The organism is Planctobacterium sp. AWH2_060, assembly GCF_056158425.1.
This window is the reverse complement of record NZ_JBSWTG010000001.1, coordinates 4,497,113-4,958,485: the sequence shown is the minus strand read 5'-3', so window position 1 is coordinate 4,958,485 and position 461,373 is coordinate 4,497,113. Positions and strand designations below refer to the sequence as shown.

The following is a 461,373-nucleotide window of genomic DNA, read 5'->3' as shown; positions in this document are numbered from 1 at the left end:
CAATCGTTTCGACCAGGCAGTGACATCATACAATACGTGACTTTTGTGCTGTCTTCGCAAATTTTCCTGCAATGCTATAAAGTCTTTTTCCATCGGGATGTGCTGATCCAGATAGTTGCGGATCATGCGATAGTTGGGCTGCGCCATATCAATCACATAATCTCCTTGCGCAAAATTATTGCCGCAGGCTCTGAACTTTTGTTCCGCCTGATTAATTTCAATGCCCTGAAGTTGCAGCAATCTGGCTAGTTTATCTGCGTTATAGGGATCCTCGGTTCGGCTCAGTATGATTTGTCGCACGTCACCAGACTTGCCCTCATCAATTGCGCTATCCCGATATTCCCAAAAGCGCTGCAGAAACAGCGTCCGGTGTTTTGCCGCTGTTTCAAGGGTGGCCACGGAAGCAACAAAATGGTGTTCCACCGCATCGCGATAAGTAAAGGTCTCGCCCAGTTTATTGGTGGCCTTTAATCCCCTGGGAGAGGCTTGTTCATAGGTCATGCCCAGCGCGCCATAAAACACCGGCCATCCAGCTCCATACCCAGGGAAGAACGCATCGTAAATTTCTCGGGTAAAATAGCGCCATCCCTGTTGATCAAAATATTTAGCGTTATTTTTGCCGATGATCTCCAGGCCTTGCTTTTGCACGTCGGTGATATAGGGGTTAAAGGGGTCTGCTTCTGGGGTAAAGTAATAGGTATAATCTGTACCAAATTCGTGTAAATCCACTGCAATTAACGGCAGCCACTGAGATAGCAACTTCACCCTGCCCAGCGTTTCCGGTTGTGTAACCGCCGCCCAGTCACGGTTTAAATCGAATAAATAGTGATTAGTTCTGCCGGTATTCCAACCTTCCCGACGTTCAGTGGCAAACGCATGACCATTGGCTTGTGGGCCTGTATTATTCTCAAAATGATGAATAAACTTTTCCCGGCCGTCAGGGTTCTGAATAGGGTCGAGTAACAACACAACATTATCCAGAATCTCTCTGGTCATGGCCTCTTCCGAGGCCAGCAAGTGGTAAGCCACCTGAAGCGCTGCATCCGGAGAAGAGACTTCGTTGCCATGTACCCCATAGCCTAACCAAACGATAGCAGGAAGAGCCGCAAGCTGCGCCTGCATCGCCTGTTTATCGGTTTGTCTGGGATCGGCAAATTTTCGGTAACTGGCGCGAATTTCATCCAGTTTTGCCAGGTTATCCGCCGAACTTATCACCGCATAATGAAGTGTTCTCCCTTGCCAACTTTTGCCATAGGGCAACACCTTTAGATTGTTTGGGTGAGCTTCTGCCAAAGCTTTAAGGTAGCCTTCAATTTGCGCCGTATTGCTCAGCTTTTCACCGGTTTCATAGCCATATAGCGAAGCTAAGGTGGGTGTCCCCTTATCATAGTTAGCACCTGGCCAAAGTCCCGCCACAGCCCAGTTGTGACACAATAAAATAGAAGCTAAAAAGACAATATAACGCATTGTTTTTGAGACGAATAATGAAGTCAGATGTGGCCAGTATGGCACTGTTGGAAGAATTTTAAAATGCTTATATGGTGCCCACAATTCGTTGTTCAATTGTCCGACAACCAGGTCTCGATGTTTTTGAAATTAATTGTTCATAGTGATAACCAGTTAACATTTTTTAAAATACCCTGTGGTTGAGCACAAATAAGCATGGATAAACGGTTGCAATATTATTTCAAGAACCTAATATTTCTGTATCACACAGGAAGCGGTGTAAGCACATGATAAAACGATTATTTTTTCTTCTATTTTTAATTAATACCCACGCACTCATCGCTCAGGAAAACGACGATCTGAGTAGTGCTGACACCAGCAACGTCGAAACAAATAATGCCTTCGTTTCCGATGACCTCTTCATCTATATGCATTCGGGTCCAGGCACCAATTATCGCATCTTGGGTTCGGTTACCGCCGGTAGTGCAGTTACTATACTCAGCACCGACGAAGAAGCCGGTTTTAGTGAAATAGTTGACGAGCGAGACAGAACCGGTTGGATTAAAACAGAATTTGTGGCCGAAACGTCAATAAGACAACAAATCCAGCAACTCACCGCACAACTGGAAGACACGCAACCTCAACTGCAAACCCAATCAGATGAGATCCTGCGCCTTGAGAGTGTATTACGCGCTGCTGAGCAAGAGAAAGTCGACCTTAACCGCCAACTGGAAGAACAGATACAACTGGCAAATCAGCTGCAACAGCAAATATCTCTGCAAACCACGGATGCCGAAAAAGAGATGTTTTATCGCGGTGCTATCGTGGCTGGCAGTGGTGCTCTGGCAGGTATATTGCTGACTTTACTAATGCGCCGCAAAAAGCGCTCTGACGCACTTTACGATCGCTATTAGGTTAACAGGGTTATACGAATGGCTGTAGGTTTGAATTGAGCTACAGGGATGTAGTGAATGCCGATTTTGCAGGAGCAAAAATCGGCCATTAGAACAGCGATGGTTGAATTTAGTAGCGGTGTCTGAATAAATTCAGACCTACAAAGGTAGGTTCGAATTCATTCGAACAGCGATGGTTGAATTTGGTAACGGTGCCTGAATAAATTCAGACCACCATCGTTTGAAATAACGATTTTTGCTCCTGCAAAATCTGGCTCTGCCAATTACCCAGTAATTTTCCATTAAGAAAAGCTATTTCAATATATTTTCTGTATTAAAAACTGAATCTGCGAGGCACAATAGCGTCATTGCAAATCAATGTTATTCCTGATGAAAGCCATTACCGAGTTATCCGATCTACTAAAAAATATGACACCGGTTTTACACCCGGACAGTTGGGTATTTTGCTGCGTACTACAGTCACAAATGACCCCGGACGTTACAAATCAGTGTTTTGCCATTATTAAAGAACAAGAAGGTATTACTCTGATCGCCCCGGCAGATGCCGCAGCAGAATTAGGTTGTAAAGAAGCTGAGCAATTTTGTCGCATTGAGCTAGAGGTTTACTCCAGCCTGGAAGCCGTCGGTTTAACCGCCGCCGTTAGTCAGCGTCTCACCGAGCATCATATCAGTGCCAATGTGGTGGCGGCATTCCATCACGATCATATTTTTGTACCTAAAGCAGATGCTGAACGAGCACTCAAGGCATTGCAAATGCTAAGTATAGAGCACCAATAATGTGGCAAAGCATAATGTGGACTGAGATCTTGGGCATGATTGGCGTATTCATGGTGTTAGGAGCCTATTTCGCCCTGCAATCAGGATGGCTGAATGGTCAGGGGGTTAACTATGCGCTGTTAAACCTGATTGGTGCCACACTGGTAATGATTTCTCTATTGGGTTCAGACAATTTTGCCGCCATGGCATTAGAAGGAGCCTGGATAATGATTAGCTTATATGGATTGTATCGGGCGCTGAAAAAGCATCACCGGAGTCCGGGCTAAGACTCCGGCCGCATTGAGAATTGTGCTTATTTGAAATACTTATCCGCGTTGCTGAAAAAGGCGTTCAATACTTTCACATTGGCCTCCAACTGTTTTTGTACCCGCCCTGGAAACACTGACTCCAGGTGTTTTAACTGATCATTGCCAGAATGCCATATTCTCCCCCACTGAGATTCAGCATCTCGATCGCAAGCAGTGACATTTTCAGCATCAAAGCAATCCCATAAGCCTGGATTCGTGGATTGCGAATAACCATCATAGCCATCCTTACCATTGATCTGAAAGTTGGTAGTTTCTATATAGGCAATCGGGATGCCGTTACAGGAGAAGGACTCATGATCAGACCAATCACCGGTGACCCCTTCCGGATAACCGGGAAACTCTGGATGAATTTTGTGGGCCTCGTCTCCCAGCTGTTCAATCGAGGCTTGTAATACTGCCTCTCTCATTGTGGTGTCAGCATTGTATTTACTGTTATCCCCCCCGCACTTGTAAGGTGTCGTATGAGCGCTGTGAACATAAAGATAATCGCCACCAGCTACGGTATCCAGGTTAACCATTCCGATTATATTTGCTATTTCCTGCGGTGTTTCCTGCAAGCTTTCCAGGTACGCCCTGGAACCCACTTTGCCAATTTCTTCAGCCCCAAAAGCGATAAAACGAATACTGAACGGTAGCTTTTCTTGCTGGCTGATATGTTTGGCTACCGCCAACATAACCGACAATCCAGCACCATTGTCCATCGCGCCCTGCGAGCCTCTATTGGAGCCTGTGGAATCAAAGTGTGCGCCCAGTACCAGCATTTTCTCTGAGCTGCCTTTGATGTCAGCAATGATATTGCTGGATTTCAGAAAGGTGCCCTTTTTGCTCAGTACCGGGTGGCTAAACTTGTGAACAACGGGCTCATACCCCATCTCAGTAAAGGTCTTAAACACAAAATCTGCGGTTTTTTGTTCTGCATCCGTACCAGCCTCTCTGGCTCCGATACCGTTTTCAGGCAAGGTCACCGCCTCCAGATATTGCATTACCGCGCTTTGGGTATTGGCTGAAACAGACAGAGAACCGGCCATCGCCAGAGGAACCAGTGTCGCTATTAAACTTTTTGTAAATTTATTCATGTTGGGTGCGCATTTGATTTAAACATTGCATTAAGCTTAACCCTAAGATTTAAAAAGTAAATGTGCAGGTCTTCTCTGCTCCTCTTTCATCCCATTAGCAATCGGGATAAACTGCTGGCATAACTCAATTGCGGAGCTGTGCATGATTTCTCTCGAAACATTTCTGGCCTTTAGTCTGGCGGCGTTTTTACTCAGTATTTCCCCCGGCCCTTCTAATCTTTATATTATGGCCCGCAGCATTCATCAGGGATTTATTGGTGGCGCAGCCGCTGCTAGCGGCATGGCAATGGGTTCATTTATTTATGTGCTGTTATCAGCGTTGGGTCTGGCGGCAGTGTTTACCTACGCGCCTCTGGCCTACACCCTGTTGAAGATTGCAGGCGCTATTTATCTGATTTATTTGGGTATCAGCTACCTGAAGGCGCAGCCCGTTGTACCAACTGAAGCCTCAAATGTAGACAAACGCTCGCTGTGGAGCATTTTCAATCAAAGTATCATAGTGGAATTAACCAATCCTAAGACTGCGCTGTTTTTCTTAGCGTTTTTACCTCAGTTTGTATCACCAGAAAACGGTAATGTTACTCTGCAATTTATTTTATTGGGCAGCACCTATGCCATCATAGCGCTGTTATGCGACCTGTTTGTGGCGGCATTGTCCGGCAAACTGGGACGCTTTATGAAACAGCACCCGAAATTTATACGTTATCAGGACCGCTTCTCCGGTTCTTTACTATTGGGGCTAGGCACCTGGATAGGCGTACAAGAAGTGATAAAATAAACTCTTTGCGCTGAAGATCCAGGTTAGCTATCATTTAGGCAGGTTTCTGCGAGTCCGTTAAAATGGGAAAAATCATTACAACGCTGTTGTTTGTATTGCTGTTGGCATTGCAATACCGTTTGTGGTTTGGCAAACACAGTATTCCCGACTATTTAAACATGGAACAAGAACTGGCAGAACAATTGTTGCACAACCAGAATTTGCGCCAACGAAACAGCTTGCTGATAGCCGATATACAGGATCTGAAAATGGGTCTGGAGTCTATTGAAGAACGGGCCAGAAACGAACTGGGCCTAATCAAACCCGGCGAAACCTTTTACCGGATACTCCCCTCAGATTAATCCTCGGCAGTGACACTCACAATATAAAACGAAACTACATGTCTTCTATATCTAGTTCTGCGTTAAACGCATCCCAGCAATTTACTGCCGTTGTTCCTGCTGCGGGGGTCGGTAGTCGCATGGGCGCGTCGATTCCCAAACAATACTTGCCACTGGGCGAGAGCTCTGTGCTGGAGCACACTCTGGAGCGCCTGATCAGCCATCCCAACATCAATAAAATCCTGTTGGTACTGGGGCCAGAAGATCAACATTTCCACAATTTAGCAGTCAGTAAAATGCCCTGGATACAACGAGTCAGCGGAGGCAAAGAGCGCTCCGACTCGGTTTTAAATGGCTTAAATGCCTGCACAGATGACTGGGTTTTAGTGCATGATGCCGCCAGACCTTGTGTGCGACATGAGGATATCAGCCGTTTGCTGACACTGGCGGATGGCTCATCAGGGGGAATTCTGGCCAAAAGAGCGACGGATACTATCAAACTCGCTGCAGACAACAGCGAACAGGGCTCAGTCAGAGTCAAAGAAAGTTTGCCAAGAGCATTGATCTGGCAAGCCCTGACACCCCAGTTCTTTCCCCGTCAACAATTAATCGAAGCGCTCAGATGGTGTCAGCAACATAACATTGCGGTAACCGATGAAGCCTCAGCAATAGAAACAACCGGTGCCGAGGTGCATCTCATAGACGGTGCACCGGACAATATTAAAATTACTCACCCCGGCGATCTGGCGCTGGCACAATTTTATCTGCAACAACAAACAAAGGATGAACAATGCTCAGAATAGGCCATGGTTTTGATGTCCACAAATTTGGTGGTGAAGGTCCCATCATTATCGGTGGAGAAAAAATACCCTATGAGCAAGGGTTACTGGCCCACTCCGACGGTGACGTGTTATTACATGCAGTCTGTGACGCAATTTTAGGGGCTTTAGCCCTGGGCGATATAGGGCACCATTTTCCAGACACCGATGACGCTTACAAAGGCGCAGACAGCAGGCAACTGTTAAAATCGGTGTTTCAACAGGCGCAGAATTTGGGATACCAGATTAACAACCTGGACTGCACCATCATTGCTCAGGCACCCAAAATGGCCCCGCACATTGACGCTATCCGACAAAATATTGCTGCCGACTTATCCTCTGACATCAGTCAGATTAACGTCAAAGCCACCACCACGGAAAAATTGGGTTACACGGGGCGCAAAGAAGGTATCGCCTGTCACGCTGTTGTCCTTTTAATCCAAAACAAATAACTATATACCCAAATCACCTCAAGATACTGTTTCAGAGCTATCACAGCGCTTTCAGTACAAGGCGCATGTGAGAAGGAATGTAGGCTACCTTTCAAACACATGCAACACAGTAATGGAAGTGCTGTGTTGCTACCGAAGGGCGTGGCTAAAAAACGTTTATACTGCATTAAAATGACTTGACGTGAGAGCAACCATGCCTACGTCATTTTTATTTGTCTAAACGTTTTTTATCTCACGCTGAAAGCTAGCATCTTGAGGTGATTTGGGTATAGTGGCATTAATGAATCACTTCCCCAACATCCATCATTGGCACTATCTACACGGTAAACCAGCAGGCAGCGCCACCTTAAAAGCGGAACCCGCACATTTTCAGGTGAATGAGGTATTGCCCTTTGCACCATCAGATGAGGGTGAGCATCTGTTTCTGCAAATCCGAAAAACCGGTCTGAATACCGGGTATCTGGCTCAGCAACTGGCTGACTTTTACAAGGTCAAAGAGCGCGATGTGGGTTATGCCGGGCGCAAAGACAAACACGCCGTTACCACCCAATGGTTTAGTGTCTGGTTGCCGAAACAAAACAATGAAACACCATCCCCCTTTTCTTACGAAGGTTGTGAGGTGCTGCAAAGTCAGTGGCATCACAAAAAGCTTAGAACCGGCAACTTGTCCCACAATGAGTTCAGCATTCTCCTGACCGATGTTCAGGCAACTGAAAACTTGCAAGAACGCCTGGCGAAAATCGAAAAACACGGTGTCCCTAATTACTTCGGACCTCAGCGATTTGGCAATATCAACGCAGCAGGTATCGCCGGTAACCTGGCACTGGCAGAGTTTCTACTAAAGGGACAAACCATTCGCAAACGAGAAAAGCGCAATATGGCTATTTCAGCGCTTCGTTCATGGTTGTTCAACCAGGCAGTAAGTGACCGCTTACAGACTTTTAGCACACAAGCACAAAAAGGCGATGTATTTAGCTTAACCGGCAGCAATAGCTTTTTTCTTGCTGACACTATCGATGAACAAATTGAGCAGCGTCTGAATACCCGGGACATCCAGTTATCCGCACCTTTATGGGGACAGGGTAATCTGCCTTCCGGCGACGTCATGTTTGATTTGGAAACTCAGTTACAAAACGACTATCCAGAAATTTGCCATACCCTGTCACAGCTAGGTTTAAAACAGGAAAGAAGAAAGCTATTACTTTTCCCGGAACAATTAACCTGCCAACAATCAGAGGGTGAAATAAGACTCAACTTTTCCCTGCCTTCGGGTTGTTTTGCGACGTCAGTCATTAGAGAATTACTTCAGCTAAACTAATCACCGGAGCCTCCATGAGAATATTACTTAGTAACGATGACAGTGTCTTTGCTAAGGGACTGCGCGTCCTGCACGAACACCTTAGCCAACAACACGAATGCGTGGTTGTGGCCCCGGACAGAAACTGCAGTGGCGCCAGCAATGCGCTTTCGCTGTTACAACCGTTGCGAATTCAGGAAATGGATAACGGTTTTTTCATGGTCAATGGTACACCTTCTGACTGCGTGCACCTTGCAGTAAATCAATTTTTAGAGGAAGATCCACAATTAGTGGTCTCTGGCATCAACCACGGTGCCAATCTCGGTGATGACGTCATTTATTCCGGAACTGTGGCTGCAGCAACGGAAGGTCGTTATATGGGGCTTCCGGCAATTGCAGTATCGCTGGCGCAAAAGGATGGTGAACATTTCGAAACTGCCGCTTTGGTGGTATTGCAAATTATTAATCATCTGGCAGAGCACCCATTGCCACCGGATCAGATTTTAAACATCAATGTGCCCGATGTACCTTATGCAGAGCTTAAAGGACTTCAGGTAACACGCCAGGGCAGACGACATCGCTCGGAATCCATGGTTAAATCTAAGGATGCTTTTGGTCGGGAAATATACTGGTACGGTGCAGTAGGCCAGGAGCAGGATGCGGGTGAAGGAACAGATTTTTATGCGGTAGCCAATAATTATTGCTCCGTAACACCGCTCAGTGTAGACATGACGGCTTACCAGAGCCTCGACAATATGAAAAACTGGATAGAAAAACTCTAAGAATGGTACAGGCAACACGAACTCTTAATCGCCGGGGAGAAACCCTGGCACAATTGCTGTTTCAGGACGGCATACGCAATTCAATGGTATTAAAGGCCATAGCAAGCACCCCAAGGGAGCTGTTTTTGCCAGAAGCGTTGCAACACAAAGCTTATCAAAATACCGCATTGCCTATAGGTCAGGGACAAACTATCTCTCAGCCTTATATCGTGGCGAAAATGACCGAAATTCTATTAAGCGGGCCAACTCCAGCGCAAAAAATTCTGGAAATTGGTACAGGTTCGGGTTACCAGTGCGCGATTCTGGCCCAGTTGTTTCAGGAAGTGTACTCGGTAGAACGCATCAAATCCTTGCAGTTTCAGGCGAAACGCCGCATGCAAAAACTGGATTTACACAACATAAAAATGAAACATGGCGATGGCTGGGAAGGATGGGCCAGCAAAGGTCCCTATGACGCCATCATGGTAACTGCTGCAGCCAGCTCATTACCTCAGGCGCTGTTACATCAACTGGCACCGGGTGGCCAGCTTATTATTCCACTGGGAACCGACCACCAGCAGCTTAAGGTCTACCGTCGCGACGGTGACAACATTTCCGAACAGGTAGTTGAAAATGTGCGTTTTGTACCGTTAGTACCAGGTGAGCTACTTTGAAAATTTTCGAATTTTGTTATGACAAAACTATGCACTGGGCCAAACATCAAAACGCCCAGTGGTATTTAGGTAGCATGAGCTTCGCAGAGTCGGTGTTTTTCCCCATTCCACCGGATGTGATGCTGGCCCCTATGTCCCTGTCCCGCCCCGACAAAGCCTGGTGGTATGCGTTTGTTACTACGGTGGGTTCAGTTTTGGGTGGCATATTGGGCTTTATCCTTGGCTGGTTTGCGTTCGAAGGATTGATTCAACCTCTGGTTGAGCAATGGGGTTATCAGGCCAAACTGGATCACGCCATGCAATGGTTTTCTGAATATGGCATCTGGGTAGTGTTTTTGGCGGGATTCACGCCGATCCCCTATAAGGTGTTTACCATTAGTGCCGGTGCCATGCACATGGCCTTTATTCCGTTTATCATTGCATCCACTATAGGACGTGGTGCGCGTTTCTTTCTGGTTGCCGGTTTAATGTATTGGGGCGGCGCCCCTTTTGAGAAAAAATTACGGCAGCACATAGATACCTTGGGATGGGCAACTATTTTGCTCGCCGTTTTAGCCTATTTTATGTTGCGTTAAAGGAGTCGCAGAGTGTCTCGTCATAACTTGATCCTCTGCCTTTCACTTTGCCTTGGCTGGCTGTCAGGCTGTGCCTCAAACAGTAATCCTGCCCCGGTTGTTAAACTCAATACCCATAAAGATTATAGTGCTATAAACAAGGGCAGCCTTAAAGCAAAAAATTATATAGTCAAAAAAGGCGATACCCTTTACTCAATTGCCTTCCAGGCGGGCAAAGATTTTCGCGAGCTGGCTCACATCAATAACATCTCCGCGCCTTATAGCATCTACCCTGGACAGCAATTAAGCCTGGTTGCGTCAAAAAAGCGACAAGAGAAAAAATCTTCCACAACAACTGGTCCGACCTCAAAAAAGCAAGCAAATCAACCAGTTGACCCCCCAAAAAAGCAGGCGTATGGTGGACATTATGTTAAGGAGAAGTTAAGACCCGAGGCGTTTCCACAGAAGGTAAACAAATGGGTCTGGCCAACAAGCGGTAGCTTGGTAGGCAAATTCTCACTTAGCGAAGTAGGAAACAAAGGCATCGATATCAGCAATAAGCGTGGAGCCATAATTAAGGCTGCGGCTGACGGTAAAGTGGTGTATACCGGCAAGGCGTTGCGAGGGTATGGTAACTTGATCATTATCAAGCATACTGACTCCTTCTTAAGTGCTTATGCTCACAACGATGTATTGTTAGTTAAGGAACAACAATGGGTGAAAGCTGGAGAGCAAATAGCCCGAATGGGAAGTGACGACACCGGCCAGGTGATTCTGCATTTTGAAATCAGATACAAAGGCAAATCGGTGGACCCACTACGTTACTTACCCAAAAGATGATTTAAGAACAATAATAATAATAGATGACGTGGGAAGGGTATAAACGATAATCCATGACAGGAGAATTTCACTCATGGCCAATAATAGTACCTCAGTCATTGAACTTGCCTCAGAGAATCTGGATGATGATGTTACAGAGATGGAAGTCGAGGAAATAGATCAAAGTGACGCACTCGAAGACATTCTTGCCAACCAGGAAGATATTCAAAAGAACCTTGACGCTACACAACTTTATTTGGGCGAAATAGGATTTTCCCCGCTACTCACCGCAGAAGAAGAAGTTTATTTTGCGCGACGCGCACTTAAAGGTGACGAAGCCTCCAGAAAGCGCATGATCGTAAGTAACCTGCGCCTGGTCGTTAAAATTGCTCGCCGCTACAACAATCGAGGCCTTGCACTTTTAGACCTTATTGAAGAGGGTAATCTGGGTCTTATCCGTGCCGTCGAAAAATTCGATCCGGAGCGAGGATTCCGCTTCTCAACCTATGCTACATGGTGGATTCGCCAAACCATTGAAAGAGCTATCATGAATCAAACGAGAACGATTCGTTTGCCGATTCATGTAGTAAAAGAACTCAACGTATATCTGCGCGCAGCCAGAGAGTTGGCGCAAAAACTGGATCACGAGCCAACTGCTGAGGAAATCGCAGAGGCGCTGCAAAAGCCTGTCAAAGATGTTGCTAAGATGCTGCGTTTGAATGAGCGCATTACATCTGTCGACACCCCAATTGGCAGTGAAAACGACAAGGCGTTATTAGACGTAATCGCCGATGAACGTGGCAGCGGCCCGGAAGACGAAGTACAGGATAATGATATCCGCTGTAACATCGTTGAATGGCTGGGTGAACTTAATCCCAAACAAAGAGAAGTGCTAGCCAGACGCTTCGGTTTACTGGGCTATGAACCCTCGACACTGGAAGACGTTGGCGCTGAAATTGGACTTACCCGTGAACGTGTCAGACAAATTCAGGTAGAGGCGCTACGCCGCTTACGTGAAATTCTGTCACAACAAGGACTAAGTCTGGAATCACTGTTTAACAAACTGTCCTGAGAAATTTGTTTGGCCGGGCCAGGAGCCCGGCTGACGAATTAGTCAGACGTTATAAAAGTACTTTTTGCTGAACCCTGTGACTTTAAAAACACCTAACGAGCGTACCAAATTATCTCAATATTTTTTCCGGATGAGATATCGTGACAGAGCTGCGATAGCAGCTCTGATCGCGACATAAATTAAAGCCAAAAAAAGCACCTTCATCCGCTTTTGAAGATTCCAGGCACTGGCTGACATTAACAGATTGATCGCATCGCCCAAACTATCTCTTAACCAGTTGCGGCTAAGGCGAAAGTCCTGTTTCAGATGCCCTATAATCGGCTCTATCGCTGCTCTCTTCTGACACAACTTTCGTTTCTTCTGACGCTGATACGCGTTGTCTCTTTTTAGCGGCGGTTTGGGAAGCAGAACCTCTTCGCAAACATACTGCTGTGCTCCGCGATAGCCTCTGTCTGCTATTGCCATTGCTATCGGGTTCTTCCGATGTTGACGGGCATGTTTCAGAGCCGATTCCAGCGTTTTGCTGTCATGGATGTTTTCGTCATGACTTGCCACACCGATGATGACCTGTCCTTCTAAAGTGGATACCACGGAGGCTTTTCTGCCGTATTCGTATGGTTTATGGTCCTTACCTTTGCCAACACAATACACCCCCGGCTCATGCAGGCTGTAGATCTTGTTTTTGTCTTTGGGTTGTTGTGCCAGCACTTTTTCATACAGAGCAAAGTTATCCTTCTGTTCTGACAGGAGTTGTGCAGGCAATTTACGTTGCAATTCTCTGAGTAGTGTTCCTGCGATAGTGCGCAGACGTTTCAGGGCTCTTCTGGCTTTTCCCCGTACTTTGGGGTGACGAAAGTGGCGACACTGTAAACGTAACTCTTTGACTTCTTTCACATAAGTCCGGCGTTGCTTTACACCGTGTTTTTTAGCCAGCTTATTGAGCCGATTGATGATCTTAATGGCGAGTTTTGTGTCCGTGGGATAAGTGATGGCTTTTTCCTGTACCGTGGTATCGACGAGTACTTTATCTTCTTCCACATCCTGTTGATGTAATGCCACAGAAACAGCAAAAATGGCGTTGATACCCTCTTCTCCAATCCGCTGGCGGAAAGCCGTGATTTCGGTGCGGCAACAGGGTGGCTCAGTCTGAAAAGCGACTTCCCCACAAAACGCCTGGTAATAAGGATTCATCATCCATTGAGCGATGGTATTGTCATCACTGAGGTTGTACATCTGTTTCAACATCAACAGACCACACATGAGCCGGATGGGTTTCCCGGGGCGGCCTTTATCACTGTAAAACACGGATAACTTTTCATTCAGAAAATCCCAGTCAATTTCATCGGCGAGCAACAATAGTGGATGTTTTTCGTCGAGCTGAGAAATGAGGTCAAAAAAGCCACTTTGTCGTGAAGTTTTGGGGCTGTCTTTTATCATAAAACCGTAGTCTGTTTCGACCAGAAACTGATGTTAATTTTACCAGGTTCGGTCGAAGTAGACCAGGCTTTAAGGAAGATTAATTATAAATATCAATGAGATATGTTTTTATAACGGCTGACGAATTACCGTATTTTGACAACCCTGTAGGTCGGATTTTAATCCGACACTGTTGTTAAATCCCATCCTGTAGGCCGAGATTTATTCCGAAACGGTTGTTAAATCCCATCCTGTAGGCCGAAATTTATTCCGATAAGGTTCTGTAGGTCGGAGTTTATTCCGACGACTTTGCCATATCCAGTCACCATCCTTCGATTGATAATAAATCTACAACGCATATTCATAAACAGAATAATAGTGGCAAGCGCCTCCCAGCATCACCATAATATGGAAAATAGCATGGGTATAAGGCAGACTTTTAAAGGAATACAAAACCGCCCCCAGCGTATAAGCTACGCCGCCAGCAGCAAGCCAAAACAGACCTGGAGCAGCCAAGTTTGCGAATAAGGTTTTACCAGCAAACAAAATGATCCACCCCATAAACAGATAAACCCCGGTGGAAAGCAACTTAAAACGCCCGGTAAAAAACAGCTTCAGAATAATGCCAGTCACCGCTAATCCCCAACTGACACCAAAAATCCACCAGCCCGTTGCCCCCGTTAAAACCAACAAGGCAAATGGGGTATAAGTACCTGCGATAAAGACAAAAATGGCACAGTGATCAAACACTCGCAACCTTGCGCGTGCATTAGGCGTACTAGCTCGGTGATACAGTGTCGAAGCCAGAAAAAGCAGTATCATACTGCTGCCAAAAATAGTCACAGAAACCAATTCCATAACGCCCAAAGATAAACTTTTTTTCAGTAGCAAAGCTAAGCCAACAATGGCCAATAAGAATCCCAAAAAGTGAGACCAGATATTTATTAATTCTTCACGACGGGAATAGCTTTCAGCCTGTACCATAAAATTAATCCTGTTTCTCAGTGTCGGCCGGAAACAACTTTTTAAAGGAAAATGCCTGTGCAGATTCGCCATACTGACGCAACCAGGCTAATTTTTCTTTCGCTTCGGATAAGCTTGGCTGATGGCCAGCAGGTATCCACCAAAGCACATAGGTAGCTTCTTTTACTGGTTCAAACCACTCTTTCTTGCGTTTTAAAAACTGCGCATGTTCGGTTTTAAACAAAAAGTTTTTCAGAGATTCTGGATCTTGCCAGACGGTTAAATTAGCGATGATTCTGGGGTCATCATAGACGGGAATAGCGGTTGCATTTCCCGAGTCATCTTTCATTCGCCAAACAAAACCTGGGGATTGCTCACCCAGTTGATTAATACGCTCCAGATTATCAACAAAATCTTTCATAACTGGAGAATCCATATCGGCCAGTGCCGTGGCAATATTAAGTTGTGCTAAATGGAACTGAGACATAGTGAAAACCCTGACATATTTTTGCGCTTTACCTTACCCTTTTTATAATTAAGTTGATACGCCATCTTTGTAAAAAATGACTTGCAGAAGCCGACGTGGGCCTTACAATCAAACCTCTTATCCCAATTAAACCAGATTATGGCAAATTTTAAGCAACATGGATCGTTTGAAGCCCATCTGGTGGGCAAGATCATTGTATTCAAGGGCACCGGTCCATGGAACCTGGAATCAATGAACGCCGCTGCAGATGAATTTATCGCATTAACAAAACCGCTTTATGGCGCCCCCTGGGGCATGGTGGGTGATTTTTACGGTCAGCCGGTACATGTTCCGGAAGCGGCAAACAGACTGGTTGAAATCGTTAAGCAGGAAAAGCAAGTAGGAAGAGTGGCAACAGGCCTGGTGGTAACACACAGTGATGCCCCCTTGATGGGTCAAAAGCATCTCAGTGAAATATATGGTAAAGCAGGTGAACCCCACGACTTTTTCGACAGTGTCGATGAGGCAATTGAATGGGTAAATAAAAAGATTACTGCTGCTGAATAAAACTGTTTTTCAATATTTCAAGCTCCCGCTGATAACCTTCTCTACTAAAATTCTCCGACAACCTATTCATAAAGCCATGATTAAATTTTGTCTGGCGGATGCTGGTATTTTGTCTGCCCTGCAATGCTGTCATTAATTCTGCTACGCTAAAGTGAGACTCACTGGCAGGAAAAATCAATTCCAGCGGAAATTGAGGGGTTAGTGCGTGGTTGTTGCGGATCTGACTACCATAATACCCCTTGGCCAGCCGTATTTTGCCAGGCTCAACCTGCTCGGACAACTGCCATATCGCAGAGGCCCCCACACTAAAGCCCAAAAGAAATACTGGCTCAGTTATCTTGCTGAGTTCTTGAAACAAGTGCTGAGTATACTGCGCCAGCCCTACCCTATCGCAAAAATATTGATAGGCATCTTGCTCTGTATTAAAAGAAGGCGTGGTATCGTGATAAGGGTGGATAATGCTCGCGTTTGTATCGATGGCTTCAGCAAGTTTTCGCAGAGCCAGTGTATCACCAAAAATATCGGAAACAAGCATTAAACGCATATTAAATAAGTTCCAGAAACAAAAAAGGTGGCCAGTGGGCCACCTTAAAATATCAGTTTATCAGAATGCGTAGCGCAGGTTGACCGTGTACAGGTCGGCGTCTTCTGCTACTCCATAGCTCACACCAGCAGCAAAGTTATCGGTGAAGTAATAACGTCCTTCGACTGTAAAGATTGTGTCATCTTCGTCAATGTCAATATAAGCAATAGAACCGCCCAACTCAAAAGCGTCGGTTAACATTGAACGTACACCAACCGTCACACCATAACCATTATCGCTCTCTGATTCGCCAGCACCGGACACATCAGCATACTCGTAAGTAAGTGTTCCATAAAGGTCAGTAGTGGGGGAAATACCATAGCGGTAACCCACACCTGCACTGATGGAGTCCAAATCCAGGTCAATACCAAAAACATCTTCACTCAACGCTGTGTAATCTGCCGTCAAAAAGACATTTTCAGTTAGCAGTGCAGAGCCTGACAAACCAAAACCATCTGGCTCAAAGTCAGTGTCATCGATCTCTGCTTTAATATAGCTTAATTCAACCAAATCCCAGCCAGGAGAGTTCGCAAAAGCAGAGCCGGAAAACAGTAACGCAACGGAAAGGCCTAATAGTGACTTCTTCATAAAAAATTCCTTAATAAGTGTGTGTGGAAAACCGGTCCTCTTGACCGGACGCGCATTATAACCATCTGCATATTGCTGTATATCACCAATCTGCAAGCAATTATTTCCGCGTTAATATTTATCTCACAACACGGATAAATATTTGAAGGTGAGTATGGGACAGCGATTCTGAAGCGCAGCTTAACAATTGATGACTCATTTCGATAAGCGCGTTTCTGCTCATGATCTAGTAAATGGGGGACTGATTTATCCAGACTTGGAACGCTACAGCAACGAGGAATTTAAAAAGATTAGAATGGGTGTCATGTTTAGATTTCGATGTTTAGATTTCATGTTTAGATTGCGCTCAGGCCAATACCAACCATCACCTGTTCGACGCGTGGAGATTGATAAACCCGATGGTGGTAAACGCCAATTGGGTATCCCGACCATCGTTGACCGCGTGATCCAGCAAGCCATTGCCCAGTGTTAACGCCTGTTTTCGATCCCACTTTCTCAGACAACAGCTTTGGGTTCAGGCCACACCGAAACGGGCAACAGTCGGTGAAACAGGTCCGAGACATTATCAAAACGGGATGCCGTTTTGCTGTGGATGTCGACCTGTCATGAAACCGTTCTCTGATGTTTTTCTTCCCAGAAATTTAGAAAAAACTAATGGCGAGATTTGAGATTTGAAATTTGAAATTTGAAAAAAGAGAGCTGAATGAATTTTAAAGTGGATGTCTTTTTATTTATTTTTATTTAGAAGTCTGTCAAAGTCAGTTCTATCACCAGAGATGTATGCTTGAAAACTACGCTTCTTTAAAAACTGAAGAGCTCGAAGCCTATGGTGACCATCCGTAACACAATAGCAGCAGTAAGTATCTTTGGAATTTATATTAACCGGAGCGATATCGCATCCGTTTCTGATTTCGTAAACCAATTTAGCAATAACTTTGGCGTGAATTGGATTATCGTTTAGTGTTGAATGGTTATCTGTTAAATTAGACCAGCTATCCGAAAGCTGAAAACAATCTAATTCTTCAGAATGCAACAGGCTTTCTATTTCTTCATCTGTCACGAATTGATACTGAAGATGCCTCCGTTCCATTTCCGGATGATCCCAGTCGTAGAGAGCATCAAATTCGATAACGCATTTTAATTTCTGAAACATCCTTACTTCCTACAAGAGTTCTAACTTCCCGCATAACGGGCAAAAATACGTAGGCTATAATACCGAGCGAAGCGAAGGGAGCCTACGTGTTTTTGTCCCTAGCGAGCGCAGCGAGAGTTTATGCGTTTGTTAGGTGCACTTATAGATCCCTTGCACTGCACTTTTAAAGCACTTGGCGTCCGCACATACATCAATCATTTCGTTAAGTTCGAATACTTGGTACTCGGGGCCACCACAACTTTCCTCAACCCTTCGATAAAAGTATTGATGTAAAGTCTCTGCACTATGGCCATAAAAAGAAAGAACTCTGAGCTGCACTCTGCCGTCTTGCAGCTCAACTTCTTCATATCCTTCGCCCAGTCCGAATTCGACGGGTTGGTAATTAAAGCACAACATGGACAGCCATCATAACTGTACTTCAGTACAGTTTCCAAGCTCAATGATTTGTGCAAAATAGAAGCTTCATTCATCCAACTCAGGAAGAGTTAACATGCCAAAAGCCAGGAAGGCACAAATCTGCCTTGAAGATACACCCTATTATCACTGCGTTTCTCGCTGTGTGCGCAGAGCCTATTTATGCGGGGAAGACAAACAAACCGGGGTTAGTTATGAATACCGTCGTCAGTGGGTTGAAGACCGTAGTTTTTACATGGACACCCACCATAACTGTACTTCAGTACTGAGTTTTTTACATGGACACCCATCATAACTGTACTTCAGTGAGTTTTTTACATGGACACCCATCATAACTGTACTTCAGTACAGTTTCCAAACTCAATGATTTGTGCAAAATAGAAGCTTCATTCATCAAACTCAGGAAGAGTTAACATGCCAAAAGCCAGGAAGGCACAAATCTGCCTTGAAGATACACCCTATTATCACTGCGTTTCTCGCTGTGTGCGGCGAGCTTTCTTGTGTGGCGAAGACAAGTTAACCGGAACCAGTTACGAGCACCGTCGTCAATGGGTTGAAGACCGTATTCACTTTCTTTCCCAGATATTTTCTATTGATGTCTGTGCCTATGCGGTAATGAGCAACCACACTCACCTGGTGTTGCACATTCACAAAGATTTATCTGACGGTTGGGATACCGAAGAAGTAATTCGCCGCTGGCACAGGCTAAGTAATGGCACATTACTGAGTCTCCTGTATTTGAATCCGGAACAACGAAAACAGATGCATAAATCTCAGCTGTTCACCGTTGAAGAAACCGCAGATATATGGCGGCAGCGACTGACGGATATCAGCTGGTTTATGCGCTACCTAAATGAATACATAGCCAGAGAAGCCAATAAGGAAGATAAGTGCACAGGTCGTTTCTGGGAGGGCAGATTCAAATCGCAGGCTTTGTTGGATGAAGCAGCGCTTGCAGCCTGCATGGCCTATGTAGATTTAAACCCCATCCGAGCTAAAATGGCTGAAACACCGGAAGAATCCGACCACACCAGTATTCAGTACCGCATCAATGCCGCCAAAGCCGGTAAAACACCTAAATTCCTGACACCTTTTGCCGGCAATATCAAAGAGGATATGCCCCATGGCTTGCCCTTTCACTTATCCGATTACCTGGAGTTGGTTGATATCACCGGCAGAGCTATTTTACCCAATAAACGCGGCTCCATTGAAGAATCAACACCTGCGATATTGGAACGCCTCAACCTCAAACCCGAGCAATGGCAGGAGCTCACCACCCAATTTGAAGTCTGTTTTCATCACGCTGCTGGCAGTGAATCTTATCTTGAAGCCTATCGACATCGACACAAACTAAAACGACTCAGAGATAAAAACACAGCTATCCGATTATTTGGCTGAGAGTAAGCCTCGAAAATCTAATTTTTAGCAGAATTATCGCAAGGTAAGGCCCTTTTATGGCTGAACCAGACTCATTGGCGATTCCAGCGAACCCAATTCCTTTTTCTCTGCATTAAATCACCGCCTTTAAGACCATTTACAACTGTTCCGGGATACTAATCAGTAAACAACCAACAAAATCACGAAAACTAGATCCCCACAACTTTAAGGTGGATGTCCTGTTTTAGTTCATTATCGGAAACCCCATATGTCACTGGTAAAACACTTGGAAATCATCCCGGATCCTCGCAAAGATATTAATCTCAAGCACAACCTTGTTGACGTTATTTTCCTGACGTTGTCCGCTGTACTTAGCGGAGCAGATGGCTGGAAAGCCATTGAAGAGTTTGGCGAAAGTCAGCTGGACTGGTTACGCCAACATCGCCGTTTTGAAAATGGTATCCCCAAACGACATTGTATTGCAGGAATTATTAAGGCACTGGACACAGAAATACTGTTACAGACAGTGTTTGGCTGGATTAACCAACGTAGGCAGACTTTAGGGCAATCGGTTATTGCTCTTGATGGTAAAACTATGCGAGGTGCCTGGCGGGAAGATGTGAGCAAAGCGTTACATGTCGTCAGTGCTTTTGATGTGAATTCCGGGATTGCTTTGTATCAGGACTGTTCCGACAACAAAGGCAATGAACGTGCTGTCGCCAGAAATGTGATTGAGGCGCTGGCCATGGAAGATGCCATTTATACGCTTGATGCACTGCATTGCCAGACAAACACCATGGAGACGATAGTCAAAGCTAAAAGTGACTTCGTTATTCAGTTAAAGGCGAATCAAAGCAAGCTCTTTGAGTATGTAAAAGAGAGTTTCACTGAACGATACAATGACGAAGCTCTCAATACCTTTACCCAGTCGAATCAGGGACATGGACGTCAGGAAAGCCGAACAGTAATGCAAATGAAAGCCGAACTGCCTGAAGAACTAAAAACAAAATGGCCACATATTCGTAGTATCATCGAGGTTGCCAGTGAACGTCAGCAGGGTGGTCAAACGAGCTATCATTCCCGCTGGTATGCAAGCTCATTAGCAGCTGATGCAGAGCAGTTCGCCCGTATCATCAGAGAGCACTGGTCAGTAGAAAACCAGTTACACTGGGTGCTTGATGTCGCTTTTCGCGAAGACCAGCTCAAAATAAGCGATCCTAACGGAGCAGCTCATATTGCGTTGTTCAATCGTGCATGTCTGAATCTGATAAAGCAACATCAGGGTAAAAAAGATAGCATAGCAGGTAAACGGCGGAGGGCAGCATGGAGTAGCAAATTCAGGACGGAATTACTGTTTGGTTAAAAAGTCAGCAAAGTACAATCCCGCCCTGGATCGAAACCAAACCAACGTGATTTTGTCTACATTGAACAGCTTTTAATATGCCAAGATATTGATTTATTTGCTGAAAAGTCTATTAAACAACTCTTCGGCTTTTTGCAGCCCCTCTTCAGTAAAAACGACCGATTTAGATTTACCAACCGGATCAAAAATTAATCCTTTTTCATGAAGCCGGTTAGTGACACCCCAATCAAGTCCTTTCCATGCGCGGTCGTGATCATGCAAAGTAAGATACAACAATGCTAAAGCGGCTTCATCAATCTTGTTTTCATCAATTTCCATTGCGGTTTCCTAATTTGATTTGGATGAGTTTTTTACATGGACACCCATCATAACTGTACTTCAGTACAGTTTCCAAGCTCAATGATTTGTGCAAAATAGAAGCTTCATTCTGCAGACTCAGGAGGAGTCCAAATGCCAAAAGCCAGGAAGGCACAAATCTGCCTTGAAGATACGCCCTATTACCATTGTGTTTCCCGTTGTGTGCGCAGAGCCTATTTGTGTGGCGAAGACAAGTTAACCGGAACCAGTTACGAACATCGTCGCCAGTGGGTTGAAGACCGCATTCACTTTCTTTCCCAGATTTTTGCTATCGATGTCTGTGCCTATGCAGTGATGAGCAACCACACTCATCTGGTATTGCATATACATAAAGATTTATCTGACGGTTGGGATACCGAAGAAGTGATTCTCCGCTGGCACAGGCTCAGTAATGGCACCTTACTGAGTCACCAGTATTTGAATCCAGAACAACGACAGCAGATGCTTGAATCTCAGCTGTTCACGGTTGAGGAAACCGCCGATGTATGGCGGCAACGGCTGACGGATATCAGTTGGTTTATGCGCTATTTAAATGAGTACATAGCCAGAGAAGCCAATAAGGAAGATAAGTGCACAGGTCGCTTTTATTCGCCGCCATCCCTGGCGCTCACCCTTCGGGCCAGCTAAAGCTGTTCAAATTTTTTCCATAAAAATTTGTGGGAAGGTCGCTTTAAATCACAGGCCCTACTGGATGAAGCCGCGCTTGCAGCCTGCATGGCCTACGTGGACTTAAACCCCATCCGAGCCAAAATGGCTGAAACACCGGAAGAATCTGACCACACCAGTATTCAGTATCGCATCAATGCAGCCAAAGCAGGTAAAACACCCAAATACCTGACACCTTTTGCTGGCAATATCAAAGAGGATATGCCCCATGGTTTACCCTTTCACTTATCCGATTACCTGGAGCTGGTTGATATCACGGGCAGAGCTATCTTACCCAATAAACGTGGCTCCATTGAAGAATCAACACCGGCAATATTGGAACGCCTCAACCTCAAACCCCAGCAATGGCAGGAACTCACCACTCAATTCGAAAACTGTTTCCATCACGCCGCTGGCAGTGAATCTTACCTTGAAGCCTATCGGCATCGGCACAAGTTAAAACGACTCAGGGATAAAAACACAGCTATTCGATTATTTGGCTGACAATAAGCACTGAAAATTCAATTTTTTAACAGAATTATCGCAAGGTAAGGCCCTTTCATGTCTGAATCAGGCTCATTTGCAATTCCAGCGACCCCAATTCCTTTTTCTCTGCATTAAATCACCGCCTTTAAGACCATTTACAACTGTTCCGGGATACTAATCAGTAAACAACCAACAAAATCACGAAAACTGGTTCACCCCAACTTTAAGATGGATGTCCTGTTTTAGTTACTGTTTTAGTTACGGGATACTAATCAGTAAACAACCAACAAAATCACGAAAACTGGAGCACACCATTCTTAAGTTGGATGTCCTGTTTTAGTTCGGTTAGGTGTATATATGGCACCACACGAACTAATGTCTCTTAACATCTCTCGAATACCCTTTAGTAATCATGTAGAAAAATCCCACCATTGGCACAATAACGAACAATGCGGATATAAAAGAATCTAACGGAAGTTCCACAAACAATAAAATGCTTGCTCCATATGTAAAAAATAGGCCAAACCCAAGGTTGCTTAGTCTCCCTGACTTGATTTCTGTACCTCTCCAATTCACTCTGTATCTTTTAATAAATACAGCGCTCAAGGAGTACAAGCCGGCAAATAAAATAGGAAGGCTAATCAATTTTTCCATAACGAACCGAATGTATACACCTAACAATTCAATATCAACCCAACGGGTCGTTTTTCTGCCGATCACTGGGTCGTTTTTATTCTTGTGTAAATTGATAACAAATTTATCCAGACAATACCACCAAAGGCCTGCAATAAACTTTTCAATTGAATGGGTTTCCGACCAAAACGACCCGTTGGGTCGATTTCCTGACTATGGGAGAAAGTTGTTAACAACTGATGTTAAACAGTATTTACTATTGGTGGTAACAACCTTTAATTTAGCATATTTCCAGATGAACAATTGCCCCATACGGTAATTAGAGACAATCAGTAGGGCATGTTTAAATTGATATTTCGTTGCAGATTCCAGTGAATGATTAAAAATTTACTTAGTTAGCTCCACAACCAGCAATGGCAAACGTCTGCCAGGAATACTGCCGGAAGGTATGTCCCCAGTTTTCACCGCTCCCATTTTAAGATAAAACGCTTCGGCGTGAGGGTCGGAAGCGATAAGTAATTGTTCACCGCCTTGTGCACTTGCTGCGCTCAATAAATCCTGCCAAAGCCGTTGTCCAATGCCTTTGCCTATGTGCTCTGGCGAGACAAATAACGCTTCAAGTTCAAACTTGTTTGCGCTGAGTTTTTGCAGGCAATAAAAGCCAGCGATATGCCCAGCTAACAGGGCTTTTTTATAATACGAATCCCGATGCGCTAGCTTTTTTGGTGCAACCGCCAATTCAGCATAACAAGACTGCATAAAGTCTTGGCTGTAACCCCAATGCAGCTTGGACGCAACGGCGAGTTGGGTTAAGGATTCGCAATCTTTTACTGCCACCTCATACAGAGTGACTGACAGCTCATTATCAGTTTTAGTATCAGGCAAGAGCAAAATCCACTGCGGCGCTGGCATGAATATGTGTGGTGTCAAACAAAGGCAGGCCAGAGTGCTGCTGTTGAATTAATAAGCCTATTTCGGTGCAACCTAAAATAACACCTTCGGCACCGCGAAGTTTAAGGGCATCAATAATATTCAGGAACTGCTCTCGTGATTTTTCAGTAACCTGCCCTACGCAAAGCTCATTATAAATAACATCGTTAACCAGCTGTTGATCTGCGCTGTCGGGGACGATTACCTCAATACCAAAACGCTCTCTGATTCGGTCTTTGTAGAAAGCTTTTTGCATGGTAAACACCGTGCCCAGCAAAGCCACTTTTTGCTGTTGCTGTTCTTGCAATTGTTGTGCGGTAGCGTCGGCAATATGTAGTAATGGAATATTAATCGCCTCTGCCACCTGATCAGCCACAAGATGCATGGTATTGGTACAAATAAGTAAACAGTCAGCGCCGGCCGCCTCGATAAGTCGGGCCTCTTCGCTTAACAACTGTCCCATTTCCTGCCAGCGATCCTGCTTTTGCATCTCCGCAATTGGGGCGAAGTCCACACTGCGCATGGCAATTCTCGCGGAGCGCAAACCGCCCAGTTTAAGAGCTACCAATTCATTAATGTGCTGATAATATCCGACGGTGCTCTGCCAACTCATACCGCCTAACAAGCCGATGTTTTTCATCAAAACTCCTCTAACTTTCCGATTCAGAAGGCGGAAAATCGCTGCAACAAGGGGCTGATAAGCCGGTTTCATACCAGTTGGCTCTGTCATCCCAGAAGATGTTGTAATCAATTAAATCTTCTGGTGCATCATCCAGACTGCCAATAGGTACAAACATCCAGTCACCTGATTTACCCTTGAATGGAACCCCCGAGCCACATTGCTTGCAAAACGCATTGCTAAAGGCTCTGCCGGTTGGACATTGAAATTGAGTGATGCTGTTAATTCCACTGGTAAAGCTAACCGCTTCCGGGGAAATCTGCATATTACTGGCGTGGGCTGAGCCGGTTAGCTTGCGACATTGCTGACAATGGCAAAAATAACTGGCTTTAGGACTGCCTTTAACTTCAAAGCGCACAGCGCCACAATAGCAGCCGCCGGTTAATGTTAATTCAGTCATCTGAATTCCCCTGTTTTTCCTGTTGCTTCACCTGCTGCCACAACGCCTCCATTTCTTCCAGTGACATTGACTCTAAGCCTTGCTGTTCTTGAGCTAAGTTCTCTACCTGTCGAAATCGCTTTTCAAATTTGCGATTCGCCAGTAATAAAGCCTGCTCAGGATCCACCTTACAGTGTCGGGCGAGATTAAGAGTGGCAAACAACAGGTCGCCGATTTCTTCTTGCATAGCGACGCTATCCTGCTGTTCACTGGCCTCTAACACTTCGTCGATTTCTTCATGAATCTTGGCAGCCACCTGTTGCTTATCATCCCAGTCAAACCCTACCTTTGCACAGCGCTTTTGCAACTTAACCGCACGCTTTAGCGGTGCCATGCCTTTGGGAATATTGGCTAATATACTGGTATCCTCATCCTTGCCCTGTTCTAAGCGCTCTTGCTGCTTAATGGCTTCCCAATTGGCGTTTAACTCGGCCTCGCTATCAATGTTTGTGTTGCCAAACACGTGAGGATGCCGCCGAATTAATTTGTCGGCCACCTGTGCGGCAATAGCATCAAAATCAAAGGCCTGTTGCTCCTGTCCCAACCTGGCGTAAAACACCACCTGAAAGAGCAAATCTCCGAGCTCATCTTTGATATCCGCTAAATCTCCGGAAGCTATAGCATCAGCCACTTCATAAGCTTCTTCTATGGTGTAAGGCACTATGGTCTCAAACGTTTGCTCTTTGTCCCAGGGGCACCCCGAAACCGGGTCTCGCAGTTGCTCCATAACCCAAAGAATGCGATTTAATCCAGGATATTCATGATTTTGCATCGATGTGAAAGTTCTCTTTAATTAAGGAAGCTGTAATCTTAGCAATTACAGAAAAGGTCTTTTATAGCAACTCCAGTAAATATTTGCTTTAAAAGTTTACAGATAAACCGATATTCAGCCGACGATCAGCCCCAGCAGGATGAGTATTGATGTTGCCACCGGCGATATCAGGTTGATAGAGGGCTTCATTCAATGCATTGGTAACGTAAAGGCTTAAAAAGCTCTGCTCTGCGTCAAACCAGTCGACTGGATAACGGTAATGCAAGGTTAACTCAAATCGTTTGTCAGCTTCAGGATTGAGCATTTGTGCATTGGAGTAACGAATAGAGTTGGTATAGAAATCGTCTTGCGCATTTAAGAACAGACTGAGAGAGGCCCCTTGCTGAAAGGTTTTCACCGCCCCCACTTTAAACAACCAGTCTGGCATCAGTGTATAATTGTCGACGTCATCCGCGGAGTTTTGTTGCCAGGTGGCAGACATATCTAATTGCAGATCGGAGCTGAAAAAGTGTTTGAGTTCAAATTCAATCCCATGGGATTCCAGTCGTCCGGTATTAACGAAATCGATCACTCTGTCCGCAGCTCTTTCTCTGCCTATCAGATGTCTTAGCTTGCTGTGAAACCCTGAAATAGACCAGCGGCTCTGCTCAGTGTTGACGTAATACTGCAGTTCCAGTGTTTCAATTTCTTCAGGCGCAAGCGATGGATTACCGCGCAAACCGCCGCGGTTATTGCCCTGCTCATCACAACAAACCACTAAATCAAAGTGGGTTTCAACCGCATAAGCGGCCCGAAACGCTTCCCCCCATAATAGTTTCAAGCCACGCTGTGGGCTGAAAGACCAGTTTACTCCCCCGCGATAAACCCAATGGCCATCTACATCGGGCACTTTGTTGTACTGGATGCCAATAAAACCATTTAGCGTTTGATAGTCTTGTGTTTGAAATTGCAGGTAAGCATTTTGCCAGTTTCGGGAAAAATCAGGGATGGGGGCTTCGCGAAAACCGCTTTGAGTTGAGACTTTTTGATGCCAAAGTGTGGCACCAGCCAACAGATGGCCATTAAACAAATCCTGATGGTGCCAGGTGGTTTCCAGCAACCAGTTATCCGACGCCGCATCATAATTGTAATGACTAAAATCAGAGCCGCTGTAACTGACATTAGAATCGATATATTGCTGTTCGTTTAGGGTTAACTTGTATCCCAAATCCAGAGTAGACCTGGTGGATTTTACTCGCCTTTGGCTTTGTTCCGGTGCCCCTGCCCAACTGGAAACCGCCCCCCAAAAGTCTTGCTCAGTTTGCATCCAGGCCGCCGATAAACTGAATTCCCGATACTTCCCTGATACCACCAGACTTAGATTATCTTTACCCGCATTAAATGCGCCGAATTCGCCGCTATTATCCAGCGCACTATGACGCCAACCAGAATCCGTTTGCGCCTTACCACTGAGATTCCAATAACCGTCGAGGGTTTCCTCACCATAATTCATTTCCAGATTGCGGTTGCCCTCTTCACCTACACTAAAATCCAGAGACTTTTTGGCATGATTATGAGTAATAACATTGATCACCCCAAGAAACGCATTGCTACCATACAGTACCGAACCTGGCCCTCTGATAATTTCAATTTGTTGAATGCTGGAAACCGGAAACGCAGAATACATGGCAAAGTTTTGTCCGCCAGTAAAACTGTCCCTGAGTGGACGGCCATTGAGCAGCAATAACACTTCATTGTTGGAATGGGTTAATTGCGTGCCTCGAATCACTGCCAGGTTTTGCGGATAAAAGAAAGAGCCCATCATTTGCACACCCGGTAAGCGATCTAACACTTCAAAAAGTGTTTGTCCGCCGTAGAGTGCGATATCTGATTGAGTGATTATCGAAATAATAGCGGGCGACTGATCTTTGCTCTGCTCAAACTTCCCCGCTGTTTCAACATTCACATTTAACAAATCTTCAAAAGAAAAGTCAGCCAATTCGGTTACAGACTCTTCAGCTGAAACGAAAAAGGTGAAAAGAGCGCAAAAACTCAATATTGCCAAAGGGTTCATGCAATTTTTCTTAAGTTGAATCACTAAGTTAACACTAGGAGATAATGATGATTAGCGCGAATATTATTTAATGAAACTGGCATCAACCCGCGAGCAAACCAGTTCGTTTATCTAACTCTTCACTGCGCAGTGCATTATTTATCGCCACAGCTGAATAGGATGCAATGGACTCTATGCATTGACATTGTTCCGTATCCAACCCCTGAATTCGGGACATAAACAAGGATATTACGCCTATCACTTCACCTTCCAAGTGCAGCGGTACAATGAATATACTACTACTGTTTAGTTGCCTGGTCTGCGCTAACAGTTTCACCAGCGATTGATGCTGTTCCGGTTCAACGTATTGTTCAGCGCATCGTATCAAATCGAACAGGTATAGTGAGTTGCTCTGCTGCAATACCTGTTGCTCCAGGATATTCAAAACCTGAATGGCCGGTTCATCCATGCCAGCCCTTCCCGGCAGTTGCCGAATCATTTGTGAAACCGGCTTACCATCGCGCAGCAGTATCACTCTGAACACCTCGACATTAGCCAGTTTGGCTATGTTGCTATAAACAACGTCGAGGATATCGTTGAGATTTCGTTTACGTGAAATAGTCTGGCCAATCGTTGTTAACAGGCTCAGATGACTGGACACTTTTCGAAAATGCTCTGCACGTCTTTCTGAGCTTTTTGCTTCTCTGACTAAACTTAACAAACCCGACAATGTAAAGAGTGCTGCCGCCGTTTTAAAGCCATTTTCCAGCAATGCCGGCCAGTAACGCACCACAAAAAACTCATCCATAAAGTCGGCACTACCGCCAACAAATAAGCAGAGCATTGCTGCCACCAGACGAATTTTGGTACTTTCATGATGATTTGAGCGTGCAATAAAGGTAGCGAAAAAGCCCGCCATAACCACGGTACTGGCTTCCCCAATCACATCCAGTACATCAATCTCGGTCGAGGGAATTGCGGGGAACATCACTATCACAAAGACACACCAAACCAGGCTGATGACCAACATCAACCACAATGCCTTTGTGATAAACAACTGCCGATGAGACACAGAGAGCAATCCAAATGAAACAGAGCCACAGTTCAGCATTGAACTATGTCATTTCAATGAAATCCCAACAAATTGGCTTAATGCTCTATGCGCTTAACTTCCAGAACGTTGCGAATTTTTTCCAGTTTAGTCATCAGGCGGGCCAGTGAATTCAAATCTTTCACTTCCAAAGTGAGAGTGATATTGGCGGTATGATCCTGCTCATGACTTTCACTGTGCACCCCTAATAAGGAAACTTTTTCGTTCCCAAGAATAGTAGTGATCTCTCGCAGAATTCCGTCTCTGTCGTAGCAGAAGATATCCACTTTCGTTTTGAATGCGCCTTTAACCTCATGGGACCAGTTAACTTCAATACCCCGTTCAGGATTTTGAGTTAGCATGGCTGAAAGCTGCTCGCAATCTTTCTTGTGCACACTCACACCTCGGCCCATAGTGATATAACCATAGACGGGATCACCGGGCAAAGGCTGGCAGCAACCCGCCAACACGGACATCAGATTACCCACGCCTTCCACAACAATTTGATCGCCAGGGCTGACGGCCTTAGACGCCTTGGTTTTAACTCGGGGATCGATATCAGGCTTGGGGTTATTCTTTTGCTGTAAATGGTTAATAACCTGCATAACGCCGACATCACCGCCACCCACAGCGACATATAAGTCTTCTAACGAGTTAACGTTAAAGCGGTCATGCACATCATTGAGCATGTCTTTGTCCAGACGCGCTTTAACAATCTCGTTAAACAGCATGTCTTTACCGGCCTGCAGGTTTTTATCTTTGTCCTGCTTTTTAAACCAGGTGGCAATTTTGGCCCGTGCTCGACTGGAAAGCACATAACCCATGCTGGAGTTCATCCAATCCCGGCTCGGATTGGCGCGCTTGCCGGTGAGGATCTCCACCTGGTCCCCCGTGCGCAATTGATAGGTTAATGGCACGATACGACCGGATATTTTTGCCCCGTTACAACGGTGGCCGACATTAGTGTGTACGTAATAGGCAAAGTCCAGCGGGGTGCTGCCTTTGGGTAAATCTATGATGTCGCCTTTCGGGGTAAACACATACACCCGATCATCAAACACCTGGCTGCGTAACTCTTCAACAATATCCCCGGACTCAGACATATCATCTTGCCATGCCAGTATTTTGCGCAACCAGTTAATTTTATCTTCAAAGCTGTCGCTACCGCCGCTTTTACCCTCTTTGTACTTCCAGTGGGCCGCTACACCCAGCTCGGCATCATCGTGCATTTTCTGAGTGCGCACCTGGACTTCAATGGTTTTGCCTTCAGGCCCGACAATGACGGTATGGATGGACTGATAACCGTTGGGCTTTGGTGTAGCGATATAGTCATCAAATTCACGCGGGATATGTTGCCAACTGGCATGAACTGCCCCCAGCACGGTATAACAATCCTGCAAGGCGTCAGCTATGATGCGCACCGCTCTGATATCAAACAACTGCTCGAAGGTCAGCCCTTTGTTTTGCATCTTCTTCCAGATGCTGTAGATGTGCTTAGGCCTGCCATAGACCTTAGCCTTAATACCCTGCTCATCTAACTGCTGCTGCATGGAATCGACAAAATGTTCGATATAGTCTTGTCGTTCCTTGCGCTTTTCCCGCAACATCTTAGCAATGTGGGTGTAAGATTCAGGGTGCAGATAACGGAAAGAAAGATCTTCCAGCTCCCATTTCAGCTGACCAATCCCGAGGCGATTGGCTAACGGCGCATAAATGCTGGCGCACTCTCGGGCGGTCATAACCCGGGTTTCTTCATCGGCGTTTTTCACCTGACGCAACTTAATGATGCGCTCCGCCAGTTTGATCACCACCGCCCGGACATCCTGAACCATAGACAGTAACATGCGACGGATGTTGTCGATTTGTCCTTCATCGGCTTTGATATACTGACTGGAGTGCAGGGTTCTGATGGCGCTCATACGACGCACGCCCTGCACCAATGCCTGGATTTCAGGTGAAAATTGTTCTGCGATTTCCTCTTCGGAAAGCTCTCGCATTTGACAATAGGTATACACAAAGGAGGCCAGCATGGTCTCGTCATCCATCTGCAATTCTTGCAGCATTTCCACCATTTCCTGCCCTATCAGCAGAATTTCCGGTTGCTCAAGGATTGTAGCCAGCTTTTCTTTGGTGCTGTCAGACACTTTCAGGTTATCCAACCACTCTTCAAATCCCGGGCGGATTTCACTGTGGACCGTTCTGACTGACACCATTATGCAACTGTCTCCTTTGTTTTCATTCCAGGCTAAACAAGCCCATCATCTCAGTGTGCGAGGTTTGCGGGAACATATCAATTAAAGATAATTTAGTTAATTGATAGTTTGCCGCCAGTAATTTAGCAATATCTCTGCCGAAAGTCGCCGGATTGCAGGACACGTAAAGTATTCGCTTTGGCGCTATTTTAATGAGCTGTTCAACCGCCAGCAAAGCCCCTGCTCGCGCGGGATCCAGCAATACTTTATTACAGTTTAGCTCAGTCATTTTGCGCAATGTTTCAGGCGCGTTCAAATCCCCTGAAATAAATCGAACATTGGCAATGCCATTCGCCAGTGCATTGGCCGAGGCTCTTTGCACCATTTCGGGTACGCCCTCAAATCCGGTTACCGATTGCACTTTTTGGGCTAGCGGTAAAGTAAAATTACCAACACCACAAAACAAGTCCAAAACCTTATCCTGTGGCTCCAGATTTAACCAATCCAGCGCCTGTACCATCATCTGTTGATTGATTTGCGGGTTAACCTGAACAAAATCTTCGGCGTTTGCCTGAAATAGCAATGGGGTCTGAGCCTGAATTTGCAATGCATAAGTTACCAGCGAGGTAGGTGCATTTAGCGCTTCGGTCTGATTCTCCCCTCGATCCAGGATAACAATACAGCTATGCTGTTCACCGAAACCCATCAGGATTTGACGATCTGCCTCGTTTAAATTCTGGGTAAATCGCAGACTGACATAAACCCGGGCTTGTAACTCTGCGTCACATCCTTCAAACAGGCTAACATGTCCCAATTGTTTGATGCTTTTTAAACTCACCAACACTGACTGCAATGGCGCGATAAGCTGTTGAATCGCCGGTGTCGCAATTTGACAATCGGTTAAGTTAAAGACCTGGTTGTCACGGTCCCGAAAACCAATGCGAACATCTGTTGCTTTACGGGCATCAACGGCAAGTCTGAGTTTTCGTCTGTAGCCGATGTGCGTTGCTGACAACGGGTTTTGCCAGGGTAGATGCTCTGCTTCAATACTGGTAAAGCGTTGTAAAAGCTGTCCAACAGCCGCTTGTTTTTGCTGCACTAAAAAGTCTTCATCAGCGTATTGAGTCTGACAACCACCACATATTTCAAAGTGCTGACAAAAGGGCGTTTTTCGATAAGGGGATGCCTCCAGTACTTTACGTACATGGGCTTTGGCAATGTTCTTTTGCCGGTCGGTTTCCTGTATTTCGCACAATTCTCCGGGTAAGCCCCCAGTAACAAATGTCACCGGAGAACCGGGCACCACGCCTTTGGCTTCGTGATCCAGATGATCAATTGACACCTGCGATACACGCCCGTTCTGCGAGGTACGCTTTTTAGCTCGTCCTTTGTTACCTGTTGATTTGCGATTGCCGCCGCGGAATACCTGTACCATAGCGTTTGCAATTAACCCTGATGACGAGCTTCTTGCATTAATGAACGCATATCTGCCACCGCTTTAGCCAAACCATCAAAGGCCGCACGAGCGATAATGGCGTGACCAATATTCAGCTCTATAAGTTGAGGAATAGCCGCAATAGGTTTGACATTATGATAGTGCAGACCATGACCAGCATTGACTTTCAGGCCCACAGACGCGGCATATTCAATACCGGTTTTTAACTTGTCCAGTTCAACTAATTGTTCGCGCTCGGAACTCGCTTCTGCATATTGGCCGGTGTGTATTTCAATATACTCAGCTCCGGTAGCTTTGGCGGCATCAATCTGTGCCTGGTCAGCGTCGATAAAAAGCGAGACGATAATGCCATTTTGCGTCAACTCCTGCGTGGCTTTTTTCACCCGTTCAAAACCGCCCACTACGTCCAGTCCACCTTCAGTGGTTAACTCTTCTCGCTTTTCTGGCACCAGACAACAAAAAGTGGGCGCGACTTCTTTTGCGATGGCCACCATTTCATCGGTTACCGCCATTTCCAGATTCAGCCGAGTGTTAATAGTTTCTTTTAAGATGCGCACATCTCTGTCGTTGATATGGCGGCGATCTTCGCGCAAATGTACGGTAATACCATCGGCTCCGGCGCGCTCAGCGATGTCTGCGGCATGCACCGGGTCAGGGTAATGGGTGCCACGGGCGTTGCGTATTGTGGCAATATGATCAATGTTTACGCCCAAAAATATCTCGTTCATGATTACTACTCTTTTCCGCTTTGTTGCGCAGTTTACAGGGGTTTTTGAAATAACTCCCGACTCTTTAAGGGTTTATTACCCAAATAAGGTGAAAGTGCCAGCCGGGTAAAGTACTTTGCAACTTTCAATGCTTGAGGCGACCAGTCCCGTTGGCCTATCGCCAGAATATGCTCACCTGAAAAACGCTGTTTACTGCCTTCAGAGGCGAGACAAAACCCTTGCTCTAACACAAAGTCATAATATTTATCGGCTTCAATTGGCTGGTCAGTCACCGCATCCGTAGCAAAATCATAGCTGCTACCTAATTCATCCAACAAAAACAGTTCAAACTCTCTCAGTACTGGCTCAGCTTGCTCTTCGTCAGCCAGCCGCCTGAGGGTGTGTTGATAATAGCGAAAGCCGGTTTCGAACGGCTCTTCATGAGGTAGCAACCGCACCAGCACTTCGTTGCAATACATTGCACAAAATAACCCTGTGCCTTTCAGTGGTATGGGGTTGTGCAGTGCTTCGCTGGCATAGCCTGATTTTAGTTCGCCTTTACCAGTCAGGCGGGTAGAGAACAAGGTAAACGCCTGAGTTAAGCCTTTGAATTTATTGCTTTTGCCATACACGCCTTTGGCGACATAACGGATCTTGCCTAACTCAAGGCTAAAGCCCGTAACCAGCGCACTGGTTTCCTTATAGGGCGTGGCATGCAGAACATAATGCTCAACTAAAAAATCAGACATAAGGGCGCTACTTTCCGCCTCAGGTTATGAGGTGCGCAAACGCACGACTCGCATATACTCAAACTCAATCCCTGCCACTTCTTCCGTATCCGGATAGTAAGTGAGGTTGACTCTTGCCCCGGTTAAATTTTTATAACGCTTTTTGCGGCGATATTTAAAAGGCACATCCACAGATTCCAACATCAATGTGTGTAATATCCAGTCGCCATCTTCGCGCTGAACATGAGACACCACTTTGCGCTCTTCTGAATGCGTGAGCGCTTCGTGTTGCTCCAGAAGTTTTTTAGTTTGTTTTTCCATAACCAAACCTACTGGCTGGCCTGTTTGGCAAAATTAGCCAGCGCGCCACTGATTTTTTCCAACACCGGATAACAAGGGTTATCCATATCAATACCGTGTCTGTTGGCCAGGTACAAAGGATCATTATAGGCTAGCCAAACCTTACCCTGTACGTCTTGCCAAACCAGCACCTTCTGCGGCAAATCAAGGGCAATGGTACGTTGGCACTGCATCAATGGCGTTCCAATTTCCGGGTTACCAAAAATCAATAACTGGGTGTCAGTCAGGTTTTTACCGACACTTTTTGCCCCTTTACTGTGATCAATTCGGGCAAAAATGGTCATACCTTTGGATTCCAGTAAAGCACTCAGTTTATCAACCGTTTGAGTCACTGAATGGGCGCTTTCTCGCCAAATCATGCCTTCCCCGGCTGTTACACTCAGGCTCAGCAGAACTAAGCTTAACAATGCGATTCGCAACATAATATTAATCTCCAATTCCTTAAATTGCTTCCAGAGCATCCACCAATAATTGCACAGATTGTCGTCCCCGGAACTCATTAACATCTAATTTATATACCAACTGTACTTGTTTGCAGGCGGAATTAGGCCACTTACTTAATTCCACATTAAACGCAATTGCATCCAGCAAACAACCATCAGCGCTTTTCACCTGCATTTTCAGGTGCTTTTCACCCACAATGCGTTGCTCCAGTAAGCTGAATACACCGTCAAATTGCGGCTCTGGAAAGGCCTGTCCCCAGGGACCTGCTGCGCGCAGCATTTGTGCAAATTCAAGGTTTAATTCATGACGACTGAGTTCGCCGTCAGTGATAATTTCCCCGGTGAGCGCTTCAGGTGCTAACCATTCCCGACACAGACTGTTAAATACCTGATTAAACTGATGAAAATCCTCTGTTTTAATCGATAGTCCAGCCGCTGCGGCATGGCCGCCAAATTTCAGGATCAAATCAGGATAACGATTATTGAGCTCCTCCAATAAATCCCGAAAGTGCAAACCAGGAATAGAGCGGCCTGAGCCTTTTAATGTTTTTTCGTCTTGTTGGGCAAATGCGATAACCGGGCGAAAATACTTGTCTTTAATGCGGCCAGCCAATATGCCCACTATGCCCTGATGCCAGTGAGGCTCGTACAAAGCAATACCTTCCGGCAATTGCTCCCCCGTTAACTGCATTTCTTCCAGAATGAATTGCGCTTCTTGCTGCATGTCGGCTTCGATACTGCGGCGTTCCTGATTGAGCTGGTCCAGTTGTAGCGCCATTCGCCTCGCCACAGCCGTATTATCTGCCAACAGGCATTGAATGCCCACTGTCATATCATCCAGACGGCCCGCGGCATTAAGTCTTGGACCAACAGCAAACGCCAGGTCACTAGCCACAATCCCAGCCTGATTGCGATTCGCCAATTCCAGCAGCGCGCTGATACCAGGGCGGCATTGTCCAGCCCGGATACGCTGGATCCCCTGATGTACTAAGATGCGATTATTGCTGTCCAGTGGCACCACATCTGCAACTGTGCCCAGAGCCACCAGGTCCAGCAGAGTGCCTAGGTTAGGTTTACTTAACCCCAACTCTGCAAACAGGTTTTGTTGCTCAAAATAACCGCGCAACGCCACCAGCAGGTAAAAGGCCACTCCGACCCCTGCCAGATTTTTAGAAGGAAAAGCGCAAGACTTTAGATTGGGATTAACGATGGCGGCGGCTTGTGGCAACTCTTCTCCGGGCAGATGATGATCAGTGATAATCACCGGGATCCCCAACTCATTGGCGCGTTTAACCCCCTGAATACTGGAAATACCATTATCAACAGTGAGTAGCAATTGCGCGCCCTGCTCTGCCGCCACATCAACGATCTCCGGACTTAACCCATATCCAAAATCAAAACGATTGGGCACCAAAAAGTCCACCTGATTAAAACCAAACCAGGGTAAACCCAACAGCAATAACGCACTGCTGGTAGCGCCATCGGCATCGAAGTCACCAATAATGGTGATTTTCTGCTTGTTGCTTAAAGCCTGGTGCAGTATCTCCACGGCTTTATCGACACCGGATAACTGTTTGAAGTGATGCAGTCCGGAAGCCTGATATTGCAGGTCTTTTTCCTGCTCCACGCCTCGGGCGGCAAATAGCCTGATCATGGCTTCAGGCCAGTCTTTGAGAAGGGGTAAGGTATTGGGAAGCGGACGTCTGGTAATATTTAGCATGAAGATTTCAATTATTAATGGTGATCAAAAAAGGCCAGCGAACTGGCCTCAATAAAAGTGATGTTATACCCAAACTACATCAAGATGCCTGCTTCAGAGCTATCACAGCGCTTTCAGTACAAGGCGCACTTGAGAAGGAATGTCGGCTACCTTTCAAACAAGTGCAACACCGTAATGGAAGCGCTGTGAAGCTCCCGAAGGGCGGGGCCTAAAAGCATTTATGCGGCGTCAAATTGTATCGACGTGAGAACAACCATGCCATCTCCAATTTACCTTGCCTAAATCCTTTTATTCGCCCGCTGAAGTCGAGTATCTTGAGGTAGTTTGGGTATAGATCACATTTCCGCTAACACTTTGGCCATATCTGCAGCAGGTCGATAGCCAGGTTGCAGCAAGCCATTGTCAAAAATAATAGCCGGTGTACTGGATATCCCGACACTTTGGGCAAACTGGAATTGCTCTGCAACACTGTTTTCACAGGTCTTGGCGGCGACACTGCCACCTAACTTACCATTGGTCATGGCAGCTTGTGGATCTTCTGCACACCAGATAGACACTAAATCATCGTAGGACTGACTGCCTAAGCCACCTCTGGGATAAGCAAGGTAACGCACGGTTATGCCTTTGGCGTTATAGTCGTCAATTTCTTTGTGTAACTTGCGGCAGTAACCACAAGTGATATCGGTAAAGATGGTAATCGCATACTTTTCATCTTTCGCTTTAAACTCAATGACATCATCAGCAAATTGCGGCAAACCGGATTTACGCATACCTGAAAGGGCTTCTTCTGTCTCATTGCGCATTTCCTGATCCAGGTTGTAAATGCGGCCATGTAATAGATATTTGGCATCTTCGCTGACGTAAAACAAACCTCTGTCAGTCATAACCTGCAGCACACCGTCAACGGGTGAATTAGCGATGCTGGTTACCGACATCTGCAATAACGTTTCAATTTTCGATTTAACTGCGCTTTGGGCATCTTCCTGCGCCGATGCTGAAGCTCCGGAGAATAATATTACGAGCCCTAAAGCCTTAATCCAATTTCTCATATAGTACTTAATCCACCTGTTGTCTGAGGAACATTATCTTTGTTTATATAGACCCCAGTTACGCAAATAAATTGCAAAAAAATGATGATGGCATCAATCCAGTTGATGCGACGCCCTAGTCTAGAGCATATTAAAACAGAATTCAGCCCCTTGGATGGTGCTGAGCCACCAACTTTTGCAATCTTTCTGTTGCGACATGTGTATAAATTTGGGTGGTGGACAAATCACTGTGGCCCAACAGCATCTGTACAACCCGCAAATCAGCGCCGTGATTCAATAAATGGGTAGCAAAGGCATGGCGCAATGTGTGAGGCGATAATTCCGCTTTAATACCTGCTTTTTTGGCATAAAATTTAATGCGATGCCAGAAGGTTTGCCGGGTCATCTGGACACCGCGACTGCTGGGAAACAAAACGTCCACGTTCTGCTTTAGCAACAGTCCTCGGCCCTGGCGCATAAAACGCTCTATCCATTCAACGGCATCTTCTCCCATTGGCACCAGACGTTCTTTATTGCCCTTTCCTGTCACCCGAATAACACCCTGTTGCAAGCTCACCTGGTTCAGTTGCAACCCCGTAAGTTCTGACACCCTCAGGCCTGAAGCATACAGTAGTTCTAACATTGCTTTGTCCCTGAGCTGCACCGGATCTTCATCGGTATCCGGGGCATTCAGCAATGCGTCCACCTGTTTTTCGGTAAGGGCTTTGGGTAAAGACTTTGGTAATTTGGGATTTTGAATCAAGGATATGGGGTCATCTTCTCGTAAACCGTTTTCCTGACACCAGTGCAAGAAAGCTCGTAAACTGCTCAGATAGCGGGCTGTGCTGCGCTCCGACAAATTCTTATCGTATCTGTGTCCCAGATACTCATGCACCTGATATTGATCAAATTCCACCAGCGAAAAATCACTGTGTTGTTGAGTGAGAAACTCCGCCATCTTTACCAGATCCGTACGATAGGATGTGAGTGTATTGGCACTGAGTCCTTTTTCCACCCAGATACTATCCAGAAAATCCTCTATGATTTGTAGATTAGTATCGTCCAGATGCGACTTTTTGGTGGATTTCGGCATAGTGAGCAATGAATAAAGTATGTAAACAGCGATTATGCTGTGCCACAGAAGCAATGCAAATATTTCGTAAAAAATCATGTATCGCCACAAAAAAGCTGCTTATAAAAGCAACAAAACTGCTAAGCTATGGGTGTTTTTCAACCCAACTCACGAGAAATGTAGATGCAACTTGGTAAGTTTTGCTTGAGCCTGTCAGTCACCGATATCAACAAATCAAAAAGCTTTTACGAAAAACTCGGCTTCTCTGCTGTACCTAGCTGTGGCTCCGTAGAAGCCAATTGGTTGATAATGCAAAATGGCAGCAACATGATAGGCCTGTTTCAGGGCATGTTTGAAGGCAATATCTTTACTTTTAATCCAAAAGACGTACATCAGATCCAGGACGACCTGAAATCCAAAGGTATTCAGTTGGACAAAGAAGCCTCAGCAGATGAAGGCCCCTCACATATCATGTTTCGCGATCCTGACGGCAATGTCATCATGTTGGATCAAATCTAGCCGCAACGCATGTGATAACTGGAAAGATAAGGCATTTTTCTTTACACTGCGGCGCCCTGTAAGCAACCAGAGATAAGCAGTTTTGAAGAAAATAGCCCTGTTTTATGGCTCCACCACCTGTTACACGGAAATGGCAGCCGAAAAAATTGTCGCTGAATTCGCTGCCGCCCCCATCGAGCAGGAAATTCCTATGTACAACATTAAGGATACCAGCCTCGCCCGAATGGAAGATTACGATGTTTTAATTCTGGGTATCTCAACCTGGGATTTTGGCGAGCTACAGGAGGACTGGGAAGCACAATGGCAGGACATTGCACAGGTTAACTTATCCGGCAAAATCATTGCCTTATATGGCCTGGGCGACCAAATGGGCTATGCCGACTGGTTTCAGGATGCCTTGGGCATGTTACACGATGAAGTTATTGTGCAGGACTGCACCGTGATTGGTTATTGGCCTAATGAAGGATACGAATTCAACGCTTCAAAAGCGCTCACCGAAGACGGAGAGTTTTTTGTGGGTTTATCGCTGGATGACGAAAACCAATACGACGATACCGAACAACGCATCGCCAGTTGGGTGCAACAAATTCACGCCGAGCTAGCCGACCTGTAATCAGGTTTTACCTGCTCTTTAGCCTTATTCTTCGAATGTGCCTGATCTGACCGGGCTTCGAACACTACAACGACGGGTTGTTGAAATTGCTGTGGGTTCGACTTGAGCTACAGGGATGTAGTGAATGCCGATTTTGCAAGAGCAAAAATCTGCCAGTCGGACAACTATGGTTGAATTTGGCGACGGTGTCTGAATAAATTCAGACCTACAAATACATCCTTGTTGCCAATCTTCAGGTTTTACCTTCTCTTTTGCCTTATCTCGCGAATGGGCCTGAATTGAGCGGACTTTGAACACGGCAACGATGGGTTAATCAACCAAGTTTCATTGAGTGTCATGTTTAAATTTGATGCAGGACTAAATCAGAGCCCGGAACTTACTCCCCTTTACGCGCAATAAACTGCGACATCAGTTAAAACAACGATGAGAGGTATCAGGGATGATAGCTCAATCAATGCCCAGCACAGGGATGTGCTGTCATTGATGGTCGTCGTTGTTCTGATGGCGGAGTTTATGTTTTTGCGCGTCAGGGGCTGCGGGGGATTCTCAAGGGGGGCGCAGCCGCTCACCTTGAGGCGCAGTCGGCGCCCCGACAATAATTCCAATAAGATAACCGTGACTGCATCTTACATAGGTTTCAAAAAGTAACGGTGTCTGAATAAATTCAGACCTACATAGATCCTAAAGCCAAGCTTCAGGTTTTATCTGCCCTTTCGCCTTATTTCGCGAATGGGCCTGAATTGAACGGACTTCGAACACTACAACGACGGGTTGTTGAAATTGCTGTGGATTCTACTTGAGTTACAGGGATGTAGTGAATGCCGATTTTGCAGGAGCAAAAATCTGCCAGTCGGACAACTATGGTTGAATTTGGCGACGGTGTCTGAATAAATTCAGACCTACAAATACATCCTTGTTGCCAATCTTCAGGCTTACCTGCTCTTTCACCTTTTTTCGCGAATGGGCCTGAATTGAACGGACTTCGAACACGGCACCGACGGGTTGTTGAAATTGCTGTGGATTCGACTTGAGCTACAGGGATGTAGTGAATGCCGATTTTGCAGGAGTAAAAATCTGCCAGTCGGACAAATATGGTTGTATTTGGCGACGGTGTCTGAATAAATTCAGCCCTACCAATAACTGCAATTATCAGGCAGCCGTGGCTCATACCTGAGCTTAGCCAGCATCAACTATTAAAGAACCCAAACGTAGCGTCTGCGCTAAGGCTGAAGTTATTATTGCTGGCCAGAGTTTGTAAACCCAGATATTGACGGATCTCGGTCATTACGTGAGCTGGATGAATTATACCTCCCCCCTGCTCATCCGCCTGCCAGGTATTCGGATTAATGGGCACGACATTGTGGCCTTCATCCGTTAAACCCACTGTGCGGTTGGTATAGCCAGCGCCTTTTTCCATCACGATAAAACTGCTAACCGGCCAGTGGTCTTTGCCTTCTCCGTCATTGTAATTGGGGGTACGGCCAAAATCAGAGCCGATAACGACCACCAGTCTGTCGGCAATCCCCTGAGCCTCTGCGTAGGTCCACAGAAAATCAATACTGCGGGCCAGTTCAGTAAATAACCAGCTGTGCTGTGCATCGTGATTTTCATGGGTGTCGTATCCGCCCATTACCAAATCGGCGGTCACACACACACCGGAACTCATAGCCAGAATGGCAATTTGCGCTTGGCGACTCAATGATGACCACAGAAAATTGCCGTCAGTGACGGTTTCCTGCAACTCACCGACATTGGCCAAAGCACTGGAAAACTGCGACAGAATACTGGAGTTTTGCACCGCAGCATCAAAGTTGTTGCGATTGCGTTGTTGTAAACTAGTGAGGTTTTGGCCCTGTCCCAGTTCAGCCAGGCGCTGAGCTTTAAGCGCTTCGATGCGCTGCCAGTCATTGTCGTGCAGATAATTCTCGTCTCCCCATCGGGCTCTGTTGGGGTAAATCACATTGTTAAGCGACTGGATGTTATCCAGTTGCGTGTATCGGGTTAAACCACCTGTGGCAGAGTAACCACCATTGCTGATGTAAGACACTGGTAACCCGGCACCATACTGCGCGGCAAAGAGTGCCGATAAAGAAGGAAATCCCTCCGACAACCGGCCACTCCAGTTGTGCACCACACCAGCAGTATGACTGTTGGTCTGAGCATCAACACCATTGATCACCAACATATCCTGGTAATAGCGGTCAAAAAACCACTGGTTGTTGGCAAAGGGGGCATAGAGCAGGTTACCAGCTTCGCCCGGCTCACCACTGGTGGCCCAGTTATTAATAAATATCTCACCTGGTACGTTCACCTTGGGATCGCAAAAGGATGTCACATCCCATCCGCCATCGGTCTGAATGGTGAGCAAGAATTTGCCACTGTAATCTTCCGGCGCGGCAAACAGATTAAAACTACCCGGTAAAGATGCCGCAACCGAGGTTAACCCCAACGTTTTAAAAAAATGACGTCTATTCATGGTTGCTCTCTCTAATCGTGTAAGTATTGATAATCGGTCATCAGATAAACCATTACCGCGCGCCATCCGGCTAAAGTGCCGAACGGATCAGCGCCAGCAATCGCTCCGCCCCATTGATCTTCAGTATCCCATTCACTGGTATCAAAATTACAGGTAGTGCCAGTATCCCACTCCCAAATCAGACCACTGCCTGTGCGATTCTGTTTATCGTTCATAGTGTCGGTAAACAGGGTTAACATGCGAGTGATCTCTTGCTCCTGAGGCTCATATTTTTGTCCCCAGAAGCGCTGTGCCAGTTCTACCATTTTGGCTCGTAAGACATCTCCGCTGGGACTGGTTTGCGCCACTGGGTCGGTAACCCCGACACTCATTGCCACATTGGCAAAACCAATCACAGTCTCGTCACCGTCTTCCAGCGCACCATCCTGGTTGTACTCCTGATAATAGGCTTCCATCACCAGGGTATAGTCTCCGGCATTTGCAAATTCCACTTCCAGGGTTACCGAACAATTGCCCCAGAATATACGGTCCGTGGGACGATAGCTGTCCTCAACATTGTTCCAGGTCACATTAGAGCAAATTCCATCCATCGGTGTTCCGGAGACAATATCTAAATCTGCACCAGTCACTGAAAGTACGGCATTGTTCTGACTGTCGTAAATAGACACATGGTCGATGATCAGATCCTGATGTGAGCGTGTTTCTTCCAGCCACATATCGTTGGTATAAGCCAGGCTGATCAGGCTGTTACCGGCATCAACGCTGAAACTTAGTTCGTATGGCTCGCTGTTTTCAGCGCCCAAACCAGAAACTTCAGCGTCAACACCATTTAAAATACCAGGAACAGTGCTGCGCTCAATACCGTTAAATAAACGACGCTCTCCCTGTTCCTCATTAATATCTTCCAATACTGTCGGACAGGAAGCCTCTGCGGCATGGGCAATGGCCACTTTTGCCATCACCGAGGTCATATCTTTAGAACGCTTGGTTACACCAAAGGAATCAATCCCACCGTACATAATATTGTAGTTTCGGGTCCACTCAGTATTTTGAAAGTCGTGGTTCCATTCATCCTGCCAGGGGTTCCACAAAAAGCCGGTCAAAGAGCGGGTTTTTCTCTCTAATTCCTCAGGCGTCAGTAATCTTTCACTGCCCGATAAGGCGAACTGCAAAGCGTCATCGGCCTGTTCAGTTTGCTGCATAACCCTGAACCAGGGACTCATCACCAGATCCGCTAACATCTGACGCAAATTACCGTGCTGGCGAAGTTGTTCTGCAGTTTCTACGATAAAGGCACTTTGCGCGTTGTAGGCATCATTGAGCGCGGTATAATTAACATCCGTGAGAGATTGTGGCGCTGATAAGGGTTCTACCCCAAAAATGGCAGGCCAGAAGAATTTCACCATAGCAATGGCAAAGCGGGAATCATTAGCAATTTGCTGACCCAACCACTGCATGGTATCCACTCCCTGCGGAGCAAGAGTGGCTTCCATACCAGGCGCTAACATATCGCGATACCAGGTATCTCCCTGCTGCCAGAGGCTGTCACCATCTTCAGGCCATTTATAGGTCCAGGGCAGTGAATCTTCGCCCCCCCACTGGTCTTTGTAGTTTCCCCAATCTCCGTAATCCTGATAGGCACCTGCGATAGGATCCAGTGTCTGGTGGCACACGGTACAGTTACTGTTATTCAGTGTTGGGTTATTGGTATCAGACAACGCATCAGGATCCTGAGTGCGCTGAGCAGACTTCTCAATATCAAAATCCAGGAAGTAGTAGTAGGTCCATCTGGAGCGAGCACGGTTGCGGTTAGTGGCCGTTGAGGGATAGCGATTCAGCCAGGCCAAATCATTAAGCACCCCTGAATGTGGCCAATCAATATTGCTGCCTTCACTCAGGATATTTAACCCAAACTGGGTCCACTCGGCATCAAAGCTGTCGTCCTGAACCATAGCCCCGGTCATTTGTCCCGGTGCAAATGTCCAGGCACCTGAACTTTCAGAAATATCTGCCGTACCGCGCAAAGCAGTATTGCTGTAACCGTTAAACATCATGTAATCAGCGGTCACGATTTCTGTGTAAGGACGGTCATTCTCAACGATGTAGGCGATTAACTCAACCGGTGCTCTTGTAATGCCAATTTCCACCCCTCTGCGCCAATACCAGAATCTATCAATAGCTTCCTGTGTTTGTTCTAATCCAGCTTCATAATTGCGATTAGCAATTTCAGGAAAATAACCATCACCTAATACTTCCATGCCTCGCTGAAAGAATTTGTCAGTTAACAGGCGGTCATTAGCCGCGGTAATTAAGAATTGGTGAAAGCCATCACCAGAAAACTGTTCCAGTAATGCATCTCGTAACTCTGCATCGCTGGCATCCGATAAAGCTTGCATTTCATCGAGTTCCGGTACTCGCCCGGTAAGCAACAATGAAGCCCTGCGGAAAGTCAGATCCGCGGATAACATGGCGGTTCCTTGCCAAAAGCCTTCGCCATCGGTGGGTGTATCAGGTTCATTATCAGTATCGTCTTGGTCAGAAATCAGTGCCAGATAGGTTTCAAAGGCCAGATACTCTGTGCTACCCGAAGGTAGTTGTGCACCACCAATATGCCCTAATCCGCCACTGGCTTTAGCCAGGAAATAATCACTGTTAACATCATCCAGCGCTAAAAACTCAGCCAGCCTTTGCTGATTGGTGGCGAGATAGTCAGATGTGGTATCACGCTCAAAAATCAAGCGAGCTAAACCATCCGCAGCACCACCGGAAACGTGACAGGCAATACAGCGGCTTTGCACAATATTGGCTGAGATATTCTGTTGATAATATTCGGAGGCATCAACTTCGGAAGGCTCATCGTCATCGCCATTGGATACCTCTTGACGCATTGCCACTTTTAACGGCCAGGGGGCCAGTGCCGGGATGTCTGAAGCCTGACGTCCAAAGTTAAAACGGTTAATTGAGCCATCTGAGCTACTCAAGTAAATAAACTCACCGGCACCAGGACGACGAATTGCCAGATCGGCCTTGCCGTCACCGTCATAATCAGCAGGCACTGGTATATCTGTAGCTTGTTTGCCAAAAACTCGCTCATAGCGCCATCCCCCCTCAGGATAAACACCAGAACTGTAGTAGATATACCAGGTACCGGTAGCAGGCCTCCAGATTGCGTGATCCGTCAGGCCATCGCCGTCATAGTCGGCAGGCAACTTTAAATCTGTGACTTGTTTGCCCAATACAGTGCGAACCGACTCATTGGTAGAGCTATGACGCACATACCAGGTACCATCACGCCAAATGGCAAAATCGGCCCTGGCGTCGGCATCAAAGTAGCCAATCAACGGAACATCGGTGGCCAAACGACCATAATCCACCTGTTTGAGTTCACCTGTCTCTGAACTTATATAGTACCAGCGTCCTTCGGATGGGCGGCGCACTATCAAATCATCGCTACCATCCCCGGTGCGATCTGCCAGAAAGGGAATATCGCCTTCTTGTCCTAGCTGAATAGTTTCGCGGCTATCGTCGTCGTAACGAATATGCCAGGTACCTGTGCTCTCATACCATACTGCGAAATCAGCGCGACCATTGCCATTGATATCACCTATCAAAGGCACGCCGTCAGTAGCGTCACCTAAACTGGTGCGGGTTAAAATTGCATTATCAACAGGAGATTTACTGTAAAAGGTCTGATTTTCGGGTCGCCAGATAGCGAAATCGGCCACTCCATCACCATCGACATCGGAGCCATAGGTATTTGATGTCACGGCTGCCATCAGTGACACCAGGATCATTCTTACCCAAATTCGTTGATTCACGGCATTTCTCCTGCTTAGCACAACCGTACTGTCTTCAGTAAATCTTATAGCAACTTTATCGTTTATTGAGCAGCGTAGCTGAAGTTAAATGTGAAGGAGTTAACAACAATCGACCATTTATCCCCTTTTTTGACCATTCGTCACTTTTTTTACCGAATCAGCTTCTGTTTTCAGCACACTGAGCATCATCAACTACTTCAAACCACATAGGATAGTATTGCATGACTGACGGTTTTTGCATTGCCTCCGGCAACCACAATCACGAACAAACCTTAGCTACCAACCTGGCGCGTTATCTCCCTCCCTTGCTAGCAGCATTGTTCTTCATGCATTGGTTATTTATGTCTTTTTTACAGACCACCCTGCCATTTCTGTCCATTCCACAACCAGCTCTGCTTCTCTGGGGAAGCCTTGCCGCTGCGGGTTTGAGTATTCATACCAGTTACAACCTTTATACCGAATAACAGCAACGGAGAAATAACTATGTCATCTATCACAGCCTCAAGCGCATTTATCGATGTTTATGCGGCCCCAAAAAGCTTATTCAGCGGATTAAAAACCAGTAAAGGCGTTACCTGGATTGCCCTGTTGCTGCTGCTGGTAGTCACTGCTGGCAGCATCATGGGATTTTATTCCGGCATGAGTGAGCAGTGGATTGTTGATCAGCAAGTCATGCAAATGAGTTTCGAGTCCCAGTCGGAACAGGTAGAAGTAGAAAAATACCTGCTGGAAAATGCTAAGCATACCGGCACCATTGGCGCAATATTCACAGTGGTATTTCAACTGATTTTGTTAGCCATTCTTGCTCTGTATTTCAAGATTGTGGGTATGAAAGAAGAACTGGCCACATACGGTGATTGGTTTGCATTTTCCGTCTGGACGCAAATGCCTATGCTGATAAACCTGTTGGGCTTCTGTGCTTTGTTTATCACTGCCGGTGGCGGGGATCTGTCTATCAATTTGCCCAACTACGCTTCTGTTAACCAATTGTTTTTAAACCTACCTGTGCAGCATAGCTGGTTTCAGTTAAGCGAAGCGCTGAACTTGTTCTACCTATGGAACATCTTGGTGGGTGCCAAAGGGCTGATGCAGTGGTGTCAAATGTCTGCAGTCAAAGCCACTCTGTTATCAGCACTGCCATACGCAGTTGTGTTCTCTTTGTGGGCACTGTTTATTTAGTCTCATAAAAGGAGGAAACGGACCATGAAAAAAGTTTTGATTTTGAGTGCAGTTGTGATCGCCATGGTGGCATTAGTCGCTGGAAAAAATATGGCGGCCAATAGTCAGTCTTTTCAGGTGGAAGTGTCTACGGCCACCGAAGGCTACCTGGCGGATACCGTGCTGGCATCGGGCAACTTTATCTTTAATGAGCAAATCAATATCCGGCCACAGGTATCTGGGCGAGTACAAACCCTGTTTGTGGAAGAAGGTGATACAGTAGAAAAAGGCCAGTTGTTATTGCAACTGGATCCGCAAGCCTTTGAAGCGGAAACCGAAAAAGCCCAGGCAGAGGTTAACGCCAGACAAATTACCATCGAAGCGGCACGGGAAAAACTGCAAAACCTGAACAAACAACTCGCACGCCAAACCCGTTTAATGCAGCAGGGCTTACAGCATCAGCAAGTTATTGATGACTTAACTAACCAGGTGAGCCTGGCGAAGATTGACGTCAGAGTAGCACAGGCAAACCTGCAACAAGCGCAGGCTACATTGAAATTTGTTCAGGATCAGCTGGCCAAAACCAGTTTCCTGTCTCCCATGACGGGCCTGGTATCCAGTCTGGATATCAAACAGGGGGAAACCGTCATTGCTGGTACGACTAACATCATAGGTTCAGACCTGATGACCATCGCAGACCCAAGCGTCATCCTCGCAGAAATCAGAGTGGATGAAGCCGACATTTCCCAAATTGCCTTGCAGCAAAAAGTGGAAATCTATGCCGCGGCCTGGCCAAAACACCCTTTCACCGGGAGAGTGACCCAAATTGGTACCAGTGCCAAACATCACGGCCAAAATCCGGGTCTGTCCTTCAGCGTTAAAGTACGCCTGGACAGCAGTGAGCTGCCGTTGTTCCCCGGTATGAGCTGCCGCGCCGAGATCATCACTTCAGTCGGTGAACAAACTACCAATGTGCCCATTGCCGCGGTGCAATACCATCAGGAGAAGCCGTTTGTTTGGGTGGTAAATCAGGATAACGTATCCCGTAAATCGGTAGATTTAGGCATGGCCTCAGACACCGAACAGGCCATTCACAATGGACTTAAACCAGGCGAGAAAATTGTCATTGGCCCCACCCGTACCATGGGACAATTACAGGAAAACAGTAAAATCGCTGTCCAGGAGAAAAGCTGATGAATCATTGCGAATCGCTTAATACAGACATTATTCAGTTGGCCAATATTGTAAAATCCTATCCTTGTGGCGATGAAACATTCTATGCTCTGAACAACATCAACCTGAATATTCAGCAAAATGAATATGTGGCCATCGTCGGCCCTTCCGGCTCAGGTAAATCCACATTAATGAATCTGTTGGGTTGCCTGGATACGCCCTGCCGGGGCGAATATCAACTGGCTGGAAAATCTGTACAACAGATGCCAGAGGCAGACCTGGCCCAGTTGCGTAACAAGTCTGTAGGGTTCATTTTTCAGAGTTTCAACCTTTTGCCACGTGCCAGCGCCTTGGTTAACGTGATGCAGCCTCTGGTTTACCGCTTTATTCCTCTTAAACAGCGTCAACAAATGGCCATGGAGGCCCTTACGCGTGTGGGTCTAAAAGATAAGGTTCACAACCTGCCCAATCAGCTATCCGGTGGGCAACGGCAACGGGTAGCGATTGCCAGAGCACTGGTAACTCAGCCGGACATTTTGCTGGGGGATGAACCCACAGGCAACCTGGACAGCCAGACAACCCGCGAGGTCATGGCTCTGTTTGATGCGCTGCATCAGGAAGGTCACACCATTGTTTTGATCACCCACGAACAGGAAATTGCTGACCATTGCCGCCGGGTGATCAGACTGGTGGATGGCGCTATTCAATCTGACACACGGAATCACTGACATGCACAATAATTTACTGGCAGTTTACGAAGGCAGCGTTGCAGCATTTAATGCGATTCGCGCTCATGCCATGCGCAGCACCCTGACGACACTGGGCATAATTATCGGTGTGGCGGCAGTAATCGCAGTGGTAGCCATTATGCAGGGCCTCACCAGCAGCATCACCAAGCAACTGGACGATTTGGGTAGTGATGTGGTCACTGTTACCGCCCACACCAACCGTGAAGACATGCTATTGGGCTTTGAAAACCGATTGAGTTATCACGATTTCGAATCCCTTAAAGGTAAAGTTCAAGGGCTGGAGGATATCAGTGTGTCCATGAAAGCTTTTAGTTTTGGTGCTACGGCGCAATACGGACGCAATGTCACCCAAACCCAAATCATCGGCACAGACAGCGCCTACCAGCGGGTGATTCGGATTTATCCCCAGTCTGGACGGTTTTTGTCAGAAAGTGATGATTTACGCCGCCGTCGGGTAGCTTTTGTGGGTGCTACCGTGCTCAAAGAACTAAATATTGAGGGCAACCCGGTTGGCGAATTTATCAGCTTAAACGGCGAGTGGTTTCGCATTATCGGTATTGCCGAGGAACAGGGCACCCTGTTTGGTTTTGATCAGGACAATTACATCATCGCGCCATTTGGCACCTTAAAATCGTTAAGCGGAGAACAGGTTACTGGCAATGTGGATATCATGTATCGCCCCAAAGCCGGTGAGAACGAAGAAGCCATAAAATCCCAGATTCGGCAGATCCTACGCAAGCGCCATAACCTCAGCGGCGAGGAACCCGATGATTTTGAATTTATCAGTGCAGAACGCACCAAATCGCAATTCAATGCCATCACCACATCAGTCACTTTAGTAGCAGGTGGTGTGGTCGGCATCAGCCTATTGGTGGGCGGCATTGGTGTCATGAATATCATGTTGGTGTCGGTGACCGAGCGCACCCGGGAAATCGGCACTCAAAAGGCGTTGGGTGCAACACCGGGTTTTATCATGACGCAGTTTTTAATTGAAGCACTGGTATTGTCCTTGTTTGGTGGCATATTGGGATTATTACTGGGCTATGGCGTTGCCGCCCTGTTATCTCTTATGATCCCCGGCATCTCAGATACCCTGGTGCCAGGTTGGGCCATTGCGCTTTCCCTTGGATTCACTACCGCAATTGGGGTATTGTTTGGCATGGCCCCGGCAATGAAAGCCGCCCGATTAAATCCTATAGACGCGTTGCGATACGAATAATAAAAATGATACGCCCGGCATCAATAAAACATCTGATCAGCACCTACTGGCAAATTAGTCGCGAGTACTCCACGCCCTACTTTATTGCTCAGGTGCTGGTGTTTATCTCCACCATCATCAATATATCGTCCAATATCATGGTATTAGGACTGGACGATTCGCTGGGCGGTATCACCGGCTACATTGCCAGAGGACTGGCGGAAAGTGTCATTTTTCTGATTTTTTGCCACTACATAATACGCGGCTTTCTGAAAACCCAATTTATCCAGTTTAGTTTTAGCTTTGCCAGAACAGCGCGGTTGATTTCGGTATTGATGACAGTCGCGGTGTTACACGTAATTCTGATTTATCACTTTGACTCCTCCAGCTATTTTGGCGATCTGTCTACCGATTCCATGACCATCATGATAGAAGGCAAGGAACACGTTGTTAATTTTTCCGATCCCACTATCTGGGTAATCGCTGGCCTGAATCAGTTTATTCTGTATTTGCTTTGGTCTTTGTTATATATCTTTTGGCACGCCACCAAAAGTAAACGAGAACTGCAGAAACAGGTGCAAGAAGCCCGTATTCAACAGTTAACCAATCAGCTAAACCCACACTTTTTGTTTAATACCCTCAACAGTATCCGCGCCATGATTTTTGAGGACAAAGACAAAGCCGCTGAGCTGGTAACACAACTCAGTGAATTGTTCAGAACACACTTACAGGCCCATTTAAAACCCTCGGCATCACTGGAAGAAGAATGGCGCATTGCCCAGCAATATCTGGATATTGAAAAAGTAAGACTGGAAGAGAGACTGCAAACCAGTATTGATCTTCAAGCCGAAACTCTGAAGCAAAAATTACCGACCTTGCTATTGCTGACTCTGGTGGAAAATGCCATAAAACACGGTATTGCACCGGTGGCTGAACAAGGCTGGCTGACGCTGAAAAGTCAATGTATTAACCCGGACAAATGGCAGTTAACTCTGAGTAACAGTGTCGGCGACTGTGCTCCTTCTCCTGGCACCCAAACCGGGCTGGAGAACACCCGACAAAGATTACAACTGATGTTTGCCGAAAAAGCACAACTGCATGCCACTCAGAGCACTGATAGCTTCAGCATTACCCTGGAGTTGCCCTATGTTTAAGGCTTTGATTGTTGACGATGAACGACTGGCCCGCGCCGAGCTAAAACGGTTATTAGCAGAACACAAAGACACCATTTTGGTTTGCGCTGAAGCCGCCAACGCAAAAGCCGCCTTACAAAAATTAGCAGAGCAAGACTTTGATTTGGTTTTTTTGGATGTACAGATGCCCGGTATGTCCGGCGTTGAACTGGCGCAGCATATCGATTCTGACATTCGATTTATTTTTTGTACGGCCTTTGATCAATACGCAGTGGACGCTTTCGCGCTTAACGCAGTGGATTACCTGGTTAAACCCATTAACCCACAGCGGCTGGCCCAATGCATTCAAAAATTACAGCCCACAAGTCAGGAAAGCGATGTCCACTCCCAGAAAAGTCAGGAAGCCCATTACCTGCCTGACAATCATGGTCTGTTACTTAAATTTGGTGACATTAACCGCATAGTAAAAATCGCCGAAATTGAGCGATTTGAAAGCGTAGGTAATCACTGTGCGGTTTATACCCACTGGGGCAAGTCCTGGGTACACAGCTCACTGTCCAAAGTAGAGGCCCGGCTCAATCCCCAGACGTTTTTTAAAGCCAGCCGCTCTGAATTGGTGCGGGTAGACAGTATAGAACGCATCGAACCCGGTATAAAAACCGGCTCCAGCATTGCATTTTTGCGTTCCGGTGAAGCCATTGAGTTGAGTCGCCGCCAGGCACAACAATTGAAACAGTTATTCAGTGCATTTTAATTAAAGCTCAATTTCCACCAGGACAGGCAAAATAATGGGTTAACCGTCTGAACTCGGTTATGCTATACAGCCATTTCGCAAAACCATCTCAAACAATTACTGTTAAACCATGAATAAAAACAACCCTGTCATTATCACCGGAGGAGCACAGCGCCTCGGTCTTGCAAGTGCCATCGCCCTAAATCAACAAGGTTTTAACGTCGTCATCACCTATCGCCAGGAGCGCCCTTTGCTGGATGAGTTAAAACAGCAAGGTATTGACTGCCTGCAGGCGGACTTTTCTGATAATCAAGGTATTCAGAATTTCATCGAAACGATAAAGCAGCGTTACAGCCAGATACGAGCCATTATCCACAATGCATCCACCTGGTCGAAGGATCCCAAGCCTTATGATGCGCAGCAAGGGGCTGAAATATTAGATGCCATGATGCAGGTGCATGTAAAAGCCCCTCTGTTAATTAACAAAGCGTTAGCCCACCTGATTGAAGACCAGGGCGATATCCTGCACATTACCGATCAGGTAGCCACTATTGGCAGCTATAAACACATGGCTTATGCAGCCTCTAAAGCAGCACTGGAGAATCTGACATTCTCCATGGCTCGTGATTTGGCTCCAGCTGTAAAAGTAAATGCCATCGCTCCGGCATTGATAAAATTTAATGAGTGGGACGATGCCCAATACCGGGAAAAAGCTCTGCAAAAATCACTGTTGGGCATAGAGCCTGGTGAAGCCTGCTTTTCTGAAACAGTCTTGTTTTTACTGCAAAATAATTACATCACTGGTCGGGTAATTCCGCTTGATGGAGGCCGTCACTTAAAACTGCCTTAATTTGCTTTTTGCCGCAAACCAGCTATACATTTCAAGTGGAAAACTTGCAGTAATTGAGTATGGAAAAAGCAAAACTCGCCCGAATCTTAAGAAAAATCCCCCTTTTTAAAAAACTCAGCGAAACTGAAATAGACATGATTTTGGACATGCCCAAAAGTTATGTCAGCTTTCATCAGGGCGAGATCATCATGGAAGAAGGTGAAAGAGACGACGCATTTTATATCCTAATGCACGGCAAGGTATCCATCTGGCGCAATGATGAAATCATAGCTACGGTTGCCCCACCCAACTTTCTCGGAGAAGTGGGCTTTATTGTGGGTGACCCTCGAGTTGCCACCGTCACAGCCGCGGACGATCACGTTGTGGCAATGAAAATCACCTCCTATCACTTTAACTCTCTGAACAGCCACATTCGGGAATGCATCAAGGATAAAATAATAGAGGGTCTGGTTTTACGCCTGAATCAAACCATTGATGCCGCCCGCAAAGGCGGTACAGAACCCTGTGCAAGTTTTGACAAAGTGCTCGATGAGAAATACGCTCGTGGTGAAACCTGGTAAACATCCAGGCAATCTATCTCAAAAATAACAACAAGGAACACTTATGCTAAGGTACCTAACCTTTGGAATTTTATTTTTACACTGCCAGGCAATGGCACAGGATCAGGGCAGACACATTAGTGAAATGCCCAAAGTGCTGTCATTCAAAGAGCGTGTGGCTCCCATCAATGCCATGGTCACAGACCGTCTGGAAAACCTGTTACCCAAGCTAATGAACGAAGCAGAGCTGGACATGTGGCTGGTGATTAACCGGGAATACGGGGAAGATCGCCTGTTTTACACTCTGGTGCCTCAACCCACCTTCGCCGCCCGACGCACCACCATTTTAGTATTTCACCGCCAGCCTGATGGTTCTGTAGAGCGCTTTAGCGTCAGTCGTTACCCCATTGGAGAGCTTTACCCCACTGTCTGGACGGGAGGCACCAAAGCCCAGCAATGGCAACGACTTGCAGAAGTGATTGCAGAAAAAGATCCCAAACGTATTGGCATCAACGTCAGTGAACATTGGGCCCTGTCCGATGGTCTTAGTGTCGGTTTACACCAGCAATTACAACAAGTACTGCCAGAGAAATACCAGCAACGTCTGGTAAGTGCAGAAAAACTGGTGGTGCGCTGGATGGAAACCCGCAGCGAAAAAGAAATACAGGTCTATCCGCAGGTAGTCAGCATTGCCCGAGGCGTTATCGCCGAGGCCTTTTCCAACAAAGTTATCACGCCAGGTGTGACCACCACTGACGATGTTGCCTGGTATATCAGAGAGCGCTTTGAAGCCTTACAGGTTCGCCCCTGGTTTCAACCCTATGTGAATATACAACGTCGTGGTGACGCCACCAGCCAGGAAGATATCTACATGGGTAAATCACCCGGTACTATCTTGCCTGGTGATGTGCTGCATACCGATGTAGGTATCTGTTATTTGCAATTATGTACCGATACCCAGGAAATGGCCTATGTCCTTAAATTGGGTGAATTTGACGTTCCGAAGGGATTACAGCGCGCCCTGCAACTGGGAGTACAATGGCAGGATATTCTCACTGATGCTTTCAAAACCGGTAAAACCGGCAACCAGATCCTGGCCGATACTCACGCTGGCAGCAAAGAACAAGGGATTATAAGTAGTACCTACACCCACCCATTGGGATTTGTCGGTCATGCAGCCGGTCCCACCATTGGCATGTGGGACAATCAGGGTGAAACCCCAATTCGCGGTGACTGGCCCCTTTACCCCAATACGGCGTACGCCATTGAAGGCAATATCAAAACGCAGGTACCTGAATGGGATAATCAGTGGATTCAAATCAAACTGGAACAAAGTGCCCTGTTTGACGGCCAAACCGTCTGGTATCTGGCCGGCAGACAAACCCAATGGCATCTTATCCGTTAGTAAGAATGGGTGATTATTTGCCTGATTGAATTTGGATTAGACACTTTTAAGAGGAAAGTATTTCACCTTGAATTTATTTGATATTCATCGGGGTTTAAATAAAAGCACAGTTCTGCGCTCCTTTTACCGCAATAGCCTGAGTAATCAGAAAAACAACTATGAATTGCAACAAGGAAGTTGCAGCAATCAATGTCAGCACATAGATCTGCTGTCTTAATTTAAACATGACACCCATTCAAACTTTGTTGATCAACCAGTCGTTATCTTGTTCGAAGTCCGGTCAAATCAGGCCCATTCGCGAGATAAGTCGAAAGGGCAGATAAAACCTAAAGATTGGCAACAAGGATGTCTTTGTAGGTTTGACTTCAGTCAAACAACGGTGGTTGATTCAGTTTGCTTTGTCGAACTGAAGTTCGACCTACAGGCTTATGTTTTCTCGCGCCATGGGCAAAAGGGGGTTTTAGGGGCCCCTAAGAAAAATCTTATCAGAGTACTGCACTACCCATGTGATACAGCTGTAAAATTCTGACGCTATCGTTTGAAATGACGAGTGTTAGGTTCCGGAAATCATGGCCAACAAACGCGCATTCATGCTCTCGCCTCAGATTATTTGCCTGATTGAATTAGTAATTTTTGAATAAAAAGGCGCCTTCTGAAATGGCGCCTCTGGTTGTCGGTTATTCTCTGGTTTGAAGAGAAATTAGTACATCGAACTCACAACTCTGAAGTGATATCAGTGGTAATAGTAAATGGCGTCGCCACACTAATGTACCCCGTGACACGCAGGGTGTAAGTGCCAGCCGCATCGGTCCAGAACTGCAAGGTTTCCGGATTATCCAGAGAAGCACTGGAGGCAACTTCTACGCCTTCAGGGTTGACCAGAAAGAAGTCCAAATCTGCCACTCCTGTCCAGTTCAGAGTTGATGTCACGCTCACATCATTGTCAGCAATCTCCAATGGGAACTCCTGCACCTGCAAGTTTTCCACCGACACGCCCATTGTGCCAGCATCGTTTTGCTGCCTTTCGGCAAAGCTTACGTCTGACGCAAGCACCGCGCCGTCGACATCCATACGGTCAAACATCACCCGTTTATTCAGAATACGCACTTGCAGATCGTGAACGCCCTCGCCCAGGTTATCAAAAGCCACGGCTAAATCCTGTGGCGATTCTGAAGAGGCATCGGGATGATACAAAGTTGCAGTGCCCACAGAACGCCCGTCCGATAATAACTCTATCGAAGCCGGTTTATTTGATGTCGCTAAAAAATGTAAACACACTCTGTCACCGCGAACTTTGGCATAAATTGAAGAGTGCGAGTTGCGCGCAAAGTTTACTGTGTCCAGGTAGGCAGAGCTGTGCTGTTTTTCACGCCACTTACCTACATAAGAGAAGTTTTCATTGGCGTTATCCACCTGAATCCAGCTACCCTGACTTGACCAGTCGGTATTTCCTTGTAAAAACGCCAGTCGTTCTCCGGTGGTCACTTTGGCCATATCAATGGCAGCTTTAACATCAATATAGCCGGCACCAACTTCATGAGGTGCGTAATTCATTGGCTCAGCGGTGGCTTTAATAATCTGCTCAATTTGGTCTGGAGACAGGTCCGGATTGACTTCCAACATCAAAGCCGCAACACCTGCGATAAAAGGTGTTGCCATGGATGTCCCGCTAATGGTGCTTGTCCCCAGAGTGCCCCGCTCACTCTGCTCTTGAAAAGGCGAATCCACCCGTCGCAATATCTAGCGACTACTCCACCACATCACAAACGAAAAGTAGGCAATAGCCAAGGCAAAACTGACCAGCGCCCTCAGGGTGAGATCGTGAACATTATTTAACCAATCAGGTGCATAGTCAAAGCATTTCCTGGACCTTACTGTTAGCTTGTGATCATATACTCTCTTTTTGGGAGTTAAATCATGTACCTGGAAGCCTTTTCCTCTCATTTTGGTCAAATAGAAGACCAGCGTCAGACCGCTAAAGTAACCTATCCCCTGTTTGATATCTTGTTTGTAGCGTTCTGTGGCGTTATTGCTGGAGCCGAGGGATGGGCTGATATTCGAGATTATGCCGAGTGTCATCATGACTGGTTTAAAGAACGTGGAGTATTAGCTGATGGTATTCCCGTTGACGACACAATTGCTCGTACCATTTCACGTATAAAACCAGAGGAGTTTAGCGCCTGCTTTATTAACTGGATGCAGGATGTTCATGAGCTGACCAAAGGTGAAGTTATCGCTATTGATGGCAAAACGTTACGAGGCTCTTATAACAGAGAAGATCGCAACTCAACTATCCATATGGTCAATGCATTTGCAACGGGTAACAGAATGGTACTGGGTCAGATAAAGACCGATGAAAAGTCGAATGAGATCACAGCTATTCCGGAACTGATCCAGTTACTTGATATCAGTGGCGCATTGATTTCCACTGATGCAATGGGCTGTCAGGTCAGTATTGCGGAGCAAATCCTTGATGGAGGTGGAGATTACCTCTTTGGTGTGAAGGAAAACCAGCCCACGCTAAGTAAAAGCCTCCGGGATGCTTTCAGTGAGGAGCGTTTAGCGCCATTCATTAACCTGGAAATGGCAAAGCAACATGGTCGAATTGAAGCAAGAGCCTATTATGTAAAAAGTGCCGATGAGTTAGGAGAAGTCGGTGCAAAATGGCCGGAGTTGAAAACAGCGGGCATGGTGCTCAACCACCGTCACGTAAAAGGTAAAGAGCCACAATTAAATTACCGATACTATATCAGCTCAGCGGACCTGACAGAGCAAAAGTTTGCTGACAGTGTGAGGAAGCATTAGCTGGTAGAAAATACACTTCACTATGTTTTGGATGTCAGCAAGAACGAAGACAAAAGTCAGATTTATCAAGACAACAGTGCCGACAACTGGGCCATTCTAAGACAAATGTCACTCAATATGCTTCGGGCAGAAGAGTCCAGCCTCAGTATTGCGCGAAAACAGAAACGCGCCTGGGCAAAAACAGATTATCTTGAGCAAGTTTTGAAGGCAGGACTAAACGAACTGGTCATTTAATGTACACTCATGCGGTAGCCCTGCCTTTACTGGCCAGCAAAGAGGAAGCATTATCGGTTTGTCAGAACACAAGCCCACCCGCATCCTCTTTGCCTTTTCGTTGTAGAAAGCCCATACCTCCAGCACAGAAACTGGAGTCAGTTAAATACCCAGGTAGCAACCCGACAGCAAATATTCCTTTTTTCAGGTGTTGCTGTTCTTCGCAGGATGGGTGTCCACGATAGATTGCCTCCACGATAAACCAATCCCCTTATTGGCAATCTTTGACAATATCTGCCATTATTGAGTGGTTAGTTACTTACAAGGTAAGAGATGGCAACACTCAACGTATCCCTTCCCGACGAAATGCGAAAGTGGATAGATGAACAGGTTAAGTCTGGCAGATTCGCCAACGCCAGTGATTATACCCGAGACTTAGTGCGGCGAAATCAAGGGGGGAGAGAAGCAATCAGGCTGGCGTTAATCGAGGGTGAATTAAGCGGTAAAAGTCGCAAAAATGTTTTAGACATTCTGCAGGACAGAAAAACCGAAAAGTGACAATGAAGCATTACAATCTCTCCAATAAAGAAGACGAAATTTTTATAGTCAGAATACTTCACCAGAAAATGAAGTACTCGATGCACTTAGCGGAATAATGCCAATACTCAGGGAAAAACCAGGGTAAATTGAGTACCTTCCGTTTGGATATCGTCAAGACGTATGCTGCCGCCGTGCACCAGCATTATCTGTCTAGCCAGCGCCAGGCCGACGCCGGTTCCCTCTTTTTTGGTGGTGAAAAAGGGCACAAAAATCTTTTCCCTGATATCCGGGGCGATGCCAACGCCATTGTCCTTAATAACAGCCACCAGCTTGTTGCGCTTGTTGAGGAAAACAGATACCTCTAAATTAAGTTCAGCCTGTTGCGGCGATTTGGCCTGCTCAGCGTTGCGAAACAGGTTAATAAACAACTGCTCAAGCATTTGCGGATCAGCGCGCACTTCCAGAGCGTCATGTTCTGAATTGAGCTGAAAAACAATACCGGCATTGCGCCACTGTTGTTGAAACAGGCTGTGTATGCGATTCAGCAATGGCACGATTTTCACTGGCTTTTTATCCGGCACCGGCAAATGAGTGATACTGCGATAACTGTTCACAAAACCCAGCAGATTTTCACATCGCTTCGCGACTGTGCTGACAGCTTCTTTGGCATCTCGCAAATATTCGTCTGACAAGCTGTTCAGCGGTGTGGCCAAAATGGCATCCGCAGTGCTGGCGAGACTGGTGATTGGGGTAATGCTATTAATGATTTCATGGGTTAGTACTTTCACCAAGTCCTGCCAGGCATCCAACTGTGCCTTATCCAGCTCAGAGGCGATATCCTGCAATGAAACCACTCGATCTTTTTGCCCGTTATGTACAACATGGCGCACGGCAACACTGAGTTGATGCTCCATGCCATCGGCCACAAAGGGCACCAAGCGCCGCTCGGGTCCCTCGACAGCCTCCATGGCGCGAAAGAACTCCTCACCAAAGTATTTTAGTTCCTCAACACGGGTGATGGTACTGCTGTTAAACAGACGTCGCACCGCATTATTCCACAGCGTTATGCGGCCATCAGCGTGTATGCTCAACAGCGGTACAGGTACATGCTCTATCACAGATTTTAACCATTGTTTGGTGCCCTCCTGTGCTTCTCTGCGGCTCTGTTCTTGTTGCACAATTTGCGAAATTTCGCGGCCCAGTTCGTCAAAGCCATCACCGTAACCACTAAAATCAAACCGGGCTGAATAATCCCGATAGCGCAGCGCCTGTAAAAATCGGGCAATTTGCTGGTTAGTCTTCTGTACCTGCTGCTGAATCCCCCAAAACTGATACAGAATGAACAGTCCTAAAATGCATTGAGTGACGATAAAGCCGTCCCGGGGAAATAGGTTAGCAAACACAAATAAGCTCACCGCCAGCAGCAATACCCGTAAAAATAACTGGCTGGAATATCGTTTAAAGATCATGCTTTTCCATCCTTCTGTATAAAGCCGCCCGGGTTAAGCCCAACGTTTTAGCAGTATGGGAAATATTGTATTTGTGTTTTCTGAGGGCCTGTTGAATGGTTTGTTTTTCGATTCTGTCCAGATTGAGATCTTGCTGCTGAATATCTACCGCCTGATTGCCGGGAATCGTTTTCTGCAGTTGCAAATCATCCGGCCCAATTTCGTTGCCTTCAGCCAATATCACCGCCCGTTCCAGTGCATGTTTTAATTCGCGAATATTGCCAGGCCAGTGATACTCCATCAAGGCTTGTAGCGTATCCGCCTGCAATTGCAGCGCTGTCTTGTGGTATTTACGGGCAAACACCTCAAGGTAGTGATGAGCAATTGCCTGAATATCTTCTTTGCGTTCACGCAATGGAGGTAACACCACTTCCACCGTATTTAATCGAAACAGTAAGTCTTGTCGAAAGTGACTTTCATCGTGCAGTTTTTCGGGTGAAAGATTAGTAGCGGACAACAAGCGAATATCAATGTCCTGTGCCTGATTGCTGCCCAGCGGCACCACCTGACGTTGCTCCAGTACGGTTAACAATCGGGTTTGCAAATGCAATGGCATATTGCCCACTTCATCTAAAAACAGGGTTCCGCCATGAGCGGCTTCCAGCTTTCCGATACGGTCTTCTTTAGCGCCGGTAAAAGCACCTTTTTTATGACCAAATAACTCACTCTCAAATAGCGACTCCGGCACAGCTCCCAGATCAATGCTCATAAACACCTTATCCGCTCTAAGACTATTGGCGTGAATGGTGCGGGCCAACATTTCTTTGCCGGTGCCGTTTTCTCCCAACAACAGCATATTGGCTTCGGTAGCTGCAGCTTTTTTAATGATTTGTTTTACCTTCGACAAACCCGCAGAACTACCGATCATCGGCTGGGCATCGGATTGTATTATTGCATCCGATAGCACCTTGTTGGTTTTTTGTAGTCGACTGGCCTCATTGCGAGAATGGCGCAGCTGACAAGCAGAAGAAACCGTAGCTACCAGCTTTTCGTTTTGCCAGGGTTTAGCGACGAAATCAGTGGCACCGAGCCGCATGGCATCTACAGCCAGGTTAATGGCACCGTGGGCGGTGATCAGGATCACCACGGCCTGAGGATCTATTTCTAAAATTTGTTTCAGCCAGCTAAACCCTTGCTGACAACTACTCTCTCCCGGTCCAAAATTCATATCCAGCAGAATCGCATCAAAATGCTGCTTATCCATTAGTTCCGGTATTTGCTCCGGACGATTGCAAATAACCACTTCAGTAAAGTGACGTTTGAGCAACAGCTTGCTGGCGACCAGGATATCCTCATCGTCATCGACGATTAATATGCGACTTTCCACTGACATCTTGTGCAGACTTTTGATGAACTATGACTGTTCAATACCGTACAGCAAGTGTTCGTATTCGTACACTTAAAGCTGATTTATATTTGCAATAAAATATTTATTCCATAAATTTCATACACTTAGGTGTTGGCACAGGATTTGTAATCATCTCGCTAAAGACAGCGAATGCGAGCAATTTAAACGAGTCTAACCATGTCAGTGGAATTAACAACGCAACAAAAAAAGACCATCAAAATGCCACCACAAGGACGCGCTACTGAGGGCCGCTCCGGGGCAGCAATGGATAAGAAAGTCGTCTCCAGTAAACCTCTCTGGCGCAAAGCGCTTCCATGGGTTATGGCATCAGTCGCCCTTACCGTGGGGCTATTGTTGTTTTCCAAAACCGGGCAACGCGCGCTATCCGTAGAGTCTCAACGAGTCACACTGGCAACGGTTGAGCAGGGTATATTTGAAGACTTCTTACCACTGCGTGCCAGAGTCACCCCCGCCAAAACGGTGTTTTTAGATGCCATCGAAGGTGGCCGCGTCGAAGCTTTGTATGTGGAAGACGGAGCCCTGTTAAAAGCCGGGGATATGATAGCCCGGCTGTCCAACACCTCATTGCAACTCAGCGTTACCAGTAACGAGGCACTGGTGGCGGAGCAGCTCAATAATATGCGCTCGATCGAATTACAACTGGAGCAAAATCGTTTGCAACACAAGCGCAACCTGCTGGACATCAACCATCAGATCCGGTTGTTGTCACGGCAACTTCGACACGAACAGGAGTTATTGGCCAGTAACCTAATCCCCAAAAATCAGGTAGATGACACCCTAGATACATTGAACTGGTATCAGCAAACCCTGGCGGTTTCATTAGAAAGTCAACGCACCGACGAGTTAATGCAGGAGCAACAACTACAGTTCCTGAAATCCACCAGTGAACAGCTGGAAAGAGCCCTGCAAATCTCCCGGCAGAATCTGGACAATATGAACGTAAAAGCCCCGGTAGATGGCAAACTCTCTGGATTTGATGCAGAAATTGGCCAAAGTATCACCCGCGGTGGCCGCCTGGGTCAGATAGATACGCCGGATGACTTTAAACTCAGCGCTTTTATCGATGAATTTTATCTGGGTCGGGTGGATCTGGAACAACCGGCCACCTTGATACGCAACAATGAAAGTTACCAACTGACCATCAGCAAAATTTATCCGCAGGTGCGCAACGGCCAATTTGAAGTGGATTTACAATTTAGTGATGCCCGCCCAGAAGATATCCGGCGCGGTCAGACCCTACAGGTGAAACTGCAGTTAGGCGATGCCGAACCAGCACTGATGCTGCCCAATGCCGCCTTCTTTCAAAATACCGGAGGTAACTGGGTTTATGTAGTGTCTCCAGATGCCAGCGAAGCCAATAAAAGAGCCATTCGCAGCGGTCGTCGCAACAATCAATACATTGAAATTCTGTCCGGTCTGGAAGCCGGCGAAACCGTCATAGTGTCGTCCTATGGCGAATACCAAAACATTGAACGATTAACCCTGAAAAACTGAAGGAAAAACACATGATTAGGCTAAACAACATTTCCCGTGTCTATCAATCTAACGACATTGAAACCACCGCGCTTGATCAGGTCTCGCTGGACATCGATCAGGGTGAATTCGTGGCTATCATGGGGCCTTCCGGCTGCGGTAAATCCACCCTGCTAAATATTCTGGGTATGCTGGATTCTCCAAGTAGCGGCGAATACCACTTTTTGGATCAGGAAATTTCCAATTTCAGCGAGAGCCAGCTTAGCGCCATTCGCAAACACAATATTGGTTTTATCTTTCAGAGCTTTAATCTGGTGGATGAACTTTCGGTTCAGGAAAATATCGAGCTGGCACTGCTTTATCACGACATTCCTGCTCATGAGCGGCGTCAACGAGTATTGCAGGTAATGGATAAGGTGGGCATTGGTCACAGGGCTAATCACATGCCGGGCCAATTATCCGGAGGTCAACAACAGCGAGTTGCTGTTGCCCGGGCCGTGGTTGGCGACCAGGCTATGATCCTGGCGGACGAACCCACCGGCAACCTCGACAGCGCCCACGGTCAGGAAGTGATGGAAATGCTGCAACAGCTCAATCAGGAAGGCACCACCATAGTGATGGTTACTCACAGCCCTGCCCATGCAGATTATGCCAGCCGAACCGTAAATTTGTTCGATGGCAAAATTGTCACTGAAAGCGTAAAAGCCGCCTAGGAGGGCTTCAGCATGTTTAAAAATTACCTGCAAATCGCTTGGCGCAACCTGATTGCCGACAGACTCTACAGCAGTATCAACGTTCTTGGCCTGGCAGTGGGTCTGGCCAGTTGTCTGTTGTTATTTATATTTATCGAGGATGAAACCAGTTTTGACGATCACTGGCCTGCCGCGGAGCGCACCTACCTCGTACAGACCACTTATTTCACCACAGGTGCTGAAGCCCAAACTTTTGATGTAGCCCCCGGCCCGCTAAAGCAGGTGCTATTAGATTATTTTCCCGACCAGATTGAATCTGCAAGCCGCATGAACCGACAGTGGCCAATAGTCAAAACCCGCAATGATATCTACGAAGAGCCTTTGTATTTTGCAGACCCCAGCACCATCGATATATTACAATTTGATACCTTAGCAGGTGATCTGAACAGCACCATTAACGACAATGCCGCCATTGCCTTATCGGAACAATTGGCCACCAAATATTTTGGCAGTACAGACGCTATAGGCGAAATCATTACCATTGAAAGCTGGGGTGTAGTCAAAGACTTCAGAGTAGGCGCTGTGTATGCCAATGTTGCTCACAATACCAATATTGAAGGTCTCACAGCCTTGCTAAAAATCGTTGAAGAAGACTACCTGGAAACTCAGCCCTGGCTGTTCACCAACTGGGCCGGTGGCAACAACATGACGTTAATTACCCTGAAACCAGGGGCTAACATTGCGGATATTAACCATCGTATGGAACAACTGGTTAAAGACAGAGTGATTGTTCCTGAATTTATTCAGGAAACCTATGCTCAGCCGGAAGACTGGATCGCGTTTACGGCAACTCCGCTGGATGAAATGTACATCAATCAACCAGGGCGTAAAACCAACATCGCTATTTTCTCGGGTATTGCGCTGGTGATTCTGCTTATTGCCAGTATCAACTTTACCAACCTGTCTGTGGCCCGTTCTACACGTCGTGCTAAGGAAGTGGCGTTGCGCAAGGTTATGGGCGCTTCGCGACAGCAGTTGATCCTGCAATTTCTGGGAGAAACAATCTTTATCACCGCTATCGCTTTAGTGCTGGCCTTAATGTTGGTGGAGCTGGCACTGCCCTTTTACAGTGAGTTTTTGGAGCGAGATTTGGTTTTTGACTATTTGGGGATAAACACTCTGGCCATGATAGCCCTGGTGCTGATAGTGGGCATATTAGGCGGTATTTATCCGGCCCTGGTACTCTCCGCATTTCGCCCTGCCAAAGTTCTGAAAGCCAATAAATCTGCAGAAACCTCCGGCAGTCTGATGTTGCGTAACCTGTTAGTGATTGCGCAATTTTCCATTTCTATCGCACTGATCGTCTGTGCCATGGTGATGTTCGCACAACGGCAGCACGCCATGAATTTGGAAGTAGGCTACGACAAAGACCATATTGTGATATTACATGGTGTAGGTCGTGAACCCGTTGCCCAGCAATCTCGCCAAAAGTTGCTCAGAGAACAGATTCTGGACTTACCCGGCATGAAAGCCGCCACATACATCAATATGTTTCCGGCCATGGCAACTAATTGGCAATTGGGGTTGTCATTCAACCGGGAAGATGGCTCCCAATTTAGCGAAACCATTTCGTTTCGCAATGTCGATGAAGGCTTTCTGGACACCTTTAACGCCAAAGTAATAACGGGCCGTTATTTCGATCTAAATATCAGTTCCGATGTACGTCCGGATTTTCAACAATTACAACAAAACCCGGAAACCCGCCAAATTAATACCATGGTGAATGAACAGGCGGTGGCCCACTTTGGTTTTGCCAGTAACGAAGACATTCTGGGTCAGGTGCTGGAGTATCGATGGGGCGACATGACCATATTTGCCACAGTTATTGGAGTGATCAGCGATATCAATTATCGCACAGTCAGAGAAAGTATTCGTCCGGAGGTTTACATTTTCGTGGACTACGGTGGTATCGGCTTTCTGGCGGTACGTTTTGAAGATGCGCCGCAAAAAGCAGAGCAAACACTACTGCGCTATTGGCAGGATCAGGTACCCGAATTACCCTTTGTACGCACCTATGTCAGTGAAGTAATCGAAAGAGATTTTCAGTCAGAGCAAAAACAAGCGCTGTTGCTGGCGATTGCTTCCAGCCTCGCCGTCATCGTCTCCTGCCTGGGCTTGTTTGGCTTGGCCAGCTTTACTGCTGAACGTCGCTTTAAAGAGATTGGCATCCGTAAAGTAATGGGAGCCAGTGTGCTGGATATCGTCAAACTGCTCACCTGGCAGTTCTCCAAACCGGTATTACTGGCCAGCTTCATTGGTTGTGCTGGTGCTGCGATGTTGATGCTTAGCTGGTTACAGATATTTCCTTATCGTATCAGTGAACTTTGGGTACTTGCTAGTTGTCTGACAGCCAGTTTAATGGCATTGCTCATCGCCTGGCTAACCGTCGGAGGCAAAGCCACCAAAGTAGCCCGAGCAACGCCCATCAAGGCTTTGCGCTACGAGTAAACCAGAAGCGCAAAAGCCAAAACAGTTCCCGTTCTCCCGTGTCTTCAAGGACGAAGCACGGGAGTTTTTATTGCAACTACAGCATTTCCACCTGGACATCAATCCAGGCTTGCGCTGTATCCTCTACACCACCCTTTTGCAGTACAGTGATGCGGAATCCTCCCCAATGGTCGGTATAACTTTCACCAATCACTAGCTCTGAGTCAGTTTGATCGTCGCCCCACCAGCCAGGTGTTTTAGAACCTGGCGTCATATCCAGTAAATGTGAGGTGTGCTTCCAAAATCCAGGGTCCTGCTCATTTTCAAGGTATCCTTGCAGGTTGATCAAAACACCGTTTTTGGTGTTGGTATATGTGTTGTGAGTAGTGCGATATTCCAGCCAATAGGTGTATTTATCGTTTCCTGATTTTAACTTGATGCCAATATAGCCCGGTGCATTGGTGCCTGAAGCACTGCCATGATCAAACGCATAAAGACGATAAGTGCCAGACTGGTTTATCAAGGGGACTTCCTGCGCAGTCAACCAGCCAAAGTAGTCTTTGTACATCAAATTGTATTCTTGCAATGAGTGCGCCCCCATTCCCATCATGCTGTACACATTACCGTAATTCAGGCTTTCGCTAGCAATATCACCATTGCCGATGATTTTTCCAGGTCCCGCTTCCACGGCTTTAGCGTGACGTAACCCCAGTGCATGTCCAATTTCATGAGCGACAGTTCCCGCGCCGTAGTGATATATCGACATTTCTGGTGGTGCCGCACTGGAGTTAAAATTACCGACCTGAGGTGCGGTCATCATAATAATGTTGCCCGCACCGGGAGCATCAGGATCTACTCCCTGTTCCGCGACTTTTGCTCGCCACAGAGCTCGCCAGGCATGAAAGTCATTATCATAATTACTCTTGGACTCTGGGATAGAAATAATGGGTTGTGACAAATCATAAGTCACAGTAAAACGTCCGTAGGATTGTTCAGTGTAATAGGTTTTTACTTTCTCCATTTCGGTGATGATTTGTTGCTCAGTCCAGGTCAAGGGTGCATCACTAAATTGAAAACGGAAAATTTTGACGTTGACCGAATCATAAGGGTAACCATCGTTCCCATTAGAAGGCGGATCGACTGGGTCTGTAGGATCAACCTCATCGGATACCGTCCGACAACTTGTGGCCCCTAAATCCGCAACAATGCTGGCCCCTTGTTTTTCCCCTGTCACAGCTACATAGGTCCAATATTGCGATGGATTCTGCAAGATAATACATTCCGAATTTCCAGCGTTGGTAGAACCCGGATCGGTACCATTAGTAGCTGGCCAGCCACCATTTTTTGCGAACAAGGAAAGATCACCGCTTCCGTGACCGGTGCTAATAGCAATGCTGTTATAATTATTGGCTCCGGGGATGCTGAGATAGTTTACCTGGGCATCGGGCAAACAAATGGCCACTCCATCAGCCAACTGGCTATTGGTACTGGCTCCCTGAGTTTTGCAGATGTCTTGCAGTTGCAATTGTCCAGCACTATCTGCGGGGATCAGCAGGCTGTAGTCTTCCACTTCACCGCTACCGATATTACCGCAAGCCGACGAAGCTTCTCCACCATAGCGCATAACCACTCGCATTCTTGTCGTCAAATTTTGCGAAACCACTGGCAACGCTAATACACCATTAGTGCTGGCATTGCCAGAGAGACCATCCAGCAACTTTTCACTATCAGAAAAAATACCGTCTTGGTTGAGATCCACCCAAACAGTCCAGAATTGCGAATATGCCTGACCTGAAAATCCCGGCGCTAATTGCAGCTGGCCATCTGAGGCAGTAAAGGTCTTTGCGGTAAAATCCGAATATCCCTGCAGGTTGTTGTCATTGCCTGCTCCGCCAGACGAATAAGTGTCGCCATCCAAGGTGACAGATTGAATCCACTCATAGCTACCTCCGCCATGAGCAGCACAATAATTTAAAGATGGGGTATTAAAACTGGATTGCGTTGTTTCGGCACCCACCGAAGGGCCATAGCAGCCAAGTAGCGTAACGCAAAGTACGACCGTTTTGTTCCTAAAACACTTGAAGTTAAACATAATAGATTTCTCATTTTTGGTATATTTTATATTGTATACACTCAATTTATACAAAAGAAATCCCCGGCGCGTCGTTAAACAAGTAGGGGATTAGGCAAATTGAGGAGAACCAGTATCGGAAATATCGACACTGGTTAACGAGAAATATATTAACCTTTTATGAAAAGGTCGAGCAGTTTTTAAACAAAAATCGTTAGCTAATTGAATTTCATAGCAATTTAATGCATTTATGCCCTGAGGTTTAGTTAATGTGAGTGTGGTTCACTCACCCCTGAACCGTCACTTTCACGAGACCAGCGTCTTACTATTTGAGTACCATAGTACCGAACCATTAACGCACTCAGGAACACACCGCATAGTGTGTAAAACAAACTGTCCTGATGCTGATGCAATTGCTCAGCCACATCAATTTGCCAACCTGTGTACTGCAACAACCAGTCGAGCAATAGTCCCATGCCTACTGCGGTGCCTATAACCGCCACCAGATAAGCCACAATGGCACGTTTACCCAGTTCTTTGCCTAGCACGCCTAGTGTGGCCAGATTGGTTGCGGGTCCGGTCAGCATGAACACCAGGACACTGCCCGGCGATACACCCGCCAGAATAAAACCAGCGCCAATCGGGGTTGAGGCTGTGGCACAGATATACATAGGAATACTGACAAGCACCATCACCACCATAGTTAAAATGCTGTCACCCCATTGCACAAAAAACGATTCCGGAACCCAGGTTTGCACTATCGCGGCAAAAAACAAACCCAGTAACAACCAACTGGCTGTATCCCCCAGTAATTTGCCAAAGGAAAACTGCAGAACTTCTACAACCCCCTTTTGCTCCGGCTCAGCTTCGGCCTTTTTACTGCCGCAACAGGAATGAACCTGAGTTTGCGTCTTTGGCACCTCCGGTTTATCGGTTAATCTGACCAACTCCCCGGCCACAATAGCACTGACTATCGCAGCAATGGGTCTGGCAATGGCCATAACCGGTCCCATCAGGGCATAGGTCACCGACACTGAATCTACGCCAGTTTCAGGGGTAGCCACCATAAAGGAGGCCGTGGCATTTTTAGAGGCGCCGCGTTTACGCAGGCCCAGGGCCGTGGGAATAACACCGCAGGAACACAGTGGTAAAGGTGCACCAATAAACGCCGCCTTAACTGAATGAGCAAAACTGGCCTTGCCTAACTGACTTTGCATCCATTGTTTGGGTAAATAAACATTGATCACACCTGCAATCAGATAGCCCAGCAACAACCAGGGGGCGGATAACACTAATAAGTCCCAAAAATTCTGCAGAAAAATCATGCCACGCGCTCCTCAATAGCTTCCAGAATAGAGCAATGTTCGGCACTTTCCGGGCCGCCACAACAGGTTTTTACCACTTTTTTTAGGGTAGTCTCAAAACGTTGTAATTGCCGGATACGATCCTGAATATCCTGCAACTTGTGCTCTGCGATAGTTTTCACTTCTTCACAGGTATGTGAATGACTGTCCACCTTGATGTTTAACAACTCCTGAATTTCAGCCAGAGTAAAGCCTAAGCTCTTGGCGGACTGAATAAACTTCAGGGTTTTGCGATCATCGTCGCTGTAGAGACGATAACCATTGTCTGCTCTGTGACCCGGAGATAATACCCCCTGCTGATCATAAAAACGCAGGGCTTCTACACTGATATCTTCCATTTTTGCCAGCTGTCCAATTTTGTACATAACATTGCCCAAATAACTGATACTGAACAGAGTATAAACCCTATAGTTAGATATAGGGTCAAGGGTTTAACTGTAATTTTTCTGAATGCCAAGGAAAGCTTAATTGCTCGACTGCAAATCACTGGCGAAGCGATGCAACCAACCGGCCGCCTGACTGGGTTGGTATGCCAGAATTAGCCTTTCCCGGTATTGCCAGGGAATAGTAATTTTGAGGGCGCAAAGATTTGCCTGGCTGATACAAAAATCCGGGATATAAGCCAATGCCCTGCCCTGTTGTACCAATGCTATTAAGGTACTGAAATCACTGCACCGGTAGGCAATATTGCGCGGCAGAATATCATCTCGCCAGCCATCAGAGCCGATACCTCGCTGTATACCGCAAAAAGGCGAAACTACCGGGCAAGCAAAAGCATACTTTTGAATCTGTTCATTGCTAATTGTCGTTGCCGGATTATCGGCCAGCAGCGGATGTGCAGCGGCACAGGCCAGTTGGAAGCTGGTTTCGCCAAGTTCAATAATACTCAGGTCAGCTTGATTTTGTTCTACTGCCTCTGCGGTGGCAATGGCCAGATGGGCGCTACCATCGCGTAAATGTTTTAACGCATCCCCTTCCCACTCGGCGGTAATGTGAGTGTCATAATGAGCAGCTGGCAGGCAATCCAACACGCTGGGTAACGCCTGTTGCAGCAATACCTGAGGGCCAGCTATGTTCACTTTGATTTTTTGCTTACCCTGGCCAAATGCGCTAATGGCCTGTTCTGACTCATGCACAATCACCCGCGCATATTCGCAAAATCGTCGGCCCTCAGCATTCAATTGAATATTGCGCCCCTGTCGCTCAAATAACTGGGTATGAGTTAAGGCTTCCACTCTGCGAATGGCTTTGGATAAAGCCCCAGGCGTTTTGTTTAATTCTTTAGCGGCCGTTTGCAAATTATTGCTGCGGGCAATCACCATAAAATAACGCAAATCATTAACATCCATAACCTGAAAACCGGTAAACAAATTAACTCAAACCATATCCTAAAAGGAAACAATGATAAACTTTTAGTCGCTGTTTTTACGCCTATTATTAAAGCAGAATAGGATCAATCCATATGTTTACAGGCTGCTCCCTATGTCAAAGTTAACCGTTTTACTGTTGTTCTTTTGTTTGTCGCAAGCTGTTCCATTAAAAGCTGATGAACATAAGCATCACCAGCGCATGGGTTCCCATGGCATGGTGTTGTTTAGCGATGGTGACCGCCTTTTTGCCAGCCACCTACCCTTATATCAGGCACCTCACGATTATCAGTTGATTTATGAAATCGAGCTGCAAAGCCATGAAAAACTGCTAACTCACCTGATATCAGGGCAGCAATTTGAAGAAAATATGCTGACCTTGCTACCTGAGCACTTTGATCTCAATAAACTCATTGAGGGCGAATCTATAGTGCTCAACGCCACTGTTTTTAAGGGGCACTTTGAACGAGGCGGGAAGCCCTGGCTAAGCGAGCAAGAGGTATTTTTTAAAAAGCCGTTATATCGTCGACAATTAACCAACAAGATGCCTGCAAACCCTGAATCTAACCAATGGCATAGTATCCTACTGTCAGAGCAGCGCCTGCTGTTTGTGCATCAGATTGGCCCGGCCCCTTCTTTTGATGCTATTTATCTGGCGGAGCAATGTCAGCTCAAAGAATCAGCCAAAACCATAATCGAGTACTCATTTGAAAATGCAGAGTTAGTAGCCGACTTCGGTCAGTGTCATTCTCAAAAAGCGCTGTATGTTGAATTCCTGGATTTTAAAGGTTAAACGCCAGTGAGCATTTTCAGCAAAGCAATCAAAAACCTGTGCCATCGGGTACCACTATTGACCTTGGGCACCCTGCTCTGTGGGACCTTCGCAAACGGCCAACAACCGTCGCCAATGCCAGCACCAGAGCTGCAAAAATTACAGCAATACCAATGGCGACATGGCGTAGCAGATTGCCAAATGGATAATGCTGGCCCTATTGAAATCTTTCGCTATGACGCCAACACCTATATTTTGCGTCAAAACAAGTGCCTGCACTATGAAGCCCCCTTTATTTATCTGTTATTGGGCACTCAAAAGGCGTTGTTGTTAGACACCGGCGCAACAGCCAGTGCCAACCGTTTTCCATTGTTTGCTACCATCAGCCGTATTCTTAAGGAGGCTTCGCCAACAACGATTAACAGACAACTGCTGGTATTGCATTCTCATGGTCATAGCGATCACATTGCCGCTGACCAACAATTTCAGGATAAGGCCCGTACCCAGGTTGTGGCTGGCAATCTGAAAGCAATTCAACAACATTTTGGCTATGGGGTTGATGGCTTGCATTGGCCTGAAGACAGCGCGCAATTAGATTTAGGGGAAAGGACAATAACAGCTTACCCCTTGCCGGGGCATAGTGACGATGCCATTGCATTATTTGATGAGCGAACTGGATGGTTGCTAACCGGTGACAGCCTGTATCCGGACAGGCTGTATGTGCGCGACTGGCAAGCCTACAGACACAGTATTGCACGCTTGCTTAAACAAACTCGGTCACTACCGGTGACGGCTATTTTGGGCACCCACATTGAGATGAGCAAAACTGCCGGTATGGACTATCCAATGGGTTCAACTTATCAGCCCGAAGAAGCGCCTTTGCCAATGGATTATCAGGTACTTGATACACTGCATCAGTTGTTGCAGACGGCACCAGACCCCATGAGACTTGTCAGCGAGAAGTTTATTGTGCAACCGCTCGACTAAACAGGCTCTAATGCCACTCTAGTTCCAGCTTCATGTCTTCGGTGGTTGAAGTCATGCCGCACATTTCATCGTAAGGTGTATTTTGCTTTAACCAGACTTTCTCAAATCGTTCATTGACTAAAAAGGACTTTATCTCATTGATGCAGTTAAACTTTTTAGGGTGGTTTTGTTCGTCGTAAAGATACCAGGTGCGTTCCTTATCTTCGATTGCCGCCAGATAAAAACCGCCCTCAAAGGATTCGATATGTAGGTTCATAGTTTACTTCCTGTTGTCGTTTGCGTTTAAACGCTGCAAAAGAAATTATAGTTCATAATTTATTCTGCATTCAGGCCACCAGCTTGCCGCCTAACCAATCACGCTTACTGGAAAACTGGCTGCTCAGGTACTCCTTCTGGTCCTCCAGGATACGGTTATTACGCAAGTACAGTTGCTCGTACATATTGGGTTTAAAAGGCACAGCAATCAGGTGCATCGCGGCCTCTTCCGGGGTTCTGGCACCTTTAACAACGTTGCAGCGCTTGCAGGCGGTCGCTGAATTCATCCAGGTTTTCTTGCCCCCTCGGGAACGCGGGATAATGTGATCTAAGGTCAGTTGGCTGGGCCGGAATTGATTGGCACAATACAAACAGGTGTAGTTATCTCGGGCAAATAACCAACGGTTACACAAGGGAATTTTACCACTCTGGTGCACTACCTTACCCTTGCAGCCAATAATTGAGGCAATTTCGATGCTACTCTGTTCACCGGCATGATTATGCCCGCCTAACAAAGTTCGCTTCATCGATCCCAATTCAAACAGCACATTGCCCAGAGAATATTGTTTACAAGCTTCCTCTATCGTAATCCATCCTAACGGCATGGTGCTTTGATTCAGTCGTAATACGTACATAGGCATCTTCTGTTTTAATTATCTGGCCTGACGACAGTTTCTACCTTGAGTATGACAGATTTTTAAAAAACAGGTTAAATTTTCAACTATATTTACAAACAGTTAGCGAACCATGGGAAAAATAACAAGCCTTTCCCTGCCCTAACATTCATCAGAATGTGATCTGGTCCGACCTTTATCACTAAAATCAATATTGACCATCGAAATAAGTAATTTAGCTTTTCGGACGAATTTTCATACTCTGTTACATAAGCATTTGTTATTGGAGTCACCATGAAAATATTTGTTGTGAATGAAACGCCGGGAGTCAACGAACACTCGGAAGATGTTTCATTAGAGCGCAGGTGTAGTGCTACACCCGCCACTGTAAAGAAACTGGCTTTGGCCGGGGCTTCGATTACGATTGAAACTGGCGCAGGTTTTCTGGCTGGTTACAGTGATGAAGATTACGTCGAAGCGGGAGCAATTATCAGCCAGGATCGCAATGCCAGTCTGGCAGAAGCGGAAATTGTGTTGTATGTCAGCCGACCTACAGAAGCAGACATTGAGCACCTGAAAGCTGAAACCCTGGTAATTGGTCACCTGGATCCGTTTTTCCAGAAACCTCTGATTGAAAAACTGCAAGCCAAGCAGGTAACCGCCATCAGTGTGGAAATGATCCCGCGCACCACCCGCTCACAAAAAATGGATGCCCTCAGCTCCCAAACCAATCTGGCAGGTTATGTCATGGTACTCAAGGGAGCCACTCAGCTGGATACCATACTGCCCATGATGATGACCCCGGCAGGTACAGTGAAGCCTGCCAAGGTATTCATTATCGGTGCGGGTGTGGCTGGTTTACAGGCCATCGCCACCGCCAAGCGCTTGGGTGCCAGCGTAACTGCCTTTGATACCCGCCCGGTCGTGGCCGAACAGGTTCAGTCTCTGGGTGCTAAATTTCTGGAAATCGATTTGGGGGAGACCGGTCAAACCAGTCAGGGCTATGCCAATGCCCTCAGCGAAGAACAGATGCAAAAGCAAAAAGAAGGACAACGCCAGGCCATCGCCGATTCCGACCTGGTGATCACCACGGCACAGCTATTTGGCCGTAAACCGCCTTTGATCATCAGTGAAGAAGATATTGCAGGTATGAAGCCTGGTAGCGTTATTGTCGATATGGCAGCCGAAAATGGCGGCAACGTGGCCGGTTCCGAGAAAGGTAAAACGGTAGTGAAAAATGGCGTCAAAATCGTAGGTACAGGTAACTGGCCAAATCAGGTACCCAAAGACGCCAGCGACCTTTATGCCAATAACCTTTTTAATTTATTAGATGAATATTGGGACAGAGACGCGAAACGCTTTGTGCTGGATCTGGAAGACGACATTCTGGACGGCTGCGTTATTGTGCATCAGCAAACTTTGCGCAATGCCATGCTCAGTAAACATTTTGAATCAATCGCAGGAGAAGCCTGATGGAATTAATCTACCTATTATTCATTTTAGTACTGGCAGGATTCCTGGGATTTGAACTGATCCACAAGGTCCCCGCCACCTTACACACGCCTCTGATGTCAGGGGCCAACGCCATTTCTGGTGTCACCCTGATCGGCGCCATGGTATCGGCGGGTTCAGACAACAATCAACTCACCACCATACTGGGTGTGGCCGCTGTGATATTCGCTTCCGTGAACGTCGTGGGAGGCTACATGGTAACCAATCGCATGTTATCCATGTTTAAGTCGAAGCAAAAGAATAAGGAGGCTCAACAATGAGTATGACACTGTTAGTTAATGTAAGTTATGTCATTGCCGCCATCCTGTTTATTCTGGGTCTGAAACTGCTCAGCCACCCGGCAACAGCGAAGAAAGGTAATTTAACCTCTGCGCTGGGGATGTTCATCGCAATAGTAATGACTTTGTTGCACCGTGACATCATCAGCTATGAACTTATCTTCGCCGGAATTCTGACTGGTGGTGTGTTAGGTGCCTGGATGGCGAAGCGGGTAGAAATGACCGCGATGCCGGAACTGGTATCTCTGTTTAACGGTTTTGGTGGTCTGGCGAGTTTGTTGCTGGGTTTATCAACACTCACCATTAAACAAACTGACACCCTGACCATTACTACTATGGTGATTGCCTACATCTCAATTTTAATCGGTGGTGTGACTTTCAGTGGAAGTCTGATTGCCTGGGCAAAACTGGGCGGCAGAATGGCCAGCAAAGCCATCATCTTTCCCGGTCAGCGCTGGTTAAATGCACTGATCATCATCAGCGCTGTGGCTCTGCCTTTTGTGATTGCCACGCAACCCTTTACCCTGAACTGGTTCTACATCGCTATTGGTCTGGCGCTGGTATTTGGTATTTTGGCGACTATCCCCATTGGGGGAGCGGATATGCCGGTGGTGATCTCGCTGCTGAACAGTTATTCCGGATTAGCCGCTACGGCAGCCGGTCTGGCGATTCAAAATAACATCTTGATTGTGGCCGGTCTGTTGGTAGGTGCCAGTGGTATTATCCTGACCCAGATCATGTGTAAAGCCATGAACCGCTCACTGATGAATATCCTGCTATCCGGTTTTGCCAAGCCCATTGAGCCCGGTGAAAAAATTGAAGGTGAAATCAAAGCGCTGTCCGCCGAAGATGCCTTTTACGTGCTGGAAGCCGCGCAAAGCGTCGTTGTGATTCCAGGCTATGGTATGGCGGTAGCGCAGGCACAACACGCAGTCAAAGAATTGCAGGAGTTGCTGGAGAAAAACGGTGCCGAAGTGGCCTACGCCATTCACCCGGTAGCCGGCCGTATGCCCGGTCACATGAACGTACTGTTGGCGGAAGCGGATGTGCCTTATGAACAACTGTACGAAATGGATGCCATTAATCCCCGTATGGACAGCTTTGATGTGGCTATCATCATCGGTGCCAACGATGTGGTTAACCCAGCAGCCAAAGAAATGAAAGGCAGTCCAATCTATGGCATGCCCATCATTGAAGCCCACAGAACCCGCAATGTGTTTGTACTGAAGCGCTCCGCCGCAGCCGGGTTTGCAGGTGTGGATAACCCGCTGTTCTTCAAGGATAACACCCGTATGGTATTTGGTGATGCCAAAGATACCCTGAATACCGTTATCCGCGAGTTTGGTGATTAATCGCTAAATAATTGATCTGCCAACCCATTCTGGTTCGCAGTTCTCAATGCCAGTCAGTTTAACTGACTGGCATTTTTGTTGGTCTATTCGCAGAAGGACTGACTTGAGCATGGACGTGCTGAATTCCTGTTTTGCAAGAGCAAAAACCGACTAATAGGACAACGACGCAGTTATTTAACTTTTTCGTCGGACTAAAGTCCGGACCTACATGTTTTCATTTGTCGGACTGAAGTCCAGACCTACCACGCCTATCAAAGATAAATTTAACTACTCCTTTCATTCGCATATCAAAAACTCACCTGACATTCAAAAGATAGGGTGTCTTATGCCACTGTATAATATGAATATTATCACTTTTCTGTGTCGTGTTTTTGCACCCTATAATTGTCGTATTTTTGCGATTGAAAAAAGTCGTGTTTTTGACTATTATTTAAACATACTTAAACGGAGTCGCAATATGACAATAAAAAGTAAAATTCAGACACGAGTAAAGCGCTCGAAGCGATCTGTTTTTTTGCGCTCTGATTTTAAAGATATTGCGGACTATGACCAGGTAGGCCGTGGTCTTCGAAATCTGGTGCGTGAAGGTTTACTACTTAAAATTGGATATGGGCTTTATGTCCGTGCCAGAGTGAATCGTATTACCGGGAAATTAATGCCGGATAATCCCGCCGGAGCCGATGGTGTTGTTATCGAGGCAATGGAGAAGCTGGGTGTGGGTTATCAGTTTGATGAGCTGTCGCAACAGAACTTGTCCGGTAACATTACCCAGATACCGGCTAATGTGAAAATCAAACCTAAAAGTACACGCTTCACCCGAAAAATTGCTGTAGGGAAACAGCGTGTCAACGCTGCCTGATACCTCGCTATTTGTTGATGTTGCTGATGCCATTGGCCTCGGTAACCCCGCCATTGTTGAAAAAGACTATTACGTTGTTCAATTGCTAAAACTGCTTGCAGAGGTTGAGCTGGATTACTACCAGATTGTTTTTTCAGGTGGTACAGCGCTCGCCAGGTCCTCCATTAAAACCTATCGCATGTCTGAAGACATAGATATTAAGCTGGTGCCTGTAGCAAGGGTTTGTGAACTCGACTCTCGCAGTGCCAGGAAAAACGCCAAGCGAGCCGTGAAACAACAAATTGCTTCGCTGTTAAGTTCAGCTTCTATGTTTTCCATTGAGCAGAAGCCTGTGGTCCTGAATGAATATCAATATTTTTGTTTTGATATACGCTCACTGGTGGGGGCAGAGTAACCTTCAAAAGTGACGATCACCTGTTGCAGATCCAACGGATTCTCAGCGAACACTTCAGCGAGATCGGCATCAAAGGTTTTTGCCTGCAGACCAGCAGCCGGCAGTGCAAAAGCCACCGCCAATGAAATAAGGTTTTTACGGTTAAAGACGGACATGAATACTTCCTCAATCAATTTTACCAGGAAAGTATTCAAGAATGTGGGTACTGATGCTATGGGGGAAAACCCCCAGATTCACCCTTGCATAATTGCCCTGATCGAGCGGGGATCTCGATCAGGTTTCTCAACTTTGAGCCAGACGCCCGCGCCTGCTATCATCAAGCTATATTTGATTGAGACAACATTCCCTTGCCCCAACAGCAACCGTCATCCCGTTTACATCAAAGCTACTACCGCAATGGTCCCAGCCATCGCGACGGAGCGGATGTGTCATTTAACGACATCGTTAAAATCTTCGGCTTTAAAACCGCGACTGTAGGCAACTGGGTCACAAAACAGGAACAACAGATAGCGGCAAATTTGTTTTTTGACGCACTTTGCGATCTGATGACCATACTGCAGGTACCGGAACAGGTGATTTCCCTCAATGGCACCTTGTCCCTCGCTTTTGGTAAAGGCGGGCAAAAATACAGCTCAGCCCATTACAATTCCGGCACCCGCACACTGGCGTTAGCTAAAAATGCCGGTGGCGGCGCACTGGCCCATGAATGGTTTCACGCCTTCGATCACTACATCAGCCAAAAGCTGTTTAAACGCGCCAGCCATCGCGACTTTGCCTCTGTGTTGTGGCTTAAGCACCAACAGGTAATAGAGCATCCGTTAAACCACTTACTGGAAAGCTGCTATCAACACATATTTTTGCGAGAAAATAGCGATCAGCTCAGCGATTTGTTTATCAAAAGTGTTACCGCTGACAAATCGTTGAATACCTACTATTATGCGCAACCACAGGAAGTTTGCGCCCGGGCATTTGAAGCCTTTGTGCAGGATCAAAGCCTTAAGAACGCTTTTCTGGTGCAGGGCACCAAGCAGTCGGCAGAAGCAAAGCTTGGAATTTATCCTGAGCCGCAACAACGCCAGCAAATCGCAGGCTATTTTAAACAGTATTTTATTACCTTGGGTAAAGCCCTTGATCAGCAAAGCCCATGATCAACAAAACCCATAACCAACATAAACTAAACAGAAAGAGAGAAATGAGCCAATGAAGATTGTGCAGGTAACCCAGGCAACCCTTGAACAATGCGCAGATTTATTTGACCAGTATCGCCAGTTCTATCAACAACCTTCAGATATTAGTGCCGCCACGAGTTTTATTGCTCAGCGACTCACCAATCAGGACTCCATCATTTACATGGCCATTGACGAACAAAATCAGGGGATGGGGTTTACTCAGTTGTTTCCGTCGTTTTCTTCAGTCGCCATGAAACAGGTATATATTCTGAACGATCTATTTGTGGCTCCGAATTCGAGAAAGCAAGGTGTAGCTAAAGCGTTAATGAAAACCGCGCATGCGTTCGCTGAAAAAAATCAGGCTCATGCCATTAAACTGGCTACTGCAAAAGATAATCACCAGGCAAAAGCGCTGTACGATCAGTTAAATTATAAACTGATCGACAGTTTTGATTATTACACGCTAAAAATCTGATCAGACAAAGTCTTTCACTATTTTGCGCACAGAACGATGATAAAAAGGCAACTGCAAGTTGTCTTTGACTTCGTCCGCCGGATAACCGAATAATCCGAATTTATTACCTTTGCTTTGACTAATCACCACTATGTGTTTGGTTTGCTCGTCTAATTTACCGTGTAGCGGATCAATAACCGGAACCAGATAACGACCTAATTTAATTAATCCTACCTTGCGATTATCCCGGTAAACTATTTTATCGAAAACCGGATTATCCAAAATGGCATACACCGCAAACTTGGGTATTTGAATAGGAATATTCCGACAGTAAAACTGTACCACCTGCAGCGAATCGGTCAGCTGGCTGATACTAGAGGGTAATTGACTTTCGCTCATAACAGCTCCCCTACAAAGGTTCTCCGCTCCGTGGAAAAAGTCCTGATTTGTTTTTGATGTTGTGTGCGCACCGCTTATTTCTGCAAGGCACACTTTAAATATAGCAACACCTAAAAAAAAGGAAATCCAAAATTTGTAACTGATTGAGATATACCGAAAAATAACACAAAGAGATCAATCGGCTCTATCTAGTTTATCTGCCATTTCGGGGAATTCATTAAATGCATTAGAGTATTAAAAACCACGCTTTTAGAATTAAAAGTTCAAATAAAATGGTTTGCACAAGGTTTTATAAGCCTCGCTATAGTTGCCATTTTCATCCCTAACAATCAATTCTGAAACACACTCTTCTGTACTATTTTCTGGCCTAAGACATTGTCCGGATTGTTTTTTTAAATGCCACAACTGGCAATAAGGTGCTTTTTTAGGTGTGGCTTTAACCGCTATTTTAGCCACCACCACAAAAGGCAATTGTGTAATTAAACTCATCACTTCATCTTCCGCATTTTTAGGCAACACAAAATAAAAACTTCCCGAATCCGACAATAATCGGCTTACACCATTAAATAACGCAGATAACGTCAGGCTGTGTTGTTGTCGGGCTTTGGTTCGGGCAACATCGCGTTGTTGATTTTTGGCGTTATGGGCGGCGGATGGCGCGAACTCAAACCATGGGGGATTACTGATAATCAAAGAAAATTGCTGAGCGGTTTTCTCCTGCCAGGACAAAAAATCCTCATTGATCACTGCAATTTTGTCAGGCCAGGGCGACGAGGCAACATTCTCCTGAGCCTGTTGTGCGGCTGACTCATCCAATTCTAATGCAGTTATACGACAACCAGTGTCACTTTTTTGCGCCATCATCAGGCTTAGTAAACCACTGCCAGTACCAATATCTAAGATGCTCTCTGCACCTTGCGGATCACACCAACTGCCCAACAACAGACTGTCAGTGCCCACTTTCATAGCACACAGCTCCTGTCGCACCACAAACTGCTTACAGCGAAACATTCGCTTAATCCCAGCGCTGTTGGGCTATCATCTGTTTGGCCACATCGAGCGCGTGTATTGGGCGGTATTTGCGCAATGGCCCCACCATCAGGGGCCTGACCAGGCGCCCAATAGCGATTCCAAACCGCTCACCGAGTCGGAACTCGTCACGCTCGCCCAGCAATAATGATGGTTGTACCGGGGATGCGCACAATCCAGGGATTTTTGCTATTGCCTGCTCTAATTCGCCTTTAACTTTTAGATAAAAATTACCGCTATCAGCATCTGCGCCTATTGATGAGATCCAAACAAAACTCTGGGCCTGCTGTTGTGCCGCCAACTCAGCAGCCTGCAGTACATAATCGTAATCCACTAACTTAAACGCCGCCTGACTACCGGCCTTTTTGATGGTGGTGCCCAGGCATACATAGACGTGATGGGCGCTAAAACACTCAGCCAAAAGCGGCAATTGCTCGTATTCCACCTGCTGTATTTGCAGCTTCTCAGCGTGTTCTTGAGCCAAATTGTTTTGCTTGAGTGGTGATCGCAACAGGCATATCACTTTATCGTATCTGTCATCCGCCAGAAGCAGTGCCAACAAGTGTTGCCCCACCAATCCAGTTGCACCCAGTAACAAAGCGGTTTTGTGGTTTTGTGCTTGCATGTTATAAACTACGCATCTTTTTATCGAATATCAGGTTCTGGCGAGCATTTTTGCCATTTTGATTGTCACAACAACAACTAAAAGACAACGCCAACCAGGCCATACATGAACTTTCCTACAGGATACTCTGAAGCATGAAAAAACTCACTCTGCTTTCCAGCATTCTCCTTTCCAGTACCTTGGTACAGGCTCAGGAACCAGAAAAACTAACCATAGAACGCATCTTCTCCTCTCCAGCACTGGAAGGCACAGCTCCCAGTAAATTAAAGGTCTCTCCTGACGGTCAACGGGTTACCTTTATCCAGGGTAAAGTTACAGATTACGAACGCTACGATTTGTGGGAATACAACGTAGAATCAGGAAAAACTCAACTGCTTTTCGATGCCGATAACTTGCACAGTGGCAAAGAAGAATTATCAGACGAAGAAAAAGCCCGTCGTGAGCGTCGCCGTGAATACGGCACTGGTATCATGGAATACGAATGGTCCAGCGATGGTAAAGCCCTGCTGTTCCCACTGGCTGGTGACGCCTGGTACTACCCTATGGGCAGCGACAAGGCACAGCAAATTCTGGAAACAGAAACTTTTGAAACCGACATCAAAATCTCACCTAAAAACACATTTATTTCTTTTATCCGTGAGCAAAACCTGTATCTGAAAAATATTGCCACAGGTAAAGAAACCCAGGTTACCAGTGATGGTGGTGGTGCCATTAAAAATGGCATGGCGGAATTTGTTGCTCAGGAAGAAATGAGCCGTATGACCGGCTACTGGGTATCACCGGATGAATCTAAAATTGCTTATATCCGGGTGGATGAATCGCCAGTAGATATCATTACCCGCACAGAAATCTACGCTGACAATGTTAAAGTAGTAGAACAGCGTTACCCCAGAGCTGGAACGCCAAACGTAACAGTAAAGCTGGGCATTTATGATATTGCATCGGAAAAGACCGAATGGGTTAACTTGGGTGATGACCATGACATTTATCTGGCTCGTGGTAAATGGCTCAACAACAGCCAGCAATTCAGCTTTCAACAGCAAACCCGCAACCAGAAGCAATTGCAATTAAAAGTGGTGGACACCAGTAGCAACAAAGTTTCGGTGCTGTTGACCGAATCCAGCCCAACCTGGATTAACCTGCATGACGATCTGTACTTCCTGAAAAACCAGGACGCCTTTATCTGGGCCTCTGAAAAAGACGGCTTCAAACACCTTTACCTGATGGGCAACGACGGTAAACAACTGGCACAACTGACAAGTGGCGACTGGGTAGTAGACGAAGTATCAGCCATTGATGAGAAGGCAGGCGTAGTTTACTTTACTGGCCGCAAAGACACTCCCGTGGAGAAACACCTTTACAGCGTGTCTTTAAAAGGTGGCGACATTAGCAAGGTCAGCCAACGTGCAGGCTTCCACTCCATTGCATTTTCTAAAGATGCCAGCATTTATGTAGATGACTTTTCCAGCATCAACACCCCGCCACAGGTTAGTTTACACAAAGCCAATGGCGAACAGCTCACCTGGTTAACGGAAAACGCAATCGATGAAAATCATCCGTTAGCGCCTTATCAGGAACAATGGGTCAAGCCTGAGTTTGGCACCTTAAAAACCCAGGACGGCGTTACCCTGCACTACAGAATGTGGACACCTAAACAAATCTCCGGAAAACACCCAGCTATTGTTTATCTCTATGGCGGCCCAATTGCTCAGGTAGTGCAAAATCGTTGGGGCGGCAATCGCGGCTTGCTGATGCAGCATTGGGTAGACAAAGGCTATGTGGTATTCAGCGTTGATAATCGCGGCTCAAATTACCGTGGTAAAGCCTTTGAAGACCCAATTCATGAGCGCATGGGTGAGATTGAAGTTCAGGACCAGGTGGCTGGCGTGAAGTTTTTGCACACCCTGCCCTACGTAGATAAAGAGAAAATCGGTGTCTATGGCCACAGTTACGGCGGTTACATGACCTTAATGAGCATGTTTAAAGCAGCCGACTATTTTGCTGCTGGTGTATCCGGAGCCCCGGTAACAGACTGGCGCTTGTATGACACCCATTACACCGAGCGTTATATGGGCAACCCCAACAGCAATCCGGAAGCCTACACCAAGTCGTCCGTATTCCCTTACGCCGAAAATTTAAAAGGAGACCTGCTGATTTATCATGGAATGGCAGACGATAACGTGCTGTTTACCCACTCCACTATGCTGTACAAACACCTGCAGGATTTAGCCATCCCCTTTGAAGTGATGGATTATCCCGGCAAGAAACACAGCATCCGCGGTAAGCAAACCGGCATTCATCTCTACAACACCATCACCAACTTCTTTGACCGTACTCTGAGATAATTCAGAGCGTTAAAAATAAACACTAAGGGCTGCCAATTGGCAGCCCTTTTTTGTAGCCCAATTAATTACGTGGACACCCACCATAAGTTACATGGACACACATCAAGCAAAGAATAGTGAAATTATGGCTGTTTCCGTCTATTCCTATTGCTTTTTTACAATGGGTGTCATGTTTAAGCCTTATGATGGCTGCCTGCACGAATACTCAAAAATCTTCAGATGGGTGTCCTGGTATAAGCGCTCGAACGACCGGTTAAATTTAAACCCCAAAATTTGTCATCCTTGATTGAAGATAGGGTGTACGGATCCCCTTTTAGTTTGTAAGAGATTGACTATAAAATGCTGGATTTAAAACATTTGAATCAGCCTTTGCACCTATTCAAAAATACTGACTAGCTATTAAGGTACACGCTGTGAACTCAGATTTGTGTAATGGTTCGAATTCTGACCCAGAGAATATAAAAGCTGCCGCCTAATGGCTCAAATTACACACAATGAAACTAATAACGGAATCGTTGTGATGGAGGTAAGCGTCCTGAAGCCTTTTCTTTTTCAAGCCTTTCCGTAATCTTAGGTTTAACCACCTCCACAATTTTGGCCTTTTCTTCGTTGCTTAAAAAACGCCAATTATTGACCTCTTCTCTTTTGCGAAAGCAACCTAAACATATGTCATCATCATCAAATCGGCATACTGCCTGACAAGGATCAATCGGTCTGCTAATCGGGGTTTTCATAGTCAAGTTTCGCAAAATAAAAGTCGTTACCTCGGGGATTTTAGCACATTAAGGTTGTCAGTGATCACCTCACCTCGACAGCATGACAAGCGCAACCAGGGTATATTTATTAGGCGTTCAATTGTTTTTAATAGAGGGCATTATGAAAACGGTAAACTATTCTGTATCTAAGTGGCGTTCCAAAGTGGATTGGTGGTTCTTCACTGCATTAGTTCTGGCAGCGCCAGGGTTACTAATCGCCTGGCCTATGCTGCAAAACCAGGGGTTTAGCCTACAACCTTCGGATATTTTCACAGCTTCCGCCATCTGTGTGCTGCTGTTTGTAATCATTCGTTTTTCTGCATGGCCTTGTGAATACACCCTGCATCAGGACCGCCTGGAAATCAAATGTGGTAAGTTACTCTATAAAACCATTTACTACTCAGATATCCAACTGGCCAAACAGAGCAACAATTGCTTCTTAGCTCCCACTTTGTCCTTTTCACGCATTAAGATTTTCCACGCCGGATCCTACACCTTTATCTCTCCGAGAAACCGTAAGGCGTTTATTCAGGAATTAAAACAACGCTGCCGCAACTTGCATCAGATAGAACACGAGCAGCATAGTGAAATGCATAATCTGGTTTCTGTTAGATAAGGGAACCGAGAGAGACGAATTTAACCGGATGGATCCCATCCGGTTAATTCAAAAGAAGTTACTGACCAGCCTGAGTGCCCGTTGCAGGCGGCTGTTGCACTACTGCTGGCGGAGCGCTTCTGGCAGCATTTTGGCTCTTAATAGTAGACACTTCTTGCTTTAACGACTCAAGCGCATCAATGCGCTCTATCAAAGCTTCGATGCGCAACGCTACGGTAGCCACCTGATCGCCCATATCGCGAATCTGTTGCTCAGACGCAGCCCGCTGTTTTACCACAGATTCTAACGAGCTGTTAATTTCTTTGGCTCTGGTCAATTGCTGATTAACCTGCTCCTGGATAACCGCCATATTGGTATTGGATTCACTAATATCTGAACGCAATGCCGTTAATGTGGCTTTTTGATTTTTAAATTCGTTAGTTGTCTGGGTTTGAAGTTCTTTAATTTCGGTTTGATTGCGACGCCATGCAGAAGCCCAAAGCTTGTCCATTTCCTGCCACAATACATCGGTTTTATCCTTTAACTCATTAACCTGTACCCGCAAAGCAACGGCAGACTGATCCAGCTCTTCACCAGTTGCAGAAATCTTGCGCTCCAACTCATAAATTCGCTCGCTGGCGTTTTCCAACTGATTCACAGTTTTTTGCTGCAAAGTGTACAGCCAATAGCTACCGCCATAGCCGCCCAGCGCCAGCAACAAAACGAAAACCAACAGACCACCTGACGACTTAGCCGGTGGCGGATTATCCTGAGGCACTTCTGGCTGTGGCTTAGTTTTCTGCGCTGCTCGGGTGCGCTGAAAAGAATCCCTGTCTTCTTTTTCCAGTACAATTCTGGGCACATTATCAAATTTATCTGTCGACATACCTTCTCTCGACAAGCCTGAATGCGGCTCTGACTACTAAATTAGGTGGAGATTATACTCTATATAGTTAAACCGCATATTAACGTTTATTACCTACAGTTACCAATCTCTGTGGTGATCAATTGAGATAAATTGTGGCAGTAATAAGGCAAGCTGTTTCACAATGTGATTATTAACTAGAGATAATTGGACTCCCCCGACCCAATAAGTCGGGTAATATTTAAGTTCCCACACAAAAATATTCAGGAGTCCAATATGCATAATATTAGCGCAGGCGTCGATTTAGCCAAAGAAGAAATTCAGGTCTGTACCTGCAAAAAGAATAAGGTGCAGAGTAACGAAGCTATGTCACCAGAGGCTTTTAGACACTGGCTCACAACGTCTAAGCCCATGACCATCGTGTTTGAAGCATGTGGCACCTCCAATTACTGGAAACAAGAAGCTATACGGCTGGGGCATGACGCACGAATTATTTCAGCTAAACTGGTTGCCAATGTAAGGCAAAATCAAAAAACTGATAAGAATGATGCGCTGGCTATCTTGCAGGCTGCTCAAATTGTTGATGTGTCATTCATTAACGGTAAGTCTAAACAACAACAGGAACTTCAGTCCCTGGTCAGACTAAAAGAGCTGGCTTCCAGGCACAAAGTCGCCATGCAGAATCAGCTCACGGCTCTATTGTTGGAATTCAATATCCGCGTATCTCCCGGTCAGGGAGGACTTAAAGGTGTCATTGATGAGGTACTGGAAGATGCTGAGAATGAATTTAGCTCTTCCTTTCGTAAAGCCCTGGAAACAGGATGGCAGCAATTACAGCTAAGTATTGAATCTGTTGAGCAATATGAGATATGCATTGAGAAAGCGGTCCAGCAGGAAGAAGGATGTAAAAGGCTGTTGGCTCTGGAAGGTGTTGGCCCACTCAATGCCATAAACTTATATAATGCTCTGGGTTGTGGTGAAATGGGGCAATTTAAAACTGGCCGTGACGCAGCCGCTTGTATCGGGCTTACACCTATTCAGCACTCTTCCGGAGGAAAAATTAAGCTCGGTACGATAGGGAAATATGTTAAGAACAAGTCGGTCAGAAGTTCGCTTATCACAGGTGCCATGTCTGCCATCAATCAGATGCTCCGACGCAAAGCGCAAACGAAGAAAGAACTGTGGGTACAAGAGTTGGTCGCGCGAAGAGGAAAGAAATGTGCGGCTGTGGCACTGGCCAACAAAACGATCAGAACGGCCTTTTCCATGCTCGCAAACCACACCGAATACAAAGCAGAATTATTGCCACTTTAACGGCAAGAGAAATTTAAGTTACGCAACATCAAAAATGCAAAATTAAAGATGAAAATCACCTCGTTAGTCAGCAACACGCAAAGTGCTTAAAGCCCGCTTTAGAGATTTGACAACGAGTTCGCGAAAATATCAGTGAGCCTGAGGTAGCTTCTCAATTAGAGCTCGTACATAAGCAAGCATTAATTCTTTGATAAATCTTTTTGATGTTGACAAGGGGGAGTCCACATAAGCGTGTTGATCTTTGCTGTACGAAATTTGTTCTATATATAAGCGCTTTAATCGCGGAACAGTCCTACAGGCCTAGTGGTTCTAAGTCAAAGGACTGTGACAAAGAGTAAAGCGCTTATATGACGAACCCTTCGGGCAGCGCCTGTGTGCAATTTATACCGCGTTGAATGCTTTTGATTTAGAGCCACTAGACCTTCAAGCATTCGCCTTGTCTAAATTGCACACAGACTGCTGCAAAATTGTACCGAAAAGATCAACACGCTCTAAATTAAGTTCATCGATGCCCGGGGAATATGGTAAGTTTCCGCCAATAATTTCAGCTGTTTAAAGGAAAAATCGCGTGTTGGATCACCAGGCTATCATCGCTGCCCATCAGCGCATCAAAGATAAGGTTCATCAAACCCCAGTTTTGGAGTCAACCTTGCTTAATCAATGGTTAGGCCATCGGGTACTGTTCAAAGCAGAGTGCCTGCAAAAAACCGGGGCATTTAAGTTTCGCGGAGCCACCAATGTGCTGGCCAGACTTCACGAAAACAACGAACTGCCAAAGCAGATAGTGGCAAACAGCTCTGGAAACCACGCTCAGGCCATAGCCTATGCCGCAGCATCCTTCAATGTTCCCGCCAGCATTTTCACCATTGAGACAGTATCAAAAGTGAAAGCAGCGGCCACCCAGGCCTATGGCGCGAAATTACATAAGTTTGCCAACCGGTTAGCCGCAGATGCCGCCGTGCAAGAGGCCGCTGAGCAACCCGATACTTTGTGGATCCCTCCTTTTAATCATCCGGATATCATTGCCGGACAAGGAACTGCTTGCTATGAAGCCTTAGGTCAAATCGACGCACAGGTAAATGCGGTCTTTGCCCCCTGCGGTGGTGGTGGTTTGCTATCAGGCACCTTGCTGGCCGCCAAGGGTATTGACGACAACATTCAGGTGATAGGCGCGGAACCCTTAAACGCCAACGATGCTGCCCGCTCCTTGCGCAGTGGTAAAATCGAGAGTTTACAAGGACCACCAGACACGCTTGCCGATGGGGCTGCCACGCCAGCCGTAGGTGAACTGACCTTTCCGATTTTGCAGCAATGTGATGACTTTTACGAGATTGACGAATCCCGCATTGCCTACTGGACCCAATGGTTACAGCACTTACTCAAACTGCATGTAGAACCCACCAGCGCGATGACGATGCAAGCGGTGATTAACTGGCTTAAGGCCAACCAGTTTAGTCAACCTCAAACCTGCTTGGTGATTTTATCTGGTGGTAATATCGATCAGGCCAAAATGACACAGCTCTGGCAGGAAGATTATCTCGCCGAATTACCCGGTATTTGAGATTTTAACACTCTTAATCTGGATTCAGGGCAAACTCAAAGCTGACACACAAGCCACCGTGTTCACGGTTGTAGAGCCTGAGTTTGCCGCCATGTGCAGCAACAATCTCATTGCACAGCGCCAGCCCAATGCCAGACCCCTGCTCTTTGGTGGTATAAAAAGGTAATAAGGCCTGTTGCAACTCTTCAGCCGCCATTCCCGGCCCCCGATCAAACACCAGAAAAGTCAGCTTGTTGCCCTGCTGAGTCAGACGAAAACCAATTTCCTGCTCCGCTGAACCAGATTCCCGGGCATTTTTTACCAGGTTAATCAGAAGCTGTTCAATCTGAGAGACATCGAAATAAGCATGAGTGACTTGAATATCCAGCTCACAGGGTATCGACAGCAATGTGCTTAAATGTTCGAAGAAGACCTTTAATTCCACCTGCTCTTTATGGGGTGGCGGCATTTTCGCAAACTGGGCATATTGCCTGATAAACTCGCTTAAATGCTGACTGCGGCGCTCTATGGTTTCTAAAACGTCCTGCAATAAATGTAAATGCTCCGGCTCTGCCAGAATGCGCCTCGCGGATTTAGTCAGGGATGAAATCGGTGCCAGTGAGTTGTTTAGCTCGTGGCTTATCATGCGGATCACCGTCTTCCATAACTCAATCTCCTTGCGATCCATCTCCTGGCTCAGATTTTTATATAAATACAAACTGTGATTTTGACCATTGAGCATAAACTGCTGAAAGTTGACGTTATACACCATCGTCTGATCATCGACATTGTAAGTCACTAAACCGTCCTGGCGACTATGGGTGGCTTGTTGCAGCGCATCGGGCAAGAGCGCGATTAACTGGTCAATCGCAAAGCCTTCCGGCGACTTGGTGACATTCAATAACTGTTTTGCTGCATGGTTGCTATACACCACCCGCTGGCGGCTATCAGCCAGAAACATGGCCACCGGCGTCGATTGAATAACATTGTCTAACAACAACTCCCGCTGAAAGATATTCATGCGCTCAGCCCGCAAGATACCCGCCATTTGATTGTACAAACTGACAATATCTTCGACTTCCTGATAACCGTTTTTATGAATGGTTAAACTAAAGTCATCGTCCTGAAAGGCGCTAACGCCATCGTTTATAGCCTGCAGTACATCGGTCAGGGGGCGCAATAACTGCTGCAATAAAATCGCCAGACCAAACAACGAAAAAAGGGTCAAGCCGATAACCCACAACTGCGGAGTCTGAGTATTGGCAAACAGATAAATAACCGCTGCGCAATACAGCGTCAGAGCCAAAGCCAGCGGCAAATACAAACGCCAATACAGAGATTTCTTCATCAAGACTGGCTCTCGTCAATGCCAAACTTTTTCATACGTCGGTACAAGGCAGAGCGGCCCAGCCCTAACAATCTGGCTGCGTCAGAAATCACGCCCCCGGCCTCATCAATGGCCCGCCGAATATCATTGGCATTAATTTCATCATCTTTAACCGCTTCGGATTTCAGCAACTGTGGCAAGTCCAGTCCCAGATCCGCTACCTGAATCAATTGGTTTTGACACAATAATGCCGCTCTTTGCATCACGTTTTTAAGTTCTCTGACGTTACCGGGCCAGTGATATTGTTTCAGCGCCATGCTCGCCCCGTCAGACAAGCTGGCCTTACCGGCCAAAAACAATTCGGCCAGCGGTAATATGTCAGCCTTGCGTTTGTGCAGAGGTGGCAAACTAAGTTCGATAACATTAAGCCGATAATAGAGATCTTCGCGAAAAGTACCGGCTGCAATAGCCGCCGACAGGTCGGTATTTGTGGCACTGATTATGCGCACCTTAACTTTGATATCTTCGTTACCGCCAATGCGCTGAAATTCGCCCGTTTCTAACACCCGCAATAACTTTATCTGACCATCCATCGACAGGTTGCCAATTTCATCCAGAAACAAGGTACCACCGTGGGCTAATTCAAAGCGTCCATGGCGTCTCTGCGTAATACCAGTATAAGAGCCAGCTTCCGCTCCAAATAACTCCGCTGCCATCAATTCGGGTGTTAATGCCCCGACATTAACCTTAACAAAAGGTCCGTCTTTACATGGGGAATTGGCTTGCACAATTTCCGCTATCTTCTCTTTACCCGCACCGTTGGGACCGGTAATTAATACCGCCACGTCAGAGTTGGCCACCTGAGTTGTCATGCGCAGTAATTGCGCCATCGCTTCACTTTGATAGCGAATGCCACATAAATCAAAGTGCTCAGACAAACTATCCCGCTGTCGAATGCGTTCCAATGCATCTTGTTTTTGAGCCTGCTGAAGTTGGGCAAGCTCCAGCAGATTATTGATTGTGACTAATAATTTATCGTCATCCCAGGGCTTGCTGAGATAATCACTGGCGCCCGACTTAACCAGTTGCACCGCAGTTTCCAGACTCGTCCATGCGGTGATTAAAATGATGGGAAGATCAGCAAAGCTGTCGCGAATTTGCTGAAACAGCTGTATCCCTTCCTCACCAGAAGTCTGATTTTTACTGAAATTCATATCCTGGATCACCAGGTTATAGTGGCCGGAATTAAGCGCCTCCAGTCCTTCTTTAGGTGATGCCGCATGATGTGTATCAATATTATTCAGGTGCAACAGCACCCCTATAGCCTTAGCAACATCCGCGTTGTCGTCTATGACTAAAACCCTCGCTTTCATTTGGACTCCCTGAAAGGTGATTATCAATAGAAAAAAGGCCGCTCTATACCTGCGGCCATGAGTCTGACTAAGCTCCCCTGGTCACTATCGCCGGTGGTACTTTAACCGCCCGTCTTCCGGGGATCCACACTGCCACTACATTGATTAACCACAACAAAAGGGCAATAACCAATAACAACACCAAGTCTAAAATGTTTTGCTGCTCCATGGTGGACAGTTCAAAGCTAAATAACAAGGTCACCACCATGCCAAGCGTTAGTCCGGCGAGCGTTATAATACTATTTTCCGTCAGAAAATAAGCCATGATATCGCTTTTTCTTCCTCCCAGTGCGCGGCGAATTCCGATTTGCTTGCGTCTTTGATTAACCTGAAAAGAGGTGAACCCAGCAATGCCGAAGGACGTTATCAGCACCAGCACTAAACTGATAACCAGGAAGGTCAATGCGCGACTTCCGCGGCCGTCATACATGCGCTTTTGAATGCGGGATAGCACTTCGTATTGTGCAAGGTAGCGGCCCTGATCCTGATAAAAAACGGTGGCGATATCTTCCAGTTTTTGAGCCGCCGTGCCAGGTGCCATGCGTAGTAAATAGTGCGGCTCTGTGCCAAACTGCCACTCAGAACGCGGCATGATCATGGTTTGGTATGATTTCCCGTAGTAGTTAAGCGTCTCACCATTCATATAGTCGCTGTATACTCCTACCACTTTGACGGCGTCAGCGCCCTTGTTCAGCCATAGGGTTTTATCCAGCGCATTGTCATCAGCAAACAAGGCTTTTGCCATAGACTCGCTGATCATTACTTCACTGTTTTTTGCCTCAGACTCAGTAATGACATCAGCAAAGGTAAAAGACCGTCCGGCCACCAGCGTTAAATTCAGCACCTCAAAAAGCTGTTCATCGGCACTAAAAATATTGGTTTTATAGGACTCTGCTTGTTCATCTGTTGACAGATAAACATCGCGCACCACCTCAGCAGCAAAAGGCACCTGATCTGTTGCAGTTACCGCTTCGACTTCATCAATAGCCTTTAATCGTTGCAGATCGTTTTGCACCGCTGCTGCGACATTGACACTGGGATCGTAAAAACGCGGGGTAACCCGAATGATATCCTCATGTGGGATCCCAGAGGGTAAATTCCACTCTTTAAGCGTGGCAGCCGCCAGTAACACCGACAGGCTCAATACCGCCATGGTAAAGGCTATCTGCAACACCATAATAGCCGCCATAAATTTGTTGTGCTTAAGACTCAGGAGAATTGATTTAATTTCCATGTTGTTACTCCTTATTCCGCTTTTAATTGTGTGGCTGGCGAGATATTGCACACGCGCCAGATGGGATACAAACTCACCAGCAAGGCACAAACGATGCTGGTTACAAAGGCCTCACTGATCAGTATCCAATTGAGTTGATATTGGTGCGCGATGCTCTGAGCTGTAACGGTATAATCCACCGCATACAATCGAATGTTGAGCATGCCCCAAAGGCCCACTTTAGACACCAGGATACCCAATAAACCGCCGGCAAAACCAATTAAAATCACCTCCAGTACATACTGATAAATAATGGTGGTTTTACGTGCCCCGAGCGCCCGGCGCAAACTCACTTCCCGACTTTGGCGAATGAACTTAGCCAGTAAGATGCTCACCGCATTAAGCAGACACACCGCAAAAAACAAGCGGGAAATCATCTTGAAGGTATTGATATAACCATTGCGGCTGCCGTAGTAATTCACCTGTTCCTGCAAATGTGTGACATAAATCTGCGGCTCTCTGGGAAAACGCCCAAGCGTTTTCTGTGACTCCACGTAATTTCTTAACTGGCTTTGGTAAGCTTCCAGCTGATCGTCTGGAATTTCCGCCCAGAAGCTTATCCAGGAACACTCAGAGCTTAGCAACTGTTGCAGGTTTTCAGTGCGAAATTGGCCACTGTCTTGGGCCTCTGTTGACCAACAGTTGAATCTGGCATTGCGCGGTAAGTCATTGTCCAGCGCGAAGCGGTATGGCACAAAGAACTCGTGTAAATAACCCGGTGCAAAACTGCGATCATAAAAGCGTCGGGTGATGGTCCAGTCAGCCATTACGCCAATCACTTTCAGATTCAGGGTATCCACCCTTACCAGTTTCCCAACACTGTTTTCACCGCCAAACAAACGATCATTCATGGCGCGACTAATAACGATAACCCCTGCCCCGGTTTCATCTTCTTCAGCACTCCAACCATTACCGTAAATAAAAGGCGTTTCAAACATGCTAAAAAATTGGCTGTTAGTGGCCAGAATTTCCGAGCGAATGGCAGGCACATTATTGTCCTGCACGTTGATTACGCCATTGGTATTCCAGTTAAAAGAAGTGCGCACACCGGGCAATTGCCACTGCTGAAAGTTCATGACATCTTTGTAAGTGCTGTCCACCATGCGCACTTGCTCAGTGATGGGTTCGGCTGAGGCTTCGCGGTTATCCATTTGAATCAAGAACAAATTCTCGCTCTTATGGGCAACCGGCACACTGTTGCTGTAAAACGACATGGTCTGCACCGTGGTGTACAAACCCAATCCAATGGCCAGAGTTAAGATCACCAAAAAGGTTAATCCGGGGCGCTGCCGCAAACTCGCTAAGGCCAGTGACAAGTTATATCTGAACATCTGGGACTCCTAAGCTTGTTTGACAATGTCTTCGGTAACACTGTATTCCAGATCACTAACCTGACCATCGAAGATCTGAATATTGCGGTGGGCGCGTCGGGCTAGCTTGTCGTCGTGGGTAACCATGATAATGGTGGTGCCGTTTTGATTGATTTTTTCCAACAACTCCATCACCTGCTGCGCCATCAGCGAATCGAGGTTCCCGGTGGGTTCATCGGCTAAAAGGAATTTTGGCTCTCCGGCAATGGCTCGGGCAATCGCCACTCTTTGTTGTTGACCACCAGATAGCTGGGTTGGCAAATGCCTTGCTCTGGAGCCCAGCCCCACAGTTTCCAGTGCCTGTTCGACTCTTTGTTTACGGTCTGCCTGAGACAAGCCGCGATAACGCAAAGGCACTTCGATGTTTTGATATAAAGGCAAGTCCGCCAGCAAGTTAAAACTCTGAAAGATAAAACCAATCTTTTCGTTTCTTAAATCAGATAACTGATTGTCATTCATACCACGGACATTTTCGCCATCCAGGTAATAATCACCCTCTTCAAAAGTTTCCAGCAATCCCGCCAGATTCAAAAAAGTGGTTTTCCCTGAACCAGAAGGCCCGGTGATAGCGACGAACTCACCGGCTTTGATGTGTAAATCTACTTTGCGCAGCGCGTGGGTTTCAATCAGCTCTGTGCGATATATTTTGCTGACGTTTTCCATTTTTAACATGATGCTTTTCCTCTTATAAATTCGCTTAATTATTCAAATACAGTTGGCTTTGCTCTCGAAATTGAGCGGTGTTGGAAATAATGACGGTATCTCCCTCCGCTAAGCCGGAGAGCACTTCCACTTCGGTAATACTGCGGGAGCCAAAAACCACTTGTTGGCGATGGGCGTTATCCCCACTAACCCGATAGGCGAATCGTCCACCTCCGGACTCCAAAAACTCGCCGCGCTTAAGTTTCAACACATCGCTTTTAGCTTCGATTAAAATACGGGCACTCACCTTTTGATTTTGTCGCAATTGCTGCTCAGAGGCCTGAGTGAAACGGATCCGCCCTTCCACCTGACCGTCAGCCACTTCTGGCGAAATCGCCACCAGCTCACCTTGTAGCTCAGTGCCGTTAACGCTTATTTCGGCTTGCAACCCTACGCCTAAATCGTCCGCGAAGTTTTCCGGGATGGCGGCTTCAATTTCCAGCACGCTGAGATCCACCACAGTGATCAAGGCACTATTCGCTGCCACATTGTCTTTTTGTCGCACATAGACACTGCCAATCACGCCATCGGTTGGCGACGCCAGCGTTAGCTGTGCTATCTGACGGTGCAGCTCATCCACTACATGCTGCTGTCTGGCCAGTTGCGACTGCATACCTTGCAATTCCAGAGACATATTCTCTTCCTGAATGCTGTAGTTCTGCTTAGCATGTTTATGTACCAGGGAAGCTCTTTTGAAGGCTGCTACTTTCTCTTCATATTCTCGCTGACTGATCAGAGAATCGGTCACGCTGATCTCCGCCCGTTGTTTTTCCACACTAGCGGAATCTAAATTCACCTCAGCCACTTCAATTGCTTGTTGATTGTTCAGCCTGGCGCTTTTGATTTGTATACTTTGCCGTCCGACCTCCAGCTTTAACTGCTCCAGAGTTGCCAGCTCCTGAGCCAGACGATTCTTTAATTCAGGGCTGTCCACCATAGCCAGAGTTTGACCTGCCTCTACCCGGTCACCGGCTTTGATATACAAGGTGACAATGCCACCGGAATTGGCGTATAAGGTTGGGCTATTGGCGGCCACCACCCGGCCCTGAACAGCGATATCCCGCATCAAATCACCGCGAACCACTTGCGCAAACCGCAAGCGCTCGGTATCCACCGACATATCAGAGGCAAATAACTTGTTCATTTTATTCAGGCCAAACAAACCAGCGGCCAAAACAACAAAAGCAACAATAGCGGGCAAACCAAAGCGCTGCAGTGGTGATCTTTGCTTTACAATTACCCGGTCCTGTCCGGAAGTATCTCTTAACATTCAATAAAGTCCTGTTTAATTTGAGCGGCAGAAGCGGCCTGCAGAATTCAACACGCTCTCCTTACAGCAAAAACAGGGCCAAATCGTAAATTATTGGTTTTATTGAATAATTTTTAAATACAGACTGGTCGAACAGTCTGTTTGTTCGTTCGGGTGTTCGGGCGAACAGGGATAAGAACAGTATCAGACCGGGAATGATTGTGGGATTGTCAGTTGCTCAGCCACCATGTACAAGCAATCGCTTAATCCGCCCGGAATTTGCTCCGGATAGGCTTGCTCTGTAAAGCCACAGCGTTGATAAGTGCGCATTGCCACTTTATTGTCAGAAAAAACAAACAGTGAAAAGCCGCTGGCTTGTTGTTTGGAACAGGCATTTTTCGCCAAAGCATGCAGCAAGTGGTAAGCAATGCCCTTACCTCGCTGGGTTGGCGATACCGCAAGGCGCCCGAAGTGATGGCGTCCCATGCGTACATAATATTGTCCGAATGCCACGACTTCATCACCATCAAGCAGAACATAACTGGCCAGACTGCTGAGTTTTATCTGGCAGGCGAATTCTGCCGCAGTCACAGCAAGGGTCAGGCCCGGTCCACCCCAGCTCAATAATTCTTTGGCGTCATTAAACCAGCCCTGTATTTGTTCTACATGGTGGGTTTCTGCCGGAGTCAAACTGTAGCTTTGCATGTTTTTTTCACCTAAACTGAGAGCTGCTTTTACACTATCACAAGGAGCGTCTGATGACTCGTCACCATAACCTGAATTACATCGAAATTCCCACTCAAAATATTCAAGCCAGCAAAGCCTTTTTCACCGAAGTATTTGGTTGGTCATTTGTTGATTATGGCGAGGCCTATAGCAGTTTTACCGCCCAGGGTATAGATGGCGGCTTTTTCAGTGCCGAAAAGGCGGTTTCCACCGCAAATGGTAGCCCGTTATTGGTGTTGTACAGCAACAATCTTGAAGCCACACAAAGTGCAGTGGAACAAGCAAGCGGAAACATTATTCAGGCAATTTTCTCATTCCCGGGCGGACGCCGTTTTCATTTTACCGATCCGGCAGGCAACGAATACGCTGTCTGGTCGGAATGAGACCGGCTCCTGATTTGCAATTATTAGCCGATTCCGCTTTGCAAGTTTCGGCTATTACACTTATGCTGGCGGCAAACACTCACAGGTAAAAACACAACCTCGTTATGCTGCCAAAGTTATCTATTCTGATTATCGAAGACGCTCCGGATCTACTGGAGCAAATCCACACAGGTATTACCGATTCTATTGATCATTTTGATCGTTCCGATATAGACATCAACGTATTACAAGCCAGCAGTGTCAGCGAGGCTTTGCAATTGGTGAACACCGATGGCGATATTCAGGCAGTCATCTTCAGTTGGGATACCACAGTAAACTGGGAAGAGATAACGCCCGACCAGCAAGGCAAAATTGCCAACAACTCTGCTGTTATTGACGCTATCAAAGCCATTCGACTGGAATTACCCGTTTATGTGTTAGGCGACGCCATAAAGGGACTGGAAATCATTGACCAGGCCTCAGGGGTGGAAGCATTTTTCTACCGCAACGACATCATCACGGATCCTGAATCGATTTTGGGTTACATCATTAACGACTTTGATGATCGCAGCGAAACACCATTCTGGACCGCTTATAAAGATTACGCAGTGGAAGCCAATGACTCATGGCATACCCCCGGCCACAGCGGTGGTGCCAGTTTTCGCCACTCGCCCTTTATCAGTGATTTTTATCGCTTTTTTGGACGCAACGTATTTGTCAGCGATTTATCAGTCAGTGTCGATTCCTTAGGCTCTCTCTCAGACAGTACCCATGCGATTGGTAAATCACAGGAAAACGTCGCCAATACCTTTCACGTCCGACATTCCTACTTTGTCACAAACGGCTCATCCACCTCTAACAAGATCATCTTGCAAACCCTGTTACGAGAAGGGGATGAGGTGATCGTGGACCGTAATTGCCATAAATCTGTGCACTACGGCATCGTGCAAGCCCGGGCCATGCCTTTGTATCTGGACAGCAAATTAAATGCCGAATACGGCATCTTCGCTCCGCCGTCTCTGGCACAAATTAAATCTATGCTGGAGCAACACAGCAACGCCAAATTAATTGTGCTTACCGGTTGTACCTACGACGGTATATTGACCGACATAAAACAAGTGGTAGACATGGCTCACGCGCGCGGCGTTAAAGTTTTCATCGATGAAGCCTGGTTCGCCTATTCACTGTTCCACCCGGATTTTCGTCATTATTCGGCTATTGCCGCCGGAGCAGATTATGTCACTCACTCAGCCCATAAGGTGGTTTCAGCTTTTTCTCAGGCTTCTTATATCCATGTCAACGACCCGGATTTTGACAAAGACTTTTTCAAAGAAGTGTATAGCATCCATACCAGCACCTCGCCGAAATACCAGATCATTGCTTCGCTGGATGTGTGTCGCAAACAGCTGGAAATGGAAGGCTTTAAGATCCTCAACGAATTGCTGGACAACGTAAATCAACTGAAGCAGCAGGTCAGTCAGTTTAAGCGGATCCGCATCCTGAATCCGGCTGACTTTAAAAAGATGTTCGCCCATTTTGAGACAGACAACCTGGGCCACGATCCACTAAAAATCCTGCTGGATATCTCAGCACTGGATTATTCCAACCAGGAAATTCATCGTTTCTTAATGAATGAAGTGGGGCTGGAAATCGAGAAATTCACTCACAGCACCATTTTGGTATTGCTGACTCTGGGTGGTATGCGCTCTAAAATTGTACGCCTGTACAACGCCCTGAAAAAGCTGGACTCTGGCACAGTGTCACTAAACAAGAGCAAACGCAAAAGCGTTTTACCGGCTGCAATTCCGCCCATTAATTTGGTGACTTTGCCTTCTGACGCCTTTTTTAGTCAGCGGGAATCCATTGCCTGGCAGGACAGCGTCGGCCGCATCGCCGCGGGGTTAGTTACTCCCTACCCGCCCGGCATTCCGTTACTGGTACCTGGACAGTTAATCGAACAAGATCACATTGATTACATCAAAGCCTTGTCCTCACAAAAGCTCACCATTCAGGGCTTATATGACGGCGAGCTTTATGTACAAAAAGACAATGAAAGTGCTGAATAAAAACGGATTTCACAGGATCCCTGTTCAAATCGAATTTGCTCCGTTCTGGTAATATCGATAAATCCCTGTAGGTTGGAATTTATTCCGACGCCAGTGCTAAATTCATCCACTGCTGTCCGACTAAAGTCGAACCTACCAATCTAATTCAACCAGTTGTAGGGCGGAATTTATTCCGACGCCAGTGCTAAATTCATCTACCGCTGTCCGACTAGGTCGAACCTACCAATCTAATTCAACCAGTTGTAGGTCGGAATTTATTCCGACGCTATTGGAAAATTCAACCATCGTGGTCCGACTAAAGTCGCCCCCCTATTCGCTAGTCAAAAATCAAGGAGCACAGAAAGTGCTCCCTGATAATAGCTATTACAGCCCTCTATACAGCGTCTTAATCCAGCGCTCAGTAGGGATAAAATTCCATGACCAGCTATCCCATTTGCTGTCCAGCCCTTTCGCCACGGCCTCTTCCATAGTCATCCCGGCCTCTTTGCGGGCTTTGATTTCTTTTGCGGTGACCTGCAGCATATGCAATGAATTTTGCAAATCCTGACGGGTGGCCAGTGAGCCATGACCGGGAATTATCTGGGTGTTTTCATCTGCAGCATCGATCATGGCCTGTAAGGTATTCATGTAGCCCTGCACTGTGCCGCCGCCGTCCAGGTCAATATAGGGAAACCAGTTTTTAAATAACATATCTCCGGCGTGAATGATGTTTTGTTTTTCGAACCAGACAAAACTGTCACCATCGGTGTGACTGGCAGGAACATGCTTAACGTGAATAGTGTCGCCGTTAAAGTGAAACTTCACACCCTGTTCATAGGTCACCACAGGAAGTGCACTACCAGACACCTTTTCATCGCTTATCAGGCGCATTCTGACATTGTCATGGGCGAAGATAGTGACGTCTTCGTTGTCCTTAAACCAGGCATTGCTACCAGTGTGATCCCCATGATAGTGGGTATTAATCAGGTAACGAATTTTGCTGTCGGAAATAGCTTTGATGGCATCGCGGATCTTCGGCCCCAGTTCTTCAAATTGATCATCTATCACCAGAACCCCATCAGCTCCTGCTGAAACGCCAATATTTCCGCCCGCTCCGGTTAACATATGAACGGATTCCGAAAGTTTCGCCGACTTGATTTCGACATTTTCAAAGCGGTCATGCGCTACAGTCTGAGCTGTTATAAAGCCTGCAAGTATGGCTAACACTGTTTTTTTCATAATGGTTCCTGATGTTTGGTTGGGTATGATTTTTGCGATTTTTCCGCGAATTTATGTATAGTGGCAAACTGGCTGCAGTGATCAACAAAAAAATAAAAATAAGGTCATCCAAAATTGAGCATCTCATTTAAAAATCTTAACAATAAAAGCGCCGGCGTTTTCCTGGTGCTTTCTCTTATTGCTGCCATCTATTGCTTTATGGCTGTGCCTCCCATCTGGAAAGAACAACAACTCAGCTACGACTTATTTGAAAATGACAAAGGGCAAATGGTCTACATCGAGCGCGGTAAAGAAGTACCCATCGATACACCGATTGCCCGTTCACTTTCGCCCCTGAATCAGGCGGCGCTAAACCAATTACAGGGCGCGCCAGAAATCAAAACCCAATGGGTTTACGAAGATAACAACCCGGAAAACATACTGCTGCTAAAAGCAGATTATCACCTGGGGATCTGGTCGTTATTACCGGCCCTGGTGGCAATATTGATGTGTCTTTTGACCCGCGAACCAGTGGCGGCGTTACTAAGCGGAATTCTGGTGGGCGCCATTATTTTGGGCAAATTTGATATTACCGGTGAAGTACTGATCCCCAGCGTCGGCACTGACAACGCTGCCAGTATTTTGATTTTATACTTATGGTTGCTGGGCGGTTTATTGGGAATTTGGTCTAAAACCGGTGCAGCACAGGCCTTCGCCGAATACATGACCCGGCACTTTGTCAAAGGACCGCGATCGGCAAAAGTCATCGCCTGGAGCTTGGGAGTTTTGTTTTTTCAGGGCGGCACCATGAGTACAGTACTTGTGGGCACCACGGTAAAACCCATGGCTGATAAAGCCAAAGTGAGCCATGAAGAAATGAGTTACATCGTGGACTCAACGGCATCACCTATCGCCTCTCTAATCGCATTTAATGCCTGGCCCGCCTACGTGCAGGCCCTGATATTTGTACCGGGCGTTACCTTTCTGGCCACCGAAGCGGACCGTATCAGTTTTTTCTTTAGCAGTATCCCCTTTAGTTTCTATGCCATGTTGGCCATTACCGGTACCCTGTTGGTTAGCCTGAATCACTTTCAATTAGCCGGCAAACCGCTAAGAAATGCCTGGCAACGCACTCAGGCCACCGGCGAGTTAGATGCACCATCGGCAAAACCCATCAGCGCTAAAGAGCTGCACCACCCTCAGGTACCGGAAGGCTATCGCTCCTCTCCTCTGGAATTCATTTTACCCTTAGTGATGTTGCTGGCTGTGGCGATTCTGACCTTTGTATTTTTAGGTACGCCCAAGATTCACTGGGCGTTTGGCGCGGCACTGGCGCTGTGCCTGGTGATGGCCCTGGTAAAAGGCATGACCTTAGGACAAATCATGGACGGCTTTGGCAATGGCTTGAAAGGCGTGGTAGTGGCTTCTGTGGTATTAATGCTGGCCATTACCATCGGCGGTATCAGTAAGGAAATTGGCGGCGGCCTGTTTTTAGTGGATTTATTAGGTCAACAACTGCCCTTTTGGGCGTTACCAGTGATTTTACAGCTCATGACCATGCTTATCGCTTTTTCCACCGGCACCAGTTGGGGAACGTACGCAATTGCCTTTCCGCTGGCGATGCCATTGGCCTGGGCAATTGCGCAATCCCAGGGCCTGGCTCATCCGGAAATATTCATGATGATTTGCTTTGCTACGGTGTTAAACGGCAGCGTCTATGGCGATCAATGCTCGCCTATCTCCGACACTACGATTCTCAGTGCCATGACCACAGGTTGCGATTTAATGGATCACGTTAAAACTCAGATCATACCCGCCACCATGGCGGCAGCTGGAGCGGCCGTTTTGTGGACCCTGTGCACTCTGACCATGGTATGATAGGAGGAATCCCCCTAATTCCTTGCGATCTGTAAGCGGAATAATTGACAAGCCCATCACAACTAGCTATGTTACCAATTAATTAAAGAGGCATTACCAATTTACAATTGCAGGCCCAAATACCTACTCGCCTGATTTGCCTGATATTACCTGAGGTCAGGTTTTATATGGGCAGAACAAATGTTTTTGAGAAATGTTTAATTATTACCAATAAACACAAGAGATCGCTTAAATGAAAAGTCGTCGTCGCTTTTGGACAGTAGTTGATAAACTCGAATCGTTAATAGAGCAAGGTGAATATGCCGCAGGCAGTCGCTTACCTGCCGAGCGGGAATTGGCAGAAGCATTTGACGTCAGCCGCCCCACCATTCGAGAAGCAATTATTGCCCTGGAAGTGCGCGGTAAAGTGGAAGTAAAAACCGGTTCGGGGGTATTTGTCACTGACGCAGATGAATCCGACAAGCTACTCAAAGAAATCAGTGCTTTTGAACTGACTCAGGCCAGAGCCCTGGTGGAAGCTGAAGCTGCCGCACTAGCCGCTGCAACTATTTCCGAGGAAGAACTAAAACGTTTAGGTCAGGCACTGGAAGATATGAAAATACCGGAATCTGCAGAAGAAGCCGATCAACGCTTTCATGAGATTATTTCCAAAGCCACTCGCAACAGCGCACTGTTATTGTCGGTTAAAAATTTATGGGAATTAAGGCGCACTCGTCCGCAAATTATTGCTGCCTATGAAGATGTTTGCTCTCAGGGCGTAGAGCAACGCCTGAAAGAGCACACCGCCATTTACGAAGCAATTGCCAAACGAGATTCATCAGCGGCGAGAAAAGCCATGCACGACCACTTCAATCGCCTCATCAATGCCCTGTTTGATGCCAGCGAGAAAAAAGCACTGGAAGAAATCCGCAGGAAAACCAGCGAAACACGGGGTTTATACTCCATTTCCCATTTATCTCAGTAACCCCTTAGTTTAGCGCTCTGTGAATAGGGCGCTACTCCCTCTCAGAGTAATAAATTCATATAAAAAAATAGCAAGCTCTAAGCTTGCTATTTTGATTCAGTTTTTGACAGCTTATTAAAAACGATAGCTGGCACCGAAGGTAATACGTCTGTCAGTTAAGCCCTGATAACACAACAATGCCCCTTCATTCACACAGTGTTGTTCAACATCCGACTCAGTAAGATTTACTGCTTCCACTCCGATGTTCAAATGCTCATTCACATCATAGCTAACACTGGCATTCAACTGGCCTCTGTCGGCCTGAACCACAGGGAAGCCCCAGGGGAAACTGCTGGTACTACCAAAATCGGTGGAACGATAAGCCTCACGCCAGGTGTATCGCGCCCGTGCAGAGAATCCATATTTTTCATAATACAGGGTAAAGTTATAGGCATTCTCGGACAAATCGATTAAGCCCTGAATAGCTGAAACTTCGATACCATCGACACCCGTTGTCGCAGCAAAGACATTGTTTGCACGACTGGTTGCAGTGTTAACAGACTCACCACCGGAAAACTCTTGCTTGGTGTAATTGGCTAAAATACCAAAACCTGAAGCCCAGCCGAGTTCCGATTCAAATTCAGACAAGTCGTACTGGAAGGCAATCTCAATCCCCTTTTGTGTTGTTTCGCCAGTATCATTAATAACCGTAGATACAGGTACACACACACCGACACCGGCATCAGGGCCAAATACATTAATATCCGCGATTGGATTGAAGATACCGCCTTGCTCACAGTCAGGACCGGTAATATCGCGATAGCCTGTATTAGGATCTTCAAACGGGTCCGATTGCTGATTCACGAATAAATCTTTACGCTTTTTATAGAAAATACCTGCGCTTAACACGCTTGCCGGCGCAAAATACCACTCAGCAGAAATATCAAAGGATAAAACTTCTTCGGGTTGTAATCCCGGATTCCCGACAGCAACGGGTGGATTAGGGCTGGTGCTAAAGGTCACCGAGGTGGACAGATCATTAAAGTCAGGACGGCGAATGTCTTTTGACAAACCCGCTCGAACTACAACATCATCTGTAACGTCTGCCACAATGTTCAATCTGGGTAAGATGAAATCGTAATCGCCTTTACTCACCACCTGTTCAACAATCTGATTGCCGTTGGCGTCCTGAGTTATGGAATTACCCAAAGAGTTCACCTCAGTATCGACATATCTCAGTCCCACATTTCCTCGTATAGCACCGTATTCAAAATTGGCTTGTGCATAAAGGGCATGGGTTTTTTCTTCGATATCGAAGAAGCCACTAACCTGTGAAGAAGGAGAACTGATAGAGCGACTTCCTCCGTGAGCAGTAATCGCCGAATTCAAAATAGCTAATACGCCATCGGGGTCAGCTGCCACCATTTCTGGATCAATCAATAAAAAGTCACCTACGTATAAGGCTCGACCATCTGCGGCATTAAAGTTATCAGGACCTGCTGTTAACACTTCCGCGAACAAGTCACCTCTGGGACTATCACTCATACTGCGCAAACCTACATTAGAGCGAACCTGATCTCGTAGACTGCTGGTCTGATTATAGCGATAACCCACATCAACTGATGTAATTAGCGATAAACCAAGATCGTAATTAAAGTCTACACGAAAGGCATTTTCTTCATTTTCCGCAATATCTTGTCCGATATTAACATCACGTAAAACCACATTCGCGGGATCTAACATCTGCTCAACAGTAGGGGCATATTCAGTACCAAAAGCGATGCCATAAGCGAGTGAGCCACCCGATAAATCGTAAATGATAGGCACGCTATTATCATTGCTACCACCCGGATCCAATGGCGCATTCGGATTGATAAAGTTTAAAGTAGTATTAAAACTGGGCGTAGAACTATCAGAGGACGAAGTGGATACCTCCACTTCCAAAGACCAGTTGTCTGCCAGCCATTCACCACCCAGCCTGAAAATTTCACTTTCGGTTATACGAGAGTTAGTATCACTGGAAAGACGCAAATTTGGATCGTCATCATCGTCTTCCAGATCGACCGGGATAACACCTTGCAACGCCGCCTGAATACTGCCTAAATCGGTACCACCCAGGCTACCGAAGTTAACTGTTTCAAATGCACCGGGTATTGAAATGTTATTCAATGCACTCACACCTGACGCCTGCACTCTGGAACTCTCCTGGCGGCGTTCCTGGTCATTTAACACAACATCAAAATAATATTTACTATTCTCATTAGGTGCCCATTCCAGGGTTCCTGCAAAGTTCTTAGTTTCATATTCGAAGTTATCGTAATCCTGATTCAGAAACTGGATGGGAAGAAAGTCAAAGTCTTGCGCACTGGCAGCGCCGCTATCTGATGCCACCAAATTATCTCGGTCAGCACGGGGTCTGAAAGCTGTAACATCCTGCTCGGCATAGCTTCCACTTAATACAATGCCGAAGCGCCCATTATCCAACTCCCAATTATCACCAAAAGCACCGGAGAATCTCGGAGTCATGCTGTCTGTAGACAGACTACTTTCTTCACCCTGAACACGCACTGACATCAATCTTTCATCTAGTTGTAGAGGGCGTATGGTTCTCAGATTGATGGTCGCACCTACCGAGCCTTCGATTGTTTTGGCTTCCGGCGCTTTGATGACTTCTACAGCAGAAATGATTGCCGCTGACACATCTTCGAAATTGATACCGCTACGACCAGAACCGGAACCTACTGTGGAAACCCCATTTATCTCAGTTCTGTTAGCGTTGGTGCCGCGAATTTGCACTCCGGTTCCTACGCCCGCTTCCCGGGTAATTTGAATCCCCGTCACATTCTCCAAAACTTCCGCCAGGTTTTGATCAGGCAATTTACCGATATCGACGGCCTGAATAACTTCGACCAGATTATAAGCAGAGCGCTTTTCCGCCAGTGCGTTGGTTAAAGAGCCGCGAATACCTGACACCTGAATAACTTCAACGCCTTCGGCTTCTTCAGTCGTTTCTTCCTGTGCCAGTACGGGGTTTAGCGCACTCAAAGCGGTAGCTGAAAGTACTGCCAGAGTGATTTTGGATAGATTGGGTCTCATCTTGGTTTCCATAGTTAGTTGTGTGTTAAAGGAATTGAATGCAAATGACCAATTGGCCTTTACAAACACTTCACATATTTTTTACAACACAAAACCACTTTGGTCAACCCCTTGGTTTACCATTAGAATTACCAAACGCAATACCAAAGCACGTAAAACAGGCCAGTAGTTGGTAACAACAAATGTGTAGAAAATGTAAAACGAAGCCACAAAACACACTGACTCATTGTCGCCATTGACCCCAAATCAGTTCTGTTTTTATGTTTAGATTTCAGAAGGTTAAAGGAATATTAAGAAGAGAAATGATCCCAGAAATGGAGCACCATCGCGGTGCTGGGATCTCTATCTGTCACGGGGTAATACAGAGCGGTAAACCAAAACTGCCAACCGCTCTGAATAAAAGAAATTTTTTTTAGAAATAATACTAAAGCATTATAATTTTTCGATATCCAACCACAATTCCGGGCGATTAACGGGTGTGTCTGGGTGCATGTCGGGGTTGCCAATGCGCATGACCAGTCGCTGACTAAAGTGGCTTTCTTCTACGGCTGACCTAATCATGGGATTAGCATAAAACAAGGCATCAAAGCTGCCGTTGCTGATGGCCGTTTCCAGCCCCCGTAAGATTTTACCGTGCAACTCCAGACTATCCTTTCGCAGATAAAAATACATAGCATAAGGGTAGATAAGCAGCAGGTTTTTCTCTACGGCTAAGCCAAGTTCAGGATGTGCCTTAACCTCTGACCAGGGTTCATGCGCGGCTCTGGGGAAGTAATCAAATCGCCCGCCATCCAGCATGTGGAAAAGATTTTGATATTTAACACTGGTTTCGACTTGCAGCCCGGCTTCTTTCAGTACCCGGGTGGATCCCCAAAAGTGCCCCATACCAGCAGCCAGTTCACTCAAACCATTCAAATCAGTCACTGCGTCAAAACGAACCTGGTCTCCCTGTCGAATAATGAAAATGCGATGGCCCAGCAACCCCTTCAGCAAAGGGATCCGCACTGCACTCAGTTTTTCATCAAGACTTTTTGACGAGCCCGCCCACATCAAGTCTATACGTCCGGCATCCGTCTCTTCTACCAGACGCCCTACCGGGATCTCCGTTTCCATTTGTAAAATTTCGGTCTCTGGCGAAGACTGACTTAAGGCCAATTGCAAAATAGAAAGTATAAGTTGCTCTTTAGCGCCAACCACTTTATTGACTTTAATGGTTCCAGCCTGTGCCCCGCTCGCTAGCACACAAGCTAAGACCAGAATCACTAGTACTACTGCCCGTTTCATAAATCCCTCCACACCTGGTTATTAGTAACAGCAATCAGGCCGTATCGAACCCAAAGGTTCACAGCAATAACAGCTATTAAACAAATCAGCTAAAACTTATATACCAACTGGATAACCACAATCAACATTTAATTTACATTTTATTATTACCAATATTGATTATTGGTTAACTATTGTTTAACATTTATTTAAAGTCAGGTACTCAAATGCGGACCGGGATGTTAAACGTGCCGACGAGTGCCTGTATTTCAGGCAAGTTGAAGAGGTAAGTTATGGCACTGACAAACTACACTATGGCGATGATAATGCTGACAGGGACAGTATCATCAGTGGCGCAAGCAGCTACAGTACCGGGCGATAAATTGGATCTCCGTCACTGGAAAATCACTTTGCCCATGGATGCCGATGGCAATGGTAAGGTTGACGAGGTTGATGTGGCAGATATTAAGAGTTTTAGTCATCCAGACTACTTTTTTCTGGATGAGCAGGGAAATATTACCTTCCAGGCCCCCAATAAGGCAGCTACCACAGCCACATCCACCAATACCCGCAGCGAATTGAGACAAATGCTACGGGGCAGCAACAAAAAAATAAAAACCAAATCACCTGGCAATAACTTTGCGCTCGCCGCACACCCAGATAGCGACTCATTTGCGTCGATTGGCGGCATCATGCGTGCCACCCTAAAAGTTAATCACGTAGCAATTAACGCCAGGTCCCCAGACAAATACCCTGCTTACTCAGTGGTTATCGGACAGATTCACGCCGGAAAAGACAAAGGCTTAATTGAACAAAAACAAGGATTCGGATGGGGTAATGAACCGCTAAAAATTTACTACAAAAAATGGCCTGTTCACAAAACCGGCTCAGTTTTCTGGACCTATGAACGCAATCTCCCTAAACAGGACAGCCATCGCACCGACATCGCTTATCCGGTTTGGGGTGTAACCTGGGAAAATCCAGAAGATCCCGGTCAAACCGGAATTGGCCTGGGTGAAAGCTTTAGCTACGAAGTAAATGTCAGCGGTAATGTCATGCATCTGACTTTTATGGCTGAAGGTCATCAGACAGTCGAGTATCAAATAGATTTGTCCAACAATGTTGATGCCTGGGGCAATATCGATAGTAAAGATCATCCGCAAGGGTACGCCGGAGATTGGCACTACTTCAAAGCGGGTGCTTACAATCAATGCAGTGTTAAAGAGCAACCCGGATTTTGGTATCCCGGTTGCGCCGGTACGGGTGACTGGCAAACAGATAAACAAAATGGCGACTATGTCAGTGTCAGCTTTTCAGAATTGAAGCTATTACCCGCTAAATAATTTTCTTAAATTTTACGCCAGATCATTATCATGCTCTGGCGTAAAATTTTGTTGCAGCGTCAAAACATGGTCCTGCACATGTTACCCACATGAGTGGGTCAGGTCTTTTTACATAATAAGCAAACGCTTTCTCTCCAATTCCGCATCACCGGTTTTGCTTCCTGATACAAAATAAAAAGCCAACAACCTTGCCATCACACAAGATACTCAGGTAAATCACCCCGGGAGCATCAAAGCGAGTCTCCCCTTAGCTGGACATACATAATAACTGTACTTCAGTACAGACTCCAAACTCCCACACATTTGCAAATGTGCACTTCGTGCGTCAAACTCAATCTGCAATGCTTGGGTCTTATACCAATCAATAATAAACCGGAACAATGGCTGGAACTTACCACTGGATTTGCAGCCTGTTTTCACCTGGCTGTAGGACGTGAAAATCACCTTAAAGCTTAGCGGAAGCGTCACAAGCTATCAGGACTCAGCTTGTTTGGCCCAACACAAACACTGTTAAAATGAATTGTCGGTAGGTAAGACTAAATAAAAAGCGCTCACCGGTAAGTGAGCGCTTAGGTGTTGATGTAGCTTGTTGGAGCTTATTAATATTTGAAGCTGACGCCCGCAAACAAGCGTGGACCGTAGTCGTTGACTTCACCCAGGTTATCCTGCACGTAAAAATCCTGAGATTTAGGCGCGCTGAACAGGTTAATGGCTTCGACTTTTACCCGTATGTTTTTATTGATTTTATAAGACGCCCGCATTTCCCAAACGCCCACCTCATCCACATAGCGCAACCGGGTGCCATTACTGGTATAAGGTTGGAAATACTCACTGCGGTATTTATAAATCAATGCGGTATCCAAATCGCCGATCTGATAATACAGCTGGCCACTGAACACGTGTTCCGAGAAGCCGGGCACGGAGCCCGCCGGAATAATACCTTCGGTTAACTGCGTAGTATTGCCATCAACATCGGTAACAAAGGTATTACCATAATTACTGTCTTCAAATTCAAAGTCGGTATCGGCATAGTTATAACCAAACTTCACCCCTATTCCGTTGTCCCAGCGATAGGCGATTGACGCTTCAATACCAAATAAATCACTGTCGTCTTCATTGGTCACAGAATTGGTGATGGGTAACGTCACTTCCTGGCCATCTACAACAAAGGTTTCCAGTTCTGTGCGCTGCTGGAAGCCTCCCTGAAACTGCTTGTAGTAAACGCTCAACGCAAAGATAGAATCTTCGTTTGGATAGTATTCCAGCGCCAGGTCATAGTTCCAGGACATCAATGGTTGAGTATTGGGATTGCCTGAGCCATTAGCCCCGACAAACAGATCAGCCAATGTCGTTGGCGCCACATCATCATCGGTTTGGAAGGTACGGCTATAACCCAGATCTCCCGGATCGGCTCTGGACATACCGCGATAAATACCCGCACGAAGCAGCACTGTATCACTATAATCCATCACAAAATTGAAGCTTGGCAACACTTCAAAGTAATCGCCGCCGCCCTCAATGCGTTCCAGCGAGTCACCGGTTACCAGGCTCAATACACCAAATTCGTCTGACACCACATCGAAACTGTTTCTGAACCCGACTGAAGTTACTTCCGTATCCACCAGCCTCACCCCAAAGTTACCTCGAACCACCTTGTCCCATAGTTCAGTGTCATAATTCGCCATCAGATAGGCAGCTGTGGTTTTTTCCGTAACATCCTTGGTACCTGCGTTCTCATATTCCACCTCAGGATACAAAAACTGACCGCCATTAGAAGCCACTACAGCCTGAGAAAAGCAAATGTTGTCATACGTCGCCCAGCTAGAGCCTGTACCGCTGGACACCACATTGCCGTCACTATCAACATGCGTGATGAGGTTGCCGTCTGACACGCTGGAAAGAAAATCTGTTTCCGGGAACTCAATCTGACATCCCTGTAACACATCCAGGGCTGAGGTTTGTCCGGTATCAAGATTGTATTGATTTCGCGAACCATTACCCTGACTACCACCATACTGAACAAAGCTTAATTCAGATAAACGCACGCCGCCCTGAATACTGGTAAAAGCTCCGCCATCCAGTTCATAGTCAAAGTCCAGTCGCGCACCAATTACTTCGTTGTCACGCACATTCTCGCGGTCAATGCGGGTCCGCAGGCTGTCAGTAAAATTGGCTATATCAGTTACATCAAAGTCAGTTACTGTGATGTGAGGGATGTACTCTCCCATGTCCCAGGTAAAAAACGGGCGATTAGAGGTACGGCCACGGTTAGAAATCTGCAACTCTTCTCGTTTTGTTTGAGAATAGGACAAGTCGAAGATCAGCGATAACCTGTCGGTGGCGAAGTGCTCAATGTTGATCCCCGCGCCGCGATAATTTTCTTCCCGAGAAAACTGCTCGCCCGCAGATTCAAAGCGCTCTTCACCTTCCCAATGTAAAATTCCGCCCACCTGATTGGTAACCAACGTTGGGCCTGTCACTCCTGGCGTCGCTCGTTTTTGCAACCAGATCAAATCATGACGAGCTTCAGATTGAATGCGATCAGAAAATTGCGCATCCAGATTAATTTCCCAGGCATCAGACGGCTGATACTGCAAAGCGAAGAACAAGGCGTCACGCTCGTCCGATGTTTCATTTTGACGATAACTCCGACTGCTTCCCGTCCACGCATAAGGTGTACCATGACTCACAGCACGGCCGGTTTCCGGGTCGATTTCAGTGTCGTAACCCTGGTTGCTACTGCCACTCACCTGATCTTCACAATCCCCGGCACTGCTGCGATAAAAGCCTTCATTGGTATTGAAAGGGTCGTTAAGACAGGCCCACAAAGAGGATCCTGTAGGGCTGGAACTGCGGTACTCAGCTTCTGGCTGGCTGATATCCTGACGTTGTACACCAAAAGATAAACCGATCGCCTGGCCATTATTCAACTCAAACTGGTCAACATAACTGAAGGTGCCGCGATACCCCAAATCACTTTGCAATGAGTTTTCAATATTGCGTTCATCTGGGTTGTAATTGAGTTTTACTTCACCCTGAACACGCTGTTTGCCAAAATCCAAAGGACGCAAAGTTTCCAGAGACACGACACCGGCAACGCCGCCCTCAATCATTGATGCGTCCTGGGTTTTATAAATCGCTACTTTCTTCACTAATTCTGATGGAAACTGGGAAAAATTCACCGAACGATCGCCGCTGCCATTGGTGGCTTCACGGCCATTGATATGGGTTGCACTTAGAAATGGTCCCAAGCCACGAATGGTAATTTCTGTGGCACCACCATTTTCGCGGTGAGAAGCCGCTCCCGTAATAGACTCCAACGCCTCACCAATAGACAGAGCCGGTAAATCACCAATGTCTTCGGCTGACAAACCATCAACCACTGTGGTGGCTTCCCGCTTAATGGCAATCTGATCCTGAATGGTTTTACGGGTGCCAACTACGTCAATCACTTCAACATCTTCGGCCTGCTGCTCAGTCACTTGTTCCTGCGCCAATACCGGCAATGTTGTGGCACCGGCCAGGGTGATAATTAAGCCCTTGCGCAACCAGTTGGCAATTGGATTTAGCGCAAAACCGGGGCTATTGGAATGTGGTTTGTGTTCTGTATGCAACGACATTACAGGTTCTCCATAGTCAATTCGAGTGCGCCTAAGGCGTCTTGTCGTTTAGTAAAATGTCTGATTTTGGTGTTCTGGAACATGCGATTAATCTTCCTCAGCAACCCAGCTAGATCCCGCACCAACCTGATTGGCCTGGATATAGTGTAGCCCTTTTGCGCCCGCCAGGGATTGAGCACCATTGGGATTGGTTTCAATAAGGCTATTGCTGGCCGTAATAAAGTCAGGGGCTTCTTTGCCGTTCGCGGCAGGATCCTGATCAACAGCGCCGTCAGTATCAAACTGGCCATTGCCATTCATATTTCGGATATCCACCCAGTATTCGTCTTCCACATCCCCAGAGGCATAGCTATCACTGAATCCAAAGTTATTGGAGAAAAACGACTGCTCGTGATTTATCAGATCACAGTCGTATTCAAAGGTGTGGTCACTACTGCTGGCATCAAAAGGTAAGAACAATCCCTGGGCTAACGGATCGTCGTTCAAACCGTTCGCGATCAAATTGGCATCAAAGTTGATGACGAAAAAGTTTTTAGTCAGTGAATACAATACCGGACTGTTATCCGCAGTCAGTTCATCACAGTCACCAACCGGCGCTCTGGAGCCAATCTCGGTACTAAATACAATTGGTTGAATAGAATTCAAAACCGTATTGTTTTTAACCGATAAAGTTAAATCACCGGTTCCATCTAAAATAGCCTGATTTCCGGCGTTGGGCACACCACCGTCAGCCTGCGAGAAGGGGTTTGGTGTGAACACCAGACCACCCGCTTCTTTGTTGGTAGAGCGAATACCAGCAATGTAATTATTTTCCACTGTGTGACCCAATGGTGTGATCAGTACTCCGCTAGGACGATCATTTGAGCTGGCAATATCGGTGGTACGGATCAGGATGTTATCTGTAACCCGGTTAAATCCACCGTCTTCCAACGAGATACCGCCATTAGCATTAATAATTGTATTGCCGTGAATACTGGCACCGGAAGTCTGCACCCGCATCAATCGACGCCCGGTCACAAAGTTTTCTACGCGATTGTAACGAATGGTGAAACCGCTATTTTCTGCGGAATCCGTACCTGTGGTACTGCCCACATTCAGTAACAATAAGCTGGAGTCATCAAAATTGGGGTTGTCACTATTACTAAACAGGTTGTACTGAATAAGATGGTCCGAGCCCGCTGAAGCCAGTTTAATCACCGCCCCTTTTTCGGCATGGTTTCTACCGGTAAAAGTGTTGCGCTCTATTACGGCACCAGAACCTTTTAGCATTAACCAGTGATGTGTGGTTTCGTTCAGTTCTTCCTGATCCCCGGATAAAGTGTTTTGGCTAAACACAAAGTTATCCGCCTCAGAATAAATTACAGCCTGCTCCTCAGTTTCACATACCGAACCGGCTTTAGTATCAATATCGGTGAACGTCAAACCATTAATGCTGGTATTGGTGGCACTTGCAGTGACATGTATACAGAGTTCGCCAGAGATTACCGGTGACTGCTCCTCAACTGCGCGCAATTGCACGCCACTGGTCAGCGAAATTTCATCTAAATCGCTGTAGATATTGCTGTTCAGCCCTATCACACTGCCATCTGCCAGACCGCCATTTACAGCAGCCAACAGCCCCGTAGCGTCCGTTACCACCTGGCTGTAAATTACCGAATCCAAGCTGGCCTCAACGGTATCGCTGAAGCCATCGTTATCTACATAACTGGCACTTACCGAGATCACGGCACCGGCATGGTTATCAGGGATTAAAGTATTGCCCTGAGTGCCGGAAATGACCTCACCATCAGCCATCCATATATAATTAACATTAGCCTCTTCCACGCCATTATTGTCTGTGATCGTGGCAGTTAATAATGCGTCAGCGAGATAAGGTTTAGTGCCCTCAATAAAAATACTGCCAGGTTCATCAACTGCGACACTGGCTACTTCTATGGTTGCTTCTGAGATGTTTTCTTCAATAAAACCGTTATCATCCACATAACTTACAGACACGGTGAGCACGCTACCAATATAGGCTTCTTCTACCACATAGGAGGATTCTGTAGCCCCGTCAATGGCAACGTCGTCAGCATACCATTGATAAGCAACCTGCCCAGAAGCGCCATCCGCATCTTCTATTTCTGCACTCAGAGTATTGCCTACAGTGGGTGTACCAGAAATCGTCACTGCGCCCGGCGAATTGACTCTTGAAACGGGTCCAACCGCTTCAGATGTTACAACTTCTTCAAATCCGCGGTCATCGGTATACATGGCTGTCACTGTAATGAATGCGCCATACTGTTCTTCCTGCAATTCCAATGTAGATTGCACTGCATCTGTGATAGCCACTTCATCGGCATACCACTGCCAGGCAACAGCTGCATTTTCAATGCCGTTGTCATCCGACAAGGTAGCGCTTAACTGACCGCCTACTACCGCATCTCCCTGCACACTCACTGCCCCATCAAACGGAATAGCCGCAACGTCTGAAGTAGCAACACTTATGTGGGACTCATTAGTTCCGCCATCATCTGTGTATAAAGCCTGAACAGTCACAGACAGACCAATTTGCGCATCGGTTAACAAAAATGTGCTCTGATTAGCCCCTTCGATACGCTCGCCATCGGCGTACCAGATGTAGGTAATGGGACTGGAAATACCATCGGGATCGCTCACGGTTGCAGTCAGTGTTTCCCCAGTGGTGGGGGTTCCCTGAAGCGACACATTACCTCGGGTATTGGGATTGTTATCTGAAGCGCCACCGCAACCGGCCAGTGCCATAGCGACGGTGCAGAGCGTTAGTACTTTTCGTTTCATGATGGTTTGAATCTCCAAAGTCATGACCTAATCAAGTCCAATTACCAAAAACAGAACAAATCAAGGCTTATTGGTAATAATAAAAAACAACATATTGTTAACCTATAGGTAAATATAAACACACTTTTTACTTCATTACCATCACTTAACAAACAAAAATAACAATTAATTTACAAAGACAGGAGAACAACCTTTACAAAAGCCACACAACGCTATTACCAATTTAACTATTTTTGGTTAACACTTAACTTTTGAAAAGTTTGAATTCATCGAGGGAGGTAGCCCGACAAGTCCTTATCGGGCGGAACGGCATTTGATTATTTCGAAGTTTTATAGGGTGACGACAGCCTGAAATCCGATATCAGTGCTGGTAACCAGGGTGACTATTATTCAAATGATAAAAAGTGGCCTGAACGTAATCTCTGGGGTCACCGCTGTTATTTTGATTGTAGACTCCGGCTTTAAAATACATGTATTGGTTATTACTGCCGTAGCCACTTTGGCGCATATCCAGAGATTTGTGAATATTGGCCTTTCCTTCGCGGATCAAAGTCACATATAACATCTCATCGGCCACGGTGATTTTATAGCTGAACTTTTCATTCAGGCGAATGCCATCCTCGGGGTTACGCCAGTTGCTAGAACGTGAGCCGAGTATCTCAACCCATAAGTCTTCACCCCCGTTAAGCTCATGGGCGAAATACACGGCTCCCAAATCATTGTGAGGTAATTTGCGGTAATAAAGACGGATCGGTTCATCATCCGTGGCATGAATTTGACCGATGATAACGCGACCTACTTTTTTGGCTTCTCCGCTTATTGATACACGATTTACAGCCAATGTAGCCTCCAAACTACCATCTACAGCTGCAGCATCGCGTTTGACAGAACCATGAGCAGAGCTAAACACCCAATTGTTTTTAGTAACTCCCTGCGTTTTGATTCGGGTATTTCCCCGGCGCAGCATTTCCCTTAGCTCCGTTCTGGGATACTTGGTATTTTTAGAAGTCTTCGCCCCCTCATTGGGACACGCAAACACCATTCCGCCATCGTCAGCAGTGTAAAACAAAGGCTTGAGACTAAAGCCCTGACTCAAAGGCTGCTCATAAATCATATCCGCCTTACCGTCTTTATTAAGGTCAGTGGGTAAGGTTAAACTCCAATCTAATAGATCAAAGTTCTCTGACGGGCTCACTCCAGGCTTTAAATGACTCCAATCGCCGAGCAGTTTGCCATCTGCTAATGTTGCATGAGGATTTTGAGGTGCTGACTGCCCCAGCACAACCCAACTCATTGAAAGGCAAAACACTGCCACCAATACAGAACATGAATACCTGGTCATGGCTGTTACCTTTGGTCCGAATAAACAGACTGATTAAAATCGTTAACCCGAGAAGCCGACCCGGCCACAACAGGAACACGTTGATGTAAACTGGTGGGCTGAATAGACAGCACCCTTTGCCCTCTGGCGGTCGCTTTACCACCAGCATGTTCCAATAAAAATGCGATGGGGTTAGCTTCATACAGCAATCGGATTTTACCGTTTTGGTTTCCTGCCCGTGAATCCTCGGGGTACAAAAACAATCCACCGCGACTCAATACCCGGTGCATATCGCCCACCATGGCCGCGTTCCAGCGTAATGAGCTGTGTTTAAAGGCTTCTGAGGCAAACAAGAGCTGATCGAAAAAGCGTTGTATGTCATACCCCCAAAAGCGGTAATTCGCCATATTGGCAGAAAATTCACGACTATCTTGTGGTACTCGCAAGGACTCTTTGGTCAGCAAAAAGCCGCCGTGTGTTAAATCCAGGGTATAACAACGAGTGGCTGCTCCGGTACTCATCACCAACATCGAAGCAGGACCGTACAGCACATACCCGGCGCAAAGCTGTGCAGAGCCCGGTTGCGCAAATTGCTCATCACTGTCTGGTGGTACATCATGCCGGGCGGGATAAATGGTAAAAATGGTGCCAATCTGACCGTTGATATCGATATTTGATGAGCCATCTAGGGGATCAAAAGCGACAATGTATTTACCACTATCAGAACCAGCGACGACATTATCTTCCTCTTCAGAGGCGATGGCCATCACAGTTTCATCGTCCAGTAACATAGCTTTGAGCAGTTGATTGGCCACCACATCCAGCTTTTTCTGCACTTCCCCCTGAATGTTTTCGTTCAGAGTAGAGCCTAGAATTCCCGCCAACTCTCCCTGACTGACCCGAAACGCGATTTCCTTGCAGGCAGCTAATATTGTGCGAATAAGCATAATCAGATCGGTATCAACACCGTCTTGTTTTAAAACCGGAATTAAGCGCCGCATCAGGAATACCTGTTCAAACAGTTAAGGTCAGCAAAACACTGGGTTAATCGGGCTGCCATTTGCTGCTCAGCCTGACGTAACCACACTCTCGGGTCGTAATACTTTTTGTTGGGCTTATCCTCCCCTTCAGGATTGCCAATCTGAGCCTGCAGATAGTCCTGCTTTTCCTGATAATACTGTTTAACGCCCTGCCAACTGGCCCATTGGGTGTCAGTGTCTATATTCATCTTCACCACACCATAGTTCAGAGACTCCGCAATTTTTTCTGGCTCTGAACCACTGCCGCCATGGAATACAAAATTCAGACTGTTATCCGGCAAACCAAATTTTTGAGAAACATAAGCCTGGGAATCACGAAGTATTTCGGGTGTTAGCACCACATTGCCGGGCTTGTAAACACCGTGAACATTGCCAAAAGAAGCGGCAATAATGAAGTTGGGGCTGATCTTGCTCAACCGCTCATAGGCATAAGCCACATCTTCCGGTTGTGTATAAAGCGCAGAGTTATCCAGATGGCTGTTATCCACGCCATCTTCTTCCCCACCGGTACAGCCCAGCTCAATTTCCAGGGTCATGCCGATTTTCGCCATACGGGAAAGGTAACGTTCACACAGGGCAATATTGTCCTGCAATGGCTCTTCCGATAGATCCAACATATGAGAGCTAAACAGCGGCTTCCCGGTGGCGGCAAAGTGGGCCTCGCCAGCTTCTAATAAACCGTCAATCCAGGGCAGTAAAGGTCTGGCGGCATGATCAGTGTGCAACATAACGGGCACCTGATAATGAGCCGCAATACTATGCACATAATTAGCGGCTGCGATTGCACCAGCAATCGCGGCTTGCTGATTATCCAACGGTACCGACTTACCGATAAAAAACTGAGCTCCACCGTTGGACAGTTGAATAATCACTGGTGATTTCACCGCAGCAGCCGCTTCCAGGGTAGCATTTACCGATTGCGTGCCCACTACATTTACAGCGGGCAAGGCGTAGCCGTGCTGCCTGGCGTGACTATACAGTCGGGAAACCTGCTCTCCGGTTATCACTCCCGGTTCAATCATTGCTTTATTTGTGCTTGAGTGAGTGCTTGTGTGGACAGCCATCTTAAATTTCCTCTAATGTATAGCCTGACGACAGGCATCAGTGATCGCTTGCCAGTTCTCTTGCTCCACCCAGTTTTTAGGCGATACCCAGGTACCCCCAACCGCAAAGACATTGTTCAGTGACAAATAAGTCATGCGGTTTTCAGCATTCACACCGCCGGTTGGACAAAAGGAAACTGACTGAAACACCGAAGACACCGCAGACAAAAACGCCGGCCCACCCGACAAAGATGCAGGAAACAGTTTTTGCTCCTCAAAGCCATGTTCCGCAGCCAGTAAAATCTCTCCGGTATTAGAGACACCGGGTAACACCGGCACCGGACAAGCCTTCAATTCACACAATAAATGCTCCGATACTGCAGGCGTCACAATGAAATCAGCTCCGGCTTCCAGCGCTTGCTGCAAGATTACAGAGTTAGTAACAGTACCCGCACCCACAATCAGACCTGGCACCTGTTGTTTAATCGCGCTTAACGCCGCTAAAGAGGCTTCTGTGCGCAGTACTACCTCAATCAATTTAAGCCCGGAAGCGGCCATAGCCTGAGCAATCTGCACTCCTTGTTTAGGGCTGTTGGCCTGAATAATAGGCAGCAATTTTTGTTCTGACATGAGTTCAGAAAAGCGTGTCATGATATCTCTCTCTAATAACGCTGATGGTTGATAATCCACCAGCACAGTACGATGAAAATGAAAAAAGGTATTTCGGGATTTAGTCAGCGCCACTCATGGCCGCTTGAAATTGATCAGCCGGGGCAATGGCGCCTGGAAACTGGATCACAATTCCCGCCGCTTTAACTGCCAGCTGGACCGCATCAGATATAGCTATACCGCAAAGACGACTTCCCAGGTATACACCGTCAAATGCATCTCCGGCAGACGTGGTATCCACCAACTGAGTCACCGGTGTGATTGCGTGCTCAGATAGTGTCTCACCGTCCCAGGTCAACACTGAATTCGGGCCATTTTTTACCACCACTTCTGATAACTGGTATTGCTGGCAAAACTCAATCACCTGCTGTGCCGAAGTCAGCTGAAACAAGTCTTCTAAATCCTCTACCCCGGGCAAGGCAATATCCGCCAACTGAAAAGCGCGATGAAAACTCTGTGCAGCCTGCTCTGGCGTTTGCCACATGGAAGCCCGGTAATTGGGGTCAAACACCAGGGTAACGCCTTTTGCTTTAAGCACTGCCAATTTTTGCCAAAACAATTCTCTGGAGGATTCTTCTATCACCCCTAATGCGATTCCAGAGAAAAACAACATGTCACCCTGTGCAATTTGCGCCAGTTCCGGCTCATGCAGAAAGTCACACATTTTTCTGGCGGCAGAATCATTGCGCCAATAGGTAAAACTGCGCTCGCCAGTAGAGTCAGTTTCAATCAGATACAAGCCAGGGTTCTTGTCGCGATGGCGGAATACCATTGATGTTTCCAATTGCTCCTGTTGAAACTGTTGCAGCATACGCTCACTGAGTTTGTCCGAGCCAATAGCCGTCACCAAAGCGGTATTGATCTGCTTAAAAGTTCGCTTGAGATACACTGCACAGTTATATACGTCGCCAGCAAATGATTGCTTCATGGTGGTGTCGTCGGTGGCTCGCAGCTCCACCATACATTCACCTAATAAATAAATGCTTTTCATGGCGTTACTCTGGCTTTTTCAATGGTTCAATTTTTGGAATCAACAGCCATACAGCCGCCATAGCAATAATGGCTAACGAGGCACCAATCACAAACGCCGGGGTATAATTACCATCCGCCGTCAGATAGGGAACTAAAGACGTTAATCCCACCGCTCCCAGCTTAGCTGCCATACCAGAGAATCCAGCTAATGTGCCTACAGACTTTTTACCTAGCAGGTCACTTGGCAGCGTCTGTACATTCCCAATCGCGGTCTGAAAACCAAACAAGATCACCGCCATTATCAGTACCGCAATCACTGGCTCACCAGGATCGGCCATGGCTAACAACGCAGGTAACATGATCAGGCATCCCAAGGTAATCACCAACTTGCGGGTTTTGTCGGCACTCCAGCCCGCTTTTAAGCGATTTTGTGCTAACAAGCCTCCAAACCAGGCACCAAACATGGCCCCCACGTAAGGTACCCAACCGTAAATACCGATGGACTGCACGTCCATGCCGTACACTTCATTGAGATAAATCGGGATCCAAAACACAAACAGCCACCAGATAGGATCAATTGCGGCTGAGGCAATAATCACCCCCCAGCTTTGCTTTCTGGACAATAGTTCTTGGGTAGACGGGTTGTATTCTTCTTCATCGGACTGAGCATCAATATCACAAACCCGCTTTTGCCCGGTGAGAATGTATTCGCGCTCCTCTTCCGTGATCCAGGGGTGCATTCCTGGTGGCGCTTTCACCAAAATCAGCCAGGGCACCAGCCACAAAAAGCCCACCAGGCCCACGGCGATAAATACCATTTGCCAGCTAAAATAGACCGTCATGTAAGCGATCAGCGGGATAGCGATAATGCCGCCAATAGCCGCACCAGAATTAAAAATCCCCTGTGCCAGCGCCCGCTCTTTTACCGGGAACCATTCCGCACAACCCTTGGTAGCGCCGGGCCAGTTGCCCGCTTCAGCCACCCCTAAAATGGCACGAAAAATACTGAAGCTAAGTACGCCCTGCGCGAAAGCATGGGCCACAGTGGCTAAAGACCAAACACCAATGGATAACACAAAACCCAGACGGGTACCTATCCAGTCAAAGATCTTGCCAAAAATCGCCTGACCAAAGGCATAAGCGAACACAAAGACAATGGAGATGTTGGCATAGATTTGCTTGCGCTCCAGCGCTGACTTATCCGGAAATAGCTCTTCCACAATATCCGGCCAAAGCACACTTAAGGCTTGTCGGTCGATGTAGTTGATGATGGTTGCCAGTGCGATAAGCACTATCACCCACCAGCGTAATCCTTGTAGTTTCATGATCTTACTCCTCCAGGAAGTCTTCGCGGGCAGGACTGAAAGTATCAATCAAAATGCCACCAGTCGGACACACGGCACCGTGCTCCACGTAAGGCGGAATCAGGCAGCTATCACCGGGTTTTAGAATTTTCATCTCCCCACCAATAGTAAAGTGGAACTCACCAGCCTCTACATAGGTTACCTGTGAATGACGGTGCTTATGGGTGTAACCTTCTGCGCCTTTATCAAAGAAAACTTTTACAGCCATCAGCTCTTCATTGTAGCCCAACATCTGACGTTTCAGACCGCCACCAAGATCTTCAATTTCGGTTTCATTGCCAAATAAAAAATGGGCGCTTTGTTTTTGCATAACGATTACTCCTGGGGGTCTTTAATCACATAAACGGCAAAGCGCTTATCAAGTGAATAACTGTCATTGAGATATTTAAAATGAATGGGTGTCTGGTTAAGTTCAGTTGGAGCCTGATTGATGGCAATCAGGTAGGATTTCCCCGCTCTGTCCAGCTGTACTAAAGCCAGTTGTTCTTGTTGTTGATAGCTCAGGCCAGTGACTAAACTTTCGGCCTGCAGTGTGTATTCTTTCGCCGGGTTGTACTCACCGTGAGGTTCAAGTACTGAAACAAACCGGTGTTGAACTTTATCTTTTACCCGACGTATAAAGGCGGATTCATTGCGCAGATTAAAGTTGGGATCATTCGCCCCTAATTGCGTGAACAGAAAGTTTTCTTCACCAGTGGTAAGGCTGGTGTGAGTGTAAAAGCGGCCATTGTCATTCAACCAGGTAACTTTGGCTAAACCGGCGTCAGGTGTGGCTTCGCCTTTCAACCACAAGTGCTGATAGCCATTTTCCGCACCCAGCGCATTTAACTGATTCTGGTGACTGTTAATAGTAAAGCTACTATCAATCAACTGCCCCTGATAATGCAGCGGCAAATCCAATTGTTTTGCTTCATCGGCAACAACATCAAACAGATCTACCACCAGACTAGCATCAGTATCGGGTAGTTTTACCAGCGCCATTGTTCTGGATAAATGCACATCCGGATAGGCATTGGCAATTTCCGCCATCGCCACTGAACCTTGCTGATGATGTTCAAAGAAGTTCAGAGTTGGATGAGAACGATTGCCCAACTCAACATCGGCGTTGAAATGGCTGATTTCGTCAACCACCACCGTATTGTGGGCCACGGTTTGCTTCGCCCAACTGTTGTTTTCCGGAAGATAGCGACCACCAAATTTAGCTTCGACATTTAAAAAACGTGCAGCACCGTAATCTGAGACAATTTCTTGCCCCTGGTGATAAAACTGCCAGGTTAATTTGTCGAAATGACCATGACCCAATCCTTGCGCAGCAGGCTTGAATAGCAAAGCTGACTCACCGCCCTGTTGCTCACGCATCACCACCAGCGCACCTTGCTGCCCCTGAGCACCATCGCCAAAAGCGACAGACCTGAAGGGATATGCTGTTTGCGTTTGCGCATCCAGCGCCTGTGCCACCTTGAGGCCATCACCTGTTAATACGATCTGCCCTTGCTGACTGGCAATGTCCAGATAGCCACTATCTTGAGTCTGGCTGTAAGCCACTGTCACCCCGTGCACCAACTCAATGGTATCTATACCTTTGCTTTTGATGGCATCGTTAATGGGGAAAAACAATCCGTTGTAACTCAGCTGAATAGTGGTATCGATAGCTTTAAGCAGAATGCCATCGCGATAAGCAAAGATGTTTCGCTGTGGCTCATTGTTTTCTATTGCCTTTGCAAAGGTAATAAAGGGCAATAACGCAAATCGTTGATAGTAAGGGCCTTCGTTGTAATAACCGGCCGGAGAAAACAGTTCATCCAACTGGCGTAAAAAGCCGCCCTTACCTGATTTATTTAAATCCAGCAGTGCCTTTTCTACCCATTCGGATTTATTCAAAACATAACCGGCCATACCCACGCCAGCGGTTGCCCAGGTGCCATGATTGTGCACCTTGTTAAAGGTAGATGGCTGTCCTTCAGACAAAAACAGCGCCACAGGCACTAACAGCTGCTGTTCTATTGTGGTGATGTCTTGTTGTGACAAGCCAGAGTAAACCAAATCGTAAGCCTGAATGGTGTACACCAGCCACATTGCTTCGTTGAGGCTTTGCCAAAACAACTTGCCTGGATTCTGAAATCCAATTTTTCGCTTCGGGTGCAGATCTAACGTGGGATACAAGTGTGCGTAACGCAATAACATGTTAGCCACGAAGTCAGCATATTTTGACTCCTGAGTTAACTGATACAACAAACCTGCGTTATACATCAATTGATAATTTTTCTTGTGTTGCTCATGACTATAGCCACCGCCGCCATCACGAGGCACTGGCACCTCAACAAGTAAACGCATTTGTTCATCAAGCTGCTGTTGCAACTGCTTAAATGCCGCAGAAAACCGTCCGGGTTGCGCAATGGCTGAGCGCATCTGTTGTACATCACTTGAAGTGATAACCAGGTTAGGGTGCTCAACAGCGCTTACCACTGCCGTTAGCCCACCTGATACCAACACTAATAGCGCGATGACGTATTTGCAGTGAAAATTTACCAAGAGCTTCATGCTTTTCCCCTGCTATTTCTTGGTTTCAAATTGATTTTCAGCCACCGTCGCCGTATGCGGCCCGTCAACCCTTAGCTCTTTTATTGCCGGGGCAGGCGTTTCAATGAAGGCGTTTTGGGTGATCACCGTTTGAGGCTCGCCAACTGTGTGCTCCACTTTTATTGGCGCAGAGCGAAACCACTGATTACTTTCCACGTCAGTAACCTGAACGCCATGCAAATACAGGCTCGCCGAAGTTTTGTTACGCTTGCCCTTACCCACATTGATAAGCTCGTTTCCTGTTGCCAGCAAATGGGGCCCAAAGGTGCTCTCGTCAGTTCCACCGCGATAGAGCTTAAGTAAGGCACCTTGTACATCTTCGAACAGGTTATCCTGTAGTGTCACGTATTCAGCATTGTAAATCCCCAGATCTTCTATCTCAGAATCCAGACGCAATATGTCGCCAGTCACATTAGTAAAGGCATTGTTTACCAGGGTAATTTCATCGGCGAAAGCGCCTTTACCGGTGACAAAAAAGTGAAATGAATGATTGATATCCAGGTTCTTGATATAGCTATCGCGCATGATAAAGCGATAGTTCTCCACCATACCCCATTTTTGAGTGCGCACTACAGCGTTTCCTGCAGCGTCGGGACTGGCTTCACCGGAAATGGTTAAGCCCTGCAGCTTCAAACTGCCACCATCGCGAATTTCAAAAAGTGCAGAGCGTTCATAAGTTAGTCGGGTAGCATTATTTTTTGCGGCCTTAATGGTCAAAGTTTTGCTGACAGGAATCAGTCTGGGAATATCGTATTGACCAGGGGCGAGGATCAGAATATCTCCCGATTGCGCCCGTTCTATGGCACTGACCAGCGCATCAGCATTGGTTTCTACCTCAATGGTACGCCCAGAATCAAAGGGGATTAGAGCAGGTACTTTCGGGTACCACTTCACCCCCGTATCATCCCTGGACAATAGCGCCAAATCTGGTTTTGCTCCGACATTTAATGCTGCACTCAACAAGCCGTTGTTATTGCGCTCCAGCGCCAGCTTTTGGGTTGCAATGCCGTCTTTAATCGAGTCAGGGGCTTGAGTATTGGCAAGATTACCAGAGAATTCGATACCACTGACATCATCAAACAGGGTGAAGGGCTGCTTACCATCCTGATTAAAAATCAGGTTGTTTTTGAAGCGGCTGTTAATTGGCACCGCACTGCGCTCAGCATCGCTACCCGCCGCCAACTGAATATGGCTGACATTGACAAAAGTATTGTTTTCAACCCTGGCATTATCAACCTGGTGGTAGCGATTAATGGGTGAATCGGGCACGCCATTCATAATAGTAAAGCCACTGCCAAAACGATAACCAGTGAGTCCCTCCAGATAGTTATTGCGCACTACCTGATCTTTATTGATGATGCGGATGCCACCTGTGTGCGCTACACCGTTGCCAATAAAGATATTATCTTCGATCAGATTTCCGTTGCCGTGGCGCAACGTCAAGGTGCCGCGCGCTTCATAAAACACATTTCCCCGCAAGGTATTCTTCCCGGATTTAACGGAAATAATTTCCACTTCACCGTTTGTTTGTTCGAAGTAGTTGTTTTCCACCAGGGTGTACGAGTCAGTCAGAGAGAAGTGACTGGTACCGATGCGCAAGGTTTCCCCACCGTTGGAACCAAATGTGGGGCGATAGCCAAAGTAGTTGTGATCTATGCGGTGATGGTTTTGCTGACTGTTTGGGTGATTTAACCGGACAGCCACCGTAACCCCTTTGTTCCGCTTGCCCACCAAATGACTGTGATCAAAGCGATTGTGTTGACCATACAAAGCCACCCAATAATCCGATTCCTGCTTATCGAGGTTGTTGTAATTGTCGATCACCACTTCGGTTACTCGCGAATGGTAAGCGAACTCCTCTTTATTGCGTCGAAACTCAATAACTGCGCTGCTGGGTGTATAACCATCACGGAAAACCAGGCCAGAAACTAGCAGGTGCTTGCCCGCCAACCGCAGATTAGATTGACCGGATAAAACCACCCGTCCTTTGGTTTCAGCGGTTAAGTGAATCGGGGCGTCTTTGGTCCCTTCTCCCTGCAGCAATATTTCAAAATCTTGCCAGCGGCCACTTTTGAGGACAATCACATCGCCGGGTTGTAACCCTTTGCTGATATCCCTGTAGGCCTGCTGGCTGTCAATAAAATACTCTTTCGCCCACAGTGGAGCGGCGACTACTAGCCCTATTATAGTGAGCAGTATTACCGAAAAAACGCCGAAGATTCTCATAACCTGTCCTGCTGAAGCTGATTGACTTTATTACTTTTCTAATTTGCAAAAATAATCAAAGATTTCCGGAACATTACCGCGCCCCATGCCTTCATCAAAAGCGGCCTGTAAGTAGCCTGATGAGCCCTCAGCGATTTTTGACTCAGTGCCTAAATCGGACAACATTTGCAGAAAATAATGAAGATCTTTGTTGGCATTAGAAATAGAGAAGCCCAGATCACTCACGCTATCTACTGCGTAGTTTTTACAAAACTGCATAAAGGGCGAGCTGGAAGGTCCGGTAGACATAATGTCAAACAATTGCTGTTTATCGACACCCGCTCGATCCGCGATAGCAAACGCCTGGGACATGGCACATACTGTGGTCATCCCCATAAAATTGTTAATCAGTTTAGTAGTGTGACCAGAACCCAGGGCACCCAAATAAAAGACATTTTCGCCCTGGTCTTGCAAGACCGGCTTGACCTTATTAAAGGTATCAATATCTCCTGAGGCCATAATATTCAGCAGCCCGTCTTTGGCGTGCGCTGGCGTGCGTCCCAGTGGCGCATCTACCATGCCTACACCTTTTTTAGCCAGGTCTGCACCAATTTTACGGGTTGATGCCGGAATAGACGTACCGAAATCAATAAGCGTGGCCCCTGACTTTATACCCGCTAAAATACCATTTTCACCGTAGACTACCTTTTCTACAATGTCGGAGGTTGTCAGACACAACATCACAATATCTGAGCCAGCGGCCAGCTCCTGAGCCGTTTCAGCCGTGCTTGCTCCTCTGGCTACGCATTGGGCAACCGCTTCTTTGTTTAGGTCCATAACAATCAGGTCATAACCTTTGTTTTGTAGGTTTTCCACCATATTACCGCCCATAAGGCCCAGACCGATAAAACCAATAGTTGGTTTAGACATGAATCACTCCTGAGTTAGTTGTAGCGGGTGATGTTAAACACCCTGAAAGCCGCACGTTGTTTAGCCGCGACATTCGATTAATCTCGCCAAGATCAGCAACGCATAGTGGGATGTACTGCCCCCGTTACAAAACGCTTTCCCTTCAAAATTCAACAGACCTCAGGGATGTGATCTTGCGTTAAGAGCCAAGTGGTTATAAACAGCAAACAACCACAACAGCTTTAGATAAACTTTATTTTTGTATTACCATTTTGTCAACCAATTATTTACCAATTGTAACCACAGTGTTTATACAAAATATTTAAACAGAACTTAATTAGGATATTTTTATATTATTTTCAGTCAGTTACATGACACCAAAAATAAAACTCAGTGATCTAAATAAATTTATTGAGTGCTGAGAAAACACATCAAAATACAGATGGGCATAGCTAAACAACTAACAAACCAGACAAGAAGGAGCAAGAAAACGTAAGAACTGGTAATAACAATTTAAGTTACTGGTAAGTCAATCAACCTGGACTCCAGTAGAAAAATGATTGCTAAAGACAAGGCTAGAAAAAATGCCAGTAGCAAAGTAATCTATCCGGGTAATATGTAAATGGACTGAAGAGAGTTTAATGAAGCAAGACACCAACAAGAAACTGCCACCCAATGTTCGGGTAATGATTGGGCTGTGTGCCAGCCCAACCCTGATGGTTATTGGTTTTTTCTTTTATAATCTGTTCACCGCTCAATGGCGGGAAATAGGTATCAGTACTGTGATATTTTCACTACTGGGGTTCTTTGCCTATTACATCGTGATAGCAGGCAGAATTCCTTTCCTAAAGAACAAACCGACTGCTTAAAGTCAGATTTAACATTTAAAACTATCCAGACGTTTCTCAAGCCCGTTTGCGCTTGTCAGCAGACCGTCGATGTCGTTGGCATTTTCCTGAACTTCTTTTCTTTGAGTTTCAGTGTTATCACTCAGCAATTGCAGTGATTGCGAAATGGATGTAGAAACCGAGGTTTGCTCTTTTACGGCATCAGCCACTGACTCCATATTGTCAGCCAGTTCATCAATTGCCTGGTTGGCTTCTATCATGATATCTTTCGATTCTGACGCTATATTGACCACATTCTCTACCATACTGATACTTGCCGTCATGGCTTCAACGGATGCGTCCGCATCTTCAATTAGACCACTGGTAATATCAGAAATGGACTCGGTGTTTTCCCGGGTCTTTATGGCAAGCTGTCGTACTTCATCAGCTACCACCGCAAAGCCACGCCCGTGCTCACCGGCTCTGGCTGACTCAATCGCAGCGTTAAGAGCCAACAGGTTAGTTTGATCAGATATGGAGCGAATGGACTCCATGACAGTTTCGATTCTGGCACTGCGTTCGGCCAATTGGTTAACCTTAGCCCCTGTTTCCCGCAATTCTTTATTGAGTACATTGACTTCTGACACAGCCTTATCAATAGCGGACGCCGCAGTTTCGGTTTTACCACGAGCGGCATGGGAAAGAGCGTTGACATCCAGTGTGCGCCGCGACACTTCGTCATTGGTGACAGCCAGTTGTTCAGTGGCAGAGGCAATCTGATGCACCTGATCCATGTTGCTGTCAGACAACTCCTTGATATGACGGGTATTTTTTGAGACCCGATGACTCATTCCCGCCACCTGATTAGAGATTTGTTTCGCTTCACTGGATAAGCCTCTGAAGGCACTGACCATATTGATAAAAGGAGCCAAATCTTTATTGTTTCTGTCCAGCTCTACGGTCAAATCAACATAGCGTTCATCTTTCAGCATTTCCTCAACGGACTCTATTATGCTGTCGCTAAATTCGGCTTCTCGTTTACTGATATTGGAAATCCAAATTAGTACAGCCCCTTCGGCCACAGCAAACCCGGCATGTATCAGCAAAATGTAGAATTTGACGTATTCCGCCAGGAAGATATAAACCGGTGCACCGCTACTTTGCAATAGGAAAAACAATACATGGTGTACCGCCACCGTCGCCACAGACGCTGCCACCACTTGCCAGTCGCGGTACAACACGGTAAACGCCATAACTGCAAATATTTCAAAGTGCATCTCTGGCAAACCATAGGATTGTTGAATATGAAGCGCGGCAAATAGCTGGATGGCAATACCAATAACGAGTCGGGTGATCTTTGCATGCGGGCTTGAGTATATAAGCAGCAGCGGAAGAGAAATAATAATCGCACTGCCGATTACGGCTTCCCCCCAGGTGTCAGTAAAGCCTGCAATAACAAAAGAAAGCAGTGCCTGACCGAATAAAACTATCTTAAAAATCTTGTTGGCGCGGTCGAGATAATCTGTTTTCATTGCATGCCTTTGAAGTCTGGATGAATTGTCAATCGATAAGATTTGATTCGTTGTATACTGTATTTTTTAGAGTGTAGATCAAAACCTTGAAACCTCCATTAGACCAAAGTGTAAGTCACTTCCGTGGATTAGCGTCGAAAGACAGACTTGTCTACTGGCTGGTAGCCCTTTGGTGTGTGCTGTGTCTGGGGTTGGTTTTTGCTTTTACTATCTCTAAAACTCAGGATTTTGATACAAACGGGGAATTCATAAAATATTCTGGGGCAAGCGAGTTTGATCAAGCCTTTAACCTCTGGCTAAACAATGAAGTCAGCGATCTGAAAAATAAAGTGGTGCATTTCAGTCAGGGTAACTGTACTTGCGAATGGATTGCACAGGCCCACATTCACAGCGTTAAATTACTGGCCAGCGAACAAGGTAAAGAAAACATTGCGCTCGATATCAGCGCAATGCCCAATACCGCCCAAAAACTCCCCGCAACACCGGCTGTGGCGGTATATGACCAGGATGGTCAACTAACCTATCTTGGGCCTTATGCCACCGGCCTGTTTTGCACCGCCGGTCAGGGACTGGTTGAGACGTTTATAAAACAATCAGTCAAACCACAACAATACTTAGGAGCCACCATCCCACTGAATGCCAACGGCTGTTATTGCGAGACTAACCCTTAGCTATTAACTTTTGACCTCAATAGAGCGACACAGCTCTGCCATATTTCCAGGCTCCATACCAGGTTGTAGAAAGGGATCCTGTGACGAGATTTGCGTTCTTACAGCTTCATTTTCAGCGGATATGACCTGCTCAATCCAGTCGGAGTAGGATGATACACGGGTGTACAATTCGGTTACGCCGTACTCGCCTACATCGTAAAACCAGGAATCGGCTCGTGAGCTAACACCCAGGATTGTGTATCCATCACCGTCCTGAACATAGGCAGGACCACCGCTGTCACCATTACCGGAAACGCCCTCAAGCGGCAGCGCATTGCTACCTTTTTCGAACTTAAAAACGATATCAGTATCAGTAACCTTAGTAATTTTATTTTGCGCCTTCCTTAGCTTACCCTGGTTTTCCTTGTAGCCAATGGTTTGGCCTTTATCGCCAGTACCCGTGCCACCAGCCCCAATAAACCAGGTCACTATGCCCTCTTCAGAGGTTTGCTTAAACAATGCCGCTGGCTCCACCGAGGTCACCGGCTTTTCCAGTCGAATTAAAGCGATATCGTGCTCTTCACCTAATACATAATCAGGATGACTATAACGATCAGCCACCCTGACCTGCTCATTTCCCACCTTAATATTCTGGGCCGGGTTCATACAAAACACCGCGTGTGCCGCAGTAACAACCCACTCAGGATGCACTAAGGTGCCGTGCACACCGATAGAATACAAGGTTGCCAGAGGCGGAAAATCCGATGACGAGGCGTTATATTGCTCATCAGCAACATCATGGCGGATCACAATAGCCTGGCTCTGCAGCGGAACGCTCATAAGACAAATAACAGCAGATTTTAAAACTGATGATTTGGTTTTATTGCGAATGGTTTTAGCGATACTTGAATTGCCTAACAAGATCTTAATTCCTTTTTACTTTGCACTTAGTAATTGTTTTACCACGTAACCCCAATGCAGAGTTGTTAGCAAGTGTAAGTATCTGTGAATACGACAAGTTTTGAGAATCAGATGTTTCCAGATCAGCAAACACACAGCCTGACTGCTAATATTGAGAATCAGCGCAGAGACAGTTTTGCCTGCGCCTCTACTGCCTGGCAATAAATATATTGCCATGATTATTACCAGTGACACTTAACACCAACTTTTGTCCATCATAGGTTGAGGCGATGTTACCGGAAATTGCCGGACGTACCGATTCATACATCTGCTCAGCTTTTTGAGTCTCTGGATTAAGACGCCAAATTTGATTGTGCTGTCGGGCATTAATGTAATAGAGGTGGCTTTCACTTAAGGTCCAGGAGCCACTGTTGTGACGGGGAAAATCGGCTAGTATGTCAGCAATACTGTTGTCCCTGACATCATAGCGAAACAGACCATCCTTATCAGCCAGCGACAATATCAGCGAGTGTTTATCAAATGCCATTGCCCGGCTAATTCGAAGCTCTTGGTTCAGCAGTTCGGCTTTATTATCAATTATCCGCACCAGCAAGCCCGATTGCTCGCCACGGGTGAGCGCCAGAATCGCGCCGCTTTTATCGTAACTGCACTGAGTGATACTGAATCCCTGTGGCGAAATCCGGGTAACCACCGCCAGTTGCAAATCGTATTCATAACAAAAATAGCCCTTTTCGCCAAAGCTACTCACCAGCACCCGCGTCTGATCGGCAGACCAATGAGGCGAAACCAGGTGTTCGTCGTCCATGCCCAGCAACCTCTGATCTGACTTTGTGTCAAAGTTGTACAACCAGATTTCATCCCTGCCAAAGCGATTGCTGTTATAAGCCAATAGCTGTCCATCTGGTGACAGCGCCGGGTGATTGTCGTATTTGGGAGAGCTGACAATCATTGCTGAGGAATGATCTGTCGGATCAATTGCCAGCAGGTTAGCCTGATAGTTCACTTCCTGAAATGCCAGTTGGCTGTTGTCAGTGGTGATGGATGGATTTTGGCTGTTTCGCGCCCCCAAGTTGATATTATCATCAACACCTTCCCGCCATAACCACAGATTGCGATCCCCTTTTGGATTGCCATCATAAATGATTGAACGACCGTCTTTGAGCCATACAAAACTTTGCGAATAGGCCTTGTGGTGCGTGATGGCTTGCGCTTTAGCATCAGGAGCAATGTCTTGAATGTAGATATTTCTGACGGCATCTATTCCGCGAATAAAACCGATTTTAGTTCCATCCGGGGAAAAACGCGGGCGGGTATCAAACAAGGTATTGTTATCGGATCTGGTGAGTTGGGTTATTTGCTGACTACTGAGATTTAAACTGTAGATGTGATACCCGGCATCCTCTTCACTGTTCTTTCCGACAAATGCCAGTTGCTTACCATCGTCGCTCCAATCCAAAAAGGGGGAAGTATTAGGCATACTGCACGGGGTTTTCATTTCCCGTAACAGGCTGCTTAAAGTGATCACCAATACCTGACACTGTTCACCTTTAACCACGGCCACGGCAATTTGCTGTTCGTCAGGAGACCAGACCGGCGATAGCACCCAGGCTTCCGGCTCGGCAATGGTGTGCAAGGTTCTGCCATTAGCGTCCTGAACACGCACCAGCATCACACCATGACTTCGCTCGGTAAATGCCAGCCTGGTCATCTGGGATCCAGCCAATCTAAACGACCCGCAGGTAGTGTTGAACAATGACAATGGCGAATTCATGTCTACCCCTCTGGCAGCCGAATTTGATGCTGACAGAAAGCTCTACGTTGCCAGCTATGGTCAGAACCGCATTGTTAAAATTGATCCTGAAACCTGGCAGATAGAAGATGTGTTGCTGGAATCCGGCGGTGGCCTGATTCTGGGGGTTGATTCAGGCATTGCAATCCACGGCGATTATCTCTATGCACCTGGCTATGACTCAGACAACGTAATTCGCATTCATTTACAAACCAAAGCGGCTGAGGTGTTTATTCCACCAGGAAACAACGGCATGGATGCACCGCGTTCGATTCTGTTCGACGGTGATCGCATGTTAATCACTTCTGAGCGCAGTGACAGTGTTATGGAATACAACGTCACAACGGGTGACTATGTCGGGCAATTCATGCCCGCAATTCGACCTGCCGGGCTTATTCAGGATGGCGATGATCATGTGCTGCTCACCCAGAGACGCTCAGTTCTGCGGGCTACGCTTGCTGGTCAGGAAATCGAAACCGTCGTGACAGAAGGTGAAGGCAATCTTTATGGTGCCACCAATATCTTCAGACTTTATAAATCCGGTATGGACAGTGATGGTGATGGCTTGTCAGATGAAGATGAAGCGGATATTCACCAGACGGATCCAAATAACCCGGACACCGATACCGATGAACTAAATGACGGTGATGAAATAGAACATGGTACAGCCCCCTTAAATGCGGACTCCGATGCCGACCAAATGCCCGACGGCTTTGAAGTGGCGAATGATTTGCTGCCACTGACTCCGGACGCCAATGAAGACCCGGACAATGATGGACTAAGCAACCTGCAGGAATATACCGCTGGTACCTTTCCGCAAAACCCGGATTCAGATAATGACGGATTGCTGGATGGCGAAGATACCCGTCCCCTTATCTCCGACGTAACGCCGGTATTGCGAGGTACGCCAGACGCATCGGTATTGCAAGATCAACAATATCAATTTACCCCTGAGCTGGACTACCCCGGAAATGTTGAAGCGGTGAACTTCAGTGCTGAAAATGTACCGCAGTGGGCAGAATTTTCAGAGCAAGATGGCAGCATCAGCGGACAACCAGGCAATGACGATGTAGGTGTTTACGAAGGCATCGTCATTCGCAGTCAGGACAGCAACAACAGCGATCAATTAGGACCATTTTCCATAGAAGTGGTTAACGTAAATGACGTGCCATTTTTGGTCAGCGGCGCCACACTCCCCTCTATCTCTGTAACTCAAGGCGATGAGATTAGTCATGACCTGGCTGAATTATTTGATGATTTGGATACAGGCGATGCAATCAGCTTCAGCGCCGAAGGTTTGCATGAAGACTTCACTCTGAGTGAAGCAGGGATGCTGAGCGGGACCGCAGCAACAGTAGGAGACTTTGATTTTACGATTACTGTAACCGACACCGCCGGTGGCAGTGTATCTGGCGCTATCAGCATTGCAGTCAGTGCCCAGTCTACAGCTTCTTCAGGAAACAATAATGTAGTTAATGACAGTAGCAGGAGTTCTGGTGGATCGTTTGGCTATATGACTGTCTTACTGTTGATGTCTTCAGTTTTGTTCCGTCGCCGTTCTGGAACGGTTCAAATGTAATTTCATAGCTATTTACTCTGGGGCCTCCCAAAGTATTTCCCCCGGTTTGTCAGTTCAAAATCCGGGGGCTTTCAAAACGCCTGCCAGCTTATCTTTGAAAGTGACCGACAGACGAATATATTCACTAAAAGCAGATTCTCACCAAACCGCCTGCTTAATAGCGCTTTCAATACTGGCGATATCCTGGCTAACGGCTTCGTTATTAAGGTCAGACAATGCGACACTAAAGCTAAATGTCATCAGCACAAACTTGTCAGCATTTTTAATCGAAGACACTCGCCAGCGAGTGACGACCACCTCTTCGCCATCTTCTTCGCCACGCAATTCTTCCATGTCGCAATAGACGTTTTCAGCGATTTCTTGTTGTTCACCTTTGGTGTAGACGCTGTTTAATAAATGCTGCTGTTGCTGCTGGTCTTTAACGTCAAACTGGTAGCTTTTAATAGACAGGCTGCCGGTGTCGTTGCTCTGGTTAACCAATACGATTTCCGGTACCTGACTACCAAAGTTTAAAGAGCTATCCAGCTTTATGTCAGAGTCGTGTTGCTGCCAGTTTTCAGGCAAAGTTAAGGTAGCGATACCAAATAAATCAAATGAGTTCATCAGGCACTTTCCTCCATTGGACCAACATAGGCGAATCGTGGGGTCTCTTTGCCCTCTACTTGTACTGTTTCGGTAAACATATCAAATGGCCGTATCCACAACTTGCCTTCGCCGTAGAGCGGACGGTATACCACGTAAAGGGTTTCGTCCTCAGAATGGATGGCAGTATCAATTACCTGATAGTCATTACCTTTGTAATGGCGGTATAAGCCTGGTAGCAGGCTTTTGTTATCTGTAGGGGAATTACTCATAAATTACTCTTTTTCAGAAATCAGGGTTGTGTGATGGGTCTGAGCCTGTTTATCCAGGTTTTCCTGAACATCCAGGTGCCACCAACGCAATACCCATAATAGTAATATCAAAATCGGGATACAGGACAGCATCATGGCCTGCCACCCCAGAAAATACAGCACTGCGCCTGCCGATAATGAAGCAGCTGCCTGAATGGCAAACATAACACCATCGTTTAATGCCTGTGCCTGAAAGCGTTCTTCGGGTTTATAAGCTTTCGGTAACAAGCTGGTACCCGCAGTAAACAGGAAATTCCAGGCAATACCCAGTAACACTAATGTGATCCAAAAGTGCCAGTAACCGGCGGCAAAAAAGCCCGCAATGATACAGAGCAAAAAGATTGCGATACCGGTGAGGATCAACTTAAGCTCGCCAATTTTGCCAATTAGCCAGCCACTAAAAAACGAGGGCAAAAACATCGCCACAATATGGCTCTGAATCACTACCTTAGTCTCTGCCAAACTGTGGTGTTCAAAAACATGCATGTGTACTGGCGTTGCCGTCATGATAAACGCCATCAGGCCATAGCCCAGACTGGCAGACAAAACCGCCACCACAAATCCGGGATTGCGCAAAAAGCGTCTTTTACTGGGAGGCAGGGCTTCTTGCGCTCTCTCTTCGCTGAGCTCTTCGGTTTTCTTCGGTTGATAAAACAAGAACAAGATAAAGCAACCGGCCTGAATACTGGCCAACAAATAGAAAGTTCCCTGAAAACTGCCCGGCGTCAAGCCCTGTCCCAGCACCGATAATTCCGGTCCCAGAATGGCGGCGACCAGTCCGCCCAATAATACCAGCGACACCACCTTAGGCACCCGCTCCAGGCTTACCCATTCTATCGCCGCAAAGCGGATTTGCTGAAACCCGGCAATAGCACAGCCCAACATGGCAGAGGCCAGGCAAAACTGCATAAAGGAGGCTTTCTGCACAGCATTAGCGGCCACTAAGCTGGCTGAAACGCCCATGATGGCCGCCATCAGGAACACCTTCTTGCGCCCTATCCTGCGCATTAACAATGCAATGGGTGATACTGAAAAGGCCGTCCCCAGAATCATCAAAGCCAGAGGCAATGTTGCGTATTGTTGCGCAGGAGCCACCTGAGCGCCAAATATACCGGCCACCAGTACCATTAGAGTGCCAGATGTGGTACTCAATGCCGCTATCGCAGCTAATAACCAAACTATGGGAGGGAATTGCATTGTTGTCCTTAATATTGGGGGCATTGGCCCCCTTAAATGCTTATTTTAAATAGCGTCCGGCTAACATCATCAGGCCGGCGGCAGTGGGTTTGCCATGTTGCCAGTCACCGCCTTCTACGCCACTTCCGGCAATGTCCACGTGAGTATAGGCGTATTGTGTATCGTTCAGTCCAGAAGCCAGCTGCAAAAACGCCATGGGGAATTGATGCCCACGGGCCGTCACTGCAGAGGCCGCATTGTTAGAGGATAAAATATCATCCGCTTTAGTGCGAGGTTTAACGAAATCAAAATCTTCTCTGCGAGAACGAGATACTTCGGCTGGATCTGCCCACAAGTCACCTGCCACAGATAACTGCTGGGCACTGTTGACGGCTCTGGCAACGCCGTTTTCTACCAGCGCTGTGTAGGGTCCAACAGCACGCGCAGCGTGACCGGTCAGCGTCGCAACTGAAAAGAACTCCGCTTTATCATCTCCGGCTGCCAACTCTTTTAAATGAGTCAGCACGTCGCACAGTACCAGGCGTCCTTCAGCATCGGTATTGCCAATACGCACCCGAACACCAGCGCGACTGGTAATGATTTCATCAGCCACAAACGCATCAGCGCCAATGCTATTGCGCACTGCGCCGATCTCGGCCACCACTTTAATGCCTTTTGGCTTTAATTCCGCCAACATTTTCATGAATCCCGCTACGGTGGCGGCACCACCTTTATCGCGACTCATACCCGCCATGTGTCCACCGGTTTTTAAATCTGCGCCGCCAGTATCATAGGTAATGCCCTTACCTGCGAGGTACAGGCTGTGCTCAATCGGACCTTCACCTTCATAGGTCATGGTGATTACGCGGGCCTGATGACGTTCGACCGACTCTGAACAACGAGCGACAGCAAACAATAGCGGGTAGTCCTTTTCTAACTGACGCTGATCACTAATGACTTCGACTTTTACGTCGCTGTCGGCCAGGGCCTGCACACAGTAATCTGCAAATCCCGGAGGGGCCATGCGCTCTGGCTCAGTACCACATAAATCTCTGGCTACTCGTTTGCCTGCTTCAGCCGCCATTAACCACTGAGATGATGTTTGGCTATTACCGCTGATAAGGCCTAGCTCACCAATGGGTTCGATATCTTCTTCGCTCAGTGCTTCGCGGGCTTCTAAGGGCTGCCACAAACCCTGAGTGAATCCCAAATAAGCTGCGCCAACGGCATTTTGAAAGCTTTGTTCTTGTGGCGCTTCTAACCATATAAGAGGTTTGCGAATGCCCGCAGATGCCGCCAGTTTGGCTGCCTTATTAGCCGCATCAAAAAAGCGTCTGACATCATCGTAGTAACGTGACAACTCACCGGTTGGTGCAAATACAATACGCTTGCCCGGTACTACATCACTGTTGAAAAGTAAGACTTCTGAGTCAATTCTGGCGTCTATTTGCTGGTGTTTTTGTAACGCAGCCTGGATATTTGACTCGGTTACCGAGGCAACATTGGCAGCCACCACTATCAGTGCATCCCACTGGGACTGCTGTGCCAGCGCATCTGAAATACTGTTGATGTCGATTATTTTTGGATAAGCCATGGAAAAACTCCTTATCGTAGGGGTTGATAGCAATCTGTGTTTTCACAAACTGATATAAGGCAATTGAGGCGCATATTCTGCATGGTTCAACGCCTTGCCACAAGCGAATGACAAAACAGCCAAAGCCACTGTTTCGCCTAATTGTGCAGTTAAGATTCCGCTTCTGAGTCGTCACCTTTTTCAAACTGCAAAGGCAACTGCCGACTATCGGCTTCATGAGGCATGGCAACGTGTAGTCCTACCAGGCGAATTCCCCGTTTGTTCTGCCTTTCCAGGATTTGCGGTAATAAAGCTTCGAAGGTATTTAGCGATACAATTTGCGTGCGCTGATCCATGGTGGTTTGCTGAAAGTCGGAGAACTTCAGTTTTATTCCCTGATTGTGCACAGTGAGATTGGGACTGACTTTCTTAAGCCTTTTGATGAGTTTGGGATAGAGCTTATGAATAATCTCCAGACATTGCTGCTGAGTGTGAATATCCTGGGCCAGGGTGGTTTCGATACCCACGGATTTTCGTTCACGGTGAGTGCTGAGCGCTCTTTCATCCACTGCATGACAGCGATCCCAGAGTATTTTACCAAACTTACCAAATTGTTTTAGCAATCGCTCCCTGGGATAGTTTTGCACGTCGGCGCATGTTTCCAGGCCCAGTAACGCGAGTTTTTCTTGAGTGACTTTGCCCACGCCGGGGATTTTTTTAAGGGGTAAGCCGGTGACAAATTCCAGTAGCTTGTTCGGGGGAATTACGCACATTCCATCCGGTTTATTCTCGTCACTGGCTACTTTGGCTACAAATTTAATGGGGGCAACACCGGCCGAGGCGGTCAATCCGGTTTCAGTAAAAATCGTCTGACGAATATCTTGCGCGATGCGCGTGGCGCTGCCAGCAAACAGAGTTGATTCAGACACATCTAAAAAGGCTTCGTCCAAAGACAATGGTTCGATAATGTCGGTATAGCGTTTAAATATGGCTTTGATTTTGCGGGATTCTTCTACATACACATCCATGCGGCCCGGCACCAGCGTCAGATGCGGACACAGCTTCATGGCATGGGCGGTGGCCATCGCCGAGCGCACGCCAAATTTGCGCGCCGGATAGTTGCAAGTGGATATCACACCTCTGCGATCAGAGCTGCCTCCGATGGCAATCGGAATATCACGTAACGCAGGATTGTCTCGCATCTCCACGGCAGCATAGAAGCAGTCCATATCGATGTGAATGAATTTACGCAAAACACACTAAAGCACTGTTTATTTGAACAGTATTCTAGTGGATTCTTAAAGGAATTAATACGCTTTTTAGGCGTAGGGTTTGTCGAATTCATTCGAACAACCGCGGGGGCAATCAGCTGCAGCGTCGGAATAAATTCCGACCTACAAATCTTAACTATTCAGCGGTACTGAAATAAACAGCAATTACCTTGTAGAAACTATGAAGGACAGAAATCAGCTACCTTTTCTTTAACGACAAAGCAAAGGAAAAACTATGACCACTGTCCTTCAACAAAACGATAACGCAAAACATCCTCTTCTGTATATGGCTTTAGAGTTTGCGAATAAAACCTGGAAGGTTGGCTTCCACAATACAGCAAAATGCAGAAGCAAAACCATCGATGCGGGTGATTTGGTTGCTCTGGAGCAGGAGCTCCGTCTGGCAAAAGAAAAACTTAATGCCTCAGCAGACTGCACGATCAAGTGTTGTTATGAAGCCGGGCGAGATGGTTTCTGGATTCACAGAGCACTGAAAGCCCGCGGAGTTGACAATCTGGTGGTGGATTCCGCCAGTATCGAAGTCAGCAGAAAGAAGAAGCGGGTCAAAACAGACCGGATAGATTTGGAGGCCTTGCTGCGCCTTGGAATACGCTATCACAGTGGCGATAAAACAGCATTTTCCGTGGTCAGAGTGCCCACGGTAGAGGAAGAAGATGCCAGGCGTTTACACCGTGATCGGCAACGGCTGGTTAAAGAGCGTGGTGGTCACAGCGCTCGCATTAAATCATTGCTGATACTCGCTGGTATTCGGATTGACTCCATGTCAGAGCTGGAATCAATGACCCGGTTCACCAGCCCGGCTGGATATAACCTGGGACCATTCACTACCGAAGAAATTCGGCGGGAATATGACCGCTATAAAGTGGTCAGTGAGCAGGTAAAAGCCGTAGAAAAAGAGCAGGCCGAACAGGTCAAAAGTGCCTGCGGAAAAGCGGCAAGGCAACTGAGACAGTTGATGCAACTCTAAGGCGTGGGATTGCAGTTTAGTTTTGTCATGGTACAGGAATTTTTCAGTTGGCGGGAGTTTTCCAATGTCAGAGAAGTGGGAGCCTGTGCCGGGCTGACGCCCACGCCATATGACAGTGGCGACAGTCAGCGTGAGCAAGGTATCTGCAAAGCAGGTAATAAACGCATCAGAACCACCATGATAGAAGCGGCGTGGATGTGGCTCAGGTGGCAACCAGGCAGCAAGCTTAGTCAATGGTTTGAAGAACGGTTTGCCAAAGGTGGTAAGCGTATGAGGCGCATCGGTATTGTGGCGCTTGCCAGAAAATTACTGGTGAGTTTATGGAAATACCTTGAGTACGGCGAGATGCCTGAAGGAGCTATATTCGGTAACTAAGTGGTAAAAGAATAACGGTTTTAGTCAGAAGATAATGTTGTCGAAAGTCACGTGTGTCGAACCTTGATGAACAGGTTCAATCGTTTTTGTAGAAGAAGCGGCTTTCACGTCAGGTAACAGGCGTATATCGCAAGTAGTTTTAGGTTGGCGGCCGCAGGGCCGCAACGGATAGAAGGTTGTTATAGTTTTCGGACATAACTTCACAGTTTACCTGAGCAACTTTATCGTTAAGTGAACAACAATCAGCCATGAGATACAGGCTTATGTAGTACTTAGCAAACAGAATTTACAAAGGGGCTTGACTATCGAGTCCTCATAGAAGGTTCGAATTTATTCGGACAACGGCAGGAGCGATTAGCTGCGGCGTCGGAATAAATTCTGGCCTACAAACCTAAACCTTAAACTGTTTCAGCACATCATCCAGATTACTGGCAAGGCGTTTAAGATCAGAGATGTTTTTCTCTACGTCCTTACTTTCCATCACAGTTTCATCAGCCAGTTCAGTAATATGGCTGACGTTTCTGGCGATCTCTTCTGCGGTGTAGGACTGTTGCGTATTCGCGGCTACGATACTCTGCATCTGCTGCTGAATTTGCTCTACCCCGGAGAAGGCCTGGTCTAACACGGTTTGCAGATCTGCCACTCGTTGCACACCGGACTCGGCCTGGGAATTACTGGCGGTCATTGCCTGGCTGGCTTGCTTGGCAGTGGTTTGCAAAGCACCAATAATTTCCTGGATATGACGGGTAGACTCCTGAGTACGACTGGCCAGGGTTCTTACTTCGTCGGCTACTACTGCGAAACCGCGACCCATTTCACCAGCACGGGCCGCTTCAATTGCCGCGTTCAGTGCCAACAAGTTAGTTTGTTCGGTAATAGCAGAAATAACATCCAGTACTTCGCCAATTTTATCAGTTTCGGCTTCCAGAGCCGCGACCACTTTAGCCGCTTCACCGATTTGGGTAGATAGAGAGTTGATATCGCCAACAGCGGATTTAACCACGGCACTGCCCTTGTCCATCTCAGCTTTGACGTTATCCGCCACTTCCATAGCGCCACTGGTATTGCGGGACACATCTTTACTGGTTTCGGCCATTTCATAACTGGCACTGGCCACGGATTCGATTTCGGTTTTTTCGTTGTTCACCAAATCCAGGTTGTGTTGCGTGATCTCACTAACGCTCTTGGTTGTACGGTTAACCTCGGTAGTAATATCCATGGTCTGTTTTACCAGAGCCTGAATCTTATCCATAAAGCTATTGAATTCGCTGGCCAGTTGACCAATTTCATCTTCGCGTTGTAAGTCGATGCGTTTGGTCAGGTCTCCGTCACCGCGAGAGATATCCTTCATGGCATGAACCATAGTATTTAACGGGTTCAGCATGGGGCGAACAATCATAAACACCATAACGGCAATAATGGCCAGCATAACAAACATCAAACCAGATACTTGCCACATAGCGTTATTTACCGGACCGTTAACAACGCTATCGGGCACCATAAATCCCAATTTCCAGTTAACGTAGGGGTATTCAGCGGCAACTTTGTCGAAGATCACTTTATAGTGTTCATCTTGCCAGTATACTTCGGTGATACCGTTATTCTGACGCGCCAGCATATTCTTTAGTTGCGCAAATCCTTCAGTATCACTGAAGTAGCTATCCACTTTACTCATGTCTGAGCCGGGAGGAAAACGCTCGTTAAAGCCGGGAAAATATACTAGTACCCCTTTATCAGTCACCAGAAACGCATTGCCTTTACCTTGGTATTTTATTTTACTCAGCAACTCCTGTCCTATTGTGGTAATCAGAATATCCATCCCGCCGACTCCGATGAATTTTCCATGGTGTTTAACAACAGCTTTAATTGTCGTTGATATAGAACCGTCGTGAATATCAACTGCCGGATCTGTAACGTACAATCTATTTGTGGCAATAGCTTCATGCCACCAGGGGCGTTTATTGGTGTAATAATCAGGATCATGATCTAAACGTCCGGTCTTATCAAAGTACTCAAAGGTATTAGCCGAGCCAAAGAAGACACTTTTAATAGCGGAATCATTGTCGGAGAAGAACTTAAAAAATCCCTTAATCATTTGATAATCTGAATCATCACTAATGTCACTCTGACGCTCATTATAATTGGCAAACCATGTCAATAATCGCGGGTTTGCAAAAACACTGTGGATCACCTGCCCTTTCGCTTGAAAAAAACCTGAAATTTCTGTGGCTTTTTGGGATACGATGTTTTGAATATCGCTGTTGACACGCTCAATCGTGCTGGATTTCACTTGTTGTACTTGCCAAATTCCATAGAGCAAAAACAAACAAGCAATTCCCGAAACACAAATAGCGATCAGTCTTTGACTAATGGACTTCTGAAACCACATATTGCAACCTTTATAATTTATTTTTTATTGTACTTACGCCTAACCTTAACGGCTGGGCTCAAAAATTGTTGAGTAGGGTTCAACTAAGACGCGCTTATTGTCTGAATTTAGAGCAGCTATGTAAAGGAATGTGACAATTAAATTGCAGTAATTAGTGGAATTTAAATGGCAGGGCGTGCATCAAACTTTACTTTAGAGAGAAAAATCAGGCATCTGATCAGCAGATGCCCAATATTTATTGAAGATGGAAGCTATTAAACAATTTTATTGTTTTGCCATTCTTCGATTTTCTTTTGTCTGGCTTCTTCTCTTTCCATCCGGGCTTTTTTGCGATCACAGGGTTCAGGGCAATCACAAGCCTTATCGATACCCAACGCACCCAGTCCCCCACAGGAGCCGGAAATCGTTTTATTTTGCAAAATATAGCCAATCGCCATTGCTGATACGACGATCAAAAAGAACACGAATGCTAACAGAAAGGTACTCACTGCGTACTTACCCTTTTTTATTCAGAAATGATTCAAAACCCGGCGTAGTATACTCTTTAAACTCGCCATTTTCTCGGGTAATCAGCAAAACCGCCAGATCATTTTCCAATGCCATAGCCAGTCCTGCATCTTTACCCATAACTGCAATTGCGGTGGAATATCCGTCTGCGGTTAAACAGGAAGGATGCACCACAGTAACAGAGACCAGATTATGTTGGATAGGCTTTCCGGTTTTTGGATCTATCAGATGAGAATAGCGAATACCGTCCTCTTCATAATAGTTGCGATAATCTCCCGAAGTGGCAACGGCATTGTTGCCAACGGTAATGATCTCCTGAATCGCCCGCTCCATGGTCACCGGTTTTTCAATGGCAATGCGCCAGCCCTGACCATTTTGTTTTACGCCAGCGACGCGCATTTCGCCGCCAATCTCCACCAGATAATTATCGATACCAAACGATTCGACAATCTCCGCCACCTGATCAACGCCATAACCTTTCGCCACTGTAGACAAATCTACGTACATATCCGGATGAGCACGGCTTAAGCTATTGCCACTTACAGATAGTTTATCAATGCCTACTCTGGCTCGGGCGGACTCAATATCGTTATCAGTAGGGATCACTTCCGGTCTGGCCTGAGGTCCAAACCCCCAGAGATTTACCAATGGCCCAACGGTAATGTCCAGGTATTGATTGCTCAGTTCACCAATGCGCAATGCTTCTTCAATTACCAACAAAGTTTCTGCCGACAGTGGGTAAGGCTCAGTGGTTTTGCTTTGATTGAGAGTCGACAGCTCAGAAGCAGGGTCGTAGGTAGACATCAGTTTATTGATGTGCACCAGTTCGGCATCCACGCGTTCCTGTAACTTGCTGCTGTTTACTTCAATCTCTGACCAATACTTGATGTTATAGGTAGTGCCCATCGTCGGGCCAGAAAGGTGCACTTCCACAGGAGGCTGTTGGCAACCTGCAACCAAAAACAGACTGACCACCAACAAGGCAAATAAATTGACGCGAAGAGATAATATATTCATTTAGAAAACTTCAAATCGTTGCTAAAAAAGGCTTATTAAAAAAGGGGCCTTAGCCCCTTTTTTTAAATGTTTACGGTATTAACCGCCAAAGTCATCCAGCATAATGTTATCGTCTTCTACGCCCAGGTCTTTGAGCATATTGATAACCGCCGCGTTCATCATAGGTGGTCCACACATATAGAACTCACAGTCTTCCGGCGCTGGGTGATCCTTCAGGTAGTTTTCTAACAATACCTGGTGGATAAAGCCGGTATAGCCTTCCCAGTTATCTTCTGGCTGAGGATCAGACAAGGCCACATGCCACTGGAAGTTTTCATTTTCTTCTTGCAGCATATCGAAATCTTCTACATAGAACATTTCGCGCAGTGAACGTGCACCGTACCAGAAAGAAATCTTGCGATCTGATTTAAGACGACGCAGCTGATCAAAGATGTGCGAGCGCATCGGCGCCATACCTGCACCACCGCCCACGAATACCATTTCAGCCTGAGTTTCTTTGGCAAAGAATTCACCAAATGGACCAGAAATAGTGGCTTTGTCACCTTCTTTCAGACTCCAGATGTAAGAAGACATCTTACCGGCCGGCAGGCTCAAATTATTAGGTGGCGGCGTAGCGATACGCACGTTCAACATAATAATGCCTTCTTCTTCCGGATAGTTAGCCATAGAGTAAGCACGGATGGTTTCATCATCCACTTTAGATTCGATGTCGAAGAAACCAAAACGCTCCCAGTCAGGACGATACTCTTCAGGAATATCGAAATCCTTGTATTTAACGTGGTGAGCAGGTGCTTCAATCTGAATATAACCACCAGCACGGAAAGGTACACTCTCCCCGTTTGGAATCTTCAGCTTAAGCTCTTTAATGAAAGTGGCTTTGTTGTCGTTAGAAATAACTTCACAATCCCACTTCTTGATACCAAAAATCTCTTCCGGCAACTCGATATCCATGTCTTGCTTAATAGCAACCTGACAGGACAAACGGCAACCTTCACGGGCTTCACGCTTAGTAATGTGATCCAGCTCAGTAGGCAGAATTTCACCGCCACCTGATTTGATATCAACGCGACACTGACCACAAGAGCCACCGCCACCACAAGCAGAGCTGACAAAGATACCATTTTCAGCCAGTGCGCCAAGTAACTTGCCACCTGGTGATGCGGTGATCGCTTTGTCAGGATCACCGTTAATCAGAATTTTAACATCGCCGGTGGGAACCAGCTTCGATTTAGCGAACATGATGATAAACACCAGCGCTAAAACGATAGCGATAAACATACCTACACCGAGGTAAATATCAGTTGGATTCATAATCTTTTATTCCTCTCCTGACGCCGCTTAGATTGATACACCGGAGAAGGACTGGAAGCCCAACGCCATCAAACCAGCAATAATAAATACAGACCCCAGGCCACGAACACCTTCAGGCATGTCTGCATACTTCAGCTTTTCACGAATACCGGCTAACAGGACAATGGCAATCGCCCAGCCCGCGCCACTACCTACACCGAAAAAGATACTTTCGGTAAAGGTGTATTCTTTCTGGATAGCAAAGGCCACACCACCAAAGATGGCACAGTTAACCGTGATCAAAGGTAAGAAGATCCCCAGTGCGTTGTACAATGCCGGGAAAAACTTATCTAAGGTCATTTCCAGAATCTGAACCAGTGCAGCAATAACACCGATAAAGGTCAGGAAGCTCAAAAAGCTCAGGTCAGCCTCAGGGAAACCGGCCCATTCAAGCGCACCAGGAGCCAGTACGTTTGAATACACCAATTGGTTTACCGGCACTGAAATACCCAGTACCACGATTACCGCAACACCCAGACCCATTGCTGTTTTGACCTTTTTCGATACCGCCAAAAAGGTACACATACCAAAAAAGTAGAAAAGTGCCATGTTCTCAAGGAAAATTGAGCGCACTAACAAGCTAATATAATGTTCCACTTTAATTACTCCTTAGGCTCTACTTGTTCCGGGCGAATGGTACGGATGAACCAAATCAAGCCACCAATCAGGAAGAACGAACTAAACGGCAGTATCAGCAGGCCATTACCTTGATACCAGCCACCATTTTGTACCAGTGGCAGGATCTCATATCCTAATAACGTACCAAAACCACCCAGCTCTTTGATCGTACCAATAACGATCAATACAAATGAGTAACCCAAGCCGTTACCGATACCATCGAGGAAGCTCATGGTAGGTGGACTCTTCATAGCGTAAGCCTCAGCACGGCCCATAACGATACAGTTGGTGATAATCAGTCCAACGAATACCGAGAGCTGTTTTGACACTTCATAGGAATAGGCTTTTAACACCTGGTCAACCAGAATTACCAGTGAGGCGATAATGGTCATCTGAATGATGATACGCACGCTGGAAGGGATTTGATTGCGAATTAACGAGATAAATAAATTAGAAAACGCCGTTACAAAGGTCAGTGCCGCTGACATGACCAGTGCGGTTTCCAGTTTTGTAGTTACTGCCAATGCTGAGCAAATACCCAGGATTTGCAGTGCAATTGGGTTGCTGTCCAGGATTGGCCCGAACAATACCTTTTTCATTTCTTTTGCATTGCTAGACATTGTGCCTCTCCTTATGACTTAAGCCATGGCTTATTAGCCAGGAAGTTACCCAACGCGCGATCACTTAACCAGTAATCAAGTGACGCCTGAACACCGTTGGAGGTCAAAGTTGCACCTGAAAGTGCATCCACTGTGTGCGGATTATCGGCGCTGGCATTTTTCTTCAGTTGAATAGCAACGTCACCATCTTTAAACAGCTTCTTACCATCCCAAAGCGCCTTCCAAGCCGGGTTCTGAACCTCACCACCCAATCCAGGAGTTTCTTTTTGATCGTAGTAAATCAGGTTACGCACTGTGTTGCCATCGGCATCAACTGCCAGCAAACCATACATAAGGTTCCAAAGACCACTGCCATACACTTCCAAAACCAGTCGGGTTACGTCTCCGGCTTCGTTTTTAATATGGTACACGCTGACCACTTTCGAATGACGGAACACCTTTGCCGTATCTGGCTTAGGACGAACCTGATATTCGTCGTCTTTGGCGTATTTGAACATGTCGAAATCTTCAGGCACTTCAACGTACTGGCCAGACTCAAGATCCACATAACGCTCTTCAACGAACTTGTCATAAGTACCGGCGATGTCGCCAGCGGCTTTATCTAATAGACCTGCTGCCTCTAATACGTTGGTTTGTTTGTCCAACTGAGCATTAGCAGTTTGCAGACTTCTAAGGCCTACTGCTGCTGTAGAAACAACAATAGAGCAGGCAAGACATACAGCGACAACGATGCCAACTGTTCTTCCAAGAGTTTCTTTACGCGCTGACACGTGCCATCCTCCGTTTAATATTGCTTTGAGCCACGAAATAATCAAACAGCGGCGCCCACAAGTTAGCAAACAGAATTGCCAACATCATACCTTCCGGGAAGGCCGGGTTTAAGACTCTGACCAGCACACACATAGCGCCAATCAACAAGCCATACGCCCACTTACCTTGATTGGTGAATGAGGCCGATACCGGATCGGTTGCCATAAAGAACATACCGAATGCAAAACCACCGGTAACCAGGTGCCAGTACCAAGGCATTGCCATCATCGGATTAGTATCGCTACCGATCAGGTTCAGCAATGTCGTGAAGATAGCCGCACCTAACAACACACCTAACACGATGCGCCACGAGGCAATTCGCAAATAGATAATAAACAGACCACCCAGGGCCAGCATCAAGGTGGAAACTTCACCTGCTGAACCTTGAATATTACCGTAGAAGGCATCCCACCACAGGGCAACATTGCTGTAATCCAGCGTACCAGAAGCCGCCTGGCTCAGCATGGTTGCACCGGAATAACCGTCAGCAGCAGTCCAGATTGCATCACCGGAGATTTGCGCCGGGTAAGCAAAGTACAGGAAGGCACGACCAGATAACGCCGGGTTAAGGAAGTTACGACCAGTACCACCAAACACTTCTTTGGCGATTACCACACCAAAGGTGATACCCAGTGCTACTTGCCATAAAGGAATAGTAGCTGGCAAAGTCAGGGCAAACAGAACAGAAGTTACGAAGAAACCTTCGTTAACTTCGTGCTTGCGAATTGAAGCAAACAACACTTCCCAGAAGCCACCGACAATAAAGGTCACCGCGTAAATAGGCAGGAAGAAACAAGCACCGTAGCCCATCATTCCCAACCAGGACACACCGTCTACGCCTAATTGTCCACCGAATGCGGTAAACAGCGCTGCTTGCCATACGTCAGGCAGGGCAACGGCACCAGCGCCATTGAGAATGGCCAAGTGAGCTTGTTGACCGATGTTGAACATGCCGTAAAACATGGCTGGAAAAGTCGCCATCCACACCAGGATCATGATGCGTTTCAGGTCAATGCTATCTTTTACGTGGGTTGCCCCTTTAGTCACCTTGCCAGGTGTGTAGAAAATGGTTGCTGCGGCTTCGTAAAGCGCATACCACTTCTCGTGTTTGCCACCCGGTTCGAAATCGGGTTCAATCTTTTCGAGATACTCTTTTAAACTCATGATTAGCCCTCTTTCTCAATCTTATCCAGACAATCTCTCAGCACGGAGCCGTAATCGTATTTGCCTGGGCATACATAGGTACACAACGCCAGATCTTCTTCGTCCAGTTCCAGACAGCCCATAGTCTGAGCACTGTCAGTGTCCCCGGCCAGCAGATCGCGTAAAAGCAGTGTGGGTAATACATCTAAAGGCATCACACGCTCATAGTTGCCGATTGGCACCATGGCACGGTCAGAACCATTAGTGGTTGAAGTCATGTTGAATAGCTTACCTGGGTTAAGGTGTCCCAAATAAGCTTTGGTAATGGAGTGCTTGTCTGAGCCCGGTGTTATCCAGCCAAACAGCTTTTTCTCGCGGTCTTCAGCAACCACTGAAACCTGATTGGCATAACGGCCCAGGTATGCGTGCACACCGTGCGCGTGCAAGCCGTGCAGCACAGAACCAGAAATAACGCGCGGCTCATCACAAGTGATTTCACCAGCGGTCAGTTCTTCAGTGTTAGCACCTAAAGTGGTGCGCACCAGTCTTGGATTAGACACAACCGGCCCTGCCAAAGCGACAATGCGGGAAGAATCAATCTGACCAGTAGTAAACAACTTACCAATGGCCACTACGTCCTGATAGCCTACATGCCAAACAAATTTGTTGGCGCCCGCAGAATCCAGGAAATGGATATGCGTGCCTACCAGACCAGCAGGATGCGGACCAGAGAACTCTTCGGTAGTTACTGCGGCATTGCCAGTGCTGATATTTGCACCAGATGCCTTAGTTACCCAGGTTTTGCCTTCGGTCAGCTTGCTGATAACAGTTAAACCGTTTTCAAAATCTGCCTGATTCTCAGCAATAATAACAGCAGGATCTGCCGCTAATGGATTGGTATCCATCGCGTTAACAAAAATAGCTGTTGGTGTGGAATCAATAGCAGGAATTTTGCTATATGGGCGGGTACGCAATGCAGTCCATAAACCAGAATCGACAAGCTGAGAAACAACTTTCTCTCTGTCCAAACCGGCTAAATCGGATGCTTGGTACTGGTTAAATTCAACCTGTTCTTCACCGGCGATCTTGATAACAACCGACTGCAAAACACGTTTTGCGCCACGGTTGATTTCAATGATTTCACCAGCAGAAGGGGCTGTGAATTTAACGCCAGGATTCTTTTTATCTTCAAAAAGAACCTGCCCTTTTTTCACGACATCACCCACCTGACAATGCATAGTGGGACGCATGCCGATGTATTCTTCACCCAGAACAGCAACGCGCGTAATCGGCGCACCGTCATGGATTTCTTGCGTTGGCGCTCCCGAAATAGGGAGGTCGAGGCCTTTCTTTATTTTAATCATACTTACATGCACTAGTTAAGGATTAATACTTATCAGGGTTGTACTCACGAGCAAACCCAATCCTGATAAGTATTTTGAATTCCATACAAAAACCTGAAAAGGTCCTAAGAACCGTTTATCAATCAGCTACACATCAGCTTGCAACAAAACAAATTTTGTAACAGGGTGAAACGTCGCTCAACAAACTGCCGAATTCTAGCACTACATGACCATTTCGCGCTACGCCTATGTGCCCAAACGGTTTTTTTTGCTTTATTTTTAGCCACACGCTGTACACTTTTTATTCATTACACTAGCAATAGATTGGGTTTTGTCAACGAACCCGGCTTTTTTATCAGATACGACATTGCTCGAATAATGTTCATTGCAAAAATGCAAAACACCGCAAAGGCGGTGTTTTTACTTAAAACGCAGTGTAAATTTAAGCTTACCAGTCCACTAACGGGTTGACATCTGCTTCATAATCAACCGCATCAAAACCAAAGCCGAACAGGTGTAAAAACTCCTGGTGATACCCCTGGTAGTCACTCAACTGGTGGAAGTTCTCCTGCGTAACCTGATCCCACAAGGCTTTTATTTTAGCCTGAGTGGCATCATTGGTTTCCTTGCCATCCATACGCAATCTGTTCGCTTCATCCAGCTCAGGCGAATCCTGTAATAATAGTCTGAATAAGCCGTTGATCTGTTCGATACAGCCTTCGTGGGTGCCTTCTTCTTTCATTACTTTGTAGATCAGAGAAATATACAAAGGCATAACCGGGATTGCGGAAGACGCCTGGGTAACCAGAGCTTTTAAAGAAGAAACATAGGCTTTAACGTTAAGTGCCGCCTGTTTGCTCTCGATGGCTTTAACAGCGCGATCCAAATCTTCCTTCGCTTTGCCGATGGTGGCATGACCATAAATCGGCCAGGTTAACTCTTTACCAATGTAGGTGTAAGCGGTGGTTTTGCAGTTTTGCGCTAATACACCGGCTTCGCCTAATGCATCTAACCACAATTCCCAATCTTCGCCGCCCATCACCTTTACAGTGTTTTGTATGTCTTCTTCAGAAGCAGGTTCAAGAGATACCTCATGTACCAGATCTTTATCTGTGTCGTAGGTTTTCGTGGTATAGCTTTTGCCTACCGGTTTGAGTACCGACTTATAGACTTCACCGGTTTCGGGATCGGTTCTGCGCGGAGATGCCAGGCTGTATACCACCAGGTCCACTTGCCCCATTTCTTCTTTGATGGCGGCTATCACGTCTGCCTTCATTTCTTTAGAAAAGGCATCGCCATTTAGCGTCTTGTGATACAGACCAGCCTGCTCTGCCTGCTGATGAAATGCCGCTGTATTGTACCAACCTGCTGTTCCGGTTTTCTTTTCTGATGGTGCTTTTTCAAAGCACACCCCAAGAGTTTTAGCACCATAACCAAAAGCCGACACAATGCGAGATGCCAGACCATATCCGGTAGAACATCCCAACACTAATACATTTTTGGGACCATTTTCCGGGAATGATTGCGCCTTAACATATTCAATTTGTGTTTTGACATTGTGAGCACAACCCGTTGGATGAGCATTAGTACAGATAAATCCGCGAATTTTTGGTTGAATAACCATAGCTGAGGACATTCCTTATTGTGTTTAATGGTGACAGCTAAACGCATTCCGCGCTTAGCTGTTAAAATTGCTGCCTATTGTAACCAGCACAGAGGATTCAACAACTCTGAACAGCTGTATTTACCTTGTAGCTTCTAATTTATTCGGACAACAGTGGTTGAATCAAATAGCAGCGTCGGAATAATTGTCCGGCCTACTGGCGGCTTTGGTACAATCTGGCCTCGGTGATGCCATGGAAGTTAGCCACTTCCTGTTGGAACTTTTTATAATGTTGATAAATTTTAGCAAATTGTGGATCAGCGGCTGATTGCTCTGCTAACACTTCATCAGTAGCAGTTTTAAGAGCCTGAATAACATCATCCGGCAGCTGTTTTAATGCCACACCATGGTTTTTAAGCAGGGTTTGTAGCGCTGTATTATTACGCGCCGTGTATTCGTCTAACATATCCTGATTAACCGCTCTGGCGGCTACTTCAACAATTTTTTGTAAATCGGCTGGCAACGCATTATACGCCTGCTCATTAACGATGAATTCCAGTGTAGTGCCGGTTTCATGCCAACCAAAGGCATAGTAATAATCTGCTGCTTTGTGCAACCCAAAGGCGAGATCATTATAAGGTCCAACCCACTCTGTTGCGTCGATAGCGCCGGTTTGCAGCGAAGTAAATAACTCCCCGCCGGTCAGTGACACTGGCACACCGCCAAGGCGTTTTAACACTTCCGCCCCTAAGCCGGGAATACGCATTTTCAGCCCCTGGATATCATCCACGCTGTTTATTTCTTTTTTGAACCATCCCGCCATCTGCGTACCGGTATTGCCGCCAGCAAAAGGAATTAATCCAAATGGTTTGTATAGCTCCCGCCATAACTCAAGTCCGCCACCATAATGCAGCCAACCATTCATTTCCTGAGCATTCATGCCAAAAGGCACACCAGTGAAAATCTGTGCCGCAGATGCCTTACCTTTCCAGTAATAAGGGCCGGAATGGCCAATCTGAGCAGTGCCTTGTGCTACCGCATCAAATACCTCAAAGCCAGGTACAATTTCTCCGGCACCATACACTCTGACATTGAGACGCCCGGCTGACATCTGATTAACCATTTCAGCAAAGGTCTCTGGTCCTTTACCCAACCCCGGGAAATTCTTCGGCCAGCTGGTGACCAGCTTCCATTCAAAGGTTTGCTTTGTCTGGTAGCCATCTGACGGAGCCGTTGACTCTGTCGCCGATTCAGAACAACTCATTAGCAACGCTGCAGACGCCACTAAAAACCATTTTTTAATTGCCAACATAGGTCATCCTATCCGTAAATTTTCTCTGGGAGCCAGGTGATCAATTCCGGCCATATGGCCATCATAATCAACAGGCTTAACTGAATTAAAACAAAGGGAGCGACACCTTTATAAATTTGTACGGTCTGCACTGTCGGAGGCGCAACACCGCGCAAATAAAACAATGCAAATCCAAAAGGTGGGGTTAAAAATGAAGTCTGTAGATTAACGGCGATCATAATTCCCAACCACACAGGGTCGACGCCCATCATAAACAAAACCGGAGCCACTAAAGGTACGACAACAAAGGTAATTTCGATAAAGTCCAGAATGAAGCCAAGGAAAAAGATAATCACCATCACCATCAACACGGCACCAAATTCCCCGCCAGGCAGCCGCTCGAAAAAGCCGTGAATCATTTCTTCACCGCCAAAACCGCGGAAAATCAAAGAAAAGATAGAGGCCCCTATCAGGATCATAAAGATCATGGCGGTAACCTTGGTGGTATCCATAGCCGCTGCTTTAAGACGGGTCCAGTCCATTTTCTGTTGCGCAAAAGCTAACAAGATAGCTCCTGTGGCCCCCACTCCAGCAGCTTCAGTTGGGGTGGCAAAACCAGCCAAAATCGACCCCAGCACCAGGATTATCAACATCAATGGTGGGAATAAAGCGCCAAACACACTGCCCTGAAATGCATTTTTATCAGAACCGTCGTTTTCAGTAGCAACTTTAGGTGTAACCACCAGCACATAAAGTGCGTACAAAGCCACCAGCACCAGACCGGGTATTATGGCACCTACAAACAGGTCGCCAACGGACACTGAATCAGGTGAAAAGTTGCCCATATTCAGCTGTGCTTGCTGGTATGACCCGGAAAGTACATCCCCTAATAATACCAACGCAATAGAAGGCGGAATAATTTGTCCCAGAGTACCGGTTGCACAAATACTGCCGCAGGCCAGAGATTGCGGATAGCCTTTATTTAACATGGCAGGCAAGGACAATAGCCCCATGGTCACCACGGTAGCGCCCACAATACCGGTGCTGGCCGCCAATAACATTCCCACCAATATCACCGATAACACTAAGCCAGACTGAAAGTTGCCAAATAGCTTTGCCATGGCATTGAGTAAATCTTCAGCCACTTTGGATTTTTCCAGCACTATGCCCATCAAAACGAATAAAGGCACAGCCAACAGGGTTTGATTATTAATGATACCAAACAGCCTGCTGGGCAGAGCATTGAGATAAGAGGTTTCAAAGGTACCGGTTAGAATGCCAAGACCAGCGAAAATCAGGGAAGTGCCAGCCAGCGTAAAAGCCACCGGATAGCCCAGTAACAAGGCTCCGCAGACACAAACAAATAATAGTAAGGCCATAATTTCCATTTACTTATCTCCTGAAAAAGCCAGCTGTGCATTTTTTGCGATTTCAGAGATACCTTGTAAAAACAAGGTGGCGGCGAAAACCAGAATAAATGTCTTCAATAAAAACAAAGCCGGAAGTCCACCAGCTGCCTGAGAAGCTTCCATCAGTGCCCAGGACTTTGCCACGTAGTCCCAACTCATAAAAAATATGAAGCTGGTCAATGGCAGTAAAAACACTAAACCACCCCAGAAATTAACCCTGGCTTTTTTCTGTGGCGAAAACTTTCGATAAAACACATCAACCCGTACGTGTTCATCTAATTTCAAGGTATGAGCGGCACCCAACATAAAAATCGCGGCATGCAGATACATCACCGACTCCTGCATAGCCACCCATCCCATGTCAAAACCATAGCGCAATACCACGATAAGAAAGGTCAATGCGGTCATCAGCAAGGTGAACAAACTAACCAGAAAGCAAAGCTTTTCATGAACAACATCAATAAGTTGACTAAGTTTTTGTGACATGAAATTCCAAAGATTTTTAATGAGACGACGCGTTAAATCATTGAGCCAGTGTTTTTATAGCCTAACTCAACACGTTCTAAATGGTTGATAGAAGAGCTTTTTATCAAAAATTTGCAAAAATGGGAATGTTAAACTCTTGTAAATTCATCAGCAGCCTGAATTTTACCCGGTTCCTGAAACAAAAAAGGCGTCATCTCGACGCCATTTTCAATGCATATTCTAAACACTGTGATCAGGACGCTTTGCGGCCTGAACCACCGAGACATGCAGGAGAATCCGGTGCATCGCCATACAGACGCTCCCACTCCTGATCAGTATAAGTATGAAGAGCCAGTGCGTGAATGTGGTTTTCGATTTCCTCTTTGAGTACGCGGTTAACATCTTTATGGCGATGCAACAATCGCTGCCCCTTAAAACGCGGGGTCACCAGCACCACCTTGAAATGAGTTTCTGACCCAATGGGTACGTTATGGTTGGAACTCTCGTTAATGACTTCCAGAAAAGCTGGCTCAAAATGGGCCGTTAACTTATCTTCAATCGTATTTTGAATGTTCACTTTTGAATGCCTCCATAGTCAAATCTGACGCTAACACAGATAAGAGCTTATTGCCTTTGTAGAGGAGCCAGAACATTGTCTACCTCACTACTAAATTTAGCTGGTGTTTTTAATTTTAAATACTGAAATATGCAGAAATATAGCTTGCTTTTTGATAACTGCTTGAGCCTAAAACTTATATTTTTATCTTAGGATTTTATTAGATTCTATAACCGTTGTCCCCTGGTCTTTGATGTGCCTGAAAGTCAGATTAATGCGCTCTCCCACAGGCCGCTTTATTCGGGCAATGCCGTGCTGCCAATGCTGCTGTGTGCTGCCCCGCATCACCAGCAAGCTCCCGGATGGTAAATTTAGTTGTAACTTAAACGGTTGTTTTTTATGAATTAAATCAAAACGTCGAGTGGCACCGAGCGTTAAAGAGGCGATCACCGGATTAACACCGAGTTCCGGTTCGTCATCACTGTGAAAGCCCATACAGTCCTGCCCATCCCGGTATAGATTTGCCAACACGCTGTTGAACTCAACACCTGCGCGGTGACTGCATAATTGTCGCAGTTGCTCTAACTGCGCAGGCAATGGCAAGGGCACCATGCTTTTTCCGGAATACTGATACTCCGCTTCGGGAAATCCATACCAGGCCTGCAACCTGGGTATGACATGCCATTTGCCATAAACTTTGATTTTATCTGACTGCCATTGCAAAGACCGTCTTAGCTCAGTAAACAAAGCATGAGTTTGGGAGCTTTGGATAAAATTCGCCACATAATTAAGCTCTCCGTCAAAGAAATCCTCGATGCCCGATAACAAGGTGCGCTTAACTGCACCAGTCGAGTGTTTCCGGATGGCGTTTGCCGGTTTTGTGGTAAACTGATCGGATTGTTCTTGCGGGTCTGACAGTCCCGTTAATAAATCAAACTGTTTCATTGCACAATAATTTGGCCGTACCGATATTATTTAAGACATCCAGATGAAAACTGAACTCAGTATACAGGATAAAACCTGGCAGCTTTACCGTTATCCCCCAGAAAAACAACACACCAGTTTGCAAGCCTGGGATGCTGCAGATGAATACCTGGTGAATTATGTCACTGAAAATGGCCTCGCCGAAACAAACGCTATATTGGTTTTGAACGATGACTTTGGCGCTCTGGCTTGTATGTTGGGTGATGCCGTCAATACCTGGTTTTCAGACTCCAAAGTGGCAGAGCTGGCAATGGGTCACAACTGGCAAAGCAATTTTGATTCTGCACCACCATTTAAAAAAACCCATTGTTTGTCAGAGTTAGCAGAAGGTGCTCAGCTTGCCGTGCTTAAACTGCCCAAAAACAATGGTTTTTTAATTGAACAGCTGCTCCGACTGCGCGAAATACTGCCCGCTGATGCGCTGGTTATCACTGCCGGTAAAGCCAATCAAATCCAAAAAAGTACTCTGGCGTTGTACGAAAAACATTTGGGCAGCACACACACTTCATTGGCAGTAAAAAAATCCCGACTGATTTTCACTCGGGTAAATAAACAATTGCAAAGTCAGTCCAAATTTCCCATCAGTTGGGAAACTGAATCTCCCAAATTAACCATATTTAATCAGGCGAATGTTTTTTCTTCGACGTCTCTGGATATTGGTGCCCGATTTATGATGGAGAATCTGCCGGATTGCAGCAATAAGCGCGTGCTGGATTTGGGCTGCGGCAATGGCGTATTATCTGCGCTGATAGCGCAACACCAACCAGAGCACATCTCCTGCGTGGATGAATCTGCCAGCGCTCTGGCCTCGGCCGCGTTGACCCTCTCCCACAATGCGCCGGATGTGCCGGCTGATTTCTATCACTCCAATTGTCTGGAACAGGTGGATACCCACCAATTGGATTTAATCGTCTGTAACCCGCCCTTTCACCAACAAAATACCATTACCGATCACATTGCATGGCAAATGTTTAGCGATGCCAGAAAAGCCCTGCGCAAAGGCGGTGAATTGCGCATTGTAGGCAACCGTCACCTTGGCTATCACGAAAAACTGAAGCGCCTGTTTGGTGGCTGCAAAGTGGTTGCAAGTAATCGCAAATTCGTTATTTTAAGCAGCATTAAACGTTAACAGGAGTCTTCATGCGTTTTCTTTCTAAAGCCTTTTTGCTGGCACTCATGCTTTTTCCACTAGTCTCACTTGCCGCTAAAGATGGCTCTCATATCCAGCCAGATAACCTGTACCCCCGAGTAAAAATAGAAACCGATTTGGGGAATATGGTAGTGGAGCTGGATCGGCGACGCGCGCCAATCACAGTGAATAACTTTTTGCGTTATGTGGAAAAAGGCAGTTACGATGACACGGTATTTCATCGCATCGTCCCGGGCTTTGTTGTTCAGGGCGGCGGTTATGACAAAGACTTTAACGAGTTGCCTTCCTTTGGCAAGATCTTCAATGAATCAGGTAATGGTTTAAAAAATGATATTTATACCGTTGCTATGGCCCGTGAAGATGACCCTCACAGCGCCCGCCGTCAGTTCTTCTTTAACGTGGCTGACAATGATTACCTGAATCCTGGCCGCAACTGGGGCTATGCGGTATTCGGTTTGGTTCTGGAAGGTGCGGAAGTGGTGGACCAATTGTCACAGCTGGAAACTGCCTACAAAGTTGAACTGGGTTGGCGAGATGTACCGGTGGAAAACGTGATGTTAAAGAAAATCACCCTGCTACCGGAACCGGTCATTAACCCGCAATAAGCGCACTGCGAATCACAAGTAAGGGCCAGTTAACTGAAATTAAAGGCCCTTTTCTTTTTTCACCAACTCATATGCCGCCTGAATATCCTGGGCTTTTTGTTTTGCAATATCCAATGCCTGAGGCGGTAACCCTTTGGATACCAGTTTATCCGGGTGGTGTTCGTTCATCAGTTTGCGGTAAGACTTTTTAATCACTTTGGGATCAGTGTTGGCGTTTACCCCTAATATCCGATAGGCATCGCTCAAGCGATCTGCCTGAGAATAGGTTGCGCGCGACTGCCCGCGCCCCTGATAAGCGTTGTCTCGTTGCTGATAGTTTTTCCGCGAGTATTGTTCTCTCTGGCGCTGATAATAAGCTTCTTCATCAAAACTATCGTGGCTTTCATCGTCCCGCTCATCTCTGGAGCGTTTCTGCTCAGCTTTACTGCGTGGCCGCCAACCTGGTCCCCGAGCCGCCTGCTCTTGTTGCCAGGCCTGCTGTTGCTGGCTGGCCTGACGAAAACGCAACTCAGCTTCAAAAGCAGAAATCAAATAGAGCAACTCTTGTTTCTGAAACTTCAAGGTTTGCGCCACTTCGATGAGAATCTTTTGCTCTTTGGCGTCCATACGGCCATCAGCGTAGGCAGCCTGAATCAGAATCTCCAGATAAATTTGCAGAATATCCCGGCGTCCGTAACAGGATTCATAAAATTCTTTTAAGATGTCTTTAACCGGAAAATCAGCGGCTTTACCCTCGCGAAAAGCTTGTTGCGCTTCTTTGCGGGTATCGCCAGTGAGATTCATGTCGTCCATTAATTGCGTGGCCACCTGAATCTCGGCCTCTGTGACCCGACCGTCAGCCTTGGCTACATGCCCCAACACCGAAAACAAGGCATGAAAGAACACCGCCTGATTTTTTACCGAATCTTTATCCACAAAAAAACGGCCAAAGCCGCCCATTTGATTAAAATCCTGACTGTAACCTCGGTCGAACATGTGACCCACGATAAAGCCCAGGATTGCCCCTGGGATTTTGGCAAACATGGCGCCAAACAGGGTTCCCAGTACTTTTCCCCAGATGTTCAAGATTGTAATTCCTCTTCTAAATCAGCCAGTCTTTGCGGTGTACCTACATCACACCACCTACCGGTATGCAATACAGCCTGCACCTTACCACTTTCAATATGCTTGTGAATTAGCGGTGCAAGGCGCAGCTTTTCTGTCGACAACCCGGCAAAAAAGTCGGGATGATAAAGTGCTATGCCGGAATAAGTATAACTGGGTAAGCCAGGCTGCTTCGCCTGAAGCAATCCATCGGCCATGGCAAAATCCCCTTCCGGGTGATGCTCAGGATTCGGAACCAGCACCAGTTTTGCCAGACCGTCAAAGGGTGAATGCAGTAACTTAGTAAAATCGACATCGGCGTAGACGTCGCCATTGATCACCAAAAATGGGGCCTCTCCTAACAGAGGCAATGCCTTAATAATGCCACCCGCGGTTTCTAAGGCCTGCTCCTCAGCACTATAACGAATATCCAGGCCAAATTGCTTGCCATCGCCAAAAGCCGCCTCAATTTTATTGCCCAGCCAGGCGTGATTAATCACGACTCGCTTAACTCCGCTGTTTCGCAATTTCTCCAGATGGTATTGCATCAGGGGTTTACCGTTCAGCGGCAACAAGGGCTTAGGCAGAATGTCGGTGAGAGGACGCATCCGCTCCCCCCGACCTGCCGCTAAAATCATGACACTATTAATGCTCACAATTCAGGCCGCTTTTTTTGCCTGTACAGCAGGAATAATGACATCGCGCAACAGTTCAGCAAATTCGCGAGTTTGTGGGTAGCGCTCACCAAAGGTAACTATGTACTGCAAGGTTCTGGGAACATCGGCCAGATACCCTTGCTTGCCATCGCGATGGCATAAACGGCAGAAAATACCACTGGCTTTGATATGTCGTTGCATCCCCACAAAATCAAACCAGACTCTGAATTCTTTAGCATCGTAATGCGGATAGTGCTCACTGCGCCATTGCTCAATGAGTTTGTCCACCATGGTCTCAGGCCAGATTACATAACAATCCCGCAGCAAAGAGACAGCATCATAGGTAACAGGACCGATAACCGCGTCCTGAAAATCAATGATGCCGGGTGCACCATCATCCAACACCATTAAATTGCGAGAGTGATAATCCCGGTGCACGCCGACCTGAGGTTGTGCTTTAAAAATATTCCGGATTGCCAGCTGAGCTTCCTGAATTATCTGTTGTTGTTTGTCAGAAAGGGGAAGATCCAGATGTACCTGTAACAACCAGTGATTGAACAGATAAAACTCATTATCCAATAATTCATCATCAAAGGCGGGTAAACTGCCCGCTTCGGTACTGGTTACCTGCTGAATAGCAGGCAGGACGTTTAATGCTGACTGATAAAGACTTGCAATATCATCTTGCTCAAAACAATGGGCTAATAATTTGTCTCCGAGATCCTGCAACACCCAGAATCCCAACTCCAAATCAACTGCCTTTATTTCCGGAACCCGCACTCCCGCCGCCAGATATTGGGTAGCAATCTGGTAAAAGGCTGGATTATTTTCTTTTTCAGGGGGAGCGTCGACAGCAATATAGGAGGTTTGCTGCCAGGTAAATCGAAAATAACGTCGGAAACTGGCATCACCGGAAACCATAGTTAACTTTGGTGTAGTAAAACCTGTCTCCGAGTTTATCCACTCCTGCAAAGCTGCAGTTCTGGCTTGCAAGGCATCTTTTTCAATAACGGCCATGAGAAACTCTTAATTAGCGCTAGTAAGTCGAGCAAATTCACACGGGAACAGTTAATTTGCTGAACGTAAACTTTTTTGTTTTTATGGGGGCCAGTTTATCAGGTTCAACCTGCTGTGGGAGCCAAATCTGAACTCTATTTGCTATTTTTTTAACGATACGCTGGTAAAAAACAACGAAACCTTTAGAATTCAGCCGTGATTCTCACTATTTCTGGTCAATTAAGGCATCACAATACCTTTTTTTATGCAAATCAAGCAACATTACTTTCTCCCGCTTGCTGTCGTATTCAGCAGCCTGTCGTTGGCAGACGAGCAATGTCTGGTGCCTGTGCCACCCATAGACAAGCAAGATCTGGCGAATAAAGACGAAATTGTCGTCAAAGCCAATTCTGTATCTATGATCCAGGACCAACTGGCCGACTTCAATGGCAATGTCGAAATTGCCAGTCAAAAAGCACAAATCAAAGCTCAAAGTGCCCGCATCAATAAAAACACCAGAAAGTTGACCGCCTCCGGAAACATTCAGTTTCAAGACAAGCAAATGCTGGTGCAAAGTGAGGACATTTTATTAGACCTCGACTCCAACAAAATGGAAATGAACAATACCGGTTACCGTATGTTGCAGTTCCAGGGTCGGGGTGCTGCACAAAAAATACAGCTGAATCAGACTCAAGGGGTGTCGTTACAGGATGTCAGTTTTAGTACCTGCCCTGAGGACATGGAAGACTGGAAGATCGTTGCCAGTGACATTGAGTTAAAACCCAATGAACTATGGGGAACGGTAAAACACGCGCGCTTTTACATTAAAGATGTACCGGTTTTCTATCTGCCTTATTTTTCTTTTCCGGTGACCACCCAGCGCCAAAGCGGTTTGCTGCTGCCAAAAATCAACAGCTCTGACACCTATGGCTTGTCTTATCAGCAACCCATTTACTGGAATATCGCCCCCAATTACGATGCCACCATTACCCCTCGGGTCATGACCGACAGAGGACTCCAGCTAAAAAATGAGTTTCGTTATTTAACCGAGCAGCATACCGGGGCCATACATTTGGAATATATGGCCAAAGACACGGATACCGTTGACAATAGTTCACGCTATTTTTATCGCCTCACCCATCAAGGTGAAATTAGTGAAAACTGGTTCGTCAACGCCGAGTGGAATCAGCTTAGCGATGACAACTACATCGTGGATCTGGGCTCAGATTTTTACAATCGAGCAGACACTCACCTGTTTAAAACGGTGGCACTGGCCTACGATACCCAACGCTTGGATTTTAGCGCCAGCTTCCGAGATTTTGAGGTGATTGGCGATCACCCCAGCACCTATCGTGCACTGCCAGAATTCAAACTGGATTATGCTGCCTGGCAAGGTGAATATCTGAATCTGGACATACATTCCGAACTCGCTTTGTTTGATAACCGCGAAGGCGATTTGCCAAAAGCGGCCAGGTTGCATGTTGCGCCTAAGTTGTCATTGCCCTGGAATACACCTTGGGCCGAATTTTTAGCAGAAACCACCCTACTGCACACCACTTATCGGCAGAAAAACACCGAAGGCACGCAACTGGACAAGAACGTCAACCGCACCCTGGGTCAGGTTCGCCTATATGGCACCATGGCGTTTGAGCGCGATACCGAATGGTTTGGCAAAAGCATGACCCAAACCCTCGAACCCAAAGCCCAATATTTGTATACCAGCTATAAAAATCAGGACAACATCGGCCTTTACGATACCACCCGCTTGCTTAATGACTTTGACGGTTTATTTCGCGGTCAGGAATTTACCGGGCTGGATCGCATCAGTGACAAAAATCAGTTAACTCTGGGTGTCACCACCCGCTTAATTGATGAAAAAGGCAAACAACAACTTAAATTCAGTCTGGGACAGATTTTTTACTTCAGTGACAACCGGGTGCTGGAAGCGGATCGCCTGGACAGCAACCGTTCAGCCCTGGCGACAGAGTTGGACTGGAACATCACTTCCCGTTGGACGGCGTCATTAGAAGCACAAGTTTCATCTCAAAATGAACGAGTTGAGAGAAGCAGTGTCTCAGTGGAGTATCGTTTTGATAACAACAATTTGGTTCAGGTAGGCCACCGCTACGTCAGAGACTTATCCGGCATCGAAATCAGCCAGGCGGGCATCACTGCCAGCTGGTCGATTGCTGAAAACTGGCAATGGGTTGGCCGCTATTATCGGGATCTTGATTTAAATCGAAGTACCGAGAGTTACACCGGATTTCAGTACGACTCCTGTTGCTGGTCGTTACAAATTGTTTGGGAGAGGCATCTTACTAATCGCTTCGATGCCCTTGGAAATCAAAGCCTGGACGAATATGATTCAGGTATAGGTCTAAAATTCGCATTCAAAGGAATGGGTCAAGGCGGTAGCCGCAGGTCATTGTTAAACGATGGTTTGTACGGTTATCAGCAACCTTATGTAATAGGTCATTAAACTGGTTATGAAACTAAAAATCGCATTATCAATATTATTACTATCATTCGCGCAACTGGTGAATGCTCAACAACAAGAACTGGACAGTGTCGCTGTGATCGTGGATCAAACAGTGGTGTTGGAAAGTGAAATCGAAGAGCTGCTTTCCACTGTTAAATCCAATGCCTTGCGCAATGGTCAGAATCTGCCAAACGACAGAGTGCTGCGTACCCAGGCGATTGAGCGTCTGATCACCGAAGCCCTGCAGATGCAAATGGCTCAGCGCATGGGCATGCAGGTAAGTGATGCGCAACTGGAACAAACCATCCAAAACTTTGCTGCGGCTGAGGGATTGAGCTCTGAGCAATTGCGCGCACAGGTAGAATCTGAAGGCATGAGCTGGGATCAATACCGCGAGCGCATCCGCAAAGAATTGATCACCGGGGAAGTGACCCGAGCCAATGTGCGTCGCCGTATTTATATTACGCCGCAAGAAATCAGCAACATGATACGCCTGATTGATGAGCAAGGCGCTAATGAGGTGGAATATCGCCTTGGTCATATTCTGGTAGGCTTTCCTTCTGGCGCAACGCAGGATGACATTGATGACGCTAAAACCCGTTCTGAACGCGTCATGGAATTGCTGCAAAAAGACGATGCCGACTTTGCCAAAATTGCTACAACGGCCTCTTCTGGCCCAAGAGCACTGGAAGGTGGTGACTTAGGTTGGATGAACGTCAACACCATGCCTACACTGTTTGCAGAAGTGGTAGGCGATGCCAACAAAGATGAACTGATTGGCCCCATCAGAAGTGGTGCCGGCTTCCACATCCTGAAAATTATCGATATTCGCGGCAAAGAAATCGCGGAAGTGGAAGAAGTTAACGCCCGCCATATTCTAATTCAGCCTTCGGTGATTTTAAGCGAAGAGCGCGCTCAGCAAATACTGCATGAGTTTAAAGCCCAGTTGTTAGCAGGTGAGGCAGATTTTGCGGAACTGGCAAAAGAACATTCCAAAGATCCGGGCAGTGCCTCAAAAGGCGGTGATCTGGGTTGGCGAGATCCCTCTATATATGTACCAGCGTTTACCAATGCCTTAGCCAATATGAGTGAACCAGGTGAACTGTCAGAGCCTTTCAGAACCGTTCACGGCTGGCATCTGGTGGAATTACTTGGCAAACGTGTTGGTGACGTCACAGATAAGCTAAAGCAAGAAAGAGCGCATCAGTTATTATTCCAGCGTAAGTTCGGTGAAGAACGCGAAGCCTGGATAAGAGAAATGCGCGATCAGGCTTATATTGAAGTACTGGAATAATTTTTCGGAGGCTCTATGCCATTAAAATTGGCCATCACACCCGGTGAACCCGCCGGAATCGGACCGGATCTGGTGATTCAAATGGCACAGCTCAACTGGGATGTGCAACTGGTGGCCTTTGCCGACCCGGATATGATGCAGCAACGGGCAGCCCAGTTAGGGTTACCCTTAACGTTGGTTGAATATCAACAACAGGATGATCGCATCTTATCGCAAGGGCAATTGTTTATTGTGCCCGTTAAAACTGCTGCTACTGTTGTAGCTGGTGAGTTAAACGAAGAAAACGGCCATTATGTAGTGGAAACCTTGCGCCTGGCCGGTGAAGCGAACTTGCGCGGTGAGTTTGACGCAGTCGTTACTGGCCCGGTTAATAAAAGCATTATCAATAAAGCCGGAATTTCCTTCTCAGGACATACCGAGTTTTTCGCCCAGCAAAGCAATACCGCGGATGTGGTTATGCTGCTTTCTACGCCGGGTTTGCGCGTAGCACTGGTAACCACTCATATTCCACTGGCCTATGTCAGTAAAGCCATCACCCCGGAACGGCTGGAAAAAGTGATCAGCATTTTGCATCACGACCTGATCACCAAGTTTAAAATTGCCGAGCCTAAAATTTATGTTTGTGGACTTAACCCTCACGCTGGCGAGAACGGTCATATTGGCAAAGAAGAGCAACTGGTGATCAATCCCACTCTGGACATACTCAGAGAGCGCGGGATAAACCTGATCGGGCCATTACCGGCGGATACCATTTTCCAGGAAAAATACCTGAAAGACGCTGACGTGGTGTTATCCATGTATCACGACCAGGGACTGCCGGTTCTGAAGTACAAAGGTTTTGGTGCCTCGGTTAATGTTACGCTAGGCTTACCTATTGTCAGAACGTCTGTCGATCACGGTACTGCATTGGATCTCGCAGGCACCGGCAATATCGACAATGGCAGCTTTAAAGTTGCCATCAACAAAGCAATAAAATTAGCGACAAATATTAATGAGTAAAGCCCATTTAGGCCATGTGGCCAGGAAACGTTTTGGTCAGAACTTCTTGCATGATGAGTTGGTGATTGCAGATATCGTCAGCGCTATCGGCCCTCGTGCAGGTGAAAACCTGGTGGAAATCGGTCCGGGGCTGGGCGCGCTTACCGAGCCTGTTTGTGAGCAGGTGGATAAGCTGACTGTAGTAGAGCTGGATAGAGATCTGGCCAAACGCCTGCGCTCTCATCCGTTTATCCGCGATAAACTTACCATAGTCGAAACCGACGCACTGAGTTATGACTTTTCGCAACTGGCCCAAGAAAAGCCTTTGCGTATTTTTGGTAACCTGCCCTATAACATCTCAACGCCTCTAATGTTTCACCTGTTCGAATTTACCGGCATGGTAAGCGATATGCATTTTATGCTGCAAAAAGAAGTGGTGAATCGCTTAGCGGCTTATCCGGGCCATAAAAATTACGGTCGGTTATCGGTGATGGCGCAATATTATTGTCAGGTGATCCCGGTACTGGAAGTGCCACCACACGCCTTTCAGCCGCCGCCTAAGGTAGACTCAGCAGTAGTGCGTTTAATCCCTCACTCTGCACCTCCGGTATCGGTAAATAGTAAAAAAGCACTGGACCAGGTGTGTGCAGTTGCGTTTAATCAAAGACGCAAAACCATTCGCAATAGCCTGAAAGAACTGTTGTCAGAAGCAGATATAGAAGCGGTAGGTATTAATCCCGCAGCCAGAGCTGAAACCTTGTCTTTGCAGGACTTTGCCAACCTCGCCAACAAAATACCATCGTAGGAAGGGCTATGGATAAGGAAAGCGAAATTGCAGATTTGATCAATATCGAGGTTGAAACCGCTTGGTTACCTGAGCAAATCAGCAAAGAACAGAAAAAATACGCCTTCTCATACCATATCACCATTACCAATAACGCCGATATTCCGGTGCAACTGTTAAACCGCTATTGGTTGATCACAGATGGCGATGGCAAACAATCTGAAGTGGCAGGTCCCGGCGTAGTAGGTCAGACACCGGTTATTCAACCCGGCGAGATGTTCGCCTATAAATCCGGTGCCATTCTGGATACGCCTGTTGGCTTTATGCAGGGCTATTACGAGTTTAGTGGCGGTGATGAGCAACGCTTTAAAACTCCCATTGACGTTTTCACCCTGAGCGTTCCCAATACACTGAATTAATCGCGAGGTACAGGTATGGCTGTATATGTGGTAGGCGACATTCAGGCTTGCTATTCCGGTCTAAAAAAGCTGTTGTTAAAAGCAAAGTTTAAACCCGCAAAAGACACTCTATGGGCAGTGGGAGATCTGATCGGGCGCGGACCTCAGGCTCTGGAAACCATCGAATATCTGATGTCCCTTGGAGACAGCTTTAATACTGTTTTGGGTAATCACGACCTGCATTTTTTGGCGGTCAGCCAGGGCATCAAGGAGAATCGCGACAAAGAAGGCTTTGGCGCTATTTTAGAAAGTAATCATAAAAACCGCATTGTTAACTGGTTACGTAGCAAACCTCTAGCAGCAGCTCCCGCACCAGGATTTTTTCTCAGTCACGCTGGTTTGTATCCTCTGTGGTCGGAACGCAAAGCCTTTAAACTGGCCGACGAAACCAGCCACTACCTGAACAGCCCGCAATGGCACAAATTGCTGGAATACATGTATGGCGATGAACAAATGCGTTGGAATGACAGTCTCCCTGGGCTGGCCAGACACAAGTTTGTCATTGATGCCTTTACCCGAATGCGTTTCGTCGATAAGAATGCGGTATTAAATCTGAACCTGAAAACCGGTCCACAGGACGCGCCTGAAGGGATTTTCCCCTGGTTTGAACATCCCCGACTGAAGCATGATGATCATTTGCTATTTGGCCACTGGGCGGCGCTGGATGGCTATTGTCCGAACAAAAGGGTACACGCTCTGGATACCGGTTATATCTGGGGTGGCAAACTCACTCTGATGAACTTGTCCACCCTGGAACCCATATCAGTAAAATCAAGAGAGTTGTGATCAGGCAGTTTGTCTTTGCAATGTGACAAACTGATAGTTATGAGGATTTTTATCGTCAGCAGTATGGCTTTCTCGTTCAACTTCCTGCCAATCTGCCACTTGTTGATAATCGGGAAACTGAGTGTCACCCGCGACGTCTAGATCAATAAAGGTCAGATATAAGCGGTCGGCCTGCTCTAAGAACAAATCATAGATAACCCCACCGCCGATAATCATCACCTCATCTACGCCGCCAGCGGCAGCCAGTGCCTGCTCAGGTGAGCTAACTACGGTAATCCCGTCAGCCGCAAAACCAGAGCGACTAATCACTATGTTGAGTCGCCCCGGCAATGGTCTGCCAATGGACTCAAAGGTTTTACGGCCCATAATAACGGGCTTGCCTAAGGTCACCGCCTTAAAGTGTTTCAGGTCCGCAGGGAGATGCCAGGGCATCTGATTATCTGCACCTATAACCCGGTTATGGGCCATAGCAGCAATCATAGATACTTTCATAAATCTAGCGCTCGTAGATCACTTCAACATCGTAATCGTCGTCCCAATCATCATCGTCATCGTCGTCATCTTCATACTCCGGCATGACCTGCTCATCTTGGGTATCCCATTTAAAGTCCGTTTGCCCTTCATCGTCTTTAAAGTCTTCTACTGGTAAAGTTTCCAGCATGTTCATGACATCGTGACACAAAGCATCGGTACCAATTTTCTGGAATGCGGAGATTTGGAAATGTTTTTCTTGCCAGCCAAGGCCATCCAGAATGCGTTGACACTCTTCTTCCGCTTCTTCAGGCAGCATCAAATCAATCTTGTTAAATACAATCCAGCGAGGCTTTTCAGCCAGTTTAGGGCTGTATTTCTCCAGCTCAGCGATAATGGTTTTGGCATTTTCCAGCGGATCCGACTGATCCATCGGCAGCAGATCGATCAAATGCAACAATACCCGGCAACGCTCCAGGTGTCTGAGAAAGCGGATCCCCAGACCGGCACCATCTGAAGCACCTTCGATCAAACCAGGAATATCAGCGATAACGAAACTGCGTCTGGCATCCTGACGTACCACCCCCAGATTTGGGATCAAAGTGGTAAAGGGATAATCGGCTACCTTGGGTTTGGCTGCAGACACGCTGCGAATAAAGGTGCTCTTTCCGGCATTAGGTAAACCTAACAGACCAACATCTGCTAAAAGCAAGAGTTCTAATTTGAGGTTGCGGATCTCGCCCGGCGTACCATTGGACTTTTGACGTGGCGCTCGGTTAACGCTGCTTTTGAATCGGGCGTTACCCAATCCGTGAAAGCCGCCTTTGGCCACCATCAGCTTTTGCCCGTTTTGGGTTAAATCACCCAGCACTTCACCGGTATCTTTATCTGTAACCCGGGTACCTACCGGAACATTAATAGTCAGATCTGACCCGCGTTTACCGGTGCAATCAGTGCGCTGTCCATTCTGACCGCGCTCTGCTCGGTGAAATCGTTCAAACTGATAGTCGATCAACGTATTGAGGTTTTCGTCGGCCAACAAATAAACGTCGCCGCCATCACCGCCGTCACCGCCATCGGGACCACCACGAGGAATGTATTTTTCGCGACGGAAACTAACGATACCGTTGCCACCGTCTCCCGCTTCTACACGGATCTCAACTTCATCTACGAATTTCATGAGGAATCTAACTATTAATAAAAAGCTAATTGTAGGTCAGAATTTATTCCGACACCGATACCAAATTCAGCTGTATTTCGGAATTTATTTCGACACCAATGCCAATTCAGCCGTAGGTCGGAATTTATTCCGACACCATTGCCAATTCAGCTGTAGGTCGGAATTTATTCCGACACCATTGCCAATTCAGCCGTAGGTCGGAATTTATTCCGACACCATTGCCAATTCAGCTGTAGGTCGGAATTTATTCCGACACCATTGCCAATTTCAGCTGTATTTCGGACTTATTCCGACACCAGTGCCAAATTCAACCACCGCTGTCCGACTAAAGTCGAACCTACCTGTATTTCGGACTTATTCCGACACCAATGCCAATTCAGCTGTAGGTCGGAATTTATTCCGACACCGATGCCAAATTCAACCACCGCTGTCCGACTAAAGTCGAACCTACCTGTATTTCGAATTTATTCCGACACCGATGCCAATTCAGCTGTAGGTCGGAATTTATTCCGACACCAATGCCAAATTCAGCTGTAGGTCGGAATTTATTGCGACACCGATACCAAATTCGAACCTACTGTAACAAAAAAAACCCCGCTTATGCGGGGTTTTTCAATTCGATTCGAAGTGCTGATTAAGCAGCTACGATGTTCACGTATTTGCGGTTCTTAGGACCTTTAACGTCGAACTGAACTTTACCGTCTGATAAAGCGAATAAAGTGTGGTCTTTACCAATACCTACATTGTCACCTGCGTGGAATCTAGTACCACGTTGACGAACAATGATGTTACCAGCCAGAACTGACTCACCACCGAAACGCTTAACACCTAAGCGTTTGCTTTCTGAGTCACGACCGTTCTTAGTACTACCACCGGCCTTTTTGTGTGCCATTTGTCGTCTCTCCTATTAAGCGCTAATGCCAGTAATCTTCACTTCTGTGAACCACTGACGGTGGCCCATCTGAGAACGTGAATGCTTACGGCGACGGAATTTAACAATCTTTACCTTTTCGCCACGACCATGAGTCACTACTTCTGCAGTCACTTTGCCGCCCGCTACATATGGAGTACCGATTTTAATATCGTCTCCGTTACTCACCATCATTACTTCGTCAAAAGTAACAGATTCACCTGGAGCTACTTCAATTTTTTCCAGGCGAACAGTTTGGCCCTCAGCCACACGGTGTTGTTTACCACCACTTTGGAAAACCGCGTACATAACTTACTCCGCACTTGCACTGTGTTTACCCGAAACCAACCAGTGCATTCATTCAAAAAACAGGGCGCGAATTGTATGTGAATTATTTGGGACTATCAAGGTTAAATTTGAATTTATTTTGTACAATTCGGGATTAGCTTAACAATTCCCCGTGACAAGGCAGAAAAACTGGATACCTCGGCAGTTTTTTGTCAGAATTCGCGCACTTACGATTTTAAATTCAAAAGCTTATCTTTACCCGTCAGCAATGGAAATAGAGCAAATCCGTCAACTCAGCGACAATGACATGCTGAGCGTCAACCGTTTGATTCAAGAACAAGTTCAGTCAGAAGTATCCCTGGTGAACCAGCTTGGATTCTATATTGTTAATAGTGGCGGTAAACGTCTGCGTCCTATGCTTTGTGTACTGGCAGCCCGTGCGCTGGGTATTCAGAACAATCAGCACCACACTCTGGCGGCCATTATCGAGTTTATCCATACCGCAACACTACTGCATGACGATGTCGTAGATGAATCCACTATGCGCCGCGGTCGTGAAACCGCTAATGAAGTGTTCGGAAACCAGGCCAGTGTCTTGGTTGGTGACTTTCTTTATACCCGCTCCTTTCAGATGATGGTGAGTCTTGAGCGCTTTCGGGTAATGGAAATTCTGGCTAACGCCACCAATGTCATCGCAGAAGGTGAAGTGTTGCAGTTAATGAACTGTAATGACCCGGATACCACCGAAGAGCGCTACCTGCAGGTGATATACAGTAAAACCGCACGTCTTTTCGAAGCTGCGACCCAGTTGGCAGCTATTCTGACCGATCAACCAGCGGAAATCGAAACGGCCATGCAGGATTATGGCAAATACCTAGGCACGGCATTTCAATTGATGGATGATATTCTGGATTATGCCGCAGACAGCGAAGTGATGGGCAAAAATGCCGGTGATGACCTGGCTGAAGGCAAACCTACCCTGCCCTTGTTACACGCCATGTGGCATAGTAATGAAGCCAACAGCCAGCTGATTCGCTCAGCCATTGAAAACAGTGATGGTACAGAAAACTTCGATACGATATTGGCAGCTATGCAGGCCGCCGGTTCACTGGAGTACACCAGAAAACTGGCATTAGAGGCCAGAGACCAGGCAGTAGCTGCACTGACGCCAATTCCTGACTCTGAGTATAAACAAGCGCTGATTGCCCTTGCGGATATTGCGGTTAACCGGGACGCTTAATACTTTCTATTTGTGTTGCATGCGCACAAAATAACGGTCGGATGCAACCACTCTTTCACACTCCTTTGGCCATTAAATACCGGTCTTTTGTGCGGTTCAGCACATAATACCTGCCTCTGACACTGGCACTGTCCTTGCAGAATTCATCAATAAACGTCTCAAACAACAAAATATCTATGGCGCAAATTCAAGCAGTGAATAACTCCATCGCCCCTCTTCAGCTATCACATATGATGTCGAGGGCGTTAGCTGGTAAAAGTGATGCAATGGCTTTGTTTCTGACCATTCAGCCTCAAACCATTGCGGCCACAGAGCGCACTGTTTTTCTAGAGGTGCTACGCAATACCATCAAGGATTCACCAAACCCCAATCCCCAGGTGCTGCACAAAATCATTTCACTATGTCTTTACCTTGCCGATTGGCCATTGCTCATCCAATTGTCTGAGCAAAGTTTATACAGCCCCACAGGGGCTCACAAAGCAACGCCATACATCCAAATGGGGAAATTGTTAAAAGCACAACAACTCAATACCGAAGCACTGCAGAAACAACCTGATGATCTACCACTGATTCAGCAACAACAGCTAATTATTGAAACAATGCAAACCCATCCCTACATGAATACAACGAACCACTGTAAGGAACTGTGGCTCACCCCTTTGGAATACCATCACGTCGCTGATTTTGGTTGGCAGTATTGTGACCCCGATATTGCCGCTTTGTGTAATCTGCCGGTGTTCCTTACAGCAGAATCATGGCTTAACTGGTTGCATTACTGTCAACAAGACCCGCACCTCTATATCTTTGCCATTATTCATCGAGAATTGGGCTTTATCGGTTCAACCTGTCTTCACATTCATCAAGGGCATGGATTCTTTTACTATTGGTTAGGCGCTGACTTCAGGGGAAAAGGGTTCGGCCCCAGAGCGGTTACAGAGCTGTTGAAATTAGGCAAAACACAATTCGGAATGCAGGATTGTTTTACCAAGGTTTTCAAGCATAACCAACCCTCACAAAGAGCCACCCGCAAGGCCGGTTTTCGCCTACTTCCGTTTTCCGCACAGCCCCCCTCTGATAATGAAACATTTTATTACTGTGGCAAAGAAAAACAAAATACGGTTTTACATAAACAACTAAGTGAGTTATTAATTTTGCTTAAATCTGAAATAGAATTGATCAGATAATGCCTGGTTATTTTTTATTACCATTAAGCTAAATTTCACGAAATATTAAGAATAACCTTCAACACTCTCCGTAATATTCAAAAAACCAAAAGCATTAATCATGCCTTCAATGAAGTTTCAAAACTTACACCTTTTCAATTTACAAGAGCGATTTCAAATCAGGATGCTGTACAGAAAAAACCAAACAAATTTAAACATTTACAAATGCAATTAAATAGGCAGCAAATATAATGGTGAGTGCGCACTTAATAAAACAGGAAAGCGAATTACCTAAGTTGAGCGACCACGGCAACTTCCTCAGGTATTCGCCTTCGCGCTTCTGACATGGCAGCGTACTATTCATAACGTGAAATGATAATTTGGCCATTTGCACCGCGTCCTCCCTGCCCCCCCTGGGAATCAGCTGAAGTCGGCCCTTTGTTTCCAGGCTCCATGTGAAAAGAGGGCAAGCTGCTGGTTGCCACTGTCTTTCCTCCGGGCTGGCTAAGTCCGTACGCTATCATTTTTATCAATTTTGATTCTCGCCAAATCACCCGCGCTTCAGGGGGCGAACTGGAATAGGTGCCACCCCGGCCGCCTTCCACGCGAACCCAATCCCCAAAACGGGTTTCTTCGCCATCTGCGCCATATTGTCCGGCTTTACCTCCCGCACCACCTTTGCCAACACTTAGCTCTATATTGGGGTTGTTGGCGTCCGGAAAATACTTAAAGGTGCAGAACATCCCGCTATTGCCGCCTCCGGCGTTGAGCACAACTCTGGAATTAAAGGTGCCAGCGAATGTGGACTCTCCACCAGCACCGCCCCCGCCTGAACCAAATATAGTTACCAGAAAGCATTTGGTATTGGCTTGTGGTTGCCAGCGATACTGAAAACCTTCATATTGGTCGTTATCGATGACCACAGGGAAGTATTCAGAATTACTCATCATTAGCCCCCTTTCTCATTATAGTTACGGTCATCACATAACTTATCCAAAAACTCCTGATCGCGAACTTCAGTAACCAGCACATTGTTTTTGCCTTGCAACTTATCATTCTCTTTGTAGAGGTTATCTTGATAAACTTTATAGGTATCCTCGCGGCACCAGGTGATTTCTTTGTAAGCTTTGAAGTTATCAATTACTTGTTGCGTTATTTTCACGCCTTTTGAGACGGCGTTATATTCCGTATAGCAGTGATATTTAAAACACCTCACCACATTGTTGATGGCCCAGGTGCACTGCTCCAGCCCACTTTGGAAGTATTGCTCCGGTTGAAATTCAACTTTGGGTTTATCAGGATTGGCAGGTTCAAATAAACCGGGTTTGTATCTCTGAAATATTTCTTGGCGCTTTATTGGGCCACCCACGAGCTGATCCAGTCTTTCACTATTGAATACAAACCGCACAAACTTGCGGTCTTCAAAGTCATAGTCCATTAAGCCGGCAACTTTTAGCAGTGGGGTACTGATATCCCCACTAGACAAATTATTTTGTAGATGCTGAAGATCGTTATCGTCATCGGGCGCCATCGCCAGCAAAGCTAGCTTGAACACATTAATAAAGGCAAGCTTGTCGACACCATTGAAACAATTTAGTACCGCCTGAAAACTGGTAACTCCGTTCGCTTTAATCCAGGTGTGAGCGACATCCTTAATCCAACTATGGGTATAACAATAGGCCTTGGTTTCATAGTCTTTCCAGGCTTTATCAATTTCTTTAATTTTTTCCTGATAAGCCTGCTTTCTTTTCAGTTCGGTACAAACGTCGAATTTCGTTTGCGTGCGCAAATCACCGCGAATCTGACTGGGCAGTCCACAGATATTGGTAAGGTAATAGGCCAACAAGGTAACCGCGTATCTGGCAATATCAGTTTGTGGGTTGCATTTAGCGGTGAGGTATTTGCGAAATCCCAGGTGCAGATTGTTTAATGCATCCAAATATTTGGACTCAAAAGAGGCTTCAAGATTGACGCCCCGCTCCACTAATGCAAGTGCACAAGTGGCAGGTACGGTAATGTTATACTGTGGCGCAATCAAGCGGAGTCCATTTTTTACAAAATTGCGCTGGATCAAGGCCGTATAAAGGTTTTTTCGTTTAACTTTAGGAGGCGTATCGCAAATACAATTAGGAAGCTCATTGGGATGCAGGGTGAAGTGTTTGGGTTCCAGGGTTAGCTCCCCATCTTTATTCTGAGCCAGCCACGACGTTACCAAACCTTGCTGCAGAGATTTCTCGCTCGCAGATTTGTCTCCGCGCAATAATTGCAACACCATGTCTACCGTTTTGCTCTTTTCCCAAAACGGTTTGGAGTTTTTAGCGGTATCTTGTTCCAATTCAGGAAAATCTTGCTTCTCTAATGCTTTGTAAACCCGCTCCGAGGTGGCGATCCAAAGGGCTTTTTCCCAAACCCTGCCTATATCTTTCATCTCTTTCCATGCACCCGTTCCTTTTAGCTTCGGAAAATTGCTATTAACATTTTCCCATACTGGATCGTATTGCAACCCCGGCGTGCCTAACTCCAGCACATCGAAATAGTCAGTTCCTAACTCCCAACCACCGATTTTGTCCTTTACTTCGGTGCCTTTTTCATAAAATGGCGACTTCTCAATGTCCATGTGGAACAGATTTTCCAGCGATGCGACCTTGTCTTCCCACTCTTGAAGTGTCAATTTTTCTTCTCCAAGCTTCTTATCCAACAAAACTTTAGTTGCTGGATTCTGCAGCTCTTTACTAAGCAGAACCTGGCCAGTTTCCCGCCCAAACACACTTTGTGCGAATTCAGCTTCAAAACCGAAAACGGTCTTTGTTGACTTATCTGAGTATGTGCCTGTTGCTGCCAATTTATTCTCACTATAAAAAGTTGAAATTTGGGCCTGCAATTGCTCATACAGCTTTGTAAATTTTCCCTCCACCAGCCAGGCTCTTTCATCACCTTGAAAGACAGATGGAATATTTCGGGTTGGATTCATAGCTCCTCCTGTTAAGTATTAAAAATCATCCATTAAAACCTGATGCATACAGGTATCAATTTGTGATGTTGCCTCGCCCCGCAAGGATGCAGAGAGAGCTAAATCTTTTGCTGTGTTGTCAATCCCGTTTGTTTGAGACTCGCTATTGCCGTCGCTGCCGGATGATGGCTTGAGTATCTCGTGCTCCCGGTAAAAGGCTTCACAGCTGGCCAACAAAAACGCAACATCATCCAGTGCTTGCTGCCTTTTTTTGCGCTCTTTTCCATAATCAAACTGCTTACCCAATTCCTCTGGTGCAGGCAGTGAAGCAAAGCGGGCCTGAAGAATACTCAATATGTCAAACAGTACTGAGCCCTCTAAAATGTCAGAACTAATGCGACTTGGACAGGTACCTTTGTTCCCGGAGATTCGAATAAACCAAGCCGCTGTTGCCCATTCCAACAAAAGCCTTTTATCTGCTTCCCACTCAGGCTCAGCGAAGATCCGATGTACCAATTTAGTAAATAAGAAATAATCTTCATTCATTTGAACCCAACAGCCTCTAAAAAAAGATCGTATACAACAGTAAATTTAAAGATATCTTTGCAACACAAATGCCACCTTTTAAAACCAATCTAAAATCAAATAAAAACGGTCATAAAGAGGCAAAGTACATTTTTTATAAAACCAGATCTGTCCACCGAACAAAAAACAATTAGGAAAAACAAAAAATTATGGACGTTTTCATCCATACATTTTTTAAAAAAGGTTAATTCTGTCCAGTTAAAAACCTAAATAAGAAAAATATTTTTAAAAAATGTCAAATTCACAAAAAAATCAGGCAAAATCAAAAGAAAGGTTATTTTATTAACCTCTAATATGACTCTCTGGATTTAAAAGGAGGATATGAAATGAATGCAATACAAACGTTTGCTCCTGTTTTCCCTCAGGTACTGCCGGGAATCATCAGTCGGAACAAAGAAATGCAGAATTTGGCCCTGCAGGCAAGAAAGATCGCAGCCAGTAATGCCTCTGTATTTATCAATGGTGAAACAGGAACGGGCAAAGAGTTATTTGCCAAAGCCATACATCAGGTAAGCGGGCGTCCGGGCCAATTGATTTCAGTAAACTGCAGTGCAATCCCCGAAAATTTATTCGAATCGCTGTTTTTTGGACATGAAAAGGGGGCGTTTACCGGTGCAGACAGAAAGCAACAGGGCTTCTTTTACCACGCTGCGGAAGGAACGCTATTCCTTGATGAGGTGGCTGAATTACCGCTAAACCATCAGGCTAAGCTTCTCAGAGTATTAGAAGAACGTCAGTTTTCTCGCGTTGGCAGCGCTGAAAAACAAGCATTCACTGGCCGTATCATCAGTGCTTCTCACGTCGCACTGGAGGAGCAGGTTGCAGCCCGCTTATTTCGGGAGGACTTGTGGTACCGCCTCAACTTATTCGAACTAACTATCCCGTCGCTTAATCAACGCCGGGAGGACATTCCACTTTTAGCCAAATACTTTACGCGTAATTCTTCGGATGTAACGCTGCGGCCTTGTGCGCTGGAACTTCTTCAATACGCAGATTGGCCGGGGAATATTCGACAACTTAAAAATACCATAGAAAAAGTATCCGTGTTGGCGGACAGCAAGGAAATTTCAGCAACCGATCTGCAACATCTCTCACTATGCGAGCATAGTGTTGATTGGGCCACCCGGGTAGCGCTTGAGATCATTGAGTTGCCCATCAGCGACAAAGTAAAAACCATCAACGATGCCCTATTCAAACAGGCGGTGGAAGCCACCAATGGCAATAAATCTGAAGCGGCCCGTTTATTGGGTGTACACCGGAAAGTGGTGGAGCGAAGATTGGCACAAATGCAAACCATGGGGTAAATAAAATGAACAATCCAACCCAACCTGTGCCCCTCTCAAACGAGAAACCCAACTGTGATGCACAAGTTCAAGCTCAGCAACAGGCACGACAACAAGCATTGCATATAAAACAACAAGCAGATGAACAACTGTTAAAGCTGATGCTGGAACAACAAAGCAAGCTCAATGAAATGATTGAAATTCTCAAACAGCCTGACAAAAGCCCCAAGGATGAAAATAAAGACAGAAGTCAAAAACAAGTGGAACAAAACTTGCCAAATAAGCAAGTAAAACCGTCTGATGCAGTTCAACATAGTGGCACTGAGAAAAAAATCAAAGAACAGGCAACGGCAACAACTCCCGCTGTACCATTGCAAGCAGTGTCTGTATTGCAAGAAAGTAATCTGGATCACCTTGATGTGATCATGGGCAAAATACAGGAAACGTTAAAGACTCCATCAGTTCCGGTGACGACAACACAATTGCAAGGAGATAGAACGGATGACCAACACAAGCTTGATATTTGAAGCTACCCAACAGATAACGGGTAATTACGAGTGTAATGAGCCCCCTAAGGTGGCACCTACTGATGACCCCGTTGATAAGGCTTTCGGTTCCAGTTGCCATGGAGCTGGAGCGGCGCCACACAATCAGACATTCGAAACAGAGACAGTCAACAACCCAAATCAACAACCTTATTTCATCGATCCGGAACAACTCTTTCGCATTAATTCGCCCTGGGCTAATACACAAGCGAACATTTTTCAACAAACGTTCAAGGGCAATGTAGAGGGTAGTTATAGTGACTACTATCAACATATGTTGCAGCAGTTTGAACAAATGCGTTTTGTTCTCAATGAGCAGCTAAGCAGATATGCCAACTTCAACTGAAACGCTTATGACCATTTCCATACCAGACATTGTTAAACAAAGTCAGCAATTTGAACAAGGCCAAATCGCTGACTTTAAAAAGTTTGTTGCCAATAGCAAAGCGCTTAGAACCGCCTCCCAAACAGAATATGAAGAGGCCAAAAACCGCTGGGATACCATGCAGCAATCTCTTGCCGAACTTGCTCAACCCGTTTCTGCAAATGGTAAATCTCCGATAGAAATACTCACCAATGACGAAGCTTACATGCAAGCTCTGGAAAACGTGACGGTCTTATCGCCGGGATTTAACAACAGCAAAAACGTGAAAGCTTATGTAGACAAAACAAAGAAATCGATCTTCCACTATATTGATCAAAAAGAGCAAGGTAATGAGCAATACTGACTCGAGCAGCGGCTCAGGCAACTCAGCACAAGAATTGATTCTACCCCATGTGAATCAGTCAGTTGCATTAGCCGTGCAAAGTGCCGCAGATTTGCTCAAGAATATTAATACCATTGAAACGACTGTCATTGGCGTTGCGTCAGCCAGCTGGTTGGCCAACCCCGCTATGACTGAGTACAAAGATATTATTGAAAATGCCACTAAAAACATTACCTTCGCCGCAGAAAACCTGGCAAAAGTGGGAGAGTCTGGAGCCCAGGTTTTAAAAGATCTTGAGCCATAGGATCTCGCAATCTGTACCGCGCCAGCTTTTATCTATTGGTATTACGTCTAACGCGAGCAAACACAGGACGATTCTGTCCCATCAAAAAACCAATAATGGTCAAAAGCAACCAATTTCTGGTTTATTTATTCGCCCTCTCATTCTATTTAACCGGACGCTACAGGCCAAACTTGGCATGGGCTGCAGGACGATATGCGCCAACCGTCCCCCCTTTTGGCAAGCTATTCGCAATGTTGTTGAGGCACGTCGTGCACTTTGTTGATTAGTTTGTTACAAAAAAAGGAAATGTTTATGTCTGAAGTAAGTAAAACCACTGATGCGGTTTCCATGGTCAATACCTTAAACCTGGGGCTAGCGCCAGCAATGGCTATGGGGCAACTGTATAATTCCCTGGTATTTAATACCGGTATGGCATCAATGAACCTGGTGTTTGCAACGCAGCAAGCCTGGGAGACGCATTTGTGTGCCACCAGCCGGTGTATGTCAGTGTTGCTGAACGATGAGCAATAGCTCGGCTAAAACAACATCACAGTAAAACAAGGCCTCTTTCTTGCAATCGGCAGCATCAAAGAGGCCTTTTCTACTTGCCTCACCTTTTTGTTCATTTGATTTATTGCAACAATATCGAGGAAAATACGATGTCCCAATCATCACACCAGACTGAGTCATCAGAAACTACAACGCACACAGAGGATACCCTTCCCTCCAACACGGAATCTGTCGAAAATACACTTGTCTCGCAAAGCGAGCAGCTTTTAGCCAATGTGCAGTCACTTTGTAACATTCCGGGGTTTCAACCCATTACACTGGCATTTCCCGAAGTGATAAACGGCCAGTCATTTGATTCCAGCAACGCCTTTGACCAAAATGTACAGCAACTTTTCTCACAACAAGCGCAGCTCTTTAATCCAGAATTAACGTCACCAGAGCCTCTACAGAACGCCGAAGCAAGCACTGAAGCAACGAACTCCGCCTCCAGTGAAGAGATACCTGAGTCGGAAGAGCTTCAGGCGATACGCAACATGTTTGATGCAAACTAAACTCACTAAGTACGAGATGATTGCCTGAATATGGGGTTTCCCACTGAGTTATCCATCCTGCCAAGGAGCCAACTAGAGGAAGCGTTTAAAACCCCGTTGCTATCGACCCTGACAACGAAAGTACAAGCGCTCAAGTCTGAAAAACAAACCTTTGACGATGTGCTCGCATACACGTTGAGCCCCTTTGAGTTTCCACCAATAACACCAAAAGTGGCACCAGATTCAAAGATCGCGACGACGCCCTCTGTCATGAATGCTCCGCTATATTGGCAAACGCTGAAACTGGATGACCTTACACTGTGCTCAGAGGTAGTATTGCTGGAGTGGCAAGACACCCTTTATCTCGCCAAATTGAATATGTTGCCAGCCACGTTTGGATTGTTGCTGCCAGAGGCCCGAAACCATCTTTTTTCCTGGGTTAACACCTTTGTTACCGCTACGATTAATAACATCATTTCAGCGGCCCTTAGCATGGGAATGCGAGGCTTGGTGAGCAATATCTATAACCCCAATCTGGTACCGATGTTTACGCAACATGGATTCAGACAGGACAAATCAAGGGTGGAAATTGTTGGGCTACCTCTCCCTGCAATCTACACCCTGGACTTGCTGCAGGATTCGCTGGACGGAACGCACCCTTTTTTTTACCGACAATGGATAAAATAGGCCAAATTAAAAACCATAGCGCCCCACCTACTAATTAAAAAACTCTCTATTTTTCAAATCGTTAAACCGAAAACAAAGCGGTTAATAAAATTGGCACATTCTCTGTAATAAGTATCGGGAGGCTGAGCAGTTTCAGACTCAAAAATAGAACTCAACTCATAGGGAGATCAGCGATGTCAGATTCAGTTAACGCTGCCGTGATTGATAGCGTCACCATTGCCAACGCGAAGGTGCTTGCCGAGGCACCTGCCATGGCAATGGGTAGCTTATACCAAACCATAGGAAACTCTGTCGCAATGTCAGCGGCAAATGCCGTTTACGCGCAACAGCAAGCCAATATGGCATTCCAGGCGGCAACGGTGCTGGGTGTGACTAAATTGTTCGCTCAGAACAACTAAGTATTGTGGATTTACCTAGCTATCCGAGGAATTAAATTATGTCGCAACCAGGTTTAGTTAACGGCGCTGTTGTTGATTCTACAACAACCGTGAACGCCTCTGTCGGTGCTGTCGCGCCAGCAATGGCAATGGGCAACATGTACCAGACAATTGGTAATTCAGTTGCTATGGCCGCTGCCAATGCAGTTTACGCACAGCAGCAAGGATGGATGACTTCACAGTCCGCAGGGACGCTTGGGGTCACAAAACTATTTAGCCAAAACAAAGGCTAAGTAACAAGGTTTGTCTTTTTCAGACAAATTAAACATGTATCAACAAACAAAGTGTAAACATTAGGAGCTAATATTATGGCTAATCCAACTTCCACTCAACCTACTGAAGTCAACGGTGCCGTCGTCGATGCAATTACAATTGCCAATACTAAAGTGCTTGCCGAAGCACCTGCTATGGCAATGGGTAGTTTGTATCAAACCATCGGTAATTCTGTTGCAATGGCAGCAGCCAATGCGGTCTATGCACAGCAACAGGCTAACGTAGGCTATCAATCTGCCAGTACGTTAGGCGTCACTAAACTGTTTGAGCAAAACCAGTAATTTAACCTGATTAATCGAAGGAGAAAATTATGAGTAATGCACAACCAACCACTGTGAATGGGGCCGTTGTAGACGCAGTAACCATCGCCAATACTAAAGTGCTTGCCGAAGCACCTGCTATGGCAATGGGCAGTTTGTATCAGACTATTGGTAACTCTGTTGCAATGGCTGCGGCAAATGCCGTTTATGCGCAACAGCAAGCCAATGTCAGCTATCAAGCGGCAACAACACTTGGCGTTACTAAGTTGTTCTCACAGAACAAGTAAAACGCGGCACTCTGAAAAACGTCTTGTACGGCGTTTTTCAGAGGTTTTTAACGCTCAACTAACACCAGTCATTCGGTGTTGAGGCATTGAGTTAGGAGGAAAATAATGTCAGAAGCTAACAACCAGTTTATTGCTGATTCTCAGTGTATAAACGAAGAAGTGCAACAACAAAGCGATGAAACCTTGCAGGTGCTGTCTCAGGGCGGCCTGGTCAACGCATTAACCTTATCCATGTTGAACAACACTGCTAACCAATATTCGTCGCAGACACTGGCGAACTCGGCCATGGTACAAACCTGCAACAAAATACTAGGAGCCTGACATCAGGCAGAGCATTTTATTTAATCGAACCACAACAACCTTCAGGAGAATTGATTATGTCACCTGCACAATCTCAAGATATTTCAAACTGTTTAAGTGCTGCCTTTGATGCAGTAAATGGCACATCGCCGGGCACCTGGTCTTTGTGCTACAACAGCAATCAAAATACGTTGTCGCTATCAGCAACGGTTTCCACGCCAGAGAGTGTGCTGGAGCCGGCACCCAAACTGGTTTCCACCATCGATACCAAAGGCCTGAGTGACATGATCACTTTTATCTATCAGGTCAACTTACAAATGCAGAAGAAAAGTAAAAGCTCAGGAAACTCTGGCAACGGCGGCTGATCAAGATAGTACGACAACAGTTGGAGACAACGCATGAATGATAAAAATGTCCCACCACAAGAGCATGAACTTGACCTTGAAGAAGCAGTCAAGATAGACGCCATTACTGCAACCTCATTTGCACAATCTATTGCCTTTACAGTGCAAAATGAGGTGGATGCCATTCGCAACCAAAATACTGTGAACATGGTAGCTATGGGTTCTGCCTATGCAAAATGGTTAGAAAACCCCACCATGAGTAGCGAGTTTGAAGACCTGGCGAATAAAGCGACACTGCCAAACGAACCCGTTTTTGGCCCCGGTTCGCCATTAGGTAGTGAAGCCAGCACTACTCCAGCACCGAGACTAGCGACATCGCTATTAAGCCGCTTTTTGCAAAAATAATCGCACACTGATGGCGGCTTAATCTGGAATACCGTCACGCTGTCTCAACGTTGGTTTAGACAATGCAACAAAACGCCCTGAATCAAACTTAATCATCGTCCCATAATTGTTTCAAGATCGCTTGCTGACGAGTTGCTTGTTGTTGCAACACTTTTGCAGTGGAATCGATGCCTGTCGCCTTTGTCGTTGCGGTGATGGCATCCTGTGAAGACATATCGTTAAGCCATTTCTGAGGTTGCCAGTACCAGCCAAATCGATCAAATCTCGGTGTATTAGACATTACCACTCCCTCTCCAACAATAGCGTAACAATGCGCTATTCCAAAAAAATCTCTGGCGCGCTGCCATCACTAAACCCTGTATCTATCGCCTGTTGGATATCGGCATCGGATTGTTCAATTAGATCGCTACCCGATGCTGTGTCATTCCTTTTACTTTGCTTAACAGGAAACGGGACGGGTAGCAGTGGAAAGGTACGAACCACTTCATCATACAATTCTGAATGCCAGGTGAGTAAAATCTCAAGATTGTTGAGGAACGCCTCTCTTGCATGCAGTTCCTTCTGGTAATCAAACCACCCTGCGGCATCTTCAGGTACCGGAGCAGACATGTACAAGGCGGTCAGTCCCCGGTACGTTTCCGTGTAGGCAGCGGAAATATTTTCAAGGGTAGGTTTGAGAGTACGCTCTGGGAGCAACCAAAGCTCCTGGCTTTGGATCAGCAAAGACTGAAAGACATCATCAAATTGATTGAGCAATTCTATAGAAGGCTGTGGTTTAAAATTGTGATTAGTTTTGGCAAATTCTACCACTTCCTGAAGGGTAGCATTTAGGAATAGAAAATCATTACAAGGTGTTTGATGCTCAGACATAATTAAGCTCCCGTGAATGGCTGCCGGTTCACCAAAAAACTGGCTTGTTTGAAGTAGATTGACGGAAACTTTCGTCTTCAGCGTCGCACTTTTTAGTTTTTTTGGACAGAGGCAACTCATCAGCTGTGCCAGATAACGAAGGCTGGCTTGCCAATTGATTGCCGTCAGGCTGGTACTCCCGCCACGCTCGCATTATTTGCCATTCCGATTGCCCCGTCTGATACTTTAGCCAATCGTAAAAACGACATACTTGCTCCAAAATCCACACTACATCCGGATCTTCATGATCTTTCGCCCCAAGAATTGAAATACTTTCCATCACGGGCTCCAACATGCCCGCCAATTGCTCAATGAGCTGTTGCGATTGCGCCGCTCCCTGATGTTGTAATAGCAGTAAATTGGCTTTGCGCATCCAGTTTAACAACACCATTCTTGCATCGTCACTACCACTATAGCGGCGTAACCGTTGCATGAAATCAAGTGTCAATAACTCCATTTTGTCTTTACTCCAAATTAAAAATGATAAGAATTTTTGCCAGATATATGCCAACCTGGACGATTTAGCTATCTAACAATCCAGGTCTGCTCAGCGGTGTCAGCTCCAAAGCTCCAGAACCATCAACGGCAAGCTTATCTGGAACAATTCGACCCAACACTCTGTCTCCCTGGTTGTTAATGACCATGTTTTGTCACCTGCCATTTATTCTTTGTTGTGCCTTCTGATTTGCAGCGGCTTTTTTTCAAAGGCGTTTTTAAACGCCGTGGAAAAATTCGCCTGATCAGGATAACCCACAGCGGTTGCAATCTCTTGTATGCTGCTGTCGGTTTTTAGCAATAAGTCCATAGCCTTGCTCATGCGTTGCTGCCGCAACCAGGCTGCAACCCCCTGACCTTTCTCATTTTTGAAGACGTTGGATAAAGTGTTACGATTTGTACATAAGGCCCGACTAATAGAAACCAAAGTGAGATGCTGATCCAGGTTTTTCAACATGTAGTCACACGCTTTCTCTACAAGTTGCGACTGCCTGGAGTGGGCTTCAGCATCAGAAAAATGAGAGTGCTGAAACACCGTCCGATAATCCGGGAATGAAAACATCGACAAAGAGCTAAGTACCTGTTGGCATATTCTAATCAACAGTTCGGTGGGCTGCTGAGTCAGTGTACCGACAATTTGAAAAGTCGTACTGCGTAAATTAATGACGATAGCAGTGCTTACCTGCTCTTGCAATTTGTCTCTGGCGGCAGAAAACGCCTCTTCAAAATCCACTACAACAGCACTTATCTTTTTTTAAAGGTGGTCGCGTTGAATTGGCTCAGAGATGTAAAGACATTGCACTCATAACTTGCTTTTAAGTTTTCAATAACCGGGCTCATTTGAGGTGAGCCATGAGTCAAAAACACAACTAAAGGTAATTCTAAATACATATTAATACTCGCTCCTGTTGACAAGGGTATTATTTTACCCTTCATGAAAACAGTTGCACGGAGTATATGCGCCTAACCATTACAATTCATTACAGACACTGACGTTTCAACCAAAGCTAATGCACCCTGCTAATGGGTATTTTCAAGTTATCATCAACTAACGCGCTTTAGAATCATCCTTAAGCTCTGCACTTTCTTCTGCTGAATACATTTGCAGTTTATGTTCTGAATTTTCAAGATGAAGTTGCTCTTTGAATGCACTGGGTAACACTTCAATGCCAAACTTTTGCCCAAGTTTAACAATCGCAGGTAGCGTGATGGGCGAAAACGGTAAAATCACCACGACGCTCAACCCCAGGCCTTTTATTACATCCTTAAACTGCTGATTGGCCTCCAGCATTTCCTGCTCTGTCGCTTCCCCGCGAGTATATTTGTGATAAATAGCCAGCATTTGCTTGGTTTCTGCACTTTCCTGCGCCAATCCTTTTTGCAGTACCACCAAAGCTTTGCGCATTTTGAATGACAGTGCCTTGTGATCGAATATCTTGCTATCAAATAGCTTTTTGTGTTCCGCTTCAGGTCTGTTTGGAAACGAAGGACGCTTACTCATTGCTGAACGTATGCTGTTAAAGAAGTTTTTACTCTGTTCTCGCACGACAAGCCATTTTAAGTCAAAGATGGCCTTTAATATTGTGGCTTAAGCGGCGAAATTACAATGCTTGTTTATGTTAATTTGGTAAACAAAATTGACAGTTTTGCTTCAGTGGCAGATATTGCAATCATGCAATGTGTTCTGAAGCAGTTTAGTCGCTCATGAATGGCAATAACGGGAACTCAAATGAGGGACCGAAAAACAAATCTCCATCCAGCTTTGGTGTTGTTAAAAACCAGGGCCGGAATGCTTTTGCCAATGAATCGGCCCCGCAGTCCAGAAATCGTTCTAATGCGGTGTTTGAAGCCCCCGGTCGAACTCGCAGCAATACTGTGTCAGAACCCGTCTCCCGAAATCGTGCCAATGCCCTGTTTTCAGCACCGGAGAACTTTGGCAAAATCAAAAATGAGGGACGGCAAAACAACCAGCCACAAAACAAGCACGGATTCGGTTTGGGTGAACAGGTTAAAAACCTTGGCCGTGCTGCATTTGGAAAAAAACCAGACCGCAATAACCTCAGTTTCACGCAAAAAACCGGGTTTAATCTCATTGCAGGCTTCATGGATAAGCTGATTAACGAAGCAGACAAACCTAGCCTGCAAGACAGCAATCAGCGCCCGGGTTTTCTCAAGCCTCCGGGTAACACCGGGTTTAACCCCAATGGAGAAAATGACAATCGCCGTATGAGTATGCAGGCGCAAAATAACAATCATGATGACAGTAATGTCACTGCCGGAGAATTTTTTAAACGTCTGCAAACCGCCTTGCAAGATCCAGCTAAGTTCAAAAAAGAAGCCTTACAAAAAGAACAGGCCAGAGCCAATCAGCAACAACATCAACCACAAAACCAGCAACAACAACAGCGCCTACAATCCAGTGCACCACAGCAAAAGCAACCTACAGCACAGGATTTTTTCAAAGAATTACGAGGGGCATTAAAAGATCCGGCCGGCTACAAACGCCGCGTTGAGGCCCAGCAGAACCAACAGCAGCGAAGCCAGCAGCAAAAACAACCACCCGGAAATCCCCAGCCTGCAAATAAGCATCAACCTGAAGGTCAAAAAGCTAAACCCCTGCAGTCTACTGCGCCTAAACCCCGCCCTAAATCACCACGTAAGTAGCTATCAGAGCAGTAACCAGAACAGAATAGAATTGAGGCACAAAGATTCAATGAGTGCAGATTATGCAGGTTAAAAAAACATTGAGCGATAAAAATTCAAATCAATATCAAAATACTTTGATTCAAAAGTTACGCAACATACCTACCGGTGTGTTGCTAACTGCTGAGTTTATCAAAGCTGAATTTGGCCCTATTCTTAGCACACTGAAGCTATCAAAAATACTGGAAGTCAAGGAAGATTCCATTAAGCAAAAAATATCCCGCAGAAGTTTTGAAATTCCCGTATCAAAGTTAGGCAATATACATGTAGCAACAGCTTACGATTTAGCGATGTATATCGAACAAAACAAGGTTAGATAGCCTCAGTCACTAATATATGATGACTCGACCTGACAGATAGTTAATACCATAAAGCTCCCGCTCAGTTGTCTACCAATGGACGATGTTTCTCTACAAAACGCGAGATTTCAATTAGGTAATAATGACGGCCAGGTTACCGAACAGAGCGGTCGGCCAACGGCCGCTTCAAGCTGCGGCTGCGAAGCTGTCCGGCAGCCTTGACTTGTTATGTACGACGCAGATAATTGTTAAGCTCTTCAACTAAATCAAGTGCTTCATTCTTTGTAAGATAAGGCACTTTTATAGTTCTTGCCCAAAAGAAACTTTTACCTGTTTTTGAGCTAACTTCTGAAAAAGGCATAGCTAACAGTTTGTTATCTTTCTGGTTCGGGATAGGCGTCAAAAACTCTACGTCTCGATACAAAGTTTCACTATCTGGAGCTTTGACCTCACCTTTTACTTTTGCGGCCGCTATTAAGCCACACCATTTGTGCGAAAAGAAAACAATATCTCCTACATGAACATGATGAACAAACCGCTTTGCTTCCCCATATGCTTCAAGACGACTATTATCCATCATTGACCAAATAGAGTTCTCATCCCAACTACGGTTCGTGTCGAATAACACACCTTTAATATCACTTGGGTTTTTATGTTTATCATATGGAAGTGCGAAGAATTCAAAGTACTTTTCACCAGCGAGTTCGTAAACTCGATATGGCAGAAAATCAATAGATATACCATTTTTCTTCCAGTAATCTACGGACGATATCAATGACTCATCAGCCGCACTACCGATAACCAAGAGATGCTGTTTATTGTTTATTTCTTTTGGGTCTAGTTCATGTTCAAGGCTAAACGCTTCTTTATGAGCTTCAACGAGCGACATATCGCTCTTGCTATATTCTTTGAATTTTTTTGCTAATTTGTGGTAGCTCCATTGACCTGCATCTTGCGCATACCTTAGTGCTTGATGAACCGCATCTTTACCTGCTGAGGCACGTTTTAGCTCAAATATAACTAATTCACCATTTTCATTAAGTGCATAAATATCAGCTTCTGCTTGCCATTGCCTTTCCTGAAATACAGGCATCAACTTAGCATCCTCAAACAACACATCTAAAATGCTATTTGCGATTAAGTTTTCTAAGTCCTTTTCAAGTTTACCGAAACTCGAAAAGTCCTTGAACTCAACGGGCTCTAGCTTTTCAAATACTTCTGTTTGTTCTTCTATTTTGTAGAGCATCTCAGTATTCCTTTGAGTACATAACGCCCCAAGCAGGGGCAAATAAATGCTTGGCTAAAATTATAGAGCGCAGCGACAAAAGCCAAGCTTTATTTGTCCTGCTTGAGTGGCTTGTTAGGGCTCAACTCACGTATTTTGTTTAAATAATATTGAGAGAAACTTAACTTAGGTAAAATTACATCCGTCCCACCACAAGTGCCTGTTGTCCAGTAATTATCATTTGTAAAAATGACATAATAATAACCAAACATATAACTATTGCCCTTGCACGAACCGTCATCTAATTGTGAATAGACTATGTTTGAACTTTTCCCTTTTAATATTTCAGGTTCCTTTAAAACGACCTTTTGAAACTCATTTCCGTTTGCATCGTTTTGGATTTCGAGTCCAACAACTCTCCCATACAATATGTGGGAAGCTTAAGAAAAATAGTAGGAAGGTTCAGCTTTTTTACAGCTACATGCTAAAGCTATATTTGAAGCTAGCAATAATGAAACGGCAACAAATTTAAGCACTGAACCTCCAGTGAGCCCTAACGCCCGCATTTGAGGTTGGTTTGGAGCGCAGCGGAAAACCAGTCCGACAACATGCGATTGTTAGGCATTTGCGCTGTTTTTGATAACTGGCACCCACCAACGTATCTCCATTTCACTAAAATGCCTCCAAGGCATAGGAAAATATGCCACGATGTCAGGCTTATCTCCGTCTCTCTCATAGCCCGTTGCAGAAAACCATTTCCCGTAAATGTATCGGTTTGTTTTCATAGCACCACGATATGAACAGTTAAACTCAGCGTAAGTTGCTGATGGAACGCTATGAGTTTTAAATTCTTTCAAATTTTTGTCAAATTCACATTCCACACCAAGCACATCTAAAAATTGATCTTGCTTGTTTTTATCTTCAGGAAAATACGCAGTTAGTAATGGCGAACCGGTTACCGCCCCTGGCTTACCTCCAGTCAATTCACAAAGACGTTTGTAATTATCAGACCCGACATACTCTTTCCAAAATTTCTTACCGTTTTTTGTGAAATCATCAAACTCAAATCGTTTACTTTTTCCGACGATATTGAAAGACGGCTTCTCAACTATTTTATATTCCATTTTCTCTGCCTCTATAGGTTCTAAAGAAAAAGAGGCCTTACTGTATGTTGCAATGGTACCATTATCAGATCGAGCTTCACTTGGGTTCATCCCGTGTATTTTGCGAAATGATCGCGTAAATGCATTTGGTGAGTTATACCCATACTTCATTGCGATAGCCAAAATGGTTTCTTGAGTGCTTACCACATCTACCGCTGCTAAAGTAAATCTTCTCCTTTTTACGTACTCAGAGAATGTAACATCGAAACAAGAATAAAATATTCGATGCAGATGAAACTTCGAGCAGCAAGCTATTTTTGCTGCTTTATCAATAGAAATTTCACTATCAAGATTTTCTTCAACATACTCAATAACCAATCTAATTCGATCTACCCAATTCATGCGCTAGCCTCTAATTGAGTCCGTATGCTAATTAGTCTCTAGGTTTACTGTCTCACCTTTTTTTGACATATGTATAGAAGCTGGATTGACTGCCTAACGTCGTAAATAAATGGCAAATGCTTGCTGGCTATACTTGCCGAGGCACGAGGCTGGCCAGCGAGTATTTGTCCGTGTTTGAAATTTTTTGTTAGTTTTTGCACTCAATTTCGCCCTTGACGTAGGGATGAGAAAAAGAAATTGGAATCACAGCAGATCCCGCCATACCCACCGCAGTGCTCTGGTTTGCACCTTCCTCGTTACCCACTTCGTCGTAGCCATTGGGGCACAATTCGGATGCTCTTTTGTGCCATCTTTCCAATACTAACTCAGGGCTGGTTGAGGCATTTCCTAAGTATTCAACCCAGTATCTTCCAACACCAATCTGTTGATCTTTATATCCCCCACTCCATGTGTAAGCTTGATAACCTGTCACACAACCGGATGTTAATAGCACCAAACCCAATAAAAATAATGTCTTCACCAATCCTCCTAGAACGTCTCAATAATTAGTGCAGTTAGTTTGGCAGCTTTATTGCGTTGTTTGCAATACAAGATGCAAAGCTAACGGAGTCTAATTTATTGACTTGTTCTGTGGTAGCCAGACCTTAGTCGCTTTGGCTACGTAGATTGAAGGGTCAAAAACAAATCGTCACTTGATCGGGACTTCATACCCTAAAGCTTATCTCTAAGGTCTGTCTGAAAATAACGTCGATTTCAGCAGCCTTAGAGATAAGCTTTAGGGATTGAAAAACAGTATAGTTCCGTCAAGTTTCTTTGCTAGATTTTATAGTCATAAAAAAGAGAAGCGTCATACTGTGTAAATATACACCATAATCCTCTGTATCGACTATAATCTCTAGTATATCTTTTCTCCAATTCCATCAGAACAATTTAATGTGAGGCAACTTGCCTGTTATTCTTCCAGCAAGTTTCCTCTTTTTTATTTTCAGTCCTTTTTACCAAACCTCCTTGCCCTTTTCTACCCTAATTTTCCATAGCTATTAAGAATGTCGTTGGCAATAAAAAGCGGCAATTTGCCTCTTTTCTTGACTTTAAGGGAAACCCTCAAGTGCTGTATATAAAAACAGCATTCTTAAAAGGATTTTAACTAAGTCTAGATCACCGTTTCTCAATAGGGTGACCAATTGGGTCAGGTTCGCTGAAAAGTTAACGCACTGTATTTTTGGGCGAGCGTTGCGTGATCGTCTGCTTTCTTAAAAATGCAGACATTCTGGTTTGGCTAAGCTCTATATTTAATAGTCTCGGATAGAGTTGTGTCTAGTCCAGATAAGCACCGAAAACCTTGTTTTACCCTTTTGGGACACTACAGAAAAACCAGGCTATGATTAGGAACACTTCCAAATACTGTACTGATTCACAGTGTCACAATGGGACCCCCTTATATACAGCGGGATACAGGGGAAATACAGCAAAATACAAGACGTGCGCAGATGGGACACTCAAAAATTAATATAAATTAATTTTTTAAGCTATAAAGCGCTGTGTAAGTCATTGAATATAAAGGATTAAGGATGGTGCCCAGGGGCGGACTTGAACCGCCACGGCCTTGCGGCCACTAGCACCTGAAGCTAGCGTGTCTACCAATTTCACCACCTGGGCATATAAATTTTAAGAGCACTGTTTAAGTTCAGTGCAGTCTTCCTTGATGTAATCAAATACTTACTTGCTCAAGCAAAAGTACTCTAAACCCTCCATGGTGAGGGCTTCCAGCTCGGCGTCCCCTTGCCTCGCATTCGCAACTAAAATTGCTCCAGGTATTCACAATTTTCGGGCGTTGCTCACCCAATTTCACCACCTGGGCTAACTATTCAGAAATGAAATCTGAATGTCGCGTGTTCGGAATTGTTATCCCCGAAAACGGACGCGAAAGATAAAGGTTCCGGGTTAGTTTGTCAATCGTAAAAATGCTATTATTCGCGGAATTGTGCAAATTTATTAAAAACAGATTATTTGATGAGCAATGTGGAATACCTGATCCCTGTCAGGCCGGTTATTTTCGAGGAAGAAATTAAGAAAAGTCGATTCATTACCCGGCTAGCTCACACTCCCAGCATAGACAGTGCAAAAGCTTTTGTGGCGCAAATTAAAGAGGAATTCAAAGATGCACGCCATAATTGTTGGGCATTTGTGGCAGGCGCACCTCAGGATTCTATGCAATATGGATTCAGTGATGACGGGGAGCCTAGTGGTACAGCGGGCAAGCCAATGTTAAACCAATTGATAGGTAGCGATGTCGGCGAAATAAGCGCCGTGGTAACCCGCTATTTTGGCGGCATCAAACTGGGCACCGGTGGCCTGGTAAAAGCCTATGGCGGCGGCGTACAGCAGGCGCTTGCGCAATTACAGACACAACTTAAAGTACCGGAAACGCAGTTTTCTCTGCAACTGCCTTTTGATTTGGTTAGTGTATTGGAATACGCAGTTAAAGACGCTAATGGCAGCATTTCCGAGCGCCAATACCACACAGATATCGTGTGCCGCATTCAGTGCCCGATAATGAATAAAAACGCCCTGCTAACTCAGCTCATCAACCAGAGTAAAGGCAGAATAACTTTGCTGCCTGAGAACTAGAGGGCCCTTGCACTATCGCTAATAATTAACTTCGAAAAGTCTTCCACTGCAATATGCGTTTGATAATAGGGAAACATGGGCTTGTGATCAGGACCAATAGCTTTTATCACCTGGCGTTTGGCGGTGCCCTTTACCAATAGTGATTTGCCCACCAGGGTTTCACTGACATTTTCGCCATGCAGGCTAATAAACTCAGCGACCAGCTCAGGCTTGATTTTGACAGTCAGACAACGACGATCTCGATAATCTTCTTCGGAATTAATATACAGGATGTTATTGCGGATATTGGCCGCCTTGATCTCAAATTGAAACACGCCATCAAAACCGGCAGAACCAGACATCTCTGAATACTCGATAGCTTTCATTGGCGTCATACCCATGGCATTGACGAAGTCAGATTCAAATCCGCTTTCACGTAACTGAAATAAAAAGTGCTCAGTTAATCTTGCGATAGCATCTGATTGCTCCTGCATTTCCCGCTGTTGTTCATCGCTGACCACAATGGGCGGCCGCGAAACCAGGAGTTTCTGCCCCACTTCGCTCTGATAAAAGCGGATCAGCTCCACAAGTTCAGCTTCGGAGTAGTAATCCAGATAATATTGTCTGACGGCTTCACTTGTAAACCTGTTGGACTTAGGATAATTGAGTAATTCTTTTAACTGCGACTTGTAGTCCGTTACCAAATGTTGATAACTGTCTGGGATCAAGTGCAACTTTAGGCGCTTAAGATACGCTTCCTGCATTTGGGTGATGATTCTGTTATGAGCTGATTCTTCATGCGGGGCACTCCAAATATTGATTAACTCGTCAAGCAACAGAGATTTACTATCATTGAGTTCAGCGTGCAGAATTGGCGAGTGAACGCAGGTAAACGCGAATAATAAAGCCGCACTAAAGCGAATTATCATAAATGCATCCTTGTAAATAATTTTTACCAATTTTAGCGAATTTGTTATCCCTGTGGCAACTCAAATAAAAAAGCCAGTGCATGGCACTGGCTTTTAGTTCACCGATATCAGAGATTAACCGTTAACGAAATCCTGACCCAGTTTAATGTCGCCACGCAGGCCTTCCAGCATGTCGTCTTTGGCTTTTTGCTCAAACGCGCTTAATTCACCATAAGGCAGAATTTCTTCAACACCTGCTGGACCTAATCTGACAGGATGTGCGAAGAACTCTGCGTCATCGCTGTTGGTTTCAACGTACGTGTACTCAACTACGTTCTGACCTTGCATCGCCTCAACCAGAGACAAACAGAAACGTGCAGCTGCCTGGCCCATAGACAAGGTTGCTGAACCACCGCCCGCTTTAGCTTCTACAACTTCAGTACCTGCATTCTGGATACGAGTTGTCAGCGCCGCAACCTCTTCGTCAGTGAAGTCTACGCCGTCTACCTGAGACAACAGAGGTAAAATAGTCGTACCAGAGTGACCACCAATAACCGGTACGTGAATCGCTTCTGGGCTCAAACCTTTCAGTTCAGCAACAAAAGTTTCAGCGCGGATTACGTCTAGCGTGGTTACACCGAACAATTTGTTCTTGTTGTATACGCCTTTTTTCTTCAGTGCTTCAGCAGCAATAGCAACTGTCGTGTTTACCGGGTTAGTGATAATACCGATGCAAGCTTCAGGGCAAGTATCCGCGATGGCGTCAACCAGGTTGCGAACGATACCAGCATTGATGTTGAACAGATCAGAGCGATCCATACCTGGCTTTCTTGGTACTCCAGCTGGGATCAATACAATGTCGCAGCCTTTAAGTGCCGCGCTTAAATCGTCTTTACCAAAGCCCTTAACTTTAACATCGGTAGGGATATGGCTTAAATCTACTGCTACACCTGGAACTACTGGCGCTACATCGTACAAAGATAATTCAGAACCTGCGGGTAATTGAGTTTTCAAAAGAAGGGATAATGCCTGACCAATACCACCGGCAGCACCTAAAACTGCTACTTTCATTTTATTCTCCTATGAAGTGCAAATTGTCGCGCTTTTAACCTGAATCAAGAATAGCCAGACTATTCATCATCACCAGGCTGCGAGCTGTCTTCCCGATATCGCTAACTGGATAACAAAGAGGACGGATGTGTAAATTTTCCAGTTATGCAGTGTATGGGTATTTTTCGCAAAATCAATACACAGAAGCCATAACATGTAACGTTTACTTTCTTATAACAAGTCGGCAAAATAGTGAATTATTATGTAAATGCAATCAGAGAGATGAATGACCAGCAAGCAAGAAGAAGAAATTAAGGCATTTAAAGAGGTTTTAAAGGCAGAATCTTACGGTTCCCAGGGCGAAATTGTTGAAGTCCTGAAAAGTATGGGATTTGCCAATATCAGCCAGTCGAAAGTTTCTCGCATGCTGAGCAAGTTTGGCGCTGTCCGGGCGCGTAATGCCAAAGGTGATATGGTCTATTGCTTGCCGCCGGAACTGGGTATGCCAACGGCAAAAAGCCCTTTGAAACAGCTGGTTTTAGATGTTGAGCACAATGGTGTCATGATCATCATTCGCACCACGCCTGGCGCTGCACAGCTGATTGCTCGCTTGCTAGACTCACTGGGCCGTTCTGATGGAGTACTGGGCACCATTGCCGGTGACGACACTATATTTATTGCACCAGCTTCAGTGGAGCATATCGAGGAAATTCGGCAAAAGGTCGAAGATCTATTTGAAACTGTTTAGTAAAACTAAAAAGCCCGCGAAAGCGGGCTTTTTTGATAAAGCGTAAATTAGCGCTTTTGCACTACCAGGCTTCCGATGGAATACCCTGCACCAAAAGAACAGAGCACGCCATAATCCCCGGATTGCATATCTTCCTGATGAAGATTAAAGGCTATCAACGAACCTGCTGATGCAGTATTGGCATAACGGTCCAGCACTACTGGCGCTTCAGTGGGATTAGCATCCCGGCCTAGTATTTTCTTGGCAATCAACATATTCATGTTGATATTAGCCTGATGCAACCACCAGCGCTTAACATCATTCGCCGTTAAATTGTGCTGGCTCATGTGATTTAAAATGTGCTCAGCCGCCATAGGGCATACTTCTTTAAATACCTTGCGACCTTCCTGATGGAACAACTTGTCAGTGCCAAACGCATCAACATCATTTGCCCGGCTCATGTATCCAAAGTTAGAGCGAATATTGGAAGAGTATTTAGTTTTCGCAGAGGTACTTAAGATCTCGTATTGATTTTCAGAAACGCTGTAATCCTGCGCTTCCACCAGCATCGCGGTAGCAACGTCACCGAAGATAAAGTGACTGTCGCGATCACAGAAGTTCAGCTGTGGAGAAACCAATTCCGGGTTGATAACCAATACCGAGCGTGCAGTACCCGCTTTCACCATTTCCCAAGCTCTGTGCAAGGCAAAGGTACCGGCCGAACAAGCGACTAACATGTCAAACCCGAAACCTTCGATGCCCAGTGCTTCCTGGATTTCGATGGCAATAGCCGGATAAGCGCGTTGCGTATAGGCACAGGACACGATAACCGCATCCACATCTTGTGCTTTGCGACCTGCTGCTTCCAGAGCCTGTTTAGCCGCTAACACACCAATCTCAGCCTGATTAGAAAGCTCGTCTTCACCTCGCTCCGGAATCGTTGGACGCATATGGTCCACATCCAAAATGCCTTCTTTGGTGTACACGTAACGGCTCTTAATACCGGATGCTTTGTAGATAAACTCAGCGCTGGAATGAGGTTTTGCTGCCAGTTCGCCGCTGTCGATTTGCGCGCTATTTTCTTCGTTATATTTGTCAGCATACTGATTGTAGCTGTCTACCAGCTCTTCGTTGCTGATACTAAATTCCGGGGTCCATAATCCTGAACCACTGATTACAACCTGGGTCATTATCTTTTGCCTTTTAAAAAACCACCTCTAGCTTAACCACTCATAAACAAAATGTCATTCACAACCCTGCATTCTGCAGCGCTGTAAACTAAACTGTTGAATAGCTATTCGGTATTTTTTAATAATTTTGTGTTTTATTTATCATCAATCTACCTATTCAGCCGATGATAAGGTACATTTATGTGAAAGGTTCGTGACAATGAGCACTACCCTACAAGCTCAGTGTGTTCCATGAATGTTTCATAAAATTTATAACAATAAGACAGAATGAACGCCTATGAAGATGCAACAAAAGCTAATAGTGGCTATAGCCGTTTCGGTGATTTTGCCGACGTTAATTATCGCTATTGTTAGTATTTCCAAGACTACCAGCCAATCAAAACAAAACTTTATCACGGCAACTCAAAACGAAATTCGCCAAATAGACAACAGTTTCAAACTGTTTTTCGAACAGGTGAAATCCAATGCAAAATTTCTGGCGGCTCATCCGCTGGTAAAATCGGTTCCGGCAGAAACCAGCACCTATTTTAACGAAGAACGCATGATGGACCCGCTCAATGCCCATCCGATGGAAGCAGAAATCTTCGACTTGTATCGACAGTTTGGCACCACCCACGAAGAATTGTTATATGTCTATCTGGGCACACCACTTGGCGGATTTATTCAATATCCGGCGGAAAAAATTGGTGGCTATGACCCCAGAAAACGCCCCTGGTATCAACAGGGTATGAGCAATCCTAATCAAGCCGGCATTACCGACGCTTATCAGGGTGTAACAGGTGGCCCAATGGTGTCGGTTATGTATTCCATCAGTGATGATGCCGGTCGTGCTATTGGTGTGCAGTCGATGGACGTATCACTGACCACACTCACAGATATCGTGAAATCCATAAAACTGGGGGAATCCGGTTACCTGGTATTGGTGGATGACAATGGTGTGGTACTGGCGGATTCTAAAACACCGCGCAACAACTTTAAAAAGGTCGGTGACATTGCATCGCCCTTTTACGAAGAGCTGGCAAAACGTCTGCGAAGCAGTGCGTCTTCAAACTTTACAACTGAACACTTAGACTCTGATGTTCAGGTAACCACTTATTACTCACCCACTCTAAAATGGCACTTTATCGGTATTATCGACAGCAGTGAAATCCTGGCTCCAACTGTCGCCATGACCGTTCTTATCACTGTGTTAGCCGCCTTTATGGTGGCAGGCTTTGTATTTTTAGGTGTCTGGCAAGCCAAAAGACTGGTTTCCCCCATTTCGGTGGTGTCGAAGGGCTTAAAAGACATAGCCAGTGGTCAGGGCGATCTGACCCAAAGACTATCGGTTAACTCAAAAGATGAAACCGGTGATCTGGCACGTTGGTTCAACCAATTTCTGGATTCTATCCGCAGTCTGGTACAGGACATCAAAGACGACTCCCAGCTACTAGCCGACAAATCTAAGCAAATTGGCCACATTGTTGAAAATATAAAAGACGCCAGTCACGAACAGGAAAAAGCCATCGAAGACTCTTCCCACGGCACCTCTGCCATGGCGCAAACATCCCAGGAAGTCGCTACCAACTGCGCCAATACTCTGGAGATGGTCTCGAATGCTGAAACCTCGGCAAAAGAAGGTACTCAGATAATCGGTGCTATGGTGAAGGATGTCAGCCGTTTAAGCAGTACCATCAGTGAATCTGCCTCAGCCATGAAAGAATTGGAAAATGAGAGCAGCAACATTACCCAAATTCTGAGCGTTATTCGCGGTATCGCCGAACAAACCAACTTACTTGCTCTAAATGCGGCTATCGAGGCTGCTCGTGCCGGTGAGCAAGGCCGTGGTTTTGCGGTGGTAGCTGATGAAGTTCGCACCCTTGCGAAGCGTTCGCATGATGCCACCGAAGAAATCGACACCATGCTGAACAACCTGGTGGATAAAACCCGCTTTGTATCCGGCAAAATGAGTTCCAGTCTGGAGCAGTCGGAGCAAGCAACCTCACAGTCCACCCACGCCAATCAGTCATTTGAAGATATCAGCAAAGCAGTGGCACAAATTCGCACCCGACTGGACGAAATCGCCAACTCTGCGGAAGTGCAAAATCAGAGTTCACAGCAAATCGATAATAATATTGCTGAAATTGGTAACTCAGTAACTGGTATTGCCAACTCCAGCGACACGCTGGCCAGCAACGCCAAAGAGCTGATGCATTTATCTAGCGAGCTTAACGGTCTGGTGGGTAAATTTAAGGTCAAGTAAAACAAAACCTTTCACACAACAAGGGGCTTAGGCCCCTTTTTTAGTGCATAATAAAAAACAAAGCTGTAAAAATGGAAACACCAATGAAAAAAATCCCAGTTATTTTTGACCATGATGGCGGCGTAGATGACCTGTTGTCACTGATGCTGCTGTTAACCATGGAACATGTGGATCTGAAAGCGGTATGTGTCACACCTGCCGATTGCTTTTTAACCGATGCCACTAAAAGTACCTTAAAAATATTGGATCTATTTGGTCGCAAGGACGTCGTTGTCGCTCAGGGTAACCTGCACGGTATTAACCCATTTCATTACGATTGGCGCGCTCAGCCTAAAATGGTAAATGCCTTACCCACCATGTTGAGCTGTGATGATGACTGGTCACTAGTCACTAAGTTACCTGCCCATGAATACATGCAAAAAGCACTGCAGGAAAGCAATGAACCTATCACGGTATTAATGACTGGCCCCTGTAGCAACCTTGCCAAAGCATTGGAAAACGCTCCAGATTGCGTCAATAAATTGCAAAAAGTCATCTGGATGGGTGGCGCCATTGATACCAAGGGTAACGTGGCCAACTACAACCACGATGGCAGTGCTGAATGGAATGTTTATTGGGATGCGCCCGCCGCTGACAGTCTGCTAAGATCTGGCGCTCCGCTGTGGTTAATGCCCCTTGATGCCACCAATTGTCTGCCCATCAGTATGGCTTTCTTAAAAGACTTATCCGCCTATCGCTCCTATCCTTTAGTAGAGCTGGCCGGGCAGTTTTGGGCCTGCACAGTGGCTTCAATTCCCACGTATGAGTTTACTTATTACCTTTGGGATGTCATGGCCACCTGTTGCCTGGGGCTTGGCGATGATGTTATCGACTGGCAGGATATTCGCCTGTCAGTGCGCACCAATGAGCCTTCCGAGGGCAATACCTACCGCGACGAGAATGGCAACCTGGTAAGAGTTGCCATGCAGGCCAAGCGTCAAGCTGTCATCGACTACCTGGTGCGTCAGTTACAGTACCAGATATAACCCTTATACCCAAACTACCTCAAGATACTCGACTTCAGCGGGCGAATAAAAGGATTTAGGCAAGGTAAATTGGAGATGGCATGGTTGTTCTCACGTCGATACAATTTGACGCAGCATAAATGCTTTTAGGCCCCGCCCTTCGGGAGCTTCACAGCACCTCCATTACGGTGTTGCACTTGTTTGAAAGGTAGCCGACATTCCTTCTCAAGTGCGCCTTGTACTGAAAGCGCTGTGATAGCTCTGAAGCAGGCATCTTGAGGTAGTTTGGGTATAGAAATCCCGGTTGTGGGAACCCTGTCAGGGTTCCTGCTGCCCCGGCGTATTAAGCCCTTTCAGCAGTTGCCAATAGCCCTGCAGATACATCCTTTCTGGGGTCGGAATACTGCTGCCGCCTTGTACACGTTCTAGCTCCCTTGATTCCAATTCACTCATGATTACTTCCTGTAGGTTAAACAATATTTCAGGCTGCCTGCGTTTGGCGTAGTTCGTGCTCCTGCGCAAACACCACCAGCGAGGCGCGATTTTTTATCTGCAGCTTGCGATAAATATTGCTGCAATGAAACTTAATAGTGCGCTCGGTTAAAAACATCTTTCGGGCAATTAACTTGTTGGATAACCCCATCACCACATATTCCATTACCTGGTGTTCGCGTTTTGATAAATCGGGAATTATCGGTTCGCTTTGCATGGTCTTTCTCCTTCACTTCGGTTTTAACCTTAGGTTCGGTTAGTGTCTTTCAGCCGGTAACTCGTGCATGCGCCCTTCGCTTAAGGCGTATACGCGATCAGCGGTTTTGATGGTTTCCGGCCGATGGGCAATAATTACTCTGGTCATGTTCAGTTGCTTGATATGAGCGTTAATTCGGGATTCGTTGTCTACATCCAGATGACTGGTGGCCTCATCCATAAACAGGATTTTGGGATGGCGATAAAAAGCTCTGGCTAACAATATCCGCTGTTTCTGGCCACCACTGAGACTGGCTCCCATATCGCCTACCAGAGTGTTGTATTGCATGGCGGTTTGCATAACTTCTTCGTGAATACAGGCCAATTGCGCGCATAACACCACCTTTTCGTAATCAATCTGCGATTCAAAACAGGCGATGTTATCCGCAATAGAGCCGCTGAGTAGTTGATCGTCCTGCAACACCCCAGAAATTTGCTGGCGATAATCGGGCCATTGAGATATCGGCTTGCCGTCCACTTCTATGCTGCCTCCGGTTGGTTGGCTCAGTCCCATCAGGCAGCGCAATAAGGTACTTTTGCCGCTGCCACTGGCACCTACAATGGCCACCGTCTCGCCCGCTTCTACCTGCATGTTGATGGACTGCAAAATGGGCGTTTCCAGTTCGCTGTAGCTGTAACTCAGATCGGTAACCATTAAATGCCCCTGTAACGAGCTTTCAGCAACCCCCGGGGCAAGATCAGTTTCTGCAAGTGAACAGGCGGGATCTTTATCGCTGTAAACCACATCGGCCAGACGCTCGAAATGCAAATCCAGCATCTTAAACTCAATCGCTTTACTGATAAGGGTATCCATAGCGCCGATAAAGCGATTCTTGTAACTCATAAAGGCATACAACATGCCCACCGACATCAAATTGCCCATCACTGCGGTGGCGGCAAAATAGATGATCAGAATATTTTCCAGGCCGAACAGTATTTTGTTGGCAGTATCAAAACCGATTTGCCATTTGCTAATGCGGATGCCTTTATTGATAGATTCCGCCAGATAGTTTTGCCACTGGTTTTGACGGTCTGATTCCTTGTCGAACAGTTTAATCGTCTGAATGGCCCTGACCGACTCCATAAAATGCGAGTTTTCTTTTGCTGTAGCGACAATATGCTCTTCTGATAAACGGCGCACCGGACGATACAACAACACCCTGAGCAACGCGTAAAGTGTGACTACAGCCAATACAATAAATGTCAGTTTCGGGTCATAAACAAACATCACCACTAGCGTGATCAGTGCCATCACGCCATCAATAAACACCGACACTATGCCATTGGTCATTAATTCCCGGATATTATTGAGGGAGCCAAATCGGGATATCACATCTCCCATATGGCGCTTGATAAAGTAGTCCATGGGCAAGCGGATCAAGTGGTGGAACACATTGGCGCTCATTTGCATGTTAAGTCGATTAGATAAGTTGAGCACCACAACTTGCCGCAGTAACGATGTACCGGCTTCGATCAGCAGCAATAAACCAAAACCGATAGCCAGTACGCTGAGCAAATTGGTGTCGGAACGCATCAGTACATCATCCACAACCGTTTGCATATAGTAAGGACTTACTATTGCGAATACCTGCAATAGCAGGCTAAGTAATATTAACAGGCCCAGGCTGCGCTTCAGGCCGTTGATATTTGACCAAAACTGCTCAAAGCGCAGTTTGTTTTTTTCTACACCTGGGGTAAATTGCGAAGAAGGTAGTAACTCCAAAGCCACTCCGGTAAAACACTGGCTGACTTCATCCAGAAACAGGTGCCTTTCCCCTACCCCGGGATCGTGGATCACCACCTTATTGCCCTGCACCTGTTTTAACACCACAAAATGTTTCATTTCCCAATGCAAAATACAGGGAGTTTGCAATTGCGACAGGTGCTCTATTTCCAGTTTTAACGCCCGGCTGGTCAGATTCATGTGCCCTGCAATGGCCATGATTTGCTTTAAGGTAGCTCCTTGAGCAGAAATCGAGTATTTCCGACGCAGGGTAGTCAGGTCAGTTTCCAGACCGTGAAAACCGGCCACCATGGCCAGACACGCCAGGCCGCATTCTGCCGCTTCGGTTTGTAAAATCATGGGCAGGCGCTTAGCGCCGCCAAAATTTAACAGTGATTCTGGCCGGGTATTAAAATTCAGGGCTTGAGTCGTCATCATAATCTCCCTTTGATGCTATACAGCGGCTCTAACAACCACTCAATCAGAGTGCGATCAGCTAACTGAATATCTGCGGTGAGGGTCATACCAGGTTTTAATACCAATTTCTGCCCAAATGCCTGTACCCAGTTCTTGTCTAGCGCCGCCAGAACAATAAACACCGGTTCCCGCACCTCTACCGCAGTATCGTTAATTTCGTCAGGCAATATTGCCGCTTTAGATATTTCCAGAACGGTGCCGCTGTGCAGCCCGAACTTTTGATAGGGAAAGGCGTCATAGCGCATTTCGATATTCTGTCCCGGTTGCAAAAAACCCGCTGCACGTACCGGTACTAACAACCTCGCCTGAATGGTGGAATCAGCAGGTACGATTGTCAGCAGTGGCATATTGGTTTTGGTGTATTGCCCCTGGTTAACCTGAATATTAGATACAAAGCCACTCTGGGTAGCCTTGATGATATGTGCCCGCTGTCCGTGTAACTGAGCAATATTCTTAGCCACGTCACTAAGCTGAGTTTGGATTTGCGCCAGACTATTTTGTTCTTCCTGAGGATAAATGCGCAGCTCAGATTCCAGTGAGCGACGACTGTTCTGTTGATTTAATAACTGGCGCTTCAGCCCGGCAATATCACTTTGTAAAGATAACTCTTCTGCCAATACTGTGCTGTAATCGTACTTAGAGATATGCCCTCGACGCCTCACCTCATGACTGCTTTCAAGGCGCTCCTTAACCAGTTTATGGCGTTGCTGCATCAATGCCAGTTGATGCTCCAGTTGCAAAATTTCCTGGTCTATAGAAGCTATTTTTGCTTTGGCATCCTGCATTCGATGGAAATAGATTTGCGAATTGCGGGTCATCTGCTGGGTCAATGCCGCTTTTTGTTTCTGGTACTCTGTGAGCAATTGCTCCTCCAGACTGCTGCCATCCTGCAACACCCTGTCACCATTAACCAGAATCAGTGCTTGTCCCTGTTCTACGTAGTCACCGTCTTTCACCAAGATGCGTTTAATCTTGCCACTGGCAGACTCAGCAAAAACTCGTATCACCCCCTTCTCTGGCTCTAGCCAGCCCTGAACCGTTTCTTTGCGTGCGTATTCACTGTGAAATAGCCAAACCATAATCGCCAACACCCACAGAGTTATCGCAAGGGCAATCACGGATAATTTGATGGAAGGCACAACCAATACGTTTCCATGTAATCGGTGCTTCTGACCTTCCAGTGCTTCCTTGCGGAACAAACTTCCTTTCATGTTCTCCATCCAAATTGCAAATGCGTTTAAGCACAACAGCTTGTGCCTCGGTTGAACTAATCCTGGCGCAATGCACACAATCGCACTTTAAATTGTGAGATGAACAATAGTAAAAATGGGAAAAGTTCAGAGGAAAAGTTAATGAACAATGGTCAGTAAAGGCCACGTTGCCCTTCAGGCTCGCTGCCGGGTATCCTCCAATAAGGAGAGAAATTCACCGGGCGGTAAGGGTTTGTAAAAGTAATAACCCTGAAAACATCGGCAACCTTTGCTCTGTAAAAAGCGAAACTGTCCCTCGGTTTCGACGCCTTCAGCAATGGTTTCCAGTTCCAGGCTTTCAGCTAAATTAATAATGGTGGAGCATATTTTCTGCCCCTCGGAGGAGTTGGCACTTTCTTCAACAAAAGAACGATCAATTTTAAGAATATCTAAAGGCAGGTTTTTCAGGTAACTCAACGAAGAATAACCGGTGCCAAAGTCATCAATAGCCACTTTAATATCTAACTGTTTTAATGACCGAAGCACCTCAGAGCAACCTTGTGTATCCGTTAAAAATACACCTTCGGTGACTTCTATTTCCAGTAATTCACCACTGATTTCATATTCTTTTATCAATCGCGTAATCAAGGGCAACAGATTACCGGAAACCAAATGTTTACCGGACAAATTAATAGCAACCGGTAACAAGGTTTTGCCTTGCTTTCGCCATTCACTGAGTTGCTGGAACACCATCTGAAAAACCATTTCTTCCAGTTGGATTATGATATCTTGTTGTTCTGCTATGGGGATAAATGTGGCTGGGCTAACGGGCCCCTTATCAGGTATATACCAGCGCAACAACGCTTCAGCACCCACAACTCGCTGTTGCATATTCACTTTGGGCTGATACAAAATATGAAATTGCTCTGGATAATTTAGCGCACTGCGCAATGCCTGTCCGAAGAAAAATTGCTCTGAAGCACTTTCCGCCATTTCGGGTATGAACACTTTGCAATTATCTCTGCCCGCTTCTTTGGCGTAATACATTGCAATATCTGCATGTTGGATCAAGGCTTCGGCAGATTCCGGTGAAGTATTATTAAGTGCGACCCCAATGCTGGTAAGGATCTTAAGTTCTTTATCCTGTAACTTCACTGGTTTGCGCATAATCGTAAGTATTTTATCGGCAATACTCTCCACAGTTGACGGACTACTAATACCCGTCATCATCACTACAAATTCATCTCCGCCCCACCTGGCTACAATATCAGAATCTCTGGTGACCTCTGTAAGCCGTGAAGCCACTTCTTTGAGTAAATGATCGCCAGCTTTATGGCCCAAGGTGTCATTGATTTGTTTGAAGCGATCCAAATCTAAAAAGAATAATGCCAAATCCGGGCCAGCGGCATTGTCACCTTCCAGATGTTGTTGCAGGGCGTCCATCAAATAGGTTCGGTTGTACAGGCCAGTAAGAGGGTCGGTAAATGCCAATTGCTGTAATCTGTCCTGCATACGAGTTTGGCGGGTAATATCACGCACATGAAGTGTGTATTCACTTTCGTTTAATAGTCCAAGTGAAGCGCTGGTAATGGTAATTTCCGCAGGAAACATCTCACCGGTTACACGGCGCAATGCAATGCGATTACGACGATTTAGTAATAAGCCTTCAGGCTCCGAAAATTTGTGAGCAAGGCTATCTTCAACCCGGGCCTGAGTATCGTCTAAGACGAATAACTGCACAAAACTTTTGCCCACAACCTGACTTTTAATTTGTCCGAAGGTTCTTTCAGCCGCTGGGTTAAATTCAATAACATGGCCTTTCAGGTCGATAGTGATAATACAGTCCATCGAAGCATCTAAAATGGCACTTTTGCGTTTCTCACTGGAACGAAAGTTCTCAATGGCGTTATCACGCTTGGCCATTTCCGTTTGAACGCGATTAATAACCCGGTTGTATTGTCGGGCAATTTGGCCCACTTCGGTAAACGGCTCCTCTTCCACTGACTGTTCAAACTGGCCTTGCTTTTCCTGAGTTTGCATTTCGCTTAACAAGTCAATTAGCTCCGTAGACGCTTTGTGCTCACTGATATTCATGCCCAGATATTCTTGTTCAACTGATACCCGAAGTGGAACAATCCGATTGATGATTTTTAAGAACAGTAAACTGGTAGAAAAACAAAACAATCCAATGCTAATTATTCCCAAACATTGAATCCACAATTGTTGCCAGAAACCCAGACCAGTAGCCAGCAGCGTAGAGTCCCCAAAAAAGGCCACGGACAGGGTACCCCATATCCCGGCAATAAGGTGCGCCGGCACCACACTTAAGGCATCATCCAGCTTTAAACGGTCCATCAGCAGCGCACCAAAATACAATAAAACACCGCCCATAGCGCCAATCAGCGCCGCCTGTGCCACGGATACAGCATGGGCCGAAGCGGTAATAGAAACTAATCCCGCAATGACCCCGTTGAGAATGTAAGTTACATCTACGAATTTGTGACGCCACATGAAAATAGAGGCAGATGCCACCCCGCCCCAGGCGGCCGCAAGACAGGTGTTAAGTAGCACCCCAGGTACACTTTCATTGAAGATCAGTGTGGAACCACCATTAAACCCAAACCATCCCAGCCAAATCAGGATGGTACCCAACACGGACAAAGGCAGGTTACTACCCACCGGGATTTTTTTACCGCTATCAAAGCGACCTATCCTGGGGCCAATCACAATAACCGCTGCCAGGGCAATCCAACCGCCCACAGAATGTACAATTGTGGAACCGGCAAAATCAACAAACCCCAGTTTCTGCAACCAGCCCAGATTTTCTTCGTTAAACGCCGATGCCCATGCCCAATGCCCCACGACAGGATAAATAAAACAACATAAAATGAGCGTGACCAAAATATAGCCACGATAAGACATACGTTCAGCCACGGCACCCGATAAAAGTGTTGCCGCCGTGCCACAAAACATCAACTGAAATAAGAAGAAGCTCATTTGCCAGGCTGAGCTATGCGCACCAAAAAGAAGCTCAGTGGTACCCACAATGCCCCATAATGAGTCACCGAACATCAAACCAAAACCAAATAACCAAAATACCACTGAGGCAACAATGAGGTCAGAGAGGTTCTTGGCAGCGACGTTGATGCTGTTCTTGCTACGTATTTTCCCGGTTTCCAGGCATAAAAAGCCTGCCTGCATCAAAAACACCAGCATTGCACTGGCAATCAGCCAAAAAAAATCCATGGGTGATTCCTGTGTTGCTTTTTTGAGAATCTAAACAACAGCAAGAAGTGAGCCGAAACAAACTTCACGACTATTTATGATTTAATTAAAAAAGCCGGGCATTGCCCGGCTTTGGTTTCTAGTTAAAGTTTTAACTTTTAAAATCTGTAGGCAAAGCCCGCTTTAATCTGGTAAAGCGATGAATCACCAACGATTGATTCGGCCACTGTTGAACCCTCATCAACAGTATTCGGGAAACTGACCTGCTCTTGAATACCCCAATCATCTCGTAAGAAGTTGGTCAGGTTATCCACCACCAGATAAATTTCACCACTATGACCATCTGCAAACGCTGGAAGCTCCTGAGTGACTCGCATATCGACTTTAGTCCACCAGCTACCTTTTTGGTCATTACGTTGGCTACCCGGTCTCAACACGATTGACTGGAAATCCAGATAAGGAGTGAATCCATAAGGATCAATAGTACCGTCGTAAGTAATACTGTACGGCTGACCAGAGTTAGAGGAACCATACAATGAGAAACGTGTCTCTAATCCATCAAACAGCTCTGTTGTATAGTTCAATACCGCAGTAAAACGATGTTTAATGTTATAATTCGATAACGAAGAAACTTGCTCTTGCGGATCAAAGAACGCGCGGCTTGTATAATTAGAAAACGCTACTGAACTGGTCATTGGTTGCACATCTTTGGCATTGCTATAGGCATATCCAAAGCGCCAATCCAAACCGTTATCATATTGCTTTGATAGTGAAGTAGAGAAAGACGTTGATGTACTGCTGACATCAGAATTGGTCAGGACAAACGAAGGTTCTCTGACGCTATCGTAGATTGGATAACCATCTTCATTGGTACCTGTTTGTTCAATATCACCGCGTAATACGATGGCAGCATCTTGAGTGCGAGTAACTAATAAATCAACGGTACCCACATAGTCACCTGGGAAGATATGGGTTGCGCCTAAAGCAAACTTCCACTCAGAGGGTAGTTCAAAGTCTGGGTCCAAGTAGTTGATTTCAAAATTATCACCTACACCATTAGCAACCGCATCATAAAGTTCTTGTGGAATACCATAACCTGGGCCATTTGGCACACCGTCTTCTACTGCAACATAAACAACATCATCATCAAACAATGAGCGTGAACCGTCGGTATAACCGAATGAACGACCACGCTGACCGAACTGTAATACGTTGTTTGCAGAGAAGTTGTTAGATAACCAAACGTTCGGATTACCACCGGAATATAGACCTAAACCACCGCGTAAGGTTGTATCGTCACTAAGCGTGTATGTGAAACCTACACGCGGTTGAATTAAACCTTCACCATCCAGATTAGTGGAATTAGAGAAGCCATAATCCGCAACAAAATCAGGGTTTTCTAATGGCGCATCACTAGTAGTGTACCAGTCATAACGCAAACCCACTTTTAGGATAAGGTCATAAATCGGCTCAAATTCGTCCTGGACGTAAATAGCGTTAGCTCTATAGCCCCACTCCGCAGCAGCATCCTCTACGTTATTAGAAGGCGCATTGTTGTAGTAGATCGCGTCTGCAAAACCATTGCGGAAGTTTTCAATACCATCAAAACGAATTTCTGTTTCAGAGTGCTGCACAAACAAGTTGAATACTTCTAACTTTTTAGACTCAATACCAAAAGATAAGGCATGACCGTTGTCAAAGTAATAATTACCTTTGAAGATAAAGTCAGATTGATCGTAGCTCAATTTATTCGCCTGGCGGCTATCATCACCACCGATATAAACATCAACATCGCCAACTTCGATACGCATTTCACCAAAATCGGTACCACCAACACTGATTTGACGATTATCCAACTCAAGATAACCCAAGCGCAACTCAGTACTGAATTGATCCGTCCAGTCAGAATACACTGACAGCACATAAGAATTTAGCTCAGCACCGCGCTCATACAAATGGTTTTCAAATTCAAACTCATTAATATCCCCATCAGATTCTGTATAGTTATTACCATCGTTGTAGTTATAGGTAAAAGATGCACGATGATCGGAGTTGATGTTCCAGTCCAGTTTCACCATCAACTTTTCATCAAAGTTATCAATACTGGAAGGAATTGCACCAGGATCGTAGTTATAAATATTTTTCGCGATATCGACGATTTCGTCTAACTGCGCCTGAGTAATGTCAACTGGATCTACGGCATTCGAATCAGAAGGACCACGATCAAATCTGTTGGCTCCGTCCTCTTCTTCATAGGCTACATAAGCGAACAACTTATCTTTGATAAGAGGAAAGCCTACGTCAAAACCAAAGTTCTTTGTGGTGAATTCACCAGGATTTCTGTCTTCTGCTCTTAATGAATCACCGGTTAAAGAGTCACTTGTGTACTCATAAAACAATCCACCATGAATTTCGTTAGAACCGGACTTGGTTACGGCGTTAATGTTACAGGCGGTAAAACCACCGTATTGCACATCAAACGGAGCCAGTTCTACTGCCACCTGTTCAATGGAGTCAAATGGGAAAGGGACGCGCTCAGTTGGGTAACCGTTACCATTCAGACCAAACGAGTCGTTCATTTGGACACCGTCAAGGGTCAGGCTGTTAAAACGCGGGTTTTTACCGCCACAGCGAATCGAATTTTGGGTACCTCGAGATTCATCTACATAAATTCGAGGATCGATTCTAATGATATCGGAAATATTACGGTTAATGGCAGGGGCATTTTGTAGTTCCTTCAATCCAAAATTGGCTGAAGGGCCAAATTCACCACCTGCCAGTGAAGATACTGCAGAGCCAGTAACGACGATACTTTCTACCGCTTGCTCAGCTTCCAGAGCAATGTCAAATACCGAAGGTTCACCCAAGTTAAGATAAACGTCATTGATGGTGGAATCTTCAAGAGTATCACTGTCCACTTCAATCGTATAAGGACCACCAACACGCAGGCCTCGCGCACTGAACTGACCGGCGCTGTTAACAGTTGCTGTACGCACTGTACCTGAAGGAATATGGGTGATAGTAACGGTTGCCCCTGTCGCTGCATTTCCTGCAGGTCCGACGACATTACCACGAACACTGGAAGAGGTTTCCTGGGCAACTGCCACAGAAGAAATTCCACCAGCAAGCGCAACCGCCAAAGCGACTTTACTCAACTTAGTATTTTTAAACATTGTGTTTTCCTGGTTTAAAGTGTGTAGATAAATTGATGGCTAAAGCCAATTCTTATTCATATTGCACGATTAATAATAGTACGATATCTGTAACAATTGAATAATTTTTCATCGACAGTAAGAGGTTAGCCTCTTTCCGCGCCTGACATCAAACAGTACTATCCTGGCTCAAAACTGTCTGAGTGGTCAAGAAATCGGCCCAAGCTTATAGCGAATAAATGACAAGAATATTGCGAATGCAGTAAAAAGAGCGGTGTGCCGGAAAAAAATCAAAAAAAACCGGGTTAAAAAACCCGGTTTTTGTATTTGCTTGCGCAAAGCTACAACTTAGAAAGTATAACGAACACCTACTTTAATACGCCAGGTAGAATCTTCAACATTAAAACGGCTGAAGTTACTGGTGTTAGTACCGCCAAAGCGTTCCTGATAAACGTATTGGCCCTGGTCATTCAGGTCCCAATCCATCAGGATTTGTTGCGGGTACTGCATGTCGTAGTGCTTACCCCAGTCGTCGTTTAACAGGTTGGCGAAGTTATCAATATTCAGATAAACCGTGGCTTTGTGACCTTCCATAAAGCCAGGAACTTCCTGATTAATGGACAAATCCATAGTGGTAACCCAAGGTTGTCTACCGGAATATTTAGGTACATAACCTCCGGCATAACCGGCAACACCAGCCTGAGAGGCAATAGCCATGATCTCGTCATAGCTCAGGCCAGCATCAAAATCAAAGTTGGCATCAGATGCACTGCCTGGTAGATATGGAATATAAATATCACTATCGTCGAACTCACCTTGATCACCAAAGTGCGCATCGCGGTATGAACCTAAGGTCCAGGCAAACGGTTCGCCTGAACGACGCTCAAAGAACAGGTTGAAGGTAGTTGCATAACCTTCAAAAAACTCTTTCTCATAAGAAAGGTTCACAACCCATCTGTGCTCAATTTCGTAGTACGCTGTACCTTCTGTAGGAATATTACGGTTCTGAGTAACTTCATACTGGAAGTTAGATTCGGCAGTAGAACTGGTGCCAGGGTTAACTTCAGTAATGTTCTGGTTAGTATAAGAGGTGCTCAACGTAATACCGTTGTCCCACTCTTTAAATAAAGAGGTGCTCCAGATAATGCTTCGACCACCATCGCTGGCATTAGTTAACTGTAAGTCCCAGTTACCTTGCAGATCCGGATCGTCATATACAGAACCCCAGATAATACGACCGTCTGTTGCCGTACCCACCTGCTCACGAGACAAGTCTACCCAAAACGCAGAGTCTTTCTTGTCGACATAACTAAACTCTGTACTCCAGGCAAAATCATCGCCAACACCAGGAATATCGAAAGTCAGGTCTACCGCTAATTGGTAACGCCAGTCGTTAGGCAGTTCAAAGTCAGGATCGATAGTATTGGTACTACCTGCACCTGCAACCAGTGAATCCTGTACCGAACCTGGAATGGTGGTGAAATCCACATTGTCAGGGTTGGCAATCGCCTCATTGGTGGCACTGGAAGGTGCATTTACGTTTGTCACACCGTCACGTGTATAGGCATTGGCAATCCACACCAGAGGCGTACCACCAGTGTAGCGACCCACACCACCGCGAACCGTCATTTCTTCATTAACATCGTAAGTAAAGCCAATTCGAGGCAACAGAATATCTAAACCGTCCTGATTTTCAGTGTTCGGATAACCATATTGTGCCTGGAAGTTTTCATTAAGACGAGGCGCACCATCAACACCAATACGCTCATAACGCAAACCAGCCGTCAACATGAAACCGTCGAATAATTCTAAGTTGGCTTCACCGTAAGCAGCATATTTGTTGCTGTCTACGTCATACGCGATGTCGTTAATATTGCCGGTATAGGCGCTGGCATACTCTAATCTTGAAGGCGCTTTATTTTCAAAATCATCTAGTGAATCAAAAGACCAGGTACCAGCAGAGTCACGACCGTAAATGTTAAAGTTTGAAAGGTCTTCGTATTCCACACCAAAGCGATATTCAACGTCACCCGCCAGATATACCGCGTGCAGGCCGAATTTCAGCTCTTCATTTTCTAAACGGTTTGCATGGCGGTTTTCGTCCTGACCAGCAACGATTGACCCATTTTCAGTCTGAACATTGATCTCACCCCAGCCCACTGAAGTGTTAGAAGCCTGCTCATACTCTTTATAAGAGAAGCTGGCCTCGGTGGAGAATGCATCATTCCAGTCAGAGTATAGGTGACCGGTTAATAAAGTGGTTTCAGAAGCCTGGAACCAAAGACCTGAACCCATGTCCAGCGTAAAATCTGAATCCGTATAGTTACGCGCTGCAGTGTTATCCTGGTAACTATAGGTCAGGTCAGCACGGTGATCTTGCGTAATGTTCCAGTCTAATTTAACCAGGGTTTTCTTGTCCATGTCGTTAGGCGGAGTGCCACCCAATGAATCTGTCAGGCCGTAGACGTTAGACATAATGCCAATAAAACGGTCAACTTCTGTATTGGTTACACTGTGACCACTGCCAGCCAGATCGTTCAGGTCATATTCGAATAATACGCCTTCTTCCCACTCTTCATAAGAAGCAAAGAAAAACAGTTTGTCCTGAATAATCGGACCACCAACGGTAACACCAAAAGTAGTTTCATCCGTGTCTACCGGAATATCGACACCGGGATTACGCTCAGTGTCTTCCGCATCACCTGATTTAACGGTATCTTCATAAAAGAAACTACCGTGGAACTCATTGGTACCAGATTTAGTAACTACATTCACGTTACCACCGGAGAAGTTCGCAGCACGGGCATTGAACGGCGCGAAATCAACAGAGATCTGCTCTACCGCATCCAGTGAAATTGGTGGACGCTGTGCCGGATACCCATTGGAATTAAGACCAAAAGTATCACTAACACCCACACCATCTACCGTCAGAGAGTTAAACTTCGGGTTAGTACCTGCGATGCTTAACTCAGTTCCATCAGGTGATACAACCGCCAGAGGATTAAGACGTACGATATCTTTGATGTCACGGTTGAAAGTATTACCCTTCATGATTTGGTCTTCACCAAATACGCTGCTGCCACCGTTGTTAGAGAAAAAGTTGCGGGTACCGGTAACCGTAATAGTTTCCAAATCCTGCATTGCGTTCAGTTGTGTATCCAGGTTAAGTGGCTGGTTTAGCTCAAGGTAAACGTTTTCGATAACCTGACTTTCGAACTCTTTAGATACGATCATCACTGTGTATGGTCCACCAACACGTAAACCACGTGCGGTAAATGCTCCATCAGCGTTAACTTCAACTTCTTTCACTGTGCCAGAAGGCTGGTGAATCATAGTGATAGTAGTACCCACCGCAGGTGAGCCAGTTGGCCCCTCGATGACACCGCGAATAGAAGAAGACTGACCGGTATTAGCCATAGCTGCTGTAGACAGACCTACAGACATAGCTACAGCCAATGCGATACGGCTTAGTTTGGAACGTTGTAACATTGTGTTTTCCTGGTTTTATTTAAGTAGAGTTTATAAATTCTTACTATTTACATTTTGTTACCAGCGTGTTGTAAATAGTACGGTGCTGCGTTTCCTGACCCACCTTTTTCCTGTGGCGAGTTTGCGCTTAGCGAATAATACCGACGCAAAAAATACAGCTGACACAGCACCCTGTGATGACGTTATTCTCTCAATCAGGTAAAAAACAGGAAGACTTTAATGTCATTCATAATCTTTCGTTAATATATGTGTAATATCATGCACTTACCTATTATAAGTAAATTTACTGGTTGAAATAAGTAAGGTTAGCTGGTGAAATAGCGCCTGATTTTTGTGCACTCACTTTGACAAATGCGAAACTATCCTCTTTCCCTGACGAGTCTGATACTGATAACACTGGTGCTCGCCGGCTTAACATTTGAAATAAGCCGTAACGCTTTTCCGTTAAAAATTGAAGTTATCCCCACAGTTTTGTCTTTTCGTGACAATTGCTCAACGATTTCAGGCAAAAACAATGATGCTCTGGTATTAACTGTGCAAATTGAACAAATGGCCAAAGAACTGATGACATCACTGTGCAACAACAACACTGTGTCTAAACAGTTCGGCGAAGTTCGCGCCCATTGGATGCCAAATGAGCGAGAGATGCTGGATTTTGTAGGCAAGGGATTGGTGGACCTGGTTCTGATCAAAGATAACTTTATCCACGCCTTTAATTCGGATGAAGTTTATGGCTATGAAGAAATTGCCAGTTACAGCAAGTATGCGGCGTTTTTTATTGGCCTGCGGGAAAAGCCAATTCTCAATAAAGAATACTTGCTGGGAAAACGCATTGGTATTCTGGACTATGCCAGCAGCCGCTCCGGCCATATTGCTCCCATGACCTTATTTAAGGAACTTGACCTGGACGAGAATCAGGTGCAGTTGGTATACGGCAAATCCCATCAGCAGTTACGATGGTTCCTGGAAAATGGCTCCGTTGATATCATCTCTACCTATTGGTCAGATGCCGATGAAGAGCGATTTAACAGTGAATACCGCACCGCATTGGTTTCAGAAATCGAAGGCAGCAAATGGTATTTAAAAGAAGCCGATAAGAATACCGCACTAAAATGTGCAATTCAGGAAGAGCTAAGCAAGCTGGCTCAGCAAAACAAAGGCTATTACCGCCAACTTACCGTTACCGGCCCTTGTCCGACAGAGGGCGCAAACTGATATGAATATCCAGCTAATTAAAACCAACCCACTGGTGCAAAGTGCACTGCTTTTTGTGCTGCTTACCCTTGTCACCATTCAGGGCAACTCCCTGAGCCGTCAGCAACAAATTAACGACGCAGTATTATTGTTAAAAAACCGCGTATCTCTGGATGTGTTGGATCTTAATATCGCCAATGAACTCAGTGCCAAGGTAAAGGACAACATCACTGTGCGCCGCTATATGCACAACCTCAATGACTACCTGGACTCAGTAGAGTTTCCATTGAAAATTAAGCGCATTGCCAATTTTAGTTACGAAGGCCAGTTTAAACTTGACTCCACTGATGTGCGCCGCTTTGAATTAACCACCTCCAGAAACAGCATTGACGTCGAAGCCAGTGTAGTGGCGAAACGTTTTCAGGCCTGGACTATGTTGTTCCCGCCCTTTTTTACTCTGCTGTTTTATATGCTAAGTCAGGCCAATATCAAAAAGCGCAGTGTCATTGCCTCTCCGGTAAGCGATGAAAAGAAACAGCCGCCCATTATGGTGATCGATCTAAGAGATCGCAGTTTGTATATGGATCAGGATCCCGACACCAAAACCACGTTGGCAAATAAACCACTGTGCTTTTATGTCGCCATGCTGAAATACTGCTGTGAGCAGGAAGGCCCGCAACTTTATCACAATAAAAATTTACCGGAATCCTTTATTGAGCTGGCCAATAAATACTTTTATCGTTTGCTTGAGCTGGGTCATTCTCGTAGAAAACGCCCGGATTTTGACAGTAATATTGATAAAATGCTCAGTGAGATCCGCACCGCTCTGGATGAAATTCTCAGCAATTATCCTGACGTGAAATGCCAATATTACCCGCAAAAAGCCCAGGGAGAAGGTTCTCGCTCCAAGTTGCACAATTTTGCCTTACTCACCTTAGCAAAAGAGCATTTTAAGCTAATTGGCGATTAATTCGACCAAATGGTCAAGTTTTAGTTGATATTTTGCATTTATTTGCGTTAAATCAATCATGACTGCTGGCATTTTTTCACTTCGCTGGTAGTCTTGACTAAAACTGTCCTGTTTATCAATTATGAGTCTTGAAACTAAGGTGATCGCGATATCCGGCGGCTCCGGCTCAGGAAAATCCCTGTTCACCGACAAAATTAAACACTACTTTAAAGAAAATGGCGCTGACATTCAGGTGATCAGAGAAGATAACTATTATCGTTGTCAGGATCATTTGGAAATGGAAGAGCGTGTTAAAACCAATTATGACCATCCGCAAGCGTTTGAGCACGAGTTATTAGTTTCACACCTTGAGCAATTAAAAGCAGGCAAGGCCATTGAGTGCCCTGAATACTGCTATAAAACCCACACCCGCCTGAAAGAAACCCGCACTGTACACCCGGCACAGGTTATCGTAGTTGAAGGCATAATGCTTTTAGCCAGCCCGGAACTGATCCCTTTATTTGATGTAAAAGTGTTTATTGATACGCCGCTGGATATCTGTCTGTTGCGTCGTATTAAACGGGATTTGTTAGAGCGAGACAGAAGTCTGGAGTCCATCAGCAAACAATATCAGAAAACCGTTAAACCCATGTATCACCAGTTTATTGCACCCAGCCGTTTTATCGCTGACGTGGTGGTGACACAAGGCGGAAAAAATGAGATAGCGCTGGATGTGATAAAGTCCCATATAAAACAAATATTACAATAAAGGAACATCATGATTAGTATCTTGGGAATCATTGCTTTACTGGGAGCAGCCTGGCTGCTCTCCTACGACCGTAAGGCCATCAACTGGCGCACCGTAGGCGGCGCATTTGCTATCCAGGCCAGCGTTGGATTATTAGTATTGTATTTTCCTCCTGGCAAACAGTTTTTACTCTGGATTGCAGGGGGAGTTTCCCGGGTACTGGAATACAGCCAGGCCGGAATTGACTTTCTGTTTGGCCCAATAGGCGATAAGTCATTGGGCTTTGTATTCGCCTTCAATGTCTTACCGGTAATCGTGTTCTTCTCTGCCCTGATCAGCGTTTTATACCACCTGGGTGTAATGACCATCATCATTCGCGCTATCGGTGGCTTTTTGCAAAAAGTTTTACACACCAGTAAACCTGAATCCATGAACGCTGCAGCAAACATTTTTGTGGGTCAAACCGAAGCACCACTTGTTGTAAAACCCTTTATCCCTAATATGACCCGCTCTGAGCTGTTTGCTCTGATGGTGGGCGGCATGGCGTCTATCGCAGGGTCCGTAATGGCGGGCTATGCCGGAATGGGCGTCGAAATCAAGTACCTGGTGGCAGCATCCTTTATGGCTGCCCCTGGTGGTCTGCTCATGGCAAAAATGGTATTGCCTGAATCCGGTGCCCCCAAAGACGAACTTGAACAACTTAACCCCCAAATGGAAGAGAATACCAACATCTTTGACGCTGCTGCACAAGGTGCCGCTTCAGGTCTGAAGATTGCTGCCAATGTAGGCGCTATGTTGTTGGCCTTTATCGCTTTAATTGCGCTGTTAAACGGGTTGATTGGTGGTATTGGCGGTTGGTTTGGTATGCCTGAGCTAAGTTTCCAGATGATTCTGGGTTATCTGTTCCAGCCTTTGGCCTGGTTACTTGGTGTACCCTGGCATGAAGCCAATTTAGCGGGCAGCTTTATTGGTCAAAAGCTGGTAGTTAACGAGTTTGTTGCCTATCTGGACTTTATCACTCACCGTGAAAACCTCAGTGCTGAAACACAGGCCATAGTTACATTTGCCCTGTGTGGCTTTGCCAACTTTTCTTCTATCGCCATTTTAATGGGTGGAATTGGTGCGATGGCTCCAAACAGACGCAAAGATTTGGCGTCGTTAGGTTTAAGAGCTGTTATCGCTGCCAGTTTTGCCAACCTGATGAGTGCCGCACTAGCCGGTTTCTTCATCTCCATCTCTTAACACTTTACGGAGGCAACTATGCAATTAGTAGCAATCGACTACCAGGCAGAAAACGCTGCCGAGTTGTTTACCCGTTCACTACGCGAAACAGGTTTTGGTGTACTTAAAAACCACCCTATCCAGCAATCTGCGGTAGAGTCTATCTACAAGAACTGGCAAACCTTCTTCGATAGCGAGCAGAAACACGATTACGTATACAACAGAGATACCCAGGATGGTTTTTTCCCCGCCAGCGTATCTGAAGTAGCGAAAGGCTTTAAAGCGAAAGATATCAAAGAGTATTTTCACTTTTATCCCTGGGGCCAATGTCCTGAACACTTAAGAGCTGAACTGGCCAATTACTACAAAATGGCCAACGACCTGGCCAAAGAACTATTGAGCTGGGTTGAGCAATACTCACCCGAGGATGTTGCCGCTAAATATCACCAGCCGCTATCCAGCATGATTGATGGCAGCGAACAAACGCTATTGCGCGTGTTGCACTATCCGCCGATTCAGGGTGACGAAGAGCCCGATGCGATTCGCGCGGCCGCCCACGAAGACATTAACCTGTTAACTATTCTGCCTTCGGCAAACGAACCGGGCCTGCAAGTTAAGGCCAAAGACGGTAGTTGGATGGATGTGCCCTGTGACTTTGGTACGCTGATCGTTAACATCGGAGACATGTTGCAGGAGGCTTCAGGTCATTACTACCCGTCCACCAGTCACAGAGTAGTTAACCCTGAGGGTCAGGATCAGTCTCGTTCCAGAATATCACTGCCTCTGTTCTTGCATCCTAAACCAGAAGTAGTGCTTTCTGACCGCTATACAGCCGATAGCTACCTGAAAGAACGCCTCAGAGAGTTAGGTGTAATCTAAGGCATTTTTCTGAATTGCGGCAAAAGTAATTTTACGCATTAATAAGAAAGTTTGAATTGGCGAATAAGCTTTGCTTTATTCGCCATTTTTTTGCCTGTTTGTTATGTTCTCAACGATACCCAAATGGAACATAACATGAAGAAAACACTCGCATTACTTGCATTATTGGCAACTGCCAATGCCATGGCCGATAAACCCAAACTGGTGCTGCAAATCACCGTAGATCAGTTAAGGGGAGACTTGTTATTCCGCTATCAGGATAATTTCCTAAGCAGTGAAAATGAAAAGGGATTCAAGCGCTTTTTAGACGACGGCACCCTGTTCACCAACGCACACTATCGTCACGCGGCAACGCTTACCGCAGTAGGTCACGCCACCCTAGCCACAGGTGCTATTCCATCTCAGCACGGATTAATTGGTAACAACTGGTTTGATGTGGCTTCGCAATCCGATATGTATTGTGTCGCCGACAAGAGCACACTGCTATTAAATGGCGAAGGCCACAGTGCCTCCCCAAAGAACCTGATGGCTTCTACCTTTTCTGATGAGTTGCACTTTGCCACCAATGGCAAGGCCAAAATCTATTCGGTATCGGTGAAAGATCGCGGTGCAGTGCTTACCGGTGGTCACTTCGGCAAGTCTTTCTGGATGGATAAAAATACCGGTAACTTTGTCACCAGTTCCTATTATTACGACACGCTACCGCAGTGGACGGCCAGTTTTAACAGTTCCGGCATGAAGGATCACTACCTGGGTAAACAGTGGGATCTGTCTAAGCCAGAGGCGTTATACGTCAATTCCGCAGCCAACCAGCTGTTCCAGATCCCGCCAAAAGGATTTAACCGGGGCTTCCCTCATCAATTGCCAGACATAGCAGATAAAAACTACTACAAGGCGCTTAATTACACTCCTTATGCCGACGAGTTAACCGCCAATTTCGCCAAACACATCGCAGTGCAAGAACAACTGGGTAAAGATGATATTACCGACTTTCTGGCCATCAGTTTTTCTTTAAACGATTACATTGGCCACAACTATGGGCCCTACAGCCGCGAAGCAGAAGATGGCTTGTATTTGCTAGATAAAACCCTGGCGGATTTATTTAACTTTCTGGATAAAGAGATTGGCCTTGAGCATGTACTGGTGGCCTTCTCAGCAGATCACGGTGTTGACGCCATTCCCGAATACAAAAAATCATTGGGATTCTCAGGTTTGCGCGGTGATGTCTCCAATAAATTCAAAGCCTATGTAAAGAACTACGCAGAAGACAACAAGATCGAAGGTGAATTGCTTTCTTTCGTCAGATTGCCAAACATCTATTTAAATCACGACACCATTAATGCAGCAAAACTGGACCTAAATAAGGTATTGCAAGACTTTAGCAAAGAACTGCAAACCTACGATGAAATTGCTGCGGTTTACAACAATATTGAACTGGCCAAGGGAACGCCTAAAAATGACCCCATATCACAAAAGGTCAGCAACAACTTTGTGCAACAGCGCTCTGGTGATTTAATTGTGGTGCAGAACACTTCCACCATGACCGGAAGTTATTCTGCAGCAACTCACGGCTCGCCCTATAAATATGACACCCATGTTCCGGTTTACTTTACTGGCTGGAAAGTCCCCGCGCAGCGCGTCACCCGTTTGGCGTCTCCGGAAGACCTGGCAGTGACTTTGTCAGCAACCCTGGATATCGGTTACCCGGACAAATCCACTGGTAATGTGCTACCTGAAATAGCAGATTTGCAATAATCTGAGCGATAGTTTCAACGGCCAGGCGCTCTCCTGGCCTTTTTCATTCTCAGGTATATTCCAGCAACTTGCACAAGACAAACAGTCAACACTATACTTTCAGGCAGTACTTTCTGACCGAGACATTTTTTGCTGAAGTTATTTACCTATAGTCTGGCTCTGCTTCCCCTGTTGGGACATGCCCAACAAACTGCCCCCAGTTCAGCGACATGCCCTCAACAATGGTTTGATATTCAGCTTCCACCGGGCAGCAAAACATGTCGAATTTTTGGCGTCAAAAAACCATCAACTCTGAGTTTTTACATTAATTCACCCACCCAATCCGTGGCAGAATCCTTAAAGGTGCAACTCAATACAGAGCAAATGACTGAGCAAGGAAAGTATCTGACAATTCACAGCGCAGACAAGCAATATCGCGCCTACATCTTTGCGGACGGGGCCGGGACACAGGTGAACCTGATTTATAATTAAGACGCATTGCATCGTCTCTAATAATTTCTTCAATGGCTTGCTAACTCTGGCACTGACCTTGCTTTCAGAGGTACCAGAAAAGCGTATTTCAGTTAGCAGGAGAAAATATGGAACTCGCAATCGTTTTATTTATGTTACTTATCGTTGTGACGGTGGGAGCTATCAAATTAAATGACGGTGGCCTCGCCTTTCCATTTACCCGAAAAACCAATTTATTTACCCCGGTTGAGCGCCAGTTTCTGGATCTGTTAGAAGCTTCTGTGGGTGATAAATACCGCATTATTTGTCGGGTTCGCCTGGTGGACATCCTGGCGGTACGTCCCAAAACCGAAAAGAAAACCCTGCGCACAGCAATGCAACGCGCCGCAGGACATCATCTGGACTTTGTGCTTTGTGACAAAGAAGACCTGTCGCCGGTAATTGCCGTTGACCTGGTTCATCAGAAGAACAAGAAAGATGGCTACAAGACTCAGCGTGACTGGTTCTTAAGTGGTGCGCTTGACGCTGCACGTATTCCTCATTTGCGCATTAAAGTAAAAGGCGGTTACAAACCTGCAGACATTCGCGCTTGCATTAATGCCAAGCTGGCCCCTATTAAATATAAAGAGCCGAAAAAGCCGCTGGTAGCCGGAACAAATAACCCAGATCGCAAAGCCACCTTTACGCGTCCTATTGCGGCCTGATTGCACAATTACTTCATCGACCTCTGGTCACCCCTTAATTGCCAGACTTTGTCTGGCATTTTTTTATTTACGACTGTTTTTTAGGTGAGCCTGTCGTTAAACTGTCTGACCATGGTGGTTGCATTTGGCGACAGCGTCGGAATAAATTCCGACCTACGGGTGGCTGAATTAAGCATCGGCGTCGGAATAAATTCCGACCTACAGATATGATTGACGTGTCGGAATGCGTTCCGACCAACAGGCAGGATTTATAAATAACTATGAAAATTGGTATTTTAGGCGCAATGGATCAGGAAATTGCACTGTTAAAACAACACATGCAATTAAAAGAAACCTTCCATTTTGCACACCTTGAATATTACGTCGGCACCATCAATGATGTCGAAGTGGTACTGGTAAAATGCGGCATCGGTAAAGTCGCTGCATCGGTTTCCACTACAGTTATGATAGACAAATTTGCACCGGACTTTGTGGTCAACACTGGCTCTGCCGGTGGCTTTGACACCCAGCTCGATATTGGCGATGTGGTTATTGCTACCGGGGTACAACACCACGACGTTGACGTAACCCACTTCGGTTATAAGCGGGGTCAGGTTTACGGCATGCCAGATATCTATCCTTGTGATGTCAGAATGGTGGACGCAGCCGTAAACGCTGCCAACAATATTACCTGTACTAAAATCAAAAGAGGTTTGGTTTGTACTGGCGATTCATTTATTGGCTGTGACGATGCAGTTACTCGACTCAGAAGTTTGTTCCCGGATATGTCTGCTGTAGAAATGGAAGGTGCAGCGATTGGGCAAACCTGTTTTATGCTGGATACACCATTTTTAGTGATTCGTTCACTTTCAGATATCGCAGGCAAAGAATCTTCAATATCCTTTTCTGAATATCTTGAACAAGCCGGGAAAAACTCAGCAGAACTGGTTATGGCCATGATTCAGGAGTTGGCGAGATATCAAGGTTAAGGGCCTAAATGGAACTGTTTTCCGAATTAAATCCCGCGCTGCTCAGTGCGGGCATTTTGGTTGTGGCATTGCTGGCGGAAGCCAATATTCGCTGGAGCGACAAAAGTCACCCACTGACTTTCCTGAAAATTTTCGCTCGCGCTTTAGGTAAAAAAGCCGCCAACAATCAACGGGCCGCAGGACAACAACGGATCGCCGGACTTATGGCTATCTTTGTGTTGTTAACGCCGCTGGCAATTCTTATTTTTGCTATTCAATGGTTTGCCGAATACGACTGGTTCTTTGAGGCTTTCTACCTGTTTCTCGCGCTTCGATTTAGCGCCAGTAACTTAAAAACCCGACAAATCATTCAGCAATTGCGTCAGGACAAAAGAGCACTGGCCAGAAACACCTTATCCGGCATAGTGTTAAGAGAAACCAGTAACCTGTCTAAAGTTGGCATTATAAAAGCCAGCATGGAAACCCGCATTCTGCGATTCCATTACCAATATTTAACGGTTATTTTCTGGTATCTGATTGGTGGCGGCATAACCGCCCTGCTCTATCGCTGTTTGTATGAAATGAGTCAGGAGTGGAATCTCAAGCTCAAAGTCTACACACACTTTGGAAAACCAGCGGCCTGGTCAATGTTTATCATGCAGTGGCTTCCAGTGCGGATTTCCACGCTGTTTTTCAGTATTACCCTAGGCTTGTCCGGCTCTTTCGCCGCAGTAAAACGTCTGGGTTCGCAGGTATCCAGCCACAGTTTGATTCTGGCTGTATTTGCTGGTGCATTAAAGTGTGAATTAGGTGGACCAGCTTATTATGGTATTAAAAAGATTAGACTACCTAAATGTGGCACAGATACCTTACCTGGGTTGGAAGATGCCAGAAAACTGGGTATACTTCTGGCGCAATATTTGTTGCTGTTAATCATGTTAATCGCGCTGATTTACGTTGCCCTTATACTCAGATATCCTTCCACCTCTTGAACTGGAGGTAATGGTGTCTGGAAAAATTACTTTCTGGAACTAACAAACCCCAAATGAACAATAAAAAATACCACATTACCGCTTTAGGTAACGCTTTAGTTGACTTGGAATTTCGAGTTGACGAAGAAATTTTCGATTCCCAAGATATCGAAAAAGGTGTGATGACACTTATCGACAAAGAACGCCACTTAGAATTATATACTCAGCTCGAAAGCAATTATCAATTGGAAAAGAAAGCGTGTGGTGGCTCAGCAGCAAATACCGTAGTGACAGCCTCACAATTCGGAGCTAAAACATTTTATTGCTGCAAAGTAGGTACAGATAACTTTGGTCACTTTTACAAAAAAGACCTGACCGATGTCGGTGTAGATCACCTTCTAAATGAAGTTCATCATGACGGTGAAACTGGCAAATGCATAGTTATGTTGACTGACGATGCAGACCGAACCATGAATACTTATTTGGGTATAACGTCGTCATTAGATAAAAAGCAAGTAATAGATAGTGCGATTATAAACTCTGAATATTTCTATATAGAAGGTCATTTGATGTACTCGGACGAGGCTGTAGAAGCTATCTTGTACGCAAAAAATCTGGCCAGAGAGAATGATGTCAAAGTTGCTTTAACCGTTTCTGATCCTGCGGTGGTCAAATATGCAAGAGAAAACCTTGAGCGGGTTATCGGTAATGATGGTGTAGATATACTCTTTTGCAACTTTGATGAGATAACAGATTATGGTCAAGGCTGTCCGGACAAGGGAATACAGGATTTAAAAAAGAAAAGTGAAATTTTAGTTGTGACAAAAGGAAAGGACGGTGCAACTGTCTATCCCTACGATCTCAAGGAAGTTTCTGCGTCTGCCTATGCCGTTGAAGCAATAGACACTACCGGCGCAGGGGATACATTTGCTGGTGCATTTTTATATGCCCTGAGCGAAAATTTAGACATATCTACAGCGGTAAGATTAGCTAACAGAACCGCAGCTGAATGTGTTGCTAAATATGGCCCCCGCCTCAATAAAGAAACGCAACAGAACATATTAAAATTATTTATTCAATAACTAAAAGTGAAACAATCTATTATGACTGAAACTAACCTAACAATAGAATCAGGCGACTTTAAAGTTGCCGACATGTCACAGGCTGAGTGGGGCCGCAAAGAACTTACCATCGCTGAGAGCGAAATGCCGGCGCTGATGCGTATTCGTGAAAAATACCGCGCCGAGCAACCATTGGCGGGTGCTAAAATTCTGGGCTGTATTCACATGACTATCCAGACTGGTGTTTTAATCGAAACACTAGTAGCGCTGGGTGCGGAAGTACGTTGGTCATCTTGTAACATTTTTTCCACCCAAGACCATGCTGCTGCCGCAATTGTTGCTGCAGGGGTACCAGTTTACGCCTGGAAAGGGGAAACTGAAGAAGAATACGACTGGTGTCTTGAACAAACCATTTTGAAAGATGGCACCCCATGGGATGCTAATATGGTACTGGACGATGGCGGTGATTTGACGGCCATGTTACACCAGAAGTATCCGGAAATACTGGAAAATGTTCACGGGATTACCGAGGAAACAACTACTGGTGTTCACCGCTTATTAGAGATGTTAGAAGCAGGCACTCTGAAAGTACCCGCCATTAATGTAAATGATTCTGTAACTAAATCTAAGAATGACAACAAATACGGTTGTCGTCACAGTCTGAATGATGCGATTAAACGTGCGACTGACCACTTGCTATCCGGTAAAAAAGCGTTGGTTATTGGATACGGCGATGTTGGTAAGGGTTCTGCGCTGTCTTTACGTCAGGAAGGCATGATTGTAAAAGTTACTGAAATTGATCCTATCTGTGCAATGCAGGCTTGCATGGATGGCTTTGAAGTAGTTTCTGTCTACAACGATGGTAAAAATACCGGAAAAGCTGAAGACATCAATACTCAATTGCTACAAAACACTGATTTGTTAGTTACCACCACCGGTAATTTCAATGTTTGTGATGCTAATACCCTGAGCGCCATTAAGCCCGGTGCAGTAGTGTGTAATATCGGTCACTTTGATAATGAAATTGACACCGCCTATATGCGCGATCACTGGCGCTGGGAAGAAATTAAACCTCAGGTACACAAAGTCTATCGCAGTGACGATGATAGCGATCACCTGTTGTTACTATCAGAAGGTCGTCTGGTTAACCTGGGTAATGCTACAGGTCACCCGTCACGTATCATGGATGGCTCTTTTGCCAATCAGGTTCTGGCACAAATTCACCTGTTCAAGCAGGGCTTCGCCAACATGGACGCCGAAGGCAAAAAAGCCGCGATGTCAGTAGAAGTACTGCCCAAGCAACTGGATGAAGAAGTGGCCCGCTACATGGTTGAAGGTTTTGGCGGCGTAATCACGCAGCTTACCGAAACCCAGGCCAAATACATCGGCGTCACCGTGGAAGGCCCCTTCAAGCCCGAAACCTACCGCTATTAATTTTCAAGGGGTCAGAGTTCTTGAAACTGATTTCAACGACTCTGACCCCTTGTTCTGCTTTACAGTTTCCCGGTTGCTACGTAGACTTCGTGGTTTAACATCTCAACACTGAAATTGCTTTGGAAATTACCCTTACAACACCAGCTATGCTGTTTCCGGCCATATCTTTACTTCTGTTGGCGTACACTAACAGATTCGTAACGCTTGCCGGATTGATTCGGAATTTCGATGAAAACAGTGATGATGAAAGTACCTTTCAACAAATAGACAATCTACGTAAACGCATCCAATATATAAAAAAAATGCAGGAAGCCGGGGTCTTTAGTTTTTTCCTGTGCGTGTTATCCATGCTGGCCATTTATTTGCGATACAACACCGCCGGGGGCTGGATTTTTGCCCTGAGTCTGGTGTTTTTGTTGTATTCACTGTGGATGTCCGTCAAAGAAATTCGCATCTCGGTGGAAGCGTTAGATGTCTTCTTAAAGAACTTTAAAAGCAGATGAATAGCCAAATACTCTACAAACAATATGAGCCAGAAGATTTTGCTGGCGTCATCAAACTGGGCAACATCGTACACGGTGATAATTACCTGGACGATGAAAAGTGCCAAAAGTATTACAACACCAGCTTTAAGGACGGTATTAACGCCTCCTTTGTTGCCTATGATGGCGACGAACTGGTGGGTTTTCGTTTAACTCAGGCGGCGACCAACTGGGACATCAATGAATGGTGTTCTCCGCAGTTGTGGCAGCTGGCTGAAGATCAGGTTTGCTATTTTAAAAGCAACACGGTGAACGCTAACTATCGCGGTCACGGCATTGGCTCCTCATTGCTTATGCTGTCTATTGAACAGGCTAAACTGCAAGGTGCGAAAGCAGGCCTGGCCCATATCTGGTTAGCCAGTCCAGGCAACAGTGCCTTTAAGTATTTTAAAAAATGCGGCGGCGAGCTAATCAAAGAGCATCCAAACCGCTGGGCAGGATGGTATGAAAGCCACGGCTATATTTGTCCGGTTTGCGGTGCTGACTGTGACTGTACAGCTGCTGAAATGATGATCCGCTTTTAAGATACGGGCTGATATGTACGATCCTCTTATCGATGATGCTACGGCATCATCACAGCCTTTGCCCGGCTCTTATTGGGCTTCCTCTGTCTCTGACGTTCAACAATATGCCCCTCTGACAGAACAACGTCATTGCGATGTTGCCATAATCGGCTCTGGATTTACTGGCATGGCCTGTGCCCGCCATTTACAACAATCAGGGCTAAACTCAATCATTTTAGAGGCCAATCAGCCTGGTTGGGGATGCAGCGGTCGCAATGCCGGGTTCGTTTTACCTGGAAGCGGACGATTAGACTACGGCAGTTTAAGTAAGCAATATGGTGAGCAACAGGCACGAACCACCATCAACGAGTATTACCAGGCGCTGGAAACTCTGGATGAGCTGGTGCAATACACTGATGCCAAATGCGACATCAGTACCGGTGGTTATTTAAAGATAGGGCATTCGCAACAGGCCTTCGAAAATCTGTGCCGTGGCACTGAACGTTTACCTGAAGAGTTTGCCGCACAATATGAGATTATCAGCGCCGAACAGGTAAAAACCGATTATATTCCTGACTACCCCAGCTTTGGCGGTGTCTATCGCAAAGCAGGCCAGTCTCTTAATCCATTAAAATTGTCACTGGCCCTCGCTGATAAACTGTCTGCGGACTCGCAACCAATCTATGGCAACTCGCCAGTATTGAATATTGAGAAATTAGGTAAGGGGTATCAGTTAGCAACGCCTGAAGGCACAGTTAATTGCGACAAGGTGGTGTTGGCCAGCAATGCCTATAGTCTCAAGAATCTTTTACCTGGCCTGTCGGAGAAACAGTTTCCGGTGCTATCCAGTGTGCTGGTGACTTCTGTGCTGCCACAATCTGTGGCAGACAAGTGGCAAGCCAATTTAATGGCCATGGATACCCGTTCCCTGAAGTACTATTTCCGGCTGCTTCCTGATAACCGGCTGTTGTTTGGCGGACGAGGCGCCATCACTGGGGCAGAAGCCAACACCAAACAAAGTCAGCAGAAGCTAAAAGCGGCATTCGACCGTTATTTCCCGGCCCTGAAGCAATTGTCTACCGACTGGTTCTGGAGTGGCTGGGTCAGTGTCTCGGCAGATGATATTCCGCATGTATTACAGAGCGAGCAATATCCAGGAATTTATTATGCAACCGGCTATTGTGGTTCAGGTCTGGCATATTCCTGTCAGGCGGGTAAACGGCTGGCAGACTGGCTTAGCAATCCAGCGCAGCTCCCACAAAGCCCGGTCTATCAAAAGCCACTACCGGCATTCCCTTTCAGTCCCTTTCGACGAACTGGTCTGAAAATGTTTTATGCCTGGCATCGCCTGGTCGAACAAATCACCATGAAATAAAAAAGGCGCTATTTACAGCGCCTTGTTAATTTTTTTACTTACTAAAATCTTAAGCTATTGTAACTCGTGCAAATTTGCGTTTACCCACCTGGTAAACCGCACTGCCCGCTTCGCTGATAGTCAGCTTGTTATCCTCAACTTTATCGCCATCGATTTTAACCGCGCCTTGCTTGATCATGCGCATCGCTTCAGAGGTTGAAGCCACTAAACCGGCATCTTTTAGCAAGTTGGCTATCGCGTAACCCTCGCCTGGCAGTGCCAGTTCCAGCTCAGCTATGTCATCCGGGATAGCATTTTTCTGGAATCGGGTAATAAAATCCTGGTGAGCCGCTTCAGCCGCCGCTTCATCATGGAAACGGGTAATCAGCTCTTTGGCTAACAGGATTTTTAAATCACGTGGGTTTTTGCCGGTTTCAACACTGGCTTTAAGTTCGGCAATTTCTTCCAACGGACGGAAGCTCAGTAAATCGTAATAGCGCCACATCAAATCATCAGAAATCGACATGACTTTGCCGAACATCTCATTAGGCGTATCTGTAATACCAATATAGTTATTCAAAGATTTGGACATCTTCTGCACACCGTCCAGACCTTCCAGTAGCGGCATCATCAGAACACATTGTGGCGACTGCCCTTCTTCTTTTTGTAACTCGCGGCCCATCAACAGATTAAAACGCTGATCAGTACCGCCCAGCTCCACGTCAGATTCCAGGGCTACTGAATCCCAACCTTGCGCTAGTGGATACAAAAACTCATGAATAGCAATCGACTGGTTATTGGCGAAACGCTTTTTAAAGTCATCGCGCTCCAGCATTCTGGCAACCGTTTGACGAGCCGCCAGTTTAATCATACCCGCAGCGCCTAATTTATCCATCCACTCGGAATTAAAGCGAATCGTGGTTTTTTCTGGATCCAGGATTTTAAACACCTGTGCTTTATAAGTTTCAGCATTGGCCAGCACATCTTCTTGGGTCAATGGCTTACGGGTTGCGTTTTTACCGGTGGGGTCCCCTATCATGCCAGTAAAATCACCAATCAGGAAAATAACCTCATGGCCCAATTGCTGGAAAGCCCGTAGCTTATTTATCAGTACCGTGTGACCCAGATGCAAATCAGGTGCAGTTGGATCGAAACCCGCCTTAATTTTTAACGGTTTTCCGGTTTTTAGTTTCTCAATAAGTTCATCTTCAACGAGGATTTCTTCTGAACCGCGTTTTATTTCAGCAAAAGCGCTTTGCCAGTCCGACATCTACAGACTCCAATTCGAATAGATTATTTACAAATTTGCCGGATTTTAGCTGGCGTACAGCAGGATTAAAAGGGCAATACCGCTAGAAAAACAGGCACAATCGGGGTATTCTGCGGATATTAATGTTTTTGGCAAGCATAAACCGCTGAATTAGCGGAACTAAATTGTTGAAAACAGCTCATAATAACAATAAAAAACAAAACAGGTCCGTCACGACTAAAAGTCGTGAAATTTGTGCGCAAAACCCGATAAGGGTCAAAACAATAAGAATGATGAAACAAATCCATGTTGCCCGGCAGCATTTCGACAGGCTGCCTAAAAAACACAAACTGTTGCTGTCTGCACTTGTGCTATTCACCTTGTGTATGATGCTGATCCCAGGCGAAGCCGATAGTAAAAACGCCTCCCCTGAATCCACTTTTTCACCCGGTGAACGAGTCAGTGTCGCTTTACCTGTAACACTGGAAAGCAGTGACGATGCCCCTTCTTTAATTGTCACCAAAGACATGCTGAAAAAACCCTCCGAAGCCAAATCTGAAATCACTGTTCCGGCGAATGAAGATATTTCAGTGGCAGAGCCTGTTTCTCAGCCAGTCAATGAAGTTGCCGAAGCCATAACAGAAACCACGCTCACAGAAGCGGAAACTGAGTTAACTCAATTAGAAAGCGAATTAGCGGCAGGTTTTTCTGACTTTCCAATGGATGAAGCCACAGAGTTAATGCCAGGTATGAGATATGCCCTGCCCATTGATGAGTCATTTTTGGCCATCAACTCACAATTACTGGAAGAAGAGCAGGAATGGCAGACCTTTACAGTACGAAGTGGTGACAACCTGGCAAAAATCTTTTCGCGCGCCGGTTTGAGTGCCAAAGAGGTTCATCATGTTAGTCGTGCTGGAAGTGCTGCAAAACGCCTGTTAAAAATCATGCCTGGTGAAAACCTGGAGATCCTCAAAAACGAGCAGGGCCGTTTTAAAGAATTACAATACAGTTACTCCCCCACTGAAGCAGTTCGGGTCTACAAGGAACAAGATAAATATGCTTCTGAAATACAGCAAAAAGAGCTCTATACCCGCCTGAATTACGCCAGCGGGGAGATTAGCTCTAATTTCTGGAATGCCGGAGTTGAAGCGGGATTATCCGACAATCTGATCATGAGCCTGGCTACAGTCTTTGGCTGGGATATCGACTTCGCTTTGGACATCCGCGAAGGCGACAGCTTCAATGTGATTTTTGAAGAAAATTATATCGAAGGTGAATTTGTTGGTTATGGTGATATCGTCGCCGCCGAATTTTCTAATCAGGGCGAAGAATTTGCCGCAATTCGCTACAAAGATGGCAATTACTACACTCCCGAAGGTCGCAGTATGCGCAAGAGCTTTCTACGCGCACCGGTTAACTTCAAATATATCAGCTCTAACTTTAATCCGCGTCGCTTTCACCCGGTGCAAAAACGTTATAAAGCACATAACGGCATCGATTACGCAGCGAAAACCGGCACTCCGGTCGTAGCGGCAGGCGATGGAAAAGTAATCGAGTCCTCCTATAACCGCTTTAACGGTCACTATGTATTTATTCAGCACGGCGATACCTACACCACCAAATACATTCACTTCAGCAAACGCGCCGTGAAGAAAGGTCAGTGGGTGAAACAAGGCCAGGTCATAGGCTATGTTGGTGCCACAGGGTTAGCTGCCGGACCACATTTGCATTATGAATTCCTGGTAAACGGGGTGCACAAAAATCCCCGCACCGTGAAGCTACCCAAAGCCTTGCCAATCAAAAAGAGCGAACAGGCGGCATTTCTGGAACTAGCCAAAGACTACAAAGCGAAACTGGATAACAACCGCCGCATCATGCTTGCCATGAATTATACCAATCAGCGTTAATCTTTTCGCGGCTTCATTTTTTTCAGATTGTGATACGCTTTTAAGAGCGTATCCCTTTTCCTTTTGGAGAATCTCATGACTGATAAATATATTGGGCTGATTTCTGGCACCAGTATGGATGGTATTGATGCCGTCATCGTGGACTACGCCAATGACCAGTGTAAAACGCTGGACTTTGCCACCTATCCCTACCCAGAAGATTTATTAGAAGAACTAAAGGAACTTTGTCAGCCCGGTGACAACGAAGTAAATCGCATGGCAATAGCAGACAGACAGGTAGCCACCTGTTTTGCCAATGCCTGCCAGGATTTACTAGCGCGTAACAACCTCTCCGCCAGTGATATCAAACTGATTGGCAGTCATGGTCAGACAATACGACATCACCCCGATGGCGAATTTGGTTACAGTGTGCAAATTGGTGATGGCAACTCCATTGCGGTGAAAGCCGGAATCGACGTGGTGGCTGATTTCAGACGCAAAGATATTGCATTGGGTGGTCAGGGAGCGCCTTTGGTACCGGCTTTTCACGAGGCGGCATTTAGCAGCCCGGAGGAACATCGCGTGGTACTCAATATCGGTGGCATTGCTAACATCAGTTATCTGCCCAAAGGTTGTGACCCGGAACAGGTGCTGGGCTTTGACACCGGTCCGGGCAATCGATTGATGGATGCCTGGTGTCATGAGCACACCGGCAAGGAATATGATGAAAATGGCGCCTGGGCGGCTTCAGGTCAGTGCCATTTGCCACTATTACATGCGCTGAAAAATCAGGATTACTTCAAGCAACCGGCCCCTAAAAGTACCGGACGCGAATTATTTAATCTGGAATGGTTGGAGCAAAGTCTGACAGTTCAGCCAGAGGAAATTCCAGCCGAAGATGTTCAAGCCACTTTATTGGAGTTAACCGCACTCAGTATCGCCAATGACATCAAAGCCCTGCAAGCGGTTGATAGTGTCTATGTCTGTGGCGGCGGTGCCCAGAATGCTCATCTGATGGCACGTATAGCGGCACAATTGGATGGTATCAAGGTGACCACCACCCATGAATTAGGGATTCATCCGGACGCAGTGGAAGCACTGGCTTTTGCCTGGCTGGCCTGGGCATTTGAAAACAATGTACAAGGCAATGTCCCCAAAGTCACCGGAGCGAGCCGTGGTGCAGTGTTAGGCACATTGTTTAAGCACCATTAATGGCCCGACTAAATACAGGGAAAGCAATCAGCTTCCCTGTTAATCTATTTTTATCTACAACGATTTAACGCAATAGAAAACGCCTAAGGTCTTGTTCCTGCCGCATTACATGAAGGATGAAAACTTTGTCTGTATCGATTTTGTAGAAAATTCGACAGGGCGTTACAACTAATTCCCTGTAATTAAGTGTCGATATTTCTGGTGGTACTTTTCCTGATTCAGGGTGCGCCTCTAATCTATCAACTTTGCTGAATATAGTTTCTACCAACAATTTCGCAGCTTGCAGGTTCGCAACAGCTATATACTCAGCAATTTCATTAAGGTCATTGAGCGCAGGTTCAGTCCAAATTATCTCAGCCATTTATTCATTTTTTCTTTAGCTTGAGAATTAGATAATACTTGCTGGTGTTTAATCGCGTGCTCTCCACGAGCAATTCCCTCAAGAATAGACATGCGTTTTTGCATCATTTCATAATCTTCAACATCAACTAGATAGGCGGAAGGTTGGCCATGCTCAGTAATCAAAACTGGCTCTTTCGAGGCATGGAGATCAGCCAAGATCTTGGTTGCTTGTCTTTTTAGCGAGGTTACCAGTTCGACCTTCATAGTCAGATTCCCAAATCAGCAAAGTATCACTATAGTATCACTTTGCTTTGTGGTTTCAACTAGTACCAGCCATGAACATGTCACCGATAAACAACAAAAAAGCCGCAATTGCGGCTTTTTTATAAAATGAAGTCCATTTCAATTAGGATACGATTAAGTATCCTTTGGGATTATGCTACTACGCTGTTCGCAGCGTCTTCAAAGCGTCCGCTCAGCAGTTGTGTCAGTGGTGCAGTGCTTGAATAGTGCTGCTGACAGAACTTGCTGGCTACCTGCATATATAACTCATCTACCGCTTCCGGAGTCATAAACTTATCACTGAATCCTGGCGATACCGGGTCGATGTGCAGGCGTACCACGTTGATGAAGTGGGCAATCAGTTCCTTGATGTTCTCGGTTCCTGTAGCAATACGCATAGTCGTCAGGTAGATACCCGCGTCTTTTTGTTCTGCTTCGCCCATTTCCGAGTGAGACGTTAAAGCTGGGCACAAAATGATGGTATTGTTCTGGCCGATGCTGACCTGGTGACTGAACGCAGGCTCCAATGCATCAAAGAAACGCACGAAGGTATCACGCTCAAGACCGGATTTTTCCATGTCCAGAGTGAACAAAGCACAAGGCCAGCCATGACGCATTTGCTTGTTCTTAATGGCGGCATTGTGGTTGCCTTCAATACTGTGGCAATGCACTCTGATTTCCGGATGAGAATGGAAGAACTGGCTCAACACCTGCGCATTTATGCTCTTCGCCAGAATTCGCTGCTCCAGAGTTTTCATACCAGTTAAGACATCAAAAGCTTTCTCAGAATCCAGGAAGGCACCTTTTATGTAGTACACGTCCCAGAACATAGTACGCGACCAGTCGTAGTCATTAACACACTGCCCTTTGGCCTGGAACATGCGCCATGTTTCGGCAATCACCACACCCGCTGTTGTAGCACCACTACCGCAGATATCTTTGGTGTAACTGTGCACCACATAATCCGGACGCTCGCGTTTGTCGGAACGTTGCAGAGGCTGATGTAAAACCGGCGTTGCCAGGGTGGAATCCAGCATTACCACATGGTTGTCCTGATGAGCAATTTTACAGATACCGGCAACATCTAATACATAACCATGGGGGTTACAGGGAGATTCAATATAAACGTGCAGATCGTGAGTTTCCAAACGCGCCTGATGCTTGGCTTTCACGTCCTTCATAAAGCTTTCAAAAGTATCTGCGTCATAGCCATCAAACCATTCAATCTGGATGTCCATGCGGTTCTTTCTGGCAAAATAGTCGTGCAGCAACTGGTAAACACCGCCGTACACATTGCGCGATACAATTAGCACATCTCCGTGGCCCAGCACGTTAGACAACATGGCATCAATCGCCGCCATACCGGAGTTGAAGTTCCACGCCAGATAATCACCTGCATAGGGGCCAGCTTCCATTTCTACGATGGCGTTCGCCAGAGAAATATTAGTGGGGTTTAACAAGCGCGAATAAATCTGGTGAGTGGCCTCTTTGCCCTGGAAAGCGTCGTCAACCCATTCGGTACAGGCGTATACATAAGTGGCCGTACGCACCACTACCGGTGTCGCAGAAAACAAGGCGGTAGTGTTATCAAATAAGGGATAGTGAGTTTTTGCCACTTGCGAGCCGGTTTGTTGCTGCAAACTCTGGAAGGTAGCCCGGAATGGGTTTTGTAAGGTATCCAGAACCTTGGCAATTTGGAAACTCAAAAACTTCTTAGCATTGAAGTAAGCAATTTTGTCTTTGCGATCTAAAGTGGCCAATGTTTTAGAAGTAACCTGCCACAGATTGGAAATATCAATCTGCGCCTGATACAAGTGCGCGGCCGCTTCAAACAGACACTTGCCATATTCAGTTTTAGGGTCGATACCAAAGTGCGCTAACTGCTCTTCAGCTAACTGGTTGACAGTTGTAGCGACGCTGGTATTTCGTTTAGGGGAGAGGATCTTTGCTGTTTCGACCTGTTCGGACATATTCATACTTCTCAGATTCTTTGTGATTGTTATTTTGGACGACGTTTTAACGCCCGCGCTCACTTTTTTCCAGAAAAGCACCACAAATAAATCCGGCCGAACAGGCAAGATATGTTTACTTTTTATTAACAGCTATAAGTTAATCCCTTGATTTAATTGATATATGTTATATCTATCTGTAATAATATTTACTTTCCCAGTAAAAACAACAAAGGAATGTGTAAACGCGCTTTCCAAAATCGCTCTTCGTGACCATCACCTACAAAGGTATTAGTGATCCAACTCTGGTAATCGTAGCCCTTTTCCCGCATCACTTTATCCGCCAGAGCCTGATATGGGGGGTAGTATTGATCCAGTGTTTCCGTGCCCAAATCAAAATAGATTTTATGGCTGTCGGGAGCTGGCAGATTTTCCCGCATGTAAGCTGCAAACGCAGCTGGAATGGGGCTTTCAGCCTCTGGGTTACCACCTGGCCAATGTGTCGAAAGGCAAGCGGCACCACCAAAAATATCGGGGTATTCACTGATGGCATACAGGGAAATAAGGCCTCCCATACTGGATCCCATGACAAAGGTATTATCTTTGTCGGTGTATACCGAAAAGTGCTTATCAACATATGGCTTTAATTCCTGAGTCAGGAATTTGAGATAATCATCAGAGCGAATTTCACCCTGAAACAATGGCTGGTTGTAGCTTTTGGCGCTAACAAGGCGCTGCTGCCATTGTGGTGTCAGGCTCTCGAAGACCTTTTGCGGAAAATACTCGTTGCGACGAGCAAACTTACCATTGTGGTTGCCATTAAAGGCCGCCACCACAATAAAGTCTTTCACCCGCCCTTGTGCCATCAGTTCACTACCAACATCGTCAATGTCCCAGGCCTGCTTATTCCAGGTGCTATCAGCATCAAACAGGTTTTGTGCATCGTGCATGTACAACACCGCGTATTTTTTGGCAGCGCTGTAGCCTTCGGGCAGCCAGATAAAGACATTTTTTTGCGGAAATAATACAGAGCCAAACGGCTCCAGTTTTTTTAAGGTTCCGCTACTTACCTCAACGGCCTGACACACTGCGCCCATCATCAAAAACCAAAGTGTAAAAATAATTCTAACCTTCATCGCTGTGCTCCGCTGTTAAATGTAATTTTACCGAGTCCATGATTTTTGCGTCATGGTGCTCGCCACCGCCAAATTGCCACTCGCCGCCCTCAGGCGTAAGCTCCCTGTAGGCGCCTTCACCTGAGATATCCCAGGTGGTCAGGTAGATGAACACATCTTGCCAATCGTTAACCCCAAACTGTTCACCGCGATAGAAAAAGCTGATCTCACCTTTATCTTTATCCACACTAACCTGAGGTGCAATACCCACCTTCTGACCCATTTCATTAGCCGATGCATGGGCTGAACGATACATGTAGTTACCCCACCCATAGGCCACATGCGCCAAATCCCAGTTGCGATTTTCCGGCATACTGGCATTCAGCAGCGGCAGAGCGTGGGCCCCTTCTTGCTCAGGAAAATCAAAGAACAGGGTAAAACTGGTATTATCAAAGCCATTGGACGGGAGCCAGTAATCACTTATCTGGCTCATTGTCAGGGTGAGTTTTAAATTAGCGCCAGCCGTTTGCGCATCCACCTGCAAAATGTCCATCTGCTGCTCACTGGCCTTTTGTTGTGGTCGCAAATAGTGCCCGGATTCACCCCGATCATCGCCTTTTGCATCAGCCACAATGACCTGAACTTGCGGTTCAGCCACGCTTGCTGTAAAGCGCTGGGTGTCCGACACAAAGTCGTGGTCAGGAGCATACAGCTGCAATTCGTATTGCGTTTCACCCAGATTTCGCACCGGGAGCACCGACTGCCACCGCCCCTGGCGATCCGTTTTAATCTGCTGCGCTGTATCGAGGTTGCCGTTTAATATCAGTTTAAGTGTCGCGTCAGCCTCGCTAAAAGTGCCTGACACCAGGATATCCTGTTCAAACACTTTGCCATCAATCGGGCTATCTAATTGTATAGAAACCTGAGCCGCCTTGTTTTCCGTAGCTTGTGGCGGTTTGTCAGAGGACAAATACACAGCCACCGCCCTGGCGGGCAACTCCATCGACAGGTTCCCATCTGCCGCAACTTCAGGCGTTGTCAGCGCAAAGTTTTGGTACAAGCTATGCAATTGCGTACCGGCTTGCAGCCCGGTTTCTGCGCCGTGTAACAACACAGCATGGTCGGCGCTGTTAAGTACAATGATGGCCGTCTGCCCCTGATATTGACGCTTGTATACCAGTACGCCTGGGCCGGATCGATTAGACGCCAATAAGGTTAAGTCACCACGACTGAATATTGGATGGGCCTTGCGTATTGCCGCTAACGCTTTGATATATTGAAATAACTCAGAGTCGCGATTGAACTGGTCTTGCTCGCTGAGGAAGCCTCCGGCAAACATGGCTTGCCTCGATTCCTGGTGGCCTTGCTCTGTGCCCTGATAAATCACAGGTATACCGGGAATAGTTAACAACAACGCCAGTGCTTGTTTTAATGCTGCTTCACTGGCTCCCGCTAAAAAGCGTTTGGTATCGTGATTATCAATAAAGTTCGGGATTACATGGGGATCTGGATACATCTCCATAAATGCCTGCAACCGAAAAGCCAGTTGTGCTGTTGGCTTGCCTTCCCCTAAAACACTGCCAATTTCAAAGTACAAAGGAAAACCAATCACTGAGTTGAGTTCAGGTTTATCCTCACTACCTAAAAAACTAACAACCTTACTCTCGCCTTCCGTGTCGAAAGGTTTTGATGCTTCGAACACTTCCCCAAAGGTTAAAAAATGATTTTTACCCAGAGCCTCTGCCTGGGCATATATGCCATCCTGATCGTGCAAAAATTGCTGCCAGAAACTGTGCTCCACATATTTAACGGTATCGATGCGAAAGGCATCTACGCCCACTTCAGTCATCCACCAGCGATAAGCATCTTTAAATGCCGCAATCACTGCCGGATTTTTGGTATTGATATCTGACAGATTGCCCAATTGATAGGTAAATTGCTGCTCCAGGCTCTGATAATTAGAGGTTCCGGGGGTCCAGTTGTAAATAGCCGCTTCGGCATGTTCCGGATTTAAACGATTCACTCTATGAAAGGGTGGCATCTCTGGTGCGGCCTGAAAGCCCTGTTCAAACAGCACAAAGTTTTTTGCGGTATCTTCAGGGTCGTATTCCCCCTGATAACCAAAAAAGATGCCGGTGTGATTGACCACAGTATCCTGAATCAGATACATGCCCTTTTGATGCAGCGCTGCTGAAAGCGCCTTGTAATCCTCAAGGGTGCCATAATGCTCATCTACTTTTTTGAAATCCCGGGCCCAGTAACCATGGTACCCGGAATATTCAGAGTCACTACTCCACCACTGATTAGCTACCGGCGGTGTTAACCACACGGCCGTAGCGCCTAAATCCTGAATGTAATCCAGCTTTTGCGTGATACCTGGGATATCACCCCCGTTATAATGGCTTTCCTTGCTCGGATCGTACTCACCTCGTCCCATGTCGTTATTGCTGGGGTCACCATCATTAAAACGGTCAGTCATCAAAAAATAAATGATCTGATCCTGCCACTGCGGAGACGGTACATGCAGGAGTTCTCTATTGAGTGTCTGATTTTCTGATATCGCCTTATTTTGCATGTCATCACTGGCCTGCTGCGGCTTTTGAGCCGAACAGGCAGTAACGCCATTTATCAGAAAGGGAGAAAACAGGAGAGCAACAAGGTATTTATGATTCACAAAGAAACGCACTATATTCAGTCAGGCTTAGCCTAATACTAGCGCCTTCTGTTGCATTTACCCTATGAATACGTTTGCAGTTGCTCAGAGGGTGACTGGCATCCAGATGCGGGACCAGCGTTTCACTTTTTCTTGTGCAGCCAATTTTTGAGGAGAAACCACCTGCGCAGCTTTACAGGAAGTACTTTCATCCAGCGCCTGACTGTTAACTGCTCCCACATATCCTCCGTCTATCGCTAAACATACTGCCACCACGTCATGGCAGTGGTGACAGGCGATAAACTCAGCTTGCTCAGAGCCTTGCTTTAATCTGTCTATATGGGAATCAGCGCGAATCGCCAGTTGCCCCTTAGGATCCGACAACCAACTAATATTTCTGCAGGTGCAAAAATCGCAATCACAGGCCCTTGGGGCATAGCACTTAAGCGGATGCGGCAAATCGAGTTCAAGCTTTACACTACCGCACTGACAACGACCTGACTGAGTGTGGCTCATAGAGTTCTCCTTAAAGCGTGGCTGGCGTTAACAGTGTAGCCCCTTATTTTGTTCTGTCGCCAGTAAATATTTTCCCATTTCACTCTGTTCAGGCGTAGAATCAATAACAGGAAAGCGTTATGAGTTAAACAAAATGGACGTCATGGTATTATTATTAGGAATATTTGTTTTTGTGGCGGCGATCATATCGTTCCAAAACAAAACTCAAATCAAGCGATTGTTGCAGGTCAACAAAACACTCACCAGTCGACTAGAGTTGCTTAATATCCAGCTCAACAAACTGCAGTCCCGGCTGGCTAAGCTGGAAAATCCCCCCGATGATATCAGCGCTATGGCTGTTAAAAATGACACCAGCGAAATCAGCGCCAGTGCAACCACAGATTCAACTTCCTCAAACAAAGTAACTTCACCTGTTGATACTGACCATGCTGCAACAAAGATAAACCCAGCACCTGCATCTGTCACTGAGTCCTCCGATGTAGCTAAGACCAAGGTGCCCCCTTCCACCAACAAGCAAGGTTTCGACCTGGAAATCTGGTTGAGAAAAAATCTATTTCTCTGGTTGGGCGGTCTGGTACTGGCAATGGGTGGACTATTTCTGGCCCGCTATGCGATAGAGGCTAATTTAATTTCACCCGCCCTGAGGGTCACTGGCGGTGCCCTGTTTGGTATTGCACTGGTAGCGCTGGCAGAATATCTGAATCGCAACGCCGAACGTTTTGCTATTCACTCTGGTCATGTGGTGGCGGCTATTGCCAGTGGCGGCAGTATTACCTGCTTTGCCATGACCATGGTGGCCTGGGATGTTTATCAGTTTATTGCTAATCCGGTGGCGTTCGGCTTACTGGCCATCATATCGTTATCAGCTATCTCTTTGGCGTTGCGCTACGGGCCAATCATGGCGGTGGTGGGTATTATTGGCGCTTATCTGGTGCCAGTGTTGGTCTCATCTGATTCAGCCAATATTACCTTGTTGTTGCTGTATGTTTGTTTTATCTCTGCAGCTGCCATTTGGGTGAGTCAGCGGGTATCACAATCCTGGCTTTGGTGGCAGGCCCTGATTGGCCATTTTGTGTGGTTTGCAGCGGCCACTGCCTTCGCAAAAGAAACCGATATTCTGATCGTTTTAATCACCGCACTGTTGTCGATTTACCTGTTTATTTTGTCGGATTTAATGGGTTGGCGATTACAAAAAACACTGACTCAGGCACTTCCGGTACATACCTTGTTAATGCCCCGCAAAGAGCACCTTCCGATATTATTTTGCGTGATACTGCTGAGCTTTATGCTTTGGCAATTCAGCAGCGAAATTAATCTGACACTGGTTAATCTGGTGTTGGGCTCGGTGTTATTAGTCAGTGCTGTTCGATACAGTGCACTTGATAGCTGGCCATTTTTAGCGCTGATATTTGCGCTGTTCTCATTATATTTATTCGCTGTCCCTGTCGACTTAAATGACAACCTGTTCCCCTTCCGCAGTGGCTATTTGTTCGCTCAAATACTGGCGCTTGTGTTTGTCATCTACGCAGCGCTAATGAGCAAAGTTTATCCCGACAGAATCGCCTATCTGTTGCTGCTGGTTTTAGCCCCGATTAGCAGCTACAGTCTGAGTTATCTTTGGTCTCCGGTTGCGGCCAACAGCATACTCAACCCGGTTTGGATCACAGAATTACTGCTCCTGGCAGCTATCAGTTGCTATGTGGCTACCAGAGTAGCCAATCATTTGCATAAAGTGAGCTGGCTAATTCTGTGTAATGCCTGTATCACCTTGTGCCTGACCCTTGTTCTGAGTAAGAGCCTGTTGACATTGGCCTTGTTGGTACAGGTCACCAGCATGTGCTACCTGACCCGAAAATACCTGGTAGCTCTGCCTGACTGGCTATTTAAAGTGGCTATTGGTATCGCCACTCTGCGGCTAACTTTAAGCCCCTGGCTGGATAACTATGCCGACGAAACCTTGTTTACTCTGCATTGGACACTCATTGTTTACCCACTTTCAGTCTGTGCTCTTGCACTGGCCTATCGCTACAGCGACTCTGCAACACTGCGCAGTTGGATAACCGGTGCCATCTTGCATCTGATCGCGTTATTCGTCACCACCGAAACCTCCTGGTTGCTAGTGGGCCATTACCCGGTCCTCGGTGACCTGAGCTTTAATGAAAGTGTGTTATTGGCGTTCAACTGGATGCTATTGGGTTGCGTTTATCTATGGCGAATGCAGACCTCCAACACAGGAAAATCCCTCTACCAGTTAGCCGGACTTGGACTGCTGACCTTAAGCTTAGTACTGCAGTTAGGCATTACAGTGTTAGACTCCCCGTATTTTTCCGATATTGCTGTTGGCACAGGCATCATTAACTGGTTGCTCCCCTTGTGGGCTTTACCGGCCTTACTACTCATCGGATTAAATCGCATTCGTCTGTTGCCAAACTCGCTACAACAACCGGCGCAGACCATAGCCGGTGTGTATCTGTTCTTATTTATCAATGGCATGATCCGCAACCAGTTTCAGGGCGGTACCATAAACCTGCTGGCTGAAACTTCTGACTCAGAGCTGTATACTTACTCGTTCGTCTGGTTGTTACTGGCAACCACAAGTATTTTTATGGCACACCTGAAAGGCAATAACACAGTTAAAAAGGTCGGTTTTGGACTGCTGGCAATGGTGGTTCTGAAAGCCTTTTTGGTGGATATGGCTAACCTCGAAGGCTTGTACAGAGCCTTGTCATTTATAGGCTTAGGTTTGTCTCTGGTGGGAATTGGCTGGCTGTTTCAAAAGATTCAAAAATCGCCATTGCCTCCCACTGCCCCGGTTAATTAAAGGAAATTTCATGGATGCACTAGCACAACAACTCAACTTCATTCTGGAACTGGATAAACTCAAAGCCGTTTATCGTCAGGCGCTGGTGAAAGCCGATAATAATCGCCAGGAAAACAGCGCGGAACACAGCTGGCACATAGCCATGTTGGCCCCTGTTCTTCAGGAACACGTCGCAGAAGAGGTGGACTTACTGCGGGTTATTAAAATGCTGCTAATACACGATATCGTGGAAATCGATGCTGGTGATACCTTCGCCTTTTCAGAGCAAGGTGATCTGGATGCGCAGCATGGCAAGGAATTAGCAGCCGCTAATCGCATTTTTGGATTACTGCCTGAAAGCCAATTCCAGGAATACCGTTCTTTATGGTTAGAGTTTGAAGAGGCAACAACGGCAGACGCCAGATTCGCCAAGGCCATGGATCGTATTTTACCACTACTGCAAAACATGCAAAACGAAGGCGGAAGTTGGGCCAAACACGGTGTTAAAAAGTCTCAGGTGTTAAAACGCAATCAATACCTGGAAGAGATTACACCGGCCATCTGGCAGTATGTTTGCGCACAAATAGATATCGCCGTTAACAAGGGCTGGCTCAAAGACCAATAACAACTGGACGGGATTATAACCATGACACGGGCATTTAAATTATCGCAGCGAATTAAGAATGCCCTGATTGTTCCGGTAATGCTGCTGACTTTTGCCAGCAGTCCACTATTGTTGTTATGGCTGTATTTTAATTTTTCCTGGCCCGGATTGGGGTTTGTTCTGATAAACAGTGTGTTCCCCATTTACACCCTTATCTATAATCAGCAACAACAGGTAGAAACCCGCTCCCACCAAAACACTTTACTGCTGGTTATGCTGAGCAGTTTTGTGTTGCTGACCCTCTCTGTATCAAATCATTGGTTACACTATCTGTTGCCCATAACAGTGTCTTTTTTACATCTTTGCCTGGTTTGGTTGCTAACCCGGGTATTACCTAAGTTGCGCTTGCAACTGACAGGTCTGGAGGAAGGAAATCAGTTTCCTGGTTTTGTGTTTGATGATCCTCAGGGCAATCCGATCACCCGAAAAAAAATGAGCCAGGGGCCAATACTATTTTATTTTTTCCGCGGTAACTGGTGCCCATTTTGTACGGCACAAATAGCCGTGCTGATGGCTCACTACAAACAAATTCAGGATGAGGGCATTCACCTGGCCTTTGTCAGTGCTGAGCCCCATGAAGAAATGCAAAAGCTGGCGGCAAATTACGATGTGGCCTGTGATTACCTGGTGGATCGGGATTTCAGTTTTTCGTCAAAATATAAACTGGTGCACGAAGGCGGCTCGCTGGCCGGGTTAAGCCGTTTTGGCCAGGACACCTTGTTACCTACTCTGGTACTGATTGATCACGCAGATAAAATACTGATGTTACAGCGCAGTGATAATTTTCGCCTGCGCCCGGATCCTGAACATGTACTGTCACGCATTAAGGGCCTGGGCAAAAATGCCTGGCTGGAAAAGCTTATTCAGCAACGCACTCAGGAGCTCAGTGCAGAGAAAGAAAAGTCAGAGAAGATCATTCTAAACATATTGCCGGAACACACCGCAATTGAGCTGAAAGAAAAGGGCCACACTCAAGCCAGACATTACCAATGCGCTACATTGTTATTTTCTGATTTTGTGGGCTTTACCCGCATTGCCTCTGGTGTTTCGCCTCAGATTTTAGTGGACTCCCTCAATACCTACTTTGAACGCTACGACCAGGCTGTCGGAGAATTGGGCCTGGAAAAGATTAAAACCATTGGTGATGCCTACATGGTGGCTGGCGGGTTGCCCGTTCGCAGTGACGATCACGCAGAAAAGTGTGTGCAGTTGGCGTTAAAAATGCTGGAGATTGGCGAAGAGTTGAAAGTCAGCAACCCTGCCAAGGGGCTATGTGTATTTGATATTCGCATCGGCATTCACAGCGGCCCGGTGATGGCGGGAGTTGTCGGGCAACGCAAGTTTAGTTATGACATCTGGGGTAATACCGTTAACCTGGCATCTCGCATGGAAAGCGCCAGTGAACCGGGCAAAATTAACATCTCAAACGACACTTTAAAATTGCTGGGACAGGAAATTGCTGTTGAAGCGCGGGGAGCCTTGTCTATTAAGAATCATGAGCCGCAACAAATGTATTTTTTGCGGCCTGATGCAATGCCGGTAACCTGAGAAGGGTTATTCCGCCTCTTTTCTTTTAGGAGCCTCGAACGGCAGTTCAATATAACAGGTAAAACCTTCACCTGGTGCACTTTCAATGGATATTTTGCCCCCCAGCACCTGAGAAACATAATTGTACACCAGATGCATTCCAAGGCCCGAACCGCCTACCCCCAGGCGCGTTGTAAAAAAGGGCTCGAAAGCTTTTTTCTTCACTTCTGCGGTCATACCAACGCCGTCATCTCGATATTCGATAAACAGCATTTGAGGCCGATCTTCGGCTCGAATGTTAATACGACCAGCACTTTTATCAGCAAAGCCGTGTAACACAGAGTTGTTGATCAGGTTAGTAAATATCTGAAACAGCGCACCGGGATAACTATCCAGTTTAATCCCTTCAGGACAATCAATTTTGAGCTTGTGACCTTTTTTGGAATACAAGGAGTTTAGCGAACGCTCAATATCTTTTAATAAGGTTTTAAGCTCAAATTCGCGACGTTGCTCACTGGTCTGATCCACTGCCACCTGTTTAAAGCTTGAGGTCAGAGCACAAGCACGCTCCAGACTACTCAAAATGATTTTATTGGACTCCCGCAGTTTGTTGATATGCTTATCCAAATCACTGCGTTTCAGACGATTCTCTTTTACTTTGTTTTCCAACCAACGGCAATCATCATTCAATGCCGTTGCTGCAGTCAGTGCAATTCCCATCGGCGTATTGATTTCATGGGAAACCCCGGCTACAAGACCACCCAGGGACGCCATTTTTTCCTGCTCGATAAAGTCTGCCTGAGCCTTTTTTAATTCCTGGGTACGCTCTTCAACAAGGCTTTCCAGTGCTAAGGCCCGGGCCTTTATCCACTGGATACGGATGCGAAATCCACCGTAGAAAAGCGAAATCGCCAGGAAGATACACAAGCCAATAAACCAGCTGGTTTGCCAATATTCGGCTTTGATTTTTACAGTGAAGGTCAACTGCTTATCACTACTATGACCATTGCGGTTGGTGCCTTCAACGGTAAACTGATAATCGCCGGGCCAGAGGTTACTGTAACTGGCAATTCGTCGGGTCGCATCGACGTTTGTCCAGCTCTTGTCATAACCTGCTAATTGGTATCTATACCGATTTTTTTCCGGCGCCGATAGATCCAAAGCGGTGAATTCTATACTGAAGCTTCTTTGTCCGGGTTCCAGTGTCAGGCCATCTTGCGCCAGTCTGCCAGCATTAACCAACTTGCCATCGATTCGCAATTCCGACGCCAATACCGCGGGTTGATAATCCCACAACGAAAAACGCTCCGGCTTAACCATTAACAGGCCCCGGCTACCGCCAAATAAAAACTCTCCTTGCGACGTTCTGGTGTATGCCCGAAACCAGTTAGTGCCAATATCGACACCATCTGCCCTTTGCAACGGCGTCATTCTTGCTGATTCTGGTTCATAGACATGAGTAGGGCTCCAGATCCGCCCCAACTTGTCTTCCAGCAAATTTGCTCCCATAGGGCGTCCACCAAAGCCAGCTTGTTCACTGTGGTTTTGCAACAGTGCCCTGCCGGCTTCATCAAATACAGCAAGATGCAGACCTGCTGGTGTATCCAACCACAAGCGTTCCTGACTGTCGTATAACATGCCGACAATACTAATGGTGTTGAGCAATCGCCCATTCGCATCTTGCCCTTCAACCGCTACCAGATAATCTGTTCCAGGCTTTACCCAATACAATCCTGTTGCCCCAGTGGCTACCAGTAGTTGTCCATTTCCCTGTTCGTGAAGGGCGTTAATGCCATCCCGCATGGCACTTCCATCCTGCATGAGGTAACGAATAAACTTATCGGTATCAGGTTGCCAATAAATTAATCCTGAATTGGTGCCCACCCATACGCCGCCATTAACAGAGGGGCGTATCGCCCTAATGTTTACTCTGGGCAGCCCTTGTTTTTGGGTATATAAGAAAAACTCATCATTTAACGGGTTATATCGATACAATTGCCCAGGATTGACTCCTACCCAAATTTCACCGTTGGACATTTCTGCCATTGCCGTTATCCAGCCAGACTGCAACTTGCCGGGTACATCAACTTCCGGGAAATGCCCACCTACAACGCCTATGTCTCTTTGTACGATATTGATACCACCACCGCGAGTGCCTACCCAAATATCGCCAGTGGACAATGCCAGAACACTACTGACATTAGGTTCAGTTAATGCATTTTCCGTTAACAAGCTAAATCTGAGGGTTTTTACCCAGTCCTGATCACCAAATACCCGCTGTACACCACCGCCATAACCGCCAATCCACACTAAGCCAGAGCGGTCTTTTAACATTGTGCGAATATCGTTGTTAGCCAGACTAAAGCTGTCGGACGGATCGTGAATACTGCGGGATAACCAGCGACCATCTTCAATAGAGATTTGGTCGATGCCGCCAAATCGCGCGGCCCAAATTTCCTTATCATCCTTTTGAAAAATATCGTAAATAGTGCTCTTTTGATACTCTTCTGGCTGATCTGCCAGAGCCTTTAATAAAAGCCCACTTTGCGGATCAAAGCGCCATAATCCAGAGGCATTACTGCCAATCCAGATTTGCCCAGTATCATCTTCAAACAGTGTTCTGACGTAGAGATTTTTAACATCTGCATTGCTGGCGGTCACACGCTCAAAAGCATCCTTTGTTCTGGAATAACGTGCCAGTCCAGCGCGAGTTCCCACCCAAATTTCACCGTCTTTGTCACGCAATAATGCCCGAATCCCATTGTGAGGGATGCCATGTTCAACCGTATAATGTGCTAATAGTTCTCCCTGAATCGTCATCAGAAAAAGCCCGGTATTGGTGGCTAACCAAATCTGATCTTGTTGATCCCGTAAAATTTGAGCGACACTGGAAAGGTCCGGGTTTTCCAAGAGAAACTGCTCGCTAAAGAATCGGGTAAAACGCTCAGATTCGGGATTATAAATGGACACGCCACCAGGCTCTGTAGATAACCATACCGTGCCATCATCAAAGACATTGATGCTGCGCACAAAATTGCCTCCAATAGAGGTGTCGTCATAGGCATTGTGCGAATACAACTTATAACGATAGCCATCGTAACGCACCACTCCTGCAGCAGTAGCGATCCACAGAAAACCTTGCTTATCCTGCTCGATATCGGTAACTACGTAGTCGGGGATGAGTTCAGCATTGCCGATACTTTCAAAAAACATCTGAGCAGAACTTTGCACTGGATAAAGCAGTGCAAACAAATACCAGATAACTGCTGGTATTAATTTGCCATATTTATCACTCTGCAACCGGAGCGCACTACGCATGTGCATTTACAATTCCACAATCACCTGTCTAAGTTCAATCATAGATAGCCTTGTATTAGGCGTCAAAGACTATTGTGGTGTATACGGGAAAGGTTAATGACTACTTTCTAAGCTCATACAATTCCAACGGTAAGCCATCAGGATCCCGGAAAAAGGTGAAGCTGGTTCCGGTATAAGGATCCACTCTCACCGGTTCGACTTCAACACCTTGCTGCTGAAGATGACGGATACTGTCTTGCAGACTCTCGGTTCTAAAACACAAATGGCGTAAGCCGCAGGCTTCCGGCTGGCTGGGCCTTGGCGCTGGATTGGTAAAGGAGAATAGTTCGATTTGCGTGCCATCAGGTAACAGCAAATCCAATTTGTAACTATCCCGCTCAGCACGGTAGTTCTCGGCAATCACGCGCAACCCTAAGATCTCAGTGTAGAAATGTTTAGAGCGGCCATAATCGGAGCAGATTATAGCCACGTGATGTAGGCCACTGAACACTTACCTACTCTCGGGGGTCGGTGGACGAGGCTTCAATACGGGACTTGTGCTGACTCATAAACTCCAACAATGCCGGATAACTTGCCAGTTCGTGCAGTTGTCTGAATGCCGTCCAGTCCAGCAAGCAAAACAGGCATATCTCTGGATATTCCCAATGCTCAAAAGCTCCCTGCTCAACGGCATTATTCAGATGAGAAAAAGCGTGACTGACCCGTTCATCTTGTAATCTGAAATACAGTTTATCGTCGTCTGATTCGATGTCAGAACGTTGCAGTAACAGCAATTGCACCAGGGAATCGTTAATAGAGTCGATAACCGTTAGCAGGTTTTCCTGATTCCAGGTCAACGCCGGTAAACTGTACTTTTCCACCAGGTATCGAAAGATCACTCGCGAGTCGTAAATCACATCTTCACCGTCTTCCAGCATGGGGATTTTTAAGGTCGGGTTCTTCGACATCAAATAATCGCGATCTTTGCCGGAAAAGATTTGCATGTTGACAAAGTCATGCTCAACATTGGCCAACAACATACGAATCCGACGCACATAAGGTGACGTGGTGGAGCCATAAAGCTTTAACATGAAAATTCCTTCTGTTTAACCTGTTATTTTGCCGCCTGAGGTACAAAGTCAGACGCATTCTCTGCTTGCGCTATATTTTGCTTACGCAAGTCTCGCTTTACTTTTAACGCCAGCAAGCAAGGAGTCAATACTAATGTTAATAGTGTAGCAAATGCCAGTCCCCCTGCTACTGCCGTAGCCAGTTGTGACCACCACTGGGTTGAAGGTCCGCCCAGTTCGACATTGCGACCTAGCACATCGATATTTACTTCCAGCACCATAGGTAGCAAACCCAAAATCGTGGTCACCGTGGTCATCAATACAGGTCTTAAGCGCTGTGCACCAGTGCGCAATATGGCTTCCATCGCCGGAATGCCCTCGCGACGCAGAATATTATAGGTATCAATCAAAACAATATTATTGTTTACAACAATACCCGCCAATGAAATGACTCCGATACCCGACATAACGATACCAAATGGCTTCTGCACTATGGCCAGTCCTAAAAATACCCCTACCGTGGAAAACAACACCGCACTCAGAATCAAAAACGCCTGATAGAAGCTATTGAACTGGGTTACCAGAATGATGGCCATTACAAACAACGCCACCAAAAAGGCATTACCCAGAAAGTCCTGTGACTCCTGTTGTTGTTCGTTCTGTCCTTTGATGCTTATCTCAACATCAGGATGAATGCCCAGTTCCGGTAATTGCTCCTGCAATTTCGGAAGCTCATGATCTAATAAAATGCCCGGCACCATATTGGCTTCCACGCGGATAACTCTTCGGCTATCAATATGACGGATTAAATCGGTTTTGGGCTGAGCCTTGCGCTCTACAAAATTGGAGATTGGCACCAATCCCGAAGCAGTTTTTACCCGCAGCTCATCCAGTTTGCCTATAAAGCGGTCTTCTTCTGGGAAGCGCACCCGGATATCAATTTCATCATCGACATCATCTGGCCGATACTCACCTATTTTTAATCCGGCCGTAACAAACTGTACCGTGTTACCCACCAGGGTGGCATCAGCTCCAAAACGTGCCGCATCACTGCGATCAACTTTGAGCATCCATTCCAGTCCTGGTTTAGTGGCGGTATCACTGACTGCGGTAAAACTTTCATTGGCATCCAGCGCGCGACGAATTTTCAGTGCCGCCTCATCCAGTAATTCCGGATATCTTGATGCCAACTGAATTTGCAGATCTTTACCACTTTGAGGTCCATTTTGGTCTGGTGAAATTTCCAGATCCAATCCGGGTAAGTCTCGCAATCGTTGTTGAACTTCTTTTAAGATTTCATCGGAATGACGTCGATATTGCCAATCCACCAGATTTAAACGCAGATAGCCTACCTGTTCGCCTCCGGTGCGGGCATACAGGGTTTCGACTTCTTCCAGGTCCAGTAGACGGCTTTCAACCTTGCGCACCACTGCGTCTTTTTCGTAGATAGATAAATCACCATGGGAGCGCACATTGATGTTGATACCTGGACTATCTACATGGGGGAAGAATTCAACCCCCAGTCCGGAAACCCCATAAGCCGTATAGGACAATATCGCGATCACAATCGCTGACATTAATACCTTCCAGGGGTGATAAATCAGCTTATCTAACACCCGCACGTACTTACCGGTAAAACCGCTGAGGGTGCGAATATCGCCTTCTTCAGCCTGAATCATCTGTGCTTTTGCTTCCGGTGTAATATAACGCGGCTTACCGATAATGGTGCCCAATGTAGGTACAAAGATCAGGGCCATCAGCAGTGAGGCCGATAATGTCGCAATCAGCGTAAAAGGCAGGTACTTCATGAACTCGCCCATCATACCCGGCCAGAACATTAAAGGAGCAAATGCCGCCAGTGTAGTCGCTGTAGAAGCAATAATAGGCCAGGCCATGCGCTGCGCAGCACCGGCATAGGCTTGTTTGCGATCGACACCTTCACTCATTAACCGATCGGCATATTCGGTGACCACTATGGCGCCATCCACCAACATACCCACAGCCATAATCAGTGAGAACAACACCACCATATTCAGCGTATAGCCAAACAGGGAAATTAACAGGATACCGGTGAGGAAAGAGCCAGGAATGGCAATGCCTACCAGGGTGGCGGTGCGCAGGCCAAGAATGGCAACAATAACAATAGCCACTAATAAAACAGCGGTACTGACATTGTTCTGCAAATCGCTGAGCATCATCAATACATCTTTGGTTTGATCGCCGGTGTAGGCCACTTCGACACTATTTGGCCACAACTGAGTTTGTTGTGCAGCCGAGATCAGAGTTTTCACCTTGGCCACGGTATCAATGATGTTTTCGCCAGGGCGCTTTTTCACTTCCAGTGACACCGACGATTTACCATTGACCCGGGCAAAGCTGTTGGCATCTTTGTAAGCACGGCGGATAGTGGCCACATCCTGAAAGGTGATGACTCTGTCACCGTCCACTTTAACCGGTTGCTCAAAAATATCTTTCACGGATTCAAATACCGAAGGCACTTTTACCGCAAAGCTGCCTGCCCCGGTATCCAGGGTGCCAGCTGGCACCAGGCGATTGTTGCGAGAGAGCAGATTCAGGATATCGTTTTGATCCAGGCCATAGCTTTCTAACAGCAAAGGATCGACGATAATTTCAACCTGGTCTTCCCGCTGACCGCCCACTTCCACTTCCAGCACTTCTTTGATGCCTTCCAGGCGGTTCTTTAACTCACGTGCCAGACTAATCAGGGCACGTTCGCTGACTTCACCAGACAACACCACGGTAACCACCGGCTGCTCGCCAGCCATTGTCACTTCATGAATGGTGGGTTCTTCGGTATCCGAAGGCAGTTTGCCTCTGGCCACCGTCACTTTATCTCGCACATCAGCCAGTGCCACTTTGGAATCGGTGCCCGCTAAAAACTCCAGGGTCACGCTGGCGTGTCCTTCCCCGGCATTGGCGGTCATCTCCTTGACGCCCTCAATTGAGCGAAGCTCCTTTTCCATGGGCTTAACCAGCATCCTTTCGGCATCCTCAGGCGAAATGCCATCGTGAACAATAGATACATAAATGAAGGGGATGGGTACGTCTGGGTTCGACTCTTTGGGAATGTTGATATAAGTCACTGTGCCAGAAATCAGCAACAGCAGAAAAATCATCAGCACCGTGCGGGTGCGGGTTAATAGTGAGGATATCAGGCTGCGCATTTAGTCCACCTGCACGATGTCAGTTGCGCGAACCACTTCCACTTTGTCGCCGTCGCGCACAAAGCCCTGACCCAGGGTAATGATATCTGCCTGGTGGCCTAAACCACTTAACCAGACACCTTCGTTATCACTTTTTACCAGGTTAATAGGAACAAAATGCACTGTGTCCTCAGCGTCAACGGTTTTAACTCCCAACTCACCGCGTTCGTCCAATGACATCACTGCCGGTGTGACTCTCACAGCAAGAGTCTCTTCCAGTGGAATAACCAGTTGCGTGCTCATTCCCGCCAGATATTGCCCTTCCGGATTGGGGACAGCCACCTCCACTTTAAAGGTATTGGTGCCTTCATTAGACATGCTGGCGATATAGCGTACCTGCCCTGTTACTTGTCGGCCAGATACCAAGCGCGCCTGTGCAGATTGCCCTTTGCGCAAAGCGGCAATATCATTTTCGGTGACATCCGCTCGTATCACCAGAGGGTCTAAATCCACCAAAGTTGCCAGCGGATCCCCCACTTTGACATAGTCGCCAACTTCGACAGAGTGGGTATTTAAAACGCCATCGTAAGGGGCTTTAATTTCGGTGTTTTGCAGCATGATTTGCAGCGCCACCAGTTGCGATTTGGCGGATTCCAGATTGGCCACCGACTGGGCGATAGTCACCTCTGACTGCAGACCTTTTTGTTTCAGAGACTCAGCGCCCTGCAGCTCTAATTCCCGCTGTTTAACCATGGCTTGTGCGGAGCGTACCTGCTGCTTGAGATCCTTTTCATCCAATCTGAACAACAACTGTCCGGCACTGACATTTTCCCCTTCAGGAGCCAGAATATCCACCACCTGAGCCGCCACTTCAGCCCGGATTGTTGCCATGCGATCAGGCTCAGTACGCCCGTAAATAGACACTTCTTTATTAACACTGTCTGCCATAAAAGTCGTCACCTCAACTTTTTGCAACAGGGCCTGGTGTTTATCTTTGGTTGGTCCTTCAGTTTGACCTGACACCATGCCGGAGGCAATCCACAATATCAGTAATAAACTTATGAGCAGCGCAATCCAGACAGGTTGTTGTCGAAAACGTGTAATCAAGCGAGACATGAACATTCCTTGCGAACAATAACGGGCGACGAACATCATCCCGACAGCCCACAGGCGATGTTCCTGAGAAGGTAATATATTAAGACAATTGACCAGAAAAACTATCTAAAATTGGTCATAAAGCTGACAAAAGTGTGTCAAATCGCTACTACAGGCCGGGCTGGTAACAATTTGTCAGAAGTGTAAAGTAGATGTGAAGAATTAAATGCTAAATGAAGAACCGCAACCACAGGTGGTTTCAGCATTAGGGTTATCCACCAGAAAACGTGCCCCCTGCAACCCTTCGGTATAATCCACCGTACCGCCCATTAAGTATTGCAAGCTCATAGGGTCTACCACCAAAGATACCGATTCTTTCTCGATGACCATATCACCGTCATTAACCTTTTCATCAAAGGTAAAGCCGTACTGAAATCCAGAGCAACCACCACCGGTTACGTAAACACGCAACTTAAGCTCGGGATTTTCTTCTTCCTCGATCAGGCTTTTAACTTTTAAAGCGGCTGCATCAGAGAAGCTAATCGGAAACTCAGGAGTGGCTGACATCAATACCTCGGGTAAAACAACGATGAAACGCATTTGGTAGTCAAATGCAAAGTGTGGCGAATTATCTAATACCTGACTAAATCAGTCAACTATTGCTGTGTTTCTTGCCAGGCATTTGTAGTTTCCATTCCAGAACTGGAACGGTTTCCAACGAGACTGGAATTGCAAATTAGGATGCCCACTTATTAGATGGAGTTTAAGTCGCGTTACAGAAAACATAAATATCTAATAAAGGACTTTCAAATTATTTGACCATAGTGTGCTAATAACTCCAGTCTTCATAAGCCAAAGGCAAGCTATTTAACAAATCCCTTCGGTCACGCCAGTTCGGCATATGCTTATCCATATAAGAGCGGAATCTCTCGTTGTGGTGACGCTCTAAAAGATGAACTAACTCATGGGCTAATATGAACTCCATGCACTCTGGTGGCTTCTTAGCCAATTCGAGGTTGAGCCATATACGCTTAGCTTGAATATTGCAGCTTCCCCATTTAGTTTTCATCTTTTTGATGTTGATAGAACCCGCTTGTACACCTAGCTTCTGCTCCCACAGAGGCAATAGTTTTGCAAGTGAGCGCTGCATTTCATCACGGTAAAAGCGGTTAAGCAGTTTGAGCTTATTATGTTTGGACGTACTTTCACTAACAGCCAGCTCTAACTTACCATTTCCTTTGGCAGTTACTTTGTACTTACCTTGCGCTTCGATAAGCTTTAATCGATATTTTTTACCCCACAAATAGTGACACTCACCGTTTACCATTTCACGTATTGATTGGCGTTCTTGGCTTGCAAAATCCACTTGCTGCTTTTTGATCCAAGCAAGCTTATTAACAATAGCCAGCCTGATCTTTTGTTCGCTCGTATCATTGGGAATAGACAATCGAACTTTGCCATTTGGCGGCAGTACGCTCAGGTGAATGTTTTTAATGCTTCTGCGATTTAGTTCAACATTGATGTCACCAATACGAACTACTTCAATACTTTGAGCATTACTTTTAGTATGGCGCACTAATGATATTCCTTCTGAGCCTTAATTAACTCCATCACATCAACAATATCTACATCATAACCTGCCGCTTCTTCTCGTACTGCATTGGCTATCTCACGTTCTTTAAATCTATCACCAAGCCAATCGGCTTTTTTAGTGTAGCGAACAGCGGTATCAATTTTAGTTGTGAGTACTTCATCACTACCAAAGTTGTCATAAATTGCTTGTTTGGCTGGCGTATCAACAGACACAGGGTAGCTTTGTGAGCTATTCTCAGTTGGGTTTACTACTTTCTTAGCAAGTGCTCGAATTTGTTCTAGATACTCTTGATAACTGATGGCTTCTTCTCTTCGTTGCTTGATGATCTCATCTAGCAAGGTTGCCATACTGTCAAAGTATTTGGGGTTTACTGGGTTTTCATCCACGATGGTTTTTCTTACGTTATTCTCGATAGCTTCTGCCATTGCCTCTTCATTATCACGCAAGCTTTCGGGTAAAGACTCCAGCCCTTTACCATTATTATTTACCACCAAGTCAATTAAACCTAGTTCTTCAAAGTCCATCAGCAATTCACTGTCATCTGCTCGAATATACATATCCAATAGATGACGCATTGCAGGTTCAAAACGTTTCATTTCAAGTAAATCGCCACTGGCGAGTTTCACCTCATCACGAACCTTTTCAAAGTAAGCGACTTCTTTCTTTATGTTTTCGGCTTCTTCAATGGTGTAGCCCGCCTGCTCCATTTCATTTGCAAGGTTGGTATAAGCGCGAATTAGCTTAGCAACCGATTGATAGAGCGTTAAGCGCAGTGCTTCTTTTTCAGTGCGCTCATTTTCGTCTTTAGATTCAACACCAGACACGCCACAAAAATAGTGAATAAAGTCTTTTGTATCTCTGGGCACTTTTACTGGTTCACATAATGCTCTAACGGCTTCCAATGCATTGTCTAGATCCGTGCGAGACTCTTGTAATCGATCTTTTAAAAGTCCTTTTACGTCATCAGCGTCATACCCATCAAACGCTTCAGCTGTGTAATCTGTAATAGCTTTGTCGAGAGAGCGGAATAAGTCTTTGTAGTCGATGATGTAACCGTATTCCTTATCTTCACCATCAAGCCTATTTACTCGGCAGATCGCTTGGAACAGGTTATGATCAGCCATCTTTTTATCGATATACAGGTAAGTTGCAGAAGGCGCATCAAAGCCTGTTAAGAGTTTATCTACAACGATAAGCAGGCGCATTTGCCCCGGCTCATCGATAAAGCGTTTCTTAACGGCTTTCTCAAACTCTTCAACACGCTTGGCTGCTTCTTCTTCGCTTTGCTCGAAGTATTCCGCCAGCATCTTGCGGTAGGTATCATATTTAAAAAGTTTTTCAGTTAACCCTTCACCTGACTCTTCACCTTTAATAGAGCTTGCAGCAGGGTGATAACTGGTCACCACTGCACATTTTCCAGCAAGGTCGGTTTTGCTGAACAAATCATAAACCACACACGCTTGATGGACGCTGGCACACACCAACATGGCATTACCCCTGCCTGACATCAGCGCAGGTTTGATTTCCATATCCATCAAAATATCGCTAACAATTTGCTCTAAACGAGATTTGCTAGAGAGCACCTTTTGCATCGTGCCCCATTTTTGCTTGAGCTGGATTTTGGCAAGATTAGATAGCCCTTTGGTTTTAGCTTCAAACCATTGGTCTACTTTTTTCTCTGAAGTTAAGTGCTGATCAATATCTCGTGCTTCATAACGCAGGTCTAGCACCACGCCATCACTAACGGCTTCGTCAAACTTGTAGGTGTGGATATACGGGCCAAAAACCTCTAAAGACTTCTTTTTGTCCTTTTTCATCAGTGGTGTACCCGTAAAACCAATAAACATGGCTTTGGGCCCTTCTCCCCGACTAAACAGGGCTTTCATCGCTTCATGTAACTTACCGGACTGAGTTCGGTGGCACTCATCAACAAATACAAACAAATTACCCTTAGCGGCAAAGTCACTCGGTAGGTTTTTAGTTAACGCTTCAAGGTAGTCTTTTGTTGCTTCATCATCGTCTTCTTCACTTTCTTTATCGCTTAGCGCTTCGCCATTTCGACCAAACTTATGTACCAGTGAGCAGAACAACCAAGGATTAGGTTGATTAAGCGTAGCCACCAAATCCCGTCCGCTTTTGGTGCGATATATCTCCTCATCAACACCAGAGAATACTTTTTCTATTTGTTCGTCTAATTCGGTTCGGTCAGTAACAATAAGCACCCGTGAATCCGTCACATTTTCACGTATCCACTTAGCAAGCCAAACCATAGTTAAGCTCTTTCCTGATCCTTGAGTGTGCCAAATAATGCCGTCTTGATGTTTTTTAACGTGTTTCTGCGCAGCTTGAATACCAAAGTATTGGTTATGTCGGCATGTTTTCTTCACGCCAGCGTCAAACACAATAAAGTCGTGAATAAGTTGCAGGAACCGCTTCTTATCACACAATTGCGCGATGTGTGTATCGAGTAAATTCTCTGTTGTTATGTCGCTAGCTGGCAGTGGATTTGGGTTTTCTTTACCGCTGCATTCTTTCCATTCAAGGTAATATTTTTCAGATGTTTCGATTGTGCCGTAACGGACACCTTGGGTATCGTTACCCGCCATTACGAGCTGCATGGTGGTAAAGAAGTTGCGAATGAAGGCTTTCTTTTGGTTGTCTAAATTTTGGCGAATGCCTTCACTGACAGAAACAGAAGAACGCTTTAGCTCAATCACACCTAGCGCAATGCCATTAACATAAATCACAATATCAGGGCGTTTTTTCAGTTCACCTTTGACGGTAACTTCCTCAGCAATGGCAAAGTCATTGGCTTCCGGGTTTTTCCAGTCAATCAGCCAAACTGTTTGATTTAGCTCACCAGCACCTTCTTTTTCTTTTACCCCATAACGCAGAAGGCGATAAACATCTTTGTTTGCATCAAAGAGTTTTTTACCTTCACCAAGAGCTGCGGCAGTATCGAGTTGGCGCAATGTACGGGTAATCAGCGCATCAGAAATACCGCGACCTCTTAGCCATTTAGTCAGTAGCTCTTTTTCAATATTGCTATTACCTTCACGGTACTCCCAATTGCCCAGGTAGTTGTAATCAAGCTGCTCTTTAAAAAACTTAACCACTCGGCTTTGGGTTTTTCGCTCTAATTGACCGACATCACTCATATACTAATCCCTTTAATTAAGCCCTTGCGATCAAGCAACGATCAAGCAAAATTCTCTAAACTGGATAGCGCATAACTAATTTGTTGATCATTAAACAAACTCAGTTTTCGTTTTGCCCACTTTTCTCCGGCAGGCCAATTTGCCATGCCAAGTTTTACAGATTCTACGGTTCTGTCACACCCCTGCTTAGTGACCAGCCAATCCACGGTAGACAATAACTCCATACCAAAAGGTGACTCAAAACCACTAATAAGGCGGCTGGCTTCATCAAGCGCCGGTAAAAATGCTTTAGCTTCGGTATTGAGATAAGTTGCCACTATTTGCTTTTCGGCTTCATTAAACCAAATAACATCTAGTGGGCTGCAATCAGGAATACGCTTTTCCGACTTTAAATAACTTCCATCTAAAGCATTTAACAAATGTTCCAGGTTATTGGCATAGGGGCCATAGTTGTGCGCGTCAAACTTCAGTTTTAGTTCGTCACTCAGTTTTTGATGTTCTATTGTTCGTTGTAAGAACCAAGCGAGTTTCTGAATTTCTAATAAGCTGCATTCCATACCCAAAATCCAATAGCGTCTAACCAATTCCGCAACTAAAGCACGAGCGGGAGTAAGTTTTTTTACACCGCTTTTTTTCGCCACATTTTGGTATGTGGCGGTAGGTTCATAGACAATGACTTCAGTCGATTCAATCCCCGATAGCGCTTTTTCTATTTCAGATTTCACTTCAGGCCAGGACAGTCCGCCTTGGCCAGCCCCAAGAGGGGGTATGGCGATCGATTTCACCTTATTTGTTTCCAGGAATTTACGTAAATCAACCAAACCTTCTTGAATCCATTCCATTTTTGATTTAGCGCGCCAATGCTGCTTAGTCGGGAAGTTAACAATCCATTGTGGCCCCATTAGCTCGTCGGTTTTTGTAACAAACATCTTGCCAGTTACTACTTGTTTGGCTTTGCAGGCTTTGGCGTACTCCACCATATTCTTGGGGAAACGTTCTTTGAACATCAAGGCAATACCTTTACCCATTACCCCAACGGTGTTGACGGTATTAACCAATGCTTCTACATCTGCTTCAAGCAAGTTACCTTGTGTATATGTAATCATTAGAAGTACCATCCCGAACGTACAAAAACGTTCAAATTTAAGTTGCGTTGCGCTATCTGTTGTTTTAGTTCTAGCTCAACCTGGTTGTTGAAACAGGCTGTCCCCAGCAATGCTTCGATTGGGCAATGTGCTTTCACTAGTGCCTCGGCCTGATAGCGTTCAAATTTTGCAGGGTCGTTCAGATCTCTGGCAAAATCTCGATTTTGCAGGATTGGCCAATCTAATTTATCCAGGTCGCTCAAGTCTGAATAATAGCTAGCCCATTGATAATACGCATGCATATCGGTGTAGACAAAGTCTAAGTGTAACTGTGCAACTTTGTGTAGAGAGGATACCAAAATAACAATATCTTGGTTGGGTCGTTGCACCACACCTCGCCCTGATTTGATATTCATCAACATGGGTGAGAAGGGGGTAAAGTAAAACGGCACATAGTCGTTTAAACAACCATAGGGCGCAATCGGTACCGGATGTGTAGCCCGTTTCGCTATTAACTCGGCACTGCCAATTGGCTCCCAATGGGGTGATTGCACCTGACTATTGCCGCAATACAAACCATTATCCAAAATCCAGGGAATGTTATTGCGGTGCACGATTCGCCAAATTAGCGCTTTTTGCGGATTAAGTGTTTGGCTGTAATCATAAGCCATACCTACACCTCCACTTGCTCATTTATTGGCAACCTCGTTCGGCCTGTGAGTAGCTCTTGCATCATGCCCTGTTTGATTTGGCGGGTTTTCGCCAAGCGCTGTTCTAGGGTTTGGATTTCGTTATCCATATCCGAGAGGATGGTGGCGATGGCGGTTTGTTCTTTTTCATCACTAGGCAAAGGCACTTTGAAAGCTGCCATGTCTTTATTAGTAATCTGATTAATGGTCGCGCCCATGATTTCATTTATCTGACTCTGGATAACATTGGATTGAAATTGGAAGAAGATAAACTTGGATTGTTTAGTTCGGTAGATCGACATAAACGCACCAAAAGCAGAGCCTTCAGCGTTTTTATCTATCAATGCACATTTACCAATAAGATTTCTACTGCCGTTTCGTACACAAACTAAAATATCGCCTTCTTTTACGATAACTCGTTCAGGCAAATCCATATCGACAAATACGTTATTTTCATATGCCAGCGTGTTCTTTTGAACATTCGATGAACGCAGAACTAACGTTCCATACTCTGCGACATCATTTGGACTGTACGTTAAACCGATAACAGTGTTACCGATATCACCGAGTGAAACTACATCCCAATCCTCAGGGATTTCGCCTAGTTCGCTGGGTTTTGTGCCTTTGGGTTGGCCTTGGCTCTTACCTTCGAGAGTGCCTTCGATGTTAGTGGCGAATTGCGGTAAACGGGTTTTGCCTGTCAGCAGTTGCTGCATGGTGGCAGTTTTAATCGCTTGTTTTTTCGCGATCAGCTTTTCCAGCTCCGTTAGTAGCGTATCAACATCGGATAAGGCATTGGCAATGGCGGTTTGTTCGCTGTATGGTGGGAGCGATACTTTCATATCCGCAATCATTTCCCTACGAACTGAATCAACGGATGACTTAGCCGTCATTGACATAATACGGTCGTAAAAATGGTTGCTAAAGTAGATGTAAAAGTAGTATCCATCAAGCTTTTCACCGAAGTTATACATCAGATAAACTCTTTGGTGAAAATCGAATTTCCCATTCATGTAATGGAATATTTTTCCAGTTCCAACCCCATCTCCAGCAGTTAAAACGCCTTCACCATCAAAGGAAAATGAATTTATGTGTTCAACTGTTTGCGAGCGCACAAAGAACGGATAAAGACCATCATTAACTCGATCTTGAGTGTTCTTATTTCCTGTTGTTATCGACAATAGGTTTCCAATAGCGTCTATTTCCCAATCTTCAGGAATAACCCCCACTTCAGTCTGTTTATACCCCTCTGGAACAGTTTGCTCTAATGCATTACTTCGGCTATCCATGACTCCGCCCTTCGGGCCGTCGCAAGCGACGTTCAAATTTTTTCCTGAAAAATTTGTCATAACGACCACTCCAAGCCCATCGCTTTTAAGTGGACTGCGACTTTATCGCTAAGGTCATCGACTGATTGAGCTAATGTTGGTAATGGTGTGCTGTAGCGCTCTTCAAGTTGTTTCACCCGATTTGCCATTTGTTGCGTAACACGCTCAATTTCAGCAACGATATTGGCTTGTAGAGTGGCAAGCCATTTGTCATCGACTATCAGGGTTTTGATTTCATCAATATTAAGTTTTGGATATTGGTTAAATACGCTTAAATCGAGTGCTTCTTGCGCTTCTTTAACTGCTTTTTTTGCAGCCGCTTCAGCATTAAACAGTTTAGTTGCTTGTTTCAGTGCCTTAACTTCATCAGCATCGGTTGCGAGTTTAGCTCTGGCAGCAACGCTGGCTTTGGTGATTTTGTCTTTATCGTTGAGTGCTTCAACTAATAAGCCATCTTCGCTCCCTGTTCCAGAAGAAGCATGTTCCTCAAGGTAACTTTCCAGTGCTTGGGTGGCTTCGTCTTGTTTGGCTTGAAGGGCATCAACTTGCGCTTGTTCATCAGCAAAATAACGTGCAACGATTAAGCCAGGTGGAATAATCTCAGCTTTGTACTTTTTCTTATTGATAATTAAGTCTGGCGTCTCTTTGAGCTTTTCGCCCTTGGCAGCAACTAATTCACGAAGGGTATTACCTGCTTGCCAACCGTCCTGCACCAATACATACACATCGTCCTGCAGGGTTTCTGCCCAGTAATCCATCAGGATTTGGTAAATATCGTATTTGCTTAACAAGTCACTATTGGCATAGCTGTTTAGCAAGTTCTCTGAAATGTTAAAGATAAAGTTTTTCGGGTTATCGCCCACTTTAATCTCTTTAAGTTTTGCTTCTGGTATCCACTTTTTAAAGGGCAATAGGCTACGGGCGGAAAAGTCTTTAAATTCTTGGTGAGCCAAAATAGTACTTTTAACTTGGCTTGCTTCAACCAGTGCACGACTGTAGCCTTCACGTTCAGGTTTGAACAATGTGGCACGAATGCTAGGGAATACCTGCCAGTAATGCTCAAGGGCATCAATATCACGATTTGGAATGCCACCTTGCAGGTGAGCGCTTAAATCGTGTAAGTCTTCTGGCTCAGACGAGTCGATATAACGCGGGATGTTAAGGTTGTAGTCGTTAGCGGCAATTTCATCAATTTCCACTAAGCGGCTATAACGCTTAAGTTCTAAGCCTTTGTTAAACACATCAACAATTTTGTGAATGTCCTGGCTGCGCAGGCGATTTTTGTTGCCGTCTTTAATAAAGCCTTTGCTGGCATCAATCATAAATATTGGGCGACCTGATACGGTTGGTAGTGTTTCATCACCTTCGTTAAAGCTCGTGACCGCTTTTTGCGCGTGTTCTTTATCAATCACGATAATACAGGCAGGAATACCCGTGCCGTAGAACAGGTTGGCGGGTAAACCAATAATGCCTTTGATGTAACCTTGTTTGATCAGGTTTTCACGGATAGTGGCTTCGGCATTACCACGGAATAACACACCGTGCGGTAAGATCACCGCACCTTTACCTGTGCTTTTTAAGCTTTTGATAATGTGCAGTAAGAATGTGTAGTCGCCGTTTTTCTCGGGTGGAATACCCCAGGTAAACCGATCATAAATGTCCGCTTCCGGGTTTAGGCCACTGGTCCAGTTTTTATTCGAAAATGGTGGATTGGCAACCGCAAAGTCGAATTTTTTAAGTTGGTTAGGTCCGTCTTTCCATTGCGGTTCAGCAAGCGTATTACCTTTCCAGATTTTAGCTGTGGTGTTGTTATGTAAGATCATGTTCATACGGGCAAGTGCGCTAGTCGCGTTGTCCATCTCTTGACCGTATAGAGTTAAACCACGCTCTGCCTGGTCGCTGGCTTTTAATAGCAATGAACCTGAACCACACGTAGGGTCGTAGGCAGTGGCATCTTGAGGTGTGTCTTCTTTAATACCTACTACCTTGGCGAGGATTTGAGATACTTCCGATGGTGTATAGAATTGGCCTTTAGATTTACCTGACTCAGTTGCGAAATGACGCATTAAATATTCGTATGCGTCACCTAACAGGTCATCTCCGCCAGCACGGTTAGAAGATAGGTCTAAGCCTTGGAAAATACCAATTAGCTTGGTTAGGCGATCTACCATTTCTTTGCCTTTACCGAGCTTGTCTTCATCGTTGAAGTCGGCAACGTCTATCACGCCTTTCAGGTCATTTTCTTCGGCAAGTGCTGCGATGATCTTGTTAATTTTATCGCCAATTTCTTTGTCGTTTTTGGCGGCGATCATATCGTCATAGCTAGCGCCATCTGGCACTACAATCATGCCGTATGGGTCGCCTTTGTATTTATCGCTAACATACTTCATGAAAAGCATGGTCAGCACGTAGTCTTTATACTGGCTGGCATCCATCCCGCCACGCAGTTCGTCACAGCTTGCCCATAATGATGAATATAGTTCTGTCTTTTTAATTGCCATGTATTAATTCTTTGTTTAATTGTTTTTTAAAAAGCAAATTGAGCTGCCTCTTTCACTCACCAGAAAATACAGTTAATAGCTTCTCAGTATCATCAAAATATTGGCTTATCTCAGTTTTTATTATCTGTTTGAATCCAGGCATCCAGTTTCGCCTGAGTTTGCTGTTTCAGATCGGTTTGGTGCTGAGCCAGCCACCAGCGTTCCATAATGCGTACATTGCGCTTATTGGCTTTGTAAAATAAATCCACGATATCTCCCACCACAGGAATAAAGCCAAACGCGAAGTCCAGCAAACTGTTGCGTATCATCTTGCGTTGCAATGCTTTTGGCATGCCCAGTTTGCGCCCCAGATAGACAATTCTCAGCGCCACTAAGGTCATGATGGCATCACCCACGCCCGGAATAAGGCCTATCAAAAAATCCAGGCCCACATTAATGCCGATTCCCGGAATGCGAATTGCGGTATCGGTAATATTCGCCAGCCGCTGAGCTGCCAGTAATTCTGTTGGTGCTTTTATGTCTGCCGTCATCTTCGCTCCTTATTCACTTTCTTCTGACTCTGTAAGCTGCCAGTCAAAGGTTCGCTTCAGGTAATCACTGCCCCACTTTTTATCTTTGAGATAGGACTCCACCACAATCTGCTCGGGAGCAAAGTCATTCGGGATAGAAAACTCGCCTTTAAGTACTTCAAAATAACGAAAGCTGAATTCCATATCATCAGAATTATCTGTCATGGTGTCAGAGAGTAGTAGTTCACTGGGTTTTCCGGCTCGACTGCCCATCAGGCTGATTTTAACCCGCCCTTTCACCGTAGTACGGTGCCTGTCCTGTTGCATTAAAATCATGGCATAGCGGTAAAAACCATCGCTGGCAGTAGGCTCAACGTTGAAAGAATCAATGATAAAACCATCCTGTTCCAGTTCTGGCGCCATCACCTTTTGATAAAAGCTCAGCTCTCTGCGCAATTCGTTTTCTGTAGTCATCTGTTGCTGAAAGCGCTTGCGGTTTTCTTCGGCCGCCAATCGGGCTACTTCCAAATCCACACCTAAGATATTGATATCACGGGTGAGCCGGTCATTTTCTGTGACCAGATTGTTGATAGACTGATTAAGTCTTTGAATTTCATCTTGTTGTTGCTGGTACTCGAATCCAGACCAGATATAGCCCAGCCACCCCGACAGGAACATCAGGGCCAACAACACCAGATAAAAGCGAAAAGCGCCCAATCGCGCTTTTAGGTGGTTTTTCTGCACCTGTATAGAATCCTGAAAAAATGAATAAGCGCCATTATAAACAGACCTGAAATCACGATAAAGCGCTTATTCAATTCACATCAGACCACAAAACCAGAATTTATTCATATACTTGCGTTCTATCTGGGGCCACCTGTTGCTATCATAGGTGAAACCTGTAGAGTCCAACGATAGAAGTGGAATTTCAATTGCACAAGTCCTGCCCATGCCGGTAAAAGTTCTGATCAGAGCCATGAAAAGACGCATGTCATTGGCGTCATGGCGTGTTGCGCTCTCCTATCCACGCACTTCTTTGCAATTAAGTCTGTTGGGCGTACTGGCGGGTGTCAGCTCCGCCACTTTGATTATCCTGTTTCGCTTGAGCTATGAAAGCCTGCAATTACTTTGGCTGGATGAAGTAGACAACTTTTCCTCTATCGAGCCGGAAATGCGCTTGTTGATCCCAATAGTAGGGGCGTTATTCATTTTCCTGTTCGGTACAATTACCGGCTTTAAACATTATCGAACCGGTATTCCCTTTGTGATTTATCGGGTTAAAAACCACAATGGTCTGATGCCCTTTAAAAATACCCTGAATCAATTCTTTGGTGGAATGGCAGCGCTGGCCAGTGGCTTTTCGGTGGGCCGGGAAGGTCCCTCTGTGCATCTTGGCGCTGCTGGCAGTAGCTTTATTGGGAACTGGTTAAAACTACCCTACAACAGTATCCGAATTCTGACTGGTTGCGGTATCGCTGCCGGTATATCTGCATCATTTAACACCCCCTTTGCAGCAGTGCTGTTTGTTATGGAAGTGGTGTTGCGGGAATACAAAATTCACATCTTTATCCCCGTGATGTTATCTGCAGCCTGTGGTTCGGTATTAAGCCGCTTAGTATTTGGTGATGATCACGAACTGGCGTTTTTAACCATCGCCGAATTTGATACTTGGATGTATCTCTATTTCATCGCTTTTGGTGCCTTGTTGGGCGGTATTTCTACGCTGTTTAACATGCAGTTGATGAATGTGATCCGCTGGTTCAGGCCCATGAGTATGTTCAGTCGTTTGTTATTAGCCGGTGTCATCACGGGTCTGATTGGCTGGTTTGTTCCCAAAGCCATGGGCAGTGGTTTCAGTGCGATCCACTGGATTGTCACCGCGCCACAAGACATTGAGCTGCTGATGTATATTGTGGTGGCAAAATTCATTCTGACTATCTTCGCTATCGGGCTTGGGATACCGGGTGGAATCATTGGTCCGGTGTTGGGTTTAGGAGCCTTGCTGGGCGCTATTTTGATGTACCCACTGGGACTGGCCTATGACGATCCCAGTCACCTCACCAGCAGTTTTGCCATTTTAGGCATTGCCGCGTTTTTAACCTCAGTGGTGCACGCCCCGCTGGCCGCTCTTTCTGCGGTCATGGAGTTGTCTAATTCTGTAGACGTGGTGTTACCGGCGATGCTGGTGATTGTGCCCTCCTATGTCACTGCCAATCAGTTTTTCAAAAACCGTTCTATTTTTATACGTCAGTTGGATTACCAAAACTTACCCTATTCCACGTCGTCCATTCGCTCTACTTTACAAAAAGTGGGCGTATTGGCATTGGTGGACCGACAATACAAGTTGTTTGTGGATGCTACCGATAAGCACATACTGGACTTTCTGGATACCGCGCCAACACATCCGGTTGTGCAAAGGTCAACTTACGAAATCGATGTGCAATATCACCTGGTGCAATACGATTTCAGCCTGAACCGGGAAGAAAATCCCTTAAGGTTCTTTCCTATGCAGGGAGTATCTTCGCAGGCAACGCTGGCAGAAGTTTACGAAATACTACAGAACCGACGAGAGGGTGCGGTTTACGTACAAGGAGCCACCCCGGCCTCAATTGTAGGCGTTATCACCTGGGATGCCGTGCGTAGCTATCTGTATCGCAAAGAATATTAAAATTTAAGGATGTCAATATGACGCTACTCTGGCTCAAAGCTCTGCATATATTTTTTATGGTGGCCTGGATGGCAGGCATTTTTTATCTGCCCCGCTTGTTTGTTTATCACTCACAAACCGACTCTCAAGAAATCAGCAATCAATTTAAAATCATGGAGCGGCGCTTATGGTGGTTTGTACTACCGTTTGCGATTTTAACTCTGGTATTTGGAGTTGCCTTAATCTACAGCTATGGCAGTAGTTGGCTGGCAGCTTCGGGATGGTTGCATGCCAAACTGACATTAGTATTTTTGGTCTATGGCTACTATGGTTATTTGTATGTGCTGATGCAGCGCTTTGCCAAAAACGAAAATCGACACAGCCCTAAATTTTATCGCTTTATCAATGAAGCCCCGGTGCTGGTTTTTCTGGCCATCATTGTTTTAGCCGTGGTAAAGCCATTCTGACATAGGAGAAGGAATGCAGAAAACGCCGTTATTGGTTTACCTGATAGTCCTTTTTACCACGCCACTTCTGAGTAACTACTCTGTCGCTGCCCGCGGCGCAGACAGCGACAGTATTACTCAACAATTAATCTCCCTCAGACACATTAATCACATCAGCCTCGCTCCCGATGAAAAACAAGTAGCTGTCACCCGCAATGTTCCGCGCAATATTGAGAACGAGCAACCAGGCCCCGACTGGCAAGAACTCTATCTAATTAAGCGCAATGGCAAGGTGATCCCACTGATCACCGGATTCAATCAGATAGAGTCCCTGCAGTGGAGTCACGACAATCAGCAACTGTGGATACTGATGCGCCGTCAGGATGAACCCTATTTCAGCGTTTACATGATAAGACTTGAAGGCGGTGAAGCCATCAAAGTGCTGGCGCGAGAGCAACACATTTACGGCTTTGCTCTGCACTCAGAAACAGAGCAACTGGTGTACTGGCAACCCGCCCCCGAAAATGCAAAGTCTACCCCTCATGAACTCAATGCCGTTATTGCGTTTGAACGGGAACCCTGGCGCAATCATCAGGTCTGGTGGTTGTCACTAGAAACACCACAAGAAGGTGCGCGCCAGTTAACGGATTCTGGTCATATTTTGCAGGCTCAGTTCTCTCCCAATGGTAAACAACTACTGTTGAAGCAGGCTCCGTCTTATCTGCAGGATGACGAAACGATACGCTCCCAATACATGCTGTCAGATCTCAATGGTAATACTAAGACCATTGTTTCAGGTATGGGCAAGCTGGATATGGCCCGCTTCTCTCCTGATGGAAAACGCCTGGCATTCATTGCAGCAGAAACCCCGGATACCCCAGACCATGGCAGTCTATTTGTAGCCGATTTGGCAAAACAACAAATCGCCCCCGCCCTCACCGGGTTTTCCGGCATGGTAACGGACATAAGCTGGTCGGAATCAAGGGAGATATTGTTTGCCGCCGATGTCGGTGTTCGCTCTATCATTGCCACAACCCGTGCCGACAAAGCCAGTGAGCGTTTTAGCATCCTGTACGATGGACCTTTAATCGTGCGCCAGTTAGATAGCCAGGGTGATTACGATAACTTTGTAGCCACGGCCAATAGTCAGTCTCACCCCAATGAACATTTTTGGTATCGAAAACGCAAACTACATCGTTTCACCGACTCCAACCCAGAGCTGAATATCAGCAATGGAATAACCCAACAGGTTATTGAGTTCAAAACTGAGGATGGCCTGTCTCTGGAAGGCGTGTTGATCTCACCGAAAACTCACACTGATAAAACTCAGCTAGCCACGGTTATTTTTGTGCATGGTGGGCCTGAATCTCACATCAGCGATGGTTGGCTGGCCCGACATCAATATCCGGTGTACTCACTCGCTGAGTTGGGAATACAAAGTTTTTTTCCGAATTATCGCGGCTCTTCAGGAAGGGGATCTGACTTTCTGAAAGCGGGACAAGGTGATTATGCTGGTGCTGAATTCAACGACCTGCTTGCCGCCAAAAATGCGTTATTGCAAAGGGACTTATCAGCTCCAAGCTTCGCTATAGTCGGAGCTTCCTATGGGGGTTATGCCGCTGCCTGGGGTGCAACCCGGTTTTCCGAACATTTCGATGCCGCCATCGCCATTTCAGGCATTGCTAATAAGGTGTCTAAGTTTGGCACCACAGATATTCCCAGCGAAATGCTGCAAACCCACGCCCTGTCTCAACCCTGGGAAAGTTGGCAGTCATGGCTTAAATCCAGCCCCATTTATTACAGTGACATGCACAAAACACCGATCCTAATCATGCATGGCCAGCGAGATACGCGGGTGCATTACAGTCAATCGCTGGAGTTATATCGTCACCTGAAAACCCGCAATCAAGCCAAAACAGAACTGCTGCTTTATCCTGAACAGGGTCATCAGGTGATAGATGCTCATACCCAGTTGGATATGAGCAAACGCATTGTCGCCTGGTTAGCTGAGCATCTCCTTGAGAACGACTAACTTACCAGTGGCTGTTGAGCTACCTCAGAAGATGGGCTTTGCTGTAGCCTTCTCAACTTAGCCGCTTTGCGACGGTTGATTGCAGCGACCACGACCGGGGTAAATATCAAAGACAAGACCACTGAAAAACCGACACCGCCCGCCAAAACTACCGCCAGTGGTGGCCAGAATGTGCCTTCACTGAACAACAACAACGGAATAAAGCCCCCGACAGTGGTGACGGTAGTAGACAGAATATGGCGGCTACAGCTCATGGTGGCGGTGACAATAGCGTCAGTATCGCCGAGTCTGGCGCGCTCATCAGCATTGATGGCGGCAATCACAACTATCGAGCCATTAATGGCCACACCGATAAGACCGGCGCTACCCAAAATAGGATTAAAGCCCACCGGTAAACCGGAAATCCACAGGCTCAACATGCCTAGGCCAACAGACAACCCCGCTACCGCACCGATAACGCCAGCCAGTTTAAAGCTGTTAAAAGACAAAATTAAGGTGGCCAGCATCAACACCAATAGTACAGGAGCATAGGTTGCCAGTTGCCCCAGCGCTTCCTGCTGCTTATCGGCATCGCCTTTCATCTTCAGACTGTAGCCCTGTGGCAGCTGTATGCGGCCATCGTTTAACATCTGGTACAACTGATTTGAGACATCGATTGCCGTAGCATTGGGTAACAAAAAGGCTTCTACGTGGTTGACGCGAACCCCGTCGTTACGGCTGATACCCGACAAGGTGGGCACCATGTCAAAATCACCCAATGCTGCCAAAGGCACCCATTGCTGAGACTGGGCCAGGTTATTGTTCAAAATAGGTAAGCTGGCTAACTGTTCAACACTGGCACGCTCTTGTTGCCCGAGGCGAATGCGAATTGGGATCTCTTCTGTACCTTCCAATATCGAGCCACCCGTTGCACCATCCAGTGCAGCCTGTAGCTGCGCTGACACATCGGCATAACTCAGCCCGGCTAACTGGGTTTCATCATAATTCGCTTTTAAAATCAGTTCCGGCTCACCGGTTTCTATGGAGGCAATGCTCTGAGTTATTCCCGGAATTTCGGACATCGCCAAACGAACCTGTTCGCCCAGTTGTTGCAGTACCTGCAAGTCCGGACCAAAAATATCAACTCCGATAGGGGCTGATATAGGTGGTCCCTGCCCGAATGGCCGCACCACGATTTGCGCTTCCGGAAAACTGGCGTTTAGTTCAAACTGCAAGTCCGCCACCAAGCTGGCCGCTGCGTCAACACTAGAGGTGGATACCACAGCCTGAGCAAAAAATGGCGTATTGTCTCGGGTCATCACCTGGTTGTAATAAACCGAAGGGACTGAACCGCCAACCAGCCAGGCCACCTGCTCAACGCTGTCTCTGGCCCGCACTTTATCATCGATATCCTGCGTGACTTTAAAGGTTCGCTCTATACTGGTACCCGCCGGCATCCATAAATACATTTCAAACTGATCCCGGTCGGCGCTGGGAAAAAACACATTGCCCAACTGTCCGGCCAGTACAAACCCCAAAATCGGTAAACCTATTGGCAGCCAAAGAATGCGTAGCGGATTGTCTACCGCCCATTGCAACTTGCTTTTAAATAAACGGGTTACTACCGGTAATTGTACGCCCGACTTGTACCAGCGAACGTGCTCCGTTTGCGCCTTGCGCGGTAAATAACGAGCCGCCAAAGCAGCAATGAGGGTAAGAGAAATAAACAGCGAACCAATCAAGGCCATTACCACACTGATAGCGATTGGCCCGACAAAATCACCGATATTACCCGGCAACAAAAAGATAGGCATAAAGCCCAGAATAGTGGTTAAGGTAGAGGCTAGCAAGGGTACAAAAAGATGGCGTATGCTGTGCACCAGAGCATCCAGCCTGGACATGGCTTTGTCTTGCAGATTGGCCCTGATCTCATCCGTCATTACAATAGCGTTATCAATCAGCAAACCGATGGCTACGATAATGCCAAAAATAGACATCTGATGAATTTGTTGTCCGTAAAACGATAAGGAGAATATGGCAAACGCTGCTGATAGCGGTAACGACAAACCGACAATCCAGGCGGCTCTTTGTCCCATAAACAGCAATACCACCACCATCACCACCAGACTACCCAACAACAAGTTTTGGGTCAGGTCTGCCAGGCGCTGCTCAGTATAAACGTTTTGATCAAAGACAATTTTTGTATCCAGAGTGCCGGCATATTCCCGCTCAAATTGCGCCACCACTTCTTTAGCATTGGCCATCCATTTATCGACCCGCACAGTGGTTTGCATCCGCGCCGCCACAAACACCACCTGTTCACCATTTAACAGGCCGATATCCTGTTGTGGCTGTCGCCAACTGCGCTCAACATGAGCGATATCTCCCACCCGCAGGTAGCCACCGTGAATGTGGTTTTGCAGTGGAATATCCCTTACCGACTCCAGTGTATCCAGCTCTTTCGCCACCTGAACCCTGAGATTACTGTCGACGTTGCGCACCACACCGGCGGGTGTTTTGGGATCATTGGCAGCCACGATTCGGGCAGCCTGAGACAAGGTTAATCCGGCATTTGCCAGTTGCAGTGCATCAATGCTCACCAGAATCTCTTCTTCCGGCTCGCCGTAAATTCGCACGATTTCAGTACCTGGTACATTTCTGAGTCGATCTGATAACTCTTCGGATAAACGCCCCACGATACTCATGTTTTGCAGAGGGTTACCATCCAGTTCCGGGTGTTTAGGTGCCAACGCCACTTTTAGGGTAAAAGCCGTAGCCCCTCGCTTGGTATCCAATTCAGGCTCACCGGCACCTTGTGGAAACTTCTGCGCGGCATCGGCCAGACGGTCGCGAATTTCCGAAAATATTTGTTCGTTGGTGCTGTTATCTACCCAGGCCTGCAGCTCAATGTTGACTACCGAAATACCGGCTCGGGAGGTAGATCTCAACTCCTTAATTTCATCCAGTTGCCTTAACTCATCTTCAATAACATCGCTCACCAAGGCTTCTACCCGCTCGGCCGACGCTCCGGGAAAGGGCGTAAGTGCAATGACATTACGCAAATCAATGCGTGGATCTTCCAGCCGAGGTAAGTTCACCAATGCCGATACACCAGCCACTAAGATAATGACGATCCCAAGCAACAACAGATGACCGTTGCGGTAAAAAAGGCTGTACCAGGGCGACTTTGCCGGTTTGTTTGCATATTCAGACATGGTTTCCCCCTGTTACAAACTGGCAGTGGTCAAGGTTTTGTCAGCATCAGGAAAGGGTACCTGTGTGGCATAAACCTGTTGCTGGGGCACCAATTTTTGTCCACCGGTGAGGATCACATAATCCTGAGCATTAAGTGCTCCGGTGACATAAGCGTTTGACTCATCGGCATAAATAACGTTTACCGCCTTAGTAATGAGTTGCTGTTGCCCCTGAACATCCGCCACAGTGAAGAGATTCCACATCCCCCGGATACCATTGGTCAGTGCTGTTTTGGGTACCCAATAACCTGGCAGTGCCGTTTCCACTGGCAGCATCAGAGTTAACAAATCACCGGGTAACAACATGGGCTGCTTGTCATCAGACTGAGTGATTTCAAAAATGGCATCTACCGTACGGGTGCTGATGGTTCTGGCATTGGCCACAGACTTGAGTCGGGCTTTAATTTCCTGAGGGCCTTTATGCAATGAATAAGCCTTACCCTGCTGTAAGCGAAATACCTTATCTGCCGACATCGCCATGCGCACTTCTGTGCTGCTATCCTGTTGTAAAGTGAAAACCGTCATGCCTTGTCCGACAACTGAACCCGGGTCAATCTGACGAGACAGAATGGTGCCATCAAAGGGAGAGTAGATTTTAGATTTGGTAAATTCCACTAAAAGACTGTCTTTGCGAGCCTCCATTTCCCGCACCAATGCTCTGGCAGCTTCTGTTGCTTCACGGGTTTCGTCGAGGCGTTGCGAAGATTCCAGCTTTTCCTTCACCAGTGCTGCGATACGGTTTTCTGATAATTGCGCCAATCTGGCGTCGGCTTTGGCACGAGCGATACCGGCTTCAATCTCCTGCATCTGTGCTGTCAGTCTTTGGGTGTCCAGTTCAGCCAGAAGTTGTCCTTGTCTGACTCTGTTACCTTCATCAACGTTTGCCAGTAATAAGGTGCCGCCACGCTCAAAGCCTAACCCTGCTTGTTTAGAGGCCTCAACCCGCCCCACAACCTTTACCATTCGGGTGTAAGCCGTTTCTCGTTCCACCTTAATTACATCGACATTCTGTGGAAATGGACTATCGGGTGCTTCGGGAACCTGACCAGCACCAGCGGCTTTTAAAAGAAAATACAAAAACACTACAGGCAGGATAACAAACAATAACACCACCATTCGCGGGCGACGATTTGTTATCAAAGACGATAATGAACCTGACATAGTTGACTCCAATAAATAACAGGCATTGCGACTAATCGGAAATAATACTAGACTGACTGGTATGATAATTCAAATAAAATACTAGACTGTTTAGTTTGATAATTGCAAAAAAGTTGTATATCGCATGAATATCCCAAAAAGATCACAAGCCGGTCGTCCCAAAAGTACAGAAAAACAACGCCAGATTTTAGTGTCTGCCAGTTGTCTGTTTTTACGTCAGGGATTTAGCGCCACCTCCATGGATAATGTGGCCAAAGAAGCCAGTGTTTCCAAACAAACAGTGTATTCCCACTTCAAAAATAAGGACGCCTTATTTAGTGCCGTTATTGCGCTTAAATGTCAGCAATATCAGATGGACGAAGAACACATTCTGCAGTGCCAACGTTCGTTGCGCGAGGTGCTGTTATTGATTGGTGAGCAATTTGTCAGGCTGCTTCATGATGACGAAGTGATTGCGATGTACAGAGTAGTTATGGGCGAAGTAAGCGCTAACATTCATGTCGCCGAGTTATTCTATGAAGCTGGCCCTAAAAGAGCCATGTTGATGCTCAAAGATTACCTGTTACAGCAACGAGAAATAGTGGTGCCCGAAGCGCGTTTAAAACATCTGGTAATGGTGTTTTTTAACATGTTAAAAGGCGAACACCACATGAAAAGCCTGATGGGCTTACCCGGCGAACTCAGTGCTACCGAACAAGCTGAGTTTGTGGTTCGGGTTGTAGATGATTTTATGACTATTTTGCGCCATCAAACTGACTGACAGGCACTTTTAACATCCGTTCAGCAACAACAATATTGCCCTGATACTGCTTATGAATCACAGCCAATGATTCAGCTAGTCTGGCTTCGCTGCGCTTCATCAAATGGGAAAGTACTAAGGTTTTGGGCTGCGCCAGCTTAGCAATATTAGCGATATCCGTAGGCGACATGTGCAGATTTTGCGCCACTGGGTGGGCATTTTCCGGGATAGCCATGTGCAATAACAACAGCTCAGCGCCAGTTGCAAAGCTCACTAGCTTTTGAGTCTTATCAGACATGTCACCGCTATAAACCAGACTACAGCCTGTGACATCAATGCGCCATGCCAGTGCCGGTATGGGACCGTGATGCACTTCAATAGCGGAAACTTTGCCCCAACCAAACTCTCTGACAAACGGTGCACTATCAGCTTTTTGGCTAACATCGCGAGCTATCAGTTGATAGCTTTCTTGTCCCTTGTCTAAATAACCAGAGAGATAGGAAAAAGCACCATTTTCACCAAACAAACGCTGAGCAAATTCACTGGTTGCCGGCATCAAGTGATTACCCGCCGGACCCATAACAAAAAGATCGCGATCTCTTGCCGTAAAAAAGGAACCTTTTACAAAGGCCGGCAAGTCGGCGCTGTGATCCGTATGTAAATGAGACAGTAAAACTGCATCCAGACTGGCAAAATCGCCACCACTTTCGCCAAAACTAACACTCGTGCCACTGCCAGTATCCAGCAGTAACCTTGCCTCTCCTTTGACCCACACCAGATACCCCGACGAAGTTCGGCCATCGTCCAGTTCTGGTCCACCAGCACCCAGTATCTGCAAATGGACATCTTCACGACACTCGCTGGCTTCTACTCCATTATGAAAAACCATTAACAATATGCTTAAGATGACAAAAACAAGTTTCAATTTATTCTCCGTTTTAGCTGTAAGACCAGTTCATTTAGCCGGATATTGCAGAGTATGTTGCTATTTTCTGTGTAATATCTAACACTAGTTGTACTCGCCTGAAAACGTCTTTGTAGTATGAATAAGCTGAAAGTCCTGTTGCTGATCGCCGTTTTTTACTCCGCTTTTAGCGCAAGTTCCACCCGAGAAATCACCTATCCCCGGCCTGAGGATGGCATAGATAAGCGTCAGGACTTTGCCCTGGAAGTGTTACAAAAAATACTATCTGGCTATCAAGACAAATACCAACTCACCCAGTCAGATTATCCGGCTCAACAGGACAGAGCACTGATGTTACTCAACGAACGTCTGTTAGATGTAGTCTGGACCGGCGCATCAAAACACCGCGAAGAACATTATCGCGCTATCCGCATTCCCATCCAGAAAGGGCTGCTGGGCTGGCGTTTATTTTTAGTCAATAAAGACAATACCGAACTGTTAAAGTCGGTGGAAAGCTCTCAGCAATTACGACTCTACAGCATAGGCTTAGGCGGTGGCTGGCCGGAAGTCGCGCTGTTCAGTGACAATGGTTTTGTGGTGCACACCACCACCTCTTATGACGCTTTGTTTCACATGTTGCAAAAACGCCGATTCCAGTTGTTTCCTCGCTCTGTCATGGAAATCTGGGGAGAATATGACAGCTATAAACACTTTGAAATCGCCGTCGAACCGCATGTTATTGTTCGCTATCCTTATGCTAACTTTTTCTTCGTCAACAAACAGGACGAAGCGCTGGCCAAAGACATTGAAGCCGGATTTAATGCGATTATCGAATCTGGAGAGTACGAGGCTATATTTCAGGCCACTTATCAGGATATTCTGAAACGCTCGCGCTTTTCGGAGCGAAAAATAATGACATTAAAGAATGGATTTTTTCGGGAACCTGACGATACAGAAAAAAAATATTATTTTAATCTTTGATTTAGGATGACGATTTTATATTCTTTGTTAACAAAAATAATAAAAACAATAAACAAATTCGCCACTGGAAGGCGTATGGTAAAGATTTGCTGTGCCCACAAATTGTAACTATAGTGTTACAGGAGCGTTTCAGGCTTGTTAATGACCCCGTCATACTTGGGATTGGTATGTCTGTTTTCAGTCTGAATTTTACCAAAAAGCGTACAATAAAAGAGGCATTAGACGCCCATGTTTAAATCGATAAGTAACCAACTGGTATTTTGGTTGTTCGTCAGTGGCTTTATTGCTGCCAGCCTATCCGGTTCCATTGCCTACATGGTTTCTTCCAGCCAGGCAGAAAGCGAATTTGAACAACAAATGCAGGCTCAACTCAGCTATGCCAGAGTGGCACTGATAGAACCGGTATTCACCTATGATTACGGTCAGGTAGAACAAATTGCCAAGGCCATGACCGACATTGATATCGTATCTGGTGTCACCATTACAGACCACCGTGATAAGGAGCTTGGCAAGTCAGGTAAAACACGGGTAACTGATGATTCTTATGAAGCCTTTGAAACTGGCATGATTAGCCGTGACAACAAAGACATTGGTAAGATCAGCGTGGTATTCACTAAGGAACCAATGCAGAGCAAACTGGCCAGCAATGCCTTTTCTGCCATGCTGAACATCCTGATCCTGGTTGTAGTTATGTTGGTTGCAGCTGTAATAACCACCCGAAAGTTAGTCTTGTCGCAGTTGCTGGACGTCACTTTATCCATCAAAGAAATCGCACTGGGTGACGGGGACTTGACCCGTAAACTGAAAGGCGCCCGCAGTACTGAGTTTGCCAACCTGGCCCGCAACTTCCACATGTTGCTGGAAAAACTGACAGAACTGATTAAAAACGTATTACAGACCGGCAACGTTATTGAAAACCGCTCCGAAACCATTAAGTCCATGATGGTAGATGCCAACAAATCAACAGATACACAGCTGTCAGATGTTCAGATGATTGCCACAGCTCTGCAGGAAATGTCGATTACCGCTTCCAAAGTCGCTGAGCATTCCAAGCATACGGTAGAGCAGACGGATATCGCCAAAGAAAGAGTGGATCAAGGTCGCAGTCGTGTTGAAAGCAGTGTTGGCATTATCAAAGGGCTGGAAAGCCAGATTATGGGTACAGCCGATCAGGTTTATCGCCTGCGTGACAACAGTGAAAAAATCGGTTCGGTGGTGACAGTAATTAAATCCATCGCTGAGCAAACTAACCTGCTGGCCCTGAACGCCGCAATCGAAGCCGCCCGTGCCGGTGAGCAAGGACGTGGATTCGCCGTGGTAGCCGACGAAGTACGTACCCTGGCGCAGCGCACTCAGTCCTCCACCGAAGAGATTGAAAACATTGTTACCGGATTACAAAGTTCAGCCGAAGACGCCCACCAGTCTATGTCCTCCAGCACCAGTGCGGTAGGCCAGGCTGCAACGGAAGCCGACAGTATCAGTGAAATCCTGGACGGTATTCAGGAAACCGTGGTCAATGTCAGCGACATGAACCATCAGATTGCTGTCGCCTCAGAAGAGCAAAGTGCGGTAAGTAATGACTTGAGCAAACGCATTGAGTCTATTAGTCATTCTGCCGATGCGCTGGCTACTACCATGAGTGAGGTAGATGAAATTTCCGGCGAGCTGGAAGACAAGTGTCACGATATGCAAAGCATGTTGGGTCGCTTTAAACTAGATTAATAAATTTTGCTCTCAGGGCAGCTACATCATTAGCTGCCCATATTCCATCAATAACAAAGCCAGTCACTTACCACACCAACTTCTTTAGCAGTAAAACCCGTTACGCTACTGATAAATACAGATAAACTCGTGCTACGACTTTCTTTTTGATTGTAACCGACGGACAATATGGCAATTTAGATTTCTGTCAGGGCCAAATCACCATGAGTCGTTTCTTAGGACAACACATCTTGTCTGTAAATCAGTTTGATATCGATGCCATCAGCCAAATTTTTCAGGTTGCGGATTCCATGGAGGTCTACACCCGTAGAGAAAAACGCACAACCGTGTTAGACGGTGCAATTTTAGGTAACCTGTTTTTTGAACCCAGTACCCGTACCCGTGTCAGTTTCGGAACGGCCTTTAACCTGTTAGGTGGCAAAGTACGTGAAACAGTGGGCGTCGGTAACTCGGCGCTGGCCAAGGGCGAATCATTATACGATACAGCGCGCGTACTAAGCGGCTATTCAGATGTGATAGCTATGCGTCACCCGGATTCAGGTTCGGTGGAAGAGTTTTCTAAAGGCAGCCGGGTGCCTTGTATTAACGGCGGCGATGGCCCCAATGAGCACCCTACTCAAGCTCTTCTTGATCTCTATACCATTAAAAAAGAACTGGCCTTCCATCAGCGCGGTATTGATGGCTTACACATTGCCATGGTGGGGGATTTAAAATTTGGTCGCACTGTGCACTCTCTGGCCAAACTATTGTGTTTGTTTAAGGATGTACGCTTTACCTTTATTTCTCCCAAAGAGCTTGGTATGCCGGATTACATCCTGGATACCATCAGCAATGCCGGACATCAATTCAGTGTTCAGGATACCCTGGATGGCCAATTTGACGCGGATATCTGTTACCAGACCCGAGTTCAGGAAGAGCGTTTCCCATCCAAAGAAGAAGCCAATAAATACCGTGGTAAGTTCAGATTAAATCAGGCGATATACACCCAACACTTCCAGTCTAAAACCGTTATTATGCACCCACTTCCTCGCGATTCTCGCGCTGACGCCAATGAACTGGACAATGATCTGAACCAAAATCCCAATTTGGCCATATTCCGACAGACAGACAATGGTGTTTTAGTCAGAATGGCCCTGTTTGCACTAGCGCTGGGTGTGGAAAACAAAGTAAAGGATTATGAGCGAGCCGTTCCATGGCACTATCACAGTAATTAATCGAATAAGTATCTAAAAATCAACGAGAAAAAGATAAGAGAGCAAAGCAGTAATGGAAAAATCTGAACAACTTTTTTCCCAGGCGAAACAACATATTCCTGGTGGTGTAAACAGCCCAGTGCGCGCATTCAAAGCCGTCGGTGGTACACCGCCCTTTATCGCCAAAGCAGATGGTCCTTACATCTATGACGCAGACGGTAAGCAATACATTGATTATGTCTTGTCCTGGGGTCCGATGGTGTTGGGTCACAACAACGAATCCATCAGAACTGCCGTGGCAAACGCCATTGAAAATGGCCTGAGCTTTGGTGCCCCAACCGAACTGGAAGTACAAATGGCCGAGTTGATTAGCCGTCTTGTGCCCAGCATGGAAATGTCTCGCATGGTGAACTCCGGCACTGAAGCCACCATGAGCGCCATCCGTTTAGCGCGCGGTTACACCGGTAAAAACAAAATATTGAAATTCGAAGGCTGCTATCACGGCCATTCCGACAGCCTGTTGGTAAAAGCGGGGTCAGGCGCTTTGACATTCGGTGTCCCCAGTTCACCGGGCGTGCCAGAGAGCGTGGCCCAACACACTCTGACAGTTGAATTTAATAACCTGTCCAGTGTTGAAGAGGCCTTCGCCCAATGTGGTGATGATATCGCTTGTATCATTGTGGAGCCGGTAGCCGGTAACATGAACTGTATCCCGCCAGTGCCCGGCTTCCTTGAAGGCCTACGCAGTATTTGCGATAAGCATGGTGCAGTTCTGATTTTTGATGAAGTCATGACCGGCTTTCGTGTAGCTCTGGGTGGCGCACAGGCTCATTATCAGATAAAACCGGACCTGACTTGTTTGGGTAAAGTCATCGGCGGCGGTATGCCAGTGGGAGCCTTTGGTGGTAAGCGAGAGATCATGGAGCATTTAGCGCCAAGCGGCCCCGTGTACCAGGCGGGAACATTATCCGGTAATCCGATTGCCATGAGCGCGGGTTTAGCCGCGCTGAATGCGATTCAGGCACCTGGGATGTATGACACCCTGGCCGCAAATACGGAAAAGCTGGCATTAGGTATCCAGGCTCAGGCCAAAGAACTGGGTATTCCCATGACAGTTAATTATGCCGGTTCCATGTTTGGCTTGTTTTTCACCGACGTAGACAAAGTTGTGAATTATCAGCAGGCGATAAACTGCAATACCGAGCAATTTAACCGCTTCTACCACAAAATGTTGGAGTTAGGGGTATATATGGCCCCGGCATCATACGAAGCGGGCTTTGTGTCCAGCATGCACTCTGCGGCTATTATCGACCAGACCATTCAGGTGGCTCGCGCCGCACTGGAAAGTCTGTAACTTAAAAGTTAACTATTTCGGGGTGGTATGCACCACCCTGACTATTGTCACTCCCAGTAATTTTGTTAATTAATTGAACTTCCTGAAAAAAATGACCTCTATTGCATAGTTTAATCAGCAACTGATGTCACTTGCACTCAATCAACATTCACTACAATCCACTGGAGGTTACTGAAGCCCAATTCAGTGGCTTTGATGGTCATATTGCAGAATCTGATTCAGTGCAGAGCAGCAAACTGGACATCTGGCAGGTGGAGTTAGCTGATGCCACCACTCAGATTGATGTACAGCAAACCATCGCGGAGAAGGACAGCCCTGCCCTACCATTTGTGCTCAACCGGAAAAAGCGAACACTGTTTGGCTCACTGCTGCTGCACACAACTTTTCTTGCCATCCTGGTTTATTTTTCAGCACAACATGTGCCATTAATATTACAACCCGTCCCGGAAGTTAATCCCATTCAGGCAACCTTGTATTATCCTCCAATACCAGAATCCTTACCCATCGAACCAGAAGTTGTAAAGAACGAAGCTGCTGAGCCTGAAGTTGTCGAAACAGAATCAGCGAAACCTGAAGCCATCATAAAGCCGGTTGATACTACTCAGGAAATTGAAATCAGTAGTGAAACACCGGAATTAGTTCAGGAAGAAGTACTATCGCCAGAATCCAAGAACGATACAGCACCGACTCTTGATGTACCGCAAAACCCCGAAACACCAGTCACAGTAATAGACAACACAGGCACCAGTAACCTGCAACGTCTCAACCAAGCACTGAGTTCGCACCTGGGCCAAATAGCAGAGCAGGAAATGCAGGCCATGAGCAATGATGCCGTGCGCAACCGGGCCAGAGATTTCTATCAACAACAAACCCAGGGCTACAGCTTGGTAGAAGAAGATCCCAACGAAAGACCCACAAAAAATATCGATTGCAGCGGCGCAGGAGGGAAAACCGTCGGCGTGTTATCCGGCCTGCTGGGTGGAACATTACGCTGCACCGACAAACCGGATTTTCAGAAGTATATTGATGCCAGGTTGAATAAAGAAAAACAAGATTAGCTTACAATGCTTTCGTTATATGGAGAGAGTTGCCGGTTGGTCTTTTTAATGGTTGTTTTTACCGTTTATCGGTCATTAATATATCGAAGATTCAGCGGTATTTAAGTGCCAATTGCTGTCGTTGGAGAAGGAACCAAAAGGGTCGGGTTCGCTGAAAATGATATTCAATAGTCCCTCTGTCTAAACTGAGCCTGTTTCGGTCGGTTATTCATTTTCTGGCCTTCGGTAGTTGATTTATTGGGGTCACTTTGATTTTATAACTGTTTTCAACGAATCTGACCCCGTAGGTATTCTTGGCAGTATTACTCAAACGCTGGTGCCCTAAATAACAGGATTAAACTATTGTTTTAATTTTTTATTTGCTTTGGCTTACTGTATTATGCCCCCACCAAATCTCGCTGCTTGCGGGTAGCCTCCAATTGATGAAAATGTATAAATTATTTTTGTGGATCTTTTTAGCTTCAATGTTATCAACTGGCTGCGGCTCAACTTATGATCCCGACGATCCAATAATTGAACAAAACTTCTGGAACAGAACAGAAGTTTTAGATGGTGTGTATTTAATTATAGTTAGGGGGGACACTGTCTTATGGGAGCACGGAATCTTTAAGATTGGTAAAATTGAAGTAGATGGTAGTGATTATAATAGAATCAAAGCGATTTACGCCGAAGCATTAAATCAAACCTGTCTGGTTGGTGTAAAGGAAACAATTACCTACAAAGAATATTTTAGAGCAGTGGATGCGCCCGACTCCAGTAATGAGATACCCATTCTACAATTAGGATCAGCTTTAGGTATGCGTGGTTCCAGGAGTTATGAACCTACTATCGAGGCCACGATCCAGTGTCACGGTTCTAAAGCATCTGCACAAAAAATCAACGAAACATTTCGTATGGAGGAAATTCTTGTTGAAACGACGTTGAATAACGTGACATTGGATTTCGAAAAATTAATTGATAACAACCGAAAAAAGTAGCCTCTGTAAAATTGTATTTCTTCCATTAGACCTTTCGTTCACTTTTATAGGAACCAAAAGGGTTGGATTCGCTGAAAATGAGATTCAATAGTCCCCTGACTAAACTGAGCCTGTTTCGGTAGGTTATTCATTTTCTGGCCTTAGGCAGTTGATTTATTGGGGGCACTTTGATTTTATAACTGTTTTCAACGAACCTGACCCCGTAGGTACTAAGGTCTTTATTTACGGGGGTATAGGCGCTTGCATGATGCCTCAATGCCCATATCGTTCCTACGAAATTTTGGCCGTCTAGCCTCGAAAGGCAAGTAATTTGATTTTGCAACCATTCAGATTTGTTAATTTAAAACAGGTTAAATGTCCACTTGGTGCCAGAAGCTGCCACTCCGCTAAACTAAGCTTCGACTATAATCTTGCGTAATCTTCAACTACCATAAGTACAGGAAGGTAATGCCGACCTCAACACTTATAGAATACTAAGAAGTTCATGATGCTTGGCCACAAAACAACCAAAAGATAAAGGAGTTGTAATGACGATTTATAGGACTTTTAAACTAAATGAATTATTACGATTCTGGTCCATTGTCATGATAGTAATTTTTCTTGGTGGTTGTGGAAGTACATCTGCACCCATCTTGAAAAAACAAGCCCTCAACAAAGGAGCTAAAGTAGGCATAGTAGTATTTGATGTTCCAAATGAGATAAATCATACCTATATTGGCGTTACTGTCTTTCAGAATCAATCTAACTCTTACCCTAGCAACATCATTTTTGAAGAATTTATTACTAAAAAAGCAAGTGAAAAGCTTTTAGATTTGGGGTTTGAACCAGTGTTCATTAAAGATTCGGATACCTTAAATACATTCCGAAACTTTTTTGCTCCATATCCAATAATTTCCGAGGGCACAAAAAAACAATTAATCAAATTGAAGGCCGAGAAAGAAATTTCGGTGCTACTAATGATTACTTCGAATAGGTCTTCATTTCACATAGGAGGAGGAAAAACGTTTCCAGTTGGTAACTATGGATTGTTCAGCATGAGAGGGTTTGGAGATAATCATCACACTTTTTCAAACCTTCACGGTCTCGCAGCATCTACTGACACATTAGAATTGACGGCAAAAGCCAATAAATATAGTGACGTCAATCCCATACCTGACCAGTTTAAAGTTTCCAATGAAAGCTCGTTAACAAATTCTGAAATCGCAGCAATTGAAAAACATCTCAGTATAGAAGTAACTGAATTCGTTGAAGGCCTTGTTGTTAACGCTACTTCTGGAGCCACACCAATTAAAATCAATAATGCACATGTCTATTAGCACTTTACATCAAGAAGCCAGGTTTGTTCGAAAATCCTTGAAAGGTTAGAATGTCCGCAGTGGTGTGAGAGGAGTCAGTCGCTTCACCTGATTTGGCCGGCAGCAAACCTAAAACAACAGCCTTTCGTTCTAAAATACACCTCTAGGTTTAATCCCTCGTTTCCTGGTTTGAGGTCAATCTACCACTTTCAATGAGGTATCAGAACTTTGCATGGACACCCATCTTTTTTTGATACATGTATCAGACCCGGTGGCAACTAATACTCCGTGATTTCCACCAGTTTTAACTTGGAATCAGCCAGTTAGTAATTTTTTTATGGGTGTCATCGTAATTACTCAAGTAAGCCGGCAATGTCATCATATGAATCGGATAACTCTGGAGGCGGCGGAGGTGCTTGCTTAGTTTCACCGCCACAACCTAAAAGCAGCCCCCAGAAACAGCAGCCCAGCACAAAACTTTTTTTATTCCCTAATGAAATCATAGGATTTTCCTTTTTATTGTTGTTGATAATGTTAGAGGTTGAAGCGAGGTAAGCTTTCAGCCGGCAGCGAAGATATTCGATTCGGTAGCAAAAATCCAAAAAACATCCCATTACGCTGAATTAGTGCGCGGATAGAGTTTAAATCAACCAGATCAATGTAAATTTTTTGTTAATAAACACTTGTTCCGCCTGGCAACTGTGTTATTGTGAAAAATAATTACCACGACAAACGTAAAATCGAAAAGCGAAAGCTAATTCTCGCAACCAAAAATGACAACGCTGTCATAGCAATAAACAACTTGGAGCAAGTAAGCCCCTTGTACTGGTGGAGTTGTCAGCACAATCACTCAACCATTAAAAAAAACCTGATATAGGAGGTCCATGTGAAGTATTACCAAAGAAAATTTAAAGCAACTAATGCACTGTTTAAGCGCAGTGTAACTTGTCTATTAGCCGCAGCGAGTTTACTGAGTCTGCCAACCGCTTTTGGCCATGGTTATATGGAGAGCCCGAAAGCGCGCCAGGCCATCTGCAAAGACCAGGAAGGCTACTGGTGGCCGGAAGACGGCTCAGCAATTCCCAATCAGGCGTGCCGTGACGCTTTTCTGCAAAACGGCCATGTGGTTTTTACCCAGGCCATAGAGTTTTCTGCCAATGTGGCGGATTTCAACAATCCGGCAGCAGTAAAGAATACTGTATCTGACGGCCTGTTGTGCGCCGCTGGTAGCAGCGCAAAGTCAGGCGCTGACCTGCCATCACCCCACTGGCAAAAAAACCAGGTAACGCCAGATGCAGCGGGCAATATTATTGTCGAATTTTGGGCATCGACACCGCACAACCCCAGTTTCTGGGAGTTCTACCTGTCGCATCCGGATTTTGATGCATCTTCAGAAGTTTTAAGTTGGGATGATCTCACCCTCGTGCAAACCTATAGCGATATGGATATGGTGATGAAAAACAATGGAAAACGTTATTACATTATGGATGTGGCCATTCCCACAGGTCGCACCGGCGATGCGGTGTTGTATACCCGCTGGCAGCGAGATGACGCAGCCGGCGAAGGCTTTTACAACTGCAGTGATATCACCATTACCTATGACAATCAGCCTCCTACATGGACAGCCATCAATTACTTTTGGACTCAGGCAGATCAGGCAAATATTGGCGATTCCGTCAGGATCAGATTATTCAGCGCCACGGGATCTGAGCTGATTGATATAACAGAAACAATCAATAGCGAAAACTGGCAGTCTGAATTGGCCAATACGTTAACTCTGACTTACCCCAACCTGATAAAGATAGGCATTGACGATGGCTCCGGAAATATCGTGTTTGACGATACAAACCTGGTTTCTAATCAGGTGTTCACTATCAATCAGGACTACAGCTATGACATGACGGTAACCATAAATGATACTTCCGAGTATCCACAATGGGATGCCGATAATGTTTATGTTTATGATGACAAAGTGACATTTGAAGGCAGCACTTATCGCGCAAAATGGTGGACAAGAAACGAGACTCCGGGCGTTGCCCAGGTCTGGGAAAAGCTATAAACCGTTAGCCTATTCCTTGCGAAAAAGACAGTATGTACATCAGGGCTACCCAGCCCTGATGCAATAAAACCTTATAGGGACAGCCACCTTAACTTTGTGTGGAATCAGCGTAACTTTGTATGGACAGCCATCTTAACTTTGCATGGACAGCCATCTTAACTTTGCATGGACAGCCATCTTAACTTTGCATGGACAGCCATCTTAACTTTGCATGGACAGCCACCTTAACTTTGCATGGACAGCCACCTTAACTTTGCATGGACAGCCATCTTAACTTTGCATGGACAGCCATCTTAACTTTGTGTGGTATCAGCGAGTTAGTTTTTCCATCACGCTGACCAATTCGACGTACTGCTCTCCAGTAATTCATATTTACCGGCAACTTCACAATGCGCATTAATCATTGTCGGTACATAAGAGGTTTATGTGGTGAGTTAAATTTATGGTACTTCGCCATTAACATTATTCTCCCTATTCGTTACTCTCAACAAAAGCTATAGGTTGTTTGATAAAACGTCTGCCATTGGCAGCTTTTTTGGGTAGTTTGCCGGCTGCAATATTGAGCTGCACCGACGGATACAATAGCCTTGGTATGTCGAGATGTTCGTCTCGTGACTCGCGCAACTTTATGAAGTCATCGCGACTATTTCCGTGCCCAACATGAATGTTGCCGGCCTTGCTTTCTGCAACTGTACAACTGTATTTAAGTGCGCGCCCTTTAGGCTGATAATCGTGGCACATCCACAGCAGGGTTTGCGCAGGTAGTTGATGCAGCCGCTCTATACTATTAAAAAGTACTTCTGCGCTACCGCCAGGGAAATCACAACGAGCAGTTCCGCTATCCGGCATAAATAGTGTGTCACCTACAAATGCATTTCCTTCAATCAAATAAGTAACACTATCGTTTGTGTGGCCGGGCGTGGTCATTACAGTGACTTCAGTGTTACCCAAGTTAAAGGTTTCATTGTCCGTAAACAGATGATCGTAAGGTTGGCTTTCATTAACGATATCTGCAGAATCTAGAGCAAAGAACTCAATAAACGTCTTTTGCACCTCTTTGACACCCGTACCGGCACCGATTTTGCCGCCGAGTTTCGATTTCAGATAATACGCACCTGAGATGTGATCAGCATGTGCGTGAGTTTCTAAGATCCATTCTACATGTAGATTGTTGTTGAGGATGAACGCAATTTGCTGATCGGCAAACTCAGTCCACAACTTGCCTGAATGTGCTAAAAAGTCTAATGCACTGTCAATGATCATGGCCTTTTTACTTGCCTGCTCGTACACCACATAACTAATAGTCGAACTGGCTTGATGGAAAAAAGCATGTATAGAAATCATAATTTTACCTCTGGCAATTTCCTATATATTGTATATCATAGATATACAATATTCAAATGTGAGTACAAAGAATTGTTAACTGTCATTATCAGTGCATTAATCATTGGTTTGAGTTTGGGACTACTTGGTGCAGGTGGTTCGATACTCACGGTGCCAGTATTGGCATATGGTGTTGGCTTTACCGAAAAACAAGCGATTGTAGGTGCACTGTTCATTGTTGCATCAATCAGCCTTAGTACCGTATTGATCAATATTCGCAAAGCCAAAATCAATTTCCGGGCGGCCATATGGATGTCACTCACCGGTATGCTAGGTAGCGCCTTAGCTGCCAGTGGTTCGAGTTATATTTCTGGGTATACGCAATTTGTTATCCTGGCTTTGATTATGTTGTTAGCTAGTTGGCGAATGCTGAAAAGTTACAAGCCAGCCAATACAGCTGAAGGGGCGAGTAAATTGCGGTTGCTTTTTGCTGGTATGGGTTTGGGCGTAGTAACTGGACTGGTAGGTGTTGGCGGTGGCTTTTTAATAGTTCCTGCATTGGTTACGCTAATAAGAGTTCCCATGCAGCAAGCGGTAAATACCAGCTTATCAATCATCTTTTTCAACGCTTTTGCAGGTTTAGTTAACCACCTTTATACCAATCAAGGGTTAATCCAAAGTATTGATTGGTCAGTGTTAGTTACATTCGCGCTTATTGGTATTGTTGGCAGCATGGTTGGTCAAATATTTGCGCACAAATTACCGCAAGGCTTTCTAAAAAAAGGCTTTGCTTGGATCATTCTCTTAGTTGCAGTGGGTATTTTAGCCCATTCAGTCAGATTATTATGGTGAGGTAAACCTGATGAAACTACTAAATGGTAGAGAGCTTGTGGGTCAAGTTAAACAAGAAATTAAACAGTGTAGCTGTAATGATGTCGCAATCGAGTTAGCCGCAAACCCCGAGGCTATTATTATTGATATTCGTGAAACAGAGGAAGTGACATTGGGTATGATCACAGGCGCGGTACATATTCCGCGCGGTGTGTTAGAAATGGAAATTACCGATCACAACAGTGTGAAACACACCGAGAATCCGTTACAAACGCTCGCAAGCAAACCGGTTTATCTCTACTGCCGGTCAGGCGCTCGGTCAGCACTCGCGGCTAAATCTCTCCAGGTTATGGGGCTTTCACAGGTCTGGTCAATGGCGGGGGGGTTTAATCTATGGGCAGAGCAAAATCGCCCGATAGTGGGCAAGCAGCAAGCAAAATTATGGGAAGTGGATGGGCTTTATGCCTGGGAGCAGGGAGGCGGTATTTAACCGCCAAACCATTTTCCCGGTTGCTATCACAACGCCGCATTAAAATCCTTACATGGACAGCCACCTTAACTTTGTGTGGACAGCCACCTTAACTTTGCATAACTTTGTGTGGACAGCCACCTTAACTTTGCATAACTTTGTGTGGACAGCCACCTTAACTTTGCATGGACAGCCACCTTAACTTTGCATGGACAGCCACCTTAACTTTGCATGGACAGCCACCTTAACTTTGCATGGACAGCCACCTTAACTTTGTGTGGAATTAGCGAGTTAGTTTTTCCAGCAGGCTGACCAACTCGGCATCCTGCCAGTCATCCAGAGCATCTCCCACCTGGATTTCAAAGCGGCTTTGCTCTTTTTCATGAGGGTAAATCCGGTCAAACAACCAGATGCCTTTTTCTTTTGCGAGTTTAAGCGCCCTGCTCTCCAGTAATTCAGCATTAACCGGTAGCTGCACCAAAAATCCATTACATTGTACCGGCAGTGGAATGGCCTGTTCTCCCAGTCGGCTTTGAATAGCTTGCGCTAATACACTGGCCCGTTGATGAAACTCCGGAATTCGCGGCAGATAGTGCTCTAATCCCCAAAGTGCGCTTAATACATAGGGGAAGGCAGTAAACAAATCCCCTCCCATGCGACTCCGCCATGGGATCAGTTCTTCAATAAAATCACGGTCACCGGCGATTATGCCACCTGCTGCGGCCCCTAAAGTTTTATACAAAGAGACATACACGGAATCCCCAATATCTGCCACTTCCGCATAAGACTTTTGCCAATAGCAGGCGGCTTCTAACAATCTTGCACCATCAATATGAACAGGGACCCCAATAGATTCAGCAAAGTCTTGTAAGTATTCTAGTGTTTGCCACTGTGGCAGGCGAAAACCGGCGCGCCGCAGTGGTAACTCAACAACAATGGCCGCCAGATCTTCTGGTAACGAATCCACATCCCGCTCGGTGATGGCACTATTGTGCTTACCAAACATGCGTGCCTCCAGATGCAATAAGTGCTCATAAGCGTTGCTTTCATCGACGGCAATGTGAGATTGGGGGTGTATTGCAATCACATCGTGTTCCAGTTCTTCAGCCCACTGTAACAATGCCGCGTTTTGTCCCACCATACCCTTGTGCACAAACAGTGTCCGCTCTTTGCCTAACAGTTCTGCCATTTTATGTTCTAGCCGGGTGATGGCAGGGCCACTGTTATAAAAGTCTAATTGCAGATCAATTTCTGGCACCTGCTCAATGCGCTGCAACCACTGTCGGTGAGTCAGCGGTTTATGTCGGGAAACAAATTTATGGCACTTTGCCATTAATGGGTGTCCTAATAAAATACCGTTATACATCCACAATTATCCCTGTATTAGAATTTAGAAATTTGCCATTAACTGCCGAAGAGGCGTTCCCACAACGATTTTTCTTTAGTGGGTTGTGGTTTACCGTCACAACTACTGGCCCCTGGTAATGCTGGTAAGTAAGCCGGGACACTTAAGCCACCACTGCAACCAGGCTGTTTGCGACTACCATCATCAGGGGCAAAATGAGCAATACCTATTCCTTCCGGAAAGGCTTGATTAAAGGATTTCGGATAGATATCCCGTTGCATATTGATAAAAATAGACATGGCTCCGGCTGAGCCGGTTAATCCGGTTTCAAGATTATCGTCATTTCCCACCCAAATTGTGGTTGTCAGTTGGTTATCCATACCACTAAACCAGCTGTCCCTGTAATCATCCGTAGTCCCGGTTTTTCCGGCAAAGTTTACCCGTGGAAAAATCTGTTTCAGGCGTTTACCCGTTCCTTCGCGGGTGACCTTGTGTAATGCGTAATTTACCAGGTAAGCTGCGGCTTTATCCACTCGCTGCTCTGGTACATTCATGCGATACCAGATAGGAATATCTTCGTGAGTGGAAATGGCAGATATCGAATGCAACTCCTGCCGAATGCCCACATTTGCGATAGTCTGATACATCTGATTAACCTGTTTTGGCGACAAGTTCAGCGCTCCCAGAGTCATGGCGGGATAAGTTTCAAATTTTTCCTTAACCCCCAGGCGCTCGATAGTATCTGCGACGTTATCTAATCCCAATGTCATGCCCAATTTGACCGTCGGCACATTAAGAGAATGAGATAAAGCGGTTAACAGAGGCACGCTACCACGGAACTTTTTATCCACATTTTGCGGCTCCCAATATTTACCATGGCTGCTTTTGAGTTTGATGGGTTTATCTTCGATAGGGGTGGCCAGAGTGTAAGCAGCAGGTTGCTCCAATGCGGTCAGATAAACGGCGGGTTTTATCAGTGAACCAACAGGTCTTCTGGCATCCAAAACCCGGTTAAAGCCCTGAAAATCAAATTCCTTACCCCCCACCAGGGCGCGGATCCCCCCGGTGCGAAAATCCGATGCAATAATGGCGGCATTGAGTTCTACAGTGCCCCGATTTTCCTGCAATGCATTCAGTGTTTTTTCTGTGGCCCGCTCCGCTGCCCGCTGGATATGCGGATCAAGCGTGCTAAAGATTTTAATGCCAGATTCCCGTAAGTCTTTGGCAGGTAAAACCCTGCGCAACTCACGATTAACCTGCTGCATAAATGCAGGATATTTATGTTGGCTCAATATGCCCTTATCCACGGCATTCAGAGGACTTTCTACCGACCGTGTGTATAGCTCTTTGTCGATGATGTCTTGCTCAAACAAGGTGCGCAAAACCACATCACGGCGTTTACGCGTATTTTCTGGGTGCCGAAATGGATTGTAGGCAGAAGGCCCTTTAACCATTCCCACCAAAGTAGCCTGCTCCGCCAGATTCAACTCCTCCAGCGGACGATTAAAATAATAATAACTGGCAAGGCCAAAGCCGTGTATCGCCAGGTCGCCCTTCTGCCCCAGAAACACTTCATTGAGATAGGTTTCGATTATTTCGTCTTTGCTGTAACGCAAATCGATAATCACTGCCATGATAGCTTCGTTTATCTTACGTACCAGACTGCGCTCCCGCGTCAGAAACAGATTCTTAGCCAATTGCTGAGTCAGAGTAGAGCCGCCCTGTACAGTACGTCCCGCCTTAATGTTAGCCACCAAAGCCCGAAGAATGGCGAGCGGTGCTACGCCGTGATGGTGATAAAAATCCCGATCCTCTGTCATGATCAGGGTTTCAATTAGTGAGGTAGGCACATCTTCCAACGGCAATAAGATACGGTCTTCACGGCTCTGGGTGATGATTCTGGTGACCATCATGGGTTCCAGCCGCGCCTGATTAACCTGACTGGTAACCGCGTTATCGTAAATACTGGCAAGGCGCTCGCCCTGCAATTTCAGCCGTAATTGTCGGGCAGACTCAAAGCCATCGGCAAATGCAAAAGCCCGACGAAAAATCCTGAGTTCCCCTCCCTGCCGGGTATATTCGCCCGGTTGCTGTATCACGCTGACCTGCCGATAACCCAGCAGATTCAGCTCCTGCAATATTTCTTCCTGAGTTATTTCCTGGCCTTGCTGTAATGTCAGTGGACGCGCAAAAAGCTGTGCCGGAACCACCCATTTATTACCGGAAAACCGGGTTTTGATTTGGGCATCCAGATAAAAACCATAGGCAAATAAGGCCACCATAAAAACTATGGTCAGCTTCCAGAAGTATGTTTTAAACCAGCGAAACGGGACGGAGATCAATTTCAAAACAGGTTCCTAATGCTATTTCAGGAGGTGGGAAAATATATTATGGAACTGGTATTCTACGTGACAAAGGTTCATTAAAAAAGTACTGCCATGATGCGCACATTTATCGGCCTGGAGCCTGATACCAAAACCAAATTAGCTATCGCCGACTGGCGAGAAATGGCTTTTCCGTCATTATCGGGCGCTATTCCCATAGAGAATTTCCACATAACCCTGGCGTTTTTGGGTGACATTGCAGAGTCGGAACTGGAAAACTTGTGCCAGTTGAAGAGTCTCGCGATTCCTCTGAACCTGAAGGCCAATGAAGTAGGCTATTTTACCAAACCCGGCATAGGTTTTCTGGCGATTCAACAGCAGGAAGACTTAATGCAACTGCAACAAAAAATCTGCCAACAATTGCAGGCGATGAGCAGCTTTAAAACCTCACATAAATTTGTGCCACATATCAGCCTGAATCGGCAACCTCTGGAGCCAATGCCTGCGCCGCTGGTAGCCCCTCAATTCGAGTTTACAGTAAATAACTACCACCTTTACCAATCTGTGCGGCATAAAAACAGAGTGAGCTACCGCATTATCCACAGTTGGAATAGGATATAGCAGAAAAGGAGTTATCTGGGGCGGCTTTCTGTCCCCGAAGTGCAGCATTTTGAGGTTATTTGAGTATATACTGGACCACTTAGTCAAAAATCAACATCAGGAACACCATGCGACAAACGTTTCGCCTTATCATTGATTGTCCGGACCAGGTGGGTCTGGTAGCAGCAGTCAGTCAATTTTTAGCCGAGCACAATGCCACTATAGTAGAAGCCAGTCACCACACCGATTTACAGACTGGCCGTTTCTTCATGCGCCATGAAATCAGCGCTGATAATCTCACCATGAACCTGTCAGAGTTCAGCGCACTGTTTGTGCCAGTTGCCGAGAAGTTTAACATGCACTGGCAGCTAACCGATTCCCACGAAAAGCAAAAAGTGGCCCTGTTGGCCAGTAAAGAGTCCCACTGCCTGAATGACCTGTTGCATCGCTGGCACACCGGTGAGTTACATTGCGATATTCCCTGCATTATTGCTAATCACCCTCAAATGCAGCAATTTGCCGACTGGTATGATGTCCCCTTTCACTGGATAGACTTCAGCTCTACCGACAAAGCTCACGCTTTTGAAGAAATCGAAAAGCTGTTGGACCATTACCAAATCGATCTCATGGTTTTGGCCAGATTTATGCAGATTCTACCGCCCGAAACCTGTGCCAAATGGCAGGGCAAAGCCATTAACATCCATCACAGCTTTTTACCCTCTTTCATTGGTGCCAAACCCTATCAACAGGCATACGATCGAGGTGTAAAACTGATTGGAGCCACCTGCCACTATGTCACCCAGGATTTGGATGCCGGCCCTATTATCGAACAAGAAGTGATCCGCATCAGCCACAGCGATACCGCCGAAGATATGGTGCGCAAAGGTAAAGAATGTGAAAAGTCGGCTCTTGCTCACGGCTTGCGTAACCACCTGGAAGAACGCGTTATTATTCACGGCAATAAAACCGTGGTATTTGCTAAGTAGTTAAGTGGACTGAGGGGAAAGGGAGCTTCTTATTTTGCGAATTTAGGATCCATTCGCAAACAGATCATATTGGTAAAGAGGCAGTCTCTGCGCTTGCTGAGACTGCCACTCACTCAATTAAAAGCGATATTAAAACTTATGCTCTACGCCAACAGATAACCAACGCTTATCTTCTTTGGCTTCGTGAGCGCGATCAGTGTACCAGGCAAACAGCTTAGTACTGTCTCCCAGTTTGTAATCAGCACCAACAGTGAAGCTGTTATCGTCTTCCAGCGTCTGAAACTGAGTTTTAAACTGCCATTTGCCCATGCTGTATTGAGCGTTAACAGTAGCACCAGACTTAGATTCACCGCCAACAGAAGGCTCTTGTTGATGCCAACCCGCACCTAAAGTCCACTTGTCAATTTTACCGGCCACAACAAGACGCTGAATATCATATTCTTCAATGTCATTGTCATGGGTCAGTGCGGCGTAAAACTTCGATTTTTTCAGCTTTGGATCGCCATAATAAACGCCTACCGAAGTACCATTGCCTGCTCCAGGTTCACCTTCTTTGGCATAAGTTAAGCCAATAACCAACCCCTTAACTTCCGGGCTAAAATAAGTCAGCGTATCTCTGACCCGGTTCTCCCCCTTCCATAGACCATTTAAATCCGCTTCAAGCGTATTAAATGTGTCAATTGCCAGAGACAATTGCCTGGTTATGGTGTCGTTTCTCCCCAGATAAAACTCACCAAAACGTCCGTTTATCCCCAGGTATTGATTTCGCGGTTTAATACTGCCGGGATCTGAGAGGTTTGGGAAATCCACCTGCCATTCCACTAAGTAAAAAACTGTCACCTCACTAGTAACTTCTTTGCTGCCTTTGAGCCCAACCCGGGAAGCATGGCTTTTAATTTCGGTGAAATCGCCTTCACCTTCATTAGCGTATTGGAACGACAAGTTCAGCTTGCCATAAAACTCTGGCCAGACTGACTCTGCAGCGAAGACGGTGCCGGAAGTGGCCATCAGAAAAACCAGCGGTGGCATAGAGAAAGCTTTGAATTTACACATAAATCGGGGCGCTATTCAGCAAATCGAGGCCAGCCATTTTGGGCAGGGGACAATGTCATATTACAGTAATATTATGCCGAATCATGAAATATTTGGCTGAGATTGATATTCATTAAAAAAGCCAGACAGTGAAAATCTGACTGGCTTTTGCACTTGCATAAATGAAAGGAGAAGCGCTTAACCTGCAAATATGCCTTTCAACATAAAGAAGAACATAATGGATAAAGCCGCTCCAACAGGCAAGGTTATTACCCATGAAACCACGATATTGCGTACAACGCCGAGATTCAATGCAGCGATACCTCTCGCCATACCAACACCTAACACGGCCCCCACTAAGGTTTGTGTGGTAGAGATAGGTAATCCCGTACCGGAAGCAATTACCACCGTTGACGCCGCTGCCAACTCTGCAGCAAAACCGCGGCTGGGGGTCAAGTGCGTAATCCCATTGCCAATAGTTTTGATAACCCGGTGGCCAAACAAGGCTAAGCCAGCGACAATACCCAAGCCGCCGAGTGGTAATATCCACCAGGCTAAAGAGGCCTGCGCGGTAATTTCACCGCCAGAATTCACCACACTCACTACTGCAGCCAAAGGACCGATTGCATTTGCGACATCATTGGAACCATGAGCAAAGGCCATGCAACAGGCTGTCACTACCATAAGCACAGCAAACACTTTTTCCACGTTGTTATAGTGCATTTCTTTATCACTTTCAGGGTCAAACTTAATGCGATTGATCGCCAGCTTACCAAATAACCCTACGGTTGCCGCAATGAGCAATGCCAAAACAAAACCCATTTCTGTAGACAGATCTAAACCTACGTGCTTTAGCCCCTTATTAATAGTAACAAGAGCCAATACAAAGCCAGCTAACATCATGTAAGCAGGAACGTATCTTTTGGCATTCTCAAACGGTCTGTCAGTGTCAAAAATCAATTTCTGAGCACTGTTAAAAATAAGGAATGCGATAAATCCGGATATCGCGGGAGTTATCACCCAACTACCCACAATCCCTGCAATTTTTCCCCAGATAACAGCATCGGCGCTGATCCCAACAGAAGCAAAGCCAACAATAGCGCCGATAATGGAATGAGTAGTTGATACTGGCCACCCCAAGTAAGAAGCGAGTGCCAACCATAAGCCTGCAGCCAGCAAAGAGGCTATCATGCCAAAAACTAGTAGCTCAGGAACATCGACAAAGTAGGCACTGTCAATAATACCTTTGCGAATGGTGGAGGTTACCTCACCACCGGCTAAATAAGCACCGGCAAATTCAAATACCATCGCAATCAGGATGGCTTGCTTTATCGTTAATGCTTTTGAACCAACCGAAGTACCCATGGCATTGGCCACATCGTTTGCCCCGATGCCCCAGGCCATAAGAAATCCAACGATAGCAGCAACGCCAATCAATATGGCGCCATAAGAAGAAATAATATCCATCGTTGAAAACCCTATTTAGCCAACATCAATTCTAATCTGGAGCCAACGCGCTCCGCGACATCGGCCAGTCCACCAATACCTTCTATGATTTTATACAAAAACATCACATCAACAGGAGGCAGTTCCGACTCAAGTGCATGCAATTTACTACGCAGCTTGACCTGCATTTTATCAGTGTCGTCCTCGATCAAATCCAGTTCATTCACCATGTTTTCTACCAGATTGACTTCGCGACCTCTGAATCCGGTTTCTAACAGCTCATCCAATTCGTTGATGGCATTACTGGCTTGTACAGTCGCATCAATGCATCTGTTCAGGTACGCGCTAAAATCTTGCTGAATAGTTTTTGGTACCAACATTTGTCGCCCAAGCACTAGCCCTGAAACATCCTTGGCTTTGTTGGCAATCTGATCCTGATGTTTTAGCAAATCCAGCAGATCCTGCCTTTCCATAGGCATAAATATACCGCCGGGTAAGCTCATTCTGAGCTCACGCTTTATTTTGTCTGCTTCTTCTTCTACCGCAGAAATGTCTTTTTGGATTTTTTCCGCTGCCGCCCAGTCACCGGAAAACGTGGCATCGAAAAAAGGAAGCAATAACTTGCTACACTTTACCGCCGTAACAATATGTTGCTCTATTGGTTTGAGCGGTGATTTCGCGAATACCGCTAAAAATGAATTATTTGGCATATTAGTCAACTCTTATTAGTGCCTATTTACCTACCAAGGTCTGAACCGGCGGCATGATATATTAAGTTAGCCCGCAAAAAAATAGCTTATTCAAGCCAGGTGTTCAGTGTAGTACAGAAATTAGTCACAATACTTTAATAATTGTCAATAACATGCCTGATGTTTACGCCCTCTACAAAATAAATGATGTATTCGCAAATATTTTGACATCTGTCACCGATCCGTTCCATGGCACGTAAAGCCCATAAAACATCTAACCATTTTGGATCTAGTTCAGCTCGAAGTTGCATCTCTTGCATAACCTGCAAAAGTAACTCTTTATAACTGGCATCGACTTTTTTGTCTTCGCGATGTATTTCTCGCGCCGCATTAACATCCATGCGGGCGAAAGCATTTAAGGACTTTTGCAATATTTCCAATATAAGATGACCAATCTCCACCATACCAGACTTAATTTGCTCTGAGGCGGGTAAGCTGTACATAGATATCATTTTCGCGATGCGTTCTACTTCATCACCAATGCGTTCCATATCTGCATTGATCTTGACAATGGTCAACACCAAACGCAAGTCACTGGCGATGGGGTGACGTTTGGCAATGATTCTCATACACTCTTCGTCAATTCGCATCTCCAGCTCATTAATTTTACTGTCGTCATGCACTATGGTTTCCGCTAATCGTTGATCATCGGTCCTGAGGGCAATTAAAGTTTTACTTAGCTGCAACTCCACTTGACCGCCCATCGCCAACAGTGTGTTTCTCAGGCTTTCCAGTTCCTCGTTAAACTTACCTGAAATATGTGCAGAAAGATTAAAACTCATAATTAACCAAACCTACCGGTAATAAAGGCTTCTGTCTGTTTCTGTAGAGGCATGGTAAACATGCGATCTGTGAGGGAGTATTCGATCAGTTCGCCTTTGTTTAAGAAAACGGTTTGCTCCGATACTCTCGCGGCTTGTTGCAGATTGTGGGTAACCACGATGATAGTGCATTCCTCTTTCAACTTATTGATCAATTCCTCGATCATTAGCGTGGAGATTGGATCCAGTGCCGACGTTGGTTCATCCAACATCAATATATCGGGCTGCAGGGCCAAAGCTCTGGCAATTACCAGTCGTTGTTGTTGTCCTCCGGATAATTTCAGCGCAGATTGGAATAAAATATCTTTAACCTCATCCCACAAAGCCGCCTGCATGAGAGCAGACTCAACATTATCATCCAATATACGGCGATCAGTGATCCCCTTTATCCGGAGTCCATAGACCACATTTTCATAAATGCTGATAGGAAATGGATTAGGTTGTTGGAATACCATGCCCACCTGAGTTCTTAAAGCTGGTATGTTTTGCCGCGGGTGATAAATATTGTGTTCATTAATATAAACCTTACCGGTTACCTTAGCTTCGGGATTCAAATCATTTAAGCGATTAAAACAGCCCAATAAGGTAGATTTCCCACAACCACTGGGACCGATGACGGCAGTAATACTGTTAGCAGGTATTTCTAGTGAAACATTGCGCAAAGCGACTTTCTCACCAAATCGCAAGGACAAATCTTCCACTCTGATAGCAGCTCGTTCGGTTACAACTTGTTTTGAACGTCCAGCGGTATGCACTTGCTCAGTAACTCCTGCCATTAATGACCATATTTAGTTTGCAATCGGTTACGCACCATAATGGCGATGAGATTTAGAATCAATACTACAGTTAACAGTAACATACAGGCAGCAAACATCATCCCCGCTCCGTGCTGCGTTGATTGACCATGAAATGCGCCATCATATATCAATACTCCCAAATGCATAAACTGTCGGTCCAAATGCAAATAAGGCCATTGGTCGTCTATTGGCAATACCGGGGCATAACGCACGGCTCCAACCATCAACATGGGTGCAACTTCCCCAGCAGCTCTTGCCACTGCCAGTATAATCCCGGTCATCAGGCTGGAGCTTGCCACCGGTAAAACGATGCGCCTGATGGTCTCATAGCGGGTGGCCCCCAACGCATAGCTGGAGTGACGCAATGACTCAGGCACTCGCCGCAGCCCTTCTTCCGTCGCCACAATCACTACGGGTAAAGTCAGCAATGCCATGGTTAGTGAAGCCCAAAGTAGCCCCGGAGTACCAAACGTCGGGTTAGGTAAGGTATCGGCATAAAACAACTCATCCAGACTGCCACCCAATGTGTAAACGAAAAAGCCTAAACCAAAAACGCCATAAACCACCGAAGGTACCGCTGCCAGATTGCTCACTGCTAAACGGATGATACTCACCACAGTATTATTAGGTGCATATTCGGTAAGGTAAATCGCAGCCATAATACCTAGTGGCGAGACAAATACCGCCATGAGTAGCACCATCAATACAGTGCCAAAAATGGCAGGAAACACGCCACCAGATTGATTGGCATCACGAGTATCCTCCGACAGGAACAAAAAGAGGTTATCTTTGAATACCATTAGCTTTTGCCAAATGGTCATATCATTGGGGTAAAACACCTGGCGAATGTGCTGTAATGGTATCTGCAATGGATTGCCTTTAGCGGTGTGCAGAACCACTTCATAGTTGGACAATGCCCTATCCAACGCCTCTATATCCTGGCGAACCTTGGTGTAGCGTTTAATGAGAGAGTTCATTGCGGGAGAATTTTCTGGTCCACCCTGCCCGCGTAAACGGGCAATATCTTTATTGATGCTTAACAACTCACCTTCTACCAGCGCAACTTTTTGTTCAACCAAAGCCTGCGTAGCATCAGTTAATTCGCTTAACTTTGTTAACTCAACTTTTTCCCCCCACCCGGATATATTGTGGGCGACTCAAAATAAAGCGACCATCATTCAGGTCGATTCTGGCAACCCCAGAGGATAATTGTTGCGACAAGAGTTGTTCTGCTGTGAGAACGATTTGCGTCTGATTGCGTGCCCGTTCATAGGTTTCCGTATGTAGCCAGGTTCGCCCTTTAGCGACCCCTGAGCTGCGTTCTTCATAAACGTAACCATAGATAATCTGAGATGGGCCTGTTGCTTGATGGAATTCAATGGTGTGAATTGCTTTGGGCCAAAAAAACGCCAGACCATTGCTGATCACCAAAACGAGTACACCCAACAGTGAAAATATCACTACAGCCAGCGCTAAACTGGCAGCAAATTTTAGCCATTGCTCTTTTAAAGCAGGGAAAACTATCTGAAGGCTTTTCATAGTTTATAGCGATGTCCGATACGAATACGCAAAAACTCCGCAAAAGTGTTAAAAATGAATGTAAAGACAAACAGCAGTAAAGCCACCAAAAACAACACCTGATAATGCACTGAGCCCGGTTGCGCTTCCGGTAATTCAATTGCCAGGTTGGCCGTCATTGTACGCATACTTTCCAGCAGGCTCCAGTCAGCCACAGGGGTGTTACCGCTAACCATCAATACAATCATGGTTTCCCCCATTGCGCGCGCAAAGCCCAACATGATTGCCGACAAAATACCAGGCATAGCTACTTTAAGCACGATGCGCAGTAAAGTTTGAGTGCGTGACGCTCCCATCGCGAAAGAGGCTTTGGAAAGACTGCGAGGTACCTGATAAATGGCATCTTCCGCGATGGTAAAAACGGTTGGAATAATGGCTATTCCCATGGCCACCGCAAGAACGAAAGTGTTTTTTAAATCAGTACTGAGAACAGCAACTGATTCTGAATGCCAAATCCATTGCGACCAATCGGGATTATCAATCAGTAATGGCTTAAACACCAAAAGAAATGCCACTATCAAGACAGTAAAAAAACCCAACTCCCATCCGTGGATATTGCGATGACGGTTAGATTCGTTTATCCAGACGAAAAGGAATAAAAATACAGGGCTCAGCACTAAAAATAAAAACACCGCTAATAAGTAGTTTTCAGACACGGGTAATAACCAGATTGCCGCTAAAAAGCCAATCACTACCGATGGTACAGCTTCCAATGCTTCGACATAAGGCTTGATGTAACGACGTAACTTCGGTCCTGCGTAATAAGCGGAATAAATGGCACTGCCAATCGCTAATGGAATAGCTACGACAATGGCTAAAAAAGCAGCTTTAACACTGCCCATAATCAAAGGCACTAAGCTATATTTTGCCTGCCATTGGTCACTGGCAGAAGAAGTTTGCCAAACGTAGTCCGGTTCCGGATAACCGTCATACCATAACTCGCCCCATAAACTTTTTAGGGACACCACTGAATCAGGATTTTCAACGCGCCAACGCTGTAGTGATTGACCCGATTGCAACCAAACGTCGGTGGCCTCGACCATCAATTTATCAAAAGCAGGCAAAACAGAAACCTCACCAGTCACTTCACCGGTTGTGGCGTTTACAAACAACTGCTGGTCATCAACCACTACTAACACCAGGTCACCCGAGATATGCGCAATCTGTTTTAGTTGCTCTCCGGGCAGCTGGAAGGCATACAGCATTTCCAGACTCATGACGCCATTATTGTTCAGAAGTGACCATTTTTCAGCCCGAAGTTGTTTATCAACTAAGAGAACCGAACGCTCTGTAGAAAGACTCACCGCAGCAGCAATTTCGGCTTGTTCTGCACTTCTGAAAAACTGCACCTGTGAAGTTGACTGTTTCGGATTCAATAACAGTAGGTATTGTCCGGAATAGAGGAGATTTAAGTTGTGATTGTCGATTCTTATCGCATTCTCCCCTGGAAGGGTCAAATTTCGAACCTGCGACACCAGCTCACGAGTTGTTCGATCAAACTTTAAAAAATGCCAATACCCCAGAATATCTTTAATCAGTATAGATGCTTCTTTCTCTGTAATGTGAGCTTGCCAGCGCTGTTCAGTAGAAGGCTGTATACTGCCGGGGAGACGAACGCTGAATACCAGCTCTTTTTCACTGATAGCTGCCGTATTCACTTGCCAGGCCCGCAGCAAATTGTTGTGGTTAACTTCAAACAGGTAATTTTCACCGTGAAAACTCTGCCACTGGGAACGATAACAAGCGGTATTAGTCTGGCCACCAGCCCAGTCACGTCCTCCGCGCAATGGCCAACTTTCTAAGACATTGTTTTCATCGCGTTTGAGCAACTTAAAACGGCATTTATTTTCGCTATTGAGATAGAAGTAATCGGCGTTATAGGTAGCCTGTCCACTTATCAGGTACTCGCCCTGCGGTACGGTCAGCTCGTACTGTAACACCAGTTTAGGGGCACTCAATAAAGGCCGGGTAACGGAAAAAAGATGCCACACTAACAGCAACAAGGTCACCAGTACCAACCAGCCTCCGAAGGTAACAGCGGTAGTCACTCTGCGGTCAATGCGGACTCTGTGTTTTTGCAGTCGTTGTAACTGATCTTTGGCCAAGGTTCTGGTACTTATTAGCTTCGCAATGAAAAATTAATGCAGGTTGCCGAACAATCGCCAACAAGACTAAGTGCGTACATTAATATACAAGTATGCACTGGATAAACCTCGAAAAGGTAGCACACTTTTTTGAAAAAATAATGACAATTTAATCGAGATCAAAATAGCACCATAAATGGGCTTGCCGAACGTCGCTTGTGTCGTATAGTTACACTAAGACAAAAGGAAAAAGTGAGAAATATATGAAGTCTATTGTTATCACGCTGGTAGGCAACGACAAGCCCGGATTAATTGATTCCATAGCCAAAGCTATTGCCAACGCTAAAGGTAACTGGCAGGCCAGTAGTTTTGCCCACATGGCGGGTCATTTTGCGGGATTTGCGGAAATTCAAATTCCCGAAGAAAACGAAGCGGCTTTATTAGAAACACTGCAAAATCACCCAGACCTGAAGATCACGTTGAGCCAGGGGATCAGTGCCCAAAAGTCTGACCTTAAGAATGCAACTATCGAAATTGAAGCCAATGACCGTCAGGGTATAGTTAAGGAACTGACCAATGTACTAAATCGCTTTAACCTCAACATCGTTGAATTTGAGTCTGAATGCGTCAGTGCACCTAACTGGGGAAGCCTGATGTTTAAAGCCACCGCTGAGGTTGCCCTTCCTCCGGAAGTTAAAACCGAAGAATTGCGCACTGCTCTAGAGGACTTATCGGATGATCTTATGGTCGAGATAAAGCTTTAGTTCTCTGATTTATAAGAACTTTAAGAGTATTACTCTGAGATTCGTGGCGATTTGTAATAAAATCGTCACCATACTACAAGATCATAGATCACAAATTTTATACTGGTTGTCACTGAAACACACATGTCCCAAAATCTGAGCCTCTATTACCCTAAAGAATTAAGTTGGTTGTCTTTTAACGAGCGCGTATTGCAAGAAGCCGCTGACAAAACCAATCCGGTTGTCGAACGCATTCGATTTCTGGGTATTTACTCCAACAATATGGATGAGTTTTTCCGGGTAAGGGTAGCGGAAGTCAGACGTCAGTTGACCATATACAGCAATAACAAAGACGAACAAAAAGAAAAAGAAACCAAGGAGTTACTGGAAAAAATCCATAAAAAGATCCTGGGCCTCACCAAAGACTTTGACAAAGTTTTTAAAGATGTAGAAAAAACCCTGATCCGCTATAACATCCTGGTGATCGATAACACTGAGGTGACCGAATTTCAGAAGAACTGGTTAGAGGGCTTCTTCAAAAACAAAGTGTTGCGTCACATTGCGCCCATTCTGGTGCATCGCAAGGTTAACCTGGTAGAACGGCTGAATGACTCGGGAAATTATCTGGTGGTACAAATTCAGCGCCATGACAAAGCCAACCGCTACGCCATTATTGAAGTGCCCACGGACTTATCTCGCTTTGTGCTTATTCCGCCAGAAAAGTCTAAAAAGAAAAAGCACATTATACTGCTGGATGACATTATCAAATTAAACCTGGAGCGCATATTTAAGGGCTTCGTGGAATTTGACGTGCTGCAAGCCTACTCGTTCAAGATGACCCGTGACTCAGAATACGAAATCAATGATGAAATTGATGAGAGTTATATGGAAAAGATGTCAGAGGGCATGAAACAAAGACTAATCGCTGAGCCAGTGCGTTTCACCTACGATGAGAATATGCCGGAAGACATGTTGGAGTTCATTAAAAAGAAACTCGGCATGTCATCACTAGACAGCGTAATAGCCAGCGGCGCTTATCGCAATTTCAGGGACTTTATTGGCTTCCCCAATGTCGGCCGGGAATACCTTGAAAACCCAGAACTTCCCGCTATTCACACGCAAGATTTTTCCACGCACGATACGGTATTTGAAGCCATTTCAGCTAACGACATTTTGCTATATTACCCATATCACCGCTTCCTGCATTTAACCGAGTTTGTGCGTCAGGCCGCCTTTGACCCCAGCGTAAAACACATTCGGATGAACTTGTATCGGCTGGCCAGTAAATCCCGGATCATCAATTCATTAATCGATGCTGTTGATAACGGCAAAAACGTCACCGTAGTAATGGAATTAAAGGCCAGGTTTGATGAAGAAGCGAATATCGAATGGTCGAAGCGCATGACGGATGCCGGAATTCGCGTTCTGCTGGGTATTCCCACGCTGAAAATCCACTCTAAATTGTGCGTTGTAACCCGTGAAGAAAAGGGTGAATTGGTACATTACGCCCATATAGGCACCGGAAATTTCAACGAGAAAACCGCTAAAATTTATACCGACTTCAGCTTTTTCACACGCAACCAGGAGATTGCCACTGAAGCGGTTAGTGTCTTTGATTTGATTCAGTACCCTTACCGGAGTTTCAAGTATAATCACCTGCAGGTTTCTCCGATTAATAACCGGACCAATCTGCAAAAGTTAATCCGCTCCGAAATCGCCAATGCTACACAAGGCAAAAAGGCCCGTATTGATGTAAAGGTGAACAATCTGGTGGATGTTGAACTTATCGACGACCTTTATCGCGCCAGTCAGGCTGGCGTAAAAATTCGCGGTATTGTGCGTGGTATGTGTTCACTAATTCCCGGCATCAAAGGTATTAGCGAAAACATTTCCATCATCTCGATAGTGGACCGGTTTTTAGAACACCCCAGAGTCGTAGTATTTGAAAATGACGGAGAGCCCAAGGTCTATATTTCTTCTGCCGACTGGATGGCCCGCAACATGGACAACCGAATAGAGGTAGGTTGCCCCATCCATGATCCACGCCTTAAAAAGCGCATCATTGACATTATGGACATTCAATTTAAGGACACCACCAAGGCACGAGTGATTGACGCAGAGCAGAAAAACACCTATGTTGCCCGCGGAAACAGAAAGAAAATTCGCTCTCAGGTGGAGACCTATAAATATCTGACCAGTCTTGAAGATATTGTCGATACCTCGGATGACGAGATACCAGAAAAACCCCAGGACATTGGGTAAGGTGATGTTGAGTTCCCATTGGGCTCAATAGCAGATACCTTCGGAACACAGTATGACAGATCTTGAAGACGCACTCGACGGTGTAGACAGCCGCGAAGTAACCCAGGTAGCCGCTTTAGACATAGGCTCCAACAGCTTTCACCTGGTGGTAGCCAGAATCATGGCGGGCAGTTTGCAGATACTGCACAGAGTCAAACAAAAAGTGCGACTGGCAGATGGCCTGGATGACGAAGGCATGCTCAGCAAAGAAGCCATAGCTCGTGGTCTCGCGGCACTGGAAGAATGCAAAGAGAGTATGCTGGGGTTTAAACCCGAAAAAGTACGCATCGTGGCAACGTACACCTTGCGTAAAGCGATTAACAGCGGTGAATTCATCAGTGCAGCGCGCAAAGTTCTTCCCTATCCGGTTGAGGTGATCTCTGGCGTGGAAGAAGCTCGCCTGATTTATCAGGGAGTTGCCCATACCAGTTCATCAAGCGGCAGTCGCCTGGTGGTAGATATTGGCGGTGGTTCCACTGAGTTTATCGTGGGTGAGGGATTCGATCCTTTGCTGATGCGCAGCTTGAGCATGGGCTGTGTTAACTTTACACAGCGCTATTTCCCCGAAGGCGAATTAAAAGAAAAAGCCTTTCAAAAAGCCATTACCGCTGCCCATCAGGAGTTGGAACTGATCAGTGACAAATACCGCGCTATGGGTTGGGATATTTGCATTGGCACCTCTGGCACTATTAAAACATTAGCTAATGTCTGCGCCGAACTGGAAGGTAAACCAGAAGCAGGAAAGATCACTCACGACAACCTGAAACAATTGATTAAGCATTGTTGTGATGTAGGTAAAGACAGTAAATTGGGTTTTAGTGCTATTACTGAGGACAGAGTTCCGGTATTTGCAGCGGGCCTCGCTGTGTTAAAAGCGGTGTTTGAAAGCCTTGATATTAATGAGATGGAATACTCCAGCGCAGCGCTCAGAGAAGGGGTGTTGTATGAAATGGAAGATCGGTTGTTACACCATGATATCCGACAACGCACCGCCGAAAGCATTGCCACTCGCTACGATGTCGATACCAATCAGGCTCGTCGCGTACTGCATACCACTTCCAACTTGTTGCAACAGGTAAAAGAAGAGTGGCAACTGGACGATCCGGAACTGCAAAATATTTTAGGCTGGTCCGCCTTGCTACACGAAGTAGGTTTACAAATAAACTCCAGACGCGTGCAGCATCATTCGGCTTATATACTGACTCACGCTGATTTACCTGGGTTCAACCAGGAACAACAAACCCTGTTGTCCACCTTGGTGGCCTGCCATCGCAAAAAATTCAGTGTTGATAGCATTCCGCTATTTGAACAATTCGAGAAACATCAGGTGTTGCGCCTGATCAGTCTGTTACGCATCGCTGCGCTGCTGAATATCAAACGCCAGGATAACCTGCTACCTGAGATTACTGCCAGCATCAGCAAGGATGGATTGTGCTTAGCATTTGCTGATGGCTGGTTAGAGAACAAGCCCCTCATCGTTGCCGACCTTGAAGTTGAAGCGAACAGGCAAGATGCACTGGGGATAAAGCTGAACTTTTGTTAATTAAGGCTATAAATTGTTGAGTCAGAGAGTTCATAATTCATCATAATTCTTGCTTCTGACGGGTTTGAAATTATTGCCATAAAGCACGAAACTTGCAGAAGGCCAAGGTTTACCCATGATGGAACCATTTTTCTGTGCCAAAGGAATGCACAACCTCTATCCCCTTAATTGCAACTCACCGGAGATAAGTGCTTGAAAACAATTGGATATGTAGAAGACAATGATGCTATCCGTGAAAACTACGCGGAATGCTTCATGGAAGCCGGATTTCAGGTTACCGCCTTCGCTGATGCAGAGAGTTCCCTGGCTGCATTTAAAACTGAGATGCCGGATTTACTGCTGCTGGATATTGGCCTCGGTCACCAGAGAGACGCCGGATTGCAACTCTGTCTGGAGATCCGCAAGTTCAATGACACGGTCCCCATCATCTTTTTGACCTCTCATGACAAAGACTACGAAAAAATTTCCGGTTTGCGCTTAGGCGCTGATGATTATATTACCAAAGATGCTGACGTAGACTACGTTATAGTGCGTATTGAAACCCTGATGCGCCGCATTCAGGCGTTGCAAAGCGCTTCAGCAAGCGACACACCACCAGCGGCAACTGAGTCAGCAAAAGAATTGGTACTGGATCACAATACCTATCAGGCATGGTGGCAAGGCACTTTGCTTGACTTAAGCCTGACTCAATTCTGGATATTAGATGAGTTGCAAAAAGGCGCAGGTCAACTATGTTCACATAATGCGCTGATGAAAGCCGCTAATATTGTCGTGGAACCCAATACCATTGTGGCTCATGTCAAATCCATTCGCAGCAGCTTTAAAAAGGTGGATGCCGAATTCGACAACATTCGCACCGTAAGAGGCGTAGGTTATCAATGGCTTGAAAAGAGCCACTGAGTCGAATCAGATTTAGTACTCAGATGGAAGCTAAGGCTCAAGATAGCGCAGCTTACAATGGCTGTTTATTGGTTTTCCTGATGGGTGCCCGGTAACATGAAAGCAATATTTTTCGTTCTAAGCCTGTGGTTACTGCTGATTTCATCTCTTCATGGGGCTGGCAACCCATTGTCTGAGCCTTTGGTATTTTCAGAAACAGAACAAATCACCATCGCTCAGGGTTTACCTTCCAACACCGTTTTTTCACTACAACAAGATGATCTGGGATTTATTTGGATGGGCACCCCGTCCGGACTGGGCATATTGGACGGTTATTCGGCTCAGACCTTTAGTCATCCTGCCTTGCCAGAACTTTCTACGATGAGTCCAGGTAATATTTACCTGGATAAACAAGATGATCTCTGGGTGGGCACCTGGGGTAAAGGCATTAAGGTTATTAATCACAACCGTACACAACTCAAAGATTTTAGCTGGCTAGGAGAGGCGCTGGCCAGTGAACGAATTCAATCTGTCTACCAGGCCAAGGACAACAGCATTTGGATAGGTACCTTTGACAACGGTCTGTTTCGCATCATCCCTGAAACCCAGACGTTGCAAACCTGGCAAAGTAAAGACGGGAAAAGTGGTCTCAACCACAATCGAATCTGGAGCCTGTCCGAAGACAACGATGGCAATATCTGGATTGCGACTTCCAACGGTTTAAACAAGTTCAATCCCACAACAAAAAGCTTTGAAAGCTATTTTAATAGCAATGACTTATCGGTGGCAGACAAACTGATCCGTACTTTGCTCATCAAAGACGAAACCCTGTGGTTTGGTACTAATTTAGGCTTGTTTAAAATGGACTTAAACAACAACAAGATTGAAAAATTGATGCCCCCAGGCAGAGACATTATCTCTGTTAACCGCATTGTCGCCCACAACGATTCCGGGCTTTGGATAGGTACATTTTCCGGTATTTTTTACTACTCCCTGCCCCAGGATAAGTTTTTTAGTTTTGAAGATGGCCAATATAGTTTCTTAGCGCAAAAAGACATTCGGGATATCTGGGTGACACCGAGAGACGTGTTGTTACTGGCCACTCGTTACTCGGGCATCTATAAACTCAATTTGCGCCCTAAGCCGGTACAGCAGATAAAAAATCTACATTACCCGGAGCAAAACAAACTGCAAATTTGGGAAATGGCCAGAGATGGCGAAGGCCAGGTCTGGGCCGGAACCAACGATGGTATATTGCGCTTTGATTTAAACACCAGAAGCACGCTACCGTTGCCCGAGGTACTTGCAAACGCCATCAACGGACTCACCCTGTCGGTGGCCTTTAGCCAGGATAAAAACTGGCTTTGGATTGGCACTGTAAACCGCCTGTACCGTTATGACACCTTGTCTGAGGAGTTGATTTCCTTTAACGAACGACTGGGCATCAACCAACTAAATCACATCCGGCTCTATGTAGATTCTAAAGATAACTTATGGGTAAACTCCGCCCACCAGGGCGTGTTAATGGTAACACCGGAGGGAGTCTCAACCCATTTTCATACCGGCGCTCCCCTGCCTTATAAGTTACCGGACAACAATATCGCGCAATTAACCGAAGCCGCAGACGGCAAGCTTTGGTTAATTACCGGCAACAGTGAAGTACTCTACAAGCGTCCGGAAGATGACTTTTTTACGCGACTGCCGTTGCGTTTTAATGCCCAGGATGAAAATGCCAACTATATCGCCACCAGCCTGCACAGCCACCGCAGTGGCTACATTTATGTTGGTACTTACTCTGGCCTGCTGAAAATTAATCAAGACAACGGTGTAACCCAGCGTTTAACCATAAGTGATGGCTTAGCAAATGACGAAATACGGGCTATCGCTTCAGACTGGCCTGGCAACCTTTGGGTATCCACTGGCACAGGCATCACCCGGATTAGTGCCGATGGTTACGAAATGCATAGCTATGGCAGAATTGATGGACTAAATAGCCCCTCTATGAATTTGCGCTCCATCTTGAATTGTACTGAAGACATGATGTGTTTCGGTAGCTCCAATGGTATCAACTATATCGAAGAGAAAGTTGATTGGCAGAGTGTTAAAAATGAAAACATCGTGATCACCAACCTTTGGATTAACCAGGAAAAGCAAGCCTACCCGGCGACCGGAGATGACTACCTAAACCTGATATTGCAAAGCGATGAGCGCAATATTAAGTTTCAGTTTGGCAAAATCGATCATCGCCCGGCAGCCACACACGAATTGTATTTCCGCCTGGACGGATTCGATGACAAATGGTACGCCAGCGATGTATCACGCATTGCTAACTACACCAACCTGTTACCGGGCAGCTATGTCTTTGAAGTAACCGACTCACCCACTCACTACCTCAAACACAATAGCGCCAAGGTTGTACTGGAAATCATACCGCCATTTTGGTCCAGATTGTGGGTACAGGTTGCCAGTGTGTTCGGCTTCATCAGTTTACTGACCATAGGCTATCGCACGCGCATAAACCAGATACGCCACAACGAACAAAAACTCAATAAACTGGTGGAAGTGCGCACCCGAAATATGGCCTTGCTGGGCGACATAGGCATGGAAATCACCCGCTCTCTGAATTTCCAGGAAATATTCTACAACCTGCAAAAACACCTGAAATCCATTCTGACCGAACACGATTTTATGTTGGGCCTGGTAAACGAAGAAAAGAACGCTTTAAATTTTGACCTGGTGATCAGCAATTTTGAATCTCTGAGCCGCCACGCCATTAGCCTTGCTGAGCAACCCAATATCTGTGTGCAGTGTTTTAAAGACAACAAGGAACTGGTTATTAACAGCGCAAAAGACAAGGTAAAAGCACTAGAAAATGGTCTGAATCTGTCCCCTATGAAGGACTATCAATCTTGCGCTTGTTTACCATTGCAGATCAACGGTATCGCCACTGGTGTTATATTTGTACGCAGTCGTCACGAGAATGCCTATGGCGAATATGAACGCCAGTTTTTGCGAACCATCGCCGCCTATACTGCCGTGGCTTTGAAAAACGCCCGCTTTTATCAGGAGCAAAAACAAACCCACGAAAAGCGCATTACCTGGCTGGAAAATATCACCCATTACCTCAATCACGAAATGAAAAACTCCATTTTAGGCGCGCAAACCTCTCTGAATATGCTGAACCGCAAAATTAAAGACGACGACTTACACAAGTACGTGGACCGGGCAGAAAAAAGCCACAAAGAAATGCGCAGTATCATGAAGGCCGTGAGCGAAACCACCTCACTGGAAGCCTCAATCATGCAAACCACCTCAACCGAATTTGATGTAAGTCAGGTGATTACTGAACGACTGGAAGATTACGAGGCCATCTATCCAGAGGCATCTGTAGTGGGACATATCACCCCGTTTGTATTTATCCATGGCAATGAAGCCTTGATCATACAATGCCTGGATAAACTGGTTAACAATGCGATAGAGCACTATCAGACGGATACAGATATCGAGGTCAGAGTAGAACTATTGGATAGTAACTGTGTGATATCCGTTTCCAATATCGGTGACCCACTGCCAGAAAATGTTGAGGACATGTTCAATCTGTTCACCTCATCCAAAGCCGACGCCCGCAAAGGAAACTTTGGTATGGGCCTGTATGTGGCCAGATTGATTGCAGAATTCCACCATGGTCAAATTTCCGCAGGCCCGCTGGTGAAAGGCTTTCTGCAGGGCGCTAAGTTTGAACTGCGCATCCCCATTGAGTCTTAACGCAGGCAGCTTTTAAGTAAGCCCTTCGCTCATCTGTGGAATATCACTAACCGCGTCTAACCACGCCAGTTTTGAGTCACAATAGATATTCACTTCCGGCTCTCTATCGAGGGCTGTGTCTAAAGAACCCAGGTGCAAAATAGAGAGCCCTGCGAAATTGGGATTACTTAGGTAGAAAACGCAGCCCCATTCATTTTACGACATAAGTTGCAGTGGCAATTCAATACCTTTAATACAGAACCTGCAATTTGATATTGGATATCACCACAGTTGCAGCTTCCTGCTAATTGATTCATCTGTCTCTCCGTTAAAACCTTCAGTTTCGAGCCCCAAACACGAGAGCGTGTTACATCTCCGACTTCAACCTGAATTTCCCTGTAACGTCTCAGGTCAGTGCTAAATTAAATGAAGTTTAAACACTCATTGCTTGTGGAATATTTTTTGCCATTGACTAAACTGGCCTTATCACAGCGAAATGGATGTCAAAACATGTCCTCAACGATATTGCGTCGTTCCACATCAGATTACCAATGGCTCGGGTTATTACTTGTTTTGCTCAGTATCCCCTCAACGGCAAACGAATCATTGGAAGTCATTGAGGTTTCAGCTCAAAGACACAAACAACCACTACAACAGGTGCCGGTTTCTGTTTCTTGGTTAACGGCGGAACAACTTGCTGCTTTGGCGCAACCCACGATTGAGCAAGCGAGCGAACGTTTGCCCGCGGTATTCGCCGCCCCAAATTCCGGCTCAGCAAAACTGTTTATTCGTGGCATTGGCTCTCAGGGCAATGCCGGTATGGACCAGACTGTGGCCGTTTACCTGGATGATGTCTATCACGGTCGTTCCCGAATTATTAAAAACAGCTTATTCGACAGCGAAAACCTGGAGATTTTTAAAGGCCCACAAAGTTTACATTTTGGCGTCAATACCACTGGTGGCGTTATTGCCTTGAACAGCCGAGGAGCCTCGCTGGACGAGAACGACGGGTATCTCGCTTTTATCGCTGGTGAACATCAGACCTGGGGGATGGATTTCGCCAGAAACATCAACTTCAATGAGCAATGGGCGGTACGTACCGCGATAAAACTGCAGGACAGCGACGGTTACTGGGATATGCTCGACAACGATGGTGAAACAGTTGCCGACAGTGACTCAGAGCAACGCGCCGGCAGAATCTCCTTGCTCTGGCAGCCACAACAAAACCTGTACTTTACCCTCAAACTTGAAGGTCAACATCAACAACAAGACAACCCCTACGCCTGGCAACCCGGTGGTTGTGATAACCTTTACGGCCTGGGCTTATCCAGTCAGGCACAATTACAAAGCTTTTGGGAATCTACCGGTTCACAGCAAAGCAATCCGCTTCGGGTGCCGTACACCTGTCGCGATGAGTTTATTGATAACGACTATGATGACCGCTCTCCCAGCTCCCCTTACAACCAAGCGGAGTTACAGCATCAGGTGACCGTGCTCAGCAGCCACTGGCAAGGTGATTTGTTCAACGCTAAACTGATTTCTTCCCTCTATGACACAGAGTTTGGCTTTTCTGGTAACGATCTCAGTCACGGAGCCAATTTTAAAAGGTTATATTGGTCCGAAGACCAGGTACAACAACACGCTCAGGAATTGCGCCTCAATGGTCAATTTGCAGAACAGTTTAGTTGGCATGCAGGACTGTATTGGCACGACAACAAAGTGTATTACAGTACTTCTGATCTTGATGCCCGCCGCCAGAATAATGAGCAACTTAACCATGCTCAGGCATGGCAGAAAGAACGAAGATTGTCTGTTTACGGCTCATTGCAGTGGCAGGCCACAGATGCGTTTACTTTAACGCCAGGATTGCGCTGGGACGATACCCACAAACATTTTAGTGGACTGAGCAACCTGTACCGGGCGCAATTTCAAAACGAAGCTAATGGCTTGTTATTTACCGAAACGCTGCTGCAAGATATATCTGCTGATCCCGGCAACTACAGTCAGTTCAAAACCAAAAATGTCAGTGACTTTCAGGACCAAAGATACGATTTCAACGCATTGCTGCCGTCTTTAACCGTGGCATGGACACCAGAGACAACTCAGTATTTTTGGTACAAATGGCAAAAGGGAGCAAAAGGTGGCGGTTTTAACTTCCGTCTCAATAACCTGTCAGAATCCGAATTGCGCTACGATGAAGAGCAAGCTTTTAGTCATGAACTGGGCTTGCGCCAGCAATTGTGGCAGCAAAGTATGACTGTCTCCCTGGTACTATTTCACAGCAACTATCGAAATCTGCAACAAAACTCCAACATGGGGGAAGGTGGCTTTATTGGCGGAGCCCTGATACGAAACGTTGCACAAGCGCGCTCTCAGGGAGTAGAGCTGGATATGTCCTGGCGTATAACGCCCTCATGGCAAATCAATGCTACGGGCAGTTGGTTGGACGCTGAGTTTTCCCGCTACCCCGGAGCAGATTGCACGCGACTACAGAGTGTAGTATCCAATACCGATGTTGCAGAGCTGTTTGGCGCGCAACGCCAGCAAGGCTGTTTCCAGGATCTAAGCGGGGCAACAATGCCTTTTGCGCCCGACTTTAGCCTGTCTACTACCTTAACAAACGTACAAAAAATAAATAAAAACTACCAACTAACCAGCTCATTAAACTGGTTTTATTCTGATAAATACTTTACTTCGCCTCACGCGGATCCGCTGCGCCAGCAACCAGCCTTTCACAAATTAAACCTTAGTCTGGTGCTAAACAGGGATAATGAGCCATGGCAGGTAGCTTTATACCTAAATAATCTGACCGATGAGCTAACCACAGGGCAACTTGGGCAAGATGGCAATGCCGCTGTATCTGCACTGCTGAATAGCCCCAGACATTGGCTTTTACGGGCAGAGTACAAAATTTAAACTATAATATTTTTTTACTCAACTCTGGTTATGGATATAAAAATGAAAAGACCGTCTAAATTCAGAAGCAGGTTTTCCTTACCTGCACTTATGTGTCTTCTGATAGCACAAGGACAAATAGCTTCCGCAACGGCCAATGATGAAGAGACGTCAACAGGAAGCGGCTGCGCGGTTATGACTGAGGCAAGCCAGAGGCTGACGCTGATGGACAACGCCACCGATCTGAAAAATCCTCCGATGTTTGACTTTTCTGAGAGAGATCATGACACCCGGGCAAAACTAGTGGTGGAATACAAAAAACCGGTGCTGGCAGGCTGTCATACCAGATTAAGGCAGTGGTCAGGTCCTAAATATGATTACCGCCCGGTGGGCCCTACTATGGTGATCCGCCCGGATCGCACCTATCGCGCCGATATCCACAACAAACTCCCCAGAGAAAATGAAGCCACCAAAAAATCAATGGCAAGGCAGGGCCATGTGCATCACCTCGATGGTGCCGGTCACGGGGGGGAATCCACCACGTTGGGATATGTGCCGCCAAAACCGGTTGAGATGAACTTTAATGTGCCACACAATTTTAATGTCACAAACCTCCATACTCACGGCTGGCATGTGGATCCCACGGGAAAAAGTGACAATATTTTCCGGGAAATGGAACCTCGGGATGAACCTTACGAACAAATTGTCCACCTGCCCAAAGGACACCCATCGGGTACCTTTTGGTATCACGCTCATTTGCACGGTTCCACTACTTTGCAGGTCGCCAGTGGTATGGCTGGTGCGTTGATTGTTAATGATCATAACCAAGGTCTGGAAACCATTGATGTTATCCGCGACGCCCCGGATCGGATTATGTTGTTTCAACAATTGGCTTACGGCAGAGATGGTCAGATTGAAAATTACGATAATCTGCAACAAGGCGATATCAGTGGCACCGGCAAAGCCGTAGGATATAAAAACCTGAACCGACCGGTATTCGTCAATGGCCAGGCCTATCCAAAAGTCTGGATTAAGCCGGGCGAAATCCAACGCTGGCGCTTTATTCACGCCGGTATTACCGATGGTATCAATCCACAACTAGTGAAGGTACCAGCCTCAGACATTAGCGCAACTGGTGATATCGACTTCAGCAACGCCGAGGTGATCAATATGTATGAGATCGCTTTAGATGGTTTGCCTACTGGCACTATGCCCAGTATCCCTTATGCCGTATTGGCCCCCGGTTACCGCACCGATGTGTTAGTGCAGATCAGCGCTGCTCACAGCGATGACGACTCCCGATTGTTCCTGATTGACCAGGGCCAAAAAGACAAGGTGAATGTACAGTTGCGCAACAAAACTGACTCGGATCCGGGTGTCGCTGAAAATGCCACTAATTTCCGTCGAATTCTCGCGCAAATTGAAACCGGAGAGGCACTATCAACAGCTCAAAGCCTGCCTACGCAGGAGCAGATAAAACAAGCCTACCATGACTACACTAAGGGTGACCCCTACACAGGCGAAGCCCCACTACAGCCATTGACGGCAGCTGAACTGGACAACGGTAAAATTCAGCAAGTGCACTACAAAGTATCTTCGCAATACCAGTGTCCTGAGCATGGTGGTAGCTGTACCCCTTGTACTGATGATGCTAACAATCTGGTATCTTGTGGCGCTGAAGCACAAAATTTTTATATGATTTGTGATGGCCGGGATGCTTACGGTAACTGGTCCTGTTTTAACTTTAATCCTTCTGTCGATTTCGCCCGAATTCTGGGGCTAAACTCCGCTAACATTTGGAAGATAAGTGGCGAATCCAACAGTGCTAACCATATTTTTCACATCCACGTTAATCCTTTCCAGGTACAGCGCAAGTTTGCCTACGGCGTTAATTATCCTTTCCCGGAAGGCATGAACGAAAACGACTGGGTTTGGAAGGACACCCTGAAAGCGCCGGTATTCCGCAATACCGAAACTCTGACCAACATTAGCAGTCAGGCTCAACTGGATGAATTTATCAGCGGCAAAACCTTCAATCCAAAAACTCCGACATCGGGTGTAAAAGGTATAGGCCAGGGACACATAGCGACTATTAAGACCCGCTATACAGTATTTACCGGGGCATTTGTTCAACATTGCCATGTATTGAATCACGAAGATCAGGGCATGATGCAGGTTGTATCTATTGAACCGGCACTGGAAGACATTAAGGAAGAGATCCCGCACCTGCACAAGGCCATTATGGAACATGGCCGGATAGAGTAAGCATTTACTAGATAAACAGCAACAGCGCCAATTGGCGCTGTTGCTGTTTGAGATTATTGTTTATTGCCACTAGAAAGCGAACCGGCGATCCATCTTCACCTCTTTGCGGCGAGAGTTATCAATTTTGTAGACGGGTAATTCGCGAATGTCAGCGCGCTCACGGCGGGCTACATACGGCACCAATTGCGCATAGCCATCGCGTTTACCGGCTTTCATTGTGGCTTCAAATAACGCTACACAGCCTACTGTCGTCACTTTGACATCCGTAAAATAGTATTCCAGCACATTGGTTAGCTGACGTACATTGTCTCTGCGGTTATTCAGTACCCCTTTTTTGTTGTACATAGACATCAGCATACTGGAAATCTTGCCGTTTTCAGCCTGACCTAAAATGGTGCTACCAAAAATTTTACCTTTCGCTGCCAGACACATACGAGCATTGTGAAACAGCGTTGACAATCGGTCTTCAAAACTACCCTGCAGGCTCTGGATCACCATATTCAGATTGATGGAATCAAACTTGCGACTCTTAAAGTTCCAGTTTTGCAATAGGTTGGCGTAATACAGGTGCGGAGCAAGATGCTTTGCATTCTTATGCGCCGCTTTTAAGGAGTCTTTGTCAGAATCTAAAAACGATACCATAAGCTCTGGGTTAGCTTTTAATCGCTTAACCAGAGAGTATCCTCCTTCAACCCCAACTTCTAAATGGTTTTTTGACACATTGCGCTTGAACAGCTTTACCAGATCCGCTTCTGGACAACGCCACGCCAGTTCATTGATCAGATCATGTCCCAACACTTTTGACAAGGTACTCAGTGGCGTTCTTTTACCCGTAGCTTTGTTCTCATCCAGTGACAAAGCGGCAGAAGTAATGGTCTTTTTCATGTTGCTTTCCTTTACAATGACGAACCAAGCCGGGCTTGTTTCAGTACCAGGTCGAACTACAAATACTCTCGGTATAAATGCCTGAAGGTTTCTGTGATGAAGCCATAATAAGGAAGCGAAGATGAATCATCTTCTGAATGGAATGATCAAAAATGAACGGTTAATTTGCGACCCATTGCGCAAAGGCCACATTGTGCATACATCAAATACACAATCAGTGTTTTTTTGTGGTTTTTCTAAAAAAGCCGGCCTATCAAAAAACCTACAACATTGATTTTATTAACTTTATTGAAATCCGTTCATTTTTCATCATAGTTATTAATCAGTTGTTAATTGCAAAAGTTTACCTGAATCCGTCAATAGCAAGATATTTCCCTGCTGGTCCTGTTCAATGGCACGAAATCGTTCATTGAGATGAGTCAAAAAGCTCTTTTGTGCAACTACCTGAGTATCAGCTATCTGCACCAGACGCAGTTCTCTGGTTTTTAATGTGGTAACCAGCAACTGCCCCTGAAACTCAGGGAATTGCTCACCGCGATATAAAATCATATCTGAAGGAGCGATTGAGGGGGTCCAGTCCAGTAACGGCAATTGCATCCCCGGATAGGTTTTAAAAGGGCTGATACTGGCCCCAGAATAATCCTTGCCATTGGTTACCACTGGCCACCCATAATTAGCGCCAGGGCTGACAATATTTATTTCATCGCCCCCTGCCGGGCCGTGCTCATGACTGAAAATGCGCTTTGACTCAGTATCAAAAACCAAAGCCTGTGGGTTGCGATGACCCAAAGACCAAACGTATTGGGCATCAGACTCGGCATACCAGGGGTTATCAGATAAGGCCCTGCCGCTGTCATCCATTCGCAGAATTTTGCCCAGTTGCGAGTCTTTTAGTTGTGCCGCCTCCCGGTAATCAAAGCCGTCACCAGAGGTAAGCAACAACGAATCATCGGCAATAAAGGCAATGCGTCCACCGTAATGCACCGGTGTATCTTTCATAGGGGAGACGGAAAATATATCACTGCCATCCTCAAGTTTAAGCTCAGATAAATTAAGCCGCGCTTTGAATATGGTCAGGGCATTATTGTCGGCATCACCTTTACTATAGGACAAATAAACCAGTCCGTTATCTGTAAAATCAGGATGCAAGCTGATGTCCAGTAAACCGCCTTGCCCTGCATAAAACACCTGCGGAGTAGCCTTTATGACTCCCTGTAATTGATTTTCGTGAATATAGCGAAGTTGCCCGCTTCTCTCGGTAACTAACCAGCCACCAGATGGCAGTTGCGCCATCGCCCAGGGAGAGTTCAACCCTTCCAGTAAGAGCTTGACACCATATTCAGCAAAAGCCACCTGAAAGCTGAACACCCACCCGACAATTCCCATCAACAAATAACGCATAAAAGACCAATTCTTGTCTCAAGTTAGCTTCATTTTAGGGAAGACAGGAACGAATACCAGTGTTTTAATAGTAAGCAGTAGTAAAGCAACAGTGTTTAGATACCATGTCCATCAAACTGATATTGCACTTCTTAGTCGCGGTGCTGACCACCTTCATCATCGCCAGTATTGCCCACAGTCAATTTGTTTTGGCAGCACTGACGGATGTTGGTGTCACAGTATCTTTGACTGACAGGCTTAGCATGACACTGTCTGATCTTATCGGTTTATTACCAGGCTACGGCACTATCATCCTGATCGCATTACTAACGGGCTTTTTAATAATTGAAGCCATCTCCCGCTGGGTTCACCCTCTGCCCGCGTTCCGCTACCCCATTGCAGGATTACTGGCCATGAGCTGTGCTCTGCTGGCAATGCATCCCATTTTCAACGTATCTCTGATAGCTGGCGCCAGAACTGAACTGGGCTTTTTATGCCAGATTCTGTCCGGAGCTATTGGTGGCTGGGTGTTTATCACCCTCCGCAACTTATCAGGACAGCCATCTTAACTTTCACTTCCCAACAAGGACAGCCACCTTTAAAACCTCATAACCCGACAGCTACCAAAACTGTACTTCGGTACAGTTTTCAACTTCAGTAATTTGTGCAAAATGGAAGCTCTTGTTATCAGACTCAGGAGGAGTCCACATGCCAAAAGCCAGGAAGGCACAAATCTGCCTGGAAGATACGCCTTATTACCATTGTGTTTCCCGCTGTGTACGCAAAGCTTATTTGTGCGGTGAAGACGAGCAGACCGGTATCAGCTATGAGCACCGCCGCCAATGGGTTGAAGACCGAATTCACTTTTTGTCGCAAATATTTGCTATCGATGTCTGTGCCTATGCAGTAATGAGCAATCATACCCATCTTGTTCTTCATATTCATAAAGATTTATCAGACAGCTGGGATACTGAAGAAGTGATTCGTCGCTGGCACCGGCTGCATAAAGGCACATTGTTAAGCCATCAATATCTGAGTCCTGAGCAACGTCAACAGATGGGAGAGTCTCAATTATTTACTGTTGAAGAAACCGTTGAAGTTTGGCGGCAACGACTCACCGACATCAGCTGGTTTATGCGCTCACTAAACGAATATATTGCCAGAGAAGCAAACAAAGAAGATGAATGCACTGGTCGCTTCTGGGAAGGCCGCTTTAAATCCCAGGCTTTGCTGGATGAAGCTGCACTAACCGCCTGTATGGCCTATGTGGATTTAAATCCCGTCAGAGCCGGAATAGCTAACACACCAGAACAGTCAAACCACACCAGTATTCAGTACCGAATCAATGCCGCTAAAGCCGGTAAAACACCAAAATACCTGACTCCCTTCGCCGGCAATTTTAACCAAGACCTGCAACATAGTTTGCCGTTTCATTTAACCGACTATCTGGAATTAGTGGATATCACCGGCCGAGTGATTCTTGATAACAAAAAGGGATTTATTGAAGAAGCAACGCCCGCCATTTTGCAGCGCCTCAATCTAGAACAAGCGCAATGGCTGGAACTCAGCACTCAATTTGAGGACTGTTTTCATCATGCCGCAGGCAATGAGTCCTATCTTGAGGCCTACAAACAACGACACAAACTCAAACGCCTCAGGGATAAAAACACGGCGTTAAGGCTATTTGGCTGACAATAACTACCCTAAACCAGATATTTATCAGAATTACCACGAGGTAAGGCCTGCTCTTACCTGAGCAGCTATAAATTGGCAGTTTTAAAAACAAAAACGGCTAAAAAGCTTAAAATTTAACCTCTGAATTTCCTCCTCTGAAAAATTTAAAGACATCGCAAAGTATCCAAACTCAAATTCACCTAAAATTACAATAATTTAAACATGGCTGTCTTCTTAATTTTATAATTTAAACATGGCTGTCTTCTCAATTTGGTTCGCTTTAAGGTGGCTGTCTGACTAAGAGGTTTCTGACTAAGAAGTTCGGGCACAAAAAAAGCGCCGAAGCGCTTTTTTTAAGTGGTTAAGCTAAATTATGACGATAATTCAGCCTGGAGTATCTCAAAGCTGTTCTTTTCAGATGACACATATTTAAGCCATTGTTTGGCCATTCTGGAAGTGCCTTTGAACTTTTCAGCTTCAGCCAGCGCGTTGAGCGCTTCAGCAAACTGTTGCTTGTTAAACAACGCCATGCCAATGACCAGATGAGCCGTTCCAGGGCTGCGAATTCCGCCTTTGTCTAGCGCAATTTGGGCGTTTTCTATTGCCTGATCCCACTTTTCAGTGTTCAGGAATAGCTGCGCCAGTTGCGCGTTCAACTCGCCATCTTCAGAAAGCTCTGCCGCGGCTTGCATGACTGGAATAGCTTTATCACTATCTTTTGACGCTGCATAACACTGCGACAAAAAGCGCAAGTTTTTCAGGTTCCGGGCCAGTTTTCCATTTTCCATCGCTTCTTCCATGAGGCGTGCGCCTTTATATGGCACCTGATGGTAATAATAGAGTTGAGCCAGATTAAACATGTCATTGCCTGTCTCAACATAGCCCATTTGATACGCAGTCTCCATGACCGCCAGTTGCTTTTTCTCCTGACCGATTTCGCCGTACATACCGCCTAACTGCAACCAGTACTTGGGCTTGTCGTAATAGCGCACCAATTTAACCAGCACATCAGTAACCTTTTTAGGTTGCTTTAGCTCGTAATAAATAGCGCGTTGCAGGATATACCAGTTTTCGTCGGCAATGCCATCCTCCGGATTATCTTCCTGAGTAGCAATAGCCAGCTCTATAAAGCCTGCGGCTTCCTGATACTTTTTATTTTGGTACATGGCCTGCGCTTTCAGGACATAGTTTTTCGCCGGAATTTTGCCTTTATTTAACGCTTCCCAGCGCTCCAGGTAATGGATGACGTCGTCATACTTTTCCTGCATCAGGCTCAGCTGCGCCAAACTGAACAAAGTACCTTGCTCAAAACTCTCCGGGATTGGCTGTTGTTCTACAACCAGTTTGAAGGATTCAAAAGCCTGAGCGTAATCTTCGGCGTTGTAATAAACAAAACCATAGAAGTTGTACATCATGGCTCGCTCATAGCTATTCATAGAGTCCATCTTTCCCTGAACTTCATCCAAAATAGCGATGGCTTCATCAATATTACCTTCGTCGCCAACAGCTTGGGCTCTGGCAAGTTGTTCGTAAACCTTGCCTCGTAACGCCGGAACGCGTTTTAACTTGCGTTCAGATTTAGCTTCTTCCTGTGCTTGCACAATGCCACCCGGCAACGCCGAGTGTGTTGCTGGTGCTATATAGACCGCAACCCCTAAAATGGCGCAAGCAATCGTTGATAAAGAGTGTTTTAACATCGTTTACCTCTAGCCATCGATTTCGAAAGAAATACGGTTTTGAATTCCGGAAACCTCGGCCGGTTCGCCGTTGACTACACGGGGCTTATATTTGAACTTCATAGCAGCATCAATGGCAGCTTGCTCAAAAATACCGGCAGGTTCAGCTTCCACCACTACAGGATCCCTGACCGCCCCTTGCTTAGTTACCGTAAATTCCACAATTACATATCCTTCAATACCTCTTGATAAAGCACGTCTGGGATACACAGGCGCCACTTTTACAATCGGCAAATACTCACCATCACCCGATTCCAAAGCCAATCCGCCATCTAATGCTACATCGGCTGAAACGTCTTGCGAAAAGTCCATTCCACCGCCATCAGAATTAGGAGTCGCGGAATCAAGCTGAGGTTGATCCATTTGCGGTGGAGGCTCTTTTGGCGGTGGTGGCTTACGAGGCTTGCGCTCTTTTTGCTCTACCGCTTCTTCTTTGGGAACCCGGACAAAGTCCAATACCCTGCCTTTAGGTGCATCGGTTAATGCACTTCCACCACTTTCGATCAACGACTGCATTACATAAAACAGGGCCATCGTAATGCCTGCACTGAGAATTAACGCAATCAATACTCGAATCATAATTACTGCTCTGCTGCCGCAATAGATACGTCGTAAGCGCCTGCGGCGCGTGCTGCATCCATTACTTTGATTAACTTATCAACATTGGCTTCTTTATCTGCCTGAATAACCACAGAACCCTGTGGGTTTTCCGCTTTGAGACGCTCAATGTTGGCTTGTACTGCGCGTACGTCTACTTTGCGCTTGTTAATCCAGATTTCGCCCTTGTCAGAAATCGCCACCAGAATCGTTGCTCTTGGTTTTGCTGCAGCGGTGGAGGCTTCCGGGCGATTTACGTCGATACCCGCTTCTTTAACAAAAGATGCAGTAACAATGAAGAAGATAAGCATGATGAATACAACGTCCAGCATGGGCGTCATATCAATCGTGGCCTCTTCTTCTTCCACTAAATTTTGAAAATGCTGTTTCATAATTTTCTCGCTTTAAGGCCGGGCACGTTGCCCGTCTCCTTAGATATGTCTGTCCAGTTCTAATGCTTCTTCAACGTGAGTGCGCTCGGCTTTTACTGTTCTGGTTAACCAGGCAACTGCAAAAACACCGGATAGTGCGCCGACCATGCCCGCCATTGTCGGAATGGTCGCTTTTGATACACCAGAAGCCATGGAACGGGCGTTGCCCGAGCCGGAAATGGCCATCACGTCGAATACCTCTATCATGCCGGTTACCGTACCCATCAATCCCAATAATGGGCAAAGTGCCACCAGTGCCTGAATAATAGCCACGTTACTGTTCATTCCCTGATGCAAACGTGAAATCATCATTTGCCGGATTTGCTCAGCATTCCAGGAGCTGCGATCTTTGCGCGCCCCCCAGTTTGCAATGGCTTCATTTTTGGCTTTCTGGTGCCAGATGAAGAAGTACAGCGCTCGTTCTAAAATGAGTAGCCACATCACGAAGATCAGGATACCGATATAGAACACAACGGCTCCACCGGTTTCCGTAAAATCGCGAATAGCCTCAAAAAACTCGATGAACATAGCTATTAACCTCTTTCAGCGCGCTCTGCAATCACCCCTGAAGACTGTTCTTGCAGAACTGCAACGATGCCTTTACTGCGCGTATTTAAGAATGCGTATAGCAAGGTTGTAGGAATAGCCACAACCAGACCCAATACCGTTGTAACAAGGGCTTGAGAAATACCGCCTGCCATCAATTTAGGGTCACCGGTTCCAAACAAGGTAATCGCCTGGAAGGTATTGATCATACCGGTTACGGTACCCAACAGTCCCATCAAAGGTGCTACTACAGAGATAATTTTTACTATAGTTAAAAAGCGAGATAATTTAGGTAATTCCCCCAGAATAGCCTCGGTTAAATGCAATTCCAGCGCTTCCACATCTGCTTCAGGGTACTTGTCTTTAACCATCAACACACGACCCAACGGGTTGTCCGCTTTAGGTGTTGTAGATTTCTGCTGAGCATTCACTTTCATTTGAATCAAAGACAGGTTAATCAATTGAATGATTGCCAACAGGAAGCCTACCGCACCGACACCCAGGATGATGTAGCCCACCAAGCCGCCTTGTTCAACACGCTCTTTAAGATTAGGCGCTTGAACCAGCAGACCTAAGATAGAACCACCTGTTGGATCCAGACCAAACTTCACAAATTCGCCATTAGAGGCTTCCAGCTCAGTAATCGAGTCTTTGTAACGGTCAGCGGGTTGACGGATAAGCTCTGCAACCGTCCCTGTAGCAGGGTTGTAGCTAAGGTATTTACCATCAGCCACCAGCGCAAAAGGTCCGACGCGAGTCACGTCTTTAGTCACCTTAGTTCCGTCAGCTTCGACCACTTCAGTGTTGAAACTGGTGACTTTACCGGCTTGAGTCATTTCGCGCTGAATTTCAAACCATACGCGCTCAATTTCTTCAATCGAGGCCAGTTTTGAAGATTTACCCATGGACTGTGCCAGGTTGTCCAGAAACTCGCCACGGCCCGGGATTTCTGCTGAAATCATAGAATTCTGGAATTTGTTTTTGGTATCACCCGACACCTGTTGCAATACACCAAACAGTTCTTTCAAAGAACCCAAACGCTTATCTAAAGCACCTTGTAAATCAGCGATTTTAAACTCATTTTCTTCGAATGAAGTTTCCAGACGTTCACTTTTCGCTTCTTCGTTTGCACGGGATTGTTGTGCTTCGCGAATCATGCGGTCCTGCTCAGCAACCTGAGCGCGGAACTGTTGTTCACGCTGTTGGTTTTGTTGATTTTGAGCGAACTTACCTTCTTCCAATTGCTTTAATAAAGCATCCAGATCCAGGTTTTTGTTTTGTGCCATTGCACCACCAGATAAGACGGAGGCAACGAACAATGTAGAGATAACTTTAACGAACTTTTTCATTGCGCAATATCCTTAGTTGGTCTTCTGAACCGGCAGCATCAGTAGGTCTGGGGCTTTCTGTTTCTTAGCCATACGCAAACCACTGGTGATCTGTGTGCGATAGCTGGAGTCCAGCAAATCCCAGGTTTTAGTATCCTGATTCCACACACCTTGCTCAGAGCCATCACGAGTTTGATAAGCCAAAACTGAGCGGCCTACACGTAAAAAGTCGACATCTCGCTCCTGCCCACCCAAGCTTAAAATGCCTGAATAAGCTTCCATGGTGCGGCCATAGTCCATTTCTACCTGGTAAGCTTCCATCACGCGTCGGAACTTCTCAGACGAGGACACATCGGCACGATCCATCATTTCGCGCAATGTCGCTATGCGCTCAGAGCGCTCGTCGGGCAGAAAGGGAACATCTAATTGTACGAATTGCTCCAAACCATCAATCATGCGCATCATCAACGGTGTTATTTGGCGTTCGATAACACTAACTTCATCAATGGATTTGTTCAGTGCCGCCATTTCCTCAACCTGGTTAGCAATCTGCTTTTCCAGTTGTGCGTTATATACGCGTAAACCGTCAGTTTCCTTATTGATGGTTTTGAAAGTTTGCAGTTTGCTGTCTACCTGCTCAGAGTAAGCATTAACTTTTTCCTGAGACTTGGCTGCGGACTCGTTAATTTGCTTAGCAGAATCAATGGCTGGTTTGATATAACCATCTTCCTGAGCGCTTCCTGTCATAGATGCAACTGATAAAGCCGCAGCTACAACTGAAAGGGTAAAAGTTTTGGAAAACTTCATATAAAAAGACCCTAAGATGTGTGTTAACTATACAATTGGGCATACTGCCCGAAGATGGTGCGGATTGTAGGGCCGGAATATGATCGTTTTATTACATTATGTAATAGTGCAGTCAGATCCTCATATTAACCCCGAAAAGCTGCAAACAAAATGAGTGAGCTTATATCCAGCTGATTTTGTTTATAGCCGACCATCCGCAGCCAGTGAAATAATACCTGGGGATAGTTGTGGAAATGTGACAAAGATTAAAAGAGCCAGCTCAATGCAGAGCTGGCCTAATTCGGTTACTCATAAGAACGACAAGTCACCGTTTCCAGAATAGGATAACAACGGTTTGCTGAGCCACTGTCTCGGCTTTCCCAACGGCCATTGCCTTTATAATCTAAGTAAGTTGATTCATCTTCACCGCACTCAGATGTATATTCAACAGCGTCAGCAAAGCCTTTGCTTTGACAAAAACCATACGCATTGAATGCGCCATTCCATATTTGATTTTGATAACCGTATTCGTTGTATGCCTTGACATTATTGAAGGTTACTTCGTTGGCGCTCACAGACACAGAAACCAATGCAATAGCAGCGAAAAGTACTTTTTTCATATCACTTCCTAATAAATGTTTTACAAATTACGCATTCAAGAGCTTTATTGCTCAATCGGATTATATATTTACCGGACAGGTAACTTTATTTCGCTTCGGTTAATTTTTTATTGCGTATAAGTAGAGCAGAATAAAACGAAGTCTATGCAGAGGTGTTGTGAAAATAGCGGGCGGGTTTGATAAATGGGCTTCCCTGCGGAAGCCCAATAAATTAAACAGTCAGTTAAAACTCGTATTTATAACTGATATTAAAGGATGTCGCTGATTCTTTCTGTCTGACAGCGATATCAGATTGCGATACTTCCTGCTCCTCACCCAATAAGTTCTTAATGCGGAACTTAACTGATGAATTAAAGTCGGGATAGTAGGTATAAACAGCATCCAATGAGTGGAATGGCTGCTCAAATGCATCTTCCCTTCCGGCAATACCAGAAGCAATGATGCGCTCGCCAAACACGTTATAGACTAATGAAGCTGTGTGCTCACCGTTCGCAGAATCGTAGTTTAACTGCAAGTTAACCACATATTCAGAGTGACCAGTCATGCGCTTAGTTGGGTTAGTCAGGTTACCTGCCAACGCCGGATCAATAACCGCTTCCGAATCACTCAGAGTGATGTTACCTGAGGTGAAGAAACCATCAGCCAGATAGGTCAGATCATGCATCCACTCTAACTCTACACCATACACTTCTGCTGTTTCACCGTTGACAAAGGTTGCCGAGTAATCTTCATCACCAATGCGCAAGATAGTTTCAATTGGTGCTTCAATATCCTTATAGAATGCCGCAATTGAGTAGTTATCCCCATTGTCCATGTACATTTCGTAACGCAGATCATAGTTTTTAATCGGGCTACTCTTCAGCCCAACACGACCAAAGGTACGAATATCTGTCAATGGATCAAAATAAGCTACTGGTACAACTTCCCTTAAGTCCGGGCGTACAATGGTTTCACCATAACCCAAACGCCATTGATTGCCACCATCCGTGATATAAGTGAATGACAATGCAGAGTAGACATCATCTTCCTGTAGAGTACCGGCTTCAATCTTGTCAGGATCGTAGAAGATATTTAGATCTTCTGCGGTGAAGATTAAGCTTGAAGTACCAATTGAAGATTGTTTGAACTCTTCCCAACGAATACCACCACTGACACGATATTTGCTCTTGTAAAAAACATCGAAAGAACCGTAATAGGCATCGATCTTTTGCGCAGCAAGATAGTCATCAGCATCTGGCGCACTTGGCTCATTGAAGTTGATCAACACATCCTGTCCGTCAATGAAACTATCGGTCAGATAGCCACTGTCAGACAGTGAATTACTACCATTTTCATTAACGACTATTGCGCCACCAGACTCGTTATTAACCGCAAAGCTTGAAGTATTATAAATCCTTGCTCTATCGGTAATATCGAAACCTGTTTTTAATTCAATTTCAAAGTTGCCTTGGTAAATTGGCAAAGTTAAATTTGCACCGCTGGAATTAACTTTATCTTCCATGTCCGTATAGGAAAATATTGCGCGGTTATCATCACCCGTGATTACGCTGCTGGTCAGGGCCCCGTTGTCAAAGTTGTCGCGAAATCTGAATTCAGCACTGACAGGGATCTCAGTTTCAGCAGTTGAACGCGTATATTGCCAATCAACGCCCAAACCCCACCAATCAAGAAAGGTGTGCTGTCCCAGAGCCTGATTGACTTGCAGAGTGCGCTCTTCATAATCAATAGCGTGAGTACGATTCGCCAAGCCATCACCTGCGATAGTAAAAATAGTACTACCCGCTGGGCTTTGTAGCGTTTGCACATCCACTTCTTCTTCGTTGTCCACTAAATACAGGTTGTTCAAAGTCAGGCTATGAGTACCAACCTTGTAGCCTAAATTTAACACCCCATTAAAGCGTTCTGACACCGTAGTCGTGGTAATATCTGTTACCGTATTGTAGCAGGATGCGGCAATTTCATCAGCGTTATTCAAGGTAGTCGCACAATCCTCAGATACATCCTGAGCGATTACTGCATTGCGCCTTTCAGCCGTTTCGCTGGACTTGTCCGCTGACGCAGAAAACAAAACCCCGAAAGTTCCACCAAAGTAACTCTCTTCGAAGCTATCCCCGATATGACCTTTTACGCTGTAATTTGGGTCCAGTGAATCCTCACTGAGACTGTAGTCACGCTGTAACGACTTTAGCAATCCATTGTTTATTGCTTCAGCTTGCTCAGCTCTGGTTCCGTTAGCGCCATCTTCCAGAAAATCACGGTCAATGATGCTGGGTAACGTAAAGTCACCACGGTAACGGACTATCGCGTCAGATAACTCTTGGGAAATTCCACTTTCATCTCTTGAGAAACTGTAACCGTCACCATGCAGATTGCTGTAGCCCAAACCAAAATCTAAACCAGCCGTAAAATCAGCAGGCACTGCTTTAGTTCGAATATCAATGCTACCACCACCAAATGCAGCCGGCATAGAAGGAGAAAACGCCTTCTGTACCGCTAAGCTTTCAACGATGCTGGCAGGAATGATATCCAATGGCAGTACATTTCTGGTTAGATCAGGACTGGGAACAGCGGCGCCATTTAATCTGGCGCTAGAGTATCTCTCACCCAAACCACGCACGTAGATGTATTTACCATCAACAAGGGTTAAACCTGTTACACGGCGCAGTGCAGAAGCAGCATCACTGTCACCAGTACGTGCCATTTGTTCAGCACCCAAAATGTCTGCAACAAATGCCTGAGCTTTACGCTCTTCAATGACTGCCGCAGCACTCCCCTGAAGCCTGGAACCTGTAGCAACAACCTCTTCCATTGCTTGCTCTTCCTGGGCAATTGCCAGTGGAGCATTAACCAATAGTCCCAGGCTGACGGCGTAAGCGAGTTTTTTCAATTCGTATTTGTGTTTCATATATAACTCCGGCCTTTCAACCAAAAAATAGGCGCATTAAGAGCGCCTATTTATTCGTTCTGTCACTGATTAGTCTTGGTCTGCAGCAGTTACTGCAGCTTCAACCCATGCGTACCAGGCAGAACCAGTTTCCTGGTCAGATACCGCACCAATGTAAGAACCGGCATTAAAGAAACCATCAACAGTCGTTGGGTCGGTAGCTGCTACAGAAATGTCAGCAGAACCCGTGTTAGTCGCAAAACCGTTTGCCGCTAATACGTCAGCTGTGCCGCCTACACGCTCGTTGGCACCGTTGTTATCAAACCATTCGGTTAGTGCAACACCAGACAAAGAAGCAGGCTCTTTACCGCTGTTGAAAGTACCGTCTTCGTCGTTGAATTCAGTTACACAAGCCATTACAGAGCTGTTGAAAACAATGTTGTCAGCCGCTTTTTCACCATCAGAAGAGAAAGAAATACACTGTGAATCTGTACCTTCGGTTTTAACCATTAATACGTTGTACAAACCAGCGTTGTATTCGTCATCAAATTTGAAGGCGATTGAAGCGTCATCGTCACGTACTGAACGACCATCAGTAGTGATAACAGTGACGTTAGAAATGGTTGGGTTAGAAGGACCAACTTCCGCAGAAGACTCACCTTTAACACCATCAGACTCAAAACCACCGTTACCCATGTATGCGATTTCGCCATTTGGCAGAGTTACTGTACCGTGCTTGATAAACAGGAACTGTGCTTTACCTTGCCAGCCAGCGTCAAAGTCGAAAGAGTCATCTTGAGTATCAGTAACAACAACGTGCTTCAGAGTAGTTGCACCACCGAAGATTTCGATACCATCATCGAATCCCTGGTGAATGTGAATGTAATCGAACTCAGAGCCAGAACCAACTGCGTTCAGGGTCAGTGAGTTTAAGTCGTCGCCTTCACCACCAACCTGAGGACCAGAACCTGCATACCAGATACGCGCCCATTTGATGTTACCGCTGGAATCAGTGTTATCGTTACCACCGAAATAGCTGGTAATACCTTCAGAAGGAACGTTACAAGTGTTAGCAGCACGCTCAGCATCAGTACACTGGTCAGTGATGCCGTTACCGTTGATGATGATGCCACCCCAGTCAGCGTATAGTGGACCGTTACCTACCGTATCAAGGCGGTCATAAGCAAATGCAGAAGTAAAGGTAACAGGCTTAGCAGCTGTACCTACCGCCTGAATTTTTGCACCACGTGCGATACGAATGATCGCTTCACCAGAACGGAATGCAAGAGTTGCACCAGGCTCAACCGTCATTGTAGGGCCTGTTTCAGGAATACTAAAACCATCAGTTGTCTGGCCGTCTTCACCGATAAGCAGTGCATCTTCAAATACGTGTACGCCGCCGTTTGGAAGCTCCTCAAAGGTAATGTTTGAAGTAATTGAAATGTTACGGCTGGCAAAAGAGTCATTGTACTGACAGTCCTGACCGTCGTAAGTACCTTCTACGGTTCCTGCAGAAGACTCATAACTCGCACATTCAACTTCATCACTATTGCCACCGCCAGAGTTGTTGTTCGAATTGTTTGTGCTGTTGTCAGTGTTAGTACTATTGTCATTGACTGTAGGGGTAATGTTGATGTCGCCACCACAACCAGCAAGCATAAGAGCTAAAGCAATCGCACTAGTTTTGAACGCCGTTCTGAGTTCCATTGATTTCTCCAAGAATAAAGAGTGTTTTTTAAGTTAAAACTTCATCGGTTTAGATTTGGCGCAAAGCGTACTGGCATTCAATGACAAATTTGTTACAGGAGTAGCACGCGTCACAAAACTTTAATATTTGTAACTCAGAAATGCGCTGTAGGCGGACCTGGGAATAAGCTTTTTACGGCGTTATTCAGCCAGGGCAAGATCACGAAAGATTTTTGAGCGACACTCGGATATGGCCTAACCAATGCAAAACCTAATTATTTTGTTTACGTCTGAATATTTCGATATTGGAACTCTCTCCTACCTGCAGGCTCATGGGTAGAGGTTTTTCGGCGCCGCAGTCTAGTTCAACAACTGTTATTTGATTGAAATCATTGTCGGGGCGCCGACTGCGCCTTAAGGGGACCGGGCTGCGCCCCCCTTAAGAATCCCCCGCAGCCCCTGACGCGCAACAACATAAACTTCGCCACCAGCACAACGACGACCATCAATGACAGCACATCCCTGTGCTGGGCATTGAGCATACCAATAAGTAACGTTAAGCATTCGCTCAGCGCCATATCAGCGAGCTTAATTCGAGGCGCGTGAATGAAGTAATACTGGTGGTCTTTCGAATTTCACGCAAAGCTTAACGCATCCTGCTCTCGCCCCTTACCAACATCCCTGTTGGCAACAAAGAAGTAAGCCGCTGAGATGGCGTCTTCGATGGATTTGAAACGGTTTTATACGTCGTTAGATGTTTTTGATTTAACCCATTAAACCTGTAAACATCTGCCTTGTCTAAAACCGTTTCAATTTCCACTGAGTAGCATGCTTAACGTTACTTATTGGTATTTGATATCATCCCTGATATCTCTCATCGTTGTTTCAACTGATGTCGCAGTTTATTGCGCGTAAAGGGAGATTAGATTCAGCACTCCGAACAAATATTGGCGGAACCGAACCCGCAAACGAAGTAGTTTTGGATTATCTCCAAATGAACATTATTTGTTTCTGGGCACTAAATGAGCATTCATGCTCTCGCCCTAGTTATTCAGCAGCTTCCAGAAGTGATAATACTTGTTTAGAACGCGCTGCTCCCAGCGGTACATAACCTTCTCTTCGGGTTATTGCATCACCTTCGGCGGAATAGATGAATCTGACAAATTCAAGATAGGGATCAGCCAATGGCTCATTGGGTTTTTTATTGATTAATAAATACAAAAAGCGCGAATAAGGGTATTTACCTGAGCGAATATTGGCTTCAGTAGGTGCAACCGCCTCGCCGTGAGTTGACAGTTTTACCGAAAGTAACTTTATTCCCGCATTTTGAAAGCCCCATCCCGCATAACCAATGGCCCCTTTAAAAAACGCCACTGATTGCACTACAGAGGTCGAACTGGGCTGCTCTGCCACCTGGGCTTTAAAATCCCCATTGCACAGAATTTTATCTTTAAACAAACCATAAGTACCTGAAACGGCACTGCGCCCGAACATTTTAATGCGTTGTGTAAACTGTCCAGCAGGTAACACCTGAGACCAATTATCTATTGCTTCACGGCCACCGCAAAACCGGGTTACAGAAAAAATCGCATCAATTTGTTGTTGCTCTAACACAGAAACTGGATTATCCAGAGACACAAACAGGGTTATGGCATCCAAAGCCACCGGAACCAGCGTTGGCTCATAACCAAATTCATTGAAAAATGCATCGCGCTCTGAACCTTTCAAGGTGCGGCTCATTGGTCCAATATTGGCAGTACCATGGGTCATGGCCGGTGGCGCGGTAGACGAACCCGCCGCCTGCAACTGAAACTTAACCTGAGGATAATGTTGATTGAATTCTTCTGCCCACACTGAAGTCAAATTAGACATAGTATCGGATCCCACCGAGATGATAGTGCCGGCAATACCATGGGTAACTTTGTAAGGAGGAGACGCTTCTGATGACTTAACTGAGGCTGGCATCAGCAACAACACAGTCAGCATCAGAAACAAGAAAATACTATGCACTGGCAATAATTTGCTTCGCAAATGAAAAGGAAAATTCACTGCCCTTGCCCACCTCACTTTTAATCTCAAGACGAGAATTATGATGGGACAGTACGTGTTTAACAATAGATAATCCCAATCCGGTGCCTCCGGTTTTGCGGGAGCGAGCTTTATCGACACGATAAAATCGCTCCGTGAGACGACTAAGGTGTTCCTCTGCAATCCCATCGCCATTGTCTACCACTTTAAATCTGGCTTTATCTCCATCACGGTACCAGGAAACCCGAATAACACCACCATTTGGCGTATAATTAATGGCATTAAATATCAAATTAGAAAAAGCACTACGCAGCTCAGTTTCCACACCATAAATCACTAAATCCTCTTTAATTTCAAACTGAATATCATGGTGTTTGTCCTTGTTCAGTGATTGGGCCTCAACTTCAATAGTGCGCAGTACCTGCGGTACATTAACCACCTTTTCATAGACTCGCTCAGTACTGGCTTCGATCCGCGAAAGTGCTAACAATTGCTCCACCAGGCTTTGCATCCTTGTGGACTGAATGCCCATTTCATCAAACGCTTTATCTATAAAGGATTGCGGCATATCTGGGCTTTCTTTCAACATTTCCAGATAACCACTGAGCACCGTTAGCGGTGTGCGTAATTCATGAGATACGTTAGCCACAAAATCCTTGCGAATTTGCTCCACATGACTGATTTGAGTGATATCCCTCGCGATAAGCAAAAAGTGTTTGTCGCCGTAAGGCATCATGCGAAATTCCAACACCCGATTGATATTAGTAGGTGATTCAATCTCAACGGGATTATCGTATTTGCGATTGCGCAGAAATTTGACAAACTCTGGGTGGCGAATCAGATTGTCGATGCGACGCTCTGCATCTTCCGGCCAATTCAACCCTAGCTCGATACGAGCCAGCCGATTACACCACTCGATATGCCAGTCAGAATCCAATACCACGGCCGCATCGGGAAGAGACTCGGAGCCCTCTCTAAATCGCCTAATCAAATTGCCTAATTTTTTGCGCTTAATACGGTTACGGCGCTGCATATAATAAATGCCATCGTAAACATACCCCCAAACGCCACTAGCATCAGGAGGGGTAAACTTTTTACTATGCCATAACCAGTTATTGAGCTTGATTAGGTGAAAATAATTAACGACTACCAACCCGGTTGAGGCTAGCGCCAAAGACCACAGTAAGGCATCAAAGTACCAACCAACCAGCAAGGCAATTCCATACCAGCAGGTTATGCGGGTTATCATTTTCACCCAGGAAAAGGGATTATACAAAAGCTACCTTTATTCGTTAAATTACTCTATAGGGCAGATAATCAGCACAGTTACTGCTTAGCTGAAAAACGATATCCAGAGCCGCGTACTGTTTGTATCATGTTCTCATGACCGTGACCAGATATGGCTTTGCGCAGGCGTCGAATATGCACATCCACAGTTCTGTCTTCAACGTAAACGTTGGTACCCCAAACGTTATCCAGTAATTGCTCTCGACTGTATACACGCTCTGAATGCGTCATAAAAAAGTGTAGCAGTTTAAACTCTGTTGGTCCCAATTTGAGGGCATTGCCATGGGAAGTAACGCGATGCGAAACCGGATCTAACACCAAGCCACTGAAACTGATAGGTTCTTCATTGGAGGTAGGCGATGTTCTGCGCAGAACAGCTTTGATTCGCGCAATGAGTTCTTTGGGTGAAAATGGCTTAGTAATATAGTCATCAGCACCGGCGTCCAAACCACGGACCTTGTCTTCCTCTTCCCCTCTGGCAGTCAGCATAATAATGGGGATGTCTTTAGTGTGCTCGTGCTGCTTGAGTTTTTTTGCCAGTTGAATACCACTGCCGCCAGGCAGCATCCAATCCAAAAGTATAATTTCAGGATAGGGTTCAATTACTGAATCAAGCGCTACGTCATAATCTTCCGCCTCGGTAACGTCAAAGTCCGACTGCTCTAAGACAAACTTAATCATATCCCTGATGGGCGCTTCGTCTTCAACTACGAGTATTTTTCTAGCCACTTTTTCACCTCAATCTTAATATCCGCGGCAATTATTTGTCGATTTGATGACAAAAATATGAATTTTCCACCTTAAATCCTTAAAAACCATAACATAACCAGATATTAAGCAATAAAATTAAAGCTATACCATGCCTTGTCTAATTAGCATTTTCTGCATATTCTTAGCCGAGGAACTGCAAAAAAATAATTCATAGTCTTCAGGTAACGTTACAATGGGTCTGACTCAGGGTCTGTTCCAACAGGTTATAGCAATAAGCGAAGGGTTGCGTTGAATGTCAAAAGTTAAAGTAGGATTATCAAGAAAACTTTTGACCAGAGTGCTGTCTGTTTATTTTATACTGACACTGATTGTGACAGTGGGACAAATACTGACAGAATACCTCAACGCCAAAAACCACATTCAGAGCGAATTACAGACTCTCAAAAACACCTTTAGTACCAGTTTAACCCGCGCGATATGGGAACTAAACACCCCACAAGCACAATCTATTGCAGAAGGATTAATGGAGCTGCCCATTGTTGAAGGTGTGCAGATCCGTGACGAGAATGGTAACTATATTGCTGATTTGGGACGAACTGTCGTATTGCAAATGGATCCGGTGAATACCGGTGTAATGCAAGACCACGGTGGCGGAACCTTTGGATATACCTTCCCGCTGATATTTGAGTTTTCCGGCCGTACCTCTAACGTCGGTGATGTCACACTGTATTCCAGTTTTGAAATTATCTTTGGCCGGATTCAGGTAGGTGTGTTCTTCCTGATAGGCAACGCCATTTTAAAAACTGGTTTTCTGGTGTTCTTGTTCCTCAATGCTTTCCGGCGAATGTTAACCGAGCCGCTGTCGGATTTAACCCACCAGATAAATGAATTTGATATTGATCGTCTGGAATCCTCCAAACTCCACGTCAAAATTGAAGACGACAATGAGTTAGCGGTGTTACGGGATGCCTATAACAAACTAGTGGATGACCTCATTGATTTTCAAAACCGTCTGGGAGGAGCACAGGCGGAGCTCAAGGAAGCCAATCGCAAACTGGACGAACAGAACCTGATGTTAGAGCAGGAAGTGGCTAAGAAGACCGCCAGCCTGTCTAAAATCATGTTGGACCTCGAACAGCAAAAAGATGAGTTAATGGTGAAACAGGAAGAGCTGAAACGAGAGAACGACAGCCGTCGATTTGCCGAAGATACCCTGATCAGAAAAAATAACGAACTAGCCGAATCTATGGAAACCCTGAAAGTAGCTCAGGATCAACTGGTGGAATCTGAACGCATGGCTTCACTGGGTGGTTTGGTTGCGGGGATAGCCCATGATGTGAATACCCCAATTGGTGTCAGTGTCACCGCCGCCAGTTTCCTGCAAGACCGACTAAAATCATTGCAGACGGCATTTGATGATAAGAAACTCACCAGTAAAACCATGACGGCGTTTATTGATGAAGCCGGGCAAACCACAACCTTGTTACTGTCTAACCTGAATCGCGCCTCGGACCTGGTGGCCAGCTTTAAACAGGTGGCGGTGGATCAAACCAGTGAAGCGGAAAGAGATGTGGATATGAAAGAATATATCCGCGAAGTTACCCAATCACTGGCACCTAAGTTTAAGAAAACCAATCACACCATTGAAGTCGATTGCCCGGATGACCTGACAGTAAGATGTGCCCCTGGTGCAGTAGCACAGATCGTGACTAACATGATCATGAACTCACTCATCCATGGCTTTGAAAATGTCAGAGAAGGTCATATCAGTATGAAGATCTGGAGTGATGACAACCTGGTACATATTGATTACCGTGACAATGGCAAGGGTCTAAACAAAGAAATGTTAGAAAAACACTTTGATGCCTTTTTCACCACCCGTCGCGGTAAAGGCGGCTCCGGCCTTGGTACTCACATTATGTACAACCTGGTAACCCAAACTCTGGGTGGTAAAATTGAAGCAGAAAGTGAGCCTGGTCAAGGGCTTAGATACATCATTAATTTTCCCCAAAACAAACGCGCGGTTTAAGCTGGATTAGCGGGTTCAGACCTGCTAATCTCCTGCCCTTTTCTCATATCTAATGACAGGCCAGATTGCGGGTTTGTCGTTCACCCTGACGCTAAGAAGACTATGTGGTTTAAAAATTTAAAAGTTTATTCAATTACTGAATCCCTCAACATTTCCCCGGAAGATTTCCAACAACAATTAACCCAGGTGGCGTTTCGCCATTGTGGTAAGCAAGAATTAGCAACCATGGGCTGGGTAGCACCATTAGAGGGCGGTCAGGAGCTATTTCACCTGGCTGACGGACGCTTTTTGTTAACCCTGAAAAAACAAGAAAGACTACTGCCTACTTCTGTAGTCAATGCGGAATTAGAAGAAAAGGTTGCACAGATCGAATCAGAAACCGGCGCGCCAGTTGGCAAGAAAGCCAAACAGGATCTGAAGCAAGAAATCATTCACCGCTTATTGCCTCAGGCATTCACCAAAAACAGCTATCTGCACGGCATGATCAGCCCCAAAGAAAACATGGTGTTTGTTGATGCCTCAGCCGATGGTAAAGCAGAAACCTTCCTGGCGATGCTGCGCAAAGCTATGGGCTCATTACCTGTGGTACCACTGGGCAGAACCAGTGTTGCTGCCGCGTTAACCAGTTGGTTGCAGGACAGCAAAGTACCGGCAGGACTGGAGCTTCAGGACGAAGCTGAGTTTAAAGACGAAGCTGAAGAAGCCAGCATTATTCGTTGTAAAAACCAGGATCTGACATCTGATGAAATGCTAAACCACATTGCATCCGGAAAATCGGTGCACAAGATTGCGGTTAAATGGGAAGACACCCTGACAGCGATAATTCAGGAAGACTTGTCAGTTAAACGCATCAAATTTACCGACGTGATGCGGGAACAAAATGACGATATTCCCAAGGATCAAAAAGCCGCTAAACTGGACGCCGATTTTGCCCTGATGTCCGGTGAGTTGGTGCGCTTTATCGGCTACCTGCAGGATATTTTTGACCTCGACGAAGAAGCCTGATTAGCTCTAAACGCTACAAAAACCCCACTGCATAGTGGGGTTTTGTTTTTATCAGCCAGATATCAGGCTAACTAAATATCGCCTTACCGGCTTCTTTCATATCTTTGTACTCGTCACTTTCAACCAGAGCCAAATCACTGATCATGTTTTTCTTCATGCACAGATTTAAGATGGCATCTTTTTGACTGTTAACGTGACCAGCAACCGCTGCGCCCATACGCACAAAATCCAGATAAGACACGGTTTCGGTCTGCACCTTGAGGTTACGCCAATGCTCAGCCACCTGAACAAAATCCTTACCAAACCCCCACTCTGCAGTGATGGTGCCACCGATACGTCCGGATAGCTTCTGCACCGCCACATTTAAAAATGTGGGATTAGCAAAGACTTCTTCATGACGCTCAGCTTCTGTCAGGATAGGCAGAATGCCTATATTGTGTACCAGTGAGCACAAAGTCAGGGTATCAACATTCAGACGGCGATCTTTGGTTTCATCCTGATAAATTCGAAACAGTGCTAAAGCGTTGGCAACCACATCAACCGTGCGATCCCAAATTTTATTGATATAGCCTTTAATAATGTCGTTCTTACTCACAAATAACTGTTCCATCGCAAGTGCAGTGGCGATGTTTTTGATTTGCGTTAAACCAATACGAGTCACCGCCTGGTTTAACGATTCGACTTTAACACTGCGCCCCATATAGGCGCTGTTTGCAATTTTAATAATCCGTGCCGACAACGATGGATCCAGACCGATCACATCCGCCATGGTATTGAGGTTAATTTCCGGATCATCTGCCGCTTTGCGAACCTTTAAGGCTATCGCAGGCAGTGTAGGCAACACCAAGGTATCGTTGTTTATTTTTTCTACCAGAATGGTGAGCAATGCATTTTCAGTGGACATTTTCCAACCTTTTCATATGAACCTGAGTTACTAAATCAGGACTAGTTGTTTGAACCAAGCGGGGTTACCAGAGCAATCAAAACTAACCTTTGAACAATCAATGTTTACTAATTGTACAAATGTGAAAACGCTCAGTCAGAATCGCACCTACTGCTCATCAAAAGTGCTAATCTGGTAACACGCTCTACTCTTTGAGTTTAATTTATTTTCTTCGATTCACCAGCCATTTATCTGATATAACTCAAATTTATTTCAAGTGATCGCGCCCCTCGCATAGTCGCTGTGCGCAAGATTTGATTTTTAGCCGAATTTGAATCAAGGTATGCGCTGTTTTAAATTTAAATTCAATATAATAATAAAAAGAGCATTTACGATGAGAAAAAATCCACTTAGCGGAATCTTATTCGCCGCTTCTTTATGCGCATTAAGCGCCTGCCAGCCCAGTGACACTGCCTCCTCCTCAGCGGCTGCTGTTGACCAGGAAGCAAAACCTTATACCTTGTTGCCAGAGTTGAGCGAACGATTAGATATCTACAAGCAAGTAGAATTAAGTGCCGACCTTTCTCACCTGAGCGACAATCAGAAAACCATGCTGGGCGTATTGATAGATGCCTCGGAGATCATGGATGAGCTTTTTTGGCAACAAGCCTATGGTCCAAACAAAGATGAATTCCTGGCGAAAATAACCGATGCCAAAGTTCGTAAGTTTGCAGAAATAAACTACGGCCCCTGGGATCGACTGGATGGCGACAAGGCTTTTTTAACCGGTGTCGAAGCCAAATCTCACGGTGCGCAATTCTATCCTCAGGATATGGATAAGGCCGAGTTTGAAGCAGCTGACTTACCCGGAAAGGATGGCCTGTATTCAGTAATTGAGCGACAAGAAGGGCAACTCAAAGTCGTTCCCTATTCTGAAAAATACAAGGTAGCGTTGGAGCGAGCCGCTGGATTGCTGAAACAAGCGGCTCTGCTGGCGGAAAACAAGGAATTTGCCAATTACCTGAACATGCGTGCCGAAGCCCTGCTAAGCGACGAATACCAGGCTTCCGATTTTGCCTGGATGGATATGAAAAGCAACCCAATTGAGCTGGTTTATGGCCCAATTGAAACCTATGAAGATCAGCTCTTTGGCTATCGCGCTGCGTTTGAATCTTATGTGCTGATCAAAGATTTAAAATGGAGCGAAAAGCTGGCGAAGTACGCACAATTTCTGCCTGAACTGCAAAAGGGTTTGCCGGTTGCAGAAGCCTATAAACAGGAAACGCCTGGAGCCAATGCAGACCTAAACGCCTATGACGTTATCTATTACGCTGGCCACTCCAATGCCGGTAGTAAAACCATTGCTATCAATTTGCCCAATGACGAAGAAGTACAGTTGTCTAAAGGAACGCGCCGCCTGCAACTCAAAAATGCTATGCGCGCTAAATTCGACCATATCCTTGTACCCATCGCTCAGGAGTTGATCGTACCGGAACAACGACAAAACATTACCTTTGATGCTTTCTTTGCCAACACTATGTTTCACGAAGTGGCTCATGGATTAGGCATTAAAAATACCATCAATGACAAAGGAACTGTGCGTCAGGTATTAAAAGAACACGCTTCAGCACTGGAAGAGGGTAAAGCCGATATTCTGGGTCTGTACATGATTCAGCAATTGCTGGAAAAAGATGAAATCACTGAAGGTGTTCTGCAGGACTACTACACCACCTTTATGGCAGGTATCTTCCGCTCCGTGCGCTTTGGAGCCTCCAGCGCTCATGGTAAGGCCAATATGGTGCGCTTTAATTATTTTAAAGAACAAGGGGCTTTTAGTCGCAATGAGCAAGGTCAGTATTCTGTCGACATGGACAAGATGCAACAAGCCGTCAGCTCATTGTCTGAGCTGATTTTAACCTTGCAAGGCAATGGTGATTACGATGGCGTTGCTAAGTTGGTGGCGGAAAAAGGCTTGATCGACGCTGCATTACAAGCTGATCTGGATCGCCTGTCTCAAGCCAATATCCCGGTAGATATCACTTTTACGCAGGGTAAACAGGTCTTAGGTCTGTAATACCAACTCCATATTACTCCGGCATTCAAACAACCGTTTGAATACCGGAGTTTCATTGCTACACTTATAAGTATCAACAATCTTTAAGCCTTAAACGATTCATGAAGTTACATCGCCTTGAAGGCTATATCCAGGATATCTGGCTGGTAGAAGAACCCCATGGTCTAATGTTACTAGACGGCGCTTCTCGGGCTGACGTGCAGAACATCTGCCGTTTTATCAGCGAAGAGCTTAAACGCCCCTTGCATCACCTTAAAGTCATCATGGTCACGCACATGCACCCAGACCATGCCGGCGGTGCCCGAGCCTTAAAGCAAATCACCAAAGCAAAGATCGTGACCGGGAATGTCCCTGGTCAATGGTACAGCGGTGTGGATGGTTGGCTGATGCATCTTAGCGATATATTACTGGCCCACTGGGTGGCGGGAAGAATGAAAAAGTCGCGTCGCCTGATTTGGTACTCTCCCTGGATGAAAGCCGATATTTATCTTGATGACGAAGCGCTGATCCCGGGATTTGAAGACTGGCGTGTACTTTTTACTCAGGGCCATACCGACCGAGACATTAGTCTCTGGCATCAGCCCAGTCATAAAGTGTATGTAGCGGATTTAATGGTTAAAGTAAAAGAGCGGTTTATCCCGCCCTATCCGGTGTTTTACCCCAATCGCTACAAGGCTTCGTTAAACCGGATCAGACAATTAGCGCCCGACAGTATCCTGTTGGCTCATGGTGCAGAAGTTAAGCTCAGCGATGCTGATTTTGATTACCTGCAACAAAAAGCACCAGAGATACCAGCGACACACTGGCGCTCAGTAAAAAGTAAGTTAGCTCGGGTATTTGGTATAACGGCGAACGGCTAAACTTTCAGTTTTTCCTGATAAGGCGGCCACCCCAGAGGCTTACCCGCTAACACATGTAGGTGGATGTGATAAACCGTCTGACCACCGTGTTCATTGCAGTTCATCACGGTTCTGAAACCGTCCTGAGCAAAGCCCTGCTCTTTTGCGATATGACTGGCCACCCAATGTAAATGCCCCACCAGCGCTTTATCGTCACTACTCATGTCATTGATGGTGGCGATGGGCTTTTTCGGGATCACCAAAAAATGTATCGGGGCCTGCGGGTTAATATCTTTAAAGGCTAAAGCTTCGTCATCCTCATACAGGATGTCGGCGGGGATTTCTTTATTGATGATTTTGGTAAAAATAGTTTCTGACATGATGCCGTTTCCTTAAATCGACAAGAGAACGAAAATTACAATACCCAGTATCACTCGATAAATAACAAAAGGCGTCATTCCCAGTGTGGATATCCACTTTAAAAATAGCGTAATGCAGATATAAGCACTGATAAAGGATAAAACAACGCCGTAAAACAGTTCTTCCCAGTTTACCGCTTCATCGCGGGACAACAGCTTGTAGGTCAGAATGGTCCCAGCCCCCAGAATAGTGGGAATGGATAATAAAAACGAGAAGCGCGCGGCTTTTTCCCGGCTAATCCCTAAAAACAATGCCGCTGTCATAGTAACGCCTGAACGAGAAGTGCCGGGAATAATGGCCGCTACTTGCGCCAGGCCCACAATCAGGGCTTTTTTCCAGGTCAGCTCGACATTGCCCTGTTGACGGGTTGCCACCTTGTCGGCCCAGTACAACAACAGACCGAAAACAATGGTGGTGGTGGCAATCACATATCCTGAACGCAACCAACCTTCCACGTAATCTTTAACCAAAAAACCCACAATAATCACCGGCAGCGTTGCCAGAATAATCATCCAGGCCAACTTGCCATCTTCTGTCACCTTGCCACTGAGTGACTGTCCCCAGCCCACAGTTAACTGCAGCACTTCTCTGCGAAAGTAGCTCACTACCGCCAATAAACTACCTACATGCACAGCCACATCAAACGCCAGTCCCTGATCTCGCCAGCCAAAGAGTTGCGACGGCAAAATCAGGTGGGCCGAGCTGGAGATGGGCAAAAATTCTGATAATCCCTGAATAATCGCCAGTATGATGATTTCTGCTAAACTCAATTTAGTGTTCCTTTTACAATGTAATCTGCTCTTTGGCGGACAACCTCAATGCCCACCGAATCCACCTGCTTTAAAATATCAGGCTTCAAAATTTCCAGGCGAATTTCTGCCAAGGGGAATGCCGCGAATAAACCAGCAAAGATTAAATCAGCAAACTTTTCCAGCAATTCAGGATGATGGCTGTCTGCCAGATTTTCGATGTGCTCAACCACAGCTGCATAATCAATGGTATCGGCAACAAGGTCCGACTTCATGGCGGTATTGAGCTCTGTCAACAGGGTTAAATTAAGGATAACTTTCTGGCTATTTTGCCTTTCCCAGTTATAGACACCAATGATGGTGTCGATTTCTAACCCTTTAATAATGATTTTGTCCATAAAGACGGCTTATAATGATGCTTAGAATTGTAACTGCTGGGAATCATACTGATTTATCCTGGATTGTCTAACCTCAAAACGAGTTCACCATGTTAGCCGTATTACTGCCAGTTCTGGCCTACTATCTTGGCTCAATTTGCAGTGCCATTTTGGTGTGTCGCATGTGGCAATTGCCCGATCCCCGCTCTAAAGGTTCAGAAAACCCAGGCACCACCAACGTCTATCGCATCGGCGGTAAATGGCCTGCATTGGTTACATTTAGTTTTGATATGTTGAAGGGCTTGCTACCGGTACTGCTGGCGGTTTATCTCAAGCAACCTGAAATCGTGGTGGCGCTTTGTGGTGTAGGCGCCTGCCTGGGTCACATTTTCCCGTTATTTTTTAAGTTTAAAGGTGGCAAGGCCGTGGCAACCGGTTTCGGCGTGGTCTTAGCGCTGGAATGGTTACTGGGTATTTTTCTGATCTTGGTGTGGTTGGGTATCATGAAAAAAATGCGAATATCGTCCGTGGCCGCCATTATTAGCGTCAGCCTGGCCCCGATACTAGCCTGGCTGAGCAATTCTCCCTGGTTTATGAGTATCACTCTGATGAGTTGTACCATTGTGCTGCGCCACCTGCCCAATATTCGTCGCTTGTGGGAAGGCAGCGAGCTGAAAACCTGAAATGCTGCTATTTTAGAGGTTTTAATTCATCCAATGGCCAACGGGGCAATACCTGATCAGCCATATCATCCTGTTGTCCAGCCAACAATCGCTGTGCACCAGCATAAGCGATCATAGCACCATTGTCGGTACAAAAAGCAGGGGCTGGATAAAAGGCTTTTCCGCCCATCTTCTCCATTAATTTCGTGACCTTGTCTCTCAGCTGCACATTAGCGCTAACTCCACCCGCAATGACAAGTTGCTTAACATTGCATTGTTTTAGTGCCCTTCGGCATTTGATCAGTAAGGTATCAATAACCGCTTCCTGAAACGCCGCAGCCACATCAGCTTTATCCTGCTCCGACAACTCACCAGAATCTGAGGCTTTTTTAACGTCCCGGATAGTGTTGGCGGCAGCGGTTTTCAGGCCACTGAAACTAAATTGCAATCCGGGTCTGTCGGTCATGGGTCGAGGAAAGGTAAAACGCTTCGCATTGCCCTGGTCCGCCAGTTTTGCCAATCGTGGTCCGCCGGGATAATCCAGGCCCAGCAATTTAGCGGTTTTATCGAAGGCTTCGCCGGCAGCGTCATCAACCGATTCTCCTAACAACTCATAACTGCCAATTGCATCCACTTTAACCAGCATTGAGTGCCCGCCTGAAACCAACAAAGCTACAAACGGAAAACACAAATCGATATCGTCCAACAGCGGGGCCAGCAAATGTCCTTCCATGTGATGCACACCGACTGTGGGTATGTCCCAGGCAAAGCCTAAACTGCGAGCCACCGAACTACCCACCAGTAAAGCGCCGATCAAGCCCGGTCCGCGCGTATAGGCAATACCATCAATATCCTTATGACTAACCCCGGCCTCTTTTATCGCCTCTTCTATCAAAGGTACGACTTTGCGAATGTGATCTCTGGACGCCAGCTCCGGCACCACACCGCCATAATCGGCGTGTAACTTCACCTGGCTGTACAGTGCATGAGATTGCAGGCCTTTGTCTGTGTCATACAGAGCAATACCGGTTTCATCACAGGAAGTTTCTATTCCTAATACCAACATATCTATCTTATCTACGGTCAAAACTGGCGCTAGTTTACCCAAAAGCGTTTAGCAGAACCAATCGAAAACCTTTGTACCGGGAAAACCGTGCAACTAATCGACACAAATAGCCGCCATTCCCTTTACTTTACCTGGCGATATGATTAGAATTGCGCACCATTTTTAACCGTGCCGTCTATTTTTTAAGCACATTATTTATAAGATTTTGATTTGAGGTGATTATTTAATGCCAATCGTTAAAGTAAGAGAAAACGAACCGTTTGACGTAGCACTGCGTCGTTTTAAGCGTTCTTGTGAAAAAGCGGGTATCTTATCCGAAGTTCGTCGCAGAGAATTCTTCGAAAAGCCTACCTGGGAACGCAAGCGTAAAAAAGCAGCTGCTAAAAAGCGTCACTTGAAAAAAGTGGCTCGCGAAAACGCGCGTCGTATCAAGTTATACTAAATCGTTAACCGCGAATTATAGTTAAGTTATGTCTTTAAAAGAATCACTTAAAGAAGCCCAAAAAGAAGCTATGCGCGCCAAAGACAAATTGCGTCTTGGCACCATTAGAATGGCTTTGGCTGAAATTAAGCAAAAAGAAATAGACGGCAAAGTCGAGTTAGAAGACGCTGATGTATTGGCGATACTGACCAAAATGGTCAAGCAACGCAAAGATGCCATGCAACAGTTTGAAGCTGCCGGACGCGAAGATCTGGCAGAACAGGAAAGAAATGAAACGGAGGTGATACACTCATTTCTTCCTAAGGCATTAACCAGTGAAGAACTCGACGCCTTAATCGCCGAAGCTATGACCGAAACCGGTGCCAATGGCATGCAGGATATGGGCAAAGTGATGGGATGGCTGAAACCAAAAGTTCAGGGCCGCGCCGATATGGGTGAACTGAGCAAAGCCATCAAGGCTAAACTTAGCGCATAATTCACGGCAGTTAAATCTGCACTAACGAATTTATCGACTTGACACAAGCCGTACCTTATTACAAGGTGCGGCTTGTTTATTTGTGGACCTTAAAATAACAATTTATGGCTGGCAGAATTCCCCGTAGTTTTATTGATGACCTATTAGCTCGTGCTGATATCGTTGAGCTTATCGATAGTTTTGTGCCTTTGAAAAAGGCCGGCCGAAACTATCAGGCCTGTTGTCCCTTCCACAATGAAAAAAGCCCATCTTTTACCGTTGCGCCAGATAAACAGTTTTATCATTGTTTTGGCTGCGGTGCTCATGGCAATGCCATATCATTTTTGATGGAATATGAACGGCTGGAGTTTCCCGAGGCGGTGGAAGAGCTGGCCCGCATGTATCACCTGGAAGTCCCTCGTGAAGACGGCGGCAATTTCAGACAGCAAAGTCCACAGCAAAAACAGCAGTTGCAAGATGACTATGAGTTGATGAATAAAGTGGCGCGTTTCTACGCACAACAATTACGTCAACACAGCCAGGGGCAAAGTGCCATCGATTATCTTAAAGGGCGCGGCTTAAGCGGTGAAATTGTTAAAACCTTTGAGATAGGTTTTGCACCACCGGACTGGGATTCGGTATTGCGTCAGTTTGGTACCGATAATCAGTCAATTCAGCAACTGATGGACTTAAAGCTGGTAAACCAGAACGACCAGCAACGCCGTTATGATTTTTTCCGCGACCGCATCACCTTCCCAATTCGGGACCGTCGAGGACGAGTCATTGGCTTTGGTGGCCGCATCATGCAAGGCGATGGCCCCAAGTATTTGAACTCACCGGAAACCCGAATTTTCCACAAAGGCTCAGAGCTTTACGGCTTCTACCAGGCCAAACAGGCCCATCGCAAACTGGAAAAAGTGATCATCGTTGAAGGCTACATGGACGTGGTAGCTTTGGCGCAATTTGGTATTGATTACGCTGTAGCCGCACTGGGCACGGCAACAACACCAGAACATATTCAGTTATTGTTCCGCAATACCCAGGAAGTGATCTGTTGTTACGACGGCGACCGGGCCGGACGCGACGCCGCCTGGCGGGCACTGGAAAATGCCTTGCCAATGTTGAAAGACGGCTGCAAATTAAAGTTCCTGTTTTTACCCGATGGCGAAGACCCGGATACCATGGTCCGCCAGGAAGGCAAAGAAGCCTTTGAAGAGCGCCTGAAGCAGGCGCAGCCCTTATCGGAATTTTTGTTTGAGCAATTGCGTCAACAACACGACCCGTCCACACTGGAAGGCAAAGCCAGCCTGAAAGCCCAGACGATACCTATGCTGGAGCAGGTGCCCGGTGAATACCAGAAACAATTGTTAACTGAAAAACTGGCTACCATTACCGGAGAATACAACCAGGTAGTGGCCAGCAAAAAAATCGCTGAAGCCAACGTCTCCATCAAAGCGCAAAAAGCAGATTACGAAAAACACCAAAAAATGTCTGATTCGCCGGTGAGAAGATTGTTGCACTTGTTATTACACGCCCCCGAAGTAGCACGTCAGGTACCAGAAGTGACACCGCAAAGTCTGTTGGCCATCAATTTACCGGGCATGAATCTACTGCGCGACATTCACAGCATCTGTGTTTCTGAGGCAAGTGTGATGGGCATCCAAATCCTGGAACGCTTCCGCGAACATCCCCACTATCATGTGCTACTCAAAATGATGGGCAAAGAAATGCCGCCCGGTAAAGACTTAGTAGCTGAATTCAGAGGGAACATGAACCGTCTGATCCAGTTGCAATTAGAAGCCCGGCTGGATGAACTGACAACTCTTTCCCGCGTGCAGTCGCTAAGTGCAGAGGAAAAGCAGGAAATAGTAGCTTTAACTAAAGCCCTGCGCACCGGTATCGCTACTCAATAGCAGAAATTGCACTGCAGACCTTGTAAAATCGGGATTTAACACCAAATATTAGAGTAAGCGCGACGGTTAGTAACGTCAGTTAGTAATGATTTGTAAACAGGCCGGAAAAACAAATTTTGTTCAAGGCGTAGATTGTACACTTTTTTATCTGCTATAATCGCTAATTCCGCGCGCGTTGGCGCAACGTCTTCAGGAGTGCTCCGATAACATATTTCGTGCGGCGCACTTGAACTAGTAAATTTATATTGTGGAAGCATATGGCAAGCAAGCAGTCACAGATCAAACTCCTCATTGCTAAAGGTAAAGAACAAGGCTTTTTGACCTTTTCTGAAGTAAATGACCACCTCCCGCAAGATATCGTAGATTCCGATCAAATTGAAGATATTATTCGCATGATTAACGACATGGGTATCCAGGTATTTGAAAATGCCCCGGACGCCGATGAGTTATTGATGCAGGAAACCACTACCGATGAAGAAGTCGCAGAAGCAGCCGCACAAGCGCTTGCCACGGTAGAGAGTGAAATTGGCCGTACTACGGATCCGGTACGCATGTACATGCGCGAGATGGGCACAGTTGAACTGTTGACCCGTGAAGGCGAAATTGAAATTGCCAAGCGTATCGAAGATGGCATCAATCAGGTACAGTGCTCTGTAGCCGAATACCCTGAAGCCATTACCTACCTATTAGATCAATGGGATCTGTACGAAGCCGAAGAAATTCGCTTAGGTGACATCATCCTGGGCTTTGTTGACCCTAACGAAGAAGATGTTGCTCCTACCGCAACACACATTGGTTCCGAGTTGTCTCAGGAAGAACTGGACGACGAAGACGATGACGACGATGATGACGATGATGACGATGATGACGAAGATAACAGCATCGATCCGGAGATGGCACGCGAGAAGTTTGCTGAACTGCGTGTTCAGTACGAAGCCACCCGTGAAGTTATCGCCAAAAATGGCCGTGCTCATGCCAAAGCGAAAGAAGAAATCGCCAAACTGAGTGAAGTATTCAAAGAGTTTCGTTTGGTGCCCAAGCAGTTCGACCGCATGGTACGCAATATGCGCTCCATGATGGACAGAGTACGCGTTCAGGAACGTCTGGTAATGAAGCACTGTGTTGCTCAGGCTAAAATGCCCAAGCGTGACTTTATTCGTAAGTTTGCAGGTAACGAGACCTCGCTTGACTGGTTCTATGAAGTGCTGGAAAGCGATCACCCTTACGTAGCACAGCTCAAGCTGATGCAGGAAGACATTGAGCGTTGCGTCAGCAAGATCAATCAGGTTGAAGAAGAAACCGGCCTGGTAATCGATGACATTAAGGACATCAACCGCCGTATGTCTATTGGTGAAGCGAAAGCCCGCCGCGCCAAAAAAGAAATGGTAGAAGCTAACCTGCGTCTGGTTATCTCAATCGCGAAAAAATACACCAACCGCGGTTTGCAGTTCCTGGATCTAATCCAGGAAGGTAACATCGGTCTGATGAAAGCGGTAGATAAGTTCGAATACCGCCGAGGTTATAAGTTCTCAACTTACGCTACATGGTGGATCCGTCAGGCAATTACCCGCTCAATTGCAGACCAGGCGAGAACCATCCGTATTCCGGTACATATGATTGAGACGATCAACAAGCTAAATCGTATCTCCCGTCAGATGCTGCAGGAAATTGGTCGTGAACCAACCCCGGAAGAATTGTCTGAGCGTATGTTAATGCCGGAAGATAAGATCCGTAAGGTACTGAAAATCGCCAAAGAGCCAATTTCCATGGAAACCCCCATCGGTGATGATGAAGATTCGCATCTGGGTGATTTCATCGAGGACAGCACTATTGTACAGCCTCTGGACTCGGCCACTAATAACAACCTTAAATTAGCAACTCAAGACGTGTTAGCGGGCCTTACCGCCAGAGAAGCTAAGGTGTTAAGAATGCGTTTTGGTATCGACATGAACACCGACCACACATTGGAAGAAGTGGGTAAACAGTTCGACGTTACCCGTGAACGTATTCGTCAGATCGAAGCCAAAGCTCTGCGCAAGTTGCGCCACCCGAGCCGCTCTGAGCAGCTGCGAAGCTTCCTGGATGAACAATAATAAGGAATGGGCGCATTAAGCGCCCTTTTTATATGTTAAGAAAAATCTTACTTTTGCTTATTTGTGGGGGCCTGGTGGCCTGTGACACAGCTAAGCCTGCCAACCCGGTTTGCCGCATCCATGATCAACACCTGGATGACGCCACAGGTAACGCCGGATGCTTTATAAGGGTCAACGATAAACTGCTAACCTTGGGCAACATTAAAACCGGTCGTTTGGATGTGCCTGGCGGTACTGCTGAAGAAGGTGAACTGGCACAGTGTACTGCTCATCGGGAAACCTTCGAAGAGACGGGCTTTAACGTTGAAGTAGGCAAGCTCTTAGGCGTGGCCAAAAATGGCTTCAGAATTTACCACTGTCGCCTAGCTGAAGATGTAGGCGAAGATATTGATCGTTTTCCGGTTCCCGGCTGGACCGCTCATGAAGTGGCCTTTATCAAACTCACAGACCCGTTTGATACTCTGGCTAGTGAATGGCGTTATCCCAAAAGACATATTGAAACTCTGGATATGTTTAATAAGACCAAGCCAGAAGGGCAAGAAGAGTAACCTGTAAAATGCGTTTCGGGAACCACTGGTTCCCGAAGTTCGCTGACTTAGTTTAAATTACTCAACAGCTCATCTGTCCAGACTCTGGCCTGCTCCATAAGACGAGACAACATCTCCCCTTGCGCCCAGCCACAGGCTTTTTGCACAGACTCCCAATCGGCTTTCTCCAGCAATATTACCTTGTTGAGAATGTCTCCCATAAACCCGGCTCTTTGCAATAATGCCTGTTCCAGTTCGTTTGAAATAACAAGGTGCTTGACGACATCCGCCATGTCCATATTGAGCACCCGATCTAATCCAGAAAACAAGCCCATGGTAAAGTAGCTATCAGCGTCTTTGTGCTCGATGGCCTTGGCCAGTAATTCACAGGTTCGCGCCCGCGTCAACAAAATAGTAAAGAAAGCTTCTGGCACATCGCTGTTTTGCAACAGCGAAATCAGAATAACCCACTTTTTAAGGGCTTCAATTCCCAGAAACACAACGGCCTGTTTAAGGCTACTGACTTCTCGCTTTAAACCCTGTGCAGGGCTATTTAAAATGCGTAACAATTGGTAGCTTAGTTTAGGATCTTTAGATACCAAATAGGAAAGCTTATCGAAGCTGACATCAGACTGTTGCAGTTCATTAATGATAGTCAGAGCAAGGTTAACATTGGCGTTGATTTTACGGCCTTCAACTATTTGCGGCCTTTCCAGGTAATAGCCCTGAAACAAATTAAAGCCCAAAGCTCTGCAGCGCTCAAATACCTCCAGAGTCTCCACTTTTTCGGCCACCAGAATTTTGCCCTTTTCTCGAAATTCGGCAATTTCATCCAGGTGTTGCTCGATATCACATTTCAGCAAATCAATTTTAATAAACTTTACCAGTGGAATCAGAGGCGCAAATTTGTCTGCAAAGCAATAGTCATCTAAAGCGAACTGATAGCCCAGTCGCTTGAGCTTGTAAACCCGGGCCGTCAATGCCTCGTCTACTGGTACATTTTCCAGAATTTCGATGATTGCACTGTTGCGCTTTACCGGAAAAAAGGATTCCGACATCAGCAAGTTGCGGGTTACGTTGAAAAACAGTGGATAATTAAACAGGGTCTCATCGTCGCTGATGCTGGCGATGGCATTGATAAGCAACTCACTGGTGGCGACATCACCATCACTGAATTGTGCTCTATCTGTACATTCTTTAGAGCGATACAACAGCTCGTAGGCGAAAATCTTATTGCTTTTAGAGAAGATGGGTTGACGAGCACAAAGCACGTCACTGTTGGCAAACATATTGAAGATGTACCTTTATTGGGAATTGCGTATGCCTGTATGTATTCCGGCCCTGATTACAGCACTATTTCACAAATTATGTACCTCGTCCATTAGACTTTAGCGTAATGTGACATTAGAGCGCGTTGAACTTTACAGTGTAATTTTTCAGCAAAGGTCAACATCCTCTAACGATAAGCTTCCACCAACTTATCCAACATCCCAGACAACTGTTGCAACGCTTCACTGGTTCTGGCCACCTTGTCAGATACCTGCAGATTGTCCTGAGTTTCATCCTGGATTTGTTTCAGGTTTTCACTAATCACGTGGGCCACCTGTGCCTGCTCTTCTGTAGCTGTCGCTACCTGATTATTAATATCCCGGAGCGCAGTGATTCCTGCCGTGATACTGCTCAAGGACTGTTCAGCTTCTACCACCGAGCTAACACCGGTACGCGCTTGCTCGCGACTGTCTTTCATCAGAGATACCGCTCTTGTGGCCTCTTGCTGTAAACGGTCGATTGTTTTCTGAATTTCTTCTGTTGACTCTCCGGTACGCTGTGCTAATGAGCGAACTTCGTCTGCCACAACCGCAAATCCTCGGCCTTGCTCTCCGGCCCTGGCCGCTTCAATCGCAGCATTTAAAGCCAATAAGTTGGTTTGCTCAGAAACACCGCGAATGACTTCCAGAACACTACCAATGGCATCGGTGTGGCTGGCTAACTCATCGATAACCACAGCCACAGACTCTACCTGAGAGGATAACTTTTCAATGGACTGTTTGGCCTGCATTGAGACCGCCTTGCCTTTGTGGCTGGCATCTTCTAACTCATTAGAGGTTTCCGCGGCTTTATTAGCATTGCGCGCCACTTCATCAACGGTATCCCCCATCTGACTAATAGCCGTCACCACTTCGCCCGTGTGGGCAGACTGACGCTTGCCTAACGCCAAAGACTGGCGAGCAAAATCAGCCACTGAGTCGGCCTCAGTGCGCAGATCTTCACTGGTATTAGCCACCATTTCGACGGTTTTTTGAATTTTCTCTACAAAAGCATTAAAGCCCTCACCCAGCGATTGCAACTCCTGAGATGACTGCCTCTCTAATCGCACATCAAGATTTGCTTCAGCCTGACCCAACTCAGCGAATACTGAAGACAACTTGCAGATAGGCGCCGCAATAATATTAGCAACAAATACTGCCAGTACTGCAAAACCCGCAGCCACCAACGCCACCCAGACAATCATCTGGCTGCGAGCGGCGTTGAGTTCAGCAAAGATTTCATCCACAGGTACCTGTGCCACCACATACCAACCCGCAGATTCCAGATAACTGCTGGCCAGGAAAACCTCTTCGCCATCCACCTCGGTGCGGCTCATAGCAAATTCAGAGCGGGTTAACAGTTTGCGCTCTACTTCGCTGCTATATAATGCACTAAGATTTTTTGTATTCAGATAAGACTGATTGCGGTGAATTTGTACCAGACCACTGCCATCGGTCAAAAATACGAAACCCGTTTCCGCGATGCGGTTACTTTTTAGTTTGTCCACCATCTGGTCGACAGATAGCCCGATACCCGCTAAAACCTGCCCATCCAGTTGCTGATAATTAACAAACATCTTGGTGCCTTCACCCTGCTCGGTGTAAAGGCTCATGGAAGATGCTTCGCCTGAATCGCGAAAAGCAAAAAACCAGCCATCCAGGTTGTCATTATTCAAGACTCTTAAAAACCCGCCCTGGTTCCAATACTGGGCGGTTTCACGGTTGGCAACAGATACATTGGTTAACCCATACTGATTTTTTATATTGTTCAGATTGCGAATAACAATGTCTTCCTGCGCACCGGGTGAACCACTGCGCATCCATTGATTGACAAACTCATCGTTGGCCAACTGCATAGTGGCGCTGCGCATGATTGAGATTTCCTTATCTAATTCGTTGCGAATGCGTTGCAAGGTGTTGGGAAGCTCCACTTCCTCGAGACGTTCAGACACCAGATTTCGCGCACTGAACTGCCCTATCGCACCAACAATAATGGTGGACACCAGGACCGCTGTAAGCAGTGAAAAAACAAATAATTGCTTAATAGATAGAGATGCTAAATTCATTAATTGCTCGTCTTAAGCGCAATGGCTAATTCTTATTGTAGGAGTGACAACTGCAAAAATACAAATGATGCCGCCTTTATCCCGTAAACTCTATAATCTCGTTTTCGACCAAATAGTCAATATTCTGCAATTTTTTTTCCTATTTTCATTAACTTGCCTGACCTTTTTATGACAAAAGGGGCATTTGCATTTACTTTTTGCCACACCACTGGCAAACTCATCTGACCACTTGTTATATTTATGGGGATTTTACCATGCCGGAATATCGTGCTCCGTTAACAGATTTTCAATTTCTTCTTCACGACTGGTTAAAGGTCACTGAACATTATGCCAGTATAGGTAAAGACGACATCGACGCAGACCTGGTTAACGAGATAATTGCCCAGGGAGCGCGATTTGCAGAATCAGAGATTGCCCCTATTAATCAGGCAGGAGACCTGCAAGGCTGTAAGTTAAACGACGGTAAAGTAACCACCGCAGAAGGCTTCCCTGAAGCTTACCAGAACTACATTGAAAACGGCTGGAACGCCATGTTGGGCAGTGAAGAGTACGGTGGTCAGGAGTTACCCTACTCTGTCGCTATTCCGGTACACGAAATGCTAGTGTCAGCCAATGTCAGTTGGCGCTTAGTGTGTGGCCTGACGGAAAGTGCCGTACTGGCTCTGGAAAAACACGGCAGCGAACAACTCAAAGAAACCTATTTGCCCAATCTAATCAGCGGCGAATGGACTGGCACTATGAACCTGACCGAGCCTCAGGCAGGCTCTGATCTGAGCTTGCTTACCACCAAAGCAGAACCTAACGACGACGGCTCTTATCAGATTACCGGCACCAAAATTTTTATCTCCGGTGGAGATCACGAATGGACTGACAACATCATTCATCTGGTCCTCGCCAGACTGCCGGATGCACCACCTGGAGTAAAAGGTATTAGTTTGTTTCTGGTTCCCAAAATGTTACCTGGCGACAACGGTGCTTTTGATGTCGTCAATGATGTTTCTGTTGGCAGCATCGAACACAAAATGGGTCTGCATGGCTGCCCCACCTGCGTTATGAACTTTGATGGTGCCAAAGGCTGGTTAATTGGCGCACCGCACAGCGGCCTGGCATGTATGTTCACTATGATGAACGACGCCCGCTTCCAGGTAGGTTTACAGGGAACCGGGATCGCAGAAGCCTCATATCAGGGAGCACTTACTTACGCCAAAGACCGTCTGCAATCAAGAGCACCACAAGGCGTGCAACAGCCCGATGAAAAAGCGGATGCCATCATTCATCTACCAGATGTACGCCGCATGCTGTTGACACAAAAGGCGCTGACAGAAGGCTGCCGGGCATTGGGCTTGTTATACGCCAAGCAGGTAGACCTGGTGCGATTTGGCTCTCCAGAAGAACAAGCCAACGCGGAAGCCATCGTCGCCTACCTTACCCCCATCACTAAATCCTTCTTCACTGATGTTGGTCAGGAGGTATCCCAGTTGGGGGTTCAGATTTTTGGTGGTCACGGCTACATTCAGGAGTGGGGCATGGAGCAGTTAATTCGCGATAGTCGTATCACGCAATTATACGAAGGCACCAACGGTATTCAGGCACTGGATTTGATATCCCGTAAACTGGTACGAGACGGCGGCAAAATGCTTCAGGCTACGGCAGAGTTGTTTGCAGTTTTGATTGCCAATATCGCCAATCAGCCGGACAAAGATAAAGCTCAGGAGATTTATGACAGTTGGCTGGAAGGTTCGCAATCATTGATGAAGGGTGATGCCTTTGATACTGCCAGTCGCGCTTATGATTACATGCAATTTTGCGCCTACTCACTGTTGGGCATTTGCTGGCTCAGCCTGAAAGACACGGCTTCAAGCAATGACAACCAACAATTGGCACAAAGCAAAGCCAAAGTCAGTGACTTCTATATAAAACGACTGTACCCCAGAGCACTAATGCACAAAGCGGCATTAACGGATAATGGTGAAGATCTGGCAGCGCTTGCCCTGGATGAATTCTAAAAGTTTTCATACTGCGTAAAAAAGGGAGTCCAATGACTCCCTTTTCTATCTGCGAAAACGCCAGGGCGATAGCATGAATGCTCATTTAGTGACAGTAGTGTCCAGAAACTAATAACTTTCATTTGGAGATATTCCAAAACTGATTCGTTTGCGGGTTCGGTTCCGCCAGTATTTGTTCGGAGTGCTGAACCTCATCTCCCTTTACGCGCAATAAACTACGACATCAGTTAAAACAACGATGAGAGCTATCAGGGATGATAGCAAATACCAATAAGTGACGTTAAGCATTCGCTCAGCGCCATATCAGCGAGCTTAATTCGAGGCGCGTGAATGAAGTAATACTGGTGGTCTTTCGAATTTCACGCAACAAAGAAGTAAGCCGCTGAGATGGCGTCTTCGATGGATTTGAAACGGTTTTATACGTCGTTAGATGTTTTTGATTTAACCCATTAAACCTGTAAACATCTGCCTTGTCTAAAACCGTTTCAATTTCCACTGAGTAGCATGCTTAACGTCACTTATTGGTATACTCAATGCCCAGCACAGGGATGTGCTGTCATTGATGGTCGTCGTTGTTCTGATGGCGAAGTTTATGTTTTTGCGCGTCAGGGGCTGCGGGGGGTTCTTAAGGGGGGCGAAGCCCGGTCACCTTAAGGCGCAGTCGGCGCCCCGACAATGATTTCAATCAAATGATAATGGTTGAATTAGACCGCGTTGTCGAAAAAAGTCCACCTAAGACTAAACTCAAAATTGAAGCCCAAAGGTAGGTAGAGTGTTTCAATATCGATTTTTTAAACGTAGCCAAAATAATAGGTTTTAGCTTCGGACAGGCTATGTCCGAGGTTCACTCAAAAATCGTTGGCGATCTTACTCTGGCAAAAACGCCTATTGGCGAATACCCTCTACATGTAACTCCAACAGCACAGTCGTGGGGCCCAAAATTTCCTTCATACCATAATCCGCCATACGAATTTCAGTATTGCCAGCGAATCCGGCGCGGTATCCACCCCAGGGGTCGTCACCTTCACCAATTTTTTCAGCATTGATAACAATGTTTTTGGTGGTGCCATGCAGTGTCAGCTTGCCGGCTACTTCCAGTTTACCGTCACCCTTGTCGGTGATTTTGGAACTGACAAATTTCGCTTCTGGAAAGTCTTTCACATTTAAAAAGTCATCACTGCGCAAGTGCTTGTCGCGTTCGGCATGATTGGAATCGATACTGGCAGTTTTAATATTTACTGCAATTTTGGCAGCCTGTGGCTGTTCTGCGTCGTAACTAAAAGTGCCATCAAAATCATTGAATCTACCGGTTAACCAGGAATAGCCCAGATGCTTGGTCTTAAAGTTGATAGAAGCATGAGCGCCTTTGCTATCAATAATGTAGTCTGCTGCCTGAGCTAGTGGGGATAACAATGCAGTTAGTAGCACTGCAGCTAATGTTTTTTTCATTTTCAATTCCTCAATACAATTTAACGTTTTATACGAAACATACGACGCAGCGTATCGTCTTTATCTACAAAATGATGTTTCAAAGCAGCCAAAGAATGCAATGCTACGAAAGCCATCAAGCCATATGCCAGATACTCGTGTATCAGGCCTGCAACATCTTCCTGGTTGTCAAAAAGTTCCCCTAATGCGGGTACAGTCAACCAACCGAATATCTCAATACCCCGTCCATCTGCCGTTGAGATCAGATATCCGCTACAAAAAATCGCCAGCATTAAAATATAGAGAACACCATGTGCCAGACCTGCCAGCCGCTTTTCCCGGGGCTTACCCAGCGGTTTAGGGCTGATATTAATGAGCTTCCAGAGCAATCTGAGTAGCACAAAAGCAAAGAGTATTAGGCCAATACTTTTATGCCAATTGGGCGCTATCCGATACCACTCGCTGTAGTAATTTAGCTCCACCATCCACCAGCCCAGCGCAAACAATCCAATAACAGCAACAGCCGTGATCCAGTGCATAACAATAGCCACCAAACCAAAACCATTTTCACTGTTTCTCAACATAACAACCTCAAAAAGTAAGCGATGGATAGAAGATATCAGACGGAAAAGAATATAAAAATGTCAAAAAAGAGGGCTTAACTGTCTAATAAATAGAACCAATCGTCTCAGACGCTGGATTTTATTGCATGGTAAAGGGTCTGGTCAGCTATTGTAATAACCATTGCGGCCAACACTTTGTAACAAAATTTTTCCCGGAAGCTCCGAAAATTGGGCAACCGGGAAAGTTTATTGGGGTGTGATATTATTTGCAGTCCGCGGGGGACTTACCCGTGATAGATTTAACCAGGTCTTCCAGAGCAGGAGCCAGATCGTGTTCCGGGATCAACACTTCCACCAGCGTTGACTGCTCAGGATATGACTGTATCACTTGCAGGGTACGGTAAAGCTCTTCACAGTTCTTCACCTGGTAACCCGGCATATCGTAAGTTGCCGCCAGACTCAGATAATCCCACTTGGGCAACACGTCGAACGGAGCAAACTTGCCATTTGGTGTAAAGGCGCAGACATCCACAAATGACTGTTCGATGGCATACACACCATTACTCATGACAAAAACCACTGCATCCAGCTTATTGCGAGTAACCGTCGACAGCGCCTGACACATCATCATAAAGCCACCGTCACCGGCCACCACCATGCTGCGCTTATCAGATGCCATGGATGTCCCGGTAACACATCCGGTTTCGTGTCCCAATGATCCCCAAGCCGCATCACCAACAAAACTGTCCTGTGGCAAGCCAATAAGACGGGCTGCCTGATACAAGGAGGAACTCTCTCCCAGGATCAAATTCGTCTCAGACAATAAATGTTCTTTCTGCAACCAACCCCAAAACACCTCAAAAAAGGTCTTATAACCTAGAGGTTGGGCTAACAACTCTGGGGTGAGTTCTGGCATAGCAGGTAGAACCGGTAAAGGCAGATTATTGCGTGGAAAATCGCAGCTTTGCTCACATCGCGCAGTTAATGCTGTAATAAACTCAGCCATAGCAATATTGCGATAATGTTGATACCCCACTCGCGCCTGGTCGGCATCGACAGAGATAATATCAGCAAATTGATTTTCCAAAATATCCAGATAATCGTCGGTAAAGATCACCCCTAACGCCAGTATTGCATCGGATTGGCTGAAGTAATCGTTAGTGCCGGGATTCGAAGCTGCACCGGCATAGGTACCAATGAAGGTACCGGAATTTTCATCCAGTGTAGTTTTCCCCAAAGTGGTGGTGGCATAGGGCAAACCCGATGCTTCCAGCAGAGCCAGAACCTGCTCCTGTAATCCAAAGCGAGCAATTTCAACGCCCACCAATACCACTGGTTTTTTAGCGCTTTTTATTTTCTCAATGGCCATACTAATCATAGCTTCCAGCGAATCTTTTTGGCTGCACTGTGGCAGGGCTGTCAAGTTATTCTGTGGCTGCTCACATTCCATTCCCCAAACATCCTGCCAGGCCTCCAGGTAAATGGGGCGACGGTGTGTAATCGCTTGAGTCAGGGCATGATCAATCTGAGTGGGAGCCTGATGAACATTACTCAGAATTTCGGCCGCAACGGTTACGTTGCTATAGACATTGCGGTCAGCCCCCAAACGCCCAGTGGAGTGATGAAACAAAACTCCGGTTTGCTCGATAGTGACCCGATTTTTAGTGGTGGGGCTGGCTGTGATCACCACCACAGGGTTGCGCTCAACATAGGCCCCCGCAATGGCATTTAAGGCGCTAAAGGTACCAACGCCAAATTGTACTGAAACCGCACCAATACCTTTGTACCTGGCATAACCATCAGCGGCATAGCCTGCTCCTAGCTCGTTAACGTCACCTACTGCATCGATACCGTCAAATGCTTCCAGGGCATCCATAAACTCAGCCACATAATCACCAGGCACCTGAAACACTTTGTCCAGGCCCAGTTGTTGCAAACGGGTTAACAGGTAATCAGCCACGGTAAACTTTGCTTTTGCGGCATGACTTTTTAAAGCATTATTTCTGGACATGATTAATCCCCTCATAAGCAAATTCAGTGACGTCGGTTAACGTCTTACCGCAATTGGTGCAGGTAAAAGGCGGTTTATTAGGGTCGCATTGACAGCCATCAGGACAAGGCACGGGTAAGAAGTTAAAACCATGATTTGCGTCCAGCCAGGATGGATAATCAGGATCATTGACCAGCCACTCTGGTTTATCTAAATCGAAAAAGGACTCCAGGGTCGATTCCGCGGTGTTCAAAGCTCCTTCAACCCAGCCTTGTTCATAAGAGTAAGCTTCTCCCACAATATAAATATCCTGATCCGCCACCGGATGGCGCATTCGACACATGACTTCATCAAGGCGATAATTGGCTTTCCACTCATGCCAGCCGCCACCGTAGGGGTCTTCACCCCACTCCTGATAAACCGCCGAATAGGGCATAGGTAACTCTTTTTGATTGTGCAAGGCTTCAATCTGGCGTTGCGCTGACTCCACCATATCCTGGGTGATCTGGAACTCGTGCTTAAGCATGACTTCTTCGCCCTCAATAGCACAGCGACTTTGATTGGGAAAAAAGCCCTGATATTGCTCGCCTTTTTCCAGTCCCTTCCAGAAAGGAATGGTTTCAATATCGTTATAAGACGCCATTAACAGCGAGTTCATGGTGTTTTCCCCGCCTTCCTGTTCGCACTCAGTCCCCATGTAATAGGTTTGGCGGATGGGTAAATCGGTAACCGAGCGCCCCGCCACTAATCCCAAACTACGCCACCAGGGTCGCTCATAGGCCATAAACATCTTGAAGGCCTTTTGTATCAATACTGAAGGGATGTTTTCTTTTAACCAGGGATCATCAAAGAAAGAGGATTTAATCAACTCCAATGAACGCCTCGGCATCGCCAAAATCACTTTTTTAGCCCGAACCACAGTGGGTTCAGCGTCATTGCACTGTCTGGTTTTACCAGCTTCATCGGTTATCGTGGGATAAAACAACAACTCATAAGTGCAGTTTTTGTCTTTGCGCAGCCGCAACTCATCCAGGCGATGGTTCATGTAAATGCGCTTGCCATCAGGAATGACTCCTCCCCCCATAGCATTAAAATTAGCAGCCAAGGTAATAGGCAGCGCCTGAAAACCGTCTTTTAAGGTTAAGAACACCGTATCATCGGAGTATTCTGTGGCGGGTAACTGAGTAACTGCGCTGGCATTGGCCACATTGGCATCATAACCACCCGCGTCTTTCATAAACTGATAGGCTTCGTTGCTAAGCACCCTTTCCAGCAAGTTCCAGAAGCCGTATTTCCAGATCTCCTTGCCGAAAACCTTGAGCTGCATCTGTTCACACAAGCTCATGTCTGCAAACCCCGGACAAATCAGGTTCATCACTTTGACCTGCAGGTTTTCCGGTCCATAGCCTTTTTCAGACCAATTCATTTTGTAGGGGATACGATCCGGGCACTCGGCGAAATCCCGATATCGAAAGTATTCGCCACGTAAATAAAACAGGTTGTTATCAGCATGTGCAACCGGACTGGCGGGATCCTTAGGATCGATTGGCAAGGATGAACCCATCGGAAAGTTTTTGGTTTGCAGCCCCAATTCATTTACCAGGGTTTTAACCATGATGTGATCTTCCGGGATATAGCGCATGCCTCCCAATTCGGCTACCACATTGGGTAGCCCCGGAATTCTGCGGCTATACAACCTGCCACCAATGCGGTTGCTGTATTCAAACAAAGCTATTTTTTGTTTGTCTCCAAAAGCCTGTTGCAGTCGCCATGCACTGTAGACGCCTGACACTCCTCCCCCAACAATAGCTACATCTAATTCGATCTCACTCATATTCCTTATCCCTTGTTTTAGTATTTTGAAGGTATTGCCTACTGCGACAGCATTTTGCAAAGTGCCTTTAAATTCGTTTCGGAAAAGAGTAAAAATATAGCCAACAATTAGAAATGTGCACGACTGAAGTGAAATTTATTAGAAATTATTTTTAAGGGACAAGAGAGCTTGAAACGGAATGAAACGCCCTTTTAGCGCCTTTTAATGAAAAATTGGGGACTATTGCTGATTCTTAGTTTCTGAGTCGCCGTTGCAAACGTCCAGATAGTTTAGAATTTTTTTACGCCCTTCCTCTGAAGAATACAGCTGCAATGGTGTGGCATTATTAAACAAAGCGCATGGATGATTGAGCCACCTTTCTGTGAGTCTGGCATCTTTGAAAAATAACATGGCTTTTCTGTAGAGTTCACTTTCCATTATACAGACCTTCGTTTACAGCACCCGAAACATAGATGGAATTCATAAAAATGTAAAGTAACACGCTTCAAAGATGCCACTCTGACTTTAATCTGGCATAAGTGCCATCGGCCTTAATTGCTATCAGCGCCTGGCTCAGTTTATCCACCACAGTTTTTTCGGTTTTTAGGCCTGTAGCGAAATGTAATTCCCGGGCTAACTCCGGCAGTTCCAAAAAGCGCATAACTTGCTCGGGAGAATAACCGGCCTCTTCGATTTCGAGATTTTGTGACAAAGTGTTGGTCAATACAAAGTCGATATGGGATTTAAACAGCATGCCCCACAGATGATCGTAGCGAGTGGCTAGTCCCAGATTGTGTTTGTCACTGAAACCTTGTTGCCGCAAGTAGCTCTCAGAAAAATAGCCCCTGACTGTACCGACAACATGTTTTTTGGCGTCATCCAACGATGTCAGTTCAATATCCTTGTTACTTTTCAAACCAATCAGAAAAGCCTGGGTTTCATAAACGGCCCCGAGCCACTGGAACTGGGCTTCTCTCGTTTCAGATCGCAACAGAGACAACATAAACACATTGGATTGGCTTGTAGTCAGCTCAAAAGCTCTTGCCTGAGGCATCAGGATAGTTTTTGCGCTCATACCAGCTCTTTTGGTCACTTCAGACGCCAGGGACACCAAAAAACCATCTGGAATATGTTTATCGTTCTTAAAGTGAATAGGAGGGAGCTCTTCAGCGACAAACAATAAAGGTTTTGCTAAGACATCAACTGCCACCAGAGCCAATAGTATTAAAAATCCCCGGTAACAGCGCAACAAGGTCATTTATCTTTGCACCTGCAAGTTTGCCAATAGGGCTTCTAAATAGCCAATAGCCTCAGGTTCCTTGGCAAAAAGGATGTCATCCAAATCAGGTTGGGCTCCCAACTTTTCCCTGATGCGGCGAGTTTGAGCAATCGCTACCGGAGAACTGAGCACATAAGCCGCTCCGACACACCCCATCTGCATACCGATTTTAACCCCTTCCATCAGCAAAGCTTCAGCCTCTTCAGTACCGGCCATCGCTTCCGAAGAACTACTGAGATAAGCCCATGGGCTGCCCCTAAGATCCCCCACCGCCACCGGCAAGTTTTCACAAAAAAAGTGCATGACGCTGGCATTAATCGCCCCTGTGAATCGGGATATCACAATACATCCCTTTCTTTCCAAAGAGACGCCACCATGTTTATTTTTGAATTTCAGCAGTTCTGTCAAACTTTCAATTTCAGCGTTAGTTGATATCAAGCCTCTGAGAGCGATTACCGTCAGAACTGTTTGGTTCTCATGGTTGACTCTCACCTCCGATTCAGATTGTGTGATTAGCAAGGGCTTTCATGCACAGCCAGACTGTTTTGCACCAGCCTATAGTAGCTGTCAAAATTTCAGAATGGAATTACTATTACACTCAAAGCATATCACAAAAAACTAAACAGTAAGTATGACGCCAACAGCACTGTGACCCACATCACCATAGTACTGGTGGGGTTGGTTTTGGAAAGTTTGCCAAAGGGGCCTTTGCGCTGCAAAAAGATATGATTCAGGCTATCCAGCCAGGCACTTACCCCATGACCCAAAGCGCGCTCTGCGCTTTTGAACATCGCCATACCTTTGCGCAAACCAGCGGGTAACAACATGCGATACAGCCATTCGACATCAATATTTACAGAGCGCAATTCAGGCGGGTAGTAACCTTTTAAATTCAGCCAGACAAAAGCCAGCGCAGAGAAGAATAACAACTGAGTCTGGGCCAGCACGTGAGTTGTATCATAAGGCGTGTAATTTATCCCAAAGGGCAACAGACTATAGAGAAATTCCGGATAAATACCGATGCTGACGCACAAAGTGGCAGCGATCGCCATGGCCAGCAACATATTCAGCGGTGCTTCCTGAGTTCTGATACCACTATCGTGGGCAAAAAAGGCGAAATAAGGAATTTTAATACCGGCGTGATGGAACACCCCAGCCGAGGCAAATAACAACATCAACCATATCCAGTCATAACCTTCTTTTAATGCTGCGCTCATCACCATTGATTTACTGACGAAACCACTGAATAACGGAAAGGCCGAAATCGATGCGGCTCCCACCAGGCAGAAAATCGTGGTTTTCGGCATACTTTTGTACAATCCCCCCAGTTCAGAGGCATTACTGCGCCCGGTCATATGCAGCACAGCCCCGACAGACATAAACAACAGACCCTTAAAGATAATATCGTTGAAGGCGTGAGCAACGGCTCCGTTGATAGCTAACGCAGTACCGATACCAATGCCCACTACCATAAAGCCAATCTGATTGATCATGCTATAGGCCAGCACCCGACGTAAGTCATTCTCAATCACCGCGTAGAAGATAGGGAAACAGGTCATCGCGGCACCCACGTATACCAACAACTCGGTGCCAGGGTAAGCGCGGGCTAACATATACACTGCGGTTTTGGTGGTAAAGGCACTGAGGAAAACCGTGCCTGTTGCAGTGGATTCGGCATAGGCATCAGTTAACCAATTGTGGAACAGTGGAAAGGCGCATTTAATGCCAAAAGCCAGCAAAATCAGCCAGCCTGCCGTGCTTTGCAATCCAATAAATCCCAAATCCACCTGGCCCGTATCACGGATATAAAGAATGGTGCCAGCAATCAGCAATAAACCTGATATCACCTGAAAATACAAATATCTCAGGCCTGAGAATATAGCGCGCTCTGAACGTCTGGCCCAAACCAGAAACACAGAAGTCAGTGCCAGCATCTCCCAGAACACTATGACGCTGATCAGGTCACCAGAAAACACCGCCCCCAGCGCGCTACCGGCATAAAGTAAACCAGCAATTTGCTGCATTTTATCTTTCACGTGCCAGGCATAAATGGCGGCAATGATGGCGGTAATATGAAAAATAATACCAAACAGAATACTCAGTTTATCGACTTTAAAAGGGGCCAGTTGTAACTCGAATAAACTTAATTGCCAGTGCACCCCGTCTGATAAACTCAGGCAATGTACCAACCCAATAATCGGCACCAACACTGCAATGACAGGTCGCAAGCGATCATTCGCCAGCAGGGCAACCACGGCACCCAGATAAAACAGAACAAAAGGGGCTAGTTCAATCACCATTGTGAACCTCGCTACTCTGTTTGCTATCTTGCGCAGGCGGGTCGTAGTAGTCCTCGTCCCGCATCAACCAGATCCGCATCCATTTGGCTATCAATACCAGCACCACGCACCCCACAAAACCGTACAAGGGATAAAAACCGGGAAGCGATTCCCAGGGGTGCTCAGTGTGGCGATGCACTACGAAATCCAGAAGCAACAACACCGCGCAAACGATATAGAACCCCAGTAGCAAGCGCTGCACGACTTTGGGATCATCAAACATGGCTTTTTCTGCTTTTTTCATTTACACCACCCTGCTTGCGAATTGGTATATGACATCGGCATAAAAAAATAAGCCCAAACAGGCCAGCGTGGTCAGAATAATGGCCAGTAATGATGCTTTGGGAGCCAGATCTATAGTGCCAAAATTCTCGTGGGACTCATCGGAAACCGGGGTTGCAGGAAAAAATGCGCGCATGGAAATTGGCAGTAAGTAACCAATACTCAATAGTGAGCTGAGCATAAGAACCAACATCAACAGCCAGTGTTGCGTCTCGACAGTGGCCATCAAGAGTAGCCATTTGCTCCAGGTGCCGCCCGCAGGTGGTAAACCGATAATACCTAAACTGGCAATGGCAAAAGCCAGCATAGTAATAGGCATCTGTTTACCTATTCCCTGCATCTCCTGAATCTCTGTTTTGTGGGTAGCCACCAATATTGCACCGGCACAAAAAAACAACGTTATCTTGCTGAACGCATGCATTGCAATGTGCATAGTGCTACCCATTATTCCCAACGGTGTGGCGAGTAAGGCCCCCATAGTGATATAGCCCAACTGACTGACTGTTGACCAGGCAAGTCGCGCTTTGAGGTTGCGTTTTCTGATGGCGACTAAAGAGGCGATCAAAATTGAGAAACCGGCCAGATAGAGCAAAAAGGTGGTGCCAGGTAAGCTTGCCAGGCGCTCGGTTCCGAATATGTACACCATTACCTTTAAGATGGTGAACACCCCGGCTTTCACCACGGCGACAGCATGCAGCAGTGCACTCACCGGTGTCGGAGCCACCATGGCGGCTGGCAACCAGCTGTGCAAGGGCATGAGAGCCGCTTTACCCACTCCAAAAACAAACAAGACCAACAATACCGATACCACCGAATCACTGACATCAGCAAACACGCCACCGGCCTGGAAATCCAGAGTACCGGCAAAATGCCAGGTGCTGATAATCGCCAACAACAGAAATAAAACCGAGGAAAGCAGCAAAATGCCCAAATACACTCTGGCTCCGCGTTTAGCTTTGGCGGTTCCCGCATGTGCCACCAGTGGAAAGGTAGACAGGGTCAGCAATTCATAAAAGATAAACAGGGTCATCAGGTTGGCCGCAAAGGCAATGCCCAAAACAGAAAAAATGGCGATGGCAAAGAAACAATAGAATTGTGTTTGTCTGGGCTCATGATGGGCCCGCATGTAGCCAATGGCATATAAGGTAGTTACTGGCCATAAAATACTGGCCACCAGCGCAAATACCATACCCAGCGGTTCCAGTTTAAAAGCGATGTCCACGCCGGGAAACAGGGTAAACCAACTAAAAGCTATCTCAGCTCCTGCCAGCACAGTTTGCAGCAACTGCAGATTGCAAATAATAACCCCAATGCCAACAGCAATACTGGCTGCTTCGCGCAAATTCGGTTGTTTGCGTAACAGCACAATTGCCAGCACCAGCGCCAGCGGCAATAGTAATGTCAGTAGTAACAAGTCATTGTTATTCATGGCATTACCCCGATTTGCATCAGCTGGATGGCTATCTGTTCAGATAAAGTCACCGTTAATCGAGTGTCTACACCAAAATAGATATTGGCCAGCACCATTATCCATACGGGGATCAGCAAAGTCAGCGGTGCTTCCTGAACTTCATCCGGCTTAATTAACGCTGGTTTAAAATAGGCGGCTTCCACCACTTTCCAGATGTAAATTACCGACAGTAATGAACCCACCAAAATAATCACAGAAACCAAATACCAGCCCTGTGCAAGCGCAGCCTGCAGCAGGAACCACTTACTGACGAATCCCACGGTTAACGGCATACCAATAATGCTTAACCCGCCAATAACGAGCGCCGCCAGAGTGAAAGGCATTTGCCTGCCAAGTCCCTGAATATGCTTCCGGCTTACTCCCCCTATCCGATACAGCACAGCCCCTAAAGTTAAAAACAACGCCCCTTTCATCAGCGCGTGATTAAACAAATGCAGTAAACAGGCCATTAAGCCGGCAACCGTGCCAAAGCTTAGCCCCAGCACCATATAACCAATTTGCGCGATACTGGAATAGGCCAGCATTCGCTTGATGTTTTGCTGATTGATTGCCACCAATGAAGCTACCAGAATACCCAAAGTGCCAAGGGTGACAAACACCGCCTGAAGCGGGATTGTGGTAAACGAAAACTCCACGCCAAACACTGCAAATACAAAGCGAATCACCACATAAAGCGCCACTTTTGTGGATGAAGCCGCTAAAAACGCAGTCACCACTGTGGGAGCATAAGCATAGGCATTGGGCAACCACATGTGTAAAGGAAACAAAGCCAGTTTTAAGCAGACACCCACAATAAAAAAGCAAAAAGCCACAAAAATAGTCCGGGTATCATCCATGGCGGGTAATCTTTCTGCCAGATCCGCCATATTCAGGGTTCCGGTTTTCATATACATGAGTCCGATGCCGATTAATATGAACGTTGCGCCGATTGTGCCCATCACCAGATATTGAAAGGACGCCCATAAGGCTCGTCTGTCGCGTCCCAATGCAATCAGGACATAGGATGACAATGAGGATATTTCCAGAAAGACAAACAGATTGAAGGCATCCCCCGTAACCAGGATGCCCAGCAGCCCAGCGAAACACAATAAGTAGGAAACGTAGAAGTAGGTGTGTTTTCCCGGCGCGATATCTTTTTTATTTTCCAGGCTGGTATAGGCCGAACCAATCACCACTGTACTTATGCCGGTAATGAGCATTGCCACAAAAGCGTTGAGTTGGTCCACCCTAATCTCGATACCATAAGGAGGTAGCCAACCACCTACGTGATAAGAGAGCGGACCTGAATCTGACACCTCAATCAACAGTAGCGTCGACACCATAAATGCAAAGCCAGACACCAAAAAGGTAAACAACCAGTTGAGTTTTTTATGGTTAATCAACAGGCACAGCGGAGCTGCAAGTAGGGGCACAACTACCTGTAATATGGGCAATTGTGAGCTACTCATCACCGGCTTTACTCCGTTTTTCACTGCGACGCTTTTTCACATCCCAGCGTTGAATAACATCTTCTTCAACGGTGTGATAAGCGCGTTTTATTCTGACTATCAGCGCCAATGCCACAGCCGTGGTGGAAATACTGACCACTATTGCCGTGAGAATCAGCACATGGGGTAATGGATTGGAATAGGTCGCACTTCCCTCCTCAATCAAAATAGGTGCGGTAGCCCCTACCACCTTGGCCATGCTGATATATAAAATGAATACAGAGGTTTGGAATATCGTCAGTCCCACCACTTTTTTGATCAGATTGCCGTCGGTGATCACGATAAACAAACCACACATCATCAGTGCCACCACCACCCAGTAGTTATACAGACCAAAAAATGTTTGCAGCCACGGAGAATCAAATGTCATTGATCACCTTTGATTCAGTGTTTTCCTGAGCACTCGCTTTCTTTGCCGATTTAGCAGGCACAATCACACTGCCTGTAAAGGTAAAAAATACGCTAACCATTACTGCAGCTACAGTTAGCCCGACGCCAAGCTCGATGAGTAAAATACCGATGTGTTGTCCGGATAAAGGGTTTTCTAACAATACTGAATAATCTAAAAAGCGACCGCCTTTAAGCATTGAGACTATGCCGACCGATCCGTACAGCAACACCCCAAGCGCAGCAACAAAACGTATCACGGGTAAACTGATCACCTGCATGGCTTTTTCCAGGCCATACAACATGCTGTATAAAATAATGGCGGCAGCGAATATAACCCCGGCCTGAAATCCGCCGCCAGGACCAAAATCACCGTGAAACTGCACATATAATGCAAACAGCAATATAAATGGGATCAGCAACTTCGAGGTAATGCGCAAAATCAGGTGCTGCTTCATGGGTTGTAGGTCGTCGGCTTTAAAGCCTTCGGGTGAATGGGGTAACAATGCCAGCACCGCCACGCCCGCTGTGAATACCACCACTAACTCTCCAAAGGTATCAAAGCCCCGATAACTGGCCAAAACAGCAGTAACATAGTTGGGTATGCCGATTTGTTGCTCGGTATTCTCCAGATAATAAGCAGCCACATGACCGTTGGCAGGGTTATCAGCCATGCCGAAATAGGGCATGCCCAGCGTTCCGTATATGAGTAACACGCCGATGATCAACACCAGAAACAGACCAATTCTGGTGCGAATACCAGGTCGGGACAACTCATAGCGACCAGTGATGGCCAACGTGGTCAACATCAATATGGTGGAAATTCCGGCCCCCACTGCCGCCTCGGTAAAAGCCACATCCACGGCATCTAAAACCACAAATAAACTGGCAGACAGCAAACCGTAAATACCGCTTAACATGGCGATAGCAAACAAATCCTTCAGCGCAATAATAGTGAAGGCCGTGAGCAATAAAAAAAACAGCAAGAAAATATGGATCAGTGTTTCGATTTTACACCTCCTGATACTTCTGTTTGTTCAGAATCTGAGGGAATATCAATAGTGCGCCGTTCACCAAGAGGTTTATGACCACTGTGAATCGCCGCCTTTGCCATGGCGTGGCCCGATGCAGGCCCGGTAACTAACAAAAACACCAAAATAAAAAACAATTTCAGCGTCACCAGAGTCAGACCTGACTGCAGCATCAAGCCAGAAAGTACCAGTCCTGCCCCCAAAGTATCGGTGACACTGGCAGCATGCATACGTGTAAAAAAGTCGGGAAAGCGATGCAGACCCACCGCCCCTGAGAAACAGAAGAAACTCCCCGTAAGCAACAAGATACCACTGAGAATATCAATCAGCATAAGTATCACCTGTCACGATTAACTTCTCCCCGCTTGTCGTATTCAAAAAAGCGCAGGATGGCAATGACACTGATAAAGTTTATCAGCGCGTAAACCAGGGCAATATCCAGGAACATAGGTCTGCCCATCAAAAAACCCACGACGGCAATAAACAAAACGGTTTTCGTGCCAAACATATTTACCGCCAAAATGCGGTCGTAAAGAGATGGGCCGGACATCGCTCTCAGCAAGGCTAAGAACATAGTCACGACTATGGCAATTACTGCAGCGGTAAACATTAAGACACCAACTGTCGAACTTTTTGGCTTTTCTCACCACTTAGGATATTACTGCTCACAGCTTCCGCCAGAGCATGCACCGTGATGCTGTCCTGTTGTAATTCCACTGTAAGGGTGCCGGGCGTGACCGAAATAGCATTGGCGTAGATCACTTTTTCAATATCGCCGGCGTGATGCAATTTATAGGTGAGCAGCGTTGGTGAGATATCAGGTTTGGCTTGCCAGATGTATTTTACAACCTGGATATTGGACAAGATCAAATCATGCAAAAGCCAGATTAAAAATTGGGGTAACTTTTGAAGGAATCCAACCGGGTGCGTTTCACCGTCCAGCATATCCAGTCGATACACCAGATACATCACTAAGGCCACAGACGCCGCCCCCAGGCTCAACATAAAAAGTGATGTGTGACCGGACATTAACACCCAGAACAGCGCTAAGGTCATACCAAAACTAACAGTATGTCGCATATCCCCTCCACGCCAGCATTTAGCAGCTGACTAAACCTTTGCAGATATTGTTATTCCTTACTTAATAGCCTCTATGATCAGAGAGTCGGTTCGCAAATGATGCATGACTTTTTCAGCGACATTGCCAATAATCATGCTGGACAAGCCAGTTCTGCCCATACTGCCCATGATCACCATCTCTGCTTTTAAATCGTTAGCACAATGCGGGATCATCTTTTCGGGTAAACCAACCGTGACGTGCATCTGAACATCGGGAATGTCAGCCTCAGACACAACCTCAACCAACTTTTCCTCTGCTGCAGCGCGATGTTTGCGCTCATATTGTTTAACATCGATTAAATCCAGGTCCATTTGGATGCCTGACACCGGAATGCAATAAACCACATGAATCTGGCAATCAAACACCGATGCCCACTTTTTTGTCCAGCTCAAAATGGACCTGTTGAGCTCTTTATGAGCCGCGTCGTCTGATGTTGGATCTATCGCCGTCATCACCGCATGTCTGCAATTCCAACGATGGTGATGGGCAATTAACACTGGTACTGACACGCTGCGGATCAGCTCCCAATCGCAAGGAGTGTGAAATAATGATTCTGACCGATGCCCGGTTTTAATTATCAGATCAAAGCTCTTAGTTTCGCAGTAAGCTGTTACCCACCTAGCTACATCGGTAGTGACAACCACCTTGCTTTTAATCGCATCTTTATGAGGATAATCCTCAAAAATTTCACTTAAGGTAGCCGACAACTCTGCAGTCAATCTTTCAATTGTTGCCGCGTCGTTATTGTCTTCTTCCTTTATAAAGCGGATCACTTCGATATCTTCTCCCATCGGAGCAGCAATGTCGTGAGCTTTAATTAATGAGCAATTTTCCCGCTCGTGCTTATCAGTAATAACCAGAATCGTTTTAGCCATACGGCCTCTTTATAGCGCGTTTTTTGAACGAATAAGCCTAAGTATAGATGAGATCTTAAAAATTGAAGGAAAACCGAACAAATCTTGGAAATAGCATTTAAAATCAATGATATAAAAACAACTAAAAACTCTGAAGAAGTTATTTGACAGTGCTAATTCAGGCTGGAGAAAAGGCCTGCAACCCAGGGGGAGAGCATGAATGCTCATGGTGTCCAGAAACTAATAATGGCTATTTGCATTCTAAGGTTGGATTTAACTTTTGAATGTAATTGAAAACGCCGCGTTCACCGGCATGTCCGGCGCAACGCTTTGTTAGATCTCTGTTGTTTTACTAGCTTATTTGAAGCTTCACCTTTAATCGCGCCACTTGCAGCCAGGCTCATTAGTCGACGAAATCTCGGGCACTCCAGGTGACCAAGCGCTTTACAAGCTGCTGCATGTTGAAGACCATCACGCATTGCCACTAATTTTTTAATAGTACTATCCAGTTCACTGGCTTTACTCAGCAACAAATCTCTATCAATACCAGGATTTTCTTCAGACCCCAATATGCTCGCATATTTCTTCCAATGAAAACCCTGCTACGCGCCCTAATGCAATCAATTCGAGGCGTTCAATTACACCTTCTCCAAAAACTCGGCGTATACCCTGTCTACCAATAGAGTTGATTAATCCTTTTTCCTCATAGAAGCGTAGAGTTGAAGCAGGAACACCAGATTGTTTAGCAACCTGAGAAATATCCATAACACCCCTTGACTTAAAGTTGACTTGAAGTTGTACATTCGCATTACATCGAGATCAAAACCAGAAATGGAGAAGTCGTGGACAATATAATTTTTGTAATATTAATCGGAATTGGTGCAACCGCAGTCATGGACTTGTGGTCTTTGCTAAGGAAACACTTACTTAACATTCCGCCAACTAATTGGGGGTTGGTTGGGCGCTGGGTAGCTTACATGAAACAAGGGAAATTTCGCCATATTGCTATTGCAGAATCTAACCCTATCTACGGCGAGCAATTCATTGGATGGACGGCTCACTATTTAATCGGTATAGCCTACGCAGCGTTGTTAATAATCATCTTCGGAAAAACATGGTTCCTTAACCCTTCAGTTGGCCCCGCACTCGCAGTGGGTATGTCCACAGTTGTTGCTCCTTTTTTTATATTGCAACCAGGAATGGGAATGGGTGTTGCTGCATCCCGAACACCCACCCCTAACTCTGTTAGGCTGCAAAGCATTATTAATCATGCAGTATTTGGCTTTGGTCTTTTTATATCAGCTGTGGCAGTAAAATTTATTTATTCGATATAAACACTGTACTCAATGATGGATAGAAAAGAATCAGAAAGCGAGTTTCTTACAGAGCACTAATAGATGAGCTTAGATCTAACACCCACATAAGGGGCAGTAATGCGGCTTAATGTGATTGTTGAACAAAGCCGCTACGCGGCAGAAAAGGTAAAGATCGGCTGAACTCTTAGTACCACTCATGTGAGTGGCAATCTGCTAAGAGGTCCAGTGATGAATACCAAAGAGCAACAACGCTTTAACACTTTATACCAAACTTACCTGAATGAACTCACATTACAAGGTAAAACCCCCAGCACTATCGACAGTTACAGTCGGTGTATCCGACAGGTCACGGCGTATTTTGATGCCTGTCCCGACACGCTGACATCCGACCAATTAAAAACCTGGTTTCTGCACCTGACAAAAACCCGCTCATGGAGTCTGGTCAAAATCAGTCGCAACGCCATTCAGTTTCTGTATCGCCATGTACTACAACAGCCATGGGAATGGGTGAACATCGTTAAACCGCCACGGGAGTCAAGGCTGCCGGATGTGCTGTCGGTGGCGGAGTTAGAACGCATCATCAACCATACCCGAAAACTGAGTTATCAGACTTACTTTTTAACGGTTTACAGTATGGGGTTACGGTTATGCGAAGGCCTGAATCTCAAGGTGGAAGACATTGATGCCGCCCGGATGCGGGTGCATATTCGCAGTGCCAAAGGCAACAAAGACCGCTATGTGCCCATGCCTGAGCGGACGTTAAATGCCCTGCGACGCTACTGGTCAACACATCGCCATCCACAGTTGCTGTTCCCCGGTGGTAAACCACCCCATACCCGTGAAGGCCGGGCGCTGGTGATGGCCAAAGGCGGTGTCCAGAAAGCCATCGTGAACGTCGCCAGAGAGTGCGCTATCCACAAGCGGGTTCATATTCATACTCTGCGTCATTCCATTGCCACCCACATGCTCGAAAGTGGCCTGAGCCTGCGGGCCATTCAGACCTTTTTAGGTCACAGTGACCCCAAAACAACGGCTATCTATACACGACTGAGCGCGGAAGTTAAAAGCAACCGCCGGGCTACGCTTGAGCACATCATCAACAGCATGGACATCCACTGGCATAATGGAGCAGAACATGACCCTCAATGACATCGTGCAACAGGCGCAATCAGGTTTTGAACAGGCCTTTCATTCCCGGCTGTTGCCCGGCCATTATCAGGCATTGAACTGCATCAGGCAATGTCATACCCCCGAATGTGGGCAGTGGCACTATCACTGCACGTCCTGTGATAAGGACCAGACCCTCAAAGCCGGTTGCGGACACCGTCATTGTCCCTCATGCCAGCACGGTACGAATGAAGACTGGCTGGTAAAGCAGAAACAGCGGTATCTGCCGGTCACCTGGTTTATGGTGACTTTTACCTTACCTCGTGAGTTGCGGGGATGGGCGTTCCGGCATCAGAAGAATGCCTTCAGCCGGTTGTTTGAGTGTGGAATGCAAACAGTAAAGGACTTCTTCAAACGGGAACGACACCGGGGCGATTGCCCCGGTATGCTGGCGGTGTTGCACACGCACTCCCGACAACTCAACTACCACCCCCACGTTCATATTCTGGTGCCCGGCGCCTGGCTGGATAACGCAGGCCATCTGACTCTGGCTAAAAAGACCCGCTACCTGTTTAAAACGCAGAATCTGGCGGCCGTGTTTCGGGGGAAGTTTCTGACGTATATTCATCAGCAGTATGATGATATTCCCAACAGGCTCCCCACCCAATGGGTGGCTGACTGTCGTCCGGTGGGTGATGGTGTGCCTGCGTTTACTTACCTTGCTCAATACCTGTATCGTGGCGTGATTGGTAACCGGCAGATTCTGGCTTATCAGAATGAGCAGATCACCTGGCAATATCAGGACAACAAGGCACAGACACAGGTGGTGCAGGAGCACTGTCATGCTTTTTTATGGCGGGTGATACAACATGTTTTACCCAAAGGGTTCCGGCGGGTAAGAAGCAGCGGAATACTGCATGGTAATGCCCAAAAGCGGCTGGCAAGGTTAATGCAACAACTGAAGATTAAGCCAGCGGAATCGTTGTCAGCGCAGAGTAGCAAAGCACAGGTTATCTGCCCTTGCTGCCACAGACCGATGGCATTGTGGAATGTCACCCTGCCGGCCAGAAAGTTAACGGACTCACCGACATAAAACAGGGACGTGCCCGACAACAGGGATGATGGCCGATGAAAAGTGAAACCTGACAGAGGAGACCTGACTCAAAACAAGATAAAAACAGCCTTGTATGATCCCCGTTAGTCGCATCGGGCAACGGCTAAGGTTTCGCTCGCCCTGAAATCCCTCGCGGGTCAGCTTAGAAATTGCCTCAGAGGATTTATCTCCATAAATATAGTATCCCCCAATTCTGCGCTCCGGGCTTGTTCAACAACAGGATAGGTCGCGGCTTCGCGCGACTTATCCTTATTCGTTATATTACGTTTTATTAAAGCTATCAACGGCTTGCTTATAGCTTTTGCTGTTTTTTGTGTAGATGATTACAACTAGAAGTACAGGCAACATAAAAAAACCGACACCACCCGCGTTGTGTAAGTTATTTTGTGTTGCATAGTTTAGGAACCAACCAAAACCAGAAAAGCAAACGAAGATAAAGGTGAAATAATATGGGAAAGAGCCTACTTTAAGCGCGTTGAATAGTTTATTTTTAAACGCCATCAATAAAGCAAAATATAAAAACCAAAAAATAATTGCTTTGATGTCTAAATTTATAGCAAAAGCAACTCCCAGCAATGGGCTTGCCATAAAGTACATCAATATTATTTCAACTAGCTTATACGGTAATTTCATCGAGTAATATAACGCCCCAAACACCGGCGTAGCTCTGCTGCGTCCGCGTGATTTGGCTTGTTATGCCTTGCTCATTCGTACGAAAAGTATAAATTACTACTCAATTTCAAACGCTTATAAACCATAGTTAGTTCTTTGATATAAAATAGGGCTTCCCTCATCTCTTTAATCGTTGGATTATCATCCATATGATCAAATACCTTCTCTAACTCTTTTTGCCTTTCACATTCAGTAAGATCAAGCAGAACTTTTCGGTTTTCTTCCGTAAGTTCTACTGCGGAAATACTGTATTCTTCTTCCTCAATAGTTAAAGTGCGCTCTCTATATTCGACTTTTCCGGCAAACCCTATTTTGGCTAGCCTTTCATAACAATTCTGGGATACGGATATAACTTCAGGTTCATTTTTGCCATCAAAAAATGTAAGCTCCAACATTATTCAGTCTCCTTTTTTTCTTTTGACTCTAGTTCTTCTCTCACGACCTCTCTTAAGCGTTCAACCTCGTTGGGTTCCACGCCTTCATACAAAGTTACCCCACCGTCATAAAGAATATCTTTGGTTGTCTGAGATGCTTTTGCCTGAATAATCAGAATATCTATAGTCCCTTTGTCTATAATATCTCTTGCTTGAGAAGGAAAAATATTTTTCCGTGTCTTGATCTCCCCAAACTTCTTACTCATCATTTTTATCCTTAGTATATTTGTACTTTCCGATATATTTGTCTAATGCATTAATTAACTCATCTTTTCTATCCTGAGGGTATTCGAAATCTCCTCTAGGATCATTGTTTGTAGATGGTGTAACTGTTATATCGTGCAATTCAGCTATTTCAACGACAAGTTTCGTTGTATCCCTGTGCTCTTCCAACTTCTTGATCATTTTATCTTCATCAGTAGTCAAAATTCACCTCCTTACTTTTGGCTCTGAGTGATATCATGAAATGTTTGATAATCCAGAAAACATTTAGAGTTTATCTTCTCTGTCTTGTCTGAAATCAAGCTATTCATATACAACCTAGAGAAAAGATACTTCACTTCGCCTAAAGTATATTTCTTTTGTGTATACAACTTAAATATTTCACTGATCGATGATTCTTCAACTTCAAGGCTTGTCAAATCAACCAACTCATTTAAAAAATTTTCAAATGTTGTTTCATCGAGTTCAACATTAAAATCTTCTTTAAAATAGAACCTTCTTAGAATTGAGGTATCGATACTTTCTTTAACATTAGTTGTTGCAATAATTATATATTGATAAATTTCACCACTTCTAACCAACTCATCTATTATTGTGTTAAAAGTCAAAAGTATTCTTTTGATGCTCTCATTATCATTTTGATACCTGCTTATAGTAAACGCATCGACTTCATCCATAATAATAAAGCAGCGTGAATTGTTCTCTTCGATTTCATTCTTTCTTTTCTTAAAATATTCCCTGAGATTAGAAGAGGACTCACCGAAATTATGCGAAATCAACTCGTCGATGTTCAACCTCGCAACATCGATGTTGTATTCCTCTTTTAGCTGTTCATAAATAATACTTGCAACTGAGCTTTTTCCTGTACCGGGAAAACCATCAAATAGAAAGGTCGGATATATCGACAATTGTGAGAGCTTAGAAAGTTGACTGTCATCAGAATCCAAAAATACCTTACAGGATTTATGAAGTTGCTCTATTTTACTATCCAAGCAATACAGCTTATTAGAAGGACTCAATTCTCCCTTACTCCTTGATCAAACTTGGCTAAACTAGAGGCATAACGGTTAACATATGGGGATTTTAAGAGCGTTTTTGGCCGAAGGCCAGCGAGTAAAATTCCCACCATGATGTTTTTGTTATGTGCAACATGCTAACAGTTGCCTTTGTAACTCAGTATTTTCACAACCAATAATGTCTAAACCGATGACAACTGACTTTTCAGAGTAAACAAGCATAACTGTATACGCCTTATCACCTGTAGGGAAAGTATCTTCTAGTTTTTCATTTTCTGAGGTTGTAAAACTTATCGTGAATGCTGAATCGTCAGAAGCGAAGGACTCACATGATTTAATTTTCATACCTTTTAGCTGATCAGCAAATCCTTTTTCACCTTCAGCTATCAGAGAAGATTTTACTTCTTCAAATAGGTCTGGGAGCTCATCCTTAAACATCAATTTCTCCGTTGCACATAACGGCCTCGGTTAAACGGCAAAATATGGCTGGCTAAACTACCCGAAGAATGAGGGGGAGCCAGCGAGATTTTGTCCGAATTGCACCGTTTGTTAGCCCTTTACCGATACTTACGCGGCTTTGCCGCCTGCACCGAATAAAGCACTGTTGTTAAAATTTACCCCTACCTTAAAACAACCATTGCCAAAACAGCAACCGGAATTTTGCCTGCTTGTGTGAACTGCACTACATGAGTGAAGAGTGTGTGTATTTATGAAATGGGCAGGACTTATACCGACGTAACCTGGAAACAACTGGCTGCTGGCGATGGAAAGCTGGTGCTGATTGTTGCCGCGATACCAGCAAAAAACTTTTTCATAAGACCGGGGGCTAACGGTTAATTTAAAGGGCGATTACTGGCTGGCTATACTACCCGAAGAATGAGGGGGAGCCAGCGAGTAAGCGTCCAAGTTTAAAATTTTTTGTTAGCTGCCAGTTCTTTTAGTTTGTCTAGCAACTCATTTGACGAACCGAATAGTACTTGAGTCTGGCTACAAGCATGTAATTTGGGGACGACATTGAAGTTACCAAATACGACATATGAATACCCCGTTGAGGTGCCTGTAGCGCAAGAACTGCTGCTCACTTCTGAAATTAATACATCGGTATCTCTTTGGCCTTTAAACTCTTTAACTATCGATAAATAATTAGTGACTTCTGTGTCACCTGTAAGCTTTGATGATTGTATTTGACCGACGTAAACAAAATCAGCATTCTCAAAGGATTCATCTATGCTGGGAGTAAAGCATGAGCAAGCAAATGAAAAAGTACTGAATAAGAACGATGTGAAAAAAATCAGTATCTTCAATTCAGCCTCCTGGTAGCTAACGGCCGCAATAAACGGCGAAAATTTATTGGCTATAATGCCCGAGGAACGAGGAGCAGCCAATGGATTTTTGTCCGAATTAATTACTTTTGTTAGGTGCCAGTGAACAAACAATAAGGGTTAAACCCAGTAATTTATTGAAAATCGATATGGCTAGAATTACCACGGTCGTCTTTTCCATGGTTGTAGAAGTGCCTGCCTCTTATACTTTGAACATCGGAATCTCGGTTTAACATCCAGATTCCGATGGCAGCAATTATAGGAATAGCCCATACAATTATCACTTGCGATATTTTTTGGAAAAGAGTCAGGTCATCTCGTTTAGCAACGAAAACAGTAACTGCCAAATTCAGAATGAAGAGTAAAGCAATTAAATACGGCAAGTAATCTGGCATTCAATGCTCCTAAGGCACCTAACAATTTAATATGAGGCAACTTGCCTGTTATTCTTCCAGCAAGTTTCCTCTTTTTTATTTTCAGTCCTTTTTACCAAACCTCCTTGCCCTTTTCTACCCTAATTTTCCATAGCTATTAAGAATGTCGTTGGCAATAAAAAGCGGCAATTTGCCTCTTTTCTTGACTTTAAGGGAAACCCTCAAGCACTGTACATATAAACATCAGGTTAATGCTTACATACTTCTGCTATGTCGCTCAAAGTTCTCATTGAACAATACCTTCATGACTGGCGGTAAGATGAGTCAGTTGACCAGTATATTAGTGTTTTAATTGTGGCACTTAGAAAGTACCTAAAACTCATTTCCAAGCAACTGACGTTTCAGCACGTTAGGGCCGGAAGCAAGTGCTCCAACCTCAGAATGCAAATAGCCCTAATAATTTTCTTTTAGAGATAAAGCAAAACAGTTTCGTCTACTAGTTCGATTACGCCGGTATTTGTTCGAAGCGCTGAACCTAATCTCCCTTTACGCGCAGTCGCGCCCCGACAAAGATTTCAATCAAATGCCAACGGTTGAATTAGACTAAGACACTGAAAAAATCTACCTACCAGCAAACTCAAAATTAGGGCCTGTAGGTAGGTTGAGTACTTCAATATTGCCCCATAAGCCCCTGCACCTGTTAGCTATGTAGCTGCTTCTCCTGACAATGCACCGCCTTTGATGGTCTGATTAAAGCGCTTTATATCTGCCGCTTTCACCAGACTATAAACACAAGGCAATACCAGTAATGTCAGCACCACTGCGCTGGTCATACCGCCCACCATCGGTGCCGCAATACGGCTCATAACTTCTGAGCCAGTTCCACTACCATACATAATGGGCAGCAGTCCGATAATAATCGTCGCCACCGTCATCATAACCGGGCGCACTCTTAACCCTGCTCCCTGCAACAGAGCTTGCCGATAGGCGCTGTCAGAAATAATTCGGTTGTTGAGATTGGCTTGTTCTTTTAACTCCTGAACCGCCTGATTGAGATATACCAGCATGATAACCCCGATTTCCACCGCCACACCGGCCAAGGCAATAAAGCCAACCCCAACGGCCACTGAAAAGTTGAAGCCTTCAAAGTACATCAGCCACAGTCCTCCGATCATCGCCATAGGCAAGGTAGCGATGATTAACACCACCTCACTGACACGTCGGAAATTCAGATACAATAGGATAACAATGATGGCTAATGTCAAAGGCAGTACATAGCTGAGCTTTTCTTTGGCGCGTTCCATATACTCATACTGCCCCGCCCAGTTAATCGAATAGCCCGCAGGTAAATCCAGCTTTTCGCTCAAAGCTACTTTTGCGGCACTAACATAACTGCCCACATCAATATCTTCGATATCTATATAGGTCCAGCCATTAATTCTGGCGTTTTCACTCTTGATCCCCGGAGGGCCATTTTCGATATAAATATCCGCCACATCACCCAACGCTATGCGCTGGCCTGAAGGTGCGATCACCGGCAAGCGCGCCAGCTTTTCCGGTGAATCCCGATAGTCCTGCGGATAGCGCACATTCACTGGGTAGCGCTCCTGCCCTTCCACCGTTTGGGTAACATTAATGCCGCCAATTGCGGTGGCAACCACCTGCTGTACATCCGCGATGTTCAGGCCGAAGCGGCTGGCTTTATCCCGCAAAATATCCACTTTGATATAGCGCCCGCCAGCCACACGCTCTGAGAATACCGAAGCGGTACCTGGCAGTTCGCCCAGGATCCGCTCCAGTTGCTGTCCAATGTCCTGGATAACACTCAGCTCCGGACCGGCCACTTTTATGCCCACCGGCGTTTTAATCCCGGTGGCCAACATATCAATACGGGTTTTAATAGGCATGACCCAGGCATTAGTGAGTCCCGGAAACTTCACCAATGCGTCCAGTTCCGCTTTCAGACTTTCAGTAGTAAGCCCCTCTCGCCATTGGGATTTGGGTTTCAACTGAATAAAGGTTTCGATCATAGTCAGTGGCGCCGGGTCCGTTGCAGTCTCAGCTCTTCCCACTTTGCCAAAGACGTTCTGCACCTCGGGAACCGTGCGAATCAGCTTATCGGTTTGTTGTAACAACTCCCTGGCTTTACCAATGGAAATACCCGGATAAGTGGTGGGCATATACATTAAATCCCCTTCATCCAATGGCGGAATAAATTCACTGCCAATCTTGTCAACCGGATAAAAGCCCACCAATGTCACCATCATTGCCACGATAATCGTCGTTTTTGGGAACTGTAGTACTTTGCTCAATACCGGCATATAACTGGCAATCAGTAGCCGGTTTAGCGGATTTTTCTTCTCAGAAATGACCTTGCCGCGAATAAAGTAACCCATTAACACTGGCACCAGGGTAATAGCCAGTCCGGCAGCAGCCGCCATTGCATAGGTTTTGGTGTAAGCCAGCGGCGCAAACATACGCCCTTCCTGTGCCTCTAAGATAAACACAGGTAAGAATGAAACCGTGATTATCAACAAACTGAAAAACAAGGCAGGCCCCACTTCACTGGCTGACTTAGCTACTATCTGCCAGCGGTTTTCATCGCTTAGCGGCGTTTTCTCCATGTGTTTATGCATGTTTTCGATCATCACTATGGCGCCATCCGTCATGGCGCCGATAGCGATAGCAATCCCGCCCAGGGACATGATGTTGGCGTTGATCCCTTGCATATGCATGATGATGAAGGACACCAAAATGCCCAACGGTAGGGTGATCACCGCAACAATGGAAGAGCGAAGGTGAAACAAAAAGGCCACACACACCAGAGCTACCACTGCCAGCTCTTCGAGTAACTTACCCCAGAGATTGTCAACCGCGCTCTCTATCAGTTGTGACCTGTCATACACCGACACCACTTCTACCCCTTCTGGCAATGAATGCTTAAGCGCATCCAGTCTGGCTTTCACAGCGTTAATGGTTTGCTGCGCATTTTCGCCAAAACGCATAACGATGACACCGCCTACCACTTCGCCTTCACCATTCAGCTCTGCAATACCACGGCGCATTTGCGGCCCCATACTAACCTGAGCCACATCGCCAATAGTCAACGGCGTGCCTTTTGTATTCACACCCAGCGGTATTTGTTCGATATCTTCTACCGACTGAATATAACCAGTGGCGGTGACCATGTATTCAGCTTCAGCCATTTCCAGAACCGAAGCTCCGATCTCCTGATTACCGCGGGTCAACGCTATCTGCACCAGTGACAGTGGCACCCCGTAGGCCCGCAACTTGTCCGGATCCACCTGCACCTGATACTGGCGTACCATGCCGCCGACAGAGGCCACTTCTGATACGCCGTCAACGGTTTGCAGTTCATACTTTAAAAACCAGTCCTGAATGCTGCGCAACTGACTAATATCGTGTTTACCGGTTTTATCGGTTAGCGCATAGATGTATATCCAACCCACCCCGGTGGCGTCCGGCCCCAGTTGTGGTCTTGCCTGCTCAGGAAAATTTGGGGCAACCTGACTTAAGTATTCTAAAACCCGGCTGCGGGCCCAATAGATATCCGTGTCATCATCAAAAATGACGTAGACGTAAGAATCCCCGAAAAAAGAAAAACCTCTGACGGTTTGTGCACCTGGCACCGACAACAAGGCCGTGGTGAGTGGGAAGGTGACTTGATCCTGCACTACCTGAGGTGACTGTCCTGGATAACTGGTTTTGATAATCACCTGAACATCGGATAAATCGGGGATAGCATCAACCGGTGTATTTTTCAGGCTGTATAAGCCAGCAAATACTAAAATAAAGGTACAGAGCAACACAAAAAATCGGTTGCCAACAGACCATCTGATGATTGCTTCAATCATTAACCTTTCCTCAATTAATGACCAGAATGGTCCTGATGTTGTTTGGCGTCAGCTGCAATTGCGGTGATCACCAAATCATCCCTGACTTCAAAGGTAAAGCGAATCGCATCGCCCGCTTGCCAACTATCCAGAGGTAAATTCTGCGCCAGCACAAAGTCCATAGTGGCAGGACCACGGTTCCATTTGGCAATGGCTTCGCGACTGATATTCAGAGTGCGACTTTCTCTGTCTATCGCATTTATCACACCACTTACGGTAGCTTCAGGGTAGTCTTTCTCTACCGGCCCCATAACGTGAATCCCAGTCACGGAATAGCCGCCATCAGCCAGCTTCGTCACTTCAAAGTGCAACCCATAGCCAGCTTTTAATGCCTGCATATCAACAGATTCTGCCACATCAAAGTCCATGGTCATTTCTGGCCATCCCCAGGCCGGTACCGCATCATGAGTGATATTGACGCTGCGCAGTTCAGCTTGCACAGAATTTATCTCGCCTTCCATCCAGACAGCATCGGGTTCTTTGTTGGGACTCATGCGCTGAAAGTCCGAACTTTTACTGGACTCAGAATCAATGAGAAATTGTGCCGATGTAACCACCCTGTCATCGCCATTCAGGCCTTCCAGAATTTCAATAACATCATCGGATATACGGCCGATTTTAACCGCCACAGACTTGTATTGTCCTTCGCCCATCACAAGTACTACGCGGTCCTGATCGCCGGTGCGAATGACGGCTTCACGTGGTACCAATAAAGCATTTTCTTGCGCATCCGCATGAATGGTGACCTTGGCGAACATATTGGGTTTGAGTAACCTTTCGCTATTATCAAATTTCAGACGCACTCTTAAGGTTCGGGTCTTGGCATCAAGTGAAGGATAGACATAATCAACTTTGCCAGGCCAACTGCGCCCGGGTAAATAATCCAGGGTCATGGTCACTGACTGACCTGACTTTATCAGGCCCGCGTCTCGCTCAAACACTTCCGCTTCCACCCAAACCTGCTCCAGTTTGCCAATACTCATCAGTGTGTTCCCCGGCTGGACGTAGAAGCCTTCACGAGTTTTCAGGGCATCTATCACCCCGGACTGAGGAGCATAAAAAAACACGGTTTGTGAAGCGCTACCGGATGCTTTCAGCTCCTGAACAAACTGCTCAGACACCTGAAGTGCCAATAAACGCGCCCTTGCGGCGTTAATCAAATCCCGATTATTGCGTTTTAATGCCAGTAAATACTCTTCCTGAGCATTCACCAGTTGCGGTGAATACAGAGAATACAAAGGCTGCCCCATTTGCACCGGATCCCCCTCGGCTTTGACGTACAGTCGTTCAATCCAGCCATCAATACGAGGATGGATATGCACCAGATTATCCTCATCATACTGAACATAGCCCACAGTCTTAATTTGCTGGTGCAAATCCATGGTTTTCACTTCAGTCGTGCGCACCCCGAAATTATTCACCACATGCGAAGCAATTTTGACTACTCCCGGCCCGGCCTCGTTGCTCTGATCTTCTTCATATACCGGGATGAGATCCATGCCCATTGGCGATTTACCAGGTTTGTCGCGCCGATAATTGGAATCCATAGGAGCTACCCAATAAAGGGGTTGCTTTTGTTGTTCGGCTTGCTCTCCCTCTGAGGTATTTTCTCCGCCAAACATCATCAGCAAACTCCCCAGAACGAGTCCGATTAACAGGGTTACTAGCAATTGAATCTTATGTTTCATGATTATTTTCCGCTCCCCTTAGTGTCATTCAATACAACATCCGACTGAGTCAGAAAATAATTAAGTCGTGCTGTTGATTTGAGCATAGCAATATCAATTTTTAACTTAGCGATGCGCATGTTGAGCTCTGCAATTTTGGCTCTGACCACCTCAGCAAAATCGCCGTCATCGGTGGTGTAGGCATTCAACGCCGCTTCTGCCTGGTCTTTGCTTTGCTGTAATAATTGCGTTTGATACAAGTCAGCGCGCAGTTTGAGCCGGGAAATTTCTTTGACATAGCCCTGCACCTTGCTGAGCATTTGCTTTAACAGCACCCGTTTTTCGGTTTTTACAGCTTCAGACTCAGCAATCGACGCGGCAACCTGTTTATCTTGTTTGTTTTCAGTGAACAGCGGTAAGTCCATACTGACCCCTACAGAAAAGAAATCCGCGCGACTAGTCCCTTGCGGAGTATCATCGCGGTAACTGTAACTGGCATTTAATCCCCAGGCGGGTTTATAGCCCTGATGCGCGATCTGCACCTGCTTTTGTGACGCCTGATAGCTGACATCAATCGCCATTACCGCCGGGTGACGCATTAGGTGTTGCGCCAGTTTTTCTATATCCAGAGCTTGCGTGCTTAATAGTTCCGGAGCTAGTGCCGGAATAGCGGGTAGCGTCTCATCCACACTGTACTCATTCAAAAAAGAGACATGCACAGAGTCGGTTAATGCAGAATAGTCAATCAGCCATTCATTGAGCCCGGCCAGGGCCACATCGCGATACTGCGCCTGTTCATTTAAACGCTCATCCAGCTGCACCAATTCCAGACTGGCTCTGATGACATCCTGCTGCCGGGTTTTTTGCAGTGCTGTGGTATAACTGCTTCTTGCAGCTTCAGCCATTTGCTCAAACAGCACCCGATCCCCCTCAATGAGTTCAATGATTTTGCTGGCCTGATAGGCATCGAGCCATAACAGCGATACCTCAGCAGCCACCTGTGCCGCTCGATTCGCTCTCAACAAGGGATGCTTCTGGGCCTCAATCTGTAACCGGGAACGAGTCAGCGCCAGGGTATCTCCGCGTGGAAACATCTGAGACACGCCCACCTTTAACTGAGTCATGGCTTCCTGATTGAAGCGCCAGGAATCCACTGGCAGATTCATCATGCTGACGGAGACATTCGGGTCTGGCAATTGACCTGCTGCGATACTGCGCTGCTCAATGGCTGTCTGAGTAAGCTGGCTCTGCTTGTGCCAATTATCGTGCTTGTTAGCCAACTCAATAGCCTCAGGCAAGGTCAGGCTCTGTTGCGCCGAGGCATAGCTGCTTAACCCCACACAAAGCACTAAGCTGACAACGAAAACAGGGCGGGAAATCGATAAGCGACGGGCTTTCGATATTCGCCAACGGCTAGTAAATACTTCACTCATTTTTACCTCCAGAACACTGGAACAAAGGGCGCAATAAAGCGCAAAACTTTTAACTTAGTTGGTTTAGCGTGCGCATTATGTAAATTTCAGGCGCACTGATCCTGGTCAGGCAAAAATGGGGGGACGATATAAGGAACTGAGAGAGATATCGAGGTTGTGTTGGTCTAGTGCAAAAAAGTTATTTGTTGGAAAACTGGAAGTACTGAGTACTGCACTGTCAGACAGACAAGAAAAGCTGTGACAACTACTTTCCGGGCATTGGCATTCGCTACCACAGTGGGATTCATCGCTGCTGTCGTGTTCCATCTGGGCGTGTTGCATAGGAGCATGGTCCATATCAGTATGGTGCATGCTCTTATCATTACCGCTGTGATCTATATCACGATGATCCATATCACTATGATCCATGTCGCTGTGATGCATTTTCACATCAGTCTGCATGTAGGAATCATGATTCATATTACCGCTCATCGACATCGCACAAGACATAGTGGCATAGGCCATAGATTGCCCTACCAGTGACAGCACCAGAGCAATAATGGTCAGCAACTTTGCGCTGAATTTGTTTACAAAGCGATGTTTCATAGCCGAACAAATTAACAAAATTTTGGCGGATAGACAATAATGTCCCCCCTTAATCACTCTGGCTTTTACGGTTATTGATTCTGATGAAGAATTTCTAATGGCACCAGCCCGGTATCGCCATGAAAATCTGCAATTAGCCAAATTTGTTCAAAAGGATGGCCTTGGGGAATAGTTATTCTGGCAAGGTTGTCGATGATGTTCTTACGCTCCCATTGCGGGTTAGCGTTGCGTATTACTAACCAAGCCAAAGAACTATCATAATGCTTTTGCGCTTTGTTAGCCAAAATACTATTCAGCGCTTTTACCAGTCTCTGATCCGTATTTTGTTCGGCGTCGAGCAGCGCCAATTCAGCCTGCGTTTTGTCGTCCAGTGAACGCCCCAAAATCAGTTGTGCTTCAGCCTGAGAACCATATAAATGGGCGATTTCAATATCTAACATAAGCTCACCGACCCGACAAGTTACATCGGGTTTTTGCGGAACGTTATGCGCAACAAAACTCACCGGCACCTGATATTGAGCCTGGTAACAACGGGAAAAAAGCTCTGCCGCTTCTCTCTCCAGAATTAACTTTTCGGTCTGACTTTCATTCAACACAAATTCACACTATTTCGTGACAGACGATAAAGTTAATTTAAAGAGTGAAATCGACAAAATTAAACTATCGCCAGGTTACCCTTATCTTCCAGCCAGTCTTTGCGCTCTGAAGAACGCTTCTTAGCCAGCAACATATCCATTAGCTCCAGCATTTGCTCAACGTCATCTACAGTGAGCTGCACCAGGCGACGAGTATTGGGATCCATGGTGGTTTCTCGAAGCTGAATAGGATTCATCTCACCAAGACCTTTGAAGCGTTGAACGTTAACTTTGCCTTTTTTCTTTTCTGCCTGAATGCGATCTAGCACCCCTTCTTTTTCGCCTTCATCCAGGGCGTAAAATACTTCTTTACCCACATCTATACGGTACAGAGGCGGCATAGCCACATAGACATGTCCGGCATTTACCAGGGCGCGGAAGTGTTTCACGAATAAAGCACACAACAATGTGGCAATGTGCAATCCATCGGAGTCGGCATCAGCAAGGATACAGACCTTGTCGTAACGCAATCCGCTTAAATCTTCGCTGTCGGGATCGATACCCAGCGCTACAGAGATATCGTGAATTTCTTGGGAAGCCAGCACCTGCGATGAATCCACCTCCCAACTGTTGAGAATTTTACCGCGCAGTGGCATTACCGCCTGAAACTCTTTATCTCGGGCCTGTTTCGCTGAGCCACCAGCGGAATCCCCTTCCACCAGAAACAGCTCTGAGCGGCTGGTATCCTGGGTGGTACAGTCGGTAAGCTTACCAGGCAGTGCCGGACCAGAGGTGATTTTTTTACGGGCCACTTTTTTGCTTTGGCGCAAGCGTCTCTGGGCATTGGCGATAAAGAATTCCGCCAGAGACTCGGCGATGTCAGTGTGTGAGTTCAACCACAGTGAAAAAGCATCTTTTACCACACCGGAAACAAAGGCCGATGCCTGACGCGATGACAGGCGCTCTTTGGTTTGTCCTGCAAACTGCGGATCCTGCATTTTTGTCGACAGGATATAACTACACTTATCCCAGATATCTTCCGGAGTCAGCTTTACACCGCGCGGCAGAATATTGCGAAACTCGCAAAACTCTCGCATAGCTTCCAGTAAGCCCTGACGTAAACCATTGACGTGCGTACCACCTTGCGCGGTAGGGATCAGGTTAACATAGCTTTCGTTAACCACTTCGCCGCCTTCGGGTAGCCAGATTACGGCCCAGTCTGCTGCTTCATTATTACCGGAAAACTGGCCCACAAAAGGTTCTTCTTCCGGCAGGCAAATATATTCTTTGGCAGACTGCATCAGGTAATCCCGCAGGCCATCGGCATATTGCCACTCGATAGTTTCTTTGGTGATTTTGTTGTCAAAGCGGATCTTCAGACCTGGGCACAACACCGCTTTGGCGCGCAAAATGTGGCACATTTTGCTCACTGAAAATTTCGCGGAATCAAAATAAGAGGCATCGGGCCAAAAGCGCACTCGGGTGCCGGTATTGCGCTTACCGCAGGTGTCAATAATTTCCAGTTCTTCCACCTTGTTGCCATGTTCAAAGGCAATGGCGTAGACATTACCGTCGCGTCGCACATTTACCTCTACCCGGCTAGATAAGGCGTTCACCACAGAAATACCCACACCGTGCAAACCGCCGGAGAACTGGTAATTCTTGTTGGAGAACTTACCGCCGGCATGCAGCTTGGTCATGATCAATTCGACACCTGAAATACCTTCTTCCGGGTGAATATCCACCGGCATCCCACGACCATCGTCAATAACTTCCAGTGATTGGTCTTCGTGCAATATCACCTTGATGCTATCGGCATGGCCAGCCAGTGCCTCATCGACACTGTTATCGATAACTTCTTGTCCCAGATGGTTAGGACGAGTGGTGTCGGTGTACATGCCTGGGCGACGTTGTACTGGTTCCAGTCCGTTGAGGACTTCAATGGCTTCAGCGTTATATTGTTCTGACATGCGAATTGATCTTTCTTATAATTATGTGGCGAATGTTCAGCCGCGAAAATGACTCACTTCTGCGACATCTGACTTGTTTGCAAGTTCTGCTGTTGATACTACCAATCTTTAATCAAACAAAAAACGGAAAATATCAGGTAAAAAGCGCTCGTACCCCTGAAAGGCATGATCACCGCCCTGCTCCACGGTTAACTTTGCTCCCTGATACTTGGCTTCGGCTTCGCGATAGTCCAGAGTCTCATCTTCAGTTTGCAGTAACACCCAGAAATTTTGCGGATTTTTAGGTATGTCCTGATACATATTCAACAACTGCTGCATATGCTTATCAGTCAAGGTGAATTTTTCATTGGTGTAAGGATGCTGATGCTCACCAAGATAATCCGCTAACACTTCGTGAGGCCGGGCTGCAGGATTTATCAATACCGCTTTGCCACCGTAATTATCACTTAAATAAGTACTTAAAAAACCACCTAGTGAACTACCAATAAAACCAATTTGTGCCCCCTGATGAGCCGCAACCAGGTTATCGAGGTACTGTTTTGCTTCTTCGGGATAATAGGGTAACTGCGGGCAAACAAAGGTCACATCTGGATAGTTCGCTTGCCAGAATGTTTTTGTGGCCTGGGCCTTAACTGAGGCGGGAGAACTTAAAAATCCGTGCAAATAGATAAGAACCTGTTTCACTGTGGCTCCTGTGAGAAAATTGACGATAACAACTTAAAAAAGATTAAACGGTGGAGTCGGCCTTTTGTTTTAAACAGAACAGCAGCCACTCGGCCAAAAACAAATTCACCATTTCTTTTTCGTTTTTCTGGTGCATCTTTTTATTGGGATATCGGTAGCTCGGCTGAATAGCGGTGACATTTTGGCTACTCAGAACCTCTGCCATCCGGGCATCGTGATAAATACGCACCTTCATCACTGGTTTCATCCACTTGGGTAATGAATCGCCCAGCTGCCGAATTTCGATTGTGGTGGTGTAGCGGCTGGCTTCCAGAATTGAAAGTCTGTAATGCAAATCTGCCCCTTCACCAAATTCGTAGGTCAGGCTCTCGGTGTCGCAATCCGGCAACAACTTCAAAATACGCGCATAATTACCCTCACATAATGAGTGTAAGCCTTTCAAATTCGGCACATATTTTCGTGATGTCGCTTCTGCGTAATCCATACTAATGACGTAAATACCTGTAATTTTATGAGCGTTAGCCCCTGTTTATACCTTATATTGCGGTATCTTTTCCAATAGTTCTTGCTTATTGAGAAAGAACCATTGTAGCGCAATAATCGTAGCCGAATTATCAAACTCGCCGGCGTTGAGTAACTGTTTTACCTGTGCTTCCGGGATGCGGTGTACCAGTATATCCTCATCTTCATACTCCAGCCCATGAATCCCCTGAGCTGATTCGGCATTAACAATCCCCAAATAAAGATAGAGCCGCTCTGTGGCCCCGCCGGGACTGGGCAGATAATCTGTCAATGGGAGCAAAGTCTCAACTTTCAACCCGGCTTCTTCTTCCGCTTCCCTTACACAGACATCCTCTGGCGTCTCTCCTGCATCAATCATGCCCGCGACAATCTCAAGTAACCAGGGCTTTTTAGATGTAGCCAGTGCCCCAATCCGAAACTGTTCGATCATTACGAATTCCTGTCTGACGGGATCATAAGGCAGCATGGCAACGGCATGGCCCCTGTCCAATACTTCCCGCTGGATCCAGTTGCTCCATCCACCGGCAAATAATTTATGTCGCAATTTACAGTTGAAAACAGTAAAAAAACCTTCAAATTTAGGTTCCTGATGTTCAATTTCGACATCAGCGTCTGAAAATCGGTGCCAGTTAGCCAAAAAAAACTCCATAATTAGTGACTTGCGAGCACAAAGACTAACACGCACCCAGGGTTACAGACGAAAATATTCTGTTACACTTGCTAAAACACTGTTACTGCAAAGCATTTGGGGTTTGGCTGAAGGTTAAGTAAACTACCAGCCAGAAAAATAATAGGGGTTGCTTTGCCTGTTCTGTTGAATTTTGGGTGACAGATAGCTCCGGTAAACGGGAATTGGACTACCTCTGCAGCCAATATTTGCTGCGCAATTAATAGGAACGCACATGAAAAAAACACTCTTGTCCATCATGATGGGACTTGGACTTGCCGGAACGGCCAACGCCGAAGATTTATTGCAAGTCTACCAGCAGGCTTTACAGAACGACCCAATTACGCTGCAATCTCAAGCGAACAAAGATGCTGCTTATTCTGGGATTACTCAAAACCAGGCTCGCCTGTTGCCGCAAATTGACTTGGATCTGACTGCCTCAGCCACTAACGGCGACAGCCACAGAAGAAGCAATGATGCCACCTTAACGGTGAGTCAATCGGTGTGGGACTACGGCAATTGGAAAAATCTGGACAGAGCCGAACTGCAAGCTTCTCAGGCTGATGCCAATTATGGTTTCGCCAAACAGGACTTGATCGTCAGAACGGTTACCGCCTATTTTAATGTTTTGCGGGCGCAGGATGATTTGGCATTTGCCCAAGCAGAAAAACGCGCTATCGAGCGTCAGCTGGAGCAAACAAAACAACGTTTTGAAGTGGGTTTAACAGCCATTACCGATGTGCACGAAGCTCAGGCTCAGTTTGATACGGCAGTAGCCAGTGAAATCAGCGCACAAAACAATGTTGAAATCACCCTGGAAGCATTACGTGAGATCACCGGAAACTACCATGGTGATCTTGATGTACTGAATACCGATACTTTCAGCGCCAGTATGCCAAGCCCTACCGATATAAACTCCTGGGTAAGCCAGGCAGAAGATCGCAACCTGCAATTACTGGCATCTAAATTAGGTGTCGACATTGCCAAAGAAGATATTGAACTGGCAAAAGACGGTTACTACCCTTCAGTTTCATTAACCGGGCAACTGAGTTCAACGGATACGGAATTAAACGGTGTCAGCGCTGACAGCAGAGAAAACACCAGCTTTATCCAGTTAGGGGTTAACGTGCCGCTTTACCAGGGCGGTGGTACCAGCGCAGCTGTGGAAACGGCACGCCATAACTTTGTCGCCACCAGCGAAGACAGAGAACGTGTTTATCGCTCTGTTGTGCGCAGTGTGCGCTCTAACTACTTCGATGTAACCGCAGCCATTTCCCGCATTAAGGCGTTAAATCAGGCAGTAGTTTCTGCTGAAAGCGCTCTAAAGGCGACTGAAGCAGGCTTTGAAGTGGGTACCCGTACTATCGTTGACGTGTTGCAAAGTACTCGTAATCTGTACGATGCCAAGCGTAATCTGGCTGGTGCCCGTTATGGTTACATCACCAGTATCTTAAGTCTAAAACAGGCAGCAGGCACCTTGTCTGAGCAAGACGTTGCAGACATCAACAGCGGACTGAAATAAGCCAGCTTCGCAAACTAAAACGAAAAAAGGATGGCAATGCCATCCTTTTTTGTATTCAAATCAAATTCTTTGTGACAGCGAAATTTAATTCCGCACTTTCAGATAATCCCGCACACATTCTAAATCAATAATGACATCTTCCAGAGAGTGACTAATGTGCGCCACCTGTTCTTCGCCTCTGGGCATTTCTGAAAGGTTCGAAGCAATGGTTCCCAGCTTGTTTTGTAATTCTTCAATCAGCATTTGAGGAGTCATGTTGAGTTTCCTGTCAGTCTTAATTATTTTTGTTTCAGCTTTATTCTACGGTGCAGCACCACAAAAAGATTTGGTAAAAAACTTAATCATTTGTAAGACATCAACCATAGTTCATGATTATAGGGAATGCTTTACATTAAAAGGATAATCATTTGCCAACCCTGTGAAGTGATTCACAGACTTTTGAGCTTAACTTTAAGATTCTGTTTTCTGACTGGCAGATTTAAAATTCTCAACCATCTGTTGAAATGCCAGGTGTAGTGCAGCACCGTCTTTGCTGGTTCGATGTTCACCGTTTAACTCACCAAACAACTGCAATGCCTGTATTTGAAAATATTCCTGATGTGTCATCATGCCGTACCTCTGCATCAAACTCTTAAAAGGTATCGGCATTCTGAAAAAAAACTTGCGGAATATGATTATGAAAAAATGTGAAAGGGTTAACGTTTTCGGTTTAATTGCTTTTTAAATGTATCAAAGTGACTCACTATTTGTTTTAACTGTCGGCTTATCCTTTTGACATCCTTGAGGCCGCCTGGCGACTGCGCCAAAGATTCCAACAACAAGCCCACATCCTCACGCAAAGTTTTAATATTTGAAACCGTACTACTCATCTCGTTTTTATATCACTTCTTAAGACTTCCGAAAGTTTAGATCATTTTTTGTAGTATGCGAGAAATTTTTTTCTAAACTGTTTTTAGAACGTGTTAACCCGCCTTATAAATCAGAGCGAAAGCAAGAATGCTCATTTTATCGCCATAAATGTTCAGAAGCTATATATTTTCATTTTAAGATAAAGCCCACTGATTCGTTTATCGGTTCGACTAAGCCAGTGTTTGTTCGAAGTGCAAAACCCGATTTCCCTTTACGCGCGATAAACTGCGCCATCAGTTAAAACAACGATGAGAGCTATCAGGGATGATAGCTCAATCAATGCCCAGCACAGGGATGTGCTGTCATTGATGGTCGTCGTTGTTCTGATGGCGGGGTTTGTGCTTTTGCGCGTCAGGGGCTGCGGGGGATTCTTAAGGGGGCGCAGCCCGGTCACCTTAAGGCGCTGTCGGCGCCCCGACAATGATTTCAACGAAATCATTGTGGTTACTTTAGGCAATGGCTTCGAAAAAAGTCTACCTACCAGCAAACTCAAAATTGGAGCCTGAAGTAAGGCTGAGTGTTTCAATATCGATAATTTAAGACAAAACCAAACTAATCAGATTTTGACTGCGGTAAGGCCCACCCGAACGCTGCTCAAAAAACATTCACAACTTTAGCCAGCCTTATAAATACCAACTACAGCGCCGCTGCAATCCCTTTGACATAATGTATAACCCCCGCAAAAAAGAACTCCACGGCGATTAACATCATGATCAGCCCCATCAGGCGCATCATCACATTGGCGCCCGACTTACCCAACACTCTTAACACGCTTTCGCCAATTGTAAATACCAGTGCTGTGGCCAGACAGGCTCCAAAAATTCCAATCACCACATTCACCTGCTGCACTGCAGTAGTGGCTTCCTGCATAAACAGGGTCACCATAGTAATGGCACCAGGACCGCAGATCATGGGAATACCCAGCGGAGTTACCGCGATATCCTTGCCGTAGTTATCGTCTGACTCTTCAGGAATCTTTTTCGGTACGGTACGTCCGCGCAACATTTCATAGCCCATCACGAAAAACAAAACCCCGCCCACCACGCGCAATGAACTGACATTAATGCTGAAAAAGTTAAAAATCGCCTGCCCAGCCAGAGCGAAAATGATCATGGCAGAAAACGCTGCGGCTGAAGACAACAGGATTACTTTGCGGCGGGTTTTCATGCTCAGTGACTGCGTCAGACTGATATAAACCGGAATGGCCGCAATGGGATTGATCATGGCGAGTAATGAAGTAAAAACAAAGAGTATGTGTTCCACAAGCAGGGTTCCAAAAGCCAGGTATGATTAATAACGAAGTACACAATTCAGGGACAGTCAACTCAACCTGGACGGTTCCCCATCACAATGAAATTCATTTGACAGTATCCGGCATTTACCTATCCTATGCGCAATTTTTACCTGAATAGCGCTGTTATGCAAATTACCGAAGTTCAAAACATCTTTTTGCGCATCCGTTCAAATAAAATTTTCGAACTGTTTGTGATTGCCGTGATTGTCTTTTCCGCTCTTTTAGTGGGCGCTAAGACATACAAACTGCCGGACCCGTTTAATCAAATTACCCTGTTTTTAGACTGGTTTATCACCGGCTTCTTCCTGACGGAAATCACCATTCGATTCCTGGCAGAAACAAAAAAGCGTAACTTCTTCAAAGACTTCTGGAATGTCTTTGACACCACCATAGTGCTGGTGAGTTTGATCCCCATCGAAAACTCCGAAGCCGCGGTAATAGCCCGCCTTGTGAGAGTATTCCGGGTATTGCGGATGGTGTCCTTTATTCCAGAACTGCGCATTCTGCTGACCTCGTTAATTAAAGCCCTGCCACAGCTGGGTTACGTTATGTTATTGATGTTTATTATCTTTTATATCTACGCGGCAGTGGGTAGCACCTTGTTCTACAATATTAATCCCGACCTGTGGGGCGATATTGCTATCTCATTATTAACCCTGTTCCGAGTCATGACCTTTGAAGACTGGACCGATGTAATGTATGAAACCATGGAGCACTACCCGCTTAGCTGGATCTTTTACATCAGCTTTATTTTCTTCACCGCCTTTGCCTTTTTAAATATGGTTATTGGTATCGTAGTGAATGTAATGGAGCAAGAACACGCTAAGGTCAGGCAGGAAGAACAGGAAGCAAACCACGAACCGACTATCAAAGATCTGGACGAAAAACTCACGGCTTTGCAGGCTCAAATGCAAACTTTGTTGCACAAGCAGGGCTCTTCGGATCCGCGATAGTTTAAAAATAAACCAGAATACATTGGCCCAAAGAGAGCATTTGAATTACAATTGCTCTCTTAACCCTGAAAAACACGCATATTTTTGCGCCTCCCGGCGCGCATTCTACCGGAAATTCTTTACATGACATCCAATACCATCAAGTTCAGTGATCTTAATTTACCCCAGCAAGTGCTGGATGCACTGGATAAAATCGGCTATGAGACCCCCTCACCAATTCAGGCGGAAGCCATTCCGTTACTCAGCGAAGGCCATGACCTGATTGGTCAGGCACAAACCGGAACAGGTAAAACCGCCGCCTTTGCATTGCCCATGTTGGCAAAAGTGAACCCTGAAATTAATCAACCGCAGCTTATTGTACTGGCACCAACCAGAGAATTGGCGATTCAGGTTGCTGAAGCATTTCAGGCTTACGCGGCATTTAGTGACCGCATTCGCATATTACCTATTTATGGTGGCTCATCCTACGACCACCAGCTGCGCCAATTAAAGCGTGGCGTACAAATTGTGGTAGGTACACCTGGCCGTGTAATCGACCATATTAAACGCAAAACCTTAAGATTAGACAATGTCAGCATGTTAGTGCTGGACGAAGCCGACGAAATGCTGCGCATGGGCTTTATAGACGATGTTGAGTGGGTACTGGAGCAGGTACCAGCTGATCGCCAGACAGCGTTATTCTCGGCCACCATGCCACCGCAAATCCGCAAGATTGCCGACAAGTTTTTAGATGATCCTAAAACCGTTAAAATCGCCGCTAAGACCAGTACTGCGGAAAAGATTCGCCAGCGTTTTTGCAAGGTGTCTCCCAACAATAAACTGGAAGCCCTGACCCGTGTTTTAGAAGTGGAAGAATTTGACGGTGTGATTATTTTTGTGCGCACCAAAACAGCCACCACAGAGCTGGCCGATAAACTGGCGGCCCGCGGTTATGACGTTGAACCACTGAACGGTGACATCCAACAGAAGTCTCGTGAGCGTACCGTTGAGCGTCTGAAACAAGGTCAAATTGATATACTGGTTGCTACCGATGTTGTTGCCCGTGGTTTAGACGTGGATCGAGTAAGCCACGTAATCAACTACGACATTCCATACGACACGGAAAGTTATGTTCACCGTATCGGACGTACTGGTCGTGCCGGACGTGAAGGTGAGGCAATCTTGTTCATTTCGCCTCGCGAAATGCGCATGCTTAAAGCCATTGAGAAGGCCACCAGACAATCCATTGCACCACTGCCGATCCCAAATGTCAGTGAGTTGAACGAATCTCGCCTGAGCCGTTTCAAAACCAGAGTATTTGAAGCCCTGGACGCCGAAGACCTGGAAAACTGGTCAGAAGTAATTGCCCAAATTCAGCAGGAAGCTGAAGCCAGCCCAGAAGCCCTGTTAGCCGCATTTGCGAGTCTGGCTCAGGGTGGCGAGCAAATCTTCTTGTCAGAGGATGACGTGCCAGAGATTAACCTGCCGGATCGCGGTGCCAGAGATAATCGTCGAGATCGTGGTGAACGCGGTGGTAATCGCGAACGTGGTGAGCGTGGTGGTCGTGAACGCGGTCGTAACAAACGCGACAGCAAACCAGACGAAAATATGCAGCGTTACAAGATCATGGTAGGTCGCAAACACGATGTTCGCCCTGGCAGCATTGTCGGCGCAATTGCCAATGAGGCGGGTCTGGACAGTGAGTTTATCGGTGCAATTAACATTTACGATAATTTTAGTACCGTTGACTTACCCAAAGGTATGCCTAACGAAGTGCGCGGTATATTGAAGAAAACTCGTGTTGCCGGACAAAAACTGGATTTGACCGAGTGGCAAGATCGCCCTGAAAAAAAATCTCGTCCACGCAATAACAGAGACTAAACCGTAGAGATAATTGGACTCCCCCGACCCAATAAGTCGGGTAATATTTAAGTTCCCACACAAAAATATTCAGGAGTCCAATATGCATAATATTAGCGCAGGCGTCGATTTAGCCAAAGAAGAAATTCAGGTCTGTACCTGCAAAAAGAATAAGGTGCAGAGTAACGAAGCTATGTCACCAGAGGCTTTTAGACACTGGCTCACAACGTCTAAGCCCATGACCATCGTGTTTGAAGCATGTGGCACCTCCAATTACTGGAAACAAGAAGCTATACGGCTGGGGCATGACGCACGAATTATTTCAGCTAAACTGGTTGCCAATGTAAGGCAAAATCAAAAAACTGATAAGAATGATGCGCTGGCTATCTTGCAGGCTGCTCAAATTGTTGATGTGTCATTCATTAACGGTAAGTCTAAACAACAACAGGAACTTCAGTCCCTGGTCAGACTAAAAGAGCTGGCTTCCAGGCACAAAGTCGCCATGCAGAATCAGCTCACGGCTCTATTGTTGGAATTCAATATCCGCGTATCTCCCGGTCAGGGAGGACTTAAAGGTGTCATTGATGAGGTACTGGAAGATGCTGAGAATGAATTTAGCTCTTCCTTTCGTAAAGCCCTGGAAACAGGATGGCAGCAATTACAGCTAAGTATTGAATCTGTTGAGCAATATGAGATATGCATTGAGAAAGCGGTCCAGCAGGAAGAAGGATGTAAAAGGCTGTTGGCTCTGGAAGGTGTTGGCCCACTCAATGCCATAAACTTATATAATGCTCTGGGTTGTGGTGAAATGGGGCAATTTAAAACTGGCCGTGACGCAGCCGCTTGTATCGGGCTTACACCTATTCAGCACTCTTCCGGAGGAAAAATTAAGCTCGGTACGATAGGGAAATATGTTAAGAACAAGTCGGTCAGAAGTTCGCTTATCACAGGTGCCATGTCTGCCATCAATCAGATGCTCCGACGCAAAGCGCAAACGAAGAAAGAACTGTGGGTACAAGAGTTGGTCGCGCGAAGAGGAAAGAAATGTGCGGCTGTGGCACTGGCCAACAAAACGATCAGAACGGCCTTTTCCATGCTCGCAAACCACACCGAATACAAAGCAGAATTATTGCCACTTTAACGGCAAGAGAAATTTAAGTTACGCAACATCAAAAATGCAAAATTAAAGATGAAAATCACCTCGTTAGTCAGCAACACGCAAAGTGCTTAAAGCCCGCTTTAGAGATTTGACAACGAGTTCGCGAAAATATCAGTGAGCCTGAGGTAGCTTCTCAATTAGAGCTCGTACATAAGCAAGCATTAATTCTTTGATAAATCTTTTTGATGTTGACAAGGGGGAGTCCACATAAGCGTGTTGATCTATTCGCTACAATTTTGCGGCAAAGGTCAACATGCCATAATAACCATTGATTATATCTATAACCAATTAATGATTTATTGGTTATAGATAAATCTGGCAAACTGACTTCAGTTCAATATCAGGTTTTCTGTCATGCGTTATTTTCCTTTGTTTTTCGATACCCAAGACATCCAGGTTTTGGTGGTGGGTGCTGGCGAAGTTGCAGCCCGAAAAATAGAGTTATTGCTTAAAACCGAAGCCACTATTAGGGTAGTGGCGCCAGATGTCTCCCCCACCGTTGCTTTACTCGCCCAAAAGGGCAAAATCGCACTACAGCAAAACCGCTACGAAGCCCACCATTTAGACGGCGCACAACTGGTCTTTATCGCCACCAATGACGAAGCGCTTAACGCCGATATTCAGCAACAAGCCAAGTCCAGAAATATCATTGTCAATGTAGTGGATAACCCGCCTCTGTGTGATTTTATTACCCCTTCAATTGTGGACAGAGGCAATATCACTATTGCCATGAGCAGTGGTGGTGTCGCGCCGGTGCTGTTGCGTTATTTGCGTCAGAAACTGGAAGCGATTATTCCGCAAAACATTCGTTATCTGGGTGATTTCGCAGAAAAGTTTCGTGAGACAGTCAAATCTAAATTACCCACCGTCACCCAGCGACGCTATTTTTGGGAATGGTTCTTCGACAGCGATGTTGCTGAAGGAGTATTGCAGGGGAACCTGAACGAGGCTGAAACTCCGTTTTTACAAAAGCTGGAGCAAGCCGCCCAAGATGACACCTTTACTCAGGGGCAGGTCTATTTAATTGGTGCCGGTCCTGGCGATCCGGAACTGCTGACTTTCAGAGCATTGCGCCTGATGCAAAAAGCCGACGTGGTGATTTTTGATCGCCTGGTATCGCCACAAATAATGGATCTAGTGCGCCGCGACGCGGAAAAAATCTATGTGGGCAAAGAAAAAAGCAATCACACTATTCCTCAAGAGCAGATCAGTGCCATGTTGGTGGAAAAAGCCAAAGAAGGCCATCGTGTGGTGCGCTTAAAAGGCGGCGATCCCTTTATCTTTGGCCGTGGTGGCGAAGAGCTGGAAACTCTGGTGGAAGCCGGTGTCGATTTTCAGGTGGTTCCAGGCATCACCGCTGCTAATGGCGCTGCCAGCTATGCAGGTATTCCGTTAACTCACCGTGATCACGCGCAATCAGTGGTGTTTGCTACAGGCCATTTAAAAGACAACACCATAAACCTGAATTGGTCGGGTCTGGCGCAACCCAATCAAACTATCGTGTTTTACATGGGACTCAACGGCCTGAGTGTCATTACCGAAAAACTCCAGGAACACGGCTTATCAGGCGATACACCTATTGCTTTAGTTCAGCAAGCTACCCTGGAAAGCCAAAAGGTGGTTACCGGCACCCTGGCCAACATTTTAGACAACCCAGATGTGGCCACATTAAAGCCGCCCACGCTGATAATCGTGGGCTCTGTAGTGTCACTACAACAGCAATTTGACTGGTTTAATCCCGCAACAATTGCAGAAAAAAGCCTTTGAACCTTGCGTTAAGCCGGATTGGAAGAAATAATCTAGGGATTACACTGATCCGGCTGAATAACAAGTATGTCTGCAGACGACCTGGAAAATTCCTTCAAAATTCTCAAGCAAACCGTGCCACTGCTGATCAAGCACAAGATATCTGCTGAGCCAACTAACTACGCCATCTGGTACACCTACGCCAGTAATCAATCCCCTGAACTGAATCAGGCAGTCGATTCTGCTATTGATAATTACAAGTCCATTTCCGAGGCGCGGGCATTAGATATGTACCGTGCCCATGTGGCCGACAAGCAGGAAGTCAGCGCCTGGCAACTGCGCCAAAGTATTGATGCCATGATCACCGAATTCAGCCAGACGGTAAAAGACACTCGCCACGAAACCAATGATTTTCGCGATGCCATGGACAAAAGCCTGGATGGCCTGAAAAAAGTAGAAAGCGAAGGCTTTTCGGTAGAGGAAACCATGGCCATGGTGCGCAATCTGGTTAAAGAAGGCCAAAAGATCCGTAACAGCACCCTCACCTTCAGCGCCGCCATGGCCAATGCTGAAAAAGAGATCAGTGACCTAAAAGAAAAACTGGAAGTCAGCAAAAAAGAAGCGTTAGTTGATGCCTTGACCGGACTTAATAACCGCCGTTATTTCGATTCAGAGTTTGCCGCCGCCGTGGCCAATAAAGAAGCCTCTCTGATTTTGCTGGATGTCGACCATTTTAAAAAGTTTAACGATACCCACGGTCACCAGATGGGTGACCTGGTGCTAAAAGCGGTTGCAAAAAAGTTAAAATCATCCTGCCGCGATGGCGCAGAAGCCTACCGTTTTGGAGGCGAAGAATTTGCTATCATACTGCCTATAAGCAATCAGGGGCGCGCCTGTCACCTGGCAGAAACCATGCGCCGCGCCATTGAAAAGATCCAGGTTAAGCAAAAATCTACCGGTAAAGTGGTGGGTGATATTACCGCGTCATTCGGGGTTGCGGTCTTTGAAGGGAATCAATCGGCTGGTAAACTCATCGAAAAAGCCGATAAATTACTTTACGAAGCCAAGCGACTTGGACGCAACCGGGTTATGCCAATCAGCTAGGAGTCAGTCCAACAGGCCAGTAACGGATTTCCGCTAAAAAGGAATTTGTATATGCATATAGAAGTTAGCAAGCTAAGCAAGCGCTATAAAACTCTGCAAGCCGTCAACGAGCTTAGCTTTACCGTTAACAGCGGCGAGATATTCGCAATTTTAGGCCCCAATGGCGCGGGCAAATCCTCCACCATTCGCATGTTGGTAGGCCTTACCACTAAAGACAGTGGCGAAATAATATTCAAACAACACAATAATCCATTTTCGCGTCTGCAGAGCGAGCAGTTTGGTTATCTGCCGGAAGAGCGCGGCCTTTATCAGGACGTATCAGTGCACAAAATACTGCACTATGTCGCGGCGTTAAAAGGCATGCGCAAGGCTGATGCCGAACAACAAATTCAACAGTGGCTGACAGAGTTTGAGTTAGACGACCGGCAAAAAGAACCGTTAAAGTCATTATCCAAAGGCAACCAACAAAAAATTCAATTGCTGAGCAGCATTATCCATCGCCCGGAGTTGGTTATTTTAGACGAACCCTTCTCCGGATTAGATCCGATGAACCAGGAAAAAGTCATCAGCTTTCTGAAAACTCTGCAACAACAAGGGACGACGGTGTTACTCAGCGCCCATCAGATGTCGTTAGTGGAAAAGCTGGCTGATCGGTTGCTATTGATGGCTAATGGCAAATCAGTGCTGTATGGCGACATGCAGACCATTCGCTCCGAGTCCACACTGGGCAGCGAATTGTTACTAGAGCTTGAGACGATGCCTGAACAGGCACAGTTGGATGCACTGCAAAAGGCCAATAAAGATGTGCACTCATTGACCGTCAAAAACAGCAACAGTCTGCACTTACAATTGCTATCTAGCTGCCAAATTCCAAATCTATTGCAAGCACTTATGGCCAGCTTGCCAATCAGTAATTTACAGCTGCAACAACCCGGCCTGCACGAAATATATCTGCACGCGCTAAGTGGTAATACGACAGGGAGTCAACCTCATGAATAAAGTCTGGATAGTTGCCCGCTGGGAATTCCTGAAAAATCTCAAACTAAAACAAGAACTCATTGGCTATTTGCTGATGCTGGCGATTTATGGCGCCTTGTTCGCCGTACAATACTGGCAACAACAGGCGCAACAGGAAAAAGTATCGCTGGCGGTCGGCAGTTCGGTAAAGGTCCAACTTAGTGAGCGCTTTCAAACTACACCAATACCTGAACTTGCCGATATTCAGGCCTATCAGGCTCAGATGCAGCAAAACAATTATGCGGGTATTTTGTTGTTTGATGAAGACACTGGGCAATATCAATTGATGATCCCCAACGAAGTCAGTTGGCGGGCAACAATGGAGGCGGAATTAGAGGATTTTGAACGGCAACTACTACTGACGGCACTGAATATTTCAGATGCAGAATTGGAAAAACTACAGCAGCCGTTAGACATCAACATCATTAATAATGCCGAACAGGATGTCGGTCAGGATGCCAGAATACTCAGCGGTGTTGTGGCAATTCTCACCGCTATTGCCGTATTTAACAGCTTTGCCCTGAGTATGACTTCAGTAACCCAGGAAAAACAACACAGGGTTACTGAGCAATTACTGACTTGTGTTAACTTCCAGCAGTGGATAGATGGCAAAGCACTGGGCTTGTGTTTATCCAGTCTTAAAAGTTTGCTTTCCACCTTGCTCATAATGGGTCTGGTTTACAGCGCCATTATGCTGTTTTCCTCCAATGAACAAATCGATCTTAACCTGGCTGGCTCACCAATTGGATTAATGGTGTTATTTTGCGTTGCCGGGATCATCTTCTGGAACTATGTATTTGTGGGCTTCTCCGCCACCATTGACGATCCTAATCACTCGGGTAAAACCGGATTAATGTTCTTGCCCATGTTACCTGTAATGCTGGTCTTTATGGTGTTGGATGATCCCGCCGGTGAAGTGGCCTCAATTTTGTCTATGGTGCCATTAACCGCGATTTCCTTTATGCCAATGCGCCTGTCTTCTATGGAAGTGTCACTATGGCAGATAATGACTTCATTAGGCTTTATGATTGTGGGGATCTGGGCAGTACGTCTGTATGCCAGCCGCATTTTCCGCGCCAATATTACCCTGTTTGGCAAAGAGCCAACCTGGTATCAAATGTGGAAAAATATGCGTGATAAAACCCTATAGTTCGAGGCAAATTCCTCTGCATCTTCAGTTCAATTAACCAGAGACCCTTTATTGTGTTACGACAAAACCTGGGCACCGCCCTCAACCTTCTGGCGCTTGGCTTATTTATCCCAGGCATCCTGCTGCCCATGTTCTCCCTGGATATGGAGTTGTTAGCCAATCTTGGCAATTCAGCCTTAACAGCGTCGTTAGTGGACAAAGAACTTTCGATTTTGGGCACAGTCAACGAGTTATGGCAGGATAAACGCTATCTGGTGGCCTTCCTGATCTTGTTTTTTTCTGTTGTTATCCCTGTAATCAAAACACTATTGGTACTGATTGCACGCTTTTGCGCCTCCGACAGCACCAGACACAAGCTCGCCGAGTTTGTGTCTAGTATTGGCAAATGGTCCATGGCGGACGTTTTTGTTGTTGCCATATTTCTGGCGGTACTTTCCACAGACCACAGCAACACCAGCAGTAGTCAGGAAATTAACATGGGATTGTTTAAATTCAGTTTTGAGCTCAGTTCCCAGACATTATCCAATGTGGGTCCGGGGTTTTGGTATTTTACCGCATACTGCATAGTGGCACTGGCAGGCACAGTAATTTTTCAGAAAGGCATGAAGTCTAACCTTGCACAAGAAGACTAAATTGGCAGTTCGGATAGTTGTGCTATCTTTAAAAAAACCTAACTGCGGAAAAAACACCAGCCTTAACCATGGAAGCGTTATCCCTTACGGGCTTTAAAACCCGCTCTACCATTTCCCTGATCACCGTCCTGGTGGTATTGCTGGTGTCCTACAGCGTTCAGCAACACTTCATCGAACAACAAAAACAAGCAATATTAAAAGCAGAGCTGGCAAAGGAACTGAGTGAGCGAGCCCGCTCGCTGGAATTAACCCTGCTATCGTTGGTATCAGTTAATCAGCCGACAGCCAGACGCAGTCTCAAACGTCGGGCAGTGGAACATCTTTCCCGTATTACGGAAAACATGAATTATTTTCGTCATCTTGAAGTAGACACCGCCTCGCCGATAGGCTTACACCTTACAGATGAAGTATTTAACCAGATAGAACTTCTGATAGCCGTAACCCGAGAAGCCATAAAAGACGAAACAGAAAACGCAGAAGGGTTCATTGCCAGTAGCACCAACCGCAATTTAGCTAATGAACTAAGACAGCTGGCTGATACCTTGCAGGTAAGCCAAAAACGCCACCAGGAATTACAACTCACTACCTTACGGCAAACCCTGATCATCTCTGTCACTTTGATAATCACTGCACTGCTATTTGTCGTGGTGCCGGTTCTGCGGCGGGTTAAAAGCGACAAAGCAGCCATTGAACGGCAACGCACGCAAATCACCCGCATCAGGCACACCTTTGAGACCTTTACCGATCACTCGCAAAACGGTGTACTAAATTATGAAAAAGCCACCGGTAAGATAAATTTTGTTAATCAAAGCTTCGTCGATATGTTGCAATCCCAAAATAAACAGCAACTTATTGGGACGCAGGTGGATTCGGTATGCCTGGGCCATGATGATAGCAAGCAGAGCGAAATGTCAGGGAAAGTGTTGACCATGAATGGCTCAGAAATACCGGTCTTCTTTGACCGCTTTAGCTCACATCGCATAGAAGACGGTGCAGAGCTAGTCTGGCTCAATATCACAGATTTGCGCTCTATCATCGAAATCGAGCAACGTTCACAAAACGCGCAAAAGATGGAATCCATGGGAACCCTGGCCAGCGGTATCGCCCACGACTTCAATAATATTCTGGCCATTATTCGCGGCAGTTCAGAGTTATTAAAGCTCAGTGTGGAATTAAGTGACAATGCGCAAAAGTGTGTCAGTCACATCATCGAAGCAGGCGAAAGAGGGGCCAGTATGGTGCGCCAGATATTACAGTTTTCACGGGCAGATACTGAATATTTAAAAGTCATCGATATTGTGCAGAGCATTGGTCAAACCCTGGAACTATTAACTCCCGGTCTGAAAAAGAAATGCACGGTAAATTTCCATTGTCAGGCGCAAGGCAATATTTTGGCAGATGAATCTTCTGTGAGTCAGATATTGATCAACCTGGTGAAAAACGCCTCGCAGGCCGGTGCCACAGAAGTAGAATTAACCCTGGCCAGATCAGAGGAAGAATTTGTACTTACCGTAGCCGATAATGGCAGTGGCATTCCCGAAGAGGTGCAAAACAAACTGTTTGAACCCTTTTTTAGTACCAAAAAGAAAACCGAAGGCACCGGATTAGGCTTATCCGTGGTGCACGGCATCATTCAAAAACTCAAGGGCAGCATCAGTGTCCACAGTGAACTGCAAAAAGGCACGAGTTTTGAAATCCGACTGCCAGTTAGCCAATTAGAAGTCGAAGAAAGTGCCCCAGAACTCAGCACACAAACCAGCAGCGGCACTGAAAACGTGCTCTTGGTGGAAGATGAAGCCAGTTTGCGCAACATTTACAACACCTATCTGACAATGAAAGGCTACAATGTCACAAAAGCGTCCAATGGCCAGGAGGCGCTGGCGTTATTTCAACAAGCGAAAGACAAATTTAACGTTCTGGTCACGGATCACAATATGCCGGGCCTGTTGGGAACAGAAGTAATACTGGCGATTCGCCACCTCAGTAAAAATCCAATCCGCACCATCATGGTCACTGGCGACATCGAAGACGCAGCAAAGGAACTTAAAAATCAGGGATTGATAGATGAAATATTAACCAAGCCCATAGCTCTGAATAATCTGGATAGTGCTATAGAGTTAACAGAGCTAGACAGATGATATCGCGCCTCTCTGCACTCCTGTCAGGTATAAGGCTCCCCCTTTAGCTGTCGCACCCTCCGTGTTTCTTTAGAATTTTGTTTGGCAACTCCGGAGATTCTAGTGCCAACGAGTCTAATTGTTTCTTCACTTCGTGTAATGCAACTTTCGCTTTATCTTCTTGTGAGCCAATGAGCAGAGAAATTTCTTCGAGGGACCTTCTGACGTCACCATACTTAGCCCCTGCCAATTTATGTTTTTCAGATTTTTGGCTGAATTTCAAAAAAGTTTGAAGCCCCGCTAATATCGCGATAAACAAGCTAATGACACCAGACACACTTTTAACAGTGTCAGCACCCAGTTCTTCTACTACAGATGATGGAACCAAAACTTCTGCACTCCCTACGGTGGCCGACATCGCCACTACCGTAGCGCCCAGGTACAAAAACAATTTTTCATAGCTATTACCTGCATCGTAATGTGCAGACTGACTGACCATGGCTCGACTCTGCCACTTCGCCTTCAGCTTACTTAACTCAGATTCATCCGTATTCATTTGTCACCCTTATAGATTTGCTCATTAGCTTTCATCGCTGAACTAAGCGTTAATTGCGCTGTTAAACTTAAACAGGCAAAACTATTGCGAAATAAAACACTCATACAGCCACCTGAATTACAGCATTGTTGGCTGCATGTATCCAGTAACCATTAAAGTCAGTTACAAATCAGCAATAAATCAGAAAGTCTTCAGGAATAATAATCTCATTGAGTTTAGCTTCGACCCCACAGCCCGGTTTTCCGGGGCGAGAAAGCACCGAAGTAGAAACTCAAAGAGAATCCAATGAACAATATATTAAAGCTTATTAGCTGCTCACTTTTATTCTTATGCACTAGCGTCAAGGCTGCCAGTGATTTCAGTATAAATTCAACCAACCAATCGGCTTTACTGGATGGGAAGTGTGGTGGAGACGAGTGGGAGGCTGCAACAAAATTTGATTTGCCAGCAGGGGCATCACTTCATCTGATGCAAGATAACGACTATTTTTACTTATGTGCCAAGGGTAAGGCTGAAGACTACACCGTTTTAGACCTGTACATAAAGCACCCGCAAACAGAACGATTACACAAGTTTCATCTGTCTGCACAAATGGGAGAATCGATTTTCGATGGCAAGGACTGGAGCCCTTCAGCCAAATGGGACTTACAGGACTATGCTGGTTTTTGGGTACCCTATTTCGGACTAGAGGATCCTGATAACAGAAAAAACCCTAAATTTGCCAAAGGCACACACAGACAAATTCAAATAGCACGTCAAAAATTCGCGGGCGCTCCCTGGACCATGATGATTGGCGTTAGCGCGATTAAACAGGAAGGCGAAAATGTGACACTGTATTTCCCGGAACGGGCTCGGGAGCATGAAGTTAACAGTTGGGGAACATTTTCTTTTTCAGACCAGTGAAAACCAAAAAAAATGCAACTGAGGCGTTCCCCCTTTCGGTTGCGGTGGCTGTTGCTTTTAGAGATATAGGGTTTAAGCGTATTCTCCCTAAACCTCTTTAATCAAACAGCCACACTGCAAAGCTTGCGGGCATTCCATTGCCCGTCAGGTAATGCGCCTTAGTCTTAATTTGAGATGCACTGCTATTTCAGTTCGATAGCCGTCAGTGTCGAGCCGGATATGTATAACATTCCCTCTTTGCTCAGACTCAACGCACCGGCAGCTTCGTAACTCCATTCGATTTCTCTGCTATCCAAATTAATCCCATAGGTACGACTGCTATCCCCAACAAATAAATGTGTTTTAGTCACTATGATGTTAGAAGAGAAGTCATATGTGCCCAAGACCCAGTTATTTTCGCCATTATCCTCACTCATTGAATAAAGCGAACCATTGGCCAGCGCGTAAATAGTACCGTTGGCAACCGCCACATGTTCGCTAAATCCAGCTTTTGATTTTCTCCACTTCACAGACAGTGATTCAGTGTCGAATACAACCAAAGTGCCACTTTGGGTAGCTACCACGTTGTTCTGCGCAGTTAAAATTGTTGCAATGCCAACATCATAGCCCCCCCAGTCGAAGCCAGGGAAAGCAATAGAATTGATTAACTCTCCTGTTTCGCGGGCAAGAATATCCAGTCTTGTGGTGAAGGCATAAACATAATTCTCATCTACAGCAGGGGTAAATTCATCATATTGCGGTCCGCGGGCAAACCACAGTTGTGCCCCTGTCGTACCGTCAAACCCGTAAGTACCGCCATAATATCCGCCAGCCATATAGACGTTGCCGTCAAAAATGGTAGGAGCCAAATATCGGGACCACTGATTACCATAGCTTGATTCAAAATTAAGCGTGCCGGTTGCTGCGTCGACTGAGCGGATAAACGAATCAGAATGACCACCGGTTTGAAAGTAAACCTGACCATCTTGGTATGCCGGGGCATTCACGGAATGAATTCCATCATAGTCCAGTTGCCAGCTGATTTCGCCACTTTCAGCATCAAGGCCAGCAATACCATGTTCCCCAAAGTAACTGTCTGCAGAAACGAATACCATCGTTTCAGACGTGGCCACTGGCAATAGACTCCCCCAAGGTAATGTCGCTTGCCACTTTAACGCAAAATCATTGGCGTCAAGGATGTGTGGTGTGTAGCCAGTGTGGCGCTCATCGCCCTGGTTTGTTCCCCAGTTGATGGGCTCAGGGAAATTACTATTGTTAGTGGGGTCCGTATTACTGTAAAACTCTTCCAGGGCACTAAACAAATCTCCGTCGATATCCAGTGTGGCATTTTCAGGGTCCAATGGATCCATCGCAAATTCAATCTCCCAGGCATCGGGTAGCTGATCGGCATCAGTATCCACCAATATCGGTGAAGTCAGATAGGTCATCAATTCATCAAAATCACTCAGCGTATCTCCATCACTATCTGCCAAGTTGGGATCGGAGCCTACATCATGTTCTTGCAAATTAGTCAGCCCATCGCCATCAGCATCTAAATCCGAATCGACGGCATTCGCATCCAGTCCGTGGGTCACTTCATACAGGTCGTTCATACCGTCCATATCACTGTCTGCGGCTAAGGGGTTAGTTCCATAAGTGTTGAGCTCTTCTGTATCACTCAGCCCATCAGAATCACTGTCACGACTCAGTGGGTTGGTTCCCTGCTCATATTCCTCACCGTCGTTTAAACCATCGGCGTCACTGTCAGCAACTGTGGGCTCGGAACCAAAAGTATTGTATTCAAAACCGTCTTCGAGCCCGTCACCATCAGTGTCTGCATTGTTTTCTTCGGTACCCAGTTGATACTCTTGCAGTGCTGTTAAGCCATCATTGTCGGGATCCGACGCTGCGTCATCGGCATTATTCGCATCAAGACCAAAACCGCCTTCCCACCAATCAGGTAAACCGTCAGTGTCGCTGTCAATATCAGGTACAAAATCGATGAACTCTGCGTTCAAGGGAATTTGCGTAATAGATATTAACTCCGTCGAGGTTTGATAGACTTTGCCATACCAAGCCTCAGCGGCTCGAATCTCACCATTGACTCGTAGCGCAATATCATTGTAACTGGCATTATCGGGGTTAAATAAGCTTTTGATCTCATTACCAGTTTGGTCATATTGAGTTATTTCTGACGACCAGCTTGCTGCATAGATATACCCCAATGCATCGACTGCAATACTGCGAGATTCGTCTATAGAAATTGAATTGAGTAATTCGAGACTCTGTGGATTGTATTGATAGACTGTGCGGTCACCCAATGCGTACAGGTTTCCATCCAAGCCGACATTGAGATCAGTCAGGTCTGGACCATCGTGATAAGTCACACTATTGTCAGTTAAATCGAACAAGATGATGCCTTGTGTTTCGCTACCGCTAGTACTCATGTTGGTGACAAATACTTTGTTGCCAATCGCATCGATTCCCCCGTAACTACCGTTGTTCACCGTAGACCAGGCAGGAGCTTTAATATATTCCCAGCTATTTTCCTGTGGCGAATAGATACTCAAAACCGGTCGGAACGTCCCATTGAACACAGCGATCCGCCCATCGTCTAATACACTGATATCTCTGGCATCGCGATAACTGTCAAAGACCCCAGGCACAATCACTGTGCGCAATAGCTCCCCATGGTAGTCATAGATGTTCAAAGTGCCATCGCGTTGAGTAACAAAATTAGCCCCCATTTCAAACAGGTTGCGCATTGGCTTGGCAGTAACAGCATCAAGATACAGGCCACAAGAACTATCACTGCTTTCCACTTCTAACCTGATGCTCTGATAACCCATGGTGATCAGTGCCGAAATCTTATTCCAGGAAAGCTGTGCAATATAGCCGTAACTCAGTAATTCATCATCGATATACAAGTTGTAGGATTTGTCGTAGCTACTGTAGCAATCACTGTAAAGGTAAAAATCCACCTCAGTATTACCAAACAGGCCCTGCCACTCAATGGAGAAATTATTATGACTCAGCAAGCTGACATTGCCATGAAAAGCCTCGCTTTCGGTAAATGAGTAATCACCTTCAATTAGCCAGTCTTGTGGGGCTTCGTAGCCTTCAAATGAAAATAACTCATTACTGATAAAGTCTGGTATCGAACTAGCATCTTGCGGATCGGTTCCGGTGAGGTATTCATGGTAGTTGCTGACACCATCGTTATCACTATCCTGTGCAGCATCAGAGCTGTCATTACCATTGAGGCCGTTTTGCACTTCCCAGGCATCAGGTAACAGGTCCTGATCAGTATCAACTGATAGCGGGTTTAGTCCCCATTCCAGCACTTCCTGGCCGTCATTTAATCCGTCACCATCAGTATCAGCCAGGTTAGGATCGGTTAAAGCCGTGTACTCTTGCAGATTTGTTAAACCATCCAGGTCAGGATCGGCTCCAGCATCGTCAACATTGGCATCGTCCAATCCATAACTGGTCTCCCACCAATGGGGAATTCCATCCTGATCACCGTCAGCTTCGAGCGGTACATTTTGAATATCGAAGCTGCCGAGTTCCTCAGTCAATGTCACCAACAGACCATTGCTACTAAACAACGCCATGATTTTACTATCCATCTCTACAAATGAATAAGCTATGCTCAGATCCGGTGAATATATAGCCAGATACGATTTTCTTCCACCTGATGAATACAACCCTACCGCAATTTCATTAAGCCAGATAAAGTCTTGCAAAACAGCGGAATCCGTCAGACCCGTGGGCCTTGCTAGTGAGGCCACTACAGGATCACCATAATAATCTGCCACTGTGATGTTTTCACCGGTGACAATGCGGCTATCGTCTCCTGAAACACTCATAAATGATGTCGGGTTTGAGTTATATCTTCTGGAGTGAATTTCAGTCAGAGTGCCTGTGCTACTTAATAAAGCGCTATACAAATAATCAGAATAGCTGTTGGAAAACCAATAAAGACGATTGCTGTTGTAATTAAACTCATAATCGTTGGAATAATCACCGTTGGTATAGGTACTAACTACCTGGCCGTTTTCATCAAGTACCGCGTAATTGCGGTAATAGTTACCACTGCCATAAATCGCAATAGCCTGCTCACCGGCAACGAAAACCTGATGAACTTCATTTGCGAGTCTGCCAAAAACAATGGGAGTCCCAAGTCCATCAAGCGAATAGCGCAAAATATTACCGCTGTCATAGCCAACCAAAACTCCCAAATCACCACCCACAGCGACGGTGAGAGGCTGTCCATAAACATCATTGTTGGATAACAAAATAGGATTTAAATAAGTGCTGCTAGTTACTTCTCTTCGGTTGATACGACGATCTTCAGGCGATAACACATACAAAATGCCATCGTAGAGCTGCGAACTTTGCGCTTCTCCAAAAACCAGTCTTTGGTTCGGATCACAGTTTCCCTCTTCAGCGTGACTCTCTAGCCAACATGAGGACTCGATTGGAAAAACGTCCAGTTGCAACCCGGTTGTACTTTCCGCCTCAGAATATCCATCATTCCAGCTATCAGGAGCACCATCGTTATCCGTATCCACTGAAGCGGCAGCATCTTCAGGAAATGCGTCTGCCAGATTATCCACACCATCATTATCAATATCGTCATCAGCAATGTATTCGATATAGTTAATGGTGTTATTCATCTCTACTACTAATACTGCTTTTTCAGTCTGACTGACCACATCTAGCAGTTCACCAGAAAAGCGCGTTTGCTCTACTACAGCAAATTCATCATTAAAACGAGTCAGCAGGAAACTATTTCCTTGCTTCTGGAAAATTACCAGTCCACTCTCTGCAGTCCAGTACCCCTGGTGGAAAGCAAATCCGATACTGCCTTGATGCTCCAGAGTTTGAGCATCGTAGATATCGCCACTGCCCAACAAGACCTGATCATCATACGGAGAGACTATTATTGGCGGCGCAATAGAGAAATCGCCGTGATAAGGTGAATCATCATCAGCAGTAATGATCCCTGATGCCTGGTCGATATCTTCGTACATCAGGTCATTGGGCGATGACGTATCCCGAAAAAAGTAAACTCTTTCTAATGTATTATTCCAGGCATAGACCCGCGAGTAATGATTCCACTCTTTCCAGTCTGTTTGGTTACCGTTAACATCAAAAATGTAATGGCTTTCCCACGCACCGCTGTTATCTTGAGCCAGGATATAATTCCCAACTGCCGCCAGTCCATATACCGCCTCAGATGTGGACGAAAATTCATTTAAGGTCAACTCTGTTAAATCGATATAGGCGATACGACCGGTACTAAACCCAAGATAAAGTCGATTATGAACTTCCGAAACCGCCATCACATTTAAGTTTTCGTTATTATCAGACGCCATCGAAACCCGGGTAAATTGATTACTGTCGAGATTAAAACTAATGATGCTATCTAAGGCAGCAAGACTGAAAAACACCTGATTATTAGCATCATTTTCAACGCTAAGGTTCGATAACTCCAAAATCAGTGTTGCATAACAATGTTCGCCATCCCCCGCATTTTCACTAGCACAACCGGCATCTGTTGGGTAAAAATCTGAGTTGTCACCGGTGCCGTCCGAGTCAGTATCCTGTGTTTCAGTAGGGTCAGATGGGAAAGCATCACTATTATCACCAATGCCATCGCCGTCACTGTCGGTGGTTTCACCTGCATCATGCGGAAAGTCATCGGCGTTGTCCCCCGCTCCATCACCATCACTGTCAGTGGTCTCGTTTGGATCGTCAGGAAACGCATCCTCGTCATCAATTACCCCGTCGCCGTCGGAATCAACATTATCGGGGATCAGGGGATCGGTCCCCATAGCGATTTCTTCGCTATAAGAATAGCCATCACCATCAATATCAAAACGATAAAAAAGCAAATAGGGTTGCTGACTCAAGGGTATATCAGTCTCCCGCAAGCCAAATCTGACATTACTCACGCCATTGTCATGACCACTTCTGTTATCAACTCCAGAGCTATTGAGTATCAGCCAGGACAAGCTTTGCGGGCGCCTGATAGCAATATCATCTCGTCCATCACCATCGTAGTCTGCCACAACGGGGATCGCACTCTCAGTGTCACCGAATGATTTACGAGTAATGCCATCAGCAGAGCTACTTATCAGATCCACACCTGATGAATTTAGTACATACCACAAATTCTTAGATGGACGCCATACAGCCAGATCAGCTCTGCCATCGCCATCGTAGTCTGCCGGAACAGGCACATCTCCAGACTGTAAACCAAAGCGCTTACGACTGATTCCATCCCTGTTAGAAGTAATTAGGTCTTGTCCTGCAGAGTTAAGAATGTACCAAACCTGATTGCCGGGTCTCCTCACTGCGGGATCTGCGCGTCCATCTCCGTCATAGTCTGCTGGTACAGGAATGTCGGCAGAGTTCAATCCAAATTTGAGTCGGGTTACACCGTCACTGTGCCCCGTAATCAGGTCAACACCAGAAGAGTTGGCAATATACCAATAACCCGTTGACGGCCTGCGCACGGCAACATCAGTGATGCCATCACCGTCATAATCAGCCGGAACCGGGATGTCAAGGGGATGTCGCCCGAAGACACGGGTTTCGAGTTCACCTCCTGAGCTTTTGCGAATGATCCATTCATAGCTAGCAGGGCGGCGCACACCAATATCCCAAATACCATCGCCATCAAAATCGCCAACAATAGGTATATCGGAATGGTTAACACTCAAGCTATGGCGTTGAATGCCATCTCTTCGCTCAGAACCAAAATTGCTGCCGGATGAATTTAACAGGTAATGGAAACCATTTGATGACCTCATTACGCCAAGATCTGCGACGTTATCGCCATCAAAATCCTGTTGAACAGCAAAAACGGAGGTATTTATCAACAGCAGTGCAAAAGCACCAAGAAAGTCCCTTTTAAACATAGATGAACTCTAATAAATCAAATGAAAAAATCGCGCACACTTTATGCTAATTAATCCACTTTAGCAATTTCTCTGATACGCATATCAAGTGCATTTTCTAATGAATCTGTAGGTCGGGTTGCAACCCGACAACGATGGTGGAATTACAACTTGTGTCGGACTAAAGTCCGGACCTACAGAGCCTGTAGAATTAGAGTGCTGACCGATAAGCCGCTGCTCTTGTCATAGATAATTCCTGTAGGTCGGGTTTCAACCTTAAGGCTCCCCATAAATATTTGCATTAGACCTGGCAGGCGTCTCTCTGACCAGGTAATCTAATTTCGCCAAAAACCAACCACCAAATCCCAAAGAGACGCCATGCCACTAGTATCTGATTTAATTTCTTTTGATTCAATTTCTATCGATGTCAGAGTGCAAAAATCTTTTGCATTGGCCGTAAACGCAGTTCAGGAAGGTGCGGCTGTCAGTCTTACCGCTATCGGGCGAAAAGTGAGCCACTTCAGTGATACCAGTGAAAAACATGCTATCAAACGGATCGACCGACTCATCGGCTATGAAAAACTGGCCGATGCCCGAAACGGTTTCTATAAACAATTTTGCGGATATTTTGCCAATCAGAAAAACCCGCTGATACTGGTGGACTGGGCCCATATAGATAACAACACATGGTGCTTGCTCAGAGCCTCTGTCTCCTTTGATGGCAGGGCGTTCACTCTTTATGAGCAGATATATCCCGAAAGAAAAATGAACTCTCATGGTTGTCATATTGCTTTCCTGAATAAACTGAATCATTGTCTCCCGAAACAGTGTCAGCCCGTCATCTGCACAGATGCAGGGGTCAAGGTGCGCTGGTTCCGGGAAGTTGAAAAGCTGGGGTGGAACTGGATTGGGCGTATTCGCGGAACCGTTAAATGCAGCATTGATGACGGTGATACCTGGGAAACACCAAATGACTTGTATGAAAGAGCAACGGGGAAACCGCAGGCATTACCTGACATGTTGATATCTAAAGGTAAAAAATTCCGGAGCCGGGCGGTACTTTTCCATGACAAAAAGAAAGTCGCAAAAAAACGGAAACGGGCAAAAAGGCCAAACTGCGCCAGCTACAAACGATATGTTAAAGCCTATAAAGATCCATGGCTGCTTGCCAGTAATTTACCACCAAATGAATTTACAGAAATTGATATGGTCAATTTATACAAACGTCGTATAGCCATAGAAGAGTCTTTCAGAGACAGTAAGAACGAATATTATGGGTTGGGATTGCGCCGTTGCAAAAGCACAACAATCAAAAGGCTACAGGTCATTCTGCTGATATTATTAGTCGCGCAATGGGAACTATACATCATCGGTAGAGCCGCTGAGAATAGAGGGCTACAAAAGCATTATTAGGCCAATACAACAAGACGCAGACGTGTGCTGTCTTACTGTTATCTGGCCTGCAGAATAATTCAGAGTAATCAATATAGTTTTACTCAGGATGAGCTTCAGTCGGCTCTGTCAGAACTTGTGGCACTCACCCAGATTAAAGGGGAAACTTATGGGGATCCCTAAGGTTTCAACCCGACGGCTATGGTTGATTTTGAACCATTTGTCGGACTAAAGTCCGGACCTACAGACCTTGTAGAATTAAAGCACTGACCGATAAGCCGCCGCTCTTGTCATAGATAATTCGTCGTGGACAATCATTCATCCGATTGTCCAAAATAAGAAGCCCTGAAAAAATCAGGGCTTTCTGTTGTTGGGGAGCTGACCGGTAAGCCGCTGCTCTTGCCATAGATAATTCGTCGTGGACAATCATTCATCGGATTGTCTAGAGTAAAAAGCCTCGAAGATTCCTTCGAGGCTTCATGGTAATAGGGAGCTGACCGGTAAGCCGGGTTCTGTCGTGGACAATCATTCATCTAGGCCTGCAATTGCTCACAGGCTCAAGCAATCTACCCGGTTCCAACGCGGGTCGCGCCATAAGGAACCCTATTTGATTTTGCTCCGGATGGAGTTTACCTCGCCACAAACTGTTGCCAGTTGCGCGGTGCGCTCTTACCGCACCCTTTCACCCTTACCTCATTGCTGAGGCGGTCTTCTCTCTGCTGCACTTGTCGTCGGCTCACGCCGCCCAGAAGTTATCTGGCATCCTACCCTGTGGAGCCCGGACTTTCCTCCCCTTGCAAGCAAGCGGCGATTGTCTGGTCAGCTCGCCCGCTATTCTACGTGGTTCATGGAATTTCACAATACGAAATATTCAGGGTTTGTTTTGCGCTAGGTATAACAAAATGATAAAACTAATCTAAACTGAACTTAAAAAACCACTAACGAGAACAAATGAGCAAGGGTCCACAGGGTGACGCTTCCCACACCCGACTACTGAAAGATCTGCTGAAACGAATTTATAGCGTATCCCCGATCCGAGATTCTTTATTTGAAATGGCTGCGGAATACTTCGCGCAGGCTCCTGAAAATGAAAAACGCCTGGCATTCGCTAAATCTCAAATTGCCGATGTCGACGAATCCATCGACATGACTTCCGATGAAGAAAAGCTAAAAAAGCTCAACGCCAAAAAAGACACTCTGGAAATTGCCCATAAAGAGATAGAACGCGAGCTTGACGAAAAGCGACTAGCGCGTCTCGAAAAGGTGTTGAAGATAACCACGGATCTGATGTCTACCTTGCAGGGTAAAAACCTTGAAGATTTTAACAGTAATGTCGCCAGAGCGTTGGGAACATTGCAATTGTTGTCTCCCACTCAGGGACGGGATGTTGCCAAACAAAATCAAAAAACCAAGCACCTGTATAAAGCGATTCTATCAGTCCGGTTAGTACACCACTTATTGCATCAGGAAAAAATTAAGGATGATTACCTGAGTGCGAAGTTTCAGCAAAATATTGAGTATATGGCGCAAGCCGATGACCACTCAGAAGAATTATCGCCATATCGCACTGATGTGGAAATCCCGCTGATAATCGCCTGCTTATGCCAGGATATCGGTCAGGTGCACCCAGACGCAGAGCTGATTCTCAGAGGTGAAGACGGTGATTTAAATGAGTTTCGCATGCTGGACAAAGAAGAGCGAAACAACCTGCTCAAAATCAATTATACCCAATCCTTAAAGTTTGTTACACAAGGCTTGGGGATGCAAAAATACATAGGTAACAGCAAAGAAGAACGCGCCGCTTTCAATGAAAATGAAAAGCAAAAATTACTGTTTATCAGAAACCTTTTAAAAGGCGCGATTAATCCTGGCGATGGTATTGGCAACCTGTTAAAAGTCCCTCAGGTTTACTGTTCAGTAGTACTGTCAACTAAGGAAAACTACAGCTACGAATCCTTGCCCCGTGTTAACGCGGTTATGGAAAGAGGAGCGGAAGTCGGAGCTTACAATAAAGAAGTTAGTGACACTCTGATCGAGATCCTCGGGGCATTTCCGCAAGGATTTGGGGTGGCTTACATCCCCAAAGATTCCGACGGCTTCGATCTGGACAGATACGAATATGCCGTCGTTAACTCGTTATTTCCCAAACAAATAGATGTGCCTATTTGCCGTGTGGCTACGCGCGGACTTCAGTTCAACGCCTTTGCACTCAATCACGTCATAGGTAAAACCAATAATTTGTTTTACCCGGCGACGCGCAAAAAGCTGGAAAAAGTCAGCAAAGCCAAACTCATCGAGATATTGCGGGAGTTAAAATCTGATTTTAATGAAGGGGAAGACTCAGATCTTATTCCAAGATGCTGGCATCCTCAGGACTTTTTCTCCTTCACCCGGACCCAGAACCTGTGGAATAAGGTTAACTCAGTTAAAAACTAGTGGTCTTTCATGGCAAGGCTGAGTTTATACAAATCGTTCTTTTTAAGCTGATAATGCTCGGCAACAATCGCTGCGGCCTTTTTAGCGGGTAATTCTGCTAACAGGGCCTGCATTAATTGCACCGCTTCGCTGGGAATATCCCCTTCTTGTTTTTTATCAGGAGCTAGTAAGAGTACAAACTCACCCTTTTCTCGCTGCGGATCTTGCTCTAACCAGGCCACGGCTTGTTGAGCCGTGCCTTTAAAGAATTGTTCAAAACTCTTGGTTAACTCCTTTGCGACAACCACCTGCCTTTCGCTATCTAACAACGCTGCAATATGGCCTAAGGTATCTTTGATACGACGCGGGGCTTCGTAAAATATGGACGTACAACGGCTGCCCTGTATCGCTTTGAGGGCATTTTCTCTGGCTTGTTGTTTTACTGGTAAAAAGCCTAAAAACTGGAACGCGTCTGTGGGCAAACCGGACGCACACAATGCCGTTATCACGGCACTAGCTCCTGGAATGGGTGTCACCGTAAGACCCGCATCCCGGCAGGCGTTTACCAAAGGGTAACCGGGATCACTAATTAATGGCGTCCCGGCATCCGAGATTAGCGCAATATCCTGCCCTGCTTGCAATTGTTCGATAAACCAGGATTTTTTTTGCATTTCATTGTGCTCATGCAATGCAATCATGCGAGTATCAATGGCATAATGTTGCAAAAGCCGGGCACTATGTCGGGTATCTTCGGCAGCAATAATCGCGACATTTTGCAACACTTCAATTGCTCTATGGGTTATATCGTTTAAATTGCCAATGGGCGTTGCGACAATGTAAAGTTGTCCTGGTGTTGCCATGAAATTGCCTGTCGTTGTGATTCTCAAAGGTGCATTTTAAACTATTCGCTTTATTTTGTGGTTATCTATGTTGCAAAACAAATTATTGAGTTATCTGATTCTGCTATTGCTGTTAACCGGTTGTGGCAGCACACCAGAGAAAACCACATCGGTAAAGCGAAGTCCGATCCAGTCAATTTCCAGTGACACCTCCCGGTCACCGGAAGATTTACTAGCTCTTGCCCAGCAATCTGACTCTCCAGAACCCTATTTAATTGAGTTGGTTTCCAATGTTGCTGAAAGTAATTGCGCTAAAGCCATTGATATCGCTGAACTGGTGGCAGAACAACAGCAACTGTCCAGCGAACAACAACAGCAACTCAGCCTGATCCGGACTCAGTGTTATATGCAACTCAATAATTTTGTTGCGGCGGAAAGCCTGTTGCTCAACCTTGCGGATGACCCTCGTTGGATGCAACCCAAACACGAAATGCTACATCAACTGTTTATTACTTCCGGTAGATGGTGGCAAGCGGCCAACTCTCTGGCGATAAGTTCAGAATCCGGACGTGCAACTGAACTCGAAATCTGGGCAATATTGCAAAAGCTGTCAGACCAGGAAGTGGAAACCTACCTGAAGGAAATAAGTCGTCTTAATCCGCTATTGCAGTTGCTGTCCATTCAAAGACAGTTAACTCAGGCTGATGGCAAAGTGGACGCTCAGCTTTCTGCCTGGCAAAACCGATTTCGCAATCACCCGTTTGCCAGTGAGCTTCCGGATAATCTGGCGCAGGCAATAGGGCATCCTAAAACCAGTTTTCAGAAGGTTTTGGTATTACTGCCATTGTCGGGCCAAAGACAAGCGCAGGGCGAAGCCATCAAAGAAGGTATCCTGGCCGCTAATTATTCATCGAACTATACAGAGCGGGATCTGGACTTTGTGGACACCCAAATGTGGTCTGACAGCGCACCTCCCACGTTAGATTTCACAGGGTATGATTTGGTAATTGGTCCACTGCTCAAAGAAAACATTGACCTGATTCAGCCTCTGATACCGGATGGCTTGCCGGTGTTGTTTTTAAATCGAACCGAAAACGCCTATAAACAGGCAGAGCAATATTACTACTCTCTCGCGCCTGAAGACGAGGCGGTACAAATCGCTCAAAGTCTGCGTGCAAGAGGTATTCAACAGCCAATGTTAATTGCGGCGGAAAACACCACATATCAGCGCATGAAAATAGCCTTCATTGAAGAATGGCAAAAGTACAACGGCAAAACGCCGGTGACGCTTAACTTTGCCGATAACAACGACGTCAGAAAAGGGGTGAATGACATCCTGGCGCTAACCGATAGTAAAGCGCGCGTGGCTCAAATCAGCAATCTGCTGCGTCCCGAACTACATACCTTTGAGCGCAATCGCCGTGATATCGACGCCATAATTATTTTGGCAAACACAACCCAAACAGAATTAATTAATCCATTGATTGAGGCCAGTATTAGCCCTTTCGCGGAGATCATCCCGGTTTATGCCACTTCCAGAAGTTTCAGCCGTAACCTGAGCAATAATGACCTTCGGGATTTACGCAATCTATATTTTATTGAGATGCCCTGGATGCTGGGAGAGCCTCAGTATGCCTGGTTGCAAAAACACACTGACAAACTGTGGCCGGGGCGTCGGGATGCGCTGCAGCGACTATTTGCCATGGGTTATGACGCCTTTAATATGGCGCCCTATTTACCCTTGTTAGCACAACTGGAAAATCAGTCATGGCAAGGCCTCACGGGCAAAATTACCCTTAATCATCTCAACCAAACGGAAAGACAAATCTCGGCCGCTCAATTCACAGAACAGGAAGTCATAATACTTGAAAGTGATTAGTGGCCTGAAAGCTCGCCTCAATGGAATACGAGCGGAAAAAGCAGCCCGGCGTTACCTGATTAAGCAAGGGTTAACGTTTTGCGAGGCAAACTACCATTGTAAATGGGGAGAAATTGATCTTATTTTCCGGCAAGGTGAGCAACTGGTCTTCGTTGAGGTAAAATCCAGAGCCTCCAGCGAGTTCGGCACGGCAGAAGAGCAGTATACCCGAAGCAAGCAAAAGAAATTACATAAGTCTGTTTTGCACTGGCTTACCAATGAAGGGTTAAATCCTGAAATCACCAATTTTAGAATGGATTTGGTGGCAATTAATGACGACGTGATAAATTGGTACCAATGCGTCGAATAAACGAGAAATAAGCAATGATCGAACAAATTAAAGCAAACTTCACAGAATCTATTCAAACTAAAATTGCAGCAGCTGAAACACTTCCCGAAGTGATCCTGACTGCCGGCGGTATATTAGTGCAGGCACTGATGAACGGTAACAAAATACTGTCCTGTGGTAACGGTGGTTCCGCTGGCGATGCCCAGCACTTTTCTTCAGAGCTGTTAAACCGTTACGAACGCGACCGCCCCAGCCTGCCAGCAATGGCGCTGACTACCGACCCCTCCACCATCACTTCGATTGCCAATGATTACAGTTACGACGAAGTCTTTTCCAAACAGGTGCGGGCATTAGGTCAACCTGGGGATATTCTGCTAGCCATATCAACCAGCGGCAACTCGCGCAACGTCATCAAAGCCATGGAAGCGGCGGTTAGCAGAGACATGAAAATCATCGCCTTAACCGGTAAAGACGGTGGTGAAATGGCCGGTTTACTGGGTGCCAATGATGTAGAGATCCGTGTCCCATCCAATCGCACCGCGCGAATCCAGGAGGTTCACTTGTTAGTTATCCATAACCTGTGCGAAGTGATCGACGATAGTCTGTTTCCAGCTCATCACGACGAATAAATATAAATAAAGGGGCGTTTAATGAAGAAACTTTTGTTACTGCTAGGTTCTGTTTGGTTGTTGTCTGGCTGCGCTGCCGTGTTAGTTGGGGGAGCTGCAGTAAGTACCATTACTGTCAATGAAGATCCCAGATCACTGGGCGCGCAAATTGATGACACCACCTATGCCACAAAAATCAGAAGCGCCCTTTCCAACACGCCGGCCATTGAAAAAAATGCCAATGTTAATGTGCATGTATACAACGGCGCGGTGCTGCTGACTGGCCAGGCACAAAACAGCAATATCAAAGCCGAAGCAGAGCGAGTGGCTGCCGCCACAGCTGATGTAGTAACCGTCCACAACCAAATCCGAATAGCCAACTCAACAGCGGTTTCCACTCAGGCTCACGACGTCTGGCTGTCATCTAAAGTCAGAACCAATTTACTGGCCAACAAAGAAGTCAACTCACTTAAAATCGATGTGATAGTAGAAGATTCTGAAGTCTTTTTAATGGGAATTGTCAGCGAAGCAGAAGCCCAAAAAGCCATTGAAGTGGTCAGAAACATCAGTGGTGTCAGCAAAGTTTTCAGTGTTTTTGAAATTAATTGATAACGGCCGATTCATTAATTCCATAGAAATGAATTCCACTTTAATGCCGGACTGCTAACTTTTGTCGCCTTGTAGGTCGGGTTTCAACCCGACGACGGTGTTTTGAATTTAAACCTCTTGTCGGTTTGTAGGTCGGGTTTCAACCCGACGACGATGGTTAAATTTAGATCTTTTGTCGGACTGAAGTCCAGACCTACAAAATTGAGGATCGTCTATCTGAAAAATCGCATCAGATCACGGAACTTTACAGTACGCACCAAGCGCCCACTTGCCATGCGCATTTATTACGCGCATAATTTATATTAAGTTTGTCAATTTTGGTATATCCCTGTGCGGCAAAAAATCTCTTGTAATACCACTATCAATCGTAACCTTTTAAATGAAGCCAAAAGTCTTGATATTAAACTTTCAGAAGTCTTTGAGAATGCGCTGTCGCTAGCCGTAGCCAAAAAACGAAAAGAAAAATGGCTGGCGGAGAACTCTGACGCAATCACTCAACACAATGAGGAAATTAAAAAGTCAGGTACATTTTCAGAAATGATTGGGCAGTTAGATGATTGAGCAATTTACAGTCTGTTCTTATTCATCTTCACTTGTAGTTATACTCACAAACACTGTTTTCAATGACGTTGAAAGCATCTTAATTGCCCCAATAAAATCTTCACAAAGCAGACGCCTGGTCAAGGATTTACAAATACCTTGTAGGATAGATAATCAAGATTACTTTGTTGATTTGTTGGATATTGCAACAGTATCGAAGCGTTTTCTCAAGACCCGTGAAAATACAGATCTTTCTCACCTTAGAAATTCCATCAAAGCAGGTATAGACCTCTTAATTGATGGGTTTTAGCTAACCAGTGTCAGCACTCCCATGCACGGAGAATCCTGCAGGTCGGGTTTCAACCCTAAGGCTCCCCATAAATATTTGAATTGAACCTGGCAGGCGTCTCTCTGAGCAGGTAATCTAATTTCGCCAAAAACTAACAACCAAACCCCAAAGAGACGCCATGCCACTAGTATCTGATTTAATTTCTTTTGATTTAACGTCTATCGATGCTAGGGTGCAAAAGTCTTTTGCACTGGCCTCAAACGCAATTGAGGAAGGTGTTACTGTCAGTCTGACCGCTATCGGGCGTACAAATTTAAAATGGGTGTCACCGTAATTCCTACCGTAATTCCTTTATGAGCTTCATCGTAAATTTCTCCATTCACCAGGGTTGAAGACTAACGTCTATCAAAACTGGTGGTATTTATAAGATTCGCCATATTTAACATCGTTACAGGTTCACCACCGATATAAAAAGTAGTCGAAAGATAGCATCAGCGCATCTCGCACGTTAGCAAAACTGGTCACTAAAGTCCGCCTGATTTGCTTGTTTCCATTGCGAAGGTGAGCAACCAACAAGTCGCTTGAATGCAGATGAAAATTTACTGGGGTTGTTGTAACCAACAGACATAGAAACATCGGTAACACTAACGCCCGCCAAAAGCTTTTTCTTAGCCTCGTTCATACGCCGCTTAAGTACATATTTTGACGTTGTATCACCAGTAACGGCTTTTAACGCCCGCCCCAGTTGTCCGGTATTCAGTCCAAGATGGTTGGCCAAGTCAGTGGAATCAAACGCTTGTTCCAATCGGTTATCAATGAACTGGTTTATTTTTTCTAGCTGCAATGAACTTAGTTTATAAAAGTTTGATTTATAACTTCTATTCTCAGTAACTTTCACCAACCTGTTTAAAAGTATCGTCACACCCTCAATAATAAACTTTTGATCAGCACCATACTGTTCAGCACAATGCCAGAGCGCGATAAGTACCGATGAAATGATTGGATCTTCCACCACTCTGGATAGATACTTTCTGATGGGTAATAACGTCGATAGCTGCGGAATATGCTCAGTGCTGCCATCGACCTTAATAGCGATGCCAATCATATCAACTTCCGGTGAACGAAAAGGGGCATCTTCATGCGGCGCAGTGATAAGTATAGTACCCCGCTTCCATTGCCATTCACGATGACCAAATTGCACCCTGCCTCCCGCGGACATACAAAGCCCAATTTTTAGGTACACACCAGCATCTACATTTCCACTTACAGCTGGGAGCACAGAGCGCATTAGAATTACGCTTTGGTCGTTATTACTGACGACTGAACGGGACGCATATTCCTGGGTGAGGCTGTCAATAATCTCGCTACCTGTCACCATATCCTCTCCTCTAAAAGAGTAATGTTATAACACAATATTAAATCAAAAATGGAGCTTTTCGTGATTTTGGAGCGGTAGAATTAAGGAGAGTTCATACACTTCATCCCCTTGAAAAATTAGTCTTTTGAAAGTCTCAAAAATGATAGATGTGTTTTGGAAGACGAGCGCTGTTTTGGAGTCATATTCATGAACATTCACAAACCTGTGAATCTACTTATAGCCCCTATTACTGCTGGGTTAATTTTAATACCTTTTAGTGGGTTAACTTTTGCAAATCAAGAAGGCACACAAGAATCTTCGATTGAACGCATTACAGTGCAAGGATCGAAGCGCAATACAGATCTGATGGAATCAGACCTTTCAATAACCGTGATTGGTGCCGAACTCATCGACCAGGCTCGTCTTCGGGATTTTAGTCGAATAGACGACCTTGCCCCCAATGTACAGTTCAATGAGGCTGGGCAACGTGGCAGTATTTACATTACGATACGTGGGGTCGAGTCCAATCCATTTATTGTAAATAGAGCTGCCGTATACATAGACGGTATCCCATTTCGAGAACTCAACAACTCAGTGCTCAATCAAATTGAGTCCATCGAAGTGCTTCGAGGGCCACAAGGTACGCTTTACGGTGCCAATTCCGAGTCTGGATTGATCATTGTAAACACTAAACAGCCCACCGAACATATTGAACGAAACTTCAGACTAACAGCAAAGCAATATCCATCGGGTCATGGTTATGAAAGCTCAGGATTTGTGTCTGGTACATTAATGGAAGACACTCTAACAGGCTCATTGGCATTTAGCAGTGCATATGAAGACGCCTACGTTGAGAACCTGGCAAGCTCTACCAGCGACAGTGGCCACGTACGCGATAATTTTCTTCAAGGCCGTTTAACGTGGCAGCCAACAGACAAAATCTCCGTTAAGACTACGACTTATTATCTGGACTCAGACGCTCCTGGCATATTCGATCAACAATACGCACCTCTAAATGTAGAACTGTACAACCAATTCTATGCTGATTTTTTTAACGGAGGAGTTAAGTTAGACGACTGGTCAATACTTGAAGATGCACCTAAATACACCACTGAAGAAGAGCTTGTTGCAGGTGTGAGTGCGAATTACCAGCTAAACCGAGGTACTATTGATTTTGCCGCGTCGTACAGAACCCTTGAAGAGGACGCTAAAGGACTGGATTTTGACCTAACTGCTATGCCTGTTGTTTCTGGACGTGAAATTAAAAGTCGAAGCTTTAAAAACATGGAGCTGCGCTATACATCCCCGAGTAGCGACACCTTCGACTACATTATAGGAGTCGCTTACTATGCAGAGTCTGAAGACAATACCAAAGCGACATTTATTGGAACAGGAAATCTCGACAGTTACCTATCTGCACCGGTCCAATACAAAGATGGCGAAGACTCAAGTATTTTTGGGTCATTGAATTGGTACTTGTCACCTAAGTTTAAGTTAGGTGCAGGGCTGAGGTACGACAACGCAAAACGAAATGCCGTACAGACCGCAGGTGAACTAGATCTGGGTTTAGGAATAGTAACAACATATCAAGACGCCGATTTATCGAAATCTTTCGATGCATGGTTACCAAGACTATCCGTGTTGTATCAAATTCATGAAAACTTCTCAGTACATGCTTCTGTTTCCAAAGGCTATATCCCTGGCGGCTTCAACCTCACAGCGGTACAAGAAGGTGTTGTTGATGACAGCGTACTTACCTACGATAGCGAAACATTGGTCAGCCAGGAAATAGGCTTCAAGTGGCAAGCAAATAACAACAAACTTCGCATGTCGGGTGCGATTTTTAATATAAATTCAGATAACTGGCAAGAAATTCAGATTGCCACAGACGCCTACGGTCGCCCTATTAGCTCTGACTACATAAGTTCGAATGCTTCAATTAAAAGCCGAGGTATTGAATTTGAGATGAGCTGGCACCCAATTGATCCGTTTTCAATTAACGCTCATCTAGGCGTAGTTGACGCAGAGTACGACAACCTTCAACTAACCGAATCACTAAACGTAAAGGGACAATCCATTCAATTTGTACCTGACTACGATGCTGGAATATCAATACATTACGAATGGGACAACAACCTATATGCGCGTGCTGAAGTAGGTTTTATTGGCGAAACCGCACTAAGGTCGCGAGGGGACGCAATTCAAGATGCCGTAACCACGCTTAACATGCAATTGGGTTACGACAATGGAAAGTACGCCATTCGGCTATTTGGTGAAAACCTCACCAACGAACGTCGCGCTAGTGGTCTCGCTATTGAAAACTTAGCTTTTGGCTCCGACGGGCTCTTTTACGGCCCACTTGATGCACCTCGAGTTGTTGGCATTGAGGCAGAAGTTTGGCTTTGATACTCTGAGGATTAGTGGTGGCTTTCTGTATGTAACACCATATATGGCCTGTCTATATGTAGCCAGGCCAACAGAAAAGTCGCGCTCAAATGCTTATCTAAAATCCCCCTGAGACCTAAAAGCTATGTCAATTGCAATGGCTTTGAATTTTTTAACTGTGGTGACAAGTAACTCATTAACCACCGTCAAAAGGCACTTTGACAGGGCAAGATGGTACAGCAAGCCAGGGTCCAAACGCCTGCTGTTGACTGATTCTGACGTTAATATTCATTGTTAATAATGACTTTGAGCAGCAGTGAGTTTGAGTTTTCTAACAGCCGATGTGACAAATAAAACTAAAACAACATCGTGATAGCCCGCACACTCAACCACAACAACACCGCGCAGGTAAGAATAAATAACAACTCCAGTAGCCAGACCATCCCTGTTACCAGTTTAAGCTTTAGCTTCTGCCAGAATGTCTCAGGCTGACTAGCGCCTTGCAGGAAGCGATGTCCACTGAGAGTAAAACTAAGGGATGCGCACCAGGCGAATAACATAACAAGAGGTAATAGCCAGGTTTCAAGATCGCTGTTGCCGATTATGAGGATATAGAGCACAGTAACTAAGGCCAACACCGCAATAACCGAGAATACCGCCTGTAGCGGCAACAGGGCCATTAAAAAGCGCCTTATGCTTGACATTGCAGTCTCCGATAACTGTCGCGCAAAAACAAAAGGCGCCCGAGGCGCCTTTAGCAATTATTTAACCACTTTCAAAGTGGGACGACCCCTTGGTGGTTTTGGCGGATCGTCATCATTGTTATCATCCGATCCGGCATCTTTAAGTTCAGACTTTACCGTCTCCAACTCAGTGTCTGCAGTTTCAGTCTGACCGTGTTTCTCTTCTCTTGGAAACATAGTACCGGCGCCATTCTCTCTGGCATAGATGGCCAGTACAGCGCTTGCAGGCACCACCAGATGTCTTGGTACTCCAGCAAACCTGGCATCAAACTCAATATCCACCTCACCAATCAGCAAATTACCGCAGGCAGACGGAGAAACATTGAGTACGATTTGGCCATCTTTGACATAGTCTTCAGGCACTATCACTCCGTTAAAGGTAGCATCAACTACCAAATGTGGAGTAAGTTTGTTATCCACTATCCATTCGTAATAAGCTCGAATCAGATAGGGTCGATTTGATGTCATATTCACTGTCGCTTTACCATTTAACCATTACAGAGGATTGTGAATTTCACGTTCCTGATCGGTCAAAGATGCTTTAAATGACTCACGTTCGAAAACACGGTTCATGTAGTTTTTCACTTCACGGCTGCCGTTGCCATTCAGCTCAATACCCAGAGCAGGTAAACGCCATAACAACGGTGCCAGGTAGCAATCTACCAGGCTGAACTCTTCACTCATGAAATAAGGCTGCTCAGCGAACAGCGGCGCCAATGCCAGAATTGACTCACGCAATTCGTTGCGGTGGGCCTGCACGTCGCCTTCGGCTTTCATGATTTTTTCTGCCACTGTGTACCAGTCATTTTCGATGCGGTGCATCATCAGACGGCTTTGACCACGAGAAACAGGGTAAACCGGCATCAATGGCGGGTGAGGAAAACGCTCATCCAGATATTCCATAATGATATGCGCAGTGTACAACACCAATTCTCTGTCGATGAGGGTCGGCACAGTACCATAGGGGTTCAGTTGCAATAAATCTTCCGGCAGATTGTTGGGATCTGCATAATTAATCTCAACTGCGACACCTTTCTCAGCAAGCACGATACGCACCTGATGACTGTAAATATCCAGGGTGTCCGAAAACAACGTCATAATAGAACGTTTGTTAGTGGCTACCGCCATTCATTATCCTCCACAAAACTCAATCTGTTCACTGCCCATCTCTTTAAGAGGCCAGTATTGCGAGACGCTAACTCTCAAAACTAAACACAAAAAGGGGCAGCGTTGCCCCTTTTTTATTTTACACGATTTGAAGCAAGATTAATGCACTTCTCTCCAATAATCTTTCTTCAACAGGTAAACAAATACGAACAGTACCAAAATAAATACCAGTACCCATTTACCAATAGCTTTGCGCTCAAGCTGCATAGGTTCCCCGGTGTATACCAGGAAGTTAACCAGGTCCAGCATTGCGGCATCGTATTCAGACGGGCTTAACTCGCCAGTACCATCACTTTTGATGCCAACATAGCGGTCCACCATTTCACCATCAACCATGCGTTTTTCGGTGGTTTTAGAAGGTGTACCTTGTAACTCTTGCAGTACGTGCGGCATACCTACTTCTGGGAACACCATGTTGTTAACACCGAACGGGCGGCTTTCATCAACATAGAAAGTTCTCAGGTATGTGTACAGCCAGTCCGCACCACGTACACGGGCAACCAGCGTTAAATCTGGAGGTGGCGCACCAAACCATTTAGCTGCCGAGTCAGTTGGCATTGCAGAACTGATGTAATCAGAAACCTTCTCACCGGTAAACTGCAGATATTCTTCACCTAACTCTTCAGGAATGCCCAAATCGTTAAAGGTGCGTTGATAACGTTGATACTGCATTTGGTGACAACCCAGGCAGTAGTTCATGAATAACTTGGCACCATTTTGCAATGAGGCTTTGTCAGTTAAATCATAGTCTGCATGATCAAGCGGGTAATTGCTGCCAGCAGCAAATACCATTGATGGAACAGCAATCAGCGCAGCAATAAGGGTATTTTTTATTTGCTTAATCATTATTTCGTCACCCTTTCTGGTAATGGCTTGGTGTCTTCATTTTTACTGTATAACCACAGCAAACCAAAGAAACCAAAGTACATTACAGTCGCAATTTGCGAAGCAGTAATCTTCCAGTTTTCCTGTGGCGTACCGCCCAGATAGCCAAGGAAGATAAAGACAATCGCGAACACAATCAGATTCCATTTGTGCATACCACAACGGTAGCGCCATGAGCGCACTTTACCGCGGTCAATCCAGGGCAATAGAACCAGCATGATAATGGCTGCGAACATAGCAATTACACCCAGCAACTTATCAGGTACAGCTTTCAAAATGGCGTAGAAAGGCGTGAAGTACCAAACCGGGAAGATATGCTCAGGCGTCTTCAGCGGGTTAGCAATTTCAAAGTTTGGATGCTCAAGGAAGTAACCGCCCATATCAGGATTAAAGAACATGACATAACTAAAGGCCGCCAGGAAGAAACAGAAGGCCACCATGTCTTTCAATACGATATGTGGGAAGAATGGAATCACATCCTTAGTATAATCATAGCGATTAGTGTAGTACTCATGGATGGTAAAGTCGGTTTTCTCTTCTTCTGCTAAGCTGCCTTTTGGCTTCTTAACGTCGATGCCATCTGGGTTGTTCGAGCCCACTTCGTGCAATGCCACAATGTGCAGGAATACCAGAATAACGATTACCAGAGGTAAGGCGATAACGTGCAGGGCGAAGAATCGATTTAGCGTGGCACCAGAGATAACGTAATCCCCCTGGATCCATATCACCAAATCAGGGCCAATTACCGGAATAGCACCAAACAAGGATACGATAACCTGAGCACCCCAGTATGACATCTGACCCCAAGGCAATACATAACCCATGAAGGCTTCAGCCATCAATGCCAGATAGATAAACATACCGAACAGCCAGATCAGCTCTCGCGGTTTCTGATAGGAGCCATAAATCATGCCACGGAACATGTGCATGTAAACCACGACGAAGAACGCCGAAGCACCCGTGGAGTGCATATAGCGCAACATCCAACCGTAGTCGACTTCACGCATGATATATTCAACAGAAGCAAAGGCGCGTTCTGCAGAAGGTTCGAAGTTCATGGTTAACCAGATACCAGTTACGATCTGGTTAACTAAAACGATAGTGGCCAGGAAACCGAACACATACCAAAAATTCATATTTTTGGGTGCCGGATATTGGATCGCGTGCATGTTTGCCACGCGCATCATTGGGATTCGATATTCAATCCAGTCGAGTAGATTCTTAAACATCTTACGCTGCCTCCGCTTCTGAACCGATTAATACCCGGTTGTCATCCAGGAACTGGTAAGGCGGAACCATAAGGTTTGATGGCGCTGGTACGCTCTGGAATACTCGGCCAGCCATATCAAACTTAGAGCCATGGCAGGGACAAAAGAAACCTTCCGGAACACCTTCAACGTACTCTGCAAAGGCACCATCTTTAAGATGCTGTGGAGAACAACCCAGGTGAGTACAGACACCTACCAACACCAGATACTCTTCTTTCAATGAGCGGTGTCTGTTTTTGGCAAATTCAGGTTGTTGTTCAACTTCTGAGTTCGGATCTCTTAACTGATCTTCATGCCCCGCCAACGCATCCAAAACCTCTTGTGTGCGACGTACGATCCACACGGGTTTTGAACGCCACTCAACTCGCATAAGTTGGCCGGGTTCAAGTTTACTGATGTCTACTTCCACATCGGCACCGGCGGCTTTCGCGCGGGCGCTCGGATTCCAGGAAGCAATAAAAGGAACGGCTGCTCCGACTGCACCAACACCACCTACCACACAGGTAGACACTGTCAGAAATCGACGCCGGCCATTATCTACGGGCGCATTGCTCATCCACTTTACTCCAGAGGTCGGATTTAGTGAGTTATTGTTTTAATGCCAGATATTTGTAAGTAAATATAAAGCTTTTCCAAGTCGGCCAAAATGATAAAAGAAAAACCACACTTAACACAAGGAATTCATGGTCAAAACAACGAATTAGTCACGATTGACAGGCTTTTAACCAGTTTATGAAGAGATATCGATTGGCCGTACACAAAGATTAGTGTAGCAATAAAAACGAAAAACCCGACATAAAGTCGGGTTTTTGACAAAAAGCGAAATAATTAACGCTTGGAGAATTGTGGACGCTTACGTGCTTTATGCAGACCCACTTTCTTACGTTCAACGCGACGAGCGTCACGAGTAACGAAGCCAGCTTTGCGCAATGCAGGACGTAAAGTTTCGTCGAATTCCATTAGTGCACGAGTGATGCCGTGACGGATAGCGCCAGCCTGACCACTAATACCGCCACCTTTTACAGTAACGTACAGGTCAAACTTGTCGCTCATTTCAACCAGCTCAAGCGGCTGACGAACAACCATGCGCGCAGTTTCACGACCAAAGAACTCATCTAGTGGACGCTTGTTAACTACGATGTTGCCAGTGCCCGCACGTAAAAATACACGTGCAGTAGAGCTTTTACGACGTCCAGTACCATAATATTGATTTACAGCCATTATCTATGCTCCTTAAATATCTAACACTGTAGGTTGTTGAGCAACATGATTATGCTCAGCACCAGCGTAAACTTTCAATTTACGGAACATTGCACGACCCAAAGGACCTTTGGGCAGCATGCCTTTAACCGCTTTTTCTAAAATCATTTCTGGCTTGTGTGCCTGTAACTTAGAGAAGTTAGTCTCTTTCAGGCCACCTGGATAACCAGTATGCGCGTAGTACATCTTGTTCTGAGCTTTGTTACCAGTAACGGTCAGCTTTTCAACGTTAACAACAACGATGTAATCGCCAGTATCCATGTGAGGAGTATACTCTGGCTTATGCTTTCCACGCAGACGGTGAGCAATCTCAGTTGCTAAACGTCCTAAAGTTTTGTCTGTGGCGTCTACCACGAACCACTCACGTTTGATTGTGCTTGGTGTTGCTACAAAAGTTTTCATTAATCTTTACCCAAAAAGATTTGATTCAAAAAATCTGTTACCTCAAATCGGATAACAGTCGCCATTTATATTGAACGAAAAACCCCTTCGAGTCGGTTCAATCTCGGCACTTTCCCTGGCGCCATTAACGGGCAGGGCGCGAATTATACAGATTTTAATCATAAAAGCACGTTTAAATTTTAAGCTTTTTAGCAGGTTGGACTGCTGTCTAACAAAAATGCTAAGTCGCAACGCCGTTGTCTGACTGAAGTCAGGCAACATCAAGGCAAATGTTCAGTGGCCAGATAATCATGGGACTGCATTTCCTTTAACCGGCTGATGCAACGCTTAAACTCAAAAGAAAGCTGCCCTTCGGTATAGAGTTCATCGATTGCTACATCTGCCGAAATAATCAGCTTAACATTGCGCTCATAAAACTCATCCACCATGGCAATAAAACGACGGGCGATATCATCCACCTGTTGATTCATCTGGGTAACACTAGCCAGTAAAACCGAATGATAACAACGACTGATTTCCATGTAATCGGTCTGACTGCGAGGCCCTCCACACAAAACGGAAAATTCGAACATCACTACGCCATCGGCATTGCGCACCGCCTGAACCTGCCTTCCGGCAATATTCAATAGCGCGTCATTTTCACATGATTCCGGAGCCAGCTGGCCAAAGTAGCGATGCAAATTTTTGTCGGCATCGCTATCCAGCGGGTAGTGATAAATTTCCGCCTGCTCCAGGGTACGCAAGCGGTAATCAATGCCGCTATCGACATTCACAATACGGGTATTTTGTTCAATTAAGTCGATGGCGGGCAAAAATCGAGCCCGTTGTAAACCGTTGCGATACAGGCCCTTAGGTTCAATATTGGAGGTAGCCACCAAAACAATGCCCTGCGCAAACAATTCTTCCATCAGGGTACCTAAAATCATGGCATCGGTAATATCTGAGACAAAGAACTCATCAAAACAAATGATGTCGGTTTCATCGGCAAACTGTTTGGCAACAATTTTGAGGGGGTCAGATTTTCCTGCCAGGGTTTTAAGTTCACTGTGCACACGATGCATAAAACGGTGAAAATGCACCCGCATTTTGCGCTCCCCCGGCAAACAATCATAGAAAGTATCCACCAGATAGGTTTTTCCGCGTCCAACGCCGCCCCAGAAATAAATCCCCTGAGTCGTGGGCTTTTTCATCCCTTTCCCAAAAGCCGCTTTAATTTTTACCCGCCAGGTTTTCTTTTGCTTTGGATGAGTTAACTCATCATATAAACGTTGCAGCTCTTTCACTGCATTTTCCTGCGCCGAATCGTATTGGAAATCTGCTGACTCCAGATCGCGTTGATACTTTTGCCACGGCGTCATATGCAACATGTTACGACAATCCTGTTTAGTTGATTCAGTTTAAAAACGCCTGATTATATGCGCTTACAATTAAAAAATGCACACTAACGCACAATTTATATGCGGTTGGCAGAAGTCAGTCTTGTTGAACGCGCCGTGCAGCCGCATAATTACGCGGAAATTTGAAAATTTGTGTTATGCTCAAATGAGTTGTTAACGAGGTGTATTATGGATTGGTTAATCGGAATCGTATTGTTAGTTGCCGGTATCGGCATTGGCATCTTTGTGGGTAAGACATTGTTTGAGCCTAAGCGCCCATCAGCAAACGAAGAAGCAAAAGAAAAGTCAGAAAAACAGTTGATTGCAGAGCAAGCCAACATTCATATCTCCGAAACCCAATCGGCTTTGGGGAAAATTCAGGAGCAGTGTGCTGTTCTGGCTGAGCAATTAAATCACTATCAACTGATAATTGATGAAACCACAACAGATAAAGAGCTGAATCAGCTGGAGTACTTTCATCAGCAAGCGACCTTGCACTTGAAAACGCAGAAGAAAGAACCCAAAAAAGAACGCAACACAGATTACCAACCTCTGGACTATTCAGAAGGGCAATCTGGCCTGTTCGCGGGTGACGCAAAAAAACATTCTGAAACATCTTAATCACAGGGGTTCAGGAACTTAGGCGCGTCGCTCATGTCTTTATGAGAGTTATATCATCGGAGAAAATGAAACAATGAAAATGCGCATTTGGTCCGCCTGGACTCGAATCATCTGCCTAAGTTTAGTCGTGGGACTGTCTTCAGCCAGCCAAGCCGCCCTACCCTTTCTGGGTGGCGATGATGAAGTACCAACGCTGGCACCCATGTTGGAAAGAACCACCCCGGCTGTAGTCAGCATTTCCGTGGAAGGCACACAAAAGATACGCCAACGGGTTCCTGACCTGTTCCGCTATTTTTACGGCCCTAACTCCCCCAGAGAACAGGTACAAGAAAAGCCTTTTACCGGCCTTGGCAGTGGCGTCATCATCGATGCTGAAAACGGCTACATTGTGACTAATGCTCACGTGGTGGACAATGCCGATGAAATTACCGTGCTACTCAGTGATGGTCGCGAACTGGAAGCCAAAAAGCTGGGTGAAGATAAAGATTCAGACATTGCCCTGCTAAAAGTTGAGGCAGACAAACTGGTAGACATAAAACTAGCGGACTCAGACGAATTGCGTGTTGGTGACTTTGTCGTGGCGATTGGTAACCCATTCGGCATCGGTCAGACAGTCACTTCCGGCATCGTCAGCGCCCTGAGCCGATCTTCTGCTTTGGGTATCAACGCCCTGGAAAACTATATTCAAACTGACGCCGCGATTAACCGAGGTAACTCTGGTGGCGCGCTGGTAAACCTGAAGGGACAACTGGTGGGCATTAACACTGCCATAGTAGCTCCTACGGGCGGCAACGTGGGCATTGGTTTTGCCATCCCCAGTAATATGATGAAAAGCTTAGTCGACCAACTGATCCAGTTCGGTGAAGTGCGTCGAGGCCTGCTCGGTATCACAGGTGGTAACGTAGACTCTGGTCTGGCGGAAGCCATGGACTTGAGTGTCAGCAAAGGTGCTTATGTCAGTCAGGTTTCACCTGATTCAGCAGCTGATAAAGGCGGACTTAAAGCGGGTGACGTTATCGTCTCACTGAACGGTCGCCCCGTATCCAGCTTCAGTGAATTAAGAGCCAAAATCGCAACCTTAGGTGCAGGCGCCAAAGTTGAAATTGGCGTAATTCGCGAAGGCAAAGAACTGGATGTCACCGTTACCCTGGATGACTCAACCGAATCTGATGTAGCCGCTCAGGATATCCACCCAGCCTTCCAGGGAGCCACCTTTGCCGATGGCACCACAGAAGACGGCGAAGCCGGTGTCGAAGTGACTGAAGTCGAGCCTCGCTCATATGCTAATCGTTTGGGACTAGAGCAAGGCGATATTATTGTTGGTATTAACCGCAATCGCATCACCAACGTGGCTGAACTGCGCCGCTACCTCAACGATTTTGAACGAGGTGTGCTGGCACTGAATGTGCGTCGCGGTGATTCATCCTTGTATGTAGTTATTCGCTAACATTTGCTCCTCAAAATGAGCAGTGCCCCGGCACTGCTCAAGCACATCCTTTGTTGATTCAAACTGAATCAATGCTATCCTAAGCCCCGCTACAATCGCGGGGGTTAGCTTGAAAAACTCAATTATCTTTATCATTAAATCCATTTTGTTGGGCGTTGCCGTTTCAGTCATTTTATTATTGCTGATCCCTCAGTTACGCAATGGCAACCAGCTCCAGATGAGTACGATTTTCCCCGGCGATATGCCTAAGAAAGTCAGCTTTGCTGAAGCCATTAATCGTTCCGCCCCGGCGGTTGTAAATATCTACAGCCAAAAGACCATTCGACGCTCAGCTCTGTTTCGCAACAATGAAGTCGAGCGAACCTCATTGGGTTCGGGTGTGATCATGAGTGATAACGGCTACATCCTTACCTGTCTACACGTAATCGCGGGGGCAGACTCCATAGAGGTCATCGTTGCTGAACAAAACCGAATTTACGAAGCTCAGGTGATTGGTTCTGACCCTTTGACCGATTTAGCGGTGTTAAAAATCAATGCCAACAATCTTCCGGTTATTCCGCAATTGGAAGATAGCAACAAAACTCAAGTGGGTGATCTGGTTTTAGCTATTGGCAACCCCTACAACCTGGGACAGACCATCACACAGGGCATAATCAGTGCCACAGGTCGCTCGGAAGTGAGCCAGTTGGGCATCGCCAGCCACAGAAACTTTATCCAAATGGACGCCACCTTAAATCAGGGCAATTCGGGTGGCGCACTGGTAGATAGCAATGGTTATTTGGTGGGCATTAACAACGCCAACTATAAGATTTTAGAAGGCGGTCAGCCTAAAGACGTACCAGGCGTATTTTTCGCAGTACCTTCGCAAATGGCGCAAAAAGTAATGCAGGATATCATCAGCAAAGGCCGGGTTATTCGCGGTTATGCGGGCTTACAAGGCAGCGACCATGAAATCGCCGGCGTGATCATTACCGGCGTAGAAAACCGCAGTCCGGCATCAAGAGCCGGAATTCAGGTAAGTGATGTACTGATCAGTGTTAACGGAGCAACCATTAACAGTGCCATTGAAGTGCAGTCCATTGTGGCCAATACTTTACCAGGTACTACCCTGGATTTCGAAGTTAAGCGCGGTGGCGAGACTATCGTTTTACCCGTTGTAGTAGGCGATTTAGATACGGTTTTACGCGCAGGCTAGAGCCATAGAAATAACAAGGCACCCGAAGGTGCCTGTATAAAAAATCCTTTAGCTAATGCGACTAATATCGGCGCCTAAGCCCCGGAGCTTTTTCTCAATCTTCTCGTAACCTCTGTCGAGGTGGTAAATCCGGTCGACAATCGTTTCACCGGTGGCAGCAGTCAGGCCAGCAATGATCAGACTCGCAGACGCTCTGAGGTCGGTAGCCATTACCTGAGCACCACTTAACACCGAATTGCCCTTAGTAATGGCACTGTGTCCTTCCAGCGTGATATCAGCGCCCATACGTTGTAATTCAGGGACGTGCATAAAGCGGTTTTCAAAAATGGTTTCACTGACCGTACCCGTGCCTTCTGCAACGGCATTTAAAGCAACAAACTGGGCCTGCATATCGGTTGGAAACCCCGGGTGCGGTGCAGTGGTAATTTGCACGCTTTTAGGTTGCTTACCCTGCATATCCAGACTGATCCAGTCTTCTCCCGTTTCGATTATGGCACCTGTCTTACTCAATTTGCGCAGCACTACTTCCAGACTATCTGGCGCAGCGTTTTTGCAAAGAACTCTGCCTCGGGTTGCAGCAGCAGCCACCAGAAAAGTACCGGTTTCGATGCGGTCCGGCAGTACGCTGTGCTGGCAACCATCGAGACTGGCTACCCCTTTTATATGGATAGTCGCTGAGCCTGCGCCGCTGATCTGTGCCCCCATGGCTTGCAGACACATTGCCAAATCGGTAATTTCGGGTTCGCGAGCCGCGTTTTCAATAACCGTTTCCCCTTCTGCAAGGGTGGCAGCCATCATCAGGTTTTCGGTTGCGCCAACACTGACTTTATCCATCACTATATGCGCCCCTTTCAGTCGCCCATCGACTGTAGCCCGGATATAACCGTTCGCCACGTCGATCTTGGCTCCCATTTGCTCTAACCCTTCCAGGTGCAAATTAACTGGCCTGGCACCTATTGCACAGCCACCCGGCAAGGATACGTTGGCTTCACCAAAACGCGCCACCATGGGCCCCAACACCAGAATAGAGGCCCGCATGGTTTTTACCAGATCATAGGACGCTGTCAGATTGTCTACCGACGCTGCATTGATATGGACTGCACCATCTTCCGCTCTGAATGCATCGGCTCCCAATTGCTGCAACAACGCCAGGCTGGTATTCACATCTCTCAGATAAGGCACATTATTGAAAGTGCAGCGCTCGGTAGTCAGCAAGCTGGCCAGTAAGATCGGCAGTGCCGCATTCTTGGCTCCGGAAATGGTAACCGTGCCAGATAAAGGCTGGCCACCTTTGATGAGTAATTTGTCCATGAATGATCCGGTGAGAAAGGGTAAACAGAAGTGACTGAAGCTTTAGTTCATGTCAGGAAACAGTAACTTTTTGTCCTTTTGCCATTGTGCTTCAGTAAATGTTTTCATGGTAAGAGCATGCAGTTCACCACTGGAAATATGGCTCTGTAGCGGCCCGTAGATCATTTGTTGCTTTTTGATACGGCTTACACCTTCAAAGCAATCACCTACGGCAATCACCTGGAAATGAGAACCATCACCGTCCACCTTCACAAAACTCAGTGGTAGATTTTCTTTCAATATGACTTCTATTTGTTGTGGATCCATCTTGTAACCTGTCAGATTTATTCGATTTCAAGCAGTTTATCAGCATCGCTGAGTTTACTCAGCTTTTTTAAAGAATCGGGAACATTGATTAGTTGCAGCGCTTTGCCCGACTTCTTCAACCCGGCTTTAAAATTAACGAGCCAGGCCAAACCGGCAGTATCATTATTGCCGGCATCAGCCAAATCAAACTTGACCAATTCACCGAACTGCTTTTGATACTGCTGTGCCTGTTTATCTACGCATGGCACAGACTCGATGGTCAGACTGCCATCAGGCTTGAGGCAGTCAGCATCGAAACTTAAATTTATCTTGTTGACTGACTTAAGCATCTTTTTCCAACGTGATTTTTTGCGCGTTCTTTTCCTGCATGATAGCAATCACTTTTTCGATGCCTTCTTGTCGCAGAATGGATTCAAATTCGCTGCGCTTACTGGACAACACGCTTATCCCTTCTGCCACCATATCGTAGGCTTTCCACTCTTTGGTTTTGCTGTTCTTGCGTACCTTAAAAGCGATTTTGATGTCTGGGCGTTCGGTATCTTTAATAATCGCTCGTACCGTGACAGCTTTTTTACCGTCAAAATCTTTTTCCGGCTCAAAAATCACGTCCTGATCTTCATACTGCGCCAACGCCACCGCGTAAGTGGCAATCAGGTATTTGCGAAACTCTTCAAAAAAAGTAGGAATTTGTTCACGCGGTACTGATTTAAAGTGTTTGCCTAACACTTTAGCCCCGGCAAATTTGTAATCTATGTAGGGTAACAACTCTTCTTCTACCACTATTTTTAATAGATCCGGGTCTTGCTGAATCGTGGCTTGCTCGGCTTTTATCCGCGAAAAAGTTTTAGTGGCCACTTCCTGCAATATCTTATAGGGGTTTTCGTCGGCCATAGCGCTAACAGAAAAAACCGAAAGAAACAGCAACCATCCCAACTTTTTAAACCACATCTTTGTATCCTCAAATATCATTTTAAACTTCTATTATTCGTCATTTCTGCTGAACAGGAACTGACCGATCAAATCTTCCAGTACCAACGCAGACTTAGTGTCTTCAATAAAATCACCGGGTTTCAGGGTATCGACACCATCAAAAGAAAAGCCCGGTTGAAAACCGACGTACTGTTCACCCAATAACCCGGAAGTTAAAATCGAAACCGAACTGGTATCAGGAAAATCACCGAACTCCTGGCTGATAACCAGTCTGACCACGGGTGTAAAGTCATCTTTATCCAGAGATATACTGTCTACACGACCAATAATTACGCCGCCCACTTTCACGGCAGAACGCTCTTTTAGTCCACCAATATTGTCAAATTTCGCGAACAACTCATAGGTTTCCCCTGAGCCTTGCATCCCTTGATCCGCGACTTTAAGCGCCAACATCAAAAATGCGGCCACCGCCAGCGACACAAACAGGCCTACGCCAATTTCCATTTTACGAGAATTCATTTATGAGCTCCTAATCAGTTCCGAACATAACGGCGGTTAAAACAAAATCCAGTCCCAGTACAGCCAGCGACGAGTGCACCACAGTTTGTGTTGTGGCCTTACTGATCCCTTCTGAAGTTGGAATAGAATCGTAACCGTTAAATACCGCTATCCAGGTAACAACAACAGCGAACACCACACTCTTGATGACACCATTCATAATATCTTCGTTTAAATCTACAGCGGATTGCATGATGGACCAGTAACTACCAGCATCCACACCTAACCAGTCCACCCCTACCAGGTGACCACCTAATATGCCTATTGCACTAAAAATAATGGCCAGCATGGGCATAGTAAGAATGCCGGCCCACAGCCTGGGGGCAATTACCTGACGCAGTGGATCCACGGCCATCATTTCCAGGCTGCTGAGCTGCTCGGTGGCTTTCATGAGTCCAATTTCCGCCGTGAGTGCCGAACCAGCCCGGCCAGCGAAAAGCAGCGCGGTCACCACCGGTCCCAATTCTCGCAACAGAGACAAAGCCACCATCGGCCCCAGGCTCTCTTCAGCACCGTAATTAACTAATACCGTATAGCCCTGCAGCCCCATTACCATGCCGATAAACAAACCGGATACCAAAATAATGAGCAATGACTGCACACCAACCACATACATTTGCTTAAGGGTCAGTGGGATAGATTTCATTGGTCTTGGACGAGCAACTATTGCTCCCCAAAACATCACAGACGCGCGTCCCACTTTGGATATTCCATCTATGGTGTTGCGTCCGGTCCTTGCAAAGAACTCCATATTAACTCCCTAACAAAGCCGTACTTAAATCGTTGACCGGATAGTGAAATGGCACCGGGCCGTCCGCTTCACCACGCAAAAACTGCTGAACTAATGCAGAATCTGAATTCTTAATTTGCTCTGGTGTCCCTTCGCCTATCACCTGTTTTTCGGCAATAATGTAAATGTAATCAGCGATAGTAAGTACTTCCGTTACATCGTGAGTAACAACAATACTGGTGAGATTCAGCGCGTCGTTTAAATCTTTGATTAACTTCACCAACACCCCCATAGAAATGGGATCCTGACCAGCAAACGGCTCATCGTACATAATCAATCTCGGATCCAGCGCAATTGCCCGCGCCAGTGCAGCCCTTCTGGCCATCCCGCCGGACAACTCACTAGGCAACAGCTTTTCAGCCCCGCGCAAACCTACCGCCTGTAATTTTAATAGCACTAAGGTTCTGATGACGTCTTCTGATAAATGGGTGTGCTCTCTTAAAGGAAAAGCTACATTGTCGAAAACCGACATTTCGGTAAACAACGCACCACTTTGAAATAACATACTCATATCGCGTCGACAGGCATACAGCTGCGCCCGATTCATAGACGGGATAGACTTGCCATCAAATAACACATCACCACTATCAGGCTTGAGCTGACCACCGATTAAACGCAGCATGGTGGTTTTACCGATTCCGCTGGGGCCCATAATCGCCGTGGTTTTCCCCTCGGGTATCGACATGCTGATATCGTGATAAATCGTGCGATCACCACGACTGAAAGTCAGATTTTTAATTTCTACCAGATTTTTCATAGTGTGCTGTTCAGAGCGCCGCTCAATTCCTTATCACGATCCGTCCACGGAATACTTTTTTAGATTATACTGCAATTTCGAGCCTTATTGTGTCAGTAGGCTGTAAAGCTGTATGTATCAGTGTGTAACAATGATATTCAGTTAATTCGAATAGGTTTCTGCAGATTTTATCAGATGCCCCGATATAGGTCCTATTTTACGAAGTTTCAAGGACTCAAAACAAAATCAAAAAGTAACAAGATATATTCTATTTTTACGAAACAAAAAGTCTGGGGCTACGAGAGATTTTTTTAGCTTTGAGCGGCTGGTCAATCTAATGGGCTTTTAGCGTTTTACAGTATTTTTTATAGAACACAGTGGTTGCGGAAATAAATTTGGTTCTACCGTCAAACTCAACAATATTGCCTTTTGGAAATTGCGTTGCCCAGCTTTATCACAATGGCTAATTGCAGCTCTATATAGTGGCTTATTTCTTAGGGGCGATCCCCTAAAACCCCCTTTTGCCCTTGGCGCGAGAATACATAAGCCTTCAGCGCAGCACCTTCGTAGATAATAGGTAGGTTGGACTTTAGTCCAACGAAGATGCTAAAAGCCAGCAATGGTGTCTGACTGAAGTCAGACCTACAAATACATCCTTGTTGCCCATCTTCAGGTTTTATCTGCGGTTTCGGCTTATTTCGCGAAAGGGCCTGATACGAATTGTCTTCGAACACAACAATGGCTGGATATTCAACCAAATTAATATGGGTGTCACCTTTAGATTTACTTCTGATGACGAAGTTTATGTTTTTGCGCGTCAGGGGCTGCGGGGGATTCTTAAGGGGGGCGCAGCCCCGTCCCCTTAAGGCGCTGTCGGCGCTCCGACAATGACTTCAATCAAAGGATAGTGATTGAATTAAACTGCGGCGCCGAAAAAAGTCTACCTGACAGCAAACTCAACTAAGGGATCTGGTTGGTTAATAGTCCCTCCTCAATACTCCAGGGTAAATCTAAATTAATTAGCTTTTTGCTTCGGATGGTGCAGGCTATTTTCGAATACTGCTCAAAAAACATTCGCGATATCGCCCTGGGGTGTCATCTTTAGATTATGGTAAGGCAGAGGTGCTTAATTAAAAAACGTCGTCGGAATAAATTCCAACCTACAAGAATTCATCGACGCAACCAGTTCGGGTTAAGGTTCGACCTGAAACTGGGATATAGTGAATGCTCAAGCCAGAACGACAAAGGGCTTCTGCATCAAAACTTCCACTATTTAGCACAAATATTGTACATTAAAAAGCAGCAGGTCCAGCTATTTGGCGAACTTACTTCAACAATAGGGCTCAAATAGTTTAAACTTTTAAAGTTGTACCCATTATAGAGTCATTCCCTTGTCACTACATTTCAAACTGAAGAACGATTTTTATTCATGCTGACAGATATTGCCCTTTTTATAGTTGGACTTGCGCTACTTAGCTGGAGTGCTGACAGGTTCGTTTACGGCGCTTCTGCCATGGCCAAGAATTTCGGAATTTCTCCGATGGTGATTGGCATGACCATTGTAGCCATGGGTTCTTCTGCGCCAGAAATCATGGTATCTGCAACAGCCTCAATGGCGGGTAACGCTGATACGGCTGTAGGTAATGCCATTGGCTCCAATATTACCAACATTGGTCTGGTGTTGGGTTTAACGGCATTATTCAAGCCCTTGATGGTCAGCTCAGGAACAATTCGTCGGGAAATGCCCATTTTGCTGATTGTATCTCTCACTGCGGCCTGGTTTTTGGCCGACCTGAGTTTGAGTCGCGCTGAAGGTATTTCTTTGATGATCCTGTTTTTTGTCACCATTGGTGGCCTGACCTGGTTATCGATACAAGCAGATCGCAAAGATCCCTTTGGCACAGATACAGAAGAAGAAATTCCCTCCGACGTACCCACTCACAAAGCTATTTTTTGGGTTATTGTGGGCATGGTGTTATTGCCGGTGAGTGCCGACATTATGGTGGTATCCGCGGTGGATATTGCAAGATACTTCGGCATGAGCGAACTGATGATTGGCCTGACCATAATCGCTATTGGTACCAGCCTGCCAGAACTCGCAGCCAGTATTGCTGGCGTGTTGAAAGGCGAGGACGATATGGCGTTGGGCAATATCATCGGCTCAAATATCTTTAACATCCTGGCGGTAATGGCTATGCCAGGCCTTATTGCACCGGGTCTTATCGATGCCAATGCGGCGAATCGCGATATTCACGTAATGCTGGTGTTCACGGTTCTGCTGTTACTATTCAGTTTCGGTTTACGCGGTGTGCGCAAAATAACCCGCTGGGAAGGTGGTGTCCTGGTGGCCGGTTACCTGGGTTACATCACCTATTTATTTGTCGCTTAAGTGAGTCTGATTGCAATGAAAGTTGATACCACACAGCTCATTTCCTCTGCTAATCGGGTATTGGAGATTGAGCTGGAAGCAATCCAGAATCTCAAAAATGCCTTTGATGAACACTTTGTGCAGGCCTGTCAGTTAATGATGGGCTGTAAGGGCAAGGTGGTCGTAACCGGCATGGGCAAATCCGGACATATAGCCAACAAGATTGCCGCCACCTTGGCCAGTACAGGCACCCCGGCCTTTTTTATGCACCCGGGCGAAGCCGGTCACGGTGACCTGGGCATGCTCAGTAAAGACGATGTTTTACTGGCAATCTCCAATTCCGGAGAAACTTCTGAAGTGGTATCTCTGTTGCCAGTGGTAAAAAGACTCGGTATTAAAATCATCGCAATGACCCGTTCTGCGGAATCTGCGATGGGCCGTTATGCCGACATTCACCTGTCCATTGCCGTTCCACAGGAAGCCTGCTCATTAGGTTTGGCTCCTACCTCCAGTACCAGTGTCACTTTGGTTTTGGGCGACGCACTGGCCATTGCCCTGCTGGATGCTAAGAACTTTACCGCTGAAGAATTCGCCTTATCCCATCCCAGTGGTTCGCTGGGTAAAAAGCTACTGCTGAAACTGGAAGACATCATGCACACCGGCGATCGGGTGCCTGTGGTGCAATCCGGCAGCACAGTGCGGGATACCCTAATGGTAATCACCCAAAAAAGCCTGGGCCTGGCTGGTATAGTAGATGAGCAGGGAAAACTACTTGGCGTATTTACCGATGGCGACTTGCGTAGAGTCATCGATGCCAGAAAAGACGTCCATGCCACTATTATTAACGAAGTCATGACTAAAAACTGCTACACGGCTCGCAAAGACATGCTAGTAGCAGAAGCTCTCAGCCAAATGGAAAGTCGCAACATAAGCGGACTTATAGTGGTGGACGAGGAGCAACGCCCTATTGGCGCGCTTAATATGTTAGACATGATCAAGTCAGGGGTTGTGTAATGAGTAAAGTTCAAACCCTATATGGTGACCTGCAAAAATCGCTTCTGGAGCAAATGCAACAGATAAAACTACTCGCTTGTGATGTTGATGGTGTCTTTAGTGATGGTCGTATTTACATGGGCAATCAAGGCGAAGAGCTCAAAGCCTTTCACACCAAAGACGGTTACGGCCTGAAAGCGCTAATGGCCGCCGGAGTTGAGGTTGCCATTATTACTGGTCGTAAGTCTAAGATAGTGTCCGACCGTTTTTCAGCGTTGGGGGTTAGGCATATTATTCAGGGTGAAGAGCAGAAAAAAACAGCCCTGCAAAAGTTGCAGTCTCAATTGAATATCCCGCCACAGGCCACGGCATCGATTGGCGACGATCTGCCCGACACTGGCATGTTTGAATTATCCGCAATCAAAGTAGCGCCCGCAGATGCCCACCCGACAGTGCTGGCCTTGTGTAATTATCAAACTAAGGTTTCCGGAGGATTCGGTTGCGTCAGAGAGCTATGTGATTTGATTTTATTGAGTCAGGGAAAATTACAAGGAATACTGGCGAGTAGCGTATGAGCCGCATTCATATCAGCATTGGCTTATTGTTTATTGTGTTGCTGGCGCTTTATGTCAACATGATTGCCGATGACAACACGCCGCAAGCCATTGATGACACGCCCGAAGCCTGGAATCCCAATTATCAGGCCCGCAATATGAAAAGTACTTTGTACAACGACTCTGGCAGCGTCAACCACGAGGTTTTTGCCTCTTCCATGGAACATTATGATATTTTGGGTTTTACCCTGTTTGAGAACCCGGAATACACCATTTACACCGATGAAACCGAGTCTCCCTGGCAAATAGTTGCCAAAGAAGGAACGCTATATAGCGACCAACGTATTGAACTTGAGCAAAATGTCCTTATCAAAAGCCTTAATCAGGATGATTTTGTACAAACTATCGAAACCAGCTTTGTCGAAATTGATTTGCTCAACAAGACCGCCAAATCAAATAATCCCGTCACCATAACAGGTCCGGATTTTGTGATAGAAAGCAACGGGTTAACTGTCAATCTGCTGACCCGAAAATTGGAACTAAAAGACCATGTTAAAACGATTTATCAACAACCTGTTGCCCATTAGCAGCCTGTGCGTGCTGCTTTCATTTCCGGTTTGGGCAGGCAAAGACGACTTTAAACTTCCGATTGAGGTTGATTCAAAGTCTCAGTTCGTGGATGGTAAGCGCAAAACTTCGGTATTTAAAGAAGACGTTCATGTGCGTCAGGGCACCCTGTCTATCAATGCCGACGAAGTGAGAGTGTCCGCTGAAGCGGGCAAAGGCAAAGAAATTTTTATTGCCTTGGGCAAGCCTGCTGTGTATTCGCAAACCATGGATGATGGCAGTAAGATCACTGCCAAAGCCGAAGAAATCCGCTACGTGGTCGAGTTTCGCACCTTAGAGCTAAATGGTGCTGCAGAACTTTATCAGGACACCAGTATGGTGAAAGGTGAAAAGATCAGCTTTAATTTAGAGAAAGAACAATTGATCGCAGGTAGTAACGAAGCCGATGGAAGAGTGACTACCGTTTTTCAGACCGACGATAAAAATTAACGCGCAACCCAACAAGGAAAACCATTTCAGTGCCCACGTTATACGCGAATAATCTGGCAAAATCCTATAAAAGTCGTCAGGTAGTGCGCGATGTCAGCATCGAAGTCAGCACCGGCCAGATAGTCGGCTTGCTCGGTCCTAACGGCGCAGGTAAAACCACCACCTTTTATATGATTGTGGGTCTCGTACCTTTAGACAAGGGCGAGATTTTCATCGACCAGCATCAGCTAACCCTACAACCCATGCACGTTCGCGCTCGACACGGCATTGGCTACCTGCCACAGGAATCTTCAATATTCAGAAAACTCAGTGTTTTTCAAAACCTGATGGCTATTTTGCAAATGCGCAAAGAACTGGACAATGAGCAACGGGAAGAGCTGGCAGACGAATTGCTGGATGAGTTTAATTTAAATCACATTCGACATAATTTAGGAATGAGTCTGTCCGGTGGTGAGCGGCGCAGAGTAGAAATTGCCCGCGCTTTGGCAGCCAATCCACAATTTATTTTGTTGGATGAACCCTTCGCAGGCGTTGACCCAATTTCTGTTAATGATATAAAGAAGATCATTCATCATTTGCGAGACAGAGGAATTGGGGTATTGATCACTGACCACAATGTAAGAGAAACTCTGGACGTATGTGAACAGGCCTATATTGTCAGTCATGGTCAGGTAATCGCAGAAGGCGAACCAGAAACAGTTTTAGCAAATCAGCAAGTAAGAGATGTATACCTGGGTGAGCAATTCAGGCTATAGTAACACTAACAATAATCTATTGATTGGGGCACAATTACCCTGAGCACTGGAGTCGGAAACTACCATTTTTAATGAAGCCGTCTTTACAACTAAAATTTAGCCAACAGCTAACAATGACCCCTCAATTGCAGCAAGCTATTCGCCTGCTGCAACTGTCGACGCTCGACCTGCAACAAGAAATTCAGGACGCGCTGGACGCAAACCCTCTGCTGGAAGTGGATGAAAATACCGAATCCAGTAGCGATGAAGGGCTAGAGTTATTAAAAGAGCCTAAATCAGCAGAATTGAATGGCGCCGACAGCGACAACGAATTCAGTGGTTCCGATGGCATGGACTCCAGCGATGCTCTGGAGAAAAACGACTTACCAGACGAGCTTCCCATAGACAGCACCTGGGACGAATATTACAGCGCCTCTTCAGCGCCCGCTTCATCAGGCGGAGTGGGTCCGGATGACGACCAGGTATATCAGGGCGAAACCAGCGAATCCATTCAGGACCATTTGCTGTGGCAATTGCATTTAACCCCTTTCAGTGAAACCGACGAAGCCATCGCGCTTGCGATCATCGATTCTATCGACGAATCCGGCTATCTGAGGATGTCGGTAGAAGAAATTCTCGAAAGCCTCAACGACGAAGAAATTGAACTGGACGAAGTAGAATGTGTCAGAAAACGCATTCAGCACTTCGATCCTCTGGGCTCAGGCTCACTGACTCCGCAAGAATGTTTGCTGGTTCAGTTAGGACAATACCCCAATGACACCCCCTGGTTGAAGGAAGCAAAATCACTGTTGTGCGACTTTTCCGATCTGCTGATGGCAAAGGATTTTCGCACCCTGATCAGAAAATCAAAACTGCGCGAAGAGCAGTTAAAAGAAGTGCTAAAACTGCTGCAAACCTTGAATCCTCATCCAGGTGCCACATTAAACAATAAAGAGCCAGATTATGTCATTCCTGATGTATCAGTGATGAAGAAATCCGGTCGCTGGATTGTGGAACTCAACCCCGATGCCGTGCCTAAGCTGAATATTAATCAGCAGTACGCGGCCATGAGTCGGGGCAGCAAAAACAGTGCTGATGGACAGTTTATTCGCTCACACATGCAGGAAGCCAAGTGGTTTATCAAAAGCATTGAAAGCCGCAACGAAACCTTGCTAAAAGTTGCCAATTGTATTGTGCAGCAACAACACGGTTTCTTTGAGCATGGTCCGGAAATGATGAAACCCATGGTACTCAACGACGTCGCTGAAATGGTAGATATGCACGAGTCCACAATTTCCCGTGTGACCACTCAAAAGTACATGCATACGCCACGGGGTATTTTTGAGCTTAAATACTTCTTTTCCAGTCATGTGGCCACGGAAAATGGTGGTGAGTGTTCCTCCACGGCCATCCGGGCATTGATTAAGAAATTGGTGGCAGCTGAGAATCAAGCCAAGCCACTGAGTGATAGCAAAATTGCGCAATTGTTAGCCGACCAAGGCATTATGGTAGCCCGGCGAACCATTGCAAAATACCGGGAATCACTCTCGATTCCTCCATCTAACCAACGTAAGAGTCTGTTATAGACTTCCCTACAGAAGGACGACCAATTATGCAAATAAACTTATCAGGTCATCACGTCGAAATCACCGATTCTCTTCGCGATTATGTCGATACAAAATTCACAAAGCTGGAACGACATTTTGATCACATAAACAATGTATATGTCATCTTAAACGTTGAAAAACTCAATCAAAAAGCTGAAGCAACTTTACACCTTGACGGTGGCGAGGTTTTTGCCACCTCTGAACACAGAGACATGTACGCCGCCATCGACTCCCTCATCGACAAGCTCGACAGGCAGGTAATCAAGCATAAAGAAAAGCTCAAGAGCCATTAAGGGAGTTTAATAAGGGATGGAAATCAAAGACATCCTTTCTCAGGACTGCACGCGCTGTGCAGTCCCCATCACCAGCAAAAAACGCGCATTGCAAATCATCAGCTTAGTCGCCAGCGAAAAACTCAGCGAACTGACCGAAGAAGATGTGCTGAACAGTCTGCTTTGTCGCGAAAAGATGGGCAGCACCGGCATCGGCAATGGCATTGCTATCCCCCACGGTCGGGTTGAAGGTCTGAGTAGTCCTTTGGCTATTGTACTCACCTGCTCGCCTGGTATAGAATTTGACGCAATCGACAATCAACCTGTTGATATATTTTTTGCGATTTTGGTACCCGTTGAGCAAACCGAGGGGCACTTGCAAACTCTCGCCCGTATAGCTCAAAAACTCAGTGACAAAGAGGTCACCAAAGTAATTCGCAATTGCCATTCAGACAACGCATTATATGAAGCACTGGTATGAAACTAATTGTGATCAGCGGACGGTCCGGCTCAGGAAAGTCTGTGGTATTGAGGGCACTGGAAGATCTTGGTTATTATTGTGTAGATAACCTTCCGGTTAGCATGTTACCAACACTGACCCACGCGGTTGTCAGTGAATACGACCAGATTGCCGTCAGTATCGACGTGCGAAACTTGCCTAAAGATCCCGAGCAGCTCACTGAAAATCTCGATTTTCTGCCCAATAAAACGGATCTCACCATCATCTACCTGGATGCCAGTGATGATATTCTGGTGAAACGCTACAGCGAAACCCGTCGTCTGCATCCGTTGTCTAAAAACAATATTTCCCTGGCAGATGCCATCGTTAAGGAACGAGAGTTATTGGTTCCGATCTACGAAAGAGCAGACCTGCATATTGATACCGATAAACTGTCGATTCATCAATTGGCCGAGCTGGTGCGGGAACGAATTTTAGGTAAGAAGTCCTCACGCCTGGTGCTGGTATTTGAGTCCTTTGGCTTTAAAAATGGTATTCCGAAAGACGCAGACTATGTTTTTGATGTTCGCTTTTTACCCAACCCACACTGGATACCAGAACTCAAACCCTATTCAGGAAAAGACGCGCCGGTAGCACAGTACCTGACAGCACAGCCCATAGTAAATAAAGTGGTTGGACAGTTCCAAAACCTGATAGAAACCTGGCTACCCCACCTTGAAAGAAACAACCGCAGTTATGTTACTGTCGCCATAGGCTGTACCGGTGGTCAGCACCGCTCAGTGTTTATTGCCGAAACGCTGGCCAACTATTTTTCAGTTTCCCACCCTGACGTACAAATCAGACACCGAGATCTGGACGAGTGAATAAAGCAGAACGAACGCTAACCATCACCAATAAATTAGGTCTTCACGCCAGAGCCGCCACCGAATTGGTGAAGCTGGCCGCATCATTTTCCGCGACCATTATGCTGCATAAAGATGGCAAAAGTGCCTCTGCCGACAGCGTATTGGGATTGATGATGTTGGAAGGCTCACAAAACAAACAAGTGAAAGTCATTTGTGAAGGCGCTGATGCTGAACCAGCATTAGAAGCCGTATCAGCTCTGTTTTCCGCCCGCTTTAACGAAGCTGAGTAGTGTTTCACAATATTTAAACCTGGATTGTGATTTGTTTCATTAGTAGATATCCAGCAGCCACTTATTGCTATAAACTATAATAAACGAACAATACCAATGACCTGAGTATACAGAACGCTAATCTGTATAGGACCGTCAGGTTGTTAATGGAAATCAGTTCATCGTATAAATAAGGAGTGTCGATTAGTGCCGGGAACACCTTACCTAAATCTGCAAACTAACGATTTAGCCGGGATCGGTACAGCTTTCTACACCCTTATCACAGCTCTCAATTGCGCATCTAAGTTTCCATTTATCCAGCCAGCTCACTTTCACAGGGCAACCATTAAGCTGACTCTTATCTTCAAAGGAGCGTGCTAATGGAACAAAACAAACTGGAACAGGAATATGTAACCACGCAACTGGATGCCATTAACGATGCCCTCAGTAATGGCTTGTTTGTGCACGTACGCAAAATGCTGCACAGCATTCCCCCGGCGGATGTGGCACTACTGCTTGAATCCACCCCGGTGCGCAATCGTTCGCTGCTGTGGAAACTCATCGACACCGACTATCACGGCGACGTTTTAGAAGAACTGTCTGAAGATGTGCGTAATGGCATCATGCGGGAAATGGTGCCCGAAAAGCTTGCCGATGCACTGGAAGACATGGACACCGACGACCTTGCAGAAATGCTGCATGGTCTGCCAGACAGAATGGTTCAGGATGTCCTTGAGTCGATGGACAGCATGGACAGAGCCCGTGCTGAGCAAGCTTTGTCTTATGGTGAAGGTACTGCGGGATTCATCATGAATACCGACACCATCACTCTGCGTCCGGAAGTCAGTGTAGAAGTTATCCTGCGCTACCTGAGATTAAAACAAGAGCTGCCACCCGACACTGACATGCTGTACGTCACCAATCGCTATGATCGTTTGATTGGTACAGTGCCGCTAACCAGCCTGATCACTGCGGCCCCGGAGATCAGTGTTGAAGAAATCATGGAAGAAGAGCCCGAGGTTATCAAAGTAGACCTGGACGAAACCGAAGTGGCCAAGTTGTTCGAACGCCACAACTGGTTATCGGCTCCCGTGGTGGATGCCAATCACCAATTAGTTGGCCGTATTACCATTGATGACGTGGTTGATATCATCCGTGAAGATGCCGAACACTCGATGATGAGTATGGCAGGTCTGGAAGACGAAGAAGATACCTTTGCACCAGTACTGAAAAGTACCCAACGCCGCTCCATCTGGTTAGGCGTAAACCTGTTTACGGCATTAATGGCCGCCATGGTGAGCGATTTATTCGAGGCCACCTTAAGCCAGTTGGCAGTACTGGCTATTCTCAATACTATCGTACCCAGCATGGGTGGCGTTGCCGGGAACCAAACCCTTACCCTGGTTATTCGCGGTATGGCGCTGGGCCATGTCAGCGCCTCTAACTCCCGCTGGTTGATTAGCAAAGAACTCGCCATTGGATTCTTAAACGGTGTAATTTGGGCGGTACTGATTGCCTCTGTCGTAGCAGTCTGGAAACAAGACTATATGTTAGGTCTGGTGATCGCCTTTGCGATGCTGGTGAATATGATCGCCGCTGGTTTGTCTGGCGTTATTCTTCCCATTGTAATGAAAAAGCTGAAAATCGATCCCGCCTTAGCAGGCAGTGTTATTCTCACCACCATTACCGATGTGGTGGGTATCTTTGCATTTTTGGGCACTGCTACCTGGTTACTGCTGTAATCAAATTAAAGCATCAAAAAAGGACTTTTTTTTACACTGCCACTTTACATAGGTAACTTTAATGACCATATTTAACCTAATTAGTCTGAATTGGGTTGAATGTCATGCTTGGTAAAAATAGACCTCAGAATCCGCGTCCTCCCACGCGAGAAGAAACCGCCAGCAAAATGCTGCGTAAGGCCGGAGTTGAAAACCCTGACCTGCGCAACATGACACGTAATGTGACGCTAAGTCGAATAGAGAATTTCGACAAAAATACGCTAAAACCGGCCAATCTTACTGATACACGCAAGAACAGCATTTTACAAAGTCACCACGTGAATAACCCAGATGTCGGAAATGCTTCGCGTAAGAATTTGATGGATGAGATAAAAAACTTTGACCGCTCTAAACTAAAAGCCAAACAACCCGAACAACGCTATATAGTCTCGCCTCATAATGACGTCAGAAATCTAATGAATAATTCTCGAGGAATGGGCGTACATGCGCTGTCCCAGAATTTACCTATGGTCAGGCCCGTATTTAAAGATGACAATCAACGCAAAGCCTTTCACACTCTGGCGAATCAAAAGCTGAGTGGCTTTGGAAGTGTAAATAACCTGAATGATGAGCAACGGCGAGAACACAATACCTATTCCCAACTAAAAGATTGGTCACATAAAGACAATGCCATGATGAATTTTGAAAGTGCGGACACCAAACGTTCCCATCCTATCGTTTACGTGCAAGGTCATGGTTCGCCAGGAACCGACAGTATTTCATCAGATTCACATGAAAAGGCTAGCTACAGCTCAGTGGCTCGCATGTTGGACAACATGAAACTCCCCAAAGTCAGTCAGTTAAGAGCCAACTCCTGCCACAGTGGAACCGAACACAATTTAAAAATGATTGCCGAACCGAAAGAGAAATTTCGCCAGCAAACCATGGAGCAAAGTGCAGGTAAATGGGAAAACACCTTTGCCGGAAAGTTACAAGGACAAATGGATACCTCTCATCAACAAACGGGACAAAGTTATAAACAACGTTATGAAGCCAACAAAGCCGCTGTTGACAAAATAATGGGCCGAGAGCTGGGAAAATGGGGCAAAGTTAAAGCCTTCTTCGGTGGCGATAACCTTACTCAAAAGCGAAAAGACGTCATTGATAAAGTGACAACACGTCACAACCGCGTAGTAGGTTACATGGGACCAACAACCCAGGGCCCTGTTAATTCCACAAGTCGCGATAACCTGGGACGAACCCAGGACAACCAACAACACATGGCAGTCGCCCTGGGAGCCCAATATGAACACAGGTTTAAAAGAAGCCAGGTAAAGCGCACCGGCCCCAGTGTTCCCGCAAAAAAATAAACCGTTTTTGTAGTATTGCGAATTCGGATCATTACGACCAGTTGTAATTGCCGACCATGTCTTCACCGACTTGCCTTCTTAGGCTCGGCTTTATTGTAAGTCTGACTTCAGTCAGACAGTACGCTCAAATTAAAAGTCATTACAGAAATAAATTTCAAACCAAAACGCTCTAACTCATAACCCAAAAGTCAGAAATTATCCCAATACACCTGAGGTCTTGTTGTCTTTAAACCACAGGAATACAAAAATGACCCGTTTAGTTTCTACACTGTTTGCAGTTTTCTTCAGCTTAAATACCCTGGCAGGGATTGATACCCAAACCGACGCCAACGGCGTGATTTTGGCAGGGCATGACGCCGTAGCTTATTTCACCGACAACAAACCCGTTATGGGTAAGGCTGAATTTACTTCCGTTTACCAGGGGGCTATATATCGCTTCCGCTCGGAAGAGAACCGCGACACTTTTAATGGCAACCCCGCCAAATATGCTCCAGCTTATGGCGGCTATTGCTCAACCGGCACCAGCTTCGGTAAAAAGTTTGAGGTTAATGGCAAAGCCTTCAAAATTGTCGATGGACAATTGTTCGTTAATAAAAACGAAGAAATCCATGAGTTTTGGCTAAAAGACGTTTCCGGGAATATAGTCAAAGCCGATAACAACTGGCCTGAAATTAAGGACGTTCCTGCGGACCAGCTATAATAGCCTGCAATGACTCCCCGCTGCTCAGCGGGGAGTTTTGTTTTTAGTCGATATCATTATCCTGCGCTGCCATCCAGTCTTTGAGTTTGAATAAATCGTGCTCATAGGCCTGTTGCAATTCTTCTACCCAATCATAGACATTTTGCCACCAGGCTGGATGGTCGCCCTGTTGGATTTTATTGGCAATTTTTTGCACTGCTGACAGTCCCACAGATCCTGCAGCACCTTTGATTTTATGGGCGTGGCTACAGACTTCTGATTTTTCCTTAGCACTCAAGCTCAGTTGCAACAGTTCCAGATAGTTCGGCATCATTTGCTCAAATACCGTCAGGCTGTTCTGCATCATATCGATACCAATGGTATCCAGAAGCATCTCCAGCAATTCCATATCCAGCGCAGCATGTAAGTGTTTGTCAGGCGTTACACCTGGCTCTGGCAACGCCGCCTGAGCTTGTTGCGGTTCGCTTTCGGCAAATAACTGGTTAAATACCTCTATCACCCGACTCTTTTTAATGGGCTTGGCGATAACATCATCCATGCCATTGTCCAGATATTCCTGACGGGTTTTAATCACATTGGCGGTCAACGCCACCACTCTGGTGTTTTTGATCAGCCCTTCTTTACACAAAATAGAAGCCACTTCAAAGCCATTCATGTCGGGCAACTGAATGTCCAATAAGATAAGATCGTAATGATGATTGCGCACCTGCTCGAGCGCATCCTCTCCGGTCATGGCAACCGAAACCTTTTGTCCCAGTTTTTCCAACAAGGCTTTAGCCACCATCACATTAAGCTGGATGTCTTCCACCAACAATATGTCCAGCGAACGGGTCATCAGCTGTTGAGTGCGAATCCCCTGAGAGCTCACCGCCAAAGGTAACTCAACGGTAAAACAAGTGCCCTCGCCCATCACACTATTCACCGAAATATGGCCTTTCATCATAGACACCATCTGCTGACAAATCGCCAGACCGATGCCAGTGCCGGTGGCACTTTTGTGATTAGGGTGGTCCACCTGGTAATACATAGCGAAGATCTTTTCCAGTTCTTCTTGTGGGATCCCGACGCCGGTGTCTGTGATCTTAAACTTCACCAAAGATATACCGTCTTCAGGCATCGAGGCTTCGATAGTCAGACTAACGTGTCCCTGAGGGGTAAACTTCACCGCATTAAACAGCAGGTTCCACAAAATCTGTCGCAATCGGGTGCCATCGACTTCTAAAAAGGGTGGGATGGGTTCGATCAGATGAGATTTAAAGCTCAAGCCTTTATCGGCCGCCAGCAACTCGATGATACTACCCAGTTCCTGGGAGAATTCTTTCAGGTTCACCGTTTTGAGCTGCAACTCCAGACGGTCACGCTCGATCTTATCCAGATCAATAATGTCGTTAAAGATATTGCCAAGAGTAATAGCACTGGCATAGATGGTACTGACCCAGTTAAATTGTTCTTTGTTGAGCTGCGTATCTCTTAACATTCGGCTCAACCCCACAATACCGTTTAGCGGGGTACGCAGCTCATGACTGATAGTGGCGATAAACGCTGTTTTGTCTTTACTGGCCTTTTTAACCGCATCGGCAGCCTGTTTGCGCTCGGTAATATCACGACCAAAGGCCAGCAGTCCTAAACGGTTGCCCTTGGGATCAAAAAACGGCACCTTGCGCATTTCATAATAACGACGTCGACCATCAGCAAAACGCAACCAAAGCTCTTCAGTGATACTGGCGTTACTCTCCAATACTTCGTTATCACTCATCACTACCTGACGAGCCAGCTCTTCATCGTAAACCTGATGCGGGGTCAGGCCCATTAGCTCTTCTTCGGTTTTACCAGTCATCTGTTCGGCAACCCGGTTACAACCCGCAAATTTGCCTTCTTCGTTGCGGTAATAAATAAGGTCTGGTGAGGCATCAATAATAGATCGCAACAAAATCGAGTAGCGCAACGCCTGCTCCTCTTTTTCGGTGCGGTTGTGCATTTGATTTTCCAGCTCAGCAAATACCCGCTCGCGATCCAATTGCGCCTGCTGTCGGGTTTCAATTTCTTGATTAAGCTGATGGATGTTGTTTTGCAATTCCTGATGCAAGCGAATGTCTGCTTCTCGCATACGCTCCATTTCTGCGACCGCCGATTGCATTTTTCTCCTGGAGACTTCCAGTTGTTTCACCAATGCGCTAAACACCAAAAATACCAGTGGAGCAACGGTACAGGTTAATACAATGGCAGTAATGAGATCTTCAAATTCGATATGTGCGCCGATAATAAACCGAATAATAAAGGAGCCAATGCAGGTCACCACCAGACTAAATAGGAAAAGCACCAGCGTGCTTTTGGTTGCTCCGTATTGAGATATCCAGCGGGCTGCCCTTTCTGCCCATGAGTCCAGCTGTTGATTTTGCACTTGCTCAACCGGATCGGGTTGTTGCTCTGGTTTAGACGACATACTCATTTCACTTAAATTTTTAGCCGCATCCTAGCAAGTAATCGCGCAGTCCGCCACGACAGGAATCAGCGCATTATTGTTTATTCATATAATAAACATAAATATTCTAAACTGTTCTAGTTGCAAACTTACTGTTCTATTAATGGGTGATTTTAATAAGGATTCAAAAAATAGAATTTTTATCCTAAACGTAAACCACAAAATGAACACTTTGTCACCAGAAGATAAATTTAGAGTATGAAAAGAATGTTTTTATCCCACTTTCTTATTTGTAATTTTATTACAGTAATTGATTTATTTCTGTAATACGGTTATTTTGATCAGCCCGCTTGAAAACAAAATGCATAAAGATTCGAGCCAGACTGGTATACCCCTGACGACACTAAAACAAGAACACGGAAGTCGTAACATTGAAAGAACACCAACGATAACGTTGGGTGAGAGAACATATACCCTGCCCAGTCTTAGGTTGAAGGAGTTGAGTTAATGAAACTATACAATCCCAATGACAGTCGGGATAATTGCGGCTTTGGCCTGATCGCCCATGTAAATGGCGAGCCGAGTCACCGTCTGGTGCACACCGCAATTCATGGCCTGGACCGCATGCAGCACCGTGGCGGTATCGCTGCAGATGGCAAAACCGGTGACGGTTGTGGACTTTTATTACAAAAACCTGACGCATTTTTTCAGAAAGTCGCCAAAGAACATGGCTGGGCTTTAGCTAAAAATTATGCGGTCGGTATGATTTTCCTGAGCCAGGATGACGAAAAGGCCAAGGCGGCTATGACCATCCTGGATGAAGAACTGGAAAACGAAACATTAGCTGTATTAGGCTGGCGTGAAGTGCCTACTGATCCATCAGTATTGGGCGACCTGGCCGTATCCTGCTTACCTAACATTAAACAGGTTTTCGTCAATGCGCCACAGGGCTGGCGCGCCGTCGATCTTGAGCGCCGTTTGTTTATGGCGCGTCGCCGGGCCGAAAAGCGCCTTGCCGAAGATCAAGATTTTTATATTGCGTCGCTGTCTAACCTGGTGTCGATATACAAAGGCTTGGTGATGCCCAAGGATCTGCCACGCTTTTATCTGGATTTGGCTGACAAAGACATGGCTTCCGCCATTTGTGTTTTCCATCAGCGCTTTTCCACCAACACTTTGCCCAAGTGGCCGTTAGCTCAGCCCTTCCGCTTTTTAGC

The 461,373-nt window shown here is 46.0% G+C and carries 418 protein-coding genes, 1 tRNA gene, 1 other RNA gene and 4 pseudogenes (2 of these 424 only partly in view); 189 read left to right on the top strand and 235 right to left on the bottom strand.

Annotated elements, in window-relative coordinates; all coding sequences use genetic code 11:
- Nucleotides 1-1,467 carry the 5' portion of a M14 family zinc carboxypeptidase gene (locus ACXAD8_RS21445; protein ID WP_475232285.1) on the bottom strand. 1,170 nt of this gene lie to the left of the window's left edge, so only the first 1,467 of its 2,637 coding nucleotides appear in the window; its start codon is at nt 1,465-1,467; its stop codon lies off the left edge, out of view.
- A 266-nt stretch (nt 1,468-1,733) separates the two neighbouring features.
- Here ACXAD8_RS21445 and ACXAD8_RS21440 point away from each other — a divergent pair, with 266 nt between their 5' ends.
- The 3 genes from ACXAD8_RS21440 to ACXAD8_RS21430 all read left to right on the top strand — a co-directional run bounded on the left by ACXAD8_RS21440 (nt 1,734) and on the right by ACXAD8_RS21430 (nt 3,403).
- Nucleotides 1,734-2,360 (top strand): TIGR04211 family SH3 domain-containing protein, encoded by a 627-nt coding sequence (locus tag ACXAD8_RS21440; protein WP_475232284.1) that lies wholly within the window; start codon nt 1,734-1,736, stop codon nt 2,358-2,360.
- 369 nt (nt 2,361-2,729) lie between these two features.
- Nucleotides 2,730-3,137 (top strand): ACT domain-containing protein, encoded by a 408-nt coding sequence (locus ACXAD8_RS21435; RefSeq protein WP_475232283.1) that lies wholly within the window; start codon nt 2,730-2,732, stop codon nt 3,135-3,137.
- Nucleotides 3,137-3,403 (top strand): CBU_0592 family membrane protein, encoded by a 267-nt coding sequence (locus ACXAD8_RS21430; RefSeq protein ID WP_475232282.1) that lies wholly within the window; start codon nt 3,137-3,139, stop codon nt 3,401-3,403. The genes ACXAD8_RS21435 and ACXAD8_RS21430 overlap by 1 nt, the downstream gene beginning before the upstream one ends.
- A 26-nt stretch (nt 3,404-3,429) precedes the next feature.
- Here ACXAD8_RS21430 and ACXAD8_RS21425 read toward each other — a convergent pair whose 3' ends face one another.
- A complete protein-coding gene (locus ACXAD8_RS21425) occupies nt 3,430-4,521 on the bottom strand; it encodes a M28 family metallopeptidase (RefSeq protein ID WP_475232281.1) in 1,092 nt (363 codons plus the stop codon).
- A 142-nt stretch (nt 4,522-4,663) separates the two neighbouring features.
- Between ACXAD8_RS21425 and ACXAD8_RS21420 the strand changes: the two genes are divergently transcribed.
- The 10 genes from ACXAD8_RS21420 to rpoS all read left to right on the top strand — a co-directional run bounded on the left by ACXAD8_RS21420 (nt 4,664) and on the right by rpoS (nt 12,066).
- Nucleotides 4,664-5,299, top strand: coding sequence for a LysE family translocator (locus ACXAD8_RS21420; RefSeq protein WP_475232280.1), 636 nt, complete (start codon nt 4,664-4,666; stop codon nt 5,297-5,299).
- A 62-nt stretch (nt 5,300-5,361) separates the two neighbouring features.
- Entirely contained in the window at nt 5,362-5,640 is a 279-nt protein-coding gene (ftsB, locus tag ACXAD8_RS21415; RefSeq protein WP_229528511.1) for a cell division protein FtsB, read from the top strand.
- Nucleotides 5,641-5,678: 38 nt separating this feature from the next.
- Nucleotides 5,679-6,422, top strand: a complete 744-nt coding sequence (gene ispD / locus ACXAD8_RS21410) for a 2-C-methyl-D-erythritol 4-phosphate cytidylyltransferase (protein ID WP_475232278.1) — start codon at nt 5,679-5,681, stop codon at nt 6,420-6,422.
- Entirely contained in the window at nt 6,410-6,889 is a 480-nt protein-coding gene (gene ispF, locus ACXAD8_RS21405; RefSeq protein WP_475232276.1) for a 2-C-methyl-D-erythritol 2,4-cyclodiphosphate synthase, read from the top strand. Before ispD ends, ispF begins: the two co-directional genes overlap by 13 nt.
- Nucleotides 6,890-7,169: 280 nt before the next feature.
- The gene (truD, locus tag ACXAD8_RS21400) at nt 7,170-8,207 is read left to right on the top strand and encodes a tRNA pseudouridine(13) synthase TruD (protein ID WP_475233052.1); all 1,038 of its coding nucleotides are present in this window, start codon (nt 7,170-7,172) and stop codon (nt 8,205-8,207) included.
- 14 nt (nt 8,208-8,221) lie between these two features.
- Nucleotides 8,222-8,968, top strand: a complete 747-nt coding sequence (surE, locus tag ACXAD8_RS21395; protein ID WP_475232274.1) for a 5'/3'-nucleotidase SurE — start codon at nt 8,222-8,224, stop codon at nt 8,966-8,968.
- A 2-nt stretch (nt 8,969-8,970) separates the two neighbouring features.
- The gene (locus ACXAD8_RS21390; protein WP_475232272.1) at nt 8,971-9,621 is read left to right on the top strand and encodes a protein-L-isoaspartate(D-aspartate) O-methyltransferase; all 651 of its coding nucleotides are present in this window, start codon (nt 8,971-8,973) and stop codon (nt 9,619-9,621) included.
- A complete protein-coding gene (locus ACXAD8_RS21385) occupies nt 9,618-10,196 on the top strand; it encodes a YqaA family protein (protein ID WP_475232270.1) in 579 nt (192 codons plus the stop codon). Before ACXAD8_RS21390 ends, ACXAD8_RS21385 begins: the two co-directional genes overlap by 4 nt.
- Nucleotides 10,197-10,208: 12 nt before the next feature.
- Entirely contained in the window at nt 10,209-11,015 is an 807-nt protein-coding gene (locus tag ACXAD8_RS21380) for a peptidoglycan DD-metalloendopeptidase family protein (RefSeq protein WP_475232268.1), read from the top strand.
- 73 nt (nt 11,016-11,088) lie between these two features.
- Nucleotides 11,089-12,066: an RNA polymerase sigma factor RpoS gene (gene rpoS, locus ACXAD8_RS21375; RefSeq protein ID WP_475232266.1), complete on the top strand. Its 978-nt coding sequence runs from the start codon at nt 11,089-11,091 to the stop codon at nt 12,064-12,066.
- 114 nt (nt 12,067-12,180) lie between these two features.
- On the opposite strand, the gene ACXAD8_RS21370 is transcribed toward rpoS, so the two are convergent.
- From ACXAD8_RS21370 to ACXAD8_RS21360, 3 genes are all read right to left on the bottom strand, one after another.
- Nucleotides 12,181-13,503 (bottom strand): IS5 family transposase, encoded by a 1,323-nt coding sequence (locus ACXAD8_RS21370; RefSeq protein WP_475232264.1) that lies wholly within the window; start codon nt 13,501-13,503, stop codon nt 12,181-12,183.
- 327 nt (nt 13,504-13,830) lie between these two features.
- Nucleotides 13,831-14,466 (bottom strand): PAQR family membrane homeostasis protein TrhA, encoded by a 636-nt coding sequence (trhA, locus tag ACXAD8_RS21365; RefSeq protein WP_475232262.1) that lies wholly within the window; start codon nt 14,464-14,466, stop codon nt 13,831-13,833.
- 4 nt (nt 14,467-14,470) lie between these two features.
- Nucleotides 14,471-14,932 (bottom strand): DUF3291 domain-containing protein, encoded by a 462-nt coding sequence (locus ACXAD8_RS21360; protein ID WP_475232260.1) that lies wholly within the window; start codon nt 14,930-14,932, stop codon nt 14,471-14,473.
- Nucleotides 14,933-15,070: 138 nt separating this feature from the next.
- On the opposite strand from ACXAD8_RS21360, the gene ACXAD8_RS21355 reads away from it, so the two are divergent.
- The gene (locus ACXAD8_RS21355) at nt 15,071-15,478 is read left to right on the top strand and encodes a hypothetical protein (RefSeq protein WP_475232259.1); all 408 of its coding nucleotides are present in this window, start codon (nt 15,071-15,073) and stop codon (nt 15,476-15,478) included.
- Here ACXAD8_RS21355 and ACXAD8_RS21350 read toward each other — a convergent pair.
- Both ACXAD8_RS21350 and ACXAD8_RS21345 read right to left on the bottom strand, forming a co-directional pair.
- Nucleotides 15,462-16,022 carry a hypothetical protein gene (locus ACXAD8_RS21350; protein WP_475232257.1) on the bottom strand — a complete coding sequence of 187 codons (561 nt, stop codon included), beginning with the start codon at nt 16,020-16,022 and terminating at the stop codon, nt 15,462-15,464. The genes ACXAD8_RS21355 and ACXAD8_RS21350 overlap by 17 nt on opposite strands.
- 60 nt (nt 16,023-16,082) lie before the next feature.
- Complete coding sequence (locus tag ACXAD8_RS21345; protein WP_475232255.1) at nt 16,083-16,649, bottom strand: porin family protein; 567 nt, start codon at nt 16,647-16,649, stop codon at nt 16,083-16,085.
- 304 nt (nt 16,650-16,953) lie between these two features.
- On the opposite strand from ACXAD8_RS21345, the gene ACXAD8_RS21340 reads away from it, so the two are divergent.
- Nucleotides 16,954-17,121 carry a hypothetical protein gene (locus tag ACXAD8_RS21340; protein ID WP_475232253.1) on the top strand — a complete coding sequence of 56 codons (168 nt, stop codon included), beginning with the start codon at nt 16,954-16,956 and terminating at the stop codon, nt 17,119-17,121.
- Between the two features lie 255 nt (nt 17,122-17,376).
- Here the strand turns inward: ACXAD8_RS21340 and ACXAD8_RS21335 are convergent, their stop codons facing one another.
- On the bottom strand, nt 17,377-17,802 hold the full coding sequence (locus tag ACXAD8_RS21335; protein WP_475232251.1) for a hypothetical protein: 426 nt from the start codon (nt 17,800-17,802) through the stop codon (nt 17,377-17,379).
- A 490-nt stretch (nt 17,803-18,292) separates the two neighbouring features.
- Here ACXAD8_RS21335 and ACXAD8_RS21330 point away from each other — a divergent pair.
- The 3 genes and pseudogenes from ACXAD8_RS21330 to ACXAD8_RS21320 form a co-directional block, all read left to right on the top strand.
- Nucleotides 18,293-18,460, top strand: a pseudogene (locus tag ACXAD8_RS21330) (transposase); the annotation flags it as partial.
- A 170-nt stretch (nt 18,461-18,630) separates the two neighbouring features.
- The gene (locus ACXAD8_RS21325; RefSeq protein ID WP_475232249.1) at nt 18,631-19,614 is read left to right on the top strand and encodes a transposase; all 984 of its coding nucleotides are present in this window, start codon (nt 18,631-18,633) and stop codon (nt 19,612-19,614) included.
- Between the two features lie 247 nt (nt 19,615-19,861).
- Complete coding sequence (locus tag ACXAD8_RS21320; RefSeq protein WP_475231174.1) at nt 19,862-20,956, top strand: ISAs1 family transposase; 1,095 nt, start codon at nt 19,862-19,864, stop codon at nt 20,954-20,956.
- Between the two features lie 93 nt (nt 20,957-21,049).
- Here ACXAD8_RS21320 and ACXAD8_RS21315 read toward each other — a convergent pair whose 3' ends face one another.
- Nucleotides 21,050-21,274 carry a DUF6429 family protein gene (locus ACXAD8_RS21315; protein ID WP_475232247.1) on the bottom strand — a complete coding sequence of 75 codons (225 nt, stop codon included), beginning with the start codon at nt 21,272-21,274 and terminating at the stop codon, nt 21,050-21,052.
- 132 nt (nt 21,275-21,406) lie between these two features.
- On the opposite strand from ACXAD8_RS21315, the pseudogene ACXAD8_RS21310 reads away from it, so the two are divergent.
- Nucleotides 21,407-22,462, top strand: a pseudogene (locus tag ACXAD8_RS21310) (transposase).
- A 1,002-nt stretch (nt 22,463-23,464) separates the two neighbouring features.
- On the opposite strand, the gene ACXAD8_RS21305 reads toward ACXAD8_RS21310, so the two are convergent.
- From ACXAD8_RS21305 to xerD, 15 genes are all read right to left on the bottom strand, one after another.
- Nucleotides 23,465-23,962: a GNAT family N-acetyltransferase gene (locus ACXAD8_RS21305; protein ID WP_475232245.1), complete on the bottom strand. Its 498-nt coding sequence runs from the start codon at nt 23,960-23,962 to the stop codon at nt 23,465-23,467.
- Complete coding sequence (locus tag ACXAD8_RS21300; protein WP_475232243.1) at nt 23,955-24,647, bottom strand: aspartate/glutamate racemase family protein; 693 nt, start codon at nt 24,645-24,647, stop codon at nt 23,955-23,957. Before ACXAD8_RS21300 ends, ACXAD8_RS21305 begins: the two co-directional genes overlap by 8 nt.
- 10 nt (nt 24,648-24,657) lie before the next feature.
- A complete protein-coding gene (locus tag ACXAD8_RS21295; protein ID WP_475232241.1) occupies nt 24,658-25,086 on the bottom strand; it encodes a GFA family protein in 429 nt (142 codons plus the stop codon).
- Nucleotides 25,079-25,897, bottom strand: coding sequence for a nucleoside triphosphate pyrophosphohydrolase (gene mazG / locus ACXAD8_RS21290; protein ID WP_475232238.1), 819 nt, complete (start codon nt 25,895-25,897; stop codon nt 25,079-25,081). The genes ACXAD8_RS21295 and mazG overlap by 8 nt, the downstream gene beginning before the upstream one ends.
- 88 nt (nt 25,898-25,985) lie before the next feature.
- On the bottom strand, nt 25,986-27,950 hold the full coding sequence (locus tag ACXAD8_RS21285) for a TonB-dependent receptor plug domain-containing protein (RefSeq protein ID WP_475232236.1): 1,965 nt from the start codon (nt 27,948-27,950) through the stop codon (nt 25,986-25,988).
- An 82-nt stretch (nt 27,951-28,032) separates the two neighbouring features.
- Complete coding sequence (locus ACXAD8_RS21280) at nt 28,033-29,001, bottom strand: GAF domain-containing protein (protein WP_475232234.1); 969 nt, start codon at nt 28,999-29,001, stop codon at nt 28,033-28,035.
- 77 nt (nt 29,002-29,078) lie between these two features.
- Complete coding sequence (gene relA / locus ACXAD8_RS21275) at nt 29,079-31,232, bottom strand: GTP diphosphokinase (RefSeq protein WP_475232232.1); 2,154 nt, start codon at nt 31,230-31,232, stop codon at nt 29,079-29,081.
- Nucleotides 31,233-31,254: 22 nt separating this feature from the next.
- Complete coding sequence (gene rlmD, locus ACXAD8_RS21270) at nt 31,255-32,646, bottom strand: 23S rRNA (uracil(1939)-C(5))-methyltransferase RlmD (RefSeq protein WP_475232230.1); 1,392 nt, start codon at nt 32,644-32,646, stop codon at nt 31,255-31,257.
- Nucleotides 32,647-32,657: 11 nt separating this feature from the next.
- Nucleotides 32,658-33,395, bottom strand: a complete 738-nt coding sequence (pdxJ, locus tag ACXAD8_RS21265) for a pyridoxine 5'-phosphate synthase (protein ID WP_475232228.1) — start codon at nt 33,393-33,395, stop codon at nt 32,658-32,660.
- A 32-nt stretch (nt 33,396-33,427) separates the two neighbouring features.
- On the bottom strand, nt 33,428-34,123 hold the full coding sequence (gene recO / locus ACXAD8_RS21260) for a DNA repair protein RecO (RefSeq protein WP_475232227.1): 696 nt from the start codon (nt 34,121-34,123) through the stop codon (nt 33,428-33,430).
- A 24-nt stretch (nt 34,124-34,147) separates the two neighbouring features.
- Complete coding sequence (locus ACXAD8_RS21255) at nt 34,148-34,423, bottom strand: hypothetical protein (RefSeq protein ID WP_475232225.1); 276 nt, start codon at nt 34,421-34,423, stop codon at nt 34,148-34,150.
- Nucleotides 34,424-34,431: 8 nt separating this feature from the next.
- A complete protein-coding gene (locus ACXAD8_RS21250) occupies nt 34,432-34,884 on the bottom strand; it encodes a DUF302 domain-containing protein (RefSeq protein WP_475232224.1) in 453 nt (150 codons plus the stop codon).
- Nucleotides 34,885-34,903: 19 nt separating this feature from the next.
- Complete coding sequence (recJ, locus tag ACXAD8_RS21245; protein ID WP_475232222.1) at nt 34,904-36,625, bottom strand: single-stranded-DNA-specific exonuclease RecJ; 1,722 nt, start codon at nt 36,623-36,625, stop codon at nt 34,904-34,906.
- A gap of 335 nt (nt 36,626-36,960) precedes the next feature.
- Entirely contained in the window at nt 36,961-37,674 is a 714-nt protein-coding gene (locus ACXAD8_RS21240) for a thioredoxin fold domain-containing protein (protein WP_475232220.1), read from the bottom strand.
- Nucleotides 37,675-37,816: 142 nt separating this feature from the next.
- Nucleotides 37,817-38,746, bottom strand: a complete 930-nt coding sequence (xerD, locus tag ACXAD8_RS21235) for a site-specific tyrosine recombinase XerD (protein ID WP_475233050.1) — start codon at nt 38,744-38,746, stop codon at nt 37,817-37,819.
- Nucleotides 38,747-38,908: 162 nt separating this feature from the next.
- Here xerD and ACXAD8_RS21230 point away from each other — a divergent pair, with 162 nt between their 5' ends.
- Nucleotides 38,909-39,244, top strand: coding sequence for a VOC family protein (locus tag ACXAD8_RS21230; protein WP_475232218.1), 336 nt, complete (start codon nt 38,909-38,911; stop codon nt 39,242-39,244).
- A gap of 82 nt (nt 39,245-39,326) precedes the next feature.
- A complete protein-coding gene (fldB, locus tag ACXAD8_RS21225) occupies nt 39,327-39,857 on the top strand; it encodes a flavodoxin FldB (RefSeq protein WP_475232216.1) in 531 nt (176 codons plus the stop codon).
- 1,186 nt (nt 39,858-41,043) lie between these two features.
- Here fldB and ACXAD8_RS21220 read toward each other — a convergent pair.
- Nucleotides 41,044-42,333: a DUF1501 domain-containing protein gene (locus ACXAD8_RS21220; RefSeq protein WP_475232214.1), complete on the bottom strand. Its 1,290-nt coding sequence runs from the start codon at nt 42,331-42,333 to the stop codon at nt 41,044-41,046.
- 11 nt (nt 42,334-42,344) lie between these two features.
- Nucleotides 42,345-46,151, bottom strand: coding sequence for an FG-GAP repeat domain-containing protein (locus ACXAD8_RS21215; RefSeq protein ID WP_475232212.1), 3,807 nt, complete (start codon nt 46,149-46,151; stop codon nt 42,345-42,347).
- Nucleotides 46,152-46,372: 221 nt separating this feature from the next.
- Between ACXAD8_RS21215 and ACXAD8_RS21210 the strand changes: the two genes are divergently transcribed.
- The 10 genes from ACXAD8_RS21210 to ACXAD8_RS21165 all read left to right on the top strand — a co-directional run bounded on the left by ACXAD8_RS21210 (nt 46,373) and on the right by ACXAD8_RS21165 (nt 55,089).
- The gene (locus ACXAD8_RS21210; protein WP_475232210.1) at nt 46,373-46,615 is read left to right on the top strand and encodes a hypothetical protein; all 243 of its coding nucleotides are present in this window, start codon (nt 46,373-46,375) and stop codon (nt 46,613-46,615) included.
- A gap of 19 nt (nt 46,616-46,634) precedes the next feature.
- Nucleotides 46,635-47,330: a YIP1 family protein gene (locus ACXAD8_RS21205; protein ID WP_475232209.1), complete on the top strand. Its 696-nt coding sequence runs from the start codon at nt 46,635-46,637 to the stop codon at nt 47,328-47,330.
- Between the two features lie 24 nt (nt 47,331-47,354).
- A complete protein-coding gene (locus ACXAD8_RS21200) occupies nt 47,355-48,503 on the top strand; it encodes an efflux RND transporter periplasmic adaptor subunit (RefSeq protein ID WP_475232207.1) in 1,149 nt (382 codons plus the stop codon).
- A complete protein-coding gene (locus ACXAD8_RS21195) occupies nt 48,503-49,210 on the top strand; it encodes an ABC transporter ATP-binding protein (protein ID WP_475232205.1) in 708 nt (235 codons plus the stop codon). The genes ACXAD8_RS21200 and ACXAD8_RS21195 overlap by 1 nt, the downstream gene beginning before the upstream one ends.
- Before the next feature lies 1 nt (nt 49,211).
- Nucleotides 49,212-50,450: an ABC transporter permease gene (locus ACXAD8_RS21190; protein ID WP_475232204.1), complete on the top strand. Its 1,239-nt coding sequence runs from the start codon at nt 49,212-49,214 to the stop codon at nt 50,448-50,450.
- Between the two features lie 5 nt (nt 50,451-50,455).
- Nucleotides 50,456-51,583 (top strand): sensor histidine kinase, encoded by a 1,128-nt coding sequence (locus ACXAD8_RS21185; RefSeq protein ID WP_475232202.1) that lies wholly within the window; start codon nt 50,456-50,458, stop codon nt 51,581-51,583.
- A complete protein-coding gene (locus tag ACXAD8_RS21180; protein WP_475232200.1) occupies nt 51,576-52,316 on the top strand; it encodes a LytR/AlgR family response regulator transcription factor in 741 nt (246 codons plus the stop codon). Before ACXAD8_RS21185 ends, ACXAD8_RS21180 begins: the two co-directional genes overlap by 8 nt.
- 109 nt (nt 52,317-52,425) lie before the next feature.
- The gene (folM, locus tag ACXAD8_RS21175; RefSeq protein ID WP_475232198.1) at nt 52,426-53,145 is read left to right on the top strand and encodes a dihydromonapterin reductase; all 720 of its coding nucleotides are present in this window, start codon (nt 52,426-52,428) and stop codon (nt 53,143-53,145) included.
- Nucleotides 53,146-53,204: 59 nt separating this feature from the next.
- The gene (locus ACXAD8_RS21170; protein WP_475232197.1) at nt 53,205-53,705 is read left to right on the top strand and encodes a cyclic nucleotide-binding domain-containing protein; all 501 of its coding nucleotides are present in this window, start codon (nt 53,205-53,207) and stop codon (nt 53,703-53,705) included.
- A gap of 43 nt (nt 53,706-53,748) precedes the next feature.
- A complete protein-coding gene (locus ACXAD8_RS21165; protein ID WP_475232195.1) occupies nt 53,749-55,089 on the top strand; it encodes a M24 family metallopeptidase in 1,341 nt (446 codons plus the stop codon).
- Between the two features lie 714 nt (nt 55,090-55,803).
- Here ACXAD8_RS21165 and ACXAD8_RS21160 read toward each other — a convergent pair.
- Complete coding sequence (locus ACXAD8_RS21160) at nt 55,804-56,817, bottom strand: S8 family serine peptidase (RefSeq protein ID WP_475232193.1); 1,014 nt, start codon at nt 56,815-56,817, stop codon at nt 55,804-55,806.
- Nucleotides 56,818-57,006: 189 nt separating this feature from the next.
- Here ACXAD8_RS21160 and ACXAD8_RS21155 point away from each other — a divergent pair.
- Together ACXAD8_RS21155 and ACXAD8_RS21150 are read left to right on the top strand one after the other, a co-directional pair.
- Nucleotides 57,007-58,128, top strand: a pseudogene (locus tag ACXAD8_RS21155) (ISAs1 family transposase).
- A 312-nt stretch (nt 58,129-58,440) separates the two neighbouring features.
- Complete coding sequence (locus ACXAD8_RS21150; RefSeq protein ID WP_475232192.1) at nt 58,441-58,665, top strand: type II toxin-antitoxin system ParD family antitoxin; 225 nt, start codon at nt 58,441-58,443, stop codon at nt 58,663-58,665.
- A 107-nt stretch (nt 58,666-58,772) separates the two neighbouring features.
- On the opposite strand, the gene ACXAD8_RS21145 is transcribed toward ACXAD8_RS21150, so the two are convergent.
- Both ACXAD8_RS21145 and ACXAD8_RS21140 read right to left on the bottom strand, forming a co-directional pair.
- Complete coding sequence (locus ACXAD8_RS21145; protein WP_475232190.1) at nt 58,773-60,116, bottom strand: sensor histidine kinase; 1,344 nt, start codon at nt 60,114-60,116, stop codon at nt 58,773-58,775.
- Nucleotides 60,106-61,488, bottom strand: a complete 1,383-nt coding sequence (locus tag ACXAD8_RS21140) for a sigma-54-dependent transcriptional regulator (protein WP_475232188.1) — start codon at nt 61,486-61,488, stop codon at nt 60,106-60,108. Before ACXAD8_RS21140 ends, ACXAD8_RS21145 begins: the two co-directional genes overlap by 11 nt.
- A 192-nt stretch (nt 61,489-61,680) precedes the next feature.
- Between ACXAD8_RS21140 and ACXAD8_RS21135 the strand changes: the two genes are divergently transcribed.
- The 3 genes from ACXAD8_RS21135 to ACXAD8_RS21125 are packed head-to-tail and all read left to right on the top strand — an operon-like array spanning nt 61,681 to nt 66,197.
- A complete protein-coding gene (locus tag ACXAD8_RS21135) occupies nt 61,681-63,018 on the top strand; it encodes an efflux RND transporter periplasmic adaptor subunit (protein WP_475232186.1) in 1,338 nt (445 codons plus the stop codon).
- Between the two features lie 11 nt (nt 63,019-63,029).
- Nucleotides 63,030-63,710 carry an ABC transporter ATP-binding protein gene (locus ACXAD8_RS21130; protein ID WP_475232184.1) on the top strand — a complete coding sequence of 227 codons (681 nt, stop codon included), beginning with the start codon at nt 63,030-63,032 and terminating at the stop codon, nt 63,708-63,710.
- A gap of 12 nt (nt 63,711-63,722) precedes the next feature.
- The gene (locus tag ACXAD8_RS21125) at nt 63,723-66,197 is read left to right on the top strand and encodes an ABC transporter permease (RefSeq protein ID WP_475232183.1); all 2,475 of its coding nucleotides are present in this window, start codon (nt 63,723-63,725) and stop codon (nt 66,195-66,197) included.
- A 76-nt stretch (nt 66,198-66,273) separates the two neighbouring features.
- On the opposite strand, the gene ACXAD8_RS21120 is transcribed toward ACXAD8_RS21125, so the two are convergent.
- From ACXAD8_RS21120 to ACXAD8_RS21105, 4 genes are all read right to left on the bottom strand, one after another.
- A complete protein-coding gene (locus ACXAD8_RS21120) occupies nt 66,274-68,268 on the bottom strand; it encodes a GEVED domain-containing protein (protein ID WP_475232181.1) in 1,995 nt (664 codons plus the stop codon).
- Between the two features lie 245 nt (nt 68,269-68,513).
- Complete coding sequence (locus ACXAD8_RS21115; RefSeq protein ID WP_475232178.1) at nt 68,514-69,572, bottom strand: SO_0444 family Cu/Zn efflux transporter; 1,059 nt, start codon at nt 69,570-69,572, stop codon at nt 68,514-68,516.
- Nucleotides 69,569-69,976, bottom strand: coding sequence for a Zn(2+)-responsive transcriptional regulator (gene zntR / locus ACXAD8_RS21110; RefSeq protein WP_475232176.1), 408 nt, complete (start codon nt 69,974-69,976; stop codon nt 69,569-69,571). The genes ACXAD8_RS21115 and zntR overlap by 4 nt, the downstream gene beginning before the upstream one ends.
- A gap of 99 nt (nt 69,977-70,075) precedes the next feature.
- On the bottom strand, nt 70,076-70,960 hold the full coding sequence (locus ACXAD8_RS21105; RefSeq protein ID WP_475232174.1) for a LysR family transcriptional regulator: 885 nt from the start codon (nt 70,958-70,960) through the stop codon (nt 70,076-70,078).
- A 133-nt stretch (nt 70,961-71,093) separates the two neighbouring features.
- Between ACXAD8_RS21105 and ACXAD8_RS21100 the strand changes: the two genes are divergently transcribed.
- On the top strand, nt 71,094-71,771 hold the full coding sequence (locus tag ACXAD8_RS21100) for a hypothetical protein (protein WP_475232172.1): 678 nt from the start codon (nt 71,094-71,096) through the stop codon (nt 71,769-71,771).
- 6 nt (nt 71,772-71,777) lie between these two features.
- Nucleotides 71,778-72,737: an MBL fold metallo-hydrolase gene (locus ACXAD8_RS21095; protein WP_475232171.1), complete on the top strand. Its 960-nt coding sequence runs from the start codon at nt 71,778-71,780 to the stop codon at nt 72,735-72,737.
- A gap of 7 nt (nt 72,738-72,744) precedes the next feature.
- Here the strand turns inward: ACXAD8_RS21095 and ACXAD8_RS21090 are convergent, their stop codons facing one another.
- Together ACXAD8_RS21090 and ACXAD8_RS21085 are read right to left on the bottom strand one after the other, a co-directional pair.
- Nucleotides 72,745-72,993 (bottom strand): DUF6482 family protein, encoded by a 249-nt coding sequence (locus ACXAD8_RS21090; protein WP_475232169.1) that lies wholly within the window; start codon nt 72,991-72,993, stop codon nt 72,745-72,747.
- 70 nt (nt 72,994-73,063) lie between these two features.
- Nucleotides 73,064-73,627: an HNH endonuclease gene (locus ACXAD8_RS21085; RefSeq protein WP_475232167.1), complete on the bottom strand. Its 564-nt coding sequence runs from the start codon at nt 73,625-73,627 to the stop codon at nt 73,064-73,066.
- Between the two features lie 273 nt (nt 73,628-73,900).
- On the opposite strand from ACXAD8_RS21085, the gene ACXAD8_RS21080 reads away from it, so the two are divergent.
- The 5 genes from ACXAD8_RS21080 (at nt 73,901) to ACXAD8_RS21060 (ending at nt 78,001) form a co-directional block, all read left to right on the top strand.
- Nucleotides 73,901-75,079: an NAD(P) transhydrogenase subunit alpha gene (locus tag ACXAD8_RS21080; protein ID WP_475232165.1), complete on the top strand. Its 1,179-nt coding sequence runs from the start codon at nt 73,901-73,903 to the stop codon at nt 75,077-75,079.
- Nucleotides 75,079-75,378: an NAD(P) transhydrogenase subunit alpha part 2 gene (locus tag ACXAD8_RS21075; protein ID WP_475232163.1), complete on the top strand. Its 300-nt coding sequence runs from the start codon at nt 75,079-75,081 to the stop codon at nt 75,376-75,378. The genes ACXAD8_RS21080 and ACXAD8_RS21075 overlap by 1 nt, the downstream gene beginning before the upstream one ends.
- The gene (locus ACXAD8_RS21070; RefSeq protein WP_475232161.1) at nt 75,375-76,748 is read left to right on the top strand and encodes an NAD(P)(+) transhydrogenase (Re/Si-specific) subunit beta; all 1,374 of its coding nucleotides are present in this window, start codon (nt 75,375-75,377) and stop codon (nt 76,746-76,748) included. Before ACXAD8_RS21075 ends, ACXAD8_RS21070 begins: the two co-directional genes overlap by 4 nt.
- A 457-nt stretch (nt 76,749-77,205) precedes the next feature.
- Nucleotides 77,206-77,607 carry a DUF6088 family protein gene (locus ACXAD8_RS21065; RefSeq protein WP_475232159.1) on the top strand — a complete coding sequence of 134 codons (402 nt, stop codon included), beginning with the start codon at nt 77,206-77,208 and terminating at the stop codon, nt 77,605-77,607.
- Complete coding sequence (locus ACXAD8_RS21060) at nt 77,591-78,001, top strand: nucleotidyl transferase AbiEii/AbiGii toxin family protein (protein WP_475232157.1); 411 nt, start codon at nt 77,591-77,593, stop codon at nt 77,999-78,001. The genes ACXAD8_RS21065 and ACXAD8_RS21060 overlap by 17 nt, the downstream gene beginning before the upstream one ends.
- On the opposite strand, the gene ACXAD8_RS21055 is transcribed toward ACXAD8_RS21060, so the two are convergent.
- The gene (locus ACXAD8_RS21055; protein ID WP_475232155.1) at nt 77,956-78,156 is read right to left on the bottom strand and encodes a hypothetical protein; all 201 of its coding nucleotides are present in this window, start codon (nt 78,154-78,156) and stop codon (nt 77,956-77,958) included. The two genes, ACXAD8_RS21060 and ACXAD8_RS21055, sit on opposite strands and share 46 nt — an antisense overlap.
- A gap of 192 nt (nt 78,157-78,348) precedes the next feature.
- Here ACXAD8_RS21055 and ACXAD8_RS21050 point away from each other — a divergent pair, with 192 nt between their 5' ends.
- Nucleotides 78,349-79,149, top strand: coding sequence for a CLCA_X family protein (locus ACXAD8_RS21050; protein ID WP_475232152.1), 801 nt, complete (start codon nt 78,349-78,351; stop codon nt 79,147-79,149).
- 52 nt (nt 79,150-79,201) lie between these two features.
- A complete protein-coding gene (locus ACXAD8_RS21045) occupies nt 79,202-79,645 on the top strand; it encodes a GNAT family N-acetyltransferase (RefSeq protein WP_475232150.1) in 444 nt (147 codons plus the stop codon).
- On the opposite strand, the gene ACXAD8_RS21040 is transcribed toward ACXAD8_RS21045, so the two are convergent.
- The 3 genes from ACXAD8_RS21040 to ACXAD8_RS21030 form a co-directional block, all read right to left on the bottom strand.
- Nucleotides 79,646-80,023, bottom strand: a complete 378-nt coding sequence (locus tag ACXAD8_RS21040; RefSeq protein WP_475232148.1) for a hypothetical protein — start codon at nt 80,021-80,023, stop codon at nt 79,646-79,648.
- A 255-nt stretch (nt 80,024-80,278) separates the two neighbouring features.
- Nucleotides 80,279-81,034, bottom strand: a complete 756-nt coding sequence (locus ACXAD8_RS21035) for a tRNA1(Val) (adenine(37)-N6)-methyltransferase (RefSeq protein ID WP_475232147.1) — start codon at nt 81,032-81,034, stop codon at nt 80,279-80,281.
- A 4-nt stretch (nt 81,035-81,038) separates the two neighbouring features.
- Nucleotides 81,039-81,677 carry an NAD(P)H-binding protein gene (locus tag ACXAD8_RS21030; protein WP_475232145.1) on the bottom strand — a complete coding sequence of 213 codons (639 nt, stop codon included), beginning with the start codon at nt 81,675-81,677 and terminating at the stop codon, nt 81,039-81,041.
- A gap of 134 nt (nt 81,678-81,811) precedes the next feature.
- On the opposite strand from ACXAD8_RS21030, the gene ACXAD8_RS21025 reads away from it, so the two are divergent.
- Complete coding sequence (locus ACXAD8_RS21025) at nt 81,812-84,022, top strand: S9 family peptidase (RefSeq protein WP_475232143.1); 2,211 nt, start codon at nt 81,812-81,814, stop codon at nt 84,020-84,022.
- 500 nt (nt 84,023-84,522) lie between these two features.
- On the opposite strand, the gene ACXAD8_RS21020 is transcribed toward ACXAD8_RS21025, so the two are convergent.
- The gene (locus ACXAD8_RS21020; protein ID WP_475232142.1) at nt 84,523-84,756 is read right to left on the bottom strand and encodes a DUF1289 domain-containing protein; all 234 of its coding nucleotides are present in this window, start codon (nt 84,754-84,756) and stop codon (nt 84,523-84,525) included.
- A 142-nt stretch (nt 84,757-84,898) separates the two neighbouring features.
- Here ACXAD8_RS21020 and ACXAD8_RS21015 point away from each other — a divergent pair, with 142 nt between their 5' ends.
- Nucleotides 84,899-85,393, top strand: coding sequence for a PH domain-containing protein (locus tag ACXAD8_RS21015; protein WP_475232140.1), 495 nt, complete (start codon nt 84,899-84,901; stop codon nt 85,391-85,393).
- A gap of 58 nt (nt 85,394-85,451) precedes the next feature.
- Here ACXAD8_RS21015 and ACXAD8_RS21010 read toward each other — a convergent pair whose 3' ends face one another.
- Entirely contained in the window at nt 85,452-86,258 is an 807-nt protein-coding gene (locus ACXAD8_RS21010) for a hypothetical protein (protein ID WP_475232138.1), read from the bottom strand.
- 255 nt (nt 86,259-86,513) lie between these two features.
- Here ACXAD8_RS21010 and ACXAD8_RS21005 point away from each other — a divergent pair, with 255 nt between their 5' ends.
- Both ACXAD8_RS21005 and ACXAD8_RS21000 read left to right on the top strand, forming a co-directional pair.
- Nucleotides 86,514-87,551, top strand: coding sequence for an IS110 family RNA-guided transposase (locus ACXAD8_RS21005; RefSeq protein WP_475231667.1), 1,038 nt, complete (start codon nt 86,514-86,516; stop codon nt 87,549-87,551).
- Nucleotides 87,552-88,119: 568 nt separating this feature from the next.
- Nucleotides 88,120-89,112: a serine/threonine dehydratase gene (locus ACXAD8_RS21000; protein WP_475232136.1), complete on the top strand. Its 993-nt coding sequence runs from the start codon at nt 88,120-88,122 to the stop codon at nt 89,110-89,112.
- Nucleotides 89,113-89,125: 13 nt separating this feature from the next.
- Here ACXAD8_RS21000 and ACXAD8_RS20995 read toward each other — a convergent pair whose 3' ends face one another.
- From ACXAD8_RS20995 to ACXAD8_RS20965, 7 genes are all read right to left on the bottom strand, one after another.
- Entirely contained in the window at nt 89,126-90,439 is a 1,314-nt protein-coding gene (locus tag ACXAD8_RS20995; RefSeq protein WP_475233048.1) for a sensor histidine kinase, read from the bottom strand.
- Nucleotides 90,439-91,791, bottom strand: a complete 1,353-nt coding sequence (locus ACXAD8_RS20990; RefSeq protein WP_475232134.1) for a sigma-54-dependent transcriptional regulator — start codon at nt 91,789-91,791, stop codon at nt 90,439-90,441. The genes ACXAD8_RS20995 and ACXAD8_RS20990 overlap by 1 nt, the downstream gene beginning before the upstream one ends.
- A gap of 67 nt (nt 91,792-91,858) precedes the next feature.
- On the bottom strand, nt 91,859-93,064 hold the full coding sequence (locus tag ACXAD8_RS20985; RefSeq protein WP_475232132.1) for an ABC transporter permease: 1,206 nt from the start codon (nt 93,062-93,064) through the stop codon (nt 91,859-91,861).
- Nucleotides 93,065-93,075: 11 nt separating this feature from the next.
- Entirely contained in the window at nt 93,076-94,434 is a 1,359-nt protein-coding gene (locus ACXAD8_RS20980) for an ABC transporter permease (protein ID WP_475232130.1), read from the bottom strand.
- 9 nt (nt 94,435-94,443) lie between these two features.
- Complete coding sequence (locus ACXAD8_RS20975) at nt 94,444-95,145, bottom strand: ABC transporter ATP-binding protein (protein ID WP_475232128.1); 702 nt, start codon at nt 95,143-95,145, stop codon at nt 94,444-94,446.
- A 25-nt stretch (nt 95,146-95,170) separates the two neighbouring features.
- The gene (locus ACXAD8_RS20970) at nt 95,171-96,445 is read right to left on the bottom strand and encodes an efflux RND transporter periplasmic adaptor subunit (RefSeq protein ID WP_475232127.1); all 1,275 of its coding nucleotides are present in this window, start codon (nt 96,443-96,445) and stop codon (nt 95,171-95,173) included.
- A 183-nt stretch (nt 96,446-96,628) separates the two neighbouring features.
- A complete protein-coding gene (locus ACXAD8_RS20965) occupies nt 96,629-97,129 on the bottom strand; it encodes an N-acetyltransferase family protein (protein WP_475232125.1) in 501 nt (166 codons plus the stop codon).
- Between the two features lie 53 nt (nt 97,130-97,182).
- Between ACXAD8_RS20965 and ACXAD8_RS20960 the strand changes: the two genes are divergently transcribed.
- Both ACXAD8_RS20960 and ACXAD8_RS20955 read left to right on the top strand, forming a co-directional pair.
- Nucleotides 97,183-97,533, top strand: a complete 351-nt coding sequence (locus tag ACXAD8_RS20960) for a VOC family protein (protein WP_475232123.1) — start codon at nt 97,183-97,185, stop codon at nt 97,531-97,533.
- A 104-nt stretch (nt 97,534-97,637) separates the two neighbouring features.
- The gene (locus ACXAD8_RS20955) at nt 97,638-99,578 is read left to right on the top strand and encodes an aminotransferase class V-fold PLP-dependent enzyme (RefSeq protein WP_475232121.1); all 1,941 of its coding nucleotides are present in this window, start codon (nt 97,638-97,640) and stop codon (nt 99,576-99,578) included.
- Nucleotides 99,579-99,941: 363 nt separating this feature from the next.
- On the opposite strand, the gene ACXAD8_RS20950 is transcribed toward ACXAD8_RS20955, so the two are convergent.
- Nucleotides 99,942-100,796 carry an MBL fold metallo-hydrolase gene (locus ACXAD8_RS20950; RefSeq protein ID WP_475232119.1) on the bottom strand — a complete coding sequence of 285 codons (855 nt, stop codon included), beginning with the start codon at nt 100,794-100,796 and terminating at the stop codon, nt 99,942-99,944.
- A gap of 114 nt (nt 100,797-100,910) precedes the next feature.
- On the opposite strand from ACXAD8_RS20950, the gene ACXAD8_RS20945 reads away from it, so the two are divergent.
- Both ACXAD8_RS20945 and ACXAD8_RS20940 read left to right on the top strand, forming a co-directional pair.
- Entirely contained in the window at nt 100,911-102,653 is a 1,743-nt protein-coding gene (locus tag ACXAD8_RS20945; protein WP_475232117.1) for a Na+/H+ antiporter NhaC family protein, read from the top strand.
- 232 nt (nt 102,654-102,885) lie between these two features.
- Nucleotides 102,886-103,617, top strand: coding sequence for a FadR/GntR family transcriptional regulator (locus ACXAD8_RS20940; protein ID WP_475232116.1), 732 nt, complete (start codon nt 102,886-102,888; stop codon nt 103,615-103,617).
- A gap of 114 nt (nt 103,618-103,731) precedes the next feature.
- Here ACXAD8_RS20940 and ACXAD8_RS20935 read toward each other — a convergent pair whose 3' ends face one another.
- Entirely contained in the window at nt 103,732-106,692 is a 2,961-nt protein-coding gene (locus ACXAD8_RS20935; protein WP_475232114.1) for a TonB-dependent receptor, read from the bottom strand.
- 432 nt (nt 106,693-107,124) lie between these two features.
- Nucleotides 107,125-107,976 (bottom strand): diguanylate cyclase, encoded by an 852-nt coding sequence (locus ACXAD8_RS20930; protein ID WP_475232112.1) that lies wholly within the window; start codon nt 107,974-107,976, stop codon nt 107,125-107,127.
- A 272-nt stretch (nt 107,977-108,248) separates the two neighbouring features.
- Between ACXAD8_RS20930 and ACXAD8_RS20925 the strand changes: the two genes are divergently transcribed.
- Nucleotides 108,249-109,298, top strand: coding sequence for a polysaccharide lyase family 7 protein (locus ACXAD8_RS20925; RefSeq protein ID WP_475232110.1), 1,050 nt, complete (start codon nt 108,249-108,251; stop codon nt 109,296-109,298).
- Nucleotides 109,299-109,897: 599 nt separating this feature from the next.
- Here ACXAD8_RS20925 and ACXAD8_RS20920 read toward each other — a convergent pair.
- From ACXAD8_RS20920 to ACXAD8_RS20865, 12 genes are all read right to left on the bottom strand, one after another.
- Nucleotides 109,898-112,918, bottom strand: coding sequence for a TonB-dependent receptor (locus tag ACXAD8_RS20920; RefSeq protein ID WP_475232109.1), 3,021 nt, complete (start codon nt 112,916-112,918; stop codon nt 109,898-109,900).
- Nucleotides 112,919-113,005: 87 nt separating this feature from the next.
- A complete protein-coding gene (locus ACXAD8_RS20915) occupies nt 113,006-115,717 on the bottom strand; it encodes a poly(beta-D-mannuronate) lyase (RefSeq protein WP_475232107.1) in 2,712 nt (903 codons plus the stop codon).
- Nucleotides 115,718-116,078: 361 nt separating this feature from the next.
- Nucleotides 116,079-117,059, bottom strand: coding sequence for a polysaccharide lyase family 7 protein (locus tag ACXAD8_RS20910; protein WP_475232105.1), 981 nt, complete (start codon nt 117,057-117,059; stop codon nt 116,079-116,081).
- Between the two features lie 5 nt (nt 117,060-117,064).
- Entirely contained in the window at nt 117,065-118,039 is a 975-nt protein-coding gene (locus tag ACXAD8_RS20905; RefSeq protein WP_475232103.1) for a class 1 fructose-bisphosphatase, read from the bottom strand.
- Entirely contained in the window at nt 118,039-119,100 is a 1,062-nt protein-coding gene (gene fbaA, locus ACXAD8_RS20900; RefSeq protein ID WP_475233046.1) for a class II fructose-bisphosphate aldolase, read from the bottom strand. Before fbaA ends, ACXAD8_RS20905 begins: the two co-directional genes overlap by 1 nt.
- A 54-nt stretch (nt 119,101-119,154) precedes the next feature.
- Nucleotides 119,155-119,772: a bifunctional 4-hydroxy-2-oxoglutarate aldolase/2-dehydro-3-deoxy-phosphogluconate aldolase gene (gene eda / locus ACXAD8_RS20895; RefSeq protein ID WP_475233044.1), complete on the bottom strand. Its 618-nt coding sequence runs from the start codon at nt 119,770-119,772 to the stop codon at nt 119,155-119,157.
- 79 nt (nt 119,773-119,851) lie between these two features.
- Nucleotides 119,852-120,781: a sugar kinase gene (locus tag ACXAD8_RS20890; RefSeq protein WP_475232101.1), complete on the bottom strand. Its 930-nt coding sequence runs from the start codon at nt 120,779-120,781 to the stop codon at nt 119,852-119,854.
- Between the two features lie 4 nt (nt 120,782-120,785).
- Entirely contained in the window at nt 120,786-122,087 is a 1,302-nt protein-coding gene (locus ACXAD8_RS20885) for an MFS transporter (RefSeq protein WP_475232099.1), read from the bottom strand.
- A gap of 4 nt (nt 122,088-122,091) precedes the next feature.
- On the bottom strand, nt 122,092-122,436 hold the full coding sequence (locus ACXAD8_RS20880; protein WP_475232097.1) for a cupin domain-containing protein: 345 nt from the start codon (nt 122,434-122,436) through the stop codon (nt 122,092-122,094).
- Nucleotides 122,437-122,441: 5 nt separating this feature from the next.
- Complete coding sequence (locus ACXAD8_RS20875) at nt 122,442-124,667, bottom strand: heparinase II/III domain-containing protein (RefSeq protein WP_475232095.1); 2,226 nt, start codon at nt 124,665-124,667, stop codon at nt 122,442-122,444.
- Nucleotides 124,668-124,679: 12 nt separating this feature from the next.
- Complete coding sequence (locus ACXAD8_RS20870) at nt 124,680-126,932, bottom strand: polysaccharide lyase 6 family protein (RefSeq protein WP_475232093.1); 2,253 nt, start codon at nt 126,930-126,932, stop codon at nt 124,680-124,682.
- 30 nt (nt 126,933-126,962) lie between these two features.
- Complete coding sequence (locus tag ACXAD8_RS20865) at nt 126,963-127,841, bottom strand: NAD(P)-dependent oxidoreductase (protein WP_475232091.1); 879 nt, start codon at nt 127,839-127,841, stop codon at nt 126,963-126,965.
- A gap of 620 nt (nt 127,842-128,461) precedes the next feature.
- Here ACXAD8_RS20865 and ACXAD8_RS20860 point away from each other — a divergent pair.
- Complete coding sequence (locus ACXAD8_RS20860) at nt 128,462-128,689, top strand: hypothetical protein (RefSeq protein ID WP_475232089.1); 228 nt, start codon at nt 128,462-128,464, stop codon at nt 128,687-128,689.
- Nucleotides 128,690-128,697: 8 nt separating this feature from the next.
- On the opposite strand, the gene ACXAD8_RS20855 is transcribed toward ACXAD8_RS20860, so the two are convergent.
- On the bottom strand, nt 128,698-130,179 hold the full coding sequence (locus tag ACXAD8_RS20855; RefSeq protein ID WP_475232087.1) for a methyl-accepting chemotaxis protein: 1,482 nt from the start codon (nt 130,177-130,179) through the stop codon (nt 128,698-128,700).
- Nucleotides 130,180-130,265: 86 nt separating this feature from the next.
- Here ACXAD8_RS20855 and ACXAD8_RS20850 point away from each other — a divergent pair, with 86 nt between their 5' ends.
- On the top strand, nt 130,266-130,850 hold the full coding sequence (locus tag ACXAD8_RS20850; protein ID WP_475232085.1) for a DUF6436 domain-containing protein: 585 nt from the start codon (nt 130,266-130,268) through the stop codon (nt 130,848-130,850).
- A 3-nt stretch (nt 130,851-130,853) separates the two neighbouring features.
- On the opposite strand, the gene ACXAD8_RS20845 is transcribed toward ACXAD8_RS20850, so the two are convergent.
- Nucleotides 130,854-131,750: a S1 family peptidase gene (locus ACXAD8_RS20845; RefSeq protein WP_475232083.1), complete on the bottom strand. Its 897-nt coding sequence runs from the start codon at nt 131,748-131,750 to the stop codon at nt 130,854-130,856.
- Nucleotides 131,751-131,937: 187 nt separating this feature from the next.
- Nucleotides 131,938-133,458, bottom strand: coding sequence for a TolB family protein (locus ACXAD8_RS20840; protein WP_475232082.1), 1,521 nt, complete (start codon nt 133,456-133,458; stop codon nt 131,938-131,940).
- 61 nt (nt 133,459-133,519) lie between these two features.
- Here ACXAD8_RS20840 and ACXAD8_RS20835 point away from each other — a divergent pair, with 61 nt between their 5' ends.
- Nucleotides 133,520-135,118, top strand: a complete 1,599-nt coding sequence (locus tag ACXAD8_RS20835) for a putative Ig domain-containing protein (protein WP_475232080.1) — start codon at nt 133,520-133,522, stop codon at nt 135,116-135,118.
- A gap of 138 nt (nt 135,119-135,256) precedes the next feature.
- Here ACXAD8_RS20835 and ACXAD8_RS20830 read toward each other — a convergent pair whose 3' ends face one another.
- The 5 genes from ACXAD8_RS20830 to dinB form a co-directional block, all read right to left on the bottom strand.
- A complete protein-coding gene (locus ACXAD8_RS20830) occupies nt 135,257-135,721 on the bottom strand; it encodes a hypothetical protein (protein ID WP_475232078.1) in 465 nt (154 codons plus the stop codon).
- Nucleotides 135,721-135,972, bottom strand: coding sequence for a DUF1653 domain-containing protein (locus tag ACXAD8_RS20825; RefSeq protein ID WP_475232076.1), 252 nt, complete (start codon nt 135,970-135,972; stop codon nt 135,721-135,723). Before ACXAD8_RS20825 ends, ACXAD8_RS20830 begins: the two co-directional genes overlap by 1 nt.
- A 3-nt stretch (nt 135,973-135,975) precedes the next feature.
- Nucleotides 135,976-137,208 (bottom strand): MFS transporter, encoded by a 1,233-nt coding sequence (locus ACXAD8_RS20820; RefSeq protein WP_475232074.1) that lies wholly within the window; start codon nt 137,206-137,208, stop codon nt 135,976-135,978.
- Nucleotides 137,209-137,248: 40 nt separating this feature from the next.
- Nucleotides 137,249-138,781, bottom strand: a complete 1,533-nt coding sequence (locus tag ACXAD8_RS20815; RefSeq protein WP_475232072.1) for a M17 family metallopeptidase — start codon at nt 138,779-138,781, stop codon at nt 137,249-137,251.
- Between the two features lie 149 nt (nt 138,782-138,930).
- The gene (gene dinB / locus ACXAD8_RS20810; protein ID WP_475232070.1) at nt 138,931-140,013 is read right to left on the bottom strand and encodes a DNA polymerase IV; all 1,083 of its coding nucleotides are present in this window, start codon (nt 140,011-140,013) and stop codon (nt 138,931-138,933) included.
- Between the two features lie 253 nt (nt 140,014-140,266).
- Between dinB and ACXAD8_RS20805 the strand changes: the two genes are divergently transcribed.
- Together ACXAD8_RS20805 and ACXAD8_RS20800 are read left to right on the top strand one after the other, a co-directional pair.
- Nucleotides 140,267-141,019 (top strand): transposase, encoded by a 753-nt coding sequence (locus ACXAD8_RS20805; protein WP_475232068.1) that lies wholly within the window; start codon nt 140,267-140,269, stop codon nt 141,017-141,019.
- Nucleotides 141,020-141,028: 9 nt separating this feature from the next.
- Nucleotides 141,029-141,394 (top strand): transposase, encoded by a 366-nt coding sequence (locus ACXAD8_RS20800; RefSeq protein ID WP_475232067.1) that lies wholly within the window; start codon nt 141,029-141,031, stop codon nt 141,392-141,394.
- A gap of 391 nt (nt 141,395-141,785) precedes the next feature.
- Here ACXAD8_RS20800 and ACXAD8_RS20795 read toward each other — a convergent pair whose 3' ends face one another.
- The 15 genes from ACXAD8_RS20795 to ACXAD8_RS20725 all read right to left on the bottom strand — a co-directional run bounded on the left by ACXAD8_RS20795 (nt 141,786) and on the right by ACXAD8_RS20725 (nt 157,460).
- Nucleotides 141,786-143,783: a methyl-accepting chemotaxis protein gene (locus tag ACXAD8_RS20795; RefSeq protein WP_475232066.1), complete on the bottom strand. Its 1,998-nt coding sequence runs from the start codon at nt 143,781-143,783 to the stop codon at nt 141,786-141,788.
- 254 nt (nt 143,784-144,037) lie between these two features.
- Nucleotides 144,038-144,271, bottom strand: coding sequence for a (Na+)-NQR maturation NqrM (gene nqrM, locus ACXAD8_RS20790; RefSeq protein ID WP_475232064.1), 234 nt, complete (start codon nt 144,269-144,271; stop codon nt 144,038-144,040).
- 7 nt (nt 144,272-144,278) lie between these two features.
- Nucleotides 144,279-145,307, bottom strand: a complete 1,029-nt coding sequence (locus ACXAD8_RS20785) for an FAD:protein FMN transferase (RefSeq protein WP_475232062.1) — start codon at nt 145,305-145,307, stop codon at nt 144,279-144,281.
- A 78-nt stretch (nt 145,308-145,385) separates the two neighbouring features.
- A complete protein-coding gene (nqrF, locus tag ACXAD8_RS20780) occupies nt 145,386-146,618 on the bottom strand; it encodes an NADH:ubiquinone reductase (Na(+)-transporting) subunit F (protein ID WP_475232061.1) in 1,233 nt (410 codons plus the stop codon).
- A gap of 27 nt (nt 146,619-146,645) precedes the next feature.
- Complete coding sequence (gene nqrE, locus ACXAD8_RS20775; protein WP_229528386.1) at nt 146,646-147,254, bottom strand: NADH:ubiquinone reductase (Na(+)-transporting) subunit E; 609 nt, start codon at nt 147,252-147,254, stop codon at nt 146,646-146,648.
- A 5-nt stretch (nt 147,255-147,259) separates the two neighbouring features.
- On the bottom strand, nt 147,260-147,895 hold the full coding sequence (locus ACXAD8_RS20770) for an NADH:ubiquinone reductase (Na(+)-transporting) subunit D (protein ID WP_229528385.1): 636 nt from the start codon (nt 147,893-147,895) through the stop codon (nt 147,260-147,262).
- An 11-nt stretch (nt 147,896-147,906) separates the two neighbouring features.
- Nucleotides 147,907-148,665, bottom strand: coding sequence for a Na(+)-translocating NADH-quinone reductase subunit C (locus ACXAD8_RS20765; protein ID WP_475232059.1), 759 nt, complete (start codon nt 148,663-148,665; stop codon nt 147,907-147,909).
- Nucleotides 148,652-149,869 carry an NADH:ubiquinone reductase (Na(+)-transporting) subunit B gene (locus ACXAD8_RS20760; RefSeq protein WP_475232057.1) on the bottom strand — a complete coding sequence of 406 codons (1,218 nt, stop codon included), beginning with the start codon at nt 149,867-149,869 and terminating at the stop codon, nt 148,652-148,654. The genes ACXAD8_RS20765 and ACXAD8_RS20760 overlap by 14 nt, the downstream gene beginning before the upstream one ends.
- Nucleotides 149,870-149,871: 2 nt before the next feature.
- On the bottom strand, nt 149,872-151,212 hold the full coding sequence (locus tag ACXAD8_RS20755) for a Na(+)-translocating NADH-quinone reductase subunit A (protein WP_475232055.1): 1,341 nt from the start codon (nt 151,210-151,212) through the stop codon (nt 149,872-149,874).
- A gap of 427 nt (nt 151,213-151,639) precedes the next feature.
- The gene (gene fabV, locus ACXAD8_RS20750) at nt 151,640-152,815 is read right to left on the bottom strand and encodes an enoyl-ACP reductase FabV (protein WP_475232053.1); all 1,176 of its coding nucleotides are present in this window, start codon (nt 152,813-152,815) and stop codon (nt 151,640-151,642) included.
- A 193-nt stretch (nt 152,816-153,008) separates the two neighbouring features.
- Complete coding sequence (locus ACXAD8_RS20745) at nt 153,009-154,106, bottom strand: TRAP transporter substrate-binding protein (RefSeq protein WP_475232052.1); 1,098 nt, start codon at nt 154,104-154,106, stop codon at nt 153,009-153,011.
- Between the two features lie 8 nt (nt 154,107-154,114).
- Entirely contained in the window at nt 154,115-155,473 is a 1,359-nt protein-coding gene (locus ACXAD8_RS20740; protein ID WP_475232050.1) for a TRAP transporter large permease, read from the bottom strand.
- Nucleotides 155,474-155,980, bottom strand: a complete 507-nt coding sequence (locus tag ACXAD8_RS20735; RefSeq protein WP_475232048.1) for a TRAP transporter small permease subunit — start codon at nt 155,978-155,980, stop codon at nt 155,474-155,476. It abuts the gene before it with no gap.
- Between the two features lie 232 nt (nt 155,981-156,212).
- On the bottom strand, nt 156,213-156,536 hold the full coding sequence (locus ACXAD8_RS20730; protein ID WP_475232046.1) for a BolA/IbaG family iron-sulfur metabolism protein: 324 nt from the start codon (nt 156,534-156,536) through the stop codon (nt 156,213-156,215).
- A 183-nt stretch (nt 156,537-156,719) separates the two neighbouring features.
- On the bottom strand, nt 156,720-157,460 hold the full coding sequence (locus tag ACXAD8_RS20725) for an alpha-ketoglutarate-dependent dioxygenase AlkB family protein (protein ID WP_475232044.1): 741 nt from the start codon (nt 157,458-157,460) through the stop codon (nt 156,720-156,722).
- Between the two features lie 43 nt (nt 157,461-157,503).
- Here ACXAD8_RS20725 and ACXAD8_RS20720 point away from each other — a divergent pair, with 43 nt between their 5' ends.
- Complete coding sequence (locus ACXAD8_RS20720) at nt 157,504-158,628, top strand: methyltransferase (protein WP_475232043.1); 1,125 nt, start codon at nt 157,504-157,506, stop codon at nt 158,626-158,628.
- Nucleotides 158,629-158,639: 11 nt separating this feature from the next.
- Nucleotides 158,640-159,254 carry a peptidylprolyl isomerase gene (locus tag ACXAD8_RS20715; RefSeq protein ID WP_475232041.1) on the top strand — a complete coding sequence of 205 codons (615 nt, stop codon included), beginning with the start codon at nt 158,640-158,642 and terminating at the stop codon, nt 159,252-159,254.
- Between the two features lie 39 nt (nt 159,255-159,293).
- Here ACXAD8_RS20715 and djlA read toward each other — a convergent pair whose 3' ends face one another.
- Genes djlA through ACXAD8_RS20700 form a run of 3 tightly spaced genes read right to left on the bottom strand, consistent with a single transcriptional unit; the run spans nt 159,294 to nt 162,010 of the window.
- Entirely contained in the window at nt 159,294-160,313 is a 1,020-nt protein-coding gene (gene djlA, locus ACXAD8_RS20710; RefSeq protein WP_475233042.1) for a co-chaperone DjlA, read from the bottom strand.
- 2 nt (nt 160,314-160,315) lie between these two features.
- Complete coding sequence (gene murU, locus ACXAD8_RS20705; RefSeq protein ID WP_475233041.1) at nt 160,316-160,975, bottom strand: N-acetylmuramate alpha-1-phosphate uridylyltransferase MurU; 660 nt, start codon at nt 160,973-160,975, stop codon at nt 160,316-160,318.
- Between the two features lie 21 nt (nt 160,976-160,996).
- Nucleotides 160,997-162,010: an aminoglycoside phosphotransferase family protein gene (locus ACXAD8_RS20700; RefSeq protein ID WP_475232040.1), complete on the bottom strand. Its 1,014-nt coding sequence runs from the start codon at nt 162,008-162,010 to the stop codon at nt 160,997-160,999.
- A gap of 301 nt (nt 162,011-162,311) precedes the next feature.
- On the opposite strand from ACXAD8_RS20700, the gene ACXAD8_RS20695 reads away from it, so the two are divergent.
- From ACXAD8_RS20695 to ACXAD8_RS20670, 6 genes are read left to right on the top strand one after another with little or no spacing between them, the layout of a single operon-like run.
- Entirely contained in the window at nt 162,312-164,468 is a 2,157-nt protein-coding gene (locus tag ACXAD8_RS20695) for an LPS-assembly protein LptD (RefSeq protein WP_475232038.1), read from the top strand.
- A 7-nt stretch (nt 164,469-164,475) separates the two neighbouring features.
- A complete protein-coding gene (surA, locus tag ACXAD8_RS20690) occupies nt 164,476-165,762 on the top strand; it encodes a peptidylprolyl isomerase SurA (protein WP_475232036.1) in 1,287 nt (428 codons plus the stop codon).
- A 15-nt stretch (nt 165,763-165,777) separates the two neighbouring features.
- Nucleotides 165,778-166,761, top strand: a complete 984-nt coding sequence (pdxA, locus tag ACXAD8_RS20685; RefSeq protein ID WP_475232034.1) for a 4-hydroxythreonine-4-phosphate dehydrogenase PdxA — start codon at nt 165,778-165,780, stop codon at nt 166,759-166,761.
- Complete coding sequence (gene rsmA, locus ACXAD8_RS20680) at nt 166,754-167,545, top strand: 16S rRNA (adenine(1518)-N(6)/adenine(1519)-N(6))-dimethyltransferase RsmA (RefSeq protein ID WP_475232033.1); 792 nt, start codon at nt 166,754-166,756, stop codon at nt 167,543-167,545. The genes pdxA and rsmA overlap by 8 nt, the downstream gene beginning before the upstream one ends.
- A gap of 8 nt (nt 167,546-167,553) precedes the next feature.
- On the top strand, nt 167,554-167,943 hold the full coding sequence (gene apaG, locus ACXAD8_RS20675; RefSeq protein ID WP_475232031.1) for a Co2+/Mg2+ efflux protein ApaG: 390 nt from the start codon (nt 167,554-167,556) through the stop codon (nt 167,941-167,943).
- A gap of 15 nt (nt 167,944-167,958) precedes the next feature.
- A complete protein-coding gene (locus ACXAD8_RS20670) occupies nt 167,959-168,768 on the top strand; it encodes a symmetrical bis(5'-nucleosyl)-tetraphosphatase (protein WP_475232029.1) in 810 nt (269 codons plus the stop codon).
- On the opposite strand, the gene folA is transcribed toward ACXAD8_RS20670, so the two are convergent.
- The 4 genes from folA to rplU all read right to left on the bottom strand — a co-directional run bounded on the left by folA (nt 168,769) and on the right by rplU (nt 171,638).
- Nucleotides 168,769-169,260, bottom strand: coding sequence for a type 3 dihydrofolate reductase (gene folA, locus ACXAD8_RS20665; protein ID WP_475232027.1), 492 nt, complete (start codon nt 169,258-169,260; stop codon nt 168,769-168,771).
- Nucleotides 169,261-169,264: 4 nt separating this feature from the next.
- Entirely contained in the window at nt 169,265-170,419 is a 1,155-nt protein-coding gene (gene cgtA / locus ACXAD8_RS20660) for an Obg family GTPase CgtA (RefSeq protein ID WP_475232025.1), read from the bottom strand.
- Between the two features lie 634 nt (nt 170,420-171,053).
- Nucleotides 171,054-171,311 carry a 50S ribosomal protein L27 gene (rpmA, locus tag ACXAD8_RS20655; protein ID WP_229528365.1) on the bottom strand — a complete coding sequence of 86 codons (258 nt, stop codon included), beginning with the start codon at nt 171,309-171,311 and terminating at the stop codon, nt 171,054-171,056.
- Nucleotides 171,312-171,326: 15 nt separating this feature from the next.
- Nucleotides 171,327-171,638 (bottom strand): 50S ribosomal protein L21, encoded by a 312-nt coding sequence (rplU, locus tag ACXAD8_RS20650; protein ID WP_475232023.1) that lies wholly within the window; start codon nt 171,636-171,638, stop codon nt 171,327-171,329.
- A gap of 247 nt (nt 171,639-171,885) precedes the next feature.
- On the opposite strand from rplU, the gene ispB reads away from it, so the two are divergent.
- Complete coding sequence (gene ispB, locus ACXAD8_RS20645; protein ID WP_475232021.1) at nt 171,886-172,857, top strand: octaprenyl diphosphate synthase; 972 nt, start codon at nt 171,886-171,888, stop codon at nt 172,855-172,857.
- Nucleotides 172,858-173,033: 176 nt separating this feature from the next.
- The gene (locus tag ACXAD8_RS20640) at nt 173,034-174,041 is read left to right on the top strand and encodes a GNAT family N-acetyltransferase (RefSeq protein ID WP_475232019.1); all 1,008 of its coding nucleotides are present in this window, start codon (nt 173,034-173,036) and stop codon (nt 174,039-174,041) included.
- A gap of 335 nt (nt 174,042-174,376) precedes the next feature.
- Here the strand turns inward: ACXAD8_RS20640 and ACXAD8_RS20635 are convergent, their stop codons facing one another.
- The 3 genes from ACXAD8_RS20635 to ACXAD8_RS20625 are packed head-to-tail and all read right to left on the bottom strand — an operon-like array spanning nt 174,377 to nt 177,516.
- Entirely contained in the window at nt 174,377-174,970 is a 594-nt protein-coding gene (locus ACXAD8_RS20635; protein ID WP_475232018.1) for a glycine-rich domain-containing protein, read from the bottom strand.
- Nucleotides 174,970-176,991: a hypothetical protein gene (locus ACXAD8_RS20630; RefSeq protein ID WP_475232016.1), complete on the bottom strand. Its 2,022-nt coding sequence runs from the start codon at nt 176,989-176,991 to the stop codon at nt 174,970-174,972. Before ACXAD8_RS20630 ends, ACXAD8_RS20635 begins: the two co-directional genes overlap by 1 nt.
- An 18-nt stretch (nt 176,992-177,009) precedes the next feature.
- On the bottom strand, nt 177,010-177,516 hold the full coding sequence (locus ACXAD8_RS20625; protein ID WP_475232014.1) for a hypothetical protein: 507 nt from the start codon (nt 177,514-177,516) through the stop codon (nt 177,010-177,012).
- A gap of 365 nt (nt 177,517-177,881) precedes the next feature.
- Here ACXAD8_RS20625 and ACXAD8_RS20620 point away from each other — a divergent pair, with 365 nt between their 5' ends.
- From ACXAD8_RS20620 to ACXAD8_RS20550, 15 genes are all read left to right on the top strand, one after another.
- Complete coding sequence (locus ACXAD8_RS20620) at nt 177,882-178,859, top strand: sigma 54-interacting transcriptional regulator (RefSeq protein ID WP_475232012.1); 978 nt, start codon at nt 177,882-177,884, stop codon at nt 178,857-178,859.
- A 5-nt stretch (nt 178,860-178,864) separates the two neighbouring features.
- On the top strand, nt 178,865-179,365 hold the full coding sequence (locus ACXAD8_RS20615; protein WP_475232011.1) for a hypothetical protein: 501 nt from the start codon (nt 178,865-178,867) through the stop codon (nt 179,363-179,365).
- Entirely contained in the window at nt 179,340-179,729 is a 390-nt protein-coding gene (locus ACXAD8_RS20610) for a hypothetical protein (RefSeq protein WP_475232010.1), read from the top strand. The genes ACXAD8_RS20615 and ACXAD8_RS20610 overlap by 26 nt, the downstream gene beginning before the upstream one ends.
- 7 nt (nt 179,730-179,736) lie before the next feature.
- Nucleotides 179,737-180,111 carry a hypothetical protein gene (locus tag ACXAD8_RS20605; RefSeq protein WP_475232008.1) on the top strand — a complete coding sequence of 125 codons (375 nt, stop codon included), beginning with the start codon at nt 179,737-179,739 and terminating at the stop codon, nt 180,109-180,111.
- Nucleotides 180,098-180,394, top strand: coding sequence for a hypothetical protein (locus ACXAD8_RS20600; protein ID WP_475232006.1), 297 nt, complete (start codon nt 180,098-180,100; stop codon nt 180,392-180,394). The genes ACXAD8_RS20605 and ACXAD8_RS20600 overlap by 14 nt, the downstream gene beginning before the upstream one ends.
- 291 nt (nt 180,395-180,685) lie before the next feature.
- On the top strand, nt 180,686-180,904 hold the full coding sequence (locus ACXAD8_RS20595) for a RebB family R body protein (RefSeq protein ID WP_475232004.1): 219 nt from the start codon (nt 180,686-180,688) through the stop codon (nt 180,902-180,904).
- A 128-nt stretch (nt 180,905-181,032) separates the two neighbouring features.
- On the top strand, nt 181,033-181,434 hold the full coding sequence (locus tag ACXAD8_RS20590; RefSeq protein WP_475232002.1) for a hypothetical protein: 402 nt from the start codon (nt 181,033-181,035) through the stop codon (nt 181,432-181,434).
- A gap of 30 nt (nt 181,435-181,464) precedes the next feature.
- Nucleotides 181,465-182,100: a hypothetical protein gene (locus tag ACXAD8_RS20585; RefSeq protein ID WP_475232000.1), complete on the top strand. Its 636-nt coding sequence runs from the start codon at nt 181,465-181,467 to the stop codon at nt 182,098-182,100.
- 173 nt (nt 182,101-182,273) lie between these two features.
- Nucleotides 182,274-182,498: a RebB family R body protein gene (locus ACXAD8_RS20580; protein WP_475231998.1), complete on the top strand. Its 225-nt coding sequence runs from the start codon at nt 182,274-182,276 to the stop codon at nt 182,496-182,498.
- Between the two features lie 38 nt (nt 182,499-182,536).
- The gene (locus ACXAD8_RS20575) at nt 182,537-182,770 is read left to right on the top strand and encodes a RebB family R body protein (RefSeq protein ID WP_475231997.1); all 234 of its coding nucleotides are present in this window, start codon (nt 182,537-182,539) and stop codon (nt 182,768-182,770) included.
- A 75-nt stretch (nt 182,771-182,845) separates the two neighbouring features.
- Nucleotides 182,846-183,091, top strand: coding sequence for a RebB family R body protein (locus tag ACXAD8_RS20570; protein WP_475231995.1), 246 nt, complete (start codon nt 182,846-182,848; stop codon nt 183,089-183,091).
- A gap of 29 nt (nt 183,092-183,120) precedes the next feature.
- Complete coding sequence (locus ACXAD8_RS20565) at nt 183,121-183,357, top strand: RebB family R body protein (protein ID WP_475231993.1); 237 nt, start codon at nt 183,121-183,123, stop codon at nt 183,355-183,357.
- Between the two features lie 105 nt (nt 183,358-183,462).
- Complete coding sequence (locus tag ACXAD8_RS20560; RefSeq protein WP_475231991.1) at nt 183,463-183,678, top strand: hypothetical protein; 216 nt, start codon at nt 183,463-183,465, stop codon at nt 183,676-183,678.
- Nucleotides 183,679-183,734: 56 nt separating this feature from the next.
- A complete protein-coding gene (locus tag ACXAD8_RS20555; RefSeq protein ID WP_475231989.1) occupies nt 183,735-184,022 on the top strand; it encodes a hypothetical protein in 288 nt (95 codons plus the stop codon).
- Nucleotides 184,023-184,055: 33 nt separating this feature from the next.
- A complete protein-coding gene (locus tag ACXAD8_RS20550; protein ID WP_475231988.1) occupies nt 184,056-184,406 on the top strand; it encodes a hypothetical protein in 351 nt (116 codons plus the stop codon).
- Between the two features lie 88 nt (nt 184,407-184,494).
- On the opposite strand, the gene ACXAD8_RS20545 is transcribed toward ACXAD8_RS20550, so the two are convergent.
- From ACXAD8_RS20545 to ACXAD8_RS20520, 6 genes are all read right to left on the bottom strand, one after another.
- On the bottom strand, nt 184,495-184,686 hold the full coding sequence (locus ACXAD8_RS20545) for a hypothetical protein (RefSeq protein WP_475231986.1): 192 nt from the start codon (nt 184,684-184,686) through the stop codon (nt 184,495-184,497).
- A 35-nt stretch (nt 184,687-184,721) separates the two neighbouring features.
- Complete coding sequence (locus ACXAD8_RS20540) at nt 184,722-185,276, bottom strand: hypothetical protein (RefSeq protein WP_475231984.1); 555 nt, start codon at nt 185,274-185,276, stop codon at nt 184,722-184,724.
- 28 nt (nt 185,277-185,304) lie between these two features.
- Nucleotides 185,305-185,772, bottom strand: coding sequence for a hypothetical protein (locus ACXAD8_RS20535; protein WP_475231982.1), 468 nt, complete (start codon nt 185,770-185,772; stop codon nt 185,305-185,307).
- Between the two features lie 64 nt (nt 185,773-185,836).
- A complete protein-coding gene (locus ACXAD8_RS20530) occupies nt 185,837-185,959 on the bottom strand; it encodes a hypothetical protein (protein ID WP_475231980.1) in 123 nt (40 codons plus the stop codon).
- A gap of 17 nt (nt 185,960-185,976) precedes the next feature.
- A complete protein-coding gene (locus ACXAD8_RS20525; RefSeq protein WP_475231979.1) occupies nt 185,977-186,543 on the bottom strand; it encodes a helix-turn-helix domain-containing protein in 567 nt (188 codons plus the stop codon).
- Nucleotides 186,544-186,858: 315 nt separating this feature from the next.
- Nucleotides 186,859-187,311, bottom strand: coding sequence for a hypothetical protein (locus ACXAD8_RS20520; protein ID WP_475231977.1), 453 nt, complete (start codon nt 187,309-187,311; stop codon nt 186,859-186,861).
- A gap of 203 nt (nt 187,312-187,514) precedes the next feature.
- Between ACXAD8_RS20520 and ACXAD8_RS20515 the strand changes: the two genes are divergently transcribed.
- Both ACXAD8_RS20515 and ACXAD8_RS20510 read left to right on the top strand, forming a co-directional pair.
- Nucleotides 187,515-188,474 carry a hypothetical protein gene (locus ACXAD8_RS20515; protein WP_475231975.1) on the top strand — a complete coding sequence of 320 codons (960 nt, stop codon included), beginning with the start codon at nt 187,515-187,517 and terminating at the stop codon, nt 188,472-188,474.
- A gap of 62 nt (nt 188,475-188,536) precedes the next feature.
- Nucleotides 188,537-188,833: a hypothetical protein gene (locus tag ACXAD8_RS20510; RefSeq protein ID WP_475231973.1), complete on the top strand. Its 297-nt coding sequence runs from the start codon at nt 188,537-188,539 to the stop codon at nt 188,831-188,833.
- 205 nt (nt 188,834-189,038) lie between these two features.
- Here the strand turns inward: ACXAD8_RS20510 and ACXAD8_RS20505 are convergent, their stop codons facing one another.
- The 4 genes from ACXAD8_RS20505 to ACXAD8_RS20490 all read right to left on the bottom strand — a co-directional run bounded on the left by ACXAD8_RS20505 (nt 189,039) and on the right by ACXAD8_RS20490 (nt 193,201).
- Entirely contained in the window at nt 189,039-190,058 is a 1,020-nt protein-coding gene (locus ACXAD8_RS20505; RefSeq protein ID WP_475231971.1) for a PDDEXK family nuclease, read from the bottom strand.
- 596 nt (nt 190,059-190,654) lie between these two features.
- Nucleotides 190,655-191,542, bottom strand: a complete 888-nt coding sequence (locus tag ACXAD8_RS20500; protein WP_475231969.1) for an AraC family transcriptional regulator — start codon at nt 191,540-191,542, stop codon at nt 190,655-190,657.
- A 187-nt stretch (nt 191,543-191,729) separates the two neighbouring features.
- Nucleotides 191,730-192,062: a hypothetical protein gene (locus ACXAD8_RS20495; RefSeq protein WP_475231967.1), complete on the bottom strand. Its 333-nt coding sequence runs from the start codon at nt 192,060-192,062 to the stop codon at nt 191,730-191,732.
- A gap of 1,052 nt (nt 192,063-193,114) precedes the next feature.
- A tRNA-Leu gene (locus ACXAD8_RS20490) sits at nt 193,115-193,201 on the bottom strand.
- A gap of 354 nt (nt 193,202-193,555) precedes the next feature.
- On the opposite strand from ACXAD8_RS20490, the gene ACXAD8_RS20485 reads away from it, so the two are divergent.
- Nucleotides 193,556-194,173 (top strand): YigZ family protein, encoded by a 618-nt coding sequence (locus ACXAD8_RS20485; RefSeq protein WP_475231965.1) that lies wholly within the window; start codon nt 193,556-193,558, stop codon nt 194,171-194,173.
- Here ACXAD8_RS20485 and ACXAD8_RS20480 read toward each other — a convergent pair.
- A complete protein-coding gene (locus ACXAD8_RS20480) occupies nt 194,170-195,081 on the bottom strand; it encodes a DUF2059 domain-containing protein (protein WP_475231963.1) in 912 nt (303 codons plus the stop codon). The genes ACXAD8_RS20485 and ACXAD8_RS20480 overlap by 4 nt on opposite strands.
- A gap of 114 nt (nt 195,082-195,195) precedes the next feature.
- Complete coding sequence (gene mdh / locus ACXAD8_RS20475; RefSeq protein ID WP_475231961.1) at nt 195,196-196,131, bottom strand: malate dehydrogenase; 936 nt, start codon at nt 196,129-196,131, stop codon at nt 195,196-195,198.
- 265 nt (nt 196,132-196,396) lie between these two features.
- Between mdh and argR the strand changes: the two genes are divergently transcribed.
- The gene (gene argR / locus ACXAD8_RS20470; RefSeq protein ID WP_475231959.1) at nt 196,397-196,858 is read left to right on the top strand and encodes a transcriptional regulator ArgR; all 462 of its coding nucleotides are present in this window, start codon (nt 196,397-196,399) and stop codon (nt 196,856-196,858) included.
- Nucleotides 196,859-196,905: 47 nt separating this feature from the next.
- On the opposite strand, the gene ACXAD8_RS20465 is transcribed toward argR, so the two are convergent.
- The gene (locus tag ACXAD8_RS20465) at nt 196,906-198,030 is read right to left on the bottom strand and encodes a beta-ketoacyl-ACP synthase III (RefSeq protein WP_475233039.1); all 1,125 of its coding nucleotides are present in this window, start codon (nt 198,028-198,030) and stop codon (nt 196,906-196,908) included.
- A gap of 274 nt (nt 198,031-198,304) precedes the next feature.
- Here ACXAD8_RS20465 and ACXAD8_RS20460 point away from each other — a divergent pair, with 274 nt between their 5' ends.
- On the top strand, nt 198,305-200,269 hold the full coding sequence (locus ACXAD8_RS20460; RefSeq protein WP_475231957.1) for a methyl-accepting chemotaxis protein: 1,965 nt from the start codon (nt 198,305-198,307) through the stop codon (nt 200,267-200,269).
- Nucleotides 200,270-200,352: 83 nt separating this feature from the next.
- Nucleotides 200,353-201,294: a nucleoside hydrolase gene (locus ACXAD8_RS20455; protein WP_475231955.1), complete on the top strand. Its 942-nt coding sequence runs from the start codon at nt 200,353-200,355 to the stop codon at nt 201,292-201,294.
- Nucleotides 201,295-201,591: 297 nt separating this feature from the next.
- Here the strand turns inward: ACXAD8_RS20455 and ACXAD8_RS20450 are convergent, their stop codons facing one another.
- The 7 genes from ACXAD8_RS20450 to ACXAD8_RS20420 form a co-directional block, all read right to left on the bottom strand.
- The gene (locus tag ACXAD8_RS20450; protein WP_475231953.1) at nt 201,592-201,726 is read right to left on the bottom strand and encodes a hypothetical protein; all 135 of its coding nucleotides are present in this window, start codon (nt 201,724-201,726) and stop codon (nt 201,592-201,594) included.
- Between the two features lie 28 nt (nt 201,727-201,754).
- Nucleotides 201,755-201,982, bottom strand: a complete 228-nt coding sequence (locus tag ACXAD8_RS20445; RefSeq protein ID WP_475231951.1) for a response regulator transcription factor — start codon at nt 201,980-201,982, stop codon at nt 201,755-201,757.
- Between the two features lie 39 nt (nt 201,983-202,021).
- Nucleotides 202,022-204,181 (bottom strand): peptidase domain-containing ABC transporter, encoded by a 2,160-nt coding sequence (locus tag ACXAD8_RS20440; protein ID WP_475231949.1) that lies wholly within the window; start codon nt 204,179-204,181, stop codon nt 202,022-202,024.
- On the bottom strand, nt 204,178-205,431 hold the full coding sequence (locus ACXAD8_RS20435) for an HlyD family secretion protein (protein WP_475231947.1): 1,254 nt from the start codon (nt 205,429-205,431) through the stop codon (nt 204,178-204,180). Before ACXAD8_RS20435 ends, ACXAD8_RS20440 begins: the two co-directional genes overlap by 4 nt.
- 174 nt (nt 205,432-205,605) lie before the next feature.
- Nucleotides 205,606-208,656 (bottom strand): ammonium transporter, encoded by a 3,051-nt coding sequence (gene amt / locus ACXAD8_RS20430; protein WP_475231945.1) that lies wholly within the window; start codon nt 208,654-208,656, stop codon nt 205,606-205,608.
- A 137-nt stretch (nt 208,657-208,793) separates the two neighbouring features.
- Nucleotides 208,794-211,808, bottom strand: a complete 3,015-nt coding sequence (locus tag ACXAD8_RS20425) for a TonB-dependent receptor (RefSeq protein WP_475231943.1) — start codon at nt 211,806-211,808, stop codon at nt 208,794-208,796.
- A 327-nt stretch (nt 211,809-212,135) separates the two neighbouring features.
- A complete protein-coding gene (locus ACXAD8_RS20420) occupies nt 212,136-215,276 on the bottom strand; it encodes a TonB-dependent receptor (protein ID WP_475231941.1) in 3,141 nt (1,046 codons plus the stop codon).
- A gap of 534 nt (nt 215,277-215,810) precedes the next feature.
- On the opposite strand from ACXAD8_RS20420, the gene ACXAD8_RS20415 reads away from it, so the two are divergent.
- The 15 genes from ACXAD8_RS20415 to ACXAD8_RS20345 all read left to right on the top strand — a co-directional run bounded on the left by ACXAD8_RS20415 (nt 215,811) and on the right by ACXAD8_RS20345 (nt 230,009).
- Nucleotides 215,811-216,491 (top strand): hypothetical protein, encoded by a 681-nt coding sequence (locus tag ACXAD8_RS20415; protein WP_475231939.1) that lies wholly within the window; start codon nt 215,811-215,813, stop codon nt 216,489-216,491.
- A gap of 1 nt (nt 216,492) precedes the next feature.
- Entirely contained in the window at nt 216,493-217,440 is a 948-nt protein-coding gene (locus ACXAD8_RS20410) for a hypothetical protein (RefSeq protein WP_475231937.1), read from the top strand.
- A gap of 121 nt (nt 217,441-217,561) precedes the next feature.
- Nucleotides 217,562-218,188, top strand: coding sequence for a uridine kinase (gene udk, locus ACXAD8_RS20405; protein ID WP_475231935.1), 627 nt, complete (start codon nt 217,562-217,564; stop codon nt 218,186-218,188).
- Between the two features lie 9 nt (nt 218,189-218,197).
- The gene (locus tag ACXAD8_RS20400; RefSeq protein ID WP_475231933.1) at nt 218,198-219,409 is read left to right on the top strand and encodes a NupC/NupG family nucleoside CNT transporter; all 1,212 of its coding nucleotides are present in this window, start codon (nt 218,198-218,200) and stop codon (nt 219,407-219,409) included.
- A gap of 18 nt (nt 219,410-219,427) precedes the next feature.
- Complete coding sequence (locus ACXAD8_RS20395; protein ID WP_475231931.1) at nt 219,428-220,267, top strand: isopenicillin N synthase family dioxygenase; 840 nt, start codon at nt 219,428-219,430, stop codon at nt 220,265-220,267.
- A 135-nt stretch (nt 220,268-220,402) separates the two neighbouring features.
- Entirely contained in the window at nt 220,403-222,022 is a 1,620-nt protein-coding gene (locus ACXAD8_RS20390) for an alkaline phosphatase family protein (protein WP_475231929.1), read from the top strand.
- A gap of 129 nt (nt 222,023-222,151) precedes the next feature.
- Nucleotides 222,152-222,493, top strand: coding sequence for a hypothetical protein (locus ACXAD8_RS20385; protein WP_475231927.1), 342 nt, complete (start codon nt 222,152-222,154; stop codon nt 222,491-222,493).
- Nucleotides 222,494-222,600: 107 nt separating this feature from the next.
- Complete coding sequence (locus ACXAD8_RS20380) at nt 222,601-223,176, top strand: DUF2726 domain-containing protein (RefSeq protein WP_475231925.1); 576 nt, start codon at nt 222,601-222,603, stop codon at nt 223,174-223,176.
- Nucleotides 223,177-223,436: 260 nt separating this feature from the next.
- A complete protein-coding gene (locus ACXAD8_RS20375; RefSeq protein WP_475231923.1) occupies nt 223,437-224,144 on the top strand; it encodes a 5'-methylthioadenosine/adenosylhomocysteine nucleosidase in 708 nt (235 codons plus the stop codon).
- Nucleotides 224,145-224,152: 8 nt separating this feature from the next.
- Nucleotides 224,153-225,115, top strand: coding sequence for a cobalamin biosynthesis protein CobD/CbiB (locus ACXAD8_RS20370; protein WP_475231922.1), 963 nt, complete (start codon nt 224,153-224,155; stop codon nt 225,113-225,115).
- A gap of 53 nt (nt 225,116-225,168) precedes the next feature.
- On the top strand, nt 225,169-226,176 hold the full coding sequence (locus tag ACXAD8_RS20365) for an adenosine kinase (protein WP_475231920.1): 1,008 nt from the start codon (nt 225,169-225,171) through the stop codon (nt 226,174-226,176).
- Nucleotides 226,177-226,197: 21 nt separating this feature from the next.
- Entirely contained in the window at nt 226,198-227,589 is a 1,392-nt protein-coding gene (ahcY, locus tag ACXAD8_RS20360) for an adenosylhomocysteinase (RefSeq protein WP_475231918.1), read from the top strand.
- A 119-nt stretch (nt 227,590-227,708) separates the two neighbouring features.
- Complete coding sequence (locus ACXAD8_RS20355) at nt 227,709-228,092, top strand: DUF2721 domain-containing protein (RefSeq protein ID WP_475231916.1); 384 nt, start codon at nt 227,709-227,711, stop codon at nt 228,090-228,092.
- The gene (locus ACXAD8_RS20350; protein ID WP_475231914.1) at nt 228,089-228,655 is read left to right on the top strand and encodes a GNAT family N-acetyltransferase; all 567 of its coding nucleotides are present in this window, start codon (nt 228,089-228,091) and stop codon (nt 228,653-228,655) included. The genes ACXAD8_RS20355 and ACXAD8_RS20350 overlap by 4 nt, the downstream gene beginning before the upstream one ends.
- A gap of 13 nt (nt 228,656-228,668) precedes the next feature.
- Nucleotides 228,669-230,009 (top strand): NAD(P)/FAD-dependent oxidoreductase, encoded by a 1,341-nt coding sequence (locus ACXAD8_RS20345; RefSeq protein WP_475231912.1) that lies wholly within the window; start codon nt 228,669-228,671, stop codon nt 230,007-230,009.
- Between the two features lie 49 nt (nt 230,010-230,058).
- Here the strand turns inward: ACXAD8_RS20345 and tyrS are convergent, their stop codons facing one another.
- A complete protein-coding gene (tyrS, locus tag ACXAD8_RS20340) occupies nt 230,059-231,258 on the bottom strand; it encodes a tyrosine--tRNA ligase (protein WP_475231910.1) in 1,200 nt (399 codons plus the stop codon).
- Nucleotides 231,259-231,527: 269 nt separating this feature from the next.
- Between tyrS and ACXAD8_RS20335 the strand changes: the two genes are divergently transcribed.
- Both ACXAD8_RS20335 and ACXAD8_RS20330 read left to right on the top strand, forming a co-directional pair.
- Nucleotides 231,528-233,147 carry a peptidoglycan DD-metalloendopeptidase family protein gene (locus ACXAD8_RS20335; RefSeq protein WP_475231908.1) on the top strand — a complete coding sequence of 540 codons (1,620 nt, stop codon included), beginning with the start codon at nt 231,528-231,530 and terminating at the stop codon, nt 233,145-233,147.
- Between the two features lie 75 nt (nt 233,148-233,222).
- The gene (locus tag ACXAD8_RS20330; protein WP_475231906.1) at nt 233,223-234,338 is read left to right on the top strand and encodes an anhydro-N-acetylmuramic acid kinase; all 1,116 of its coding nucleotides are present in this window, start codon (nt 233,223-233,225) and stop codon (nt 234,336-234,338) included.
- Between the two features lie 64 nt (nt 234,339-234,402).
- On the opposite strand, the gene ACXAD8_RS20325 is transcribed toward ACXAD8_RS20330, so the two are convergent.
- The 6 genes from ACXAD8_RS20325 to ACXAD8_RS20300 all read right to left on the bottom strand — a co-directional run bounded on the left by ACXAD8_RS20325 (nt 234,403) and on the right by ACXAD8_RS20300 (nt 241,195).
- Complete coding sequence (locus tag ACXAD8_RS20325; RefSeq protein ID WP_475231904.1) at nt 234,403-234,699, bottom strand: type II toxin-antitoxin system RelE/ParE family toxin; 297 nt, start codon at nt 234,697-234,699, stop codon at nt 234,403-234,405.
- Nucleotides 234,687-234,944: a type II toxin-antitoxin system Phd/YefM family antitoxin gene (locus ACXAD8_RS20320; RefSeq protein ID WP_475231902.1), complete on the bottom strand. Its 258-nt coding sequence runs from the start codon at nt 234,942-234,944 to the stop codon at nt 234,687-234,689. Before ACXAD8_RS20320 ends, ACXAD8_RS20325 begins: the two co-directional genes overlap by 13 nt.
- Nucleotides 234,945-235,114: 170 nt before the next feature.
- Nucleotides 235,115-236,938 carry a trans-sulfuration enzyme family protein gene (locus ACXAD8_RS20315; RefSeq protein WP_229528285.1) on the bottom strand — a complete coding sequence of 608 codons (1,824 nt, stop codon included), beginning with the start codon at nt 236,936-236,938 and terminating at the stop codon, nt 235,115-235,117.
- Between the two features lie 182 nt (nt 236,939-237,120).
- A complete protein-coding gene (locus ACXAD8_RS20310) occupies nt 237,121-238,047 on the bottom strand; it encodes an alpha/beta hydrolase (protein ID WP_475231900.1) in 927 nt (308 codons plus the stop codon).
- Nucleotides 238,037-240,700, bottom strand: coding sequence for an alpha-amylase family glycosyl hydrolase (locus ACXAD8_RS20305; RefSeq protein ID WP_475231898.1), 2,664 nt, complete (start codon nt 240,698-240,700; stop codon nt 238,037-238,039). The genes ACXAD8_RS20310 and ACXAD8_RS20305 overlap by 11 nt, the downstream gene beginning before the upstream one ends.
- Before the next feature lie 84 nt (nt 240,701-240,784).
- Complete coding sequence (locus ACXAD8_RS20300) at nt 240,785-241,195, bottom strand: GFA family protein (protein ID WP_475231896.1); 411 nt, start codon at nt 241,193-241,195, stop codon at nt 240,785-240,787.
- Between the two features lie 172 nt (nt 241,196-241,367).
- On the opposite strand from ACXAD8_RS20300, the gene ACXAD8_RS20295 reads away from it, so the two are divergent.
- From ACXAD8_RS20295 to ACXAD8_RS20285, 3 genes are read left to right on the top strand one after another with little or no spacing between them, the layout of a single operon-like run.
- Nucleotides 241,368-244,016 (top strand): DUF2339 domain-containing protein, encoded by a 2,649-nt coding sequence (locus ACXAD8_RS20295; RefSeq protein WP_475231894.1) that lies wholly within the window; start codon nt 241,368-241,370, stop codon nt 244,014-244,016.
- A gap of 10 nt (nt 244,017-244,026) precedes the next feature.
- A complete protein-coding gene (locus ACXAD8_RS20290) occupies nt 244,027-244,620 on the top strand; it encodes an HD domain-containing protein (protein ID WP_475231893.1) in 594 nt (197 codons plus the stop codon).
- A 21-nt stretch (nt 244,621-244,641) separates the two neighbouring features.
- Entirely contained in the window at nt 244,642-246,207 is a 1,566-nt protein-coding gene (locus ACXAD8_RS20285; RefSeq protein WP_475231891.1) for an adenylate/guanylate cyclase domain-containing protein, read from the top strand.
- Nucleotides 246,208-246,213: 6 nt separating this feature from the next.
- On the opposite strand, the gene ACXAD8_RS20280 is transcribed toward ACXAD8_RS20285, so the two are convergent.
- The 14 genes from ACXAD8_RS20280 to ACXAD8_RS20215 form a co-directional block, all read right to left on the bottom strand.
- Nucleotides 246,214-249,510, bottom strand: a complete 3,297-nt coding sequence (locus ACXAD8_RS20280) for a two-component regulator propeller domain-containing protein (protein ID WP_475231889.1) — start codon at nt 249,508-249,510, stop codon at nt 246,214-246,216.
- Between the two features lie 94 nt (nt 249,511-249,604).
- Nucleotides 249,605-249,994 carry an SMU1112c/YaeR family gloxylase I-like metalloprotein gene (gene gloA2, locus ACXAD8_RS20275; RefSeq protein ID WP_475231887.1) on the bottom strand — a complete coding sequence of 130 codons (390 nt, stop codon included), beginning with the start codon at nt 249,992-249,994 and terminating at the stop codon, nt 249,605-249,607.
- A 4-nt stretch (nt 249,995-249,998) separates the two neighbouring features.
- A complete protein-coding gene (locus ACXAD8_RS20270) occupies nt 249,999-250,574 on the bottom strand; it encodes a glutathione S-transferase family protein (protein ID WP_475231885.1) in 576 nt (191 codons plus the stop codon).
- 23 nt (nt 250,575-250,597) lie between these two features.
- Nucleotides 250,598-253,738: an efflux RND transporter permease subunit gene (locus ACXAD8_RS20265; protein ID WP_475231883.1), complete on the bottom strand. Its 3,141-nt coding sequence runs from the start codon at nt 253,736-253,738 to the stop codon at nt 250,598-250,600.
- Nucleotides 253,739-254,833: an efflux RND transporter periplasmic adaptor subunit gene (locus ACXAD8_RS20260; protein WP_475231881.1), complete on the bottom strand. Its 1,095-nt coding sequence runs from the start codon at nt 254,831-254,833 to the stop codon at nt 253,739-253,741.
- 201 nt (nt 254,834-255,034) lie between these two features.
- Nucleotides 255,035-255,379, bottom strand: coding sequence for an iron-sulfur cluster insertion protein ErpA (gene erpA, locus ACXAD8_RS20255; protein WP_475233037.1), 345 nt, complete (start codon nt 255,377-255,379; stop codon nt 255,035-255,037).
- A gap of 262 nt (nt 255,380-255,641) precedes the next feature.
- Nucleotides 255,642-256,388 (bottom strand): M48 family metallopeptidase, encoded by a 747-nt coding sequence (locus ACXAD8_RS20250; RefSeq protein WP_475231879.1) that lies wholly within the window; start codon nt 256,386-256,388, stop codon nt 255,642-255,644.
- Nucleotides 256,388-259,564 (bottom strand): type I restriction endonuclease subunit R, encoded by a 3,177-nt coding sequence (locus ACXAD8_RS20245; RefSeq protein WP_475231877.1) that lies wholly within the window; start codon nt 259,562-259,564, stop codon nt 256,388-256,390. Before ACXAD8_RS20245 ends, ACXAD8_RS20250 begins: the two co-directional genes overlap by 1 nt.
- 41 nt (nt 259,565-259,605) lie before the next feature.
- The gene (darG, locus tag ACXAD8_RS20240) at nt 259,606-260,670 is read right to left on the bottom strand and encodes a type II toxin-antitoxin system antitoxin DNA ADP-ribosyl glycohydrolase DarG (protein WP_475231875.1); all 1,065 of its coding nucleotides are present in this window, start codon (nt 260,668-260,670) and stop codon (nt 259,606-259,608) included.
- Nucleotides 260,670-261,320: a type II toxin-antitoxin system toxin DNA ADP-ribosyl transferase DarT gene (gene darT, locus ACXAD8_RS20235; RefSeq protein ID WP_475231873.1), complete on the bottom strand. Its 651-nt coding sequence runs from the start codon at nt 261,318-261,320 to the stop codon at nt 260,670-260,672. The genes darG and darT overlap by 1 nt, the downstream gene beginning before the upstream one ends.
- Nucleotides 261,321-261,322: 2 nt before the next feature.
- Nucleotides 261,323-262,687, bottom strand: coding sequence for a restriction endonuclease subunit S (locus ACXAD8_RS20230; protein ID WP_475231871.1), 1,365 nt, complete (start codon nt 262,685-262,687; stop codon nt 261,323-261,325).
- Nucleotides 262,684-265,167, bottom strand: coding sequence for a type I restriction-modification system subunit M (locus ACXAD8_RS20225; RefSeq protein WP_475231869.1), 2,484 nt, complete (start codon nt 265,165-265,167; stop codon nt 262,684-262,686). The genes ACXAD8_RS20230 and ACXAD8_RS20225 overlap by 4 nt, the downstream gene beginning before the upstream one ends.
- 110 nt (nt 265,168-265,277) lie before the next feature.
- Nucleotides 265,278-265,697 (bottom strand): DUF4112 domain-containing protein, encoded by a 420-nt coding sequence (locus tag ACXAD8_RS20220; RefSeq protein ID WP_475231867.1) that lies wholly within the window; start codon nt 265,695-265,697, stop codon nt 265,278-265,280.
- A 9-nt stretch (nt 265,698-265,706) separates the two neighbouring features.
- Nucleotides 265,707-266,420, bottom strand: a complete 714-nt coding sequence (locus ACXAD8_RS20215; RefSeq protein ID WP_475231865.1) for a DUF6776 family protein — start codon at nt 266,418-266,420, stop codon at nt 265,707-265,709.
- Between the two features lie 244 nt (nt 266,421-266,664).
- Between ACXAD8_RS20215 and ACXAD8_RS20210 the strand changes: the two genes are divergently transcribed.
- Genes ACXAD8_RS20210 through ACXAD8_RS20200 form a run of 3 tightly spaced genes read left to right on the top strand, consistent with a single transcriptional unit; the run spans nt 266,665 to nt 270,801 of the window.
- Nucleotides 266,665-268,344: a chloride channel protein gene (locus ACXAD8_RS20210; protein ID WP_475233036.1), complete on the top strand. Its 1,680-nt coding sequence runs from the start codon at nt 266,665-266,667 to the stop codon at nt 268,342-268,344.
- Between the two features lie 17 nt (nt 268,345-268,361).
- Nucleotides 268,362-268,790, top strand: coding sequence for a CopD family protein (locus ACXAD8_RS20205; RefSeq protein WP_475231863.1), 429 nt, complete (start codon nt 268,362-268,364; stop codon nt 268,788-268,790).
- A gap of 13 nt (nt 268,791-268,803) precedes the next feature.
- The gene (locus tag ACXAD8_RS20200) at nt 268,804-270,801 is read left to right on the top strand and encodes a S9 family peptidase (RefSeq protein WP_475231861.1); all 1,998 of its coding nucleotides are present in this window, start codon (nt 268,804-268,806) and stop codon (nt 270,799-270,801) included.
- Here the strand turns inward: ACXAD8_RS20200 and ACXAD8_RS20195 are convergent.
- Both ACXAD8_RS20195 and ACXAD8_RS20190 read right to left on the bottom strand, forming a co-directional pair.
- Nucleotides 270,798-273,995: an efflux RND transporter permease subunit gene (locus ACXAD8_RS20195; protein WP_475231859.1), complete on the bottom strand. Its 3,198-nt coding sequence runs from the start codon at nt 273,993-273,995 to the stop codon at nt 270,798-270,800. The genes ACXAD8_RS20200 and ACXAD8_RS20195 overlap by 4 nt on opposite strands.
- Before the next feature lie 12 nt (nt 273,996-274,007).
- Complete coding sequence (locus tag ACXAD8_RS20190) at nt 274,008-275,195, bottom strand: efflux RND transporter periplasmic adaptor subunit (RefSeq protein ID WP_475231857.1); 1,188 nt, start codon at nt 275,193-275,195, stop codon at nt 274,008-274,010.
- A 124-nt stretch (nt 275,196-275,319) separates the two neighbouring features.
- On the opposite strand from ACXAD8_RS20190, the gene ACXAD8_RS20185 reads away from it, so the two are divergent.
- Nucleotides 275,320-275,955, top strand: coding sequence for a TetR/AcrR family transcriptional regulator (locus tag ACXAD8_RS20185; protein ID WP_475231855.1), 636 nt, complete (start codon nt 275,320-275,322; stop codon nt 275,953-275,955).
- On the opposite strand, the gene ACXAD8_RS20180 is transcribed toward ACXAD8_RS20185, so the two are convergent.
- Nucleotides 275,930-276,823, bottom strand: a complete 894-nt coding sequence (locus ACXAD8_RS20180) for an MBL fold metallo-hydrolase (RefSeq protein ID WP_475231853.1) — start codon at nt 276,821-276,823, stop codon at nt 275,930-275,932. The genes ACXAD8_RS20185 and ACXAD8_RS20180 overlap by 26 nt on opposite strands.
- Before the next feature lie 153 nt (nt 276,824-276,976).
- On the opposite strand from ACXAD8_RS20180, the gene ACXAD8_RS20175 reads away from it, so the two are divergent.
- From ACXAD8_RS20175 to ACXAD8_RS20145, 7 genes are all read left to right on the top strand, one after another.
- Entirely contained in the window at nt 276,977-277,819 is an 843-nt protein-coding gene (locus ACXAD8_RS20175; protein ID WP_475231851.1) for a hypothetical protein, read from the top strand.
- A 228-nt stretch (nt 277,820-278,047) separates the two neighbouring features.
- A complete protein-coding gene (locus tag ACXAD8_RS20170; RefSeq protein WP_475231849.1) occupies nt 278,048-279,541 on the top strand; it encodes a methyl-accepting chemotaxis protein in 1,494 nt (497 codons plus the stop codon).
- A gap of 203 nt (nt 279,542-279,744) precedes the next feature.
- Complete coding sequence (locus ACXAD8_RS20165) at nt 279,745-280,755, top strand: aspartate carbamoyltransferase (RefSeq protein ID WP_475231847.1); 1,011 nt, start codon at nt 279,745-279,747, stop codon at nt 280,753-280,755.
- A gap of 52 nt (nt 280,756-280,807) precedes the next feature.
- Nucleotides 280,808-282,088, top strand: a complete 1,281-nt coding sequence (gene hemL / locus ACXAD8_RS20160) for a glutamate-1-semialdehyde 2,1-aminomutase (RefSeq protein ID WP_475231845.1) — start codon at nt 280,808-280,810, stop codon at nt 282,086-282,088.
- Nucleotides 282,089-282,219: 131 nt separating this feature from the next.
- Nucleotides 282,220-283,146: a hypothetical protein gene (locus ACXAD8_RS20155; RefSeq protein WP_475231843.1), complete on the top strand. Its 927-nt coding sequence runs from the start codon at nt 282,220-282,222 to the stop codon at nt 283,144-283,146.
- Between the two features lie 422 nt (nt 283,147-283,568).
- Nucleotides 283,569-284,123: a hypothetical protein gene (locus ACXAD8_RS20150; protein ID WP_475231841.1), complete on the top strand. Its 555-nt coding sequence runs from the start codon at nt 283,569-283,571 to the stop codon at nt 284,121-284,123.
- 527 nt (nt 284,124-284,650) lie between these two features.
- Nucleotides 284,651-285,439, top strand: coding sequence for a hypothetical protein (locus tag ACXAD8_RS20145; protein ID WP_475231839.1), 789 nt, complete (start codon nt 284,651-284,653; stop codon nt 285,437-285,439).
- A 332-nt stretch (nt 285,440-285,771) separates the two neighbouring features.
- On the opposite strand, the gene ACXAD8_RS20140 is transcribed toward ACXAD8_RS20145, so the two are convergent.
- Complete coding sequence (locus ACXAD8_RS20140) at nt 285,772-286,020, bottom strand: hypothetical protein (RefSeq protein ID WP_475231837.1); 249 nt, start codon at nt 286,018-286,020, stop codon at nt 285,772-285,774.
- A gap of 284 nt (nt 286,021-286,304) precedes the next feature.
- Between ACXAD8_RS20140 and ACXAD8_RS20135 the strand changes: the two genes are divergently transcribed.
- Entirely contained in the window at nt 286,305-287,477 is a 1,173-nt protein-coding gene (locus tag ACXAD8_RS20135; RefSeq protein WP_475231835.1) for a lytic polysaccharide monooxygenase, read from the top strand.
- 471 nt (nt 287,478-287,948) lie between these two features.
- Here the strand turns inward: ACXAD8_RS20135 and ACXAD8_RS20130 are convergent, their stop codons facing one another.
- Entirely contained in the window at nt 287,949-288,821 is an 873-nt protein-coding gene (locus ACXAD8_RS20130) for an MBL fold metallo-hydrolase (protein ID WP_475231834.1), read from the bottom strand.
- On the opposite strand from ACXAD8_RS20130, the gene ACXAD8_RS20125 reads away from it, so the two are divergent.
- Nucleotides 288,807-289,652: a sulfite exporter TauE/SafE family protein gene (locus tag ACXAD8_RS20125; RefSeq protein ID WP_475231832.1), complete on the top strand. Its 846-nt coding sequence runs from the start codon at nt 288,807-288,809 to the stop codon at nt 289,650-289,652. The genes ACXAD8_RS20130 and ACXAD8_RS20125 overlap by 15 nt on opposite strands.
- A 10-nt stretch (nt 289,653-289,662) precedes the next feature.
- Entirely contained in the window at nt 289,663-290,121 is a 459-nt protein-coding gene (locus tag ACXAD8_RS20120; RefSeq protein ID WP_475231830.1) for a rhodanese-like domain-containing protein, read from the top strand.
- 262 nt (nt 290,122-290,383) lie between these two features.
- Here ACXAD8_RS20120 and ACXAD8_RS20115 read toward each other — a convergent pair whose 3' ends face one another.
- Both ACXAD8_RS20115 and mrcB read right to left on the bottom strand, forming a co-directional pair.
- Complete coding sequence (locus ACXAD8_RS20115) at nt 290,384-291,433, bottom strand: threonine aldolase family protein (RefSeq protein WP_475231828.1); 1,050 nt, start codon at nt 291,431-291,433, stop codon at nt 290,384-290,386.
- A 71-nt stretch (nt 291,434-291,504) separates the two neighbouring features.
- A complete protein-coding gene (mrcB, locus tag ACXAD8_RS20110) occupies nt 291,505-293,793 on the bottom strand; it encodes a penicillin-binding protein 1B (protein WP_475231826.1) in 2,289 nt (762 codons plus the stop codon).
- Nucleotides 293,794-293,883: 90 nt separating this feature from the next.
- On the opposite strand from mrcB, the gene thpR reads away from it, so the two are divergent.
- Both thpR and purU read left to right on the top strand, forming a co-directional pair.
- Nucleotides 293,884-294,390 carry an RNA 2',3'-cyclic phosphodiesterase gene (gene thpR / locus ACXAD8_RS20105; RefSeq protein ID WP_475231824.1) on the top strand — a complete coding sequence of 169 codons (507 nt, stop codon included), beginning with the start codon at nt 293,884-293,886 and terminating at the stop codon, nt 294,388-294,390.
- 107 nt (nt 294,391-294,497) lie between these two features.
- Nucleotides 294,498-295,355: a formyltetrahydrofolate deformylase gene (gene purU, locus ACXAD8_RS20100; protein ID WP_475231822.1), complete on the top strand. Its 858-nt coding sequence runs from the start codon at nt 294,498-294,500 to the stop codon at nt 295,353-295,355.
- 129 nt (nt 295,356-295,484) lie between these two features.
- Here the strand turns inward: purU and ACXAD8_RS20095 are convergent, their stop codons facing one another.
- From ACXAD8_RS20095 to ACXAD8_RS20060, 8 genes are all read right to left on the bottom strand, one after another.
- Nucleotides 295,485-296,408, bottom strand: a complete 924-nt coding sequence (locus ACXAD8_RS20095; RefSeq protein WP_475231821.1) for a porin — start codon at nt 296,406-296,408, stop codon at nt 295,485-295,487.
- A gap of 177 nt (nt 296,409-296,585) precedes the next feature.
- On the bottom strand, nt 296,586-297,854 hold the full coding sequence (locus ACXAD8_RS20090; protein ID WP_475231819.1) for an inorganic phosphate transporter: 1,269 nt from the start codon (nt 297,852-297,854) through the stop codon (nt 296,586-296,588).
- 11 nt (nt 297,855-297,865) lie between these two features.
- Nucleotides 297,866-298,543: a TIGR00153 family protein gene (locus tag ACXAD8_RS20085; RefSeq protein WP_475231817.1), complete on the bottom strand. Its 678-nt coding sequence runs from the start codon at nt 298,541-298,543 to the stop codon at nt 297,866-297,868.
- 134 nt (nt 298,544-298,677) lie between these two features.
- A complete protein-coding gene (gene phoU / locus ACXAD8_RS20080) occupies nt 298,678-299,364 on the bottom strand; it encodes a phosphate signaling complex protein PhoU (RefSeq protein ID WP_475231815.1) in 687 nt (228 codons plus the stop codon).
- Between the two features lie 2 nt (nt 299,365-299,366).
- The gene (pstB, locus tag ACXAD8_RS20075; RefSeq protein WP_475231813.1) at nt 299,367-300,179 is read right to left on the bottom strand and encodes a phosphate ABC transporter ATP-binding protein PstB; all 813 of its coding nucleotides are present in this window, start codon (nt 300,177-300,179) and stop codon (nt 299,367-299,369) included.
- Entirely contained in the window at nt 300,179-301,279 is a 1,101-nt protein-coding gene (gene pstA / locus ACXAD8_RS20070) for a phosphate ABC transporter permease PstA (protein ID WP_475231811.1), read from the bottom strand. Before pstA ends, pstB begins: the two co-directional genes overlap by 1 nt.
- A 40-nt stretch (nt 301,280-301,319) precedes the next feature.
- Complete coding sequence (locus tag ACXAD8_RS20065) at nt 301,320-301,739, bottom strand: hypothetical protein (RefSeq protein WP_475231810.1); 420 nt, start codon at nt 301,737-301,739, stop codon at nt 301,320-301,322.
- A complete protein-coding gene (locus tag ACXAD8_RS20060; RefSeq protein WP_475231809.1) occupies nt 301,736-303,883 on the bottom strand; it encodes an ABC transporter permease subunit in 2,148 nt (715 codons plus the stop codon). The genes ACXAD8_RS20065 and ACXAD8_RS20060 overlap by 4 nt, the downstream gene beginning before the upstream one ends.
- Nucleotides 303,884-304,125: 242 nt before the next feature.
- On the opposite strand from ACXAD8_RS20060, the gene ACXAD8_RS20055 reads away from it, so the two are divergent.
- From ACXAD8_RS20055 to ACXAD8_RS20035, 5 genes are all read left to right on the top strand, one after another.
- Nucleotides 304,126-304,626, top strand: coding sequence for a glycine cleavage system transcriptional repressor (locus tag ACXAD8_RS20055; RefSeq protein ID WP_475231807.1), 501 nt, complete (start codon nt 304,126-304,128; stop codon nt 304,624-304,626).
- 123 nt (nt 304,627-304,749) lie between these two features.
- A complete protein-coding gene (ppk1, locus tag ACXAD8_RS20050; RefSeq protein WP_475231805.1) occupies nt 304,750-306,867 on the top strand; it encodes a polyphosphate kinase 1 in 2,118 nt (705 codons plus the stop codon).
- A 52-nt stretch (nt 306,868-306,919) separates the two neighbouring features.
- Complete coding sequence (ppx, locus tag ACXAD8_RS20045; RefSeq protein ID WP_475231803.1) at nt 306,920-308,449, top strand: exopolyphosphatase; 1,530 nt, start codon at nt 306,920-306,922, stop codon at nt 308,447-308,449.
- Nucleotides 308,450-308,641: 192 nt separating this feature from the next.
- The gene (locus ACXAD8_RS20040; protein WP_475231801.1) at nt 308,642-309,349 is read left to right on the top strand and encodes a response regulator transcription factor; all 708 of its coding nucleotides are present in this window, start codon (nt 308,642-308,644) and stop codon (nt 309,347-309,349) included.
- Nucleotides 309,350-309,445: 96 nt separating this feature from the next.
- Nucleotides 309,446-313,093 carry a two-component regulator propeller domain-containing protein gene (locus ACXAD8_RS20035; protein WP_475231800.1) on the top strand — a complete coding sequence of 1,216 codons (3,648 nt, stop codon included), beginning with the start codon at nt 309,446-309,448 and terminating at the stop codon, nt 313,091-313,093.
- Between the two features lie 167 nt (nt 313,094-313,260).
- Here ACXAD8_RS20035 and ACXAD8_RS20030 read toward each other — a convergent pair whose 3' ends face one another.
- Nucleotides 313,261-313,389, bottom strand: a complete 129-nt coding sequence (locus ACXAD8_RS20030; protein WP_475231798.1) for a GFA family protein — start codon at nt 313,387-313,389, stop codon at nt 313,261-313,263.
- Between the two features lie 193 nt (nt 313,390-313,582).
- On the opposite strand from ACXAD8_RS20030, the gene ACXAD8_RS20025 reads away from it, so the two are divergent.
- Nucleotides 313,583-315,988: a TonB-dependent receptor gene (locus tag ACXAD8_RS20025; protein WP_475231796.1), complete on the top strand. Its 2,406-nt coding sequence runs from the start codon at nt 313,583-313,585 to the stop codon at nt 315,986-315,988.
- 174 nt (nt 315,989-316,162) lie between these two features.
- Entirely contained in the window at nt 316,163-318,232 is a 2,070-nt protein-coding gene (locus tag ACXAD8_RS20020; RefSeq protein ID WP_475231794.1) for a multicopper oxidase family protein, read from the top strand.
- Nucleotides 318,233-318,301: 69 nt separating this feature from the next.
- On the opposite strand, the gene ACXAD8_RS20015 is transcribed toward ACXAD8_RS20020, so the two are convergent.
- Nucleotides 318,302-319,117 carry a methyltransferase gene (locus ACXAD8_RS20015; protein ID WP_475231792.1) on the bottom strand — a complete coding sequence of 272 codons (816 nt, stop codon included), beginning with the start codon at nt 319,115-319,117 and terminating at the stop codon, nt 318,302-318,304.
- A gap of 318 nt (nt 319,118-319,435) precedes the next feature.
- Nucleotides 319,436-320,518: a PQQ-dependent sugar dehydrogenase gene (locus ACXAD8_RS20010; RefSeq protein WP_475231791.1), complete on the bottom strand. Its 1,083-nt coding sequence runs from the start codon at nt 320,516-320,518 to the stop codon at nt 319,436-319,438.
- A gap of 104 nt (nt 320,519-320,622) precedes the next feature.
- Between ACXAD8_RS20010 and ACXAD8_RS20005 the strand changes: the two genes are divergently transcribed.
- On the top strand, nt 320,623-321,066 hold the full coding sequence (locus ACXAD8_RS20005; protein WP_475231790.1) for a hypothetical protein: 444 nt from the start codon (nt 320,623-320,625) through the stop codon (nt 321,064-321,066).
- Between the two features lie 139 nt (nt 321,067-321,205).
- Nucleotides 321,206-322,189 (top strand): transposase, encoded by a 984-nt coding sequence (locus ACXAD8_RS20000; protein WP_475231788.1) that lies wholly within the window; start codon nt 321,206-321,208, stop codon nt 322,187-322,189.
- Between the two features lie 353 nt (nt 322,190-322,542).
- Here ACXAD8_RS20000 and ACXAD8_RS19995 read toward each other — a convergent pair whose 3' ends face one another.
- The 13 genes from ACXAD8_RS19995 to phoB form a co-directional block, all read right to left on the bottom strand.
- Nucleotides 322,543-323,868: a tetratricopeptide repeat protein gene (locus ACXAD8_RS19995; RefSeq protein WP_475231786.1), complete on the bottom strand. Its 1,326-nt coding sequence runs from the start codon at nt 323,866-323,868 to the stop codon at nt 322,543-322,545.
- A gap of 9 nt (nt 323,869-323,877) precedes the next feature.
- The gene (locus ACXAD8_RS19990; RefSeq protein ID WP_475231784.1) at nt 323,878-324,486 is read right to left on the bottom strand and encodes an energy transducer TonB; all 609 of its coding nucleotides are present in this window, start codon (nt 324,484-324,486) and stop codon (nt 323,878-323,880) included.
- A 2-nt stretch (nt 324,487-324,488) separates the two neighbouring features.
- Nucleotides 324,489-324,896, bottom strand: a complete 408-nt coding sequence (locus ACXAD8_RS19985; RefSeq protein ID WP_229528233.1) for an ExbD/TolR family protein — start codon at nt 324,894-324,896, stop codon at nt 324,489-324,491.
- A gap of 39 nt (nt 324,897-324,935) precedes the next feature.
- Nucleotides 324,936-325,463: a MotA/TolQ/ExbB proton channel family protein gene (locus ACXAD8_RS19980; RefSeq protein ID WP_475231782.1), complete on the bottom strand. Its 528-nt coding sequence runs from the start codon at nt 325,461-325,463 to the stop codon at nt 324,936-324,938.
- Nucleotides 325,464-325,468: 5 nt separating this feature from the next.
- Nucleotides 325,469-326,830 carry a MotA/TolQ/ExbB proton channel family protein gene (locus ACXAD8_RS19975; RefSeq protein ID WP_475231781.1) on the bottom strand — a complete coding sequence of 454 codons (1,362 nt, stop codon included), beginning with the start codon at nt 326,828-326,830 and terminating at the stop codon, nt 325,469-325,471.
- 12 nt (nt 326,831-326,842) lie between these two features.
- Nucleotides 326,843-327,616, bottom strand: a complete 774-nt coding sequence (locus tag ACXAD8_RS19970) for a DUF3450 domain-containing protein (protein ID WP_475231779.1) — start codon at nt 327,614-327,616, stop codon at nt 326,843-326,845.
- A gap of 284 nt (nt 327,617-327,900) precedes the next feature.
- Entirely contained in the window at nt 327,901-328,215 is a 315-nt protein-coding gene (locus tag ACXAD8_RS19965) for a hypothetical protein (protein WP_475231778.1), read from the bottom strand.
- 223 nt (nt 328,216-328,438) lie between these two features.
- Nucleotides 328,439-331,120, bottom strand: coding sequence for a TonB-dependent receptor plug domain-containing protein (locus ACXAD8_RS19960; RefSeq protein ID WP_475231776.1), 2,682 nt, complete (start codon nt 331,118-331,120; stop codon nt 328,439-328,441).
- 69 nt (nt 331,121-331,189) lie between these two features.
- Nucleotides 331,190-332,806 (bottom strand): hypothetical protein, encoded by a 1,617-nt coding sequence (locus ACXAD8_RS19955; RefSeq protein WP_475231774.1) that lies wholly within the window; start codon nt 332,804-332,806, stop codon nt 331,190-331,192.
- A gap of 393 nt (nt 332,807-333,199) precedes the next feature.
- Nucleotides 333,200-333,349, bottom strand: coding sequence for a hypothetical protein (locus ACXAD8_RS19950; RefSeq protein ID WP_475231773.1), 150 nt, complete (start codon nt 333,347-333,349; stop codon nt 333,200-333,202).
- Nucleotides 333,350-333,832: 483 nt separating this feature from the next.
- Nucleotides 333,833-334,795 (bottom strand): PstS family phosphate ABC transporter substrate-binding protein, encoded by a 963-nt coding sequence (locus ACXAD8_RS19945; RefSeq protein ID WP_475231772.1) that lies wholly within the window; start codon nt 334,793-334,795, stop codon nt 333,833-333,835.
- Nucleotides 334,788-336,089: a phosphate regulon sensor histidine kinase PhoR gene (gene phoR / locus ACXAD8_RS19940; protein ID WP_475231770.1), complete on the bottom strand. Its 1,302-nt coding sequence runs from the start codon at nt 336,087-336,089 to the stop codon at nt 334,788-334,790. Before phoR ends, ACXAD8_RS19945 begins: the two co-directional genes overlap by 8 nt.
- A 50-nt stretch (nt 336,090-336,139) precedes the next feature.
- Nucleotides 336,140-336,829 (bottom strand): phosphate regulon transcriptional regulator PhoB, encoded by a 690-nt coding sequence (phoB, locus tag ACXAD8_RS19935; RefSeq protein WP_475231769.1) that lies wholly within the window; start codon nt 336,827-336,829, stop codon nt 336,140-336,142.
- A 274-nt stretch (nt 336,830-337,103) separates the two neighbouring features.
- Between phoB and ACXAD8_RS19930 the strand changes: the two genes are divergently transcribed.
- Both ACXAD8_RS19930 and rdgC read left to right on the top strand, forming a co-directional pair.
- Nucleotides 337,104-338,840 (top strand): sensor histidine kinase, encoded by a 1,737-nt coding sequence (locus tag ACXAD8_RS19930; protein ID WP_475231767.1) that lies wholly within the window; start codon nt 337,104-337,106, stop codon nt 338,838-338,840.
- Between the two features lie 102 nt (nt 338,841-338,942).
- The gene (rdgC, locus tag ACXAD8_RS19925) at nt 338,943-339,845 is read left to right on the top strand and encodes a recombination-associated protein RdgC (RefSeq protein ID WP_475231765.1); all 903 of its coding nucleotides are present in this window, start codon (nt 338,943-338,945) and stop codon (nt 339,843-339,845) included.
- Nucleotides 339,846-339,912: 67 nt separating this feature from the next.
- Here the strand turns inward: rdgC and ACXAD8_RS19920 are convergent, their stop codons facing one another.
- A complete protein-coding gene (locus ACXAD8_RS19920; RefSeq protein ID WP_475231763.1) occupies nt 339,913-340,749 on the bottom strand; it encodes an HDOD domain-containing protein in 837 nt (278 codons plus the stop codon).
- 373 nt (nt 340,750-341,122) lie between these two features.
- Here ACXAD8_RS19920 and ACXAD8_RS19915 point away from each other — a divergent pair, with 373 nt between their 5' ends.
- A complete protein-coding gene (locus ACXAD8_RS19915) occupies nt 341,123-342,802 on the top strand; it encodes a dipeptidyl-peptidase 3 family protein (protein WP_475231762.1) in 1,680 nt (559 codons plus the stop codon).
- 101 nt (nt 342,803-342,903) lie between these two features.
- A complete protein-coding gene (locus ACXAD8_RS19910) occupies nt 342,904-343,662 on the top strand; it encodes an MBL fold metallo-hydrolase (RefSeq protein ID WP_475231761.1) in 759 nt (252 codons plus the stop codon).
- Here ACXAD8_RS19910 and ACXAD8_RS19905 read toward each other — a convergent pair.
- The 3 genes from ACXAD8_RS19905 to folB are packed head-to-tail and all read right to left on the bottom strand — an operon-like array spanning nt 343,659 to nt 345,208.
- On the bottom strand, nt 343,659-344,021 hold the full coding sequence (locus ACXAD8_RS19905) for a histidine triad nucleotide-binding protein (protein WP_475231759.1): 363 nt from the start codon (nt 344,019-344,021) through the stop codon (nt 343,659-343,661). The two genes, ACXAD8_RS19910 and ACXAD8_RS19905, sit on opposite strands and share 4 nt — an antisense overlap.
- Nucleotides 344,022-344,033: 12 nt before the next feature.
- A complete protein-coding gene (locus tag ACXAD8_RS19900) occupies nt 344,034-344,831 on the bottom strand; it encodes an undecaprenyl-diphosphate phosphatase (protein ID WP_475231757.1) in 798 nt (265 codons plus the stop codon).
- Complete coding sequence (gene folB / locus ACXAD8_RS19895) at nt 344,828-345,208, bottom strand: dihydroneopterin aldolase (protein ID WP_475231755.1); 381 nt, start codon at nt 345,206-345,208, stop codon at nt 344,828-344,830. Before folB ends, ACXAD8_RS19900 begins: the two co-directional genes overlap by 4 nt.
- An 89-nt stretch (nt 345,209-345,297) precedes the next feature.
- On the opposite strand from folB, the gene plsY reads away from it, so the two are divergent.
- A complete protein-coding gene (gene plsY, locus ACXAD8_RS19890) occupies nt 345,298-345,870 on the top strand; it encodes a glycerol-3-phosphate 1-O-acyltransferase PlsY (protein ID WP_475231753.1) in 573 nt (190 codons plus the stop codon).
- Nucleotides 345,871-345,877: 7 nt separating this feature from the next.
- Here the strand turns inward: plsY and tsaD are convergent, their stop codons facing one another.
- Nucleotides 345,878-346,915: a tRNA (adenosine(37)-N6)-threonylcarbamoyltransferase complex transferase subunit TsaD gene (gene tsaD, locus ACXAD8_RS19885; protein ID WP_475231751.1), complete on the bottom strand. Its 1,038-nt coding sequence runs from the start codon at nt 346,913-346,915 to the stop codon at nt 345,878-345,880.
- 226 nt (nt 346,916-347,141) lie between these two features.
- Here tsaD and rpsU point away from each other — a divergent pair, with 226 nt between their 5' ends.
- From rpsU to ACXAD8_RS19860, 5 genes are all read left to right on the top strand, one after another.
- Entirely contained in the window at nt 347,142-347,357 is a 216-nt protein-coding gene (gene rpsU / locus ACXAD8_RS19880; RefSeq protein ID WP_229528211.1) for a 30S ribosomal protein S21, read from the top strand.
- A gap of 28 nt (nt 347,358-347,385) precedes the next feature.
- On the top strand, nt 347,386-347,832 hold the full coding sequence (locus ACXAD8_RS19875; RefSeq protein ID WP_475231749.1) for a GatB/YqeY domain-containing protein: 447 nt from the start codon (nt 347,386-347,388) through the stop codon (nt 347,830-347,832).
- Between the two features lie 104 nt (nt 347,833-347,936).
- Nucleotides 347,937-349,724 carry a DNA primase gene (dnaG, locus tag ACXAD8_RS19870; RefSeq protein ID WP_475231747.1) on the top strand — a complete coding sequence of 596 codons (1,788 nt, stop codon included), beginning with the start codon at nt 347,937-347,939 and terminating at the stop codon, nt 349,722-349,724.
- A 257-nt stretch (nt 349,725-349,981) separates the two neighbouring features.
- Entirely contained in the window at nt 349,982-351,817 is a 1,836-nt protein-coding gene (gene rpoD, locus ACXAD8_RS19865; RefSeq protein WP_475231745.1) for an RNA polymerase sigma factor RpoD, read from the top strand.
- A gap of 32 nt (nt 351,818-351,849) precedes the next feature.
- Entirely contained in the window at nt 351,850-352,365 is a 516-nt protein-coding gene (locus ACXAD8_RS19860) for an NUDIX hydrolase (protein ID WP_475231743.1), read from the top strand.
- 47 nt (nt 352,366-352,412) lie between these two features.
- Here the strand turns inward: ACXAD8_RS19860 and ACXAD8_RS19855 are convergent, their stop codons facing one another.
- Both ACXAD8_RS19855 and ACXAD8_RS19850 read right to left on the bottom strand, forming a co-directional pair.
- Complete coding sequence (locus tag ACXAD8_RS19855; RefSeq protein ID WP_475231741.1) at nt 352,413-353,633, bottom strand: EAL and HDOD domain-containing protein; 1,221 nt, start codon at nt 353,631-353,633, stop codon at nt 352,413-352,415.
- 167 nt (nt 353,634-353,800) lie between these two features.
- On the bottom strand, nt 353,801-355,717 hold the full coding sequence (locus ACXAD8_RS19850) for a methyl-accepting chemotaxis protein (RefSeq protein ID WP_475231739.1): 1,917 nt from the start codon (nt 355,715-355,717) through the stop codon (nt 353,801-353,803).
- Nucleotides 355,718-355,971: 254 nt separating this feature from the next.
- Between ACXAD8_RS19850 and ACXAD8_RS19845 the strand changes: the two genes are divergently transcribed.
- Nucleotides 355,972-357,723: an acyl-CoA dehydrogenase family protein gene (locus tag ACXAD8_RS19845; protein ID WP_475231738.1), complete on the top strand. Its 1,752-nt coding sequence runs from the start codon at nt 355,972-355,974 to the stop codon at nt 357,721-357,723.
- An 885-nt stretch (nt 357,724-358,608) separates the two neighbouring features.
- Here the strand turns inward: ACXAD8_RS19845 and ACXAD8_RS19840 are convergent.
- The 18 genes and pseudogenes from ACXAD8_RS19840 to ACXAD8_RS19755 form a co-directional block, all read right to left on the bottom strand.
- Nucleotides 358,609-359,172: a YceI family protein gene (locus tag ACXAD8_RS19840; RefSeq protein ID WP_475231737.1), complete on the bottom strand. Its 564-nt coding sequence runs from the start codon at nt 359,170-359,172 to the stop codon at nt 358,609-358,611.
- 20 nt (nt 359,173-359,192) lie between these two features.
- Complete coding sequence (locus ACXAD8_RS19835) at nt 359,193-359,735, bottom strand: cytochrome b (protein ID WP_475231735.1); 543 nt, start codon at nt 359,733-359,735, stop codon at nt 359,193-359,195.
- Nucleotides 359,736-359,976: 241 nt separating this feature from the next.
- A complete protein-coding gene (locus ACXAD8_RS19830) occupies nt 359,977-361,725 on the bottom strand; it encodes an alpha-keto acid decarboxylase family protein (protein WP_475231733.1) in 1,749 nt (582 codons plus the stop codon).
- Nucleotides 361,712-363,538, bottom strand: coding sequence for a flavin monoamine oxidase family protein (locus ACXAD8_RS19825; protein ID WP_475231732.1), 1,827 nt, complete (start codon nt 363,536-363,538; stop codon nt 361,712-361,714). The genes ACXAD8_RS19830 and ACXAD8_RS19825 overlap by 14 nt, the downstream gene beginning before the upstream one ends.
- A 219-nt stretch (nt 363,539-363,757) precedes the next feature.
- Nucleotides 363,758-363,955: an MbcA/ParS/Xre antitoxin family protein gene (locus ACXAD8_RS19820; RefSeq protein ID WP_475231731.1), complete on the bottom strand. Its 198-nt coding sequence runs from the start codon at nt 363,953-363,955 to the stop codon at nt 363,758-363,760.
- A gap of 67 nt (nt 363,956-364,022) precedes the next feature.
- A complete protein-coding gene (locus ACXAD8_RS19815; RefSeq protein ID WP_475231729.1) occupies nt 364,023-364,775 on the bottom strand; it encodes a substrate-binding periplasmic protein in 753 nt (250 codons plus the stop codon).
- Complete coding sequence (locus ACXAD8_RS19810; RefSeq protein WP_475231727.1) at nt 364,776-365,138, bottom strand: hypothetical protein; 363 nt, start codon at nt 365,136-365,138, stop codon at nt 364,776-364,778. It abuts the gene before it with no gap.
- 266 nt (nt 365,139-365,404) lie between these two features.
- A complete protein-coding gene (locus ACXAD8_RS19805; RefSeq protein ID WP_475231725.1) occupies nt 365,405-367,096 on the bottom strand; it encodes a Na(+)/H(+) antiporter subunit D in 1,692 nt (563 codons plus the stop codon).
- Nucleotides 367,086-367,379, bottom strand: coding sequence for a hypothetical protein (locus tag ACXAD8_RS19800; RefSeq protein WP_475231723.1), 294 nt, complete (start codon nt 367,377-367,379; stop codon nt 367,086-367,088). Before ACXAD8_RS19800 ends, ACXAD8_RS19805 begins: the two co-directional genes overlap by 11 nt.
- Nucleotides 367,380-368,846 (bottom strand): proton-conducting transporter transmembrane domain-containing protein, encoded by a 1,467-nt coding sequence (locus ACXAD8_RS19795; protein WP_475231721.1) that lies wholly within the window; start codon nt 368,844-368,846, stop codon nt 367,380-367,382. It lies immediately after the preceding gene.
- Complete coding sequence (locus tag ACXAD8_RS19790; protein WP_475231719.1) at nt 368,843-370,336, bottom strand: monovalent cation/H+ antiporter subunit D family protein; 1,494 nt, start codon at nt 370,334-370,336, stop codon at nt 368,843-368,845. The genes ACXAD8_RS19795 and ACXAD8_RS19790 overlap by 4 nt, the downstream gene beginning before the upstream one ends.
- The gene (locus ACXAD8_RS19785; protein ID WP_475231718.1) at nt 370,329-370,745 is read right to left on the bottom strand and encodes a cation:proton antiporter subunit C; all 417 of its coding nucleotides are present in this window, start codon (nt 370,743-370,745) and stop codon (nt 370,329-370,331) included. The genes ACXAD8_RS19790 and ACXAD8_RS19785 overlap by 8 nt, the downstream gene beginning before the upstream one ends.
- On the bottom strand, nt 370,735-371,748 hold the full coding sequence (locus tag ACXAD8_RS19780) for a Na(+)/H(+) antiporter subunit B (RefSeq protein ID WP_475231716.1): 1,014 nt from the start codon (nt 371,746-371,748) through the stop codon (nt 370,735-370,737). Before ACXAD8_RS19780 ends, ACXAD8_RS19785 begins: the two co-directional genes overlap by 11 nt.
- 11 nt (nt 371,749-371,759) lie before the next feature.
- Entirely contained in the window at nt 371,760-372,125 is a 366-nt protein-coding gene (gene mnhG / locus ACXAD8_RS19775) for a monovalent cation/H(+) antiporter subunit G (RefSeq protein WP_475231714.1), read from the bottom strand.
- Between the two features lie 5 nt (nt 372,126-372,130).
- Nucleotides 372,131-372,403, bottom strand: a complete 273-nt coding sequence (locus tag ACXAD8_RS19770; protein ID WP_475231712.1) for an MrpF/PhaF family protein — start codon at nt 372,401-372,403, stop codon at nt 372,131-372,133.
- Nucleotides 372,403-372,873, bottom strand: coding sequence for a Na+/H+ antiporter subunit E (locus ACXAD8_RS19765; RefSeq protein ID WP_475231711.1), 471 nt, complete (start codon nt 372,871-372,873; stop codon nt 372,403-372,405). Before ACXAD8_RS19765 ends, ACXAD8_RS19770 begins: the two co-directional genes overlap by 1 nt.
- Before the next feature lie 57 nt (nt 372,874-372,930).
- Nucleotides 372,931-373,788, bottom strand: coding sequence for a universal stress protein (locus ACXAD8_RS19760; RefSeq protein ID WP_475231709.1), 858 nt, complete (start codon nt 373,786-373,788; stop codon nt 372,931-372,933).
- Nucleotides 373,789-374,072: 284 nt separating this feature from the next.
- Nucleotides 374,073-374,532 (bottom strand): annotated as a pseudogene (locus ACXAD8_RS19755) (helix-turn-helix domain-containing protein).
- Nucleotides 374,533-374,609: 77 nt separating this feature from the next.
- On the opposite strand from ACXAD8_RS19755, the gene ACXAD8_RS19750 reads away from it, so the two are divergent.
- From ACXAD8_RS19750 to ACXAD8_RS19740, 3 genes are all read left to right on the top strand, one after another.
- On the top strand, nt 374,610-375,101 hold the full coding sequence (locus ACXAD8_RS19750) for a DUF2938 domain-containing protein (protein ID WP_475231708.1): 492 nt from the start codon (nt 374,610-374,612) through the stop codon (nt 375,099-375,101).
- A 210-nt stretch (nt 375,102-375,311) separates the two neighbouring features.
- Nucleotides 375,312-376,232, top strand: a complete 921-nt coding sequence (locus ACXAD8_RS19745; protein WP_475231706.1) for a site-specific integrase — start codon at nt 375,312-375,314, stop codon at nt 376,230-376,232.
- Nucleotides 376,207-377,283: an IS91 family transposase gene (locus tag ACXAD8_RS19740; RefSeq protein WP_475233034.1), complete on the top strand. Its 1,077-nt coding sequence runs from the start codon at nt 376,207-376,209 to the stop codon at nt 377,281-377,283. The genes ACXAD8_RS19745 and ACXAD8_RS19740 overlap by 26 nt, the downstream gene beginning before the upstream one ends.
- Nucleotides 377,284-377,565: 282 nt before the next feature.
- Here ACXAD8_RS19740 and ACXAD8_RS19735 read toward each other — a convergent pair whose 3' ends face one another.
- The 6 genes from ACXAD8_RS19735 to ACXAD8_RS19710 form a co-directional block, all read right to left on the bottom strand.
- Nucleotides 377,566-377,892: a hypothetical protein gene (locus ACXAD8_RS19735; protein WP_475231705.1), complete on the bottom strand. Its 327-nt coding sequence runs from the start codon at nt 377,890-377,892 to the stop codon at nt 377,566-377,568.
- 116 nt (nt 377,893-378,008) lie between these two features.
- A complete protein-coding gene (locus ACXAD8_RS19730) occupies nt 378,009-378,371 on the bottom strand; it encodes a hypothetical protein (protein WP_475231703.1) in 363 nt (120 codons plus the stop codon).
- Complete coding sequence (locus tag ACXAD8_RS19725; protein ID WP_475231702.1) at nt 378,371-378,619, bottom strand: hypothetical protein; 249 nt, start codon at nt 378,617-378,619, stop codon at nt 378,371-378,373. Before ACXAD8_RS19725 ends, ACXAD8_RS19730 begins: the two co-directional genes overlap by 1 nt.
- Nucleotides 378,609-378,836: a hypothetical protein gene (locus ACXAD8_RS19720; protein ID WP_475231701.1), complete on the bottom strand. Its 228-nt coding sequence runs from the start codon at nt 378,834-378,836 to the stop codon at nt 378,609-378,611. The genes ACXAD8_RS19725 and ACXAD8_RS19720 overlap by 11 nt, the downstream gene beginning before the upstream one ends.
- An 11-nt stretch (nt 378,837-378,847) precedes the next feature.
- A complete protein-coding gene (locus ACXAD8_RS19715; protein WP_475231699.1) occupies nt 378,848-379,624 on the bottom strand; it encodes an ATP-binding protein in 777 nt (258 codons plus the stop codon).
- Nucleotides 379,625-379,771: 147 nt separating this feature from the next.
- A complete protein-coding gene (locus ACXAD8_RS19710) occupies nt 379,772-380,086 on the bottom strand; it encodes a hypothetical protein (RefSeq protein WP_475231697.1) in 315 nt (104 codons plus the stop codon).
- Nucleotides 380,087-380,347: 261 nt separating this feature from the next.
- Between ACXAD8_RS19710 and ACXAD8_RS19705 the strand changes: the two genes are divergently transcribed.
- Nucleotides 380,348-380,485, top strand: coding sequence for a hypothetical protein (locus ACXAD8_RS19705; protein ID WP_475231696.1), 138 nt, complete (start codon nt 380,348-380,350; stop codon nt 380,483-380,485).
- A gap of 71 nt (nt 380,486-380,556) precedes the next feature.
- Here ACXAD8_RS19705 and ACXAD8_RS19700 read toward each other — a convergent pair whose 3' ends face one another.
- The 11 genes from ACXAD8_RS19700 to ACXAD8_RS19650 form a co-directional block, all read right to left on the bottom strand.
- On the bottom strand, nt 380,557-380,952 hold the full coding sequence (locus ACXAD8_RS19700; protein WP_475231695.1) for a hypothetical protein: 396 nt from the start codon (nt 380,950-380,952) through the stop codon (nt 380,557-380,559).
- Between the two features lie 152 nt (nt 380,953-381,104).
- Nucleotides 381,105-381,365: a hypothetical protein gene (locus ACXAD8_RS19695; RefSeq protein ID WP_475231693.1), complete on the bottom strand. Its 261-nt coding sequence runs from the start codon at nt 381,363-381,365 to the stop codon at nt 381,105-381,107.
- Between the two features lie 683 nt (nt 381,366-382,048).
- Entirely contained in the window at nt 382,049-385,219 is a 3,171-nt protein-coding gene (locus ACXAD8_RS19690; protein WP_475231691.1) for an efflux RND transporter permease subunit, read from the bottom strand.
- Between the two features lie 14 nt (nt 385,220-385,233).
- Nucleotides 385,234-386,946: an efflux RND transporter periplasmic adaptor subunit gene (locus tag ACXAD8_RS19685; RefSeq protein ID WP_475231689.1), complete on the bottom strand. Its 1,713-nt coding sequence runs from the start codon at nt 386,944-386,946 to the stop codon at nt 385,234-385,236.
- Nucleotides 386,947-386,948: 2 nt separating this feature from the next.
- Nucleotides 386,949-388,358 (bottom strand): TolC family protein, encoded by a 1,410-nt coding sequence (locus ACXAD8_RS19680; RefSeq protein ID WP_475231688.1) that lies wholly within the window; start codon nt 388,356-388,358, stop codon nt 386,949-386,951.
- 105 nt (nt 388,359-388,463) lie between these two features.
- The gene (locus ACXAD8_RS19675; RefSeq protein WP_475231686.1) at nt 388,464-388,943 is read right to left on the bottom strand and encodes a hypothetical protein; all 480 of its coding nucleotides are present in this window, start codon (nt 388,941-388,943) and stop codon (nt 388,464-388,466) included.
- A 71-nt stretch (nt 388,944-389,014) separates the two neighbouring features.
- Nucleotides 389,015-389,539, bottom strand: a complete 525-nt coding sequence (locus tag ACXAD8_RS19670; RefSeq protein ID WP_475231685.1) for a hypothetical protein — start codon at nt 389,537-389,539, stop codon at nt 389,015-389,017.
- A 59-nt stretch (nt 389,540-389,598) separates the two neighbouring features.
- Nucleotides 389,599-391,488, bottom strand: coding sequence for a DNA topoisomerase IV subunit B (gene parE, locus ACXAD8_RS19665; protein WP_475231683.1), 1,890 nt, complete (start codon nt 391,486-391,488; stop codon nt 389,599-389,601).
- A gap of 108 nt (nt 391,489-391,596) precedes the next feature.
- The gene (locus tag ACXAD8_RS19660) at nt 391,597-392,172 is read right to left on the bottom strand and encodes a YqiA/YcfP family alpha/beta fold hydrolase (protein WP_475231681.1); all 576 of its coding nucleotides are present in this window, start codon (nt 392,170-392,172) and stop codon (nt 391,597-391,599) included.
- Between the two features lie 43 nt (nt 392,173-392,215).
- A complete protein-coding gene (locus ACXAD8_RS19655) occupies nt 392,216-392,656 on the bottom strand; it encodes a DUF1249 domain-containing protein (RefSeq protein ID WP_475231680.1) in 441 nt (146 codons plus the stop codon).
- A 45-nt stretch (nt 392,657-392,701) separates the two neighbouring features.
- Nucleotides 392,702-393,331: an NUDIX domain-containing protein gene (locus ACXAD8_RS19650; protein WP_475231678.1), complete on the bottom strand. Its 630-nt coding sequence runs from the start codon at nt 393,329-393,331 to the stop codon at nt 392,702-392,704.
- A gap of 265 nt (nt 393,332-393,596) precedes the next feature.
- On the opposite strand from ACXAD8_RS19650, the gene tolC reads away from it, so the two are divergent.
- Nucleotides 393,597-394,883, top strand: a complete 1,287-nt coding sequence (tolC, locus tag ACXAD8_RS19645) for an outer membrane channel protein TolC (protein ID WP_475231676.1) — start codon at nt 393,597-393,599, stop codon at nt 394,881-394,883.
- Nucleotides 394,884-394,967: 84 nt separating this feature from the next.
- On the opposite strand, the gene ACXAD8_RS19640 is transcribed toward tolC, so the two are convergent.
- The 3 genes from ACXAD8_RS19640 to ACXAD8_RS19630 all read right to left on the bottom strand — a co-directional run bounded on the left by ACXAD8_RS19640 (nt 394,968) and on the right by ACXAD8_RS19630 (nt 397,055).
- Nucleotides 394,968-395,138, bottom strand: a complete 171-nt coding sequence (locus ACXAD8_RS19640) for a hypothetical protein (protein ID WP_475231674.1) — start codon at nt 395,136-395,138, stop codon at nt 394,968-394,970.
- A gap of 195 nt (nt 395,139-395,333) precedes the next feature.
- Nucleotides 395,334-395,492 (bottom strand): hypothetical protein, encoded by a 159-nt coding sequence (locus ACXAD8_RS19635; RefSeq protein ID WP_475231672.1) that lies wholly within the window; start codon nt 395,490-395,492, stop codon nt 395,334-395,336.
- 936 nt (nt 395,493-396,428) lie between these two features.
- Nucleotides 396,429-397,055, bottom strand: coding sequence for a MarC family protein (locus ACXAD8_RS19630; protein WP_475231670.1), 627 nt, complete (start codon nt 397,053-397,055; stop codon nt 396,429-396,431).
- Between the two features lie 156 nt (nt 397,056-397,211).
- On the opposite strand from ACXAD8_RS19630, the gene ACXAD8_RS19625 reads away from it, so the two are divergent.
- The 9 genes from ACXAD8_RS19625 (at nt 397,212) to ACXAD8_RS19585 (ending at nt 408,824) form a co-directional block, all read left to right on the top strand.
- Nucleotides 397,212-398,039: an ion transporter gene (locus ACXAD8_RS19625; protein ID WP_475233032.1), complete on the top strand. Its 828-nt coding sequence runs from the start codon at nt 397,212-397,214 to the stop codon at nt 398,037-398,039.
- Nucleotides 398,040-398,162: 123 nt separating this feature from the next.
- Nucleotides 398,163-399,899: a DEAD/DEAH box helicase gene (locus tag ACXAD8_RS19620; RefSeq protein WP_475231668.1), complete on the top strand. Its 1,737-nt coding sequence runs from the start codon at nt 398,163-398,165 to the stop codon at nt 399,897-399,899.
- Nucleotides 399,900-399,981: 82 nt separating this feature from the next.
- Nucleotides 399,982-401,019, top strand: coding sequence for an IS110 family RNA-guided transposase (locus tag ACXAD8_RS19615; protein WP_475231667.1), 1,038 nt, complete (start codon nt 399,982-399,984; stop codon nt 401,017-401,019).
- 372 nt (nt 401,020-401,391) lie between these two features.
- Nucleotides 401,392-402,804 carry a siroheme synthase CysG gene (gene cysG / locus ACXAD8_RS19610; protein ID WP_475231665.1) on the top strand — a complete coding sequence of 471 codons (1,413 nt, stop codon included), beginning with the start codon at nt 401,392-401,394 and terminating at the stop codon, nt 402,802-402,804.
- A 66-nt stretch (nt 402,805-402,870) separates the two neighbouring features.
- On the top strand, nt 402,871-403,887 hold the full coding sequence (locus ACXAD8_RS19605) for a GGDEF domain-containing protein (protein ID WP_475231664.1): 1,017 nt from the start codon (nt 402,871-402,873) through the stop codon (nt 403,885-403,887).
- A gap of 51 nt (nt 403,888-403,938) precedes the next feature.
- Nucleotides 403,939-404,886 carry an ABC transporter ATP-binding protein gene (locus ACXAD8_RS19600; protein WP_475231662.1) on the top strand — a complete coding sequence of 316 codons (948 nt, stop codon included), beginning with the start codon at nt 403,939-403,941 and terminating at the stop codon, nt 404,884-404,886.
- The gene (locus ACXAD8_RS19595) at nt 404,879-406,054 is read left to right on the top strand and encodes an ABC transporter permease (protein WP_475231661.1); all 1,176 of its coding nucleotides are present in this window, start codon (nt 404,879-404,881) and stop codon (nt 406,052-406,054) included. Before ACXAD8_RS19600 ends, ACXAD8_RS19595 begins: the two co-directional genes overlap by 8 nt.
- 53 nt (nt 406,055-406,107) lie before the next feature.
- Nucleotides 406,108-406,686, top strand: coding sequence for a paraquat-inducible protein A (locus tag ACXAD8_RS19590; protein ID WP_475231660.1), 579 nt, complete (start codon nt 406,108-406,110; stop codon nt 406,684-406,686).
- Between the two features lie 68 nt (nt 406,687-406,754).
- Entirely contained in the window at nt 406,755-408,824 is a 2,070-nt protein-coding gene (locus tag ACXAD8_RS19585) for an ATP-binding protein (protein WP_475231658.1), read from the top strand.
- 43 nt (nt 408,825-408,867) lie between these two features.
- On the opposite strand, the gene ACXAD8_RS19580 is transcribed toward ACXAD8_RS19585, so the two are convergent.
- A complete protein-coding gene (locus ACXAD8_RS19580) occupies nt 408,868-409,359 on the bottom strand; it encodes an SLATT domain-containing protein (RefSeq protein ID WP_475231656.1) in 492 nt (163 codons plus the stop codon).
- A gap of 285 nt (nt 409,360-409,644) precedes the next feature.
- Here ACXAD8_RS19580 and ACXAD8_RS19575 point away from each other — a divergent pair, with 285 nt between their 5' ends.
- Nucleotides 409,645-410,262, top strand: a complete 618-nt coding sequence (locus ACXAD8_RS19575; protein WP_475231654.1) for a hypothetical protein — start codon at nt 409,645-409,647, stop codon at nt 410,260-410,262.
- A gap of 182 nt (nt 410,263-410,444) precedes the next feature.
- Here the strand turns inward: ACXAD8_RS19575 and ACXAD8_RS19570 are convergent, their stop codons facing one another.
- Entirely contained in the window at nt 410,445-417,170 is a 6,726-nt protein-coding gene (locus ACXAD8_RS19570) for an outer membrane protein assembly factor BamB family protein (RefSeq protein ID WP_475231652.1), read from the bottom strand.
- A 357-nt stretch (nt 417,171-417,527) separates the two neighbouring features.
- Here ACXAD8_RS19570 and ACXAD8_RS19565 point away from each other — a divergent pair, with 357 nt between their 5' ends.
- Nucleotides 417,528-418,562 (top strand): IS4 family transposase, encoded by a 1,035-nt coding sequence (locus tag ACXAD8_RS19565; protein ID WP_475231650.1) that lies wholly within the window; start codon nt 417,528-417,530, stop codon nt 418,560-418,562.
- A 464-nt stretch (nt 418,563-419,026) separates the two neighbouring features.
- Here the strand turns inward: ACXAD8_RS19565 and rnpB are convergent.
- An RNA gene (gene rnpB, locus ACXAD8_RS19560) (RNase P RNA component class A) lies at nt 419,027-419,368 on the bottom strand.
- Between the two features lie 124 nt (nt 419,369-419,492).
- Here rnpB and ACXAD8_RS19555 point away from each other — a divergent pair.
- Nucleotides 419,493-420,977, top strand: coding sequence for a hypothetical protein (locus tag ACXAD8_RS19555; protein ID WP_475231648.1), 1,485 nt, complete (start codon nt 419,493-419,495; stop codon nt 420,975-420,977).
- On the opposite strand, the gene rsmI is transcribed toward ACXAD8_RS19555, so the two are convergent.
- On the bottom strand, nt 420,974-421,816 hold the full coding sequence (rsmI, locus tag ACXAD8_RS19550) for a 16S rRNA (cytidine(1402)-2'-O)-methyltransferase (protein WP_475231647.1): 843 nt from the start codon (nt 421,814-421,816) through the stop codon (nt 420,974-420,976). The genes ACXAD8_RS19555 and rsmI overlap by 4 nt on opposite strands.
- Nucleotides 421,817-421,883: 67 nt before the next feature.
- Here rsmI and ACXAD8_RS19545 point away from each other — a divergent pair, with 67 nt between their 5' ends.
- The 7 genes from ACXAD8_RS19545 (at nt 421,884) to ACXAD8_RS19515 (ending at nt 426,382) form a co-directional block, all read left to right on the top strand.
- The gene (locus ACXAD8_RS19545; RefSeq protein WP_475231646.1) at nt 421,884-423,674 is read left to right on the top strand and encodes a penicillin-binding protein activator; all 1,791 of its coding nucleotides are present in this window, start codon (nt 421,884-421,886) and stop codon (nt 423,672-423,674) included.
- Nucleotides 423,667-424,023, top strand: a complete 357-nt coding sequence (locus ACXAD8_RS19540; RefSeq protein WP_475233030.1) for a YraN family protein — start codon at nt 423,667-423,669, stop codon at nt 424,021-424,023. Before ACXAD8_RS19545 ends, ACXAD8_RS19540 begins: the two co-directional genes overlap by 8 nt.
- A gap of 14 nt (nt 424,024-424,037) precedes the next feature.
- The gene (locus ACXAD8_RS19535; protein ID WP_475231644.1) at nt 424,038-424,631 is read left to right on the top strand and encodes a phosphoheptose isomerase; all 594 of its coding nucleotides are present in this window, start codon (nt 424,038-424,040) and stop codon (nt 424,629-424,631) included.
- Between the two features lie 21 nt (nt 424,632-424,652).
- On the top strand, nt 424,653-425,219 hold the full coding sequence (locus tag ACXAD8_RS19530) for a BON domain-containing protein (protein WP_475231642.1): 567 nt from the start codon (nt 424,653-424,655) through the stop codon (nt 425,217-425,219).
- 330 nt (nt 425,220-425,549) lie between these two features.
- A complete protein-coding gene (locus ACXAD8_RS19525; protein WP_475231640.1) occupies nt 425,550-425,780 on the top strand; it encodes a type II toxin-antitoxin system CcdA family antitoxin in 231 nt (76 codons plus the stop codon).
- Nucleotides 425,773-426,069, top strand: coding sequence for a CcdB family protein (locus ACXAD8_RS19520; RefSeq protein ID WP_475231639.1), 297 nt, complete (start codon nt 425,773-425,775; stop codon nt 426,067-426,069). The genes ACXAD8_RS19525 and ACXAD8_RS19520 overlap by 8 nt, the downstream gene beginning before the upstream one ends.
- Nucleotides 426,070-426,226: 157 nt before the next feature.
- On the top strand, nt 426,227-426,382 hold the full coding sequence (locus ACXAD8_RS19515) for a hypothetical protein (RefSeq protein ID WP_475231637.1): 156 nt from the start codon (nt 426,227-426,229) through the stop codon (nt 426,380-426,382).
- Nucleotides 426,383-426,556: 174 nt separating this feature from the next.
- On the opposite strand, the gene ACXAD8_RS19510 is transcribed toward ACXAD8_RS19515, so the two are convergent.
- The gene (locus ACXAD8_RS19510; RefSeq protein ID WP_475231635.1) at nt 426,557-427,426 is read right to left on the bottom strand and encodes a helix-turn-helix domain-containing protein; all 870 of its coding nucleotides are present in this window, start codon (nt 427,424-427,426) and stop codon (nt 426,557-426,559) included.
- Nucleotides 427,427-427,612: 186 nt separating this feature from the next.
- Here ACXAD8_RS19510 and ACXAD8_RS19505 point away from each other — a divergent pair, with 186 nt between their 5' ends.
- On the top strand, nt 427,613-429,811 hold the full coding sequence (locus tag ACXAD8_RS19505; RefSeq protein WP_475231634.1) for a TonB-dependent receptor: 2,199 nt from the start codon (nt 427,613-427,615) through the stop codon (nt 429,809-429,811).
- Between the two features lie 335 nt (nt 429,812-430,146).
- On the opposite strand, the gene ACXAD8_RS19500 is transcribed toward ACXAD8_RS19505, so the two are convergent.
- From ACXAD8_RS19500 to zapE, 9 genes are all read right to left on the bottom strand, one after another.
- On the bottom strand, nt 430,147-430,494 hold the full coding sequence (locus tag ACXAD8_RS19500; protein WP_475231633.1) for a hypothetical protein: 348 nt from the start codon (nt 430,492-430,494) through the stop codon (nt 430,147-430,149).
- A 57-nt stretch (nt 430,495-430,551) separates the two neighbouring features.
- Nucleotides 430,552-431,001, bottom strand: a complete 450-nt coding sequence (locus tag ACXAD8_RS19495) for a ClpXP protease specificity-enhancing factor (RefSeq protein WP_475231631.1) — start codon at nt 430,999-431,001, stop codon at nt 430,552-430,554.
- A 27-nt stretch (nt 431,002-431,028) separates the two neighbouring features.
- The gene (gene sspA, locus ACXAD8_RS19490) at nt 431,029-431,661 is read right to left on the bottom strand and encodes a stringent starvation protein SspA (RefSeq protein WP_475231630.1); all 633 of its coding nucleotides are present in this window, start codon (nt 431,659-431,661) and stop codon (nt 431,029-431,031) included.
- A 138-nt stretch (nt 431,662-431,799) separates the two neighbouring features.
- Nucleotides 431,800-432,546 (bottom strand): cytochrome c1, encoded by a 747-nt coding sequence (locus ACXAD8_RS19485; protein WP_475231628.1) that lies wholly within the window; start codon nt 432,544-432,546, stop codon nt 431,800-431,802.
- Entirely contained in the window at nt 432,546-433,814 is a 1,269-nt protein-coding gene (locus ACXAD8_RS19480; protein ID WP_475231626.1) for a cytochrome b, read from the bottom strand. The genes ACXAD8_RS19485 and ACXAD8_RS19480 overlap by 1 nt, the downstream gene beginning before the upstream one ends.
- Before the next feature lies 1 nt (nt 433,815).
- Nucleotides 433,816-434,409, bottom strand: coding sequence for a ubiquinol-cytochrome c reductase iron-sulfur subunit (gene petA / locus ACXAD8_RS19475; protein ID WP_475231625.1), 594 nt, complete (start codon nt 434,407-434,409; stop codon nt 433,816-433,818).
- 272 nt (nt 434,410-434,681) lie between these two features.
- Nucleotides 434,682-435,074 (bottom strand): 30S ribosomal protein S9, encoded by a 393-nt coding sequence (gene rpsI, locus ACXAD8_RS19470; RefSeq protein ID WP_229528133.1) that lies wholly within the window; start codon nt 435,072-435,074, stop codon nt 434,682-434,684.
- A 12-nt stretch (nt 435,075-435,086) separates the two neighbouring features.
- Nucleotides 435,087-435,515 (bottom strand): 50S ribosomal protein L13, encoded by a 429-nt coding sequence (gene rplM / locus ACXAD8_RS19465; RefSeq protein ID WP_475231623.1) that lies wholly within the window; start codon nt 435,513-435,515, stop codon nt 435,087-435,089.
- 260 nt (nt 435,516-435,775) lie between these two features.
- The gene (gene zapE / locus ACXAD8_RS19460; protein WP_475233029.1) at nt 435,776-436,873 is read right to left on the bottom strand and encodes a cell division protein ZapE; all 1,098 of its coding nucleotides are present in this window, start codon (nt 436,871-436,873) and stop codon (nt 435,776-435,778) included.
- Nucleotides 436,874-437,080: 207 nt separating this feature from the next.
- Between zapE and ACXAD8_RS19455 the strand changes: the two genes are divergently transcribed.
- The 3 genes from ACXAD8_RS19455 (at nt 437,081) to ACXAD8_RS19445 (ending at nt 440,154) form a co-directional block, all read left to right on the top strand.
- Nucleotides 437,081-437,512: a ZapG family protein gene (locus tag ACXAD8_RS19455; protein WP_475231621.1), complete on the top strand. Its 432-nt coding sequence runs from the start codon at nt 437,081-437,083 to the stop codon at nt 437,510-437,512.
- 73 nt (nt 437,513-437,585) lie between these two features.
- Nucleotides 437,586-438,959, top strand: coding sequence for a DegQ family serine endoprotease (locus ACXAD8_RS19450; RefSeq protein WP_475231619.1), 1,374 nt, complete (start codon nt 437,586-437,588; stop codon nt 438,957-438,959).
- Nucleotides 438,960-439,068: 109 nt separating this feature from the next.
- Nucleotides 439,069-440,154 (top strand): trypsin-like peptidase domain-containing protein, encoded by a 1,086-nt coding sequence (locus tag ACXAD8_RS19445; RefSeq protein ID WP_475231617.1) that lies wholly within the window; start codon nt 439,069-439,071, stop codon nt 440,152-440,154.
- Between the two features lie 48 nt (nt 440,155-440,202).
- Here ACXAD8_RS19445 and murA read toward each other — a convergent pair whose 3' ends face one another.
- The 7 genes from murA to ACXAD8_RS19410 are packed head-to-tail and all read right to left on the bottom strand — an operon-like array spanning nt 440,203 to nt 444,806.
- Nucleotides 440,203-441,465, bottom strand: a complete 1,263-nt coding sequence (murA, locus tag ACXAD8_RS19440; RefSeq protein WP_475231615.1) for a UDP-N-acetylglucosamine 1-carboxyvinyltransferase — start codon at nt 441,463-441,465, stop codon at nt 440,203-440,205.
- Nucleotides 441,466-441,507: 42 nt separating this feature from the next.
- Nucleotides 441,508-441,771, bottom strand: coding sequence for a BolA family protein (locus tag ACXAD8_RS19435; protein WP_475231613.1), 264 nt, complete (start codon nt 441,769-441,771; stop codon nt 441,508-441,510).
- A 17-nt stretch (nt 441,772-441,788) separates the two neighbouring features.
- Nucleotides 441,789-442,100, bottom strand: a complete 312-nt coding sequence (locus ACXAD8_RS19430; protein WP_475231611.1) for an STAS domain-containing protein — start codon at nt 442,098-442,100, stop codon at nt 441,789-441,791.
- Nucleotides 442,093-442,719, bottom strand: coding sequence for a phospholipid-binding protein MlaC (gene mlaC, locus ACXAD8_RS19425; RefSeq protein ID WP_475231610.1), 627 nt, complete (start codon nt 442,717-442,719; stop codon nt 442,093-442,095). Before mlaC ends, ACXAD8_RS19430 begins: the two co-directional genes overlap by 8 nt.
- A 33-nt stretch (nt 442,720-442,752) precedes the next feature.
- On the bottom strand, nt 442,753-443,220 hold the full coding sequence (mlaD, locus tag ACXAD8_RS19420) for an outer membrane lipid asymmetry maintenance protein MlaD (protein ID WP_475231608.1): 468 nt from the start codon (nt 443,218-443,220) through the stop codon (nt 442,753-442,755).
- Nucleotides 443,221-443,230: 10 nt separating this feature from the next.
- Nucleotides 443,231-444,010, bottom strand: a complete 780-nt coding sequence (mlaE, locus tag ACXAD8_RS19415) for a lipid asymmetry maintenance ABC transporter permease subunit MlaE (protein WP_475231607.1) — start codon at nt 444,008-444,010, stop codon at nt 443,231-443,233.
- A 1-nt stretch (nt 444,011) separates the two neighbouring features.
- On the bottom strand, nt 444,012-444,806 hold the full coding sequence (locus ACXAD8_RS19410) for an ATP-binding cassette domain-containing protein (protein ID WP_475231606.1): 795 nt from the start codon (nt 444,804-444,806) through the stop codon (nt 444,012-444,014).
- Nucleotides 444,807-446,214: 1,408 nt separating this feature from the next.
- On the opposite strand from ACXAD8_RS19410, the gene ACXAD8_RS19405 reads away from it, so the two are divergent.
- The 14 genes from ACXAD8_RS19405 to ACXAD8_RS19340 all read left to right on the top strand — a co-directional run bounded on the left by ACXAD8_RS19405 (nt 446,215) and on the right by ACXAD8_RS19340 (nt 457,734).
- Entirely contained in the window at nt 446,215-447,174 is a 960-nt protein-coding gene (locus tag ACXAD8_RS19405) for a calcium/sodium antiporter (protein ID WP_475231604.1), read from the top strand.
- Between the two features lie 15 nt (nt 447,175-447,189).
- Nucleotides 447,190-448,167: a KpsF/GutQ family sugar-phosphate isomerase gene (locus tag ACXAD8_RS19400; protein ID WP_475231603.1), complete on the top strand. Its 978-nt coding sequence runs from the start codon at nt 447,190-447,192 to the stop codon at nt 448,165-448,167.
- Nucleotides 448,167-448,721, top strand: a complete 555-nt coding sequence (kdsC, locus tag ACXAD8_RS19395; RefSeq protein ID WP_475231602.1) for a 3-deoxy-manno-octulosonate-8-phosphatase KdsC — start codon at nt 448,167-448,169, stop codon at nt 448,719-448,721. The genes ACXAD8_RS19400 and kdsC overlap by 1 nt, the downstream gene beginning before the upstream one ends.
- Entirely contained in the window at nt 448,718-449,287 is a 570-nt protein-coding gene (lptC, locus tag ACXAD8_RS19390) for an LPS export ABC transporter periplasmic protein LptC (RefSeq protein ID WP_475231601.1), read from the top strand. The genes kdsC and lptC overlap by 4 nt, the downstream gene beginning before the upstream one ends.
- A complete protein-coding gene (lptA, locus tag ACXAD8_RS19385; protein ID WP_475231600.1) occupies nt 449,250-449,756 on the top strand; it encodes a lipopolysaccharide transport periplasmic protein LptA in 507 nt (168 codons plus the stop codon). Before lptC ends, lptA begins: the two co-directional genes overlap by 38 nt.
- 29 nt (nt 449,757-449,785) lie before the next feature.
- Nucleotides 449,786-450,511, top strand: a complete 726-nt coding sequence (lptB, locus tag ACXAD8_RS19380; protein ID WP_229528116.1) for an LPS export ABC transporter ATP-binding protein — start codon at nt 449,786-449,788, stop codon at nt 450,509-450,511.
- Between the two features lie 71 nt (nt 450,512-450,582).
- Nucleotides 450,583-452,076, top strand: a complete 1,494-nt coding sequence (locus ACXAD8_RS19375) for an RNA polymerase factor sigma-54 (RefSeq protein WP_475231598.1) — start codon at nt 450,583-450,585, stop codon at nt 452,074-452,076.
- 26 nt (nt 452,077-452,102) lie between these two features.
- Entirely contained in the window at nt 452,103-452,390 is a 288-nt protein-coding gene (gene hpf / locus ACXAD8_RS19370) for a ribosome hibernation promoting factor (RefSeq protein WP_475231597.1), read from the top strand.
- 16 nt (nt 452,391-452,406) lie between these two features.
- Entirely contained in the window at nt 452,407-452,850 is a 444-nt protein-coding gene (ptsN, locus tag ACXAD8_RS19365; RefSeq protein ID WP_475231595.1) for a PTS IIA-like nitrogen regulatory protein PtsN, read from the top strand.
- On the top strand, nt 452,847-453,692 hold the full coding sequence (gene rapZ, locus ACXAD8_RS19360; RefSeq protein ID WP_475231594.1) for an RNase adapter RapZ: 846 nt from the start codon (nt 452,847-452,849) through the stop codon (nt 453,690-453,692). The genes ptsN and rapZ overlap by 4 nt, the downstream gene beginning before the upstream one ends.
- Nucleotides 453,689-453,964, top strand: coding sequence for an HPr family phosphocarrier protein (locus ACXAD8_RS19355; RefSeq protein WP_475231593.1), 276 nt, complete (start codon nt 453,689-453,691; stop codon nt 453,962-453,964). Before rapZ ends, ACXAD8_RS19355 begins: the two co-directional genes overlap by 4 nt.
- A 359-nt stretch (nt 453,965-454,323) precedes the next feature.
- Nucleotides 454,324-455,685, top strand: a complete 1,362-nt coding sequence (mgtE, locus tag ACXAD8_RS19350) for a magnesium transporter (protein ID WP_475231592.1) — start codon at nt 454,324-454,326, stop codon at nt 455,683-455,685.
- Between the two features lie 104 nt (nt 455,686-455,789).
- Nucleotides 455,790-457,034, top strand: a complete 1,245-nt coding sequence (locus ACXAD8_RS19345) for a hypothetical protein (RefSeq protein ID WP_475231591.1) — start codon at nt 455,790-455,792, stop codon at nt 457,032-457,034.
- A 247-nt stretch (nt 457,035-457,281) separates the two neighbouring features.
- Nucleotides 457,282-457,734: a YHS domain-containing (seleno)protein gene (locus ACXAD8_RS19340; RefSeq protein ID WP_475231590.1), complete on the top strand. Its 453-nt coding sequence runs from the start codon at nt 457,282-457,284 to the stop codon at nt 457,732-457,734.
- A 43-nt stretch (nt 457,735-457,777) separates the two neighbouring features.
- Here the strand turns inward: ACXAD8_RS19340 and arcB are convergent, their stop codons facing one another.
- Entirely contained in the window at nt 457,778-460,177 is a 2,400-nt protein-coding gene (arcB, locus tag ACXAD8_RS19335; protein ID WP_475231589.1) for an aerobic respiration two-component sensor histidine kinase ArcB, read from the bottom strand.
- A 486-nt stretch (nt 460,178-460,663) separates the two neighbouring features.
- Here arcB and gltB point away from each other — a divergent pair, with 486 nt between their 5' ends.
- Nucleotides 460,664-461,373, top strand: partial view of a glutamate synthase large subunit gene (gene gltB / locus ACXAD8_RS19330; RefSeq protein ID WP_475231588.1) — the 5' portion only. Its footprint extends 3,757 nt past the window's final position; the window shows 710 of its 4,467 coding nt (coding positions 1-710); the start codon lies at nt 460,664-460,666; its stop codon lies off the right edge, out of view.

What these genes read in the sequence shown, in the direction of transcription:
- ACXAD8_RS20565 (WP_475231993.1), top strand. Translation starts at nt 183,121, where the DNA reads ATGAGTAATGCACAACCAACCACTGTGAATGGGGCCGTTGTAGACGCA.
- thpR (WP_475231824.1), top strand. Translation starts at nt 293,884, where the DNA reads ATGATGCGCACATTTATCGGCCTGGAGCCTGATACCAAAACCAAATTA.
- ACXAD8_RS20445 (WP_475231951.1), bottom strand. Translation starts at nt 201,982, where the DNA reads ATGCAAAGCGAACCGATAATTCCCGATTTATCAAAACGCGAACACCAG.
- ACXAD8_RS19875 (WP_475231749.1), top strand. Translation starts at nt 347,386, where the DNA reads ATGTCTTTAAAAGAATCACTTAAAGAAGCCCAAAAAGAAGCTATGCGC.
- ACXAD8_RS20435 (WP_475231947.1), bottom strand. Translation starts at nt 205,431, where the DNA reads ATGAAAGGAAGTTTGTTCCGCAAGGAAGCACTGGAAGGTCAGAAGCAC.
- ACXAD8_RS20580 (WP_475231998.1), top strand. Translation starts at nt 182,274, where the DNA reads ATGTCAGATTCAGTTAACGCTGCCGTGATTGATAGCGTCACCATTGCC.
- mlaE (WP_475231607.1), bottom strand. Translation starts at nt 444,010, where the DNA reads ATGGAGTTCTTTGCAAGGACCGGACGCAACACCATAGATGGAATATCC.
- ACXAD8_RS20290 (WP_475231893.1), top strand. Translation starts at nt 244,027, where the DNA reads ATGGATGCACTAGCACAACAACTCAACTTCATTCTGGAACTGGATAAA.
- ACXAD8_RS20420 (WP_475231941.1), bottom strand. Translation starts at nt 215,276, where the DNA reads ATGTTACAACGTTCCAAACTAAGCCGTATCGCATTGGCTGTAGCTATG.
- nqrF (WP_475232061.1), bottom strand. Translation starts at nt 146,618, where the DNA reads ATGAATCCAACTGATATTTACCTCGGTGTAGGTATGTTTATCGCTATC.
- ACXAD8_RS21390 (WP_475232272.1), top strand. Translation starts at nt 8,971, where the DNA reads ATGGTACAGGCAACACGAACTCTTAATCGCCGGGGAGAAACCCTGGCA.
- ACXAD8_RS20935 (WP_475232114.1), bottom strand. Translation starts at nt 106,692, where the DNA reads ATGAGACCCAATCTATCCAAAATCACTCTGGCAGTACTTTCAGCTACC.
- purU (WP_475231822.1), top strand. Translation starts at nt 294,498, where the DNA reads ATGCGACAAACGTTTCGCCTTATCATTGATTGTCCGGACCAGGTGGGT.
- ACXAD8_RS21430 (WP_475232282.1), top strand. Translation starts at nt 3,137, where the DNA reads ATGTGGCAAAGCATAATGTGGACTGAGATCTTGGGCATGATTGGCGTA.
- ACXAD8_RS20990 (WP_475232134.1), bottom strand. Translation starts at nt 91,791, where the DNA reads ATGAAAGCGAGGGTTTTAGTCATAGACGACAACGCGGATGTTGCTAAG.
- ACXAD8_RS21055 (WP_475232155.1), bottom strand. Translation starts at nt 78,156, where the DNA reads ATGTCCGTCTTTAACCGTAAAAACCTTATTTCATTGGCGGTGGCTTTT.
- ACXAD8_RS19495 (WP_475231631.1), bottom strand. Translation starts at nt 431,001, where the DNA reads ATGACATCAAATCGACCCTATCTGATTCGAGCTTATTACGAATGGATA.
- rdgC (WP_475231765.1), top strand. Translation starts at nt 338,943, where the DNA reads ATGTGGTTTAAAAATTTAAAAGTTTATTCAATTACTGAATCCCTCAAC.
- ACXAD8_RS20795 (WP_475232066.1), bottom strand. Translation starts at nt 143,783, where the DNA reads ATGTGGTTTCAGAAGTCCATTAGTCAAAGACTGATCGCTATTTGTGTT.
- ACXAD8_RS21285 (WP_475232236.1), bottom strand. Translation starts at nt 27,950, where the DNA reads ATGAACCCTTTGGCAATATTGAGTTTTTGCGCTCTTTTCACCTTTTTC.
- ACXAD8_RS19635 (WP_475231672.1), bottom strand. Translation starts at nt 395,492, where the DNA reads ATGATGACACATCAGGAATATTTTCAAATACAGGCATTGCAGTTGTTT.
- ACXAD8_RS20175 (WP_475231851.1), top strand. Translation starts at nt 276,977, where the DNA reads ATGAATAAGCTGAAAGTCCTGTTGCTGATCGCCGTTTTTTACTCCGCT.
- ACXAD8_RS21135 (WP_475232186.1), top strand. Translation starts at nt 61,681, where the DNA reads ATGTCAGTGGAATTAACAACGCAACAAAAAAAGACCATCAAAATGCCA.
- ACXAD8_RS19760 (WP_475231709.1), bottom strand. Translation starts at nt 373,788, where the DNA reads ATGGCTAAAACGATTCTGGTTATTACTGATAAGCACGAGCGGGAAAAT.
- ACXAD8_RS20755 (WP_475232055.1), bottom strand. Translation starts at nt 151,212, where the DNA reads ATGATTAAAATAAAGAAAGGCCTCGACCTCCCTATTTCGGGAGCGCCA.
- ACXAD8_RS19985 (WP_229528233.1), bottom strand. Translation starts at nt 324,896, where the DNA reads ATGAAACAGCATTTTCAAAATTTAGTGGAAGAAGAAGAGGCCACGATT.
- ACXAD8_RS20965 (WP_475232125.1), bottom strand. Translation starts at nt 97,129, where the DNA reads ATGCAAAGCTACAGTTTGACTCCGGCAGAAACCCACCATGTAGAACAA.
- ACXAD8_RS20265 (WP_475231883.1), bottom strand. Translation starts at nt 253,738, where the DNA reads ATGCGCAGCCTGATATCCTCACTATTAACCCGCACCCGCACGGTGCTG.
- lptC (WP_475231601.1), top strand. Translation starts at nt 448,718, where the DNA reads ATGAGCCGCATTCATATCAGCATTGGCTTATTGTTTATTGTGTTGCTG.
- ACXAD8_RS21015 (WP_475232140.1), top strand. Translation starts at nt 84,899, where the DNA reads ATGAAAACGGTAAACTATTCTGTATCTAAGTGGCGTTCCAAAGTGGAT.
- mgtE (WP_475231592.1), top strand. Translation starts at nt 454,324, where the DNA reads ATGGAACAAAACAAACTGGAACAGGAATATGTAACCACGCAACTGGAT.
- ACXAD8_RS20505 (WP_475231971.1), bottom strand. Translation starts at nt 190,058, where the DNA reads ATGCTCTACAAAATAGAAGAACAAACAGAAGTATTTGAAAAGCTAGAG.
- ACXAD8_RS21230 (WP_475232218.1), top strand. Translation starts at nt 38,909, where the DNA reads ATGCAACTTGGTAAGTTTTGCTTGAGCCTGTCAGTCACCGATATCAAC.
- ACXAD8_RS19815 (WP_475231729.1), bottom strand. Translation starts at nt 364,775, where the DNA reads ATGACCTTGTTGCGCTGTTACCGGGGATTTTTAATACTATTGGCTCTG.
- ACXAD8_RS19435 (WP_475231613.1), bottom strand. Translation starts at nt 441,771, where the DNA reads ATGGATCCACAACAAATAGAAGTCATATTGAAAGAAAATCTACCACTG.
- rplU (WP_475232023.1), bottom strand. Translation starts at nt 171,638, where the DNA reads ATGTACGCGGTTTTCCAAAGTGGTGGTAAACAACACCGTGTGGCTGAG.
- ACXAD8_RS20825 (WP_475232076.1), bottom strand. Translation starts at nt 135,972, where the DNA reads ATGAGTAATTCCCCTACAGATAACAAAAGCCTGCTACCAGGCTTATAC.
- ACXAD8_RS21340 (WP_475232253.1), top strand. Translation starts at nt 16,954, where the DNA reads ATGTTTAGATTTCGATGTTTAGATTTCATGTTTAGATTGCGCTCAGGC.
- ACXAD8_RS20555 (WP_475231989.1), top strand. Translation starts at nt 183,735, where the DNA reads ATGTCACCTGCACAATCTCAAGATATTTCAAACTGTTTAAGTGCTGCC.
- ACXAD8_RS19505 (WP_475231634.1), top strand. Translation starts at nt 427,613, where the DNA reads ATGAACATTCACAAACCTGTGAATCTACTTATAGCCCCTATTACTGCT.
- ACXAD8_RS20640 (WP_475232019.1), top strand. Translation starts at nt 173,034, where the DNA reads ATGGCGCAAATTCAAGCAGTGAATAACTCCATCGCCCCTCTTCAGCTA.
- ACXAD8_RS19640 (WP_475231674.1), bottom strand. Translation starts at nt 395,138, where the DNA reads ATGACTCCTCAAATGCTGATTGAAGAATTACAAAACAAGCTGGGAACC.
- ACXAD8_RS21075 (WP_475232163.1), top strand. Translation starts at nt 75,079, where the DNA reads ATGGAATTAATCTACCTATTATTCATTTTAGTACTGGCAGGATTCCTG.
- zapE (WP_475233029.1), bottom strand. Translation starts at nt 436,873, where the DNA reads ATGACGCCGTGGCAAAAGTATCAACGCGATCTGGAGTCAGCAGATTTC.
- darT (WP_475231873.1), bottom strand. Translation starts at nt 261,320, where the DNA reads ATGGCTTATGATTACAGCCAAACACTTAATCCGCAAAAAGCGCTAATT.
- darG (WP_475231875.1), bottom strand. Translation starts at nt 260,670, where the DNA reads ATGATTACATATACACAAGGTAACTTGCTTGAAGCAGATGTAGAAGCA.
- ACXAD8_RS20735 (WP_475232048.1), bottom strand. Translation starts at nt 155,980, where the DNA reads ATGTCACAAAAACTTAGTCAACTTATTGATGTTGTTCATGAAAAGCTT.
- ACXAD8_RS20815 (WP_475232072.1), bottom strand. Translation starts at nt 138,781, where the DNA reads ATGGCTTATCCAAAAATAATCGACATCAACAGTATTTCAGATGCGCTG.
- ACXAD8_RS20715 (WP_475232041.1), top strand. Translation starts at nt 158,640, where the DNA reads ATGCGTTTTCTTTCTAAAGCCTTTTTGCTGGCACTCATGCTTTTTCCA.
- ACXAD8_RS20400 (WP_475231933.1), top strand. Translation starts at nt 218,198, where the DNA reads ATGATTAGTATCTTGGGAATCATTGCTTTACTGGGAGCAGCCTGGCTG.
- ACXAD8_RS19950 (WP_475231773.1), bottom strand. Translation starts at nt 333,349, where the DNA reads ATGCTTAACGTTACTTATTGGTATGCTCAATGCCCAGCACAGGGATGT.
- ACXAD8_RS20535 (WP_475231982.1), bottom strand. Translation starts at nt 185,772, where the DNA reads ATGGAGTTATTGACACTTGATTTCATGCAACGGTTACGCCGCTATAGT.
- ACXAD8_RS20025 (WP_475231796.1), top strand. Translation starts at nt 313,583, where the DNA reads ATGTCCTCAACGATATTGCGTCGTTCCACATCAGATTACCAATGGCTC.
- ACXAD8_RS19410 (WP_475231606.1), bottom strand. Translation starts at nt 444,806, where the DNA reads ATGAAAAATCTGGTAGAAATTAAAAATCTGACTTTCAGTCGTGGTGAT.
- ACXAD8_RS20520 (WP_475231977.1), bottom strand. Translation starts at nt 187,311, where the DNA reads ATGAGTAAGCGTCCTTCGTTTCCAAACAGACCTGAAGCGGAACACAAA.
- ACXAD8_RS21345 (WP_475232255.1), bottom strand. Translation starts at nt 16,649, where the DNA reads ATGAAGAAGTCACTATTAGGCCTTTCCGTTGCGTTACTGTTTTCCGGC.
- ACXAD8_RS21295 (WP_475232241.1), bottom strand. Translation starts at nt 25,086, where the DNA reads ATGACTGAATTAACATTAACCGGCGGCTGCTATTGTGGCGCTGTGCGC.
- sspA (WP_475231630.1), bottom strand. Translation starts at nt 431,661, where the DNA reads ATGGCGGTAGCCACTAACAAACGTTCTATTATGACGTTGTTTTCGGAC.
- ACXAD8_RS19820 (WP_475231731.1), bottom strand. Translation starts at nt 363,955, where the DNA reads ATGGAAAGTGAACTCTACAGAAAAGCCATGTTATTTTTCAAAGATGCC.
- hemL (WP_475231845.1), top strand. Translation starts at nt 280,808, where the DNA reads ATGGAAAAATCTGAACAACTTTTTTCCCAGGCGAAACAACATATTCCT.
- ACXAD8_RS21045 (WP_475232150.1), top strand. Translation starts at nt 79,202, where the DNA reads ATGAAGATTGTGCAGGTAACCCAGGCAACCCTTGAACAATGCGCAGAT.
- rpoD (WP_475231745.1), top strand. Translation starts at nt 349,982, where the DNA reads ATGGCAAGCAAGCAGTCACAGATCAAACTCCTCATTGCTAAAGGTAAA.
- ACXAD8_RS19800 (WP_475231723.1), bottom strand. Translation starts at nt 367,379, where the DNA reads ATGAAAAAAGCAGAAAAAGCCATGTTTGATGATCCCAAAGTCGTGCAG.
- ACXAD8_RS20285 (WP_475231891.1), top strand. Translation starts at nt 244,642, where the DNA reads ATGACACGGGCATTTAAATTATCGCAGCGAATTAAGAATGCCCTGATT.
- ACXAD8_RS19735 (WP_475231705.1), bottom strand. Translation starts at nt 377,892, where the DNA reads ATGGCAAGCCCATTGCTGGGAGTTGCTTTTGCTATAAATTTAGACATC.
- ACXAD8_RS19480 (WP_475231626.1), bottom strand. Translation starts at nt 433,814, where the DNA reads ATGTTTAAGAATCTACTCGACTGGATTGAATATCGAATCCCAATGATG.
- ACXAD8_RS20805 (WP_475232068.1), top strand. Translation starts at nt 140,267, where the DNA reads ATGACCACTGTCCTTCAACAAAACGATAACGCAAAACATCCTCTTCTG.
- ACXAD8_RS20905 (WP_475232103.1), bottom strand. Translation starts at nt 118,039, where the DNA reads ATGCGGCGCTTAATTCCGGTTTTAAAACAAGACGGTGTTGATACCGAT.
- ACXAD8_RS20090 (WP_475231819.1), bottom strand. Translation starts at nt 297,854, where the DNA reads ATGGATATTATTTCTTCTTATGGCGCCATATTGATTGGCGTTGCTGCT.
- ACXAD8_RS19405 (WP_475231604.1), top strand. Translation starts at nt 446,215, where the DNA reads ATGCTGACAGATATTGCCCTTTTTATAGTTGGACTTGCGCTACTTAGC.
- ACXAD8_RS20085 (WP_475231817.1), bottom strand. Translation starts at nt 298,543, where the DNA reads ATGCCAAATAATTCATTTTTAGCGGTATTCGCGAAATCACCGCTCAAA.
- ACXAD8_RS20170 (WP_475231849.1), top strand. Translation starts at nt 278,048, where the DNA reads ATGTTTAAATCGATAAGTAACCAACTGGTATTTTGGTTGTTCGTCAGT.
- ACXAD8_RS20120 (WP_475231830.1), top strand. Translation starts at nt 289,663, where the DNA reads ATGAAACTACTAAATGGTAGAGAGCTTGTGGGTCAAGTTAAACAAGAA.
- ACXAD8_RS20975 (WP_475232128.1), bottom strand. Translation starts at nt 95,145, where the DNA reads ATGTTAAAAATGGAAAACGTCAGCAAAATATATCGCACAGAGCTGATT.
- ispD (WP_475232278.1), top strand. Translation starts at nt 5,679, where the DNA reads ATGTCTTCTATATCTAGTTCTGCGTTAAACGCATCCCAGCAATTTACT.
- ACXAD8_RS20220 (WP_475231867.1), bottom strand. Translation starts at nt 265,697, where the DNA reads ATGACGGCAGACATAAAAGCACCAACAGAATTACTGGCAGCTCAGCGG.
- ACXAD8_RS19620 (WP_475231668.1), top strand. Translation starts at nt 398,163, where the DNA reads ATGACATCCAATACCATCAAGTTCAGTGATCTTAATTTACCCCAGCAA.
- ACXAD8_RS20320 (WP_475231902.1), bottom strand. Translation starts at nt 234,944, where the DNA reads ATGAAGGTCGAACTGGTAACCTCGCTAAAAAGACAAGCAACCAAGATC.
- ACXAD8_RS19855 (WP_475231741.1), bottom strand. Translation starts at nt 353,633, where the DNA reads ATGTTTGCCAACAGTGACGTGCTTTGTGCTCGTCAACCCATCTTCTCT.
- ACXAD8_RS20055 (WP_475231807.1), top strand. Translation starts at nt 304,126, where the DNA reads ATGAAGTCTATTGTTATCACGCTGGTAGGCAACGACAAGCCCGGATTA.
- ACXAD8_RS20725 (WP_475232044.1), bottom strand. Translation starts at nt 157,460, where the DNA reads ATGAAACAGTTTGATTTATTAACGGGACTGTCAGACCCGCAAGAACAA.
- ACXAD8_RS19430 (WP_475231611.1), bottom strand. Translation starts at nt 442,100, where the DNA reads ATGCTTAAGTCAGTCAACAAGATAAATTTAAGTTTCGATGCTGACTGC.
- ACXAD8_RS21125 (WP_475232183.1), top strand. Translation starts at nt 63,723, where the DNA reads ATGTTTAAAAATTACCTGCAAATCGCTTGGCGCAACCTGATTGCCGAC.
- ACXAD8_RS20605 (WP_475232008.1), top strand. Translation starts at nt 179,737, where the DNA reads ATGACCATTTCCATACCAGACATTGTTAAACAAAGTCAGCAATTTGAA.
- ACXAD8_RS20620 (WP_475232012.1), top strand. Translation starts at nt 177,882, where the DNA reads ATGAATGCAATACAAACGTTTGCTCCTGTTTTCCCTCAGGTACTGCCG.
- ACXAD8_RS20335 (WP_475231908.1), top strand. Translation starts at nt 231,528, where the DNA reads ATGATGAAACAAATCCATGTTGCCCGGCAGCATTTCGACAGGCTGCCT.
- rpsU (WP_229528211.1), top strand. Translation starts at nt 347,142, where the DNA reads ATGCCAATCGTTAAAGTAAGAGAAAACGAACCGTTTGACGTAGCACTG.
- ACXAD8_RS20205 (WP_475231863.1), top strand. Translation starts at nt 268,362, where the DNA reads ATGACGCTACTCTGGCTCAAAGCTCTGCATATATTTTTTATGGTGGCC.
- mlaD (WP_475231608.1), bottom strand. Translation starts at nt 443,220, where the DNA reads ATGAATTCTCGTAAAATGGAAATTGGCGTAGGCCTGTTTGTGTCGCTG.
- ACXAD8_RS21335 (WP_475232251.1), bottom strand. Translation starts at nt 17,802, where the DNA reads ATGTTTCAGAAATTAAAATGCGTTATCGAATTTGATGCTCTCTACGAC.
- ACXAD8_RS21120 (WP_475232181.1), bottom strand. Translation starts at nt 68,268, where the DNA reads ATGTTTAACTTCAAGTGTTTTAGGAACAAAACGGTCGTACTTTGCGTT.
- ACXAD8_RS21035 (WP_475232147.1), bottom strand. Translation starts at nt 81,034, where the DNA reads ATGTTTCGCTGTAAGCAGTTTGTGGTGCGACAGGAGCTGTGTGCTATG.
- ACXAD8_RS20585 (WP_475232000.1), top strand. Translation starts at nt 181,465, where the DNA reads ATGGGGTTTCCCACTGAGTTATCCATCCTGCCAAGGAGCCAACTAGAG.
- relA (WP_475232232.1), bottom strand. Translation starts at nt 31,232, where the DNA reads ATGGTGTCAGTCAGAACGGTCCACAGTGAAATCCGCCCGGGATTTGAA.
- ACXAD8_RS20390 (WP_475231929.1), top strand. Translation starts at nt 220,403, where the DNA reads ATGAAGAAAACACTCGCATTACTTGCATTATTGGCAACTGCCAATGCC.
- ACXAD8_RS19545 (WP_475231646.1), top strand. Translation starts at nt 421,884, where the DNA reads ATGTTGCAAAACAAATTATTGAGTTATCTGATTCTGCTATTGCTGTTA.
- ACXAD8_RS19605 (WP_475231664.1), top strand. Translation starts at nt 402,871, where the DNA reads ATGTCTGCAGACGACCTGGAAAATTCCTTCAAAATTCTCAAGCAAACC.
- ACXAD8_RS21145 (WP_475232190.1), bottom strand. Translation starts at nt 60,116, where the DNA reads ATGATCTTTAAACGATATTCCAGCCAGTTATTTTTACGGGTATTGCTG.
- ACXAD8_RS20450 (WP_475231953.1), bottom strand. Translation starts at nt 201,726, where the DNA reads ATGAGTGAATTGGAATCAAGGGAGCTAGAACGTGTACAAGGCGGCAGC.
- ACXAD8_RS21250 (WP_475232224.1), bottom strand. Translation starts at nt 34,884, where the DNA reads ATGTTGCGAATCGCATTGTTAAGCTTAGTTCTGCTGAGCCTGAGTGTA.
- ACXAD8_RS20770 (WP_229528385.1), bottom strand. Translation starts at nt 147,895, where the DNA reads ATGTCTAGCAATGCAAAAGAAATGAAAAAGGTATTGTTCGGGCCAATC.
- mlaC (WP_475231610.1), bottom strand. Translation starts at nt 442,719, where the DNA reads ATGTGGTTTAAAAAGTTGGGATGGTTGCTGTTTCTTTCGGTTTTTTCT.
- ACXAD8_RS20915 (WP_475232107.1), bottom strand. Translation starts at nt 115,717, where the DNA reads ATGAAACGAAAAGTACTAACGCTCTGCACCGTCGCTATGGCACTGGCC.
- ACXAD8_RS20955 (WP_475232121.1), top strand. Translation starts at nt 97,638, where the DNA reads ATGCTGCCAAAGTTATCTATTCTGATTATCGAAGACGCTCCGGATCTA.
- ACXAD8_RS21185 (WP_475232202.1), top strand. Translation starts at nt 50,456, where the DNA reads ATGATACGCCCGGCATCAATAAAACATCTGATCAGCACCTACTGGCAA.
- parE (WP_475231683.1), bottom strand. Translation starts at nt 391,488, where the DNA reads ATGTCAGAACAATATAACGCTGAAGCCATTGAAGTCCTCAACGGACTG.
- ppk1 (WP_475231805.1), top strand. Translation starts at nt 304,750, where the DNA reads ATGTCCCAAAATCTGAGCCTCTATTACCCTAAAGAATTAAGTTGGTTG.
- trhA (WP_475232262.1), bottom strand. Translation starts at nt 14,466, where the DNA reads ATGGTACAGGCTGAAAGCTATTCCCGTCGTGAAGAATTAATAAATATC.
- rsmI (WP_475231647.1), bottom strand. Translation starts at nt 421,816, where the DNA reads ATGGCAACACCAGGACAACTTTACATTGTCGCAACGCCCATTGGCAAT.
- ACXAD8_RS21350 (WP_475232257.1), bottom strand. Translation starts at nt 16,022, where the DNA reads ATGCGTTTAATGCTTGTTTCCGATATTTTTGGTGATACACTGGCTCTG.
- ACXAD8_RS21090 (WP_475232169.1), bottom strand. Translation starts at nt 72,993, where the DNA reads ATGAACCTACATATCGAATCCTTTGAGGGCGGTTTTTATCTGGCGGCA.
- ACXAD8_RS20560 (WP_475231991.1), top strand. Translation starts at nt 183,463, where the DNA reads ATGTCAGAAGCTAACAACCAGTTTATTGCTGATTCTCAGTGTATAAAC.
- ACXAD8_RS20005 (WP_475231790.1), top strand. Translation starts at nt 320,623, where the DNA reads ATGTCCATCAAACTGATATTGCACTTCTTAGTCGCGGTGCTGACCACC.
- ACXAD8_RS21420 (WP_475232280.1), top strand. Translation starts at nt 4,664, where the DNA reads ATGATTTCTCTCGAAACATTTCTGGCCTTTAGTCTGGCGGCGTTTTTA.
- ACXAD8_RS19595 (WP_475231661.1), top strand. Translation starts at nt 404,879, where the DNA reads ATGAATAAAGTCTGGATAGTTGCCCGCTGGGAATTCCTGAAAAATCTC.
- ACXAD8_RS20860 (WP_475232089.1), top strand. Translation starts at nt 128,462, where the DNA reads ATGAAGCAAGACACCAACAAGAAACTGCCACCCAATGTTCGGGTAATG.
- udk (WP_475231935.1), top strand. Translation starts at nt 217,562, where the DNA reads ATGAGTCTTGAAACTAAGGTGATCGCGATATCCGGCGGCTCCGGCTCA.
- ACXAD8_RS20500 (WP_475231969.1), bottom strand. Translation starts at nt 191,542, where the DNA reads ATGAATTGGGTAGATCGAATTAGATTGGTTATTGAGTATGTTGAAGAA.
- lptA (WP_475231600.1), top strand. Translation starts at nt 449,250, where the DNA reads ATGTTAAAACGATTTATCAACAACCTGTTGCCCATTAGCAGCCTGTGC.
- recO (WP_475232227.1), bottom strand. Translation starts at nt 34,123, where the DNA reads ATGTCTGATTTTTTAGTTGAGCATTATGTTCTGCATGCCACGCCCTAT.
- ACXAD8_RS20700 (WP_475232040.1), bottom strand. Translation starts at nt 162,010, where the DNA reads ATGGCCGTTATTGAAAAAGATGCCTTGCAAGCCAGAACTGCAGCTTTG.
- ACXAD8_RS19565 (WP_475231650.1), top strand. Translation starts at nt 417,528, where the DNA reads ATGCCACTAGTATCTGATTTAATTTCTTTTGATTCAATTTCTATCGAT.
- ACXAD8_RS20480 (WP_475231963.1), bottom strand. Translation starts at nt 195,081, where the DNA reads ATGATAATTCGCTTTAGTGCGGCTTTATTATTCGCGTTTACCTGCGTT.
- ACXAD8_RS20180 (WP_475231853.1), bottom strand. Translation starts at nt 276,823, where the DNA reads ATGGTTTTTCATAATGGAGTAGAAGCCAGCGAGTGTCGTGAAGATGTC.
- ACXAD8_RS20095 (WP_475231821.1), bottom strand. Translation starts at nt 296,408, where the DNA reads ATGTGTAAATTCAAAGCTTTCTCTATGCCACCGCTGGTTTTTCTGATG.
- tolC (WP_475231676.1), top strand. Translation starts at nt 393,597, where the DNA reads ATGAAAAAAACACTCTTGTCCATCATGATGGGACTTGGACTTGCCGGA.
- rpoS (WP_475232266.1), top strand. Translation starts at nt 11,089, where the DNA reads ATGGCCAATAATAGTACCTCAGTCATTGAACTTGCCTCAGAGAATCTG.
- ACXAD8_RS20015 (WP_475231792.1), bottom strand. Translation starts at nt 319,117, where the DNA reads ATGAAAAAGACCATTACTTCTGCCGCTTTGTCACTGGATGAGAACAAA.
- ACXAD8_RS21315 (WP_475232247.1), bottom strand. Translation starts at nt 21,274, where the DNA reads ATGGAAATTGATGAAAACAAGATTGATGAAGCCGCTTTAGCATTGTTG.
- ACXAD8_RS20425 (WP_475231943.1), bottom strand. Translation starts at nt 211,808, where the DNA reads ATGTTTAAAAATACTAAGTTGAGTAAAGTCGCTTTGGCGGTTGCGCTT.
- ACXAD8_RS20950 (WP_475232119.1), bottom strand. Translation starts at nt 100,796, where the DNA reads ATGAAAAAAACAGTGTTAGCCATACTTGCAGGCTTTATAACAGCTCAG.
- ACXAD8_RS20260 (WP_475231881.1), bottom strand. Translation starts at nt 254,833, where the DNA reads ATGTCTCGCTTGATTACACGTTTTCGACAACAACCTGTCTGGATTGCG.
- ACXAD8_RS19995 (WP_475231786.1), bottom strand. Translation starts at nt 323,868, where the DNA reads ATGTTAAAACACTCTTTATCAACGATTGCTTGCGCCATTTTAGGGGTT.
- ACXAD8_RS21040 (WP_475232148.1), bottom strand. Translation starts at nt 80,023, where the DNA reads ATGAGCGAAAGTCAATTACCCTCTAGTATCAGCCAGCTGACCGATTCG.
- mnhG (WP_475231714.1), bottom strand. Translation starts at nt 372,125, where the DNA reads ATGCTGATTGATATTCTCAGTGGTATCTTGTTGCTTACGGGGAGTTTC.
- ACXAD8_RS20380 (WP_475231925.1), top strand. Translation starts at nt 222,601, where the DNA reads ATGGAACTCGCAATCGTTTTATTTATGTTACTTATCGTTGTGACGGTG.
- ACXAD8_RS21190 (WP_475232204.1), top strand. Translation starts at nt 49,212, where the DNA reads ATGCACAATAATTTACTGGCAGTTTACGAAGGCAGCGTTGCAGCATTT.
- ACXAD8_RS20970 (WP_475232127.1), bottom strand. Translation starts at nt 96,445, where the DNA reads ATGTTAAGAGATACTTCCGGACAGGACCGGGTAATTGTAAAGCAAAGA.
- ACXAD8_RS20835 (WP_475232080.1), top strand. Translation starts at nt 133,520, where the DNA reads ATGTCTACCCCTCTGGCAGCCGAATTTGATGCTGACAGAAAGCTCTAC.
- ACXAD8_RS20910 (WP_475232105.1), bottom strand. Translation starts at nt 117,059, where the DNA reads ATGACCAGGTATTCATGTTCTGTATTGGTGGCAGTGTTTTGCCTTTCA.
- ACXAD8_RS20365 (WP_475231920.1), top strand. Translation starts at nt 225,169, where the DNA reads ATGAACAATAAAAAATACCACATTACCGCTTTAGGTAACGCTTTAGTT.
- ACXAD8_RS20890 (WP_475232101.1), bottom strand. Translation starts at nt 120,781, where the DNA reads ATGAAAAGCATTTATTTATTAGGTGAATGTATGGTGGAGCTGCGAGCC.
- ACXAD8_RS20550 (WP_475231988.1), top strand. Translation starts at nt 184,056, where the DNA reads ATGAATGATAAAAATGTCCCACCACAAGAGCATGAACTTGACCTTGAA.
- apaG (WP_475232031.1), top strand. Translation starts at nt 167,554, where the DNA reads ATGGATAAGGAAAGCGAAATTGCAGATTTGATCAATATCGAGGTTGAA.
- ACXAD8_RS20610 (WP_475232010.1), top strand. Translation starts at nt 179,340, where the DNA reads ATGACCAACACAAGCTTGATATTTGAAGCTACCCAACAGATAACGGGT.
- ACXAD8_RS21370 (WP_475232264.1), bottom strand. Translation starts at nt 13,503, where the DNA reads ATGATAAAAGACAGCCCCAAAACTTCACGACAAAGTGGCTTTTTTGAC.
- ACXAD8_RS19955 (WP_475231774.1), bottom strand. Translation starts at nt 332,806, where the DNA reads ATGGAACTCAGAACGGCGTTCAAAACTAGTGCGATTGCTTTAGCTCTT.
- folB (WP_475231755.1), bottom strand. Translation starts at nt 345,208, where the DNA reads ATGGACAAAATCATTATTAAAGGGTTAGAAATCGACACCATCATTGGT.
- ACXAD8_RS19510 (WP_475231635.1), bottom strand. Translation starts at nt 427,426, where the DNA reads ATGGTGACAGGTAGCGAGATTATTGACAGCCTCACCCAGGAATATGCG.
- ACXAD8_RS21080 (WP_475232165.1), top strand. Translation starts at nt 73,901, where the DNA reads ATGAAAATATTTGTTGTGAATGAAACGCCGGGAGTCAACGAACACTCG.
- ACXAD8_RS20230 (WP_475231871.1), bottom strand. Translation starts at nt 262,687, where the DNA reads ATGACAAATTTTTCAGGAAAAAATTTGAACGTCGCTTGCGACGGCCCG.
- phoU (WP_475231815.1), bottom strand. Translation starts at nt 299,364, where the DNA reads ATGAGTTTTAATCTTTCTGCACATATTTCAGGTAAGTTTAACGAGGAA.
- ACXAD8_RS21180 (WP_475232200.1), top strand. Translation starts at nt 51,576, where the DNA reads ATGTTTAAGGCTTTGATTGTTGACGATGAACGACTGGCCCGCGCCGAG.
- ACXAD8_RS19580 (WP_475231656.1), bottom strand. Translation starts at nt 409,359, where the DNA reads ATGAATACGGATGAATCTGAGTTAAGTAAGCTGAAGGCGAAGTGGCAG.
- ACXAD8_RS20395 (WP_475231931.1), top strand. Translation starts at nt 219,428, where the DNA reads ATGCAATTAGTAGCAATCGACTACCAGGCAGAAAACGCTGCCGAGTTG.
- ACXAD8_RS19915 (WP_475231762.1), top strand. Translation starts at nt 341,123, where the DNA reads ATGAGAAAAAATCCACTTAGCGGAATCTTATTCGCCGCTTCTTTATGC.
- ACXAD8_RS21300 (WP_475232243.1), bottom strand. Translation starts at nt 24,647, where the DNA reads ATGAAAAACATCGGCTTGTTAGGCGGTATGAGTTGGCAGAGCACCGTC.
- ACXAD8_RS21220 (WP_475232214.1), bottom strand. Translation starts at nt 42,333, where the DNA reads ATGAATAGACGTCATTTTTTTAAAACGTTGGGGTTAACCTCGGTTGCG.
- ACXAD8_RS19745 (WP_475231706.1), top strand. Translation starts at nt 375,312, where the DNA reads ATGAATACCAAAGAGCAACAACGCTTTAACACTTTATACCAAACTTAC.
- ACXAD8_RS19500 (WP_475231633.1), bottom strand. Translation starts at nt 430,494, where the DNA reads ATGTCAAGCATAAGGCGCTTTTTAATGGCCCTGTTGCCGCTACAGGCG.
- ACXAD8_RS19515 (WP_475231637.1), top strand. Translation starts at nt 426,227, where the DNA reads ATGCCACTAGTATCTGATTTAATTTCTTTTGATTTAACGTCTATCGAT.
- ACXAD8_RS19835 (WP_475231735.1), bottom strand. Translation starts at nt 359,735, where the DNA reads ATGTTGAGAAACAGTGAAAATGGTTTTGGTTTGGTGGCTATTGTTATG.
- pdxA (WP_475232034.1), top strand. Translation starts at nt 165,778, where the DNA reads ATGCCATTAAAATTGGCCATCACACCCGGTGAACCCGCCGGAATCGGA.
- ptsN (WP_475231595.1), top strand. Translation starts at nt 452,407, where the DNA reads ATGGAAATCAAAGACATCCTTTCTCAGGACTGCACGCGCTGTGCAGTC.
- ftsB (WP_229528511.1), top strand. Translation starts at nt 5,362, where the DNA reads ATGGGAAAAATCATTACAACGCTGTTGTTTGTATTGCTGTTGGCATTG.
- ACXAD8_RS20865 (WP_475232091.1), bottom strand. Translation starts at nt 127,841, where the DNA reads ATGTCTAAACCAACTATTGGTTTTATCGGTCTGGGCCTTATGGGCGGT.
- ACXAD8_RS19535 (WP_475231644.1), top strand. Translation starts at nt 424,038, where the DNA reads ATGATCGAACAAATTAAAGCAAACTTCACAGAATCTATTCAAACTAAA.
- ACXAD8_RS21435 (WP_475232283.1), top strand. Translation starts at nt 2,730, where the DNA reads ATGAAAGCCATTACCGAGTTATCCGATCTACTAAAAAATATGACACCG.
- ACXAD8_RS19530 (WP_475231642.1), top strand. Translation starts at nt 424,653, where the DNA reads ATGAAGAAACTTTTGTTACTGCTAGGTTCTGTTTGGTTGTTGTCTGGC.
- fbaA (WP_475233046.1), bottom strand. Translation starts at nt 119,100, where the DNA reads ATGATTGAACCGGGAGTGATAACCGGAGAGCAGGTTTCCCGACTGTAT.
- ACXAD8_RS21085 (WP_475232167.1), bottom strand. Translation starts at nt 73,627, where the DNA reads ATGTACGTATTACGACTGAATCAAAGCACCATGCCGTTAGGATGGATT.
- ACXAD8_RS20545 (WP_475231986.1), bottom strand. Translation starts at nt 184,686, where the DNA reads ATGTCTAATACACCGAGATTTGATCGATTTGGCTGGTACTGGCAACCT.
- tyrS (WP_475231910.1), bottom strand. Translation starts at nt 231,258, where the DNA reads ATGTCGGACTGGCAAAGCGCTTTTGCTGAAATAAAACGCGGTTCAGAA.
- ACXAD8_RS20570 (WP_475231995.1), top strand. Translation starts at nt 182,846, where the DNA reads ATGGCTAATCCAACTTCCACTCAACCTACTGAAGTCAACGGTGCCGTC.
- ACXAD8_RS20745 (WP_475232052.1), bottom strand. Translation starts at nt 154,106, where the DNA reads ATGTTGGCAATTAAAAAATGGTTTTTAGTGGCGTCTGCAGCGTTGCTA.
- ACXAD8_RS20740 (WP_475232050.1), bottom strand. Translation starts at nt 155,473, where the DNA reads ATGGAAATTATGGCCTTACTATTATTTGTTTGTGTCTGCGGAGCCTTG.
- ACXAD8_RS20870 (WP_475232093.1), bottom strand. Translation starts at nt 126,932, where the DNA reads ATGAGAATCTTCGGCGTTTTTTCGGTAATACTGCTCACTATAATAGGG.
- ACXAD8_RS20760 (WP_475232057.1), bottom strand. Translation starts at nt 149,869, where the DNA reads ATGAGTTTAAAAGAGTATCTCGAAAAGATTGAACCCGATTTCGAACCG.
- ACXAD8_RS20460 (WP_475231957.1), top strand. Translation starts at nt 198,305, where the DNA reads ATGAAGATGCAACAAAAGCTAATAGTGGCTATAGCCGTTTCGGTGATT.
- ACXAD8_RS20630 (WP_475232016.1), bottom strand. Translation starts at nt 176,991, where the DNA reads ATGAATCCAACCCGAAATATTCCATCTGTCTTTCAAGGTGATGAAAGA.
- ACXAD8_RS20165 (WP_475231847.1), top strand. Translation starts at nt 279,745, where the DNA reads ATGAGTCGTTTCTTAGGACAACACATCTTGTCTGTAAATCAGTTTGAT.
- ACXAD8_RS19910 (WP_475231761.1), top strand. Translation starts at nt 342,904, where the DNA reads ATGAAGTTACATCGCCTTGAAGGCTATATCCAGGATATCTGGCTGGTA.
- ACXAD8_RS19450 (WP_475231619.1), top strand. Translation starts at nt 437,586, where the DNA reads ATGAAAATGCGCATTTGGTCCGCCTGGACTCGAATCATCTGCCTAAGT.
- ACXAD8_RS21200 (WP_475232207.1), top strand. Translation starts at nt 47,355, where the DNA reads ATGAAAAAAGTTTTGATTTTGAGTGCAGTTGTGATCGCCATGGTGGCA.
- ACXAD8_RS19825 (WP_475231732.1), bottom strand. Translation starts at nt 363,538, where the DNA reads ATGAGTGAGATCGAATTAGATGTAGCTATTGTTGGGGGAGGAGTGTCA.
- ACXAD8_RS19555 (WP_475231648.1), top strand. Translation starts at nt 419,493, where the DNA reads ATGAGCAAGGGTCCACAGGGTGACGCTTCCCACACCCGACTACTGAAA.
- ACXAD8_RS19685 (WP_475231689.1), bottom strand. Translation starts at nt 386,946, where the DNA reads ATGAAACATAAGATTCAATTGCTAGTAACCCTGTTAATCGGACTCGTT.
- ACXAD8_RS20145 (WP_475231839.1), top strand. Translation starts at nt 284,651, where the DNA reads ATGACGATTTATAGGACTTTTAAACTAAATGAATTATTACGATTCTGG.
- ACXAD8_RS21130 (WP_475232184.1), top strand. Translation starts at nt 63,030, where the DNA reads ATGATTAGGCTAAACAACATTTCCCGTGTCTATCAATCTAACGACATT.
- ACXAD8_RS20325 (WP_475231904.1), bottom strand. Translation starts at nt 234,699, where the DNA reads ATGGCTGAGATAATTTGGACTGAACCTGCGCTCAATGACCTTAATGAA.
- ACXAD8_RS19990 (WP_475231784.1), bottom strand. Translation starts at nt 324,486, where the DNA reads ATGATTCGAGTATTGATTGCGTTAATTCTCAGTGCAGGCATTACGATG.
- ACXAD8_RS21105 (WP_475232174.1), bottom strand. Translation starts at nt 70,960, where the DNA reads ATGGATGTTAATGATTTGCGTTATTTTATGGTGATTGCCCGCAGCAAT.
- ACXAD8_RS19805 (WP_475231725.1), bottom strand. Translation starts at nt 367,096, where the DNA reads ATGGTGATTGAACTAGCCCCTTTTGTTCTGTTTTATCTGGGTGCCGTG.
- folM (WP_475232198.1), top strand. Translation starts at nt 52,426, where the DNA reads ATGAATAAAAACAACCCTGTCATTATCACCGGAGGAGCACAGCGCCTC.
- erpA (WP_475233037.1), bottom strand. Translation starts at nt 255,379, where the DNA reads ATGTCAGCCACTCCTGAGTTTCCGATTAGCTTCTCTGATGCAGCCGCT.
- ACXAD8_RS19920 (WP_475231763.1), bottom strand. Translation starts at nt 340,749, where the DNA reads ATGTCCACTGAAAATGCATTGCTCACCATTCTGGTAGAAAAAATAAAC.
- ACXAD8_RS20530 (WP_475231980.1), bottom strand. Translation starts at nt 185,959, where the DNA reads ATGGTCATTAACAACCAGGGAGACAGAGTGTTGGGTCGAATTGTTCCA.
- ACXAD8_RS21240 (WP_475232220.1), bottom strand. Translation starts at nt 37,674, where the DNA reads ATGAGAAATTGGATTAAGGCTTTAGGGCTCGTAATATTATTCTCCGGA.
- ACXAD8_RS19570 (WP_475231652.1), bottom strand. Translation starts at nt 417,170, where the DNA reads ATGTTTAAAAGGGACTTTCTTGGTGCTTTTGCACTGCTGTTGATAAAT.
- ACXAD8_RS21325 (WP_475232249.1), top strand. Translation starts at nt 18,631, where the DNA reads ATGCCAAAAGCCAGGAAGGCACAAATCTGCCTTGAAGATACACCCTAT.
- ACXAD8_RS20930 (WP_475232112.1), bottom strand. Translation starts at nt 107,976, where the DNA reads ATGAAACGGGCAGTAGTACTAGTGATTCTGGTCTTAGCTTGTGTGCTA.
- ACXAD8_RS21070 (WP_475232161.1), top strand. Translation starts at nt 75,375, where the DNA reads ATGAGTATGACACTGTTAGTTAATGTAAGTTATGTCATTGCCGCCATC.
- ACXAD8_RS20985 (WP_475232132.1), bottom strand. Translation starts at nt 93,064, where the DNA reads ATGGAAATTAAATCAATTCTCCTGAGTCTTAAGCACAACAAATTTATG.
- ACXAD8_RS20065 (WP_475231810.1), bottom strand. Translation starts at nt 301,739, where the DNA reads ATGAAAAGCCTTCAGATAGTTTTCCCTGCTTTAAAAGAGCAATGGCTA.
- ACXAD8_RS19400 (WP_475231603.1), top strand. Translation starts at nt 447,190, where the DNA reads ATGAAAGTTGATACCACACAGCTCATTTCCTCTGCTAATCGGGTATTG.
- ACXAD8_RS20595 (WP_475232004.1), top strand. Translation starts at nt 180,686, where the DNA reads ATGTCTGAAGTAAGTAAAACCACTGATGCGGTTTCCATGGTCAATACC.
- murA (WP_475231615.1), bottom strand. Translation starts at nt 441,465, where the DNA reads ATGGACAAATTACTCATCAAAGGTGGCCAGCCTTTATCTGGCACGGTT.
- ACXAD8_RS20510 (WP_475231973.1), top strand. Translation starts at nt 188,537, where the DNA reads ATGCAGGTTAAAAAAACATTGAGCGATAAAAATTCAAATCAATATCAA.
- ACXAD8_RS20600 (WP_475232006.1), top strand. Translation starts at nt 180,098, where the DNA reads ATGAGCAATACTGACTCGAGCAGCGGCTCAGGCAACTCAGCACAAGAA.
- ACXAD8_RS20210 (WP_475233036.1), top strand. Translation starts at nt 266,665, where the DNA reads ATGTCATTGGCGTCATGGCGTGTTGCGCTCTCCTATCCACGCACTTCT.
- ACXAD8_RS21360 (WP_475232260.1), bottom strand. Translation starts at nt 14,932, where the DNA reads ATGTCTCAGTTCCATTTAGCACAACTTAATATTGCCACGGCACTGGCC.
- ACXAD8_RS20010 (WP_475231791.1), bottom strand. Translation starts at nt 320,518, where the DNA reads ATGCGTTATTTGTTGATGGGAATTGTCGGGTGGGTGTTCAGCTTTCAG.
- ACXAD8_RS21320 (WP_475231174.1), top strand. Translation starts at nt 19,862, where the DNA reads ATGTCACTGGTAAAACACTTGGAAATCATCCCGGATCCTCGCAAAGAT.
- ACXAD8_RS20315 (WP_229528285.1), bottom strand. Translation starts at nt 236,938, where the DNA reads ATGAATATGTCCGAACAGGTCGAAACAGCAAAGATCCTCTCCCCTAAA.
- ACXAD8_RS21140 (WP_475232188.1), bottom strand. Translation starts at nt 61,488, where the DNA reads ATGTCAGTGGAAAGTCGCATATTAATCGTCGATGACGATGAGGATATC.
- ACXAD8_RS19790 (WP_475231719.1), bottom strand. Translation starts at nt 370,336, where the DNA reads ATGAGTAGCTCACAATTGCCCATATTACAGGTAGTTGTGCCCCTACTT.
- ACXAD8_RS20670 (WP_475232029.1), top strand. Translation starts at nt 167,959, where the DNA reads ATGGCTGTATATGTGGTAGGCGACATTCAGGCTTGCTATTCCGGTCTA.
- ACXAD8_RS20540 (WP_475231984.1), bottom strand. Translation starts at nt 185,276, where the DNA reads ATGTCTGAGCATCAAACACCTTGTAATGATTTTCTATTCCTAAATGCT.
- ACXAD8_RS19930 (WP_475231767.1), top strand. Translation starts at nt 337,104, where the DNA reads ATGTCAAAAGTTAAAGTAGGATTATCAAGAAAACTTTTGACCAGAGTG.
- ACXAD8_RS20125 (WP_475231832.1), top strand. Translation starts at nt 288,807, where the DNA reads ATGTATAGAAATCATAATTTTACCTCTGGCAATTTCCTATATATTGTA.
- ACXAD8_RS21195 (WP_475232205.1), top strand. Translation starts at nt 48,503, where the DNA reads ATGAATCATTGCGAATCGCTTAATACAGACATTATTCAGTTGGCCAAT.
- ispF (WP_475232276.1), top strand. Translation starts at nt 6,410, where the DNA reads ATGCTCAGAATAGGCCATGGTTTTGATGTCCACAAATTTGGTGGTGAA.
- ACXAD8_RS19375 (WP_475231598.1), top strand. Translation starts at nt 450,583, where the DNA reads ATGAAGCCGTCTTTACAACTAAAATTTAGCCAACAGCTAACAATGACC.
- ACXAD8_RS20820 (WP_475232074.1), bottom strand. Translation starts at nt 137,208, where the DNA reads ATGCAATTCCCTCCCATAGTTTGGTTATTAGCTGCGATAGCGGCATTG.
- ACXAD8_RS21150 (WP_475232192.1), top strand. Translation starts at nt 58,441, where the DNA reads ATGGCAACACTCAACGTATCCCTTCCCGACGAAATGCGAAAGTGGATA.
- cysG (WP_475231665.1), top strand. Translation starts at nt 401,392, where the DNA reads ATGCGTTATTTTCCTTTGTTTTTCGATACCCAAGACATCCAGGTTTTG.
- folA (WP_475232027.1), bottom strand. Translation starts at nt 169,260, where the DNA reads ATGAAAGTATCTATGATTGCTGCTATGGCCCATAACCGGGTTATAGGT.
- ACXAD8_RS19770 (WP_475231712.1), bottom strand. Translation starts at nt 372,403, where the DNA reads ATGTTTACCGCTGCAGTAATTGCCATAGTCGTGACTATGTTCTTAGCC.
- ACXAD8_RS19840 (WP_475231737.1), bottom strand. Translation starts at nt 359,172, where the DNA reads ATGAAAAAAACATTAGCTGCAGTGCTACTAACTGCATTGTTATCCCCA.
- ACXAD8_RS20830 (WP_475232078.1), bottom strand. Translation starts at nt 135,721, where the DNA reads ATGAACTCATTTGATTTATTTGGTATCGCTACCTTAACTTTGCCTGAA.
- ACXAD8_RS19710 (WP_475231697.1), bottom strand. Translation starts at nt 380,086, where the DNA reads ATGTTTAAGGATGAGCTCCCAGACCTATTTGAAGAAGTAAAATCTTCT.
- ACXAD8_RS19575 (WP_475231654.1), top strand. Translation starts at nt 409,645, where the DNA reads ATGAACAATATATTAAAGCTTATTAGCTGCTCACTTTTATTCTTATGC.
- ACXAD8_RS20370 (WP_475231922.1), top strand. Translation starts at nt 224,153, where the DNA reads ATGGAACTGTTTTCCGAATTAAATCCCGCGCTGCTCAGTGCGGGCATT.
- ACXAD8_RS20190 (WP_475231857.1), bottom strand. Translation starts at nt 275,195, where the DNA reads ATGTCAGGTTCATTATCGTCTTTGATAACAAATCGTCGCCCGCGAATG.
- mdh (WP_475231961.1), bottom strand. Translation starts at nt 196,131, where the DNA reads ATGAAAGTAGCAGTTTTAGGTGCTGCCGGTGGTATTGGTCAGGCATTA.
- ACXAD8_RS20920 (WP_475232109.1), bottom strand. Translation starts at nt 112,918, where the DNA reads ATGTCGTTGCATACAGAACACAAACCACATTCCAATAGCCCCGGTTTT.
- ACXAD8_RS19615 (WP_475231667.1), top strand. Translation starts at nt 399,982, where the DNA reads ATGCATAATATTAGCGCAGGCGTCGATTTAGCCAAAGAAGAAATTCAG.
- ACXAD8_RS20880 (WP_475232097.1), bottom strand. Translation starts at nt 122,436, where the DNA reads ATGCAAAAACAAAGCGCCCATTTTTTATTTGGCAATGAAACCGAAATT.
- ACXAD8_RS20515 (WP_475231975.1), top strand. Translation starts at nt 187,515, where the DNA reads ATGAATGGCAATAACGGGAACTCAAATGAGGGACCGAAAAACAAATCT.
- petA (WP_475231625.1), bottom strand. Translation starts at nt 434,409, where the DNA reads ATGAGCAATGCGCCCGTAGATAATGGCCGGCGTCGATTTCTGACAGTG.
- ACXAD8_RS21030 (WP_475232145.1), bottom strand. Translation starts at nt 81,677, where the DNA reads ATGCAAGCACAAAACCACAAAACCGCTTTGTTACTGGGTGCAACTGGA.
- ACXAD8_RS19455 (WP_475231621.1), top strand. Translation starts at nt 437,081, where the DNA reads ATGGATTGGTTAATCGGAATCGTATTGTTAGTTGCCGGTATCGGCATT.
- ACXAD8_RS19485 (WP_475231628.1), bottom strand. Translation starts at nt 432,546, where the DNA reads ATGATTAAGCAAATAAAAAATACCCTTATTGCTGCGCTGATTGCTGTT.
- ACXAD8_RS20635 (WP_475232018.1), bottom strand. Translation starts at nt 174,970, where the DNA reads ATGATGAGTAATTCTGAATACTTCCCTGTGGTCATCGATAACGACCAA.
- ACXAD8_RS21165 (WP_475232195.1), top strand. Translation starts at nt 53,749, where the DNA reads ATGCTAAGGTACCTAACCTTTGGAATTTTATTTTTACACTGCCAGGCA.
- ACXAD8_RS20590 (WP_475232002.1), top strand. Translation starts at nt 181,033, where the DNA reads ATGTCCCAATCATCACACCAGACTGAGTCATCAGAAACTACAACGCAC.
- ACXAD8_RS19965 (WP_475231778.1), bottom strand. Translation starts at nt 328,215, where the DNA reads ATGAAAAAAGTACTTTTCGCTGCTATTGCATTGGTTTCTGTGTCTGTG.
- ACXAD8_RS20855 (WP_475232087.1), bottom strand. Translation starts at nt 130,179, where the DNA reads ATGAAAACAGATTATCTCGACCGCGCCAACAAGATTTTTAAGATAGTT.
- surE (WP_475232274.1), top strand. Translation starts at nt 8,222, where the DNA reads ATGAGAATATTACTTAGTAACGATGACAGTGTCTTTGCTAAGGGACTG.
- ACXAD8_RS20615 (WP_475232011.1), top strand. Translation starts at nt 178,865, where the DNA reads ATGAACAATCCAACCCAACCTGTGCCCCTCTCAAACGAGAAACCCAAC.
- recJ (WP_475232222.1), bottom strand. Translation starts at nt 36,625, where the DNA reads ATGCTAAATATTACCAGACGTCCGCTTCCCAATACCTTACCCCTTCTC.
- ACXAD8_RS21025 (WP_475232143.1), top strand. Translation starts at nt 81,812, where the DNA reads ATGAAAAAACTCACTCTGCTTTCCAGCATTCTCCTTTCCAGTACCTTG.
- ACXAD8_RS19695 (WP_475231693.1), bottom strand. Translation starts at nt 381,365, where the DNA reads ATGCCAGATTACTTGCCGTATTTAATTGCTTTACTCTTCATTCTGAAT.
- ACXAD8_RS21440 (WP_475232284.1), top strand. Translation starts at nt 1,734, where the DNA reads ATGATAAAACGATTATTTTTTCTTCTATTTTTAATTAATACCCACGCA.
- ppx (WP_475231803.1), top strand. Translation starts at nt 306,920, where the DNA reads ATGACAGATCTTGAAGACGCACTCGACGGTGTAGACAGCCGCGAAGTA.
- ACXAD8_RS20225 (WP_475231869.1), bottom strand. Translation starts at nt 265,167, where the DNA reads ATGGCAATTAAAAAGACAGAACTATATTCATCATTATGGGCAAGCTGT.
- ACXAD8_RS20625 (WP_475232014.1), bottom strand. Translation starts at nt 177,516, where the DNA reads ATGAATGAAGATTATTTCTTATTTACTAAATTGGTACATCGGATCTTC.
- rpsI (WP_229528133.1), bottom strand. Translation starts at nt 435,074, where the DNA reads ATGGCTGTAAATCAATATTATGGTACTGGACGTCGTAAAAGCTCTACT.
- ACXAD8_RS20455 (WP_475231955.1), top strand. Translation starts at nt 200,353, where the DNA reads ATGAAAAAAATCCCAGTTATTTTTGACCATGATGGCGGCGTAGATGAC.
- ACXAD8_RS19860 (WP_475231743.1), top strand. Translation starts at nt 351,850, where the DNA reads ATGTTAAGAAAAATCTTACTTTTGCTTATTTGTGGGGGCCTGGTGGCC.
- ACXAD8_RS21115 (WP_475232178.1), bottom strand. Translation starts at nt 69,572, where the DNA reads ATGATTTTTCTGCAGAATTTTTGGGACTTATTAGTGTTATCCGCCCCC.
- ACXAD8_RS20030 (WP_475231798.1), bottom strand. Translation starts at nt 313,389, where the DNA reads ATGAATCAATTAGCAGGAAGCTGCAACTGTGGTGATATCCAATATCAA.
- ACXAD8_RS21020 (WP_475232142.1), bottom strand. Translation starts at nt 84,756, where the DNA reads ATGAAAACCCCGATTAGCAGACCGATTGATCCTTGTCAGGCAGTATGC.
- ACXAD8_RS20925 (WP_475232110.1), top strand. Translation starts at nt 108,249, where the DNA reads ATGGCACTGACAAACTACACTATGGCGATGATAATGCTGACAGGGACA.
- ACXAD8_RS19830 (WP_475231733.1), bottom strand. Translation starts at nt 361,725, where the DNA reads ATGTCCAGAAATAATGCTTTAAAAAGTCATGCCGCAAAAGCAAAGTTT.
- rpmA (WP_229528365.1), bottom strand. Translation starts at nt 171,311, where the DNA reads ATGGCACACAAAAAGGCCGGTGGTAGTACTAAGAACGGTCGTGACTCA.
- rsmA (WP_475232033.1), top strand. Translation starts at nt 166,754, where the DNA reads ATGAGTAAAGCCCATTTAGGCCATGTGGCCAGGAAACGTTTTGGTCAG.
- murU (WP_475233041.1), bottom strand. Translation starts at nt 160,975, where the DNA reads ATGATTTTAGCGGCAGGTCGGGGGGAGCGGATGCGTCCTCTCACCGAC.
- eda (WP_475233044.1), bottom strand. Translation starts at nt 119,772, where the DNA reads ATGACACGCTTTTCTGAACTCATGTCAGAACAAAAATTGCTGCCTATT.
- ACXAD8_RS20035 (WP_475231800.1), top strand. Translation starts at nt 309,446, where the DNA reads ATGAAAGCAATATTTTTCGTTCTAAGCCTGTGGTTACTGCTGATTTCA.
- ACXAD8_RS20485 (WP_475231965.1), top strand. Translation starts at nt 193,556, where the DNA reads ATGAGCAATGTGGAATACCTGATCCCTGTCAGGCCGGTTATTTTCGAG.
- ispB (WP_475232021.1), top strand. Translation starts at nt 171,886, where the DNA reads ATGGAAATAGAGCAAATCCGTCAACTCAGCGACAATGACATGCTGAGC.
- ACXAD8_RS19600 (WP_475231662.1), top strand. Translation starts at nt 403,939, where the DNA reads ATGCATATAGAAGTTAGCAAGCTAAGCAAGCGCTATAAAACTCTGCAA.
- ACXAD8_RS20995 (WP_475233048.1), bottom strand. Translation starts at nt 90,439, where the DNA reads ATGAAGAAATCTCTGTATTGGCGTTTGTATTTGCCGCTGGCTTTGGCT.
- ACXAD8_RS21065 (WP_475232159.1), top strand. Translation starts at nt 77,206, where the DNA reads ATGACAATAAAAAGTAAAATTCAGACACGAGTAAAGCGCTCGAAGCGA.
- kdsC (WP_475231602.1), top strand. Translation starts at nt 448,167, where the DNA reads ATGAGTAAAGTTCAAACCCTATATGGTGACCTGCAAAAATCGCTTCTG.
- ACXAD8_RS21010 (WP_475232138.1), bottom strand. Translation starts at nt 86,258, where the DNA reads ATGTCGACAGATAAATTTGATAATGTGCCCAGAATTGTACTGGAAAAA.
- ACXAD8_RS20410 (WP_475231937.1), top strand. Translation starts at nt 216,493, where the DNA reads ATGAATATCCAGCTAATTAAAACCAACCCACTGGTGCAAAGTGCACTG.
- ACXAD8_RS19345 (WP_475231591.1), top strand. Translation starts at nt 455,790, where the DNA reads ATGCTTGGTAAAAATAGACCTCAGAATCCGCGTCCTCCCACGCGAGAA.
- ACXAD8_RS20150 (WP_475231841.1), top strand. Translation starts at nt 283,569, where the DNA reads ATGAAAATGTATAAATTATTTTTGTGGATCTTTTTAGCTTCAATGTTA.
- ACXAD8_RS21170 (WP_475232197.1), top strand. Translation starts at nt 53,205, where the DNA reads ATGGAAAAAGCAAAACTCGCCCGAATCTTAAGAAAAATCCCCCTTTTT.
- ACXAD8_RS21100 (WP_475232172.1), top strand. Translation starts at nt 71,094, where the DNA reads ATGTCAAAGTTAACCGTTTTACTGTTGTTCTTTTGTTTGTCGCAAGCT.
- ACXAD8_RS21205 (WP_475232209.1), top strand. Translation starts at nt 46,635, where the DNA reads ATGTCATCTATCACAGCCTCAAGCGCATTTATCGATGTTTATGCGGCC.
- pdxJ (WP_475232228.1), bottom strand. Translation starts at nt 33,395, where the DNA reads ATGAACGAGATATTTTTGGGCGTAAACATTGATCATATTGCCACAATA.
- ACXAD8_RS19795 (WP_475231721.1), bottom strand. Translation starts at nt 368,846, where the DNA reads ATGAATAACAATGACTTGTTACTACTGACATTACTATTGCCGCTGGCG.
- ACXAD8_RS20280 (WP_475231889.1), bottom strand. Translation starts at nt 249,510, where the DNA reads ATGCACATGCGTAGTGCGCTCCGGTTGCAGAGTGATAAATATGGCAAA.
- ACXAD8_RS20245 (WP_475231877.1), bottom strand. Translation starts at nt 259,564, where the DNA reads ATGAGTGATGTCGGTCAATTAGAGCGAAAAACCCAAAGCCGAGTGGTT.
- ACXAD8_RS19675 (WP_475231686.1), bottom strand. Translation starts at nt 388,943, where the DNA reads ATGAAACATCGCTTTGTAAACAAATTCAGCGCAAAGTTGCTGACCATT.
- ACXAD8_RS19845 (WP_475231738.1), top strand. Translation starts at nt 355,972, where the DNA reads ATGCCGGAATATCGTGCTCCGTTAACAGATTTTCAATTTCTTCTTCAC.
- ACXAD8_RS20300 (WP_475231896.1), bottom strand. Translation starts at nt 241,195, where the DNA reads ATGAGCCACACTCAGTCAGGTCGTTGTCAGTGCGGTAGTGTAAAGCTT.
- rlmD (WP_475232230.1), bottom strand. Translation starts at nt 32,646, where the DNA reads ATGGTACAGGTATTCCGCGGCGGCAATCGCAAATCAACAGGTAACAAA.
- ACXAD8_RS20330 (WP_475231906.1), top strand. Translation starts at nt 233,223, where the DNA reads ATGACTGATAAATATATTGGGCTGATTTCTGGCACCAGTATGGATGGT.
- ACXAD8_RS20130 (WP_475231834.1), bottom strand. Translation starts at nt 288,821, where the DNA reads ATGATTTCTATACATGCTTTTTTCCATCAAGCCAGTTCGACTATTAGT.
- ACXAD8_RS20375 (WP_475231923.1), top strand. Translation starts at nt 223,437, where the DNA reads ATGAAAATTGGTATTTTAGGCGCAATGGATCAGGAAATTGCACTGTTA.
- ACXAD8_RS19655 (WP_475231680.1), bottom strand. Translation starts at nt 392,656, where the DNA reads ATGGATTACGCAGAAGCGACATCACGAAAATATGTGCCGAATTTGAAA.
- ACXAD8_RS21355 (WP_475232259.1), top strand. Translation starts at nt 15,071, where the DNA reads ATGGCAAATTTTAAGCAACATGGATCGTTTGAAGCCCATCTGGTGGGC.
- ACXAD8_RS20980 (WP_475232130.1), bottom strand. Translation starts at nt 94,434, where the DNA reads ATGTTCAGATATAACTTGTCACTGGCCTTAGCGAGTTTGCGGCAGCGC.
- ACXAD8_RS20885 (WP_475232099.1), bottom strand. Translation starts at nt 122,087, where the DNA reads ATGAAACTACAAGGATTACGCTGGTGGGTGATAGTGCTTATCGCACTG.
- ahcY (WP_475231918.1), top strand. Translation starts at nt 226,198, where the DNA reads ATGACTGAAACTAACCTAACAATAGAATCAGGCGACTTTAAAGTTGCC.
- ACXAD8_RS20840 (WP_475232082.1), bottom strand. Translation starts at nt 133,458, where the DNA reads ATGACCAGGCTGGCATTTACCGAGCGAAGTCATGGTGTGATGCTGGTG.
- ACXAD8_RS20875 (WP_475232095.1), bottom strand. Translation starts at nt 124,667, where the DNA reads ATGAAGCTCTTGGTAAATTTTCACTGCAAATACGTCATCGCGCTATTA.
- ACXAD8_RS20185 (WP_475231855.1), top strand. Translation starts at nt 275,320, where the DNA reads ATGAATATCCCAAAAAGATCACAAGCCGGTCGTCCCAAAAGTACAGAA.
- pstB (WP_475231813.1), bottom strand. Translation starts at nt 300,179, where the DNA reads ATGGCAGGAGTTACTGAGCAAGTGCATACCGCTGGACGTTCAAAACAA.
- ACXAD8_RS19680 (WP_475231688.1), bottom strand. Translation starts at nt 388,358, where the DNA reads ATGAGTGAAGTATTTACTAGCCGTTGGCGAATATCGAAAGCCCGTCGC.
- mazG (WP_475232238.1), bottom strand. Translation starts at nt 25,897, where the DNA reads ATGCAAAATCATGAATATCCTGGATTAAATCGCATTCTTTGGGTTATG.
- dnaG (WP_475231747.1), top strand. Translation starts at nt 347,937, where the DNA reads ATGGCTGGCAGAATTCCCCGTAGTTTTATTGATGACCTATTAGCTCGT.
- ACXAD8_RS20310 (WP_475231900.1), bottom strand. Translation starts at nt 238,047, where the DNA reads ATGAAGGTTAGAATTATTTTTACACTTTGGTTTTTGATGATGGGCGCA.
- ACXAD8_RS19340 (WP_475231590.1), top strand. Translation starts at nt 457,282, where the DNA reads ATGACCCGTTTAGTTTCTACACTGTTTGCAGTTTTCTTCAGCTTAAAT.
- ACXAD8_RS20960 (WP_475232123.1), top strand. Translation starts at nt 97,183, where the DNA reads ATGACTCGTCACCATAACCTGAATTACATCGAAATTCCCACTCAAAAT.
- truD (WP_475233052.1), top strand. Translation starts at nt 7,170, where the DNA reads ATGAATCACTTCCCCAACATCCATCATTGGCACTATCTACACGGTAAA.
- rplM (WP_475231623.1), bottom strand. Translation starts at nt 435,515, where the DNA reads ATGAAAACTTTTGTAGCAACACCAAGCACAATCAAACGTGAGTGGTTC.
- ACXAD8_RS19690 (WP_475231691.1), bottom strand. Translation starts at nt 385,219, where the DNA reads ATGATTGAAGCAATCATCAGATGGTCTGTTGGCAACCGATTTTTTGTG.
- ACXAD8_RS20195 (WP_475231859.1), bottom strand. Translation starts at nt 273,995, where the DNA reads ATGTCTGAATATGCAAACAAACCGGCAAAGTCGCCCTGGTACAGCCTT.
- xerD (WP_475233050.1), bottom strand. Translation starts at nt 38,746, where the DNA reads ATGCCGAAATCCACCAAAAAGTCGCATCTGGACGATACTAATCTACAA.
- ACXAD8_RS19765 (WP_475231711.1), bottom strand. Translation starts at nt 372,873, where the DNA reads ATGCGACATACTGTTAGTTTTGGTATGACCTTAGCGCTGTTCTGGGTG.
- ACXAD8_RS20440 (WP_475231949.1), bottom strand. Translation starts at nt 204,181, where the DNA reads ATGATGACGACTCAAGCCCTGAATTTTAATACCCGGCCAGAATCACTG.
- ACXAD8_RS19905 (WP_475231759.1), bottom strand. Translation starts at nt 344,021, where the DNA reads ATGTCAGAAACTATTTTTACCAAAATCATCAATAAAGAAATCCCCGCC.
- tsaD (WP_475231751.1), bottom strand. Translation starts at nt 346,915, where the DNA reads ATGTTGGTATTAGGAATAGAAACTTCCTGTGATGAAACCGGTATTGCT.
- ACXAD8_RS21425 (WP_475232281.1), bottom strand. Translation starts at nt 4,521, where the DNA reads ATGAATAAATTTACAAAAAGTTTAATAGCGACACTGGTTCCTCTGGCG.
- ACXAD8_RS21210 (WP_475232210.1), top strand. Translation starts at nt 46,373, where the DNA reads ATGACTGACGGTTTTTGCATTGCCTCCGGCAACCACAATCACGAACAA.
- ACXAD8_RS19975 (WP_475231781.1), bottom strand. Translation starts at nt 326,830, where the DNA reads ATGAAAAAGTTCGTTAAAGTTATCTCTACATTGTTCGTTGCCTCCGTC.
- ACXAD8_RS20270 (WP_475231885.1), bottom strand. Translation starts at nt 250,574, where the DNA reads ATGTTAAAGCTTTATGGCTCCACCACGTCACCTTATGTGCGTCGGATT.
- ACXAD8_RS19625 (WP_475233032.1), top strand. Translation starts at nt 397,212, where the DNA reads ATGCAAATTACCGAAGTTCAAAACATCTTTTTGCGCATCCGTTCAAAT.
- fabV (WP_475232053.1), bottom strand. Translation starts at nt 152,815, where the DNA reads ATGGTTATTCAACCAAAAATTCGCGGATTTATCTGTACTAATGCTCAT.
- surA (WP_475232036.1), top strand. Translation starts at nt 164,476, where the DNA reads ATGAAACTAAAAATCGCATTATCAATATTATTACTATCATTCGCGCAA.
- argR (WP_475231959.1), top strand. Translation starts at nt 196,397, where the DNA reads ATGACCAGCAAGCAAGAAGAAGAAATTAAGGCATTTAAAGAGGTTTTA.
- ACXAD8_RS19850 (WP_475231739.1), bottom strand. Translation starts at nt 355,717, where the DNA reads ATGAATTTAGCATCTCTATCTATTAAGCAATTATTTGTTTTTTCACTG.
- ACXAD8_RS21005 (WP_475231667.1), top strand. Translation starts at nt 86,514, where the DNA reads ATGCATAATATTAGCGCAGGCGTCGATTTAGCCAAAGAAGAAATTCAG.
- ACXAD8_RS20720 (WP_475232043.1), top strand. Translation starts at nt 157,504, where the DNA reads ATGAAAACTGAACTCAGTATACAGGATAAAACCTGGCAGCTTTACCGT.
- ACXAD8_RS19730 (WP_475231703.1), bottom strand. Translation starts at nt 378,371, where the DNA reads ATGTTGGAGCTTACATTTTTTGATGGCAAAAATGAACCTGAAGTTATA.
- rapZ (WP_475231594.1), top strand. Translation starts at nt 452,847, where the DNA reads ATGAAACTAATTGTGATCAGCGGACGGTCCGGCTCAGGAAAGTCTGTG.
- zntR (WP_475232176.1), bottom strand. Translation starts at nt 69,976, where the DNA reads ATGTACAAAATTGGACAGCTGGCAAAAATGGAAGATATCAGTGTAGAA.
- ACXAD8_RS19960 (WP_475231776.1), bottom strand. Translation starts at nt 331,120, where the DNA reads ATGAAACACAAATACGAATTGAAAAAACTCGCTTACGCCGTCAGCCTG.
- ACXAD8_RS20200 (WP_475231861.1), top strand. Translation starts at nt 268,804, where the DNA reads ATGCAGAAAACGCCGTTATTGGTTTACCTGATAGTCCTTTTTACCACG.
- ACXAD8_RS19980 (WP_475231782.1), bottom strand. Translation starts at nt 325,463, where the DNA reads ATGTTCATCGAGTTTTTTGAGGCTATTCGCGATTTTACGGAAACCGGT.
- ACXAD8_RS19520 (WP_475231639.1), top strand. Translation starts at nt 425,773, where the DNA reads ATGATTGAGCAATTTACAGTCTGTTCTTATTCATCTTCACTTGTAGTT.
- arcB (WP_475231589.1), bottom strand. Translation starts at nt 460,177, where the DNA reads ATGTCGTCTAAACCAGAGCAACAACCCGATCCGGTTGAGCAAGTGCAA.
- ACXAD8_RS20115 (WP_475231828.1), bottom strand. Translation starts at nt 291,433, where the DNA reads ATGGCAAAGTGCCATAAATTTGTTTCCCGACATAAACCGCTGACTCAC.
- ACXAD8_RS20350 (WP_475231914.1), top strand. Translation starts at nt 228,089, where the DNA reads ATGAATAGCCAAATACTCTACAAACAATATGAGCCAGAAGATTTTGCT.
- ACXAD8_RS19970 (WP_475231779.1), bottom strand. Translation starts at nt 327,616, where the DNA reads ATGAAGTTTTCCAAAACTTTTACCCTTTCAGTTGTAGCTGCGGCTTTA.
- ACXAD8_RS19740 (WP_475233034.1), top strand. Translation starts at nt 376,207, where the DNA reads ATGGAGCAGAACATGACCCTCAATGACATCGTGCAACAGGCGCAATCA.
- plsY (WP_475231753.1), top strand. Translation starts at nt 345,298, where the DNA reads ATGTTAGCCGTATTACTGCCAGTTCTGGCCTACTATCTTGGCTCAATT.
- ACXAD8_RS20575 (WP_475231997.1), top strand. Translation starts at nt 182,537, where the DNA reads ATGTCGCAACCAGGTTTAGTTAACGGCGCTGTTGTTGATTCTACAACA.
- amt (WP_475231945.1), bottom strand. Translation starts at nt 208,656, where the DNA reads ATGGATTTTTTTTGGCTGATTGCCAGTGCAATGCTGGTGTTTTTGATG.
- ACXAD8_RS20345 (WP_475231912.1), top strand. Translation starts at nt 228,669, where the DNA reads ATGTACGATCCTCTTATCGATGATGCTACGGCATCATCACAGCCTTTG.
- hpf (WP_475231597.1), top strand. Translation starts at nt 452,103, where the DNA reads ATGCAAATAAACTTATCAGGTCATCACGTCGAAATCACCGATTCTCTT.
- cgtA (WP_475232025.1), bottom strand. Translation starts at nt 170,419, where the DNA reads ATGAAATTCGTAGATGAAGTTGAGATCCGTGTAGAAGCGGGAGACGGT.
- ACXAD8_RS20785 (WP_475232062.1), bottom strand. Translation starts at nt 145,307, where the DNA reads ATGAATATATTATCTCTTCGCGTCAATTTATTTGCCTTGTTGGTGGTC.
- ACXAD8_RS19725 (WP_475231702.1), bottom strand. Translation starts at nt 378,619, where the DNA reads ATGATGAGTAAGAAGTTTGGGGAGATCAAGACACGGAAAAATATTTTT.
- ACXAD8_RS19585 (WP_475231658.1), top strand. Translation starts at nt 406,755, where the DNA reads ATGGAAGCGTTATCCCTTACGGGCTTTAAAACCCGCTCTACCATTTCC.
- ACXAD8_RS21255 (WP_475232225.1), bottom strand. Translation starts at nt 34,423, where the DNA reads ATGGAAAAACAAACTAAAAAACTTCTGGAGCAACACGAAGCGCTCACG.
- ACXAD8_RS20020 (WP_475231794.1), top strand. Translation starts at nt 316,163, where the DNA reads ATGACTGAGGCAAGCCAGAGGCTGACGCTGATGGACAACGCCACCGAT.
- ACXAD8_RS19785 (WP_475231718.1), bottom strand. Translation starts at nt 370,745, where the DNA reads ATGACATTTGATTCTCCGTGGCTGCAAACATTTTTTGGTCTGTATAAC.
- ACXAD8_RS20940 (WP_475232116.1), top strand. Translation starts at nt 102,886, where the DNA reads ATGAAAAGTCGTCGTCGCTTTTGGACAGTAGTTGATAAACTCGAATCG.
- ACXAD8_RS20000 (WP_475231788.1), top strand. Translation starts at nt 321,206, where the DNA reads ATGCCAAAAGCCAGGAAGGCACAAATCTGCCTGGAAGATACGCCTTAT.